This window comes from Clostridium sp. LXY-7 (assembly GCF_056172015.1).
Genome location: NZ_JBLLJL010000002.1, coordinates 1 through 461,373, shown reverse-complemented (window position 1 = coordinate 461,373; position 461,373 = coordinate 1). Strand labels below are relative to the sequence as shown.

At 31.0% G+C, this 461,373-nt stretch carries 472 protein-coding genes, 1 tRNA gene, 8 pseudogenes and 1 other annotated feature (1 of these 482 only partly in view); of the genes and pseudogenes, 93 read left to right on the top strand and 388 right to left on the bottom strand.

From position 1 onward, the window contains the following. On the bottom strand, positions 1-310 hold the 5' end (the start) of the coding sequence (locus tag ACI48Q_RS09285) for an ABC transporter ATP-binding protein (protein WP_474918802.1). 392 nt of this gene lie to the left of the window's left edge; the window shows 310 of its 702 coding nt (coding positions 1-310); the start codon lies at positions 308-310; the stop codon falls past the left edge of the window. A gap of 242 nt (positions 311-552) precedes the next feature. Between ACI48Q_RS09285 and ACI48Q_RS09280 the strand changes: the two genes are divergently transcribed. Continuing rightward, entirely contained in the window at positions 553-1,104 is a 552-nt protein-coding gene (locus ACI48Q_RS09280; RefSeq protein ID WP_474918801.1) for a TetR/AcrR family transcriptional regulator, read from the top strand. Between the two features lie 248 nt (positions 1,105-1,352). Here ACI48Q_RS09280 and ACI48Q_RS09275 read toward each other — a convergent pair whose 3' ends face one another. The 3 genes from ACI48Q_RS09275 to ACI48Q_RS09265 all read right to left on the bottom strand — a co-directional run bounded on the left by ACI48Q_RS09275 (position 1,353) and on the right by ACI48Q_RS09265 (position 6,282). Further along, positions 1,353-4,037, bottom strand: a complete 2,685-nt coding sequence (locus tag ACI48Q_RS09275) for an FAD-dependent oxidoreductase (RefSeq protein WP_474918800.1) — start codon at positions 4,035-4,037, stop codon at positions 1,353-1,355. Between the two features lie 166 nt (positions 4,038-4,203). Beyond that, positions 4,204-5,043 carry a hypothetical protein gene (locus ACI48Q_RS09270; RefSeq protein ID WP_474918799.1) on the bottom strand — a complete coding sequence of 280 codons (840 nt, stop codon included), beginning with the start codon at positions 5,041-5,043 and terminating at the stop codon, positions 4,204-4,206. Positions 5,044-5,328: 285 nt separating this feature from the next. Further along, a complete protein-coding gene (locus tag ACI48Q_RS09265) occupies positions 5,329-6,282 on the bottom strand; it encodes a LysR family transcriptional regulator (protein ID WP_474918798.1) in 954 nt (317 codons plus the stop codon). Between the two features lie 125 nt (positions 6,283-6,407). Here ACI48Q_RS09265 and ACI48Q_RS09260 point away from each other — a divergent pair, with 125 nt between their 5' ends. Genes ACI48Q_RS09260 through ACI48Q_RS09245 form a run of 4 tightly spaced genes read left to right on the top strand, consistent with a single transcriptional unit; the run spans position 6,408 to position 10,950 of the window. Further along, positions 6,408-6,653: a (2Fe-2S) ferredoxin domain-containing protein gene (locus ACI48Q_RS09260; RefSeq protein ID WP_474918797.1), complete on the top strand. Its 246-nt coding sequence runs from the start codon at positions 6,408-6,410 to the stop codon at positions 6,651-6,653. Positions 6,654-6,656: 3 nt separating this feature from the next. Then, positions 6,657-8,345, top strand: coding sequence for a [Fe-Fe] hydrogenase large subunit C-terminal domain-containing protein (locus ACI48Q_RS09255; RefSeq protein WP_474918796.1), 1,689 nt, complete (start codon positions 6,657-6,659; stop codon positions 8,343-8,345). After that, the gene (locus tag ACI48Q_RS09250; RefSeq protein WP_474918795.1) at positions 8,345-9,517 is read left to right on the top strand and encodes a SpoIIE family protein phosphatase; all 1,173 of its coding nucleotides are present in this window, start codon (positions 8,345-8,347) and stop codon (positions 9,515-9,517) included. Before ACI48Q_RS09255 ends, ACI48Q_RS09250 begins: the two co-directional genes overlap by 1 nt. Before the next feature lie 11 nt (positions 9,518-9,528). Further along, complete coding sequence (locus ACI48Q_RS09245) at positions 9,529-10,950, top strand: 4Fe-4S dicluster domain-containing protein (protein ID WP_474918794.1); 1,422 nt, start codon at positions 9,529-9,531, stop codon at positions 10,948-10,950. Between the two features lie 501 nt (positions 10,951-11,451). On the opposite strand, the gene ACI48Q_RS09240 is transcribed toward ACI48Q_RS09245, so the two are convergent. Next, positions 11,452-11,679 (bottom strand): hypothetical protein, encoded by a 228-nt coding sequence (locus tag ACI48Q_RS09240; protein WP_474918793.1) that lies wholly within the window; start codon positions 11,677-11,679, stop codon positions 11,452-11,454. Positions 11,680-11,818: 139 nt separating this feature from the next. Between ACI48Q_RS09240 and ACI48Q_RS09235 the strand changes: the two genes are divergently transcribed. Further along, a complete protein-coding gene (locus tag ACI48Q_RS09235) occupies positions 11,819-12,250 on the top strand; it encodes a GNAT family N-acetyltransferase (protein WP_474918792.1) in 432 nt (143 codons plus the stop codon). Between the two features lie 214 nt (positions 12,251-12,464). Here ACI48Q_RS09235 and ACI48Q_RS09230 read toward each other — a convergent pair whose 3' ends face one another. From ACI48Q_RS09230 to ACI48Q_RS09155, 16 genes are all read right to left on the bottom strand, one after another. Further along, complete coding sequence (locus tag ACI48Q_RS09230) at positions 12,465-13,370, bottom strand: SPL family radical SAM protein (protein ID WP_474918791.1); 906 nt, start codon at positions 13,368-13,370, stop codon at positions 12,465-12,467. A 321-nt stretch (positions 13,371-13,691) separates the two neighbouring features. Next, positions 13,692-14,588, bottom strand: coding sequence for a cation diffusion facilitator family transporter (locus ACI48Q_RS09225; RefSeq protein ID WP_474918790.1), 897 nt, complete (start codon positions 14,586-14,588; stop codon positions 13,692-13,694). Between the two features lie 65 nt (positions 14,589-14,653). After that, the gene (locus ACI48Q_RS09220) at positions 14,654-15,019 is read right to left on the bottom strand and encodes a metal-dependent transcriptional regulator (RefSeq protein ID WP_474918789.1); all 366 of its coding nucleotides are present in this window, start codon (positions 15,017-15,019) and stop codon (positions 14,654-14,656) included. Between the two features lie 81 nt (positions 15,020-15,100). Continuing rightward, positions 15,101-15,526 carry a Fur family transcriptional regulator gene (locus tag ACI48Q_RS09215; RefSeq protein WP_474918788.1) on the bottom strand — a complete coding sequence of 142 codons (426 nt, stop codon included), beginning with the start codon at positions 15,524-15,526 and terminating at the stop codon, positions 15,101-15,103. A gap of 38 nt (positions 15,527-15,564) precedes the next feature. Continuing rightward, on the bottom strand, positions 15,565-16,113 hold the full coding sequence (locus ACI48Q_RS09210; protein WP_474918787.1) for a MarR family winged helix-turn-helix transcriptional regulator: 549 nt from the start codon (positions 16,111-16,113) through the stop codon (positions 15,565-15,567). Between the two features lie 169 nt (positions 16,114-16,282). Then, a complete protein-coding gene (locus ACI48Q_RS09205) occupies positions 16,283-16,963 on the bottom strand; it encodes a FadR/GntR family transcriptional regulator (RefSeq protein WP_474918786.1) in 681 nt (226 codons plus the stop codon). Positions 16,964-17,141: 178 nt separating this feature from the next. Continuing rightward, the gene (locus ACI48Q_RS09200) at positions 17,142-17,756 is read right to left on the bottom strand and encodes a TetR/AcrR family transcriptional regulator (protein ID WP_474918785.1); all 615 of its coding nucleotides are present in this window, start codon (positions 17,754-17,756) and stop codon (positions 17,142-17,144) included. A 57-nt stretch (positions 17,757-17,813) separates the two neighbouring features. Continuing rightward, entirely contained in the window at positions 17,814-19,772 is a 1,959-nt protein-coding gene (locus ACI48Q_RS09195) for an ABC transporter ATP-binding protein/permease (RefSeq protein ID WP_474918784.1), read from the bottom strand. 281 nt (positions 19,773-20,053) lie between these two features. After that, the gene (locus ACI48Q_RS09190) at positions 20,054-20,788 is read right to left on the bottom strand and encodes an amino acid ABC transporter ATP-binding protein (RefSeq protein ID WP_474918783.1); all 735 of its coding nucleotides are present in this window, start codon (positions 20,786-20,788) and stop codon (positions 20,054-20,056) included. Then, complete coding sequence (locus ACI48Q_RS09185) at positions 20,776-21,441, bottom strand: amino acid ABC transporter permease (RefSeq protein WP_474918782.1); 666 nt, start codon at positions 21,439-21,441, stop codon at positions 20,776-20,778. Before ACI48Q_RS09185 ends, ACI48Q_RS09190 begins: the two co-directional genes overlap by 13 nt. 15 nt (positions 21,442-21,456) lie before the next feature. Next, positions 21,457-22,287, bottom strand: coding sequence for a transporter substrate-binding domain-containing protein (locus ACI48Q_RS09180; RefSeq protein ID WP_474918781.1), 831 nt, complete (start codon positions 22,285-22,287; stop codon positions 21,457-21,459). Between the two features lie 40 nt (positions 22,288-22,327). Further along, a complete protein-coding gene (locus ACI48Q_RS09175) occupies positions 22,328-22,879 on the bottom strand; it encodes a CD3072 family TudS-related putative desulfidase (protein WP_474918780.1) in 552 nt (183 codons plus the stop codon). Between the two features lie 250 nt (positions 22,880-23,129). After that, the gene (locus tag ACI48Q_RS09170) at positions 23,130-24,338 is read right to left on the bottom strand and encodes an MFS transporter (RefSeq protein WP_474918779.1); all 1,209 of its coding nucleotides are present in this window, start codon (positions 24,336-24,338) and stop codon (positions 23,130-23,132) included. A 623-nt stretch (positions 24,339-24,961) separates the two neighbouring features. Next, positions 24,962-25,999 (bottom strand): hypothetical protein, encoded by a 1,038-nt coding sequence (locus ACI48Q_RS09165; protein WP_474918778.1) that lies wholly within the window; start codon positions 25,997-25,999, stop codon positions 24,962-24,964. Between the two features lie 28 nt (positions 26,000-26,027). Beyond that, on the bottom strand, positions 26,028-26,792 hold the full coding sequence (locus tag ACI48Q_RS09160; RefSeq protein ID WP_474918777.1) for a divergent polysaccharide deacetylase family protein: 765 nt from the start codon (positions 26,790-26,792) through the stop codon (positions 26,028-26,030). A 223-nt stretch (positions 26,793-27,015) separates the two neighbouring features. After that, positions 27,016-28,452, bottom strand: coding sequence for a zinc ribbon domain-containing protein (locus tag ACI48Q_RS09155; RefSeq protein WP_474918776.1), 1,437 nt, complete (start codon positions 28,450-28,452; stop codon positions 27,016-27,018). Between the two features lie 401 nt (positions 28,453-28,853). On the opposite strand from ACI48Q_RS09155, the gene ACI48Q_RS09150 reads away from it, so the two are divergent. Both ACI48Q_RS09150 and ACI48Q_RS09145 read left to right on the top strand, forming a co-directional pair. Further along, the gene (locus ACI48Q_RS09150; protein WP_474918775.1) at positions 28,854-29,138 is read left to right on the top strand and encodes a putative quinol monooxygenase; all 285 of its coding nucleotides are present in this window, start codon (positions 28,854-28,856) and stop codon (positions 29,136-29,138) included. Positions 29,139-29,549: 411 nt separating this feature from the next. Further along, entirely contained in the window at positions 29,550-29,834 is a 285-nt protein-coding gene (locus ACI48Q_RS09145) for a hypothetical protein (protein ID WP_474918774.1), read from the top strand. Between the two features lie 350 nt (positions 29,835-30,184). Here the strand turns inward: ACI48Q_RS09145 and ACI48Q_RS09140 are convergent, their stop codons facing one another. From ACI48Q_RS09140 to ACI48Q_RS09115, 6 genes are all read right to left on the bottom strand, one after another. Then, complete coding sequence (locus ACI48Q_RS09140) at positions 30,185-31,345, bottom strand: hypothetical protein (protein WP_474918773.1); 1,161 nt, start codon at positions 31,343-31,345, stop codon at positions 30,185-30,187. Positions 31,346-31,356: 11 nt separating this feature from the next. Beyond that, positions 31,357-32,628: a hypothetical protein gene (locus ACI48Q_RS09135; RefSeq protein WP_474918772.1), complete on the bottom strand. Its 1,272-nt coding sequence runs from the start codon at positions 32,626-32,628 to the stop codon at positions 31,357-31,359. Positions 32,629-32,632: 4 nt separating this feature from the next. Then, positions 32,633-33,505 (bottom strand): ABC transporter ATP-binding protein, encoded by an 873-nt coding sequence (locus ACI48Q_RS09130; protein WP_474918771.1) that lies wholly within the window; start codon positions 33,503-33,505, stop codon positions 32,633-32,635. Continuing rightward, on the bottom strand, positions 33,506-34,258 hold the full coding sequence (locus ACI48Q_RS09125) for a hypothetical protein (RefSeq protein WP_474918770.1): 753 nt from the start codon (positions 34,256-34,258) through the stop codon (positions 33,506-33,508). Continuing rightward, on the bottom strand, positions 34,251-34,805 hold the full coding sequence (locus ACI48Q_RS09120; RefSeq protein WP_474918769.1) for an RNA polymerase sigma factor: 555 nt from the start codon (positions 34,803-34,805) through the stop codon (positions 34,251-34,253). The genes ACI48Q_RS09125 and ACI48Q_RS09120 overlap by 8 nt, the downstream gene beginning before the upstream one ends. 188 nt (positions 34,806-34,993) lie before the next feature. Continuing rightward, the gene (locus ACI48Q_RS09115) at positions 34,994-35,497 is read right to left on the bottom strand and encodes an RrF2 family transcriptional regulator (RefSeq protein WP_474918768.1); all 504 of its coding nucleotides are present in this window, start codon (positions 35,495-35,497) and stop codon (positions 34,994-34,996) included. Between the two features lie 202 nt (positions 35,498-35,699). Between ACI48Q_RS09115 and ACI48Q_RS09110 the strand changes: the two genes are divergently transcribed. The 3 genes from ACI48Q_RS09110 to ACI48Q_RS09100 all read left to right on the top strand — a co-directional run bounded on the left by ACI48Q_RS09110 (position 35,700) and on the right by ACI48Q_RS09100 (position 37,503). After that, the gene (locus ACI48Q_RS09110) at positions 35,700-36,071 is read left to right on the top strand and encodes a pyridoxamine 5'-phosphate oxidase family protein (RefSeq protein WP_474918767.1); all 372 of its coding nucleotides are present in this window, start codon (positions 35,700-35,702) and stop codon (positions 36,069-36,071) included. 24 nt (positions 36,072-36,095) lie between these two features. Then, positions 36,096-36,272, top strand: a complete 177-nt coding sequence (locus tag ACI48Q_RS09105; RefSeq protein WP_474918766.1) for an ATP-binding protein — start codon at positions 36,096-36,098, stop codon at positions 36,270-36,272. A 490-nt stretch (positions 36,273-36,762) separates the two neighbouring features. Beyond that, positions 36,763-37,503 carry a nitroreductase family protein gene (locus ACI48Q_RS09100; RefSeq protein WP_474918765.1) on the top strand — a complete coding sequence of 247 codons (741 nt, stop codon included), beginning with the start codon at positions 36,763-36,765 and terminating at the stop codon, positions 37,501-37,503. A 175-nt stretch (positions 37,504-37,678) separates the two neighbouring features. On the opposite strand, the gene ACI48Q_RS09095 is transcribed toward ACI48Q_RS09100, so the two are convergent. From ACI48Q_RS09095 to ACI48Q_RS09005, 19 genes and pseudogenes are all read right to left on the bottom strand, one after another. Further along, positions 37,679-38,215, bottom strand: coding sequence for a flavin reductase family protein (locus tag ACI48Q_RS09095; protein ID WP_474918764.1), 537 nt, complete (start codon positions 38,213-38,215; stop codon positions 37,679-37,681). Between the two features lie 396 nt (positions 38,216-38,611). Further along, a pseudogene (locus ACI48Q_RS09090) lies at positions 38,612-38,977 on the bottom strand (GNAT family N-acetyltransferase); the annotation flags it as partial. Positions 38,978-39,406: 429 nt separating this feature from the next. Beyond that, positions 39,407-41,365 (bottom strand): tetracycline resistance ribosomal protection protein TetB(P), encoded by a 1,959-nt coding sequence (gene tetB(P) / locus ACI48Q_RS09085; protein WP_474918763.1) that lies wholly within the window; start codon positions 41,363-41,365, stop codon positions 39,407-39,409. Between the two features lie 52 nt (positions 41,366-41,417). Beyond that, positions 41,418-41,750, bottom strand: a pseudogene (locus tag ACI48Q_RS09080) (MFS transporter); the annotation flags it as partial. A 680-nt stretch (positions 41,751-42,430) separates the two neighbouring features. Beyond that, the gene (locus ACI48Q_RS09075) at positions 42,431-43,786 is read right to left on the bottom strand and encodes a GyrI-like domain-containing protein (protein ID WP_474918762.1); all 1,356 of its coding nucleotides are present in this window, start codon (positions 43,784-43,786) and stop codon (positions 42,431-42,433) included. A 708-nt stretch (positions 43,787-44,494) separates the two neighbouring features. Further along, positions 44,495-44,728 (bottom strand): reverse transcriptase domain-containing protein, encoded by a 234-nt coding sequence (locus tag ACI48Q_RS09070; protein WP_474918761.1) that lies wholly within the window; start codon positions 44,726-44,728, stop codon positions 44,495-44,497. Next, a complete protein-coding gene (locus ACI48Q_RS09065; protein WP_474918760.1) occupies positions 44,700-44,870 on the bottom strand; it encodes a hypothetical protein in 171 nt (56 codons plus the stop codon). Before ACI48Q_RS09065 ends, ACI48Q_RS09070 begins: the two co-directional genes overlap by 29 nt. A 657-nt stretch (positions 44,871-45,527) precedes the next feature. Then, complete coding sequence (locus tag ACI48Q_RS09060; RefSeq protein WP_474918759.1) at positions 45,528-45,854, bottom strand: GNAT family N-acetyltransferase; 327 nt, start codon at positions 45,852-45,854, stop codon at positions 45,528-45,530. A 191-nt stretch (positions 45,855-46,045) separates the two neighbouring features. Beyond that, entirely contained in the window at positions 46,046-46,324 is a 279-nt protein-coding gene (locus ACI48Q_RS09055; RefSeq protein ID WP_474918758.1) for a CD3324 family protein, read from the bottom strand. A 406-nt stretch (positions 46,325-46,730) separates the two neighbouring features. Then, a complete protein-coding gene (locus tag ACI48Q_RS09050; protein WP_474918757.1) occupies positions 46,731-46,868 on the bottom strand; it encodes a hypothetical protein in 138 nt (45 codons plus the stop codon). Between the two features lie 188 nt (positions 46,869-47,056). Continuing rightward, a complete protein-coding gene (locus tag ACI48Q_RS09045; RefSeq protein ID WP_474918756.1) occupies positions 47,057-48,244 on the bottom strand; it encodes a VanZ family protein in 1,188 nt (395 codons plus the stop codon). Between the two features lie 801 nt (positions 48,245-49,045). After that, on the bottom strand, positions 49,046-50,221 hold the full coding sequence (locus tag ACI48Q_RS09040; RefSeq protein ID WP_474918755.1) for an MFS transporter: 1,176 nt from the start codon (positions 50,219-50,221) through the stop codon (positions 49,046-49,048). A 205-nt stretch (positions 50,222-50,426) separates the two neighbouring features. Beyond that, on the bottom strand, positions 50,427-50,786 hold the full coding sequence (locus ACI48Q_RS09035; protein WP_474919511.1) for an ArsR/SmtB family transcription factor: 360 nt from the start codon (positions 50,784-50,786) through the stop codon (positions 50,427-50,429). A gap of 767 nt (positions 50,787-51,553) precedes the next feature. Then, on the bottom strand, positions 51,554-52,432 hold the full coding sequence (locus tag ACI48Q_RS09030; protein ID WP_474918754.1) for a sensor histidine kinase: 879 nt from the start codon (positions 52,430-52,432) through the stop codon (positions 51,554-51,556). Between the two features lie 24 nt (positions 52,433-52,456). Continuing rightward, the gene (locus ACI48Q_RS09025) at positions 52,457-53,143 is read right to left on the bottom strand and encodes a hypothetical protein (RefSeq protein WP_474918753.1); all 687 of its coding nucleotides are present in this window, start codon (positions 53,141-53,143) and stop codon (positions 52,457-52,459) included. Then, complete coding sequence (locus ACI48Q_RS09020; protein WP_474918752.1) at positions 53,136-54,059, bottom strand: ABC transporter ATP-binding protein; 924 nt, start codon at positions 54,057-54,059, stop codon at positions 53,136-53,138. The genes ACI48Q_RS09025 and ACI48Q_RS09020 overlap by 8 nt, the downstream gene beginning before the upstream one ends. Before the next feature lie 82 nt (positions 54,060-54,141). Then, on the bottom strand, positions 54,142-54,804 hold the full coding sequence (locus ACI48Q_RS09015) for a response regulator transcription factor (protein WP_474918751.1): 663 nt from the start codon (positions 54,802-54,804) through the stop codon (positions 54,142-54,144). A 370-nt stretch (positions 54,805-55,174) separates the two neighbouring features. Continuing rightward, the gene (locus tag ACI48Q_RS09010) at positions 55,175-55,738 is read right to left on the bottom strand and encodes a flavodoxin family protein (RefSeq protein ID WP_474918750.1); all 564 of its coding nucleotides are present in this window, start codon (positions 55,736-55,738) and stop codon (positions 55,175-55,177) included. Between the two features lie 36 nt (positions 55,739-55,774). Then, positions 55,775-56,278, bottom strand: coding sequence for a nitroreductase family protein (locus ACI48Q_RS09005; RefSeq protein ID WP_474918749.1), 504 nt, complete (start codon positions 56,276-56,278; stop codon positions 55,775-55,777). A gap of 162 nt (positions 56,279-56,440) precedes the next feature. Between ACI48Q_RS09005 and ACI48Q_RS09000 the strand changes: the two genes are divergently transcribed. Continuing rightward, entirely contained in the window at positions 56,441-57,325 is an 885-nt protein-coding gene (locus ACI48Q_RS09000) for a LysR family transcriptional regulator (RefSeq protein WP_474918748.1), read from the top strand. Positions 57,326-57,536: 211 nt separating this feature from the next. Here the strand turns inward: ACI48Q_RS09000 and ACI48Q_RS08995 are convergent, their stop codons facing one another. From ACI48Q_RS08995 to ACI48Q_RS08940, 12 genes and pseudogenes are all read right to left on the bottom strand, one after another. Beyond that, complete coding sequence (locus ACI48Q_RS08995; protein WP_474918747.1) at positions 57,537-57,833, bottom strand: YciI family protein; 297 nt, start codon at positions 57,831-57,833, stop codon at positions 57,537-57,539. A 234-nt stretch (positions 57,834-58,067) separates the two neighbouring features. Next, complete coding sequence (locus tag ACI48Q_RS08990) at positions 58,068-58,823, bottom strand: hypothetical protein (protein WP_474918746.1); 756 nt, start codon at positions 58,821-58,823, stop codon at positions 58,068-58,070. A 4-nt stretch (positions 58,824-58,827) separates the two neighbouring features. Further along, positions 58,828-59,118 (bottom strand): GNAT family N-acetyltransferase, encoded by a 291-nt coding sequence (locus ACI48Q_RS08985; RefSeq protein WP_474918745.1) that lies wholly within the window; start codon positions 59,116-59,118, stop codon positions 58,828-58,830. A 427-nt stretch (positions 59,119-59,545) separates the two neighbouring features. Next, complete coding sequence (locus tag ACI48Q_RS08980; protein ID WP_474918744.1) at positions 59,546-60,709, bottom strand: MerR family transcriptional regulator; 1,164 nt, start codon at positions 60,707-60,709, stop codon at positions 59,546-59,548. 202 nt (positions 60,710-60,911) lie between these two features. After that, on the bottom strand, positions 60,912-61,706 hold the full coding sequence (locus ACI48Q_RS08975) for an ABC transporter permease (RefSeq protein ID WP_474918743.1): 795 nt from the start codon (positions 61,704-61,706) through the stop codon (positions 60,912-60,914). Then, complete coding sequence (locus ACI48Q_RS08970) at positions 61,707-62,489, bottom strand: ABC transporter permease (protein ID WP_474918742.1); 783 nt, start codon at positions 62,487-62,489, stop codon at positions 61,707-61,709. It lies immediately after the preceding gene. Further along, the gene (locus ACI48Q_RS08965; protein WP_474918741.1) at positions 62,455-63,258 is read right to left on the bottom strand and encodes an ABC transporter ATP-binding protein; all 804 of its coding nucleotides are present in this window, start codon (positions 63,256-63,258) and stop codon (positions 62,455-62,457) included. Before ACI48Q_RS08965 ends, ACI48Q_RS08970 begins: the two co-directional genes overlap by 35 nt. Positions 63,259-63,701: 443 nt before the next feature. Further along, positions 63,702-64,352 carry a DUF998 domain-containing protein gene (locus tag ACI48Q_RS08960; protein WP_474918740.1) on the bottom strand — a complete coding sequence of 217 codons (651 nt, stop codon included), beginning with the start codon at positions 64,350-64,352 and terminating at the stop codon, positions 63,702-63,704. A gap of 97 nt (positions 64,353-64,449) precedes the next feature. Then, positions 64,450-64,896 (bottom strand): helix-turn-helix domain-containing protein, encoded by a 447-nt coding sequence (locus tag ACI48Q_RS08955; RefSeq protein WP_474918739.1) that lies wholly within the window; start codon positions 64,894-64,896, stop codon positions 64,450-64,452. A 138-nt stretch (positions 64,897-65,034) separates the two neighbouring features. After that, on the bottom strand, positions 65,035-66,150 hold the full coding sequence (locus ACI48Q_RS08950) for a helix-turn-helix domain-containing protein (protein ID WP_474918738.1): 1,116 nt from the start codon (positions 66,148-66,150) through the stop codon (positions 65,035-65,037). Positions 66,151-66,308: 158 nt separating this feature from the next. After that, the gene (locus ACI48Q_RS08945; RefSeq protein ID WP_474918737.1) at positions 66,309-67,160 is read right to left on the bottom strand and encodes a P-loop NTPase family protein; all 852 of its coding nucleotides are present in this window, start codon (positions 67,158-67,160) and stop codon (positions 66,309-66,311) included. 324 nt (positions 67,161-67,484) lie between these two features. Beyond that, positions 67,485-67,617, bottom strand: a pseudogene (locus tag ACI48Q_RS08940) (IS701 family transposase); the annotation flags it as partial. Between the two features lie 103 nt (positions 67,618-67,720). On the opposite strand from ACI48Q_RS08940, the gene ACI48Q_RS08935 reads away from it, so the two are divergent. Then, on the top strand, positions 67,721-68,509 hold the full coding sequence (locus ACI48Q_RS08935) for a GNAT family N-acetyltransferase (protein ID WP_474918736.1): 789 nt from the start codon (positions 67,721-67,723) through the stop codon (positions 68,507-68,509). A 36-nt stretch (positions 68,510-68,545) separates the two neighbouring features. On the opposite strand, the gene ACI48Q_RS08930 is transcribed toward ACI48Q_RS08935, so the two are convergent. Further along, positions 68,546-69,097, bottom strand: a complete 552-nt coding sequence (locus ACI48Q_RS08930) for a hypothetical protein (protein WP_474918735.1) — start codon at positions 69,095-69,097, stop codon at positions 68,546-68,548. Positions 69,098-69,582: 485 nt separating this feature from the next. Further along, the gene (locus tag ACI48Q_RS08925; protein ID WP_474918734.1) at positions 69,583-70,059 is read right to left on the bottom strand and encodes an HIT family protein; all 477 of its coding nucleotides are present in this window, start codon (positions 70,057-70,059) and stop codon (positions 69,583-69,585) included. 134 nt (positions 70,060-70,193) lie between these two features. Here ACI48Q_RS08925 and ACI48Q_RS08920 point away from each other — a divergent pair, with 134 nt between their 5' ends. Beyond that, positions 70,194-70,343: a hypothetical protein gene (locus tag ACI48Q_RS08920; protein WP_474918733.1), complete on the top strand. Its 150-nt coding sequence runs from the start codon at positions 70,194-70,196 to the stop codon at positions 70,341-70,343. Between the two features lie 65 nt (positions 70,344-70,408). On the opposite strand, the gene ACI48Q_RS08915 is transcribed toward ACI48Q_RS08920, so the two are convergent. After that, positions 70,409-70,882, bottom strand: coding sequence for a pyridoxamine 5'-phosphate oxidase family protein (locus ACI48Q_RS08915; protein ID WP_474918732.1), 474 nt, complete (start codon positions 70,880-70,882; stop codon positions 70,409-70,411). A 134-nt stretch (positions 70,883-71,016) separates the two neighbouring features. On the opposite strand from ACI48Q_RS08915, the gene pdxR reads away from it, so the two are divergent. After that, on the top strand, positions 71,017-72,462 hold the full coding sequence (pdxR, locus tag ACI48Q_RS08910; protein ID WP_474918731.1) for a MocR-like pyridoxine biosynthesis transcription factor PdxR: 1,446 nt from the start codon (positions 71,017-71,019) through the stop codon (positions 72,460-72,462). A gap of 466 nt (positions 72,463-72,928) precedes the next feature. Here the strand turns inward: pdxR and ACI48Q_RS08905 are convergent, their stop codons facing one another. Both ACI48Q_RS08905 and ACI48Q_RS08900 read right to left on the bottom strand, forming a co-directional pair. After that, entirely contained in the window at positions 72,929-73,555 is a 627-nt protein-coding gene (locus ACI48Q_RS08905; protein WP_474918730.1) for a DJ-1/PfpI family protein, read from the bottom strand. Positions 73,556-73,608: 53 nt separating this feature from the next. Continuing rightward, positions 73,609-74,538, bottom strand: a complete 930-nt coding sequence (locus tag ACI48Q_RS08900) for a helix-turn-helix transcriptional regulator (RefSeq protein WP_474918729.1) — start codon at positions 74,536-74,538, stop codon at positions 73,609-73,611. A gap of 553 nt (positions 74,539-75,091) precedes the next feature. Between ACI48Q_RS08900 and ACI48Q_RS08895 the strand changes: the two genes are divergently transcribed. The 5 genes from ACI48Q_RS08895 (at position 75,092) to sstT (ending at position 78,431) form a co-directional block, all read left to right on the top strand. Then, positions 75,092-75,568, top strand: coding sequence for an HAD domain-containing protein (locus tag ACI48Q_RS08895; protein ID WP_474918728.1), 477 nt, complete (start codon positions 75,092-75,094; stop codon positions 75,566-75,568). 76 nt (positions 75,569-75,644) lie between these two features. Beyond that, positions 75,645-76,073, top strand: coding sequence for a hypothetical protein (locus ACI48Q_RS08890; RefSeq protein ID WP_474918727.1), 429 nt, complete (start codon positions 75,645-75,647; stop codon positions 76,071-76,073). A 188-nt stretch (positions 76,074-76,261) separates the two neighbouring features. Continuing rightward, positions 76,262-76,498 carry a helix-turn-helix transcriptional regulator gene (locus ACI48Q_RS08885; protein WP_474918726.1) on the top strand — a complete coding sequence of 79 codons (237 nt, stop codon included), beginning with the start codon at positions 76,262-76,264 and terminating at the stop codon, positions 76,496-76,498. After that, on the top strand, positions 76,499-76,951 hold the full coding sequence (def, locus tag ACI48Q_RS08880) for a peptide deformylase (RefSeq protein ID WP_474918725.1): 453 nt from the start codon (positions 76,499-76,501) through the stop codon (positions 76,949-76,951). Positions 76,952-77,192: 241 nt separating this feature from the next. Next, positions 77,193-78,431, top strand: a complete 1,239-nt coding sequence (gene sstT, locus ACI48Q_RS08875) for a serine/threonine transporter SstT (RefSeq protein ID WP_474918724.1) — start codon at positions 77,193-77,195, stop codon at positions 78,429-78,431. Between the two features lie 200 nt (positions 78,432-78,631). Here sstT and ACI48Q_RS08870 read toward each other — a convergent pair whose 3' ends face one another. Together ACI48Q_RS08870 and ACI48Q_RS08865 are read right to left on the bottom strand one after the other, a co-directional pair. Continuing rightward, on the bottom strand, positions 78,632-79,087 hold the full coding sequence (locus ACI48Q_RS08870) for a GNAT family N-acetyltransferase (RefSeq protein ID WP_474918723.1): 456 nt from the start codon (positions 79,085-79,087) through the stop codon (positions 78,632-78,634). Between the two features lie 187 nt (positions 79,088-79,274). After that, positions 79,275-79,454, bottom strand: coding sequence for a hypothetical protein (locus ACI48Q_RS08865; RefSeq protein WP_474918722.1), 180 nt, complete (start codon positions 79,452-79,454; stop codon positions 79,275-79,277). 564 nt (positions 79,455-80,018) lie between these two features. Here ACI48Q_RS08865 and ACI48Q_RS08860 point away from each other — a divergent pair. Then, positions 80,019-80,795, top strand: a complete 777-nt coding sequence (locus ACI48Q_RS08860; RefSeq protein ID WP_474918721.1) for a DeoR/GlpR family DNA-binding transcription regulator — start codon at positions 80,019-80,021, stop codon at positions 80,793-80,795. A gap of 209 nt (positions 80,796-81,004) precedes the next feature. On the opposite strand, the gene ACI48Q_RS08855 is transcribed toward ACI48Q_RS08860, so the two are convergent. The 3 genes from ACI48Q_RS08855 to ACI48Q_RS08845 all read right to left on the bottom strand — a co-directional run bounded on the left by ACI48Q_RS08855 (position 81,005) and on the right by ACI48Q_RS08845 (position 82,927). Further along, positions 81,005-81,151 (bottom strand): hypothetical protein, encoded by a 147-nt coding sequence (locus ACI48Q_RS08855; RefSeq protein ID WP_474918720.1) that lies wholly within the window; start codon positions 81,149-81,151, stop codon positions 81,005-81,007. Between the two features lie 87 nt (positions 81,152-81,238). Then, a complete protein-coding gene (locus tag ACI48Q_RS08850; RefSeq protein ID WP_474918719.1) occupies positions 81,239-81,622 on the bottom strand; it encodes a hypothetical protein in 384 nt (127 codons plus the stop codon). A 219-nt stretch (positions 81,623-81,841) separates the two neighbouring features. Next, positions 81,842-82,927 carry a serine hydrolase domain-containing protein gene (locus ACI48Q_RS08845; protein WP_474918718.1) on the bottom strand — a complete coding sequence of 362 codons (1,086 nt, stop codon included), beginning with the start codon at positions 82,925-82,927 and terminating at the stop codon, positions 81,842-81,844. 511 nt (positions 82,928-83,438) lie between these two features. Between ACI48Q_RS08845 and ACI48Q_RS08840 the strand changes: the two genes are divergently transcribed. Then, the gene (locus ACI48Q_RS08840) at positions 83,439-84,338 is read left to right on the top strand and encodes an AraC family transcriptional regulator (RefSeq protein WP_474918717.1); all 900 of its coding nucleotides are present in this window, start codon (positions 83,439-83,441) and stop codon (positions 84,336-84,338) included. Positions 84,339-84,485: 147 nt separating this feature from the next. Here ACI48Q_RS08840 and ACI48Q_RS08835 read toward each other — a convergent pair whose 3' ends face one another. From ACI48Q_RS08835 to nudC, 9 genes are all read right to left on the bottom strand, one after another. Then, positions 84,486-85,496, bottom strand: a complete 1,011-nt coding sequence (locus tag ACI48Q_RS08835) for an ArsR/SmtB family transcription factor (RefSeq protein ID WP_474918716.1) — start codon at positions 85,494-85,496, stop codon at positions 84,486-84,488. Positions 85,497-85,624: 128 nt separating this feature from the next. Continuing rightward, positions 85,625-86,410, bottom strand: a complete 786-nt coding sequence (locus tag ACI48Q_RS08830; protein WP_474918715.1) for a DnaA ATPase domain-containing protein — start codon at positions 86,408-86,410, stop codon at positions 85,625-85,627. Then, positions 86,322-87,245: a conserved phage C-terminal domain-containing protein gene (locus tag ACI48Q_RS08825; protein WP_474918714.1), complete on the bottom strand. Its 924-nt coding sequence runs from the start codon at positions 87,243-87,245 to the stop codon at positions 86,322-86,324. The genes ACI48Q_RS08830 and ACI48Q_RS08825 overlap by 89 nt, the downstream gene beginning before the upstream one ends. 336 nt (positions 87,246-87,581) lie before the next feature. Then, complete coding sequence (locus ACI48Q_RS08820; RefSeq protein ID WP_474918713.1) at positions 87,582-88,070, bottom strand: methylated-DNA--[protein]-cysteine S-methyltransferase; 489 nt, start codon at positions 88,068-88,070, stop codon at positions 87,582-87,584. Further along, complete coding sequence (locus ACI48Q_RS08815) at positions 88,063-88,971, bottom strand: DNA-3-methyladenine glycosylase family protein (protein ID WP_474918712.1); 909 nt, start codon at positions 88,969-88,971, stop codon at positions 88,063-88,065. Before ACI48Q_RS08815 ends, ACI48Q_RS08820 begins: the two co-directional genes overlap by 8 nt. A 12-nt stretch (positions 88,972-88,983) precedes the next feature. Then, the gene (locus tag ACI48Q_RS08810) at positions 88,984-89,544 is read right to left on the bottom strand and encodes a bifunctional transcriptional activator/DNA repair enzyme AdaA (RefSeq protein WP_474918711.1); all 561 of its coding nucleotides are present in this window, start codon (positions 89,542-89,544) and stop codon (positions 88,984-88,986) included. 315 nt (positions 89,545-89,859) lie between these two features. Continuing rightward, a complete protein-coding gene (locus ACI48Q_RS08805) occupies positions 89,860-91,386 on the bottom strand; it encodes a methyl-accepting chemotaxis protein (RefSeq protein ID WP_474918710.1) in 1,527 nt (508 codons plus the stop codon). Positions 91,387-92,175: 789 nt separating this feature from the next. After that, positions 92,176-92,916 (bottom strand): aminoglycoside phosphotransferase family protein, encoded by a 741-nt coding sequence (locus ACI48Q_RS08800; RefSeq protein WP_474918709.1) that lies wholly within the window; start codon positions 92,914-92,916, stop codon positions 92,176-92,178. A gap of 372 nt (positions 92,917-93,288) precedes the next feature. Beyond that, a complete protein-coding gene (nudC, locus tag ACI48Q_RS08795) occupies positions 93,289-94,137 on the bottom strand; it encodes an NAD(+) diphosphatase (RefSeq protein ID WP_474918708.1) in 849 nt (282 codons plus the stop codon). A 683-nt stretch (positions 94,138-94,820) separates the two neighbouring features. Between nudC and ACI48Q_RS08790 the strand changes: the two genes are divergently transcribed. Both ACI48Q_RS08790 and ACI48Q_RS08785 read left to right on the top strand, forming a co-directional pair. Then, positions 94,821-95,363, top strand: coding sequence for a hypothetical protein (locus ACI48Q_RS08790; protein ID WP_474918707.1), 543 nt, complete (start codon positions 94,821-94,823; stop codon positions 95,361-95,363). A 97-nt stretch (positions 95,364-95,460) separates the two neighbouring features. Further along, on the top strand, positions 95,461-96,252 hold the full coding sequence (locus ACI48Q_RS08785; protein WP_474919510.1) for a transposase: 792 nt from the start codon (positions 95,461-95,463) through the stop codon (positions 96,250-96,252). A 109-nt stretch (positions 96,253-96,361) separates the two neighbouring features. Here the strand turns inward: ACI48Q_RS08785 and ACI48Q_RS08780 are convergent, their stop codons facing one another. Beyond that, positions 96,362-98,998 carry a calcium-translocating P-type ATPase, PMCA-type gene (locus ACI48Q_RS08780; RefSeq protein ID WP_474918706.1) on the bottom strand — a complete coding sequence of 879 codons (2,637 nt, stop codon included), beginning with the start codon at positions 98,996-98,998 and terminating at the stop codon, positions 96,362-96,364. A gap of 211 nt (positions 98,999-99,209) precedes the next feature. Here ACI48Q_RS08780 and ACI48Q_RS08775 point away from each other — a divergent pair, with 211 nt between their 5' ends. Together ACI48Q_RS08775 and ACI48Q_RS08770 are read left to right on the top strand one after the other, a co-directional pair. Next, complete coding sequence (locus tag ACI48Q_RS08775) at positions 99,210-99,809, top strand: TetR/AcrR family transcriptional regulator (protein WP_474918705.1); 600 nt, start codon at positions 99,210-99,212, stop codon at positions 99,807-99,809. Positions 99,810-100,400: 591 nt separating this feature from the next. Then, a complete protein-coding gene (locus tag ACI48Q_RS08770; protein ID WP_474918704.1) occupies positions 100,401-100,964 on the top strand; it encodes a flavin reductase family protein in 564 nt (187 codons plus the stop codon). A 287-nt stretch (positions 100,965-101,251) separates the two neighbouring features. On the opposite strand, the gene uvrA (ACI48Q_RS08765) is transcribed toward ACI48Q_RS08770, so the two are convergent. From uvrA (ACI48Q_RS08765) to ACI48Q_RS08720, 10 genes are all read right to left on the bottom strand, one after another. Beyond that, the gene (gene uvrA, locus ACI48Q_RS08765) at positions 101,252-104,872 is read right to left on the bottom strand and encodes an excinuclease ABC subunit UvrA (RefSeq protein ID WP_474918703.1); all 3,621 of its coding nucleotides are present in this window, start codon (positions 104,870-104,872) and stop codon (positions 101,252-101,254) included. 114 nt (positions 104,873-104,986) lie between these two features. After that, the gene (locus ACI48Q_RS08760; RefSeq protein WP_474918702.1) at positions 104,987-105,820 is read right to left on the bottom strand and encodes a MerR family transcriptional regulator; all 834 of its coding nucleotides are present in this window, start codon (positions 105,818-105,820) and stop codon (positions 104,987-104,989) included. A 288-nt stretch (positions 105,821-106,108) separates the two neighbouring features. Beyond that, a complete protein-coding gene (locus ACI48Q_RS08755; RefSeq protein ID WP_474918701.1) occupies positions 106,109-106,633 on the bottom strand; it encodes a hypothetical protein in 525 nt (174 codons plus the stop codon). A 103-nt stretch (positions 106,634-106,736) separates the two neighbouring features. Beyond that, a complete protein-coding gene (gene recA, locus ACI48Q_RS08750; RefSeq protein ID WP_474918700.1) occupies positions 106,737-107,759 on the bottom strand; it encodes a recombinase RecA in 1,023 nt (340 codons plus the stop codon). Positions 107,760-107,878: 119 nt separating this feature from the next. Further along, positions 107,879-110,722 carry an excinuclease ABC subunit UvrA gene (gene uvrA, locus ACI48Q_RS08745; protein ID WP_474918699.1) on the bottom strand — a complete coding sequence of 948 codons (2,844 nt, stop codon included), beginning with the start codon at positions 110,720-110,722 and terminating at the stop codon, positions 107,879-107,881. Between the two features lie 84 nt (positions 110,723-110,806). Further along, complete coding sequence (locus ACI48Q_RS08740) at positions 110,807-111,139, bottom strand: hypothetical protein (protein WP_474918698.1); 333 nt, start codon at positions 111,137-111,139, stop codon at positions 110,807-110,809. 233 nt (positions 111,140-111,372) lie between these two features. Next, positions 111,373-111,633, bottom strand: a complete 261-nt coding sequence (locus tag ACI48Q_RS08735; protein WP_474918697.1) for a hypothetical protein — start codon at positions 111,631-111,633, stop codon at positions 111,373-111,375. Positions 111,634-112,110: 477 nt separating this feature from the next. After that, a complete protein-coding gene (locus tag ACI48Q_RS08730) occupies positions 112,111-112,710 on the bottom strand; it encodes a nitroreductase family protein (protein ID WP_474918696.1) in 600 nt (199 codons plus the stop codon). 359 nt (positions 112,711-113,069) lie between these two features. Next, a complete protein-coding gene (locus ACI48Q_RS08725) occupies positions 113,070-113,939 on the bottom strand; it encodes a PhzF family phenazine biosynthesis protein (protein WP_474918695.1) in 870 nt (289 codons plus the stop codon). 155 nt (positions 113,940-114,094) lie between these two features. Further along, a complete protein-coding gene (locus ACI48Q_RS08720; protein ID WP_474918694.1) occupies positions 114,095-115,144 on the bottom strand; it encodes an ornithine cyclodeaminase family protein in 1,050 nt (349 codons plus the stop codon). A 137-nt stretch (positions 115,145-115,281) separates the two neighbouring features. On the opposite strand from ACI48Q_RS08720, the gene ACI48Q_RS08715 reads away from it, so the two are divergent. Further along, complete coding sequence (locus ACI48Q_RS08715; protein WP_474918693.1) at positions 115,282-116,733, top strand: aminotransferase-like domain-containing protein; 1,452 nt, start codon at positions 115,282-115,284, stop codon at positions 116,731-116,733. A 141-nt stretch (positions 116,734-116,874) separates the two neighbouring features. Here the strand turns inward: ACI48Q_RS08715 and ACI48Q_RS08710 are convergent, their stop codons facing one another. From ACI48Q_RS08710 to ACI48Q_RS08545, 34 genes are all read right to left on the bottom strand, one after another. After that, entirely contained in the window at positions 116,875-117,126 is a 252-nt protein-coding gene (locus ACI48Q_RS08710; RefSeq protein WP_474918692.1) for a hypothetical protein, read from the bottom strand. Positions 117,127-117,184: 58 nt separating this feature from the next. Continuing rightward, complete coding sequence (locus ACI48Q_RS08705; RefSeq protein ID WP_474918691.1) at positions 117,185-117,778, bottom strand: tetratricopeptide repeat protein; 594 nt, start codon at positions 117,776-117,778, stop codon at positions 117,185-117,187. A gap of 413 nt (positions 117,779-118,191) precedes the next feature. After that, positions 118,192-120,057, bottom strand: coding sequence for a UvrD-helicase domain-containing protein (locus ACI48Q_RS08700; RefSeq protein ID WP_474918690.1), 1,866 nt, complete (start codon positions 120,055-120,057; stop codon positions 118,192-118,194). Then, positions 120,035-122,032 carry an AAA family ATPase gene (locus ACI48Q_RS08695; protein ID WP_474918689.1) on the bottom strand — a complete coding sequence of 666 codons (1,998 nt, stop codon included), beginning with the start codon at positions 122,030-122,032 and terminating at the stop codon, positions 120,035-120,037. The genes ACI48Q_RS08700 and ACI48Q_RS08695 overlap by 23 nt, the downstream gene beginning before the upstream one ends. 360 nt (positions 122,033-122,392) lie before the next feature. Next, positions 122,393-122,983, bottom strand: a complete 591-nt coding sequence (locus ACI48Q_RS08690; RefSeq protein ID WP_474918688.1) for a nitroreductase family protein — start codon at positions 122,981-122,983, stop codon at positions 122,393-122,395. A 1,229-nt stretch (positions 122,984-124,212) separates the two neighbouring features. Further along, positions 124,213-124,911, bottom strand: coding sequence for a DapH/DapD/GlmU-related protein (locus tag ACI48Q_RS08685; RefSeq protein ID WP_474918687.1), 699 nt, complete (start codon positions 124,909-124,911; stop codon positions 124,213-124,215). A gap of 309 nt (positions 124,912-125,220) precedes the next feature. Then, entirely contained in the window at positions 125,221-126,300 is a 1,080-nt protein-coding gene (locus ACI48Q_RS08680; protein ID WP_474918686.1) for a sensor histidine kinase, read from the bottom strand. Continuing rightward, positions 126,297-126,971 (bottom strand): response regulator transcription factor, encoded by a 675-nt coding sequence (locus ACI48Q_RS08675; RefSeq protein WP_474918685.1) that lies wholly within the window; start codon positions 126,969-126,971, stop codon positions 126,297-126,299. The genes ACI48Q_RS08680 and ACI48Q_RS08675 overlap by 4 nt, the downstream gene beginning before the upstream one ends. A 295-nt stretch (positions 126,972-127,266) precedes the next feature. After that, positions 127,267-127,950, bottom strand: a complete 684-nt coding sequence (locus tag ACI48Q_RS08670) for an ABC transporter ATP-binding protein (protein WP_346930353.1) — start codon at positions 127,948-127,950, stop codon at positions 127,267-127,269. Continuing rightward, a complete protein-coding gene (locus ACI48Q_RS08665) occupies positions 127,950-129,035 on the bottom strand; it encodes an ABC transporter permease (protein WP_474918684.1) in 1,086 nt (361 codons plus the stop codon). Before ACI48Q_RS08665 ends, ACI48Q_RS08670 begins: the two co-directional genes overlap by 1 nt. 252 nt (positions 129,036-129,287) lie before the next feature. Further along, entirely contained in the window at positions 129,288-129,476 is a 189-nt protein-coding gene (locus ACI48Q_RS08660; RefSeq protein ID WP_474919509.1) for a TrmH family RNA methyltransferase, read from the bottom strand. A gap of 288 nt (positions 129,477-129,764) precedes the next feature. Next, positions 129,765-130,169, bottom strand: a complete 405-nt coding sequence (locus ACI48Q_RS08655) for a hypothetical protein (protein ID WP_474918683.1) — start codon at positions 130,167-130,169, stop codon at positions 129,765-129,767. A gap of 359 nt (positions 130,170-130,528) precedes the next feature. After that, a complete protein-coding gene (locus ACI48Q_RS08650) occupies positions 130,529-131,062 on the bottom strand; it encodes a GNAT family N-acetyltransferase (RefSeq protein WP_474918682.1) in 534 nt (177 codons plus the stop codon). A gap of 139 nt (positions 131,063-131,201) precedes the next feature. Continuing rightward, a complete protein-coding gene (locus ACI48Q_RS08645) occupies positions 131,202-132,077 on the bottom strand; it encodes an AraC family transcriptional regulator (protein ID WP_474918681.1) in 876 nt (291 codons plus the stop codon). A 345-nt stretch (positions 132,078-132,422) separates the two neighbouring features. Next, on the bottom strand, positions 132,423-132,593 hold the full coding sequence (locus ACI48Q_RS08640) for a hypothetical protein (protein ID WP_474918680.1): 171 nt from the start codon (positions 132,591-132,593) through the stop codon (positions 132,423-132,425). 483 nt (positions 132,594-133,076) lie between these two features. Beyond that, positions 133,077-134,006, bottom strand: a complete 930-nt coding sequence (locus ACI48Q_RS08635; protein WP_474918679.1) for a lysostaphin resistance A-like protein — start codon at positions 134,004-134,006, stop codon at positions 133,077-133,079. Positions 134,007-134,418: 412 nt separating this feature from the next. Continuing rightward, a complete protein-coding gene (locus ACI48Q_RS08630) occupies positions 134,419-135,411 on the bottom strand; it encodes a Gfo/Idh/MocA family protein (protein WP_474918678.1) in 993 nt (330 codons plus the stop codon). Positions 135,412-135,450: 39 nt separating this feature from the next. Continuing rightward, positions 135,451-135,921 (bottom strand): ASCH domain-containing protein, encoded by a 471-nt coding sequence (locus ACI48Q_RS08625; protein ID WP_474918677.1) that lies wholly within the window; start codon positions 135,919-135,921, stop codon positions 135,451-135,453. Between the two features lie 225 nt (positions 135,922-136,146). After that, positions 136,147-136,842: a Crp/Fnr family transcriptional regulator gene (locus tag ACI48Q_RS08620; protein ID WP_474918676.1), complete on the bottom strand. Its 696-nt coding sequence runs from the start codon at positions 136,840-136,842 to the stop codon at positions 136,147-136,149. 405 nt (positions 136,843-137,247) lie between these two features. Then, entirely contained in the window at positions 137,248-140,355 is a 3,108-nt protein-coding gene (gene ileS / locus ACI48Q_RS08615; protein ID WP_474918675.1) for an isoleucine--tRNA ligase, read from the bottom strand. A 646-nt stretch (positions 140,356-141,001) separates the two neighbouring features. Continuing rightward, complete coding sequence (locus tag ACI48Q_RS08610; RefSeq protein ID WP_474918674.1) at positions 141,002-141,187, bottom strand: MerR family transcriptional regulator; 186 nt, start codon at positions 141,185-141,187, stop codon at positions 141,002-141,004. Between the two features lie 159 nt (positions 141,188-141,346). Next, complete coding sequence (locus ACI48Q_RS08605; RefSeq protein WP_474918673.1) at positions 141,347-141,823, bottom strand: pyridoxamine 5'-phosphate oxidase family protein; 477 nt, start codon at positions 141,821-141,823, stop codon at positions 141,347-141,349. 72 nt (positions 141,824-141,895) lie between these two features. After that, complete coding sequence (locus tag ACI48Q_RS08600; RefSeq protein ID WP_474918672.1) at positions 141,896-142,513, bottom strand: DUF6273 domain-containing protein; 618 nt, start codon at positions 142,511-142,513, stop codon at positions 141,896-141,898. A 239-nt stretch (positions 142,514-142,752) separates the two neighbouring features. Further along, positions 142,753-144,105 carry a sensor histidine kinase gene (locus ACI48Q_RS08595; RefSeq protein ID WP_474918671.1) on the bottom strand — a complete coding sequence of 451 codons (1,353 nt, stop codon included), beginning with the start codon at positions 144,103-144,105 and terminating at the stop codon, positions 142,753-142,755. After that, positions 144,081-144,755: a response regulator transcription factor gene (locus tag ACI48Q_RS08590; RefSeq protein WP_474918670.1), complete on the bottom strand. Its 675-nt coding sequence runs from the start codon at positions 144,753-144,755 to the stop codon at positions 144,081-144,083. The genes ACI48Q_RS08595 and ACI48Q_RS08590 overlap by 25 nt, the downstream gene beginning before the upstream one ends. A gap of 156 nt (positions 144,756-144,911) precedes the next feature. Beyond that, entirely contained in the window at positions 144,912-145,103 is a 192-nt protein-coding gene (locus ACI48Q_RS08585) for a PspC domain-containing protein (RefSeq protein ID WP_474918669.1), read from the bottom strand. A 77-nt stretch (positions 145,104-145,180) separates the two neighbouring features. Then, positions 145,181-145,912, bottom strand: coding sequence for a lantibiotic immunity ABC transporter MutG family permease subunit (locus ACI48Q_RS08580; protein ID WP_474918668.1), 732 nt, complete (start codon positions 145,910-145,912; stop codon positions 145,181-145,183). Continuing rightward, on the bottom strand, positions 145,909-146,670 hold the full coding sequence (locus ACI48Q_RS08575; protein WP_474919508.1) for a lantibiotic immunity ABC transporter MutE/EpiE family permease subunit: 762 nt from the start codon (positions 146,668-146,670) through the stop codon (positions 145,909-145,911). The genes ACI48Q_RS08580 and ACI48Q_RS08575 overlap by 4 nt, the downstream gene beginning before the upstream one ends. Beyond that, complete coding sequence (locus ACI48Q_RS08570; RefSeq protein WP_474918667.1) at positions 146,670-147,371, bottom strand: lantibiotic protection ABC transporter ATP-binding protein; 702 nt, start codon at positions 147,369-147,371, stop codon at positions 146,670-146,672. Before ACI48Q_RS08570 ends, ACI48Q_RS08575 begins: the two co-directional genes overlap by 1 nt. A gap of 191 nt (positions 147,372-147,562) precedes the next feature. Further along, on the bottom strand, positions 147,563-148,306 hold the full coding sequence (locus tag ACI48Q_RS08565) for an ABC transporter permease (protein WP_474918666.1): 744 nt from the start codon (positions 148,304-148,306) through the stop codon (positions 147,563-147,565). Further along, a complete protein-coding gene (locus tag ACI48Q_RS08560) occupies positions 148,293-149,024 on the bottom strand; it encodes an ABC transporter ATP-binding protein (RefSeq protein WP_474918665.1) in 732 nt (243 codons plus the stop codon). Before ACI48Q_RS08560 ends, ACI48Q_RS08565 begins: the two co-directional genes overlap by 14 nt. 50 nt (positions 149,025-149,074) lie before the next feature. Further along, positions 149,075-149,839: a MerR family transcriptional regulator gene (locus ACI48Q_RS08555; RefSeq protein WP_474918664.1), complete on the bottom strand. Its 765-nt coding sequence runs from the start codon at positions 149,837-149,839 to the stop codon at positions 149,075-149,077. Between the two features lie 294 nt (positions 149,840-150,133). Then, entirely contained in the window at positions 150,134-151,045 is a 912-nt protein-coding gene (locus tag ACI48Q_RS08550) for a D-isomer specific 2-hydroxyacid dehydrogenase family protein (protein WP_474918663.1), read from the bottom strand. A gap of 25 nt (positions 151,046-151,070) precedes the next feature. Further along, a complete protein-coding gene (locus ACI48Q_RS08545; RefSeq protein WP_474918662.1) occupies positions 151,071-151,517 on the bottom strand; it encodes an Lrp/AsnC family transcriptional regulator in 447 nt (148 codons plus the stop codon). A gap of 586 nt (positions 151,518-152,103) precedes the next feature. On the opposite strand from ACI48Q_RS08545, the gene ACI48Q_RS08540 reads away from it, so the two are divergent. Together ACI48Q_RS08540 and ACI48Q_RS08535 are read left to right on the top strand one after the other, a co-directional pair. After that, the gene (locus ACI48Q_RS08540; RefSeq protein ID WP_474918661.1) at positions 152,104-152,238 is read left to right on the top strand and encodes a hypothetical protein; all 135 of its coding nucleotides are present in this window, start codon (positions 152,104-152,106) and stop codon (positions 152,236-152,238) included. After that, complete coding sequence (locus ACI48Q_RS08535) at positions 152,225-153,157, top strand: GNAT family N-acetyltransferase (protein WP_474918660.1); 933 nt, start codon at positions 152,225-152,227, stop codon at positions 153,155-153,157. Before ACI48Q_RS08540 ends, ACI48Q_RS08535 begins: the two co-directional genes overlap by 14 nt. Before the next feature lie 539 nt (positions 153,158-153,696). Here ACI48Q_RS08535 and ACI48Q_RS08530 read toward each other — a convergent pair. From ACI48Q_RS08530 to ACI48Q_RS08455, 16 genes are all read right to left on the bottom strand, one after another. Then, on the bottom strand, positions 153,697-154,659 hold the full coding sequence (locus ACI48Q_RS08530) for an N-acetyltransferase family protein (RefSeq protein ID WP_474918659.1): 963 nt from the start codon (positions 154,657-154,659) through the stop codon (positions 153,697-153,699). A gap of 378 nt (positions 154,660-155,037) precedes the next feature. Then, the gene (locus tag ACI48Q_RS08525) at positions 155,038-155,259 is read right to left on the bottom strand and encodes a type I restriction-modification enzyme R subunit C-terminal domain-containing protein (RefSeq protein WP_474919507.1); all 222 of its coding nucleotides are present in this window, start codon (positions 155,257-155,259) and stop codon (positions 155,038-155,040) included. Positions 155,260-155,779: 520 nt separating this feature from the next. Next, on the bottom strand, positions 155,780-156,208 hold the full coding sequence (dut, locus tag ACI48Q_RS08520) for a dUTP diphosphatase (protein ID WP_474918658.1): 429 nt from the start codon (positions 156,206-156,208) through the stop codon (positions 155,780-155,782). A 426-nt stretch (positions 156,209-156,634) separates the two neighbouring features. Then, positions 156,635-157,837 (bottom strand): alpha/beta hydrolase fold domain-containing protein, encoded by a 1,203-nt coding sequence (locus ACI48Q_RS08515; protein ID WP_474918657.1) that lies wholly within the window; start codon positions 157,835-157,837, stop codon positions 156,635-156,637. A 256-nt stretch (positions 157,838-158,093) separates the two neighbouring features. Beyond that, positions 158,094-158,633, bottom strand: coding sequence for a DUF1697 domain-containing protein (locus ACI48Q_RS08510; RefSeq protein ID WP_474918656.1), 540 nt, complete (start codon positions 158,631-158,633; stop codon positions 158,094-158,096). A gap of 558 nt (positions 158,634-159,191) precedes the next feature. Next, a complete protein-coding gene (locus tag ACI48Q_RS08505; RefSeq protein WP_474918655.1) occupies positions 159,192-160,835 on the bottom strand; it encodes an ATP-binding cassette domain-containing protein in 1,644 nt (547 codons plus the stop codon). 67 nt (positions 160,836-160,902) lie between these two features. Beyond that, positions 160,903-161,943: a helix-turn-helix domain-containing protein gene (locus tag ACI48Q_RS08500; protein ID WP_474918654.1), complete on the bottom strand. Its 1,041-nt coding sequence runs from the start codon at positions 161,941-161,943 to the stop codon at positions 160,903-160,905. 254 nt (positions 161,944-162,197) lie between these two features. Next, positions 162,198-163,160, bottom strand: a complete 963-nt coding sequence (locus ACI48Q_RS08495; protein ID WP_474918653.1) for a GNAT family N-acetyltransferase — start codon at positions 163,158-163,160, stop codon at positions 162,198-162,200. 74 nt (positions 163,161-163,234) lie between these two features. After that, positions 163,235-163,780 (bottom strand): GNAT family N-acetyltransferase, encoded by a 546-nt coding sequence (locus ACI48Q_RS08490; RefSeq protein WP_474918652.1) that lies wholly within the window; start codon positions 163,778-163,780, stop codon positions 163,235-163,237. Positions 163,781-163,998: 218 nt separating this feature from the next. Continuing rightward, positions 163,999-164,523: a GNAT family N-acetyltransferase gene (locus tag ACI48Q_RS08485; protein ID WP_474918651.1), complete on the bottom strand. Its 525-nt coding sequence runs from the start codon at positions 164,521-164,523 to the stop codon at positions 163,999-164,001. A gap of 133 nt (positions 164,524-164,656) precedes the next feature. Then, positions 164,657-164,929, bottom strand: coding sequence for a CD3324 family protein (locus ACI48Q_RS08480; protein ID WP_474918650.1), 273 nt, complete (start codon positions 164,927-164,929; stop codon positions 164,657-164,659). 396 nt (positions 164,930-165,325) lie between these two features. Next, positions 165,326-166,816 carry an aldehyde dehydrogenase family protein gene (locus ACI48Q_RS08475; protein ID WP_474918649.1) on the bottom strand — a complete coding sequence of 497 codons (1,491 nt, stop codon included), beginning with the start codon at positions 166,814-166,816 and terminating at the stop codon, positions 165,326-165,328. Positions 166,817-166,940: 124 nt separating this feature from the next. Beyond that, positions 166,941-167,828, bottom strand: a complete 888-nt coding sequence (ribF, locus tag ACI48Q_RS08470; RefSeq protein WP_474918648.1) for a riboflavin biosynthesis protein RibF — start codon at positions 167,826-167,828, stop codon at positions 166,941-166,943. A gap of 119 nt (positions 167,829-167,947) precedes the next feature. Continuing rightward, complete coding sequence (locus tag ACI48Q_RS08465) at positions 167,948-169,288, bottom strand: APC family permease (RefSeq protein WP_474918647.1); 1,341 nt, start codon at positions 169,286-169,288, stop codon at positions 167,948-167,950. 47 nt (positions 169,289-169,335) lie between these two features. Next, complete coding sequence (locus ACI48Q_RS08460) at positions 169,336-170,370, bottom strand: zinc-dependent alcohol dehydrogenase (RefSeq protein ID WP_474918646.1); 1,035 nt, start codon at positions 170,368-170,370, stop codon at positions 169,336-169,338. Between the two features lie 10 nt (positions 170,371-170,380). Then, positions 170,381-171,181, bottom strand: a complete 801-nt coding sequence (locus ACI48Q_RS08455; RefSeq protein ID WP_474918645.1) for a class I fructose-bisphosphate aldolase — start codon at positions 171,179-171,181, stop codon at positions 170,381-170,383. A 525-nt stretch (positions 171,182-171,706) separates the two neighbouring features. On the opposite strand from ACI48Q_RS08455, the gene ACI48Q_RS08450 reads away from it, so the two are divergent. The 4 genes from ACI48Q_RS08450 (at position 171,707) to ACI48Q_RS08435 (ending at position 175,558) form a co-directional block, all read left to right on the top strand. Next, on the top strand, positions 171,707-172,645 hold the full coding sequence (locus tag ACI48Q_RS08450; RefSeq protein ID WP_474918644.1) for a sugar-binding transcriptional regulator: 939 nt from the start codon (positions 171,707-171,709) through the stop codon (positions 172,643-172,645). Between the two features lie 335 nt (positions 172,646-172,980). Next, entirely contained in the window at positions 172,981-174,039 is a 1,059-nt protein-coding gene (locus ACI48Q_RS08445) for a lactonase family protein (protein ID WP_474918643.1), read from the top strand. 244 nt (positions 174,040-174,283) lie between these two features. Further along, positions 174,284-174,781 (top strand): hypothetical protein, encoded by a 498-nt coding sequence (locus tag ACI48Q_RS08440; protein WP_474918642.1) that lies wholly within the window; start codon positions 174,284-174,286, stop codon positions 174,779-174,781. A 198-nt stretch (positions 174,782-174,979) separates the two neighbouring features. Beyond that, entirely contained in the window at positions 174,980-175,558 is a 579-nt protein-coding gene (locus ACI48Q_RS08435; protein WP_474918641.1) for a flavodoxin family protein, read from the top strand. A gap of 93 nt (positions 175,559-175,651) precedes the next feature. On the opposite strand, the gene ACI48Q_RS08430 is transcribed toward ACI48Q_RS08435, so the two are convergent. Beyond that, complete coding sequence (locus ACI48Q_RS08430) at positions 175,652-176,215, bottom strand: TetR/AcrR family transcriptional regulator (RefSeq protein WP_474918640.1); 564 nt, start codon at positions 176,213-176,215, stop codon at positions 175,652-175,654. A gap of 164 nt (positions 176,216-176,379) precedes the next feature. Between ACI48Q_RS08430 and ACI48Q_RS08425 the strand changes: the two genes are divergently transcribed. From ACI48Q_RS08425 to ACI48Q_RS08405, 5 genes are all read left to right on the top strand, one after another. Then, positions 176,380-178,101 carry an FAD-dependent oxidoreductase gene (locus ACI48Q_RS08425; RefSeq protein ID WP_474918639.1) on the top strand — a complete coding sequence of 574 codons (1,722 nt, stop codon included), beginning with the start codon at positions 176,380-176,382 and terminating at the stop codon, positions 178,099-178,101. Beyond that, positions 178,091-179,338 carry an NAD(P)/FAD-dependent oxidoreductase gene (locus ACI48Q_RS08420; RefSeq protein WP_474918638.1) on the top strand — a complete coding sequence of 416 codons (1,248 nt, stop codon included), beginning with the start codon at positions 178,091-178,093 and terminating at the stop codon, positions 179,336-179,338. The genes ACI48Q_RS08425 and ACI48Q_RS08420 overlap by 11 nt, the downstream gene beginning before the upstream one ends. Before the next feature lies 1 nt (position 179,339). Next, positions 179,340-179,708: a DUF1667 domain-containing protein gene (locus tag ACI48Q_RS08415; RefSeq protein WP_474918637.1), complete on the top strand. Its 369-nt coding sequence runs from the start codon at positions 179,340-179,342 to the stop codon at positions 179,706-179,708. Beyond that, on the top strand, positions 179,708-181,252 hold the full coding sequence (locus ACI48Q_RS08410; RefSeq protein WP_474918636.1) for an FGGY-family carbohydrate kinase: 1,545 nt from the start codon (positions 179,708-179,710) through the stop codon (positions 181,250-181,252). The genes ACI48Q_RS08415 and ACI48Q_RS08410 overlap by 1 nt, the downstream gene beginning before the upstream one ends. Before the next feature lie 327 nt (positions 181,253-181,579). Further along, positions 181,580-182,995 carry an FAD-binding oxidoreductase gene (locus ACI48Q_RS08405; protein ID WP_474918635.1) on the top strand — a complete coding sequence of 472 codons (1,416 nt, stop codon included), beginning with the start codon at positions 181,580-181,582 and terminating at the stop codon, positions 182,993-182,995. Between the two features lie 194 nt (positions 182,996-183,189). Here ACI48Q_RS08405 and ACI48Q_RS08400 read toward each other — a convergent pair whose 3' ends face one another. Then, positions 183,190-183,531 (bottom strand): zinc ribbon domain-containing protein YjdM, encoded by a 342-nt coding sequence (locus ACI48Q_RS08400; RefSeq protein WP_474918634.1) that lies wholly within the window; start codon positions 183,529-183,531, stop codon positions 183,190-183,192. A gap of 241 nt (positions 183,532-183,772) precedes the next feature. Between ACI48Q_RS08400 and ACI48Q_RS08395 the strand changes: the two genes are divergently transcribed. Continuing rightward, entirely contained in the window at positions 183,773-184,006 is a 234-nt protein-coding gene (locus ACI48Q_RS08395; protein ID WP_474918633.1) for an antirestriction protein ArdA, read from the top strand. A 319-nt stretch (positions 184,007-184,325) separates the two neighbouring features. Here ACI48Q_RS08395 and ACI48Q_RS08390 read toward each other — a convergent pair whose 3' ends face one another. The 3 genes and pseudogenes from ACI48Q_RS08390 to ACI48Q_RS08380 form a co-directional block, all read right to left on the bottom strand. Then, positions 184,326-184,664 carry a hypothetical protein gene (locus tag ACI48Q_RS08390; RefSeq protein ID WP_474918632.1) on the bottom strand — a complete coding sequence of 113 codons (339 nt, stop codon included), beginning with the start codon at positions 184,662-184,664 and terminating at the stop codon, positions 184,326-184,328. 154 nt (positions 184,665-184,818) lie between these two features. Beyond that, on the bottom strand, positions 184,819-185,709 hold the full coding sequence (locus tag ACI48Q_RS08385; protein WP_474918631.1) for a GNAT family N-acetyltransferase: 891 nt from the start codon (positions 185,707-185,709) through the stop codon (positions 184,819-184,821). Positions 185,710-185,856: 147 nt separating this feature from the next. Further along, positions 185,857-186,045 (bottom strand): annotated as a pseudogene (locus ACI48Q_RS08380) (RtcB family protein); the annotation flags it as partial. 13 nt (positions 186,046-186,058) lie between these two features. Between ACI48Q_RS08380 and ACI48Q_RS08375 the strand changes: the two are divergent. Both ACI48Q_RS08375 and ACI48Q_RS08370 read left to right on the top strand, forming a co-directional pair. Continuing rightward, positions 186,059-186,202: pseudogene (locus ACI48Q_RS08375) on the top strand (IS1595 family transposase); the annotation flags it as partial. Between the two features lie 114 nt (positions 186,203-186,316). Continuing rightward, the gene (locus tag ACI48Q_RS08370; protein ID WP_474918630.1) at positions 186,317-186,889 is read left to right on the top strand and encodes a GNAT family N-acetyltransferase; all 573 of its coding nucleotides are present in this window, start codon (positions 186,317-186,319) and stop codon (positions 186,887-186,889) included. A 259-nt stretch (positions 186,890-187,148) separates the two neighbouring features. Here ACI48Q_RS08370 and ACI48Q_RS08365 read toward each other — a convergent pair whose 3' ends face one another. From ACI48Q_RS08365 to ACI48Q_RS08290, 16 genes are all read right to left on the bottom strand, one after another. Continuing rightward, positions 187,149-187,919: a class I SAM-dependent methyltransferase gene (locus ACI48Q_RS08365; RefSeq protein WP_474918629.1), complete on the bottom strand. Its 771-nt coding sequence runs from the start codon at positions 187,917-187,919 to the stop codon at positions 187,149-187,151. Between the two features lie 308 nt (positions 187,920-188,227). Continuing rightward, positions 188,228-188,515, bottom strand: a complete 288-nt coding sequence (locus tag ACI48Q_RS08360; protein WP_474918628.1) for a hypothetical protein — start codon at positions 188,513-188,515, stop codon at positions 188,228-188,230. 61 nt (positions 188,516-188,576) lie between these two features. After that, positions 188,577-190,274, bottom strand: coding sequence for a recombinase family protein (locus ACI48Q_RS08355; protein WP_474918627.1), 1,698 nt, complete (start codon positions 190,272-190,274; stop codon positions 188,577-188,579). A gap of 154 nt (positions 190,275-190,428) precedes the next feature. After that, positions 190,429-190,551: a hypothetical protein gene (locus tag ACI48Q_RS08350; protein ID WP_474918626.1), complete on the bottom strand. Its 123-nt coding sequence runs from the start codon at positions 190,549-190,551 to the stop codon at positions 190,429-190,431. 30 nt (positions 190,552-190,581) lie between these two features. Beyond that, the gene (locus ACI48Q_RS08345; protein WP_474918625.1) at positions 190,582-190,962 is read right to left on the bottom strand and encodes a hypothetical protein; all 381 of its coding nucleotides are present in this window, start codon (positions 190,960-190,962) and stop codon (positions 190,582-190,584) included. A gap of 77 nt (positions 190,963-191,039) precedes the next feature. Further along, entirely contained in the window at positions 191,040-193,529 is a 2,490-nt protein-coding gene (locus ACI48Q_RS08340; RefSeq protein ID WP_474918624.1) for a hypothetical protein, read from the bottom strand. A gap of 130 nt (positions 193,530-193,659) precedes the next feature. Beyond that, positions 193,660-194,760: a hypothetical protein gene (locus ACI48Q_RS08335; RefSeq protein ID WP_474918623.1), complete on the bottom strand. Its 1,101-nt coding sequence runs from the start codon at positions 194,758-194,760 to the stop codon at positions 193,660-193,662. A 274-nt stretch (positions 194,761-195,034) separates the two neighbouring features. Beyond that, positions 195,035-195,313: a hypothetical protein gene (locus ACI48Q_RS08330; RefSeq protein WP_474918622.1), complete on the bottom strand. Its 279-nt coding sequence runs from the start codon at positions 195,311-195,313 to the stop codon at positions 195,035-195,037. A 21-nt stretch (positions 195,314-195,334) separates the two neighbouring features. Then, on the bottom strand, positions 195,335-195,472 hold the full coding sequence (locus ACI48Q_RS08325) for a hypothetical protein (RefSeq protein ID WP_220323145.1): 138 nt from the start codon (positions 195,470-195,472) through the stop codon (positions 195,335-195,337). Next, a complete protein-coding gene (locus ACI48Q_RS08320; RefSeq protein ID WP_474918621.1) occupies positions 195,472-195,831 on the bottom strand; it encodes a hypothetical protein in 360 nt (119 codons plus the stop codon). Before ACI48Q_RS08320 ends, ACI48Q_RS08325 begins: the two co-directional genes overlap by 1 nt. 10 nt (positions 195,832-195,841) lie before the next feature. Next, a complete protein-coding gene (locus tag ACI48Q_RS08315; RefSeq protein WP_474918620.1) occupies positions 195,842-196,153 on the bottom strand; it encodes a DUF960 domain-containing protein in 312 nt (103 codons plus the stop codon). 14 nt (positions 196,154-196,167) lie between these two features. Then, the gene (locus ACI48Q_RS08310; protein ID WP_474918619.1) at positions 196,168-196,461 is read right to left on the bottom strand and encodes a hypothetical protein; all 294 of its coding nucleotides are present in this window, start codon (positions 196,459-196,461) and stop codon (positions 196,168-196,170) included. Positions 196,462-196,525: 64 nt separating this feature from the next. Next, positions 196,526-196,888, bottom strand: a complete 363-nt coding sequence (locus ACI48Q_RS08305; RefSeq protein ID WP_474918618.1) for a hypothetical protein — start codon at positions 196,886-196,888, stop codon at positions 196,526-196,528. A 617-nt stretch (positions 196,889-197,505) separates the two neighbouring features. Next, a complete protein-coding gene (pheT, locus tag ACI48Q_RS08300) occupies positions 197,506-199,530 on the bottom strand; it encodes a phenylalanine--tRNA ligase subunit beta (RefSeq protein WP_474918617.1) in 2,025 nt (674 codons plus the stop codon). Between the two features lie 17 nt (positions 199,531-199,547). Then, positions 199,548-200,555 carry a phenylalanine--tRNA ligase subunit alpha gene (gene pheS / locus ACI48Q_RS08295; protein WP_474918616.1) on the bottom strand — a complete coding sequence of 336 codons (1,008 nt, stop codon included), beginning with the start codon at positions 200,553-200,555 and terminating at the stop codon, positions 199,548-199,550. Positions 200,556-200,604: 49 nt separating this feature from the next. Beyond that, positions 200,605-200,891: a binding site (T-box leader), on the bottom strand. Between the two features lie 471 nt (positions 200,892-201,362). After that, positions 201,363-202,598, bottom strand: a complete 1,236-nt coding sequence (locus ACI48Q_RS08290) for an alpha/beta hydrolase-fold protein (protein WP_474918615.1) — start codon at positions 202,596-202,598, stop codon at positions 201,363-201,365. A 507-nt stretch (positions 202,599-203,105) separates the two neighbouring features. Between ACI48Q_RS08290 and ACI48Q_RS08285 the strand changes: the two genes are divergently transcribed. After that, complete coding sequence (locus ACI48Q_RS08285; protein ID WP_474918614.1) at positions 203,106-204,455, top strand: DUF4317 domain-containing protein; 1,350 nt, start codon at positions 203,106-203,108, stop codon at positions 204,453-204,455. Positions 204,456-204,702: 247 nt separating this feature from the next. Here the strand turns inward: ACI48Q_RS08285 and ACI48Q_RS08280 are convergent, their stop codons facing one another. From ACI48Q_RS08280 to ACI48Q_RS08250, 7 genes are all read right to left on the bottom strand, one after another. Beyond that, complete coding sequence (locus ACI48Q_RS08280; RefSeq protein WP_474918613.1) at positions 204,703-207,207, bottom strand: ABC transporter permease; 2,505 nt, start codon at positions 207,205-207,207, stop codon at positions 204,703-204,705. 2 nt (positions 207,208-207,209) lie between these two features. After that, positions 207,210-207,887 carry an ABC transporter ATP-binding protein gene (locus ACI48Q_RS08275; protein WP_474918612.1) on the bottom strand — a complete coding sequence of 226 codons (678 nt, stop codon included), beginning with the start codon at positions 207,885-207,887 and terminating at the stop codon, positions 207,210-207,212. Positions 207,888-207,981: 94 nt separating this feature from the next. After that, positions 207,982-209,223 carry a sensor histidine kinase gene (locus ACI48Q_RS08270; RefSeq protein WP_474918611.1) on the bottom strand — a complete coding sequence of 414 codons (1,242 nt, stop codon included), beginning with the start codon at positions 209,221-209,223 and terminating at the stop codon, positions 207,982-207,984. 2 nt (positions 209,224-209,225) lie between these two features. Next, positions 209,226-209,912 carry a response regulator transcription factor gene (locus tag ACI48Q_RS08265; protein ID WP_474918610.1) on the bottom strand — a complete coding sequence of 229 codons (687 nt, stop codon included), beginning with the start codon at positions 209,910-209,912 and terminating at the stop codon, positions 209,226-209,228. Between the two features lie 720 nt (positions 209,913-210,632). Beyond that, positions 210,633-211,691: a serine hydrolase domain-containing protein gene (locus ACI48Q_RS08260; protein WP_474918609.1), complete on the bottom strand. Its 1,059-nt coding sequence runs from the start codon at positions 211,689-211,691 to the stop codon at positions 210,633-210,635. A 363-nt stretch (positions 211,692-212,054) separates the two neighbouring features. After that, positions 212,055-212,261 carry a hypothetical protein gene (locus ACI48Q_RS08255; RefSeq protein ID WP_474918608.1) on the bottom strand — a complete coding sequence of 69 codons (207 nt, stop codon included), beginning with the start codon at positions 212,259-212,261 and terminating at the stop codon, positions 212,055-212,057. A gap of 179 nt (positions 212,262-212,440) precedes the next feature. Continuing rightward, a complete protein-coding gene (locus tag ACI48Q_RS08250) occupies positions 212,441-213,178 on the bottom strand; it encodes a TraX family protein (RefSeq protein WP_474918607.1) in 738 nt (245 codons plus the stop codon). Positions 213,179-213,398: 220 nt separating this feature from the next. Between ACI48Q_RS08250 and ACI48Q_RS08245 the strand changes: the two are divergent. Then, positions 213,399-213,524: pseudogene (locus ACI48Q_RS08245) on the top strand (DNA-binding response regulator); the annotation flags it as partial. Between the two features lie 50 nt (positions 213,525-213,574). Here the strand turns inward: ACI48Q_RS08245 and ACI48Q_RS08240 are convergent. Then, a complete protein-coding gene (locus tag ACI48Q_RS08240; protein ID WP_474918606.1) occupies positions 213,575-214,045 on the bottom strand; it encodes an NUDIX hydrolase in 471 nt (156 codons plus the stop codon). Between the two features lie 464 nt (positions 214,046-214,509). On the opposite strand from ACI48Q_RS08240, the gene ACI48Q_RS08235 reads away from it, so the two are divergent. Together ACI48Q_RS08235 and ACI48Q_RS08230 are read left to right on the top strand one after the other, a co-directional pair. Next, entirely contained in the window at positions 214,510-215,010 is a 501-nt protein-coding gene (locus ACI48Q_RS08235) for a hypothetical protein (RefSeq protein WP_474918605.1), read from the top strand. 341 nt (positions 215,011-215,351) lie between these two features. Continuing rightward, on the top strand, positions 215,352-215,819 hold the full coding sequence (locus ACI48Q_RS08230; RefSeq protein ID WP_474918604.1) for a GNAT family N-acetyltransferase: 468 nt from the start codon (positions 215,352-215,354) through the stop codon (positions 215,817-215,819). A 212-nt stretch (positions 215,820-216,031) separates the two neighbouring features. Here ACI48Q_RS08230 and ACI48Q_RS08225 read toward each other — a convergent pair whose 3' ends face one another. The 9 genes from ACI48Q_RS08225 to ACI48Q_RS08185 all read right to left on the bottom strand — a co-directional run bounded on the left by ACI48Q_RS08225 (position 216,032) and on the right by ACI48Q_RS08185 (position 227,125). Beyond that, the gene (locus tag ACI48Q_RS08225) at positions 216,032-217,282 is read right to left on the bottom strand and encodes an MFS transporter (RefSeq protein ID WP_474918603.1); all 1,251 of its coding nucleotides are present in this window, start codon (positions 217,280-217,282) and stop codon (positions 216,032-216,034) included. 34 nt (positions 217,283-217,316) lie between these two features. Continuing rightward, entirely contained in the window at positions 217,317-217,532 is a 216-nt protein-coding gene (locus ACI48Q_RS08220) for a hypothetical protein (RefSeq protein ID WP_474918602.1), read from the bottom strand. Between the two features lie 22 nt (positions 217,533-217,554). Next, the gene (locus tag ACI48Q_RS08215; RefSeq protein WP_474918601.1) at positions 217,555-218,247 is read right to left on the bottom strand and encodes an ABC transporter permease; all 693 of its coding nucleotides are present in this window, start codon (positions 218,245-218,247) and stop codon (positions 217,555-217,557) included. After that, a complete protein-coding gene (locus ACI48Q_RS08210) occupies positions 218,247-218,969 on the bottom strand; it encodes an ATP-binding cassette domain-containing protein (RefSeq protein ID WP_474918600.1) in 723 nt (240 codons plus the stop codon). Before ACI48Q_RS08210 ends, ACI48Q_RS08215 begins: the two co-directional genes overlap by 1 nt. Positions 218,970-218,980: 11 nt before the next feature. Beyond that, positions 218,981-219,559 carry a TetR/AcrR family transcriptional regulator gene (locus tag ACI48Q_RS08205; RefSeq protein WP_474918599.1) on the bottom strand — a complete coding sequence of 193 codons (579 nt, stop codon included), beginning with the start codon at positions 219,557-219,559 and terminating at the stop codon, positions 218,981-218,983. A 333-nt stretch (positions 219,560-219,892) separates the two neighbouring features. Then, on the bottom strand, positions 219,893-220,954 hold the full coding sequence (locus ACI48Q_RS08200) for a glycoside hydrolase family 18 protein (RefSeq protein WP_474918598.1): 1,062 nt from the start codon (positions 220,952-220,954) through the stop codon (positions 219,893-219,895). A 16-nt stretch (positions 220,955-220,970) separates the two neighbouring features. Beyond that, positions 220,971-222,647, bottom strand: coding sequence for a polysaccharide deacetylase family protein (locus ACI48Q_RS08195; RefSeq protein ID WP_474918597.1), 1,677 nt, complete (start codon positions 222,645-222,647; stop codon positions 220,971-220,973). Then, positions 222,637-224,505, bottom strand: coding sequence for a glycosyltransferase family 2 protein (locus tag ACI48Q_RS08190; RefSeq protein WP_474918595.1), 1,869 nt, complete (start codon positions 224,503-224,505; stop codon positions 222,637-222,639). The genes ACI48Q_RS08195 and ACI48Q_RS08190 overlap by 11 nt, the downstream gene beginning before the upstream one ends. Before the next feature lie 46 nt (positions 224,506-224,551). Continuing rightward, entirely contained in the window at positions 224,552-227,125 is a 2,574-nt protein-coding gene (locus tag ACI48Q_RS08185) for a polysaccharide deacetylase family protein (RefSeq protein ID WP_474918594.1), read from the bottom strand. Positions 227,126-227,980: 855 nt separating this feature from the next. Between ACI48Q_RS08185 and rsgA the strand changes: the two genes are divergently transcribed. Continuing rightward, positions 227,981-229,072, top strand: a complete 1,092-nt coding sequence (gene rsgA / locus ACI48Q_RS08180; protein ID WP_474918593.1) for a ribosome small subunit-dependent GTPase A — start codon at positions 227,981-227,983, stop codon at positions 229,070-229,072. Further along, positions 229,066-230,049: a phosphotransferase enzyme family protein gene (locus tag ACI48Q_RS08175; RefSeq protein ID WP_474918592.1), complete on the top strand. Its 984-nt coding sequence runs from the start codon at positions 229,066-229,068 to the stop codon at positions 230,047-230,049. The genes rsgA and ACI48Q_RS08175 overlap by 7 nt, the downstream gene beginning before the upstream one ends. Before the next feature lie 237 nt (positions 230,050-230,286). Here ACI48Q_RS08175 and ACI48Q_RS08170 read toward each other — a convergent pair whose 3' ends face one another. The 7 genes from ACI48Q_RS08170 to sufC all read right to left on the bottom strand — a co-directional run bounded on the left by ACI48Q_RS08170 (position 230,287) and on the right by sufC (position 236,425). Next, positions 230,287-230,874, bottom strand: a complete 588-nt coding sequence (locus tag ACI48Q_RS08170) for an L-2-amino-thiazoline-4-carboxylic acid hydrolase (protein WP_474918591.1) — start codon at positions 230,872-230,874, stop codon at positions 230,287-230,289. 17 nt (positions 230,875-230,891) lie between these two features. Next, entirely contained in the window at positions 230,892-231,071 is a 180-nt protein-coding gene (locus tag ACI48Q_RS08165; RefSeq protein WP_474918590.1) for a hypothetical protein, read from the bottom strand. Positions 231,072-231,463: 392 nt separating this feature from the next. After that, positions 231,464-231,910, bottom strand: a complete 447-nt coding sequence (gene sufU, locus ACI48Q_RS08160) for a Fe-S cluster assembly sulfur transfer protein SufU (RefSeq protein ID WP_474918589.1) — start codon at positions 231,908-231,910, stop codon at positions 231,464-231,466. A 5-nt stretch (positions 231,911-231,915) separates the two neighbouring features. Next, positions 231,916-233,145: a cysteine desulfurase gene (locus tag ACI48Q_RS08155; protein WP_474918588.1), complete on the bottom strand. Its 1,230-nt coding sequence runs from the start codon at positions 233,143-233,145 to the stop codon at positions 231,916-231,918. Then, entirely contained in the window at positions 233,138-234,238 is a 1,101-nt protein-coding gene (gene sufD, locus ACI48Q_RS08150; RefSeq protein WP_474918587.1) for a Fe-S cluster assembly protein SufD, read from the bottom strand. Before sufD ends, ACI48Q_RS08155 begins: the two co-directional genes overlap by 8 nt. A gap of 9 nt (positions 234,239-234,247) precedes the next feature. Continuing rightward, entirely contained in the window at positions 234,248-235,657 is a 1,410-nt protein-coding gene (sufB, locus tag ACI48Q_RS08145) for a Fe-S cluster assembly protein SufB (RefSeq protein WP_474918586.1), read from the bottom strand. A gap of 15 nt (positions 235,658-235,672) precedes the next feature. Then, on the bottom strand, positions 235,673-236,425 hold the full coding sequence (sufC, locus tag ACI48Q_RS08140) for a Fe-S cluster assembly ATPase SufC (protein WP_474918585.1): 753 nt from the start codon (positions 236,423-236,425) through the stop codon (positions 235,673-235,675). A 257-nt stretch (positions 236,426-236,682) separates the two neighbouring features. Between sufC and ACI48Q_RS08135 the strand changes: the two genes are divergently transcribed. Then, on the top strand, positions 236,683-237,078 hold the full coding sequence (locus ACI48Q_RS08135; protein WP_474918584.1) for an RrF2 family transcriptional regulator: 396 nt from the start codon (positions 236,683-236,685) through the stop codon (positions 237,076-237,078). A 299-nt stretch (positions 237,079-237,377) separates the two neighbouring features. Here the strand turns inward: ACI48Q_RS08135 and ACI48Q_RS08130 are convergent, their stop codons facing one another. The 4 genes from ACI48Q_RS08130 to ACI48Q_RS08115 all read right to left on the bottom strand — a co-directional run bounded on the left by ACI48Q_RS08130 (position 237,378) and on the right by ACI48Q_RS08115 (position 243,575). After that, complete coding sequence (locus ACI48Q_RS08130; RefSeq protein WP_474918583.1) at positions 237,378-238,550, bottom strand: AfsR/SARP family transcriptional regulator; 1,173 nt, start codon at positions 238,548-238,550, stop codon at positions 237,378-237,380. Positions 238,551-238,589: 39 nt separating this feature from the next. Beyond that, positions 238,590-240,134 (bottom strand): amidohydrolase, encoded by a 1,545-nt coding sequence (locus tag ACI48Q_RS08125; protein WP_474918582.1) that lies wholly within the window; start codon positions 240,132-240,134, stop codon positions 238,590-238,592. 373 nt (positions 240,135-240,507) lie between these two features. Then, positions 240,508-242,145 (bottom strand): amidohydrolase, encoded by a 1,638-nt coding sequence (locus ACI48Q_RS08120; protein WP_474918581.1) that lies wholly within the window; start codon positions 242,143-242,145, stop codon positions 240,508-240,510. Positions 242,146-242,186: 41 nt separating this feature from the next. After that, positions 242,187-243,575 carry an APC family permease gene (locus tag ACI48Q_RS08115; protein ID WP_474918580.1) on the bottom strand — a complete coding sequence of 463 codons (1,389 nt, stop codon included), beginning with the start codon at positions 243,573-243,575 and terminating at the stop codon, positions 242,187-242,189. Between the two features lie 437 nt (positions 243,576-244,012). On the opposite strand from ACI48Q_RS08115, the gene ACI48Q_RS08110 reads away from it, so the two are divergent. Together ACI48Q_RS08110 and ACI48Q_RS08105 are read left to right on the top strand one after the other, a co-directional pair. Further along, positions 244,013-244,822, top strand: coding sequence for a phosphatidate cytidylyltransferase (locus ACI48Q_RS08110; protein ID WP_474918579.1), 810 nt, complete (start codon positions 244,013-244,015; stop codon positions 244,820-244,822). A gap of 145 nt (positions 244,823-244,967) precedes the next feature. Then, positions 244,968-245,498, top strand: a complete 531-nt coding sequence (locus ACI48Q_RS08105) for a CDP-alcohol phosphatidyltransferase family protein (protein WP_474918578.1) — start codon at positions 244,968-244,970, stop codon at positions 245,496-245,498. A 285-nt stretch (positions 245,499-245,783) separates the two neighbouring features. Here the strand turns inward: ACI48Q_RS08105 and ACI48Q_RS08100 are convergent, their stop codons facing one another. The 11 genes from ACI48Q_RS08100 to ACI48Q_RS08050 form a co-directional block, all read right to left on the bottom strand. Next, positions 245,784-246,584: an EFR1 family ferrodoxin gene (locus tag ACI48Q_RS08100; protein WP_474918577.1), complete on the bottom strand. Its 801-nt coding sequence runs from the start codon at positions 246,582-246,584 to the stop codon at positions 245,784-245,786. Positions 246,585-246,632: 48 nt separating this feature from the next. Beyond that, a complete protein-coding gene (locus ACI48Q_RS08095; protein ID WP_474918576.1) occupies positions 246,633-247,055 on the bottom strand; it encodes an FMN-binding protein in 423 nt (140 codons plus the stop codon). Beyond that, positions 247,033-248,034 carry an FAD:protein FMN transferase gene (locus ACI48Q_RS08090; RefSeq protein ID WP_474918575.1) on the bottom strand — a complete coding sequence of 334 codons (1,002 nt, stop codon included), beginning with the start codon at positions 248,032-248,034 and terminating at the stop codon, positions 247,033-247,035. The genes ACI48Q_RS08095 and ACI48Q_RS08090 overlap by 23 nt, the downstream gene beginning before the upstream one ends. Positions 248,035-248,176: 142 nt before the next feature. Then, positions 248,177-248,758, bottom strand: coding sequence for a TetR/AcrR family transcriptional regulator (locus tag ACI48Q_RS08085; protein WP_474918574.1), 582 nt, complete (start codon positions 248,756-248,758; stop codon positions 248,177-248,179). A gap of 184 nt (positions 248,759-248,942) precedes the next feature. Continuing rightward, positions 248,943-249,740, bottom strand: a complete 798-nt coding sequence (locus ACI48Q_RS08080) for an aminoglycoside phosphotransferase family protein (protein ID WP_474918573.1) — start codon at positions 249,738-249,740, stop codon at positions 248,943-248,945. Between the two features lie 40 nt (positions 249,741-249,780). Next, positions 249,781-250,314, bottom strand: coding sequence for a histidine phosphatase family protein (locus ACI48Q_RS08075; protein ID WP_474918571.1), 534 nt, complete (start codon positions 250,312-250,314; stop codon positions 249,781-249,783). A 32-nt stretch (positions 250,315-250,346) separates the two neighbouring features. Then, entirely contained in the window at positions 250,347-251,771 is a 1,425-nt protein-coding gene (locus ACI48Q_RS08070; RefSeq protein WP_474918570.1) for a HAMP domain-containing sensor histidine kinase, read from the bottom strand. Positions 251,772-251,774: 3 nt separating this feature from the next. Further along, positions 251,775-252,470 carry a response regulator transcription factor gene (locus ACI48Q_RS08065; RefSeq protein WP_474919506.1) on the bottom strand — a complete coding sequence of 232 codons (696 nt, stop codon included), beginning with the start codon at positions 252,468-252,470 and terminating at the stop codon, positions 251,775-251,777. A 22-nt stretch (positions 252,471-252,492) separates the two neighbouring features. Next, positions 252,493-253,260: a hypothetical protein gene (locus ACI48Q_RS08060; protein ID WP_474918569.1), complete on the bottom strand. Its 768-nt coding sequence runs from the start codon at positions 253,258-253,260 to the stop codon at positions 252,493-252,495. 13 nt (positions 253,261-253,273) lie between these two features. After that, on the bottom strand, positions 253,274-254,095 hold the full coding sequence (locus tag ACI48Q_RS08055) for a hypothetical protein (RefSeq protein ID WP_474918568.1): 822 nt from the start codon (positions 254,093-254,095) through the stop codon (positions 253,274-253,276). Between the two features lie 21 nt (positions 254,096-254,116). Continuing rightward, positions 254,117-254,854, bottom strand: a complete 738-nt coding sequence (locus tag ACI48Q_RS08050; protein ID WP_474918567.1) for an ABC transporter ATP-binding protein — start codon at positions 254,852-254,854, stop codon at positions 254,117-254,119. 150 nt (positions 254,855-255,004) lie between these two features. On the opposite strand from ACI48Q_RS08050, the gene ACI48Q_RS08045 reads away from it, so the two are divergent. Next, positions 255,005-255,373 carry an ABC transporter substrate-binding protein gene (locus ACI48Q_RS08045; protein WP_474918566.1) on the top strand — a complete coding sequence of 123 codons (369 nt, stop codon included), beginning with the start codon at positions 255,005-255,007 and terminating at the stop codon, positions 255,371-255,373. Between the two features lie 360 nt (positions 255,374-255,733). Continuing rightward, entirely contained in the window at positions 255,734-256,438 is a 705-nt protein-coding gene (locus tag ACI48Q_RS08040) for a DUF421 domain-containing protein (RefSeq protein WP_474918565.1), read from the top strand. Between the two features lie 95 nt (positions 256,439-256,533). On the opposite strand, the gene ACI48Q_RS08035 is transcribed toward ACI48Q_RS08040, so the two are convergent. Together ACI48Q_RS08035 and ACI48Q_RS08030 are read right to left on the bottom strand one after the other, a co-directional pair. Beyond that, positions 256,534-257,862 carry a histidine kinase dimerization/phospho-acceptor domain-containing protein gene (locus ACI48Q_RS08035; protein ID WP_474918564.1) on the bottom strand — a complete coding sequence of 443 codons (1,329 nt, stop codon included), beginning with the start codon at positions 257,860-257,862 and terminating at the stop codon, positions 256,534-256,536. Then, positions 257,855-258,544 (bottom strand): response regulator transcription factor, encoded by a 690-nt coding sequence (locus ACI48Q_RS08030; protein ID WP_474919505.1) that lies wholly within the window; start codon positions 258,542-258,544, stop codon positions 257,855-257,857. Before ACI48Q_RS08030 ends, ACI48Q_RS08035 begins: the two co-directional genes overlap by 8 nt. Positions 258,545-258,725: 181 nt before the next feature. Between ACI48Q_RS08030 and ACI48Q_RS08025 the strand changes: the two genes are divergently transcribed. Together ACI48Q_RS08025 and ACI48Q_RS08020 are read left to right on the top strand one after the other, a co-directional pair. Continuing rightward, on the top strand, positions 258,726-259,424 hold the full coding sequence (locus ACI48Q_RS08025; protein ID WP_474918563.1) for a TVP38/TMEM64 family protein: 699 nt from the start codon (positions 258,726-258,728) through the stop codon (positions 259,422-259,424). 49 nt (positions 259,425-259,473) lie between these two features. Next, complete coding sequence (locus ACI48Q_RS08020; protein WP_474918562.1) at positions 259,474-259,998, top strand: CDP-alcohol phosphatidyltransferase family protein; 525 nt, start codon at positions 259,474-259,476, stop codon at positions 259,996-259,998. A 303-nt stretch (positions 259,999-260,301) separates the two neighbouring features. On the opposite strand, the gene ACI48Q_RS08015 is transcribed toward ACI48Q_RS08020, so the two are convergent. Beyond that, complete coding sequence (locus tag ACI48Q_RS08015) at positions 260,302-260,505, bottom strand: DUF1657 domain-containing protein (protein ID WP_474918561.1); 204 nt, start codon at positions 260,503-260,505, stop codon at positions 260,302-260,304. 250 nt (positions 260,506-260,755) lie between these two features. Here ACI48Q_RS08015 and ACI48Q_RS08010 point away from each other — a divergent pair, with 250 nt between their 5' ends. The 5 genes from ACI48Q_RS08010 to spoVAE are packed head-to-tail and all read left to right on the top strand — an operon-like array spanning position 260,756 to position 263,705. Next, entirely contained in the window at positions 260,756-260,962 is a 207-nt protein-coding gene (locus ACI48Q_RS08010; protein ID WP_474918560.1) for a DUF1657 domain-containing protein, read from the top strand. A 12-nt stretch (positions 260,963-260,974) separates the two neighbouring features. Beyond that, entirely contained in the window at positions 260,975-261,835 is an 861-nt protein-coding gene (locus ACI48Q_RS08005; protein WP_474918559.1) for a DUF421 domain-containing protein, read from the top strand. Between the two features lie 12 nt (positions 261,836-261,847). Then, complete coding sequence (gene spoVAC / locus ACI48Q_RS08000) at positions 261,848-262,327, top strand: stage V sporulation protein AC (RefSeq protein ID WP_474918558.1); 480 nt, start codon at positions 261,848-261,850, stop codon at positions 262,325-262,327. Next, the gene (spoVAD, locus tag ACI48Q_RS07995; RefSeq protein ID WP_474918557.1) at positions 262,328-263,329 is read left to right on the top strand and encodes a stage V sporulation protein AD; all 1,002 of its coding nucleotides are present in this window, start codon (positions 262,328-262,330) and stop codon (positions 263,327-263,329) included. A gap of 22 nt (positions 263,330-263,351) precedes the next feature. After that, on the top strand, positions 263,352-263,705 hold the full coding sequence (spoVAE, locus tag ACI48Q_RS07990) for a stage V sporulation protein AE (protein WP_474918556.1): 354 nt from the start codon (positions 263,352-263,354) through the stop codon (positions 263,703-263,705). 483 nt (positions 263,706-264,188) lie between these two features. Here the strand turns inward: spoVAE and ACI48Q_RS07985 are convergent, their stop codons facing one another. From ACI48Q_RS07985 to ACI48Q_RS07870, 24 genes are all read right to left on the bottom strand, one after another. Continuing rightward, positions 264,189-264,338 (bottom strand): hypothetical protein, encoded by a 150-nt coding sequence (locus tag ACI48Q_RS07985; protein ID WP_474918555.1) that lies wholly within the window; start codon positions 264,336-264,338, stop codon positions 264,189-264,191. 247 nt (positions 264,339-264,585) lie between these two features. Continuing rightward, positions 264,586-264,876, bottom strand: coding sequence for an ethanolamine utilization microcompartment protein EutM (gene eutM / locus ACI48Q_RS07980; RefSeq protein ID WP_474918554.1), 291 nt, complete (start codon positions 264,874-264,876; stop codon positions 264,586-264,588). A gap of 74 nt (positions 264,877-264,950) precedes the next feature. Continuing rightward, entirely contained in the window at positions 264,951-265,601 is a 651-nt protein-coding gene (locus ACI48Q_RS07975) for a phosphate propanoyltransferase (RefSeq protein ID WP_474918553.1), read from the bottom strand. After that, positions 265,601-267,190: an acetaldehyde dehydrogenase (acetylating) gene (locus ACI48Q_RS07970; protein WP_474918552.1), complete on the bottom strand. Its 1,590-nt coding sequence runs from the start codon at positions 267,188-267,190 to the stop codon at positions 265,601-265,603. Before ACI48Q_RS07970 ends, ACI48Q_RS07975 begins: the two co-directional genes overlap by 1 nt. A 34-nt stretch (positions 267,191-267,224) precedes the next feature. Beyond that, positions 267,225-267,917: a BMC domain-containing protein gene (locus tag ACI48Q_RS07965; protein ID WP_474918551.1), complete on the bottom strand. Its 693-nt coding sequence runs from the start codon at positions 267,915-267,917 to the stop codon at positions 267,225-267,227. 20 nt (positions 267,918-267,937) lie between these two features. Beyond that, entirely contained in the window at positions 267,938-268,600 is a 663-nt protein-coding gene (locus tag ACI48Q_RS07960) for a cupin domain-containing protein (RefSeq protein WP_474918550.1), read from the bottom strand. A gap of 79 nt (positions 268,601-268,679) precedes the next feature. After that, the gene (locus ACI48Q_RS07955) at positions 268,680-268,943 is read right to left on the bottom strand and encodes a EutN/CcmL family microcompartment protein (RefSeq protein WP_474918549.1); all 264 of its coding nucleotides are present in this window, start codon (positions 268,941-268,943) and stop codon (positions 268,680-268,682) included. A gap of 1 nt (position 268,944) precedes the next feature. Beyond that, on the bottom strand, positions 268,945-269,241 hold the full coding sequence (locus tag ACI48Q_RS07950; protein WP_474918548.1) for a BMC domain-containing protein: 297 nt from the start codon (positions 269,239-269,241) through the stop codon (positions 268,945-268,947). Between the two features lie 18 nt (positions 269,242-269,259). Further along, positions 269,260-270,105 (bottom strand): ethanolamine utilization protein EutJ, encoded by an 846-nt coding sequence (gene eutJ / locus ACI48Q_RS07945; protein WP_474918547.1) that lies wholly within the window; start codon positions 270,103-270,105, stop codon positions 269,260-269,262. Continuing rightward, entirely contained in the window at positions 270,087-270,785 is a 699-nt protein-coding gene (locus ACI48Q_RS07940; protein WP_474918546.1) for a cobalamin adenosyltransferase, read from the bottom strand. The genes eutJ and ACI48Q_RS07940 overlap by 19 nt, the downstream gene beginning before the upstream one ends. 6 nt (positions 270,786-270,791) lie before the next feature. Continuing rightward, positions 270,792-271,238, bottom strand: a complete 447-nt coding sequence (locus ACI48Q_RS07935; protein ID WP_474918545.1) for a EutP/PduV family microcompartment system protein — start codon at positions 271,236-271,238, stop codon at positions 270,792-270,794. After that, positions 271,235-271,588: a BMC domain-containing protein gene (locus tag ACI48Q_RS07930; RefSeq protein WP_474918544.1), complete on the bottom strand. Its 354-nt coding sequence runs from the start codon at positions 271,586-271,588 to the stop codon at positions 271,235-271,237. The genes ACI48Q_RS07935 and ACI48Q_RS07930 overlap by 4 nt, the downstream gene beginning before the upstream one ends. Before the next feature lie 39 nt (positions 271,589-271,627). Further along, complete coding sequence (gene cutD, locus ACI48Q_RS07925; RefSeq protein ID WP_474918543.1) at positions 271,628-272,581, bottom strand: choline TMA-lyase-activating enzyme; 954 nt, start codon at positions 272,579-272,581, stop codon at positions 271,628-271,630. A gap of 121 nt (positions 272,582-272,702) precedes the next feature. Beyond that, a complete protein-coding gene (gene cutC, locus ACI48Q_RS07920; RefSeq protein ID WP_474918542.1) occupies positions 272,703-275,243 on the bottom strand; it encodes a choline trimethylamine-lyase in 2,541 nt (846 codons plus the stop codon). Positions 275,244-275,293: 50 nt separating this feature from the next. After that, positions 275,294-276,793 carry an aldehyde dehydrogenase family protein gene (locus ACI48Q_RS07915; protein WP_474918541.1) on the bottom strand — a complete coding sequence of 500 codons (1,500 nt, stop codon included), beginning with the start codon at positions 276,791-276,793 and terminating at the stop codon, positions 275,294-275,296. A gap of 43 nt (positions 276,794-276,836) precedes the next feature. Then, positions 276,837-277,145 (bottom strand): BMC domain-containing protein, encoded by a 309-nt coding sequence (locus ACI48Q_RS07910; RefSeq protein ID WP_474918540.1) that lies wholly within the window; start codon positions 277,143-277,145, stop codon positions 276,837-276,839. Between the two features lie 23 nt (positions 277,146-277,168). Beyond that, on the bottom strand, positions 277,169-277,465 hold the full coding sequence (locus tag ACI48Q_RS07905) for a BMC domain-containing protein (RefSeq protein WP_474918539.1): 297 nt from the start codon (positions 277,463-277,465) through the stop codon (positions 277,169-277,171). A 294-nt stretch (positions 277,466-277,759) separates the two neighbouring features. Then, a complete protein-coding gene (locus tag ACI48Q_RS07900; protein ID WP_474918538.1) occupies positions 277,760-278,026 on the bottom strand; it encodes a hypothetical protein in 267 nt (88 codons plus the stop codon). Beyond that, entirely contained in the window at positions 278,027-279,124 is a 1,098-nt protein-coding gene (locus ACI48Q_RS07895) for a hypothetical protein (protein WP_474918537.1), read from the bottom strand. A gap of 492 nt (positions 279,125-279,616) precedes the next feature. Continuing rightward, entirely contained in the window at positions 279,617-280,447 is an 831-nt protein-coding gene (locus ACI48Q_RS07890; RefSeq protein WP_474918536.1) for a MerR family transcriptional regulator, read from the bottom strand. Between the two features lie 122 nt (positions 280,448-280,569). Then, on the bottom strand, positions 280,570-281,712 hold the full coding sequence (locus ACI48Q_RS07885; protein ID WP_474918535.1) for a 1-propanol dehydrogenase PduQ: 1,143 nt from the start codon (positions 281,710-281,712) through the stop codon (positions 280,570-280,572). Positions 281,713-281,949: 237 nt separating this feature from the next. Next, positions 281,950-282,177, bottom strand: coding sequence for a small acid-soluble spore protein Tlp (gene tlp / locus ACI48Q_RS07880; RefSeq protein ID WP_474918534.1), 228 nt, complete (start codon positions 282,175-282,177; stop codon positions 281,950-281,952). Positions 282,178-282,330: 153 nt separating this feature from the next. Beyond that, positions 282,331-284,037, bottom strand: coding sequence for an RNA polymerase sigma factor (locus ACI48Q_RS07875; protein WP_474918533.1), 1,707 nt, complete (start codon positions 284,035-284,037; stop codon positions 282,331-282,333). A 412-nt stretch (positions 284,038-284,449) separates the two neighbouring features. Continuing rightward, the gene (locus ACI48Q_RS07870; protein ID WP_474918532.1) at positions 284,450-284,869 is read right to left on the bottom strand and encodes a MerR family transcriptional regulator; all 420 of its coding nucleotides are present in this window, start codon (positions 284,867-284,869) and stop codon (positions 284,450-284,452) included. 224 nt (positions 284,870-285,093) lie between these two features. On the opposite strand from ACI48Q_RS07870, the gene ACI48Q_RS07865 reads away from it, so the two are divergent. Beyond that, positions 285,094-286,230, top strand: a complete 1,137-nt coding sequence (locus ACI48Q_RS07865) for a zinc-dependent alcohol dehydrogenase (protein ID WP_474918531.1) — start codon at positions 285,094-285,096, stop codon at positions 286,228-286,230. Between the two features lie 86 nt (positions 286,231-286,316). Here ACI48Q_RS07865 and ACI48Q_RS07860 read toward each other — a convergent pair whose 3' ends face one another. Further along, positions 286,317-286,721, bottom strand: coding sequence for a peptidoglycan-binding domain-containing protein (locus tag ACI48Q_RS07860; protein WP_474918530.1), 405 nt, complete (start codon positions 286,719-286,721; stop codon positions 286,317-286,319). An 802-nt stretch (positions 286,722-287,523) separates the two neighbouring features. Between ACI48Q_RS07860 and ACI48Q_RS07855 the strand changes: the two genes are divergently transcribed. Together ACI48Q_RS07855 and ACI48Q_RS07850 are read left to right on the top strand one after the other, a co-directional pair. After that, the gene (locus tag ACI48Q_RS07855) at positions 287,524-288,111 is read left to right on the top strand and encodes a GrpB family protein (protein ID WP_474918529.1); all 588 of its coding nucleotides are present in this window, start codon (positions 287,524-287,526) and stop codon (positions 288,109-288,111) included. 292 nt (positions 288,112-288,403) lie between these two features. Continuing rightward, the gene (locus ACI48Q_RS07850) at positions 288,404-288,955 is read left to right on the top strand and encodes a GNAT family N-acetyltransferase (RefSeq protein ID WP_474918528.1); all 552 of its coding nucleotides are present in this window, start codon (positions 288,404-288,406) and stop codon (positions 288,953-288,955) included. A gap of 391 nt (positions 288,956-289,346) precedes the next feature. On the opposite strand, the gene ACI48Q_RS07845 is transcribed toward ACI48Q_RS07850, so the two are convergent. From ACI48Q_RS07845 to ACI48Q_RS07825, 5 genes are all read right to left on the bottom strand, one after another. After that, complete coding sequence (locus ACI48Q_RS07845; protein ID WP_474918527.1) at positions 289,347-289,574, bottom strand: hypothetical protein; 228 nt, start codon at positions 289,572-289,574, stop codon at positions 289,347-289,349. Between the two features lies 1 nt (position 289,575). Continuing rightward, positions 289,576-291,486, bottom strand: a complete 1,911-nt coding sequence (locus tag ACI48Q_RS07840; RefSeq protein ID WP_474918526.1) for an FtsX-like permease family protein — start codon at positions 291,484-291,486, stop codon at positions 289,576-289,578. Beyond that, positions 291,486-292,238 (bottom strand): ABC transporter ATP-binding protein, encoded by a 753-nt coding sequence (locus ACI48Q_RS07835; protein WP_474918525.1) that lies wholly within the window; start codon positions 292,236-292,238, stop codon positions 291,486-291,488. The genes ACI48Q_RS07840 and ACI48Q_RS07835 overlap by 1 nt, the downstream gene beginning before the upstream one ends. A gap of 211 nt (positions 292,239-292,449) precedes the next feature. Then, positions 292,450-293,301 (bottom strand): ATP-binding protein, encoded by an 852-nt coding sequence (locus ACI48Q_RS07830; protein ID WP_474918524.1) that lies wholly within the window; start codon positions 293,299-293,301, stop codon positions 292,450-292,452. 170 nt (positions 293,302-293,471) lie between these two features. Beyond that, positions 293,472-294,140: a response regulator transcription factor gene (locus ACI48Q_RS07825; RefSeq protein ID WP_474918523.1), complete on the bottom strand. Its 669-nt coding sequence runs from the start codon at positions 294,138-294,140 to the stop codon at positions 293,472-293,474. Positions 294,141-294,475: 335 nt separating this feature from the next. Here ACI48Q_RS07825 and ACI48Q_RS07820 point away from each other — a divergent pair, with 335 nt between their 5' ends. After that, entirely contained in the window at positions 294,476-294,727 is a 252-nt protein-coding gene (locus ACI48Q_RS07820) for a ground-like protein (protein WP_474918522.1), read from the top strand. A gap of 249 nt (positions 294,728-294,976) precedes the next feature. Here the strand turns inward: ACI48Q_RS07820 and ACI48Q_RS07815 are convergent, their stop codons facing one another. Both ACI48Q_RS07815 and ACI48Q_RS07810 read right to left on the bottom strand, forming a co-directional pair. Next, the gene (locus tag ACI48Q_RS07815; RefSeq protein ID WP_474918521.1) at positions 294,977-296,740 is read right to left on the bottom strand and encodes an ABC transporter ATP-binding protein; all 1,764 of its coding nucleotides are present in this window, start codon (positions 296,738-296,740) and stop codon (positions 294,977-294,979) included. Continuing rightward, positions 296,737-298,467, bottom strand: coding sequence for an ABC transporter ATP-binding protein (locus tag ACI48Q_RS07810; protein ID WP_474918520.1), 1,731 nt, complete (start codon positions 298,465-298,467; stop codon positions 296,737-296,739). The genes ACI48Q_RS07815 and ACI48Q_RS07810 overlap by 4 nt, the downstream gene beginning before the upstream one ends. 114 nt (positions 298,468-298,581) lie before the next feature. Here ACI48Q_RS07810 and ACI48Q_RS07805 point away from each other — a divergent pair, with 114 nt between their 5' ends. Beyond that, positions 298,582-299,409, top strand: coding sequence for a MerR family transcriptional regulator (locus tag ACI48Q_RS07805; RefSeq protein WP_474918519.1), 828 nt, complete (start codon positions 298,582-298,584; stop codon positions 299,407-299,409). A 132-nt stretch (positions 299,410-299,541) separates the two neighbouring features. On the opposite strand, the gene ACI48Q_RS07800 is transcribed toward ACI48Q_RS07805, so the two are convergent. The 4 genes from ACI48Q_RS07800 to ACI48Q_RS07785 form a co-directional block, all read right to left on the bottom strand. Then, complete coding sequence (locus tag ACI48Q_RS07800; protein WP_474918518.1) at positions 299,542-299,898, bottom strand: hypothetical protein; 357 nt, start codon at positions 299,896-299,898, stop codon at positions 299,542-299,544. Between the two features lie 348 nt (positions 299,899-300,246). Then, the gene (locus ACI48Q_RS07795) at positions 300,247-300,843 is read right to left on the bottom strand and encodes an FMN-dependent NADH-azoreductase (RefSeq protein ID WP_474918517.1); all 597 of its coding nucleotides are present in this window, start codon (positions 300,841-300,843) and stop codon (positions 300,247-300,249) included. Between the two features lie 122 nt (positions 300,844-300,965). After that, a complete protein-coding gene (locus ACI48Q_RS07790) occupies positions 300,966-301,409 on the bottom strand; it encodes a MarR family winged helix-turn-helix transcriptional regulator (protein WP_474918516.1) in 444 nt (147 codons plus the stop codon). Between the two features lie 213 nt (positions 301,410-301,622). Beyond that, positions 301,623-301,952 carry a nitroreductase family protein gene (locus ACI48Q_RS07785; protein WP_474918515.1) on the bottom strand — a complete coding sequence of 110 codons (330 nt, stop codon included), beginning with the start codon at positions 301,950-301,952 and terminating at the stop codon, positions 301,623-301,625. Positions 301,953-301,985: 33 nt separating this feature from the next. Here ACI48Q_RS07785 and ACI48Q_RS07780 point away from each other — a divergent pair, with 33 nt between their 5' ends. Continuing rightward, the gene (locus ACI48Q_RS07780) at positions 301,986-302,306 is read left to right on the top strand and encodes a LysR substrate-binding domain-containing protein (RefSeq protein WP_474918514.1); all 321 of its coding nucleotides are present in this window, start codon (positions 301,986-301,988) and stop codon (positions 302,304-302,306) included. Here ACI48Q_RS07780 and ACI48Q_RS07775 read toward each other — a convergent pair. Continuing rightward, on the bottom strand, positions 302,290-303,540 hold the full coding sequence (locus tag ACI48Q_RS07775; protein ID WP_474918513.1) for a serine hydrolase domain-containing protein: 1,251 nt from the start codon (positions 303,538-303,540) through the stop codon (positions 302,290-302,292). The two genes, ACI48Q_RS07780 and ACI48Q_RS07775, sit on opposite strands and share 17 nt — an antisense overlap. A gap of 189 nt (positions 303,541-303,729) precedes the next feature. Then, positions 303,730-303,999, bottom strand: a complete 270-nt coding sequence (locus ACI48Q_RS07770; protein ID WP_474918512.1) for a CD3324 family protein — start codon at positions 303,997-303,999, stop codon at positions 303,730-303,732. 429 nt (positions 304,000-304,428) lie between these two features. Between ACI48Q_RS07770 and brnQ the strand changes: the two genes are divergently transcribed. Beyond that, positions 304,429-305,700 carry a branched-chain amino acid transport system II carrier protein gene (gene brnQ, locus ACI48Q_RS07765; protein WP_474918511.1) on the top strand — a complete coding sequence of 424 codons (1,272 nt, stop codon included), beginning with the start codon at positions 304,429-304,431 and terminating at the stop codon, positions 305,698-305,700. Positions 305,701-305,821: 121 nt separating this feature from the next. Here the strand turns inward: brnQ and ACI48Q_RS07760 are convergent, their stop codons facing one another. Together ACI48Q_RS07760 and ACI48Q_RS07755 are read right to left on the bottom strand one after the other, a co-directional pair. Next, a complete protein-coding gene (locus tag ACI48Q_RS07760) occupies positions 305,822-306,367 on the bottom strand; it encodes a cyclase family protein (RefSeq protein ID WP_474918510.1) in 546 nt (181 codons plus the stop codon). A gap of 1 nt (position 306,368) precedes the next feature. Beyond that, on the bottom strand, positions 306,369-306,839 hold the full coding sequence (locus ACI48Q_RS07755) for a MarR family transcriptional regulator (protein WP_474918509.1): 471 nt from the start codon (positions 306,837-306,839) through the stop codon (positions 306,369-306,371). A gap of 192 nt (positions 306,840-307,031) precedes the next feature. On the opposite strand from ACI48Q_RS07755, the gene ACI48Q_RS07750 reads away from it, so the two are divergent. Beyond that, a complete protein-coding gene (locus ACI48Q_RS07750) occupies positions 307,032-307,433 on the top strand; it encodes a DUF3888 domain-containing protein (protein WP_474918508.1) in 402 nt (133 codons plus the stop codon). A 49-nt stretch (positions 307,434-307,482) separates the two neighbouring features. Next, positions 307,483-307,896, top strand: coding sequence for a hypothetical protein (locus tag ACI48Q_RS07745; RefSeq protein ID WP_474918507.1), 414 nt, complete (start codon positions 307,483-307,485; stop codon positions 307,894-307,896). Between the two features lie 534 nt (positions 307,897-308,430). On the opposite strand, the gene ACI48Q_RS07740 is transcribed toward ACI48Q_RS07745, so the two are convergent. After that, entirely contained in the window at positions 308,431-309,159 is a 729-nt protein-coding gene (locus ACI48Q_RS07740) for an MBL fold metallo-hydrolase (protein ID WP_474918506.1), read from the bottom strand. A 234-nt stretch (positions 309,160-309,393) separates the two neighbouring features. Here ACI48Q_RS07740 and ahpC point away from each other — a divergent pair, with 234 nt between their 5' ends. Next, positions 309,394-309,957, top strand: coding sequence for an alkyl hydroperoxide reductase subunit C (gene ahpC, locus ACI48Q_RS07735; RefSeq protein ID WP_474918505.1), 564 nt, complete (start codon positions 309,394-309,396; stop codon positions 309,955-309,957). A 123-nt stretch (positions 309,958-310,080) separates the two neighbouring features. Here the strand turns inward: ahpC and ACI48Q_RS07730 are convergent, their stop codons facing one another. Next, positions 310,081-310,797, bottom strand: coding sequence for a peptidoglycan recognition protein family protein (locus ACI48Q_RS07730; RefSeq protein WP_474918504.1), 717 nt, complete (start codon positions 310,795-310,797; stop codon positions 310,081-310,083). Positions 310,798-311,411: 614 nt separating this feature from the next. Between ACI48Q_RS07730 and ACI48Q_RS07725 the strand changes: the two genes are divergently transcribed. Next, positions 311,412-312,098 carry a TVP38/TMEM64 family protein gene (locus ACI48Q_RS07725; protein WP_474918503.1) on the top strand — a complete coding sequence of 229 codons (687 nt, stop codon included), beginning with the start codon at positions 311,412-311,414 and terminating at the stop codon, positions 312,096-312,098. Positions 312,099-312,128: 30 nt separating this feature from the next. Here the strand turns inward: ACI48Q_RS07725 and ACI48Q_RS07720 are convergent, their stop codons facing one another. From ACI48Q_RS07720 to ACI48Q_RS07690, 7 genes are all read right to left on the bottom strand, one after another. After that, on the bottom strand, positions 312,129-312,920 hold the full coding sequence (locus tag ACI48Q_RS07720) for a DUF1835 domain-containing protein (protein ID WP_474918502.1): 792 nt from the start codon (positions 312,918-312,920) through the stop codon (positions 312,129-312,131). Positions 312,921-313,159: 239 nt separating this feature from the next. Then, the gene (locus tag ACI48Q_RS07715) at positions 313,160-313,924 is read right to left on the bottom strand and encodes an ABC transporter ATP-binding protein (protein WP_474918501.1); all 765 of its coding nucleotides are present in this window, start codon (positions 313,922-313,924) and stop codon (positions 313,160-313,162) included. Between the two features lie 129 nt (positions 313,925-314,053). Continuing rightward, positions 314,054-314,836 (bottom strand): ABC transporter permease, encoded by a 783-nt coding sequence (locus tag ACI48Q_RS07710; protein ID WP_474918500.1) that lies wholly within the window; start codon positions 314,834-314,836, stop codon positions 314,054-314,056. Between the two features lie 4 nt (positions 314,837-314,840). Then, positions 314,841-315,704 (bottom strand): ABC transporter permease, encoded by an 864-nt coding sequence (locus ACI48Q_RS07705; RefSeq protein ID WP_474918499.1) that lies wholly within the window; start codon positions 315,702-315,704, stop codon positions 314,841-314,843. Then, positions 315,694-316,902, bottom strand: coding sequence for an ABC transporter substrate-binding protein (locus ACI48Q_RS07700; protein ID WP_474918498.1), 1,209 nt, complete (start codon positions 316,900-316,902; stop codon positions 315,694-315,696). The genes ACI48Q_RS07705 and ACI48Q_RS07700 overlap by 11 nt, the downstream gene beginning before the upstream one ends. Continuing rightward, complete coding sequence (locus ACI48Q_RS07695) at positions 316,892-317,491, bottom strand: CDP-alcohol phosphatidyltransferase family protein (RefSeq protein WP_474918497.1); 600 nt, start codon at positions 317,489-317,491, stop codon at positions 316,892-316,894. The genes ACI48Q_RS07700 and ACI48Q_RS07695 overlap by 11 nt, the downstream gene beginning before the upstream one ends. Next, on the bottom strand, positions 317,491-318,276 hold the full coding sequence (locus ACI48Q_RS07690; protein ID WP_474918496.1) for a heterodisulfide reductase-related iron-sulfur binding cluster: 786 nt from the start codon (positions 318,274-318,276) through the stop codon (positions 317,491-317,493). The genes ACI48Q_RS07695 and ACI48Q_RS07690 overlap by 1 nt, the downstream gene beginning before the upstream one ends. A gap of 240 nt (positions 318,277-318,516) precedes the next feature. Between ACI48Q_RS07690 and ACI48Q_RS07685 the strand changes: the two genes are divergently transcribed. The 3 genes from ACI48Q_RS07685 to ACI48Q_RS07675 all read left to right on the top strand — a co-directional run bounded on the left by ACI48Q_RS07685 (position 318,517) and on the right by ACI48Q_RS07675 (position 320,780). After that, positions 318,517-318,975, top strand: coding sequence for a rhodanese-like domain-containing protein (locus ACI48Q_RS07685; protein WP_474918495.1), 459 nt, complete (start codon positions 318,517-318,519; stop codon positions 318,973-318,975). Between the two features lie 253 nt (positions 318,976-319,228). Beyond that, positions 319,229-319,807: a TetR/AcrR family transcriptional regulator gene (locus tag ACI48Q_RS07680; RefSeq protein WP_474918494.1), complete on the top strand. Its 579-nt coding sequence runs from the start codon at positions 319,229-319,231 to the stop codon at positions 319,805-319,807. Positions 319,808-319,835: 28 nt separating this feature from the next. Next, complete coding sequence (locus ACI48Q_RS07675; protein ID WP_474918493.1) at positions 319,836-320,780, top strand: alpha/beta hydrolase; 945 nt, start codon at positions 319,836-319,838, stop codon at positions 320,778-320,780. Positions 320,781-320,923: 143 nt separating this feature from the next. Here the strand turns inward: ACI48Q_RS07675 and ACI48Q_RS07670 are convergent, their stop codons facing one another. From ACI48Q_RS07670 to ACI48Q_RS07640, 7 genes are all read right to left on the bottom strand, one after another. Beyond that, positions 320,924-321,631, bottom strand: coding sequence for a TVP38/TMEM64 family protein (locus ACI48Q_RS07670; protein ID WP_474919504.1), 708 nt, complete (start codon positions 321,629-321,631; stop codon positions 320,924-320,926). 6 nt (positions 321,632-321,637) lie between these two features. Continuing rightward, the gene (locus ACI48Q_RS07665; RefSeq protein WP_474918492.1) at positions 321,638-322,594 is read right to left on the bottom strand and encodes a sulfurtransferase; all 957 of its coding nucleotides are present in this window, start codon (positions 322,592-322,594) and stop codon (positions 321,638-321,640) included. A gap of 239 nt (positions 322,595-322,833) precedes the next feature. After that, entirely contained in the window at positions 322,834-324,003 is a 1,170-nt protein-coding gene (locus ACI48Q_RS07660; protein WP_474918491.1) for a M20 family metallopeptidase, read from the bottom strand. Between the two features lie 682 nt (positions 324,004-324,685). Then, complete coding sequence (locus ACI48Q_RS07655) at positions 324,686-326,074, bottom strand: rhodanese-like domain-containing protein (RefSeq protein WP_474918490.1); 1,389 nt, start codon at positions 326,072-326,074, stop codon at positions 324,686-324,688. Between the two features lie 252 nt (positions 326,075-326,326). Continuing rightward, positions 326,327-326,743 carry a hypothetical protein gene (locus tag ACI48Q_RS07650; RefSeq protein ID WP_474918489.1) on the bottom strand — a complete coding sequence of 139 codons (417 nt, stop codon included), beginning with the start codon at positions 326,741-326,743 and terminating at the stop codon, positions 326,327-326,329. A 270-nt stretch (positions 326,744-327,013) separates the two neighbouring features. Continuing rightward, entirely contained in the window at positions 327,014-327,136 is a 123-nt protein-coding gene (locus ACI48Q_RS07645; protein WP_474918488.1) for a hypothetical protein, read from the bottom strand. Positions 327,137-327,350: 214 nt separating this feature from the next. Then, positions 327,351-331,625 carry an AAA domain-containing protein gene (locus tag ACI48Q_RS07640; RefSeq protein ID WP_474918487.1) on the bottom strand — a complete coding sequence of 1,425 codons (4,275 nt, stop codon included), beginning with the start codon at positions 331,623-331,625 and terminating at the stop codon, positions 327,351-327,353. Positions 331,626-331,986: 361 nt separating this feature from the next. Between ACI48Q_RS07640 and ACI48Q_RS07635 the strand changes: the two genes are divergently transcribed. Then, complete coding sequence (locus tag ACI48Q_RS07635; protein WP_474919503.1) at positions 331,987-333,354, top strand: YjiH family protein; 1,368 nt, start codon at positions 331,987-331,989, stop codon at positions 333,352-333,354. A 203-nt stretch (positions 333,355-333,557) separates the two neighbouring features. After that, entirely contained in the window at positions 333,558-334,322 is a 765-nt protein-coding gene (locus ACI48Q_RS07630; protein ID WP_474918486.1) for an alpha/beta hydrolase family protein, read from the top strand. A 38-nt stretch (positions 334,323-334,360) separates the two neighbouring features. On the opposite strand, the gene ACI48Q_RS07625 is transcribed toward ACI48Q_RS07630, so the two are convergent. From ACI48Q_RS07625 to ACI48Q_RS07605, 5 genes are all read right to left on the bottom strand, one after another. Next, positions 334,361-335,170 (bottom strand): SPOCS domain-containing protein, encoded by an 810-nt coding sequence (locus ACI48Q_RS07625; RefSeq protein ID WP_474918485.1) that lies wholly within the window; start codon positions 335,168-335,170, stop codon positions 334,361-334,363. Positions 335,171-335,555: 385 nt separating this feature from the next. After that, entirely contained in the window at positions 335,556-336,188 is a 633-nt protein-coding gene (locus ACI48Q_RS07620; protein WP_474918484.1) for a cysteine hydrolase family protein, read from the bottom strand. 19 nt (positions 336,189-336,207) lie between these two features. Continuing rightward, the gene (locus ACI48Q_RS07615) at positions 336,208-336,381 is read right to left on the bottom strand and encodes a hypothetical protein (RefSeq protein ID WP_474918483.1); all 174 of its coding nucleotides are present in this window, start codon (positions 336,379-336,381) and stop codon (positions 336,208-336,210) included. Between the two features lie 28 nt (positions 336,382-336,409). Next, entirely contained in the window at positions 336,410-338,506 is a 2,097-nt protein-coding gene (locus ACI48Q_RS07610) for an MGH1-like glycoside hydrolase domain-containing protein (RefSeq protein WP_474918482.1), read from the bottom strand. Between the two features lie 330 nt (positions 338,507-338,836). After that, a complete protein-coding gene (locus ACI48Q_RS07605) occupies positions 338,837-339,739 on the bottom strand; it encodes a glycosyltransferase family 2 protein (RefSeq protein WP_474918481.1) in 903 nt (300 codons plus the stop codon). A gap of 230 nt (positions 339,740-339,969) precedes the next feature. Here ACI48Q_RS07605 and ACI48Q_RS07600 point away from each other — a divergent pair, with 230 nt between their 5' ends. From ACI48Q_RS07600 to ACI48Q_RS07590, 3 genes are all read left to right on the top strand, one after another. Continuing rightward, positions 339,970-340,689 carry a lysophospholipid acyltransferase family protein gene (locus ACI48Q_RS07600; protein ID WP_474918480.1) on the top strand — a complete coding sequence of 240 codons (720 nt, stop codon included), beginning with the start codon at positions 339,970-339,972 and terminating at the stop codon, positions 340,687-340,689. Positions 340,690-340,753: 64 nt separating this feature from the next. Then, entirely contained in the window at positions 340,754-340,996 is a 243-nt protein-coding gene (locus ACI48Q_RS07595; RefSeq protein ID WP_474918479.1) for a TIGR03905 family TSCPD domain-containing protein, read from the top strand. A 194-nt stretch (positions 340,997-341,190) separates the two neighbouring features. Beyond that, on the top strand, positions 341,191-342,729 hold the full coding sequence (locus ACI48Q_RS07590; RefSeq protein ID WP_474918478.1) for a GTP pyrophosphokinase: 1,539 nt from the start codon (positions 341,191-341,193) through the stop codon (positions 342,727-342,729). Between the two features lie 36 nt (positions 342,730-342,765). Here the strand turns inward: ACI48Q_RS07590 and ACI48Q_RS07585 are convergent, their stop codons facing one another. After that, positions 342,766-343,542 carry an SDR family NAD(P)-dependent oxidoreductase gene (locus ACI48Q_RS07585; protein ID WP_474918477.1) on the bottom strand — a complete coding sequence of 259 codons (777 nt, stop codon included), beginning with the start codon at positions 343,540-343,542 and terminating at the stop codon, positions 342,766-342,768. Between the two features lie 235 nt (positions 343,543-343,777). On the opposite strand from ACI48Q_RS07585, the gene ACI48Q_RS07580 reads away from it, so the two are divergent. Beyond that, positions 343,778-344,401, top strand: coding sequence for a DNA-3-methyladenine glycosylase (locus tag ACI48Q_RS07580; protein WP_474918476.1), 624 nt, complete (start codon positions 343,778-343,780; stop codon positions 344,399-344,401). A gap of 120 nt (positions 344,402-344,521) precedes the next feature. Here the strand turns inward: ACI48Q_RS07580 and ACI48Q_RS07575 are convergent, their stop codons facing one another. The 4 genes from ACI48Q_RS07575 to ACI48Q_RS07560 form a co-directional block, all read right to left on the bottom strand. Further along, positions 344,522-345,097, bottom strand: a complete 576-nt coding sequence (locus tag ACI48Q_RS07575) for an HD domain-containing protein (protein ID WP_474918475.1) — start codon at positions 345,095-345,097, stop codon at positions 344,522-344,524. Positions 345,098-345,139: 42 nt separating this feature from the next. Beyond that, complete coding sequence (locus ACI48Q_RS07570; RefSeq protein WP_474918474.1) at positions 345,140-346,183, bottom strand: DNA polymerase IV; 1,044 nt, start codon at positions 346,181-346,183, stop codon at positions 345,140-345,142. Positions 346,184-346,257: 74 nt separating this feature from the next. Then, positions 346,258-347,724, bottom strand: coding sequence for a catalase (locus tag ACI48Q_RS07565; protein WP_474918473.1), 1,467 nt, complete (start codon positions 347,722-347,724; stop codon positions 346,258-346,260). A gap of 300 nt (positions 347,725-348,024) precedes the next feature. Beyond that, on the bottom strand, positions 348,025-348,771 hold the full coding sequence (locus ACI48Q_RS07560; protein WP_474918472.1) for a lysoplasmalogenase family protein: 747 nt from the start codon (positions 348,769-348,771) through the stop codon (positions 348,025-348,027). 195 nt (positions 348,772-348,966) lie between these two features. On the opposite strand from ACI48Q_RS07560, the gene ACI48Q_RS07555 reads away from it, so the two are divergent. Then, positions 348,967-349,473: a L,D-transpeptidase gene (locus tag ACI48Q_RS07555; RefSeq protein WP_474918471.1), complete on the top strand. Its 507-nt coding sequence runs from the start codon at positions 348,967-348,969 to the stop codon at positions 349,471-349,473. A 121-nt stretch (positions 349,474-349,594) separates the two neighbouring features. Here ACI48Q_RS07555 and ACI48Q_RS07550 read toward each other — a convergent pair whose 3' ends face one another. The 16 genes from ACI48Q_RS07550 to ACI48Q_RS07475 all read right to left on the bottom strand — a co-directional run bounded on the left by ACI48Q_RS07550 (position 349,595) and on the right by ACI48Q_RS07475 (position 367,625). Further along, a complete protein-coding gene (locus ACI48Q_RS07550; RefSeq protein WP_474918470.1) occupies positions 349,595-350,662 on the bottom strand; it encodes an NAD(P)H-dependent flavin oxidoreductase in 1,068 nt (355 codons plus the stop codon). Positions 350,663-350,792: 130 nt separating this feature from the next. After that, positions 350,793-351,617, bottom strand: coding sequence for a RelA/SpoT domain-containing protein (locus ACI48Q_RS07545; RefSeq protein WP_474918469.1), 825 nt, complete (start codon positions 351,615-351,617; stop codon positions 350,793-350,795). A 192-nt stretch (positions 351,618-351,809) separates the two neighbouring features. Next, on the bottom strand, positions 351,810-352,013 hold the full coding sequence (locus ACI48Q_RS07540; protein ID WP_474918468.1) for a hypothetical protein: 204 nt from the start codon (positions 352,011-352,013) through the stop codon (positions 351,810-351,812). A 177-nt stretch (positions 352,014-352,190) separates the two neighbouring features. After that, positions 352,191-353,621 (bottom strand): type I glutamate--ammonia ligase, encoded by a 1,431-nt coding sequence (gene glnA, locus ACI48Q_RS07535; protein WP_474918467.1) that lies wholly within the window; start codon positions 353,619-353,621, stop codon positions 352,191-352,193. Between the two features lie 294 nt (positions 353,622-353,915). Then, positions 353,916-354,698: a serine hydrolase gene (locus ACI48Q_RS07530; RefSeq protein WP_474918466.1), complete on the bottom strand. Its 783-nt coding sequence runs from the start codon at positions 354,696-354,698 to the stop codon at positions 353,916-353,918. A gap of 97 nt (positions 354,699-354,795) precedes the next feature. Beyond that, the gene (locus ACI48Q_RS07525; protein ID WP_474918465.1) at positions 354,796-355,884 is read right to left on the bottom strand and encodes a dipeptide epimerase; all 1,089 of its coding nucleotides are present in this window, start codon (positions 355,882-355,884) and stop codon (positions 354,796-354,798) included. Positions 355,885-356,019: 135 nt separating this feature from the next. Beyond that, positions 356,020-356,343 (bottom strand): DUF3870 domain-containing protein, encoded by a 324-nt coding sequence (locus ACI48Q_RS07520; protein ID WP_474918464.1) that lies wholly within the window; start codon positions 356,341-356,343, stop codon positions 356,020-356,022. A gap of 164 nt (positions 356,344-356,507) precedes the next feature. Continuing rightward, a complete protein-coding gene (locus ACI48Q_RS07515) occupies positions 356,508-357,875 on the bottom strand; it encodes an aldehyde dehydrogenase (protein ID WP_474918463.1) in 1,368 nt (455 codons plus the stop codon). A 249-nt stretch (positions 357,876-358,124) separates the two neighbouring features. Then, entirely contained in the window at positions 358,125-359,417 is a 1,293-nt protein-coding gene (murA, locus tag ACI48Q_RS07510; protein WP_474918462.1) for a UDP-N-acetylglucosamine 1-carboxyvinyltransferase, read from the bottom strand. Between the two features lie 307 nt (positions 359,418-359,724). Continuing rightward, a complete protein-coding gene (gene aroQ / locus ACI48Q_RS07505) occupies positions 359,725-360,159 on the bottom strand; it encodes a type II 3-dehydroquinate dehydratase (protein ID WP_474918461.1) in 435 nt (144 codons plus the stop codon). An 88-nt stretch (positions 360,160-360,247) separates the two neighbouring features. Then, a complete protein-coding gene (locus ACI48Q_RS07500; RefSeq protein ID WP_474918460.1) occupies positions 360,248-361,120 on the bottom strand; it encodes a prephenate dehydratase in 873 nt (290 codons plus the stop codon). A gap of 21 nt (positions 361,121-361,141) precedes the next feature. Continuing rightward, complete coding sequence (gene aroC, locus ACI48Q_RS07495) at positions 361,142-362,212, bottom strand: chorismate synthase (RefSeq protein ID WP_474918459.1); 1,071 nt, start codon at positions 362,210-362,212, stop codon at positions 361,142-361,144. After that, positions 362,190-363,476: a 3-phosphoshikimate 1-carboxyvinyltransferase gene (gene aroA / locus ACI48Q_RS07490; RefSeq protein WP_474918458.1), complete on the bottom strand. Its 1,287-nt coding sequence runs from the start codon at positions 363,474-363,476 to the stop codon at positions 362,190-362,192. The genes aroC and aroA overlap by 23 nt, the downstream gene beginning before the upstream one ends. A 39-nt stretch (positions 363,477-363,515) precedes the next feature. Continuing rightward, positions 363,516-364,577, bottom strand: a complete 1,062-nt coding sequence (aroB, locus tag ACI48Q_RS07485) for a 3-dehydroquinate synthase (protein ID WP_474918457.1) — start codon at positions 364,575-364,577, stop codon at positions 363,516-363,518. 22 nt (positions 364,578-364,599) lie between these two features. Continuing rightward, entirely contained in the window at positions 364,600-365,613 is a 1,014-nt protein-coding gene (aroF, locus tag ACI48Q_RS07480; RefSeq protein WP_474918456.1) for a 3-deoxy-7-phosphoheptulonate synthase, read from the bottom strand. A gap of 500 nt (positions 365,614-366,113) precedes the next feature. After that, complete coding sequence (locus ACI48Q_RS07475; RefSeq protein ID WP_474918455.1) at positions 366,114-367,625, bottom strand: carboxypeptidase M32; 1,512 nt, start codon at positions 367,623-367,625, stop codon at positions 366,114-366,116. 253 nt (positions 367,626-367,878) lie between these two features. Here ACI48Q_RS07475 and ACI48Q_RS07470 point away from each other — a divergent pair, with 253 nt between their 5' ends. Beyond that, positions 367,879-368,136 (top strand): hypothetical protein, encoded by a 258-nt coding sequence (locus ACI48Q_RS07470; protein WP_474918454.1) that lies wholly within the window; start codon positions 367,879-367,881, stop codon positions 368,134-368,136. A 147-nt stretch (positions 368,137-368,283) separates the two neighbouring features. Here ACI48Q_RS07470 and ACI48Q_RS07465 read toward each other — a convergent pair whose 3' ends face one another. The 41 genes from ACI48Q_RS07465 to ACI48Q_RS07265 all read right to left on the bottom strand — a co-directional run bounded on the left by ACI48Q_RS07465 (position 368,284) and on the right by ACI48Q_RS07265 (position 402,370). After that, complete coding sequence (locus ACI48Q_RS07465; RefSeq protein ID WP_474918453.1) at positions 368,284-368,586, bottom strand: hypothetical protein; 303 nt, start codon at positions 368,584-368,586, stop codon at positions 368,284-368,286. A 146-nt stretch (positions 368,587-368,732) separates the two neighbouring features. Continuing rightward, a complete protein-coding gene (locus ACI48Q_RS07460) occupies positions 368,733-370,028 on the bottom strand; it encodes an SGNH/GDSL hydrolase family protein (protein WP_474918452.1) in 1,296 nt (431 codons plus the stop codon). A 272-nt stretch (positions 370,029-370,300) separates the two neighbouring features. Next, a complete protein-coding gene (locus tag ACI48Q_RS07455) occupies positions 370,301-371,665 on the bottom strand; it encodes an MATE family efflux transporter (RefSeq protein ID WP_474918451.1) in 1,365 nt (454 codons plus the stop codon). A gap of 355 nt (positions 371,666-372,020) precedes the next feature. Next, complete coding sequence (locus ACI48Q_RS07450) at positions 372,021-372,674, bottom strand: hypothetical protein (RefSeq protein ID WP_474918450.1); 654 nt, start codon at positions 372,672-372,674, stop codon at positions 372,021-372,023. A gap of 161 nt (positions 372,675-372,835) precedes the next feature. After that, positions 372,836-373,159, bottom strand: coding sequence for a hypothetical protein (locus tag ACI48Q_RS07445; protein WP_474918449.1), 324 nt, complete (start codon positions 373,157-373,159; stop codon positions 372,836-372,838). Continuing rightward, on the bottom strand, positions 373,086-373,397 hold the full coding sequence (locus ACI48Q_RS07440) for a hypothetical protein (RefSeq protein ID WP_474918448.1): 312 nt from the start codon (positions 373,395-373,397) through the stop codon (positions 373,086-373,088). The genes ACI48Q_RS07445 and ACI48Q_RS07440 overlap by 74 nt, the downstream gene beginning before the upstream one ends. A gap of 429 nt (positions 373,398-373,826) precedes the next feature. Further along, positions 373,827-376,319 (bottom strand): heavy metal translocating P-type ATPase, encoded by a 2,493-nt coding sequence (locus ACI48Q_RS07435; RefSeq protein WP_474918447.1) that lies wholly within the window; start codon positions 376,317-376,319, stop codon positions 373,827-373,829. A gap of 22 nt (positions 376,320-376,341) precedes the next feature. Further along, positions 376,342-376,710 carry an ArsR/SmtB family transcription factor gene (locus tag ACI48Q_RS07430; protein WP_474918446.1) on the bottom strand — a complete coding sequence of 123 codons (369 nt, stop codon included), beginning with the start codon at positions 376,708-376,710 and terminating at the stop codon, positions 376,342-376,344. 362 nt (positions 376,711-377,072) lie between these two features. After that, positions 377,073-377,873, bottom strand: a complete 801-nt coding sequence (locus ACI48Q_RS07425) for an N-acetylmuramoyl-L-alanine amidase (protein WP_474918445.1) — start codon at positions 377,871-377,873, stop codon at positions 377,073-377,075. Between the two features lie 42 nt (positions 377,874-377,915). Then, positions 377,916-378,974 (bottom strand): FAD-dependent oxidoreductase, encoded by a 1,059-nt coding sequence (locus tag ACI48Q_RS07420; RefSeq protein WP_474919502.1) that lies wholly within the window; start codon positions 378,972-378,974, stop codon positions 377,916-377,918. A 58-nt stretch (positions 378,975-379,032) separates the two neighbouring features. Beyond that, positions 379,033-379,206 (bottom strand): hypothetical protein, encoded by a 174-nt coding sequence (locus ACI48Q_RS07415; protein ID WP_474918444.1) that lies wholly within the window; start codon positions 379,204-379,206, stop codon positions 379,033-379,035. A gap of 1,338 nt (positions 379,207-380,544) precedes the next feature. Then, positions 380,545-381,651 (bottom strand): hypothetical protein, encoded by a 1,107-nt coding sequence (locus ACI48Q_RS07410; protein WP_474918443.1) that lies wholly within the window; start codon positions 381,649-381,651, stop codon positions 380,545-380,547. A gap of 151 nt (positions 381,652-381,802) precedes the next feature. Beyond that, positions 381,803-382,864, bottom strand: coding sequence for an Ig-like domain-containing protein (locus ACI48Q_RS07405; RefSeq protein ID WP_474918442.1), 1,062 nt, complete (start codon positions 382,862-382,864; stop codon positions 381,803-381,805). A 245-nt stretch (positions 382,865-383,109) separates the two neighbouring features. Next, positions 383,110-383,874, bottom strand: a complete 765-nt coding sequence (locus ACI48Q_RS07400; protein ID WP_474918441.1) for an N-acetylmuramoyl-L-alanine amidase — start codon at positions 383,872-383,874, stop codon at positions 383,110-383,112. Positions 383,875-384,336: 462 nt separating this feature from the next. Further along, positions 384,337-384,591: a phage holin family protein gene (locus tag ACI48Q_RS07395; RefSeq protein WP_474918440.1), complete on the bottom strand. Its 255-nt coding sequence runs from the start codon at positions 384,589-384,591 to the stop codon at positions 384,337-384,339. A 10-nt stretch (positions 384,592-384,601) separates the two neighbouring features. Next, entirely contained in the window at positions 384,602-384,832 is a 231-nt protein-coding gene (locus ACI48Q_RS07390; RefSeq protein ID WP_474918439.1) for a hemolysin XhlA family protein, read from the bottom strand. Between the two features lie 81 nt (positions 384,833-384,913). Beyond that, positions 384,914-385,468 (bottom strand): hypothetical protein, encoded by a 555-nt coding sequence (locus tag ACI48Q_RS07385; RefSeq protein WP_474918438.1) that lies wholly within the window; start codon positions 385,466-385,468, stop codon positions 384,914-384,916. A gap of 107 nt (positions 385,469-385,575) precedes the next feature. Further along, on the bottom strand, positions 385,576-385,806 hold the full coding sequence (locus tag ACI48Q_RS07380; protein ID WP_474918437.1) for a hypothetical protein: 231 nt from the start codon (positions 385,804-385,806) through the stop codon (positions 385,576-385,578). Between the two features lie 108 nt (positions 385,807-385,914). After that, a complete protein-coding gene (locus ACI48Q_RS07375; RefSeq protein WP_474918436.1) occupies positions 385,915-386,058 on the bottom strand; it encodes a CD1375 family protein in 144 nt (47 codons plus the stop codon). Next, positions 386,058-386,210, bottom strand: a complete 153-nt coding sequence (locus tag ACI48Q_RS07370; RefSeq protein ID WP_474918435.1) for a hypothetical protein — start codon at positions 386,208-386,210, stop codon at positions 386,058-386,060. The genes ACI48Q_RS07375 and ACI48Q_RS07370 overlap by 1 nt, the downstream gene beginning before the upstream one ends. Next, positions 386,210-388,876, bottom strand: a complete 2,667-nt coding sequence (locus ACI48Q_RS07365; RefSeq protein ID WP_474918434.1) for a hypothetical protein — start codon at positions 388,874-388,876, stop codon at positions 386,210-386,212. Before ACI48Q_RS07365 ends, ACI48Q_RS07370 begins: the two co-directional genes overlap by 1 nt. 13 nt (positions 388,877-388,889) lie before the next feature. Further along, entirely contained in the window at positions 388,890-389,258 is a 369-nt protein-coding gene (locus ACI48Q_RS07360; protein WP_474918433.1) for a hypothetical protein, read from the bottom strand. Further along, positions 389,258-389,557 carry a hypothetical protein gene (locus ACI48Q_RS07355; RefSeq protein ID WP_474918432.1) on the bottom strand — a complete coding sequence of 100 codons (300 nt, stop codon included), beginning with the start codon at positions 389,555-389,557 and terminating at the stop codon, positions 389,258-389,260. The genes ACI48Q_RS07360 and ACI48Q_RS07355 overlap by 1 nt, the downstream gene beginning before the upstream one ends. After that, entirely contained in the window at positions 389,554-390,228 is a 675-nt protein-coding gene (locus tag ACI48Q_RS07350) for a putative phage tail protein (RefSeq protein WP_474918431.1), read from the bottom strand. Before ACI48Q_RS07350 ends, ACI48Q_RS07355 begins: the two co-directional genes overlap by 4 nt. Then, positions 390,209-391,303 (bottom strand): baseplate J/gp47 family protein, encoded by a 1,095-nt coding sequence (locus ACI48Q_RS07345; protein WP_474918430.1) that lies wholly within the window; start codon positions 391,301-391,303, stop codon positions 390,209-390,211. Before ACI48Q_RS07345 ends, ACI48Q_RS07350 begins: the two co-directional genes overlap by 20 nt. Continuing rightward, on the bottom strand, positions 391,304-391,705 hold the full coding sequence (locus tag ACI48Q_RS07340; RefSeq protein ID WP_474918429.1) for a DUF2634 domain-containing protein: 402 nt from the start codon (positions 391,703-391,705) through the stop codon (positions 391,304-391,306). Position 391,706: 1 nt separating this feature from the next. Further along, positions 391,707-392,138, bottom strand: coding sequence for a DUF2577 domain-containing protein (locus ACI48Q_RS07335; RefSeq protein ID WP_474918428.1), 432 nt, complete (start codon positions 392,136-392,138; stop codon positions 391,707-391,709). 2 nt (positions 392,139-392,140) lie between these two features. Then, entirely contained in the window at positions 392,141-393,115 is a 975-nt protein-coding gene (locus ACI48Q_RS07330; protein ID WP_474918427.1) for an XkdQ/YqbQ family protein, read from the bottom strand. A gap of 11 nt (positions 393,116-393,126) precedes the next feature. Continuing rightward, entirely contained in the window at positions 393,127-393,786 is a 660-nt protein-coding gene (locus ACI48Q_RS07325; protein ID WP_474918426.1) for a LysM peptidoglycan-binding domain-containing protein, read from the bottom strand. After that, positions 393,786-395,960, bottom strand: a complete 2,175-nt coding sequence (locus tag ACI48Q_RS07320) for a hypothetical protein (RefSeq protein ID WP_474918425.1) — start codon at positions 395,958-395,960, stop codon at positions 393,786-393,788. Before ACI48Q_RS07320 ends, ACI48Q_RS07325 begins: the two co-directional genes overlap by 1 nt. A gap of 57 nt (positions 395,961-396,017) precedes the next feature. Next, positions 396,018-396,500 (bottom strand): hypothetical protein, encoded by a 483-nt coding sequence (locus ACI48Q_RS07315; RefSeq protein WP_474918424.1) that lies wholly within the window; start codon positions 396,498-396,500, stop codon positions 396,018-396,020. A 236-nt stretch (positions 396,501-396,736) separates the two neighbouring features. Further along, positions 396,737-397,150, bottom strand: a complete 414-nt coding sequence (locus ACI48Q_RS07310; RefSeq protein ID WP_474918423.1) for a phage tail assembly chaperone — start codon at positions 397,148-397,150, stop codon at positions 396,737-396,739. 15 nt (positions 397,151-397,165) lie between these two features. After that, positions 397,166-397,630, bottom strand: coding sequence for a phage tail tube protein (locus tag ACI48Q_RS07305; RefSeq protein WP_474918422.1), 465 nt, complete (start codon positions 397,628-397,630; stop codon positions 397,166-397,168). Then, the gene (locus tag ACI48Q_RS07300) at positions 397,631-398,944 is read right to left on the bottom strand and encodes a phage tail sheath family protein (RefSeq protein ID WP_474918421.1); all 1,314 of its coding nucleotides are present in this window, start codon (positions 398,942-398,944) and stop codon (positions 397,631-397,633) included. It abuts the gene before it with no gap. Next, positions 398,913-399,143 carry a hypothetical protein gene (locus ACI48Q_RS07295; RefSeq protein ID WP_474918420.1) on the bottom strand — a complete coding sequence of 77 codons (231 nt, stop codon included), beginning with the start codon at positions 399,141-399,143 and terminating at the stop codon, positions 398,913-398,915. Before ACI48Q_RS07295 ends, ACI48Q_RS07300 begins: the two co-directional genes overlap by 32 nt. Then, positions 399,136-399,567, bottom strand: a complete 432-nt coding sequence (locus ACI48Q_RS07290; RefSeq protein WP_474918419.1) for a phage tail terminator family protein — start codon at positions 399,565-399,567, stop codon at positions 399,136-399,138. The genes ACI48Q_RS07295 and ACI48Q_RS07290 overlap by 8 nt, the downstream gene beginning before the upstream one ends. Positions 399,568-399,571: 4 nt before the next feature. Further along, a complete protein-coding gene (locus tag ACI48Q_RS07285; RefSeq protein ID WP_474918418.1) occupies positions 399,572-400,003 on the bottom strand; it encodes an HK97 gp10 family phage protein in 432 nt (143 codons plus the stop codon). Further along, a complete protein-coding gene (locus ACI48Q_RS07280; protein ID WP_474918417.1) occupies positions 400,003-400,389 on the bottom strand; it encodes a hypothetical protein in 387 nt (128 codons plus the stop codon). The genes ACI48Q_RS07285 and ACI48Q_RS07280 overlap by 1 nt, the downstream gene beginning before the upstream one ends. Position 400,390: 1 nt before the next feature. Further along, positions 400,391-400,735, bottom strand: a complete 345-nt coding sequence (locus ACI48Q_RS07275) for a phage head-tail connector protein (protein ID WP_474918416.1) — start codon at positions 400,733-400,735, stop codon at positions 400,391-400,393. Positions 400,736-400,746: 11 nt separating this feature from the next. Continuing rightward, the gene (locus tag ACI48Q_RS07270) at positions 400,747-401,757 is read right to left on the bottom strand and encodes a major capsid protein (protein WP_474918415.1); all 1,011 of its coding nucleotides are present in this window, start codon (positions 401,755-401,757) and stop codon (positions 400,747-400,749) included. A 19-nt stretch (positions 401,758-401,776) separates the two neighbouring features. Next, positions 401,777-402,370, bottom strand: coding sequence for a phage scaffolding protein (locus ACI48Q_RS07265; protein ID WP_474918414.1), 594 nt, complete (start codon positions 402,368-402,370; stop codon positions 401,777-401,779). A 180-nt stretch (positions 402,371-402,550) separates the two neighbouring features. Here ACI48Q_RS07265 and ACI48Q_RS07260 point away from each other — a divergent pair, with 180 nt between their 5' ends. Further along, positions 402,551-402,814, top strand: a complete 264-nt coding sequence (locus tag ACI48Q_RS07260; RefSeq protein WP_474918413.1) for a YjcQ family protein — start codon at positions 402,551-402,553, stop codon at positions 402,812-402,814. Here ACI48Q_RS07260 and ACI48Q_RS07255 read toward each other — a convergent pair. The 29 genes and pseudogenes from ACI48Q_RS07255 to ACI48Q_RS07115 all read right to left on the bottom strand — a co-directional run bounded on the left by ACI48Q_RS07255 (position 402,762) and on the right by ACI48Q_RS07115 (position 419,143). After that, positions 402,762-402,992, bottom strand: coding sequence for a hypothetical protein (locus ACI48Q_RS07255; RefSeq protein ID WP_474918412.1), 231 nt, complete (start codon positions 402,990-402,992; stop codon positions 402,762-402,764). The two genes, ACI48Q_RS07260 and ACI48Q_RS07255, sit on opposite strands and share 53 nt — an antisense overlap. A gap of 35 nt (positions 402,993-403,027) precedes the next feature. Continuing rightward, the gene (locus ACI48Q_RS07250) at positions 403,028-403,177 is read right to left on the bottom strand and encodes a hypothetical protein (protein ID WP_474918411.1); all 150 of its coding nucleotides are present in this window, start codon (positions 403,175-403,177) and stop codon (positions 403,028-403,030) included. Continuing rightward, positions 403,178-404,956, bottom strand: coding sequence for a minor capsid protein (locus tag ACI48Q_RS07245; protein WP_474918410.1), 1,779 nt, complete (start codon positions 404,954-404,956; stop codon positions 403,178-403,180). It abuts the gene before it with no gap. Next, entirely contained in the window at positions 404,946-406,400 is a 1,455-nt protein-coding gene (locus ACI48Q_RS07240; RefSeq protein ID WP_474918409.1) for a phage portal protein, read from the bottom strand. The genes ACI48Q_RS07245 and ACI48Q_RS07240 overlap by 11 nt, the downstream gene beginning before the upstream one ends. Positions 406,401-406,413: 13 nt before the next feature. Further along, a complete protein-coding gene (locus tag ACI48Q_RS07235; protein WP_474918408.1) occupies positions 406,414-407,655 on the bottom strand; it encodes a PBSX family phage terminase large subunit in 1,242 nt (413 codons plus the stop codon). Continuing rightward, positions 407,642-408,301, bottom strand: coding sequence for a phage terminase small subunit (terS, locus tag ACI48Q_RS07230; protein WP_474919501.1), 660 nt, complete (start codon positions 408,299-408,301; stop codon positions 407,642-407,644). Before terS ends, ACI48Q_RS07235 begins: the two co-directional genes overlap by 14 nt. A 79-nt stretch (positions 408,302-408,380) precedes the next feature. Beyond that, the gene (locus ACI48Q_RS07225) at positions 408,381-408,572 is read right to left on the bottom strand and encodes a hypothetical protein (RefSeq protein ID WP_474918407.1); all 192 of its coding nucleotides are present in this window, start codon (positions 408,570-408,572) and stop codon (positions 408,381-408,383) included. A 75-nt stretch (positions 408,573-408,647) separates the two neighbouring features. Next, the gene (locus ACI48Q_RS07220) at positions 408,648-409,160 is read right to left on the bottom strand and encodes a YfbU family protein (protein WP_474918406.1); all 513 of its coding nucleotides are present in this window, start codon (positions 409,158-409,160) and stop codon (positions 408,648-408,650) included. A 191-nt stretch (positions 409,161-409,351) separates the two neighbouring features. Next, positions 409,352-409,873, bottom strand: coding sequence for a transcriptional regulator (locus ACI48Q_RS07215; protein ID WP_474918405.1), 522 nt, complete (start codon positions 409,871-409,873; stop codon positions 409,352-409,354). Positions 409,874-409,881: 8 nt separating this feature from the next. After that, complete coding sequence (locus ACI48Q_RS07210) at positions 409,882-410,694, bottom strand: hypothetical protein (protein WP_474918404.1); 813 nt, start codon at positions 410,692-410,694, stop codon at positions 409,882-409,884. A gap of 15 nt (positions 410,695-410,709) precedes the next feature. Then, positions 410,710-411,027, bottom strand: a complete 318-nt coding sequence (locus ACI48Q_RS07205) for a hypothetical protein (RefSeq protein ID WP_474918403.1) — start codon at positions 411,025-411,027, stop codon at positions 410,710-410,712. Next, positions 410,993-411,121, bottom strand: coding sequence for a hypothetical protein (locus tag ACI48Q_RS07200; protein ID WP_474918402.1), 129 nt, complete (start codon positions 411,119-411,121; stop codon positions 410,993-410,995). Before ACI48Q_RS07200 ends, ACI48Q_RS07205 begins: the two co-directional genes overlap by 35 nt. A 1-nt stretch (position 411,122) precedes the next feature. After that, positions 411,123-411,530, bottom strand: coding sequence for a RusA family crossover junction endodeoxyribonuclease (locus tag ACI48Q_RS07195; protein WP_474918401.1), 408 nt, complete (start codon positions 411,528-411,530; stop codon positions 411,123-411,125). Positions 411,531-411,606: 76 nt separating this feature from the next. Then, on the bottom strand, positions 411,607-412,008 hold the full coding sequence (locus ACI48Q_RS07190) for a single-stranded DNA-binding protein (RefSeq protein ID WP_474919500.1): 402 nt from the start codon (positions 412,006-412,008) through the stop codon (positions 411,607-411,609). 44 nt (positions 412,009-412,052) lie between these two features. Further along, a complete protein-coding gene (locus ACI48Q_RS07185; protein WP_474918400.1) occupies positions 412,053-412,502 on the bottom strand; it encodes a hypothetical protein in 450 nt (149 codons plus the stop codon). Between the two features lie 489 nt (positions 412,503-412,991). After that, complete coding sequence (locus ACI48Q_RS07180) at positions 412,992-413,183, bottom strand: hypothetical protein (protein ID WP_474918399.1); 192 nt, start codon at positions 413,181-413,183, stop codon at positions 412,992-412,994. A gap of 12 nt (positions 413,184-413,195) precedes the next feature. Next, the gene (locus ACI48Q_RS07175) at positions 413,196-414,116 is read right to left on the bottom strand and encodes a hypothetical protein (RefSeq protein ID WP_474918398.1); all 921 of its coding nucleotides are present in this window, start codon (positions 414,114-414,116) and stop codon (positions 413,196-413,198) included. A 284-nt stretch (positions 414,117-414,400) separates the two neighbouring features. Next, on the bottom strand, positions 414,401-414,613 hold the full coding sequence (locus ACI48Q_RS07170; protein WP_474918397.1) for a hypothetical protein: 213 nt from the start codon (positions 414,611-414,613) through the stop codon (positions 414,401-414,403). Further along, positions 414,613-414,861 carry an AbrB/MazE/SpoVT family DNA-binding domain-containing protein gene (locus ACI48Q_RS07165; RefSeq protein ID WP_474919499.1) on the bottom strand — a complete coding sequence of 83 codons (249 nt, stop codon included), beginning with the start codon at positions 414,859-414,861 and terminating at the stop codon, positions 414,613-414,615. Before ACI48Q_RS07165 ends, ACI48Q_RS07170 begins: the two co-directional genes overlap by 1 nt. Positions 414,862-415,022: 161 nt before the next feature. Continuing rightward, positions 415,023-415,760, bottom strand: coding sequence for a DUF4373 domain-containing protein (locus ACI48Q_RS07160; protein WP_474918396.1), 738 nt, complete (start codon positions 415,758-415,760; stop codon positions 415,023-415,025). A gap of 10 nt (positions 415,761-415,770) precedes the next feature. Next, positions 415,771-416,400: an ERF family protein gene (locus tag ACI48Q_RS07155; protein ID WP_474918395.1), complete on the bottom strand. Its 630-nt coding sequence runs from the start codon at positions 416,398-416,400 to the stop codon at positions 415,771-415,773. Between the two features lie 10 nt (positions 416,401-416,410). After that, a pseudogene (locus ACI48Q_RS07150) lies at positions 416,411-416,916 on the bottom strand (host-nuclease inhibitor Gam family protein). A gap of 14 nt (positions 416,917-416,930) precedes the next feature. After that, a complete protein-coding gene (locus ACI48Q_RS07145; RefSeq protein WP_474918394.1) occupies positions 416,931-417,182 on the bottom strand; it encodes a hypothetical protein in 252 nt (83 codons plus the stop codon). A gap of 100 nt (positions 417,183-417,282) precedes the next feature. Further along, a complete protein-coding gene (locus ACI48Q_RS07140; protein WP_474918393.1) occupies positions 417,283-417,453 on the bottom strand; it encodes a hypothetical protein in 171 nt (56 codons plus the stop codon). A 10-nt stretch (positions 417,454-417,463) separates the two neighbouring features. Further along, on the bottom strand, positions 417,464-417,634 hold the full coding sequence (locus ACI48Q_RS07135) for a hypothetical protein (protein WP_474918392.1): 171 nt from the start codon (positions 417,632-417,634) through the stop codon (positions 417,464-417,466). 67 nt (positions 417,635-417,701) lie between these two features. After that, complete coding sequence (locus ACI48Q_RS07130) at positions 417,702-417,848, bottom strand: hypothetical protein (protein ID WP_474918391.1); 147 nt, start codon at positions 417,846-417,848, stop codon at positions 417,702-417,704. Between the two features lie 76 nt (positions 417,849-417,924). Beyond that, entirely contained in the window at positions 417,925-418,128 is a 204-nt protein-coding gene (locus ACI48Q_RS07125) for a hypothetical protein (RefSeq protein ID WP_474918390.1), read from the bottom strand. Between the two features lie 77 nt (positions 418,129-418,205). After that, on the bottom strand, positions 418,206-418,919 hold the full coding sequence (locus tag ACI48Q_RS07120) for a Rha family transcriptional regulator (protein ID WP_474918389.1): 714 nt from the start codon (positions 418,917-418,919) through the stop codon (positions 418,206-418,208). Positions 418,920-418,921: 2 nt separating this feature from the next. Continuing rightward, complete coding sequence (locus ACI48Q_RS07115) at positions 418,922-419,143, bottom strand: helix-turn-helix transcriptional regulator (protein ID WP_474918388.1); 222 nt, start codon at positions 419,141-419,143, stop codon at positions 418,922-418,924. Positions 419,144-419,370: 227 nt separating this feature from the next. Here ACI48Q_RS07115 and ACI48Q_RS07110 point away from each other — a divergent pair, with 227 nt between their 5' ends. The 3 genes from ACI48Q_RS07110 to ACI48Q_RS07100 are packed head-to-tail and all read left to right on the top strand — an operon-like array spanning position 419,371 to position 421,872. After that, positions 419,371-419,814 (top strand): helix-turn-helix domain-containing protein, encoded by a 444-nt coding sequence (locus ACI48Q_RS07110; RefSeq protein ID WP_474918387.1) that lies wholly within the window; start codon positions 419,371-419,373, stop codon positions 419,812-419,814. 8 nt (positions 419,815-419,822) lie between these two features. Beyond that, positions 419,823-420,269 (top strand): ImmA/IrrE family metallo-endopeptidase, encoded by a 447-nt coding sequence (locus tag ACI48Q_RS07105; protein WP_474918386.1) that lies wholly within the window; start codon positions 419,823-419,825, stop codon positions 420,267-420,269. 13 nt (positions 420,270-420,282) lie between these two features. Next, positions 420,283-421,872, top strand: coding sequence for a recombinase family protein (locus ACI48Q_RS07100; protein WP_474918385.1), 1,590 nt, complete (start codon positions 420,283-420,285; stop codon positions 421,870-421,872). Positions 421,873-421,903: 31 nt separating this feature from the next. Here ACI48Q_RS07100 and ACI48Q_RS07095 read toward each other — a convergent pair. The 3 genes and pseudogenes from ACI48Q_RS07095 to ACI48Q_RS07085 all read right to left on the bottom strand — a co-directional run. Continuing rightward, positions 421,904-422,167, bottom strand: a pseudogene (locus ACI48Q_RS07095) (FAD-dependent oxidoreductase); the annotation flags it as partial. Next, entirely contained in the window at positions 422,164-423,159 is a 996-nt protein-coding gene (locus ACI48Q_RS07090) for a sulfide/dihydroorotate dehydrogenase-like FAD/NAD-binding protein (protein WP_474918384.1), read from the bottom strand. The gene ACI48Q_RS07090 and the pseudogene ACI48Q_RS07095, both read right to left, overlap by 4 nt. A gap of 123 nt (positions 423,160-423,282) precedes the next feature. Beyond that, positions 423,283-424,380: a D-alanyl-D-alanine carboxypeptidase gene (locus ACI48Q_RS07085; RefSeq protein ID WP_474918383.1), complete on the bottom strand. Its 1,098-nt coding sequence runs from the start codon at positions 424,378-424,380 to the stop codon at positions 423,283-423,285. 97 nt (positions 424,381-424,477) lie between these two features. Here ACI48Q_RS07085 and ACI48Q_RS07080 point away from each other — a divergent pair, with 97 nt between their 5' ends. Further along, positions 424,478-425,056, top strand: coding sequence for a DUF2953 domain-containing protein (locus ACI48Q_RS07080; RefSeq protein WP_474918382.1), 579 nt, complete (start codon positions 424,478-424,480; stop codon positions 425,054-425,056). Beyond that, a complete protein-coding gene (ytfJ, locus tag ACI48Q_RS07075) occupies positions 425,049-425,495 on the top strand; it encodes a GerW family sporulation protein (RefSeq protein WP_474918381.1) in 447 nt (148 codons plus the stop codon). The genes ACI48Q_RS07080 and ytfJ overlap by 8 nt, the downstream gene beginning before the upstream one ends. A gap of 62 nt (positions 425,496-425,557) precedes the next feature. Here the strand turns inward: ytfJ and scpB are convergent, their stop codons facing one another. Both scpB and ACI48Q_RS07065 read right to left on the bottom strand, forming a co-directional pair. Continuing rightward, positions 425,558-426,142 carry an SMC-Scp complex subunit ScpB gene (gene scpB / locus ACI48Q_RS07070; protein WP_474918380.1) on the bottom strand — a complete coding sequence of 195 codons (585 nt, stop codon included), beginning with the start codon at positions 426,140-426,142 and terminating at the stop codon, positions 425,558-425,560. Continuing rightward, entirely contained in the window at positions 426,135-426,887 is a 753-nt protein-coding gene (locus tag ACI48Q_RS07065) for a segregation/condensation protein A (protein ID WP_474918379.1), read from the bottom strand. The genes scpB and ACI48Q_RS07065 overlap by 8 nt, the downstream gene beginning before the upstream one ends. 137 nt (positions 426,888-427,024) lie before the next feature. Between ACI48Q_RS07065 and ACI48Q_RS07060 the strand changes: the two genes are divergently transcribed. Then, positions 427,025-427,237, top strand: a complete 213-nt coding sequence (locus tag ACI48Q_RS07060) for a zinc ribbon domain-containing protein (protein WP_474918378.1) — start codon at positions 427,025-427,027, stop codon at positions 427,235-427,237. A gap of 25 nt (positions 427,238-427,262) precedes the next feature. Here the strand turns inward: ACI48Q_RS07060 and ACI48Q_RS07055 are convergent, their stop codons facing one another. Further along, positions 427,263-428,105 (bottom strand): TerC/Alx family metal homeostasis membrane protein, encoded by an 843-nt coding sequence (locus tag ACI48Q_RS07055; RefSeq protein ID WP_474918377.1) that lies wholly within the window; start codon positions 428,103-428,105, stop codon positions 427,263-427,265. 122 nt (positions 428,106-428,227) lie between these two features. Here ACI48Q_RS07055 and ACI48Q_RS07050 point away from each other — a divergent pair, with 122 nt between their 5' ends. Together ACI48Q_RS07050 and ACI48Q_RS07045 are read left to right on the top strand one after the other, a co-directional pair. Continuing rightward, positions 428,228-428,608: a helix-turn-helix domain-containing protein gene (locus tag ACI48Q_RS07050; RefSeq protein WP_474918376.1), complete on the top strand. Its 381-nt coding sequence runs from the start codon at positions 428,228-428,230 to the stop codon at positions 428,606-428,608. A 109-nt stretch (positions 428,609-428,717) separates the two neighbouring features. After that, positions 428,718-428,791, top strand: a tRNA-Gly gene (locus tag ACI48Q_RS07045). A gap of 96 nt (positions 428,792-428,887) precedes the next feature. Here the strand turns inward: ACI48Q_RS07045 and ACI48Q_RS07040 are convergent. After that, the gene (locus tag ACI48Q_RS07040; protein ID WP_474918375.1) at positions 428,888-429,430 is read right to left on the bottom strand and encodes an NADH peroxidase; all 543 of its coding nucleotides are present in this window, start codon (positions 429,428-429,430) and stop codon (positions 428,888-428,890) included. Between the two features lie 495 nt (positions 429,431-429,925). Between ACI48Q_RS07040 and ACI48Q_RS07035 the strand changes: the two genes are divergently transcribed. Together ACI48Q_RS07035 and ACI48Q_RS07030 are read left to right on the top strand one after the other, a co-directional pair. Next, complete coding sequence (locus tag ACI48Q_RS07035; RefSeq protein WP_474918374.1) at positions 429,926-431,272, top strand: alanine/glycine:cation symporter family protein; 1,347 nt, start codon at positions 429,926-429,928, stop codon at positions 431,270-431,272. Between the two features lie 138 nt (positions 431,273-431,410). After that, positions 431,411-432,400, top strand: a complete 990-nt coding sequence (locus ACI48Q_RS07030) for a D-cysteine desulfhydrase family protein (protein ID WP_474918373.1) — start codon at positions 431,411-431,413, stop codon at positions 432,398-432,400. 232 nt (positions 432,401-432,632) lie between these two features. On the opposite strand, the gene ACI48Q_RS07025 is transcribed toward ACI48Q_RS07030, so the two are convergent. The 3 genes from ACI48Q_RS07025 to ACI48Q_RS07015 all read right to left on the bottom strand — a co-directional run bounded on the left by ACI48Q_RS07025 (position 432,633) and on the right by ACI48Q_RS07015 (position 436,055). Next, positions 432,633-433,334 (bottom strand): GH25 family lysozyme, encoded by a 702-nt coding sequence (locus tag ACI48Q_RS07025; protein WP_474918372.1) that lies wholly within the window; start codon positions 433,332-433,334, stop codon positions 432,633-432,635. Between the two features lie 258 nt (positions 433,335-433,592). Continuing rightward, the gene (locus ACI48Q_RS07020) at positions 433,593-434,105 is read right to left on the bottom strand and encodes a DUF2179 domain-containing protein (protein ID WP_474919498.1); all 513 of its coding nucleotides are present in this window, start codon (positions 434,103-434,105) and stop codon (positions 433,593-433,595) included. Between the two features lie 81 nt (positions 434,106-434,186). Further along, on the bottom strand, positions 434,187-436,055 hold the full coding sequence (locus ACI48Q_RS07015) for a type IA DNA topoisomerase (protein ID WP_474918371.1): 1,869 nt from the start codon (positions 436,053-436,055) through the stop codon (positions 434,187-434,189). Between the two features lie 134 nt (positions 436,056-436,189). Here ACI48Q_RS07015 and ACI48Q_RS07010 point away from each other — a divergent pair, with 134 nt between their 5' ends. Then, the gene (locus ACI48Q_RS07010; RefSeq protein ID WP_474918370.1) at positions 436,190-436,510 is read left to right on the top strand and encodes a DUF1540 domain-containing protein; all 321 of its coding nucleotides are present in this window, start codon (positions 436,190-436,192) and stop codon (positions 436,508-436,510) included. Positions 436,511-436,579: 69 nt separating this feature from the next. Here ACI48Q_RS07010 and ACI48Q_RS07005 read toward each other — a convergent pair whose 3' ends face one another. The 25 genes from ACI48Q_RS07005 to spoIIIAE all read right to left on the bottom strand — a co-directional run. After that, complete coding sequence (locus ACI48Q_RS07005) at positions 436,580-437,965, bottom strand: MATE family efflux transporter (protein WP_474918369.1); 1,386 nt, start codon at positions 437,963-437,965, stop codon at positions 436,580-436,582. Between the two features lie 99 nt (positions 437,966-438,064). Continuing rightward, on the bottom strand, positions 438,065-439,270 hold the full coding sequence (locus ACI48Q_RS07000; protein ID WP_474918368.1) for a D-alanyl-D-alanine carboxypeptidase family protein: 1,206 nt from the start codon (positions 439,268-439,270) through the stop codon (positions 438,065-438,067). Positions 439,271-439,372: 102 nt separating this feature from the next. Continuing rightward, positions 439,373-440,677, bottom strand: coding sequence for a pyrimidine-nucleoside phosphorylase (locus ACI48Q_RS06995; RefSeq protein ID WP_474918367.1), 1,305 nt, complete (start codon positions 440,675-440,677; stop codon positions 439,373-439,375). A gap of 100 nt (positions 440,678-440,777) precedes the next feature. Next, positions 440,778-441,593 carry a purine-nucleoside phosphorylase gene (locus ACI48Q_RS06990; protein WP_474918366.1) on the bottom strand — a complete coding sequence of 272 codons (816 nt, stop codon included), beginning with the start codon at positions 441,591-441,593 and terminating at the stop codon, positions 440,778-440,780. 25 nt (positions 441,594-441,618) lie between these two features. Then, the gene (locus tag ACI48Q_RS06985) at positions 441,619-442,791 is read right to left on the bottom strand and encodes a phosphopentomutase (RefSeq protein WP_474918365.1); all 1,173 of its coding nucleotides are present in this window, start codon (positions 442,789-442,791) and stop codon (positions 441,619-441,621) included. 452 nt (positions 442,792-443,243) lie between these two features. Beyond that, positions 443,244-443,885, bottom strand: a complete 642-nt coding sequence (gene spoIIM, locus ACI48Q_RS06980; protein WP_474918364.1) for a stage II sporulation protein M — start codon at positions 443,883-443,885, stop codon at positions 443,244-443,246. 165 nt (positions 443,886-444,050) lie between these two features. Continuing rightward, on the bottom strand, positions 444,051-444,512 hold the full coding sequence (locus ACI48Q_RS06975; protein ID WP_474918363.1) for a hypothetical protein: 462 nt from the start codon (positions 444,510-444,512) through the stop codon (positions 444,051-444,053). A gap of 332 nt (positions 444,513-444,844) precedes the next feature. After that, positions 444,845-445,669 (bottom strand): sporulation transcription factor Spo0A, encoded by an 825-nt coding sequence (gene spo0A, locus ACI48Q_RS06970; RefSeq protein WP_474918362.1) that lies wholly within the window; start codon positions 445,667-445,669, stop codon positions 444,845-444,847. A 209-nt stretch (positions 445,670-445,878) separates the two neighbouring features. Beyond that, complete coding sequence (gene spoIVB, locus ACI48Q_RS06965; RefSeq protein WP_474918361.1) at positions 445,879-447,048, bottom strand: SpoIVB peptidase; 1,170 nt, start codon at positions 447,046-447,048, stop codon at positions 445,879-445,881. Between the two features lie 285 nt (positions 447,049-447,333). After that, entirely contained in the window at positions 447,334-449,025 is a 1,692-nt protein-coding gene (recN, locus tag ACI48Q_RS06960) for a DNA repair protein RecN (protein WP_474918360.1), read from the bottom strand. A gap of 11 nt (positions 449,026-449,036) precedes the next feature. Beyond that, entirely contained in the window at positions 449,037-449,489 is a 453-nt protein-coding gene (locus tag ACI48Q_RS06955) for an arginine repressor (RefSeq protein WP_474918359.1), read from the bottom strand. Then, on the bottom strand, positions 449,489-450,337 hold the full coding sequence (locus ACI48Q_RS06950; protein ID WP_474918358.1) for an NAD(+)/NADH kinase: 849 nt from the start codon (positions 450,335-450,337) through the stop codon (positions 449,489-449,491). The genes ACI48Q_RS06955 and ACI48Q_RS06950 overlap by 1 nt, the downstream gene beginning before the upstream one ends. Continuing rightward, a complete protein-coding gene (locus tag ACI48Q_RS06945; protein WP_474918357.1) occupies positions 450,334-451,158 on the bottom strand; it encodes a TlyA family RNA methyltransferase in 825 nt (274 codons plus the stop codon). The genes ACI48Q_RS06950 and ACI48Q_RS06945 overlap by 4 nt, the downstream gene beginning before the upstream one ends. Before the next feature lie 15 nt (positions 451,159-451,173). Next, the gene (dxs, locus tag ACI48Q_RS06940) at positions 451,174-453,039 is read right to left on the bottom strand and encodes a 1-deoxy-D-xylulose-5-phosphate synthase (RefSeq protein ID WP_474918356.1); all 1,866 of its coding nucleotides are present in this window, start codon (positions 453,037-453,039) and stop codon (positions 451,174-451,176) included. 5 nt (positions 453,040-453,044) lie between these two features. Continuing rightward, positions 453,045-453,632 (bottom strand): hypothetical protein, encoded by a 588-nt coding sequence (locus ACI48Q_RS06935; RefSeq protein ID WP_474918355.1) that lies wholly within the window; start codon positions 453,630-453,632, stop codon positions 453,045-453,047. A 667-nt stretch (positions 453,633-454,299) separates the two neighbouring features. After that, positions 454,300-455,166, bottom strand: coding sequence for a polyprenyl synthetase family protein (locus ACI48Q_RS06930; RefSeq protein ID WP_474918354.1), 867 nt, complete (start codon positions 455,164-455,166; stop codon positions 454,300-454,302). A 20-nt stretch (positions 455,167-455,186) separates the two neighbouring features. Further along, positions 455,187-455,405 (bottom strand): exodeoxyribonuclease VII small subunit, encoded by a 219-nt coding sequence (xseB, locus tag ACI48Q_RS06925; RefSeq protein WP_474918353.1) that lies wholly within the window; start codon positions 455,403-455,405, stop codon positions 455,187-455,189. A 1-nt stretch (position 455,406) separates the two neighbouring features. Further along, entirely contained in the window at positions 455,407-456,609 is a 1,203-nt protein-coding gene (gene xseA, locus ACI48Q_RS06920; RefSeq protein WP_474918352.1) for an exodeoxyribonuclease VII large subunit, read from the bottom strand. Continuing rightward, a complete protein-coding gene (locus ACI48Q_RS06915) occupies positions 456,599-457,447 on the bottom strand; it encodes a bifunctional 5,10-methylenetetrahydrofolate dehydrogenase/5,10-methenyltetrahydrofolate cyclohydrolase (RefSeq protein WP_474918351.1) in 849 nt (282 codons plus the stop codon). Before ACI48Q_RS06915 ends, xseA begins: the two co-directional genes overlap by 11 nt. Positions 457,448-457,459: 12 nt before the next feature. After that, positions 457,460-457,861, bottom strand: coding sequence for a transcription antitermination factor NusB (gene nusB, locus ACI48Q_RS06910; RefSeq protein WP_474918350.1), 402 nt, complete (start codon positions 457,859-457,861; stop codon positions 457,460-457,462). Between the two features lie 148 nt (positions 457,862-458,009). Beyond that, positions 458,010-458,396 carry an Asp23/Gls24 family envelope stress response protein gene (locus tag ACI48Q_RS06905; protein WP_474918349.1) on the bottom strand — a complete coding sequence of 129 codons (387 nt, stop codon included), beginning with the start codon at positions 458,394-458,396 and terminating at the stop codon, positions 458,010-458,012. Between the two features lie 231 nt (positions 458,397-458,627). Continuing rightward, entirely contained in the window at positions 458,628-459,122 is a 495-nt protein-coding gene (locus ACI48Q_RS06900) for a SpoIIIAH-like family protein (protein ID WP_474918348.1), read from the bottom strand. 40 nt (positions 459,123-459,162) lie between these two features. Then, complete coding sequence (gene spoIIIAG, locus ACI48Q_RS06895; RefSeq protein WP_474918347.1) at positions 459,163-459,849, bottom strand: stage III sporulation protein AG; 687 nt, start codon at positions 459,847-459,849, stop codon at positions 459,163-459,165. A 33-nt stretch (positions 459,850-459,882) separates the two neighbouring features. Further along, the gene (spoIIIAF, locus tag ACI48Q_RS06890) at positions 459,883-460,494 is read right to left on the bottom strand and encodes a stage III sporulation protein AF (protein ID WP_474918346.1); all 612 of its coding nucleotides are present in this window, start codon (positions 460,492-460,494) and stop codon (positions 459,883-459,885) included. A gap of 27 nt (positions 460,495-460,521) precedes the next feature. Beyond that, a partial coding sequence (gene spoIIIAE / locus ACI48Q_RS06885) for a stage III sporulation protein AE (RefSeq protein ID WP_474918345.1) occupies positions 460,522-461,373 on the bottom strand: 852 nt, incomplete at its 5' end.

The following is a 461,373-nucleotide window of genomic DNA, read 5'->3' as shown; positions in this document are numbered from 1 at the left end:
CTTTCGCAGTTAAATTTTGAACTAAATTATAGAACTGAAATACAAACCCCACATCATATCTTCTGTAATTTGTAAGCTGCCTATTGTTAAACTTAGATATATCAACATTATCAATAATTATCTTACCTTCATCACAGGTATCCATTCCTCCAAGTATATTGAGCACAGTTGTTTTACCAGCACCACTTGGCCCTAGAATAATAGCAAACTCTCCCTTTTCTATGGAGAAGTTAACACCATTATTTGCCGCAATAGTAGTTTCTCCAACCTTGTACCTTTTATATTCGTCTATTATCTCTATATATGACATCTTGCCCTCCCTTATCTGTATTCACATTCAAATACTTAATGTTATTAAATAGACACCTTGCTTATTTAATGCTACAATACTAAGTATAAATAATATGTCAACTAGTTACAATAATCACATATTTTCATAGTGTTATTAAATATACATTTAAGTTATTTTTGTTCATTTAATAACATATGCTCGAAAATTGTTTTAGTAAATATATTAAACATTTTGGTAAATATTTTAAAAGGATGAGTTAAATGGCAGGAGTTAAAGGAAATAGAAGAATTTTATATACTAAAAAAATAATAAAAGAAAGTTTAATTGATTTGCTTCAGCATAAGAAAATTCATGAAGTTACTGTTACTGATATCTGCAAAAAATCAGATATTAATAGAGGAACTTTTTACACCCATTATAAAGATACCTATGACCTACTTAAATCACTAGAGGATGAATTATTTAATCAAATCTTAGAATATATTGAAGAAACCCCAGTTGAAGATTATAAAGATGTCTTATTACTTAAAGCCCTTGAATTGATTGAGGCAAATAAAGAATTATGCAAGATATTATTCAGTAAACAAATGGAAAACAACATTATGGACCGTATTATTTACATAGCAAGTAAATCTAAAATTGATAAGATCGTTAGCAGTTCAAAAGTTGATGATGTGTTTTTAGATTATTTTATAAAATACTCTGTAGGAGGCGTGGTTTCAGTTGTTCAAACATGGCTGGAAAAGGATTTAAATGAATCTCCTAAGGAAATAGTTAACATTATAAACCATATTATCTCTTTCCATCCTTAATGTTTTAGTATTAAGGAATATTCACTTAAAGCCTGATGCTAAGATATAAAAAATACATAAATAATTTTGTACTTTCTATAAAAAAGAGGCTTTTGAAAAATAAAAAGCCCAGCTGGTAATATTACCAAAAAATAAATATGGCACACTGATAGGTTCCGTGATATATAAAAGTTACGGCACAATTAAAAACACGGGAGGCTACCAGTATGCCAAATAAAATTACTAATTACATTGTATATATCTACCTTTTATGATTTAAAAAATTTCCTCACTTTTCTAACTGTGATTCTACCTTTACGTTTAATCATATTTTTAATAATTATAGGCTTAAGTTTTTCTAGTTCCACACCTTCCTCATCATATTTCCTGACAAGTGATATGGCTCCAAACTTACATCTAAGTGTACATGCTCCACAACCTATGCACATGTATTCGTCTCTAACTGTAGCTCCACAGCCAAGACAACGTTCTGTTTCTTTTTTCATTTGCTCTTCTGTGAAGGTAGAGCGTAAATCCTTGAAGGTTTCTTTTGATTTCTTACCATCTACATGGAGTGCTCTTTGTCTAGGCATACGATCATAGTTTTCAAGGGTTAAGTTTTCTTTGTCTAGTGCATGATAAGCTCTCCTATCACGTCCATTAACTAAGCTTTGACCTGGTTGAACATAACGATGAATTGAAACAGATGCTTCTTTACCCATAGCAATGGCATCTATTGCAAACCTTGGACCTGTCATTGCATCTCCACCTGCAAATACATCTTTTTCTCCTGTTTGTAGGGTGAAGGAATCTGCCTTTATTGTCTTGTTTGGATTTAATTCTGCCTGACTTCCCTCTAAAAGATTCACCCACTCTATTCCTTGTCCAACAGAAATTAATATATGGCTTGCCTTAACAATCTTAACTTCGTTTTCATCAAACTTTGGCCTAAACCTTCTATTTTCATCAAAAACAGAAATACATTTTTTAAATTCAATTCCAACTACCTTACCATTTTCAGTTATAATTCTCTTCGGTCCCCAAGAATTATTTATTTCAATGTCTTCAGATAGAGCTTCATCTATTTCTTCATCTAAAGCAGGCATTTCTTTCCTACCTTCAAGACAGAACATAGAAGTATTAGTTGCACCAACCCTAGTAGCAGTTCTTGCAACGTCAATAGCTACATTACCACCACCTATTACAACAACTTCTCCATCTAAATTAATTTCATTTCCTAAGTTAACTTCACGTAAGAAATCAACTCCAGTGAGAACACCCTGGGCATCTTCTCCTTCTATACCAAGATTTCTTCCGGATTGAGCACCTATTGCAAGATAGAAGGCTTTATAACCCTGAGATCTTAAATCATTAAGACTCATATCTTTACCTACTTCAACACCAGTTTTGAATTCTACCCCTAATTTTCTTAAGATATCTATTTCAGCATTTATTACATCCTTTTCCAATCTATAAGAAGGAATACCTAGTGTTAGCATACCACCAAGTACTTTTTGCTTCTCAAATACAGTTACCTTGTATCCATCAATTGCTAAGTAGAAAGCGCAAGATAACCCTGAAGGTCCTGCTCCAACAATAGCTATCTTTTTACCATATTCATGTCTTTTCTTTGGCACATAACGATGATCCACATTTAAATCTTGTTCTGCTATAAATTTTTTAATTTCATCTACAGCAACAGATTCATCAATATCACCTCTTGTGCAAGCAGATTCACATTTTCGTGGGCAAATACGTCCACATACTGCGGGGAATGGATTTTCATGCTTGATAAGTTCAAGGGCTTCTTTGTATTTTCCTTGAGAAGCAAGCTTGATATATCCTTGAACAGCTATGTTTGCTGGACAATTGGTTTTACAAGGACTTGTACCAGTTTTAACGACATTTTCTCTGTTAGTTCTGTAATCAACATTCCATTTATCTGGTCCCCATTCAGTATTTGATGGGAAGTCTTCTCTTTTCTCCTCAATAATTGGTGTTTTAGCACATAATTTTTGTCCTAATTTCAAAGCATTAACAGGACACACCTCAGCACATTCCCCACAAGCAACACATTTATCTTTGTCTATTTGTGATATATAATTTGAGCGAACAAAATCATTGTGTAAGAACATTGCTGCATTTCTAGCAGCTAAGCAAGAACAACCACAGCAATTACATATTGCATGAGTTTTGCCTGAACCATCTGTATTGGGTATCTGATGCATAAGACCATTTTCTTCGGCCCTTCTTATAATATCAAAGGCTTCTTCACGGGTAATCTCACGACCTCTACCTGTACGAATATAATATTCAGCAGCATCCCCAAGCTGGATACACATATCTTCTTTTAAGTGTCCGCAACCTTCACCCATGGCTTCCCTTGCTGTACGGCAAGAACAGTCTGCAACTGAGAAAACAGTATTTTTATTTAGATATTGAGAAATTTCCTCATAGGATGCCCTTCTTGTTTCTCCCTCAATAGCTGTTTCTATAGGTATAACACGCATAGGCCCCTTTCCTACTGGAAAAATACCAGCTGCCACAGGTGCTTTTCTTTTTCCGTATTCATCAAAAGCCTGACCTACTTGGGTAAAATTATTAATATTTTCTTTGTGTGGATGATTAACTATAAGTTCCATATGTCCAGGAACCCAAATTTCAAGCCAATATTTATCAACACCATCTTTGTTACCTATTAGACAACCACCTGCAATAGCTAATTCCCATAGGATTTTAGATGTTTCTTCTACAGATTTACCACAACGAGCTGCAACTTCTTCTGCGCTTTGCGGTTTACGAAATTCAAGACAAAGGGCTACCTCTGCCATTTCTTCTGTAACAACAGCCTCTAGAACTTTATACTCCGGATGGTTCTCTGTAATTTCTGATTTTGAACCACGTTTTGTCTTACTAATCTTGTTGGCAAGCTCCAGTACTTTTTCTTTTGCCATATTTGTTCTTTAGTGAGAGAAGGTATTAGTCAAACTCTCACTAAATCTATCCCCCTTATATTCTATATTTTTTATTATTTTATATAAATAAATATTAGTTCACAGGTTATAGGAAGACTTGTCCTTACTTTTATAATTACTAACTATATATAATTTGGAATAATACCTATACTGCTTTAATTTTACCTCTGATGAAGCTTTGTTCAGCCTTTCCTGTATGCAGTTGCCATATATACCAGAAAACATAAGGAATTATTAGTATAGCGTTAACTATTCCCCATACATATAACACATCTGCATTCATCCATGTCGATGCATCCATTACAGCTGGAAATAAGTTAGGGAAACAAGCTCTAATTAGCACATGAGCTGATAATGTATAAATACGAGCAGCTATATAAAGTTCAGGTTTTCTTTTAATAATTGGATACACTTCTGCCGCCATTAATATGCATATAGAGCTTGCAAAGTATTTACCAGTTTCACCATATACAAAGCATAAATTCCAAGTTGTATATAGAAAATTCCAAGCTACAGTAGTATAAGCTATAAACATACTCTTATCTTCATCACTTAATTTGAAGAATTTCCTTCCATTTGGGAATGGAATAGTAACACATAATAATAAGCCACAAAGTGCATTAGCATAGTTTCCTAAAGCAACATCTTTTAGTGTAGCTTCAGCAATATTTAAGAATAATACCAAATATACAAACCAAACTATCCAATCCTTCCTCATGAAGTCCCAAAATTTACCTTGATATTGTTCTTGATCAGCTAATCGGAAGAATCCACCTATTGCAAGTGGAAATATAGCACTAAATGTTTTTGCCCAACGAAACCAGCCATTTACACCTCCCATAAGCCAAATTGGAAAAGTACATAATGAAGCAACCCAAAAGACAGCTGAAAACTTATAGTGGTTCTTCATGAATTCAATCATGAATAGCAGAAAAATAAAATAAATTGACATTGAAAGTACATAATGCCAAACAGGAATATTCATACTATAAGTCCCTCCTCTCAAATTATTATTAATAAATCTTCCTAATATTAACATAATACTATATAATGTTAACATAAATAACCAATATCTAATCGGTTTCTTATCAAAATTTTCTATTTATTCTAAATATATATAATTAATCCTTATATATACAATTATCTTAAATCTACTTAAACTAAAGCGAGAATTTTATGATGAGTTTATAAATAAAATATAAAAAACCCACGGCAAAACTATCGTGGGTTTTCATGGTGGAGGCGAAGCCCCCCAGAAGAATCTCTCTCTTTATTTTTTCGTAAACTTCTTCACCTTATCAATAAACAGCTTTTCATGTGGTGTGAGGACATGATTCTGTTTATAAATTATAATGTCCTTATTCACAAGAGAACCAGCAGAGGATTTTCTCAAAATCATATTCTGATGGTCTAAAACATCCTGTGGAATTGGAGATACCCACATAAAGGAGCCCTTCACCCTTTGTAATAAGTCAAATTGACTTCCTCTCTCATATACATAAATCCGTTTCGAAGGTAACTTGGCCTTAAAATCCTTTTTAATTTCACTAGGAGAAAGAGAAGGTACTTGAAAATCCCCATGTACAATTTCTGTATAGTCGCATAAATCATAATAAGGTATATCTTCATGGTGAGCAAGGGGATGGTCTTTTGACATAAGCAAGCATAAGTCAAATTCCCAAAGTGGTTCATATTCTAAATCTGAATACTTTAAAAAGGATAGAAAGTAGCTTTCATACAGCTTTTGATAACGAATAATTCCTAAATTGGAATCTCCGTTATTCACATCATTTATTGCTCCCATGGAATTTGTTTCCTTAAAAAATATGTTTATTTCTCTTTCCTCTTTAAAGGAGTTAAGAAATTCTGAAAATGCAACAGAAATATAGGTTGCTCTAGGAACAGATATATTAAATTCTATGACATCAGATTCACAAGGCTTATATAAAGATTCTAACTCATTAATTTGAGATAAAATCGCCTTTGTATAGGATAAAAACTCATCACCTTTTCTAGTTGGTTCAACCCCTTTAACAGTGCGCTTAAAAATAGTTATTCCAATCTCTTTTTCAAGTTCCTTAATAGCTCTGCTTAAATTAGGTTGTCCCATAAATAAATTCTGAGCAGCCTTAGTGATGGAATTAGTCTTTTCAACTTCTACAATATATTTTAAGTGTAATAAATTCATAGCTATCATCCATTCATTATTAAACATATTTGACATATAAATTATACATTACCCCCTCCTAGAGTTCAATGTTACAATGAGAATAATGTGAATATTTTATCAATTCTCACAGATGATTTCTAGTTAAAATTATTAATGAACATTTTAAAGGAGGCTGTAAAATGGATGTTTCAGTATGCATAGGCAGCAGTTGTCATGTTAGAGGATCTTATGAAATAATGAATAGCTTAAAGGCAATGATAACTGAAAAAGACTTAGATAGTCAGGTTCAGGTTAAGGTTGCCTTTTGTCTTGGCTATTGTAAAGCAGGAGTAACCATAAAAGTGGACGAGCAGCTTGTAACTGGAGTAACAAAGGAAAATTTAACAGAGGTTTTTAATAAATATGTTTTAAAGAAGGTTGATTAACATATGAGTATTTTAAAATTAAAAAAGGCCAACTGTAAAAATTGTTATAAATGTGTAAGGAATTGTCCTGTTAAATCCATCGAAGTTAAGGACCATCAGGCACAAATCCTAGAAAGAGACTGTATACTTTGTGGAAATTGTATTTTAACCTGCCCTCAAGATGCTAAAGAAGTTAGAAACGACTTAGAAATTGTTAAAAATTTAGTTAGAGGAGATAAAGATATTATTGCTAGTGTTGCTCCTTCTTTTATTGCAAATTATAATGTTTCAACCTTTGAAGCATTTAAGGATATATTAAAAAGACTAGGTTTTTCAGATGCCTATGAGACAGCACAAGGTGCATTTTTAGTAAAGAGTGAGTATGAAAAACTCATAGCTAAAAACACCGGAACAACAATAATTTCTTCTTGTTGTCCCACAGTAGTTAAATTAATTCAAAAGCATCATCCTAATACTCTTAGAAATTTAGCTCCTGTTTTATCCCCTATGCAAGCTCATGGGAAGTTGATTAAATCAGAGAATCCCAATGCTCAGGTGGTGTTTATCGGCCCTTGCATTTCTAAAAAAGATGAGGTCGAAAACTATCCTGGACTAATAGATATGGCTTTGACCTTTGATGAGCTCAATCAGTGGCTTGAAGAAGAACAGATTAACGTAACTAATATGAAGGATACACCTTCTGCAAAATACTTATCTAGATTCTTTCCTGTGGCTGGTGGAATAATTAGAACCATGAATATAGATACAGATTATAAATACATTCCTATAGACGGCCTAGATAATTGCATTGATGCACTGACTGAAATAGAGGAAGGGAAATTTGAGAATTGCTTCATCGAAATGAGTGCCTGCAATGGTAGTTGTGTTAATGGTCCTACAAAAGGTAAAAATAAATTAAACCTTATAAATGCACAAATAAAGGTGGAAGAACTTGCTCTTAATAGGGAAACTTCCTGTGATTATGATTTAAACACAGATATGAATCTCTATAAGGAAATTAAGAGTGAAGAGATTGTTTACCTTCCTCCTAGCAAAAGTGATATTGCAGCTATACTTAAAAAAATGGGTAGAAATAGTCTCAGTGATGAACTTAATTGTGGTACCTGTGGATATCATACCTGTAGAGAAAAAGCCGTTGCAGTATATTTTGGCAAGGCCGAAATAACCATGTGCCTTCCTTATATGAGGAGTAAAGCAGAATCCTTCTCTGACAAAATTATAAGTGCAACTCCAAATGCAATTTTAGCTGTAGATATGGATTTAAAGATTCAACAAATTAATAGAGCTGCCTGTAATATCTTTGGAATTTCTAGAAGTGAAGATATTATCGGTGTACCTGTGTCAAGAATTATGGACGAGTTTGACTTTGTCAATGTAATTTCTAAAGAGGAAGGTAGGATAAGCAAGAAGATTTATTTAGCAGAATATGAAAAATACATAGAAGAGCTGCTAGTATATGATAAAAACAGCCATGTAGTAATTTGCATAATGAAGGATATAACCAAGAAACAGTTAAAGAGAGAAAAACTTCTAGCTTCAAGAAATAACGCAAAGAATATTGCTGATAAAATATTGGAAAAGCAAATAGGTATTGTTCACGAAATCGCTTCCCTACTTGGTGAAACCACAGCTGAAACACAAGTAGCCTTAAATGAATTGAAAAACACTATGTTTGAGGAGGATGAAGACTAGTGAAAAACATATTTATGGAGTGTGGATTTGTAAGCCTCAATAAGCATGGTGAAAAAATTTGTGGAGATTATTATACCATGGTAAAGAAAGAGGATACCACCACAATTGTACTTTCTGATGGACTTGGTAGCGGAATTAAGGCAAATATCTTGGCCACACTAACTTCGAAAATTTTAAGTACCATGATGGCTGGAAATATGTCTATTGAAGATAGCGTGTATACTGTAGCAAAGACCTTACCTGTATGTAAGGTTAGAAATCTTGCCTATTCAACCTTTACAATATTTCAATTTTATCACTATGACAATAATGCTTATTTAGCTCAGTTTGATAACCCTACTGCAATTTTAGTGAGAGAGGGCAAAAATTATTCCTATTCATCCACCTGTAAGATTATTGGGGAGAAGGAAATCTATGAAAGCAACATAAAACTCCAAGTTGGAGATATGATTATTTTACTTACAGATGGCATTACTAGTGCTGGTCTTGGACGAGTTACTATAAATGGTTGGCAGCGTGATGAAATTATTAAATATATAGAACTATGGTATACCCCTAGTATGTCACCTCAGAGAATGGCCTCCACCATTGCCGATGCCTGCATGGATTTATCTCTTGGTACTCCTCAGGATGACTCAACGGTTGCAGTATTTAAGATAAGGAAAAGACAGGTAGTAAACCTTATTATAGGCCCTCCTGAGAAAAAAGAAGAGGATAATATAATACTAAAACTGTTTTTTTCTAAGGTAGGTAAAAAGATAGTATGTGGTGGGAGTACCTCAAAAATGGTTAGTAACTATTTAAATAAACCTATAAAAATAGTTACCAATTCTCAGGATGAAGAAATACCTGCCATTGCCCACATAGAGGGTGTGGATTTAGTTACTGAAGGAGTTATTACCCTTGGTAAAGTAGTAGAACTAGGTAGAAAGTACTTAGAGGATAGTAAAATTTCCCTTGATTTAGAAAATAAAACTGATGGTGCTTCCCTACTTGCAAAGTTGCTTTTTGAGGAAGCTACAGATGTAAATTTCTTTATTGGTAAAGCAATTAATCCTGGTCATGAAATAGATGGTATGAAGATTAACTCATCAATTAAGATGGAATTTATAAGAGAATTAAAAAGTCTTTTAATGAAAATGGATAAAAAAGTTAAAATAAGCTTATGTTAGGAGGTAGAATCATGAGATTATTTGATACTAATGTTCAAGCCCTTAAATATGAGGTGTTAAAAGAAGTTGCAAAGCTTGCTTTTGAAGATAATTTAGAGGGTGGAATGCTAGATATACCTAAAAAAATTGTACCAGGTCCAGAAGCTACTATGCGTTGCTGTATTTATAAAGAGCGTGCTATTTTAAATGAACGTGTAAAACTTGCTATGGGTGGAAATAAAAATAATCCCAATGTAATTGAAGTTTTAGATATTGCTTGTGATGAGTGCCCTGTCACTGAATTTTCTGTTGGTCCTGCTTGCAGAGGCTGTATTGCTCATAGATGTGAAAATGCTTGTCCAAGAGGTGCTATTTCCTTTGTTTCTCATAAAGCAGTTATAGATCATAAAAAATGTATTAGCTGTGGGAAATGTTTAAACGCTTGTCAATATAGTGCAATTATAAAAAATGTTCGCCCCTGTGAAAATGCCTGCAAGGCCCATGCTATTTCTATGGATGAACATAAAAAAGCTCATATTGATGAGTCCAAATGTATTGCCTGTGGTGCCTGTGTATATCAATGCCCTTTTGGTGCTGTTATGGATAAATCCTATATATTAGATGCCATAAAACTTCTACGTGAGAGCAATGGCGATAATAAAATTTATGCCATTATTGCCCCTTCTATTACAGGACAATTTAAAAATGCTAAGATAGGTCAAGTAGTTTCAGGACTTAAACAGCTAGGGTTTTACAATGTTGTAGAGACAGCCCTTGGTGCGGACATGGTAGCCCACAAGGAAGCTAAGGAACTGGTAGAAAAGAAATTCTTAACTAGTTCTTGTTGCCCTGCCTTTGTAGCCTACATTGAGAAAAATTTTCCTAATTTAAAGGAGCATATTTCTCATAATCTATCCCCTATGGCTGAAATAGCAAAGTATATTAAAAGAATTCACCCTGATAGTAAGGTAATATTTATTGGACCTTGCACTGCAAAGAAAGCTGAAGTTAAAAAAGATATAGTTAAACAATATGTGGATGTGGTTCTAACCTTTGAAGAGCTTCAAGCACTATTTGATAGTAGAAATATTAATCTTTCAAATCTACCAAATGATGTGCTAGATAATGCCTCTTACTTTGGAAGAATTTTTGCAAGAAGCGGTGGCTTGTCAGATGCAGTAGTAGAGGCCTTAAAAGAACAAGGAGTAACAGATTTTAAAGTCTCCCCTATTCCTTGTAGTGGTATTGAAGAATGTAGAAGTGCACTTTTAAAAGCTAGTAAAGGTGTATTAAAAGAAAACTTTATTGAAGGCATGGCCTGCAACGATGGTTGCATAGGAGGTGCTGCCTGCTTAACCCACAATCCGAAAGATAGAAGGTTAGTTGATGACTATGGCAGAGAGGCTATGGAAAAAACAATACAGGATGCAATTGAAATTTTGAACTTTGTATAGTTTTTATTATATATAAGTTCCAATTAAGTTTATACATTATACAAATAGTTATATCATAAAAATTAAATTAAATAGAACTTCATATTATTACTGTTCAACCGTTTCGAAACCTTGATTTACTAAGGCTCTATTCAAGCAAAAAGCTAAAAGACAACAACTCGCTTCACTCGAACAAGTTGTCTTTCTTAACGCTTTTTACTTTCATACAGCCCAAGTAAATCTAAGATTTCTGCAAATGGTATTCACAGCAATAATATGAAGTTCAATTCAAATAAACTGTAAAAGAAAAATCTATTTGTATTATGTAGTTTCATTATTAAAACTTATATAGTAGCTCTAATCTAGTATAAAGCTTAAGTTAGTTCCTAGAAGTGAGCAGTTAAAAGAGGTCTAAGCTTTATTTACGCCCCTATGACTAAGGTCATAAACATAGGACTGTTTTGGAGGTATCTCGTGATGAAAGATACTTTTAAAACAGTCCATTTAATTATACCCTTCTAACTAAATGTCATGAAATAGGCTATCTATCAAGTGTTTTGTAATGGAAAATACTTGATAGATAGCTATTATTATGGATAAAATTATGAAGCCAGCATTTATTATATAGTCAACCCATCTCTCAATCTCTTTTTGATTAAATATCTTTAAGCAATGAAAACATCCACACTTCTTGTCATTTTCCTCTCCTATATAATCTAAATCTCCATAAATTACTATAGTGTTAAGCAATTTGACTTTGCTGCTTATGTTATATACAATTAAATCATTGAAAAATATTGTATTTAAGAGGAGCGATGACTACATAGCGATGAACGATTGCTATATTATGTAATTGACTAATTATTTATATTAGATAAGGAGAAAAATGATGAGGATTAGATTAATGACAATAAATGATTATGAAAAAGTATATAAATTATGGTCTAATACAAATGGTATGGGAATGAGAAGTTTAGACGATTCAGAACAGGGAATATCTAAATTTTTGTTAAGAAATCCCACATCAAATTTTATTGCTTTAGTTAATAATGAAATAGTTGGAGTAATACTTTGTGGACATGATGGTCGAAGAGGATATATTTATCATACTGCTGTCAATGATGAGTACCGTCATAATGGCATAGGAAAAGCTCTGCTTGAAGCGGCATATTGCGCCCTAGAACGAGAAGGAATTACTAAGGCAGGATTAGTTGTTTTTAAAACAAATGAAATTGGAAATTCATTTTGGAAATCACAAGGTTGGGAAGAAAGAAAAGACTTAAATTATTGCAGTAAGTCTATTAACCCCAACAACATATAGAACGATATCTGCTATGTCACTGTCTTCTATTTCTTGTATTTTATAACTATCTGATCTGATTTCATATCATAGAACCAAACCTTGTGTGCTACCTGCTCCTGTTTTTGTGAAGATTAGGATGGCTGCGCTAACTCCTGCATAGGGTTTAAGTACACCACTTAGCATGGAGATAACTGCTTCTGATTTATTATTACCCCTACAACAAAGGCCTAAATTAAAACAAAGTTAATTGCTCACAGGTATCCTCTCCTTGAGAAAGCCTTTCTTTCATCGGCGCTGTGTAACTACCAGAGAGACCATATTTAGTTCTTAATAAGTTCACCATTTTGTATAACTCATCCTTATATTCCTTCCCTGCTCCTCCTCTTTTATAAAGCGCAGCTATTTTTTCATATAGCTCTGGGAAGTTTTCAAGAATAAACTCCAAATAACACTGTTTAGTTTGGCTTCTTAAATACAGAGTTCCAGGCAATACATAATGGACATCGCTCTCTTTTGCATAGGAGTACATGGCATCAATATTCTCATAAGTATCTGTAAGATAAGGCATGATAGGCATTTGATGAACCCCTACTGAAGCATTAGTTTTTCTAAACTCCTTTAGCATATTAAATCTACTTACTGAAGGAGCTGAATTTGGCTCTACCTTCAATCTTAGCTTTTCATCCATTGTAGTAATTGTGGCCACCACATTGATATAGGTTATTCTCGATAGTTCATCTATTAAATCATAGTCTCTCAAAGCAAGAGTTGATTTAGTAGAGATAATAGCTGGCGTCTTATACTTTATAAGTAGCTTAAGTATTTCAGGCATTATTTTATGTGTAGCCTCTGCTGGTTGATAGCTATCTGTTACTCCACCAATATTTATAATCTCTCTATTCCAACTTGCTGCTCTCAGTTGTTTTTCCAACTGATCTACCACATTTGTCTTAACGTAAATGTCCTCAAAAAAGCTATCACTGCCCATATATTTATTTGAATAAATTGCATAGCAATATTTACATCCATGCTCACAACCCCGATATATATTTAAATCCCATCCATATGGGATCTTTCTCTTTAATTTATTTGCTGCTATATCACAGGTAATTTGGTGATATCTTACGTCTTTACCCATATCCAACCCTCCTCCTTTAAACCCATAGTTCTTTTTTTATATGCTCTAGTAGAGTTTCTATTATTACTAAAATTTTACACAACTTTCTTTTAGAAATCAATAAAATTAATGGCACGTTTTAATGCAATATTAAAATTGGACTTCAACTTATACGTTACTATCCGAGATCATCTTTCTTTATTACTGTGTGTCTCATAATATGTCTATAATCGAATTTCCGAAAACAATACTTCCTGAAATCATAAGTGATTTTTAAGAGATCAATAGGTATATATACGAAGCACATTTAGTTGTAGCTACACTTAGGGAATATTGTTCATATCAATTATTTGCTTGTGGTGGATTTACAGGATCGGGATGGATATTGATATAAATGTTAAGCGACCGTTCTATTTCTTTTTCAGCCCAGAACAATTCGTTGTGGAGTTCAAGTAAATTTTCATCTGATGGAACTACTACATGAACAGATGCGAAAAAACGATTCGGTCCATAATTATGCAACATTAAATCATGGACACTTATAATATTCTTGTTTGCAAGAAGTATCTCTTTGATTTCACTTGCCACTTTAGGATCAGAACCCTGACCCAGCAAAGGTTTTAATGTATCCATTGTTGCCTTGAATCCGGAATACAGTATAAACAAAGCAGCTATGATTCCTGCATATCCATCAATCTGCCAATTTAGGAAATGAGCCATGAGATAGGAGAATAATGTAACTGTCGTTACAAGGGCATCACATAAACTATCTAAAGCGGAGGCATTAACAGCCACAGAGTCTATTTTTTGACCTGCATATCTGTTAAACAATCCTATACCTAACTTTACAAAAATTGAGAGGATAAGAACAATTAATGTAACCCAATTAAACACAACATTTTCGGGATGAAAGATTTTGTGTATAGAGCTTTTAATAAGTTCCAGTCCCACTATAAGGATGAAAAAAGCTACAATAAATCCAGATATATATTCAATCCTTCCATAGCCAAAAGGATATTTTTTATTGGCAGGTTTTTTAGCCAATTTAAAGCTTGCCAAGGTAATACCAAAAGATCCGGCATCCAACAAATTATTGAAGGCATCCGCAGTTATTGAGATACTGTTTGATGACAGCCCCATTATGAATTTAAAAATAAACAGTAAAATATTGCTGAGAATGCCAATCATACCAACAAACATTCCGTAGGATTCTCTACTGCTTTTCGATAAATCCTTCATATTAATTCTCCTTTCAAAAAATATTTTCATCATATCATCTGATGATTAAGAACAATTTTTTTCACCTATATGTTTTTCGCCATTTCATGTTTCATTTTATTCAAAGTATCCTGATCAATGATATGAGCCATGTAAGCAGAATATCGTGCAGATAATTCATTATCAATTGCCAGTGTCTGCTGCAAAAATTCTGAGATTATAGATTCACGGTCAAAAATATTTTGGGCTTTTATTAATCCTATTTGTGTTAAATTGATCTTTCCATATGACTCCATGATGATATATCCATTTTCTTTCAGAATTTTCATTGCCCGGCAAACACTGGCTTTGCTATGTCCTAGTATTGATGCCACATCGATGGAACGTACATCATCTTGATTCTTTGCAAGAATAAAAATTGTTTTTAAATATTTTTCTTCTGATACCCTCATCAGGCCCACCCTTTCTGAAAATTTTATATCTTCACACGTTATAGTAAGTTGTAAATATGAGACAGTCTATTCAAGATATTTTCAAGAACATTCCTTACAAATACCATAATATTTAATGCGAATATCCTCTATTTCAAAGTTGTATTCGTTATGGATTTTTGCTATGGAGTCCTTAATAAGCAAATTTTCTGCAACATCTATAATCTTTCCACAATGCATACAGATGAGATGGGGATGTATATAGCTCTTTTCATCTGTATTTAATTCGTATTTGTTGAACTCATCTTTTTTATCAAAGCTTGTAGCTATCCCCAATTCATCCATAATTTTTAGGGTTCGATAAACAGTAACAATCCCTATGTTATCATCTTTTACCTTGGCTATCTCCCATATCTCATTTATGCTTAGGTGTTTACCCAAATTTTCCACCATTACACTCCAGATAACCTGTCGCTGCTTGGTCAGATTATATCCTTTTTCTTTAAGTAACACCTCAAAATTTTTCATTAAATTCACTTCCAGAGCTATCATCTTAAGTCATTAGCTTACTTATGTTCAGCTGAATGACTATGATGATGTTCGTTATGCCTATGCCCGTGGTGATGTCCACAATGATGTTCTGAGCCATGTCCGTGATGCATTTCCTCCCCATGAGAATCCTCAACTGCTTCCAAACTTGCACACAATTTTTCAGTTAGGTTAAGCATTTGTTCTTGTTCATCCTCTGTTAAAGCACCGAATAAGGACTCTGCGAATGCATCTTTGCTTTCAGCGATTTCCTCAGCAGCTTTTTTTCCTTTCTCGGTTAAATAAATGCGCATTACTCGCTGGTCTTTATCGTCTTGTTTTCGCACAATTAGACCATTCTGTTCCAGCTTTGTCAACATCTCTGTCATTGAAGATGGTCGCACATCCAGTTGTTCTGCTAAATCTCTTTGACTGGCGCCATCATTTTGAAAAATTAGGAGCAGCAAGTTTGCTTGCCCATGATGAAGACCGCCTTTTCTGTAACCTTCTTGATGAGATGTGCGGTGTATTTGACGATTTAAGCGATGCAAAGCACGATACAAGTCATTTAAATTTGTTTTTGACATATAAAATTCCTCCTAAATACGTTATGATACAAAATTTATTAATACTACAATCTGATTTAATTAGGCACCTAACTTAATCAGATTGTAGCATCCCCTTATTCGTTTGTCAACAATTAATTTAGGTCCCTAATTAAATTAAAAGTAACACCATTTTGAATCGCTGAGTTTTTTACAGCAGTTCTTTCATGGTCATATTCAAGTAATCATTTGTATATTGCCTTGCAGTCAAAGCATCTTTTTTTTCTATTGCATTGTAAACCTCTTCGTGATATTGAATTTGTTGCTTAACTGACTCAAAATCTGAAATTACTTCTTTTAAAGAATTTTTCATGGTTACAGAAAAAGTTGTATAAAGATCTTTTAAAATACTATTTTGTGTAGCAGAAGCCATGGCATTGTGGAATTCCCAATCATTTTCAACATAGGCATCGATATCATTGGCTTTTTTCGCAAATATCCGTTTATCTAAACTACTCCTCATTTGGAGAAGATCTTTTTCTGTTCGATTCATTGCAGCTAATTCAGCAATTTGAAGTTCCAGCATTCGCCTAACTTCATAAATTTCTAATAAGGATGCACGTCTTAATCTTTGATCTAGAGGCTCACTAATAACATATTCTTTACAAACAAATGTTCCTTCTCCTTGTCGAACCTCAAGCATCCCTGAACTAGATAAGACTTTTATTGCTTCTCTCAAAGTTGAACGTCCTACCCCAAATTCATCCATCAATTCTGGTTCTGTAGGTATTTTCTGACCAGGGCTATAATATCCTAAAGATATATCTTTTTGTAATCGCTGTATTACTTGATCAACTAACTTGTGTGGAGTCATTTTACGTTTTTTATTCATCAGATCATCACATCTCCTATTTTTAATATATAGTCTACTTATTTATTTGTCAATAATGATGCTGGTATTACCCCTCCTAGGAAAGAAAAAAATGTTAAGAAATACAACTTATCCGAAGATAGTGAGTTGTTGTATTTCTTAACGATTTTTTTAGTAATAATATGAAGCTCAATTTTACTTATTTCTTTAAAACTCCATGCTTAATTAAATTGAACTTATTAATTAAATCTTCTCTACATTGTTTTTCATCAGATTCACTATTAAAAAATATTACTATTTGATTCATCAATATAGTCATCAATATATTCTTAATACACATTAAATCAGAAGAACTCTTTATGTTTAAATTGGTAATATCAATAATTTCACTTAAATCACATAGGTTTTTATTAAACTCACTTAATTTAAGGAAACTTAAAAGATGATTAGCTAATTTAATGTTCATATTAGAAAATGTGGTTATTATGAACTCTTTATATTCACTATGCATACTTTCAACTGTAACAAAATCATATAATAATAATAAAGTTTCAAATACATCATATTTTTTCTCTTCAATATTCTTAGTTAGTACTTCATATGACATTAGTCTAAATCCCTCTAAAATATATAGAAAAAGATCTTCTTTATTTTCAAAATATAAGTAGAAACTACCTCTTGAAATTTCAGCGTCCTTAATAATTCTGTTTATAGATGCATCATAAAAGGAATGTTTACTAAATTCATTTCTGGAAGCCGTTATTATTTTGTCTTGTTTTTCACGTGATAAATTAAAAAATGTTTTAGTAGGCATAATTTTATTCTCCTATCTATATATTAAAAATTATCTATAAGGCATCTGAAAAAATAATTATTCAGTTCTTAAGGAATCTACTGGATCTAATTTAGCCGCTTTATTTGCAGGTAAAAGACCTGCTAGCATACTTATAATAGTACTTGTACTTATTCCTACAAGAACATAAATCCCAGTTATATTTACTACTTTCATATCAAAAGCTTTAGTTGATCCCATATTTACAACTAGTGATATTAAAAAAGCAGCAACTATTCCGATTATACCACTAAGCAACCCAATTAAGAAAGCTTCTGAAACAAATATTCTCTTTATATCTTTACTTCTTGCACCAATTGCTCTAAGCAATCCAATTTCTTTAGTTCTTTCAACAACACCTATATATAATACAACCAGTATCATAATTGAAGAAACTAATAGAGATATACCAGCAATTCCTGCTAAAACAATTGTTAATATGTTAAGCATTGTTAGCATTTGATCTCCCATAATTTCTTGAGTAGAACCAGTATAGCCACGTTCTGAAATAATAGATTTGATTTCACTTGCATCATTTTCATTATTTGCAACAAGATAAATTGTACTTGGCTTTAATTCAGAACCAATTTCTTCAAATAAAGTTTCTAAATCTTCATAATTTATATAAGCCATTTCATTAGAAGATGCCATAGGATCATCACTTCCAGTAGTATATATACCACTTACTAGGAAATCTCCCTTAATTATTTGTCCATTAATTATAGTATTTAAATTCACCTTTTTACCAATAATATCTCCACCAAGATTATCAGCAATTTTTCTATTTACTAAAATTTCATTTTCCCCTGGCTTCCTACCTTCTTCTATATTATCATCAGTGACATTAGATGACATGCCATTTAGCATCATTATGTCGCTTTGTTTATCTTCATATTTTAAATTGTTAGAGCCATCAATTGAAGTGAAGCTAAATCCACTTTCTACAGAAGTTACACCTGCTATAGTAGATAGTTCATCAATATTTTCTTTTTCAAAAGGTGTTTTTTGTCCCATCATAGCTTTCATAGCAGCTGATGGATCATCAGGATCTGCTTTAACAGGCATATTAACTTCAACAACCAACGGATTCATAAAACTATTAACCATATCACTAAAGTATGATTTAAGCCCATTTCCTAAGGATAACATTAAGATTACACTCATTATACCAATACTTACACCTACTGATACTAAAATATTTCTGTTTAGCTTTTGCTTCATGTTATTAAAAGCTAACTTAATAGCAGAGAAAAAGCTAAGGTTTGATTTATTCTTATCTATAGTTGTTTTTTTAATAGTAGCTTTCTTTATATCAATGCCTTTTCTATCACCAATAATTTTACCATCGGCTATCTCAATTATTCTACTAGAATGTGAAGCAACTTTTTCAGAGTGAGTAACCATTATAACTAGCTTACCATTTCTAGCTATTTTCTTTATAATATCTAAAACTTGTTTAGTGGTTTCAGAATCTAGAGCTCCAGTTGGTTCATCAGCTAATATGATTTCAGGATCATTAATTAGGGCTCTAGCTATAGCAACTCTTTGTCGTTGTCCACCTGATAATTGGTTAGGTCTTTTATATATATGTTGTTCTAGCCCAACTTCTTTTAAAGCCTCCTTAGCACGTTCTATACGCTTTCCCTTATCAACATTAGATAAAGTCATTGCAATAGTTACGTTATCAAGTACAGATAGATGAGAGATTAAATTACAACTTTGAAAAACAAATCCTATTCTATTTTTTCTATACTCATCTAATTCCTTTTCAGTAAATTTACCTATATCCTTACCTTCTATTAATAATTCACCATTAAAATGAGAATCTAAACCACCAATTAAATTCATCATGGTAGACTTACCACTACCAGACTCACCAATGATTGATACTAGTTCACCTTTTTTGAAAGAAACATTAATATCTCTTAACACGTGAACATTTTGTTCGTCTTCTAGCTTGTAATACTTATTGATATTTTTTAAGTTTAATAATTCCATATGCATACTCCCTTTCATTTTTCATTAGTTTATATGACAACTTGTCATGAAATATAATATACATGACAGGTTGTCATATGTCAATAAATAATATATGTATAGATTGTAACTTAGTGTTGCCAGTTAATCTCTTCCATATAGAAATACCATTTCCTTCAAAAGAAAGAAAGCCTTTACCTATACGAAAGCTTTCATGCTGACTAATTTTAAAAAAAGTAACAATGGATGAATTATATCCATTGTTACTTTTTTGTAACTATATTAAAACTTTACTCTTAGGTTTATTTCAAATCTCCAAAATCTACTCTTTGTAAAAAGCTCCTTAAGCAGGAATTTTCACACTGATTAAACACATAATCTGAAGTTCCATCCACCTCTATTTTTCCCTTATGAAGAAAAATAACCCTTGTGGCAAAGTGCTTAATGGCATTAATTTGATGAGTTACTATTAGCATGGTTTGTCCATCTTTTGCCAATTCGCTTATAGACTCAAATACTTCATGGGCAAGCTCTGGGTCTAAAGAGGAAGTTGGTTCATCAAAAATCATAATTTCAGGCTCCATAGCTAATGCACGTGCAATGGCAACTCTCTGCTTTTGTCCCCCTGATAGATTATTAGGATATTCATCTATCTTATCTATCATATGTACCTTCTGTAGCAGTATCTTAGCCTTATTCATTGCCTCCACCTTACTTATACCTTTAACAGTTTCACAGGGCTTAGAAATATTTTCTCCCACACTATAGTGAGGAAATAAGTTAAAGTTTTGAAATACCATTCCTATGCTTCCGTTAGTGCTTTTAACGCCTTTTACAGAGTTATTATTTATTAAAATCTCACCCTGTTGAATTTCTTCAAGTCCAACAATACAGCGGACTAAGGTACTTTTACCAGAACCACTTGAGCCAATAATTGCCACAACTTCCCCCTTATTAACCTCTAAATTTAATCCATCTAAAACCTGTATCTTATCAAAGGATTTTTTTATGTTCTTTACCTGAATTAATTTATCCATACAGATAGCCTCCTTTCTAACCATCGTGCTAAAAAGGTGACTGAATAAGTCATAATGAAATAAATTACTGCTAAAGTAATATAAATCTCAAAAGGATGATAGGTTTTAGCATAAATTTGATTTCCTAGCTTAGTCATTTCTATAATTGGCAGTACTGATATTAATGATGTTTCCTTTACCATGGAAGAGAATCCATTCATAAATGAAGGAACTGCAACTCTAAGAGCCTGTGGTAAAATAATGTGCATTGTGGTCTGTAGGCTATTATACCCAAGAACTGAGGCTGCTTCATATTGACCTTTATCAATAGACAAAATAGCCGCTCTCACTACCTCTGATAAATAAGCACCACTATTTACTCCTAGGGTTACTATAGATGCTGTCATAGCACCTACCTTTATTCCAAAGGATGGTAATCCATAATAGATTATAAATAGTTGAATTAGTAGGGGTGTTCCTCTAAAAAATTCAACGTAAACTGCCAATAAAAATTCTACAATTTTAGGAAGCTTTTTAGTACGCAAGCTACCCACAATAATTGCTAGGATAACTGCTAATACAAAAGCCCCAATTCCAACTTTTAAAGTAATTCCTGCTGCCTTTAGTAGCATTGGAAAATATGGAGTTATAATTGAAAAATCTAAATTTGTCATTTATTATACTTCCTATTATTTAATTGATAACCATTGAGAAACAGCTTTTTCATAACTGCCGTTACCCTTTGTAGCTTCAATTGCTTCGTTAATTTTATTAGTTAATTCCATTGCATCTTTTTTAGCTACAACTACAACTCCACTATTTTGTATTGGATCATTAATTATTTTTATATTTGAATTTTCCTTTGCTTGAGTAGCTGCATATGCGATTCCTACTACCACTGCATCAATTCTACCATTTTCTAATTCTGAAAAGGCATCAGAGTTTCTGTTGTAAGGATTGATAGCAGTTACTTTAATGCCCATGCCTTCAAGTTTGTTTGCAGCTTGCTCTGCAGCACTACCTGTTTGAACTCCTACGGTCTTACCTTTTAAATCTTCTTTAGATTTTATTTCACTTTCATCTGCTCTTACTGCTATAATATCTCCAAGCTCATAATATTCCTTACTTAAACTTACAGCATCTGTTGCAGCAGTTGCCTCATCTGGTGACATGGCAGACATTATAACATCGAATTCTCCATTATTAAGACCTGCAATTAACCCTTCCCATGGTGTATTTATAAATTTTGCTTTCACTCCTAAAGTTTCTGCCATAGCTGTTGCTAGAGTTGGATCAAAGCCTTCAATTTCTCCACTTGCATTAATACTTTCAAAAGGTGGATATTCAGGACATAATCCTATTTTTAACTCTCCACTTTCTTTTACTTGAGTAAAGGATTTGTCTCCCCCATTACTCTCTTTTTCTCCATTATCAGTACCTCCCTTTGCTTTACATCCAACAAATAGACTTACTGATAGCCCCATTACCAATAGTGAGCTAATTAATCTTTTCATTTTCATCCCTAAAACCTCCTAAAGATATAATTTATATACACTATTTCTAGCATATTTCATTAACAATGTTTTCTATACACTCATCAGGAGTTGCTTCATTTACAGCAACAAACTTTAAGTTTATATGCTGCTCTTCTAGCATTTCTTTAAATACTTCCATCATGACTCCTACTTCTGAAACTTCCCCAAAGGTTTTAATTTTCTCTGAAATTCCATAAGCTTCACCCATCTCTCCACCCCAGTTGCCACTGCAAGTGAAGTTTACTCCACAGGATGGACTACCATCTAACCCAATAACTCCTGCAATTTCATATCCATTATTTAAAAAATCTATTACCTGATGCAAAATTGGAGTTAATTGGATTCGACAAGCCTCTTTAAAATGTGGATGATCTAACTGCTCCTTAACTTGTCCCCATCGTCTAATACCACATACACTTTGTTCTACACAAGGCAGTTGAATGATTCCATACCCTTCCTCTAAAATATGGGTAATAAGCTTTATAGACCCAGCAGAAACAGTGGCTATTCCATGAACCTTAGCATTTACATTTAATAAGCAATGTGACATTAAAACCATTTTTTTGTTACGTTTCAACAATATTCCCTCCAATGCATTTTTATACTGTAATTCCTTTTTAAGCGTATCACCCTGTATATTTGTAGTCAAATTCGAAATAGCTATAGATTCATCATAATCTATAGCTATTCATATTTAATAAAATTTATTTAATAATTTTTATTGGTATGAAATTTTTTACGAAAATTTAAGTTATGCGAAAAATATTAATAGCTAAATGTGTCAGATAAAAAAGATAGTGATATGCCATTGCATATCGCTATCTTTTTTATTTATCTATATTTCTTACTGACGGAATGATTAAATTCAAACATCCAATGAATAAAATTAAAATTCCCGAAATGAAGAACCAATGGTTTATTCCAACTTTATCAGCAAATAGTCCAGCTAATCCTAAACCAATTGGTGATGCAAGGCTCATCAAACTCCCAGATAAAGAGAAAACTCTCCCTAAATACTGAGGTTCTATTTTGGTCTGAAGTAATGCCATAAAAGGTCCGTTGTATAATGGAGCTGATAATCCCATTAATCCTGACATGATGGCAAAACCAATGAACTGGCTTGGTTTAAAAATTCCACTTATGGCCAAAGTTAATCCAAGTCCCATATAAGCTAAGAACATTGAATGAATTTTATTTTTAAATCCACCCCATTTTCCTAATATCAATGAACCAACTAACATCCCAACTGCAAAAAGTGTTTCAACGACAGCGGCGTGAGCACTGGTTCCATTAAAATAATCTAAGCTCATTAATGGAAATAGAGAAGCTATTGGTAGGAATACCACGGAAAACAATGCTCCTATAAATAAAATCTCTAACATCCCTTTTACATTCTTTAAGACTTTGAATCCTTCTATTGATTCTTTAATCAAAGATACTTTTTCAGTTGGCTGATTTTCTACTTTTGGAATCATAACCATTAATAAAGTAATAATTCCTGCAATGGCCCCAAGTATATCAATACCAATAATAGCACTGATTGGTAAAATTACATAAAGTGTACCTGCTAATACAGGACTTAGTATAAAAGAAACCGATGTTAGTGTTTGTGAGTATCCTGCACATTTCGTTAACATTTCTTCCGGCACAATCAATGGTGTTACTGCTTGTAACGATGGCTGATGAAAAGCGGTTCCAACAGATCTTACAAATAATCCAGCAATAATCATCCATAGTGGTAATGATTGGCCAAGTCCTCCAATTGCTAATACAAGAGCTACAAGAGCAATGATTCCATCCGAAATAATCATAATCTTTTTACGATCAAAGCGATCCACTAATACCCCAATAAATGGTCCTAATATGGCTTGCGGTAAGAAACCAGCAAGGGTAGCAATTGCTAAAATGGCAGCTGACTTGCTTTGTGCCGTTAGATACCAAATCAATGACATCTGAACTACAGCACTAGTAAATTGTGATATGGCTTGCCCAGCATAAATAGTAAAAAAGGTTTTTTTCCAATTATCTTTATTCATTTGCATCTCCTTTCAAGATAAAATTTTAAGTAACTATAATAATTTCAAATAAAAATAAAATAATGTTAATAAAGCATGTAATTATACCATTAACCTGCACTCTATATCAATGGCATTCTCAAAAAATATACCTGTGATTTATGAAAATACTATGTCCATACACTAGTCTTTACATGAGAAAAGATAACTCTATTTTTAGGGTTATCTTTTTACTTTATGGCTTTGTTTTAAATGGTTGTTGATTTTAGAACTACATATTATTGCGAAACAAACCATTTAAAACAAAGCCTACTTTATAAATTTTAATCACAACATATATATTTAAACATATAATAAAGTAAGAGCTAATTATCATAAGTTACTTATTAGAACTATTAGTATAATGGTGAATCCATATATTAATTATCAAAATTGATACTTCTCTGTACTACATTAAGAACTGACAGATTCTCCTTTAGCTAAGCATTATTTTTGATATTTATAAAACATCTATTTCTGGCGGGTGATTCTTTTACAGAGTCACCCGTTGTCCTTTAGTTTCTTTTTCACATTCTCAATCCCCTATGAAAATCAATAGATATTATACTAATCCTACTATATTAATTCTAAATACCTACTGCTATTTATTCACTTACGCTTAACCCTATTCTCCAACGTTTTTTAGTATCCATTGCTGAGTAATATAGGTGATATCTATCCTCTATCTTTATCATAGAAGCCCTATACAGCATTCCATTATCAAAAGCATTCCAACTTGTAGAATAACTCATAATTTTCTTTAAGGAATTAAAATTAATTCCATCCATTGAAATACTATAATATAAATTTTGTCTATTAAATTCCTTCCCAAAATATCCATTAAGCACTATCTCATACCCTATATCTGTCTTTATTAAATCTTGATGCCAAATTTTAAAGTTCTTATCAATATTTTTAAAATTACACTTCACCACTTTAGAAAAATCTTTCCAATCAACAGTTTCAGTATAATATAAGTTTCCATTATAATTTGAAAACCAAACTCTGTACCTTCCATTCTCATAATTTATTACTGGAGATAAATAATCATAGTTTTCACCTAAAGTATTTTTATCTAAAATCAACTGTTTATTGCTCCAAGTTTTACCATTTAGACTTTTAGTTACATATACCTTACTTTCATAATTATTAGGTCCCTTCCCATCCTTATTCCCTGGATTATATCTAAAATACACCTCTAAATAATTATTAGAAAAACAAAGATGTATATCAGAATAATGCCCTCCTCTTGACACATCCTCTGGAACAAATAAAGGTCTATTAATTTTATTTGAAATTTTAAATTTTATTCCGTCATTACTAACTAGAATCTGAGGATTTTCAAAATAATCATTTCCATAAGGATATGGCGTTATACCCATCCAATACTTGTATCCATTCCATCCTTTATCAAAATATAATACTTTCGGATGAACCGCTTGATTACTTCCATCATAGGTAGGTGTATTTATAGGCTTTTTTGCATTTTTAAATGTTTTATTCCAAAGATCTACCTCTACCGTATTTTCACCATTTAACCTCTTCACCTTATTGTCCTTTGCATAAACCCCATATGTGGTAGCAACTACTACTAATACAAATATCAGTAATGCAGAAAACCATCTCGTGTATTTTTTACCCATAACACCACCCCTAAAGCTTAATATCACTTTATATTTCACCTAAAAATACAAATCTTACTCCTCTTCTATGTAGGGATTCTATTTTGTTTTTTATTCCATTTACAGTACTTTTCCCCCCTTGTCCTCCTACATGTCCAATAGCAATAGCATATCCTTTTCCTTTTGCAATATCATATGCTTTTTCTAAAGATTTCTCTACATTTTCTTGAGTAGATATATGATCTAAAAATACATCTCTTTCATAATACTTTATACCCATATCAATACATATATCCTTAACTACAGTTTTATCAGAAGTCTTAGAGTTTAAGAAGAACATATTATTTTCTTTAACTACCTTGAGCACAGACCTCATAACTCTTTCATCCCTTGTTGCCTTAGATCCCATATGATTATTTAATCCCTTAGCTCCCTTAACCTCTTCTAAAGCAGCTTTAACTCTGCTTTCGATTTCTTCATCAGATAAATTAGTAGTTATGAATTTTTTATCTAATAAAGTTTTATTCCCATTGTTAGGTTCCATGGGCATATGAATGATTACTTCTTTTCCCTTTTTAATGGCTAATTCTGATACCTCTTTAGATCTCACCTCGAAGGGCATCACTGCTGCAGTTAGCGGAATATTTAATTCTAGCATCTCTTTGGTACCTTCTGCATCATATCCAAAATCATCAATTACTATAGCTATTTTAACTTCTTTTTTCTCATCTTCCTTAGCTTTAACAAACATACTATTATTTACAAAGCAAATAATAGCTATCAATAAAATAAGAACAATTCTATACTTTTTCATATGTTTTCTCCTAATCTTTATCATAAATTTAGTACTAGTATGTGATTTCCTCCTTAGTTTATGTTTAGATATTAGAGGCTAAATCAATTAGCCAATTTTTATAATCAAATTCAACTAACTCTTATTTGTTTTAATATAGTGTTGATAATAGATTTAAAGATAATCTCACAATAATATTGCTTAGATTCAATTTAAGGGAAGTCAATTAAGACTTCCCTTAAAATTAGGCTGTTTTTCCAGATTGTTTTAGTTCTTTTGAAAGATTATGAAGTTCTATCATATTTAGTAATGTATTTTTTTGTTGCTGTGTTAAAGTATAATTAAAAGATCTTGTATCACCATCAAATTTAATTAATGCATTCTTTGCTTTTCCTAATTTATTTAGATTCTCTAATAGATTAGGATTCAAATCTGAAGTAATATCTAATGTATCAAATACATCATATGAAGGTATTTCAACCCATTCATTAACTCCAGCACCAAATCTAACTCTACTACTTCTATCAAATGACTTAAATTTTATTTCAAATACTTCATCATCAGCATTACACACAATCTCCTTCATAAAAATCCAATCTTCTCTATTAAAGCCTGCTAACAATTTAAATACATCAGAACCTATTTCTCCCCTCAAGTAGGGAAAAAATATAACCCCATTTACTGGTATATCCAACGCATCACCATATGGTTTAGGCACGTAAGTTATATCATTAGAAACTTCATCTTTATATTTATTAACATAAGAAAGTAATTCATTTTTTCTACTTTCTTTTTGTTGTGCTATTAATTTTTCCTGTTTTTCTTTCTCACTCTTGTACAAATTTAATTTATCACTTATTTCTTTGTCATTATTGAAATATTGCGTTATTGTTTCAAGTGAATTTATGGCCTCATCATAATTTTTTGATTGAAATAACTTTTCTGATAGCTCAGTCTGCTGCTTCTTTAGTTCTGGTAATATTTCTTTCAACTTTTCTTGTACTTCATTGTAATTACTATCATCCTTTATTACTTTTCTAAAATCCAAAGTTGCAGCATAATAATCCTTATCTTTCAAAGCCTCCGTAGCATTATAATATGAATATCTCGAATTTCCAAGGTTAGTTACATAACTCTTGATTGAAGTAATTTCATTAGCACCTACATTATACTTTACCATGTTACTTAAAATACTTACTTCATTAGTATGATCATGCTTTTTAGTATCTTTAATATAGCCTTTCTTAATTTCTTCAGATTTATCAATAAAATACTCTTTTATAGAATTATTCAGCCTCTCTTTTTTGGATTTACTTGAGCTTTTAATCACATCAGAATAATATTTTTCAGCTTTCGAATATTTTCTGTCATTAAATAAACTTTTAAATTTATAGACCTCTTTATTATAACTATAAAATAAACCTGTAACTACTGCTATTATAAGCACTGATATTATCGTTACTATAAATGTTTTATTTTTAAAAGGAACTTTACTTATAATCTTATGAAAAAAAGTATTTTTATTCTCCAATTCTATATTATTTTCTTCCTTAACAGCAATATTTTTATCCATTTCATTATTATCGGTAACCTCAACATTTGTTTCATCTAACTTTGTCCCACATTTATTACAAAACGCACTTCCTGAAGCATTTTCAGTATTACACTTTGGACATAACATGTTAAACCCTCCCCTTTTATTTTCATGAAACTTAATTACACTCTATTGCCCATAATACTATTAAATTTATCCATAAAATAAAATGTATTACTATATTATATATATTAATAATAATTATACAAAATTAGTTAAATAATTACAATCATCCATAAAGAGACCTTAGCGTACTATAATGTTATCCGGAATTGAGGCTAGTATTCCGTATGGATTCCCTTCTTCGTTTGGCATAGGAGGCATATTCCCGCCAAACAAGTCAGTGATACCTTTCAAATTCTCTGATTTGAGCCAATCAATAACAGGTTCCATGGCTTCATCTTCAGGTGAAATATTGACAGCAATATGATATACTGCTGTCATATGGTGAAGCATAATAAAACTTACTTGGATAAGGAGGAATGTCAATGTTAAAGGTAATTGCAGAGGATTTCATCAAAGAGGAATATCTTGATATTGTTGCACCAATGTACGCCGAATTGGTTGCTGCCACAAAAAAGGAACCTGGTTGCGTAGAGTACAATCTTTTTGTTGATGAAGATGATAAAACTCATTTTATCTTTATTGAGGAATGGGTAGACCATAAAGCGTTGGACGCACATTGCGCATCGGAGCATTTTACACGCCTTGTTCCTCTAATTAACCAGTACCAGTATAAAGAAGGTACCGCGTTGTTGATGAAATCATTTTAATTAAACATATCGGGAATTGGTTGCACAAACGCCGCAAACCTTTAAAGGGATGCGGCGTGGTATCCAGCATTGTGGTATGGGTAAGTGTATGATTTCCGTTTTATTGACTTTATCGAATGAAATCTCGATAGTCATTGAAAATATGGGTTCCTTTGCCAGCACATTTTCAGTGTATTATAATTTATTGTTATGTACATTGAGAAGCGCACTATAGTATTCATCATCCCTTTCAAAAGTTACAAATAATCTTTTATAGCTTACATTAAATAGTTTATAAAATATATCACAAACATTCTAATAAGAAGATTAGTCTAAATATAGTTATGTTAAATATTTGAAAATTTCATTATTACTCTGTGTTATCGAGCTAAAGGCTATAATAAATATATAGATATAAGGAGGAGGATTGTTTTGAAATTGAAACAATATGGTAAATATATTATATATATGACTATTATTAGCTTCGTTGCTTTATTATCTATTAAATTAACTAATAGTGCTAACAATAAAGTTGAAGATAGGCCTAGCAGAATAATAATGGAATCACCTAAAAATGAAAATGGTTTATATAGTAAAGAGATTACAAATAATGAAGGAATCAGGGTAACAACACCAGCCACGAATAGCAAATCCCTAATACAACCACTACCTGTACCAGATACAAACTCACCAATAATACTTACTCCTTTATCATAGGAAAAATTATAAATATAATTAGCTCACTAGAATTAACTAGTGAGCTTTTCATTCTTTATATTTGGGCTTTGTTTTAAATGAGTGTTGATTTTAGAACTATATATTATTGCGAAACAAACCATTTGCAGGAAGATTAGATTTACTTAGGCTATATGAAAGTGAAAAGCGTTAAGAAATACAACTTGTTCGAGAGAAGCGAGTTGTTGTATTTTAGCTTTTTACTTGAATAGAGCCTTAGTAAATCAAACTTTCGAAACGGTTTGTGAGTAATAATATATAGTTCATTATCAACACTATATTAAAACAAAGCCTATATTTAAGGAGTCATTAAGATTGCTAATTAAACGTTTCTAATTCAGAATATCCTTAATTTTTTCTTTCTTCAGTACCATAAATATCATCACAATCGATATTACTACGGAAATACCATAAATCATATGTAATGCATACTTAGGCAGCCAAAGAGTTGTTAATTGCCTCATTCTTCTATTCATTAGGAAAGCAATTATAAGACCTAGCACAGGAACCTGAATTCCTATTAGTGATATATAACTATTTGCTTTGCTGCTTACAAATATAGATATACTAGCTACAATTAAAGCCACTATATACATAAGCACAACGGATAATATTATATATTGTCCAAAGGTTAAATTAAACCAAGATGTCATATCTGCAAATACAGAATTTATACTACAATTCCAAAATTTCAAAGTATTATTCTGTGAGTATATAAGGAAAAATACTATTATTTCTACAGTTACTACTATAAGAGCAGAAATCATACCTGCTACTATCTTTTTCTTTGATAATTTTCTACCAATCTTTGAGCTATATTGAAGATAATTAGTTTTATTTTTATTATCATCAATAAAGATGGTTGATATAATAAATGCTATAGTTACCACAATTATTATGGAAAAGTTAGAAATCAGGTCATTATAATTGCTTAATACAACATAATTTAGAACTGAATTAGAATTTTCACTTTTAATAACTTCATTCAATCTTTTAACTCCAGCTTTATTATTTACATTGGTCCTGTCACTTAGCCAGTCATTTTTTCGATCATATCTGTCTATTAAGTAGTATCTAGAATCTAGGTCCCAAAATAAATCTTTATTTTCTGATTGAAACATTGTCTTATTATTTAATGCATCTATCTTTTCATCATTAAAAGCATCCTTTTGCCGCCTATCTATATATTCTCTATAAGACTTTATCCCCAACTCTGCAAAGTCTTTATGGGATAATATATAGCTATCAGCTTCTTTTTCTAATAAAGAGGTCTTTGCCTTAAAATCCTCCATCTCCTCTTTATCTATAATTTCACCATAATCCTGTAGCATTTTTTCACTTAAATTAAAGTTTGGTGTAGCTGGCTTGCCATTTGGAAAATATTCAATATGAAATCCTACAAAAATAAACCATATTATAAAAAAGATTATACTAGTAATTACTATTGACTTTATATTCAATAGTTTTTTTATCTCGTTATTTATTAATCTCATAATTTACTCCTTTAAACTATAGTTTCTCTCTTGAATCTTTTTATAGACCAAAGACTTAACAGTATAACTATTTCACTATTAGTGGCTAATGTAGCAAATTCATAATACTTAGAAGTCATAAATGCTCCAGCCTCCATAAACCAAATATGAGGATTTAGAATTAAGCTAAAGATATTATAGTAACTCCATATAAGTAGTTCTGAATCTTTACTAAAAAGTGCTGGTAGCATAAATAATCCTCCGAATAAGATAAAGAACACAAAAAACGTCCTATAGCTGTTTTTTAAAAGGCTGCATATGACAAAGGTTATTCCAACAAAAATAATTGAGGCAATAAATACCAGACCTATGGAGAGAATTAATTGCTCTAAAAATGAATTATTATACCAACTTATATATGGTCTTATCTCCCAATTAAAGGCACTGCTTATAGGCACTTTATAAACTTCACTATAGTCAAAGACTATAAAGTAAACTAACAATGTAACACCTAAAATTATAGTAGTAATAACAACTGCTGAAGCTATACTTACAAGAAGCTTGTCCTTAATTAAGTTTCGACCTCTTTTAGTAGTTGAAACTAACCCTAAAGTTCTATTGTCTCTCTCGTAACTTACTAAAAAGGATACTGCTAGAACCACCAATATCATAATCTCTATTAAACATTTAACAAAAACATTTTTGAATAATAGACTATGGATTTTATAGGTCTTTCCTAAGAAGAATAAATTTTTATGCTCTCCATTACTCTTTAATTCTTCAAATCTTGGTACTAACTTTTCATAGCTCTTTCTAACTAGATCAGCGGCTTTTCCACTAAGACCATACTCCCTTATGGAAGTTTCAGCCATTTCCATAATATCTATATTTTCATAGTTGGAAATAAGGTTTACAGACCTATTTTTATACAACTCCATTATTGATAGATCTTTAATTAAATCCCTCTCTGTTTCAGAAAAATCCTCTCCACTATAGATTTTCGTTTCATATTCTTTACTGCCTAAAAACTCTGATATAGATGTAAACTCTTTATTAAACCTATCTTTAGCAACCTGATTTAAACTAATCATTTTCTCATCATATTTATTTTCCAGCTTATTAAGCATATCACTATTGACTTCATACCCAAATTCCTCAATAAGCTCATTAGTTAGCTTTAAGTCTTTTCTAATATATGAACTATCATATATTATGAATCCATTATAGATTAAGAAAATTGCCGTCAATACTATCAATATAGGCGTAGTTATTAGCTTTTTTGCTTCATACAATTTAATATCCATTAATCTATACTCCTATATCACTATCTCTATATTGATATAAAAATACATCCTCTATGTTAGGTGATACTTTAATCCAATGTTCTTGAGTTTCATCTTCACTTATAAATCTAGCTTTCAATTTTCCCCTATCCTGCTTTTCTGATAAAAGGATATGTTTTTTCCTAAAGGTTTTGCTCTCTTCAAAGTCCATTGTTGTCTCATAAACCTTTCCATCAATGGTTCTACAGATATCTTCAATAGAATCCTTGTAAAGTATCTTATGGTCCTTAATCATAATAATCTCATTAGAAATAAACTCAATATCGGATACTATATGAGTTGATATAATTACTATTCTATCCCTTGATAAATCACTTAATAAGTTTCTAAATCTAACTCTTTCCTTGGGGTCTAGTCCAGCTGTAGGCTCATCAAGTATAAGTATCTTAGGGTCATTTAATAAAGCTTGGGCTATACCAACTCTTTGTATCATTCCACCTGAAAAACCCTTCATCTTTTTATGAGGAACTTCTTCTAAAGCTACAATATTTAGCAATTCTTTTACTTTATCCTTGGCTTTGCCTTTCTCTATCCCTTTTAATGCAGCCAAGTATAATAAGAATTTAGTAGGAGTGTAGTTTTTATAATATCCAAAGTCTTGAGGTAAATATCCTATAATATCCCTGTACTCTTCATCTAAGGTTACTATGTCACTTCCATCATAAAGTATTTCTCCTTTAGTAGGAAAAATCAGTGTAGTCAACATCTTAATTAGAGTTGTCTTACCAGCACCATTGGGAGCTAAAAGAGCATATACCCCATTAGTGAATTCCAAATTTATGTTTTCAAGAGCTACAAAGTTCCCATAATTTTTACTAACATTATTAACAACTAACATCTAAATCTCTCCCTTTTTACGTCTATAATTTATTAGTTTATTTAAATTTTTAATATAGAAAAATATGCACATTGCTGAAATTATTAAATGTATGTATAGTGGAACATTTATTAAAAAATTCATATACATTTCCTTATTCATGTTACTAAAAAGCATATTAGCTACTAACCATGTGGTTATAACTAAGTACCTAGAAAACTTCCATCTAAACTTCATTAGTGAGTATAAAAATATTGTGGAAAATAAGAATAATCCAGTGATAGATATAATAACCATCCTTATTACATCAACTTCCTTACTAAGAAGGCCTATAACTAATATTACAAAAGTATTAATCAAAATACTTACAATGCTAAAGCTAAACATCCTTAAAGCTGCCAATTGATACAAATTGTACTTACAGGTCATCTCTATATCAAAGGTCCCTTTTTCCTTGGAGTTGTAGAATGAAAATACAGCTGCACTCAAATACATTACTGGAGACACAATGAATATAAATTTATATGCTTCTTTTGCATTATTTTCTACCAAAGTTGTTACTGAAATTAACATAAATATAATTCCAACTACACCGATAACTATTAACTCATTTTTATCATGAAATATATTTCTAAAGCCTAATTCTTTAAAGCACCTCTTCAAATAGCTTATGAAAGATGTTTTAGGCTTAATTCCAGCATTAACGATGGAATCTAGCTCTTCAAAATCCATCTGAGGAATTTCTATATCTATATCCTTTTCTTTATCATCCATTATTCTTCACCTCCATGATCTTCTTTATCTTTTTTACAATAGCATAGTACCTTGTTTTAACAGTAGATTCCGATATTTCAAGTAAAGAACCTATTTCAGCAAAGGTCATGTCACCAAAAATCTTTAATCTAACTATTTGCTGGATACTAGTATTAAAGGTGCTGATTATATCTAAAACTTCATTGGCATCTTCTCTTATCTCAAGTAAATCCTCCATAGTATTTTCATAGGTGTTTACATAATCTTCGATTTCATCTACAACAGTGACATACTTATAATAGGTTGACCTAAAACTGTCAATAATTTTATTACTTGCTATCTTATACAACCATGTTTTAAAGGAAGCCTTCTTATCATCAAATCTATCAATAGCCTTTAACATAGAAATAAATATATCCTGTGTTAAATCCTTAGAAAGCTCTTCATTTTGGGTTTGCTTATAGACATAGACAAAAATATCTTTATAGTAGAGTTGCACTAACTCTCCAGCGGCTGCTTTATTTCCCTTGTCTTTTACAAGTCTTATTAATTTCTTTTCACTAGTCATTGTCCACCTCCGCCATTGTCACTTACAACTAATAATTCTACTTCCTCATGTATGTATTCGTAACAGGCTATAAAATAGTTTTAACTTTTTTCAAAAATTTTTATTATTTACAAATATTATATAGCTCTAGGTTTTACAAATAAAAAAATCGCGTGATTCTTTGTGAGAATATACACGCGATTTCAATATTATTTTCTGCTATTGCTAAACCATTCAATCGTAGCCTTTTCCACTTCTTTTGGAAGTTTTTTATTATATACCTCATTATATAACCATGCCAATGTCTTATTATTTAGATATTTTGTCATTTCATTTTCTGCTTCTAACATTACTACCTTTATTAAACAAGGACATTTGGTATGTGTATCTGGTAAATTATCTTTATCTAATAATATATTATTTTGTCTAATTTCTGCACATTGAAAGAATGGTTCACTTCCTTCTACTGCTTCAACAACATCCCAAAATGTTATCTCTTCTGCACTACGAGCTAGTGCATAACCACCTTTTACACCTGGTATAGATTTTATAATTCCTGACTTACTTAATTTTGCATATACTTTTGATAAATAGGTTTCTGAGATACCTTGAAATGTTGCTAAATCCCTTATTCCCACAGATTTACCTTCTTCTAAGTTTACCATATATAATAAACAATGCAGTGCATACTCTACTCCTACTGAAAACTTCATCTTATTTATACTCCTTTATTATATTATAGTCTTTTCTTAATAATAGCCTATTATTTATTCTCATTCAAGATACTCATACAGCATCAAATATATACTTTTCAAAAAACATACTTATTGACAATGGCGGGAAAACGTAATATTATAATTATAGATATGATATGTCGACGATAAATATTGTCTATAATTTAAGGAGGAATATAAAATGTTTACAGAAAATTTTTTTAAAGTACTAAATCATGAAGGTGTAGTTTCTATTGTAACTTGTTCAAATAATGAGGCTCATGTTTCTAATACATGGAATAGCTATTTAGTTATTGTAGAGGACAATAAAATTTTAATTCCTGCAGCTGCTATGATTAAGACAGAAGAAAATATTAATGCTAACCATAATGTAAAATTAACTCTTGGTAGCAAGGAAGTAATGGGCTATAACTATATGGGAACTGGATTTTTACTTGAAGGAACTGCTAAATTTTTAAAAGATGGAGATCACTTTAAGATGATGAGAGAAAAATACTCATTTCTTACAAGAGTATTAGAAATTACAGTTAGCTCTTGTAAACAAACATTATAATTTTTCAAATACAAGGAGAAAACTATGCCAAGAAGAATCAATAAATCAGATTGTGTAGCTTGTGGAACTTGTCAAAGAGTGTGTATTGTTGGGTGCATAACACAAGGAGACGATAAAAAGAGAATAATCACTGAATCTGCTTGTGTTGATTGTGGAGCTTGCCAACTTGCTTGCCCTAAAAAATGTATTGCCCAATATTAACCAAAAGGATAGATCAAATGGAATTAACTGAAAGAGTAATAGAACTGCTTGATGAGTCAGAAGAAAAATAGTTTCATTCACCTCATCCACTATTAATAAAACCGTACCAGAAATAAGTGGTACGGTTTACTATATAGTATAAATTACTCATTTCCTCGACTCGCTACTGAATGATTTGACTTCATCTTTTCAGAATGGATTTCCACCATTTAAATTACACAACCTTGCTCAGCCGCACCGGTTCACCTCTCCGTAAATAAAAAAGCATAGATTTCCCAATATATAATATACTTAGTATTACTTTAAACTCAAGTTTCTATTATGTTATTTTATAACTCTATACTAATGAATGTTATTCATATCAATTTATATATAATATCTTAACTGAATTGAACTTTGACAATTTTAAAAAATAAGTTGTTTTTCATTTTAAAGCATTGTATTCTGATTTTAGGCATCGGTGTACTAATTAAAAGGAGAACATTCAATATTGATAGATAAAGAATACAACATGATTTTTAAAAGAAAATCATTCAGAAGATTTAATGATACCATTACAATTTCTAAAGAGGATTTACGAGATATAAATCAGAAAATCAAAGATTTAACACCCCTTGTAAGGGATATAAGTGTTAAATATAAGATTGTTCCAAGAGAAGAAACCACCTCAAAACGTGGTGAATATTGTTTACTTATTTACAGTGAAGAAAAAGAGCATTTTTTATTAAACATTGGCTATATGTTTGAACAGCTAGATTTGTATTTAGCTTCAAAGGATATTGGAGCATGCTGGTACGGAATGGGGAAAACTCAAGAGCCAGAATATAAAAACTTGAAATTTGTGATTATGATAGCGTTAGGTAAAAGTAAACCGAATGAATTTAGAAAAGATTATACAAAATGCAAACGAAAAAAAACGCAGGAAATTTGGACAGGTATTTCAGGATTAGAAATGATAGCCGAAGTTGTAAAATATGCTCCAAGTGCTTGCAACACACAACCATGGAGAGTTGTTTATGAAAAAAATAAATTAAAAATATACCGAACAACAGAAGTTAAATCTATTATGCCGAAAGATAAAATACCATTTTACAATTCAATTGATATGGGGATTTTTCTGTGTATATTAGAATTAGCCCTGTTGCATAATAATATTCCTTTTCAAAGAACATTGTGTAAAGAAAACAATAAATATGAATTAATACCTATTTCCATATACAATTTACTTTAACGTCAAATATATTAGTCAAACAGATTTTTTGATCATATTTATACTAAAAAAATATAACATAAGCCAATGATACTTTTAATCTCATTGGCTTACTTCTAATCTTTTATACAAATTGGAATTTGACTACTTCGTGTTATTACCATAATCCAACAATGCATTAAAACTTCAAAATATACTATTCTATAATATATGCACTAACAATTTCACCATAGTAAGCTGTGTGAAAATCCCTGTTTGCTCCATGGAATGAGCTTTCTACATCTTGTGGGTAAAATTTACTTCTATTTTCTTCTGTAATCTCATTCTCATTTTGTTTTTGTTTATATACAACCTTGCATTCAAGCGTTAGTGAAAGTTCTTTGATAGCTGGAACTGAAATTCTATTAGGTGATTCAAGTGACAAGCTAAGTTCACTGATTTTATCAGTTACATGACCAGACTTTGTCCCACAGATAGATAATATTTTTCTATTAAATTCACCAATTGGTATGTTTATAGTAAATTCAGGATTTTTTTCAAGTTGTTGTTTCGTGAAACGATTCTCTCTTACGAAAACTGTAAAAATCGGCTTCCCCCATTCAATCCCCAGAGTTCCCCATGAAACAGTCATAGAGTTAACTTTATCATCTGCTTTTGTTGTTAATAAAACACCTGTTTTAATAGCTTTCATAATTTCATTGGCATAATCAAATACTTGTATCTCTTTTTTCATAATATCATTCTCCTTGTAAATTTGTTATCTCTATGATAAATTGGTATATAATTAGTAGCAAGTATGCACTTTTTAGTTAGATACTATCAAAAAGGAGAGTAAAAATGGCCAATGACTAGAATACTCTCTATCAGAAAAAGGATTAACAATTATGCCTGTTTTGCAATTTTAATTTTGCTTATTCACAGATACCCTTCCTCTAAGTAAAAGAGCTTAGAATTCCCCATATACAATATAAATTTGCTCTTTCTTTTTCAATAATAAAAACAACTGACACAAGTCAGTTGTCCTTTTAAAATACTATATAATTAATATATTTTTAAATTCAAGTTTCTATTAAATTTTCTATAACACTATGTTAAATAGTATTCTTTATATAAATTGGAATTTCTGCAACTATTCGCAAGGATATATATTATTTAACCACTGCGCTTTGGTGATACATGTAATAATTTCCGTTCTTACATCGCCCATCAAAGGCCAAGGCTTCTCATGATTGGTATGATGATACTTAAACCCACATTTCTCTTGAGCACGAGTCGATTTCTCATTTCCCTCAAAGTACCCACACCAAAGTGTCTTAAGTCCAAGGTCTTCAAAACAATAGCGCATCAATTCTCTAATCGCCTCTGGTATAAACCCTTTCCCCCAATAAGGAACACCAATCCAATACGCGATTTCTCCCTCCTCCGGTCCGATGCCGAAATCGCTTGCTTCTCTTATTAAAAGTCCGATACATCCAATAGGTTCTTCCTGCCCTTTTTTTCCTGTTTCATCTATCTATCCAGTACATAAGTACAGTAAAATAGCTTGTATCTATGTCAATGTTTAATATTTAAATCCTACATATAAAAATTTAACTTATCTATATAAGTTTCAATAATAAAACTACATAATAAAAATAGACATTCTTATAATTTATTTAAGTTGAACTTTATATTATTGCTGTGAATACCATTTGCAGGAACCTTAGATTTACTTAGGTTTTATGAAAGTAAAAAGCGTAAGAAAGACAATCTGTTCGAGTGAAGCGAGTTGTTGTCTTTTAGCTTTTTACTTGAATAGAGCCTTAGTAAATCAAGGTTTCGAAACGGTTGAACAGTAATAATATAAAGTTCTAATTAATCTAATTTTAATAATATAGTCTATTTGTATAATGTAGAAACTTAATTGAAACTTATATATTTAAATTTAATCTCTAATTGCGTTTAATTTATGAAGCAAATACTCTTTTTTATTCAATGGATCATAAGTTGTTTTTTTGCGTGCTTTTGCAAATTCAGCTGAAACTTCCTTATACCCATAAAATTTTGTCACAAACATTCCCCTACCTTCTGTATATGAAGCTATTTTCATTTTATATTCTTTAGAATTTTCTACTGAAATCAATCCCTTTATTGAGAATTCATCCTCTATAACAATAGGATTATCAAAGGTTGCCCTCATAGTTTCTAAATCCCAAATCGCTTTACTTAAAACATTTTGAGGAATTCTTAACTCAAACTCATGTAATGGCTCTAATAAAACAGTTTGTGCTTTATATAATGCTTCCATGAATACCATAGGTGTCACATTTCTAAAATCTGCTGGAGTGCTGACTGGAGCAGAAAATTCACCACGGCTAAGAGTGACTTTTACATCTGTAACCTCCCATCCAAATAATCCTTGCTTGCTTGTCTTAATAACTGCTTCTTCAATTGCATTTTGAAAAGATTTTGGCAATGATCCTACTGAAACATTAGAAATATACCTAAGACCCTCGCCTCTCCCTGCTGGTTCTATTTTTAAGCCTACTGTTGCCCAAAATGGATTTAAGTCTTCCTGCATATGCATTATTGACGTTCCAAGACCTTTAGGTGTTTCCTTATAGATAGTCTGAATATTCGAAAACTCTACTTTCATTCCATATAAATCATCTAACATAGAACTTAGTATTTCCATTTGAACTTCACCGAATAAGTTGACATAAATTTCTTTATCCATGCTATTCATCTCTAATTCTAGTAGTGGATCTTCCTCTGCAAGTAATGTTAATGCTTTAAATAGCTCTGGATTTTTTTCTTTATCAATTGCAGAAATTGTTGTTTTTAATGCTGGTTTAGCTATAGATATATTTTTAATTTTATTATTTGAAATTCCAATAACATCTCCCACTTGGAAACTTGTAAGTCCATATAAAATACCTATATCCCCTGCTTCTATACTCTGTGCTTCAATAATTCCCCCATTTTCTAACCTATTAATTTTCCTTACTTTTTCTGCCATATCCTTATTAGGTACTTGAATTTTATCTCTTACAGATATTTTTCCTCCAAATAATCTTACATAAACCTTCTTTTCATTTTTACTTGTTCTTTCGATTTTAAACACTACTCCAGATAAATCACTTTCACAATCATCACCTGCAAATGGGAAATAACTACAAATTCCATCTAATAAATCTTCAACTCCAAGTCCAATTGCTGCAGCACCACAAAATACTGGATATAGACTTCCTTCTCGTGCATATAATGAAAGCTTTTCTTGTATTTCTTCTTTATCAGGTTCTATTCCACCAACATATTTTTCTAAAAATGCTTCGTCTAAGTCTGATAAAACATTAATAGCACCATCATTTATCATGCATATATCAAATAGATTTTTTATATAGACGTCTTTGCTTCCTGCATCATATACTTCTTGTAATCTAACTACTTTATTGGACATGTTCTTCTTTATATCTTCAAATACTTTATTGAAATTTGCCCCAATTCTATCTAGCTTATTTACAAAAATTATTGTTGGAATGTTTAACTCCTTTAATATGTTAAATAATATTCTTGTTTGTGACTGAATCCCCTCTACTCCTGATATAACTAGTATTGCTCCATCTAATACACTTAATGAACGTTCAACTTCCGAAATAAAATCTACATGTCCTGGAGTATCAACAATATTCACCTTAACATTATTCCAATTAAAAGATATGGTTGAGGATTTAATGGTAATTCCTCTCTTACGCTCAAGCTCCATAGAATCCGTCTGTGTATTGCCTAAATCAACTCTTCCAACTGATTTTATAGCTCCACTATGATATAACAAGTTTTCTGTTATAGTTGTTTTTCCTGCATCCACGTGTGCTACGATTCCTATATTAATTATTTCCTTCATAATTACCACCTCCAACTCTATCAGCCACCTTTTTATCCATTATCATAGAAACAATATATAACCCTAAAAATAATGCAAGAATTATAAATAAAACTCCACTAACTATAGGCAGTCTTACAGAAAAATTAGCTATTACAGTGCTTAGTACTATTCCAATAACAATAGATAGTTTACGACTGTACACATCTGCAACTATGCTTGTAGGAATTTCAAATATAAAGCATGCTACTTCTAAAGTAGTTCCAACAAGTATAAGCTGAAGTGGATTTAAATAAACCTTTTCAATGTGATACACTATCATAACTGTAGCTACTAATAAAAAACACATTGCTGTAATAGCTGAAAATAATAAATAAATTTTATATGCTGAAAGTTTATTAACCATTAATCATCACCATCCTAGTATTTCTTAAAAAATTTGTTTGTTTTTCATAATCTTCATATTTAAACATATAAATCATCAAAATAATCTCCTTAAACAAAAAAAGCTGTAAATGAACATAATTCACTTACAGCCTCATAATCATATAACCTAAATATAAACATAAAATATAGAACTTTAATTATATAACTTACGATTAAGCTATTCAAATTAAAATCTTATACCATATCTATAAATGTAGCAAAAATAGGCATAAAAATACCGTGTTTAGAACACAGTTTTCCTATTCTGCAAATAAAGATGTAACATGCTCATTATAATACTGATTATTTTTAGATTACACAAATAAACCTTGAGTCATTCAAGATTTTTTCATATACTTTTTAAAATAATCCTTATTCAGTTAATTTAATTAAAAATTACCTCTTTGCGCATATTTACAACACCTTTACATTTATATTTTTCATGTTTATATTTTAGTATAATTTCATTATATATAAATTTTTAATTTTTTTCAATACATTAATAAAACCGTACCAGAAATAAGTGGTACGGTTTACTATATAGTATAAATTACTCATTTCCTCGACTCGCTACTGAATAATTTGACTTCATCTTTTCAGAATGGATTTCCACCATTTAAATTACACAACCTTGCTCAGCCGCACCGGTTCATCTCCTTATCAATTTTGTATTACTGGCATATATAAGACCATTTCAGTGTCCATTTCAAGCTTAGGACTTTTAAGTTTATATTCTTCAAAAAACCAATAGTTACCAAATGAATATTCTTTGCTTTTAGATATCCAGTTAATAAATTCTCCCCAAGCCCAACCATTATATTTATACTTTGATTTCATAACGGCGTAGTAGCCGCCTTTAAACTCTTCAAGTTTTATATCAGGATTATCGACCTTAAAATTTTCATTAACTGTAACATGGATTTTATAGAAAAAATCTTTATGTCCTATTCTCTCATGGTTATAATAAGCAAAAAACCTATGTGGCAGGCTATCATTAAAAAATCCCTGAGACTCTGACCATTTAAAAAAGTAATTCTGTGCTTTTTCGACAGCGTCTTTTCCTTTAACGGTATATGTAGCTGTCCACATTGGTTCTACGTTTTCAAAAGTTTTAGTTGTATTATAATCATTGGATTTTTGGTTTATGGGCATATATAAATCTATTCCGCCGATATGATTAGCATTATCGTCGAAGCCCAAGTGTTCCTCCAGCCATTGATGCCCTCCATAAACGTATTTACTGTCCGAGAGCCAATTCTTAAAGCGGTTCCACGCCTTGACAATTTCATTTCCCATATTATCATTTTCTCCACGTTTAACGTTTGTAACAGCGTAGAGACCACCGTTCATAATTTTTTCCTTCACCTTATCATCATTAACAATTATATTATCTGCAATAGTAATACAAACTTCATAACCGTACTCATCTTGGTCAGGAGATGATGGGTTGGGATTATTATAACCGAAAATGCGTAAATTTTGTTCGTTTACATTCAAACCATTTTTGTTGAGCCAGTCTACCATTACAGCAAAAGCATTGCTTTCTGGATCTTTACCGTAATAACAATAATAAGCTACCCGCATAGGTTCAAGTTCTTTTAGAACTTTTATATCAGGATATTTTTCAAGTAGTTCACTATCCTGAATATCAAAATATTTATCCATAATATCAATCCTTTCAAAGAAAAAAGTTTTATTTTGTTTTCTATATTCGCTAGGTAAAAATCCAGTTGCACGTTTAAAAGCCCTTGAGAAGCTATCACCGCTCTCGAAATCAAACTTAACGGCAATATCAATTAAGCATGTATTGTTATTTTTTAATTCAATAGCTCCAAGGCTAAGCCTACGCAGCCTTATATATTCCTTTACTGAGTAGCTTGTAAGTGCAAAAAACATTCTATAAAAGTTTGATAGGGACATACATGCCGTTTGTGCTGCGATATTTATATCAATTTTGTTCTCAAGGTTGCTTTCAATATAATCAATGGATTTTTGTATTCGCTCATAATAATTCATAATGGGAGCCCTCCTATTGTATCTTAAGATATGAATATAATAGCATATTAAAATTGGAATTGTCCGACTTTTTTTCCAAAAACATTCTATAGATTTAACAAAATTATACTAATTACCTGTCTTCTATATTCTAACAATACCTCAAATAATAGTTTTTAATGAATTAGCATTGTCAATCATTCTTACCCAATTTTACATAAAAAATAGTTCATCATTATTACGACAGAAGCATATAATTCATCATTTAGCTAACTTCTATCATCATTACTACCTCCTCAAAGTAAAAAATACTCTTACTCATATTGCTAAGGTAAGAGTTTTTAATATTATAATATATATTTGCAATTTCTATCATTACAAAAAAGTCTACGTCATTTATGATAGTCGAGTAGGGAAAGCCCTCACGAACTTTCCCCCTCACAGATCCCGTACGTGCCCAATTAAGGCATACGGCTCTTCATATTATTTTATAGAAATGGCTAACTATATATGTTTACATAAATTTTAGGCTTAGGTAATGAATTATACGTTATATACATTTTGAATTTGTCCAAATCAAAGCTTCGCCTTTGACTTCTACGGTTTAGCCACTTAAATAGTGTCTTCTTTATTTCCAGACAAATTAGATTTACTCTTTTCGATTTCAAGATTAAATTTTCCGAGTCTATGTAGAAGGCGCCTACAGAAATTTCTGGTTTCACCTTCGTATTAAAAGCAGCATACAAAATCATCAGCATATCTTACAATTTCAGCTTCACCTTTAAAATTTCTCTTTATTACTTTCTCAAACCATAAGTCTAGTGCATAATGCAAATATATATTTGCAAGAGTTTGCGAAATTATTGAGCCTTGGGGAGTTCCCAATTTTGTTGCTTCCACAACACCATTTTCCATCATACCTGCTTTCAAAAATTTATTTATAAGTAGCTTTTGTAACTTCATCTATGCCTACGGCTTTATTCCTACTGAATTCTTTGTGGCACTTTATTAGCATTTCTTTATTCAGATGATGATATAAAGATGTAAATCTTTCTTTGGGATTTCTCTTAGCAATTTCTGCTATCTTAACTAATTTCGTTTCCATCAATTGTTCTACTCCTGTGCGTAGTTAATGTGTCCTTAATTAAGGCAATAATATGTAATCTCCTTCCCTCCATTGGCATTACCCTACTTCATTGGTACTATTAGATTATCCGACTCCCTACTAACCTTTTGACATTCTCCCTTATTACCAGTTGTTTGTCATACTCCTTAAAAGAAGAGCAGTATGGTCTCCTGAGTTGCTGTGTGACCATTGTATAACATGCTTGGCTCTTTGACCCCGAGGAAGTTATAGTAAACTCGTCATTATTGCTTACTATAATATTGCTTTCCAGAGAACCGACACCGTCAGCCTTCCTAAATTTATATTTATTACGAGGCTCAATCACATTCAAGCCTACTCCCTAACTGTCAACGCTTAAAATAAATAGTTACCTATTTATCTCCATGATTCGCTACTGAATGATTTGACTTAATCTCTTCAGAATGGATTTCCACCATTTAAATTACACAACCTTGCTCAGCCGCACCGCTTCACCGTAACAGTTATAACGTAAGCTTTTTACCAAGTTTTTCTCATTGCAATAAATTCTTTTTCCTCATCATTTACATTCCATATAAACTCATCTATAGTTTTAAACCCTAATCTTTCGTATATTGTTATTGCCCTTCTATTAAACTTTGCAACAAGCAAATCTAACTAATTAAAATTATAGATTTCCTTGCCAAAATTAAGTATAGTTTCTACCACTTTGGTCCCTAAACCTTTACCCGTTAAACTTGGCCTCATTTGTACTCCAAACATAAATAGCTTATCATCATAATCATAATTAAAACTGCAATTACCTATTAATTCATTTTTCTCATTATACATAACAAATGTATTCTCTTCATTGTGTATATTACTTGCCCATTTCCTCTTAGCTTCTGTTTTATCATTATTATAAAAAGAATATATCCCCTCATATTTCCATGTTGCAATATCTTTAGCATCATTTTCTGTTGGCTTTCTAAATTCAATATTCATTCTTTTACCCCCCAATTAAATACTATATATATCTTAACACTTAAATTGCTTTATTAAAATCTCGTAAACAATTGTTAATAAAACTTGAGATTGTAATTTAATTTGTAATATTGTATTTTAGCTTCGACCAACATAAAAACAAAAGGATGCTTTCTTATTAACCAATATTAATAAGAAAATATCCCTTTGAATTATAACCTTAATAACTTTTCTTTATTTACTATTCTTCTTATACTTTTATCTGAAAGATAATAAATCTTTGTTAATTCAATAATAGTAGTGCCGTTAATGTATTTATTGAAAATTTCAGCATCCCTAAGTTTTAGATTTTTTCTTGTACCGTTCTTCTCACCCCAGGATTTTTCTTTCCCGCTTTTTATTGGAATATATAAACATTCACCATCTACATATTCTTGAATTAAATTTATAACTTTTTCTGGTAATACATTTTGTGCTTTAATATACGCCATGGCCTTGCCCTCCTTAATAATATAAAGATTTGAGCAAAGACTACTTATAAAGTAATTTAATTTGCATATAATCTCTTCATAGCAGCCTTTGCTATGAATTTGGAGGTCCTATTGGTAATCTCATGAAAATCACTCCAATCATATGTTTTTATACTTCTTACTTTCAAAATTATTACTTACTTGTTATTATAATACTAATATTGTATTTTCAAATAGTCAACAACACTAGTCATTTCAATGCTTTCCAAGAGAGTCTACTTTATTTATGGTATGATTCTCCGTATCGGTCGCAAGTGATGTTTTCCCATATAATTACTTTTTATTTTACTTTAAATCGTATATTAATGATAACCTTCTTAAATTTGTCTCTACTGTTATCTCTCCATTATCCTTACTTTTTTTAATCTCATCTAACAATATAGTCTTTTATTTTTTCAATTCCTATTTTTTCAAAATTATATGCTATCAATGAGTATTGCTTGTATTTAGCAAAACTCTCACTTATTATATCTTCAATATTATCATTTCTTCTATTGCTATACATTTTTCATCTTCATTTAAATGATGAAATTCATATTTTGAAATAATAATATCAAAAAAAGACTTATTATCATATCAACGGATTCCAGTTTTAGGTTCAAAGTGGTGAAAATACATTAAAAACCGCACTTAACTTCATATATGAAGTAAAATATAATTCACAGCAAAAGCAAATAGAGCATCATTGATGCTCTATTTAAATTTAGGTTTAAATGTATTAGTTGCAAATTTCATATCATTATACTTATTTCCGTTTTTATCAAAGAATTCAATTTTTAAATCCTTACTTTCCAAAGGATTATGCATATTACGAATACCTTTATTTTCTAAAGTTTCAAAACTAGGAAATGCTGTAAGGAAGTATTCATTAGATTTTATTTCTTCTCTATAACTCTTATCATTAAATATTATCTCTATCTTGCTTGCATCCTTATTCTTACCAAATACCAAAACTGACATTGTAACATTTTGTTCTGTAATATCATCATAAATAATTCCAATACTATAATCACCATCGACTTTAAGATATTGCCCCGTCCAGTTTCCATTATCAAACCACCTGTTATTCAAAACTTTTTGTACAAATTTTAATTCTACATAATCCCCTTCGTCTTTAAGAAAACTCTTATACCCTAAAAATTCTTTTACTGCTTGAAACTCTGTATTACTACTATATTGGAAAACTGATTTTGCAATCTCCTCATCTGAAGTATTTGATGACATTGTTGAATTATATACAGTTATAATGCTAAAAATTGAAACTATTACAAACATAATACTTACTGGTCTAATAATAAGAGTTACTAAACTTCCGTCAAAGGTGCTTGTCACGCTTCTTGGTAAATATTTAAATTTAGTTTTCTTTATAATCCTATAAAATACATTAAAAATTAAAAATCCTAATATTGCACCTAAAGTATTAAATATTACGTCATCAATATCAGTTATATTAGATGCAGTAGGTAACTGAATTAATTCTATGATTAGTGATGTTATAAATCCATATAGGGCTATATTTAAAACACTATTTTTCTTTTTAAATAATAAAGGAATGAAAAATCCTAATGGTAAAAACAATACTATATTACCAACTACATTATAAAGCGCATTTCCTATACCCATGTAATTATTTTGGAACATCTTTATTGTTTCTACTAAAGGTATGTAATTAATACTTCGTTTATCTTCAAAACTTATTTGCAACACTGAACCTTTGCATATTGTTAAATTAATTAATATCAGAAAATATATAAAAAATACGTTTATAAATATTTCTCTCATTACATTTTTCTCTTTACTTTTCTTTATTACTGATATTCTATATATTGTCCAAATTACTATTAAAATTAATACAATAAGTATATATGGTATTCTTATCACTTAATTTCCTCCTTGGTATTAGTATATTTTTTTCATTTATATTTTAACATTAATTATTTAATATATATTAACATAATTCTTAAGTTTTTCTTACATTATCCTAATTTAAATGTGATAAATTCATTGAAAACAGCCACTATAACGAGAAAATCCACATGAGAATCTTAATGTGATTCATATGTGGTTTCACCCTTATTTAGCTCTTTTTGCACCTCAAAATTGAACCCATTATTATCATGTAGTATCCTTAAAAGTTCTCCTAATCGCATCTTTAAACTAGGATATTTTTCTTTTACAACTGATAGCATTTATCTAAATTGGTCTATTTCTACTATCTCATAATTATTAATATACTAAACTTTCACTTTAGGTTAAAGTCAATTATAAATATATTAATTAATTTATCATTCTAACTTACAATACGGCATTTTACTTATAAAAATAGTCTTAGGCAAGTTATATCAATATCTAAGACTAAAAACCTCACTTATTTATGATACGGTTCACCGTAACATAAGTAAGTGAGGTTTTTATAAACAAAATTTTATTTTTTTATTTTAATGATATGATTTTCAAAATGTTCATTTTGGTAAATTTTATTAGCGTCAAAATTTAATTCACCTAAAGATTTTCCACCAACATACGTAATTGATAAATTTGAATCATATGAGTTCAGTATGCTAGATAAGGTAGTATTAAAAGAATTCCACGCTATACTATAATCGGAACAAAGATTCTTTCCTCTAACTTCTCAAGGCCATCTATCAGCTTCTCGTTTTTTAATACGGATATAAAGTTATTTTAATTTAATGGCGATGGATGAGTACTAGATTTGAAAAATTTTATTTTTATTATTACCAATAAAAAAGAAAACAGTGTAAATATGAAACCACTCCAAACAAGTTGGTGAATTCCTAATTGAGAAATAAACCAGCCGCCAACAGTAGTTCCTAAAGTAATTCCTAGATTTGAAAACGAGACGAATAAGCTATTGCCAAATTCAGGAGCTTCTTTTGCCTCACTAATTAACCATGCCTGACTAACAATTAAACCACCAGAATGTACGATTCCCCAAATAAATACCACAAAAATCATTGGAACGAAATAAGATCCTAAATAATAAACCAATAAATAAACAATTAAATATAAAATTAGAAATGATATTACGGTATTTACTATGCTTTTTTGTAAAAAAATTGCAAACAAATTATTACCTACAATCATAATTATACCAAATATTAGTAACATGAGACTAATAAGAGCGCCATTCATGAGGGTTACTCTTGCAAGGTACTCAGCAAAGTAACTATATACCGAAAACATGGCTGCAAAAATAAATACAACAGTTACAATATTTAACCATAATCCCGGTTTACGTAATATACCAATTTGCTTACCAAAAGACATCTTTTCTTTAACGGGCATAGAAGGGAGCAAAATGAATATTCCAATAAAGGCAAAAGCATTTACAATCGCTCCAAACAAGAAAGCAATTTCTAATGAAAACTGTGCTGTAAGATAAGAAGTCAATGGAACACCTAAAGCAAATCCAACTGTAATTCCCATGAAAACCTTCGCAACTGCTTGACTGCTTTTTTCTGGCGGAACAAGTGTTGCTGCAGTTACAAGAGCTATTGAAAAGAAGACCGGGTGAAGTGCTGCAGGTAGAATACGAAAAATAAGCATAACTTCAAAATGTGTTGTGAAAGCATAAATAATATTAGAAATAAAGAACATAAATATAGATGTTAATAAAAGTAGCTTTCGGTTAATCCCAGACACTAGTAATATTAAAAATGGCCCAGAGATAGCAACAACTAGAGCGAATATACTTACTAACGAGCCCGCTTTTGAAGTTGAAATCGTAAATTTTTGCGCGATTTGGGGTAATACTCCGACAATACTCATCTCTGTTGTAATAATTCCAAATACACCTAATGCTAGCATAATAATAAGTAGAGGGTTTACTTTTTTCATTATTAAAAATCTCCATTCTTTTATTGATTTATATACATGAATTTTTTTGAAATTAATAGATTCTAAATGAATAAACGTAACAAAAAATAGTCGAGCATTGCTACAAATATCGATTAGATTTGATCACCTTATTTTTTGTACATACAATAACAGATATCTATATAATTAGATATGATATTCAAAAAAAAGAAATCCCCCTTTCTATTTATAATTCTTTTTGAACGTACTCAGCAAATTCTTGTATTGTTTTTTCATTTCGACGATAATACGTCCATTTTCCAATTCGTTCGGATTCTAATAATCCAGCTTTTTTCATAGTTAATAAATAACTAGAAATAACCGACTGAGCCAGTCCAGTTTTCAATTGGATTTCTCCTACACATACTCCAACTTGAAAACTAATTCCTTGTTGTAAATATTGCTCTTCATCAAAAAAAATTTCTGGATTCTTTAACCATAATAAAATTTGACGCCTTGTATCATTTGATAATGCTTTATAGATTAATAAAGGTTCCATAACTATATTATATCTATTTTTATAGATTTGTAAACAATTATTTTTCATTATCACCTTACAACCACCGTTTTCTATTGTGAGTGTAAGGTATTGGCAAAGGAACGATATTAGGATATATCATAGTTATATTGGGTAGCGTAGTCATAATCCTTATTTACTTTGTAATAAACAAAAACAGAGATTTTTAATCTCTGTCTCTGCATTTTTTCATGACATTAAAATCTTTGTATTTTAGGAAGGTCTGAACCAGTACTACTACGCTGTCTAGCTATTATTGAGAATATTTTATCCTCTTAAAGTTGCAATGATTCTACTTGGTTTCAATATCAAATCAAAAGCTTCTTCAATATTCTTAAATACAATTTTTCATTTGTTCTTTACTATTCTCTTTTTGTAAAGAACTATCAAAATTATTTATATCATATCCACCAATGCAACAAAGAGATGCAACTTTACTTGGATTCTTATTAGCAAAATCTTGAACTAATATCGCACCAATTGAAATTCCTACTAAAATTAATTTTACTTATTTTTTCGCTTATAATTATATAATGTATTTTGTATATTTTGTAAATAGTTATTGCCTATCATACAGTTTTTTTCTTGTAAAAATATCACTAACCAAGTAACATCAATGGTTAGTGATATTAACCTTATTTATTTAGGAAACTCGATTCACATTCGCTCACTGAGTAAGTTCTGCTAACTAAATCAAAGATTTAGAGCATCACTTATGGTATGCTTCTCCGTAACAGTTTCAATTGAGGTTTTCGTTGTATGATAATAAACTGGAATTTAGCACCTTGAAGTCATGCTCATTTTGAAAAAACCTTAAATAGAATGGAAATACTTAAAATATCATCTTTCAAACTTACGTCCTTAACACCTCCACCAATCTTTTCAAGAAGTATTTTTACAATAAATAACCCTAATCCAGTTCCGCTACGGTTACGAGATTTATCAGCAGTATAAAACCTATCAAACAAATACTTCAAATCTGCTTCCTTTAAGTCTGAAACACTATTTCTAATTGTAAAGATAATATCTTTTTCAAATTGATTAATCTCAATTACTATATAGCCTGTTGAATATTTTATTGCATTGGATATTAGATTCTGAACTATTCTTCCACAGGTAATTTCTTCTCCTTGAATTTCTATTTTCTTATCTGGAACTCTGTTATGGAAATCAATTTCTTTCTCTTTTATAAAAGCATAATTAGAGATAACTGCATCAGTAACTATTTCAACAATATCTATTGCTTTTATCTCTATTTCATAGCTCATATTATCCCAAATAGAAAGCTCATAATAATTGTTTATCAGCTTATTTAACTCTTCAGATTTCTTTTTGAGAATATTAATATACTCTATTTTCTCTTCTTCATTACAATCCTCTAAAAGAGTAAGATACCCTCGAATCGCAGCAAGGGGTGTCCTTAAGTCGTGGGATATATCAGAAATAGACTGTTTTAACCTATACTCCCTATTTCGAATGGTTATTTCTAATTGCTTTTCATCTTGCAATATATTATTTATAGCCTCAGCTAAGTTTTCCGTATCCTTATCCCTTAATGTAATATTAATTCTTTCTTTATTTCGAAGACTATTCTCAATTTTCCTCAGCTGCTTTTTTAGTAATATAAAACGGATTGCCATATACATAATAATTACAATTAACAATTCTTCTACCATATCCCAATCCGTCCTTTCCTAAAATTAATGTATATCTTTTTTATTAAAATAAAAGCTACAAAGTAAATATAACAGAATTGTTCCTGCCATAAAACCAACTGTAAAAATAAATGGCACCACTCCTAGAGAACTATCTTTACTTGCAACAGTATATGATACTGCCTCCCATGGTAATTGAGATAATACGAGTATAAGTCCCATGACTCCTGCAGATAAAGTAAGAGCTAAGCTTGATGTTTCTACAACCATACATATGAAAAATGGAATAGATACAAGGCATAAATCAAAAAACATTCCAGTTACTATATAAACAATTATAAAATAGCCTTCTCTACTATTAAAGACTTCTCCCCATCCATAAAAGATAGTATTTAAGCCCCCCATAACCATATAGTTTATCAATAAAATAATAATGCAAGCTATTATATAAGAAATGTATTTACTCATTAAAACCATTCTTCTTGTATTACCAGATGTTAAAGCATGATTTATTGTTTTGAATGATAAATCTTTTCCTACGTTAGTAATTGCAAACAAAGTACATGCCATAAGTGCAAACATTTCACGTCCTTGACTTGCAAAAGAAGATCTTCCACATTGGTTTCCAAAATACACTCCTATTCCCCCTAGAATTATTAATCCTATTGCACAAATTAACAATTCTTTACTATGCTTAAGCTTGTATATCTCTGCTTTTAAAAGATTATACATAGAAGTCACCTCCTATTGCTTTTGTGAAGTATGACTCTAAGCTGTCACCTTTTATGGTGATTTCCTCAACTAAAATGTTATTTAGCATCAATACCTTATTTATTTGAGCACACTGATTAAAGTGGCCATATACCTTAATAATATTTTCATTAAAAACAGTATAATTATTAATTCCGAGTTCTTTCTCTAAGATAATGGCTGCCCCTTTTGTTTCAGAAACATTTAAAAAGATATGTTTCTTACATCTATCATCTAGTTCATTTGAAGATATCTCTTCTATAATTTTTCCCTTATGCATAATTCCATAATATGTAGCCAGCTTATGAAGCTCACTTAGAATATGACTTGAAATTACTATTGTAATACCTTTTTCAGTATTCAATTTCTTTAAAAGATGTCTTAACTCTAAAATCCCAGTTGGATCAAGACCATTTAAAGGCTCATCTAAAACTAAAAGTTCAGGCTCATTCAATAAAGCCATAGCAAGTGCCAATCTTTGCTTCATCCCTAATGAAAATTCCCTAACCTTCTTTTTCCCTGCATTATTTAAATTCACAAGCTGCAATACTCTATCAATATCACTGGTCCCTGGTATCCCTTTTTGCATACGTACTACTTCAAGGTTTTGTTTTGCAGTCATATCCATATATAGTGCAGGATTTTCAATGGTATATCCAATTTTGTTTTGCACTTCGCATAATTGCTTCTCATTGCTTACTCCAAATAGCTTAACCTCTCCCTCAGTGGGCTTTATCAACTGTGCAATTATTTTTATTAAGGTAGTCTTACCAGCTCCATTTTCTCCAATAAGACCATAAATTTCACCTTTTTTAATATTAATATTTACATTTTCAAGTGCTATATTGCCTTTATACTTTTTTGATAAATTTATTGATTGGCAAACAGTATCTGACATCTTTATCATCTCCCTTGCCTTCTATAGTAATGTCTACTTTATAAAAATATCTAAAGTAAATTCTAAAGAAATTCTAAAATAATTATTTTAGTTTATATCCCATTCCCCAAACTGTTTCAATCAAATCACTATTAGTCTTTTTTCTAATATTACTTACATGAGTATTAATAGTGTCATTATCATAGGCATAAACTTCTCCCCAAACAGCTTCATAAAGATTCTTCTTAGAAAAGACTTTGCTTGGATATTTAATAAATAAATATAAAATTTCAAACTCCTTTGATGTAAGCTTAATACTACTGCCATCAATCCATACTTCCTTTAAATCATAATTAAGAGTTATATTTTTATAGCTATAAAGCAATTGCTCATTAATAAGTTTGCCATATCTTTTTAAATTTCTTTCAATTCGTGCTAAAAGCTCAGATAAATCAAATGGCTTCACTACATAATCATCTGCCCCTGCTTTTAATACATCTACCTTCATCTGTACACTTTCTTTTGCAGACACAACAATTATAGGCACATCAGAAAGGACTCTAATTTCTCTTAATACTTCATCACCACTTTTGTAGGGTAACATAATATCAAGGACAATAAGCTCAGGCATTATTTCTTTTGCAAGTTTAAGGCCTGTAAGTCCATTTTGGGCTATATAAGTATCATAATTATTTTTGCAAAGATAATCTGATATCATATTAGCTATTTCGGTATCATCTTCTATAATTAGAATTTTAGTCTTCATCCTTTACAACTCCTAAACCCTATAAGGGTTATATATAATCCCGCCCTTATAACTTTTAATCACTTTTCTCTAGATTCTAGGTTATTTTTAACATAAATTTATTATAGCAATTTTACCGATAAAACTCTACGTATCAGCATATTCCCTTTATTACACATGATAAAATCATCATCATGTTGTGGCTACTAAAAAGCTGTTCATAAGAATGTGCTAATGAAGTATAAAAAGAATTTTTGCACATAAAAGGCCCTCCAATCGCATAACTGCCATTGGAAGGCCTTTAAAAGCGCGCATTTAATTACCTACCATACTTTTTTACAGTCTGGCAGTTCTGTTAACAAAATTTATCTATCGGCCGATATCAACATTTTTATTGAATGCTTTTCCCCAAATTTCTAGCTTCCACTAAACTTGACTTTCCTTTAATTTCTCCTTTTTTCATAACTCCCGACTGAGTGACTATTCCTCTATCCTTCCATCCCATGTATTTTATCGTTGCATTGTAATGACTGATAGTGGGTTCAACCGCAGCGGTATCAGTATCACCATAGACTGCAATTAGCGCTGCATCCGTTATGGGCATAGCTTTTGCAGTGCTAACATACATTCTGTCAAGTGCTGATTTTAATTGCGCTGTCATGCCATGCCAGTAAACAGGACTTGCCAATACTAACATATCAGTATGATACAATGCAGAATATAACTCTCCCATATCATCTTTTTGTACACACTCCCCAAGATGAGTAAAACAATATTTGCAATCCATACATCCATTGATTTTCATTCTGCCAACATTAAACTTTGTAACTATATTTCCACTACTTTCGGCACCTTCAATGAATGCATCCACTAAAATTTCTGTGTTGCCATCTTTTCTTGGGCTACCATTAATTATAACTATATTTTTAGCCATTCTTAATTTCTCCTTTCCCATTTTCGTTTATTTGAAAGTTGATTTTTCACCATAATGCTACCATTTATCATAGTGGACTCTTTCAGTTTTAAACCTGTCTATAAATCGATTTTCTTGTTTGTCTGGATAACCAATCGCAATTAATGCAAATGGGGTAATGTTTGATGGAAATCCATACATTTCCCTTATATAATTTATAGCAGAATCCACAGAAGAAACACTCATCCACACTGCTCCAAGCTCCAAATATACAGCTTCTAATAAAATGTTTTGCGCTGCTGCACTCATATCCGATTTCCAATCTGGCTCAAATCTAAAATAATTACTATTGGCTACCAAAATTATAGTTAACGCTGAACTATCAATCGGTTTTGCATCTGGCATAGATTTAGATAGTTTTTGTAACGATTCTCTATCTTCAATTACGATGAATTCCCACGGCTGCTGATTTAATGCAGAGGGAGCCTGCATCGCCGCTCTCAACAATTTGTCTACTTTTTCTTTCTCTACTGTTAAACTCTTGAATTTTCTAATACTCCTGCGATTAAATATTTCTCGCACGCTAATACCTCCTATCTTTGATTTTCTTAAATATCACTATCTAAATTAAGCGTTGTATTTAGCTTTTGATATATGCTATTATAATACCATGTCATTTTCAATCAGTGAAATTGATTGTTTCTATTATTATAATCAATAAATTAGATAAGAGGGGTTAGTCCTATGGATATACGATTAATTACATCATTTGTAACGGTAGCTACACTACACAACTTTACAAAAGCCGCAGCGCAGCTTGGGTATGCTCAATCATCTGTTACATCTCAAATTCAACTTTTGGAGAAAGAACTGGGAATAAAGTTATTTGATAGATTAGGTAAAAAAGTCTGCCTTACACCAGAAGGTGAACAATTTCTGAAAGATGCAAGAATGCTTCTTTTTTCATGGGAAAAGGCAAAAGGTTCGCTATCTTTGCTAAAATCTCCACACGGGGTTTTGACGATTGGTGCTAATGAATCCGTCTGTTCTGTCAAGCTACCCAAACTATTAGCAGAATATCGCAAACGGTACCCAGATGTTGAATTTCATATAAAAATCGGCTCCACTGACGAACTAGAGCTATGGATTAAAGAAAATGAAATTGATGTAGCAGTACTATTAGACATGCCTTGGCATGTCCCTGAGCTAACAGTAAAAGTACAGCAAGAGGCAGAGCTAGGACTTTTAGTCTCGCCTACTCATCCTTTAAATTGCATGGAAAATGTACTTCCTCAAGATGTTTCAAATTATCCACTACTTTTAGTATCTCACAGCAGTTGTTGGAAAAATATTTTCAAAGCCGTTATGGAAGAAGTGCATGAACCATTTAAAATTATGTTGGAAACAGCAAGTATTTCCGACCTTAAGCAATTCGCTATATTAGGTTTTGGGATAGCGATTATACCTTTATATTCCATAGATGCAGAAGTAGCCTCTAAACAATTATCTGTTCTTCCCTGGGCTGGAAAAGAATTGAAATTGTTAGTTCAAGTAGTACATCATAGAGATAAATGGATTTCTCCTTCGATAGATGCATTTTTAGAGATATGCGCAAACGTTGAATGGTGATGTGTTATATAATTACCTTCCGCTATATGTGTCGTCATTTTTGTGGGAAAGATGTACAACCGTCTCCACATTCACAGTCTATGTGAACATATAACAGACTTTTCTTAAACAAAAAGAGAGTGTAAAATTATATACACTCTCCATAAATTTAATTATCATTTCTTCTTTAAATGGATCGTATCTTTTAAATAAATTGGATTTTGAAAGATAGCTATTTATTAAACCATTCGCCTAGTGATTGATTAAAATAATGGGAATTAAACTCTATTAATCTATAATCTTGTATTCCATGAGTTTTAAAAGGTTCATTTGATAAATAAGTTTCTATTTTTTCTATAGACTCTGACTTAATAATAAATATCCCTCCGCTCATATCTATTTTTAGTCCAGACATTAATATCATTCCTTCATCCATGGCTTTTTGAGTATATGACATATGCTCTTTCATAATTTCTTCATTCATCTTCTCCGCATCCTGTATAATTCCTTCAACAATAAAATATTTCATTTTGTTATCCTCCTAACTGAATATTTATAAATATTAAACCAATAATAACCTACAGTTATTGTTAGCTTACCTATTGGCCCATCTTCGTATAATTCAAGGACTCTATTCTTCCTGTTTTCTAGGTCTTTTAGGCTCCTTCATTGTTTAGTTGATTAGTAATAGCCTTTAATCCCTTACAAGAAGCATATAATTCATCATTTAATTAACTTCTAAAAAATACTCTTACCATAAGCTCTATTTTACGTACATCTCCATAATGTCGTCAGGTAAATAAACCACATACTTACACAGCATATCTCCATTTAAAGCTGATGAAATAACATCTCCGTCAAGTTCTCTGTCAAAAGCAGCTTCCCAAAAGTTTTTCACGTGACCAAAACTACAATAACATAAGGTAGAAGATACATGTTTGTCGGTTAATATAGATTCCTTTGCAAATGGACAATGACATGCATGATAACGCTTCATTCGTTCATCAGTTTCTTTTAGAAAAGCATCCATGTTTGCTGGGAAAGCCATGAGATACATTTTATTGCCCTCTCTTACTCCTGCTATCATTGCTGGATTTTGTTTGATAAAATCTAAAACCTCATCTGTAATCAGCTGACCGTAAAACAATTCACCATTATCATTGAGTTTTGTAAAATCAGCAATTTGTTCTTCAATATTTAATTTGTTGAAAGCATCTAAATCATTGCACTTTAAGAACTTTTCTCTTGCCCATGCACATTGCGATGGCTTTAATCCATGTCGTACATTTGATAAAATAGTTTTAGCTGTCTGCTTATCTGTCATGCTGTCAAAGCGATTCATAAAATCATACATGGTGCGACAACCACATTTAGCTTCACTATTAATATCAGGCACACCTATATCTTTTGTTAGTTCATTCCAAGCTTCTTCTCCAAGTCTACCGGAAACCTCGTTTTCAAACGTCCTCATGATAATTTCATCTTGATACTTAATTGTTTTTTCTCCCATTATATTCATCTCCTTAATTTCCGTAAATTAATACTGTTGTATTAAAATACTTTTTAAAACCAAATTTTTTATATAGCGATTTTGCTTCATCACTTACACATAATGTAACAGTTATTACCCTAAGGTTTCTCAGATCATTTAATATTTTTGCACACAACGCGGAACCAATGCCCTTTCTTTGATAATCTTTAAGTGTTGCTACAAATTCTAAAGATGCTGCTTGTCCATTACTCGCTTTCTCAAGCACCCGAAGATAATTTTCCACATCCTCAGATATGAACTTTATGTAATAGCTCTTTTCCATGTTTCAATACTTCCCATCATAGTAAAAATCCTTATCTCATCTTATGTTATAGAGGCATAACAACAAAATACCTAACTTATTTGCATAATATTCATAATTATAGCATATTTTAACCGATTCATATCTATTAATATCCATATTAACTTTATTTTACCAAGATATATATTCTAATAGTAAAAACTAAAAAAGAAGGAGAACCCCCATCAGAGGATTTTCCTTCTTTATTATTTATAAAATATTTCTGTACTTTCTCATGAAAGTGAAGCTCAATGCTTTCGTTAGTAGTATTGAGAAAAATCGCATAATTCACTTTCCTGAATTACGCGATTTTTAACTTCTAATTATTTAATTACAGTTCCTTTTTTGAATATCTAAGTTAATACTTATAACTTTTGTTCTCTATGTCAAATCATTCATAGTTTTTAATTCACGACTTAATATTTTCAGAATAAAATTTTAAAGCTTCTCCGATAAATTTAGATGCACCACTGCCATATTTCTTATCAGTTACTTTTATCCATATAGGATTCAATAAATAAAGCTCTGCCGTATAACCCCAATGATTCTCTCCCTCATCCACTTTGTAAAATTCTTGACTTTTTTTAGTTGCATCTGATATTTCTTCAACGATTTGTTGAATCTCCTTTGAAGTTGGATCTTTACTTAAGTCTGCTACAAGCTTTTCATATAATTCTTCTAATTTAGGCTGCTTATTTCCCAAATAATTTTTTAGAGCTTCTCCGATAAATTTAGATGCACCATTACCATATTTCTTATCTACTAATTCTATCCATTCAGGGTATACCAAATAAATTTTCACCATATAGTACCAATGATCATCTCCATTTTCCATTTTGAAAATTTCATAATCTTTTTTTACTGTATTTGTTATTTCCTCAGCAATTTGTTGAATCTCCTTTGAATAAGGATCTTTACTTAAGTCAGCTACGAGCTTTTTATATAGTTCTTTTAATTTAGGATGCTTATCTTCCAAACAATCTTTTTTAAACTTATCATATTGTTCTGCTAAAATTAACGTATTACTATTAAGATTTTTCTTTACAGCTTCAGCATATTTCTCAATACTTCCATATTGCTTTATAGCCATTTTAGCAATTTCATCTTCCTTAGATTTACATTTTTCAATAAATTCATTATATTTATCTACACTACCATAAATTCTAATTACCTTATCCTTGTGTTCTGTTTTAAATTCCTCCAATACATTATAATATTCATTCATATCGAATTCTTTAAAATTCATCGTACTTTCTCCTTTTAAGGTTTTATTTATAAGCTCTATTAAGCCATTCAGTCTTTTACGTTTTAACATAAGCAACTTTTTTTGATCTTTTAGTGCTTGCATCTTATCAAAGTATGGACTCAACATTATCTCTTTAACTTCTTTTAAAGGTATATCAAGTTCCTTAAAAAATAAAATCTGCTGCAAGGTTTTAAGGGCTTCATCATCATAAAGTCTGTAACCTGCTTCTGTGATTTCACTTGGTTTTAATAATCCTATTTCATCGTAATAATGTAGTGAGCGCACACTTATTCCTGTCAAATCCGAAACTTGTTTTACTGTTCTCATTGCTACACCTCAAAGTTTGATTTTAGAGCTGCCAATATTATTTAATAATCTGCCGGCTAGAAATTTTTGTAATATCTCCAAGCTCTATTTTTATATTACACTATGACGTGGTGTTAGGGTCAACACTTTACAAAAGAATTATAATAAAACTTAGTAGAAAGTACTTTGCATGCTGCTTGGCTATCGTATCAGTTTGTAGCTATTAATAAATTTCAATAGTAGCCTTTCGTTTTGCCATTGTTTCCATTGATTTTAATACTAAATAAGCAACTACACAATACATAATTCCTATTGAAAATTCCTTAAATATCAGAATAATAGCCGTATCCATGGCAGCATAACCGTTATATATAAGCTCCTTGGATGCCTGGAGCGCATTAGTAAGTGGTAGAATTTTACTTATATATTGTAGTACTGTGGGAAGCCTATCTATAGGAAAGTTTACTCCACTTAATGCCATTAGAGTCATGGAGGCAACATTCAATAATAGGTTTATATCCCTAGTTATTAATCCAATACTACCCATTAATAAGCCCATAGCACAAGCACTAAACATAGCAGCAATTAATATAATTATAAATTGTGGTAATATGTTTACAGGTATTCTAAGATTGAAAATCAACATACCTGCAATAAGTCCAATAATAACAGTTATTCCCCCATCAACTATGTGAAATAATGATTTGCTTACAAAACTACTAAATTTATTGCACGGTGATGCAATTATGTTTTTTAAGGTACCATATTCTCTTTCTATTATTTGAATAGTCCCTACTCCAAAAAACGCATTAGTTGAACATAATACAAAAGCATTTCCTAAAATATATGGAGTTATATCCTGTCCACCATAGGCATGTTTTGCTACCAGTGAAAAAAATACCACCTCAAATATTGGATTTATAACCTTTACTAAAATATAAATACTTGGTCTTAAAAATCCATACATGCCTTTAAATGAATATAAACCACTTCTATACATTCTTTTTATAGCTTCCACTTAACTCACCCCCAATGAACCTGTTATTCTTGTTTCTTTATCTATTTTCACAAATAATAATTTACTTATTACTCCATATACCAAACAAATCCCTATTAGCATAAAAACCTTTTTATAGAATAGCTCCATATTCTCTATACCTAATGAGCTTTCTCTTAAAATTTCTATGGCTAAAGTTGGTGACAGCATATAGCTAACTGGTTTAACAAAACCTGGCAGCAGTTCTACTGGAAATATAAAACCGCATAATATGAACACTGGATATTCTAAACAATTCATTAAGGCTCTAGCATTTTTAGATAGGGTAAATATAGGAGCAATTAAAAAAGCTACTGATATAAAGGAAATTATTAACAATATAAAACACCCTATAAATAGAGGTATATTATCTACATATAGTGAGCCATTGAAGAATATCTTAGTGAAAGTAATGCTTAGTAATAATCCAGTTAACCCTAAAAAGGTATTGGCTAGAACTTTTCCAAATATAATATAAGTAAATTTAGTTGGACTGCAAAATAAATTCTCTAAAGTTCCCATGAATCTCTCTCTTTCAATATCTCCTGCTGAAGAAAAACAAATAGAACTCCATAGACTGCATAAACCACTTCCTAAGATTACATAATTAGTATAGTTTTCTACCTCAGAGTTTTTATACATCATATATAAAATAAAAGTATAGATTAGAGGTTGTACTAGTATGCAAAATCTAAAGGTAGCTCTTGAAAAGGATTGTGATATATGAAGCTTAAAGGTTGAGTATATTACTCTTACATTGTTCATTTTCCCCACCCCCTATTAGCTTTATATAAACATCCTCAAGAGAACCATTAGTATCTTCTAAATACTTCCTCTTTAAATTATAAGAGGTATCTATATCCACAATTTCCCCATTATTAATTATGGCAATTCTATCACAGAGTTCATCTGCTTCATACATATAGTGAGTGGTTAATAAAATTGTCTTCCCTTCTGCCTTTAGCTTTAAGATGATGTTTCTTAAATTCTTAGCTCCAACAGGATCAAGTCCAATGGTAGGCTCATCTAAAAACAGTATCTTAGGATCATTTATAAGTCCTCTAGCTATTTGAAGTCTTTGCTTCATTCCCTTTGAATATCCTTCGACCTTTTCATGCTCACGACCATCTAATTCAACTAATTTAATTAAGTATTTTATTCTATCCTTTAATACAGAGGTTGGAATCTTATAAATATCCCCGAAATACTGAAGATTTTCATAAGCAGAAAGCCTCCAGTATAAACCTCTCTCTCCACCAAAGATGAAATTAATATTACTTCTTATGTGCTTTTCTTCTCCAAAGCAATTGTATCCAAAAATCTTAGCTTCTCCTGATGTAGGTGCTAGCAATGTTGTTAGTATCTTGATGGTGGTTGTCTTTCCTGCTCCATTGGGGCCTAATAATCCTAATATTTCTCCTTCATTAACAGAAAATGAAATCCCCTTTAGTGCCTCAATCTTCTTTTTCTTGGTCATACTCAATGTGCCAACATAGGTTCTCTTTAAATTCTTTACTTCTAAAATAGCCGACATAAAAATCCCCTCCTAAACTAATTTCATATATATCTAATTAGATATATATAGTATATTCTTCTGTTTATTCCTTGTCAATATCTGCAATATTTTTTATACTTGATAAAATCAAGTATAAACTTTAAATATCTACTATAATGTTGTATGTATTTATGGTGATTTAAAAGGTTGTACTAATAAAATAGGATGGAATTGTAAAATCATATTATTTGGGATTTTCACGGTACACTCTTTGATACATATGCAGCGATGGGGAGTATCTTCAAAAAGAAGCTTAAAGAAGAAGGAATTGAGGAATCATTAGGTGAAATATTAAATCATATGAAAGTATAAATTTTTTTGGCTATGTTAATGAATAGTGTTGATAATACAGTATATAATAATGGAACTCCTTGAAGAGAGTTCCATTAATTCGCATTTAAGTTAAATTACAGATTATAATATTAACTTTTCATATAATTTACAATATTTAATATTGCTATATAACCAAATGGTATATACATAAACAATAAGGTCAAACGTTGCCAAATACCTTCGTTTGCTATAATTGTATATTGAAAATTTGATTTATCTGACATAATAAATAATACAAAGAAAATTAACGCCAAAGTAAACGACACTAAACAAATAACAGCAGTTGTCCAATCCTTCATTTTAAATGACAAAATACTTAGAAGTAAAGGTACAAATAAAAGTGCCATAAATCCTAAAGCCGAACCAATTCCATGAATTTTTGAAGCAATATTTTCTATTTCTTTACTTTCATTAACACTAAAAATGCCTGACAAAATCCCTGCACCAACAGCAAAGATAGTAATAAAAACAAAAACGGTTATACTTAAATTCTTAGAACAAGAAGAATATTGCTGATATAAGTTAGCAGAACTGATTATCAAAAGTATACCTAATAATACAAGCCAAATATTATAATATATTCGTACAGGACTATTCGGATTTCCTAATACACTCATAACCATTGTTTTATGATTATATCCTTTGTAGAAATTAGCCAATATATAAGGTACAACAAAGTCCCCAACAATTGCAGTAATTAATAACCACCAACTGAATTGAGTATTTATAAATATGTTCATTATATCCCCCTCTAATAAAACATAATCTTTAATTTATTCTGCTTTGATAGCGTCTAAAATTTTGTGCCTCTAATAAAATGATGTGGGTATCCTCATTTTACTTGGTTTTCTTTTTTGCCATTTTATATTTTTGGTAAAGAATATCTTTTAAAACCAAAACAGTGTCCGCATCGTTAAAGTCGAACTCATTTTTAAAAGTATCATACAACTCAGATATTTTCTCACTATAGGTATTTATTCCATTTATACCTTGATATGATGCTAAAATGGGATACTTTTTACTCCATGCACTTGTCCAGTCAATTTCATCAACTATCATTTCAATACTAGTAACATCACCACCAATATGGCTTCCACTAATAAGATAGTCATAACTTACATTGTAAAGTTGACTTAGTAATTTTGCTTTAATAAGTTCTGGAACCGTTTGATCTGTTTCCCATTTACTTACTGTTTGTCGAGATACACTTAACTTTTCAGCAACATCTTCCTGCGATAAACCAGCCTTTTTACGCAAATATAATAATTTTTCGCCTAATGACATAATTATCACCAGCCTTTCCTCTATTTCAAGTTAACTTGTAACTATAGTATACTAAACACTAAAAATCTATTCTATCAAGTGAAAATGGAATTTTGTCAACTAAACTTAACATTTTCATTTTTTATTTATCATTTATGCTTATTTTCTTCCGTATGTAATTAATAGTCCATATACTTTTAAAAATGATTTCCTACTGTCAGTATTTCTAAAGTATTCTGCTATTTTAGATTGCATTTTTATGTAGGCTTCTGCCATAGCTCTATCTATTCCTCGATTCATAAATAATTCAATGGCATTTTCTTGATTAGAGATACTAAAAGATTTATCCCATCCATTAATATCAATAAAATCTTGCACTTTCTCCTCGTAATCCTCTACATCTGGATTTACATATATTACTCTGTCATTCATACGAATATCTATATCATACAAGCCTAACTCCTGCATATAAAATGGCAATCTCATCCCAATTGCATAATCTCTCCCTTCGCACTCCAATTCCTTCTTCCATACCTTATGAAAATCGAAAGATGTGCAAAGATAATCATAATTAATGTCATCAATATATAGTCCGTCATTTTCAAATTCCCTATTTACGTCTACACAAACAACCAATCCATCTTTCTTAACAGAATCCACCATCCTTTTTAATACTTCTACAGGTTTGTTCATATGCCTTAACCCAGCCTGACAAATTGATATGTCATATTTTTTATCTGTTTCAAGAGAATATATGTCTGAGACTATAAACTTAGCATCAAACTCAGTATTACTAAAAACAGACTTTGCTTTATTGGTAAAGTATTCGTTATCGACTCCAGTATAGGTACTTCCCTTTGGCAAAAGTTCAAGCAACTTCATTCCTAAGTAACCCTCTCCATATCTAAATTCAATAATATCTATTGGTGAGTTTAAATTCCAAACATTTTCTACAAGGAATTTTAAATAATCATCGTTCCAAAAGTATTTTCTGTTTTTATATAGATTATCTGTCTTTCCGTTCCAATTATCTCGATTATCTGTATCCTTCGGTATATAAATCTGCTGTCGTAACGGTTTTACACCTAATAATTCATCTATGGAGACATGGAAATATTCAGCAATGCCTGGTAATAAAGTAATATCAGGCATTGTCACTCCAGTCTCCCATTTACTAACTGATTGGAATGATACACCTAACACGTCTGCCAAATCTTGCTGCCCTATTCCTTTATTCTTTCTCAACTCTGCTATTTTGAGTTTAACTGTTGTCATATAATAACCCCCTTAACTCTGATAACATAATGATAACATAACCTTGTAATCATCCCCATAACGTAACATGCGAACTTACTCGCACATTAGTTGAAATAAATAGAATTTGCTTAGGATTATCCTACCCTTACGACACTTCTTAAGAATATTCCGCATTATTATATACCCGTATAGGTTTGAACAACTCTATTATTTTTTACATCTTCCCATATTAACTCTTTTACTTTATCCCAATTATTTTCATCAGCAGTATATTGTAAACACTTTATAATTCTAAGGGATAATATTTCTTCTTCAATTTTTGCTCTTTCTGAGAAATATTTGATTAATCCATTAAATCCTTCTAATTTATGAGTAATTCCATAAGGTGTCTTAGAGAACAACTCAGTAACACGAGCTGTCCATCCTTCTCCTTTTGCATAACATGCAAATTTAATTGTTTCATCAGCACTATCTCGTTTTAAATAAATACAGGAAAGGCTAAACTTTTTTAACATTCCTGCAAGTGAAGAACAATATCTTATTATAGTTTCACTATCTGCATTTCTTGAAAGAAGTTCATTTATAGGGTTCTGAAGCCACACACTATCAAATATTATGCTATGATAATTTTGTTCTAATTGAGTAAAACGATTATTAAAAAACTCTAAACTACATGGAATATAATGTGAAAGTGTCATATGTGGATTAAATTCATCTCCAATATCCCATTCCGATAGTATATTCAATAATTTATGTTGATTTGGGAAACAGTTTCTTACTTCTTCAATATTTACATATATATACATACCATGTTGCTCAATAAAATCGGTTATAATTGGAAAATCACAACAAATTTTATTATAAACATCTAATGGAATACCTGCTACATTGCATAAATCATTAGGATAATTTAAGTCATTTTCTAAAATACATTTTGCACCAGTTTTTTCATGTAGCCACTTAGAAATAGTTGATTTTCCAGTGCCAGGTAATCCTTCAATAAAGTATACTGTTCTTTTCGTACACATATTAATCTCCTTCTCTCATAAACTAATTTAGTAAATAATGAAACCAATTAAAAAATTTGTAATCAATAGTTTTTTATCTTAGAATTACATTAGACATGACATTTACTACAGTTGTTTAAAAAATAATTATTTTAAACAAATTATAGAACGAAACCGCGAAGCCTACACTATGGGGTTTCAATCTATCCTATCTCTTCAAAAATAGTCCTACTATATATTTTATCACAATTTTTGGTAAAAACAGAGTTGAAACATGATATTCAGAGTTACCAACTTTGACTAGGCTAGTATACTCTTTAGTTAATGAGTTAGATATTCTATTAATCTTTACACCTAATTTATTATGATTTTCAGGATAAATTACTCTATTGGTACATAAGCCACCTATATATGAGTATCCAGCATCTTTCGATGCTTTAAAAAGAGCTTTACAACTATACCAGCTATCACACATTAACATAACATTTTATAGAAAATAATGGTACAATTGATACATCAATCCCTTTGTTACCTATAAAAGGGATATAAAAATAACTTTAAAATTAAAAGGAGGAAATATTATGAACCAGTATTTAAAAATTCAAGAAAAGATAAAACGTAGCGAGATTGCTTATATCAGCTACTTTTCTGAATGTCATGAGAATGAACATATTATTAGATTTCGTGACAGTCAGATGAACGATATGCATTTTCACAATTCCACACATATTAAAGAAACATTATCCAAAGATGTTTTACAACAGATTATTAAAGAGGAAATAGAATTAAATTATCAAGAAAATAAAGATTTTTGCAGGGTTACTATAGATGAACTGCCTGATAAAAAATGTTTAGAAGGATATCATGAAAAACTAGAAATTGAGCATTATGGTAACTATGTATATGTATCTATGGAATCTCCAAAATGGAATACCTTAAATGGGTATCAGATACGTAAAATTACAGATTATTCTATGGTTGCAGATTTGGTATCATTAGATCTAATTCAGGACGGTGAGATTTTAGAAAAAGATTTTTGCGAGCGTAGAGCCAGACGCATAGGACAGGCATCTTTGTCAGAAATTCCGGTGGATACATATATTTGTTATTATGATAAAATTCCAGTTGGAAGTTGCCAATTGTTTTTATATAATGGAATGGCTAAAATAGAGGATTTTACAGTATCGCCAGAGTATCAGCGTCGTGGAATAGGTACTACTATCTTAAAATATGTGATAGACATAGCTCTTTTAAAGAAAGCTGAAGTGATATATCTCAGTGCCGATGAGGAAGATACAGCAAAAGAAATGTATAAAAAATTGGGATTTGAAAAAGTAAGCGAATCCTATGCATTATTATATAAATTATAAAATATAGTGGGGAATATAATATCTTTTAACATCATTTTACCAATTAACTTCAAGGGGTGAATTTCCACTTTTTATTGATATTCTGTTAAACTCTCTCAAAAGGTTTAACGCATTCTCCTCTTGATTTTCTAAATTTGTACATGCCCACTTCTTATGTACCCGCAACTTCATCATCAATTCTCCTATTTTCAGTATTACAATATAATGATTTCCCAAAATGCTTTTTTTCAACTGGCAGTTCACATCGCTAAGTAATGCTTCATATGTTCCATCTTCTGCAAAAGTAAGGGTATTATCCATAATAGCTAAAATCAGCTTATTCTCCCCAATTCCTAAATAAGATGAAAAGTTCACAGTTTTTTTATCTATTTTTATAATATTAACAAAAGCCCCTGCCAGAACAGTTCCTTTTAGCTCTTTTCGGATGAATTTTTCAGCTACTTTCTGTGCCTCCTGTAAGTGAGAAGCATTTTTAAATATCACAATAATGTAGAAAACTCCTATAAGAATCATGATTACAAACAAAACCCATTCCAGTACTTTTATAACTCCATCAAGTTGTAATAAAAAGTTAAAAAAATTTTCCATGCTGAAACTACCCCCAAAATTTTTTCATTCTCTTTTATAATCTTAAAACAAAATTTTTACAAAGCACTTTTATACCTAATTTGTTTTGAAAGTAACGTAACTTAAATTTAGACATAGGCCCTCATTATTTATAGTATATAATACTTATTCTATTTGTGTTAATATAATAATCTATTTGTATGTATACATTGTATTTCTAGAAGTGTTACAATTTCAATTAGGTTCAGTTCATATCTCCATAACCTCCACAAGGCGCAAAAAAAACTGCCTCAAAAGAGGCAGATAAAATATAGATAGACTATCATAAAACTATGATCCACTATGCACATCCATCTTTTGAAAATAAACAATACCCACAATTAAGGGAATAGCAAAGTATATAGCTAAAGAGATGACAGAAGGTTTTGAGCAGTATATATGCAGTATCATTGCACGCATTTAAAACACTTAAATGATATCTTAGAATTTACATACTAATTGGAACTTTAAGATTGTATTAATTTTCTAAGAAAATCAGCTGTTGATAAAACTTCTTTGATATTTTCTTCATTTTTCATATTTAGTTTTACATATTGCATAATTTTTCTAATATCAGTTAATGAATTTTCAAATAACTCATTCATCCAATTATATCTTGGAAAAAGCCATACATGAAAGTGGTTTGAACGTTCTTCTTGAATAATAACCACTTCATTGATATCATTAATCTCATTTAAAGCTAATCTAGATTTATATATTAGGTTAGTAAGTTCTGTTGCTTCATCTAAAGTTAATTGAGCAATTGATTTTAGATGTTTTTTTGATACTATGACGAGAAAGCCTTTTAGTGGAGTTTCTAAATCTTGCTGTATAAAAAAATTCTCTGTTTCCTTTATAATTCCACCTGGAGGTATAATATTACCTTTGCCTATTTCACAAGCGATACATTCAGATCTCCACTCATTATTCATAAAGTCTTTCATTATAATTCACTCCTTCATGATATTATACAGTTACGTCTTAAATTACTATTGTTCAATAATTTATATTTTTATTATACATAACTTATGGATTATAATCCCGGTTAAAATGTAAAATCTCTCATTAAAGATAAAATATGTTAGATAAAAAGATTTACGCAAACGGACAAGAGGTTTATACATATTGTAAAAATAAACTCACCTACTATTATAAGAATGGTCAAATAAAAGCAGAAGGTTCTTTTGAGAACAATGAAATGGAAGATGAATCAGTAATTGCAGGTTAGAAATTATGTAGGCTAGCAGATTCTGAAAAGTTTCTACTAGCCTTTTTCATTGAAATCTTTATTAGCTATTTGTAGTATTTACCTGTACATTCTGTAATGCTCATTTCTATAACAGCAGTACCTTTCACCATATTTTCTGGTAGTAAATGACCAGAAAAATTTGGTGTATACTTGTCTACTATTTTATTTAGTATTTCTCTTTTAAGTTCTAAGTCGTATATCAATTTAGCATAGCCTAATGCCACAATACTATTATATTCAGTGTTTGTATCGCAAGGATTATCAACACCATCTGTTATAAAACCAAGTATTTCATCAATTTCAAAGCAAACCTTGGGGTTTTGAATTATGTTGTCAATTTTTTGTCCCTTAGGCAGACCATGCATGTATATTTTTTCTTTATAATATACAAAATGCATTGCAACTGCATAGGGGAATCCATCAGTGTTTTGAGTTACAAATCTACCAACATGGGATCTATCAAATAGTTCATTAATCTGTTCTGTAGTTAATTGATGTTTTTTCATTCTATATTGCATAATATTCCACCTCATAATATTCTAGAATTTACTAGATTTATTTTTTATGATATCATTATACTTTCAATGTGGTTCTATCAAAAGAGCCACTTTTATAATAAGAATAGGATACAGTTAGATTTTGGGAGGGCATTATGATCTATATAGATAACTCATCAAAAATACCGATATATGAACAAATATATCAGCAAGTAAAAGATGAGATAACCACAGGAAGCCGTAAAGCTGGTGACAAATTAATTTCTACAAGGGCATTGGCAAAAATGTTGTGTGTAGCTAGAAATACAGTGGAGAGAGCTTATTCCCAACTTTGGGTTGAAGGCTATGTTATTAATAAACCAGGTTCTGGATATATCATACAGAATATTAATGATAACTTACTTGTTGAGTTACAGGCTATAAGTGATAAAAAAGTTAAAAAAAAGTATAGTCATATTGGGGCATCTATACCTGAGTTTACAGATAGAACAGAAAAAACTTATCAATATAATTTTCAATATGGCGATCTTGATTATGAAAGTTTTCCTTATTCTTTATGGCGACGTTTAACCGCAGAGGCTTTGAGGTCAGATGATATCCAATATATTAACAGTTATAACCATAAGCAGGGAGACTTAGAATTACGAATTGAAATTATGAAATATTTAAAGCAGTCAAGAGGTGTATGTTGTACTCCAGATCAAATTGTATTATGTAGTGGTATCCAGTATGCACTTGATTTAATATGTAAGATAATTCCTCCTGTTGATGGTACATTAGCCATGGAGGAGCCTGGGTATGATGGTTCAAAAATAGTATTTGAAAATAATGGTTTTAAAATTGTTCCTGTATCAGTTGGAACTGAAGGAATAAGTTTAAAAAAATTGGCAATTGCTAATTCAAAAATTGTATATATTACACCATCACACCAATTTCCTACAGGTGCGGTTATGCCAATTCAGAATAGGATTCAGCTACTTAATTGGGCAACTGAAAATAATTCTTTTATTATTGAAGATGACTATGATAGTGAGTTTCGTTATAATTCTAGACCAATTCCATCACTACAGTCCATTGATAACAATGGTAGAGTAATTTACTTAGGAACTTTTTCAAAAGCATTATCTCCTGGATTGCGTATGAGTTATATGGTGTTACCGAAATCTCTGATTGTAAGATATAATGAGATATTCTCTGGATATCATTCTACCCTTCCGTGGCTTGAACAAAAAATTGTGAGTTTATATATTACTAATGGTCATTTAGAAAGACATATTAGAAAGATGTGTCTAGCAAACAAAAACAAACATGATGTTTTAATTAAAACTATTAATGATGTGATGGGTGAAAAGGTAATAATACATGGCAATAACGCAGGGTTACACATCATATTAGAGTTTGTAAATGGTGAAAATCAAAGTTGGTTAATTGAAAAAGCGGAAGAGTATAAAGTAAATATTTATTCAACCATGCCATATTGGATTGAAAAAGAAAATTGTCCACAAAACAGAATTCTTCTAGGCTTTAGTGCATTAAGTGAAAAAGATATAATTGAAGGAATTAATATTTTAAATAAAGCATGGTTTGATAATAAAAAATAATTATAATATATAAGTTGTAATTAAGTTTCTACATTATACAAATAGGCTTAAATATAAGATTAGATTAATTAGAACTTCATATTATTCCTGTTCAACCGTTTCGAAACCTTGATTTACTAAGTCTCTATTCAAGTAAAAAGCTAAAAGCCAACAACTCGTTTCACTCGAACAAGTTGTCTTTCTTAACGCTTTTTACTTTCATAGAACCTAAGTAAATCTAAGATTTCTGCAAATGGTATTGACAGGAATAATATGAAGTTCAATTTAAATAGATTATAAAAATGCCTATTTGTATTATGTAGTTTCATTATTACAATCTATATATTATACCATCACCATATAGTCTTGATAGTATTAAAGGTTTCAAACCACTATTTTGTGAAATATACTGCAATTCTCATTATAAAATAGCCAATAAATTGATAGTTTTTTTATTTATTGGCTTATTGTTATAATGTGAATTAGGTTAAATACTCTGTGATATAAGCTCTGTGTAATATTTAGGGTCACCAGTAGAATAATACTTGTACCATGATTCAATAATCTCACAAGGGAAAACATTCAAATATTGTATAATGTGTTTTGCCCATAACAAACCTCCTGCTGAACTTGCTGTTATTAAATTACTGTCAACAAAAGATGGTGAATCAACATATAGCTCTTTGCCATTATATTGTTTTGAGAATAATGTTAGGTAATCTAAAGAATTGCTTGTGTGCTTGAACTTATCTAAAACCTTTAAGTCAGCCAAAGTGAGTGTCGCACCACATATTGCCCCTACAAGAATCCCCTTATCTAAATATGATAAGGCTTTTTGTAAAATTTGATTATTTTCCTCACTGTTCCATGTTTCTGCACCAGGCAAAAGCAAGGCAACAATATTATTTTCGTCTATTTCTTCTAATAAACAGTCTGGAGTGATAGTTAGTCCACCAATTGTTTGTACTGGATTCTTACTACTGCTAACGGTTTTGATTACAAACTCTCTATTCTGTTTTTTTAGCATGGATTCCATACTAATAGCTTGTAGGATATAACCTACTTCCCATTCAGCCATAGATTCTAAAATGTAAAGATATATAATTTTCTTCATTTTGTTTCTCCTTAAATTAATCTAAAAACATTATATTATAAAAACAGTGACACCTATATGTCACTGTTTTCATAATTTTTTATTAAAGTATTTTTCAAATGTTCCTTAATTCTTTGCTGATAGGATAAGGGCGAAAGAACTTTTATTTTTTCTCCAAAACCTAAAATTATAGAAAACATAATAAAGTCGTTTTCTTTTATAACAACCTTTTTAACTATAGATGTTCCCGATACATTGATGACATCACCAAAAAAATATTCATTAATTAGAGTTTCAATTTCTTTGGAATATTCAATAGTGACACTTATATTGTGTTTATCTCTTTTTTCTTCATACTCATCAAGCAATTTTGCTACATCATAATCATTAATAAAATACTCCCTACTTATTTCTAAATCGCTCATTCTGACTAACTTAAACATACGGAAATCATTTTTATCTAAATCATATCCAAAAGCATACCAAGAGTACCATTTATAGAAGACGTGTATGATATTGCATTTAACTATTCGAGTATCACTATTGAGGTTAGTATAGTGAAATAAGACTGTTTTATTATCTTGAATAGCTTCTTTTAACATAGAAACATAGGAAACTATCCCTCTGTTTTCGTTTACTATAGAAAAATCAATATTTAGTGCATGGTTATTATTTTTATCAGAGTATATATGCCTTACCTTTTCATAGGTTTCATTCACTTTTTTTTCGCCATAAACACTTTTCAAACTTTGTAGAGCAAGTAGAATATATTCAGAATTGGCATTATCAATTATTTTTTCATTTAATTTATAATCTCGATTAATTGAATAACCACCTTTAGAACCAATTTCAGAATAAATCGGAATTCCTGCTAATGTTAATGTGTCTATGTCACGAATAATCGTTCTACGAGAAACATTAAAATGTTCAGCTAAGTTATTTGCAGTAACATTATCTCTATTTATTATATAAAACAATATTCCTAACAATCTTTCAATCTTCATCATCTCACCTCAATTCAATATATTTAGATTTTATAGTGTTACTCCACAGATGGCAACGAATTTCAGTAAATTTATATAATATATAAAAGAGTATAAAGTTGTTTTCATGGTAATATTTCCCAAGGAATATTATGTTTGATATCTCATATATAAATAATTGAATTTTTATAATATAGCTATTTGTATAATGCACAAACTTAATTTAGCTAATGTATACAACTCATCTCTTAAAATTTACAAACAAATTATTACATATGTGTTATAATGTTCTATATATTTACTGTGATTAAAATTTGTATATAAGTTGCAATAATGAAACTAAATAATACAAATAGGCATTTTTATAATTTATTTAAGTTGAACAGTAATAATATAAAGTTCTAATTAATCTAATTTTCATAATATAACCTATTTGTATAATGTGGAAACTTAATTGCAACTTATATATTAGTAATGTAATAGTAAGCAAAAATTTTGTAGAGTAATAACTTTATTGTATCTTTTTTATATCTCTAGTAACTGTAATTAATCAGTAAATGGAAAGGAGTAATTTATGAAAGTTATATTTCTCGATATAGATGGTGTTCTTAACACTGAAGAATCTTGGGACAACAATGAAAATGAGATAATTGACAGAAATAATGTGAAGATTTTTAAAAGTGTAATTGATCAAACCGGAGCAGTTGTTGTTATGTCCTCTGGCTGGAGATTATGGTTTGACAAAAATATGATGCCTGAAGATGGATATTCTCAATATTTATATGATATTTTATCTGAGTTTAACATAAAATTATTTGGGAAAACACCTGATTTTAGTACCGAGGAAATTCGGACTAGAAAGACCTTCAGTCATGTAAAGGCCAAGGAGATTATTGCGTGGTTAAATGAACATGAAACCGTTGATAAGTATATTGTATTAGATGATCTAGATTTAAAGAATGAAGAAATTAATTCACATTTAGTTAGAACAAATCCTCAGGTTGGCATTACTGAAGATGATGCACAGCGTATAATTGAAATGCTTAACTAATAAAAATTCAAGTGCTTTATGAGTGCAAATAAAAAGAATCCGCTAAAATATTTTCTGATTTAGGGAGAATTTTGTCATGGGAAAAGAGTATATTACGAAATCATATAAACTTTTTATAATGTGGATAGTTGGATTTTTGGCCTTGCTGATAGCGGTAAGTATTGTAATATCAACATATTTTTCAGAAGTTACAATAGCAGTTATAGTGAAAATAATTCTACTTCTAACTCTTTTATCTATTTTTATCCTATTTTATATCATATATAAAACAGAGAATATTTACTGGATTAATGGAACAAGCTATGAGGAATCAAAGGCTGCAACCAGTGAGAGTCGTAAAAAATTTGCTATGGCTCATTTAAAAATTTTTCTCAAAGCAGCAGCCATTTATGGTGCTTATTGCATAATAGGTACTATAATTAATACCTCTGCAGTTATAGATACTGTAATTTTCTTAACTCTCATTATTAGAGCCGCTATAAAAACAATACCTATCAAATTATGAGGATAATCCTTGGCTATGTTTACTGTATAATTTTCTTATTTAACGACGTATAATTAGATTTACGTCGCTTTTTTTACTACAAATATTATAAGATGTATTTTTTTTCTTGTGTGTAAGGTTAACTTGACATCATTGTAAAATATTGCTATGCTTTTGATGTAAGGTAAACATTACGGAGGTGATTATTAATGAAAAATAAAATAAAAGAATTTCGTGAATCTCTTGGATTAACCCAAGAACAATTAGGAAAGCTCATAGGAGTCTCAAGACAAGCAATTAATGCTATTGAGACAGAAAAATTTGAGCCGTCGATATGGTTAGCTTATGATATTTGTAAAATATTTAAATGCACAATAGAGGATGTTTTTCTTTTTGAAGAAAGTGAAAGAAAATCTAGAGCAGAGCAAAGTAGAGGTGTGGTTTAAATGGCATTAAGACAAATTAGATTTTTTGATGATGAAATATTAAGAAAAAAGAGTAAAATAGTTAAAGATGTAAATGATAGAATAAGACAGATATTAAATGATATGGCTGACACTATGTATAATACCGAAAATGGAGGTGGATTAGCAGCCCCACAGATAGGTATATTAAAGCAATTAGTAGTAATTGATATGGGACAGGGGCTTATAAAATTAGTTAACCCTAAAATAATTAAGACAGAAGGAATTCAAGAAGTTATAGAAGGATGTTTAAGTATTCCTGATACATGGGGAAAATTAAAAAGGCCTGCAAAGGTAGTAGTACAGGCTTTAGATGAAAATGGTCAAGAAATTATATTAACAGGTACCGGTGATTTAGCCAAATGTTTTTGTCATGAAATAGATCATTTGGAGGGTATACTTTTTACTGATTTAGTTACTGAATATATTAAATAATCTTTGATACAAAGGAATATTTATATAATCATATCTTAATCTCATTCATTTTTCCTCTATAATTCAATGGGATGTGCTTGTAAGCATTTCCCATCAATTGCTCGAAAATTCCGTCTAACTTTACTTCCCATGAGTTAAAATTTATGGTAAACTTGTTTTTACCAAAGAATCGCTTAGTAACACATCTAAAATCACTGCACACTATTTACTTTTTATCTTACATTATAGGAGGAAAAAAATCATGAGAAAACTAATGAAGAAATGGAATCAATTGAGCTTAGTAAAACGGATAATTATAGGTTTAATCATTGGTATTATATTGGCCCTGACCATTCCTGAGGTAGCAAAACCAGTGGCAATTTTCGGCTCTTTATTTGTAGGTGCTCTAAAAGCCATTGCGCCTATACTAGTATTATTTTTGGTAATGGGTGCTATTTCTCAACACAAGAGTGGTCATGAAACCAATATGAAAACCGTTATTCTTCTTTATCTTTTAGGAACATTCTTAGCTGGATTAATAGCCGTTATTGCAAGTTTTATATTCCCAGTAAATCTAACCCTTGTAGCAGGTACTGAAAACATTACACCTCCTGGTGGTGTGGTGGAAGTTCTTAAAGCATTACTGCTAAACCTAGTTGACAACCCAGTAAAGGCACTTTTCAATGCAAACTATCTCGGTATATTAGCTTGGGCAGTACTTCTTGGCTTTGCTTTAAAAAATGCAGCTGATTCTACAAAATTGATGATTTCTAATTTTTCTGATGCAATATCCAAAATGGTTGTATGGATTATAAACTTTGCACCATTAGGAATCATGGGTCTTGTAATTGATACTATTGTTACAAGCGGAATCTCTTCACTACTCAGCTATGGAAAATTACTTTTACTTCTACTTGGTTGTATGGTGTTTGTAGCTCTTGTTGTGAATCCAATCATGGTGTACGTATATATTCGTCAGAACCCATACCCACTTGTATTTAAATGCTTAAAAGAAAGTGGTATTACAGCATTCTTTACACGTAGCTCCGCTGCTAATATTCCTGTAAATATGAGTTTGTGTGAAGACCTAGGTTTAGATAAAGATACTTATTCAGTATCAATTCCATTGGGTGCTACCATCAACATGGGCGGTGCAGCTATTACCATTTCTGTTTTAACCCTTGCAGCTGTTCATACCCTTGGTATTCAAGTGGATATTGGTACCGCAATAATCCTTAGCGTACTTTCTGCTGTAAGTGCTTGCGGTGCTTCAGGAGTTGCTGGTGGTTCATTATTACTTGTTCCTCTAGCATGTAGCTTATTTGGAGTCCCAAATGACATTGCTATGCAGGTAGTTGGTGTAGGCTTTATCGTAGGTGTTGTACAAGATTCTGCAGAAACCGCGCTTAACTCATCCACAGATGCACTTTTCACAGCAACAGCTGAATTTAGTAAGTGGCGTAAAGAAGGTAAAAAAATCAGTATAACTAATAAAAATTAAATCATGGTGTAGTTTTTACACTTATTAAAGCCGCTTATAGCAGGTTATAAACTGCAATAGGCGGCTTCTATACGTATTTTAAAATTTAGTGCAAGGTTTTCAGTAGTTATATTGTATTATAAATGAAAGGGGTGAAAAAATGAACCGTTCATCTGACATAGCTCTTCCATTAATTTCTTCTTAAAGAATGTCTCGAAACATTACTCTCTTAAAAGCCATTCAAATATACACTTTTGTCTCTCACCTTCCAGATACATCACATTATGTGGTGGCAAGTCTGCTATCTCTTTGAGTTTAAGCCCCGCCTTTTCACAAGTCCTTCGAGATGCCCAATTATCAGGGTTACATGTTATTATAACTTTATCCATTCCATGAGAAATTGCTACCTGTTTAATAATTCTACACGCTTTTGAAGCATAACTTTTACCCCTGTAAGCTTCATCTATTTCATAACCAATATGACCACCATAATATATGTTCTCATTATAACCAATGCGAATATCAATATTACCTATACTATCATTTGAATTGTGTAAAGTAATCCTATATTTGTATGCAGGTACATAACCTTTTTCATCATTCGAAGGTGTCTTTTCTTCTATTTTTAAATCAATTTCACCATCTGTTAGAAAATCAAAATCTTTGAACTCAAACATTCCTATCCCCTCTCTGTTTCATCATAAATTACTATCACGAATTAATTATAACATATTTTGTAAACATCCTACGATTCAGTTTCCAAAGAACATTTTTATCAATTAATTCGCTCTATCATCATGAGGTGAATTAATGGTTGTTTCACCCTTTAAGAAAAGTGAGTATTAGTCAATCTATATGTTATGCTCATTTTCTTTTTCTCAAAACTACAATTAAATTTAATACAAAAACAATAAAGCTTACAATAGATATGCCTAAAAGTGTGTTACCCCAAGCATTGTGACCTAATGCATTATTGTCTGCCAATACTCCTTGAAATATTAGACCTGCAGCCATTGCTACACCACAAAAAATATCAATAACCAAATCAAATCTTTGAATTAATTTGCCAATAGAATTACCGTCAGGTAAATTTTTTCTAATATAAAGTGCTTTATATTAGTTCAAGCTTACAATTAAAAACAATACTATATAAGCAAAAAATGCAAATTCAAAATAAGACATAACATCATCTAAAGGTTTGACTACCATTTTATAACCTCCTAATATAATAAATTAAATATCTTATATTCACTTTTTCTAATATGATGCAACTAACTAATTCATAATTAATTACCGTTCGTTTTATCATCCTTAAGGGATATTATACCTAATATTACATTAATATGAAGTTATTCCTTAATTCAAAAGGCTTTAATTTTAACTTACATCTCTAGATAGTAAAATGAGTAATAAAGATTATGGTTATTCTATATATGGATTTACTATGTGATTTATATCAGTTAATGTTTGTTAACGTTTGTTGATCTTTTATGTAATTATTTCCAATATTTAATTGTAATTCATTAACAAACATGATATAATATGAATAAAGATGAATCAAGGTCGACACTGAATTGTCTTTGAATATAAGTTAAAGGAGTATGTTTTATGTTTATTGATGAAAGACATCAAGCTATTTTAGACATTTTATCTACAAATGGTAGGATATCTATTGGCGAAATACAAGAAAACTTTAATGTTTCAGTTGACTCTGCAAGACGAGATTTAAGAATACTTGAAGAAAAAGGATTGCTAAAAAGAACCCATGGTGGTGCAATTCCCATAAGGCAGGTTGCATTCGGTAAGCCACCCAAAGTAACCGCAAAGGATATTACAGAAGTTAAAGAAAACTACATGTCAATAGCACTAAAAGCTGTTTCAATGATAAATACTAATGATGTAATATTTATTACATCTGCTACAGTCGGATATTTTATGGCACAAAACTTGCCAAGTGATATTCGTGTTCGTGTAGTTACAAACTCTATTATTATTGCAGAAGAATTACGTAAAAAGGAAAATATATCTGTAATTCTTTTAGGTGGAGAAATGGATAACAAGGGAAACTGTTATGATTCATTTGCAGTTGAAATGATTGCTCGATTAAGATTTGATAAATGTTTTATTACCTCTGCATGTATATCACCAAAATTTGGTTTATCAATTCAAAAATCACAGGCAATTAGTTTTTGGAATGCAGTAATTGACAGTTCAAAAGAAACTATAGGATTATTCCCAACAGAGAAGATTGGATTTGAATCAATAATCAGCATTTGTCCTGCAAAAAGATTAAATACGTTGATTACCGATTGGGATGCGTCGGAGGAAGATTTATCAGCTTTTGACGACCAAGGAATCAAGGTTATTGTAGTAGAAAAAGAATAGATTTCGGGGCGAAATTTTTTGCCCCGTCTTTCATTGAAAAGTAAGTATTTATGATTGACTAAACTAAAGATTATGCAATACTCTATAGTTCGTTTAACCAGACCATTTCGTCTGCAAATCTTTTTGGTGGACCTTCGCTATTAAAACTATCACTTCTAAGCCACCAAAAACTCTCTAAACAATATAATAATTTCAATGAATAAATTATATCATCTACAGAAATATTTCCAATCTGATTGTATCCATTCATAAAAGCCCTTCTTTATTAATTCTACATGCTCAGTAACACTTACTGAAAATAATTTCTCTATTGTCTCCTTTATTTCATCCACTATTCTATTTTTTACATTTATCATATTTAACCACTCCATGTAAATCTTTGTTGTTCATCATAGATTACAAAGTGTGTACTAAGTTATAGCCTATTTATATAATGCAAAAGCTTAATTACAACTTATATATTTATCTATAATTCTAATATCCTTAATATCCTTTTCTCTTCCCAGCTCTGCCTTTTGTTTTTTTATACTTTCTAAACTACCCACTGGTAATCCATCAATAAATTCTATTTCATCAACAAACCAATTTTCCAATAATTCTATTGTATCGTCTACAGTTACAATTCTTGAATTATCTTCTACTACTCTATATTTACAGCCTTTGTTTAAAAAATGTTCTACTAAATTAGTTGTGGCTCCTAAATCAATATCATTTGTACCCTTTTTAACTCCATGAATCACTAAGGCTGCACCTGAGGTTATCCAATACTCACTTAAAGGCAAGTCCATATCTTTAAGTATTTTAATTATATTTTCTTTATATAGCATTCTGTTACCTCCCAATATATTTATATTTCCTTTAGTCCGATGTATTTTACAAGGTTATCTTCATGGTAATATTTCCCAAGAAATATTGTGTTAAATATCATACCTGTAAATAATTGAATTAATTCCTCATATGATAAAGATTAGCCTCCATAGTTTTTATGGAGGCAGTTTAAAATTAAGATATCTCAGTTATTTGCATAAAATAAGAAAAATATGACATTATTCAAATGTTGTTACTTTATCTTGCATTGTAGATATCATATCTTCAACTACTTTAAATGCCATATAGCTACCTGCATCACGATTGCATAAAACGGTGCACACAATTTTGTCCTGGGGATAATAGGCACTTCTGAAGGATACTCCAGGGTCCCCTCCCATGGTGTGGATTTTTATAACACTTTCATTATATGTATCCAACCATACACCATACCCATAAGCAACGCAGTTTTCTCCAGTTTCTACTTGTGGAGTGCACATGGCTTGTACAGTGTGAGGTGACAGAATTTTTCCATTTAACAAAGCATTCCAGAATAAATACATGTCTCTTGCTGTAGTATAGGCACCTCCATCACCACCACCAATTATAGGCACAGAATAAATATTTGTTTTTAGTCCACCTTTTCCATTATCTGTATAACCTATTGCAGTATCACCTGGAAGACTGTCCATTGAAAAATAACCGCTATGCCCCATACCACACATGTCAAAGATGTACTTCTGTATGAAAAGTGGAAAATCCATGCCTGAAACTTTTTCTATAATTATAGAAAGTATTACAAATCCTCCATTGTTATACTTAAAGCGATAATCAGGTTCAAATTCCATTTTTTTATTTTGAAGTAATCCCAGAAATTCACTAGGCGATTTCATCATATACATGGGGATGTTTTCCCATACCTTAGCATAAGAAACATCTGTATCATTTTCTTCCTCATCAAAATAGTCGGAGAATCCTGATGTATGGGTAAGTAGATGACGAATTGTAACCGAATCATCCATATATGGGAAAAAATTTGGCAGGCAAGCTGTAACCGAATCATCTAATGATAATTTTCCCATCTCAATTAATTTTAATACTGCAACAGCAGTAAAAATTTTACACCCAGAAGCTGTTGGAAATCTTGTATTTACATTATTTTGAATATGTTCACTTATATTTGCTTCTCCCATAGCTTCTTGTATAACGACTTCTCCATTAATTGAAAGGGATATAACCCCAGAAAAGTCGGGATTCTTATTTAATATTCGTGATTTTATAATATTAGCATCCAATACTCTTTCACTCCCATTCCAAACTTTCAAAATTATTTTTCTCCTGAAAGTATATGTTCTGTTCACATAACTCATTTCATACTTGTCTATTTTATCTCTTAAATGGTTCTTTTATATCATCCCTTAGTAAGTCAGAATATGCTTTTACTTTACAGAACGTATCACCTATCATTTCATGACTTCGATAATCTTATATTTTATTCTCCACACAAAGTAAAAATAATGTTCTTTCGCAATATCTTACAGTTTTGACATAACTATATATAATATTATCATTATTTACCATACTTTGGAATGATTTTTTATTGAATAGAGCTTTAGCAAATCAAGGTTTCGAAACGGTTGAGCATGGATAATATGAAGCTCATATCAATTAATCTATAATATGGAAACTTTATTACAACTTATATATAAACAACAATGAAATTAAATTTGATGATTCTAAAAGAATTTTTTCATAAGGAGAGTTCAAACTAAGTTGATTCTGACAAAACTTTTAGATCCCTGATATAGTAGTATAATAATGGAAGGAGGGATTAGCATGGATTATCTGAGTATTATATTTGAAGCAACCCAATTTATACACAGAAAGTATGACGAAAATATATTAGTTGACGACATAGCTGAGTATGTATACCTTTCACCATCTTATTTTTCGAAGGTATTCAGGATACTGACAGGTTACACAGTGAAAGAATACGTTAATCAATATCGTTTATATCAAGCAGCAAGGGCACTTAAGGAAACTGACAAGAGAATCATCTCTATCGCCTTTGAAGCAGGGTTTTCGTCCCAGCAGTCACTTACTAAGAAATTTGTACAGCAATATAGAATTCCGCCGGCGCGTTTCAGGAGAATAAATCCACATATTGATCCTTTTCCTCCCGAAAATTTATTTATGGAAAGAGGTATAAAAATGGATTTAAAACAAAGTTTTGACAGTGTTCAATTTGTCACAAAAGAAAGCTTCCTAGTAGTAGGACTTGAGACTGACATTAATTACAACATAGGCACTGACAACATAGGAGATTTATATGACCAATGGAATAGCGAAAAATTGGTAGAACTAATTCCTGATCAAGTAAACTTCCCAGTAGAATATGGTATGACTCATGAATCAGCAGAAGATGATACTGCCAAGTATATGATTGCCGTGGAAGTTTCTACACTTGACAACTTGCCTACCGGTTTCATTGCTCGTAGATTCGACACCTGTGAATATGCAGTGTTTGATACCACCCTCGGCATGGAAACTAGCGGAGAATTTTGGAAGTATTTTTACAAGACCTGGTTACATGAGCAAGGTCTGGAACAGCCTAAAACAGTTTATACCAAGAACGAATATGTTTACTCAACACTTCCTAGCTTTGAGGTATACGATGCTAATTTTGAAGACGAATCATCTAGGATTAAGATTTACGCACCTATTCTAAGAAAATAAGTATTTTCAATATTTAGAAAAGGAAGAAATCCCATAAGAACCTTCAGGTGTAATTGGACTTCAATATTATTGCTGCGAAACCGTTGAGCGGTAATAATATGAAGTCCAGTTTCAACTCAAGTTTAAAACATAGCCTTAATTAATAATTTATTTTTTAGTAGAAAATTTATCAGAAAAATACTCTAGAAATTTATTCATAGAATTAGAATTTAAGCTATAATACTTGGAATTCTTAACTCTTTCTTCGTTAATAAAGCCTATTTCCTTTAGCTGCTCTATATGATGAGATAAGGTAGAAGTGGCTATTCCTAATGCACTGGCTAATTCTTTTCCCATCATAGGGTCTCTTGTAGACAATAAATCAATTATATTAAATCTGCTATCATCGGAAATGACCTTTAAAATCTTAGTTATATCATTCTTAGATAACTGCTTATGCTTCAGTGAATATATCAAAATTTGATGTTCATCGAAATACCTTATTATTCGAAAAGGCATAAAAAAGCTGGGAACAAATATAAATTTTTCATAGGGTCCTCTATTTTTACAAACCTTTCCTAATAACATTTCTGTAATTTCAAAAGGTTCACTTTTCCATAACTTTTCTGTGAAGCTTCTCTCCTCTTCAGCTATCAAAGCTTCATTTTCACATAAAAACTTATTAAATTCTTCCGTATCCAGTTCTTCAGCACACTGAAAAAACTGATTTATAAAAAGAGTTCTGTTAGTAAACAAACTTTTTAAGGCCAAGTAACTATTGCTTATATTTCCAAAGCCATTATATAGCTGGCTTAACCCTTCTTCACTGTGTAAAGCTTTCTCAAGAGTTTCAATAGCTATGTACTTTCCATATAGCTCGTAAAAAAACTCTAAATCACTTTTCTCAAGCAAATAGGCTTTATATTCTTCTAAAGAATCATAGCTTCCACCCCATAATAAAAACTCTAGAATAGACATTCCTTGGTTTTGACTCTCCGGAATAATTTCTCCTAGGAATCTATATTTATTTCTTATATTTTCAATATACTCCTCTGTATATAAACTATCATAGTATTTTACTTTACTATCCTTTAGAAATATATCTATTACTAAGGTAAGTAATTCTATCACCTTAGAATGGGTAAAATAACAATTATCCCTATTTAATATTTTTTTCATATCATAATCTTCCTTTATACTAATAATTACTCTATCTCATCCTATATTATATCCCAGTGTGCATTATATTTAAATAAACTTATACATAATCATGTAATTTATTAATTCATAAGGGATATTTTGCACTTCTAACTCTTACAGAAGCTCTTTAACCTATAATCATAACCCTCTCCCCTAAAAAATATCTTAGTAACGCATTTTTCTAATATCCTACCACCTAAGGCTTCATCTAAATCCACAAGATTTTCTAAAGTACATTCACTGGATATAACTGTGGGCAAATTGTTATAATATCGAGTATTTAAAATAGGATATATATGCCTAATATCTGATTCCTTTAAAGAGCTTATAATCTCTCCATTTCTAACCTTATCCTTGAAGAGATCATCTATAATAAGTACATCACAGCTGGTATATTTTTTCATAATCTTAGAATATTCATAATCATCATTGGCATAGCTCTTGGCAATTCTCATGCTTTCAGTGTAGGGCATATAAACCACTGAAAAATCCATGGATAAAAGTGCTGCTCCTATAGCCAAAATCACATGGCTTTTCCCTGAGCCAGCTTGTCCAAATAATCCAAACCAATTATTCCCCTCCTCTCTTCTTCTAGTAAAATTCTTCACATATTCTAAGGCACTCTCCTTCACTTTTATAGTTAAAGAGTCGTAGGGAATAAATTCCTTTAATTTTTTTACCTTATTAGGATTAACTCCGAAATCTCTCCAAAGCTTTTCCATATGGGACTTTGTGACACAACTGCACCTTCTATAAGTCCAAGGAGTTGTTTCCATCCAACCAGTATCTTTACAGCTTTCACACTTATAAATTGTTGATTCCTTCAAAGTTGAACTTTGAGCTCTTACTTTTGCTAATATTCTCTCCAGTGATTCCTGCTTTACTTGAACCATAGAAGTTTCCCTCCTTTTCATTTAAATATCCCTCGAATTTATTCCCAAATAAGGTTTCTGGTCTTAAATACTTTTCATAAACAGTACCTAACCACTGTTTTGATTTTTTATCAATAACACTTTTAAAATCATCAAGGGAAAAACCTTCCTTAGCTCTAGCTCTTATAAGCAGTCTAGTTTTCTTAGAATCTACTTTAAAACTACTTTCACACTTTTCATTGAGATAGGTGACAACCTGACTATATATATTATCTCTATCTTTAATAGAAGAATCCTTTAATAGATTAATCTTTGTTTGGTCAATCTTAACCAACCCATCAGTACATTTTTCATCATCCCCTACTATTGAATCTGTACTAGGAGTGGTACATTTTTCATCCTCTGATGATGACATATCATCATCTTTAGCCCTTTTAATAGACACGTCGCTACCCAATAATAATTTTGTATAGTTATCCTCATGGATATAAACATATAAAAAAGTTCCCTTACTGTCCCTTTCCACATGTCTAATTAAAAGATTCCCTAGATTTCCTTGAAACATCCTTTTTAGCTTCTGTTTTTGAGTATTAAAAAGTCGCTCCTCTACGCTTGCAGTGAAGCCTTCTTCTCTATGCTCCTTAACCTTACAGTCCTTAACCAAAATAGGTAAATCCTCAATAATTTTCTTATAGCTAACTAAATAACAACATCTATTCTCTTTCTCCAAGAATTTTTTCTTCATAGCACCGGTTTCTTTAAAATCGATGAACCACCTAAGCAGCAACAAGTCATCAGTATTTAATCCTAATTCCATAGAACCTTCTTGGCTAAAACCTAAAATATTATACTTCATACCCATCCTCCTATTTATCTTTCTACCTTATATATACAAGTCAGTAAGCCTTAGGGCTAATAAAAATTTTAATTTCTTTTATAGCAAGCTAAATAAATCACTAAACGCATTGGGAGTAAATATTAGTTTAAAGAAAATCTAAGGTTTAATGAAGAAACTAGGAATAAAATTAGCAAAGCACTTGTGAAAAATATTCACAAGTGCTTTATCTATAATCTAAGCTACTATAATATTGGTTTTAGTATAATATTGTAGACACAAAAATCTGAACACTTTAAAATAAGAGTTCCATATTATTGAAAATTCCTGTTTCTATTTGATGGTTAGTTAACCATGCTACTTATTTTTAAGTTCTACCGATTTTTCATGCTGAAGCAGCCATTCCTTTCTCCATAAACCACCTGCATAACCTGTCAATTTACCATCTGACCCGATAATTCGATGGCATGGAACTACGATACTTAACTTGTTTTTTCCATTTGCGTTTCCTACTGCTCTGATAGCTTTTTCATTTCCGATTGAAACAGCCATATCTTTATATGAGGCGGTTTTAGCATAGGGAATACCTGTTAAAGCATTCCACACATTTTTTTGAAAGTCTGTCCCCTCATAGACATAGGAAAATGTAAATTCTTGACGTTCACCTTTAAAATATTCATCAAGTTGTCCGTAGCAATCCTCTAATACTTTTGGGGTTTCTTCTTGCAGAATATTTACAGCTATATCCCCTTCAGAAAACATAATAGAACAGATTGCTTCATCTGTGCCTATTATTTCAATAATTCCAATTGGAGATTGGTAATCTAATTTATGTAATCTAATCATATAAAGACCTCCATAGATAAAAGGTAGCATAGCCTTGCCAACCTTCCCAATTTGTTGCCATCTCTTTGATCTCCTCTATTGTGGGCTTACGCTGAAGTCCTAATTGAAGCTTTAAAGCATTATGAAGACCCACATCCCCTATTGGGAATGCTAAAGGATGGTGTAAGCATTTCATCATTACATAATCTGCCGTCCATGGTCCTATACCTCTAATCTCCATTAAAGACTTTTTCATTTGTTGATATTCTTGTTTTAGAAGTAAAATTTCTTTTGTTAATTCGCCCCTTGTCATTGCTTTAGCCACTCCAATAACATATTCAGCCTTCCTAACAGTAAATTGAAGAGTCCGTAAATCCTCCACATCTATTGTTGCAATTTTTTCATGTGATGGGTATAACCAGAAGGTTTTTCCTTGGAAAGTAACACATTCTCCAAAGTGTTCAACAAAACGTTTTTTTAGTGTATAAGCAAATGTTAAATTTATTTGTTGCCCAATAATGGCCCATGTCAGAGCTTCGAATAAATCTGGAATACACATAATCCGTAATCCATAATATTTATGGGCAATTTGCTGCAATACCTTATCTTTGCTAGCCACTTCATAAAAATTACTCAAGTCCTTATCTAAATCAAACCATTCCCATATATAGGCTGCAACTTCTTCACGGGTACTTATAGACGGGGGACTTATTGGAAATTCAACTTGAATTGAATGTTGGGTACTCCCTACTTTAATTAAAATTAATTCACCATTCACTTTTATCAGTTTATATAAATAACCATCTTTTATTTCATGCAGCACTTCTTGATCAGATCTATTTAAGAACACTAAGCACTGTTCAAAATTAAATTCCAGAGGCGGACAAATTTCAATATATGATTCATGATCAATCCAATTCATTACGGCATCTCCTTACCTATGAAGATTTCGATACTCTGTAGGTGAGCAATTTTTTAAACGACGAAATACCTTATAAAAGTTTGATGGACTCTGGAATCCAACTTCATAGCAGATCTCAAGATTCTTTCGATCCGTGTTTTTAAGAAGATGTGCTGCCTTATCCACTCGTATTTTTTCCAAATACCTACGCGGAGTTTCTGAAATTTCCTGTTTAAATAGCCGTTCAAGATAATAAGAACTTACCCCCACATGATTGGCAACATCCTGTAATGTAATCCTTTGTTTATAATTATTTACTAAGAAGGCAATTACATCTTTTACAAGACCAATATGTGGGGAGTGATCCACATCTGGCTGACATCTTTTACATGCGCGAAAACCAGCTTTCTCAACCTTATTAATATCATGGTAGAATTTAACATTTGTTTTTTTAGGTTTTCTAGATCTACAGGAAGGTCGGCAATATATTTTTGTTGTTATCACTGCCGTAAAAAATAGCCCATCATAGCTTTTATCACAAGCAATGATTTTCTCCCACATTTCATCAAAAGAAAGATTAATTTTATCTACCATTGCGTTCGTCGCCCTTTCTAATTTAATTCTCATATAAAAGTGAGGTATCCTTTGAATTATGAAAGTTATTAAATTCCTGAATTTTTGCCATTTTAATTCCTCCTCTTTCTTGTCTTCCATTCTACAAGAAATCTATATCTATTTCATCCTCATTCTTGCTTTTATGGTCGAAACAAAAAAATGTACTGAAATAGATAAACTGCGAACCTATTTCCTTTAAGTGTAAATAGGTTCGCAGTTTATCATAACTATCCTAGGATTACCTCATATAATCATACTTTGTGATGAATATATACTAATCTTATGCCAGTAATATTAACAAGCACTACATTCATTACAGCTGTGGTTACTCTCTCCACAAACATTGTTTTCAACATAAAACAGCTGATCTCCAACTGATTCAATATTTTTAACTTCTTTAATAATTTCATCAAGATATTTAAATATCTTATGTGATAATTCTTCTGCTTGTTTATAATCATTGTATATATTTCCATAGTCTTTTCCTTTAATTGAATCCATAACTTTTTTTCCAGTACTATGAAAATCTAAATGAACTTTTCCAACTTCATTCCAAGCTTTTGAGATTTTTGGGTGGTCAGCATTAATTGCATAATAAAAATGACCAAAAGCGCACTTATTCCCATCTAGTTGAAGGGGGTATACCTTCTTTTCCTCCACAGCTATTTTTAGTTTAGCTAGCCAAGCAGTATGAGAAGTTTTAGCTTTTTCAATGTAAGTAATAAACTCCTTATTAGTAATAGAATTAGAAGTATCCTTTAAATGAGCAAATAACTCTCTAACTATTTTAGATAACTCATTGTCAATGTTAGAGATCTTTATTCCCTGCTCTGCACTTTCCACAGCACTATTATGAACTTCTTCTGTCATGTTACTAAGCCTTTCTGCATCTAGAGTTGACATTTCCATAGCTTTATTAATTTCCCCTACTGAAAGACTAATGCCACTCATAGATTCATTAAGTACTTTTATATCTTTTACTGTTGAGTCTAGTAACTCAACATTGTTTTTTATTGTAACCTTAACATTATCTATTTTATCACTCATTTTAGTGGTCTCTGATATGGTCTTATCCATACTACTCTTTCCATCATTTGCAGCTTGATGAATATTTACCATTACAGATTTCATACCATCGAGATTAACTTTAGTATCATCTGCAAGCTTTCTAATTTCCTGAGCTACTACTGCAAAGCCCCTTCCATGTTCCCCAGCTCTTGCTGCTTCTATGGATGCATTTAATGCTAAAAGATTAGTCTTGTTAGCAATTTCTTCAACTGTACCTACAATATCATTAATTTTATTGGCCATTTGAACTAAATAATCTATTTTACCGCTCATTACATTTGCATTCGTTAGCACATCTTCTTTAATGTCACTGATTTCTTCCATTTGAGAAAGCCCTTCAATATTGCTGTTCATAAGATTTTGTGATGAATTTGATACAGCATTAAGAGTTTCTGTTGCAACAGAAGTAGTTTCATTAACTGTGTTCATACTAGCTGTGGTCTCTTCAACAATAGCTAAGTTTGATTGGCTTACATCTTTCATTTCTTCTGCAAACTCTACAAGCATTTCAGATATATGCTTCATTTCAGTATCAAAACTGCTTATGGAAGCCCCTATGTCAATAATCCTTTTGGCTGATTGAGCCATTTTTTCTTCTCCGTCAAATAGCTTGTCAAAATATTTAGCAAGCCTAATATGGTTATCGTATTTAACAACAGGTTTTTCGATAATTCTCCCATTCATACGATTGTTAACATAATCCATAATTTCATCAGTCTCATAACATGGTTTTTTCTTTGCCTTAAATATCATAAATTTCCTCCTAAAAACTTACCCTAATTATCATTTATTAATATTCTTACAAGCTATGCTTCTTTATGGAAGCCAGCTTTTTCTAAAATCTAATATAAATTTTTTCCTAATTAAGCTTCATAAATCCTTGTCCCCTTTATGATTCCTAATATCACTAGCATATAAATTTTCTATATAGATAACCCCAATCCTAAATATGAATATTTACGCACCATATCAGTATACTATAAATTTGAAAATAATTATAGATATGTAAAATAAAAATTTAAATGGAAACTTGTTCTCTATTTTCTAATGTATTACCTGTAATTTTATTATTTATAGAAATATGTGTGGAAATTCTTTATTAGACATGTGAAGATTAAAAAAGAAATGACTGACTAAATTTATTATAGGTTAATTAATTTAGATATTCTATGTAATGAAATAGATATAAATAAAGATGGATGTGTACTATTAGAATGTATTCTTTGTAACATTATATAATTTGTTTTTGATAATAAAATAATAAGGTGTGCAGTAAGTTATGTAACTCAACATAATTTATACTCACCTTATCTGTTTGAATTCAACGTAATTTATAAATGTAACTCCTTCTCACATGCGTTCGAATGAGTAAGCTCGAAGAGCTAAATCGAAGATTTATATTCTCACTTAAGAGTTTAAATATAGAATAGTAGTTATTCCTTTTATAACAATTTCTTAGGCTTCTTCCCTTGCAAAGAGGACATTCACCTTCAATTAGTAATTTACTAAGTTTCTTTTTAGCGGCTTCAGAAACTTCTCCGCTCATTGGTATTCCTTAGGGCATTCACCCACTCTAGCAGCAATAATCACAGACAGATAATCTTGTATCACTTCTCGAGAAACATTCATTTCCATAAGATATAAGTCTGACAGTTGTTTCTTGTATCTCAGGAGCGTTTCTCTATCATCTGCATCTTCTGGAACTGGTGTATATTCCACCAAAAAAACAGTTCTTGCAACATCATATAAAATATCTCCATGGCATATATTCATGAAGTCTATAACCACTGTATGCCCCTTTGAGAGTAATATATTACCCGGATGAAAATCTCCATGACAAAGTGTATCTCCATCTTTCAATCTTTCCAAGGTTTCTAGAACTCTATTTTGTTCCATTAGATTATTCGATTCAGCGTTTAATATATTAGACTTTAAAAATTCTTTGTAATTCGGTACATTTCTAACTCTGTTCTGTACGATTGTCTTATGCAACTGTGCCATATATTCTGCACATCCTTGGAGATCACCTGTTTTCATAGTCCAATCCAACAAAGACTCACCCTCCACTTTGTCATATAAAATTCCCATCCGTTCTTCGCAGCAAATAATTTCATATGCCTTTGGTTTTGCAAAATTCATACCATTGATTGCCTTCGCGTTTTGAAACTCTCTTTCTACTGCATTTTTGGGATAACCCTGATCAAAAAGCTTAAGTGCAGTACCTTCTTTCCATTCATAAATAGTTGCCGTATTGCCTTTACCCAATATCTTCCCATATTTCATTTATATCACCCTGCCTTTCAAAGCATTTATGGCCGTAGGTGCCAAATGCTTATTTCTCCAGCCATAGAGAAATGAATTAATTCATCAATAATATCCTATTCTTCTATATATTGAATCATTGATAGATAAGTTGTTATCTCTGACTTATTCATACATCATTATTTCTTAGGTATACTTATTAAATCACAATCTCAAACTTTCACTTTACTATCACTTGCGATACGCTTCACCGTAGCGGGTATAACTTAGACTTTTTTCTAAGTTATACATTAGGTACAGAATATGAATAAGGGCTTAGACTCTTTGAGGTAAGCCATCTTACATGTCTATTTGTAAATCCTTTATTTGAGAAGAGTACATATTACTTATCCACTAATTATACTGATTTTCTTCCATATGTAATAAGTAGCCCTTGTGCTTTTTTCTAGACTCAACCACATGATCAATTATAATTCTTGCAAAACTCAACTTATATTCTGGTATATTTGGCAGATCATCTAATGAAAACCAATCAGCTGCTTCTATTTCATTATTGTCTATTCTTATTTCTCCAGATGAATATTCAGCTATAAACCCAAACATAAGTTTATAAGGAAAAGGCCATGGATGACTACGAAAATATTTAATGTTCTTTATATCAATTCCAACCTCTTCTTTGACTTCTCTCTTAACACTTGTCTCTATAAACTCTCCTGGTTCAACATGCCCAGCTATAAGACTATACATATTAGGTGTAAAGTGGGGTGAACGTGCTAAAAGAATCTTATCATCTTTTAACACTGCAACTATTATAGCTGGAGTTATACGTGGGTAAATAATATATCCACAATTTAAACATTCCATATAAGTTTTTTTAGGATCTATCTGAACTTTTTTACCGCAACAACTACAATATTTGTTTTCATTTAACCAATTTATTAATTCTAAGGCACGCATAGCAAGTAAAAATATATTTTCAGCAACTTCTCCATATATTTCCCCAATATCCTTTGAAAAATAACCTTGAATCTCATCTTTACTAGATACATTTGCAGCATAATAATCATTACCATCTACTGTACCTATATACATCATTTCAGAGCTATTAATTCCAAATTCTTCAACTTCACTAATTAATAGAAACTTAGGATAATCTTCATGTTCTTTAAATATAATTTCACTTTTGTAAAATAAAAAACAATATGAATATGTGTTATATTCATTGATATTCTTATGATTCATTCCCTTTACCTCCATTAATAACTTAGATGTTTTTAAAATATCTACATCCATATAAGCTTTATAAAAATCAGTAGATGTCACCGGTGAATCTGCAAATGCTCTAATTAGATTCATTGAAAAAAGCATTATACCTATAATAAACAAAGTAAAAACATATTTTTAATACGCATTCATCCCCTTTTTTACTCTTATTTACATATATTATACACTTTGAATGATCATATAACTATTCTTGTTCTGTAAATAATTTCAAAAAAAACACCTCAATCTCAATCTAATTTAATTGGCTTTCTTTTAAACGATTGTTGATTTTAGAACTATAATCCGTACACTTTTAAATTCCAATTTCCCTCTAATTCTAGTCATCTATATTCTTATTGTAAAAACTGAAAAAGAAGGAGAACCCATCATCAGAGGATTCTCCTTCTTTATTATTATGCTCAAAAAAGATGATTCAAATTTATGAATCCTCTTAGGCTGTCGACATTCATATGCCGACAGCCTTTTTGTATGAATCGTGTTATAACGTAGATAACATTTGTCGTATAATATGCAAACTGGTTAAATTAATACCAATATTTAAATTGTGGAAAAGAAATATTTGGTATGATATACTATTTTTACTATATAACGAAGAAATTTTATATTATCTTGTGATGGATATTAAAGAGGAGGATATGCAAATGAAATCTATGCTGAAAACTATGCGAATGCGTAAAAACGAAATTCCTGAGGATATATTGTTTTTGTTTGGGAGCATTGTTGAAACATATAAAGGAGAGGAATGCGAGGGAAAATTTATAAAAGCCATGGAAGAACGTCTCACCAAGGAGCAACGCTTCCGGATATACGAGCAAAACGGAAGTTGTAGAGGTACTGGGTACGATAAAGAACGTAAAGCCTTCGCACTTGAACACGCTGACAAACCCCTTGGTGAAAGGCTGGAACTATTCACAAATACCTTTGGCAGAACAGCCGTTTTGAATGATGATAATACAATCACAGTTACTTTTGCCTGTAACCATGGATATTACAAGCATGCGCCAAAAGGAATGTTTCAATTTCCGGAATCAATTGAAACATATTTTGAAAGATGTGCAGGTGGGCGTTTGTATGAATACCAAAAAGCATTGGGAATAAAACTGAAGATTAAGTCAATTGATGTGTCTCCCCTTAGCAAAAATATTGTAAACCCCGTTGTATTTACGTTTGAGATAGTGGATTAATAACACACTTACCGAATAAGCATAATACCGTTTAGAGCCACTAAAGGCTTTGCTTCTTGGTTATGTAGTTTTTCTACGTTTGCGTGTTATACCATAAATATTCAGCAGGGAAAGTATAGACCCCATCGTACTGATTAAGCTAAATATTATTCAATATCTTTCCGGTATTCGTTCTATGCGTCAAACAATCAAAGACGTAGAAGTGAACGCCGCGTATCGGTGGTATATGGGCTATGGATTATCCGAGAAGATACCGCATTTTTCAACTTTCAGCAAAAACTATAGCCGCCGTTTTGAGGGCACAGACTTATTTGAACAGATATTTTCAAGAGTTGTAGCCGAAATAATCAAACAGGGCTTTATTAATGAAGAAAATATATTTATTGACGGAAGCCACATAAAAGCCAACGCTAATAACCATAAATATCTAAAAGCAATCGTTGAGAAGTCTGCAAAATTCTATGAAGCTGAATTGCAAAAAGAAATCGCCAAAGACCGTGAAAAATGCAAGGATTGTCCTTTTTTACAGCAATGCACGGAAAGCAAAAACCATGTGAAACTCGTTGTTTGTCATGTTTGGGAAGAGTATATTGAAAAAGCAGAGGATATAAGGCATACTACTGGCAGCAAAGAACTCTATATGTTACGAAGTCAGACTATAGAACGGGTCTTTGCTGATGCTAAAGAGCTTCATGGTATGAGATATGCAAAACATAGAGGTTTAGGCAGAATCAAAATGGAACTAAACCTCTTATTTGCGTGCATGAATTTAAAGAAACTGGCAAATAGGCTATGGAAGAATGGTCTAACCCCTTTACTTTTTCGCTTGTTTGTGTCAATATTTGAAGTTCTTGAAGAAATTTATAACGAAATTGTAATAGCTTCTTGATTTTTAGCAAACCAAGAAGCCATAAGTCAACAATCTGAGAGGATTCAAATTTATGAATCCTCTTTCTTATCCACTAGTACCAAATTTATTTTCATCCAGCTCCAATAACCTATTTTATTCTATTTACAAAATACTTAACAATCTCCACTATTACTAAAGGTGAAATTGATAATATTGTTACTAATATCCAATGTATGGAACTCAAAGTTTCAATACTAAATAGTTCTGCCAAAACAGGTACAAAACAAATCAGTAACATTATTATAGTTGAAGTAACTACACCTTTTAATACACCCTTATTTGATGAAAATTTAATTTTAAATATTGATTGGCTACTTCTACAATTAAACACATGGATTATTGATGAAAATGCCATTACTAAGAAACACATTGTAACACCAACTTCTTTTGATGGAGCAATGACTTCTGATAAATTAGTAAAGGTTCCTAAATAGAATGCAATTAAAGTAATTATGGAAAACATTATAGCTTGTAATAATATTTTAACTCCCAATCCATCTGATAATATATTCTTATTTCTATCTACTGGTTTTCTAGACATTATGTTGTCATCTGTTTTCTCCTTACTTAATCCAAAGGCAGGAAGTGCATCTGCTACTACATTTATAAATAGCAATTGCATTGCTAAGATTGGTGAACCCCACCCTATAAGAAATGCTACAAATACTATTATAACTTCTGCAATATTACAACTTAAAAAGAATCCAACTGTTTTCCTTATGTTATCGTAAATAGTTCTTCCTTCCTCCACAGCATCTATTATTGTAGAGAAATTATCATCTGTTAAAATCATATCTGATGCATCCTTTGCTACATCAGTACCAGTTATACCCATAGCACAACCAATATCTGCTGCCTTTAAGGCTGGAGAATCATTTACTCCATCACCTGTCATTACAACTACTTCTCCATTACTTTGCCATGCTTTTACAATTCTTATCTTATCTTCTGGGCTAACCCTTGCATAAACTGAATAATTATTTATATTTCTTTTTAATTCTTCATCTGTCATCTCACTTAATGTTTTTCCTGTAATTGCTTCATCATCATTTTCTAATATTGTTAGTTCCTTTGCTATTGCTGTTGCTGTTATAATATGATCTCCAGTTATCATTATTGTTTTTATACCAGCATTTCTAGCTTTTATTATAGATTCTTTTGCCTCAGGCCTCGGAGGATCTATAATACCTATCATCCCTAATAAGGTTAAATCATTTTCTAAAGTTTCCTCATTTAGAATATTGGGTAATTCATTATAAAACTTATACGCTACTGAAATTACCCTTAACGCAGATTCTGCAAAATCTGAATTTGCTTTCTTAGCTTTTTTAAAGTCTCCATGGATACATTTTGGTAATAATACGTCAAATGCTCCCTTTACTATTACACAATATTTTCCTTTAGCTTGAGTATTATCTTCAATCTCATGAACAGTTGTCATTAATTTCCTTTTCGAATCAAAAGGTATTTCATGAATTCTGTTGTAATTATTATTTAAATTAGTTTTGGAGTGTCCATAATCTTTAAAAGCCCTTACTATAGCAATTTCTGTTGCATCACCAAAGGCATTTTCTTCTAACCCATTCATCTCTATCTTTGCATTAGAACATAATGCAGCAAATTTTAAAACCTCATAGCTTTCATCACTTATTCTCTTCTCATTTTTTAATATCTCATCTTGTTCTGACCATACTCTTGTTACTGTCATTTTATTTTGTGTTAACGTACCAGTTTTATCAGAACATATTATTGATGCAGATCCTAATGTTTCTACTGCAGGTAGTCTTCTAATAATAGCATTCCTCTTAACCATTTTTGTAACACTAAAAGCTAATGCTATAGTAACTACCCCTGTTAGTGACTCTGGTATAGCAGCTACAGCTAATGCTACTGCTGCAATAAACATTTCAAAAGCACTTTCTCCTTGTAGTATACCTATTATAAAAAGTATTAAGCATGCTCCAATTGCTCCTATTGTAATAGTCTTACCAAGTCTAGAAAGCTTTTCTTGCAAAGGAGTATTCTTTTTCTTTTCATTATTTAGAAAAGCTGCTATCTTCCCCATCTCTGTGTCCATTCCTATTCCTGTAACAACAGCTTTAGCTCTTCCATTTGTTACTATACAACCTGAATATACCATGTTTAATCTATCACCAATTGAAGAATCTTTATCTACTTTAGCATTTTCATCCTTATCAACAGCCACGCTCTCTCCTGTTAATGATGATTCTTCAACTTTTAAACTTGAACTTTCAATAAGCCTAGCATCAGCTGATATATAGTCTCCAGATTCTAATATAATTATGTCTCCTGGAACTAACTCCTCTGATTTTAACTCTATAAGCTCACCATTTCTAATAACTCTAGAATAATGAGTATTCATTTTCTTTAATGAATTTAAAGCTTTTTCAGCACTATTCTCTTGTATTGTACCTAATAAAGCATTTATGAATACAATTGCTAAAATAAGAGCCCCCTCTATGTAGCTACCGTCTCCTTTTGATGCTAGAAAAAATGATAATAATGCAGCAATAATCAGTATAATTATCATAAAATCCTTTAATTGATTAACAAATCTTTTTGTAAAACTTATAGGTTTTTCTTCTTTAAACTTATTTTCTCCATGTTTTTCTCTTGCTTCATTTACTTGTTTAGTTTCTAAACCCTTATCTGGATTTGTATTAAGTTCAATATATAATTTATTTAACTCTTTAATATAATTCATAAATATACCCTCCTTACTAATTCAAACCTATTATTTTACCGGCAAAATAATATGGATGTTGATAAATATTCTAAATTCCTGTATAATAATACTGCATTTAATCAATAATACATTCGAATGATTTTTAACTATTTTTAAAATACTACAGTATGAGTTATATTCCAACCTACAAAATTTAAAATCCGTAAAAAATTATACACAGGGGGGTAAAATGTACAATTATTTAAATAAATTTTCTAAAGTTAAAATTACTAAATCCCATTTAAGATTACATCAAGCTTTTATTGATTTAGTAAGTCAAAATGGTTTTGAAAAGATTACGGTAAATGATATTTGCGACAAGGCCTTAGTTAGTAGATCTACTTTTTACAATCACTTTGAGGACAAATATCACCTTCTATATTTTAGTATTTATCAACTAAAAAACCAAATACTTGATTTTGAAAAATCAATCACCGATTATAGTAAAGGTGAACAAATTCATATTATATTATCTTTTATAAATAAAAACAGAGCATTTTTTAAAAATATTATTTCCATTAATGATATCAATTTAATGATAGCTACACTGCATGATCTTACTATACCTCAATACATTTTAATGCTAAAATCTCTTGAGGATATGGGATATAGATTTATTGTAAGTATAGATTTTCTTGCAGAATTTTTTTCTGGGGCCTTCATATCAATAGTTTATCGTTGGCTAGAAGATGACAATTCTAAAACCATTGATGAGCTCTCCTTTGAACTTGATAAAGTTACTGATATGCATTTATATTTTGATCCTTCTGTGCAAATTAATCTAATATAAGTTTTTATATTTATTATCATTTTTGAATTATATCTTTTCTTTGGACACTCAACATGGTTGCCTTTTGAATAATCTTGTAATCCTTTGTATTTTTCTTAATCTCTCATCTATTTTATTCTTTAAACTTATACCAGAATTTTTAATGACTCTCTACAAATAAATAATCAAATTTTAATAAAAACCTCTCTTGTTTATGATATGGTTCTCTATATCAGTAGTAAGTGTGGTTTTTTAATGTAAATCAAATCCACCATATTTATTTTAAAATTTCTTCTCCCCTTAAACATGCTACATCTATCATATTATTACCTCAAAATAAAATATAGATACATCCTATTTATACTTTTAAATAGATAGAAGGTTCATTATAAATTACCGATTTCCCAAAAGATAAAAAGCCATGAACTCTTTAATTAGAGTTCATGGCTTTGGATTTATTTTTTATTTATATTGCGATGCAAAGATTATTTATTTTGGGGCATAATTTCTCTATATTATAACTCATAGAAAAGAACTAGTCTATACTTTTTTTGATTTTTATATATAATTATTATTGTTGCAACAAATAAATAATTGAATTGGAGAAAGAATATGATAAAAAAGAAAATAGCAAACATCCCTTTTGGACCATTTATTACAGTTTTAGCAGGAGCGATGGTTAATGGAAAGCCAAACTATGCCACACTTGGTGCATACGGTGTTGTAAGTGAGAAACCTGTATTGTATATTTCATTGAAAAACTCCCACTATACAACTTCAGGTGTAGCAGAAAGTGGATTCTTTAGTGTAAACATACCATCCTCTGAATCTATTGATAAGACTGATTTTTGTGGGTGCGTATCTGGTAATAAAGAAGATAAATCAAATGTTTTTGATTCGTTTTATGATGCAGCAGGAAATGCACCAATGATAAAAGAATGTCCTGTAAATTATCTTTGTAAGGTAATACAAACTATTCCTATATTTGATTTTACCATGTTTATTGGAGAGATTGTTGCTGTATATGCGAATGAAGACTGCCTGGAAGATGGAAAGCCTAATGCTCTAAAAGTTAACCCAACAATAATGATGGGTTCAGGATACTTTGATCTAAAAGATAGAGTTGGTTCACTATTTAAAACATATAATACTATAAATGCCGTTGATCCTAGATAATAAGTATTAATATAAGGATGATACAGAATTTTTCCTTATGATAAAGTAGAAGTAAAAGTTATTAATAACTTTATCAATAGATTATCCACAACAAGAAAATAAAAGTTAGCCTATATCTTAAATTACTATGTAAAGCAAGATATAGACTTTATTTTAAGGAAAACCCTCCACTAATCAAATTAGTGGAGGGTTTTATGGTGAAGACGAAGCATAGGCTACATATTAAAGTATCTTTACTATTTAAGAAATTTCTTTTTACACAGTGAATCTGATCCCTTTAAAATTTCTTAAACTCTTTTTAATGCCCTAGCTGTATAACTATAATCTGCCTTAAGTAAATCTGCTACTGTACCTTGCATTATAATATTTCCTCCTAAATCTCCACCTTCAGGCCCCAAATCCATTATCCAATCTGCATTTTTAATCACATCTAAATTATGTTCTATGATTAAAATGGTATTTCCATTATTTCTTATCTTGTTAAAAAGAACTAACAAGTTTTGAATATCCGAAAAATGTAATCCTGAAGTAGGTTCATCAAAAATATATAGGCAATCAGTTAGTTGATTTAGACATAATTCCTTTGATAATTTTATTCTTTGTGCTTCTCCTCCAGATAGGGTGGTTGCACTTTGTCCTAATTTTATATATCCTAAACCTACTTCAAATAAGGTTTCTAAAATTCTATGTGCCCTGCTTTGCTCTGTAAAGAAGTTTAAAGCTTCTTCTACGGTGATTTGTAAAACTTCATATATATTTTTCCCATTATATTTTATCTGTAATACTTCATTCTTATATTTCTTTCCTTTACAAACAGGACAAGGGGTCCAAATATCTTCCATAAAAGAAATATGACTACAAACCCTTCCATCACCATGACATTTTTCACATCCACCTTCTTTGCTATTAAAGCTGAACTTACTCTCTTTATATCCTCGAGTTTTTGCAGCATTTGTGGAAGCAAAAATCTTTTTAATATCATCCATAAGCCCAACATATGTTGCTATGTTTGATCTAGAAGTACGTCCTATTGGCCTTTGGTCAACATAAATAATTTTCTTTACATGATTTTCTCCTGAAATATAATCACAAAATCTGCTTATATCCTCTTTGCCCTCTAATCTATTTTTCAAAACTGGATAAATAACCTTAGAAACTAATGTACTTTTTCCAGAACCACTGACTCCTGTTATGCATGTAACAGCTCCAATTGGAAATCTAATATCTATATTTTTTAAATTATTACCTCTAGCTCCATCTATTTTAATCCACTTATCTGTTAGTTCTAATTTTTCTATTTCTACTATCTTTTCATTACATAGATATTTTCCTGTTTCTGATTTTTCATTGTCCATAACTTCCATAACTGTGCCTTGTGCAACTATGCTTCCACCATTTATTCCTGCACCTTTACCTATATCTATAACATAGTCAGCACACTTTATTATTTCCTTATTATGATCTACCATAACCACAGTATTTCCATAGTCTTTAAGTTCCTTTATAATCATAATAAGCTTATCATAATCCTTGGGATGAAGTCCTGTTGATGGTTCATCTAAAACATAAAGCATATTAGTAATTTCACCATTTAGCTGCTTAACTATTTTTAATCTTTGAAGTTCACCACCTGATAATGTTGCCGCTGAGCGATTTAAAGCTAAATAATTAAGACCTATTTTTATATATAAATCAATTTTTCTATAAAGCTTTTTTAATAGGGGTTCAACCTTATTTAATTCACTTTCCTGCAATGCATCTGGCAATTCTTCAATCCATTTCTTTAGCCCATCTATTGTCATTGCTGCTGCAGCTGGATATCTTACCCCTAATATTTCAACACTTCTTCCTTCTCTATTAAGCCTTTCCCCATTACAGCTATTACATATATCTTCCTTCATAAACTCCTCAGCAATTCTTTTCGTAGAATCATTACTGCCATTCTCATATACTCGCTTTATATAATTATAAGCACCTTCAACTTTCCTTGTGATTTCGCCGCTTTTGCCATTATTATTTTTGTATACATATGTGATTTCACTTTCAGTACCCAATATTATTTTTTCTTTAAATTCTTGTGGCAGCTGACGCCATGGCAGTTCTAAATCAATCCTCATATCTTCTGCCAATGCTAATACTTCACCTTTTAGCCAATTAGCATTAGGATTTTCTTTAAATTTTCTTAAATCTCCCCATAAAATTGATGCTCCATCAAGAATTGATTTATCTGGTTTGGAAATTATTAAATTGCAATCTATCTCTCCATGAATCCCCAGCCCATTACATACTTGACACATACTATCTGGATTGTTATAGCTAAAGGTAGATGGAGTTAACTGAAACATAATATGACTGCAATCATAGCACATTTGATTTTCTTGAAATAATATCTTTTCATCCTCATTAATTAGTACATAAATTGCCCCATGTCCTATTTTCAATGCTTCTTCTATGTTTTTAAGCATATTTTTATCATTATTTTTTGCTCCACCAATTGCATGGTCATAGGATAAATTTTCATAGATTACATGTTTATAAGATAAATCTTCATTATTATATGGCTTTATTATAATTCTTGTATTAGCTGGCAATTCCATTAACTTTTCATAAATTTCACTGCTAGTAAGAGGAATAATAGCACTTCCGCAATTAGGACAATGTCTTATTCCAATGGTTGAAAATATATTTCTTAAATAATCATAAATCTCTGTTATAGTCCCTACTGTAGAACGTGGATTTCTAGAAATACTCTTTTGAGAAATTGATATTGCTGGTGGAAGACCAGTTATCATATCAAAATTTGGTTTTTCTCTCCATTCATTATTAGCTGTATTCCCCATACTTTCCATAAATCTTCTTTGGCTTTCTGCATATAGAGTATCAAAGACCAAGCTTGATTTTCCACTGCCGCTAACTCCTGTCACTGCTGTTATCTTATTATATGGAATTGTAACATTAATATTTTTAAGATTGTTCTGCCTTGCACCTTTTATTACAATACCTTCAGTGCGTTTTTCCTCTATATGTTGATTTTTATAAAAATCCTTTTTCTCTTTATTTACATTATTATTAGAATATTTTTCTATAACATCAAGACTTGATTGTTTTATATGGACTTGTGAATTATGCTCTTCTTCAAGCTGTTCCTCCGCCCATTCCGGCCAATGTTTAAGCCAATCAGGAACACTACAAACTGCTACTTTATCATTAACATATATATATGGAAATATTTTAATTAGTGGACTATTATTAAAAGAATCCAACTTACTTACTTTGATTCTTCTTAGATTTTTATCAAAATCCAATATTTTTGCTGTTGTAAGTGCTATAGGATTTGGTCTTACTGGTGATCTTGTTGCAAAAATTCCTGTTCTAGGTGCATTTTCATAAGGTGGATCGCACTCCGTGGCTCTTCTATATTTCGATTCATCAAATCTACTAAACCACCACATTATTTTTATGTGAGAGTATCCCATTAATTCTTCATAGAGGTTTTCAAAATCATTTTCTATATAAATGAAATCTTCTCCATTTATTTTTTTAAGACTTCCCATTACTGCAATCTCATTCTTAGAATTCACAAAAGCTTTTTTATTATCTGCTCCTTTTACCTTAGGACTAAAACTTTCCTTAACCCTATCTTCACAAGGGAAATATGGTTTTACATCATAAACAGGAACATTATCTTCTAAATTTTTATCCTCCTTAAAAGTAATTATTCCTGCTTTTTCATCCACATTATTTATTTCAATAGTTTTTTGCATAAGCTCCTTAGAAAAAATAACAATTATATGACTAAATGAAGATAAATATTTTAATCCCTTAACAAAGCTTTTATCTATTACTATTTTATTTTTTCCCTCTACTCTCCCTATTTCATAAACATTAAAATACTGATCCCTATCCATAAAAACTCTCCTTTACCATTGATATATTACTGATAATAATCCCTACCACAATGTGAGAGTCAATATTTTTTATTAAGATGCAATGAAAAAAATAAACAAGGATACACTAGTCCATTATTTTTTAAATTGTGACTTAAATTTAATGGGTATCTGTATTTCTGTTAAATAATCCTTTGGATTTTCTTCATTCCAAGGTCCTTTATGACATATCTGCATACTCAGTCCACTTATTTCATATTGATTATTTTCTTCTAACCAATTTACAAATGACTTATAGGCACCTGAAATATTCTCATAGGGTCCATAAACCATTGTAGTTCCAACCAAATCAAAAGCTTCTGTTTTGTGGAAAGTAACTCCATCTTTTTCTATTCCCTTTTCTTCCGTTACTATACATATCTCAATATCTACATCTTTTTCTTTATATTCATTATCATGATATATGGCAAAGCTATGGTTACTATCCTTTATATTTAAATTTTCTTTTTTAATATGTTCACATAATAAATGCCAGAGTTCACCTTCTGCAAAATAGTTTGGCGCAATCTTTCTAAGGGAAATAACATCATAAGAAGGAATAGATTTTACCACAACATTATAGTTAAACTCCTTCTTATCATCTATTTCCCCCATTGCTCCTCTTAACTTTTCTAACTTCTGCTCTTCAACTCTTATTGCTTCTTTAATAGCTTCTTCTTTCAGTCTAAATTCTTTCTTTAATGATTCACTATCCCAATACTTTAATGCATGAGAAATTTCCTCAGTACTAAATCCTATATCTCTTAAAAAGATTATCTTACTTAAAGTTTTTGTTTGCTCCACTGAATACATTCTATATCCATTTTCATTATTAATTTTAGCTGGTTTTAAAATACCAACGTCATCATAATACCTTAACATTCTAATAGAAACTTGAGTTAATTTTGAAAATTCTCCAATCCTAAACACTTGCCTCTTCCTCCAAACACATTTATGTAATTATATATAACAATGTTTCTAACATTATAGGCTTTATAACCATATATTAAAATTATAATCTATAACTTTCTACTGTATAACCATAAGTACATGAGCTTGTTTATTTATAGAGAAACAACTTTAACATATAATTTATCTAATAAAAGAAGTTGTTTCTCTTTAAGAGATATGCAAGCTCTAAATCACCATAATACTAATTGTACCTTTTATAATTATAAATTTCACGAATTAACTTTTGATCTTTTATATCTATAGTAATTAACTAATCCAAAGCATATCAGCGCTTTCCACTGTCCATTTTCCATCTTTGTTTTTTAGTTTTGTTTTAACTCCTATAGCTCCAAGTCCTGAGCGAAACTTACTTCCCGCTACTTCAACTTTATTGTTTGAAGAAAAATTAATATTTTCAACCTTTAATAGTAACCCTTCAATGTAGTTTCCCTCTTCAACCATTCCCTTATCCTTTAGTGATTGAAAGGATTCCTCCATAACCTGTACTTTATACTTTTCGAAGTATTTTAAAATATATTTTTTATCTTCTTCTGTAGCATCCTTTAAAGAGCTTGTGTCGATAGCTATATATTTCATATCGCCATTTAATCCTTCATCAATGGACATCATTGAATCTAAAGCTAAGCTATAAATTTCAGCCATTTTTGTGGTTTTCTTTGTTTCATTATTATTTTTTTGTAAATTATTAGAATTATCTCTTGGTAAATTACTGGAGCATCCTGTTAATATTATGGTGAAAATTAACATTACAGAAAGCAAATACTTTCTCATAGCACCCACCCTTTCTTTCAAATTATTCAGAGAAACAATTGAATAATTTGATGCGAAGATCTATTACAATATATACGATTTATAAATACTAAAGTACTATGTACTAAACCACTTTAGTTTCATCAAATAAATTAGGCAGGTGGTGTTTCTCTCTAATTAGATTTTCTATTTCAAGAGCTAGTTCCGGATTATCCTTTAAATACTGCTTTGCATTTTCCCTACCTTGCCCCAGTTTCATATCTTTGTATGATAGCCATGAACCACTTTTTTCAACTAAGTCCTCGTTTACAGCTATATCTATTAAATTCCCTTCCCTTGAAATACCCTCATTATACATTATGTCAAATTCAGCTATCTTAAAAGGTGGAGCAACCTTATTTTTTGTTACTTTTATTCTTGTTCTGCTTCCTAAAACCTCTTCCCCAACTTTTATGATGTCAGTTTTTCTAATATCTAGCCTTACAGAGGAATAAAATTTAAGTGCTCGTCCCCCTGTTGTGGTCTCTGGGTTTCCAAACATTATACCAATTTTTTCTCTTAATTGATTTATAAATATTACTACACATTTGGATTTGTTAATGGCTGCAGTAAGCTTTCTTAAGGCTTGAGACATTAATCTGGCTTGTAGACCAATATGAGAATCCCCCATGTCACCTTCTATTTCAGCTCTTGGAACCAAGGCTGCAACAGAGTCAATTACCATTACATCAATAGCATTGGACCTTACTAGTGCCTCAGCTATCTCTAAGGCTTGTTCTCCAGTATCCGGTTGGCTTACAATTAAGTCCTCAATATTAACTCCTAGTTTCTTTGCGTAAGATGGATCTAAGGCATGCTCAACATCTATAAAGGCTGCTGCACCTCCTCTCTTTTGAGCTTCTGCTATTACGTGGAGAGTAACAGTAGTTTTACCTGAAGATTCAGGTCCGTAAATTTCTACTATTCTCCCCTTTGGAACTCCACCTACTCCTATGGCTATGTCTAAAGCTAGACATCCTGTTGGTATAGCTTCTATTCCCATCATGGTGTTTGCACCAAGCTTCATCACAGAACCCTTTCCGAATTGCTTTTCTATCTGATTTATCACAGATTCTATTGCTGCAAGTTTATTATTATCAATATTCATTACCTGTCTCCTCTCGATTTAAATCTCATGTTCATTGATAAAACTATTGATTTTTTCATCCTCATTGTCTCTTTCTATTCAATCTATCCCTGGGTTTTTAAAAACCTATAAAATAAGCTTCATACTTGCAATCCATTATCTTTTAGATATTTTTTTAAATATTTGCCAGTATAAGAATTGATATTTGAAACAATTTCCTCTGGGGTTCCCTGTGCTACTATTGTTCCACCCTGCTCTCCACCTTCTGGTCCAATATCTATGATGTAGTCCGCTGTTTTAATTACGTCCATATTATGTTCTATTACAACTACGGTATTGCCACTTTCAACTAGTCTCTGCAGAATATTTGTCAACTTGTGAACATCTTCAAAGTGCAAACCAGTGGTAGGTTCATCTAATATATAAATGGTTTTTCCTGTACTTTTTCTACTTAATTCTGCTGCAAGTTTTACACGTTGTGCTTCTCCACCTGACAAGGTTGTTGCAGGCTGACCTAGCTTAATGTAGGATAGACCTACATCATTTAGAGCTTCTATTTTTCTTCTAATGCCCTGAAAGTTTTCAAAGAATTTAAGTGCTTCTTCCACAGTCATATCTAGTATGTTATGAATATTTTTACCTTTATAAAGCACCTCTAAAGTCTCACGATTATATCGCTTACCTTTACAAACCTCACAGGGTACATAAACATCTGGAAGAAACTGCATCTCGATTTTAAGGGTTCCATCTCCTTTACAGGCTTCACAACGGCCACCTTTTACATTAAAACTGAACCTTCCTTTATCATATCCTCTTACCTTTGCATCAGTGGTGGTGGAAAATAAATCTCTAATTAAATCAAAGACTCCAATGTATGTAGCAGGATTAGAACGTGGAGTTCTTCCAATAGGACTTTGATTAATATTAATAATTTTATCCAGCTGTTCTATGCCCTCAATTTTTTCATATTTACCAGGGATCGTTCTAGCACGATTTAGTTTTTTTGCTAGTGCCTTATATAAAATCTCATTTACAAGAGAACTTTTCCCTGAGCCGGATACACCAGTTATACAGGTAAGTACCCCTAGAGGAAAGGGGACCTCTATATTCTTTAGATTATTCTCCTTAGCACCAAGGATCCTTAAATATCCCTTGGGAGACTTTCTGCTTTCAGGAATTGGAATGGACATTTTTCCGCTTAGATATGCCCCAGTAATAGATTTAGGATTTTTTATGATATCCTCTGCAGTTCCACTTGCTATCACTTCTCCTCCATGGACTCCAGCACCAGGACCAATATCAAGTATATAATCTGCAGCCTTCATGGTATCCTCATCGTGTTCCACAACTATGACACTATTTCCTAGGTCTCTTAAATTGCACAAAGCCTTAAGAAGTTTGTCATTGTCTCTTTGATGTAGTCCAATACTAGGTTCATCTAATATATAATCTACTCCCACAAGGCCAGAACCAATCTGTGTGGCTAGTCTAATACGCTGCAATTCTCCTCCAGATAAGGTGCCCGTTGCCCTTGATAGGTTAAGATAATCTAGTCCCACATCCATAAGAAAGGTGATTCTTGTATCAATCTCTTTCAAAAGTTCTTCTCCTATTACCTTTTGGAAATCACTTAACTCTAGATTTCTAAAAAACTCCCTTAGATCTTTCATTGACATATTTGTTACTTGAAAAATATTCTTTTCATCCAAAGTAACAGCCAAAGACTCTTTCTTTAGACGTTGCCCTTTGCAACTTTTGCAGGGAATAACACTCATAAAAGTTTCATACTCTGCTTTTGTAATTTGTGATGCAGTTTCCTTGTAACGCTGCTCTACACTTTTTATGATTCCTTTAAAGGTCACATCATAAATTTCTTCACCTCTTTGGCTGCCATAATGAACCTTTACAATTTGGTTTGTACCATAAAGCAGAATATCATGAATTTCCTTTGTATAAGATTCAAAAGGCACATCAAGACTAAAGTTGAATTCCTTTGATAGGGCTTCAAGAATGGCTCTAGTATAGCTTCCTTGTTCCTTACAGGACTGCCAGCCAAGAACCACAATGGCTCCTTCGTCAATGCTCAAGGTTTTATCAGGAATCATCAAATCTTCATCAAATTCCATCTTAAAGCCAAGGCCAGTGCATTCTGAACATGCTCCAAAGGGATTATTAAAAGAAAAATTTCTTGGCTCAATTTCTTGGATGCTTATATCACAGTGTGGGCAAATAAAGTTTTGGCTAAAGGTGAGAATTTCTCCCTCTATTACGTTCATCATGATTATTCCATTTGCAAGTTTGAAAGCAGTTTCCATTGAATCAGCTAAACGAGATTCAATTCCTTCTCTAACAACTAATCTATCTATAACAAGTTCAATATTATGATTAAGATTTTTATCCAAAAGAATTTCTTCTGATAAATCATATTGATTTCCATCTATAATAACTCTTACATAACCACTGTTTTTCGCATGTTCCAATACTTTTTTATGATTACCTTTCGTTTCGCTAACTATAGGTGCAAGAAGTTGTATTTTGGTACCCTTTGGAAGGGCTATTATCTCATCTATAATCTGATCCACAGACTGTCTCTTAATCTCCCTACCACAATTTGGACAATGAGGAATCCCAAGTCTTGCATATAAGACACGAAGGTAATCATAGATTTCCGTCACTGTTCCGACAGTAGAACGAGGATTTCTGTTAGTAGATTTCTGAGAAATAGCAATACTAGGTGAAAGCCCTTCAATGCTTTCAACCTCAGCTCTTTTCATCTGCCCTAGAAACTGTCTTGCATAGGAGGACATAGATTCCATATATCTTCTTTGACCATCGGCATAAATCGTGTCAAAGGCTAGCGAAGACTTACCTGATCCACTAACTCCAGTTATTACCACTAGTTTATTTTTAGGAATATCCACATCAATATTTTTTAAGTTATGCTCACAGGCTCCCTTGATGCGCAGGTAGTTTTTTTCAGCCATTGATATCAATCCTTTCTCTATTTTTTAATGAGATTCTGTTTTAGAATTCAGCTATATTCTTTTGAATTTTGGAATAACTCTCAATTAAATACTGGCTTTCTTCTTTACTGACTTTGATGTAGCTTTCTTCTTTTGAGATTCTAATCTTGGTTTTCTCTCCTCTAATTCAGCTAATTTACGTTCTTTTTCTTCCCGTTCTCTTTCTAATTGCTCTTGTTTTAGTTTCAATTCTTCAAGGGCTGAGCTTTCCACTCCTAGATTTTCTGCTTTCAAAAACTTTTCAAAGGCTTCTGGGTATTGAAACATTCTTATTCCAACCTCCTCCTGAAATTGAACCCATAACTTTTGTTCCTTTACTTCTGTAATAACTCCCTCTCCAAATTGGGCATGAACTACCTTCTCATTTGCTAGATTCATTTTTTATACCTCCTCTAAAATTGTCTATGCTTGATTTTATATTTATTAATTTACTTTGTAATGATAGTTTGAAAATATATAAACAAGCCACCTTAAGGCTCTTTGGATTTACTTAAATATATGTGCAATCTCACTTTTGTAAACGTTTCCATATCGCTTCATAAAAAAATTTGCTATAATACTCATCATTAATCCAATGTTTTTCTTTAGAACACTCATTTACCATCCTCTCTTTATTTAAAAGTATCTTTTTCATCCTTCCAAGGCATGGACCCTTGATAATATTTTTTAGCAATATGGCTCTGTATAGAACTATCAAGACTTGATAAGCGCTTATACACATATTGCAAGAAATCACTGTTTTCCTTAGCAGTTCTTTTAAGAGTACACTGTTTCCCCTTGCAAACAGAAATGCTTAGCCAAGTGCAACTGCCCCTATCTGATAAGGCACAGCAGTCTGGAAACTTCATCAAATCTGGTACTTTGTATCTCAACCTCTTATTCCTCCTTTCTATAAAGCAAAAATAATAAGACTACACTTTAATTTTAGCACAAAAAAATTTTACGATGTAAGTAAAACTTTTGTTAAGAAACATGCTTTTTTTATTTCTCATTTTGTTTCAAAACTTGGTGATGTTCGTATTATGATTGCAGATTCTATACCTCAACTTTCCTTTGATAAGCTGGGAATAAAGGCCCAGCCTATTGAGATTATTCTCCAATTTTCATACTGGAGATTTCAGTTGCTTTACCAGATATGCTCATAACTGTAGATATGAAAATACCCGTATTTTTATTAAGATAATTGTTAGCAGTTTTGGACGACAAAAAAGACACCTGTAGCCTTTGTACCGTAATCAGATTTACGTGCAAAGCACCACATGTGTCGTTTCTTTAAGTTTATTATTTAATTCATTTTGGATTATACTTTATTTTTTATAAAAAAGTCAAATAGTTTATATAAAAGATTTTTATTTAAATACTCTAAATCTCTCTTCTAATGGCTGGAACTGTTTTTCTTCTGGCTGTGCAGTAGGTTTTCCAAATGGCATTTGCGCAATTAGCTTCCAGTTACTTGGTATGCTCCATTCCTTTTTAATCTCAGCTTCAATAAGTTCATTATAGTGCTGTAAAGATACTCCAAAGCCTTCAATTTCTAATGCAGTCCATACAACAAATTGGTGCATTCCACTTGATTGCTGTGACCAAACTGGGAAGTTATCTTTATATAGTGGGAATTGAGCTTGAAGCCCTTCAACTATACTGTTATCTTCAAAGAATAAAACTGTACCATATCCGCTTTTAAAGGAATTTATTTTATCTTCAGTTGGTTTGAACTTATCTGCAGGAACTATTTTTCTTAAAGCTTCCATTGTTATATCCCACAATTTATCGTGCTGTTCTCCAAGTAGTAAAACCACTCTTGCACTTTGAGAATTAAAAGCTGATGGTGTATACTTTACTGCGTGCTCTATTATTTCTCTTATTTTTTCATCTGAAACCACTGCTTCCTTGCTTATTCCATAAAATGAACGTCTCTCAGCCACTGCTGCATTAAAATCTTTTTTCATATTATTTCTCCTCCATTTTTATTAAATTATTTTATTTAATTAAACTAAATTTTTATTCATGTTATTTATTGATCTTAATAAAGCATTTTTAATCTTAATTAATTATTTTTAAGCCTAATAGAACTAATCATTATGTCATATTCAATTTGTATATTCATTATATTACATTTTATTGAATTTTATTGAATTTTATTGCTATTTATTAAATTTTATTATCTTATTTTGCCTTGATTATCTTTTATTATTCAATGAAGTGCTTACTAAATGATTAGCTTATTTGATAAAAAATAAAAAGTGAGCTGCCATAGGCTTAATCAACCCGTTGCAGTTCACCATCTTCTTTATAAGTATAGTGGCAGCTATATTTCAACTTCAATTTCAGATAAATTTAATGCTTTTCCTCCTACCATCACCTCAACAACCTCCTTATCTTGAATAGCTAATGAAACAATTATTTCTGAAGGTTTTCCCATTGAGTAACCTTGTTCAATAACTATACGTTCAGTACTCTTAAGGTTGATTCTATCATATTTAAACAGATAACAGGCAAGAGCACCATTGGATGTACCAGTTGCAGACTCTTCAGGTATTCCGTAAAGAGGTGCCAAATTTCTGCAGTGAGCATCTGAACCATTAAGTGACTCTAGTGTGAACATATGATAACCAACAGTATTATATTTCCTACTGATTTCTGCTACCTTTTCAAAATCTGGCTTTATGGCACTTAATATATCTATATTTTTGATTGGAACAATAATATCTCTCAGACCAGTAGATACTATTTGTACTGGTAAATCTTCGTCTATTTCATAAGCAGTAATATTCAAGGAATCTGCGATTTTCTCTTTACAAATTGTTTCGTAAAAGTTTGGAAGAGCTTGATTCATTATAATTGACATATCTTCCATTACCTCTACCTTTAAAATTCCTGCCTTTGTTTCCTGAGTATACCTCCCAGGCTTTATTTTCCCTAGACTCGATAGTAAGTAATAAACTGCCACTGTAGCATGCCCGCAAAGATCCACTTCTTCAGCAGGGGTAAAAAATCTTACCTTAAAATCTGCTAAGTTTGACTTCATCACATAGGCAGTCTCACTAAAACCAATTATACCTGCGATCTTTTTCATATCATTTTCTGAGAGGTTATCGGCATTAAAGACAACTGCCGCAGGATTTCCTCCCTCAATGGATTCTGCAAATGAGTTTAATGTAAAAGCTTTTATTTTCATATTTTATCTTTAGAGAGAGTGTGTATTACAAGTACCAAACCCTCACTAAATCTATCCCCCCTTCATTTTATACACTTTTTTAGTTTCTTACAAGTTATTGTTCTATTTATAAGAAGAATGTAACTTAATAAGTATTAATTTTAATGTAAAAGTTCTTATATTTGTACTATTGTACCTATATTCATTTCTTCTGCCTTTAATATAATATATTGTGAAACAGCAATATCTTGCAGTGATATACCAGTGCTGTCGAATATGGTAATTTCTTTATTTGATGTTCGTCCTTTAACATTTCCCAGTATTAATTGGCCTATTTCACTCAAATTATCCTTTTTAATTTTACCCACTCTTACGGCATTCTGTGTTTCTCCTACTGTTGATGCCTGTGCTATGTCATCTACATATACAACTGCTTCGTCAAATATTTTTTCATCTATTTCCTGTTTTCCAATAGTATCAGCTCCCATACAACTGAAATGTGTGCCTGTTCTAACCCATTCTTTTAAAACTAATGGCTTTCGCGAAGGGGTAACAGTAATTACTGCATCAGTTTCTTCTAAAGCTTTAGCTGGATTTTCAGTTGCGATAAACTCAACTGATTCAATTCTCTGCTTCCATCTGATATTGTAAGAATCCTTTATATCATTTAAAATTTTACCAAGTTCAGCTTTTATAGAATTCTTAAACCTTATGGCACTTTCATGTTTAAAAGGATTATATATATATACCTTATTGATTGTCTGAACTTCAGACAGCGTTGCGGCTATTTGAAAGATTGCTTGAACTCCTGTTCCTACAACCAGCAGTGTTCTTGAATCATTTTTTGCTAGATACTTAACACCTACTGCACCTGCAGCTCCAGTACGCATTCCTGTCAAATAGCCTGCATTAATAATAGCTTTGGGAAATCCATTATTTAAATCGAATAGCATGGTGAGCCCAGTTACAGTTGGAAGTCCGAGCTTTACGTTATCGCCAAACCATGAAACTAACTTCAAGCCAAAAACATCTTCCTCATTAAGCATACTAGATTTAATATCCATTTCTGCTCTGCCCTGAAAAATTTCCTCTGATATCATGGAAAATATTCTCCCCCGATTATCAGCTTTCGATACATAGGCTTGTTCTACGCATGCTACCGTATTCTTAATATCGAGAATCCTTCTAACATCATTGTCACCGAGAATCCTTATTGGTATCAACATTTATCACTTCCTTCTAAAAATATAACTTTATTAATGTAATTATATTTTAAAGGCAATGAAAAGTCTCCAACCATTCTTGGTTGTTTTTTAACCAACCAAATGATATATTAATGATAATATTATCTGGAGGTATAATTATGTTTAATATAAATTGGAAACCTGACAGAAATGATTCCACTCAGTTGCATATACAAATCGTTAGATACATGAAGGATAAAATAGCCAGTGGAGAATGGCCGGTAGATTTTAAATTACCCAGTCAAAGGACACTTTCTGAAATCTTTGGCGTTAATAGAAGTACCGTTGTAGCTGCAATAGAAGAACTAACTGCTGAGGGTCTTTTAAATGGAAATGCAGGAGGGGGTACGAGGGTAATAAACAATACATGGACATTAATGTCTATTCATCACTCCCACAACTGGAATCCCTATATCTCCTCAGGAGTACATCAGGCCAATCAAAGAATAATACAGCAGATTAATGTGGCTGAATTCCAACCAGATATTATCAAAATGGGGTCTTGTGAACCGTCTCCTGAGTTAATTCCTAACGAAATGATTCAGAAAACATTGGAAAAACTATCTAAATCTATGAAACCCTTAGGTTACGAAGAACCAAAAGGAGCACTTTATTTAAGAAGAGAGATATGTGCATATCTTAAAACATTGGGCATTGAGGCTGAGCCTGGCTCAGTTCTGATTACTTCCGGAGTATTGCAGGCACTTCAGCTTATTTCCCTTGGACTTTTGAACACAAACTCAGTAGTTTATTTAGAAAAGCCATCATACCTCTATTCTCTGAGAACTTTTCAATCCTTTGGATTACAACTCTCTGGAATACAACTTGATGAAGAAGGCATTGATGTAAAAGAATTGATTAACCGTCATCAGCGAAGAAAAGGATCTATGCTGTTTTCAATACCTACCTTTCAAAATCCTACAGGTAACGTAATGTCACTTGAGAGAAGAAAAATGCTTATAAATGCCTGTGATATAGAACGATTGCCTATTATCGAAGATGACGTATACAGAGAGCTTTGGTTTGATGAACAGCCGCCACCACCACTAAAGGCATTTGATAAAAACGGGCTTGTATTATATACGGGAGGCATATCAAAGAATCTATGCCCTGGTCTTAGGATTGGATGGATTGTAGGACCAGAAAAAGTTATTGAAAGACTAGCGGATATAAAAATGCAAACCGATTATGGATCTAGCTCGCTTTCTCAAAACGTAACTGCAGAACTTTTTTCAAGCGGTCTGTATTATCAGCATAACGATATAATGAGAAAAAACGTAAGGATTCGAAGAGATGTTACTATTGGAGCATTAAAAAAGTATTTTATTGGCATGGCCACCTGGAATATTCCAGCTGGAGGGTATTTCATTTGGCTTAAGCTGAATGAAGGTATTTCCATGCATGAACTTTTCGTAAAAGCATTAAGCAAAAAAATACTTATTTTTCCTGGATATTTATATGAATTTCACTCCAATCACCATATAAGAATTTCATATTCTTATGCCTCGCTTAAGGAAATAGAGTGTGCAATCAAAACTCTTTCAGAATTGGTATCAGAACAATTAGGTTAAGTGAACCAGTCAATTTTAACTACTTTTTCTAACTCCTTACCTTCTAAAAATATAATATCTAAATTTAAAATTAATTTCACTACAAATATTTACTTGATGGAGATACTCTCACCCATCGAAAACACAACCGCCTGTAAGTAGCTATTTAAGCCATCTACAAGCGGTCGTGGATATGTATGGTTGAGGCGAAGCTCGACCTTTAAAATCCACTACTCCACCTTTAAATAAATTACTTTCTTCATCCGTTAATTGATTATCTAATTTTTCATACAAATAAGATTCATATAACTTAGTTATAGCCTCATTTTCACTTAAGTTTAATTCTATTATTATCTTTTTTACAAGATTAGCACAAATAATAGGAGAAATAGCATCAAACTTACCTTTATCCATTATCTTCTCCTCCTAAATCTTCAAAGAGAATGTTATTGGGAAATAATAAATAATGCTTTCACTTGTCCTTATTTTCAACTTTTTGATACCATTTCATAGCTTCTTCATAATCTTGAGATACTCCCTCTCCTTTAGCATAACATAGTCCCAAACTATATTGTGCATCTGCATACCCCTGTTCTGCTGCTTTCCGATACCACTTTGTAGCCTCTTCGTAATTTTGAGATACTCCCTCTCCTTTAGCATAACAAATCCCTAAATTATATTGAGCTTTTGCATCTTCTTGTTCCACCGCTTTTCGATACCATTTAACTGCTTCATTATAATCTTGAGAAACTCCATTACCTTTAATATAAAATACTCCTAAAAGACATTGTGCCTTTGCATATCCTTTTTCAGCAGCCTTTAGATACCATTTGAATGCTTCTTTATAATCTATAGATACTCCATATCCATAATTATAGCATATACCTAAATTATATTGTGCTTCTGTGTGTCCTTGTTCTGCAGCTTTTAAATACCATTTAACTGCTTCTTTATAATCTATAGATACTCCGTGTCCATAAGTATAGCATATGCCTAAATTATATTGTGCATCCGCCACACCTTTTTCTGCATCTTTTTGAATATTCTTCAATTCATTTTCAATCATAATAGATCCCTTTCCCATATAATTAAAATATCTTTTTCAACACTAATATACTATTCATTGTAAAAGTAAAGTAATTTAAAATATTAAAAATTTAATTTCTTCATAGCAGTCTTTGCTATGAATTTGGAGGAGTTATTGGGAACTTCACGAAAATCACTCCAATCTTAATACCTCATATTGTATTTTACAATTTATACCTAACCTGTAAATATAACACTATCACTAAACATCTAAAGAGTCAACATTTCTTGTCATAAGGTTCGGCTTTAATAATTCTGAAATTATACACGTGGAAAAACCCACGACAATCACTGTCGTGGGTTTTAATGGTGAAGGCGATACATGACCTTTAAAATCCACTAATTTTATATCCTTTTAGATTCAGATATAAACCTCATAAATTCTTAAATTTCCTATTTTATTTCAAAACCAATGCCTTCCGCCTTTTGCCTAAATTCTTTTTCAAACTTTGAAATCTTTGCTTTATCTACTAAAACAGTTAAATTTTTTCTTGATCTTGAACAACCAACGTAAAAAAGTTTGTATGCACTTAATACTCCATACACAGTATTATTTTGAAAACACTTTTTAGCATTTGAAATCAAAGGCTTGTTTAAATATGTAGTATATACATCTTTACAAATTAATTCAAATAATAAATTACTTTCGAAATTCTCTATTATTTCATTACACTTCCTTTTAATAAATTCAACATCATTTCTTTCTTTGTTAATTTTTTTTATGCTAAATCCCAATTCATTTTCAACTTTTTTAATAAAAGCATCGTATGAAAAATAGAATTCTTCAAAATCCTCCAGTGAAAATTCAGCTTTTGACCAAACATCAAAAAACTTATATATATATGCCAAAGGCTTATTTTTGCTATCCTCTGCAACAAAAATAACAGAATCATGGCTTTCTCCTTTAACCCCATGCTGAGTTGATACATTTAACTCATTAGAAGTTCGTGATAAATTTCTTGATAATTTAATTACCTCACTTATTTGAACATTAAATACATTTTTGTATATATCATCATTATTTATTGTTTCAATAAAGTCTACTTCTAACACTTCTTTTTCTATTAGTAAATTAATAACTTGTCCTATTATTGTACCCTCTTCATTATATAAATCAAATACTTCATTCCATAACTTTTTAATATCTACTTTATTACAAGTGTTCGTTATCAATAACTTATTTACTTTGAAAAAAAATTTATTTATTTTACATAAATAAAGAAAGCTTCCAAAGTTTTTTTCTTGCCAAAAATTATTTGCTTTATCTAAAACAAATAAAAATTTCATCAATACATCTGGATTATCAGTTGTACTATCAAGTAAAACGTCTTTATTTGAATACTTTCCGATAAAATTGTATTTTTCAATACTACCATAAGCATTATATAGATTTATACAACCAATTTTTTTAAATCTATCACTATTAAAAATATATAAAACTAAAGTATCAGGATATTTTTCACATATCTCTGAAATACACTCATCAAACTTTGCACAATCATTTATTATAATCCTAGGATTATAATCTGGTTTAATTTCTTTATTCTTTTCATCAATTTTTTGTTCAAAATCTAGATTATTATAAATTTTATTTATTAAATTAACAATACTTGGTATAGAGCGATGATTGATAGTTGAAGTTCTATCAATATTTAAAGACAATAATTCTTTATTTATTTCATCATCGTATATTTTATATATTTGTTGCATTTTATCTCCATATAGATATAAATTTGTGGTAGTACCTTCTACTGCATAGAAAAATATGTGTAATACATCTGGTGAAGTATCTTGATATTCATCTATTATAATAATTTGAAACTTACAATTTATTTTTTGCTTAATCTTAGGAAATTCTAATAGCGCTTTATATGTAAAAGATAATAAATCATCATGACATAATCCTCCATAATATAAAGAATTAAATTCCGTTTCATTATATGATATTTTATCTATCTTACTTCTAATAGTATCCAAATCAAGTTTCCCATACTTATCAATATATTTCTGATTACTATCAGCTTTATTTATATCTTGTATTCTTTCATTTATGCTTTCTCTATATATTCGAAAATATAAATCTATTATTTTTTCATTTGAAAAAAATGGTCTCATAAATTCATTTATATAAGAATGAATAGTACTTATATGAATATTAGATAGATTAATATCCTTAATAAGCTCATCTGCTGCACGATTGGTAAATGTTATGCATAATATATTATCTTCTGGATTATCAATTGTATATTTTCTTATCATACTTTTTATTAATCCATTCACTACGTTTTAAAACTTCATATCCATTAATACCAAACTTTTTACTAAGCATTGCAGCTTCTAGAGTACGAGTATAATTATCGTCATCGGTTTGAAATGCAAGGTAAATCGATTCTTTCTTTAACTCTTCATCTCCTAAATCTTTAAAAGTTTTATTACAAACAATATGATTAATTCCTTTAATCCACTTATATAGTTCTTCAATTTGTAATACTTCTACATCTAGTTTCCCTGATTTTTTCTTAGCTAAGTTATTATGATAAAAATTTTTCAATGTTGCATTAGTGGTTTGCGATTTTAAAACCTCTTCTTTAGTAGTTGGACTACAATCATAATCAATATCAGTAATTATCAATGTCTTTATTTGTAAAAATTCTATGATACCTTTATAATTATAAGCATATGCTCCTCCAACTTGAATAAAAGCAATATATTTCTGTTGAAGTTTTTCATAATCTTTATGAGTAATTAATTTCTTGATATATAATCTTTCCGTATCTCCTTCATATAAAATAGATGCATCAGCAAAAACTATTTCTGAAAATCCTACCTCGAAAAACCAATCATGGAAATTTTCAAGCATATCTTTAGATTCACTATTGCAATTATAATCAGACTTTATTTCATTAACAAAAGAACTTAAATTGAATATATTGCTATTAAATTCTGTTATTTCTCTTATTACACGTAATTTTCGTAAACCTGCACCTTTTACTATTTCATTTGAATGAGTAGTAATTAATCCCTGTAATCCATTTTCATCATAAATTTTTAAAAGTTTTTTTGAAAACACATTTTGCATCTGAGGATGCATATGTGACTCTGGTTCCTCTATTACTAATAGATTAACTAATAGAGGATTTTTAGATTTTATGTATTCTTGTATTTTTATATGTAAATAAATTAAATTACTATATCCAAGACCTTGAGAATTTTCATTTAAAGTATTATCTCCAAATGAATATTGTGCAATAGTAGTTCTATCAATCAAATCACTTACATTATCTTCTGTAACATCTAAAGTAATAGCTATCTCACCCGTATTATGTCCATTAGTTTCAGATATTGATTTTATAGTTTCATTTAACGTTGTAGTTGAAACAGCCTTCACCTTTCCCTGTATTCCAGAGGTATCTAATGCATTAAATACTTGCTCTGGCAATTTGCTTATCTCGTCCATCCAATTTGAATCTGTACTCGCTAATGAAACTAAACTTTTACTTAATGAATGTTGTTCCTTATTTATAGAATCATCTAATGGTCTCGCCGCACTAATGCAATCAAAATAAAATAAATTTTTAAAATCCTGTATATTTTCTATTGGTGATAGATTTTTATAATTTGAATCACCAAAATAACATTTAGGTTTAAGACTTTGTGTATATAAATCTATAAGTAAATTATTTATAAAACTTTTATTTTTCTCTTTATCATTATTAATAAATTTAAATTTAAGTTTTCCAAAGTTTTTAGTTATAATTTTTGTAAAGAATGCTTGATTGAACTCTATCTTATATAAAAAGTAAAATGAACTTTTATCTTCATCTAAATCCATAATATAATCAGCAAATCGCCTTATATCATCGCGTTCATTATAATCTATTTGTAACTTAACTGAACACTCTGGCATTATAATATGTTCTAATGTATTTTCTTGAGGAAATAACTCATCTAGTATTTTTTTTATCATATCTTCACTTTCCTCCTCTATTCCTGTAGTAATATGATTTTTAAAAACTGGATATACTTTGTTAAGCCACTCATTAACATCAAAAACAGGAAAATCATCTTTACTAACAACAAACGTTTTCTCACTTAATATCCTTTTTAATAATAATATTACTGTTGTTTTACCACTATTATTAGGTCCCGCTAATATGGTTGTATCTTTCTGCAATTCTAGATTTACATTCCTTAATTGTCTAAAATTATTAATTACTATTTTGTTAATATGCATTACATCATCCTCCTAAATATCCAAAACTAAATTTCAGCTAACAAATACTCAAAGTACAAGTATAAAACTTAAATATAAAATCAATTTATCCTTCTTTCATTCTTATATGATAATTTTAACAAACTTTCTTTAATTAAAATACCAAATTATACAAAATTTAATTTAGATTTACAAATAAAAAATCCACGACATTTCTGTCGTGGATTTATTGGTGGGGCGAAGCGTAACCTTTGAAATCCACAGCTCCACCTTCATTTTAGAAATACTACTATTATTAATTATTATATTTATTTAAGGCTATTCTATTCTGAAACATATTATTAACGCCTTTTTCACAGTAACCCTCCTCTATTAAAGTACTTATTTTTCAACATGGAATACATTATAAAAAGTAATTTCCTCTAACTTTTTCTTCTTTAATGGTTCCTTTTTATTAGTTGAGTACCCAAAAGCAAGTATTTCGGAGGCAATGCACCCTTTTGGTAAGTTTAATAGTATTGACATTTTATCAACGTCAAAATAAGATACCCAGGTTGATGCTATTCCATGTTCTAAGGCTGCAAGTACCATATGTGTTCCAGGAATTTTTGTCTGATGCTCTTCCATATTTAAACATGAATAAACTTCATTATTCATACTTTCAATTATTTCTGAAATTTTGGGGAAACGTGCTTTTTGAATATCTCTTCCACCACTTTCCTTCTCTACCATACAGGTGCACAAAGCTATTAAAAAGCTGGCTGATTCTATCAACCTTTGGTTATAGGCTACTTCTGAAACTTTTTTTATCATATCTTTATCAATAATTACACCAAATTTCCATGATTGTTCATTACCACCTGAAGGAGATAATCTTCCTGCTTCAAGAATATACTTAATTACCTCCATAGATATATCTTCACCTGTAAAGTCTCTAATACTTGTTCTATTTCTTAATAAATCCAATAACATATTTAACATCCTTTCTTTTTTCTAGGCGTTGTTTTAACATGGTGTTAATAACGAACTATATATTATTACTCGCAATAATATATAGTTCTAAAATCAACAATCGTTTAAAACAACGCCATATATTTATATATTTATATAAATATATAAATATAAGAATATATAAATATATAGATTTCATGCGGGTTTGTGCCTCTTCACCCTTTTTTATAATCTTTGAAACTGTTCATCATATTTATTTTTAGTTGTTCAATTTCTCTGATGTCTAGCCACTGTAAGACTCCCATCCTCTTTAAAAGGTGGGAGATACAATTCTTGAGCTATGCGATTTAGAATTCTTATGCTGTGTATAACAGTGGCACGACCCTAGACGCGTGCCCCTTGTGGGTATAAGTTCAACTAACCTTCAGTGGAAGTTCAAACTCCCTCTGAAGCTAAGTTTCACTTGATCTATTAAGGTAATATGACTGTGATAATTCTCCTTTTGTTATTAGTACACCTTCTCAATTAATAACTTTCTTTAAATAGCAAACAGCAAAATATATTTCATAGCCATGTGGCACATATTTCATCGAGGCCACCTCCAATAGGATCCCTGAGTACTTTTCCAATTTTACTTTTTCCCATTTTGAATCCCCCTTCTAAATCACCCCTTCTAGCTATATAATTGTTAGAATTTTTGTTAGAACCTTATACCCTTGATTTTAAAGGAGTTCTGCTATATCTACTATCAAAGTGTAGTTTGCCCTATACGCGTGTATGTGTTTTTACGCGGGCGCTGCTATATATATATTAATAATTTATAAAGTCCTATATATTTTAGTTATTTGAGTAGAATTAGCCTAAGCCCTTTAATATGAGCGTTTTTTAACTCTAACTAAAGCCTAACTAAAAGTTCTAACTAAATTCTAGCTAAAATCTAACTAAAACTTAGCCCTCTTTTTAATACTCCGCTTTAAAATAAGGAATATTTTTCATTTTTAAACTTTAGATTTTATTGCTTGAATCTATTTTATCTTTCAGTTAAACTGAAACCCTAGCACTTCCTTTGAAATTGTCCTTTCATCAAAAAAAGCCGTTACTTATGGCACTATTCATCATATCGGTAGCAAGTGCGTTTTTTTGCCAGTAAAAAAGATAGAATATCTATATATCCTACCTTTTATAACTGACAAATGTATAGAATATTGCTTGCATTAATAATAAAACAAGTTATTAATTATGATTTTTCTCTAACTGTGAATTAAGGTACTATGATCACAACAAAGACCGCAACTACAACGTGTATCACCAAATTTTAAGTCGTAAACTTCTGCAAGCTCTACATTTACTTTAATAACCTTTTCTGCAAAATCTGCTTTATCCTTTGGTACTTCTAAAAGATCATCTGCCTTAGCTTGTGTATTTATAATTGCACCAATTGGAACATATCTATTTGCAGCTATCCTAATTCCCCCTGTTACTATTGCTCCAGTATCTATATAACAATTGTCCTCTACTAAAGCATTAAATACAATTGAATTAAACCCAACAAAGGTATTATTTCCTACAATAGCTGGTCCATGAATTAATGCTCCATGAGCTATACTTACTTTATTCCCAATATATATTGAATACCCTATACCCTTTACAAAGTACTTAGCATCTCTTAGCCCATGAAATATTACTCCATCTTGTATATTCGAATTACAACCTATATAAAATGGTGTTCCCTCATCTGCTCTTAGCACTACATTAGCACCTACAAATACATTTTTTTCTATTACTACATCACCTATTACACTAGAAAATGGTCCTATAAATGCACTTTCACTTATCTGAGGATATACACTTATAGGATTAAATGAAGTAGCTGGGTTTTCTCCAATAAAGTAAGCATATAAATTAGTTGGCTCTGTTGGCTTATAATCTTTTTTTATACTCTTATCCATTATAAATTCTCCTTAAATTAATATTACATTATATTAAACTTAATATTAACTTGTTAATCATATATAAATATGAAAATCCACCATAACACTTTATTTTAGTTATGGTGGATTTTACAATAAACAGAATTCTTTGCTTCAGAGGTGGTTTTTACTCCAGCTGAAGCTTACTAACAGAGTTCTAAGTATCAGTATTTTGATACTTACTAACAGAATTCTTAGTATCATATTTTTGATACTTAGAAGTCGTTGTCCTTTAGGGGAACTCGTTGTCATTTAGGAGAAATCGTTATCCAGGGTCGTAGCCGCTCTTTACTCCCCATCGACATATTTAGGTAACCTAATAATAAATGTAGTTCCCTCCCCTACACAACTTTCTATCTCAATTCTTCCTTTACATATCTCTATTATTCTCTTTACAATTGCTAAACCTAAACCATTACCTACCTTAGAATGGGATGTTTCTCCTTGATAAAACTTTTCAAATACTCTTTTTTTACTTTCTTCAGATATTCCTATACCAGTATCTGAAATTTTTACAACTACATCCTCTTCCAAGTTTTTTAATTCTACAGTGATTTTTCCTCCATCCTCAGAAAATTTAATTGCATTTTCTATTAGATTTATCCATATTTGCTCTATTAAATCTTCATCACCTTTAAACATTACATTTTCTAAATTTATATCTAACTCTAAATTCTTTTTGTCCCATTTATCTTCTAATAATAATATAATTTTTCTAATTTTCTCATCTAAAGAGAATTCTGTTGTTTTGTTTAGAATACTTTGATTATCTAATCTAGATATTCTTAACATATTAGAGGATAAATTACTTAATCTCTCTGTTTCTTCAATAATTATATCTATATATGCATCTCTTTTCTCTTCTGGTAAATCTTTATTCTTTATCATTTCTACAAAGCCCTGAATAGATGAGATTGGAGTCTTAAATTCATGTGATACATTACTTATAAAATCCTTACGTAGATACTCCATATTTTTTAACTCAACTATCATTAGATTGAAGTTCTTAGATAATGTTCCTATTTCATCTTCACTCTCATAATCTATAGATATATCAAAATTACCTTTCGCTACTTCCTTAGTTACATTACTTATATATTTTATAGGTTTAGATATAGTCTTTGTTGCAAGATACATTAATATAGATCCTATAATCACACATATAGTTAAGGTAATCATAATTACTAATGACCATTGATGAATTTGTTCATTTGTATAATTTATAGTAATATCTGATAGAATATGCTTCATAAACTTCATTTGAAATAGATGCATTATTCCAAATGAAGAAACACAAGCAAAACAAAGAATTCCAATAAATATCATAGCAAACTTTGCTCTTATAGATTTTTTAATCCTTCTTATCATACATACTTCTCCACTTTATATCCTAATCCTCGAACAGTTATTATTTTAAATTCTTCCCTATCATTAAATTTTTTACGAAGCTTTTTAATATGTGAATCTACAGTTCTTTCGTCTACTTCTATATCCATTCCCCATATATCATCTAATAATTGTTGACGAGTAAATATCTTATTAGGATAACTTAATAGCTTATATAATAAGTAGAATTCTTTTTTAGGTAATTCATAAACTTCTTTTCCTGTTTCTACTGTTAATGTATCATAATTTAATACTATATCTCCAATTTGCAATCTGTTTTCAGTGTTTATTTGAGCACGTCTAAATAATGCTGAAACTCTTAATAACATTTCATTTATGTTAATTGGTTTTACCATATAATCATCTGTACCTAACCTAAATCCCTTCTTTTTATCTTCAAAGCTGTCCTTTGCTGTTACCATTAATACAGGCATATTATATCCTGACTTCCTCAATACATCTATTAATTGATATCCATCCATAGTTGGCATCATAATATCAGTTATCAATAAATCTATTTTATTGTTTTCTAATACTTCTAGTGCCTTTTCTCCATTTTCAGATTGAAAAATCTTATATCCTTCCATTTCTAATCTATCAGACATTAACATTCTTAGATTTTTATTATCTTCCACTACTAATATTGATACCATTTGACTACCCCCACTTTTATTTTTTATATACTTATTAGCTAATGCATGATTCATTGCTCATTCTATCTTCTTAATTACTATATTTTTTATTATTTCAACTTTCTTTTAATTAATTCTATTTTCATAACTCTATTATTTCTTCAAATTACATAGCTAATAATAAAAATGAGCTGCTGCACATTGGCTTTACTTGTGCAACAGCTTCTTTTTCATTTATTTGCAATAATTTTCTTATTATATCTCTAAAGTAGATCGCTCTATATATTTTTACTTAATACACCTTTGATATTTATAATTATTCGCACCTTTGAATTTTACCATTCTCTATTTTATAAATCACATCTACTAAATCTAATATTCTTTCATCATGAGTTACCATAACAGCAGCTCTATTTTGCTTCTTTACCTCTTTTCGAATCATCTCTACTACTTGTCTTCCTCTTGGTCCATCTAAACTCGCTGTTGGCTCATCTGCTAAAATAATATCTGGTTGATTCATAAAGGCTCTTGCAATTGCAACACGTTGCTTTTCCCCGCCTGATAACTTATTAGGATATTTACTTTTACTATCTAATAACCCTAAATCCTTCAGTAGTTCATCTGCATATACTTCATAATCATTTTTGTTTTTCTTTTTAGAAGTTTTAGCTATAAGATTCAGCTGATCTCCTACATTTAAATAAGGGATTAGCTGATGAGATTGAAAAATAAATCCAATTTTTTCTCTTCTTACAAGGTTCCAGTTTTTCTTCTTATTATCAAGTGGCGTATCTCCAATGATAACTTCACCTTTTGTACTAGAAAGTAACGCACCTGCAATAGATAACATTGTGCTTTTACCAGAACCAGATGGCCCTACAATTGCTACAAATTCTCCTGGCTTTACTTTTAATGATACATTATCTAAGACAGTATTTTCATTTTCTCCATCTTGATACACTTTTGAAACATTATTTAATTGTAATACATATCTTGTCATTATTCATGTCCTCCAATTGTAATTAACGGATCTATCTTTGCAACTTTTCTTAAAGAAATCAAACTAACTAATATAGAAATAATTACAAATACTATTGAAATTATCACAGCTGATCCTATCTCTAAAGAAAATGGCATACTACTTGGTAAAACACTTGATAGTGCAAAGGTTAAGATATTACCAATAAGCATACTCCCCCCTGCTAATATAAGCACCTGACTAATTATCATTGCAGATAGTGTTTTCATCTCAATTCCTATTGCCTTCATCACACCAAATTCTGTTAATTTTTGCATCGTCATGATATAGAAGAATACCCCTAAAATAACTGCAGAAACTATTACAAGTACCCATAAAATCATATTAATGGACATCTGTTCTTGAGCATGTCCTGGTATATTTTTCATAACGGTATCTTTTGATAGAACTTCTGTATTTGCTATCTCAATATTATCTATATCCTCGCCCTTAATAGCAATGGCATTATATGATGTTTCATAATTGTTATTAATTTGTGTTCTTATATTTTTAAATGTATTTAAGGAAATAATACCTACTGCAGAATGTCCATACATTTCATCTTTCACAAATCCACTAACTTTCAGTTCAATGCCGGATGTTGAATCTATTATTGTATCTCCTATAGATATTCCTTCCTCTAAGAAAGAATTATTTAATAGGATGGTATTTGGTTCATCTGATATTTCACTTCCATCAATTATTGATGGCATCATGAAACTATCTGTATCTACTGCAAGATACGTTACATCCAACTTCTTTTGCGTATCTTTCTTGTACATACTCATTCTCATTAAATTAATTGGTGTTACCTCACTACTTGTCATATCATTAACTTCTTGAAATTGCTTTTCTGTTAATGTTGATCTAGTAATAATTGAATCGGCATCATCACTTAATATATAATGATTTGCTTGTGCATTTTTAATAGAAGCACTGGTAGCCAAAGATAATCCATTAGCTAATCCTGATAAAAATAAAACCATAAAAGTTAATAATATCAGCATAGATACCACTAAAAAATATCTTGACTTGTTGTACTTTAAATCTTTTATTGCTAAAAACATGTTTATTTCTCCTTACTTATGTATTTTCTTTTGTTTCTTATAAATATACATCAGTTATGTGACCCCAATATGACTAACTTTTATTTTTTAAATATTCTTCTTGAGGAGATCTGAAAATGTACTTCTTATTTAATAGATGGTTAATCACAAAGGAAAAGTATATAGAGGTTGAACAATCCAAGTAGTCTTTATAGATAAAAAGTGCTGCATCAAAATTTAGCTTATTTTGAGACAGCACTTTATTAATCATATTTAACCAATTCTTTTAACTAAATTCTTTTGAGAAAGGCTTGCTTCATAAACAACCATAGTGGCTGCTACTCCTACATTTAAAGAGTCTGCCCCTCCAAACATAGGTATTATTACTCTTTCACTTTCACATTCACATTCATATTCATTCCAAATTTCTGAAATTCCATGTATTTCATTTCCTACAATAATAGCAATTCTTCCTTTCTATACAAAAATAATGAACAGAAAGAATGGCATGAAAAATCTCAGATACAGTTTAAGTTTGTATCATGAGATAACTAATTAAAATTTCTGCTTATAAGTGAGCCTGTAAAAATCCACCATAACACTTTATTTTAGTTATGCTATGGTTCACCCTATGTATCTAAAATGATACACTTCTTTATATATTCAACTCCTAATCCATCTATATTTAAAATCTTCTAATTTACATTAAGTTCATAAGCACCCAACCTATCTTCATTCTCATATAGTTATTTAATTTCTATCATAAATATTTAATCTTGCAATACCGAAAAGTATATACTTTCCTATTAATCCTTCGTCTCTAGAAAAGAAGCCTAAATTAAATTCTGCAATACCACAATCAATTATTACAGGGTTAATTGATACTATTTGTCCATATGCAGAATAAGACCATGTGCTATTGGACTTACTGATTAGATCTTTCACTTCATCTTTGTTCTTGCTAAACATAACTTCCCACGAAGTATCTATTCCCTCTAAAAAATCAAATTCAACTTTATAAAAAGTTCCAGCCTTAAAATCTCCTGGAAATCCAAATGGACGATATACCTTATTATTTACAACCGCCTCATTTTCTTCTTCTGAAAGCCATTCCATTTTCACTATCTTTTCTATATTATTCTTTATTTTAATCACCTTCTAACTTAATATAAGTTGAATCTATTCATAGTCTTTAATTATTTCAATTATTATATCAAATAAGGTATCCCCCTTTCCATTTATTTAATCTTTTAATATTACATTATATTAAATTTAATATTAACTTGTTAATCATATATAAATATAAAAACCCACCATAACACTTTATCTTAGTTATGGTGGGTTTTTCGATAAACCTTACTGACTTTTTAACTTACATTATTTTAAAGAGTTTATATAATCAATAGTCATACAAAGCCTTTGATATCATCCTATTTCCTCAAGCAGCATTTTTACAAGGCTTTTTTTCTACTTAATTCCATCAATTCGCATTTTGTATACTATACAACTGTAGATTATGCTAAATTGGTTAGATAAAGCGAATATATATTATGCAAATATTTCTTATCTCTAAATAATTCATAACTTGAACCAGATAAAACAAATCCAAGATTTTCAACAAGACGAATTGACCTTTTATTGTCAATATAAATGCATGCACTTATCTCTTTTATATTCATATTTCTTATGGCGAATGTGATAATTTCTTTAATCGCTTCTTGCATATAACCATTTCCCCAAAATTCTTCTTTAAGATCATAACCAATTTCCACTTTATACTCTCTATGATTCCAGCAATGAAACCCACATGTACCCATTTTAATCCCATCTGATTTTCTCATTATAATCCAACGGTTCTGTAATCGTGGTTCGTGATGTATGTAAAATTTAATAATTTCATCTGCACCTTCAACATCAGTTAATGGCTCTGCATCAAATAGGTACCTATTAACTACATCATCTGAAAATTCACTAAATATAAAATCCCTGTCATCACTAGATATGTTTTTAAGAAATAATCTTTCTGTTTCTATATTATTAAAAAACATCTTTTTCTCCTTTTATATAAAAAGTTTTTATGCTTAAATATAGCATTGAAATATTGACTGAAAAAACTATATGTGGGATTGTCCATCTATAATACTCACTAAAGGTTAGAATTTATTTTTCATTACTTGTAAAGTAGTGTTACTTTATTGAAATGTAATAATCAATACAGTTTTCATTTTGATTAATTATCTCATAATCAGAAGTTTCAGAAAGCTCAAATCCGGAATTAGGAAGCCAAATACCATCAATGTAGTCATATACAGGTTGATTTAGACTTTCACCGCTTAAAGTATTATCCTTAATATCATAACTAAAAACAGCATATTTAGCTTTTGGTATAACCTTCTTTACCATACCTTGAGGAATATTATTATATTCTGATAATTCAACACCATAAAAATAAGTGTAATTAATCTCAGCGTCCCCTTTAGTTATATCTTGAACATCATAATCATAAGCTGCATAATACAACTCAGTATTTACTCTGTTTTCAATCTCCTCTGTCATTTCCATGAACTCGTTTTTTACTTTTGATAAAAGCCCAAATTTTATATTTTCCCCCTGATTTATTTTTCTTGCTATACCTAGAAGTAATTTCTCATCTTTGCAAATAATCTCTGGTTTCAATATTACCACTCCATTTTTATTATTTTTTGAAAGTAAATCTATTCTTTCAAAGAAGCATGTCTCTCCTTGAACTTTCCGAAAATTACTTGGAGGTTCACCATAAGCCAATTTAAAAGTTCTTGTAAATGCTTCATGTGATTCAAAACCATATTCAAAAGCTATTTCTGTTATACTACGTTTTGAAGTTGCTAAATCATACATTGCATTACTCAATTTTCTTTTTCGAACATATTCTTTTACTGAATAACCAACAAGTGCTCCAAACACCCTGTATAAGTGTGGAATAGAATAACCTGCAACTTTAGCTATGTCTTCCAACTTAACATTTTCTTCTAAATTATTCTCAATATAGTCAATTGCTTTTTGAATATTCATATAGTAACTCATAAACCTATCCTCACTTTTACCTTATATCTAAATAATACATTATAAAAATAATAAATACTTGATATATTTTATCATCTTTATGAGATACTTAAACAAAAAAACGCTTTGCATTTTTTATATCTCATAAAATATCTTCAACCTTTGTATTTTTCTTTGAGGCTTATCTATCATTTCCCCCGACAAAATATTATGCTGTTACAGAAATTTATAATAATATTTATTGAAACATCTCAGACCCTAATGGGTGCATTTCATCCATTTTCACCTACACTGTTACGCAAAATCTATACAAATTGGCAAAACCCCTTAGACCCTCTTTATGCCCCCTGGAAGTTATCTACCTTCTTATTTTACCCCAACAAAATTTCCAAAACAGTACTGGGTATATTGACTTCTATTCTTATCAAATTTGAACCCTTGACTTTCGAATTCTCCCAAAATGAATCTATCAATTCCATAAGGACTTTTAAGTTTATTAATAAGTTCGTTACTCATTATAATTCTATAATCCTTCATTGTTATTAGAAATCCACCATCGTTAATATTCTCTAATTTTACTTCTTCTTCAAATTCTCTACTTAAAGCCGTAACCTACCACCTTGATAAAGTCTGCAGCATTCATATTCTTTGCCATGTAGCCTCTAATAAAACCGGTAGTATTCATATAATCAACTCCTTAAAATATTTAAAAAACAAAAAATCTTCCCATCCTAAGATAAGAAGATTTAAAATCACTATGTTTTCACCTCCTTATCGAACTTTTAGCTGGACCACCTTTCATAATGCAGGTTGGTATAGGGTCATAGAGCTAAATCTCTACCCTAACTCTTGATATTTTGGTGTTAATTTATATAGATTTAGTATATCATAATAGTTTATAAAATACTATTATTTTTTGAATCTTTGTAATGCCATAGACAAGGGATTAGTTCATTCCTTGACACACACGTACTTTTGATAAAAGATGGTACAAATACACAATTTAAATGAATTTATTGACTAGAGCTTTTTAGTGGATCGGGAAATCATAATTTGTGCACTTTTACTAGATGATAATAACTCATTAAGTTGTGTAGATGTACGAAATGTACTCTTGTGGTGTGCTCCAGTTTTCCAGTAGATAAAAAGGACAATAAGGAACGATACTGTCTGAGCAATAGAAATGCGGATCACTTGTAATTCATCCGCACCAGAAGTTGTTACAATATGTAAAATATTAATGATGGTGTTATTGAGAAAATGGTCAGCCATAGGCATCCAGAGTGACCCAGTAATTTTAGTCAGTAAACAGAATTTTGCTCCGGTAATCCCTGTTGTTAAAATAAGCATTAGTGCATACATTATCGCCCCTATTGCACTCATCTTTCCGTCCAACAGGTTTCGTGCAGGAGCTACTATATGCCAGACTCCAAAGAGGACGGAGGATATAATAGTGGCTTTAACAAATGAGTATTTCATTTCCGCAAGCTTGATAAACAAGCCACGAAAAACACCTTCTTCCATAGCCACATTAATAATATTTCCAATAATGCAAAAAAAGAAAAATAGAATGCCTATTTGGTTGCCTAGATTGCCCTCAATAGCATAACTTGTCACATATAACTGTAAAGTAGGACTGTTTCCTGCTGAAATTTGTATAAAAAACTCGATTCCATAGGCAATGATGAACATAGAAACACCAAGCAACAGTCCATATAATACATTTTTCCTTGCTGACTTACTTGTAAAGCCTACATTATGCCACTTTAATGAGAAAAGCCTTATTGCCAACACAAGCACAAGAATTCCAGTCAATTTATGTATGAACGCTTCACCAAAAATGCTTTGATCAGTGCGTAAGAGCATATATTCAATTGCCCTAAACACAAAGCATATTAAGTAAAAAAATATTATCGTTCGCATTGGATGCCACTGTTTATTTTCTTCCATTTTAACACTCCTTTTATCTATTAATCGGAATAGTAGTTAATAGGTAAAAACAATATCACTAAATCTTTTTCTAAATAATACCATATAAAGATAAGATTGTAAACAGCTATAAAGTACCAAGAGAACAGGTTCTGAAATGAGCTCTTGGCAAAAAAAATCCCCCTAAACTCACCGTCTAAGGGAATAAAAACACACTACAATATTCACTTAAAATGCCATCAACCCAGCTATTTCAACCTATTCCTTCTCTATTAAGACTACTGCCTCAACATGTGTTTTGATAGAAAGATGATACTGATACGCATAAATAATGGATATAGACCCCTTTAGACCCTCTTTGAATTTAGAGGATTGTTTTTATAGATTGGGCTATATTTTTTGATATAAAAGTTATCTACTGCCCTTATTTTTTCTATTTTAAGGAAGAAAGTATATTTTCACAAAGCTCCATTGTTCTGATATTATCCTGTCCAGATGAACTAGGACTATTTCCATTTAAGCAGCAATCAATAAAATGTGAAATTTCTCCTACAAAACCACGCATGTATAAATCACGATAAGCTCCTGACATAGGTGTAGCAGAAGGTGTTAAAACTATGTCTTGTTCTGTATTTGACTGCCATGACACATCCTTTGAGGTATTGCTTTGGTGAATTACAATTTTATCAACTTCTTCAGCACATGCAAAACCCTTGTCAAAGGTTACCATCATACTTTCGCTTTCACGGGACCATGCATCCATTCCTGAGAAGTAGGCATTTCCGATGACACCTGTATCAAATTTTAGTGAAAAACAAAGAGAAATATTTGCTCCATCAACAATTTTAAATCCAGATAAGTCAGCAACTTCTCCAAATAAATATCGCATTAGATCAACATAGTGAATAGCAGCTAGTTTTATATAATCCTCATCGTTATTACAGAAAGCTGTGCTGTCTACAGCGAAATTAGCATTGAAGGCACGTGGAGCACCAAGTTGCCCTGTTGAAATTATATCCTTAAGCTTTGTATAACTAGGGGCGTAACGCTTCATAAAACCGACCATAAGGCTTACTCCTGCTTTTTCTGCTTCATTTGCAAGCTCTGCAGCTTCTGCTGCACTCCACCCTAATGGCTTTTCCGCAAATACATTTTTCCCTGCTTTTATACACTCCCTAACAATTGCTGGCATGTCTCCTGGCTGTGCTACAACCACTACACCATCACATTCTTCATTTTTTAGCATTTCCTTGACATTATTATATGGAGTTCCTTTACTTCCAAGACGTAATAAAGCGGCTTTAGATCTCTCTAAATCAAGGGTTGCAACGGCTTTTATTTCAGCCCCTGCGGCACAAACAGAAGGATAAATATTAGTAGATGCTTGAACTCCAGCACCAACGAAACAGATATTTGCTTTTCTCATTTTGACTCCCTCATTTCTTTCATTTTCATAAAAATCCTACTAGAATATAACTTTGAACTCATGAATAACAACAACCATATCCTCTGTAAACATTTTACCTATTTCTTTTAATTGACTTCGAAAAAAATTGCTATGCACTGTTCTCCAGTGTTCAACTGATTTATACATTTCACCTTCTTTTAATGCAAGCTCTTCAGTTACATCATAAAATGGTATAATGGTAACCTTTTCAGTTTTAACTATACATTTTGCAATATTGTTAAAATCCGTTATTATACTTAAATCTCCTACCTTTGGTAAATCTTTGCCTTCAAAATCACACCAATATCGTAATGATGTGCTCCCTCTTTTTTCTTCTTTTACAATAAGTTCAACTAACTCTTTAGCTACATCTTCTGTACCACTAAATCTTAACACAGTATAATTTTTCTTAGTTATTTCCATATGTTCCCCAATTAAGTTCAAATAGTCCAACCACATCTTATTAACTGTTTCATGTATAGATTCCACTATAATCTCCCCTTTTATAAACAAAAAATATTTCTAAATAAATCTTATAATGATTTATTAAATTTTCCATTGCTCTAAATATACACAAATCAAATGCCCTATAATTCTGTTCTTCATTCTGTAATTCTATTATACTTTTACAATAAAAAAAAGGACTGCTGTCCCTTTATAGTTTTTTAATATTAATTATTTTAGAAATAACTAATTAAGGAATTTGCGTCCCCATTAATTATTCTTTAACTCATCCCGTACATTCATTAAATTAATATACTGTTTTTTATCAATATTGATTTTTCCTTTTTTTATTGTAACAAAATTATCCTCTTTCAATTTTTTTAAAGTTCTATTTACGGATCTTATACTAATTCCAAGCATGTCTGCAATTTGCTGACGGTGTAGAGTAATAACCGTTGTATTGTTTTCTTGAATATCCATTTGTACATACTTAACAATAAAATTTACCACATTATATTTTATAGAATAGAATATGTTTTCACCATTTTTAAATGAACTTGGGTACAACTTTCGAGCAATCATTCTTCCAACCTCCTTTGAGAAGATATGACTACTTTCATAGGATTTAATAAAATCCTCACAACTCATCTGTATAACAGTACATTCTGTAATAGTTTCAACTGTGCAGGCAGATTTAAACTCTTCAGCTAATATCTCTATATCTCCAATAATGTCCATAAAACCTATATCCGCAAAGGTATATATATGTCCACTATCAAATTCGTTAATTATATGCATTTTACCAGAGTAAATCAAAAAAACATACTTTACTTCTTCATCCTTCCTGGTAACTACAGTTTTAGGAGGAAACCTTTTGACAGTAAATCTTTTTTTGATCTCATCAGGTATATCTGAAATAAAATTCGTAAAAGTCTTGTTACTATTCAGTAATTCTTCAATCAACATCAAATTACCTCCCTCCTATTTAAAGCGATTATGAAATCCTAGACCTGCATATCTGTACTTGAGATATAACATATCTAACTTATTTTTTCAATACCTCCTGTAGTATTTTTGACTTCATCAGAAACCTTCCAAACAGTCTCCACGTGAGGAGTATCTGCAAACAAACTATATTATAATATTTCTCCCTTTTTTGGTTGTCCACATATACGGTTCTCCAAGAAATACTGTAAATAAGTCTAAGTTATTTGTGGTATGGTCACCGTAACAGGTATAACGTAGACTTTTATTGATAAAAACTAATACAAATATAGGCTTACCGCATCAATTACGGTAAGCCATTTTACATATTTTATTACAAATTTATCATTTGAGAATATTACGTATTAGCTGGAAACAAAGGCTCCTTTAGAATATATGGTTATCGCATATTTGTAAAATAGTTAATCTTTCATCTATATTCACTTCTTTTGTAACTAATGGTAAATCTATAGATTCGACTATAGCTGAAGCTAAGGTTTCTTGACAGATACTCCTATGGTATCTTTTAATTACCTCACCAATTCTCATGCTATTACTCTTTATACCAAGAACTATTTTTTGTTCCACTCTTAGTCCAGCTTCTTTTCTCAGCAGCTGACATTGACGTAAAAGCTCCCGATATAAGCCTTCTAAAATAAGCTCTTCACTAAGTGTTAAACATAGTGCTATTTCTATATTTCCATCATTCCCAACAGCAAAATCATCATTGTATATGGTTTTTTCTAAAAATAGTTTACTTTCCAATGGTTTATCCCATTTAGGTATTTTTACTTGAGCTTCTGAGTCGAACTGATTTACCATTTCAAACATTTCATCCTCGGTAGTCTCTTCTAAGAGTCTCTTTACATCCTTGAGATTCTCCTTAAGTTCAGTTCCTGCATTTTTAAAGTTCAAAGTAAGGTATCTCTTTTTCAAGCTATTGAAATCCTCTAGAAAAACTATTTCTTTTATATTTAGCTCATCCCTAATTATATTCATCATTTTATTTATAATTTCTTTATTGTCATAATCTGTCCTTACATACATAGTTGACAACGGCTGCTTAACCTTAAGTTGTTTCTCATTTCGTAATTTTAGAGCTAAGCCTACTAATTTTCTTACAATCTCCATTTCCTCTAATATCTTACTATCTTCCACTTGCAGCCCTTGTGGCCAATTGCTTAAGTGTATAGATTCCTCAGAAGAACTTTCAAAGTATCTCACCATATTCTGCCACATATATTCAGTCATAAAAGGTATAATTGGAGCCATTATCTGCATAGTGGCTTTCAAAGCATGATATAAGCACCAATATGCAGCAAGCTTATTTTCAGTTTGTTCTTGTTTCCAGAATCTGCGCCTATTTATTCTTACATACCAGTTTGACATATCATCAGTAAAGACTTCAAAAGCTCTTATAACCTCTGAGGTCTTATAATTTTCTAACGTGCTTGTTGCCTCTTCTATAAAGCGGTTAGCTCTTGCAACCAACCACCTATCAGTTATATCAATCTTTGTATCAGCCTTAAAATTCTCAAGTTCAGGTTTTTCAATAGTTGCATAGGTCATAAAGAAACTATATACATTCCAAAAAGCAAGCAGCTTTCTCCTGGCTTCCTCCCCTAAATTGTAACCAAACCTTACCTCACTGGTTACATTTGCACTGGCAAAAAGATATCTTATAGCATCTGAACCAATCTTCTCAGCAGCTTCATCAAATTTTATCATAAAGCCAGTTTTTGAAAACTTAGAACCATCCTCTCCTACAACGCTGCTATAGGCAAGCACTCTTTCATAAGGTGCTTTTCCTGTAAGAGTAACGCTCATAAATAGAAGAGAGTAAAACCACAGTCTTACTTGTTCTATCATCTCTGTTACCCATTCTGCCGGAAAATTTTTCTCCCACTTATCTCTATCATTAAAGTATCCCATAGTGGAAAAGGGAGTAATTCCGGCATCCAACCATACATCACCAACTTCAGTAATCCTTGTTACTTCACTTCCACAATGAGGACACTTTATTTTTATATTATCTATCCATGGTCTATGAAGTTCTGGCAGTTTGTCAACCTTACTTCCTCCAAGTTCTCTCAGTTCCTCTTTTGACCCTACCACAGTAAGTCTGCCGCATTTCTTACAAGGATAAAAAGGTAGTGGTAATCCATAAAAACGCTTCCTTGAAATGCTCCAATCTCCCATATTTGCAAGCCAATCCTGCATTCTCTTTCCAACATGTTCAGGCTCCCATTTCACAGTACTTGCAGCTTCTTTAAGCTTTGGTTTGATTTCTTCCGTTGCTATATGCCATTCTTGTACAAGTCTAAATATAACTTCTGACTTACACCTCCAACATATAGGATAGCTGTGCTTATGGCTATGAGTCACAAATAGTTTGCCCTGCTCTTCTAATTTCGAAAATACGCTCTCTGAAACTTCTGATATATTTCGCCCTATTAGCCAATCATATCCTTCTAAAAAGTTTCCATATTCATCTACTGGGCATATTGAAGGCAATCCAAGCTTTTGTCCTAACTCAAAATCCTCTGCTCCACATCCTGGAGCTATATGAACTACTCCGAAGCCATCCTCTGAGGAAACCATATCCCATAATACTATTTTGTGACTAAGCTTCTTTTGGGCAGGCAAGAAGGGGAAACAGGTTTCGTAACCCAAACCTTCAAGGTCACTTCCCTTTACATGCTGAAGTATAGTCTTTTTTTCTTTTATAAATCTCAAAGCACTTTTAGCTAATAGTAAAGGTCTTTTATCGCCATAATCAACAACACAATAATCTATTTCCGGATTAACTGCCAATGCAACATTAACACATAATGTCCAAGGTGTAGTTGTCCATACTAATATATCCCAAGGCCTTTCTTTCAAAGGAAGCTTAAAAAATACTGCAGTATGCTCAAGTTCTTTATAAGATCCTGTCATTTCGTGTTCAGAAAGAGAAGTGCCGCATCTAGGACACCAAGGCATTGGACGATGGGACTGTTTTATCCATTTATTTTCATGACACTTTTTAAGAAAGTTCCATATACCAGTTATATTTTCATCGGTATTTGTATAATAGGAATTTTCCCAATCCATCCACTGTCCTAGACGTTTTGACTGTTCAGTTATAACGCTAGAAAATCTTTCTACTCTTTCAACACATTTATCAGTGAAATTGTCCATTCCAAAGTGCTCTATATCTTTCTTATTTTTAAAACCAAGCTCCTTCTCAACTTCTACCTCTACCCATAATCCCTGTGCATCAAAGCCATTTCTATAAAGGCAGGAATGACCTTGCATAGCTTTATATCTCAAGAAAATATCCTTTGTTGTCCTTCCCCAAGCATGGTGTATTCCCATGGGATTATTAGCGGTTATAGGACCATCTAGAAATCTAAAAGGTTTTTTATCCTTATTCTTTACCTTAAGCTTTTCAAAACATTTATTTTCTTCCCAAAAGTTCATTACCTCATGTTCAAGTTCTATAAAATCATTCATTTTTATCCTCCTCTATTTAACAATAATTGATGAGTTTCTTTTTTAATGTCTTCAATATCGCTACTAATGTCTCCTTCACTCATGCCAATCACCACCTTCCAAAATTACATTGGAATGTCTTGGTGTTAAAGAGGATATAAAACAAAAAGACCTTCGTCCCTATAACAGGACAAAAGTCTGTACTTCTTCTATACCACCTGATACGACATACCAACATATGCGCTCCATATAACGGTGGAACCCGTCAGAACCTACTCCTAGTGTTTCGGTCTAAAGCTCTGGAGGGATATTCGATAATTTTCTAATCGTATCAGGCTTTCACTATCCCCGACTCGCTTTGTCTTTCAAAAATTATTTACTGTCTCCATCATAGCTTATAACAATATATAACATTATTGGTATAATATCATACAATCAATAATTTGTAAAGTGTGTAAATAAGAGGTTAATACCCATCTCAGCAAGAATATTTCTAAACCGAAAATGCTTTTTTCTTTCAAACCTAGTCACATAATAGCTCCAAAGGCAGTCTCCATTACTTATGGTACGGTTCTCCGTATCAGTAGTAAGTGAGGTTTTTCCATTTTATTACCTTATACATACTACATAATTATAGTATAATTCTAAAGTATTATTTAGTAAATTCTTAATGGGTGGCTATTGTCAGGAATTGTATTATATCTTTTATTTCTAATGTAGTGAATTTAGTATCTCTTAATAAAACAATTTTTTGAAGCACTGGTATCTGTTCTGCAGAATACATTCTATATCCTGTAAATAAATCGACATTTACAGGTTTTAATAATCCAATTTCATCATAGGCTTGTGTCAAGCAATAGACTAAACTTTTTTAAACACCTTGCAAATACGCCAAAAACCCAACAATAAACTGTTTAATGTTGGGTTTCAGAAAACTAAGTTAGAAAATATTGATAATGAAGTAGTGGTGTTTTTTGGCTCTCAAGTTAGAAAGTGCTTATTCTTTACGGATTTATTTCGCCGTTTTATTGATAAAATCAATTTCATACTGACGTTCACCGTATTTTTCTTCGTTGTCAGTAATCGTACCCTCTGTGAGGGAGATACGCAGAACGATTGAGTTCGGATTGTCTTCGTCGCCAACTTCATCGAACCAATCGAAGATTTTTTTAAATTTCGCTCTGATTTCCGCATTCTTCTCGTCCTTGACCCAACCTAGATTTTCAGCCGTGCCATGGAAAGCGTACCAATCTAACCCAGCGACGGAAACCTCGTTGTTCTTCTCAATTTGCAGCATTTTATTTTTTTGGGCGTCCGTAGAAACATAAAATACGCCGTCTTCATAATAAGCGCAAACCATACGGACAGCAGGGCGTGGATTACCGGCAGCGTTCGGGGATAGTGATATTGTCGCAAGGGCAATAACTTCTTCTTTACCATTTCCGCAACGTTCCTTCATAAGTTTCATTGCATTTTCATATTTGCTCATTTTAATTCTCCTTTAAATTTAATTATTTTATGTTGTAATTATAGTCAAACCACTTTAAAAGTGACCCAAGATTTACAATTCCAGCTTTAGCCACAAAGCAGGACGAACGCCGCCTGTACATTTGCCATCGCTGATGTTGCCTTTCAATATATTGTTGCCTTGGATACCTATATTACCGTCAGTCCCGAAGATGTACACGGCTTTTACATTAACGCGGCCGGGGGACCGAAGCCACCACCACCAACACCATTCTTTACCCTGAAGTCTTGCTAATCGCTTACTGTTGTTTTCATCTTTTCTTTCAAACCAATATCTTTGATTTTTTCCTCGGTTTTGCAGTTTTGAACGGCTATCACCGAAATATTTGCACACTTCCTCAATGCTTAATAAAAATATACTGTCCTTCGTATCTGCTCCGCCCTTTGAACCATACCACTGATTGTCAGGATTTTTATTTAACACCGGAATTATTCTTGATTTATCAGTTGCGTTGAATTTGTCATAAAATTCACCGTTAAGATATTTTCTTAACGCGCAGTCAGCCCATGTTATATCTTTATAAGCATCATGGTAAGGGCGTTGTTCTATTATTTCTTCAGTTATAACCAAAGCAGCGTTATTTTGTATGTCAAGCACACGCCAGTTGTAGTCACCGAATGATAATGATGAGTCGATTTTAATATCTTCCATTCAAGCACTTCTTTCTTTGTAATAGGTAATCTGTCTTACCCTTCGAACTTATTCTTAACCCTTCTCCTTAATGGGAAACAATAAATCAAGCTGTAAATCTTCCATTTTACCTTCTTTTTGTACAAAATTATGAAAAATTAACAATTATTATATATAATTATATCTCACATAAATCATTTGGTAAATCATTCAAATAGAAAAATTTCTCAATCAACGTTCCGTTCAGGATTGTTTTTATGTTAAGAATCATTTCTGACAGCTTGGCAGAACTTAACTGTAACCATTCCACCAGAATCATAATTGCTAAGTTCTAGTTTTCCTGTATGTGCCTTTACCACTTGTTCTGCAAACCAAAGACCAAAGCCATTATGTCCATCTGCTTTACGGGATATATCATCACGCCATAAGCGTTGTTTTGCGTGATGTAAAGCTGCTTTGCTAAAACCGGAACCTTCATCCTGAACTATGACCTGCCACCCTCCATCAATCATGCTGCCTTCTAAATATACATTTCTTCCTGATGGTGTATGTTCGATGGCATTTTGCACCACATTACCAAGGGCGCGAAGTAAATGGACTTTCTTAAGATTTGCAACACCTTGTAGACCGTTTTGAGTTTGTAGACAAACTCTTTTGGACTCTGCAATAGCTATTGTATTCTGACAAAGCTCGTCAAACATCGTGGACAAACTGGTGCTTTCAAATGCCTCGTCCACACCGACAGAAGTTTCTAACAGACTGGCAACATACTGTTTTGCCCGATTATTGCTTGCCATAATCGTTTCCACCATTTTGCGGTTGCCCTTGGACAGTTCTTCATCAAGAAGAAGTTCGGCATTACCTCCAATCAGAGTTAGCGGGGTTTTTAAATCATGTGCAAGTGCCGCTATTTCTGCCTCACGTTCTTGCTGTGCTGCCCATTGAGAGGACAGAGAATTATACAATGCCTTTCTCATATCATTCATAGCACTAAGAGCCTGTTCGTATTCCCGTATGCCTGCATGGGGAATCGCGAAATCCAACTCTTGAGCGCCTACCTTTTCGCTTACCTCGCTGAATAACTTCAATTTGCCGGCAAGGCGGCGTCGAAGCCATAGAGTATTAAACAACAGGCAAAGCACCCATGCCACACCAAGGGTACCCCACCACAAATATTCAAAAGGTGGTAGGATACCTCGCAGGACAGGATTGACAAATTCTTTCCTATAATGCCAGCAAGTGATTACAGTGCTGCCATTTTCGTAGGTGTATCGGGAAATACGCGTATCATAGGTGTTCTCCTGTAAAAAACCAACCAAAGTTTCCAGTTTCTTTCCCTCCACATTGCTTTCTAATATTTTGCCGTTCCGGTCAAACAGTGCATATTCGGGCAGGAAATCATCACTTGGAGAAACAAAAGTCTTTGGCTTTCCGCTCAGCATTTGCTCTACCTGTTGGTTAGCGGTGTATCCCGGATAAATAACACTGGTGTTTTGAAGCAATGTCGTAGTAAAAAGCCATACTAGACAACATAATAGCATACAGCCAAGCATAATGATGGCAAAGCGAAAAAGTACGAAAGAAAGACTTACAGAACGCTGTCTTTTCGCCATTTGTAACCCACCCCCCAAACCGTTTCTATTGGACTTATGCCATCAGATTTCAACTTGGCACGAATATTTTTGATATGTTCCGCAATGGCTGACGAATCACCCTCAGCGTCAAAACCGAAAACTGCTTCATATAATTGTTCCTTGGTAAACACCTGTCCGGTGTGTAAAGCCAGATATTCACAAATAGCATATTCTCCCTTGGTAAATGGCAGAGTATGCTCCCCCGCAACAGCCACTTTTGCCTGCATATCAAAACGCACACCGCCCCGGCTTAGGGTGTGGATCGTCTGGCGAACTTCGCGTCTTAGATGGGCATTTACCCTTGCGCGCAGTTCCGCAATACTGAATGGTTTTTTTATATAATCATCTGCACCAAGACCGAAGCCCTGCACAAGTGCTGTATCTTCCGTCTTTGCGGTTAAAAACAAGATGGGGCAGTCCACCTCGCCACGGATACGACTGCATACGGAAAATCCATCTTCACCGGGCATCATCACGTCAAGCAGCAGAAGATCGTACTGCTGGCAGCGGTCAGGCTCTAAGGCGATGCTATTCGTTTCAGTGCCTACTTGGTGGCCGTCCTTTTCTAAGGCAGCGCGCACCAAATCCAGCATATCAAGGTCATCATCGACCACTAATACTTTCGGCATAATCTATCCTCCTCACTTTACTCTTGTATGATTTTACCCTACCATAGTATCATATTTTTTTACTATATTTTAGACCTTTCTGCACGAAGGCCGCCGCATAACAACAGGATTATTTATATTCCAGTCTGTCCTTGTTATCAACACATTGATTTTTTCTTAATATTTAGGTTCTTTCGGTATAAAAATCGCAAATATGATATATGCCAATAATCCACTTCCGTATGCTGCAATAAGTACGGTACAGAGTAGACGTACCACCTTAGCCTCTACATCAAAGTATTTTGCAATGCCGCCACACACACCGGCAATTATCTTTCCTTTTCTGACCCTATATAATCTTTTTTTCATAATTGTAACCGTTCCTTTCTGTCATTCTTCCATCTGTTCTTTATCTTTGTATCTGTCTGTTTGATAGGCAATTCTTTTTACTCTTGGACGATTTTGCCTTCCCATCTGCCAAACCACAGCATTGACAAAATCAAAAGAATCGAAGTTAAAATAATCAAAGAGATAATTCCGGGTAAAACGGATGTGTTTGAAAAATTAAAATAATTTTCCAAAATCCGTACACCCCATTCCCACGGGATAATCGGCCAGATTTTATCGCCTATGGCATTTTCAAAATAACCTGCGAAAATTGTACCTGCTATTCCTGACAAAACAGAAATACTTGAGCCAAACCGAAAAGCAATGGGCATGTGAAATAAATATAAAAATAAATTACTAAACAAAAATATACCCAATATGTCAAGATAGGCGCCAAAGGGCATGATATGAATGTTCAGAAACAAATCGGCTGCAATATAGAAAAACAGTTCATACAGTACCATACTTATAGTTGAAAGGAACAACAGGAAGAATAGTTTTCCCAAGTAGACGCTTTTTCGAGATTCCACTAATCCCAAAGTGTTTTGCATACCGTTTATGTTTCTGTCTAAATGGATTAAGATCGACACAACAATACTGACAAAAATCGGATAGCATATTTGTAAAATAATGAAAAACCATCTTGCATCAGGAATAATATGGTATCCAGCAGAATCATAATAAATGAAAAATAATGTTGTAACTACAACAGGCGGTAGCACATGCAATAAAATCAGTGGTGTTCGTTTGATTTTAATAAAGTTGGAATAAAACTCCCTTATAACCGTCATTGGCGATACACCTTCCTCCTATACCAGCACGAAAACAAAACGGAAAGAAAGAGTACAGCTAGTAAGGATATGAATACCAGCAATGTACTTTCTCCTAAATTTAAAATGTATTTTGAATCCCCATCAACTAATAATCCGTTTGGCAGAACTCCAAATAATGTAACCATAAATCTTGCCAGCCAGCTATATGGGAAGAACCAAAATAAAGGTGTCAAGGAAAAAAACAAACCACCTATCGCACTGGCAAGCAAATTTATAATCACAGAACCAACAAACCCTATTTTTTGATCTAAAAATAAGCAGAAAGGAATCTGCCATAATAAAGAGATCCACAATAAACAGTATCCTAAAATATAATATAAAGTATGACTAATTGCTGCTGAAACACCTGATAATATACATTCAGAAATAATCGTAATAACTGCTAGCAGTAGTGATATTATCAAAAGATTAGCTGCTGTCAAAATTATTTTAGAAATAAATATCTTTTTTAAGTCAATGGGTAAGCTGTAAATCGTCTGATAGTTATGTTTTTTATCTTTGTTATTCACTAAATGGCATAAAAACATAGTGGACAAAGCCGCTATCGGCATAGACCAGTTGCAAACCATAGAACTTGAAAAGCCACCTAAGCCAATACCAACAAATATAAATACCATAGATATTAGTATTAAAGCTACTGGAATCAATATCGTAAGTTTTCTAAACAGAGAACGTTTAAATTTTAGGTTTTCCGCTTTGAAATAATTTTGTAACATCAAACTGCACGCTCCTTTCTGACAATATTCATAAACAGTTGTTCTAGATTCTCATTTGCATCAATTCTACCTTGATACAGAAGTGATCCATTGTATAGGATTCCTATGTCATCAGCTACTTGCTGTATTTCGCTTAAAATATGACTAGATATAATGACAGAAATCCCCGACTCTGCAAAGGAACGAATCATTTTCCTCAATTCTTCAATACCAAAGGGGTCTAGCCCGTTTGTTGGTTCATCTAAGACTAATAGCTTCGGGTTATTCAGTAGTGCTAATGCAATCCCTAATCTCTGCTTCATTCCCAACGAAAAATCTGATGTCTTTTTATTTTTAGCATCCATTAAATCCATTTTTTGTAAAACTTCATTGCATTTTTTAGATGGAATCCCCATAAGAATTGCCCGCACTTTTAAATTTTCAAATGCTGTTAAGTTCTCATACAGTGGGGGTGTTTCAACTAATGAACCGATGTAACATAAATCTTTTCGCGTCCAAGGGTGTTTATTAAATAGTATTTCACCAGAAGTCGGTCTGATAATTCCTGTAACCATCTTCAATAATGTTGATTTTCCAGCACCATTCGGCCCTAATAGACCGTAAACGGAATTTTTTCTTACAGACATAGATAAATCTTTTATTGCATATGCCTTTTTGAATTTTTTAGAAACATGGTTAGTTTCTATTATATAATCGTTCACAATAACTTCCTCCTTTTCACATTTAGCAGACAGATGGCAAGATATCCATTCCATAGGGATATGCCTTCTTTAATTTTTTCTGCTATGTTATCAACGATTTTTATGATAACAGCTATTTTTAAGGAATTTATAAGGAAGCCATGAAAAATATAAATTTATCATATTTTAATCATTTCTTTATCAATTTTAAATTACTCCCACCTAAAAAACTTAATAGATACCCCAATACATATTACAGCAAGTATACTTATAACTAAGATTGGTAGTGTTGCATTATCTATGCTCAAATTAAGTGATGCACTTTTTAAAAGCTTTATCCCCTGAGTTAAGGGTAAGACATCTGCCACTTTTTGAAGCGCTGTTGGCATAACCTCATATGGTAACGTTGCTCCTGAGAATATAAGCATAGGAAAGTATAGAATACTGGCAATAACACCTGCCATTTTAGTATTTTTCGCTATTCCCCCCACCATAAATCCAATGCTGAACATTGATGTCATTACTAATGTATATGCTCCTAAAAAGTTTATCCATGAACCTCTAAATTGAAACTTGAAAAATATTTTTGCTGTTAAATAAACAAGTATTAATGAAACAATGGCATATAGTGCATAGATTACTCCTTGAACTACTAAAATCATAGATGGGCTAACTGGTGTTACTCTAAATCTTTTTAATATCTTTCTATGACGATATTCAGATAGTACTAATGGTAACCCCATGACACCGCCTGCACATATTGCAATGGTTGATACAGCTGCAAAGGATTGTTCCATGAACGTAAAATCTGCTTCAGGAAATGCGGGCTTATTACCATAAATAACACCTAAAATAACAGTTGTAAGCACCGGCATACAGATTGCAAAGATGAACATATCCATGCCTCTTAGTGATAACTTTAATTCAGTTTTTAACATTGCTCTAAATACTTTCATTGCCCAATTCCTCCTCATCTACAAACCATAAATAAGCATCCTCAAATTTTTCATATGGACTCAGTACTACTGCTTCTTCAGCTGTTCCATAAAAATCTATTACTCCATTTTTTAAAATACATATTTTATCGCACAGAACCTCAACCTCATCCATGAAATGAGATGTTAAAAAGATTGTGAGTCCTTGCTTCTTTAAGTTTAATAAGCACTTCCACACATCTCTTCTAGCCTTTACATCTAGCCCTGTTGTAAGCTCATCAAGGAATACTACCTCTGGGTTAGGAATTAGTGCTAGGATAATAAATAATCGTTGCTTTTCACCTCCAGATAGTTCGCTTACTAGGTTTTTAACCTTATCTTGAAGGTCAAATTGCTCTAATAATTTATTGCAATCTAATGGATTTTTATAAAGAACTTCTGTTATTTCACACAACTCTTTCACTGTAATCTTATCTTGATAATTAGATTCTTGAAACTGAACCCCAACCTTCTGAAATAGCTGTTTTCTTTCTTTTTGAGGATTCATACCTAAGATAGATACCTGCCCATCATCAAAATTCTTTGTACCTAAAATACACTCTATGGTAGTACTCTTCCCTGCCCCATTTGCCCCAAGCAATCCAAATACCTCACCTTTCTTTACCGTTAAACTAACATCCTTCACCACTTGAACATTCCCATAGGATTTATAAAGATTATGAACTTTTATTACTTCCATGTGCTATTCCTCCTTTTGACAAAAGAATAACACCATCACAAAGTCTGGTGTTAAAGTGTATAGTCTGTATTAAATTCGTTTTTCATAAATTCTAATTGCTTCAATATACTATTTGCATTTTTTTCTGCATCACTTAAGGAAGTAAGAAGCTTATCACATGCTGTAACAATGTCCTCATCCTCTTTTGGTTTATTGATTACCTCTCTAATATCAATTTCCTTACTTTCTGATATGGCATTCATCATTCTTAAAATTGCTGAAAGGGAATAGTTAGCACAACGTAAGGTACGTATTATTTTCAATCTATTAATATCACTTTCAGTATAAACTCGATATCTATTCTGCTTTCTCTTAACAGTAAATAAACCATTCATCTCCCAATTTCTTAATGTGTCTATTGTAACTTGAAGATAGTCTGCAGTTTGCTTTCTTGTAAAAAATATATAATTATCTTTAGCATCTATCCCTAATAAAAGCTTCTTTGACAGTTCTATGGCTTCCTCTGCATTTTTTCGCTCTTGCTTTATCTGATTTATATAATCATTTGTACAATTAATTGCTTCTTGAAACTCACCCTTGGCAGATAACTTAACAATATGAATTATCTTCTTTCTAAGCCCATTTTGTAGAACCTCTACTTTAAAGGCAGTTCTAGCAAGGTTAAACTGCTCTATATGATAGTCAGTAAATACTCTATAACCATTTGGCAATCTATTCACCACTGGTATTAATTCAAGCTTTTCGTACAAACGTACAGTGTTGGAATGTACCCCAACTCTTTTAGCTACTTCTGCTGTTTTATATATCTTATCCATACTATTTGCACCTCCATGTTATTATCATAACACTTATAGAAAGTCTGGTGATATAGTGGAGAGTTCTATTTGTTTCTTGTTGAATTTTTAAAAAGTTTATACCTTTCATATTTTTTACCTCGTTTACTTTTTCAATAGCTACCTTTAAGACTTATTTTTCATATACAATTTTTATACTTACTTTAAATTCCCTAAGTCTTAAATTGCCAAAATATCATAACGCCTAATTCGCTCCTTCAGAATATACCTTGAAAAAAGAAGCACCCATACTGGTGCTGTAAATTGAATATATGATTATTGAACATTTAGCTCATTTAAGACTTCTTCAATATTTTTTAGAACTTTAATAGATAATCTCTCTCTTGCTTCTTTTGTCCAACCAGCTACCTTTTTAGACAAGATTACATTAGAGTATTTTTCAAATTCATTTTTATAACTTCCAGCACCATCTTCATCATAAATTGCGTAATTTCCTTTTCTTTGTATCCATTCTAAAAATGCTGGAACTTCAAATGGAGTACCTAAAGAAGTATTAATCAATATTTTCCCATCGCCGAACAAATCAAATTCATCTTTTCCAAGTATCACTGTATTTTTAGGTAAATGAATAGATATAATTTCTACTGTCTTTAGCAGTTCATTAAGTGGAAGATATTCTATTCCTTCCTTTTCAATGTCCATTTTTCTACTTCTACTAAAATAATAAACCTTCATCCCAAAAGCGGATGCTATTTTTGCTAACATTCTACCTGTTGTGCCCATTCCAATTATTCCAATTTTCCTTTGTGTTAGCTCTACAGCTTCATTTCTCCACTGATGCTCTCCTAACCCCTTAAGTAATCTTATTAATTCACTAATAATGAATTCAATTAATCCTTCATCTCCATAGTCTCTAACTCCTCGAACTTCAATATTATTTACTCTTGCAATCTTAATATCAACATTTGCGGAATTTTCATCATAAAGGCTGCAGCACATTCCAATATATTTCAACTGCTTACAGTTTTCAATTGCTTTCTTACTTATCTGTGTATTCCAAGATACAAGTACACAATCAGCATCCTTTATTCTATTAATAATTTCATTATCATTTTCTGGATAATCATCAAACACCTCAATAGATTTTATAGAATATTTTTTTAGTTCTTCAATTGCCCAAGGCTCCAATCCTGTTTTATCAATACAAACTATTTTGTTAAATTCCATAACTTCTCGTCCTCTCATTGAATTTTTACTTTATACCATCTTCAATTATTGTTGATAAAATAAATGTGGTAGAGGTATCCATAGTAGATTTTACTTTCCATAGTTGGTCAATGAAATTTGTAATATCTGTAGTAGACTTCGCTCTAACCTTGATTACTATGCACCAATCACCATGAATTCTTTGACATTCTTCTACAACTACATTAGGTACAACAATGTTAATATATTGCTTTATATCTTCTTTAAAATTTAACATATTTACCTTTACATAAATATATGCTCTAGTACCTTCTCCCAATTCAGTCCAATCAATTATACTTTTATAGCCCTTTATCACGCCATTTTTTTCTAATTTCTTTATTCTTTGATGAATTGCTTGCCTTGATATATGAAGAATCCTGCTTATTTCTTCATGAGATATTCTTGCATTATTGCTAATAATATTAATAATTTTAATATCCAAATCGTCCATTAATCGCCCCTCCTTGCTGTATGTAATGTATTTTAGCATTAAAGTTCCATTAAGTCATTGCACTAAACAGATTAACTACTAATAGCAATTAGAATTGTTTTGCAAATAAAATTATTCATATTTGAGATTACTTTTTTATCAAAAATATGCTTAAGGCAGTTGCTATTCGTAACATCTTAAAAATTAAGCAAATTAGATTACCACTATCAACTTCGCCATTTATATTATAAATTAAAATGCTCTTACCCTCTTTTCGAGATAAGAGTTATCATAATAATAATATATATTTCAAAAAAGCATTTAATACTGAAATTTTATTTACTAATACGGTTACTTGCTAACTCATTATCAATTCGGATATTGTTGGAAAATAACGGTAAACTTATGTTATAATTAACCCGCTACGTTAATTCAAAATTGTAAAATAATGCCTGATAAAAATAAAAAAGTTTTATTATAAAATACTTTCCATGGAAGTATTGTGAATATAGGGTAATAACAGTATAATATTTACTATTATTACCTTGAGAATTAGGCAATTTAAAGTAAATCATTCATAATAAATGATAGATATAGGAGTGATAGAGTGATTAAATTAGATAGTAAAGAATTTAAGAAAATAACCCATTTAGTTAAATCTCAAGACGAATTATCAGTATTTTCTGTTATCAATGGTAAAAATCCTGGTGAGATATATGTAAACAACATTGATAAAGACTAGTGAGTGTAATTTAATTGCTGGTAGTCCAAATGATGAAATGTTTAATTCTGAGGTGTCTTCAGAATTGGATTTTTGGGATCCATTAGTTCCTGATTCTTCTGAATGGATGGAGAAAATACCAACTATTCATAAAAATCATTTCATTAGAAAATACAAAAGAAGGCATTATGTGTTATCTAGTGATAAATTTGTGGATTGTGATGCCCCTTTGAAAGAAGGATATACATTAGAAAAAGTTGATATATCTTTCTTAAGAGAAAATTCCTTTGAAAACTCAGAAAGAGTACTAGAAATATTGGCTGAAAATTGGGGTGACGATGAAAAGTTCAAAAAATATGGCACAGGGTATTTAATACATAATGACAAGGTAATTGTGAGTTGGTCATTAAGTGATTGTAGTTTTAAAAAGACAATTGCAATTGGGATACACACAGATGAAAGATATAGAAAAAATGGTTTTGGGAAAATAGCTGCTGCTGCGACTATTAGAGATTGCTTTACTAAGGGATACGAAAAAATTGATTGGCTTTGTGTAGATTCTAACAAAGGTTCAAGTGCAACTGCGGAAAAATTGGGATTTAAAGTTATTAATCATTATTATTCTTTCACTTCATATCCTCCAATTGAGAATTTAAAGGATTTATCTGAATCTGAATGGCACGAATGGGGTGAATATTTAGAAGATGCATCTAAAACTGAAGAACGTTTGATAATGGAATGTGTTTATGCTTATATAAAATCTAATGATGTTGAAAAAACTATTAATATTATGACAAATATTAAGCATAAGAAAATTGAACTAGATTATTTAAGATTTAAAAACTGGATTATTAAACTTCAAACCTATGGTATGTGTTCTAACTTTACTAAAAAAGCTTGGATTAATTTTTTAAATGAAAATATTCATCGTAATGATTAATGCCTAATCTATATTGTATTTGCATCATATTTTTCATAAAAGATGTATCAAGAACTTACTTTATTACAGTAAGTTCTGTTTTTTATACCTATATCAACAGTATTATAAATAATTTTAAACTTATGCTTAAGAAAAAAAACGACTAATCTAATTAATCGAGGTTCTTCATAGTGGAGGACAGGTTTACCTTAACACCATGCCTTTATCCAAATTTAGTAAAAACAGCACTTACTTGTGATAAGGTTCACCGTAACAATTATAACGTAGACTTTCAGGCATTATGCTTTAAAATTTGAAAGAGGATACTTCAAATAATACCCTCTTTCTTCTTAAATATTATCACCCTACTCTAATTTATTATGTAAATAAGTCATATGTCATATGGCTGCCACTACCATTCGTTAGTTTTTTAAGTTCCATTGTTTGCTCCTATTTTATTCTTCTCCTACAATGAACACTAGTTATATCTAACTGATGTGACTGTCATCCATAGCTCTGCGTAACAGCGACAAATGATAAAAATTCGTTAACTGAATTCGCTACAACTGCTTAATACTTGGGTTGTAAAAGTTTGCCCATGCTACATTATTGTCGATACATCTAAACATTCTGTAAGCTATGGGTTTAAATCCACATTTGGGCCAAAATGTTGAAGAAGCAAGATTGGTTATTCTCCAATCTGTAATTATGTTGTTATATCCCTTTTCTTTCATAATCTTATAGCCTTCATTCATTAATTTTTTACCGATACCACTTCCCATTTCGGAAGGATAAGTACCCGCAATACTTAGCTCTACTCCATCATCGGGTGACATCAAATCTGAATTAATAGTCCCATATACTTGAAATCCTAATTCCTTCATGTCCTTTGTTGCAATGAGAACCGTTGCATCATCATCCTCTACTGTACCCCTATACCCAGCTTTTATTTGTGCTACAACTTCAGGTAATACAAGTTCAAAAGTTGGTGCCGAACTTTGATAGTACTGGATTATTTTGGACATCCTGCCCATCGCTTCACTATCCGTTTTATTGGCAAGTCTAATATCTATATCAGCTACATTTTCAAAAGGCTTGTACTCCTCCATGTTCATTATCGCGTGTACTTGCTGAATAGAAAAGCTTAATCTCAGGAAGGCCTCATAGTACTCTTGACTTCCAAACGGTACTAAAGTATATTGATTGAAACAACCTTGTTCAAGCCAAATAACTGAAACCTTTGCATAGAGATTCCTTATAAGTTCAGATGATTGACCCATTCTAATTGCGATTCCCTCATAGGGGACCCATGCATACCTACCTCTTCTACTATCAATCTTTATCTCTCCTATTAGATAACCTACTAGTTCCTCATTAGAAAATGCCCCTATCCCGATCACTTTACTATTAACGAACAATTCCTCAAACATATCTGTAATGTACTTTGCTTTAAGACAGCTATTTTTAAGAAATGGATATACCTTACTCTCAAGATTTTGTCTTTCTATTAGCAAGTCAGCCATTGCAGGTATATCATCAGCTGTAATTGATTTGAATTTACATTTGTTCATTTCTATCCCCCCAATTGAATTTACATTTCATAATAAATTATGGCATGACAAAAGATTATTAAATATGTAAAAAACAATTCCTAATTATTTATTACATAAATTCCGAGCATCTAAGTTACACGGTTATCAAATGTAACCCCTGTAGTTATCACTTATCTACCAAAAATCGCCGTCACTTATGATACGATTCACCACTCATTATTCTAAACCCTATTTAATCTCCAGATATTTTATATAAATAGCCTCCATATCCTTCCTACTGAAGTTATTCCATCTTTCATCTTTTACTAATCAATATACTGTAATTTTGAAAATTATTATTTTAATTCTCTACCCAATTTCCTCAGCATTTCTCTTAATGTTAGATACAATACTCATGATTTTTCTTGCTTCATCCATATTGTCTTTGAATAACTGTGTAATATTTCCCACAGTTTTAAAGGGATCTTCAGTAAGTACTTTGTTATCTTCTATAAAGCCATTTACTACTACATAGTCAATGATTAACTTTACAAAGTGTATTTGCTTTGTGTTTAGCTTTTTATTTTGTATACATTGTTATATCAAAGCGTTTTGCAAATTCATCATAATTTAAAGGCATTATTAAGGAAACTATATGCTCTTTAATTTCATTTTAATTTCTTTAATCACTATATAGATTGTAATAATGAAACTACATAATACAAATAGACTTTTCTTTTATAAGCTATTTAAATTGAACTTCATATTATTACTGTGAATACCATTTGCAGGAACCTTAGATTTACTTAGTTTCTATGAAAGTAAAAAGCGTTAAGAAAGACAACTTGTTCGAGTGAAGCGAGTTGTTGTCTTTTAGTTTTTACTCTCATTGCGACTTAGTAGATCAAGGTTTCGAAGCGGTTGATAAGTGTAAACTTAGATTCATACGAAGCAGATGAATCTCTAGTTGCCTGTACCCGGATGGGTGAACTTACACAGAGGGCCAGGGATAATATGAAGTTCTAATTAAGCTAATTTTATATTTAAGCCTATTTGTATTATGTAGAAACTTAATTACCACTTATATATGTATCTAATATAAAATTATATGCTATACTCCAGTTGAACCAAAACCACCTTGACCTCTGCTTGTTTCTGTTAACTCAACAACTTCTTCTACATCTAAAGTTAAGATTGGTTTAATCACCATTTGTGCTATTTTCATTCCCTCTTCAACTTTGAATTCAGTATCACCAAGATTTATTAATATAATTCCTATTTCACCTCTATATCCCTCATCTATTGTACCTGGAGTATTTAAAACAGTTATTCCATTCTTTAATGCTAATCCACTTCTTGGTCTAATTTGTGCTTCTGTATTTTTAGGTAATTGTATTTTAATTCCTGTATGTATCAATTTTCTTTCCATTGGCTTTAGAATTGCCTCTTCTATTGAAAATAAATCCATACCAGCATCTCCTTCATGTGCTTGAAATGGTATAATTGCTTTTTCATTAATTTTTTCTACTAATAACTTCATATCTTATTCACCTCTAAATAAATTTTTTATTATAGTTTTAATACCTTTTAGCATAATTGGACTAAATCCTATTAATTATATAATAATGTTATGTCAGTTTCCATAACAGCTTTTTGAAATAAGCTTCATGAAAACACATTCTTAAAATATATAAGTTTCAATAAAGATAATTCATATTACAATTATGCTTTAATGAACTATTGAAATTTAACTTTATATTATCCCTGTGAATACCATTTGCAGAAAGCTTAGATTTACTTAAGCTCTATGAAAGAAAAAATCGTTAAGAAATACAACTTGTCCGAACATAGTGAGTTGTTGTATTTTAGATTTTTTATTGAATAGCGCTTTAGTAAATCAAGGTTTCGAAACGGTTGAGCAGGGATAATATGAAGTTAATACCAATTAATTTACAATGTAGAAAGTTTATTTATTATACTTTTGAAGAAATGCCTTAAGCTTCTCTCGAGCAAACTGGGTACCCAAATTCCCCGGTTTCGCGTCAAATCCATGATCTGCTCCAGGAAGAAGATAGAGTTCATGATATACACCATTAACATTCAGCATCTTATCCAAATTTTTTGCTTGTTCTTCTGGAACAAATCGATCTCTCGTCCCTAAAAATGTAATTGTAGGCGGCGTACTTTCTTGAATATAATTGATAGGTGAGAGTGTTTTATATCGTTCAGGGAATTGAGTAAGCGGGCCACCAATATACTTGTCCATAGCATTTTGAATATAGTCAGGGCTAGGACTACTTTTATAAAACGTTGACATATCTGCGGGTCCGTATATATTAATCACCGAATTAATAGATACCTCAGGAATATTGGTTGAAGGCGGTAACTCTGCATTTCCCATGCTGTAGGCGGCAAGCATAGCTAGATTCCCTCCTGCTGAAAAACCCATTAAGTTTATTCGTTTGGAATCAATCTTATAGGTATCTGCATTAATTAGTACCCAGCCTATTGCTGATTTCACATCACCAACCTCATCTTTCCAACTCCCTTGAGGAGGCATACGATATTCTACATCAAAAACCGTATATCCCAGTTCATTGAACCATTGATTCCATGTCGGTGCTTCATTTTTACTACCCCCCACCCAGGCTCCTCCATGCACTTTCACAATTGCTGGTTTCAGAGCATCTTCTGATCCCCTCTTAGCAGGCCACACATCAAGCATCAACTCAACACCATCCGCAGTTTTGCCATATACTACGTCCTGTATGGGCTTTGACAGTACATCTTTCTTTAGGGAAAAGTGAGAGCTAAGAGAAAGCGAAACACCTTCACTTTTAGCCATGTTCCACATACTAATAGTTGGCTGTACGTTCAGAAAGATTAATAGTAACGATACAGGAATCAAAATTGTTCGTGCGATTAGTGCCTTTCTCCAGAAAGCTAATACTAATAGAACTATCATAACCAGTGTTGTGATTAATAGAAACATCGGAAGTATCAACGCAAACCATGCAACAATACTCATTATATGACTAACATTGATTGGATTGAAAATGTAGTATGATGTCATGACAGTAATAAAGAGGGCTATCACTGCAAGGATTGTCAGCATCCATTGAAAAAAACCTCTAGGCCGCCAAGATAATGTTTTTTCTGTCTGTTTCATATTCAAAAGAACCTCCATATTATCTAGGTTTTGTTTATGACGTATTTCTCATTTGATTTATTATATTGTATCAACTGAATTTGTGTCAATCTTTGTACACAGTCAAATATTGATTTTGGGATTAGAAGAGAAAATATATTTTTATCTCCTTAACATTTTCTTATCAGCTTCTATTAGAAATAGCAAAACAAATTGCATTCACAATTTGTTTACTATCCCTGAGGTACGATATTTTCTAGCGGAAATGAGAATCAAATTATTTTGCAAGTTGCAATACCTTTTTAAAAGTGTTTGCATTTCTAATAGTTATGCTATTGTAAACAGAAGAACCAACTATCTTTGACCACCGTGTTCTTGAAAAAGTTTTGATAGGTGCAGACCAAAAAACAACCCTCCCATAGTGATCAACTTTTTCATATTCAGGCTTTATTGCCCCTACTTCCTCGAATACTTCCTTTACAGTAGTGGGCGGTATTATTAAGATTGCATTATGCCTTGATTCCTTATCTTGTCCCCACCATGAGGGTGCGTGGTCAATAGCATCCAATAAGTCATTAGCAGATATAATTGCCACAGGTATATTTAGTTGAAACTTACTTGCAATTAATAATTCGCATTCTTTTTTTAGCTTTTTCTCATTCATATTATCACTGGAGAAAATTACATTCCCACTGTTTATATATGTTACTACATCATCAAATCCACTTTGCTCAAACAGCTCCTTTAATTCGGACATAGATATTTTATTTTTTCCACCCACGTTTATACCACGAAGAAAAGCAATATATTTTTCCATCTTCTTTAGCAACTCCTTCTAATATATATTTTTAATTATATACTAATACTTAAAATCTTTGTATGCCTTATATTGATTAGGAAAACAAAAATTAACGCCTGCAATTTTGCAGACGTTACAATCATACACAGTTTCTAAATTTTCTCATTAATCTCTAAATATGAAGAAGTATTTTTTTAATTAGACTTTGTTTTAAACCATTGTTGATTTTAGAACTATATATTATTGCGAAACAAACCATTTGCAGAGAGCTTAGATTTACTTAGGTCATATGAAAGTGAAAAGCGTTAAGAAATACAACCTGTTCGAGAGAAGCAAGTTGTTGTATTTTAGCTTTTTGCTTGAATAGGGCCTTAGTAAATCAAGCTTTCGAAACGGTTTGTGAGTAATAATATATAGTTCGTTATCAACGCTATGCTAAAACAAAGTCTTAAATTAAATTTGCACAGGACAATTTGATGCGCTCTAAAGTGCAATAGTTACATTTATTTAATAAGCTCAGTCCTTATTCTTCTTATCCCCTAGGATTCTCTACTTTAATAAGTAAATAGAATTACATTATGAGGCTTCTTGTAATCTTTTGAATTCCGAAGTCTTAAAGATTTCATCATAAGTTCCACTTTGAACAATTTTTCCATCTTCCATTAAAAGAATCTCATCAAATTGCTCTAATTGCTCCGATAATTTATGAGTAACCATAATTATTGTTTTATCTTTCATTCCAAGTAAAACATTTTGTAAGGTTTGGGTGGTGTTCATATCTGTTGAAGCAAAGGGTTCATCCATAATACAAATTGGCGTATCTGCCGTTAACATACGAACTATACCAAGAACTTGTTTTTCTCCTCCACTTAGAAGTTGACAATTTTGTTTTTCCTTTATTATATCTAATGTCTTTAGCTTCAAGCTTCTAATCACTTCATCAAGTTTAACTGATGAATAAGAAGAATATACTGTAGCATTATTTAAAAAATCATCTAAAAATATATGCTCATTTTGGTTAATACAATACATAATATTTGCACTATCAAACAAATGTAACTCTTCTCCATCAAGTAATATGTTTCCAGTATCAGGTTTCCTATATTTCATAAGCATGTTAAGCATTGTAGACTTTCCAGAGCCACTATGTCCAATCAAAGCGTACTTTTTTCCTTTTTTAAATTTATAACTGATATCTTGCAATGAAAAATTATTATAATGAAAACTTACATGATCAAAAACAATATCTTGCTCAAATTCTTCTTTAGAAATTAAATTTGGCTCTGAATTATTTTTCATATAACTCAAAACTCTTTCTTTTGTTTGCTTCAAGGAATTCATAGAGTTAATATCATATAATATGGATTCAATTGGTGCAATAAAGCAATTTATATACCCAAAGGTTGCTACCCCTGTACCTACTGTAATTTCCCTCTTCAAAAGCAAAATGCCAACAATAACAAATGCAGCTATACTAACGCAGTTCATTGAAAGATTATTTATAATTCCTGTTAAGGTCTTAAACTTCCCATAAATTAATCTTTTATCTGCTGTAGCTTGAAGAGCCTTTTCATGTTCATTGTTAATATTCTCCCTTGTCCTACTTTGAATCAATTTAAAGCCTTCTAAAAAGTCTTTTATTTTAGATACATATTCACCCACTTGTTTCAAATAAATATTACGCCTACTAGATAACGCTTTTGATGTAAGTTTAGGTATCAAGATTGTAAGGAGTGATGCAAGAAATATAGTTGTTGCAATTCTCCATTCAACATAAATAAATAGAATAACACTATAAATAACAAGCATATTTATAGATTTAATTATATCAATAAATGGCTGGAGGTAATCCTGCTCAAGTTCGGTTATATCCTTGCCCTGAATAGAGATATACTCACCAATGTTTTTAGATGAAAATTCTTCATAGTTATAACTAAATATTGATTTGAAAAAATCTCTTTTCAAAGACATCTCAAATCGTAATGCGCCTTTCCAAACATAGATTGTAGATATATATGAAAATATCAAACCTAGTAACATAGATGAAATATACAAAAATACAATCAAAGGAAAGGAAATTCTCCTATTTCCATCTTGTAGTACTATATCAAACAATAATTTGTTAAGATATGGAATGAAAGCAACAGTTGATGTAAATACTGCATCACATACTAATTGAATTATGATAAGAAATTTTATCTCATTAATATATTTTTTCATTTAAAGTAACTCCACTTCAATTAACCTATTTTTTTCAAAATAATACTCTTATTTAGTCATGCTTATTCTAACTTTTCTTAAGGATTTTTCTTAGTCTATCAATCTCACGTTTAGGTTCATCAATTAATTCGCCAGTAAAAATCCCATGCTCATCTTGAAGAATTTGAATTTCCTCATTTAGAACATTTATGGCTTCATCATATTTTTCTAATATTTCATAGGCCTTAACCATAAAAATAAGTGGATCCACTAAACGTGGTTTTTCCTGTGTCTCCATGCACTTTTTATAATCTATTATTGCCTCTTCATAGCGTCCTATCTTTACCATACGATCACCACGGGATACATATGCTTCCCATGCTTTGGGAAAATCCTTTACTCCTTGATTCCATAGCTTTATAGCCTTCTGAAGGTTTCCTATTGCTAATTCAATATCCCCTTCATACATATCATCTAGACAAGTATGCTTTAACTTTCTTAATTTATTTATTACATTCCTTGCTTCATCATAATAGCCATCTCCAATTAATTGATCTAAATAAAAGAGATGTCCACTCCAATATTCTGGATGTTCCTTTGTAAACTCTTCATAGTACTGTATTAGAGAATCGTGTCTATTATAATAGTAATCTCCAAATACACCATTTTCAGCTTCTACTAGTGCGCAATGATGTTCCTTTTCATAAGGTTTGTATTTTAACGCTAACTTAGCATATTCTGCTGCAATAACATGATCACTTTTTGCACGATGATTATGCAGTGCTGCTAAAAGACAGCAAGCTCTTGCATCTTTTATATTGCTCTTTAAGGCGTCCTGAAGAAAATTTTCTGCATAAGTGAAATTTTCATAACTAATGACTTTTTCATCCTGGAGCATATTCTCTATTCTATCCATATGGGCTTCATTTGGTATTTCAAAGAGTTCATCAATGGTAATCCCAAAATACACAGATAAAAGTGGTAATAGTTGTATATCAGGTGATGTTAAGTTGTTCTCCCATTTTGAAACTGCCTGATATGAAACCCCTAAATGATTTGCTAAAGCTTCCTGAGTAATTCCCTTTTCTGTACGTAAATTTTTTATTCGTCTCCCTATTTCAATTCTCATGTAATACACCCCTACCATAATGATTTTATCTATCAATTAAGCTTATTGTAAGATAGTGTAGTAGCAAATACAATAACTTGTACTTTTACCTAACTCAACCAAAAGATGAGTTAGGTAGCGCATTTATTTTGACTTTTACAAATGAACATAGAAAAAAGCCCTAGTACATAAGTGCTCTAAGGCTTAATATTGCATAGTTTTATTTATCTAGGTTTATAACTGTTTCAATGTTTGTTTATGCATTTTTATACTCTTTATTTATCATTTATATTCTTGTTAATTGTTCTTCTCATAGACAATAGCATTGGAGTAAAATATTTTCTCCAAAATTTATTACCATATAAATTTGATGTTTCGAAATCTACATGGATATATTCAGCTTTAATTTCTCTGCAATAATCACTTACAACTTTCAACAACTCAATGCCTATCTTTTTATTTCTATATTCCAATTTTATATAAACACCAATTTCATCTATTAAGCCACAATTTTTTACTGACAAATCTATAAAATTGTTCTCTTCAGCAATACTTAAATTAATAAAGCCAACTGGGTTCTCTTTATCCCATGCTATAAACACATTGCTTCTTAATATTATTTCTTCAATCTCTTTTAAAGTAACCTTATCTCTTTTTAGAAATAAGGGTGCTGATGAATAATATTCATTAGATTCCTTTACAAGCTCATATAAAATATCTGTATCTTTAGTGGTAGCTTTTCTAATATCATATATAGATTTTTCATTGCATTGAATATTACATTCACTAAAGCCATCTATTAAATATGATCCATATCCTAAATCAAATAATATGGTTTTTAACTTCACATCATTATAAAATATTGTCCACATATGGTTAAGAATATTATTACTCACCCATTTTTGTGAAATACTCTTATATAATCCATGGTATACACTTTCCTTATATTCTTCAATGGCAGCATGTCCTATAGCTGGGCAAAACACTGAATTCTCTCCATTGAAAGGAAATACATCATATGTTAAAAATCCTATTATTCTGCTCTCTAATTTTGCAACTATGGCACTTTGATTTTTTATTTTCATTCTAAGATATTTTTCTAACAATTCTCTTTCTTCTTTCCAATATGAGGGAAAACTACTATTATCACAATAGAGTTCATATTGAGAAACCCAAATTTTCACTGCCTGAGCAATATCCGAATCTTCCATATTGCTTATTTTTAATTCATTTATCATATCATTTACCTCCGTGTCATTTCCATATTAAACTTCATGTTGTCTTTATAAAAACTTCAATATGATTACTTAACCTAAGTATTTAAATTATCTATCCATTCAGAGGAAAGAATGGCATATTCATAAGTATCCTGCCATAAAGGATTATTATTTTCATCCAACTTAAAATAAATATTTTTAAACAAATGCCCTTCTCGCCTCATTTTTAATCTTTCAAGAAGCTTCCATGACGGCTCATTTTTAGGATTACACATGGCAATTATTCTCCTTGCATTTAGTTCTTTAAATGCATAATCAATTATTTCTTCTGCACTCTCGGTTGCAAATCCTTGCTTTTGAAATTTTTTATTAAACACATAACCTAATTCCCAAGTATTAAAATCCTGTTTTTCTAAGTATAAGTTACCTATGATTTTACCACTATCCTTTAAACATACAGCCCAAAAATTCTCATTGTTAACTCTATATTCAGCCTCTTCTCTGCAAGCTTCCTCTGTATAAACATCATATGGTTCAAAAAAAACTACTTCTTCATCTGATAAATATTCATATAAATCCTTCCAATCATCAGCATTAAATTTTCGAATAATCAATCTTGATGTTTCTATTTGTTTTTTCATATTTTATTCTCCCTATTTACCATTTTTATTCTATAAATAGATTCTATCAAATATATTCACTAAGTAGTGGTGCCAATTCTTTTCATAAATAAAAAAGCACCATATTTATAGTGCTTTCAGATTGTCGACAAGTGGCTTTTTGATTCACACAAAATCAAGAAGCCATTTGAATTTTATAACATATTTTCTTTGGAATCTCAAAAGCTAGAAAATGCTTATTAGCATAGGTCAATCCAATAGATTTGCTGAGCTTTACCTTCATAAATATTTTCACAAGTTAATATACCGCCACAACTAATTGCAGTTTTCATTGAAGGAACATTATCTTTATCACATATAATCATAACTTTTGGGATTTTCAAATTATATGCTTCATCTAAAGCAAGTAAAAGTTGCTGTTTTCCATAACCTTTTCTTCGTTCCGATGGACGAATTCCATAACCTATATGCCCACCATGCTTTTCTAATTCAGGAGTTAAAAAATGACGTAGCTGTATACTTCCAATGATTTTATTATCAGTTTTTCTGACAGAAAAAAATGTACTTGCATGGACATTATTTCTCAGTTTATCTTTTTCAATTGAAAGAACAAGTTCGAGCCATTCATCAAAATTATTAGCGTTGGCTATGCCACAACTTCCATTAATCTGAGTTTCCCCAAAGTCAAAATATTCCTGTCTATATTCCCAAATGGCTTCTTTTAATTCAGAAGAAGGTCTTATGATAATCAATTCATTTGTCACTATCTCACCTCTACAAATATAAATTTTCTTCATTCTCACATTATAGCTCCAATAAGAAACCCCAAAGAAAAGAGTGTCGAAAAGTAGAATGTCGACACTCTGAAAGCACCATATTTATAGTGCTTTCTAATAACTATTCTTCTTTAAATTTCGCAATAATTTTCTGAACCCATTTAGGTGATAAATAGTATATTTCAGAAAGTTCTTTTATAGGAACACCACTTTTGTATTTTCTATAAATTATTAGATTTCTTTTATATACTTCCTCTTTACTATTTGTTTTATCTCCCCATGACCTTCTATTGCATTCTTGTCTTGGTATATAGATATATTCACCATCAACATAGTGTTGAATTATATTTATTAATTCTTCTGGTAAAATATCTGATGCTCTTCTATAGCTCATATTGCTCCTCCTAGTAAGTTATTTATTAGGATTGAGCAAAGGCTATTTCATATCTTATTATGCAATAGCCTTTGCTACGCATAATGAACTAATTTTGACAAGCAATACCTCCTTTGAAAACAATTAATACAATCATTAAAAGTGAACTTTTTCAACTTTTGTCAATAATTATATTAATACTATTGTACATGATTTCATATAATATTTCCATTATTTATCCTATTATATAGTAATTTTTTCTTCACAATGTATAGTTGGAATGCCCCCATAGCTACATTATCCTAGTTTTATTAACACAGTTGTAAAGCTTGGCCCAATTACCCAGTAATTTATCCATTAAAGGTCAATGCTTCAATAAATACATCAAGCTCTTCCCTGGGAAAAATCAGGTTAATCTTATACCTGTGGTACATTCCCATCAATCATGTCAACAAAAACCGTCTTTGAAATCATGTACTTTTGGATGCCAGCCACACCCATTCCACTTTCCTTCCAACCTGTACCGGGGGATTCTATCATACCCTTACTGAAATAGGTATTCACGTAGATTTGTCCTCCTTTTATCTTCTCCGCCACTCTTAATGCCCTTTTTATGTTTGTTGAGAACACAGCACCAGCTAATCCGTATTTTGTACCATTGGCAATTTCTATTGCTTCTTCCTCTGTTTCAAAGGGTGTTACGCAAAGCACAGGACCAAATATCTCTTCCTGAAATATTGTCATTTCAGGTGTTACATCTGCAAAAATTGTAGGTGGCACAAAGTTCCCTTTTGAAAGGTCAGGATCCGTATATGGATTCCCACCCATAATTACCCTCGCCCCCTCTGACTTTCCTTTTTCAATATAACCCCATACATTTCTTGCATGTTCTTTTGAGATTAAGGTGCTGAAATTCACACCCTTTTCGTAATGAAAGCCGCTGCCAGGTACAAGTTTTTCGCACTCTATCTTTAACTTACTCAAAAATTCTTCATAAATATTCTTGTGAAGTATAAGTCTCGTACCAGATACGCAGACCTGTCCTGAATTTAGAGTAAAGCCAAATCTTGTCCATTTTACAACTTCATCCACGTTAACATCATCAAAGACAATATTGGGACTTTTCCCCCCTAACTCTAAGGCAATATCCTTCACTGTGTCTTTAGATCTACCGATAATATGCTTGCCTACATCTGTTCCTCCAGTCATGGACACCATATCAACCAGTGGGCTACATACAAGCTCATCACCAACTTCACTTCCCGAACCTGTAACCACATTCACAACACCTGGTGGAAAACCAGCCTCATGGAATACCTCTGCAAGGAGCAGCATACTTAATGAAGCCCAAGAAGAAGGCTTTATCACAACTGTATTACCTGCTGCAAGTATGGCGCAGACTTTTTGACACCCCATCATAAATGGTCCGTTCCAGGGAAGAATTTCCCCCACCACTCCACAGGGCTGCCAAAATACGTAGTTTAAGTGTCCTGCTTCACAGGGAACCACTTTACCCTCAAGGCAACGAACTTTTCCTGCAAAGTATTCAAAAGCATCTAGGCTCATCTGAGCTTCATAATGCAAGGTGCTCATGTATAGCTTCCCACATTCTAGAGTCTCAATGGTGGCAAATTCCTCCACTCTTTTTGAAAGGATTTGTCCTGCTTTAACAAGAAGCTTGCTTCTTTCTTTTACTGACATTTTACTCCAAGGCCCTTTATCATAGGCCTGTCGTGCTGCAAGTATTGCCTTTTTAACATCTATAGAGCCACCTTTATAAGCTGTTGCAAAGGGCTCATTATCCACTGGGTTAATAACCTGAAAGGTTTTCTCTGATTCTGAAGCTACAAACTTACCATTAATATATAACTTGTAGGGCTCCTTCTTTACAAACGATAATGGATTCAAACTATATCCCTCCTTTTGGAAATATTAATTTCAAGACAAATATGAAAAATTAAAGATTCTATATCAGATAAACTCCTTGTAGCGTTTTATCATTTTATTGAAAAACCCCTGGTTACCAGTGATATTAAATTTTGTCTAAATAAGCTCTGATGGATTCAATATCCAAGTTGACCTGGGCTTTTACCTCATCAAGATTGTTGAATTTTATCACTCCTCTGACATATACGTGAATTTCTAGAGAGATTGTTTTATCGTACAAATCACCTGAATAATCCAGAAGGAAGGCCTCGATAGTGACATAATTATAATTGTCCACAGAAGGACGTCTACCAATATTAGTAAGGCCCTTTAGGTTTTTACCCTCAATTTCTGAAAGGGTTCCGAAAACTCCATCTGCAGGCAGTTGCTTATACTGGCTAAATTCAAGGTTGGCTGTGGGCATACCTACAGTTCTGCCAAGGGCCTTACCATGCATAACCTTCCCCATGAGGAGATATGCATGGCCTAGTAACTCATTTGCCTTTTTGAGAGTTCCCCCTGTAAGCTCCTTTGCAATTCGATATGAGGTTACAGGCTCACCGTCAGCAAATACAGTGTCACATTCCTCAAGGGTATAGCCATATTTGGGGGCATATTTACGTAACACCTTAATATTACAGTGATCCTTCCCTACAACAATAACCTTTGCATCCAGCTTATCCACTAAAATTTCTTTAATAAAGCGCTCCGAGGAAATGTCCTTATTTTTCTCATCTATTTTATATGAAATCATCACTTCCGGGCCATTTTTACTCAACAGATATTGTTTTTCTGCCTCAGTGGAAAGAATTTTTTTCTCCTTTAATGATGCTTCATCATATTCAAAGCTCAGAACAACGGAAGTAAGACCTTGCTTTGATATGTGAACTAATTTGTCGACAACTGCACGGTGACCTATATGTACACCGTCAAAACTTCCAAAGGCAACGCAGGTGCTCTCCATATTAAAATCATTTTTAGCATAATGTCTCACAGTAAATCAGCTCCTTCTCCTTATTTAATCATCCTGCCATGCAGCTTGCCCACATGGCAGAATTAAAGAGTTATATTTTAGATATTGGTAGTGGTTAATTTATATTTTGAAGCTTTTACCTAATTGTGTTTTCTTGTACCAATGAAGTAGACTATCATACCAATTAAGAAGTAACCTGCCGTCCATGCCCAAAGCTGCCAACCGCCTCTAAGAATACCAGGGATATAAGATGCGATAATTACGATAAATGTTACAATCGGAAGAATATTTCCACCTGGAGCCCTAAAGGTATTAGGAACAGATGGATTCTTCTTACGAGCTGCAACAACAGTTAGACAAACGATAGAAACTACTATTGCATTGCATAGTGAGCCAAGGTTAACGATTAAGTTTGTGAAACTTGGGAAAGCAGAAATAAGTCCAACAATTATTATTACAACTATTTGTGCATTTACTGGAACGCCAGTCTTTTCATTGTTCTTTGCAAGAAATTTAGGAAGTATGCCACTCTTAGCAGAAGCTTGAAGAGCACGAGCTGATAGGGTCATAACTACAAGTATTGTTGTGATTAGTGCTAAAACTGCTGAAATAGAGATAAGTTTTGTTAGCCAAGTAATAGATGCTAGCTTTGTAAAGGCTGCTGCATATAATGGAATGTATGCCATTCCTGGATTTTTTTGAAGGAAATCAGACGTAACAAGACCAAGTATTGATACCATAACTAGAACATAAAGAGTAACAACAACCAGCATAGCAATTGACATAGCTTTTGGAACTGTCTTACCTGGGTCTTTAATCTCTCCTACCATAAAGGCAACTGCCACGATGGAGCCGTAAGCAACCATTGCAATAGGAATAGCACCCATAAAGCCCCATGTACCTTCAGCTCCCTGTGTGAAGAATGGAGTTAATAAGCTTCCATCCCATTGTCCTACGAAAAGAGCAACAACAATAAATACAAGCATTGTGGCAGCAAGACCAAAGGTCATTATTGTGTTAGCCTTACCTGTAACAGCAATATTAACTAAGTTTAAGATACCACAGATAACAACGGTAACTATTGCAATAGGAACCTGATATTTGCCGAAAACTGGGAACCCAACACTTAGATAAATACTTACATAGATAGCTGAGAATGCAGCACCTGCCCAACCTCCGAAGAGATATGCCCAGGTTGAAATCCAGCCCCAGAGACGACCTTGCTTTTCATTTTTGCCAAGAGATTTTGCTGGGAATACGAAGGTACCACCTGAATGGGGATAGATTGTCGAAAGTTCAGCTGTCTGAAGGCCATATGCAAAGAGAATTATAGCTGCAATAATCCAAGATAAGATTGAAGCAGGACCTGCGTTGAGAATTGTCATACCTGAAAGAGAAAAAATTGCGCTTCCTATCATACCGCCAATAAGAATAGTGGTGCTGTCTAGTAAACCAAGTTTGCCATTTTGATTATTTAACATAAAATCTCTCCTCTTTTCTTTTAAAAATGTATTTTTATCCAAAATCCCTATATCTTTACAATAATGCGATAAGTTTTTGCATCTATTGCACGTTGAAATCCGTATTCCATATTTTCAAAGGGTACAACTTCTGAAACAAGTATTGATGGGTCAATGATCTTGCTGGAGAGTAGCTTTGTTGCCATTAGAAAATCACGGGTATTAGCATTTACAGCTCCTGTGATGTTCATTTCTGTGGAGTGTACTCTATTAACGTTTAACTCAATGGGCTTGTCAGGATGGAATGATGAGTACATTACAACACGGCCCACCTTACCTGCCATCTGAATGCTATCATCAGCTAGCTGTGGTATTGCAGCTGTGCAAAACACAACATCTGCCCCTCTTCCCTCTGTAACCTCTTTAACTTTATCCACGGCGTTGACCTGTTTTGAATTAACTACAATGTCAGCGCCCATTTTCTTTGCAATCTCAAGCCGTGGTTCATCCACCTCACAGGCAATGACACGTGCCCCTCGGAGCTTTGCAAGTTTAATGTGGAATGCACCCATAATTCCAACACCGATAACCACCACATCATTGCCAAATTCAATATTTGCACTATTTATGCTGTGTACGCAGCAAGCTAGTGGCTCAGAAAGTGCTGCATAAGTCAAATCCAAATCATCAGCCATTTTATAAAGGGCCTTTGCATCAACCATCATGTATTCAGCAAACCCACCCGGTCCGCCAATTCCCTGGTGAATATTTGCTTTAAAGGAGATAACACACTGGTTTTCGTGACCACTTCTGCAATAATAGCACTCACCACAACTTGTGAGTAGTCTTGCTGCAACCTTATCCCCTACCTTTAGACTTTTTACCTTACTTCCAACTGCAGCTATTGTTCCTGCAGCCTCATGACCCCCTGAGAAAGGATATCGCTTCATAACACCGTTGAAAATTCTTTGCTCAAGGGTGCAAATGGCACAGCTATGAACCTTTACAAGTACTTGACTGTCTTCGGGCTGTTTTAAATCTTTTTCAACAATTTCTAATTTTTTTTCACCAGAGATAATTGCTACTTTATATTTGTTATTCATAATAAACCTCCTAGAACTTTTTATTTAGTTCTTTAAGTGCAACTTCAATGCTGCAATCTTCATGGATAAGCCTCGCTATAGCACTTGCAAATCTAGCTGGATTCTCGTGATTCCAAATGTTTCTTCCCATGGCTACCCCTGCACCACCTGCGCTAATGGCATCCTTAATATCTGTGAGCAGCTTTTCTTCTGATACTTTTTTACTACCACCTAATATTACTACTGGCACATAAACGCTTTCACACAACTCCCTAAAGGTTTCAAGGTTACCGGTATATTCAGTTTTTATAATATCAGCGCCCATTTCAGCTCCCATGCGGCAGGCAAAGGTAATATTTTCAGGAGTGCGGCTGTCTTCCCCTCCTTCAAAACCCCTTGGAAGCATTTCAGCAGTTAAAGGAATACCCCATTTGTTACAGTGATGAATATTTCTTGATAAATCCATCAATATTTGATCTTCCCATTTTGAACCAGGAAATCCCATACTAATTACAGAATCTGCCCCTAAACGAATTGCATCCTCCACACCCACTACAGTTTGAAGAGGCTTATCCTTAGAACCTAGGAATGAGCAGGAACCGTCAAGCCTTAGAATAATCCCCTTTCCATGAAAGTCATCTGCAAATTTATCTGCAAGTCCAACGGTAGCTAAAAAGGCATCTGCCCCCGCTCTTGCTACTTCGCTTATGATTTTCCCCGGATACTTCATTCCAGGGAGTACATTAAAACCATTTCCATGATCCATAGCCATAATAAAGGTTTTCTTATCCTCTCTAAATATGTGATTTAAACGATGTATTTTGTTTGTCATTCTGAACTAACCCCTTTCTTCTTTATGCTTTTATAATTTAAAAATATATAAATATGGCAAGACACATTTGGTGTCATGTTACTTATTTGGTCTTACCATAAAATAATTAAATAAAAGTTTAATCAATGTTACATTTGTACATTATATGATCCTTTGTAATGCAATATGACTTTTGTAACATTACTTTTGTAACAAAAATAACCATTCGTAATAAAAAATAATTTTTTACACTTATTTTGCAGTACTCATAGGTTTGCGCTGTTTCTGTGATTGCACTATACCCACTTTTACATGAAAAATTTCTGAGCATATGTAACATAAGAAGATAACAAGGAAGGAAAACTGCTATGAAAAAAGAGTCCTAATATTTTAATGCTGAGGAGATAAACATTATTAAATGTTGAAGGTGTTTCTCTATAAGTGATTTTAAAGGGGATCCGTGAACATATTTATATTTACTATGCATAGATATTATTAGATGATATAATGTAATTGGGAAATTTACAAAATATGGCAGGTGATATTATGCAAGATGCAAACTTAAAAAATGAATATACCAAGATTGCATATTACTATTACAAGCTGGGAATGACCCAGGATGATATAGCAAAAAAAATGTCTATGTCTCGTCAAAGAGTTAATAGAATCCTTAAAAAGTGTCTTGAAACAGGAATCGTAAAAATTGTTATACAAGAATATGAACACCAGAATATGGAATTAGAAATACAATTGGAAAATCTTTTGGGGCTCAATGAAATAATTATTGTAAACAATGGCGATGGTGAGATAAATGAATCTATTGGACTAGCTGCTTCTTCTTATCTTGACCGTGTTATAAAAGCTAACGATATAATAGGCTTTTCCAGAGGTAGGGCATTATCTTCTCTAGTAAGTAATCTGCAGTCAATAGACAGAGCAGACCTTACTGTGACACAACTTGTAGGGGGACTTAATGCAGAAGAAGCACATGTTAATTCGGATTACATTGTAAGGCGCTCCTCAGAGATCTTAAATGCAAGACCTTGTTTCATGTATGCCCCCATTATTTTGGAAAACAAAGAGCTCCGTGATTCTCTAATGAATGAAAGCCTCTTTTCCCCTGTGTATGATACAATGAAATCTTGTACTATTGCAATTGTGGGTATCGGTGACATGTCAAGTAAATCAGCCTTTGTGCAAAAAAAATACATAACAAAGGCTGAGCATGATATTCTTCAGAGGGAAAACGCAGTTGGTGAGATATGTACTCATTATTTTGATGTAAATGGGGAAATAATCGAAAGTGGCTTGAACGACCGTGTCCTTGCCATAGATTTTGTAAGCTTCAAAAATATTCCTCTTCGTATTGGTGTAGCCTGTGGCGGTGAAAAGCTTTCTTCCATAATAGGTGCTGCAAGAGGTAAATTGGTCAATGTACTTATAACAGATTTAGAAACAGCAAATACATTATATAAAATGTTATAGAATCTCTATTTCTTAAAAGAGCATTCATCATTAGTGGGTATGCTCTTTTAGTAGTTTTACGTATTTGCCTAGGTGCTGAATGGCTCTTTGAAATTCCTCTTCCTTTTCTATTTCTCACCAGTAGCATCCACTGTTTCTATTAAGTAGACATCTGCACCAACTATAGCAAAGAAGCATAGAGTAGAGGTGATTTCATATTACTAGATTAATTATTTCCGATACAAATATTTAAGGAATAAACTTTTTAGTTACTAGAGTGCTATTTTATAAACGACACATATAATACATTATGGTTAAATTGTAAATTAAACTATATTTAAAAGGAGATTAATAAAATGTATTATAATAGAAATAATTGCATTAGCATGGTATTTTCTATGACTAATGAATTAAATAACAGTGTTGTTGCTTTTGCGCGCGATAGAATGGGAGTTCTATCTTGTCCAAAAGTTTATGGAACAGGAGGAAATGGGACAGGCTCACAACAAGTTGATCCCCTAGGATCTCAGGGGGCAATTGTTTTATCATGTGATGGTAGATTTCTTTTTGTGGTTAACGCTGGAAGTAATAGTATAAGTAGTTTTCGTGTGTGTCAATGGGACCTTACTCTTGTTGATGTAGTGCCATCTGGTGGTATTTTCCCTAACAGCTTAACTATAAATAATCATAATCTTTATGTAACTAATTCCGGTAACTCTCCTCAATCTCCTGCAAATGTTACTGGTTTTCATATTGAGTCGGATGGACACCTTAGTATTATAAGAGGTTCTCAAAGACCATTAAGTTCAGATAATGCTCAATCAAGATGTATTGTTTCAAGTCCTTGCGATGATAAACTTGTTGTAAGCGAAAATGTAACCAATAATCTCAGTGTTTATGAAGTAAACTACAATGGAAGTTTAAGAGGTCCAATTGTAAATCCTTCTAATGGTATAGGTCCTTTTGGCTCAGCTTATCTCAATAATAATCTTTTGGTAGTTAGTGAGGTAGGTCCAAATGCATTATCATCCTATGATGTTACAAATAATGGTATTCTTAATGTTATTAGTGGTTCTGTCTTAAATAATCAGACAGCAACTTGTTGGGTTTCAGTTAATCCTGATGAAAATTATGCTTATACGTCTAACGCTGGTAGTGGCACAATAACTCTCTATCGTATTAATCATGGTGGAACTTTGACTGTTGTTGAAAGTATACCAAGTACACCTAATAGAACAGGATCTCCAATTGATAGTGTAATAGACAGATATGGCCAAAACTTTTATGTTTTAAATGGCAGTGAAGGCTCAATCAGTGTGTTCGAAATTAAGAAAAATGGGCATTTAGTTCTATTACAGATATATCAAGATACAAAATTACCACAAATTGGTGCACAAGGAATAGCAATACTCTAGATATGAATAAATTATATTTTTAAATTAAACCTCGTTAAGTAGATATAATTAAAAAAAACAGTATATTATCTACTTAACGGGGTAATTTTTTTCATAAACAGCAAATGCATTGTATAAAATGTTATAGAGACTACATTTATTAAACGAGCATTCATATATACTTGTTAATAATATATAGTTCATTATCAACACTATGTTAAAACACATCCATAATTTAAAATCAATTTGTAGGGAGAATTTAGTTGTGAAAATAATAGAATTAACTTTGAGTTTATCTTCTGAAGACATTCTAAGCTTCTTTGATTTACAAAAGAAAATTCAAATAACTAATGTAATTATAGATAAGCACATAACTATTTTAGGCACATATAAAATCACTGGTATACACGTAAGTTTTGAATCAACTTTAAAAATAACAAAAGTGACCTCTAACACAATTTATATAAATATTAGCACCTTTAAGCTACTAAAGGTTAACTTAATGAACCCTTTATCTAAGAAGGCTTTAAATTATGTAATTAACGCTTTTTCGGATATTCATGGAATAAGCTTTGAAGGTGAAAATTTCAAATTAAATGTTCCCAAAATAATAAATAAATATTATAAATCTCAAGAAATTATTGATTTAAATACTGTCATAATAAATGAAGCAGTTGCAAATAAAAACGAGATTCAACTTTCCTTTAGTAATATAGATATTAACATTGATGAATATAAAAAAGTTTCATCCTTAAAGCTCTAGGAATAATCTGTACATTCTATTGCAAAAGTATTGATATGGTAGAAAGTATCTTTCGAACTATATATTGTCTTAAACGGGAAAAGTAATTTATATTTAGTTATGTAAAATAATTGCAATAAATTCTATTGTCCTCTATAATAAATTATATTTATGAGTTTAAAACCTACGAAGTAAAGTTGGTAAAGGAGGAGATTTACTATGAAGGCAATATGTATTATAGGTAGTCCAAAAACTAATGGTAGTACAGCCTGTGTAACAGATAAAATTATAGAAGGAATGAAAGCAAACAATATTAACATTAAGAAGTACATACTGGGAGAAATGAATATACAGTATTGCAAAGGTTGCATGAGATGTTATGAGACAAAAGAATGTGTTCAAAATGACGATATGAATATAATAATTAATGATTTAATTGAAGCGGATATTGTGATAATTGCTTCACCTTCATATTGGGGAGATGTTACTGGACAATTAAAAGTGTTTTTTGATAGGTCAACGCCCTTAGGTGATACCAATGGAGAAACAATAATTCCAAAGGGCAAGATTGGAGTCTCTGTGGCTATTAGGACAGGCAAAAGGATTGAAGAAAACATGCACTTAATTCATGCCATAGAGCATTACTATGGCCATTTAGGAATAAAACCAGTAAAGAGATTTACTGTAGAAGGTGTACAAGTTAGAGAAGATTTTTATCAAAAGGAAGAAAAGGTTAAAGAGGCTTTTGAATTAGGAATGAATATTTTAGAAAGCATAGATAAAAGTTTATTACATTAATTCAGAATTTTCATTAAAGTAACTAAGGAAGACAGAATTGTCTTCCTTAAAATTTCTTCAATATGAACATCTTATTTAAACATAGCCTAACTTTTAACATTTATATATCTGCTTTTTAATATTTTCAATAAACTTTGAAACATCAAACTCTGTATTTTGTAGCCTGTCCTGAACTAAAAGTCCATCCATGACTATGAGTATTAACCATGCTAAATATTCGCCATCAGCGTCACTGGTACGTTTTGCAATTTCAACCGAAAGAATGTTTTTAAAATGCTGATATTTCTCAAGTAGTTTTTCTCTTAGCTCTTCGTTGCCAGAGATGGCATCAGCTATTAAATAAAGTCTTAAATTACCACTTTCGTTAAAAATCCCTCGCTCAAGGGTATATTTAATAAGTCTAGGAAGTGAAGTATCCTTACTTTCGTCAGTAACCCATGCTATTAAGTCCTCAGAAAGCTGCGTTAAATAGTTATCTGCAATATCAAAAAGAAGATCATCTTTGTTGCTGTAATAATAATACAAAGTACCTTTACTAATTCCAGCTTTTTTTGCTATATCAGAAAGAGAAATTTGGAAAAATGACTTTTCTTCAAGTAATTTGGTTGCCCCATCCAAAATTATTTCTTTTATATTAGTGTTTCTAGGTGCTGCCATATACCACTTTACCTTTCTAATTTTATTTTTAGTATTATATCAAAATCCGAACTTTAAGTCAATGAAATGTATATTTGGAACTTATTGACAATTCGTAGGTTTTGTGTTAAATTGAAATAAATCAAGTCGGTTACATGACCGACACTAAAAAAGAGGTGTATAGTATGCAGCTTAAAAAGGTTAAGAAGTTACTTTTTGAGCGCTTTGGCACACAGGTTTCAGCCCATTTAAAAGATTCTTGCCTTATATTAACTGGAACCCTTCAAGAATGGAATGAAGTTGTTGAGGCTGGAATGCTTTCAGTTGATAAACACCGTGGTTATACTGTGGTTAACAAGATTAAATGTTTAAATGCTGAAATCCCACCAATGCGACTTCCTTTGATTAATGATACAGCTTTAGATAAAGTAGCTCCTGATGTATTAATAATTGGTGCTGGAATTATTGGAGCTTCAATAGCTAGAGAACTTTCAAAGTGGGACTTAGATATTTTAATTGTAGAAAAAGAGCATGATATTGCATTACACGCATCTAGTCGAAATGATGGAATGGTTCATCCTGGAATTGATTTAAAGAACGGCTATGTAAAACAAAAATACAATGCTCTAGGAAACAAGATGTACGATAAAATTTCCTCTGAACTTAACGTCCCCTTTAATCGATGTGGTCAATATATCTGCTTTAAAAAGAATATTGCTAAGCTATTTCTGTTTTTTGCTCGTAGTCATTGGAAAAGTGTCGGCATAGATGAGATTTATGCACTTAGCCGTAAGGAAATCAAAAAAGCTGAGCCTACAATTAATGATGATATTAAGTCTGCTCTCTATTTTCCCTCTGCTGGTATTGTTTCTCCTTATGAACTTACCATTGCATATGCTGAGAATGCAGTAGAAAATGGAGTCACTCTCTCACTTGACACAGCCGTTATTGGCATGGAAGTTCATGAGGGAGAAATCACTTCCATTAACACTAATCGGGGAATAATTTATCCTAAAATTATAATTAACGCTGCTGGTGTTTTTTCAGAAGATATAGCCATTATGGCAAAGGATCACTTTTTTTCAATCCATCCAAGACGAGGAACTAACTCAATTCTAGATAAAAAATCAAAGCATATTGTAAATACAATAATATCTACCTTTGGTACTTCAAGTAAGAGTAACCACACAAAAGGTGGAGGAATTGTTAGCACCATTGACGGAAATGTTTTAATTGGACCTAATGCACTTGAAACTTATAAAAAAGAAGATTTTTCAACTCAAGCTTCTAGTATCTCAGATGTTTTTAAGAAGCAAAAAGAAACCACAGACCTCCTTTCAACTGCTGACATAATCACATATTTTACTGGTGTCCGTGCCCCAACCTATGAGGAAGACTTTGTAGTCGAAAAAGGGCGTTTCACAAAAAACATTATTCACGCAGCAGGTATTCAATCTCCAGGACTAACGGCAGCTCCTGCTATTGCTGTTGAAATTGAGAAAATTACTGTAGATATGATATCGAAATCCCAAACAATAAATTCAAACAAAAAATATAATCCAATAAGAAAAGCCATTCCTCACACAGCGAAAATGTCAACTATAGAAAGAGCAAGGCTTATTAAAAAACATTCAGATTACGGTGAAATCATCTGTAGATGTGAAGAAATAAGCCGTGGAGAAATTATTGATGCCCTAAATAGACCTGTGCCCTGTGACACAATTGATGGAGTAAAGCGTAGAGTGCGTCCAGGTATGGGCCGCTGTCAAGGTGGTTTTTGCGGTCCCCTTGTGGCAGGTATTATTGCAGAAGTAAAAGGCATTCCTCTTTCAGAGGTTAAAAAAAGTGGAAGTAATAGTGAGCTTTTATTTGGCGAAACAAAGGTAGGTGTTAAAGATGACCTATGATGTAGTTGTTATTGGTGGTGGACCTGCTGGACTAGCTGCTACTATTGCTGCTAGAAAAGAAAATTCAAAGGTTCTTTTAATAGAACGGGAAGCAAGACTAGGTGGAATATTAAAGCAATGCATTCATGATGGCTTTGGACTTATTTATTTTGGAGAGAGACTTGCTGGCAGTGAATATGCTAGTCGCTGGGTTAGTGAAGTAGATCAGTGTGGAGCTGAAATTTCACTTCTTACCTTTGCTTCAAAGGTTGAACCCCTTGAAGAAGGCTTCCGTCTAACTTTAGTAAATAAAGAAGGTATCCGTGAAATCACAACAAAGACCCTTGTACTTTCAACTGGTTGCAGAGAACGAACGGCAAAACAGGTGAACATTCATGGAACTAGACCTGCTGGAGTTTATACCGCTGGAACAGCTCAGTATTATATTAACATCTTAGGACAAATGCCAGCAAAACGTTGTGTAATTCTTGGTTCTGGTGACATTGGACTCATTATGGCCAGAAGACTTACCCTTGAAGGTGCAAAAGTACTAGGCGTCTATGAAGCAAAGTCAACCCCTAGTGGACTAACTAGAAATATAAGTCAATGCCTAAGGGATTTCAATATTCCGCTTTATGTTAATCATACAGTAACAGAACTTCATGGAGTTGACAGGCTTCAAGCTGTGACTATTATGAAGGTTAATAACAATATGATTCCAATTCCAAACACTGAGGAAAAAATAGAATGTGATACCTTGATTTTATCAGTGGGACTTATTCCTGAAAATGAGCTTGCAGAAGAGCTTAATATTTCCATTGACAATAAAACAAAAGGTCCCTTCTGTGACCAGAACTTAATGACATCTGTTGAAGGCGTTTTTACTTGTGGCAACGCACTCCATGTAAACGACCTAGTTGACTATGTTTCAGAAAGTGGTGAACTGGCCGGTAAATCCGCTGCTACCTATATTAAAAAGAAAAATCCCTATGTGGACATAAGCTGCGATGATAACTTTCTATATTTACTACCTCAGAAGCTTGAGCTTGGTAGTATAAAAAAAGAAACAGTATTTTTCTTGCGAAGTAAATTTAACAGAGGAAAAACAAAAGTTAAGCTTCTTATTGATGGAAAAGAAGTATTTACTAAAAAATTCACTCATCTTAATCCTCCTGAAATGGAAAGGATAGTAATTGATTTTACAAAAGCATCCCTATGCCAAAGCAGTAAAATTAAATTTGTAATGGAGGACCTATAAAATGAAAAAAGCCCTCGTCTGTATTGTATGCCCTAAAGGTTGCCAACTAACCATAGAACTAAAGGAAAATGATGAGCTTATTGTTACGGGAAACAACTGTAAAAAAGGAATAGATTTTGCCTTCAACGAGTTGAAACATCCAATGCGCTCTCTTTCAACAACTGTTAAAACCCTCTTCTCTTGGATGCCTGTCCTTCCTGTTAGAACCAATGGTGGAATTCCAAAAGAACTTATATTTGAAGCCATGAAAGTCTTAAACAAAGTTGTGATTTCAAAAGAAATAAAATGCGGTGAGGTTATTTTATCTGACTTACTTGGTACTGGCTGTGAAGTAATAGCCACTGCAGACTTAAAAGGTGGTGAAAAATAATGCAAGAGCCCCTTGTCCTTACCTTTGACGTTGGCACACAAAGTGCGAGGGCAATGCTCATTAGCCCAAAGGGAACTGTTGTTGCAATATCACAGAAAAAATTTCAAATCCCCTATTATTCTGATTATCCTGATTGGGCAGAGCAAGATGCCGATTATTATTGGGAAAAAATATGTGAAGCCTCCCTTGAACTAAAGGAAAGCTCCATTGAATTATGGGATAGAATAGCAGCAGTTACAATAACCACAATAAGGGACACCTGTGTTTGCATTGATAAAAATGCTAAGCCATTAAGACGAGCTATTTTATGGCTAGACAAGCGCAAAACTAAGGTAACAAAACCAATTCCCTACAAGAAACAAGCTATATTCAAAACCATAAAAATGGATAAGGCAGTAGATATGCAAAGAGAGAGCTCCGCCTGTAACTGGATAATGGAATATCAGCCTGAGCTTTGGAAAAAAACTGATAAATTTTTAATGCTTTCCGGATATCTAACCTATTGCCTTTGTGGAAAAATAGTTGATTCTTGCGCTAATATGATTGGTCATATCCCCTTTGACCATAAGAGAAGAGCTTGGATGAAACCTCAAAGTCTTACTCGTTGTATATTTGATATTGAGCCTGAAAAGCTTTGTAAACTTGTCGAACCAGAGGAATTGCTTGGTACCATCACAAAAGAGGCTTCCATGGCAAGTGGAATAAAAGAGAACTTGCCACTAATTGCATCAGGCTCTGACAAAGGTTGCGAAACCCTTGGTCTTTCTTGTACCACTCCTGAAAAAGCAGCAATTAGCTTTGGAACCACTGCAACAATTCAGTTTACTACAAACAAGTATATTGAGCCACAGCGTTTTATTCCACCTTATCTATCTATTATCAAAGGAAGATACAGTCCTGAGATTCAGATTTTTCGAGGATATTGGCTGGTATCTTGGTTTAAAAAAGAATTTGCTGCAAAAGAAGTGGCAGAAGCCCTTCAAAAAGGCATGCCTCCTGAAGAACTCCTAAATGCTCGTTTACGAGAAATTCCACCAGGTTGTGATGGACTAATTCTTCAACCTTATTTTACCCCTGGAATAACAATGCCTGTAGCAAGTGGATCTATTATTGGTTTTTCTGATGTCCATACTCGAATTCACATTTACCGTGCAATTATTGAAGGGTTAAATTTTGCTCTTATTGACGGACTAAGGCTAATGGAAAAACGGTCAGGGGAAAAAATAAAAGAAATCTATCTTGCTGGTGGTGGCTCCCAAAGTGATGAGATTTGCCAAATTACAGCGGACATGTTCGGACTTCCTGTTCATCGCATACAAACCCATGAGGTATCAGGCCTTGGAAGCGCTATGGTGGCATTTATTTCCCTTGGTATTTTTAATAACTATGAGGAAGCCATAAAAGAGATGGTACAAATAGTTGATACCTTTCAGCCTAACATGGAAACTCATAAAATCTATGATGTGATTTATTTTGAAATTTTTAGAAAGATTTACGGTCATCTGTTGCCATTATATAAAAAGAATTATAGAAAAGAGGTATAGCTAATGTCACATAAATATAAGAATTTTGAACCAAAATGGTTTAATGAAGACTATTCAAAAAGTTCCTATCGTTCTATATTTAAGTGGGGAGACCCAAAACAAATTAAAATTCCAAGAGAGTCTCTTTATACAATGGTTAAAGAAATCTTTAAAGTTGATGACAGTTTTTTTGAAAAATATAAAGAAGACCTAGGAACCGATGAGGTTGCCTTTGATATTCCTTGTAAACTCAGTGAGGCTCAATTAAATGAGTTCCGTAAAATTTGTGGAGAAGAATTTGTTCGCACTGATGATTATGCTCGGCTTTCTGTTTCTTACGGAAAAACCATGTATGACCTACTTCGCCTTAGAAATAAAATTATTGAAAATATTCCTGACGCTGTACTCTATCCTGATAATAAAAAGCAAATTGAAGAAATTGTTGCTTACTGTACAGTGGAAAAAATTCCTGTGTATGTTTATGGTGGAGGCTCCTCTGTTACTCGTGGGGTTGAATGTACCAAGGGAGGAATTTCACTGGATATGCGCCTTAGATTTAACAAGGTAGTTTCCTTTAATGAAATAGACCAAACTATTACAGTGGAAGCTGGTATGAGCGGGCCTAAACTTGAAGAAACCCTTAATAATGCTGTGAAAAACTTTGGCGCCAAAAGAGCTTACACCTGTGGTCACTTTCCTCAAAGCTTTGAATATTCTTCTGTTGGTGGCTGGGTTGTAACAAGAGGTGCAGGTCAAAACTCCACCTATTATGGCACAATACAAGATTTAGTCCTTGGTCAAGAATATGCAACTCCTATTGGACCTATTAAAACTGACACATACCCAAGAAAAGCCATTGGACCTGATTTAGGTGAAATTATGATGGGTAGCGAAGGAGCCTTTGGCGTTTTAACCCATGTAACCCTTAAAGTCTTTCGTCATATGCCTGAGACAATTCGCAGATTCTCCTTTATGTTTAAAAATTGGGAAATTGCTCAGGAAGCTGCAAGAGAAATTATGCAAAGTGAAGCAGGACTACCTTCTGTTTTCCGTCTATCTGACCCTGAAGAAACAGATGTAATGCTTCGTTTATATGGAGTTGATGAAAGTCCTCTCCGTCACCTCTTTGAAGTGCGAGGTATGAAGAAAATGGAGAGATGCCTTTTCTTAGGGTTTACCAATGGTGAGGACAGTTTTTCTAAAAACTGTGCTAAAAATGTTAAGAGGATTTGTAAAAAATATGGAGCTATGAATCTCACTGGTTCTGTTACAAAGTCTTGGGAGCATGGTCGCTTTACAGATCCATATCTTCGTGATACCATGCAAGACTTCGGAATAGTTACAGACACCATGGAATGCAGCGTAAATTGGAGCAATATGGCTAAGGTTCACAGAGATGTTCGTGCTTACTGTAAGGCTCGTCCACAAACAATTGTAACCACCCATATGTCTCACGTTTATCCTCAAGGAGCTAATCTTTATTTTATTTTTATTGCAAAGATGAGTGATCCTGAGGAATATAAGCAGTATCACGCTGGAATTTTAGATGCTATTCAGAAAAGCGGTGCCTCCATGAGCCATCATCATGGAATTGGAAAAATGTTTGCTCCATGGCTTGAGGGTTCCATTGGTAGCACTGAATATTCAGTGATTCGTGCCTTGAAAAACCACTTTGACAAAGATAATATCATGAATCCAGGCGGAACCTTGGGACTTGATATTGATGAAAAAGATAAGAAGTTTTTAAATAAATCATCTGAGTAAATTTAAAGGTTCCTGCAAATGGCTTTCTTCGCAATAATATGTAGCTTTATCAACACTATCTTAAAAAAGAACTAAATGAAAAATCAGTAGGTAGATTTATATAACAGCAAATCTACCTACTGAGTTTTTCATTTTTTACCGTGGCTGCACCACAACCTGTTCAAGTTCTCATATAAAGATAAGTAAAATCCAATTTATACCTTTTTAACAAATTCAGATTTTAAGCTCATAGCTCCAAAGCCATCAATTTTACAATCGATATCATGATCTCCATCAACTAGACGTATATTTTTTACCTTTGTGCCTATTTTCACAACTGATGAACTACCTTTTACTTTAAGGTCTTTGATTACTGTTACAGAATCACCATCATTTAATATATTTCCATTGGCATCTTTGATAACCTTTTTATCTTCACTATTTTCCTTTTCTGATTCTAAAGTCCACTCATGTCCACATTCTGGACAAACAAAAAGACCTCTATCTTCATAAGTATATTCTGAATTGCATTTTGGACAATTTGGTAAAGCTGACATAAATTCATTTCCTCCGTTGCTATTGTTAATTTTATTATATGATTAATTCACAAAAACTACTTATTTGCTAGAATTATGAAATTTCTCATAGGTTTCTATGATATCATAATCTTCTCTTATTGCCAAATCTTCTTCAAAACGAAACTTTAAAATTCTATTTTTAATTCTAAAGCTTGGTAAGTATTAGGAACGTAACCATGTTGATAGAACTTACTAGTATTGTTATTCCGATTGTGATTCTATGGCTGATGCCGCTCGTTACTATATTGAAGAAACAGGAAGTTTGGGTGAAGTTCCCAGTCACTTACAACCATATATTGATTATGAAGCCTTTGAGCGTGACCTAGCCTTGAAACCTCTCATGGGATATTTGAGTATGTCAGTTGATTGTCCATTTGTTATGTGTTTTCCTCAAATGATTAAAAGGCAAACACTGAAAAAATCAATACTATTGTATTCTGTCTCTCATGCATGATAGACTGGTGATGAATCTATGGAAATAAAAATAGGAGGATTTACTATGAGCAATGCAAAAGAAAACATCATCCTTTATATACGCTTTTCAATCGTTGTTTAGCACAGACTAATCCTAAGAATAGCAATTGCCATCTTAAACATTGCAAAAAACCTATAAGAAATCTTCTCATAGGTCTATATAATATCATAATCTTCTCTTATTTCCAAATCTTCTTCAAAGCTCACCCTTAAATTTCTCTTCTAATTATATGGCTACATTCTTGTAAATTTCTCAGGCTATTTTTTCTATATCTCTTAAATAATTTTTATTATCTTGCTTAATTTTTCTTGCAGCATTTTCTATGTATATAGTTTTCATAACCTTCCGCCTTACAAATCTCATCTCCTTGATAAATAGGCTCCTTACAAAACTCACATATATTATTATACATTGCTGTTTTTTTAGTATCTTGTATTGCTTTGGGCTTATCTTCCTCTTGTTTGCTTTCTAACTCTTTTACTGCTTTTTTTATTTCATGTTTATTGTTAGTACAGATAAGCCAGTTAATATAATTATCCATATTTCCTTTAAACATAGCCAGTGCCTTTTCCTCTGCAATTTTAATAACATAATCATCTAAAGTAACAGTTAATCTTTTTGTATTATTTATTCCCATATAATTCTCCTGCTTAACTGCTTCTACTAGCAGAATATGCAGAGATTCTAGATTTGTTACTATTTCTTCACTTTCATATACATGTACTTTAATATATTAATTCTACTAAAAAGAAAAGTGCTATATGATTCTTACGCAGTTTACACAAATTATTTTACACTAATTCATAATAATTCATTGTATAAGCTTCCTCAAATCCGCAGGATTTATAAAGATTTAAAGCATTATTATTTTTTGTAACAACTTGAAGCCTTATCTGCTCTGAGTTTCCTTCCTTTAATTTTTCTATTGCACTAACTAAAATTTCTCTTCCATAACCTTTTCTGCGATACTCTTGAAGCACTCCTAATCCATAAATACCTCCTATACAGTTGTTTATTTCTATACGCACTTTTCCTATAGTCTTATTGTCAACTTCTGCTATATAACTATATGAGCTATCACTCTCATCTTCCTCTACCTTTGAAACATCATCCTCTTTGAATTCACTGTTAAAATATATTGAGTCTTGCCACGCTATTTCTCTTGCGTCACTTTTAGTAGCTTTACGTAGAACCACATTATTTGATTGAAAGTTTTCCATTAAGTTATCTTTTAAAAACATCTCATATTCTGAATTATTATAAGTAGCACCGGTATACTTAATAAATTCAATACCAGAAGCAGAAGCATCATCACATAGTAAAAGCATTTTTTTCGATTCTCTTTTCTTCCATTCATCTCTGACTAGAGAAAATAATTTTTTAAATATACCCCTTCTTCTATACATTGGATGTACCATTCCATTAACTTCTAAAGCACCTCCACCAAATTCTCCGATACCAATGTATCCAATAAGTTCATTATTGTCATAATACATAAATTCGTTAATATTGTTTGAGTTTTTATTTTTGCCCTCCTCTCTGCTTAATTTATAATCAATCTCCAGCTTTAGTGAAGTTTTATCCGTTTCTAAACAAAGCTTCTCAAGCCTACTGATATCCTTAGCATCATTTCCATCTAGCAGTTCCTTTAATTTTATACTAGGATTTTTTATATCTCCCATAATTTCTATTCCCCCATTTTATCTTATCTATATTTTTAAATACTGTAATATTCTCTCCATTGTACCATAAAAATACAAATCATGTCCTAAATGGATATATAATTTCCCATTGTACTCCATCTGCAGGCTGCAATGATTTCATCCTCTGATTTTATCCATAGGCTTATATGCCATAGGAGCTTCATCCAAGGTTGATTTATTTACTGAGGTTGTGAATATTCCTTTCATGGATTTCTCATAATCCTCCATGGTCAATACTTCCTTAGCTTTGCTTCTGCTCATAAGTCTTCCTGCTCCATGAGGTGCAGAATAATTCCATTCTGGATTTCTCTTTCCACAGCCAATATATTATATGTACTGGTTTAAATGGCTACAATTGTTTGAAAATCACAAGGAAGTTGTGAAAATTAAAAACTTTATGGTTAAATGTAATGTAGCCCATGCTTATACAAAAATAACTGATTATAAAGAAAGACAACCAATATTCGTTTAATTATATACATTATATGAGATTGACAGTATAATTAGCATATGATCAATTTGTAATTTAGTGCATAATTGTAAAATTACAGAATTAAGTTTAATTTTATTAGTGGAGGTAATAAAGGTGATTACATATAGAGAAGTTGATAAATCATACTTTGATAAATATGATAAAATTCCAATGCTTATTAATGTGAAAAGCATATTCAAATTAGAAAAGGTTGAGAATGGATTAGGAGGGATTTTATTAAAAGAGACTCCGACCGAAGAATATATAAAAGATTTAGGAGCATATGAGGAAGTAACAAAATATGCAGAAGAATTTGATATAACTAATTGGGCATTCTTTATGGCTTTTGATAACGAAATTCCCATTGGAGCAATTACTGTTGTTTCAAAAACAAAAAATATTCATCTGCTTGACGGTAGAGATGACATAAGTGTGCTATGGGATATAAGGGTTGATGATAGATATAAGAACCAGGGAGTAGGTACAAAGTTATTTACTATGGCTGTTCAGTGGTCAAAATCAAAAGGATTAAAACAAATGAAAATTGAATGTCAAAATAACAATGTTCAAGCGTGTAAGTTTTATCATAAACAAGGTGCAGTATTAGGAAAAATAGATGAATACGCTTATTACAAAGATATTGAAGATAGAGATGAAGTTCAACTTATATGGTATTTAGATTTATAAAATTATATTAAATATACAATCTTTTCAAAATATGAATTAAGGGAGGTCTCAAAGAGACTTCCCTTAATATTAGTTATACTAACAACATTATTATAAAACATAGCCTAACATTAAAATCCACTACAAAACCAATTGCCATGGATTTCATTATGTTATTATACTCTAATTGAAATTTTAAAAATATAATTTTTATACCCTTATAAAATATATCCGTTATTTGTGATACGGTTTTCCGTACCTTACTCTACTTATTTGTAATTTATTTTCTTCCAGAAATAACTACTGCATTACCTAATACTTTTTTGTGTAATAGAATAGAAGGTAACTCAATTATATTCTCAAGCTTTTCAACTTTAATTTCTGAAACTCCAAGTGAATCAATAGCCTTAAAAAACTCATTGTTCTTTCCAAATACTTTTTCATCAAGGAATAAATCTAGGAACACAAACTCTCCATCATTATCAAGAACTCTTAAAGCTTCTTTCAACACTTTTATTTTATCACTCTCATCTTTTACTTCATGAAAAGTTAAACAACTTACTACTACATCAAATTTATGTTCATCGAATGGTAGCTTAGATGCACTCGCTTTTATAAAATCAATTCTATCTAATACACCTTCACATTCAGCATTTGTTTCACATATTTGTTTTGAGTATTCCCAGTCTTCTCCCCAATAATCAATTCCTACAAGAGATGTTTTGGGTAATGATTTTGCTAGTTTAGTTATAAGTGAAGCACTACCAGCACCTATATCTAATACTTTACCATTTCCTTTATGATTAACCTTATCTGTGATTAAATTATGTATTTTAGATTGGAAATTCCCTCCAAAATCTGAAAATTGATAGTAAGAATATGATACTATAAATGAAATATATAAGAATGGTAATGACAAAATTCCTGCACTAATACGTATAAATGAATCAATCGGCAGTAATGATATTAATATTAGAAATAAAGAAATTACCGAAAAAGCAATTATTTTATTTACTCTTATCCAGGTTTTATAAGCTGGTTTTTTATTCATAAATTGCCTCCTTAAATATAAGTTTTGAATTACATAGCCATAAAATTATTAAATCTTAAATGAATAATACTTTATTATATCACAAGATAACTTTTACTCTTAATTTATTCTGATTACAAAGCTTGTTTTCAAAAGTATAATAATCGCAAAAACAGCCTTAACTATTTTAATTAATAGATTAAGACTACTTTTATGCTTTATTTAATGTATAACTCATATTTATTAATCTTAGTGTATTTTCCTAAAGCCGTATCCCTTATTTATGATACGGTTCTCCGTATCACTTTCAAGTGAGGTTTTTACATTATTTAACTCCAAGGATTAAGGATATTAGTTTCACCATCATTCTTGTATCTATCCCAAGCTTCTATTGCCCAATTATATATGCCATCTATGAACTCTGTATCTTCTGAAGCTGAAACACCTACATACCCATTTCCTCTATCATAAGTTTCCCATCTTGTAACATACTCCATTACATCACTCCACTCACTTAATGGTATTAGATTAAACTTACCATCTAGGCCTAATATTAATCTATAATCTCTATCATCTAATTTACTTGCTATCTCTTCTATTAACTGCTTCTTGTTCATGAAAATTAATCCTCCTATAATTTTTCTTCTATTATATTATAACCTTTTTATTAATCAACATTTATATTGCAATATTTAAGCTTAATGTGCTTATACCAACATTTTTTAATATAAAAGAAGAAGGAGTACCCTTTATAGATACTCCTTCTTCCTTACTTAAATAGTTAACCAAGTTATCATTAATGTTAATCTTAATTGAGTCAATGTCCCTTAGCTCATTAATGGTTATTTCTGAAATTATCATGTGTAATAACTTCTTCTGTTGCTCCCTACTTGTGCTTTCTTTTAAGACCTTACTGAAATTTTCAAGTATGCTCTTAATGAAGTCATAAGGTAGTTCTTCCTTAACATCATCTGATAGAGTAACTAATAACGGTGCTTTTTCTTCTTCTAGTTTTTTAACTCTTTCAGTTAACTCATTTTTTCTTGCTTGAAATTCCTCTTTAGTTAGTATTTCATCTTCATAAGCTTCAAAAAGTTTACCTTTCTTCTTATCTAGCTTTTCTAGTTCTTTATCAATTCTTGTTAGCTCCTTCTTAGCAGGATTAACCTTTCTAATTCTTTCTTTATTAACATTACTTACTATAGTTTTAACCATCTTATCATTAGAAAGTAACTCTGAAAGCTTATTAAATACGTACTCGTTAGCTTTTTCTACTCTTATTGAATTACTGGTACACACTGCTGTACCTTTATTTTTCCAATTTCCACAAGCATAGTAAGCTATACTCTTCTTAGTACCATCTGCTAATTTATTAGTAGTTCTTGATATTACCATACCAGCTCCACACTTAGGACATCTTAGTATTCCTGTCAATGGAAATTCTCCATCATGTACTCTTGAAGGTTTCCCTTTCTTATTTTCTAGAATTGCTTGAACCTTGTCCCATAGTTTCTCATCTATGATAGCTTCATGCACTCCATCAGTTATTATAGGATTAGCATTAATATTTCTTCTTCTCTTTTCAGACCAGTTCTGTCTTACATTGTATCTAACCTTACCTATATATACTGGATTAGTTATAATATCTTTTATTGAACCTACTGAGAAGTTGTTTCCCTTCTTAGTTTTATGTCCTAACTTATTTAGTTGGTTGGTAATTGCCTTATAGCCTTTGCCATTACCATATTCATTAAAAATAAATCTTACTGTTTCTGCTTCTTTTTCATTAATAGTTAGCTTAGTTTTTCTTCTTTTAGCTCCTTCTAAGCTTTCTACTGCTACTAAATCATATCCTAAAACAGTACCACCACACCATTCTCCACTCTTTGCCTTGGCACACATTCCCATTTTAACGTTTTGTGCTATTGTACCTCTCTCGAATTCACCTATTAATGCCATCATTTGAAACTGCATTTTACCTGCAGGTGTATCAGTTTCAAATGGTTCTGAATAAGATTTAAAAGTTATATTATTCTGCTCTAAAACATCAACTATCTTTAAAACATCAGCTAACTTTCTACTTATACGGTTAATCTTCCATGATATTACCATGTCGAATTGCTTATCTTCAGTATCATTAAGTAATTGCTTTAACTCTGGTCTATTCTTAATATCTTTACCACTAATCCCTCTATCTGAATAACACTTATATACAGTGTAATCCATCTTTTTACACCACTCCATTAGTAACCTTTGCTGTTCATCTATACTATAGCCTTCTTCTGCTTGTTCAATGGTTGAAACTCTACAATAAATTGCTACTCTCTTTCTTCCTTGCTCCATAGTTACATCATTAGTTAAAGTTATAAATCCCATCTCTATTCCTCCATTATCTTTAAATTATATTCCTTGTAGCAAAAATATAATATATACTTATCTTCCTACTTTATTACATTTTTTTATAAGGAAAATACCGTCATTATCATCACTTCGCTACTTCAATATAGACGATATTTTCCGTTATAAATGGCTATATAGCTTCTAGTTCTTCTAGTTCACTATCATTTTTAGTTTCTCTACAATCTTTAATGTACTTAATTATCATTTCTGAAATTATGTCTACAACTTCACTTATCTTTTTATCATTAGTCATTTTTCTATCTCCTTCATAAGATTTTCTTTTTTAAAAAACTTCTTCTATAAGTTCATCTTGATGCTCAACTACATAAGATACACGTTCTGATGATTCACAGAAGCTTATTATAGGAATTTCTCTTAATGAACAATTCAACATAAGAATCATACCTATTACATTTATTAGCTCATCTATTGACCATATTAAAACTACATCAATCTTTCCATCAATAACGTCACAAGCTAACTTCTTTAACTCTTCTAAACTATTGGCGTTATCAATATAAGTTTCTATTCTACCCTCATGTTCCCCAAGCTCATATCTCAACCATTGTAATCTCCCATATCCTGTTGACAGATTTTCTCCACTTTCTTCTTTTCTTATATATAATCCTATCTTCTTATCTGTTAGTTCTTTTAATGCTTTCATCTTAACTTGCTCCTTTTCATATTGAATTTATCGACATTATCGAAGTATCACCTCGATAATGTCATTATTATATAAATCTAAGCTACCTTAACTATATCAATGACTTTACCTTGATTTTTATGTCTTACATCATAGTAAATCCCTTCTAGTTCAAGGTTAGATTTTATTTCATTTAATCTCCTGCTTAGTACATTAGGTTCTTTAGCCCATAACTTAGATGTTGTATCAATCTGCTCTGCTTCTGCAACTTCATTCAGTACTTTTAATAATGTACTTACAGTTCCACTAAAGTTCTTTACCTCGTCCATGTACTTAATTAATGCAGTAGCTACTGGATTAGCTTCAACTGCTTCTTGATTAGCTTTTTTCTGATTATTTAAATATGCTTTTAAGAATACTTCTCCACCAATTCCACAAGCTTCTGCCACAGCATAACCCCATCTAGTAAAGTCAGCCATTCTACCCAACTTATCTAATGCTACTGTTGGGTATATCTTCATAGCCTTTGATAATGTTGTTAGCATAGCTCCTAGTATTTTAGGTTTATCAGCATTGAAATCCTCCCATACCCTAGATTCTTCTTTTCTTTCATCTTCTGGAATTCTTTCTAATGCTAAAACTATACATCTATCAAGTAAATCAGCTCTTGTAGCCATAACATTAATCCCATTTAAGGTTATACGACTTTTAAAGTTGATTATTTTCTCATCATCATCTGTATATAACTTTCTTTTACTGTAGCCACCACCTGTTGAAGCAATGCAGAATAGGTCACTTTTCTCTGATGAAACACTATCTAGGTTATCAAAACAAGGCATATAGTTATTAAATAATGCTATTGCTAAATCTTGTATGGCTTTAGGTATTGAAATTATATCTCTTGAAGCTGGGTCAACTAAGCTTCTATTCATCTTCATAGTGGTGGTTTTAGAAGCTCCTTTCTCCCCATGAATTACTTCAATTGGGTGAGGAATATATGGTATTAATCTAGTTACTAGACTTACTGTATGAAGAGTTTTATCTTCTTCATCTTTAAACCTAAAATGTCTATCTAGTAAACCCACTAAATCCTCATATGACTCTGGTATCACTTGTTCTTTCATATTGTTTCTTCTTATAAATAAAATTTGCTTACTATCATCAATCTCCCACCCATTTTCGTCTATCTTAATGATAGTTGAAGCCTTATCTGCAATGTCATAGTAGATAGTATTTTCTACGCTTGTACATCTTTTAGCCACTTCTATCTCCTCACCTTCATATAAAGCTTTAGCTTCTAACACTCCAATTGCTTGATTAATATTATCTTTAGATGGAGCTTTTTGAGTGTTATCATAATACCTTTTTCTTAAAAGCATTTGATACTTCTTATCTTCTATTCCATAAACTTCGTAAAAGTTACCTTTATCTACTGCAACGAAAGTTTCTTCTAATGAGTTATGAAAAAACACATCATTATTTTCTAATGCAAGGTCTATCAATACATCAGCTTGACTCCTTTTTGGTTCATCATTAGCTTGTATATTATCAGAATATTCCGTATTTTTTCTCGAAGCCTTTGGCTCATACATCTCTCTAAGTGACTCCCAATTGTTTTCTGAACAACTGTCATGATGGCATTTAGCACTAATTCCACCCTCATAAAGTTGTGTTACTGATGCAGCTTCATCAGTATGATTAGGATTCCAAGGACATACTTTTAGAACATGGCATAACCCATACTCTTTTTCCTCTGTATGACTTATTTCTATTTCATGCTTTTCTAGCCACTCTTTAGCATCAAAGCAACTTATTACATTAGCTTTACTATTTTGCTTTTTAACTTTAACTTCTTTCTTTGGTATAAGCTCTGCTACTTTCTTAATTAATCTTTCTTCTACAACATTAAACTCTTCTGGAATATCTATTATTCTTGACCTTCTATGAGGTCTTATTTCATCATTATCACCTTTACAAGCCATAGTTCCATATAACTTAGTTATTCTAGCAGGATTATAGGTTGTCTTATCTATTTGAGCTTCTTTAGTACTAAACTTCTTATCTAACACAATAAGAAAGTCTTTTATCATTTGAGTTACTTCCTTAGTATTAGGTAAATCTAACTTATATAGTACATGGTATCCATTACCGCTACATGCTACTATAGGCTGTGGAAATCCTTCACTTATTAAATATTCTATTACTGACTTGGCTACAACATTTGCTGACTCAAGTTCTTCATCTGTAGATGAAACACCTGCTGGTCTCTTTGGGTCTATATCTATAAGAAGCAATGCTCTTCTTGTTATCTCTGAATCAGATGTTGTATGTTGAGCATAGTTAACTAATTTATTCTTGGCTCTTGCCATTAGTTCTTCTGAAAAAACATTTAATGTGAAAAATATATTATCTTTTCCATCATATTTCATAATGTCATTTAAAAGCTGGTTCTTATCCTCATAGTAACCACTTCTTGTCCCATTTTTAGTCTTAATCATCCTTACTTCAATTGGTACATTAACCTTTTCTAAAGCTTTAATTCCCTTAACATATTCATCTCTTAGTTCTCCATAATTGTTATTAATCATTTCCTTCTCCTCCTTGGTGTTGGTGTTTTATTTCTGTTCCTCACAAGATTTATTATAAGTTAATAGCCTCTTTATCACCTCCATATACAGTTAATGTAAAAAGTTAAGACAGAGAAGAAAGTTCTCTGTCTTAAATGTTGTATATAAAATTAGAATTTATTATTTTCATAGTATTTCTCATTTTTTCTTCTTCTTTTTGCACTTCAAAAATTATTTTTTCTACCCCTTGTATTTTTTTCAACGTCTTAAATTTATCATCTGTAACTTTTAAGACATAACTATCTATCTTTCCCCATACTACTTGACTTATATCTCTAATCGACCTATACTTTCTATTCTTATTATTCCCGTCATACATATAATCTACTACAGATTTACCATATTCCCCCTCATATTTATCTTGTAATAACTCCTTATATATTTTATCATCTACTATAAAATACTTCATATTACTTCCTTTTTTCTTAAGCTTAGTAATGTCTTTATCATATGTCGTTATGAATATTATATTTTCCTTACCTTCTGCCTTCTTTATTTTCTTTAATACTTCATATTTATCTTGTACAATAACCTTTCTTTGAAGCTTTTTTTGATATACTAGCTTCTTGTCTGAAACTTTAGTAACTTCTATCTTTGTTTTATCTACTATATTAATCTCTGATAAAATTATATCTAGATATATATTGCTATCTGCTCTAGCAATTACAAGGTTTACATCCAATTTAGTTTTTGTATATTCTCTAAGCTCCAATGACTCTACTTCTATTCTATTAATCCTACCTATTTTTATATAATCTAGTAGAACTATGCTATAACCTAAATTAGCTAATTCTTCTATGTCATTATATATTCTATCCTCATATACAATTGTATTTAATTTTTTAGCATCCTCTATTAATGCTTTAGCCATTCTCCAATTAATCTTAATGCTATATATGTCGTTTAAGTATTTTATAACCTTTCTCTCAGTCCATTCAACTTCATTAAATCCTTGGAAGATAGGATTTTTGTTTAATACTTGAAGAACTTCTTCTTGTACATCTATTGGTATAGTGTTGGCTCTTTTAGCTTTCTTTAGTTGAACTTCATCAAGATTAAATTTTGTTATCCATCTATCAATAGTTCTAACAGATGTAGAATATTTACCAGATAAATAGTATTTATCTGCACCATTAAGATATTCATTTACACATTCTTGTTTCTCTTCATCAGTATGTCTAGTTTTTATCATTTCATTGAAAATATCCTTTCATTATTTTTATCATTAATAATATACCCACTTTTATAACTGAAAATATCGTCACTACCATATTATCGATTATGACGATATTTTCTGAAAAAAAATGTGCTTTAGAATTTTTTAACTTACTTAAAACTTACTAAATACTTATTAAAAATTCAATAAATATTTAGTGATTTTTTCACCTTAGCTATAATTAGTCAAAAAAAGAGGTCACCCTCTTTTTATTATGCTATCAATATTAAATAGCATGTATTCTTAAAGATTACTTATTATTTCTTTTCATCTTATTATATATATACTTGCCAGCTGAACCAACTATAGTTATTATGATACCTACCTTTATTAAAAACCATATTATAGAGAAAAGTCCACCTGCAACCTCTCCAATTATACCTACTATTATTCCTACCCCTAATATACATAATCCCCATACAGCTATAATACCGCCACAACCAAAGTAAGTTATTTCGCACTTTAGAAATACCCCAGCAAATGTTACTGTTCCTAGTATAAAAGTTATTATCCATAATAAGTTGTCCATATTTATTATCTCCTTCTACTCTTATAAAAACTTTCTTAAAAATGATGCAGAAATATTAAATCTGCTTGCTACATCCGATATTGCAGTATCAGTATCTATCCCACTAGCAATTAACTGTAAAAGTATTATGATTATCTTTAATATCTTAACTGGATTCATTACTTCTTCTCCTTTACATATGTGTAAATATATGAATAACAATCTCTTACAGGAATTAGCTTTATTACATATTTAGCTATTTCAAAATCTACATATAAGAGAGTTTCATTATCATAGCCTGTACCTCCACATAGCTCTACAACCTTTTCATAGTTGTTAATTAAATCAAATTGAATGTAATTTAATTCTTGTTGTAGCTTCTTTAAATCTATTTCCTTCTTGCTGTTTAACTCTATTATTAAATCTCTTGGATTCCATTGATTAGCTAATCTTCCATCATAGAAATCAAATCTCATTACTCCTAGAAGTTCCTTACTATCATAGTTAAAATACTTTTCTTTACTTAATTCTTTCATCATTTAATCCTCCTTAATACTCCTCGCAAAGAAGCATAGTTGAATACTCTCCACTATCTATAACATATATTTTCATCTTTCTATGTAGCTCAACATCTTGTAATTCCAATGAATAAACGGCTTTGTACTCTGGTTCTTCTTGGCTATGTTCAATTATTATTGAAGCTCCTTCTTTTCTTAATTTAAATATTTGTAAATAATCTATTTCAACATTTCCTTTCTCATTAAGATTATCAATTATACTCCACATTAGAAGTTGTAATCTAATATCTACTTCCCCATTTACTCCTCTTGTAATATAACGATTACTCTTATTTTTAAACATTTTCTATGTTCCCCCTATTTCTTATTTAAAATTTGAGATAAATTCTTTATAAATTCCTTTGAGAATACTCCTGCAGTTATTGATTCTTTAATTAGTTGCAGTAATTGCTCCTCTGTTACATCTAGTGACCTTGGAATATATCTTTCTGCTGACCTTATAGTATCTTTATAAAGACTAAACCTGATTTCATCTCTTTTTATACATTTAATGAATATCTTTTCTATGCAATATGTATATTCTTCATCAGCTACCTTTCCTTGATTTAATATCTGACAATACTTAGTATCTTTTATTACTTTCCTTGTCATTGTACCCTCCCATATTCTATAAATAAAAAAGCCTTATCTACCGATGTATTGGTAATTAAGACTTTCATTCAATCGTATAATCTTTCAAATTCTGTGGTGTTAGTTCCAATGGAATTATTAATGATATGGCATAATCATTATTGCATAATATTAGTGAATTGGTATATATTGTACCGCTATTACAAACTATCTTATCTACATATTCTGGTATAACCTCATCACAATCAATATATGCATTATCTTTTATTGGCTTAAAATCTTCTTGCTTTTCCAAAATCGCTACATAACCTCCATCATCTTTATACTTATTCCTATCTGCTCCGTATTCAATATCTAGTATTTGTAATATGCATAGAATTGTTTCTTGAACCTCCTGTGGCAAAGCTACAAGCCTTTCTTTTTCATTCAGATGACTAACTTCTATCATGGTTATTACCTCCTTAAAAATAAAATGCTCTTACCCATGTTTTAAATGTAAGAGTTCTCATAACTATAATATATATTTGAAGCTAATGTTTAATCCTTCAATTTCCTTTAACTACTCTGGTCATAGGATATTTCTAAAAATGCAAATAATTTTCATAAAAGTTGAAATTACAGTTCTTTGTTGAATAATTAATCGTATTCTTGAATTATTGATATTACCTGATTTAAGGAACAAGTATAGCTAATAAATAGTCTTTTAAGTATACACCTTAAATAGAAAAAGAATAAAACTAATTTATTGCCATTGTGTTTTATATGTTGTGACTTAAGAGCAACATATTAAATCATCTAAAGACTTAGATTGTATTCCTATATGAAACCTAGTAAACTTATCATAATTCACTACTTCGTTATACCCCCAATATTTTAATCCAAAAGGTGATTTGTACAAAATACAATTAAATTTTTTTACCTGTAACATTCAACATCTTATAGATTGAAAATTGCATTTCCTTCACTAATGTTCTCAGTATACTCAATTTTCTCATCAAATCATTTAAAAAAATAACAGTTAGCATAAAACTAACTGTTATTTTCTAACGTAATGTAACCATTCCACTATCTAAGTTGTAACCCATTTTCATTAAGATAATTAATAAAAAGTTCTTTTACCTTAGTAATCTCATCAATTTGTAAAGTTCTTTTACTATCACCAATAATCATTCTAATAGTAGTACTCTTCATGTTATCTGGAACATTTTTTCCTGAATAAGTGTCTATATAATTAGTTTGTATTATTAATGGATGGATGAATTTATTCACCAGGGATTCTATATCATCATAAAGCGTATTTATTGGAGTTAATATACTGAAATCAAGATAAGTTTCAGGGTACTTTGAAATTGCTTCATATTTAATTGGGTTTTTTTCTACAGTATTAAGAAGCTCCAAATTAATGTCTATTACCTTTATAGTATGCTTGTTGCTGAATAATTTCAATGTAGAGGACGGTATAGAATACACATAGCCTAATTTCACATCTTTATAACTTATGCTAAGGCAATGCTCCTTATAGTCATTCTTTATTCCAATATACTTTCCATCAATATTTTTCGCGGTTTTTAATAAATATCTGCTAATTCCCTTGGTATAGCGAAATAATTGTTCCTCATCTTTGCTGCTGTAAATTGCAGCAGTCAAATGCTTAGGTTGAGCTAATTTACCCTCATTCATTTTGAATACTCTTCCTATTTCAAAGATTTTAATTTCCTCAAAGCTTTTTCTATTGTCATAAATTATTTTGAGTAAATTAGGCAGTATATCACTTCTAAGGCTTTCATACTGCTTTACTCCAGAATTCACTATCTTCAAGGTGTTTTTATATTCATATCCAAGTCTCTTAAGCCAATTGTTATCGTACCATGAGTAGGAATGAACCTCGTTGAAGTCAAATTTTTTCACTAATATATCCTTCAATAAACACTCCATATCCTTTATAGGATTTTTTATACGAGCAGCTACTTCTGCTTTATTAGGACTGCCTTTTATATTATCATAGCCATAAACTCTAAGAATTTCTTCTATTATGTCTGCTTTACAGGTGATATCCTTTGTTGCCCTGAAGGTGGGCACTTTTATATAATATACATCCTCTTTCTCTTCTACCTCAAACTCCAAACTCTTTAGTATATTCATCACAACAGTCTTATCAATCTTATTTCCTAAATAAGTTTCTATATATTTATGGTCAATGTTAATATCTATAGACTTTACTTCATTAATAACATTATCGTACAGCGATGTTTCTACTTCTATTTCCGGCTGATACTTCTGAAACAGTTTTAAGAATCTCCCAATGGCAACAGTAGTAATTGCGGTATCTAAGAACTTTTCATATCTCATGCTTGCATCTGTTCTAATACCTAAGGATGAGGCAGTTTTTCTTACAGCCACCCCATCAAAAGTAGCAGATTCAAGTATTATTCCTTCTGTATTTTCACATACCTCTGACTCATACCCTCCTATTATGCCTGCTATGGCTAAAGGCTTATCCTCACTGCATATCATTAATGTATCTTTAGGAATATCTCTTTGTGAATTATCTAAAATACCGAACTGTATTGGCTGCCTTAAACTAGCTACTCCAATAGAAAGGATATACCTACTATTAAAAGTATGAAGAGGTTGACCTATATCAAGCATAACATAATTTGCAATATCTACTATAATATTAATTGGTCTAATGCCGCAGTTACTTAATCTATCAGCAATAAACTCTGGCGATTTATTTGCCTTCACATTACCAATTTTAATTGCAGAATATCTCAAAACCTTTTCTCTATCTTCAATATCGACATCTAAAGTCTTTTTACTAATGTCTCGTAGCTGCTCTTCCTTTATATAATCTATACTTTTTAATTTCCTACCTGTGATTGCTGAAATTTCTCTTGCTATTCCATAATGGCACCATAAATCTGGTCTATTGGTTAAAGATTTATTATCTATTTCAATTATCACGTCATTATCTATATATTTTACTTCTTCTATCTCTGCAGTGGTAATTGTGAATTTACCTACAAGCCAATCAACATCTATATTTTTTATATCCACATAATCATTTATCCAATCCAATGATATCTTCATTTTTCTTCCCCCATTACTTATTTAAATTGCTTCATAATTTTCAAATTACCTGAGTTAAAAACTCTGATATCTGGTATTCCGTATTTCATCATTGCAAGTCTTGTAAGTCCAAGACCAAATGCAAAACCTGTGTACTTTTCGCTGTCAATACCACCATACTTTAATACATTTGGATGAACCATTCCACATGGCAGTAATTCTACCCATCCAGAGCGTTTGCAGGTAGGACATCCTTTTCCTCCGCAAATCTCACACTTTATATCAAGTTCAAAGCCAGGCTCTACAAACGGGAAATATCCTGGTCTAAGTCTCACCGTAATCTGCTTTTCAAATATTTTGCTTAACATTGTTTCCATAGTATAAATAAGGTTTGCCACAGATATTCCCTCATCTATTACAATACCTTCAAGCTGGAAGAATGTATTTTCATGGGACGCATCAATATCCTCATTTCTGAAGCATCTTCCAGGAATAATAGCCTTTATTGGAGGCGAATACTGCTCCATTATATGCTGCTGTCCTGCTGAAGTCTGAGTCCTTAATACCATACCATTTTCTAGCCAATAGGTATCCTGCATATCTCTAGCTGGATGATATTTAGGAATATTTAAAGCTTCAAAGTTGTAGTAGTCTGTTTCAACCTCATTGGTATCAGCTATGATGAAACCCATTCCCTTAAAAATTTCTTCAATATCCCTTTGAATAATTGTTATTGGATGATAAGTTCCCTCCTCAAATTCCATCCCAGGGAGGCTTATATCAAATTTATTTTCCATGCTTCTGTTTTCAAGGTCAGTTTTTAGTTCTGATATTCTTTCTGTAATGTAGTTTTTAAGCTTATTTCCTTCAATACCCATAGCCTTTCTTTCTTCAGTACTAAAGCTGCTTAGTGACTTTAATATATTTGTTAATTCTCCATTCTTACCTAAAAATCTTATTCTCAATGCCTCCAGCTCTTCTATAGTTTTAATTTCTTCAAAAGCTCTTACTACCACTTCTTCTAAATGCTTAATTGATTCTGACATTTTAACCCTCTCCTTTTAACTTTTTAAAAACAAAAAAACCCCTCATCCTAAAAAGGACGAGAGGTTAAACTCACGCGGTACCACCTTATTCATCAATCATATTTGATATTCTAATACTATCTATAGAACACCTAATACAATTGACATCTCAAACAGATACAGGAATGAAATCCGATATCCTCTTTCTTATAACGGTGAAAGTTCCGTTTTACCTAATAAAATTTCAGCTTAAAACTCCAGAGGGAACTTCAAAGTAACTGTCACTGCAGGGTTCTCAGCCCCCCCTACTCTCTGTAAGCTTTAGATAAATTTACTTTCCTCTATCATAGTCATATCAATATTTATTTTTAATCATATTAACATAATAGTACTTTAAAGTCAATATCTTTTTAAAATTCTGATTAAATTTATTACTGGACCTACCTTCCCCCAACAAAAAACATAACTGCCTGTAAGCAGCTGTTTAACCCACCTACAGGTGGTTAGTCGATTTCGCGGTGGAGGCTAACCTTATTTAACTCCTATACAAAAATTCCAAGTCATTTAAGATATGGCTCTGCATAAAGTTCTTTAAAAAAGTCTACGTGATTTATGGTAAGGTTCATCTGAAGTTTCTCAAATCATGTTATGTATCATAATTTTGAATGACATCAGCGATTTATAACTAACTACCAATTTTAGTAAAAACCTCACTTATTTATGATACGGTTCACTATTTATTATTCTAAATTAATTATCTCATTATTGAATTGCCTAGGTAAAAATACAGTTATCCTAGTTCCAACATATTATAATTAATTAATAAGTTTATCTGTTTTCTCCCAAAAGCTGGATAATTCCATCTCCAAATTCTATATCAATATCTGTGTAAGTATGACCTCCATAAAACTCCTTATACTCAACATTATATTTTTTATTTTTTAATATATCATAAAAATCTTGATTAGCCTTATAGTGTCTTTGAGACTCTTTTTCAAATTCTCCAAACGTCATATAAAAATCTATTGGTTTTTTTGCTCCATTTTCATACATTCTCAATATTAGTCCTTTTTCATTTTCATCATCTTCTCTTTTCCAATACATTCCTCCTGATTGGCATAACACTTTTGAAAATACTTCAGGATGTTTGTATGCTATAAATGCTGCTGCAAGCCCCCCATAACTAAAACCTGCAATTAAGTTCTTTGATTCATCATTATTAATATTATAATTTTCCTCTATCCATGGTAATAATTCATCCATAACAAAACAACTGAATTTCTCTGAACATGTAAGTTCTTTATCTCTATCATCATTAGATTCAATAAATACTGCACACATAGCTGAAATCTTTTGTTCTGCAATAAGATTATCAAAACTTGTAATAACTTTTGTAATATGAACATATTCCCATCCATCAGTAAATAATGCTAATGTCATAGGCTCGGATTTTTCACTGTACTCTGCTGGCGTGTAAATCCATATTCTTCTCTTATTATTTAAGATTTTACTTTCAAAGTTTTCAATCAATTCTATTTTACCTTTAGGTACATCGTTCCTTTCAATTGTCCAACTTTTTTCTTTGTAATTTGGTAAACAAAAACAAGATTCCTCTTTACAAAGTAAATAGTATTCACCTAAATTCTTTTCGTCCTCTATGCATACATACTTATTAAAATTAAGTGGATCCATCCTAAAGTCTAGTTCTTCCCAATCTTGCCCTTCCTTTTCATTAACTATAAACATATATAATGATTTTGCATCTCCCCTTGCCTTCCAAGTCCTATACCACAAATCTGTACCTTGTAACTTGTCAAATTCAGTATTAATACTATCATATCCGAACATCTCACCAAATACAGCCAGTCTATCTATAGAATCAAATTCTCTCCAAACTAATGTAACTAAATAATTCTCATCATCATTTTCTATTTTTTCTATAATAGGTGACCCATTTGTACTTACTTCATTCCAAAATGTCTTTAATGCTGTATATCTATCAATTTTTAACTCCTCACATAAACGTTGTATTCGTGGACTAATAACTTTTTGATTATTTCCCATATAATTCGCCCCCTTTATCAATAAGTAGTGTAAAGTTTATTACTCATACCTTTTATTATTTTTTTATATATCAAGGGTTTCAGAGTTTTTTTATAAAAAACAATGCCCCCTTTTTTGTGTTATAATTGAATCTCTTAACTTCCATAAAAATACTTAAAAGGAAGGATATTGTCATGAGTTCAATTATAACTTATTTACTTTTATATAATCAATGCTTACTTAAAATAATTTATGAACTAATTTTATTTATTTCAAAATACATACCATTAAAGCAAATTGCTTTTGATGATTCAAATTAAATTTAATAATCACATTTAATCTTCTATTGTTGTCTTTCGTTTTTCAAGTAAAGAGATAAATTCATCAAATAAAATCTTTAATTAATATAAAAAAAATACTATACTTAAGTGAGTGTCAAAATCTTTGATTGGGTTTACACGAACTTATTTATTTTTTGAAGATGCCTAATACCTACAAATAGAAAATACTAGATTGAGGGGTTTATATATGAGAAAAAAAGATATACTTGAGTTAAAAAGACGTTTTAAAAAAGATCAATGTACCTTCACTAAAATATGCGGCTGTTATGTTAATGGAGAAAAACATGTTATTTTAAAATTTAGAGAAACTTTTCTAAATTTAGATGATGATGAATACTTTAAGTACTTAGAAATTGCTAAAAAAGTACTGTCTGGAACTATTGGGAATAATATTTTAGAACTTAACTTTCCAACTAATGAAGATTATATAAATGAAAGACAAATTTCTCTTATGCAACTTAAAAAAAGTCGATTAAAGGATGATGCTCTCCTTGATGATTTTTACGACTTGATTATAGATAATTATGATTATAATAGTAATTTTATAATACTTGTTTTTCATGATGCTTATGATGTTATTACTAAAACCACTGATAATATGAAGATAGATGAATCTGAAGAAGTATATGAATATGTGTTATGTGCAATATGTCCTGTATCACTTTCAGAGCCTGGTCTTAGACACGCTGAAGAAGAAAACAAAATAAAGGCACGTATTAGAGATTGGGTTGTGGATGCTCCAACTAATGGCTTTGTATTTCCTGCTTTTATTGACCGTAGTACAGATGTTAACTCTATTATGTATTACACAAAAAATGCAAAGGATACACATCCTGAATTAATGGAAAATGCTTTAGGTTGTTATTCAAGACAGACTGCTACTATACAAAAGGAAACATTTGAGTCCATTATTAAAGACTCTTTAAGTGCCGATGAAAAGAAGGCTGATAAAACCTTTATGGAAATACAAGAAAACCTAAATACTATGATAGATGAATACAATTCTATATATGATGATACAGATTGTGAACCTATAACCTTAACAAAAAAGGATATACAAAACCTTTTAATAGAAAGTGGAGTTCCTGAAGAAATTACTACTAAGATTGAAGAGTCCTATATAGAAAACTTTGGTGCTGATCTTCCACTAGCAGAAAATTTAATTGACGCAAAGGCGCTTAAGGCAAATGCCCAAAGAAAAAAGGAAGAAAACCTTCAGAAACAGGTAGAAGTACTTCAAACTAGACTTGAGCAAGTTAAACAAGAGGCTTCTGTAGATAATGAAACTCACCTATCTCCAGAAGTTAATGATGATAATGTGTTTTTAGAAGAAGCTTCAGAAGCTGATTTACAAGAAACTCACGATAAAAATTCAGAAGATAATAAAGTTACTCCTAACTATGACGTTATACTTCAAGTAAAACCTGAAAAAATACCTCAAATAAAATCTCAAATAATTGATGGCCAAAAATGCATAGTTATTCCTATTAATGAGAATGAACAAACTACAGTTAATGGCTTAGATGATTTGATTTAAGTTATATAAGTTGTAGTTAAGTTTCTACATTATACAAATAGGCTTGAATATAAAATTAGATTAATTAGAACTTCATATTATTACTGCTCAGATCTGCATAAGTTCAACTAGAGATTCCTTCGCTCTGCAGGAATCTCTAGTTGAACTTATGCAAAGCTGTGAGTAATAATATATAGTTCATTATCAACACTATATTAAAACAAATCCTTAAATTTTATTGAATCTATTTTTCTTAACTAATTAATTGCTATTCTTCTCTTATCTCTTCTACTATATTGTTTTCACAAAGCTTACCTATTGAATATTTACTTATTGCAGAAACTAATATAAATAAAATTATTGATGATATAATTATTGGCTTTATAGGAAAAACATATATTCCCTCATATAATGAAGAAAATGCTCTTGATATTACTGCTGATACTATAATTCCTAAGACTCCACCAAAAAGTATTGAGTAAAAATAGTAGTTTAAATTCTCTATAAATATCATCTTTTTAATAAATTTTCTACTTGTTCCAACAGATCTTAGTAGTGCTATTTCTTTTCTTCTATTTTCTATGCTTGAGGTTACTGATGTTAATATATTTGTAAGAGTTATTAATGTTATTAGTATTAAGAAGCCGTAAACTCCAATCTTAAATACTAGCATCATTTTAGCCCACTCTCTTTGAGTTGCTTCTTGACTTGTAAAGTATACGACATTGTATTCTTCTTCATTTTCATTAACCTCATCATATATTTTCTCAGCAGCTAATTCATCTTCAGGAACAACTACTATGTTACTACCTGACTTTTTACCCTTTAAGTCACTTACCAATTTGTTAAATAAATCATCACCCATGTATATTGCTGGATTTTCAACCATTGTATCAGTAACAGTAATTCCATCTTCAATTATTCCTACAATCTCTACATCCTTTAATGTGATAATTTTCTCAGTACTCTCTTCAAGATTCTCTCCGAAAATACTGTAGTTTATTTCAATATCTACCTTACCTCCTACTTTATAGTTTGTAATATCTACAAGAGTCTTCTTATTTCCTTGGATTGCAATTGCTTTATTTTGAAGAACTATACCATTTTTATACTTTTCTAAATCTACTTTTGTTTTACCAAGATTCTTCTCTTTAACTGCACTAGAATCTATATTCAACACTCTATATCTTACATCTTCAGACGTCATATTTTTAAAATTATCTGTTAAATTATGATCATTTAGCTTATATTCATTTATATTTAGTAGCTCCTCACTTTCGCTATCATGGGAAATCTGATATTCTGTATAAATATTTTTTACACCGTCAAGAGCCATAAGCTTTTCTACATTAGCATCTGCATTTAATTTTAGTTCATAGTCACTTACGGAGTCTTGAACTTCTACAGTTTTATTTGTAATCTCTACAAAAGAAGTAAATGAAACGAATATAAATATGCTTAAGCTAAAACCTAATACTACAGACTTAAACCTTCCCCTATTTCTTCTTAAATTCTTATCTGCAAGACTTCCAGCAGCTCCAAATAATCTAGTAAATAAACCTTTGCTCTTTATTAGTTTTATATTTTCATTATTACTAAAGGAATTTTTCATTCCATCTACTGGTGAAATCTTAGCTGTCTTATTTAGAGGTATAACTACAGATATCATAATGGTAATAACAGAGACTACTATACTTCCTATTATTGAAGCTACTGAAATATTAAGGTTAATTCTACCTAAAGCTTCGATTTTTATAGTTGAAACAATAGCTAAAACAATATAAATTCCAAGAATCCCTGCAATTATTCCAAGGACTATCCCAATTAATCCTATAATAATAGCTTCTTTTATAACAATTCTCTTTATTTGATTTTTGCTAATACCAACTGCTCTAAGTAAAGCAAATTCCTTATTTCTATCATTAACACTTATCATAAATCCGTTATATATAAGTCCCACACTTGATATTATTACAAGAATTATCAAAACACTTCGAAGTGTATTTATTAAACCAAGCCTACCATTATTAACATCTTCACCTAAAAGAGTTAGATAATTATCGTTTAAATATGCACTTGGACCCTCTACTATTCCTCGAGCCATTATATTTTCAATACCAAGGCTATTACCTATTTCATTAACTGAATCCACAGTATCTTTAGGGTTTTTATATCTAAGTTTAATCATGTAATCTCTATCTTCTACTATTGATGATTCGTCTACAATCCTTACTATACTATTTGATGATTTTTCTGTAGCTACAACTTTTCCAGTTAGCTCTCTTTCACTTTCATCATATGCATCCTTAAATTTTATTGTTATTGTATCCCCTATATTTTTACCTATACTTTCTAGGTAATCATAACTTACAATTAATTCCTCTGGCTTTGTAGGCAATACTCCCTCCTTAATTCTATTTTCATAAGACTGTAAGTATATTTCATCTACACTTACCTCCTCAATAAATACATACTTATGTCCATCCTCTGAATAATCACTAGAAAGTCCACCTGATATATGGCTAAAGGATGCTTTTTCAAGCTTAACATTATTTATTATCTTAGAAACATCTCGTCCTTTAATGCTTATAAGATTAGCATGTACCTTACTTGTTTTTTCATAATCCTGTATCATATTTCCTTTAAAGGAATCTACTAAGGCAAATACACCTGTTATTAAAGCCACTGAAATTATTATTCCAAATATTATAGTTAAACTTCTACCCTTTTTAGCTTTTAGGTATCTTAATGATAACTCTCTATAGCTTCTCATAATTAGTTGCCTCTCTCTTCATAAAGTTTACCATCTTCAATCCTTACAACTCTATCTGCCTCAGCTGCAATATTAAGATCATGAGTAATTATTATAAGAGTTTGGTTATACTTTCTAATACAAAGCTTTAGAAGCTTCATTATCTCTTTTGTATTTTTTGAATCTAAGTTTCCTGTTGGTTCATCAGCTAGAATAATTGCTGGTTTATAAGCTAAAGCTCTACCTATTGCAACTCTTTGCTGTTGTCCACCAGATAATTCAGAAGGCATATGATTTTCTCTTCCCTTTAAATTAAGAAGTTCAATAAGTTCACCTATGTATTTCTCATCGGCTTTTCTTTCATCTATTATAAAAGGTAACTCAATATTTTCCTTAGCTGATAATACAGGGATTAAGTTAAAAAATTGAAATATAAGTCCTATATTTCTTCTTCTAAATTGAGATAACTTCTCATCGTTTAAAGATGATATATCAACTCCATTAATAGATACTTTTCCTAAAGTCTGTCTATCAACACCTCCCAGCATATGTAAAAGTGTACTTTTTCCACTACCTGATGGTCCAATTATCGCAACAAATTCACCTGTATTTACAGTAATGTTTACATTATCAAGCGCCCTTACTTCATTATCACCTTTTCCATATATCTTGCTTAAATTTTCTATATTTATAACTTCCATTTACAATCACTCCCTGATTCAATTTATACTCTAATGATAAATCCCTAATATGACCTTTAAGTGAATTTTTTTGTGACAAATTAGTCACTTAGCTTCAGGAGTTTCTTATAAATGTAATTTCAAACTCAGTACCCATTTCTACTTCACTTTTAACTAGTATGTATCCATCTTGTTTTTCTATAATTGATTTTGCCATAGCAAGACCAACACCAATACTTTCAGATTTTAATGACTTTGTGCCTGTGTAAAACCTCTTAAAGATATGTGGTAAATATTTTTTACTTATACCTTCTCCATTATCTTTTATAACAAGTCTTGAATAAACTATAGACTCTTCCTTAAGGATAGTAATCTCACCCTGACTTTTTGAGTGCTCTATTGCGTTTTTTAAAATATTAGTAATGGCCTCTGTAGTCCATTCCTTATCACCAATAAATTTTGCATTATCCCCTATTATATTAAGTTTAATATCCTTCTCCCCTAGCTTAGTATCAAGTAAGCTTAGTGAAACACTTATAACCTCATCAAAGCTAACAATAGTTTTTTCAAACTCAATAGTACCAGCATCTAGCCTTGCAATCTTCAAAAGATTATAAATAAGCCATTCCATCTTTTCACTTTGAATAGAAACTTTATTTAGGAATTCTATTCTTTTATTCTTATCCATATTCTCTTTATCAATTAAAATATCTGTAAGCATCTTAATTGATGTAAGGGGGGTTTTAAGCTGATGGGATATATCAGTTAGAATCTCTTTTAAATATAGCTTCTCACTATTTATAATTTCATTGTCCTTCTTAATAACTGACACCATCTTATTTATTTCATTAGCTAGTATAGGAAATTCTCCTTCCCCCTCATAATCTAAAGAATTTAAGTCATCACCCTTTAAAACACCATCAACATATGTATAGGCCTCTTGAACCTTTGTGTACACTTTCTTCATCTCAAAATATATAACAAGTAAACTTAAGATTATCATAGCAATTATGGAAATAATTAAGGTAACTGTTCTATTTCTTTCAACTTCGGAAACAATGGGCTCTAATACATAATCCATCTCAATATCATAGCCATACCTTGAAAGAATTTCTCTCCCTTTTTCTATATCTTCTTGATTCTTTTCCATCACAATAAGTCCTGCAATTTCTTTCTCAAGTTCAGGATACTTTTCTATAATTTCATAAATGACTTGAGCTTTACTATCAATAACTCCTTGAAGTACATTATCCCTATCAGATTTCATTAGAAATAATAAAGCAGCAAGAAAAATAAGCTGAATAATTACAACCTTTGCTATAATAGCTTTTATTTCTTTATTCCTTAAAACATTCATCTTTATCTACCATTACTCCACTTATATCCAAGTCCTCTTATAGTAATAATATACTTAGGCTCTTGAATATCATCTTCAATCTTCTTTCTAAGTCTTTTCATATAGACAGTAAGGGTATTATCATTAACGAACTCACCACTAACATCCCATAGACTTTCGATAATTTGATTTCTACTTAAAACAGTATTGGGATTTTGGATTAACTTTAAAAGTAATTTGTACTCCATTGAAGTTAGATTAATATCATTATTGTTCTTTTTTACTGTAGCTTCCTTTGTATTAATTTCTAAATCTCCAATTTTTATAACAGTACTATCATTACTCTCCTTAGAATACCTTCTTAAGTTTGCCTTAATCCTAGCAAGTAACTCCCTTATCTTAAAAGGTTTTGAAATATAATCATCAGCACCAAGTTCAAGTCCCATAACAACATTAACCTCTTCATCACAAGCAGTTAAAAATATTACAGGAACATCACTATTAAGCCTTATTTTCTTACAAATCTCATATCCACTTCCATCTGGGAGCATTAAATCTAACAAAATTAAATCAAAACTATTCTTATCTATTTCATAAATGGCAGCTTCAACGGTTTGAGCTAGAGTCACCTCATATCCTTCATCTAAAAGAGTAAACTCTAATGCTCCTAAAATTGTACTATCATCTTCTACAACAAGTATCTTACTCATTCTGACTCCTTTTATGATGTAGTTATAATATTTCATAGAAAACTTAATGCAAATCTGACGAATATTACAGCTCATCACTTTTTATTATTCTCATTTTTTTCTCTATTCCGTCTAGGATCTTCTGATGAGAAACATATATCTTCTATAATAATTTTCTATTTAAATCCCAGAGGAATTCATGTTCCTAGAGATATTGGGATTAGTATAATATTATATACCAATAGATAATATTAATAAACTTACTGTTTTTGAATTGTTTGAGTCAAGTAAAAGTTGGCAATCTATTTTTTTAACAATATACCTAAGCTTCACCCTTTGTTATCCAAAATATTATTCATTATGGAAATTTCTATAAACTATAACTTCTTAAGATTTACCTCTTCTGGGATGATAGTATAAATAAAAGTAGGAACAGTATATAGATTTGTGTGAAATCAAATCTATATACTGTCCCTATTTCAAATCTATTGGTATCATATATGATATTGAACTATCTGGAGAACTACTCACCATTGTGCCCTAATGGGTATGTATTTTCCATCATATAATCTAGTTCAGCATTAGTTCTTTATCTATTTCTTTGATTTTTTTGAATACACTTCTGCACATGCAGGAAAAAAGCCAGCACTTATAGCAATATTCTTAGAAATTATATGAGATACTGTGGTTCCATAAAAAGGTATAATCTATACTTATTGAAAATTATTGCTTGAAAATAGTCTATAATTTTTTTAAGATTTCCTGCTCAACTTTTCCATGAAGCTCCCAAATATTACAAGTTTGATTCCCTAAAATAATGTTTGTTGTATCAATATCTGGATAATATGCAAACATAGCTGCGACCCCCGAATTTGAACCCTCTTTCGACATACGAATTAATCTTCCTCTGTTATCATATATAAAGTGGAATCCATAGCCATTAACTACCTTCCCCAAACCATATTTTTGCTCAATTTTACTTTGAGGACTCATTATTTCCCTCGTCATTTCTTTTGATAAAAGCTTTCCATTTTTTAATGCACGCATAAATATATCAAGGTCACCCACGCTTGTAAATGCACCTCCATCAGCAGTACCAATTGGAGGATATGAATATATATTTTTATGCCACCCAACTATATTCTTCATTTCATCATAAACTGCATAATAGCCCTCTGCTATTATGGGCTCACTTTCCTCTTTAGAGTAAAATCCAGTATTATTCATTTCACATACATTAAAAATATTTTTAGTCACATATTCTCTGTAACCTTCACCTGTTATCTTTTCAATTGCTAGTCCGAGTAATACATAAGCACAGTTATTATATCTTACACAGGTACCCGCTTCAAAGTTAGGCTCTTTATATGCAAACTGAGGAATAAAATCAATGCAATTCCGTATAGAATAATTTGGTTTATTCGTAAACAAATCCTCATATTTTTCTCCAGCTTCTTCATCTGCATCATCAGCTATCCCAGAAGTATGCGTTAATAAATGAAATATAGTGACATCCTTAGGAATCTTTGTTCCTTTTAAATCTATAATATCTACAATTTTATCATCAATTCTTAAAAGTTTTTTATCGACAAGTTGTACAATAGCTACTGCTGTGAATAGTTTTGTTATAGATGCAGTATCAAACATAGTATCAATTGTATTTTCTACTTTAAAACCTCTGTGAGCATACCCATATGCATTAACAAATACTATATCTTCACCTTTTTTCACTAATCCAACTCCAGAAAAATTTTTTTCTTTATAATATTTTTCATATAAAGATAATATTTCATTGTACATTGTAATTACCCCTTATAATATCTAAAATCAAAATGATTGTTTTTCATGAATATTATTACAATTATAACATATAGATACAATTTATATATGATTTTCTGATTTATTTCTGTACTTTTTCGTCAATGCTAAGCTCTATTCCTTCTATATATTTCTTATTTTTATAATTATTTTACTTATAATTAATTGCAGTAAAGCTTTTTTCTCTCTAATATCAAGGCATAATTTAAAAACGTTTCTAAAGTAATTCCCGTCAGTCTATTTGTTTTTGGATTACAGCAGTTATAGTATAAAATACGTGTACAAAAATAATAGAGTAAGGAAGTTACAGCTTCCTTGCTCTATTATTTAATTAATTATCTCGTATTAATTCATAGCTTCCCTTGCAAGTTCTTTTATCTTTTCTAGACTCAATTCTGTGGTTTCTACAACAAAATCATAATTCATTCCTTTTCGAAGTAAATTTTTAGCAATTTCTTCCTTTGCTTTATTTTCTCCTCTTTCTATACCTTTTTGTATTCCCTTTTCTTCTCCTCTTTTTTCAACTTCAGGATCTATGAATGATTTGAACATACTCTCAACCTCCTCATTTAACTCTCTATAGTAACCAGAAATGGAATAGTCAAATCAATTGATAAAATTAAATTAACTTTTGCTAGGAGCTAGGTTTACAGTGTATATAAGAAGAATGCAAAACAACCTTTACGGATTATTTTTGAGTTTTCACACAATCTTGCTCATAATTCATATCATTACATATATACTATAATACCTAAAATAATCATATGTAATGGATAATATATATAGAAAATCCATTTCATATGTTTGCATTTTCCAAGCTTTCCATTGTATTTCAGTAAAATAGGAATTGCGCACAATAACCCAAACTGAAATATTTCTTTATACCATGGATTCGTATCACTTATACTCAACATGATAGCACTTATCAACGCTATAAATATGGCAAGCGCTCCCAAAAAAATCATCTGTTTTTTTCTGTTTCCATAAAAAATGCCAAATCCCCATATCAATAAAACTGCAAATATACTCCAATCTCCTGGCATGGCCAATACACACATAAAAATCAATAAAATTATCTTATATGGCTTTTTTAATTTATCATTATCCCAGATGCATAATGACACTAATCCTAAAAACAATGGCCACATGACACTTGTTTGAAATCTATTCTCACCAAAAAATAAAGATATTTTACCTGTATGAAAAAACACATATGGAACATGGGAAACAATTGCGAACATAAACATTCTTGCCCGATACTTTTTTATATTATGTGTATGGTTATAACCTTCTACAACCATATAGCACATAATAGCAATTGTTAATCTTCCAATCACTCTAAGCAACTGACCTATTACCGTATTTGATGGTACAAACGCCATTGCCACATGATCTATAGTCATGGCTATAATTGCTATTATTTTTAAAGTATTAGTGGTCAAACCTTGCTTATCTGAAAAATTACTCATAATAAACCTCCATAATCAAATTATATAAATACTCTTTTCTTCGTAAAATTTAAAAATTATGTAAATTAATTGTATCATGTGTTAAATAGAAACTGTATATCATTAAGAATACATTGCTAGTTATTTCAAATATGTAAGTCTAGAAAAAGTGCTTCTTAACATGCCACCCGCTTATGTTTTGAAATGTTACAACATTTAATAGAAGAGAGCTTATTTATGCCCAATAATTTTCCTATCTGCAAAATCAGAGGATTTAGATAAAATTCAAGGTCTAGCATCTAGAACTGATGACTATATAACCAAGCCCTTTAATGCCATGGAGGTAATTGCAAGGGTTAAATCCCAGCATACTATAATGGTTCAAAGAACTAAAGGTTATGCTTATAATCAACAATATTATTCTTTTGAAATAATATGTTCAATACCAACCATACTATCTAATAATTTTGTTTTAAAAAACTCTGGGATTAGATACGTTTTATCTAAACTTTCGATAGGCAACCAATGCAGACTTTCCTTAGGACCTTGATCCGTAAAACTTTTGCAGGATAAATCTATATTGGTATTTTCTTTCATTAAGAAGTAAAAGACAATTTCATGATGATGTTCCCCTGCTATTTGAAAAAATCGTTCTTGGATAAAGGATAGTCTATCAATTTGAAATTCAATCCCTGTTTCCTCATAAACCTCACGGATAACGGATTCCTCCGAGGTCTCATTTATTCTAACCTTTCCGCCGACTGTATAATAACATGGATAATCTTCATGTTTTACCATAAGCAATTTATTGTCTTTGATAATAATTGCCCCAACCCTATAAATAAAGCAACCTTGATTAGTTCTGAATCCTATATCTTGATCTTCCATAGACATCCTCCTGTTCATTATATAAACAATCTCCTCTTCATAAAATTTTAAAATTATGTAAATTAATTGTATCATGTGTTAAATAGAGACTGTATATCATTTACAACTTTAGTTAAAATACTTTTTACTCTCCATCTATTTTCTTTAATATATAAGTTGTAATTAAGTTCCTACATTATACAAATAGGCTTTTCTTTTATAAACTGTTTAAATTGAACTTCATATTATTTTATATTTAAGCCTATTTGTAGAATTTCTTTCTGTATCACTTGTATAGATTAAATTATCTTCATAAACTAATTATATTTTTTTAAGAAATAGAGCCCTATTTGTTTAATTACATACATTATATTGAAATTAATGTTATAATTAGCATATAAAATAAACTGTATTAAGTATACTTTATAAGAAATAGTGAACCAAAGGTTATGTATACTATTTTTATTAAAATGGGGGCGTGTTTGATGGTAATAAGTAAAGCCTTATTAGATGGTATAATAATTTCAATTATTATATGTGGTTGGATTTCAGTGATACTAAAAGTTAATCCAAGATTTGAAATGAAAAGTTATCCTTTAGAAATCGTTAATAGTGTTACAAAACAAACGAAAAATGAGAAAAAAGGATTTTTAATCATGGCTTTTCCCATGTTGATATTAGTAATGATTTATCTTATCTTTTCTACTTTTTTTGCCTATGAAAGTTTTAATATATCTTATTTAACATTGTTTTTGCATTCTTTCATTGTTCTTATGATATGGAATATTTTTGATTTAGTCATTTTTGATTGGTTGATGTTTTGTGCAATCAACCCTGACTTTATGATATTGCCTGGTACTAAAGGACACCCTGCCTATAAGGATTATATGTATCATTTTATAGGGTTTTTAAAAGGAACACTCTTATCTGTAATTGGAGCAGGAATTATTGCTGGAATTGTTTTCTTAATGAAATTCATTATATAACCTACATATTTGGATCATGATTTACAGATGATTTCCTTTGCTATCTTTCTAAAATGTGAATTAAAGGAGGTCTTACAATGACTTTTCTTAATAGTTGTAATATTATCAACACTATATTACTTTTAAATTTCCTCTTTTAGAGCTTAATGTTATCAAAGATAAAAGGTATCCAAAATCCTAAATTTAATGCAACTAGATTTATACTAATGCTTTTAAACACTTATATTAACTAATGAATAAATATGTATAATTAAAAGATATTTTAGAATATATGGTATAATATATAAAAACAATATTTAAGTGTTCGTTATTGACTAATTGGTAGTTTTGGGGAGGACATTATGGAATTATTTGAGTATGAAGTTCGATTTAAAAATACAATTGAAAACTATGTTTTATCTGAGGAACAGCTGCAGTTTACAGGTACACCAAAGGAATGCGTAAAATTATCAGAAGTGGATGCTGATAGACATTCTATATTAGCAATTGAAAATAATAAGCTTGTTACATTCTTTGTGCTTCACGAAAATGAAGGCGTAAAACCTTATTGTGAAAATCCGAATGCTATGTTATTACGAGCATTTTCAACGGATCATTATCATCAAGGAAAAGGGTATGCTAAGCAATCATTATTGTTATTACCTGAATTTGTACGCAAAGAATATCCGCATATTAGTGAAATTGTATTAGCAGTAAATGTGAAAAATATAGCTGCACAATCGTTATATAAAAAATGTGGCTATATTGATGAAGGTGTACGTAAAATGGGAAAAAAAGGCGAACTTATTATTATGAGTTTTTATTTATAGTGGATGTTTCATAAAGATTCATTCCTCGTAATAATCAAAGTGAAATAGACTTGATTCTACTGTTGTAGAGTCAAGTCTATTTTAAAATTTCAATTATATCAACATTAAAATTTAATAGAGCTTAATTTAAATAAAATTAATAATTATTTCGATATCCTAAAGATATAATTGCCTATAGAAGATTTAGCTGCCTTAAATGCCGCATTTTCAGGTTAAGCTTTTAAATTTCCTCTTTTAGAGCTTAATGTTATCTTTGCAACCAATGCCATAATCAAGGTAAATGCTCCGGCAATTAAAACCGTTATGTAAACTCTATCATTAAAGCTGTCCAGCAATGTACCATAAATAATTTGACCTACTGGAGTTGCACATGTAGCTACTGCAAAAAGTATTGCCATAACCTTACCAAGTAATTCGTTGGGAGTTTCTTTTTGTATGGTTGTTGTAATGAAAATTGATGCTATCGTTGTTGCAAACAGTATTAGCATAGCTGATACTGTGAAAAATATAAAAGGTATCCAAAATCCTAAATTTAATGCAACTAGGCTAACGGATAATGCCATTGGAATGAATAAAAGTCCACAAGCAACAAACCACAAATACAGATTATCTATTCTTAGTTTTTTACTAATAACTCCAATTCCCATGGCTGCTAAAATTGTACTAAAGGATATTGCCCCCTGTGTTACGCCAAATAATGTACTATCGGCACCCATTACAATCTTCACAATATAAGGGACACCTACTAAAATCATTGGAGATAAAAATAAGTTTATCCCAGCAGCAATGAACATAGTTTTTAAGACAAAAGAGTTTTTATTTAATATATAGCCTAAACCTTCTTTAATATCCACAAAAATTGCCGTTACAATATGCCCGCCATGGGACTTTTTTGTAAAAGGTATTTGTATGAATATTTCCATTACCGCTGACAGGAAAAATGCAATACAGCTAACAATTACAATGGCTTCAAGCCCTACAAGTCCATATAATAAACCGCCTAAAATTGGGCCGATGATTCCCGTTAGTGCGCTTACACCGGATACCATGCCATTTGCCTTTATCAGGTTGTCCTCATCAACCAATACTGGAATTGATGCTTGAGCAGTAGGCTGATACATAGTGCTTACAATAGATAGTAACGTCATTATCACACCTATGAAAAACACCGAATTATCCCCATAGAATAAAAACATCATTAAAGCTAAAACAATGGCACTGCTTAAAAAGTCAAAGATTACCATTAAGTTTCGACGATTGAATCTATCTGCGATAGCGCCGCCAATTGGTGAAAGTATGATAACTGGTATAGTTGAAATAGCTAGGATTGTAGCAAAAATTTCCGCTTTACCTGTTAAATCAAGTATATATAGGGATAAAGAGAATTTTAATATTGATGCTCCAAAAAGTGATATAATCTGTCCTAAAATCATTAAATTAAAATTTTTATTAAATGTCTTCATTTTTCACGTTTCGCCTTCCCATCCATATAAAATTCTATGTGCGCCATATGATTTGCATGATATTTGATAGAATTGAAGCAACCCCAATTCCAATACAAACCCATGCCGCGGTACTTTTCCCGTGTGTTTTCTTTTTTCTTAATAAGCCAAATATTATAAGAAAAATTGATATTACTATGCTAATGATTGAAGTAGTCAATAAAAATTGTGGGCTAAAAGATACATTAAAATAATTATCTATATTACTCATGACAGCTCCTCCTAATAATGATTTAATATAAATCATTGTTTACAATATTTTTTATGGCTATTGATGCAAAAAACAATCCAATAGCACCTAATACTAGTGAAATTGGTATTATAAAGATTAATCCTCCGGCACCTGTTTGTGCATTAACCACTATACTAACAATGAAAAGAGATGAAATAATGGTTGCAATGGTGGATTTTCGTATCATTCCGATATACAGAGGTAGCATTCCCAATAAAGTCGCTGTAATTGTTGTTATTCCAACATTAAAAACGTATTTTGGAGTAATCCCATAACTAACAAAATTCAATACCTCGCTCATTCCAAATATACAGATGTTTTGAAGCAATTCCGAAACGACAATGGAAACAAATGTAACTAGCAATATCAAAGTTAGTTTAGCGGCTATCAATTTTTTTCGATTAATGGGATAAGTAAAAAGTAACGACATTGTTTTACTTCTAAACTCTTCAACGATAATTGTTGCTATTAGAACAGATTCCCATACCAAAAAGGTAGCTTTGATTAACATACTACTAATGCTCATTGTGTCCAATTCAAAAGAGGGTAAATTGGTTTGCGGAACTTGCCCAATTGAAAGCATATAAGTCATAAATATACTAAAAAATAGAATCACTATATTAGCAATAATTACACCAAAAACATGATTCTTTAGGTTAAATCTTTCTAGCTCCAGCTTTATTAAATTTGTCATTATTTCCCCATCCCCTCTAATAACTGCAAATAGTACTCCTCTAAATTAATATCCTTTGCCCTAATATCATTCATTGACAATTCCTCTAGAATGATGCCATTGTTGATAATGCCGATGGTATGTGCAATTTTCTCCATCTCGCTTAAAATATGGCTTGATATTAAAATTGTGGTTCCTCGCTCTTTATTAATTTTAATAAGCAGTTCTCTCATGTCTGATATACCCTTAGGATCAAGCCCATTGATTGGCTCATCTAATATTAGAATTTCGGGATTTGTCAATATTGCTCTTGCAATTGCAAGTCTTTGCTTCATCCCTAGTGAAAAATTTTTCACCTTTTTATTACCTGTATCTGATATTCCAGCCATTTGTAAAGACTTTTCAATGTTTGATTTATAATCAATTCCCATATAGTCACAATGCAGTTCCAGATTTTGTCTGGCTGTTAGGTTTTGATAAAAAACAGGCATTTCAATAATACTGCCAATTTTGGAGAAAACCTTGTTACTGCTGTCCAGCTCCTCTTCGTCCAATAGATTGATTGTTCCAGAGGTTGGCTTTAGTATGCGAAATAATACTTTCATCAAAGTGGTCTTACCTGCTCCATTTGCCCCTAAAAACCCGTAAATTTCACCTTTTTTAACTTTCATATTCACCTTTGATAATATGGTTTGATCATCAATTACTTTGCATAAATCATGTACTTCTATTGCATATTCCAAAACAGCACCTCCTATTCAAAAATTTCTTCTATCATATTGTCAAGCATAAAGTTAAATACTTCAAAGTGATCATAAATAAGGTTCTCTTTACGCATATTTATAGACAAAAGTGTGTCAAAAACTGCCATAGCCTTTTTTTCTTCAACTTTAAGAGTTAGTTTAGATTGCTTAATAATTTCGCGTACACCGCTTAAAGAATTAAGTTGATGCTTGGATAGCCATTCTTTTGGAACTTTATTTATAAACGCTATAAAATCTGGGTTATTAAAATCAAAGATACGATTTCCCTTGTCATACTCCAAATATATTAATTTTAACGCTTTTGCAAAGTCGTATTTCGTAGGTGTTCCGGTCATGGTTTCTTGAATTATCAGAATCAATCGCTCTTGGATAACATCAACAACATCGCAAAATAACTCCTCTTTTGAATTGTAAAACAAATAAAAAGCACCTTTGGATATTCCTACTTTTGCACAAAGCTCATCAAGATTAGTTTTTTTATAACCAAATTTAGCCCAACTTTTTTCACATTCTGCAATTAAGTTTTCTCGTATATTCTCTTTCTCAGTTTCAGTAAAACTTTTAGCCATGATAATGCCCCCTTAAATTACTGTATGACTCAATAAATTTTATAAGTCATACAGTAATAATAAGTCGTAACATTAAATTTGTCAAGGAAAAGAGATTGAATTTAAAATAATTTCTGATAGGACTACACGAGGAATATGTTATTTCTTTGCAGTTTATTTAACTCTTAATACACTGGCAAATGCTATTTCAAAAAGCAAAAAAGAACGGTATGTTATTACACCGCTTTCAGCCATAACGGCTATTTGCTTTTGGGTTACAGCCGTTGTGGGATAAAATATGTGTACAAAAATAATAGTTGCATCAATCTACATCAATGCAACTATATCATATACTTATTTAAACATATTTCCACCAAGTCTCCAAAGACTTATACTATATTCCTTTTCTTTTATAACCTTCATCCATGAGCTTAGAGTGTTTTTGTCTGCATACCACACCTCATGTTCAACACCAGCCTTATCAGTATACCTAAATACTACACATTGGCTTTCATCATCTCGTTTTTCCTCTACATTATGTTCTTTTATTAAAGCTTGAGCCTCTACCTCAGATAAAGAGGTTACTTTCCCATCAGAGCCCCAATTAAATCCACCTGTGGCAATTGCAAAGCTCTTATTTCCTGGTACTGTTTCCATTTTATCTACTAATTCTTCTATAAACTTAGGGTTTGCTTTTTCTCCTGGTTCACTAAAGCCACCATGAAGGTTATAGCACATCATCACATAGGTTGGTCCCTCTACAAACTCTAAATTCTCAAAGGGTGTATTAGACTCCAACACAACTTTTAGTTTAAGTTCAACGGCTTCGGCTTCATTATATAGTTCTTTAATAAACATCAGGTAATTATTCCATAATTCCATATCCTTCTTAATTTGTTCATAGTCAATTTCTACGCCATCAAACCCATATTGAGATGCTAAATTTATAATTTCTTTAACATGTTTGCTTCTTAAATTAGAATCTGCTAATAATGCCTTTAACAAATCTACATCCTTTAATGAAAATTTACCATCATTATTTATTTTATCATTAACAATAGTTAGATATTTAATATACTCTTCTTCCTTTGTTTCATCATAGTAATTTATTAATTGCTCTGGAATTATCAGCTTGTTATTGGAGTCAAAGTAACCTGCGAAATATGAAAGTTCCTTTAATTCTTTGTCTAAGGAGTTAAGTTCTCCTTGAACATCTAAATCCCAATAAGCAACCCATGCTGATAAATTATTAATACTTTCATCAAATATTTTTTCATCTTCCATAATAGCTGCTTCTTGATTTTCTTCCTCATTATTTTCAGAAGGTTCATTCTCTTTTGAATATCCACTTAGAACCATGCTTATTATTAAAATTATAATAATAAAAACCCCAGTGATTCTTACCCTTTTATTCATTTGACACCTCTATAATCTATAAATGTTTTATAAACCAATTTATAACCTTATTAAAAGAATTCTTAATAGAATAAATTACATTGTCAATGCCCTTTAGTGAGCTATCATACAATTCCTTATCATCAACATCGGTTATTTTAAGTTTTTTAAATATTCCATCATACACATCATCTGCAATATTTCTTTGACTATAACCGTATTCTCCCCAAGCAGACTCTAAATAAATACTTCCTTCATCTTCACTCGCTAATTTTAAATCTCTAGCAATATTAGAACCATCAATATCTACACTAATTTTATTGCCAACTAAGGTTATGTCAAGCCTTCTATTTCCAGCATCCTTTATATCAAACCTTTCTTCTCCACTTAAATTCAGCGAGAATATAATATTAGAGCTACCCTTTGAATTTTCAACAACACTTATTATATTATTCATAAGCTGAACACATATACTGTTACTTTGATCTTCATTAGATCTTAAATATATACCTTGAGACCCTATAATATTTCCCTGAAGCATTGTTGAAACCTTAATATCTTTATAATTATCACTGTTTAATAATTTAAGAATTCCCTTGTCTTTTGGTAAAGATGTTAATATGATAGTATCTTCTTTAAATTCAGCTTTTCCTGATACCTCTTTAAATTTACTTGCTTTTTCTTTATCTCCAACTTCGAATTCAGTGTCCTGTTTCGTATCATCCCAAATTCTCATTAATAAATGATTGGTTGACCAATAGGACTGAGGCTGGATTCTAGTTAAATCGTAAATAGAACTATCTGTAGAATTTAATGAGTATCCTTCTCTATTAAGATTCATGTTAAATAACTCTTTAATCCATTTACCATTTATCTCACTTACCTTGTCATTAGTACCAAATTGACCTGTATTTGAGTGCATTAAAGCATATAGTTTAGGCACTTCATTGATTTTTTCAGTATATATTTTAGATAGAGCCTCATAATCACTATCAATACGTTGCTTCATTTCCTCATAGGACTCTTTTGGGATATTATATTCATCTCTTATATAATCCATCAAATAATGATTATACTTTCTATCAATTTTTGAAACGGCTGCTGCAAATTCTACTGAATTTAATCTTCCTAAATAATTTGAATTTCTATCAAATACATTTATGTATTCTAACCTATATCCATTTGTCCCTAATTCCCAATAGGAGCTGTCAACTAATTCTAATAAATCTTTTGAACTTAGAAATTTTGAATCCTCCTTAGCAAATTTATCAGCATAAGTTAACATAGTTGCTTTTAAATTATACTCCTCAATAATCTTTTGAGAAAATATTGCTGTATCTCTTCTACCATCCTCAAATGATAAGAATAAGGATTTGCTTGGTAGAGCCTTACCTTTTAAATAATAATCCATAATATCCTTTTGAGTAATTGTTACATATCCATTATCCTTTAATGCCTTAAGATGCTCGTCCAATCTTTTAGTACTTATTAAAGTATCAGTACCTGTACGATCCACCCCAAAATAAGATACTGCAATAAACCCGGTATCTTGGCTACTATTTACCTTCGATGAATCATATGGTTCATATACAGAAAATGAAAACAGGGCTTTTATTATAACTATTAATAATACAATTAAAATAATGCCTTGAAATATTCCTCTTACTATCTTAACTCTATCTTTTCTTTTAGGAGAAAAAGTATTATTTTTCATTCTTTTCCCCTCCTCTTTTCTTTAACTTACTAGAAGCTGCTCTTTGCTCCTTTTCCTTTTGAGCTTTGATATCACTGGGTGTCATTCTTGTCCCCCATGTGGATTTCCAGAAAGTTACCCAAGCAATAGGCATTTGCCATAATAATACTGCTTCATAATAAATACAAAATAACATTCCAAAAATCCAAGTTGTGCTTCTTCTAAGAAACATCTGAGCAAAACTCATCATTAAAGCCATCATCAATATACCTACTAAAAAGGTAGTCGGAAACACCTTATGCATAATTGGAACATAAATCAAGTTATATGTAACAACTATTGGAGCTGCAATAGGAACCACTACTCCCATATAAAAGAATACAGCCATAAAGGGCTCCTTCTTCCACATAAATTTACATGCAATTATTGATTCTCTTAACCAGGACCGCTTCCATCTCATCTGCTGTTTAAGAAATACTTTATATCTATTAGGTACAATGGTAGAACAAATTGCAGTATCCTGATAGCTAGTACGAAGTCCTTTTAATACGAAATTAGTCATGGCACGATCATCTCCAAAGGTTGCCTTCTGACCCAGAAAGGTTTGATTTAACCATGAATCCATATTGTCCAAGATTATTTGCTTTTTATAGCAAGATAATGGCCCTGATAGGCATGTAACTGCATCAAAATATGCTTCTGCGGCCTTCATAATTCTAAATGCTATATAATAACGCACCGATTGCATCTTAGTTAGCACATTAGTATATGTATTAGCTACATCGGTTCTTCCAGATACTCCTCCCATTTTGGGATCCTTAAAGGGTTGGACTAAATTTCTTATTGCAAAAGGGTCTAAAAAGCTATCTGAATCAACAAATACAACCAAATCATGCTTAGCTTCCTTAACTCCTCTGCTGAGAGCATGTCTCTTACCTAGATTTTCTTCCTGTACAAAATATTTTAATCTATATTTTATATCGAATCTCTCTGCCTCATTACTTAATTTATCAACGATTTCTTTAATTCTTTCCACAGACCTATCATTAGAACAATCATCTACTACTATAACTTCTAATTTATCAATAGGATAATCCTGATTAATACAGCTTAAAATTGTCCTTTCAATCCATTCTTCTTCATTAAAACATGGAATAATAATAGTTACCCCTGGTGTATAATCAATATCTATAGTCATAGGCTTATATAACATTCCAAATAAATACCTACTAAGCAAAAATACTGCTGCAATAATACTATATAAATATATCCATTTATTAAATCTAAAATATATAACACTCTCAGCCCGCATTAATATGATAAATAATGTAATAAATAATAACAGAAAACTAGATGTAACTAATATATATTTATCCTTTCTTCTACTAGAATACTGTGATAAAGTCTCCACAAATTCTATTCCACAAAGGATTTTTCCTCCAGATGAAATAGACTCTCTAACCTTTTTTCCTTTAATTCTAACCTTCATTTCATAGCCCTCTGGCATAGATCCAGGTAATACTTTAAATTCTAGCTTTATGTCCTTAGCATTATTTATTATATTTAATTGTTCTTCATTCTCTAATTCCAATAAAACTCCTGTAGTAGAAATATCTGAAGATTTCACCATAAATTTGTTATTGCCCTTATTATTTCTACATGTAACTTTCACATCTGTTTGCATTACGTATCTTATGCCAGCATTCCTGCTCATTATAAATGCATTGGGATCTCCTTTATATTCATCTAGCACCTGATGTCCTCTACGATCAACATTATTTCTTATCTCTTCCTTATCAGGAACACTTGACAACAAGCGTCTATCAACACGGGGATTTAAAAGAACATCTTGGGTCTTATCTCTTTTATTTTTCTTCATATACTCTTTAACCTCATTCTTAACAATCTTCGTGATTCTATAAAAATTATTTTTCTAAATAATCACTTAACTTTGCAATTTTATATTTTTCTCCATATACTCCATTTTCATTATTAGTTAAGAAAATATCTAAAGCTTCTGCAGTATAATAACTTTGATCATTCATATGCATTACAATAATATTCCCCCTGCCTTTAATCAAGCTTTCTTCTATGGAATCAACAATTTCTTGTGCAGATGTACTTTCATAATCATGAGTAGAAAGATTTCCACTAATAGAATATTTAAATCCACTTTCAAAAACTTCTTCCAATCCTGCTTTTTTCACATGTAGAGTTGGTGGTCTAAAATATGCTCTTAAAGAATTTAAATCACCTATAACATTAGCCATCACATCATAGGACTTACCTAATGAACCCTTCAATTCATCCTTACTAGCATCTAACGTTTCATGATTATAATTGTGACTTCCAATATCATGACCATAAATTGCAATAGTTCTAAGTAGATTTGGATTAACATTGGATACACCACTATTAATATCAGTGTATTTTGATATTACAAAGAAACTTCCCTTTACTTTATGCTTGTTAAATACATCTAATATTCCATTAACAACAGGATCTCCTCCCCAATCATCAAAGGTAAAGAAAACTACATTTTCTCCATTGGTATCAACTGTCCCTGTTTTATCCAGTACCTGCTGTTCTTCTTCACTTAAATCACTTAAATCTACATTTTTATTTCCAATGTAATTAGTCTTCATTACAGATAGCGCGTCTTCGTAAGTTCTTCTACTTAATAAATTACTACTATTTCTCTGCAGACTATATCTACCTAATTGAGTACCTGCTTCTATGGTACTTTGTATTTCACCTAAAGTTACAACGGAATAGTTAAGTGGCTTTTGAGCTAGATCGTAGGATTCTAATGACTTATTATACTTATTTACATATCCATTTTGTACATAATTTTTAGTAACTAATTCAATTATTTTTCCTACAGTGTTGCTATCTTTAAATAAATCTGTATCTAATCTAAAGTAAACAATCTCTCCTTTTCTTAATGACATATAGATATTTACATTGAAATAGTCAGATACAATTTCTTCTGCACTCATATTTTTATACTTATGATTAATAGGTGCTTTAGAATAGGTAATTAACTCATAGTTTTTATTATTTTCCATTCTATTAATTACAGATAAGGCCTCTTGAATCTCTCCATCTATATAGCCATAGCCTGGCATATATGTATTTGTATTTATTCCTTGCTTCCTTAACAATTGATCTACTTCATATATTTCTTTACATATTTCTTCCGTAGATTTATTTAATAGCTCTGAACTACTTGTTATGCCTCCATTGCCAATTTCGTGACCAGCATTTAGTATCTTAGCAATTCTATCTGGATATTTTTCTATTTCATCCTTTGTAGCAAAGAAGGTTCCTTTTGCATTTACTTTATCTAATGATAATAAAACTTCATTTAATACAGCTTCATTGCTTATACCTCTAAATGTATATGACAAGACCCTCTTTGTAGTATAAAATTCGGAAACTACAGGTTCCCTTTCACCATTATTTTTCTTTATTAATTCCTTAAAATTCACTAAATCTATAGGATTCTTCTCCTTATCGGCTCCCTGAGAACTATTATTTTGCTTCTTAGGATTCTCATCTATATAGATCTCTTCTTTATTTGATATATTATCAGGTGATAGTGTATCGTCTATAGAAGCCATACCTATTAATTCGCTTACTTGCACAACCGACTTCTTCTGTTCACCTATAGCCTTTAATAGCCATTCTACTGTTTTAACAACCGTTATATCTTCTTTTTCTTCATTAGTGACTTCCTCTATGCTTGCCTGCTTATCTATTGCAGGTTTTTCTTCTTTCTTTTCAATATCATATTCAAAATCATCAAGGACACCATTAACTTTAATAGAAATGATAGTTCCTTTACCTAACTTATTTACATACCCCTGAACCTGTTCATATTCCTTAAAGCTTTGATAACTAAGATAGTGGTCACTATGCACCACATACTTATTTCCTGAAGCATAAGCTGCAGCTAGAACTTCATTGGTATAAGTAGTAGACTTACACTTTAATAAAGTTGATTTCTCCTTAATTATAGTTTCTAATATTTTATTAGCACGACAAAAATCAGTAACTAAATCCTTCTGAGATAGCTTTTCCATATATTTAGTATCTGAAAGAGTTTCACTTCCTATTTCATGACCAGCTTTTTTAATATTTTGTATTGTAGTAGGATCTTCCCCTGCTTTAACACCAGGAATAAAAAAAGTTGTCTTTATTCGATATTCATCCAATAAATCCATTATTTTCTTCATAGTGGCAGCATCGGTCATCCCCTCAAATGATAAAGCGACTATATTAGATGAAGGTTTCACATTGGTTATAATCTCTGCTTTTTTATTACTACTTAATAACTTTAATGCATCTTTTATTTCTTTCGATGCATCATATTTATTTTTTTCATTTATGGTAATATCTTTTGTATCATTATTCTTTATATAATTTTTATATGTGAAAATGCCTATACTCATAACAACTATTATAGCCGCAGTAATACTAATCCATTTTTTCTTCATAATTTATTTCTCCATTTATTTTGTATTTTCCTTATTTTTGTTTTAAATTTGTTTTATTTATATTTTATCTTGAAATCAATTTATTTTAACAAAAATTATATTTATATGTAAATATATATATTATTATTTAAATTATACCTATAGCATTATAATGTTACAAGTGTAACAATATATATTACATTTCTGAATGCATCCATTCTCTAATAACCTCATCTAATTGTTTTAAATCTATCTCAATGAAATTCTTCATTAATTATTGCCTCCTTTATTAAAATATTAATTAGCTACTTGACTTATACCAAGCTGTCTTTAGGAACTCTATCCTAAATATGTCATGTTATAAATATATATGATTTATAGAAATTATTGTATTTTTAGTAGCACTATGGTATATTATGTATAAAGCTTAATAGTAAATTTTAGGCGAAGGGAGTGAATTGTTTTTATGCAAAAGTTCTATGAGGTGATTTTGAAATAATTGCATATAGGTTCAAGTGGATTTTTTAAGGGTACATAAAAATACTCTTTATTTGTTATCCCTTTGAACAACTTTAATTTAACCTTTCAGCCTTAATAGTTAGTATTAAAATTCACGGTACAGGTTAGCGTGTATTTTTTATGCTCAAATATTATGTATGCCACAGTAGGTTAATCTTGCTGTGGCATTTTTATATACTTTTTTATGTAAGTCTTTGTTTTAATATAGTATTGATAATGAACTACTATTTAAAACAAAGCTTTATGTAAATATCTTTTATGCTAATTTATTTAAAACTTCATAGTAACTTTATTTGAAACTCACATTAAGCTTGAAATTTTAGTAGGTTTAAGACCTACAACAGAAAAGGAGACTTTATGAGTTTAGAAAAGTTAGGATGGAATGAATATTTCGAAGAGAATTTTAAGCCATATTTAGAGAAAGGGTTCTGTGCTGCAAGAGTTACAACTCAGCATAAAGGGAACTATGTGGTATGCTCTGAAAGTGGACGTTTCAATGGTAAATTGAGCGGTAAGTTTATGTATAATGCAGATGTAAAAAAAGATTACCCTGCTGTTGGTGATTGGGTTGCGATTAAAATAATTGATGGTACTGAAGCCATTATATATGCTGTATTACCAAGAAAAAGTTATTTTGCTCGTAAACTTACTATATCTGGTGGAAGAAAAATGAAAAATGGTGTACTGGTTGGAGGAAATATAGAAGAACAAATTATAGGTTCAAATATAGATACTGCATTTATTGTAAGTGGTCTAGATGATAATTTTAATATAGGACGAATTGAAAGATATATTACCTTAGTTCACAGTAGTAGAGCAACACCTGTTATACTCTTAAATAAATGTGACCTTTGTAATAACATAGATGATTATATAGAGAAAATAGATAATATTGCTAAGGGCATAGCTGTTTATTCCATAAGTGTATTAAATGATATCAATATGAATATCTTTGATAAATTTTTGTGTCGTAAGGAAACCATAGTATTTCTTGGTTCTTCTGGAGTAGGTAAGTCTACAATTATTAATTATATTTTTGGTGATGAAATACAAAAAACAAATACTATAAGCAGTTCTAATGGGAAAGGTCGACATACTACCACCACTTCTCAGCTTTTACAGCATAGTTCAGGGTGTACAGTTATAGATACTCCTGGTGTTAGAGAACTGCAGTTATGGGCTGATGAAGATATACTTTCAGAAAGCTTTCAAGATATCCACTCTTTGATAGATCAATGTAGATATAGAGATTGTAAACATGATAAAGAAGGTGGATGTGCAATTAAAGCTGCTATTGAAGATGGAAGATTAAGTATTGAAAGATTCAATAGCTACAAAAGCCAATTGAAAGAATTAAAAACTCTAAAGGATAATAGAAAAAGCTATGATAATAGCAGGCTTAACAGATTGAATAAAAGAAATGCGAAAAGAGGTTATGTTGAATGTTAAAATTAAAATATTTGTTTAATAATAAGGATTTAGCTCATATGATACTCAGTAATTGGGAAAATGATAATGAAGATGCTGATTTATTAAATTCCTATAGGATTTCCTCCAATGCAATTTACTTGTGTCAAAATAAAGGGGATACCTTTTTTCTTAGATTTGCCCCTGCCGTAGAAAAATCTATGGAAAGCATTCTTGCCGAGCTCCACTTTTTAAGATTTTTAAGAGACAATGGCTACCCTGCCGTAGAAACTATACCATCTAAAGCTGGTAATGAGGTTGAAGTGGCAAATACACCTTGGGGAACTTATTACGCTGTTGCCTTTAAGAGAGTGCCTGGTAAACAAATATCTAATATGAATATTACTCATGAACACATCTTTGGTTATGGTAAAGCCTTAGGAAAATTGCATAAGCTAAGTAGTGAGTATACACCATTAAATAATAAACGAAAAGACTGGAAAGAAACAATGGACTGGATGGAAGATGTATTATCAAATTTTCCAGAGGAAAGCGCTGCTAAAAACGAGCTATCTATACTTAAAGAGTATTTTACAAAACTACCTGCTACAAAGGAGAACTTTGGACTTATCCATTATGACTTTGAAACTGACAACCTATTTTATGATGAAATTACAAATACCTATAATCCTATAGACTTTGATGATTCTATGTATCATTGGTATGCAATAGACATGGGTCAAGCACTAGACAGCATAAAAGAGGATCTTCCAGAAGAACAAGTAGAATCTTTCGTAAATGAATTTATTAAGGGCTATCACTCAGAGTATGATATTTCTGATGACATGCTTAAATTATTACCTATTTTCAGAAGATATGCTAATTTATATGGATATGTACGTATGCTTCTCTCTGTAGAAGAAAAATGGGAAAATGAACCTGAGTGGATGGTGAATTTAAGGAACAGGTTAGAGAACTTTTTGGAAAGTGATAAAAGTGAGTTTGGAAAGATAATTTAATTTATTAGAAAAAGAGTGTAAATAGATTATTTAATTAATCTATTTACACTCTCTTTTTTAAGATTATATGAATAATGGGAAGTTATTTTTTTGAAACTCTGATTTGTTTATGATATGGTTCTCCGTAACTATTATAACGTAGACTTTTGAAATTTAAACAATTTTATTTACATATCATATTTATGAGTGATTTAATTATTACACTTACTTAAGAATAGTGTTGATTTTACAAGATTATCATTTCTCATAGATATACCACTCGCAAATCTCATCTCCAAAGAGGTGAGATTTTCTAACTTCACATGCAAGGTTTTCATTGAAACCTTTCACAAGGTAAGGATCTACGCTGCAATGAAGTTTGCACATTACTTCTTCTAAACCTTCTTCTCTAGATATCCTGCTCATTGGACATCCATTTACCTGTCTAAATAACAATCCCTTTTCGTTACTTTCTTCCTTTACCAAGTTTCTTTCCCCAAACAATGGAATAATATCTTTTAAGGTATTTTGTCCACATTTTTTTGCAAAGTTATTTCCTTCTTTAACTACGTCATCAATCTCAGTTTGATGAATAATGCTAAGTACTTCATCACCAAATCTATCCTTCATTGCGTTTACTACATCAAATGTATGACGCAAATACCATTTAAGAAGTTCCCTATAATTTACTTCCATGTCTTTAACTACTTCAAAAACATCTTCCCCATATCTCTCTCTTAAAGAAGTAATAATTCTCTCTAATCTATTCATCTGGAACTCATGAAGTTCATAAGCAAAATCCAGATTTACTAGTATTTCCTTTGTTGAAAGTTTAATATTATCCATACATAGCCCCCCTTAAATTATTCTTTATTGTTATAATTCCAAAGTACATTTACTATCATCCATTTACCATCAATTTTAGCCATATGCAGATAATCAACTCCACATGCTTTTAAGCCATTTATAATATCAATAGGCTCTGTTGAACCATCTGTACCCATTTTGTTTATCGCTTCTTCTATGCTAATATTGCCTAACATTGAAATACAAGCTTGCCCTCATATTAAATCTGTTGATTGTGAAATATATTTAATCATAAAATAGCTCGCTCTTTAAACTTAATGAATTAAATGGTATATAATTTTTAAATATAAGTCTCCTTTTAACTTTTTTATTAACATATGCATATATTATTCTAACATTATATACCATAGTCAAACTAAGTATAAGACTGGTAAAAATACCAATTTTATGGTATAATGTATGTAGGAAGCAAAAGAAAAAAGCACTCAAGTTGTGCTTTTTCTAATAATTAATTCAATATCCCTAGAGGAAAATATTTGTTCCAATAATTCTTAATGTAACCATCACTAAGCATTTCTTATTTATTAGGCTAATGTAAGGTTAAATATTGGCAGATCGCCTTATAAGTTTAATTTTTACTTTTGACTTCTATTTTTCCCATTGCTTCTTTTAATGCATGCCAAGATAAAACTGCACATTTTACTCTCGCAGGCATGTTTGAAATATTCTTAAAAGCCATAGCATCTTCTAATGCATATAATTCTTCATCATCTTTTATTTCTCTTTTAATCATTCCAATAAAAGTTTCAGTTAGATTTAAGGCTTCTTTTATAGTTTTTCCTTTAATTAAATCTATCATTATTGACGTAGATGCCTGTGATATAGCGCAACCTTGTCCTGTAAAAGCTAAATCTTCAATAACATCATTGTTTACTTTGAGCTCTAAGGTTATTTCATCTCCACAACTTGGATTATGCCCTTTTTCTTTAATATCTGGACTTTCCAATGTTCTTTTATTGTGCTTTGATGTACTATGCTCCATAATTAATTCTGTATATATTGAATTTAAATCCATGCTAATCACCTCCACTTTAAAAACATTTCATATGTTTTTTTTATTGCATCAATTAATTTATCTACATCTTCTTTAGTATTATATAAATAGAAACTAGCACGGCAGGTTGCATTAATCCCCATATATCTCATTAGAGGCTGTGCACAGTGATTACCTGATCTTATAGCTACTCCAAAGGTATCAAAAACTGTGGCAACATCATGAGGATGAACCCCTTCTATATCAAAAGAAATCACTCCACCTCTATGTTCTATATCCTTAGGTCCGTATATCTTTACGTAAGGCAATTCCTTTAACTTATCTACAGCATATGCCAAAAGTTCTTTTTCTATTTTATCGATGTTATCTAGGCCTATTTTCTCTAAATAATCAATAGCTGATCCAAGTCCTACAGCTCCTTCTACGTTTTGAGTTCCACCTTCAAATTTAGATGGTAATTCTGCAAAGGTTGCACTTTGTTCATAAACATATTCAATCATATCTCCTCCTACTATATATGGAGGCATGCTTTCTAATAATTCTTTCTTACCATATACTACTCCTATTCCCATTGGACCTAAAAGTTTATGTCCAGAAAAAACTAAGAAATCTGCATCTAAATCTCTTACACTTACCCTCATATGAGGTACACTTTGACAGCCATCTACAATAACTTTTGCACCTTTAGAATGAGCATAATTTATAATTTCTTTTACTGGATTTATTGTACCAAGTGCATTTGAAACATGAGTTATGCTGACTAATTTAGTTTTTTCAGTTATTTTGCTTTTGATTTCTTCAGGTGGAATTTCACCATTTTCATTTACATACATATATTTTAAAATAGCTTTTCTTACTCTTGCTACAATTTGCCACGGAATGAGATTTGAATGATGTTCTGCAATTGAAATGACAATCTCATCACCTTCATTTATATTTTCCATGCCATATGATGTTGCAAGAAGATTTAAACCTTCTGTTGCATTTTTTGTAAAAATAATTTCCTTTGAAAATTCTGCATCTATAAAGTTTCTTACCTTTTCTCTTGCATCATCATATGCTTGTGTTGCATCTATGCTGAGTTTATATGCCCCTCTATGAGGATTAGCATTATTAACTCTATAATAATTTTCAATGTCTTTCAAAACTTGAACTGGCTTTTGGGTTGTTGCTGCACTATCTAAATAAACTAATCTTTTCCCATCTTCATCAGCTTTTAAAACAGAAAAATCTTCTGAGAAATTTACCTTATTCATTTTTTAATCTCCTGTTTACCAGCTCTAATATTTCTTCTATAATTTCTGTATTATTAATACCGTCTATAATTGGATTAAATGCAGCTCTTACAATTATAATTTTTGCTTCATCATAACTTAGCCCTCTGGACATTAAATAAAACAATTTATTTTCATCTATTCTTCCTGAAGAAGCTGAATGTTCTCCTGAAACATCATCTTCGCCACATAATAGTATTGGCATTGCTTTTGCTCTAGCATCCTTCGAAAGCAGCATACAATATTCATCTTCTACTCCAACACTTTTTGCTGCACCTTTTTTAAAATCTATTGTTCCTTTAAAGGTTTTTCTAGCTTCATCCTGAAGCGCTCCCTTAACATTTATGTTTGATTTGCTGCCTTTACCTTTATGTGTACTAATATAATTAATATCTATAAGCTTATTTTTGTTACCTAAATACATAGAATTTATATCAGAAGAAGATTTTTCTCCTATTAAATCTCCATGATAATTATAAATACTATATTTTCCACCAAGATCTACAGATATGAAATTAACTTTTCCTCCATCTTCAATATCTGAAACATTAGAATCAAAGTGTATTATATTATCATTTAATAAATTTATCTTTACAAGTTTAATTTCACTGTTTTTCTTTGAATATATAGTGCAAATACCATTGTGATATCCCTTTGAATCATCTAAAGCTTTATATTTTACTATAATAGTTGCTTTTGAGTTTTCTTCACCAACTATTATTAAATTATCAATTAAAGTTCTATTATCTTTATCAAAATCAAATTCTATAATTATCGGCTTGTCTTCATCTACATATTTTCCTATAGTTATCAAATATCCTTCATTGAAATTTTCCTTACCTTGACTAACTAAATCTTCACTAACTCCATATATAAATTTCTTATGAAAAGGTAATATTTTATCATTTTCAAGCTTTCGAATATCAATTCCATCAACATCACTGGTAATTTTAATATTACTAAATTCTTTAATTTCTTCAATGTCTAAGTTCCCAAGACTTATATCATTAATATTAAGCCAATTTTTTGTTCTTACTGGAGTTTTATTTAAGTTATTAAATTGTATAGAATTCATTAATTTCACCTACCCTATGCTTCCTTCTAGCTCCAAGTTTATTAGATTATTCATTTCTACTGCATATTCCAATGGTAACTCCTTTGATATTGGTTCTACAAAGCCTCTTACTATCATTGATTTTGCTTCTTCCTCACTTATACCTCTAGTCATTAGATAAAAAATAGACTCATCGCTTATCTTACCAATTTTAGCTTCATGTCCAATTTCAACATCATCATTTAATAAATCTATAACTGGGATAGTATCAGATCTTGAATCATTATCTAACATTAATGATTCACATGAAACCATAGACTTTGAATTGTAGGCATTATCATTTACTTTTAATACGCCTCTGTAAGTAGCCGTTCCTCCATTTTTAGAAATAGACTTTGAGTTTATTGTAGATGAAGTATTAGGTGCAGCATGTATTACCTTTGCCCCTGTATCTAGATTTTGTCCTTTTCCTGCAAAAGATACTCCTGTAAATTCAGCTCTGGCACCTTCTCCTTTTAATATACTCATTGGATATAACATTGATATTTGTGATCCAAAAGAACCTGATACCCATTCAATAGTTCCATTTTTTTCAACTATTGCTCTCTTAGTATTTAAATTCAACATATTTTTTGACCAATTTTCTATAGTGCTGTATCTAAGGGTTGCTCCTTCCTTAACATAAAGTTCAACACAGCCTGCATGTAAATTTGTTACGCTGTATTTAGGTGCTGAACAGCCTTCAATAAAATGAAGCCTTGCTCCTTCATCTACTATTATTAATGTATGTTCAAATTGTCCTGCACCAGGAGAATTTAATCTGAAATATGATTGAAGTGGTATATCTACATTAACGCCTTTAGGCACATACACAAATGATCCTCCTGACCAAACTGCTCCATGAAGTGCCACGAATTTATGATCATTTGGTGTAACACATTTCATGAAATATTCTTTAACTAGATCTTCATGTTCTCTAAGTGCAGTTTCCATATCTGTATAAATAACGCCTTGTTTTACTAAATCTTCTTTTATACTATGGTAAACTACTTCTGAATCATATTGGGCTCCAACTCCTGCAAGTGATTTTTTTTCTGCTTCTGGAATTCCTAAAAGATCAAAAGTTTTCTTTATATCCTCAGGAACTTCATTCCAAGAACCTACTAAGTTACTTTTCGGTCGTACATATGTTACAATGTTATCCATGTCAAGACCTTCTAAAGATGGCCCCCATGTTGGCATTTTTAACTTATTATATATTTCTAAAGATTTTAATCTAAAATCTCTCATCCATTTAACTTCTTTTTTCTCTTCTGAAATAGTTTCTATTATTTCTTTTGTCAATCCCTTTTCAGATTTAAAGCTAAAACTATCTTCATTTTTAACATCATATATCCCTCTGTCCATTTCATCTATATAAGTTTTCTTCTTATTTTCCATTTAAGTTCACCGCCTTTATATAGCCAGATTTTCTTTAAAAGATTCATATCCTTTTTCTTCAATTTCCTTAGCTAAACTTCCATCTCCAGTTTTAACTATTCTTCCATCAACTAAGACATGGACATAATCTGGCTTTAAAATTTCTAATATCTTGGTATTATGAGTTATAATCAATACACCATTGTTTTCATTAGAAAACATTTTTATTCCTTTTGATACGATTCTTATAGCATCAACATCTAATCCCGAATCAGATTCATCTAATATAGCTAACTTTGGATTTAATGTGAGCATTTGCAATATTTCATTTTTCTTTTTTTCTCCACCTGAGAATCCTACGTTTAAATATCTACTTGCATAGCTCTCATCCATTTTTAGTTCTTTCATATTTTTCTTTAAGTCTATATCAAACTTAAAATGTTTTAATATGGTTCCATCACTTGCTCTCTTTGCATACTTTAAAAAGTTTTCTACAGTTATCCCTGGAATTTCTTCTGGATATTGGAATGATAGAAACAATCCTTTTTTAGCTCTTTCATCAGTTTTAAAATCGTTAATATTTTCTCCTTCAAATTCTATATCCCCATGAAGTCTTTTGTATCTCGGGTTATTCATTAAAGCATTTGCAAGAGTAGACTTTCCTGCCCCATTAGGTCCCATTATTACATGAACTTCACCTTTATTAATTTCAAGATTTAATCCCTTTAATATTTCTTTATCATCTGCTTCTATGCTTAAATCACAAACTTTTAATAAAATACTATTCATCGCTATTCTCCTATCTATAAATATTTAATATGCTATGTTTTATTTTTTGATAAAAATATTAGCGCACATACCATAAACTTATTTTCAACATTAATTATAATTTTCTTTATATGTATAATCTTTAAAGTGTATTCTAAATACACTTTAATGTTATCACACGTTTTTTTAATGTGCAATATAAATACACATTTTATTTTCAATAATTTTCTTTTTTGGTATAATAGATTATAATAAAACTTTAGAAAGGATGTGGAGATGTGAATTTATCTAAGTTTTCAGATTATGCTTTTAGAATTTTAATTTATTTGGCCGAAAATCAGTATAAATTATGTACAGTTGAAGAATTAGCATGTAATCTTGAAATATCAGAACACCACTTAAAAAAAATTGTTCATAGATTAGGTAAAACAGAATATGTCATATCCACCAAAGGAAGGAATGGAGGACTTAAACTCGGAATGGATCCAAAAGATATTAATCTTGGTAAAATTTTAGTTATTACTGAAGATAGTTTAAATATATCGGAATGTTTTTCTAGTGCAAAGCACTCGTGCACATACAATTCAAAATGCAAACTAAAATCTATTTTAGGAACTGCTATAAATTCTTTCATTAATGAAGTCAGCCAATACTCCTTACAAGATATTCTGTAATATTTTAAAATAGCTATTGGTTGTATTATGCTTAATTACCTAAGTTTTGTACAAACAAAACTTAGGTAATTAGTAGCAAGTTTAAGAAGCCCTTATTAGTCCATCTCTATTATCAATAGATCACTTCACTAGTTTCCACTCCTCTTTCATCAAAACATGTTATATATAAGCTCCATAAATACAATCCCATGGTATATAAAAAAGCTAGGCATAATACCTAGCTTTAATAAAGCAGCTCAATTATAGTTTTCTATTCCATTGTACTCCCTATACAAAACAGCCATAAGTTTAATTACTATTTAAACCTCTATAAATAAATTCTCAATATTAATCATCTTTAACTGCTCTAGTACAGCTAAAGAAACATTGTCCATATTATCCACCTTGTGAACTTTTATATACAAAATGTACTTATTACATATATTCTGTATCAATTTAATGAAAGCCTTTATAATTCTTACTGGTGGTACCACCACACTTCTATCATAATCAATATTACTGTATGCCGCAATATAGGGCATTATGTACGCAAGATCTGCTATCTCATTTTTGCTAAGAATATCTTCGCCCTCAAATAAACCACTTTTAATAATTTCATCTATGGTGCCCGCAATCCAAAAATATTCAATAGCTTTAATACCTGAAGTGTCGATTTTAATAGTCTTCATATCTCCAGTTATGTTACTGTATAATCTTGTTTTCTCACTATCCAATTTTTCAGTTTCTAAAGTACTATTACTTTTTATTTCATTGTACTTGTTTTGCAGCAATTCTGAAGGTTGTATTCCTAAACTGCAAATTAATTTATTGCAAAAGCTCTTATAAAATTTTATTGCACCGCCTCTGTTCTCGCAACATATATATAGGGACATCACTTTCATGGCCAAATTTTCATCATAAGGCTCAATATTTAGAATCTCATTTATGACCTCCAAGCAGGCGTCATAATTTTCCTCTTCTTCATATAGTTCAGCCAATTTTCTAAAAACCTTAATTTTACGATTTTCAAAATTGTTTCTTTCAAAAATAATCATCTCGTTGAACTCATCACAGTTATTAAAATAATGACCTTCAAAAAAGTCTCCTGCAAAAATGATTTTAAGTTCTAGCAACTCTTCTATTCGGTAACTTTTATTTGGGTCAAAATTAATAGCATTCAAAATATCGCATCTAAAGTTATATTCAAAGTTGATACCACAATAATCCTTATTAATTCTTAGAAACTGCTCCCCCTTTAAATCAGGTGGGATGATTTTTTTTAAAAGCCATAGATTATATCTTAAATTATATTTGGCTGCTTCCTCATTACTATCAGGCCAAAGATATGTAATCACCTTTTCTCTGCTGATATCCCTGTTCTGCTGTAGCATAAGTAAAGCCACCAATGCGGCAGTCTTAATCCCTACCTTTTCAGTAATGTCATGACCTTCATATTCAAATTTCAATTTACCTAAAAAACAAATATTCAACATTTTCTTCACCCATGCCCACATTTAATAGTAATCAATAAATTACAACACATTATACAATAACTCGCCGGATTTTATGGTGACCAAAACATTTAGTTTGTGTATATCCTCTGATGGTACCGATAAAATATCTCTATCCAAGATAATAATATCCGCCACCTTTCCTACTTCCAATGTTCCCTTTTTATTTTCCTCAAATATAGCATATGCACCATTGCAGGTAAACATCTTTATTGCCTCATAAACATCTACTTTATGCTCTTTAACCGGATGATTAACAGCAGAATGAATTCCAAGGATAGGTCTTGGCTCCGTAACATCGCTGTCAGAGCCTCCACATATAACTACACCACTGTCTGTAATTTCTCTTAGTGGATTAGTACGTATATGTTTATCACCCAGTCTTTGCTCATACATTTTCCCCTTACCACCCCAATAGGTTTCATAGGATGGCTGCATTGAAAAAATTATTCCCATTTTATCTGCTCTGAGCATCTGCTCCTTGCTGACCAATTCCACATGTTCTAGTCTATGCCTAAGTCCTGTAATGCCTGTATGCTGCAATGCATACTCATGTGCAGTGAGAGCAGCTTCAACCGCTCTATCTCCTAGGGTAAAAAGTGATAATTGCAATCTATTTTTATAACAGTTCAATACAAATTCATTTATATCCTCCTGATCCATACAAAGAATTCCATTGGTTCTAGGTGCATCGGCATAGTCAAAAGATAATGCTGCTGTTCTTTCACCTAGGGTTCCGTCAAGATAAAGCACTCCACCTATTCGTTTAAGTCCCATGTCCATAATCTTGTCTATATCCATGGTTGGATAGAAGAGTTCCATATCAATAGGAAATTCTTTGCCATATTTATAAATGAATTCTGCATCATGGTCAATGTCCATTCCGCCACACATTCTCCCACCTTCCATAGCATTCACCGTTGTAATCCCATTGGAAAGCAATTTATTAATAATATTTAAAACCACATCTTTTCTATACTGATCATTGACATCCTTCAAGATATTGGAGAACAAAATAGCATTTGCCTGTTTTTTAAAAATACCATTAGGCATTTGTTTTTCATCAATCTCAAGTCCTGCTGTTGTAAAGGGAATTTTAAAATATAGCATGGCGTAAGTATTAAGTATACTCACCTGATAATCAGCAGAGTGAAGGGAAACTGGAGCATTACTACAATACTTATCTAGTATAGTTCTATTTGGAAATTCCTTTTCCTTAAGCTTCTCCACCTCTAGGTGAATTCCACGGATAGGCTTTCCCGGAGCTTTCATTGCCGCTTCTTTAATCATTTCTCCTATATCATTAAAATCTCTTGCTTTGCTCAAATCAAGGCTTGCTACATTTAATGCTGTCAGTACCACATGAAAATGGCTGTCAATAAATCCTGGAAGCACTGTATTTCCCTTTGCGTCTATTACTACGGTATTATCATTAACAAATTCCTTATACTCAGAGTGTTTCCCCGTAGCAATTATCTTTCCATCCTCAACAGCAATCCAATCTAAAATCTCATTATTTCTCATTACCATACATTTTCCGTTTTTAATTAATATATCTGCACACATATATTTACTCCTCAGATAGTCTATTTATATCTCTTATGTTTACTGCCTTATGACAATGTCAATTAATATATGAATCTCATTATAACATTAAAATGACCCAACTGAAGTTACTTAATGGGCCATTTCTTTGTTAATTATTTTTTATAGCTTTACTTTAAACGATTATTGATTTTAGAACTATATATTATTACGAAGCAACCATTTGCAGGAAGATTAGATTTACTTAGGCCATATGAAAGTGAAAAGCGTTAAGAAATACAACTTGTTCGAGAGAAACGAGTTGTTGTATTTTAGCTTTTTGCTTGAATAGGGCCTTAGTAAATCAAGGTTTCGAAACGGTTTGTGAGTAATAATATATAGTTCGTTATCAACATTATATTAAAGCAAAGTCTTTTTTATAAACAACCTTCCCGCCTACCATGGTTAATACAGGTGATATATTTCGTATTTCCATAGGATCAATAGTAAATATGTCCTTATCTAGAATAACCATATCAGCATAATAGCCTTCTTTTATTCTACCTTTCTTATTTTCCATAAATTCCACATATGCACTTCCCATGGTATAGGAATCTATTGCAGTATATACATCAACACATTCCTGAGGATAAAAGCCTCCTTCTGGAAATCCTTTTGAATCCTTACGTGTAACCGCACTATAAATATTAGGAAATGGATTTAATGATTCTACAGGACAGTCTGTTCCATAGGAAACATGCCCACCTAGATCTTGTAAGGTCTTAAAGGCGTAGGATGTAGATGAAATTTCTTTCCCACATCTGTCTTCAACCACATGCATATCATAATCTAGAAAAATTGGCTGATACATAGCTGGAATTTCTAATCGTGCAATTCTTTCTAACATGGCCTTGTCTGTAATCTGGCAGTGTACTAAGGCATGTCTCAAAGCATTTTTACCATTAATAAATGCCTTTTCATAACAATTAATGGTCTGCTCAATGGCTGCATCTCCAATAACATGAGTTACCACCTGCATTCCTGCCTTAAGTGCTAGCTCACAGTATTTTTCCATTTCATCATTACTAATCCATTCAATGCCGTAATTGCCCTTTTCATCAAAATATTCATGCCTCATCATAGCAGTTCTTCCACCTAAGCTACCATCCTTAAAGAGCTTTAAAGGACCCAGTGTGAGCCATGAATCCTCAGGATATTTGCCCCTGGCAAATTCACCATCTTCTATATAATGTTTAAAATCCTCTAAGCTATTAAAGCATACCTGATGTCTATATCGAATTAATCCTCTTCCACCATCAAAAACTCTATGGAACATTTTAAAATAAGTAGGTACATCAAGTACAGCAGTTCCTATATCATTACTCTGTACACTTGTAATTCCATGAGCCACTGCATATTCCATACTTTTTACAATCATTTCTTCTCTTTCCTCTACTGTAAATTCAGGAATTACTTTCTTTACATAATTGCAGGCATTTTCAGTGAAAACTCCATTAGGATATCCATCTTTTCCTATTTCAAAGGTTCCCCCTTCCCACTGAGGAGAGTTGCCATCAATTCCAAGGATTTCAATTGTTTTAGTGTTAGTAGAAAGAATATGTCCGCACACACGTTCCAAAATAATAGGTATGTCTGTAGATATTTTATCTAAATCAAATCTATTAGGATTTCGTTTTTCATCTATAAATAAATCTTGATTCCACCCAATTGTATGAATACCATCTTTAACTTTTTTAGGATATTCCACCATGAATTTTTTACAACGGATTATCAAATCATCAATTGATGTACAATTATCTATTGATACCTGTGTTATGGAATCTCCAAACATAAGCAAATGCATGTGAGAATCATTAAGTCCTGGAATTACAGTTTTTCCATTACAATCAATTTTCTCACAGTCCTGTCCTGCAATAGATAATATATCTTTATCGATACCAACTTTTGTAATTATCCCATCTTCTACAAGCACAGCCTCCGCAAAATGCTCTCTTTCCAAATAAACTTTTCCATTATATAATATGGTTTTCATTTTAACCTCCATTCCGTCACTACAAATGACCACAAAAATAGTTATATGTTCTCTTGCTTAAGCTTCTTATCAAAATACATATAGAAAAATATACCTATAATAGGAACTACAAATCCTATAATTGCACTAGCTGGATCATCAAAGAAGGTATTGATTACTAGTCCTAAGAAAATTACCGCAGTTATAATTACAGAAACTGGGTAAAGCCATACCTTATATGGTCTTTCGATTTCTGGGAATTTCTTACGACAAATTGGTACTGCTAATACAGTAAGAAGATTAAATATCATACCTGTAAATACTACAAGGGTAGTCAATTGATCTAAATTACGCATCATTACCAGTATTATAGAGATGATTCCCTGTACTATTATAGCTGTTGTAGGAACCTTATACTTTGAATGTAGTTTTCTATAGCTTTTAAAGAAATGCCCTTCCTCTGCCATTGCGTAGTACATACGAGGCTGAGCCATAATAAGTCCATTTAATGAACCAAACATAGCAAGAACCATTCCTATGGTTACAATAATAGCACCAGCACTTCCAAGTAATTTCTGTGCAACAGCTGTTCCTAAGTAGAAGTTTCCATCCGTAATCATTGTTTGAATTTCTTCATGGGTAAGTACTTTAAAAATTGAAAAGTTAAATAATGTATAAAGTATAGTAATACCGCCAATACCTACTATCAAAGCCAAAGGTAAATTTTTTCTAGGATTCTTTACCTCTTCTGCAACAGTATTTAAGTTTGTCCATCCTTCATAGGCCCACAAGGAAGCAACTACTGCAAAAGCAATCATGGTAAAGATGTTTCCACCGCCTGTTGAAGCCGCTTCTGTAGCTGATGCAAGTGATAAATCTGGAGTTATCTTTCCAAAGAATAATGCCGCAAACATGATGATTCCAATTGGGATTAGCTTTGCAACCATGGAAACATTCTGCAGAATAGATGCTAACTTAACACCAAAACAATTATAAGTAGTTAAACCGATGATTAGAACTATGGCAAAAACCTTTATTCCCATATCATTTATATCTATGAAGAATCTTAAAGCTGTAGGTAATGCTATTGCAATTGCTGCAACAGAACCTGGTCCACCAATGAGCCAATCTGTAAAGCCTGCAAGGAAACCTACAGAAGGATGATAAGCTTCATTTAAGTAAAGTGCTCTTCCACCGGCTCTAGGCATTGCAGCACCAAGTTCTGCATAGCAAAGACCTCCCATTAAAGATATCAAGCCTCCGATAATCCAACAGATAAGTGAAAGTCCTAAATTCATACCAGTTCTTTCAATTACATATGAACCTAGATAGAAAATACCTGAGCCAACCATAATACCCCCAATTATGCTGACTCCACCAAATACTCCAATTTCTCTTTTAAACTCCGTTTTTTCTGACGTAAGTTGCTCTAGCCTGTTCTGACCACTCATAAAAAGCCTCCCCCTTTAAATAATTAATAATTTTATCTATCTTCTTTTATATTACACAATATAGGTTGTCCAATTCGTGTAATTAGAGTTTATTTCAAATTATTGTTTTCTTTTTAAAGGTATTGGTAAACCATCTCTTAAACATTGAAATAATATAAGAATTTTCAATATTGAACTTAAATCAATATAGTAGGAAGAAATTAAGGTTATGTAACATATCTGAACTCCATTTGGTTATATTCTATAATTAAATATATGTACAGTTGTATATTATAATGCACTTTAAACGAACCAAAATAGGAGCATATAACTTAAAATATGTAATATATTGTGATTTAGTAGTGAACTGGTATATAATTCAAATATATACTTGTTATGTCTTGCGTCACAAGATAAGAATACAATGAATAAATCCAACTTTTTAGGGGGTTCTTACAATGAAAAAACGGGTAGTAAGTTCTATAATTGGGTTGCCAATTTTAATAGCAATCATTATGAGCAAAAACACTGCTATAATTAGTTGTGCAGTCTTCATACTTATGGTAATAGGTTTGATTGAATTCTATAAATCATTTGAAGGATTTGATATGAAATTTGGGGCAATTGGAATAGTATTTTCTATTATATATCTTGTATCAATTATCTCAGATTTAAATTCAAGATTAGGGCCTTATATATTTTTCTTCTTATTATTTCTAATATTTTATTCCATTATTTTTTATAAAAAGGATAATATTAAAAATGCAACTATAACTTTTATAAGTTTTTTCTATGTTTCCTACATGCTTTCCTTTATATTACTAATTGTTAATTTTAATTCTTATGGAAGTATTCTCGTAGGATTGGTATTTGTAATTGCTTGGAGCGCAGATACCTTTGCATGTTTAGTTGGGAGGCGGTTTGGAAAGCACCAATTAGCACCTATAGTAAGTCCCAAAAAGTCTGTTGAGGGCTTTGTATCAGGAATAGTTGGTTCAAGCATGTTTTCATATTTATATGGATTAGTAGTACTAAGCTTCACTAATGTAAATATTAATAACTTTATAATTATTTGTGTTATAGCAGGTGCTATTGGTTCAATAGTATCTCAATTTGGCGATTTAACAGCCTCTCTAATAAAGCGCTTTAACAATATAAAAGATTTTGGGAAACTCATTCCTGGACATGGTGGAGTTTTAGATAGATTTGATAGCATTATTTTAACAGCGCCTTTTATTTATTATATATTGATACTTACAATACAATAATAAGTTTTTTGAATAATATTCTTATTTAAGTAATCTTCAAGTTTCTGCGAAAACTGAAGGATAGTTGTTTTTTTATATGTGGCTTCAGCCTCCAAATAAAATGCATCTACATTGTTTATATTCTAATTATGAGTGAGGTAGTGAGATGAAAGTTATTCCCAATTGCATATCCTTTTGTAGAATATTCCTTTCTCTAATTTTATTTTTTGTTAAACCATTGAGTATGCTCTTTTACATAATCTATATCTCTTGCGGTTTAAGCGATATTATTGATGGCTTTATTGCTAGAAAGACAGGAGCAACAAGCAGCTTTGGAGCAAAGCTTGACACCATTGCAGATATGATAATGGTAGGTGTATTATTCATTGTACTTTATCCTATAGTTAATCTTACACCACATATTGTCCTCTGTATTATTCTTATTGGTATAGTTAGGTTTGTTTCAATAGTTGTAGCTCTGATAAAATACAAAACCTTTGCAATGCTTCACACTTACGGGAATAAATTTACCGGTATAACTCTATTCTTATTTCCAATACTTCTTCTCCACATAAATGTTGCTGCTCTAATGTACATGATTTGTATCGTGGCAAGCTTATCTTCAATTGAGGAATTAGCTATTCATCTGACGTCACGGGAACTGCAAGTAAATAAGCAAAGCATATTCGTAAAATGAGCATAATGTAGATAATATGCTTCTTCAAAGCGCCTCTTCATAGGGCTTTTTCCATATAATAAATTTTAAGAAAATGGTGTTCCAAATATAAAATAAAGTATTTTTAAAAAATAGTTAGACTATTGGGCTGTGTTTACTACGATGGGGAAATTCCCTGGTGTTCCAATTGTACCCTAATCCACTAAAAGCCCATAAAATACGGGAATATTCCCTATCGCTCCATATCACAGCCTTTTGTGAGAGGTCTAAGAGAAACATTGTTTAACCTCTACATGGGAAGATTGTTTATATCAATAACTTCCCTTTTGAAATTTCATCAATGCTTATGCTTGGATTAGTATATCTTCCTTTCTTTTCAGTTTCTTTTCCATATTGGATTGCTTTTGATGGACAATAATGGATACATGCCGAACATTGGGTACAACGCGCCCCCCATTGTGGTCTCTCATGAACTTTAATATTATTGCAATTACAAACTTTTTCACAAGTACCACAACCGGTACAAGTATCATCTACATGAAACTTTGCTGTATCAATGGCTTTTTTGACAAACATAGGGTTCAAAATTCCAGTTAAGAGCCATGGCAGAGGGCCTTTTTCTATCCTAAATTCTCCCTTTATTTTTCGTTCAACAGCATGAATAATATATTCCAAGGTTTCTTCCGCTTTAGCAAGTTTTTTCTGCTCCACTTCTTTTGAATCTACGTCTCCCATTATAATGTAGTTATTTGGCATTTTGACGGAAAATCCGCTACTCAAAACTATGCTTTTTTTCTTCAAACAGTCTTCTATCACTTTCATGGTATTTCCAATGTTACCTCCACAAGTTACAACAGAAAACACATAGTTTCTCCTATAATTGTTCAGGTTAAGTTTCTCAATAAATTCAAGCACAATTTTAGGTGGACCCCATGCATAAACAGGATGTACAAATCCAATGATTTCATTGTCCCTTAGACTGTATTCAATGAATTTATCCCCGTTGTTTTCAGCGACAGATATTGAAATCAAGTCTTCACCAATACTATGAGCAATATTTTTAGCAGCATAAAGCGAGTTCCCTGTTCCAGAAAAATAAAAAATCATATCATCACCCTTTCGATTACGCTTGGAAAAACACGCACAATCCTCATGTTATTTTTTTTGTGCCTTGTCAAGCGCATTTTCTACTGCTTTGAGACAGGCTTTAGAGGTAAGAGTCGCACCGCTTATGGTATCTACCTGCAAGGACTGTGATTGGATTACCCTGCCAAACAATTCATCCGTGAATTCAGGCGTACGCTTCTCCGTATGCTCTAATAGCTTGATGTCTATAACTTGGTTTGAAGATACGTTTATCTGAACTTTATTAGCCCTCCATTTGTACATACCGCCTTCGTATTCCCCAATATAAGTGCCATCATTTAACTGTTTGAAATCCACAGTGCTAATAGGAAGATTTTTGGCTTCACGCCGTTCCCCCTCAGTAAAGAATAATGCACCTCCTAACCCCACTGCAACAAGAGTTACAAGTACTATAATTGTTATTAGCATTTTACTTTTCCCCTTTCTCTTCATTCTGATTTTCTCCTTTCAAATCCAAGATTTTTGCTTTTATATACTCATTGGCCTGAAAGCAATCTTTCAGACCTTGGGTAACGTAAACTATCAAGTCGTCATCCACAAGAATAGCTTCGGCTTCAGGAAAATTTTTTAGAATCCCAACTCCTTTTTTCATCCCAGCTACAAACAATATGGTAGACAATGCATCGGCAACTGTGGCGCTATCTGCAACAATGGTTACACTTACCAATCCTGATTCAGACGGATATCCTGTGGTCGGATCTAAAATATGATGGTGTCTTTTACCTTTGCTATCAACAAAGTATCGCTGATAGTCCCCTGATGTAACCACTGCTTTATCACCTACCGATACAGCTCCAATTAAGCGGTTTTCCTGCCGGGGATGCCGGATGCCTACACACCACGGAGAGCCGTCAGGCTTTGTCCCCAAAGCAGCCACATTCCCGCCAATATTCGTAAAAGCTGATGTAACGCCGTATTTTCTGAATATCTCTAAAAACTTATCGCTGGCAAATCCTTTTCCTATACTCCCCAAATCAATGGATTGTTCCAATTTTTGAAGTCCTGCGGTCTTTTCGCAGGGATTCAATATCAAATCAGCATAGTTCACCAAAGGAACAACCTGTCTTATCCTTGCTTCATCCGGGATTTCGGATGCATGCTTATAATCCCATAGGCTTACCAATGGGCCAATGGTGACGTCGAATAAGCCTTGACAGCAACTTGAGAATTGGGCAGCAAGCGATAGCAGCTCATATGTGTCAGCGCTAAGTCTTTCGCACTTAATGCCGGCGGATTCGTTAATCCTGCTTATCTCACTTTCAGCTGCAAATCGGCTCAATATTTTTTCCAACCGTACGGCTTCACCGTTGACAGCCCTTAGTGCTTTTTTAGCATGTTTGCCGAAAGCTCTATGTGTTATTTCAGTTCCCATTCCAAAGTTCATGGACTGAGCAACCACGTCTTCGCTCATTGCTAATCCCTCCTTTCACTCACCTATCCGGTGAGCCTATGCTTGTCAAGATTAATGTGAATTATTATCTATATGCAAGCACATGAATGAATATTTTATAATTCATTCATTATTGAAGAAAAAAAGACTGCCTCTGTGAATTCTATTCCGGGCAGTCCATCAACCCCTTCATTATAAACTCTTCCAAGTAATCCAAAAGTTGCGGGAAGTAGTGAATCCCAATTTCTTCTTTGTGCGTATCAATATTGATAAGTGCCGTAAAAAACGCCATAATAAGTCCACAATCAATATCGTTCCTCATTTTCCCTTCGACCTGCCATTTTTTCACTAGTTCCGCGAAGCTATCATATAAGAAATCAACGGCATGGATTCCGTTTTCCTCACGATAAAGCTGCTCTATTTTTCCAAAAACATCTCTGTTATACCATTCTTTCAGTATAGGATTGGCGTACATGCCTTGTATATTCAACGCAAATAGTTGCTTTATCAACTTTAATGGCTCTTCGTCAAGATCAAGGGATTCCATAATATTTCTTTTAAGCTTTGCGTTTTCTTCTAAAAAAATCTCCAAAAAAAGCTTCTCTTTTGAGGGATAATAGTTGTAAAACGTGCCTACGCCTATACCGGCCATTTTTGTAATGTTAGACACATTGGTATCTTTAAATCCTTTGGTGCTGAACAACTCTTTCCCACAAGTAAAAATCTCAGTTTTTTTATCTTCCACTTTATTAGCCTCCGTTACATTTCGTAGAGGTATTAACCTCAAATAGTATGAATGAATAATTTAATATTCATTCATACTATAGCATGGATATTTTTTCCTGTCAATATCAAATATTTATAAATGGAGCCATTCTACAAAAATATTTTAGCCTCTTTTCATCAAACTCCTCTATGCCATAAGCTTTTTAAAAAGCTTGTCTCTCATCTTCATCTAAGAAATAATCATTGAAAATAGCTAAATCATAATATGGATCTCCCATATCACAAAAAGCCCAATCTATTATTGAAGAAATCTGATGGTTATGCCATAGAATATTCTTTGGTCTATAATCTCCGTGAATTAAGCACACTTTACCTTTATGTGGTTTATTCTCCTTCAACCATTCCAATACTGCTTTTGGCTCTTCCTTATGTCCCTCAAAAACAAAGTCTTCAAGGTCTATAGTATTATTTTTATAGTGTTGCTCTGCAAAATATATTTGTGCATCAATAAATCTTTCATAGGAAACCCAATCTTTGTACTGGTTATGAATTTCTGATAATGCCTTCCCCATCTCTATTAACATTGGAAGCCTTTGATGTTTATCTTTATTATTTTGAAATAAAATATTAAGAGGAGTTCCTTCACTATATTCCCTTAGAAGATAATATAAGCATTGCTGCTGGAAAAAGTTATATACTGAGGGAACAGGAATCTTAGTATCCTTTAAAGCCCTCATAGCTAAAAATTCAGCGTATAATTCCTTTCCTCTATACACTCCTTTAGCAGTTTTCAAAAGAAATTTTCCCTTATCTCCCTCAATTACTGTGACAAGGCTACACATCCCCTGTTGAGGAAAAGAAACCTCATTAATGGTACCAGAATAATCTAATATTTTACTTGGAAAACTTATATTATCTGCTGGTTTAATATTCTTTAATTCATTTCTTTGTATAAAGGTTGAAATATTTTCTTCTCTTGATATAATCCTATATTTTTCCATAGAACTTTTCCCCCTAGCTTTTCATAGCTATAATAAATAATTACTTCTCAAGTATATATAAATATCCATTTCTTATTCTCTTAGGTGTATTCCCCTTAAAACCTAAGATTTTCAGTTCCTTAATCAAGGTAAGTAAAAAGAAGCCATGGGATACTATAAGTATATTATTTTCTTTATCAATATCTAATTGTCCTAAAAAATTCTTAGCTCTTTTTCTTGTATCACTTATTGTCTCTAGTTGGGATTTATGATTTATTTTCCATGCAATCCTTGAGGCAATGCTCCACATAAAGCTAGGTATTTTATGTTGTGATTTTCTTACTGGATACATTGTAACTTCTCTTAGTAGCTCACTAACTTCTAAGCTACCATTATAAATACTCTCTGCTGTTTTTATAGCTCTTATGAAATCACTACAATAGCATATATCCCATTCATAACTATTTATATTAGTTTCATTATATATTACTGTGGCATTATCATAACTAGTAACATATTCTTTAAAATCATTAGAATTCATTAATTTCTTAGGCTTATAATCAACTTTAAAATGTCTAACTATCCCTATCTTCATTTTCCCCTCCATAAAACTTAAAAGTATCATTATTACAATCTATATATAAAAAGCTCTACAGTGGCCCCTCCATCTGTATTATTGGAAATACTAATTTCCCCCTTATGTTTTTTGATTATTATATTGGAGATATATAAACCTAGCCCTGAATTTCCCGAATTAATATTTCTTGCCACATCACCTCTATAGAATTTATTTAAAGCAAGTTTTAAATCACTGTCACTAAATCCTCTACCAGTATCACTTATGTTAAAGTTTAATCTGTCTCCTTCTATCCTCACTACTATATCTATACTTCCACCAATCTCTGTATATCGCACTGAATTTGTAATAATATTATCTAAAACTCTAGAAATAGCTTCACCATCAAAATACCATGTGTCATCCTTAGCTATTTCAGTAGCCTTTAATTTAATATTAATAACTTTTTCATCTCCTAGAGCTTTAAGTGACTCCACCTTCTCATTTAGAAATTGTAGAATATTATTTTTACTAGGGTTTATATTAAATTCTGGATTTTCCAACTTATTTATGGTATTTAAATCCTCAACTAAGGTTATTGCCCTAGACGTTGACTTATTTATGGATTCTAAATAATTAAGAGCTCTTTCTTCATTTTTATAGGAGCCTTCTAAAAGTAAATCTACCTTTCCCTTTATAACCGTAAGAGGACTTCTTAAATCATGGGATAAGCTTGAAATTATTTCTTTTCTCTCTTCTTCCATAGCCCATTGTTTATCTAGAGTTTCTTTTAGAGCATCTTTCATCTCATTAAATGAGCCTATAACTTCTCCTAATTCATTTTCAAAAGGATACTCTAAGTTAAAATCTAAATCTCGTTCTTCTATTTTTTTAGATGCTAATTTCAATTTATTTAGGGGGTCGTTAATATTTCGTGCAAGCTTTAACCCAAATAAATAAGAAAATAATATAATAAAAACAAAAGGCGATACTAGTGAAATAATAGAAATTAAGGATATTACCCACCTTGGAACATTATCTGAAGTTATTTTTAATGCATATTTTAAAATAACAATCCCCTTAAGTTCCCCTACATCATTTAATATTGGTATATACTTCTTAACATTATTCTTACTATCTGTGTTTACTGTGTTTAATTTATTAATTAAAGCTTCTTTACTTTCTTCACTCTCTTCTAAGGTTCCATAACTACTATTATTATATAAATCTATAACCTTATATTGGATGCCATCTTTTGGTATCAAACCATTTAACTCTTTAGCAGCATTACCATTTAATAACTTTACATTATTTTCTCTAATATGTTCTCCTATGGTTGGAATCATTTTTTCATAATAATTTGCAGCTTTTAAAATTCTACTGTTTATGGCTATAAATAATGTTGAAACAGTAATAACAACCGCAAATATACTAGAAAGTATTACTAAGGCAAAGGTTAATATAAATTGTTTTCTTATAGAATATTTTTTAAACACTTCCTATTTCCCTTCCTTTTTTGAGCTCCACTTATATCCAACTCCCCATACCGTTGATATAAATGCAAAATCATTATCTATATTTTGAAACTTTCCTCTTAACTTCTTAACATGCTCAGCAACTGTACTGGAATCTCCTTCAGCATCATATCCCCATATTTTTTCATATATTTTCTCTTTGGAAAAAATTTGACCTTCATTTAATGCCAGTAACTCTAAGATGTCAAATTCTCTCTTAGTTAATTGTACTTCTTTATCAAAATAACATACTTCTCTAGCATTTAAATTGATTTTTAAATTATTGAAAAGTAAGTATTGATTTTGCTTATTAGCCTCTCTCTTTTCTCTCCTTAGATGGGCAAATACTCTTGCTCTAAGCTCTTTAACGCTAAAAGGTTTAGTAATATAATCATCTCCACCTAACGCTAAGCCTTTTACAATATCCTTCTCCTCAACCTTAGCTGTAATAAAAATTATTGGACATTCTACAGCATCTCTAATTTCCTTGCATAGCTCAAAGCCATTTTTCCCTGGCATCATAACATCTAACAAAATTATACTAGGTAAATTACTAATTAGTTCTAATGCCTTTTCTGCATTACTAGCTGTATACACCAAAAAGCCTTCATCTGTAAAAATATCCTTAATTAATTCTAAAATTTCGTTATCATCATCTATTACTAATATTTTTTCCATTATAATACCTTCCTAAAGCCAACTCTTAATTTAAGTAGTCTCTCTTCTCAAATATGAGAATTGAACACACACTAGTTAATACCATTATTATAATACAAAACAGAATAAAAGTATTGTTCATATTAGCTAAGGTATCAAATATAACCTTTGTACTTCCTAAGAAGAATTCAAAGGTATCGCTAATATAAATTGATCCAATGCATATACCTAAAGATAAAAAATATGCAATAACAGAGTTTTTAGATATAATTCCAATAATAGAACTAATACCTAGAAGTGCAAGCACTATTAAGTATTCTAAACTATAGAATTTAAAGTTATATAGTGCTGCTTTAACCAGGTCAAAGCTTCCTTCCATATTAAAATAAGTGGTGGCAGCAGTCTTATCTATAAATAAATATCCAAATAAGGTTCCAACTATATATGTAATTACCATAAATACTGCCGTTAATATTGCACAGCTAATTAACTTACTTATGATATAATCCCTCTTTTTATATCCTCTAATTAAAACCATTCTATATCCACCAGATGTATTTTCGTGATTAAAACTTTCAATAAAAATCATTGGACAAAATACGTATAATAAAAACAGATGAAACTCTCTAATTATAAATGGCGGTGTATTTAATGAGTTTAAAGCTGTTGTTATATTTGGGTCATAAAACCCAATATTAAAAGCTTTTATAAAAAATCCTTGTAAAATAAATATGCCTATTGAAATAATAAAAAGCCATCTATTTTTCTTCGACTTTATCATTCTATCTAATTCGCTTTTAATTATATTCTTCATATATTTTCACTCCCTAAATTAAATTGTCTTTCTTAACATATATTAAACAACTACCTATAAAGAAAACTAATATATACATGGCTATTATTAATAAATTAAAATAACTGAACATATTATTTTCACCAAGCATCATTGCAATACCTTGAAACTGTATTTGGGTAATAGATAACAATTGATATTTAACCATTTTTATGCTATTTAAAAATAACATCTGAATAATTATTGGATATACCATCAATCCTAATAAAGTAGCTACACTTACCCCTAAAGCAATTATCACTGATTTACTTATAGTTGCTATAAAATAAATTATTGAAGCTACAGCTACTAAGGTGAAAAATGCTAACAGGTAGTATTTCAAAGTATATATAAATAGTTCTCCTCCACTAAATGCTCTATTAAAGTAAAATACGCTGACCCTATCTAATCTAGGAAACATAAAAAATCCTATAATATATCCTAAAATTAAATACACTCCTAGAAACATAAAAATTGTAACTATTATTACTAAAAACTTACTAATAAATACCTGAGCAGGTTTAAACCTACGAAGAAGAACCATTCTAAGAGATCCATCTCTTACTTCTTGAGTAACAGATAATACAACTAATAAAATCATAATAATATTAAAGGCTAAAACTAGCTGCTCTTGAATTGCTGCCACTGGGAAATTAAAAAAGCTAGTAAACTGAGGACTTATAACCTCCATATTAGTATTAACCCCTAAATAATATTTTGCAGAAGCTATCAAAATAATTGGAATTGCTAAAAAACAAGCTAAGGTTGATTTTCTCTTCCACAATCGTTGAAATTCACTAATAAGCAAACTCTTCATAACCTAATCACCTCTCTCCAATTACTTCTTTGTCATTAGATTTACAAAGATTTCTTCCAAATTATCACCCTTTGCACTATCTAACAAATCCGTTGCAGCTCCATTCCAAACTAAATTTCCTTCTTTGATAATCACAAGATTATCGCATATCTTCTGCAGTTCATCTAATAAATGACTAGAAATAAAAAATGTTATTCCCTTTTTCTTATTCAAGTTTAATATTAATTCTCTAAGTTCAATCATTCCCATAGGATCTAGCCCGTTAGCTGGTTCATCTAAAATTATTATTTTAGGATTATTAAGTAATGCTTGCGCTATACCAAGTCTTTGTTTCATCCCTAAGGAATAAGTTGATACCTTATCATCCTTTCTATCATAGAGACCTACTGTCTTAAGAGATTCCACAACTTTTTCTTTTCGCTCCTCTTTAGACATATTTTCATTTAGAATTGCCAAATTATAAAGTGCCTGCTCTCCAGTTAAATATGAAAAGAAAATTGGTGCTTCAACTATAGCTCCTAAATTTGTTAATGCCTCTCTTCTTTCTTTATTAACATCATGTCCACTTAAATATATCCTCCCATTAGTTGGAGTAATTAATCCAGTTATTAATCTAATTAAGGTGGTTTTCCCTGCACCATTTGGTCCTATAAAACCACAAATGTCTCCTTCACTTACACTAAAACTAATATCATTTATTATTGTTCTTTTCCTAATTGTTTTTGAAACACTTTCTACTTTTAAAATATTTTTTCCCATTAAAATAAGTACCTCCAAATATATATTTCTAATTTATATTTAGATGATACTTTATAATTTTAAAGATTTTATAAAGTTTGTGATTGGTTTTTGTAGATGATTGATGGGATTTATTGAATATTTACTATTAATGGTGAAAGAAAAAAGGTTATGTTAATAGTTAATTATAATGGCGAATCATTTACCGCTTATGGTGCTAATGCTTCATTACAAAAGGAAATGTTAAATGTATTAAATGCAGACAACGTTATTGGAAAAGGTGGATCTGTATCATTAGAAAATATAATTTCTACTAACCCAGATCATATTGTTTATGTAACAGCAACTAAGAATGCTGTTGTAGATGCTGATGCTGTAGATAGAATATTAGCCGAACCTACAATTCAAAATGTTAATGCTATAAAAAATAAGAATATTGTTTCTGTTGAATATACTGAACTTATGGGATATGGATACAGAATCTTTGATTGTTTAGAAAAATTAACTAATGCTTTCTATCCAGAAATATTTAAAAACTAATAAATAGAAATAAAAGGTATTATTATTAATTCATGCCTTTTGTTATTTATATATTTACTTTCAAATTATAACTCCAGCTGCTATTACATTCTCTTTTATTCTCCATAGATACGCTTCCCCGTAGCCTCTCTAAATGAGATTTTAACACCAAACCATATTACAATACAACACCATCACTCCATTGTATTTTGTTAACAGAGTAATTTATGAATTCCTCTAGTTCTTTAATTTTTGACTTTGTTTTAAATGATTGTTGATGTTAGAACTACATATTATATTAAAACAAAGCCTAATTTTTTCATCAATTACTGGTTAAAATAACATAAGTATTAAATATTTTATATAAAGGAGATATTTTATATGGACTTTTTTTATGGTCAGGAAGCACTTACTATCATTAGCTGGATACTTCGTGCTATTGTTGCTTTTTTCTTTTTGCTGACTGTTGCAAAACTCTTAGGGCAACGTGCCATTTCTCAATTAAGATTACTTGATTTTGTTATTGCTATAGTAATTGGTAATATTATTGCCCATCCCTTGTCTGACGAAAAACTTGGATTAGAAGGCTCTCTCATTACAACACTTGTATTAGTTATCCTATATCTTGGCGGAATATTCAGCACTCTTAAATTTCCGCCTCTTAGAAAACTTATTAATAATCCACCAATTACAATTATTCAAAACGGTGAAATCCTTTATAAGGGATTAAAAAAAGCAAGAATATCAATTGATGTGTTGTTAGAAGAATTACGTGAAAAAAAAGTAGATGATATGAAAAAGGTAGCATTAGCAACTTGGGAACCTAATGGGAAATTTTCTGTTTTTTTACATACAGAATACGAACCGGTTACTCCTTCATCCTTGCATATAGAAACGGAACCTTTTAATTTTTCAAGAACAATTATTAAAGAAGGTAAAACTAATTTCAAGGAGCTAAAAGAACTTCATAAAGATGAAGGCTGGGTTGTCTCCAAATTAGAAAGTTTATATCAAACTGAGGTAAAAAATGTTTTACTTGCCACCCTTGATAATAAAGATAACCTAAAAGTTTTTTTATATAAATAATCCATTGAGGCCTAAACATATCCATTTATGTACAGATTAGTTTAGGCCTCATCAAGGAATGAAAAAAGTAGATTAACTTCATCGAAAATATTTACTTAGTGATTATTTAATTTTATAGCTAAGCTAATCTGGACAGAAAAAGTATTTTCCGTTTTTCTAATAGCAATTTTTCCATTATGCCTTTCGATAATTTTTTCACATGTTTTCATACCGATTCCTGTACTACTTACTGTTTTCAAACTATTATTTATTTGATTCTCAACATAAATAAATAACAATTGATTTTCTATATAGTATTTAACCTTAACTGACTTGTACTTATTACCATATTTCGTGATATTAGAGAAAATATTATCAAAAACTCTGTGTATCGAAATTAAATTTACTTCTATAAGAAAAGGTGTGTTGCAAGAATTAATTTCAAAAGCAAACCCGTTATCTTCCAATATAAAAATTTGTTCTTCAAGTAGTTGATCTAAAAGTTCATTTCCATCAAAGGTCTCTAATTCTAAATCATCATCATTAGTATTAAACACCATAAAGTATTCAAACAATTTATCAGAAAGGTATTTAATTTGATATGCTTTTTCTCTACTATTGTGAATATACTGCCTCAAATTTTCATCTGTTTTATATTTTTTGTATTCTATAATATCTAAATATCCTACTAGTACTGTGAGAGGTGTTCTTAAATCATGTGACATTGCTGTAATCAGTTCGCTATTTGCTAACCTTGCTTTATCTTCACTTTCCAATCTTCCTATAAATGACTTTCTCATCTCATTAATGCCTTGAGCCAAAGAAGAAAGCTCATCATTCCCATTAATAGTAATTTCGTGAGTTAAATTTCCACCTTCTAATATTTTTATTTCACTCTCAAGCATTCCAATATACGTTGTTTTTCTTTTTATGAAAAATAACATAATTGTTATAAAACAAAAAAAAGAAATCGCAATACCAAAAAAGCTTGCAATATAATAATACTTGTACTCAAAAAAGCATTCCATATACATTTTTGCATTCGTATCAGTAAATGCAATATCATAAAGGGTTTTGCTTGGCAAAATTATTGAACTATCCTCATGTTCTCCATAACCAATAGCTGAATTGTTCCTATTAGAATCATAAACTAATTTATTGTCCTTATAAATATAAAGATTTACGTATTTTTCTTTGCTAACCCATTTTGTTATTTCATCATAATCATTTATTGTCAAATTGTTATCTGATATATATCTTCTGAACTCAAATATGGCTTGATTTCTTTGATTATCAATAAAGGATATTTTATTAAAATGATTATCTAATATACTTTCCCCTATTGTTTGTAATAAAACGAAGATAACAGTAGATATAACAAATGAAAATATTAAGCATAGAATTAATTTGATTTCTAGTTTAGTGCATAAAAAGTTCTTATTCAATCCTATACCCCTTTCCCCATACTGTTTTTATATATTTAGGGTTCTCTGGGTTCTTCTCCAATTTCCTTCTCAGGTTTCTTATATGTACCATAACTGTATTGTTACAAGAATAAAAATAAGGTTCTTTCCAAACACTTTCATATAAATTTTGTGCTGAAAATATTTTTTTCCGATGCTGTGCCATTAACAGTAAGATATTATACTCAATTTCCGTCAGTGTAACCTCTTCTTCATCTATTGATACTTCATTTAAAGTTGTATTTATTGTTAATCCATTTATATTAATAGGACCAGTTGGATCAATTCTCTCTTTCCCTTTGTATACATAATACCTTCTAAGTAGCGCCTTAACTCTTGAAACCAATTCGGTATATGAAAACGGCTTTGATAGATAATCATCACTCCCAACAGAAAATCCCATGCATTTATCTGAATCTTGAGTTTTAGCAGTTAAAAACAAAATAGGAGCACTTGTTTTTTCACGAATTTCTACACATGCTTTAAATCCAGACTTTCTAGGCATCATTATATCAAGTATGATTAAATCTATACTTTCATCAACTTTAATTACAGCATCTTCACCATCTATAGCTTCTATTACAGTATAACCCTCACTCTCTAATAAAACACGGACTATTTCTCTTATCTCCTCGTTATCATCTGCTATCAAAATATTCTTCATAGTATACATTGAATTTACCTCCATTTTATTATTAAGTATATACTTCAATATCATTTAAATCTATATTATTTAAATGATTTAAGAACTCTTAATAACTCTTAAGATTCATTATAGACAAATCTTAAGATGTTTCTAATAAACTATTAATTAGAAATAATATAGAAGGAAGGACTATACAATTATGGACAAATCTAAAAAATTTTTAATTTGTAAGATTTCGCTAGCACTATTAGGTTTTTTGACAATTATATTAGTGTTAAAATATTTACCACGTATCCTTGAATTGACTGTATCACTTGATAAATTTAGGAATTATATAATTTCTCTAGGCAGCTTTGGATATGTTGTTTTCATTTTTTTTCAAATACTACAAACAGTTATTGCTCCAATTCCCGGAGAGGTAATTCAAGTTGCTGGTGGATATATTTACGGTGTGACCTTTGGTGCAATTTATTCAACATTAGGGCTTCTGTTGGGAGCTATTATAGCTTTCTACTTTACTAGGCTTATAGGCACCCCTCTTATAAAAAAGCTAATAAATAAGAAAAATTCTCAATGGATGGCGGATATTATGGATAGTAAAAAATTTTCTGCTATTTTATTCATCATTTTTCTAGTTCCTGGACTACCTAAAGATTTTTTAATATATGTTGCAGGATTAACACCTATAAATCCATTAAAGTTTTTTGGAATTTTACTCATTAGTAGATTTCCGTGGCTTTTAGCATCTGTAAGTATTGGATCAAATCTTCATTATGGCAATTATATATCAACCATAATAGTATCATTAATATCCCTAGTATCATTTATTTTGGGAATACGTTACAAAGATAAACTTATAAGTAAGTTTTCTAAGTCTTCATATAATAAAAATGTTTAAAGATCTTGTGAAATTGATTAATTCAATTCAGTTAATGAGGAGTGAGTCTATGTTAAAAACGTCTATACCAAATTTACTTACATTTACTAATCTATCATTTGGAGTTCTTTCAATACTTGAAACTTTTAAGCAAAATTACTTTTTAGCTGCTATATTCATAATTATTGCAGCTTTAATAGATAGATACGATGGTAGAATTGCCAGATTTTTAAATGTATCTAGTGATTTAGGAAAGCAGTTAGATTCCTTATCTGATCTAATTTCCTTCGGAGTAGCACCAGCTTTTTTAGTATTTATTAAGTATAATTTTCTTGATTCAGATCATATGGAAGTAATTGGCGGTTGTTTTCTATTATCATATATTATCAGTGGTTCTTATAGATTGGCAAAATATAACACAATTCAATTTGATGGTATTTTTACTGGAGTTCCCATAACAGTTGCAGGTTCTATTATTGCATTATTTTCATTAGCTACACCTAGTAATAGTATTTTTTCTATACGTTTATCAATCATTTTATTGGCACTCCTTACTTATCTTATGGTCTCAAAATTTAAATTTAAAAAAATATAACCTAACTACCTAAGTTTTGTTTATATAAAACTTAAGTAATTAGGTATTTGCAGAATGTATATTTTCTACATAGCTTTTTATATATTAAAATAATCATCACTATTATAATATATATTTATCTATAATTATGAAAATCCTACACTACAACATATATTTACGGTTGCAATAATTTTTATATTGGAAGTTTATTTATGTAATTAATTCATAGTTTAATAATTCTAAAAGACCTCAAAATTATATTATATATTAATATACTCCCATATCTATAAAATATTAATTTAACTAGATATGAGAGTATATTAATTATTTATTATATTGAGGTTCTTCTTGCTTTACAAAATCAACTCTTGATTGAAGTGTTTGTTGTACACTTTCCATTGTACTTGCAAGTTGATTGAACATTTGTTTTGCTTCTTGATTATCTGTATCTAAAGAAAATGTCTTCATATCAGCAGCTAATCCTTTAACACTAGCTAATGCTGTTTCAAGTTTAGTTCCTGTTGGCATAAAAATTCCCTCCTTTATAATTTTTTATTGCAACTATATTTTGTTCATAATCAATTTAAATATTCAATTTATTCATAATGAAATATATTCCTTTTAAAATCTAGTCTATATTTATTAAACTTTAGTAATTTGTCTTTAATGATTTGGCTTTATTTTAAATAAATATCTATATTAAGAAATGAATTAAAGTTAAGCTTATTGGTTAAAGTAAGTTATAAAGTAATTTAATAAATATAAAGGAGACTTTTATATGACTGCAATTTCAAAGGTAAAACAAACATTGGCTACACTAAAGGGGGCTGAGGCAACTTTAAGAATGTACTCATTACAAGAACGTGATAAAGAATCTAGAGCTATTTATAATCAGGCATCTGAAGAAATAAATAAAATTAAAACAGATTTAGAAAAAAGAATAGGAGTTATGGAGTTTGAGGAACCCCAATACAAAGGTAACTAAATGAGGTGGCACATGAATTCTTGGTTAATAATATTATTTAATTCAATAGTTTTATTTTTTTTAGCATTAGTTATAACAAAATATATGAAGAAGAAGACCTTATCTAGGGCTACTCCCTTTGACTTTATTTCTTATGCCGTCATTGCTATTATAATTACTTTAATTTCTTTAAATATGGTTGATAATATTTACTTTGGACTAATTACACTGGCTGTTTGGGCACTGATGCCTCTTATCTTAGATTACGCCTCCATGAAAAGTAAGTGGATTTATAACCTAATACATGGTAAGGAAAGAGTACTAGTTAAAAACGGCAAAATCATGGAGGATAACTTATCTAAAGAGAGAATTACAGGACAAGAATTTCTACAAGAAATGCGTTCAAAAAAAGCATTTAACTTAGCCGATGTTGAATTTGCTGTAATGGAAGCAACCGGAGATATAAATGTTAGTTTAAAAGCTGATAAGAAGCCTGTTACCCCATATGATTTAGGAAAACAAGTATCACCTAAAACTGAACCTCAACCAGTTATTTTAGATGGAAATATATTAAATGAAGGTCTTACTAATGTTGGATTAAATCAAGGCTGGCTTACAACCCAGCTAGAAATCAAAGGGGTTACCCTTGAAAATGTTTTTCTTGGTCAAGTAGATTCTTCTGGAGACTTATATTTAGATCTTTTTGATGATATGATACAAGTCCCTAAAGCACAAGTTAAAGAACTGCTATATGCTAGCATTCAAAAAAGTCAAGCAGATCTCGTATCATTTTCTTTAGACTGTAACAATGAAGATGCAAAAACTATGTACTCACAAAATGCTGAAAAATTAGAAAAAGTCATGAAAAAATTGGAACCATATTTATTACGTTAGAGGGTGAGATAAATGTCAAATATGAAAAAGAAAAAAATGACCACAACTCAGCAGCAATATGATGCATTAGTGAAGAGTATAGAACCTAAAAGATCTATTTTAACTAATTGTATTAGAGCCTTTCTCGTAGGTGGTGCAATATGTACAATTGGTCAAGGATTACAGTGGATTTTTATTAACTATTTTAATTTTAATGAAAAGACCTCAGTAGCTCCTACTTCCATAGTTTTAATCTTTTTTGCAGCTTTATTTACTGGCCTTGGAATTTATGATCATCTTAGTCAATGGGCAGGATGTGGAACTGCTGTCCCTATTACAGGATTTTCCAACTCTATAACTTCTGCTTCAATTGAACATAAGAGTGAAGGATTTGTACTTGGAGTAGCTGGAAATATGTTCAGGCTTGCAGGCGCCATTATTGTTTATGGAGTTTTTTCCGCTTTTGTAGTTGCTACAATAAAAATGACAATAACATGGTTGGGGGCGATGTAAATGCTTAAAGGACATCAATCCTGGATTTTTAATTCTAAGCCTACAATATTAGCTTCTGCAGCTGTTGGTGGTCCTTTTGAAGGTAATGGTGCTTTAGCTGATGACTTTGATATACTTTATGAAGATTTATGGCTTGGTCAAGATAGCTATGAAAAAGCAGAAAAGGTTCTACTTGAGCATGCTTGTGAAAGAGCAATACAAAAAGCGAATTTGCAAAAAGAAGATATTAGCTTTTTTCTAAGTGGAGACTTAATGGATCAAATCATTTCTAGTAGCTTTACTGCAAGAACTTTAGGAATACCTTATTTAGGAATTTTTGGTGCTTGCTCTAGCTCCATGGAAGGTTTATCATTGGCAGCTCAATTAATAGAAAGTAAAGCAGCTAAATATGTTATAGCAGCTGCAGGTAGTCATAATGCAGCTGCTGAAAAACAATTTAGATATCCTACAGATTATGGTGTTCAAAGGCCACCTACTGCTCAATGGACAGTAACTGGAGCCGGAGCTGTAGTCCTTGGACAAAATGGAGATGGACCTAAAATAACCTCTGCTACCATAGGAAGAGTAGTAGACATGGGAATTTCAGATCCCTCTAACCTTGGAGCAGCTATGGCACCAGCAGCTGTAGATACTATTGAAGCTCATTTTAGAGATTTAAATATTGACGCTTCTCATTATGACCTTATTGCTACTGGTGATTTAGGAAAAGTTGGTCATGAACTTGCTAATGCTTTATTAGAAAAACATGGTATAAATATGCCAACACATATATTTACAGATTGCGGGCTTTTAATATATAAAAAAGATCAACCAAGCTTTTCTGGTGGCAGTGGCTGTGGTTGTTCTGCTACTGTAACTTATGGACATTTACTTAATCGTATGCGAAAAGGAGAATTAAAGAAAATATTAATTGTTGCAACAGGTGCCTTAATGTCTCCTCTCTCCTATCAACAAAAGGAAAGCATACCTAGCATTGCCCATGCTGTTTCTATAGAAATGTAAAAAAGAAGGTGTGATTTAAGTTATGGAAAAATTTATTTTTGCATTTATAATAGGTGGTTTAATTTGTGTTATTGGGCAACTTATAATGGATACTTTAAAGATTACCCCTGCACACACAACTTGTACACTAGTTGTAATTGGCACAATTTTAGGTGGACTTGGTCTATATGATCCTTTGGTTAAGTTTGCAGGTGCAGGAGCATTTGTACCTATAAGTAGTTTTGGAAATACCCTTGTAACAGCAGCTATAATTGAAGCTGAGCAAGCGGGCTTTATAGGAATATTTACTGGTCTTTTAAAAACAGTAAGTGCAGGAGTTTCTGCCGCAATAATCTTTGGTTTTATTTCTGCCATGATATTTAAACCAAAAGGTTAAGAATATGCCCTTCTTCTCTACATAGTGATTATAAATATAAAGTCTTTCTCTAAATTCCTACAAACTAAAATAACCCATGACAACACATTTCTGTATTGTCGTGGGTTTCATGGTGGAGGTGAAGCACCCCCTTTGAAACTTAATATAAATCATAATCTATAGTGCATTATCTCTAAACTTATCTCCCCTCTTATTAAATTTATTTTCTATTTTAAAATGATAATAAATATCTTGTATTGAAAGTTCTCTTTATATCCTCATTTGTTTTATAATCTTAAAATACAAAATCTTCACTCTCAACTTCATCATAAAAACTCAAAAATGACTTCCCATAACAGTCTAAATCTCTTACCTAAATAATCAACCCCATCATAACCGTATTATAGTAAACTCCATTTATGAAATTATCATTTTTTAATATACCTTCTGTCTCAAATCCAACCTTCTTATATAGTTCTATTGCCCTAGTATTATCCTCTCTAGTTACAAGACATATTCTTCATTTTTACCAAAGAAAAGAAAACCAGTTTCTCCTCCTACTACATTATAGAAATCTATCATAGCCTTTGCATCTTCTTTTTTTGCCTCTCTTATAATAGCGTCTTTTCCATCTTTTAAACATATTTTTATCATATCTCTCAGCTCCTTTAAAATTATTTCTGCTAATAGTATTGATATTATTGTGTTAGTGTAATTTCATGGACATCCTCTTGTGTAAAGTTGGCAATAGTATGCTTTCTTAATTAGAGCAATTCATAATATTTAATATTATACTAGCACTAATTCCATAAAAAATATAAATGAAATTTCATAATAAAAATAGAAACGCCGCTAAATTAACTTTAGCGACGTTTTTATTTTTCACATTGTAATTAAAATCTTATTTTATAGCTTCTTTAGATGTTGGAAGAATTACTTCAACCTCACTGTGTGGTCTTGGAATTACGTGAACTGATACTAATTCTCCAACACGTTGTGCAGCAGCTGCACCAGCATCTGTGGCAGCTTTAACAGCTCCAACATCTCCTCTAACCATAACAGTTACAAGTCCGCCTCCAACATATTCTTTACCTATTAAATATACATTTGCAGCCTTAACCATAGCATCTGCAGCCTCTATTGATCCTATTAATCCTTTTGTTTCTATCATTCCTAATGCATCGTATTTCATTTTAAAATCCTCCTAAATATGTTTTATTTTTATATTATAATTTTTAATTATAAACAATTATTTTTTATTGTTTTTTATTTTACTATTGTTATTTTTGACTTTGAGTTAATACCCATTGCGTTAGCTTCTTCAATATCAATATGGCATTCAAGTTTTGAAGCATCGTTAGCTCTAATAGCTACATTGCTGTATATTCCGCCTCTTAAATCCTCAAATTTTATTGATACTATTTCTCCATCATGTACTCCTAAATTTTTAGCATCTTCAGGTGTCATGTGAATATGTCTTTGTGCAACTACTAATCCTTCTTCAATTTGAACAGAACCCTTTGGTCCAATTAATGTAACTCCTGAAGTTCTGTTTAAATCTCCAGATAATTTTACGTGGGGTACTGATCCAAGTTTAATGCAGTCTCCCATTAATACTTCAACCTGAGTCTTACTTCTTGTAGGACCAAGGATTCTAACTTTTTCAATTGCACCTTTTGGTCCACAAATTATTATAGTTTCCTTGCAAGCATATTGTCCAGGTTGAGATAAGTCTTTAAATTTAGTAAGCTGATAATCTTTACCGAAAAGGCTTTCAAGATCCTTTTGTGAAAGATGTATATGTCTATTAGAAACTCCTACTGGAATCTCAGATGAATTTTTCTCAGATTCAGTATTTGCATCTTTATTTTTAACAGCTTCTAGTAAAAGCTTTAATACCTCTTCATAGTTATTCATTAGTTTGCCCCCTTCATAGCAGCAACTATTTGATTAACTAAATCTAAAAGTTCTTCATTTTTTGTGCCTTCACCACAATTATTAGTGTCTTTAGCACAATCACTAGTTTTATTTAAAACTTGTGCAGCAGCTGCAGCAATTTGAGCTGGGCTCATATTCATAAATTGATTTTGAGCTCCATGACAATTTCCAGCAGTTTTTATACGGTTGAAAGTTGGGTCATTAGATGCTAAATTTGCGCAGTCTTTTATACCATAAGCAACTCTTTTGATGTTTATAAGGTGTTCTGGAGTAACATTTTCAGATACTGAACTTCCTCCCCATGTACCACATCCTAAAGTAAATGAAGGGTTAAGACCTGTGCTTGCACCTGTTCCACCTTGAGTTCCACCAGTATTAACAAGGATACGAGAAGCTGGCTTTCTAGCAAACTTCATAACCATATCTCTATCTTCAGTATGAAGGCTCATTGTGTGACCAATTCCATTTTGAAGTAACTCAATACTTAATTCACATGCTTCATGCCAATCTTTTACTGTATAGAATCCAAGAACTGTTGTAAGTTTTTCAAAGGATAATGGATTACCTTCACCTACTCCATTTTGTCTTCCTATAAGCACTTTAATTTCTGCTGGAACTGTAAAGCCTGCAGCATTTGCAATAACTTGTGGATTTCTTCCAACAAACTTAGCATTCATAGCATGTCCATTCTTAAATAACAGCTTACAAACCTTATCAGTTTCTTCTGCTGTCATGAAATATCCGCCTTGCTTTTTGAACTCTTCAACAACTCTATCATGATTGCATTCTTCACAGATTATTGATTGCTCTGAAGCACAAATTGTACCATTGTCAAAAGTCTTACTTGCAATGATGTTTCTAACAGCTTGCTCTACGTTAGCAGTTCTTTCGATGTATGCTGGAGAGTTTCCTGCACCAACACCAAGAGCTGGTTTTCCTGAACTATAAGCAGCTTTAACCATTCCTGGACCACCTGTAGCTATTATTATAGCTACTTCTTTACTCTTCATTAACTCATTTGTAGCTCCAATTGTTGGTATAGTTACAGCACTTATAATATTCTCTGGTGCACCGGCCTCAACAGCTGCTTGGCACATTAATTCAGCTGCTTTAATTGTACATTTTGCAGCAGATGGGTGTGGTGAGAAAACTATAGCATTACGTGATTTAATTGAAATCATAGCTTTGAAAATTGCAGTAGAAGTTGGGTTTGTTGAAGGTACTATACCCATAACTAAACCAACTGGTTCAGCAAGTTCTATAAGCTGCTTTTCCTTATCTTCTCTAATTACACCTATGGTTTTCATATCTTTAATTGAATCATATAGTATAGTAGATGCTAAATGGTTTTTGAAAGTTTTATCTTCAGCTATACCAAAACCTGTCTCTTCAACTGCCATTTGTGCTAAACATGCAGCATTTTCTTCTGCAACTCTAACCATGTTGCGTAAAATTTTATCAATTTGCTCTTCAGTATAGTCAGCGATTTTATTAGCTGCTATTTTTCCAAGTCTAGCAATATCTCTTGCTTGTTGTATTGAACGCAAATCCTTATCAAAATTTTCCATTATTCTTTACTTCCTTTCATAAACCTTAAAATAACTAATTCTTCTCATAATATAATTTGAACTTCGTAATTAATACATCTTTACCTACCTTTGAAATTCCTCGGCCTTTAATTGCAAAATCCTTATATTCACGAGCTAGATTTCTAAGTTTAACAACTTTTAACTTAGATAGTATCAAAAGGGTTTTTTCTATACCATTTTTACTTACTAAATTGTCTACATGTTCTTTATGTAGATCATCTAGATCTAACTTATGGAGTTTATCTAAGTCCACCTCTAAAGCAACTTCATCTTGATTTTCTTCTATATCTTCTTTGATATCTTTTAAATCTTCTCGTGCTTCTTCTTTAGTATCTTCTTCTACACTTTTTTCCATAGCTTCTTTGATATGTTCTTGTGTATCTTCTTCTATTTCTTCATTAGATGATGGAACTTCTAAAACCTCTGGTGGAGTATTATGTCCAATTATGCTTTTCAATTCCTCATGAGGACGTGGAATTACATGATCTGAAACTAATAATCCTTCATCAAGTTTTTTTACAGCTGCTACTCCAGCCTCTATAGATGCTTTTACTGCACCTACATCACCTGTAATTGAAATTGTAACAAGACCGCCACCTACATAAGTTTTTTCAATAATACTTACATCTGCAGATTTCACCATTGTATCAGCTGCCTCAACAGCTGCAAGTAATCCTTTTGTTTCTATTAAACCAAGGGCTTGCATAGCTTAATCCTCCTAATTTTTTATAAAAGATCTGCCCAGTTTGCTGGATATGTTGTATAAAATACCCTAGCTTTATCTGGTGAACCCCAAACCACTTTAGAGCCTGATGGTACAAATAACACATCTCCAGGGTAAGCTGTATATGTCTTTCCATCGATTTCAACTGTTAAAGTTCCCTCAATAACATAATCAATCTCTTCGTAAGTTAATTCCCAATCAAATTTTGAATTCTCGATAATTAAAAATCCAGCACTCATTTTTGATTCTTCTTTACTTATAAGTTCCTGAAAGTGAACTTTTGCATTTGGATTACCAGTGTCAAACACATCCATTTTCACTGAATTTCCTCTAACAACTTTAAGTCCATTACCATGGCACTCAGCCTCAAATGGAAGGCTCTTTTGCTTTAAACATTGAAGCATTTCTTGTAAAAGACCCTTGTCCATCATTGTTTTAAAGAAATTAAGCATCATTTCACTATCAATGCCATCTATGCTTAGAGCTTTTTCAACTTTTAAAGGTTGTACTTTAGAGGCAGGAGCTTCTGTGGTAAACACTATTCCATTATTTCTTGCAAGATCCTGAGCCGATGGTGTAATTATTTCATTGCCATCTACATAAAAGATTTTTTCTTTATTTAATATTAATGCTTCAATATCTTTTGCACATATCAATTTTTTCATGTTTTCACATCCTTTCAAATAATATTTGATATCCATAAAAATCCTAAAATACTATGATTATCTTAAGAAAGATTGTGCTTTAATCAAAATTGCAATCATCATCAATTATTCCAATAACAGCTGCATCTACGGGAATATTATCATCCCCTAGCATTCTACGAGCAGCGGATCCGGTAGTGACGATAACTCTATCCCCAATACCTGCGCTTATAATATCAACAACAATAAATCTGCGTCCTTCATCTCTTCCACCGATTTCCTCAGCAAGCATAAATTTAAGTCCGCTAAGGGATTCGGATTTTCTAGTGGCCCATATATTATCAATAAGTCTTGCTACTATCATATTATTTTTCCTCTTTCATTTTCAGTTTAATCTGGTTTAATGCAGCTTCAACTGATGATATATCACCTAAAATACCAAGTAACACCATGTGCTGAGGACATGCCCCTCTAATATCTTCAACGGTAACACCAACAGCTTTTTCTGCAATATCTGAGGCATAAATCATATCGATAAGTTTACCTTGAACAAGTCCTATTGCACCAACATTTTCTAAATCTACTTTACCATTTCCACCCATTCGTCTTCTAAGAATATCTTTAGTGCTATCAGAAGGTGATTTTATAATTCTAAAATCCACTTTTAAACACTCTCCTTATTATTCCATAATATCTTGTGTACAACTTAACGCTATTCCAAGTGGTGTAACAAACATAGGGTTTTTAGGTTTATGAGTATACACTTTTGTCTGTTTTTCAATAATTTTTTCAATTCCTGTCAAACAACAAGTACCTCCTACTAAAGAAATTTCTTTAACATCATGATTCTTAATATTATTACTAATAATTGATGCCACCTTTTCAACCACTGGTTTTAGTAGAGGTAAAATTTCCTTGTGATTTTTAGTATCTCTTTTATATTTATCTGCCTCTTTAAAGGGCATTTTATATGAACCAGAGATAACTAATGAAAAATGGGTACCACCTGTAGGTTCATCAACAACATAAACAACCTTTCCATCCTTTAAAATTGATATTCCAGTTGTTCCACCACCGATATCTACAACTGCACCATTTTGAATTTTAAGTAAAGCATTTGCGGCAGTAGGTTCATCTAAGAGACATGTAAGTTCAAAGCCTGCCGCTTGAACTACGTTTTTAATTGCTCCTGAATCTAAACTATCCGTTCCAGGTGGAATTGCAGCAGCGGCATAAATAAGCTCTGTATTAAGTTTTTCCTCAATTTCCTGCTTAAGTTCTCTTACAATCCTTACTGCTCCAATATAGTCAACAACCATACCGTCACGAACCACATCAGCATATCTATATGCACCTGCAACTGGCTTGTAATTCTCATCTAAAACAGCCAACACCACGCAGGCAGTTCCTAGATCCACACCTGTGTAATAAACAGAAGAATCATTAACAATCGGCTTTTCTATAACTTCTTCAAACTTTTGAACCATCTTATCGCAATATTCAAAAGTTAAACTTCCCTTTGACATTCTTTTCCTCCTACTGCTGAACAAATTAATTGAGATAATGAATTAATTATTGAATTAATGTTGCCCATAATTGTATTTTTTAAACCTTCATCATAATTTTCGTAGGTCTCAATTATCTCAAACTGTAATTCTCTTAGTGCACAGCGAAGTGTGTGCATTTTTAAAATTTCATTGCATTTTTTAAGCTGCATATGAAATTCTGTTATTTCAAAACAATCATCCAGCTCAGTTGTGAAATTTAAAGAATTCATCACCCTGCATTCTTTGCAATAAACTGGCTCAAGAACACCTTTTCCATCCACAACGTTTCTGATGTTTGATATTTTCCTACCCAAATTTATAATATTTTGTGCTAAAATAATATCTTCTTTTAATATTTCACTACTAGTAACAAGAAATACTGCCTCCATAGATTTCAATTTACAAGAAAGCTTCTTTAAATTTAAGTTACTGCTTCCCTCTTCTTTTATGGTTTCAGCCTGGATATTTTCAGAAACATTCTTATTTGCTTTTGAAGCCTTATTTTCTTTTGAATCATCATCGCTGATTTTTATTCTTCTGTCAGACAAATACTGAGCTGCTCCTGGGGTAAGGCGCTGTCCCTGTTGTAACTTGTAGGTATTAAAAGGTTCTTTTCTATATAAATCTCTTAAATACTCTTCGGTAATAAATTTCATCATTGACCTTTACTCCTCACCTTTTTCAAATAAATACTTCTTTAAAGCATCAATTCCTGTTCCCACTTTAGAGCTAATATGAAAATATGGCTCTGATACTCCTATGCTCTTTAACTGTAGTAAACATTTTTCTTCATTTTCAGGCATCAAGTCACATTTTGTTATAACCCCAATTACCGGGCATGTAAAAGACTTTGCAAATCCATGGGAGTATATTTCAGTGCAATTAGACTGGTCAACCAATATAAGCACATGAGATGCATCCTGAGCTGTTGCTATTATATGCTTGTACATCCATGTATTTTCTATATAGGAGCCTGGAACATCAATGGTATTCTTACCATAAATCAAATCTGGTGTTCGCCTCAATGGACCATGATAATCATTTAATGCATTAACTATTGTAGTCTTACCACATCTTGAAGGGCCAATTATCATTATGCGCTTTTTTTTCATGATTTTGTAATGACAGCTGGAGTAAATCCAAGCATATCCTTGAGCATATCATTTACTGCAGTAAGTGCTGTTTCAACACTTTGAACATCACCACTTATCACAACAGAGCCTGTAAAACGATCAAGAAATCCAATTTCAACATCTGCTGTCTTTGTGGCAATATCTGCCGCAATAATGGCAGTTTCATATGGAGAAAGGGTTAAAATCCCTATGGCTCCTTTTTCATCGATTCCAAGGCGTTCATATATACTTGGCATTGGCGATGCAATAATATGGGCTATTGTAATCTGCTTTCCTGGCACTGACTCTTGTATAACACGCTGTATATCTCTATGAAGAAAATCTCCCATAAACCTTACCTTCCATCTTATTATCTATTTGAAAATTATTTAATGACGGATTACCTTTACAAGTAAATCGTATTTTTTAATCCATCCTTCTATTCTATCTAAATCTTCATCTTTCAAACTTGGATCATCCTTTATAGGATATTCCATTCCTAATTGGTTATATTTATTTACTCCCATCTTGTGGTATGGAAGCAAATCAATTCCCTTAAAGTTTCTATAGTCTTTGTATGGGTTTAAAAACTCCATAACTCTTTCTATTTCATCTTGAGAATCATTTATACCTTTAAGTAAAGGCATACGAATTTTCACATTGTATTTACGGCGAAGTAATTCCTGTAGATTTTCTAAAATCTGTTCATTCCTCACCCCTGTTAGCTGAAAGTGCCTATCTGAATCAATATGTTTAATATCAAATAGGAATTGGTCTGTGAACTCCGCAGCTTTAAGTACTGATTCAAGCTTTGCATAGCCGCAAGTCTCAATTGCAGTGTTTATCCCTGCTTGCTTACATGCCATCAATAAACTGCAAGCTGCTTCAGGCTGCATTAAAACTTCACCACCGCCTAAGGTAACTCCACCACCAGACACTTCATAAAAAGTTCTATCTTCTTCTACAATCTCCAAAAGTTCAGAGATGGTTTTTGTTTCTCCAACTATTGATAGGGCAGATTTAAGACAGGCTTCCTTACACTTACCGCATCCGATACATTCAATATCACGATTGATTTCATGTTTTAAAGTTTCATTAGAGATAGAATGTATGGAAGCAGGACAAACAGAAACACAAGCCCCACAATTAACACATAAATTACTTTTAAACATAACTCTATGCTTTTTAATAAGCCCCTCAGGATTTGCACACCATTTACAGCGAAGAGGACACCCTTGAAAAAATATTAAGGTTCTTACTCCATCTCCATCATACATATTATATTTTTGTATGTTAAAAATCGTCGCTTTTCGTTCAATTATACCTAAATTTCCATTACTCATATCTTCTATTCTCCAGTTTCATTTATCTTAATTTTCAATATATATCTTAACTATTATCTGAAATCTACAGAACAGCTCTGCAGATTTCAGACTTTATAAATTTTAGTTTCAGCAGTGTTAATTAAAAATGTTTAAGCACAGTTCTGCTGATGATTTCATCTTGAACGTCTTTACATAACTCAACGAAGAATGCACTGTATCCAGCAACACGAACGATTAAATCACGATATTGCTCTGGATGTTTTTGCGCCTCTATTAAAGTAGCGTTATCTAAATAGTTAAACTGCATTTCTCCAAGCTGAAGGGCACATGCACTACGTAATAGTGTAATGATTCCTTGTTCACCCTCTGGTGTATCAAGAAGACCAGAGATTAACTTGAAGTTGTGAACCATACCTAGATTCATATCCTCACAACACATTTTAGAAACAGATTTTATTATAGCAGTAGGTCCTTTATAGTCAGATCCCTGTGATGGGCTTATACCGTCTGATAGAGGTAACCATGCTCTACGTCCGTTTGCTGAAGCTCCAGTCATCTGTCCAAATGGAGTGTTGTTTGAGATTGATAGTGTACCATGGGTAAGTATTGAATATAATGTTTTATATTTACGATGTTCTTGTTCAGTAAAGTTAACTAAATCAGCAGCAATGTAATCTGCATAATCATCATCGTTACCATACTTAGGCGCTTCTAAGCAGTCTTTTCTTAATTGCTCATATCCAACGAAATCAGCTTTTAAAGCTTCGTTTAATTGTTGTAGAGTATATTTCTTATCTTCGAATACTAATTTCTTTATAGCTGCCATAGAATCTGTATAAGTAGCAAGACCACTCCACACTACTCCAGGTCCGAAGTTATACATAGCTCCGCCTGCTTCTACTCCTCTACCATTTTCCATACAACCTTCATACATCATAGACATAAGTGGTTTTGGTGCAAGATCTTTGTGAACACGTTGAGAAATTACTGTAGCAACACTTGTCCATTTAGTAATGAATTTAATTTGCTCTTTAACAGCTTCTTCGAATTGCTCGTAAGTTTTAAATTGGCTTAAGTCTCCCATATCTGGGCATACTTGCTTACCATACCATAGTGGTACTCCATGGTTAAGAACAAGTTCTATACATATAGGCCATTGAGTATATCCTGTAGAAGTCCATTGATATAATCTTCCTGACTTCTGCGGCTCAACGCATCCCATTAAGCAGTAATCTCTTGCATCTTCTATAGAAACACCTTTAGCTAACATCATTTTTATATGAACATCATCAAAGTGACATGCTGGGAATCCCATACCTGCACGGATAACGTCAACTATCTTTTTAAGATACTTCTGAGGTGATCCTCTGTGTATACGACAAGCTAAAGATGGTTGGTATATCTTAACATGACGAACTGCATCCATTAATAGGTATGTTAAGTCGTTTGTAGCGTCGCGTCCTTCTCTAGTAACACCACCTACGCACATGTTAACGAATGGCTGGTAACCTGCGAAGAACTTAGAACCACCTTCACTTGTTATCCACATCATCTCAGACATTTTTATAAGCATACAACCTGATAACTCAAATGCTTCAAAGTCAGTCATACGGCCAGCTTCAATATCAGCTTTGTAGAATGGATACATGTATTGGTCAACACGTCCTATAGACATACCTGTTTGGTTCTCCTCAACTACAAGTAATGATTCTATAGTCCAAACTGCTTGAATTGCCTCCCAGTAAGTGCTTGGCTTATGAGCTGGAACTCTAGCATTTATTTCAGAAATCTTTTGAAGTTCTGCTTTACGCTTAGGATTAGTTTCTTTTGCAGCTAGCTCTGCAGCATAGTCTGACATACGTTTAGCATATATCATAACACCCTCAGCAGTATCAATTAATGATTTGTAGAAGTATATTTTATCAATATCTTCTGGTCTCTCATAGCTAAGCTCAGCTAATTTTTCTTCTGCTTCTCTTTTTATATCAAGCATACCTTTTTTCATTAAAATAACGTCATATCCTGGATTAGAGTCCCCTCCACCATTTACTGCGTGATATGAACAGTCTGAAACGAAAGATTCTCCTGAAAGCTCCCATACTCCAGCTTCACGATACTGGTCTTCGCAGTATTCATCAACGGATTTACCCTTCCAGAATGGGAATAAATCTTCACGCATAATTTTCTTATCTTCTTCTGAGATATAGAATGGGTCTTGTGCACGATTTCCTATTGTATCAATTTCATCTAGCATCCATCTCCAAGCTATATCAGGAGAAAAGGCTCCAGCACGAGGTTGTCCATTTGGTGCTCCAACTATAAGTTCATGATCTTGAATTACTAGTGGTGCAGTTTCACAGCAATATTTAAAACATTTACCACGTAAAACTGATTTAGGAGTACCAGGGTTTTCTTTTACTATCTTAGTGATAGCTCTTGCTCTATGAGTTGTTATTGTTGGAACATGCTTTAGGTAAGTTTCCTTTAACTTAACTAAACGCTCTGTTATTCCCTCTGGAATTTCACCATTATTATCATGTCCAACACCGCAAGTAGTTGATTGTTCTTTTATTACTTCTTTAGAAACACTATCAAACATTTTCATTAAACTAGCACGCTCTTCATCGGACATGTTTTTAGTAGCTTCCATAAACATATTTGAAAATTCATGAATATCCAAATTTATTACCTCACATTCTTTAATGTATTTCATATGTTAAATATGACTTTTTATTTTAAGTCCTCTAGGACTTTTCTCAAAATAACTTCTAATAACTTATAGTTATCTATTTCATTTATATTTTCATTTAATTTATCATTTGAAACTGTAGAAGTAGAATCTTCTTTACCCTCTACTGTTTTAAGAATTTCATTTACTTTACGAACCCCATATCCAACTTTACGGACATATATTAAATTCTTAGGTGAAACATTATCTGAAGTCATACCTTGGCCTGCAGAACCGCTGCCTAAAGTCATTGAAGGAAACAAATTTGTAGTTGCTCCCATGCTTCCAAAAGTTCCTGGAGTATTAACAAGTACCCTTCCAACTGGTTTCTTCAATGTGAATTGATTAATAACTTCTTCATCCTTTGAATGTATAATAAGTGTATGTCCATATCTCTCACTAAGTAACAATTCTATACACTTTTCACAAGCATGCATCCAGTCCTCTTCTATATAAAAGGCTAAAACAGGAGAAAGCTTTTCTTTTGAGTAAGGATTATTTTTAGAAACAAACTTCTGCTGTGAAATAAGAACTTTTACATCTTGAGAAACACTAAAGCCAGCACTCTTAGCTAAAAATTGTGGTGATTTACCAACCATCTCTATCTCAGGACTTCCATCTCTATTAAAAAGAATTGATCCAAGCTTCTCGGCTTCCTCTTCTGTCATAAAGTATCCGCCATTTTTAATAAATTCTTGTTTTACTTCTGCCACAATACAGCTCTCAACAACAATTGATTGTTCAGCTGCAGAAACAACTCCATAGTCAAAGCTCTTACTGTCAATAATATCTTTAGCTGCCTCTTTTATATCAGCTGTACGCTCTATGAAAGCTGGACCATTTCCGTTGCCTCCATAAATTACTGGCTTACCGGATCTATAAGCTGCATCAAGGATTTCTGGAACTCCTGTATTCATTATGAGAGAAGTATCTCGATGATTCATAAGTTCTGATGAACCACTTGGTGTTACTATATGCAGATATGCAAGAGCACCTTCTGGAAGTCCTACCTCTTCTGCAGCTCTAATCAAAATATCAAGTGTTTTACTGATTGTATTTTTAGCTCTTGGATGAGATGAAAATATAATCGCATTTCCTGATTTAATTGCAATCATTGCTTTATATATGGTTGTAGATACAGGGCTAGTTGCTGGACAGAAGGCTATAACAACCCCCATTGGTACTCCAACATCCCTTGTCCTATTTATTTTATCTTCCTCAATAATACCTACACACTTCATACCTTTAAGTCTATTTTTCAAATACTGGCATACAAATTGATTTTTGATATATTTATCTTCCCATTTTCCATACTCAGTTTCTTCATTAGATATTTTTGCAAGTTCCTTTAAGTGTTTTTCAATCTCTTCAGTCATACGTGCAACTATCTCATCAAGTTTTTCTTGTGGGAAGGTTGCTAATTTTCTTTGTGCTTCACGAGCATTTTCAACAAGAATCCTAGCTTCCTGGATGGAGAGTAAATCATTATCAATAATATTCATTTTTCTCTCTCCTTTTACTTATTACTTAAAAAATTTTTAATTCTTATTCTGTTATAAGATTTGTAATCGCATAGCGCTTTATTATTTTTTCAAGATCTTGATGTGGTCTTGGTATAACTATTGAACTATAAAGGTTTCCACCTTCCATTCCTTCAACTGCTGCAACACCAGCTTCTACCGCTGTTTTACAAGCACCAACATCCCCACGAACTAACACCGATATATAACCTGATGCAACATTTTCATATCCTATAAGTTCAACGTTTGCTGCTTTGCACATAGCGTCTGCTGCTTCTAAAGCAAAAACCAGACCAAAAGTTTCGATTAATCCTAAAGCTTCATATCTTGCCATATGTATATCCTTCCCCTTCTCTTTTATGCATCGATATCGTGTACTGACACAATATCTCCAACTTCTCTAATAGGACGTGGCATAACATTGTGTGCCGTTAATTTTCCAATAGCAGCAGCTGCTTCAGCACCTGCTTCTACAGCAGATCTTACCGCACCAACATCGCCTTTTACCATAATTGTTACAAGGGTTGAACCAATATTTTCATATGAAATTAATTCAACATTAGCTGCCTTAAGCATTTTATCTGCAGCTTCAAGTGCAGGAACTAATCCTAATGTTTCTACAAGGCCTAAGGCCTCTTCCCCATAATATCTCACTTCTAATTCCTCCTTACTGTTTTTAGCTCAGTATACTTTTTCTTGAATTACATAACTTTTATCATCATTTGCATGCTTCCATATATTTTTGTTGTGTTATTAATGTTTATTATATTCCTTACCCCTTGGGTAAAAGTCAATATATTCTGTATAGTAAAAATTTTCAAATAATTTTACCATGAAGTATGTTATTTCAAGTAAAATTAACTTCTAACATGAAGTAAAAATAATTATTTTACTACAATATGTAGGATTCACTTCATATAAGCATTCCCCTATGGTCAGTGTTAGAAATTAGTCAGCAATATATTTATTAATTGTAGCCGCACCCTCTTCATGTGCGTGATAATAAACCTTTAACTCTTTATTTTTATCTAATTGAAGTCTTGTTTCTTCAATCAGGCCATTTGCTTCTGCTGTCATTAGTGCGTTAATTACAGCATCCTTCTTTAGGGCCTTAAAATTTCCATATGTTCCTTTTAGTGCTTCTATAACATCATCAGCACAAGCTTCTTCAACTTTAGTAAAATATTTTAAAATTGCGTAGTTAAGTGGCTTCATCTATTCTACCTCCATGCTTTTTCTTTTTAACAAATCAAGGGGATTCATGGATATTGTAAGAATACCAAACATCATTATCATAGCTCCAATCCAAGCAATAGAAGGTAATGACCATCCGTCCATTCCACCATATACACCTAATACTAATAAGCAGAATAGTGGTCCAAAGAAGGAATATGTAGCATTACATGCAGTACCAAGTCCTGCTCCGCACATACTGTTTCCAGCATACCATGTCATAAATGTAATGAATGATAACAACCCACTTAAAACAAACCAGCCCATTGCAGGAGTACTTGTAAACGCTTGTACAGCAAGACTAGCAGAAATATTAACTCCTCCAGCCATTATTCCGAAAATTGGGACTAATATGAATAAATTTGCTATACCTGATGTTACTTGACGAATACAAATACCAATTTCAGGGTCAATCATTGCTGTACCATATCCAGCTACACAACCTTCAAATCCCCATCCAATAGCTGCAATAATAGCTATTAAAATACCAACTAAAGTGCCTGCTGAAGTATCACCACTAAGTCCTGTACTACCGATTAAGAAGCTAGCAAATACACAAACCGCAATACCAAAAGCCATACGCTTATTTAATTCCTGCTTATATAAAACTTTACCTAATATAGCAGCAATCGCAGGACAAAGAGCTGATATTGGAACAACTATTGAGCCAGCCATTTGAAGAGCTATAACATAAGCAGTACCAGCTATAGGACCACCGATAAGCGCTGCTAGTATCATAACACGTCCTGGTTTTGTGTTGATACATCTTATAAAATCTCCAAATTTACCTTTAACTCCTGCATATAAAAGCGCCCAGACAGCACTACATATATCATTTATGGCATTACCCAGTGCTGCAAGCAAATATGCTATAACAAATACTGATAAACCAGCTGTATTATTACCATACCAGTCAGCCCAAACTCCTTTAGTCATACCCATAGTTAGAAATGCAGTATATAGTCCATAGGCAAGTCCTGAAAATAAAGCTAGTGATATGCCCCTTTTGAAGAAATTACTTGATAATTTCTTTTTCGCAGCGATTGCTTCTAAATTTACTGCTTTTGAAACTCCATTCATAAATTAAAACTCCTTTCGCTTATGCGATTAATGATTTTTTAAATTTATATTATTAAATAAAAATTTACGATGAGTATACTTTAATATGATTCAAGATTGTTATAATTCGGTACATTCTATTTTTAAGCTATTGAACACCTTTTCACTTTGTATCTTGTAGGTATTTATCCTTTAGGTAAATTATATTCCTTTCCCTTTGGGGCAGAGTCAATAAATATTTTACAAGAATATTTAAATAATATTAAAAAATTTATAATCATAGTTGCAATTGAAACTTAATAAATAGACATAAATAGTCTGTTAAAGCTGAAATTAAGGCACTTTTAAGTTTGTTAAATATCAAACTTAAAAGTGCCTTAATTATAATGAATATAAATTTAATTTTCTGAAATCTATGAAGACATTTTATTTGCTAATATTGATTATTCACAATTAGAGTGCTACTAGACCTTTATACCTTACCCTACGGTTAATGTTTTTAACATGATAAAATTATTTTTTTCTACTTATTTTGATCAAAATTTCTGTTACAAACTTATCAGTGTTTTTAGTAGTCCAATAATCTGTTACATATCTTTCATAGGATTCTTCAGCACATATATAACCACGTTCTTGGGTCCACTCTTTTATTTTTTTATATGTTTCATCAATTGTTTCATGGGCTCCTATATGATAACAAGAAGCTGCCATCCAACCACCAAATTCAATACTTTCTTCTTCTTTACACTTTAAAATTGTCTCTTGCATTATCCTCATCTTACTGCATTTTCCATTAATTTTATCTTCAAAGCATGGAAAACATATAATTACAGGACCTGTTATTGCATTATTTATACTGTCTATATAATTGTTAAACTCTATATTAATTATAGAATCCATATAATCATATTTAAAATCTTGATTTAAGAAGATCAATCTATTATTGTCTATATATTTTATAGCCACATCACAGACATTATTTTCAATTACCATCTGTGCCTCAACTATAAGATCATCCCAATCTTTAACGGATTTTATTTTTAAACTTATTTCATTCTCGAGTTCTTTTAATTCATCAATTTTTCTTCTAAAACTTTTATGAACAAAGTCATAGGTGGTACCTTTTAAAAAAGCTCTCATTTCATCAAGGGTAAATCCACTTTGCTTATAATATTTTATCACTGGCACAGATAATAAAGTCTTCTTGCTATAATATCTGTAACCGCTTTCATCAGATACTTTATCAGGAGATAATATACTCTTTTCATCATAAAATCTCAGTGCTTTTTTGGTTATTTTACATATTTCTCCGACTTTACCTATTGAATATAATTCTTCACCCATGTTAAGTCCCCCCTTTTTTTCTTATATTTTAAATTATATTTTATTTTATATAGATTTTCAACTTTTCTGAAAAATAGCTCACAAAAAACCACCCATTAATGAGTGGTTTATAGTACATTATTTTATCCAAAAACTTTATCTAAAATTTTTAATAAATCTTCCCTTGAGACTTCTCTAGGATTTGCCGTTGTACACACATCCTTAAGAGCTGCATTAATAATTTCTTCTCTTGATGCTTCAGCCAAATTCATATCAGCACCTTGTTCTTTTAATGTTGTTGGAATCATCAATATCTTTTGAAGTTCTACAACTTTTCTAATTAGATTATTAACACCAATATTTACATTTGGTGCATGTAACTTCAATAATTTGGCAAGCCTCTGGTATTTCTTAGCTGCTATGCTATATTCAACACGGAACGCATCTTTATTTAAATTAGCATTATATTCAATTACATAAGGAAGTATCATTGCATTACTTCTTCCATGAGAAATATGTAATTTCCCACCTACAGCATGAGCTAAACTATGAGTAATTCCAAGTCCAGCTGAATTAAATGCCATACCAGCAAGGCATGATGCATTGTGAAGCTTTTCTCTTGCTACTATATCATTTCCATCAATATAAGCTTGTGGTAAAAATCTAAAGGCTAAAGTAAAAGCCTTTTCTGCAAGAGCATCTGAAAAATCAGTAGCATTCTTTGAAACATAGGCCTCCATAGCATGTGTAATTACATCCATTCCTGTATCAGCAGTTATAGCTTTAGGTACAGATTTAACCAGTTCAGGATCAAGGATAGCAACCGTTGGAAGAAGAGATTTATCTGTAAGAGCATACTTTAATCCTTCTTGCTTGTTTGTAATCACTGCATATTCAGTTACCTCAGAGCCTGTACCACTTGTAGTAGGTATAGCATAAAACTCTTCTATAGAGGAAACTCCTCCAGTAATTTTTTTTGCATATTCTTTCATGGCCTTAGCTCCATCAATTGATGAACCTCCACCAAGAGCTATCATAACCTGTGCATTACAACTTTGTAACTTTTTAATACCAGCAGCAATAATTTCTACAGATGGATCAGGCACAATATCACTATATATAGCTACTTCACAGTCAACAAGCTTTTGTTGTACTTTTGCAGCCATACCTGAAGTTTCCATGAATTTATCACATACTATCAGCACTCTTTTATTATTAATTTCATTTAGTCTATCTAAAGACCCTTCTCCAAAATACACATTTGTATTAATACTAAATTCTTTCATATACATTCTCTCCTATTTCAAAAAGTATCAAGATATGAATGAATTAGCTATTCTTTAACTTAAAAATAAAATTAACCTACAATTATAACAATAAGTAAAGCTTATAATAAACTTTACTTACTGTATTATATCAATATTATATTAATATTACAATACTCTAACACCATCAGGTTTTGTATCAAATTATAGTGAAAATTTTATTTTTTAATTTTCCCATTATAAGTTCAGTTAAAAATTTTATTTATAATTGTTTCGTTTATCCATTGCTTCATCTTTAATTTCTTCTCTCATAGCATTAAGAGATTCTTCTCTTCTATGATTTTTTTCACTCAATGTTCTTTTCGTATTTTCATCATCTGTTTGTTCAATCATCTCATCTGCACGATGAATATTTTCAATAGTATTGCTAATATTATGTTGAATTCTATCTACATTATCTCTTCTATCATCTGGTTTGTTTTGCATGATTTTATCTCTCCTTTGTTTTTAAAGTCTATGTTTTAATAAGGTAGTTTATATACAAATACCTTCTTTCTTTATTATGTCTATAAATATATTTATTATGTGGTAATAATTTTTAATTTCTTAAAGATAATATTTTATTGTACACAGTTTATTCTAAAGTTTATTAGATGCACTTAATATATATTTTGCAGCCTCTCTATCTTTTTCTAAAGCCTTCAATATTATCTTAGATATATTTTTACGGACCTCTGGATCTGAGAACTTAATATATCCATCTTGATTCATAAAGCCTCCCGTAAGCTCTAAAATCTCCCACATCATATTATGTTCTTCTCTAAAACATTGGGCTGCAATCTTTAAATCCTCCTCCATTACTGAAAAATATTTAATAATGTATTCAAAAAACTTGGCACCATACCACCGTCTCTCCGCTAATTCTAGACAGGTTACTTCTTGAATAGCATAGCGATTTCGAAGTATACCTTCATCCTCTCCTAAAAAATAGTCATCATTTAATAAATCCTTTGCCCAAGCCATATACCCCTGAAATCCTGTAGGTGTATTGTTTATATTGTTCTTGTCCATGAGTTCAGCACCACACTTCAATACTTTGTTATAAATATAATCTAAAGAAATTTCATCTTTTTTAGCTCCAATTATAATTATAGCTGATGTGTCATAAAACCAATGTCTTGTTCTAAAGTATCCACAGGGTTCAAAGTCTATGTTCTTATCTGAGTTATCCTGAAAATAGCTCCATCCAATCAAAACTTCCCCATCTTCATCATATCCTGTTATAATTGACCATTCTGTAGGCCCTACAATTCCTAGACCCATCACTGGTTTTTTCTTATCCCTAATGCTTTCAACAATTCTCTTCTGAATATATGCTTTATCTTTAAAATATTCTTTATTAGCAGTAACTTTATCAGCACAGTTATTATTAAATATAAGTTCATAATCATAGCCACATGCCTTAAATAATATATCTATCTGTTCTATAGGATTATCAGCGAAAAAAAGAGAATCAATTCTACCGCCTTCCTCTGTTCTTAAATTCCAATTCCAGAAAAATCGAAAAGCAGCCCCTGATACGCCCATAAGAAAAATATATGCGTTATTCACTCTTAAATTTCCTTCCTCAATGACCTGAAATCCATAGTTTTCTCCAATATGTTCAAGACATACTCTCATTGCACTTGCTAAAGGCACATTTTCAGGTGCCATATTTTCAATAGGCTGGAAGCCAATACTACCTATTCCTTGTAAAACTTGTTTCTTAAATTCATTATTTATAGATACACGTATTGTTTCAATATTTTCTTCCAACATATAAATTAGCTCCTTTTTTATTTTTCGTTTTGCACTATGGATGCGATTATTTATAGTTGTCACTGGTAAATTTAAGAAACCTGCAATGTCTTTGTAGGAATAATTATTAATATAATGGAGCACTAATAATAAACCTTGCTCCTTTGGTAAAGCTTTTAATGCATCAAATATCTTATTCCGTGTATATATCCTATAAACTTCATTTACAGTAGTATCTTCATAATTTGATAAGTCCTGAAATTTATCCAAGCTAATAGCATTAATTTTCTTTTTTCTAACAATTCTATTGCAGGATGAAAATACTATTTTCCTTATCCATGAACTAAATGCATTGGGCTCCTTTAATCTTTTTATATTTAGATATGCCTGTATAAAAGCTTCCTGTGCTGCATCTTGTGCATAATGAAAATCTCCTAAAATGGAATACGCATATCCTACTGCCATATCCTGATATATTTCTATAATTTCACCAAAGGCCTCTGAATCTCCATCAACTGATTTTTTAATTAATTCCTTCATATCTACCATAAGTAACAACCCCCTATTAACTGCTTTCATATATAAGAGCCATGATTTATACTTTTTCTTTCATATTTAAATAAAATTTTTTAATTATTTATTATTGGTTTATCTATTTATTGTATATTCATTTTGTATTTATTGTAAATAAAGTTAGATCCATCTTCTGAAACAGTGATTTCTAATAGCTTATATTTAGTTGTTGATGAAGGTGAATAGTGATGAGTAAAGGATTGCTAAAAGTATAAAAATATACAATAAATACAGCTAGCAAAACTTAATAAATTTTACTAGCTATTCTTATAATATATTATTTGCCCAATTGGGAAGTTTTTTATATCTCTCACCTTCATAGAGGATAGGGGTATTACAGTGGCTATACCATTACAACAATATTACTAAAGACACCACATCTGTAAAATTAGCCATAAGCTCTAAAGTCTGATATTTCTTCTAATATTTTTATAGGAGCCATAGCTCTAACCGTATATTTATTTAAATATTTTTCTATATCATTACATGCTTTCTTAGCCTTCTCTATTCTACTAATTACAGTATTTAATCTAGCTATTTCTTTCATTACCTTATCATGTTTTTTATCTAAAACACCCTCTATTTCCTTTATATCACTTTGTCTATAAAGCTTTTTAATATCCTTGAATTCTAAATCCAATGATCTATAAAATTCTATTGCCAATACAGTATCCATATCTTTTAAATCATATTGTCTATAATTGTTATCATCATTTTGTGTTGGCTTTAAAATTCCCTTTTCTTCATAGTATCTTAACTTATTCCTAGAAATACCCATTATATTGGCTATCTGACCTATAGTATACATGGCACTCTCCTTACTGATATTTATCCTCTTGGTAATATCTTATCATACATATATATTTGTTTTTCATAAATTTATTATATTAAACTTACCCTATGGTCATAATGATTAATACATATGTTCTAATAATGATAATTCCTATTAACTAAACATTATACAAATAGGTTCTTATTTTATGAAGTTCTAGTTAACTCAATTTTATAATATTGTTAAAGTAGGTGATATCAATGAAGGCAATAGTTTATGAAGGGGTAAGAAATGTTAAAGTTAGAAAGGTTGAAGACCCTAAAATTCAAAAGGCTGATGATATAATTGTAAAAGTAACTTCCACTGCTATTTGTGGCTCTGATCTTCATTTAATTCATGGTTTCATTCCAAATCTGCCAAAAGGATTTATACTGGGTCATGAAACCATGGGGATTGTAGAGGAAGTGGGTAAAGAAGTAACTAAAGTAAAAAAAGGAGATAGAGTTATTGTTCCTTTCCCTATTTCTTGTGGACACTGTTGGTATTGTGAACATGATTTATGGAGCCAATGTGACAACTCCAATCCTAATGGTGAAGTTGGAGGTATATTTGGCTGTAGCACCAAATATGGTGACTATAATGGTGGTCAGGCACAGTTTTTAAGAGTTCCTTATGGTAATGTAGGACCAAAGGCTATTCCAGAGAACTTAAGTGATGAACAAGTATTATTTTTGACTGATATCTTGCCTACCTCCCTTTGGGGAGTAGATATTGCTGGTGTAAAATCTAAAGATACTGTTATAGTATTAGGCTGTGGTCCTGTGGGATTACTAACTCAGAAATGGGCTATATATAAAGGAGCAAAGAGAGTAATTGCCGTAGATTGTGTAGATTATAGATTAGACCATGCTAAGAAATATAATCAGGTAGAGACAGTAAATTTTCAACATCACCACAATACTGGAGAATATCTAAAGGAAATCACTGGTGGAGGAGCTGATGCTGTAATAGATTGTGTAGGCATGGATGGTAAAATGTCCAATATAGAAAAGGTAGAAAGCTTTTTAAAGCTTCAAGGTGGCTCTAAATCAGCTATTGAAATGTCATCACAAGCTGTGAGAAAAGGTGGCACTGTTGCATTGGTAGGAGTTTATGGCTCTAAATACAACGGATTTCCCTTAGGAGATTTTTTCTCTAGAAATGTGACCTTAAAAATGGGCCAATGCCCTGCTCATTCATATATTGATCCAATTTTAAAATTAATTAGCTCTGGTAAATTTGATGCAACGGATATAATTACTCATAAGCTTTCCATTGATAAAGGAGAGCACGCATACAAAATTTTTGATGGCAAAAATGATAACTGCATAAAGGTTATCTTAAAACCTCAATCTTAAAGGTAAATTTTTCACTAGAGATTTAAAGACACTATGAATATTATTTTATTATAGTGTCTTTTTAAAGCTATTTTATTTCATTTATTCTATTTATTAGATGCTACGTCCATAATTACTTTCCAAGTTACTGGGTCAACTATTCCATTTACCTCAAGTCCGTATTTTTCTTGTATTTCTTCAACTGCTTCTTGTGTTTTAGGGCCGAACACTCCAACTGCATCCAAATCCCTATATCCTATACCAATAAGGGAACATTGTAAATGTTGCACATCCCTAGTAACGACTCCTCCATCCACATCTCCAGGACGACATGTTCTATAAAAGTATGGTACGAAACCCTCATTTCTAGGTTCCATATCGCAATAACCATCTGTTACAACACATCCACCTGGTAAAAACCCTTGATTTTCATCAGTAGAAGCCTTTGCTGGAACTGTTAAGATACTAGTAGCCATAACTGCTGTTAAAGCTGCAATTGCAAACTTTTTCATAGTAATCCTCCTTTTAAAAATATAATTTTCTAGGCATTCCTTAACGCCCAATTGCATTATATCCTTCTTTAGTAATATGCTCAATGATTGAATCCCTGCAAATTTTTGAATTTACATGTATAAAACAGGAATGTATTACATTTATTACATATTTCTCATCTTTCATACTTTTATCTCAATTTATTGAAATTGACTTTTTAAGTTTAATAGCCTTTAAGTAATATAAAAGTCTCATAATTATTGTTCGGATTATGTTGATTCTTTCCACAGTTATAGGCTTCTAAGCTCTAAATTCAACTTAATATTAGGTAATTTATAGCATAAATTAACGAATAAATTTTATTTTAACTAGAATTTGATTCGCTAAAAATTAACTTATTATTCATTCTGAGTTCATAATTTCTCTAGAACTAGGTTTATATAGCAAAGCTTTATGATATCTTAAAATGTGTTCCTGCAATTCATATTAGTCTAATAAGATAGTTTTTTGAATTTTATGTAATATATAAGTTGCAATTAAGTTTGTACATAATACAATTTATATATTAAAATTCCAAAATAATTGCTGTAAATAGCTATATGCAATTTACAAATTTGTTATCATTGAAACACAAAGATATAGAAAGAGGTAAGCAAGTAAAAACATTGTATAAGATAGGGCATTTGTATTTATGCAATCTATTTAAATATAGAATTGCTATGCAAGTAATTACAATTTATGTATAATTAATATAAAACCAACAAATAATTATTTTAGATGTGGAAGTAAATATTATTTATATTTTCTTCAATGGAGGGTTATATGGGAAAAGAATTGTCAGAAATGACACTGAAAGAGTTGTGGGAGTTATTTCCCATCATCTTAAAAGAACATAATACAGATTATAAAAATTGGTATGAAATTGAAAAAGGAAAACTTTTAAGTTGTATTGATAAAAAGAATATCATACGCATTAATCATATAGGAAGTAGTGCAGTTGAAGGATTGATTGCTAAGCCAACAGTGGATATTTTATTGGAATTAGCTAATGAAAGCAATATTGAACAATTAACAGATTCACTATTATCTAATGGTTGGCTATTGATGTCATCACAAAAAAATCCATCTATGGAAATGGTATTTAATAAGGGCTATACAAAAGAAGGATTTGCAGAAAAAGTATATCACTTGCATGTTCGCTACTACGATAACTGGAATGAATTGTATTTTAGAGACTATCTTATGAAGCATGAAGAAGTTGCTAAGGAATATGGTAAACTTAAATTAACACTGATAAAAAAATATGAGCATGATCGAGATGGATATACAAATGCTAAATCTGATTTCATTTTAAAATATACAAAAAAAGCAAAAGAAGAATATGCTGGCAGATATAGCCCAAGAAAATGAGCTTAATCCTTAAAAAATGTCTATTTACAATGAATATAAACTAGTATATAATTAAGAGTTAAAACTTTCTTAATAATTACTTCTCTTACAATAATTATATTTTATCTTAAAAACCTCTAACTTGCAAGAAAATATAAGTATATTTAAGTATACATGTGCATTTTTATCAACAGTTTATAAGTCTATATGATGCCAACATTTATGACATTTAGAATTGTTGAAAAATAATGCTATAATCTTTTCATATAAGAACGTTTTTATATTATTAGATAATATATTTAGGAGGAATTTTATGCAGAAAGTTTATGAAACAGAACGCCTTGTATTGAAAGTGTTGGACAAGACTTATGCAGAATTAGTTTTAGACTATTATTCAAGAAACAAGTTATTTTTAGAAGAGTGGGAACCTAAAAAGAGTGAAAAATTTTATACAAAGTCCTATCAAGAAGAACAGTTGGACAAAGAATTAGTTAATACCGAAAATGGTAATTCATTTAGAGTATGGATTTTCAAAAAAGATAATGATAGAAAAATAATAGGTTCTGTTGGCTTTACTAGCATTGTAAAAGGTGCTTTTCTATCCTGCTATCTTGGTTATAAATTAGATCACTCTGAAATTAATAATGGCTATATAACCGAGGCAATCCAAAAAGGTATCCATATTATGTTTAACGAATTTGAACTACACAGAATCGAAGCCAATATCATACCTAAAAATAAGCGCTCTTTAAGAGTTGTTGAAAAATTAGGATTTTATAACGAGGGTTTGGCATATAAATATTTAAATATAAATGGAAAATGGGAAGACCATATACATATGGTTTTATTAAACGAAAAAATGTAATAAAGGATTTTTCACAAGGCGCTTCTATATAGGTTACAATCAAAATAAAGCCAGCTAAATAGAGCTATATTATCAAAGCTTTATCTAGCTGGTTCTTATAATTTATATTTATTTAGGCTTTGTTTTAAATGGTTGTTGATTTTAGAACTACATATTATTACTCACAAACCGTTTCGAAAGCCTGATTTACTAAGGCTCTATTCAAGTAAAAAGCTAAAATACAACAACTCGCTTCTCTCGAACAAGTTGTATTTCTTAACGCTTTTTTCTTTCATATAGCCTAAGTAAATCTAATCTTCCTGCAAATGGTTTGCTTCGCAATAATATGTAGTTCATTATCAACACTATTTTAAAACAAAGCCTTTATTTAAATAGCTTACTGTGACCTCCATTAAATAGTTATCCCTGGAAACATTAAGTTTTTTTCCACTTTCTTATAGCTAAATGATTTATATAATTCCACTGCATGCTTATTTAATTCCCACACCTCAAGTCTCGTTTTATTTAACCCATTTGACAGAAGATAGTGAAATATATTCTGATTTAGCAAACTTTTTATTTGCTTATCGTCCGTTACTTCTTTATGAGAATCATTGACTCCTAAATTATTCCTAAGCATTTTACACTCTAACTATATTTTTAAATGTTTTCATTGAAATAATTGCACTAACTCCAAATATAAGTATACTTACTAATACACTTATTATATAAGTACTATTTAAATCTATAGCTAGAAAACCTCCTAGGGTTTTTATAGCAACGTAACTATGAACTAGCCCTATTATTACTGGTATTATATAAAATAATGCAACCTCTTTATTTATAGATTTTCTTAACTCTTTATTAGATGCTCCAATATTTAATAATACTTTATACTTATTTTTGTCCTCATTTGCATCACTGTATATCTTAATATAGATTATACTAGCTTCCGCTAAGATAAATACTAAGAATAAAAATGCTCCTATGGCATAAATACCCTTCATCCATTCAATTCTTTTACTTTCATATAGCCCTAGTGTGGCATTGGTTTTCTCTATATCAATATATTTACTTAATTCCTTTGTGATAGACTCTAGTTTTTTCATATTAAGAAGCTCTTCTTCATTAGCTATCTTGATTCCATAGAAATTAACTAATTCACTATTAGCTTTTATTTTCTCATAATTTTCATCATTCACAACAATAGTTATATAGTTTAATCCTGAACCAAATGTACGTAATCTAAGGTTACTTTCACTTACCTTAAACTTAATATCATTTACAATGACATCATTATGAGTATACAAACTAGCTATAGTTCCTGGTCTCTGTATAAAAATTGCTTGCTCTCCCGCAACCATACTCTCGTTTATTTTACTTAAACTTCCCTCATTGCCATTAGTCTTTAAAATATCCACCAACTGATTATAAGATAGCACTACATAATCCTCATTATTGTAAGCTGATACATCTTTGAGAGTTTCTTTAGCTTTTAAAACTTCAGTATTTAACTCATATTTTTCTTCTCCAATACTAGATAAAACTCCTTTAATCTCTTCTTTATTTGTTATTTCATTTGGTGAAGAGAAAGCTATTGAATACAATCTATTATTCTCGTCTGATTCGTCATAGGACGTCTTCATTGCAACGGATGTGCCCAACACTGTTACTGTGCATGCTGTAAGAATTGCTATAGTTGCATAGGTTGTATAGTTTTTCTTTAATCTATAAGCTAAATTGTTAATAGTTATTATGTTTTCTCCATTATATAAAATAGCTTTTCTTCTAAGAAAGAAATTGAACACCACTGGTAACAGGGTTCCAAATAATCCATAAGTACCTACACAGACTAAAATCAATGTTTTAAATGAATTCATCTTATCCTTAAGTATTAAATAATATCCAATTATGATTAGTACCAATGATATAAATGAAACTATGTATATCTTCCAATCTATCTTAGGCATTTTTTCTGTTTTTTTGCTGTCATTTAAAAGGTCTATTACATTACTTCTAACAATGCTTATGAAGCCTTTTATACTCATAAATAAAAATATTCCAAGAAATGTTAGCACTGTATATAATATTGAGTTTACTGTTACGTTAAAAGTAATATCTATATGAAATTCAGCTAACTTAAATACTATCATTTGAAAGAATTTAGACAGTGCAACCCCTATGCCTGTACCAAGTAAACATGAACTCAATCCTATAAGCATAATTTCAATAAAATAAATTTTACCAATGGTAGCGGAATCTAATCCCATAAAAGTATAAATACCTATCTCTTTTTTTCTATTCTTTAAAAATATGTTTGATGAATACCATATAAAGAAAAACATGAATATTACAAGGATGGAGGTTAACATATTTAGTAGAAGTTTTGTATACTCTTCATTTAAATCTCCCAAATACTGCAGTGCATTTCCATCCATCAGTATCATAAAATTGCTTAGTATAACTACTGAAAATATCATTGAAATAAAAAACATGGTATATACTTTTATATTATTTTTAAAATTGTTATAGGCTATCTTGAAAGTGCTCATTACTTAGCACCTCCTAAAGATGCTAATAAGTCTATTATCCTTCCATAAAACTCTTTTCTATCATTTCCCTTATTCAATTGACATTTTATTTCTCCATCACTTAATATATAAACTCTATCTGAATAGCTTGCACATACTGCATCATGAGTAACCATTATAATGGTTGCCTTCTCTTCTTTGTTTGCCTTATTTAAGCATTCTAATAAATCTGAAGATGACTTTGAATCTAGTGCACCTGTGGGCTCATCTGCAAATATAACTTTAGGCTTTGTTATTAATGCTCTAGTAGCAGCCCCTCTTTGTTTTTGTCCACCTGATAGCTCATAGGGATATTTTTTTAAATGCTCCTTAAGTCCAAATAAATCTGCAATTTTTATAACTCTGTTCTCTATATCCACACTTTTTTTCTTACCTAAGGCAAGAGGTAATGCTATATTATCCATTAAGTTCATATTGTCTAAAAGGTTATAGTCTTGAAATATAAAACCTATATTATCCCTTCTAAGTTTAGATAACTCTTTATTTTTAACTTTAGTTATATCCACTCCATCTAGTATTATCTCACCATTAGTTGGCTTATCTAAAGTAGATATTAAATTTAGTAAAGTACTTTTTCCAGCTCCAGAAGGACCCATTATAGAAATAAAATCTCCTTCATTAACTGTAAGTGAAACCTTATTTAAAACTCTATTTCTAAAGCCTTTAATTCCATACTCTTTACTAACATCCCTTAAATTCAGTATTTCTTTCATTCTTTTTTCCTCCAATATAAATACAATTATTTTTTTCATGTGCCTTAATTTAATTCTAATAGTTTTTATATTGGTTTTCCTTCACTTAAAGTTACTTTTAAAGCTCTAACATTACATTTTGGTAACATTGAAGTTTAACTTCAATATATTTATCAAATTATTGGTTTTGTTTTAATATAATGTGATTAAACCACAAAAATGCTTCATAATCCTAAGTTAAACTTTTTAAATAATCCGATATCTTATAAAATTTTATTTTAAAAATTGTATATTCCCCTTGAATTGATTCAACTTCTATCTTATGTTCAAGCTTTTCTATTATTTTTTTAGAAAAATATAAGCCCATACCTGTAGATTTATATACTGTATTTCTTCCGTTAGTGCCTGTAAAGCCTTTGTTGAAAATTCTATCTATATCCTCTTTTGCTATCCCTATTCCATTATCCGCTACATGAAGCTCTATATACTTTCCTTCATCTTTGGCATAAAATTGCAGTTTTCCATGACTTTTTATATACTTAATAGAATTATTAATAATTTGATCTAAAACATAAGATAACCACTTTTTATCAGTGTAAATATTATAATTTAAATCTTTCATTTCAATCTCTATATTGTTTTTAATAAGAAAAAAAGCATTGTTCTTTACACTTTGTTTTACTATATCCTGTAGCCCTTCTTCTTTAATAAATATATCTTCAGCTGAAGTTGTAGATCTACTTCCATACATAACTGAATTTACTAAGAAATTGATCTTCTCAACTTCATTTCTTACACAATGACTTATAGCTTCATCCTCTATTCTCTCTGATATTATATTTAAAGCACTTATAGGAAGTTTTATTTCATGAACCCATTTAGATATGTATTCTTCCATATCCTTTAGATTTTCTTCATAAAATTTAATGTTTTTATATTTTTCATGATCTTTGTTTCTAATAATATACGCCATTATCTCTTCTTTCAACGAGTCACCATTAATAGCGCTAACTGAAATATCTTTATCTTTCTTCATTAACTCATACAATTCTCTATATATTTTTTTCCATTTGCTATATTCCATAGACAAAAACCCCAAATATATAGCTGAAATAATAAAATCTATATAGATTAAATCTCCTAAATTATCCTTAAAAGTGGTTAGACAATATAAAAATAAATTTACTGCCACAAATATAGTTATGAAGCATGCTATATTTAAGGATTTTTCTTTAATAAATCTTCCTATGTTCATTAAACCATATAACCTATACCTTTCTTTGTCTTAATAAAGTCATCAAGCCCAATTTCCTTAATTTTATTCCTAAGCCTTGTTATATTAACGGTCAAGGTATTATCACTAACGAATTCATCATCATTCCAGAGACTCATCATGAGCTTATCTCTAGATACAACTTTACCCTTACTCTTAATTAAAACAGCCAATATCTTATTTTCGTTTTTAGTTAATTCTATAGTATTATCTCCGTATTTAAAGGTACATTTTTCTATATCTAAAACTGCATCCTTATAATAAATTATAGAATCACTTCCTGTGTAATCATAGGTTCTTCTAAGTAATGCATTTATTTTAGTTATTAGTACTTCTATGGAAAAAGGCTTTGTTATATAGTCATCTCCTCCTTTATTAATTCCCATAATTAAATCCATATTAGAATCTCTTGAGGATAAAAATAGAATTGGTACCTTTGAAACTTCTCTAATTTTTTCACACCAATAAAAACCATCATAATAAGGTAAGTTAATATCCATTATTACTAATTGTGGCTTCTTCTCTATGAATTCTTTTAATATGTTATGAAAATTTTCTACTAAAGTTACTTTAAATCCCCATTTATTTAATGATAAGGACAATTCCTTTGATAAATCTAAATCATCCTCTACTAATAATAGTTCTTTCATATCTTCTCCTTTTTTCTTTGAATGCTAAATAAATTATTGTATTTAGTACATTATATAATAAAAAGCAACCACATGAAAATATATGTTCTGCAACCTTGATTTACTAATTCTATATTCAAGAAAAAAGCTAAAAACACCAACTCGCTTATTAAATTATTTACATGTACTATTTTAATAATGTATATACTGTCTCAAAACTTTAATATCTTCATATCATAATATCAGGATAGATTTTTTAGTCAAAGATATTTTATTGATGTATTCAAGATTCATTTTATATTACATACTCCCAAAACATAAGTTTAGGAGTAAATATAAAAAGTGAGGTAATATATATGAGTAGTCATAGAAGACGTCATTCTAATTGTGGATGTTGTTGTGATACACATTCATGCTGTAACAGATGCCAAAACTCTTGTTTTACAGGATTTACAAATTGTAATTGCAATTCTAATTGGGGTTGTGATGGTGGTAATAATCAATGGTTATTATGGCTATTACTAAATAATTGCGGTTTCGGTGGTTTTGGAAACAATTGTGGTTTCGGTGGTTTTGGAAATAATTGCGGTAGACGAGGATTTTTCTAGTAATAATTTAATGCATTTTCACCCTTGGGGTGAATCATAAATTTAATATAAAGAGACACCTGATTCGTTAAAATACTATTCAGGTGTTTGTTCATTTAGCTAAGGCAATAAGCAATGGCATTAATATAAAAGATAAAACAAGGAAAGGTCATAATCAGGATAAATTCCTATTATGACCTTTTTACTATTTCTCTTCTGAAAAGAATTAGATGACCATAGGTCAGCCTAATAAATCCACGAAGAGTATTATCAAGCCATATCCAAATCCTCAAATTGCGAATGATACAACTGCTGATAATATCCCTTCTTCTCCAACAGCTCATTGTGAGTTCCCTGCTCCACTATATTTCCATCATTCATCACCAGGATTAAGTCTGCATTTTTAATTGTAGACAATCTATGGGCAATTACAAAGGAAGTTCTGCCCTTCATAATATTTCGCATAGCATCCTGTAGCTTTTGTTCTAGCCTTGTGTCTACTGAGCTAGTAGCTTCATCCAAAATCATGATAGGAGGGTCACATAGAACGGAGCGGGCTATGGTTAAAAGTTGTTTTTCTCCTTGGGAGATGTTACTGGCCTCTTCATTCAGTATCATGTTATAGCCTTCTGGTAATGTAGTAATAAAGTGATGGACATTTGCCACTTTAGCAGCACTTATGATATCTTCTTCACTGGCGCCGTCTTTTCCATAGGCTATATTTTCTTTAATACTGCCCTTAAAGAGCCAGGTATCCTGAAGAACCATTCCGAATTTTGCTCTCAGGTCATCACGTTTCATATGGCGGATATCTATACCATCTATCTTGATAGAGCCACCAGTGACATCATAAAATCTCATCAGTAGGTTGATTAATGTGGTTTTTCCTACCCCAGTAGGACCTACTATGGCAACCATCTGACCACTTTTTACCTCTACATTTAGATCGTGAAGCAAAGGTTTTTCCTTTGTATAAGAGAATTCTACATCCTCAAAAGACACATTACCATGCACTTCTTTATCTTGTTTTATAATACCTGCTTCTTCCGACTCTTCTTCTTCATTCAGGAATTCAAAAACTCTGTGCACTGCTGCTACAGAGGACTGGATTGCTCCAGATAGCTGAGTGATTTGGGACATAGGCTGATTTACCTGCCAAATATAACGGATAAACGCCTGGAGCTGTCCTACAGAAATTGTGCCCGCAATGGCATAAAATGAGCCTGCAATAGCTACTGAACCAATTCCAATATAAGTGACAAAGGTTACAAGTGGAGACATTAAACCACTAATAAACTGGGCTCTAAAACCATTTTTACATAGTTCTTCATTTGCATTCCTGAACTCCACCAATGTATCTTCCTGTTTACCAAATAATTTAATTTCATTAAAACCAGTGAACTTCTCTTGTACAATACCATTTAAGTGTCCTAAGGCGTTCTGCTGTTTTTGAAACAGTGGTTGAGATTTCTTTACAATTACCTTGGATATGATAACAGAAGCTCCTATAATTGCTACTGAAGACAGCGCCATTACCCATTGAATTTTAAACATCATAAATACCGCAAGACTCAATCCTAAGATAGCATTTAAAATCTGAGCAAAGCTTTGCTGAAGTGCATTAGAAATAGTCTCCATATCGTTGGATACACGGCTCAAAGTATCTCCTAGAGCATTTCTATCAAAATATGCAATTGGAAGCCTTCTAATTTTACCTTCCACATCATTTCTTAAATCCACCATAGCGCTTTGAATTGCATCAGTCAATAAAAACTGATAAGCACAGTTACTTAACGCTCCTGCCGCATAGACACCGACTAAAGTTATGATAATTTTATTGATTTTTGTAAAATTAACCCTATTTCTTGCCGTAATATCGGAAAATAATTGAGTGGTAATCATACCTTCTAAAGTTGGGCTTAATGCAATCAAGCAGGAAGCCACAATAATTAATAATATTGCTGTAATAATCTTTATCTTATATTTCTTCAAATATGGAATCAAACGCTTAATACCCGTATTTTTATTTTTCATCGTTCTAATTCCTCCTTTGACATCTGGCTAGCTGCTATCTCATAATAAATATTACAGTCCTTTAGGAGCTGCTCATGAGTTCCCATACCAACCATTTTTCCTTCGTTCAATACGATAATTTTCGTAGCATCCATAATTGAGGATACTCTCTGGGCCACAATCAAGGTAACGGCACCTACAGTTTCACTTTTTAATCTCTTTCTCAATTTAGCATCTGTTTTAAAATCCAATGCAGAAAATGAGTCGTCAAATATGTAGATATCCGGTTTTCTTACAACTGCCCTTGCAATGCTTAGTCTCTGTTTTTGCCCCCCAGATACGTTGCTTCCTCCCTCTTCTATGATTTCCTCAAATCGCTCTGGCTTATCTGCTATAAAATCATAAGCTTGGGCAACTTTTGCACTGTGCTCTATTTCAGATTGCACAGCATCATGTTTTCCATAACGGATATTTTCATTAATACTGCCGGAAAATAGCAAGGCTTTTTGGGGAATAAAACCAATTTTTTCACGCAATGACATTAAATCGTATTTCCTAACATCTACTCCGTCTACTTTAATACTGCCTTCACTGATATCATAGAATCTAGGAATTAAATTGATTAATGTGCTTTTACCGCTACCGGTACTTCCTATAAAAGCAATGGTGTCACCTTTTTCTGCCTGAAAACTTATGTTATGTAACACAGGAACCTCACCATCAGGATATTTGAAGGTCACGTGGTCAAATTCTAAGGTTCCGCTTTCGTCTCCATGAGTTACTGCATTTTCTGGATTTTTGATAATAGGATCTTCTTCAAGTAGCTCCTGAATACGTCTGGCACTGATTTCAGCACGAGGATACATGACGAATACCATAGAAAACATCATCATAGAAAACATGGCATGGAACATATATTCTTGGAATGCCACTAATTTTCCCACCTGTAGCGTTCCTGCATCAATCATACCACTAGACAAGATAAATACAATTGCAACCCCTAGATTTAATAGCAGGAAGAAAGCTGGTTGTGTAACGGACATCAATTTAAATAACTTTTTTGCATTAGATGCATAATCTTCGTTGGCTTCAGAAAATCGCTCGGTTTCGTAGCGGTCTTTTCTGAATGCACGAATAACTCTAACACCAGTTAAATTCTCCCTTGTGATCTGATTTAACCGATCCATTCCCTTCTGTTGTCTAGTACTGATTGGGTTACTGGTCTTAGCAATCAGATATACTCCAAAGCAGATAATTGGAATACAGCCTCCAATGACCATAGACAAAGTCAGGCTAGTCTTTATTACCATAAACATGCTGATTAAAATCATCACTGGCGTTAAAAGTGCCAGTCTAAGTAGTACATTAATAAACTGCATCAGAATAAAAGCATCATTGGTGGTTCTGGTAATCATACTTGATACACCGAATTTATTATATTCTGTATGAGAAAATTCCTGGGCTTTCTTAAAAATGTCATTCCTGATATCTCTTGTAATTGATGTACTAACCTTGGAACTACAATAGGCCAGTACAATATTTCCAATACCTCCGATAACAGCCACCGTCAGAATGACAATACCCAACTTATAAATATAAGCTCTATCGTTCAATACAATGCCTCGGTCTATCATATTAGAGACAATTGTAGGAATCCCAAGCTCTGCTGCCGCAAATCCAAGCACAGCTAGTATGTTGTAGAATACATACAGCTTATACTTTTTTAAATACTGTAAAATTAACTTCATATTCAACCTCTCTTTTGTTAGTGATTTTTTCTAAAATCAAACCTTGTTTTTTCCGTCAATATATACTATGATAAACTATAATGTTACCTTATAGTCAAGGGGAGATTTTAAAAAATGCAAGAAAAATATTTTACCACTGGAGAATTCGCTAAGATGTGTAATGTGGAAAAACATGTTCTATTTCACTATGATGACATCGGTCTGTTTAGACCAACAATCATCAAGAAAAACGGATATCGTTATTACTCTTATCATCAGTATTTTACTTTCTCTGTTATCATAAACCTAAAAAAGCTAGGAATGTCTTTAAAAGATATAAAAATCTATCTTGAACAGCGCAATCCTTCCATGTTCCTAGATTTACTAGAAGAAAAAAGTAAACATGTAGCTGAAAAAATTAAATATTTTCAGGATATACAGGAAACTATTCAAAGTATGAAAGCCATGACCACAGAAGGCATAAACAGCCACAGCAGAATTTACTTAGAAGCCCTTCCGTCAGAGATTATTCTCCGATCCGATAATATGGAGAATTCATCCAATGAGACTTTTGTCAGTTTTATGCATGAATATATTAAATTCTGTCAAAATCTAGGAATTACCGTCCAGGAATCTGTAGGTAACATCATATCGGTAAATAATCTTCGCAAGAAGAATTTTGCAAACCTTTCTTACCTATATATCAAGGCGAAATCCTTTCTGCCAGGGAAAACAGTAATCCGTAAACCAGGGGTCTATCTATGTGGATATTTTAAAGGTTCATACGATGACTTACATCATACTTATGAGAACATGCTGGATTATGCTGATGAGAATGGGATTGTTTTGGGGAACTACTCTTTTGAGGAATATCTAATTTCTGATATTGCTGAGAAAGACCAAAGTCATTATATTACAAAACTGATGATAGAGACTTTAGAAAATGAAAAAGTCTCAACATAGTGCAGACATCTGCCATATGATTTTTAAACAAAGGCTACCACCCATTGTAAGAGTGGTAGCTTTAACCTATTAGTCTTTTTTATATATAACTTTTTTAATACTGCTGTCTCTCTATTTACTAAGTATTCCTTACTAATAAGGATGATAAGGATAATGATGATATGGTGGAGAAAAATGAGGATAACGTAATAAGGATAATGCAGCTAAAACATTAAATGGAAACCTTCTACGTCTAAACCGTCTGAATCTTCTTCTAGGACGTCCAAAACCCTGAAATTGTCGTTGTTGATCATATTGATTTTCATCTTCTTGCTCCATTACATCCTCACCAACCAACACCACAATGTGATCCGTATCTACACTTTCAATAATACCATCAATTGTACTTCCATCTGTCATTGTTAAAATAGTGTGATAGTTCATATACCTTTTACATTTATCATGTAAAGGCTGTACGTCTCTGTAGTAATCATTTTTTTCTGAAATCATTTTTTTAACCATCTCCTTTCCATTATCATGATATTCATTTTTGATGATAGCCGTACCATTTTAATGTATAAATGTTGATAAAAAAATTCGACAATAATTCATATATTCATTTATAAATTTTTTAACTTTTATAAAATAAAAATACCCACAGCAGCGGGTATTTCCATTTCACCTATATAATTTAATTCCATATGATTAATAAATTTATAAAAAAACGCTGTCGCCAGATGATGACGAAAGCGTTTTTACTCTATGTTTCCATTTCGAGTATTAAAATAACATACACCTTAAAACCAGTGGTATCAACTCTTACAAGCAAAGTCCGCAGCTATTTATTTTCACACAGCCCTAAAATTCTTGTGCAACCCTTTTAGCTTCTTTTATTCCTTCTTCAATCTTTCCTTGAACATCTGCACCAATAAGATCTAAATTCTCTATTGCTATAGTTTCTATTTCTTTGATTCCAAAGAAGCCTAATATAGTTCTTAGGTATCTATCTCCCATTTCATATGGTGCATTACCATATTCTCCACCTCTAGCTACTATGTGTACAGCCTTTTTATTATTTAAAAGTCCAACTGGACCTTCTGCAGTATATTTAAATGTTATTCCTGTCACACTTACATAGTCTATATAAGCTTTTAATATTGCAGGGATGCTTAAATTCCACATTGGTGCTGCAATTATATATTTATCTGCCTCTGCAAATTGATATGCATATTTTAATATTGGATTATTCTTACTTTCCTCATTTTTAGGCCCAAATATTTCTCCTAGATTCTCTAGTCTTAAAAAGTCTATATTCTCTTTATATAAATCTAATGTAATTACCTCATCCATAGAATTATTCTTCTTGTACTCTTCTATAAAACTATCTGATACTTTAAAAGTTCTTGATTCTCCCTGACTTTTGATATTTGCCTTAATGTATAATACTTTATTCATATTTCTTACTCCTTTGCAATTTATATTCTATTATTTATTAAATTTTCTCTTAAAAGTTTTCCATTTCAAATTACTTGTTTGATTCTTTTAATATAGTATTTCCATATTTCTTTGAATTTACATCATAAATTTTTAAACTTCTTCAAAATATCTTTTAACATATTTTTTTCTTCATCGGTTAAAATATCAAAAATTTTATTGATATTGTTAATATGTTCTGGTAAAATTTCCTCTATAATTTTTCTTCCCTTATCAGTTATAGATATAATAGCAGCCCTTCTATCTTCAGGATCTAAATTTTTCGTTACTAACCCTTCCTTTTCTAAATTCTTTATAACAACAGTTATGTTTCCAGAGGTAGTTAATATTTTTTCTATTAACTCACATATCTTTAAATCACCCTTGTTATATAGTGCTTCTAAAACTCCAAACTGAGCATTGGTCAAACCACTTTCTTTTATGGTTTGAAATTCTCTTTTGTGAATTGCATGTTCAGCTCTAGTAAAAACAACTAGAGTAGATAAATTTAATTTACTTTTACTGATTAACTCTTTAATATTTTCCATACATAAAGATTATCACTAATTAGTGATAATGTCAACTTCTATTTATATCTCATAATTTTATCATTTATCCACATTTAGAACATTTTCTATTTTACTAAATTATTTATAACAAAAAATCTACTTAGTATTTTTACTAAATAGATTTTTGACAGTCACTATTATTTAAATTAACACTGCTTTATTATAATATCCTCAATATCTTCTGAACTAAATTTACATCCATTTTTCATAGTGAACTTTTTCAGCTTTGTATCGATCCACAAATTTATTTTCCTGTTCAGCTGGATATCCTATGGCAATCAGGGCAAAAGGCTTTATGTTATCTGGAAGGCTATACATATCCTTAACGTAATCCACTGCCGAATCAAGGGCTGCGATACCAAGCCAAACTGCTCCAAGTCCCAGGTGCGTCGCTTCCAGCAATATATTTTGCGCTGCTGCACTCATGTCCTGCTGACAATCTGCTGGAAACTTAAAATCATTACTGTTTGCCAAAAGAACCAGTGTAATAGCAGAACCAGCCACAGGTTTTGAATAAGACATTGCCAAATTCAATTACTTGAAGGAGCGTTGGGAGTGCATCTATTTGAAAGCTTGGGGAAAAAAATATGTCTTACCCCTGAAGGAGAAGACTTTCTTATCCATTCAAAGCAAATGCTATTTCTCTGGGAGAAAGCCAAAGGTTCTATTGCTTTCTCAGATTCTCCACAGGGTACTCTGACTATTGGTGCGGAAGAATCAATTTGTGCAGTTAAATTGTCCAAATTTTTAAAAGAATATAGTCAGCGTTATCCAAATGTAGAATTTAATATAAAACTGGGATCAACAGATGAGTTAGAAACATTATTAAATGAAATATTTAAAAACTTGACAGTGGTATCTAAAAAATTTTCTTAATTTCATTAAAATAAAGTTCTTCCTTATGATTTTTTTCAAAGATATATTCTTGGTCTAACCAGGTGTGATGGAATGTATTTTCTGATATTGGATAGATAGGCATTATCCATTTATTTTCCTGTATAAAATATAACTTGTCTACATCTCTTTTAACTTCATACTTTAAACCCTCTTCCTGGTATATACCAACATAACTATCATAAATGTTTAGGTCCAAATTGAATGCTTCAGGCTTTGATGGCATAGAATAGTCCTCATTAAAAACTATTTTAGCAATATTTTCATTAATATTAAGGGAATTAGAAAATCCATAATTACTTAGTACAAGGATGCTAACTTTATCATCTATATATCTGTGAAATTGATGCTTAAATCCATTCCCCCCACCACTATGGCGAACTCTTTTACAATTAAGATTTTTATCTATAAACCATCCGTACCCATAGTCTTCTTTATAGGGTGTAAATATTTCATCTAGGGTCTTTTTTGATACAAGTTTTTCACTGTATAAGGCTTGATCCCACAATATCATATCCGTAGCAGTAGAATAAATGGCTCCTGATGAAAAAGCACTCATTGTATCTATTTCACAGCATATTAGTTTTTCACCACTGGCATAATATCCACTTGCCTTATTATGAAGAATTTCAATGTAATCATCAAGTCCACTATCATTCATTCCTAAAGGCTTGAAGATATTTTCTTTTATAAATTCAATATATGATTTTCCTGAAATTCGCTCGATTATAACACCAAGTAAATAGTATCCAAAATAACAATAACTCCAGCCTTCACCAGGCTCAAATTCAAGTGGCATATCTTTAAAAAGGTTAAATACTTCCTTATGTGTAAATAAACGCTTTCCAAGGATAAGATATGGATCTACCACTGAAAAATCATTAAAAAGTCCAGATGTATGTGTCATTAAATGATGAATTGTTATTCTTTCATCAAGTTCAGGGTAATCAGGGAAAAACTTCCTTATGCTATCATTAGTATTAAGCAGTCCCCTTTCCCTAAGAATCATTATCCCCATACAGGTGATCTGTTTTGTAAGAGAAGCAATTTTATATTTTGTCTGTGTTATATTTGGAACACCATGCTCTATGTTTGCCATTCCATAGCTTTTATTAAATATAACTTCTCCATTATTTACGACTACAACCGCTCCACTAAATGGCCATAACTTAGTGTAAGAATCCATATACTCATTTATTTTATGATTAATACTCATACTAATTCCCCTTCCATTTTTGTCTTATATATAATTTTAATCTGGTAGTTCATGAAATAAAAGGTAATTTACATTTCTGCATTGTTTTTTACACATAGATGTATCACATGACTTATGGTTTATTTATCATTATCCATGGGGTTGCACATAAAAAAGCTATCACTCCTTAAAAGAGTAATAGCTTTAAATCTATAATTCTTTTGCATATACAATTTTCTTAATACTATCAATTGATAAGAAAAATTCTTCAGCTAAATCTTTGATTTTATTTCCATTTTTATGTTTATTGCGTATATCTTCATTTCTTTTTCTTATATAATTACGCCTTCCTGAATTTTCTCCCCACTTTTTTCTTCCTTGTGATTGAGATGGAATATATAAATATCCACCTTGCATATACTTTTGAATTTCTATAACTAAGCAATCTGGTAAAATCACTTCAGCGTTTAAATATTTCACAAAGCCATCTCCTTAAAATTATTATTTTAAATTAAGGAAACAAAGCCTGTATATATGAATTTTAGCTACAAAAGGCGATATCAATACTTACCTCTGCACAAACCATCGCCAAGTCATACCTACAGACTTTGCGCAGAGTTTTGTATCCCTTTTATGTATTATAAATCCATTCCCCATATTATCACTCTCCAAATAGCATCCTATATTATATATAATACTAAACTTAATATAAAATATCAAATTTAGCATAAAATATAAATTCATTTTACTATAGATACAATAGCATTTCCCTTGTACCTTTTACTTATATTACTAGCCATGTATTGTTATTCTATGTTGATGATATACTAATATATCTAAAGGCAATTTTTATTTGATAAAAATAAAAATTCATATTATAATATTAAAAATAACTTCAAGGAGGAAACTATGAAAAAAAATACAAAAGATGTAATTATAATAGGATTTGCTTTATTTGCTATGTTCTTTGGTGCCGGTAATTTAATATTCCCGCCATTTTTAGGTAATATGGTGGGTGACCAATATATTTTAGGAGTTATAGGATTTGTATGTACTGGAGTTGGACTACCACTTCTTGCTATAATAGCTGCAACAAAAGGTGATGGTACCTTTGAAACAATGGCATCTAAAATAGGGCCAAAATTTGCTTTGATTTTTGCCACAATATTATTTATAGCAATAGGTCCCATGCTTGCAATTCCAAGAACCGCTGCAACCACTCATGAATTAACTATCAGCCCTTTAATACCTAGTCTTACTCCCCTTATTTCAATGATAATATATTTTGGAATAAATTTAGTATTTGTACTAAAAAGATCTTCCGTAATTGATACTATAGGTAAATATCTTACTCCTATGTTAATACTTATATTAACATTTATAATCGTAAAAGGAATAATTTTTCCTATAGGGAACATTATTCATACTGATGTAACCTCTGTATTACCACTTTCTTTTATAGAAGGTTATCAAACTATGGATGCATTAGCTGGATTATTATTTGCCTCAGTTATTACAAATGCACTTAGAGCAAAAAACTATTCAAATGAAGAAATACTTCCTATGACCCTTAAATCAGGTGGTGTTGCTATAATTGGCTTAGCATTCATTTACGGTGGTTTAATGTTTTTAGGTGCTCAAACAAGTGGATTTGAAATTTCTGATTTGTCTAAGACAAGTTTATTATTATTAATATCCAAAGCTATTCTAGGTAATCTTGGCTCTACTACGATAGGTATTGCCATTGGCCTTGCTTGCTTAACAACTTCTATTGGATTATTAACTGCTGGTTCTTCATTCTTCGAAAAAATATCAAATGGAAAACTTCCTTATAAAATAAATGCAATTGTAATTTCAATAATAAGTATTATAATTGGGAGTCTTGGTGTTGATAATATTATTAAGATATCTAGTCCTATTTTAAATGTATTATATCCAGTAACAATAACTTTAATAGTTACTACACTAGCTGATAGATGTATAAGAAATATAAAAGCAGTGAGAATTGGTATTTACACTTCATTAGTATTTGGTATACTTGAAATAATCCCTTATATTAAACTAGATTTTATCCCTCTTGGTAAATTAGGATTTGCTTGGCTTATTCCAACTGTAATTTCTATATTAATAGGGTATCTTATATTTCCTAGATCAAAACAAAATATAAGTGATTTATGTTAAAAAATATTCTTAATTTATAAAATATTGAAATTGAGCTTCATATTATTACTGCGAATATCATTTGCAGCAATAATATGAAGCTCATATCAATTAATTTATAATGTAGAAACTTTATTACAAGTTATATAGTTTCAATCTCAACCTTTATTGCTGTAGCATCTTTTACTTGAAACCATTTTAGATTTGCCTTAAAATCAGAAGAAACTTTATCTAAGTTACATATATTTTCTACAACATAAGCTCTTCTACTTTCAACATGTTTATCTATTACTACATGATCTTCACCATGCTGTATTCCACTTAAATCTATTCCTATTAGTTTTATATTTAAATCTAGTAATCTATCTATAATTTCATTTGTTAAATAAGGTTTTGTCTTAGAGTTAAAGTATTCTTCGCTTCCATATCCATATTGTTCTAAATATCCTGTTCTAAATATCACAAATGAGTTTTCTTCTATTTTAATCTTTTCTAATACATTAACATCTATAATATCTAAGTTTCTCACATCTATTACCTTAATATTTATTTCTGATGGCAACTCTATAGTTGATAGATTATAGCAATCTATATGAGTTCCTATATGTTGTCTTTGATGTGCTGGTTGTGAGTCTCCCCATTTTAAAATCTCCTCTGGAATGCTAAATTCCTTTAGATGTAAATTCATACTATATCTCTCCTTCTGATTCTATTATTTCGTCCAAATAATTATTAAATTTTTTCAAGAAACTAGCTACAACTTCTTGATCTTTTTTATCTATATTTTTAAAAAATTTATTATTTCTTTCTTCCCACTCCCTATGTTTTATTTCATGATACTTATATAATCTTTCACCTAATTCTGTTAACTTAAAATATATCTCCTTATCATTCTCAGGTTTTTTATACTTATGAATAAGATTATTATTCATAAGTTTTTTGCTAATCTTACTTATAGCACCTCTCGTCATATTCATACTTTGAGATATTTTAGTAACGTTAGGATCTTTTATTTTTCCTATGAAATCTAAACAATGTATTTCTGAAACTCCATAATTTTCATATTCACCCTTAAATGCTAACTTTCCTAGAGTTTCTTCTTTTTCATATATTTCTTTAAAACTCTTCATAATAATATTAATATTATCCACTTTAAACACATCCTTATTGTTTCCAATGAAACAATAATACCACTTTTTTGTTTCCTTGTCAACATTTTTAATGGAGATTAATTTCTTATTATAATTACACTGGTAAAATAATTTATTTTATTATACAAGACTTTGTTTTAATATAGTGCTGATAATGAATAATTTTTCTTATATTACAAAATATAATACTGAGGTGATACTATGCTTAAAAAATTAAATGCATTATTTTTAGCATTAGAATTAATTTTATGTTTTATATATTTTACTCCAGCAGCAGCTATAACTACTGCTAGCAATTTCAATGTTAATAATTATAGTAATATAAATAAGCAACCTACAAGTGCTGTTGAAAAGGATTTAATTTTGCATATACTTTTACCTTATATATCAAATGCCCTTATGGAAAGAAATATAAAACCATCTCAATTTAATTTAAATGATATAACTATTTTTTCAATAAATAAAATATCTGATGAGGCATATGAAGTCAAAGTTTATATTAGAATACTATCCGAGTTTCCTGGTGCCCCTTTCCAATTTTATATAATTACTTTTACTATAGATAGAGAGTCTATAAGCGTTACTGACATATTGGAACGGTAATTTTAAGATTCCATATCTATATTGCAAAATACAATAATGAGGTGAGGTCATGATTAAAAAATTAAATCTATTATTTTCAGTACTAACATTAATTCTATGTTTTACATATATTGTCCCAGTATCAGCTACAACTACTCATAATTACTCTAATATCTATAAATTCATTAATGAAAACAAACAACCTCTCAAAACTCCTGAGAGGGATTTACTTATCCGTGTGTTTTCACCCTATATAAAGGATGCTTTTAAGGCGGAAGGTATACCACCTTGTGAATTTGATGACCGCAGTTCAACTGTTCTATCTGTAAATAAATTGTCAACTGGAGAATTTGAAATTAAATTTTACATAGGAGCATATATTGGCTCATATGAGCCACCCTATAGAATTTATATAGTTACTATAATTACGGACGGAGTAAACACAAAAGTATCTAACATAGAAAAAAGACCACCTCTTTTATAATGTAAAAAGTATCCTTTATCAATAACATTTTAAAAAGAATACCTAACATATAAGGTGATTTCTATATCAATCTTAAAATCTATAATAATTTTTCAAGCCAACCTGATGAACCGTTGCAATACACTATAATTCTTTCAATTTAGAAAATATTTTGTAAATTAAATATTTTCTATATATTTCTTTCAATTTTTATGTTATTATATTCTTACATTAAAGAGTGTTTTAACTTTTTAATCCTTTAGTTTTTCAACTAATTTTCTGTTAGGAAGGCAACTCTATTTTTAGAGTTGCCTTTTCTAATGTTAAAGTCATGTAAATTCGTGTCAAAATAATATATAATATGTATACTTTTTGCGTTTCTTATGTTAAAATATATTTGTCCGATTAAAGTTCAAGAACCCTATCATGTAAAAAGGTAATTCTATTTTTTAGAGTTGCCTTTTTCGTCTTTAATCCTAAATAAGGTTATTTATTCTTTATTCAATTCCATTTTAAAAGTAATATTATAATATTTCATTAGCATGTTTTTATTCCTTACATTGTAATGATTTCTTGTAGTGCATCTTTAATATTTATTGTATATGTTCCTCCATGATAACAGATGATTCTATCTATATCATAGTTTAATAATTTCCTTATAGAATTCTTTGCCTCCACAATATCTAAAGTATAATTTGGATTTGCAATAGTCAATTTATCATTTTCTACTACTAATGCATCTCCTGTGATTAAGGTTTTACTATCCTTTACATAAATTGAAATATGTCCTGGCATATGACCAGGAGTAGCAATTATTTCAATTCCTCCACACCAAGGAAATGAATCTTTATCCTTTAGACACATGTCTACTTCTGCAGTTTCTATGGACTTAAGTAATTGTTGAAAATTCTTAGCATTTTCTTTTTCTTCTTCTGGAAGAGCATCATAAATTCTTTCCGCTTGCTGTAATCTTAAAGATTTTTCCTTGCCACTAATATATTTTTCATCCTCAATGGAGGAAAGTATCTTTATATTTGGGTATTGTCGTTTAAATTCAGCTAAAGCACCCATGTGATCAAAATCATGATGAGTTATAATTATTTTTGTTAATTTACTCATATCAATACCCTTTGACTGTGCTTCTGTTTTTATTAGATGTAAAAAATTAGGGTATCCACAATCAATTAATATAACCTGATTTTCATCTCTTAAAATAACAGGGAAAATAGTATTATCAACCCCTTGTATATTGAATTTTATTTCTAAAGTTGTTAATTTACTCATGAGCTTTCTCCTTCATAATTTATTCTTATATAATGGATATATTAACCTTTCTTATTTAAACCATGTTTCAGATTCTATGTCAATAGATAAATATTTCTTTATTGAATGTTTTTTACAAGATTTCCAGTTCTACTATTGACTTTTTCTTATTTAATAATTATTATTAATCATATAAAGTAGTTGATAGATATTATCAATTGCAAACTATTTTCAATTTATGGGAGGATGAGTTATATGTCATTAATAAATAAAAAAGTATCAGATTTTACAGTTGAAAGTTACCAAAATGGATACTTTAAAGAAGTGTCACTAGATTCAATAAAAGGACATTGGTCAGTATTTGTATTTTATCCAGCAGACTTTACCTTTGTTTGCCCAACAGAGTTAGGTGATTTAGCTGATAATTACTCTAAATTTAAAGACATAAATTGTGAAGTTTACTCAGTATCAACAGATACTCACTTCGTACACAAAGCATGGGCTGATGCCTCAGAAACCATTGCTAAAATTCAATATCCAATGTTAGCTGATCCAACAGGAAAGCTGGCAAGAGATTTTCAGGTTATGATCGAAGAGGAAGGTTTAGCTTTAAGAGGATCTTTTATAGTTAATCCTGAAGGAGAAATTAGAGCCTACGAGGTTAATGATTTAGGAATTGGAAGAAATGCTGATGAATTATTAAGAAAAGTTCAGGCTGCTCAATTCATAGCCGAACATGGAGATGAAGTTTGTCCTGCAAAATGGACTCCTGGTGCTGAAACATTAGTTCCAAGCTTAGATTTGGTTGGAAAACTATAATATATCCTCTAACATATTAATTTATAGAAAACCTTTTAAAGAGGCACAGAAGCTGTGCCTCTTTATTAAAACCTTGAAAGTATTAATAAGAAAACTTACCATAAATTGTCCACAATTTTAATTCTACTTTTTATTTTCTTTTATATATTTTAAGACTACATCCTCTGTATTATAGTTCCCATTCCCAATTAACTCTATATCTGCCTTTAACCTTCCCACAGCATCTCCAACAGCAACCACTCTTCTAGCACTTCCAATTTGGTATTGATTTAACATCAATATACCCCATCCAAATGCCTTATAAAGGTATTTGGCAATTATTTCGTCTATAGGGTTTGTTATTATTACAACAGTATCTATGGCATATTTTGTAGGTGATAATCTAGCTTTAAATTCATTCCACGATTTCCAGTTATCTTTACTCATATTCTTAGGACAAATTTTTCGTGAGGCATCATAGTGGCGAACTACTCTCTCATTGGGTATATTGTACTTAGCTTGAAGACTTTTTATTAACTCAATGGTATTATCTTTAGTCTTATTAGCGATCGTTCCTCCTCTATTGCACATCTCAATACCAATAGAATTGCTATTACTTATTCCATTTTTACCGTTGCCATCACCACAATGCCATGCACAATTAAATTCCTCAACAACTTGATATATTGAATTTTCATCTACAAAATAATGTGCTGATGCATTATGATTCCCAGCGCAAAAGTAATTAGCATTATTGGCAGCAGTATCGCTAAAGTTACCTGTATCATGAATAACGATATATGCTGGCTTATTGCCTTTTGAATAATTGTATTTGCTTATCTTTTTTATTACTGGCAGCATTTTATTTCTCCTCCTTAACATCTTAAAATTTTCATTAGAAAGAAAAAATACTCTTTTATTAAAGATTTTGAACTTTTAACTTCTATGATATTATATTCCTTAGAAATTTTTTAGTTCTAAAAAGCTACTTAGTCATCTATTGAAAATAACTAATAATCCATTCCCTTGAGGTTCAGTCAAGATAAAATTTTAGGCCTTATTTTAAACGATTTGTAAGTAATAATATATAGTTCAACTTAAATAAATTATAAGAATGTCTATTTGTATTATGTAGTTTTATTATTGAAATTTATATATTAAAACAAAATCAAATTTTAAAATAGGAACTCAAAATATATTAATAGTTATCAAACTCTATAGGTAATTTTTATAGTATAGTTGAGTACTATTAATTTTATGAATAACCATAGTTCCTTTAATGTGTTGACTTACACTTTCAAATTATATATCATACTTTATGGACATGAAAATTACGTAGGAAAAATCTATAGATTTATTCTAAAAAGTTTTATGTACATGAACAAATGTAAATAAATATAGTATTTTAGGCCCTAGCGTTTATTGAAATACTCTTAATGCTACTGCCAAAATGAAATCTATAAGGAGGCAGTGCTATGAAAAAAAATAAGAAAGTTATTTTTTCAATCCTTTTACTTCTACTTTTAGGAATCATTTATTTTGCTTTTTTTAGAGGTTTAACTCCAGAAGTATTACGTGAATATATACAAGATTTTGGATATTGGGCTCCTATAGTATACATTCTTTGCTTTACTCTTTTACCTATTGCTTTTTTCCCAGTGCCCGTATTAGCGCTTGCAGCTGGACTACTCTTTGGATTTCTTCCAGGAACCATCTATACTATTATTGGAGCTGCACTAAATAGTGCTATTATGTTTTTCATGGCTAAGTTTTTGGCAAAAGATGCTGTTACTGAGTTATTACAAAAGAAGCTCCCTGAAAAATGGGGAAATTTTTTATTAAATATGGATGAAAAACAAGGCTTTTGGATTATTTTTATATTAAGACTTATACCTGCTATGCCCTATAATGTTATTAACTATGGATCAGGCTTAACAAAAATAAAATTTAGTAATTATATGATAGCTACTTTAATAGGCATTCTACCTGGAACTTTAGTATTTCTAAACATTGGAAACCAAGCTATGGATGTTAAAGATCCCAAATTCATAATTTCTATAGTACTTTTAATACTCCTAACAGCTTTTTCTATTTTTTTAGGAAAGAAAATTTCAAAAAAGTCTCTAGGGAATAAAATAGATGGTAAAAAGAAAACCACTTAAAAACATCTCGTTTTCAAGTGGTCTCTTATTTTATGCTTTCTTTATTTCTAGTTCTCTCATAATACCTAAGTTCCCTCTGTAAGAAATTTTTCCATCTCTAATTAGTTCTATTATTCTCCAAAAGATAAAACTATCAGAAACATAACTTTCAGCTCTACCTATAACTTCCTCCACTGTTCTTACACTATGCATAAACTTTTTATATGTATAACGAAGTATCATTTCATCATAATAATCTTCATGAACACTTTTAACTTGCTTATCCTCGTAAACCCGTAGGTTTGAATTTTCTTTCTTAAGCTGCTGCCATAAGCTCATTAAACCTGAATACCTACTAAAGTCCATAGATTGCTTTATTCCAATGAATTCTCCTAATCTCTCAGGGATAACTTCTCCCACAACTCGCGGTGTATATTCATTTATTTTACAAGTGTTATAAGTAATATCTGATACATTGATGGTATATATATTTTGAATCTTCTCTTCAAGCCTAGAAAGAAGGTGCAACATCCCACAGATTTCCCCTGCACTGTTACCGTACCATAAATAAATATCTTCATCCTTAAGCTTCATTATCTCCTCATGAAATTTCTCATAGGAATTCTCGATTTCTTCAGAAATCTCTTTAACTTTTTCAAAATATATATTGTTCCACCAATGAATTCTTTTGTTCATATTCCCTATTTCATCTATAGGCCCATTAGATAAATCATCAATAAATCCTATTACCTTCTTACCTTCAAGTAGCCCCATATTAACTGCGTGCTTTATACTTCCGGAAGCACTCTCAGAACAACATAAATGTATTATTTCTTTTGCCATGAAACTATCCTCCTAGTTTAATATGTAATTATTGCATTCTAGTTTCCTCTAGCTTTTTGCTTGAATACAGCCTTAGTGAATCAATGTTTCGAAACGGTTGATAAGTGTAAACTTAGATTCATGCAGAGCAAATGAATCTCTAGTTGAACTTACACAGAGGGCCAGTAATAATATGAAGTTCTAGTGACATTAATTTTATATTAAAGTCTATTTGTATTATGTGGTTTTATTATTGAAATTTATATATACATAATTTTATCTGAAAAAACAATACTTCCATTTGGTAAAGTAGTAATTTCTCCCAAATATTCATCAATGTGAGGAATATTTGTTTTATTTCTTAATTCCCTTGGCGCCTTTACCAATGCTATCTCCCCTCTAAATAGAAAAGCTATAGTATCACTCATAGAAAAGGCATCTTCCTTTTCATGAGTAATCATAATGGTGGTAATTTTAAACTTCTTTTGTATTTTCATGATATAATCTTTTACATACTTTTTCAAATTATTATCTAACCCTGTAAAAGGTTCATCTAGCAAAAGTACCTTTGGGTCCACTGCTAAACCACGCATCAATGCTATAAGCTGTTGTTGTCCTCCTGAAAGCTGATGAGGGTATTTTCTCATATGCTCTTCCATATTAAAAAAATCTACTAATAGATTTATCTTATCTTTAATTACATCCTTGGATACCTTCCGCATTTTAAGCCCAAACTCCACATTTTCTCTCACTGTCATATGTGGAAAAAGCTGCTTTGATTGGTGAACCATTACAATATTTCTCTTCTCTATAGCTACATCATCTATAATTTTATCATCAACCAAAATATTTCCCTTAGAAGGTATCAATGCACCTGTAATGATTTTAAAAATCGTTGTCTTTCCAACACCACTGGGACCTAGAATAGAAAAAAACTCTCCATCTCTAATAGAAAGGTTAATATTTTTTAAAATCTGCTTCCTATTAATTGAAAAATCTATATTCCTTAATTCTATTTTACTCATTGCTTCCCTCCTTACTATTATTAATATTTTGTTTTAACTCTATTTCAATTTCATGTTATCCTTGGTTTCAATATTATTATTCCTAAACCATTTTAAAACAACAATATTGAAACTAGGAGTACCTTGGAATTAAGATGAAGTTTTTCTTTTATAGCCTTTTATTATAACTGAAGTTATTTGCATTACCACTACACTATAAAATAGATACATCAATATATAGGCTGCTGAAATATTTCTATTAGAATTTGTAATATAGGGTGTCATGATCATGGAAAAATTAATATGTTTACTACTTCCTATGAAAAAATTAATAAAATACTGAGAATAAGATATGATAAATGCCATAAGGAAGCTTGCTACATACCCTTGTAAATATATAGGAATATTGATATATCTAAAGGCTTGCCAAGGCGATGCACCTAACCCTCTTGCAATTAGCTCATCCTCTATCCCCCAGACCGTATAATAAGAATATACCATTTTAAAGGCATAGGGCAAAGAAAAATATATATGTAAAACCATCACTGCAAACCCACTGGAGGAGAAGTATGGCAAGAACATCTTATGACTTCCTAAACATATACTTATGACAGGAAGTAACATTGGTAAGTAGAAAATACTTTCTAGGGATACCTTATTCTTCATTGTACTAGTAATAAAGAATCGGGAAAGCATAATGCTAAGTATTAAGGAAAAAAATCCTACCTCCACAGAAAAAATCACTGATTTTAAAGCAATATACCAATCCCCAGATTTAAAAAAGTACTTAAAGCCTGCCATAGTAAAATTATTAGGCAAGATCTCTGTGGATTTCCAATTACTAAAAAAGGCCCAAAGAATCATAGACAGGATTGGAAGTATAAGAAATATAAAAATAAATAAAAGTCCTACTCTATATATTAATTTTTTCATTATCCTACTCCTTTTCTCCATTTTTATCCTGAATCATCTTATAGTACAAAAAGCATAATATAAGAGATATTAAAATCATTATCATATTGATTGTCATTCCATAAATTCTATTAGATAAATCTGAATTTAAATAGGTTTTATAGGCATAAACTCCTATGGAGATTGGATTAGATGGTCCTAGATAATAAAAGCCTTCATAGGTAAACATATTAAAGTTAAATATTATCAAAAATGATGTAAATATGGCCCTTTTGGCTAAAGGTAAGAGAATTTTTATAACGTATTGTAGCTTACTGCATCCTAAATTTTGTGCCACAAATAGATAATTTTCATCTGCCTCCATAAAAATAGGTGCTACACTAAATGCAATAAAAGGCATTCCCTTAAACACATTCAAAAGTATTACTGCTATACCACTTGAATGAAAAATAAGGCTAATACCAGTTCCATGAAAACCAAAGGCAGAAATTATATGAAATAATAGTCCCTTATCACTATAGGTATTATAAATAAGTGCCGCAGCTGCCACATAGGAAAGTAATATCGGTAATCTATAGAGAACATTTACGAAAACATTTCTGGTTTTTGAAATATAATATCCTAGATAACTGCCTAGGACTGTAGCAATAATGGCTGAAATAATTGCCACCTTAAAGCTATAAATTAAACTTTTTAGGAATACTGGATCTGAAAATAATTCCCTATAATATTTAAAATTGAAGTCATGAAAAGAAAGCTCCGGAATATATCCCAAGCTTTCTATAAACGTATTGACAATAACAAACGTAGTAATAAGAAGCACAATTGCCAAAGAGGGAAATAACATAAGTCCCCTAGCTATTTTTTTCTTATGTTTATTACTTGCCAAATAGAATCACGTCCTCCCATACTTTTTCAATTACAACAACTAAATCTGATCTTAGTTCTGGTTGTTGATGTTTTGAAAGTTCTTCGTAACTCAAAATTGTATCTGCATACTCCTGTGCAGGTGTAAGCTTCTTATCAAGTTCTCCTTGTTCCTCTTTAGTTAATTTATCATATTTAAGCACAGGTAAATCAGCCCATCCTGTTAAATCAGCTTTAGAAATTTGCATTTCTGCTGATAATGCTCCATCAATTAATTTCAATGCATTTTCTAAATTAGGTGCGTTTGCAGCAATAGCTAAGTAATGTGTATTAAAAGGTGTTCCATTGTCCCACACAAAGGTTTTAGTTGACGCTGGCCAACTCTTATCTGCCACCTTACTTAAAGCTTTATTTGCACTATAATCCATTGCAATATCTACTTCTCCATCTTGATATAAACTATCAAGCTGCGCAGCATCTGCTGGATAGGTTTTACCCTTTTTCCATAAGTATGGTTGTATTTCCTTAAAATATTCTAGTGCAGGTGCTATAGTTTCTTTTACCTTATCATAGTCAGCAGGTAAATCTTTTAATTTATCATAGCCTATCATATCATACAGTACAGTTCTAACAAAAGCTGAACCTGTAAAATCACTAGATTTTGGATATGTAAAACGTCCTGGATTATTCATCACATATTCTTTCAATGCATTAGCACTGGTTGGCGGATTTTGAATTTTTGTACTATCATAGGTAAATACAAATTGTGCGGTTCCCCAAGGTGCTTCATAGCCCTCTGTTGCATATCCAAAATCCATAGTTGCAGCATCACCTTCTAAATCTACGTATTTTTTTGCATTCTCTAACTTATCTACAAAAGGTCCATGTAGAAGATGATTTTTATTTGCATAATAAAAATTTTCTCCATTTAACCAAATAACATCAATTGATCCTTTTTCTGATGAACTTTTCTCATTTGTTAGTTTCAGCAAAATTTCATCAATGTTCATTGGAACACGTTTCACCGTAATACCATAATTTTCTTTAACATAAGTAGAGAGTTCTGTATCAATCCATGTATTAACTCTCTCATCTCCACCCCAGCCATATAAGGTAACTACTTCCTCTTTACTTCCACTGCTTTTACATGCAGCTAAGCCAAATAGAGAACATATAATACAAATTACTAAAGAAATAGTTATTAATTTTTTATTTTTCATTATTACCTCCTAATACTTTTATAGCCATATATAATCTTTGTATAGCTGTATATAAAATTAGAATTCCATAAACACATGCAAGAATCTTCATATATGGATGAAATATTATCATAATAGTAAACATAATAAATCCTTCTGTTCTCTCCATTAATCCAGCTTGATAATGAAAACTTTTCATCCCTGTATTTTCTATAAGCATACCACTGGTTAAGAAAACTGTCATAGAAAGTACTATGGTACAAGTAAGTAGCAGTAAACAGAAGGTGGAATCTTTACATTGAGTGGCAAAAGCGATAATATAACTTAATTCAACTAACCTATCTAGCCAAATATCTAGCAATGTACCTACAGGAGAGGTTTGACCACTTTTTCTTGCCATAGCACCATCTGTAGCATCTAAATATCCTGAAAACCATAATAAAAGGATGGAAAGAAGAAAACTACCAAAGGAAAAAGCCACTGCTCCAATAATCCCTGTTAAAGCCGCTAACAGGGTAATATGTGTAGGCTTTAATTTCATTCCTAGGAACAAATCCGCTCCCTTGTCAAATAATTTATCTATATATTTTCTTCCATAGGTATCTAACATTACTTATCTCCCCTTTTAACTTCCCTTACTGCCTGATATCTATTTTTCCAAGAACCATTTGACTCTATGCCCCATAATAATTCTAGAATATGAGTTCCTTTAAAATCATTTTGGCGGAAGGTATCCACACAAGAAGCACAATAGGTTACAATATATGGCGATGGTGCCTCCTTTGCACGGATTTCGAAAAGCTTTTGTCCCTTTTCGGGCTCTAGAGTCATAAGCATATTCTTTTTACCACAACATATGGTTTTTTCTCCATGGTGTTTAAATTCTAATATTTCCACACCCAGCTTAGTTAGTATACTTCTTGCTGCAGTGGTGTTTTCGAGGTGATTTCGAACAGGACAAGGATCATGTAATGCCATCCTTATACCTTTACACATATCATATTTATCTTTAGGTATAGCTTTATCTAGTATAGTCCATGCTGAAACTATTTCTAGTCCACTATATTCTGATAAAGTGTGTTGACAATTTGGACAAAGTGTGTAAATTCTCTTTGTGCCACAGGCTTCAAATTCTTTATTTAAATAAGCTTTTCTTTTCACATAAGGCTTTCCTCCATCGATATGTAAAGATGGTTTTCCACAACACATAGTGCTAAACACTAGATCAGGTATTTGTGTCTTTAGTAATTCATAGGTTTTTTGAACAATATCTTCACCCATAGATAACATCGCACACCCTGGCCAAAATACATTTTCACCCAATGAAAGCTTTGCGAACATTGGATGAAAGCTAAGAAGCTGATGAGTCTTTATACTTATCCTTCCCTTATACATAACTATCCATCCTTTCCTCTTTCACCACATAAAAATGAGAGGTACTAATGTCCTCTCTAATTAATAATTATATTTTAACTAAAAAAAGTATAACTTGAATATAGCTGGTTGTCAACGGAATATAGATAGCCTTAATACTAAAGACTTCATGCATAAAATTTATCTATTTGATTTTATAAAATTATTTATATATAATGATTGAGGTTACATATACTTACATCAAAATTAGGGGGAATTTAAATGAAAAAGAAGTTTACCTTAGTATTAGCTGTTTGCATAATTATGTCAGCTATATTTATGGGTTGTGGCAAAACTGATCAATCTGGAAAAAAAGACGGTGAAACTAAAGAATATCAATATTATACAGCAGATCAATTAAAAACTGCTATTGAGAAAAAGGATCCTATGTATATCCTTGATATTCAAGTAAAAGAAGATTATGATGCCCATCATATCCTTGGTACAATTCCAACTTATGCATATCCAGCAGATACTGATGAGCTAAAATCTAAAATTGATGTTGCTTTTGATAAAATCAATGCAACTAAAGATCCAATCGTTGTAGTTTGCCCAGGTGGCGGTGGTGGTGCAAAAAACACTATTAATTACTTAATAGAAAAAGGCTATGATGCTGATAGATTATTTATCTTAGAAAAAGGTCAAAAAGGTTGGCCTCATGATGAATTATTAGAGAAATAATTCTTTAAAATATAAGTTGCTACGTTATACAAATAGGATTAAATATAAAATTAAGGAAGAGCAGAGAATGATTAATTTCATCTCTGCTCTTTTTATGAATAAATTCATATATATATTTCATAGAATGACACAAGAGCGCCATTTTAAAATATATAAAGATATATTAACCTCACATTGACATTATTCCACACATATATTATTATGAATATATGACTATAAAAGATTTTTGGTCACATGTTCAGGAGGGATATCTATGAAAAATATAAATAAACATGATGATTTAGTAGAAGTTGCTAAAACTTGCTTCGAGAATTTTGGATATAAGGCCACAACCATAGAGCAAATAACTAAAATGGCAAATATGGGAAAAGGAACCTTCTATAACTTCTTTAATACAAAGGAAGAATTGTTTCAATTTATTATTGAAGAAGAAGTTGAAAAAATTATAAGTTTAGCTGAAGCAACCATGAACAGAGAACCACTAACTATTCAAGTGTTATATAATTATCTTTCTACAGTTTTCTCTTATAAAGAAAATTATCTTCTTTTTAGAAAGTTATCATTAGAGGCAGACGCCTTTGGTACTATAGAAGTTGTAGAAGGTTTAAAATATATAAAAAATGCAGTTTTTACCCAATTAAAAAAAATACTTCAATTATTTGTAGATAGAAATATTATTGAAGCAGGAAATATTGAGTTAACAGCATTTCTTTTACTTGAAATTTATAATTCCCTCGTATATAAATGGAGTGAAAACCACCCTTCTCTTAACTATGATGAAATTTCTTCCATATATACTCAGCTTTTTAAAACTAACTTGATTAATATTTAAAAATTAATTTAACAAAGGAGATGCTGACATGAAAAAATTCATTAAAATTTTTGCTATAATTTTCATATTGGCTATATTATCTTGTATAGGCACAAGTTTTTATTTTTATAATCTAGCTATTGCACGAACCTCAAAAGTTTTTTTAAATAGCAGTGAAGATCTAGAAGCTACTACTGTAATATCTTCATCTGATTCTAAATATGAGTGGTTTAATCACGTAGTTCTTAAGGATATCGAAATTACCTCTGATGATGGATTAAAATTACATGGATATTTTATTGAAGCAGATAAACCTACTAAAAAAACAGCAATTCTTGCTCACGGATATGTAAGTCACGGTAAAGATATGATTAGCTATGCAAGATTTTATCGCGATACTCTTGGCTATAATATTTTAATGCCTGATGGCAGAGGACATGGTGAAAGTGAAGGAAATTATATAGGCTTTGGATGGCCTGACAGAAAAGATTATGTAAAATGGATTGATCATGTAATTAGCACCTTTGGAGAAGATTCAGAAGTTATACTTCATGGTGTTTCTATGGGTGGAGCTACTGTGCTTATGACCAGTGGTGAGGATTTGCCTCATAATGTGAAAGCTATAATCTCAGACTGTGCATATACTTCAGTTAAAGACCAACTAGAGTATCAATTGAAAAAAATGTATAATTTACCCTCTTTTCCTATTATGCAAAGTACAAGCCTATTAACTAAAATAAGAGCAGGATATTTCTTTGGTGAGGCTTCAGCTTTAGATCAAGTTGCTAAATCAAAAACACCTATTCTATTCATTCATGGAGATGCAGACACTTTTGTTCCTTATGAAATGGTAAACAGATTATATGAAAAATGCTCTAGTGAAAAGGATATATTTATTATTCCTAATGCTCAACATGCTACTGCATATAGAGATGCCAAAATAGCTTATGAAAAAAAGGTTACTGAGTTTTTAAGTATGTATGTATCAAATTAGTCTAATGCTTTAATTATACAAGGCTCTGTTTTAGTATAGTGGTGATAATGAACTACGGTCATTTAAAACAAAGCCTTGTATTTAAAATGAAAGAGAGACTGTTTTAAAATGATTTTACTAATTTTAAGACAGTCTCTCTTCTTCTATAACTTTTTTTTCTGCTTCTCATTATACATCTGCTTAAACATATAGATAAATACTGTTACTGCAAATAATATTAGTAGTGCCGTTACTACCTTTTGTACTCCTCCTGTGAGCATTCCTCCTACATAAGAATAAACTAAGGTCGCTGGTAGCTGTCCAACCCCTGTAGCTATTACAAAGGATAAGAAACCCATAGAGGTTAACCCTGCTGCATAAGACACAAAATCAAAAGATACAAAAGGTAATAGACGACAAATCAAAATTGTATGTTTTCCATATTTATCAAAAAAGCCATCTACACTTGCCATTGCATATTTACTAGTAAGCTTTTCCACCACATCACGGCCAAGTATTCTTGCAATATAAAAACACAGTGCCGCTCCTACCATAGAACTTACCCAAGAAAGAATAGCTCCTTGCCACCAACCAAAGACTGCTGCATTGGCGAAGGTAATTAAAAATGCAGGTAGTGGTGCTGCCACAGATTGAAACACCATGAGTAAGAAAGAAATTAAAACTGCATAAATGCCAAAAGATTTTATATAACCAATGATTGACTCTATACTCATAGAGCTAAATAACATAAATATTCCATTGACCTTTGAATTAAAAACTGGAATGAAAAAATATGCTAACACAGCTATGACTAATATACCTACTATTAAAATCTTACCTATATTTTTTTTCTTCATAGAATTTTTTTTCATCATATACTATTTCTCAACTTCCTCTACTGCACACCATCTATAATATGATTCATCATAGTTTAGTGAGTTTTCATAACCGCACATTTCAAGAACTAATTGCATATATGCAGAACGTATACCTGCTGTACAGTAGGTTACAATTTTATCCGTTTTTGAAAGTCCTGCTTTTTCAAATATTGCCGTTATTTCAGCATTAGATTTTAAAGTGCTATCTGCATTAAATAAATCAGTAAATTTAACATGAATTGCTCCTGGTAAATGTCCACCCTTCGCTTCACCATATAATGTCTTTCCATTATATTCTTCATCAGCACGAACATCTATAATTTTTACCTTATCATATTCAGTCTTCAAATCCTCTGTATTAATAACATGAGTATTATCAATAGCATCTATCTTAATTTCTGTTGCTACAGGCTTAGCTACTTCTTTAACTACTGGAAGCCCTGCTGCAACCATTGCATCATATCCCCCATCAACCATCTTCACATTTTCATATCCTGCTGCTACTAATTCCCATAAAATTCTTCCATCATCACCCCAGCCGTTTTGAGCTGCAGCAAAAAGAATAATTTCTTTGTCCTTACTAATACCAAATCCACTTAATCTCTCACTTAACTTTTCAACATCAAGGATTGTTCCCCACATAGGATCTCCTGTTTTTCCATCCTCAACTGCTGCAATTGATTGCCAAACCATTGCTATGGCTCCATCAATAGTACCTTTTTTTGCCGTTTCTTCTCCACGGGCATCTATAAGAAGTACATTATCTTTTCCCATGTTTTCTTTTACATATGTAGTATCAACAATATATTTTCCCTTAAAAGCTACTTTTTCCTCTGATGATGTGTCTGGTTTTTTATCTGGTGTTGGCGTTGACTCTCCCTTTTTTCCACAGCCCATTATTGCAATTCCTACAGTAAATACCATAGCTAATGCAAGTGTTAATGTTCTTTTTCTCATATGAGATTCCCCCTTTAGATTTAATTCTGTAAATTTGCCATTCTCAATATAGCAAAAGCACTATTATTAGTCAAATGATATTAATTATATGTATAATAATTTAAATAAGTATTTATATTACCTATTTTCATTAATCTGTTTTGTAAAAATAATGTAACGAGTTTTAAGGGAAGCTATTTTAAGCTTCCCTCAATTTCCACTTTTAAAATCAATAACACATCTATTATTTATGACTAAAATCAAACATTAAAATTCTCCTTTAAAAATTCATTTTTAACATTAGTTTGAATGTCTTTTGAAAGAATAAAATCATAGGCAGTAAATGCTAAGGCACATGCACCTTTATAAATTACCTCTTTTCCATTTTCACTCTGAGTATAGTCTGCAAACTCTTTTGAATGAAGTATCAAATTAGGATTTCCAATACCTATCCATGGATGAATAACTGGTACCACATAAGACACATCGCCCATATCCAAAGATCCAACAGAATTACCAGCTTCTTTAATTTCTTTTTCTCCTAATTCTAATAAGTTAGAGTTAAATAACTTCGAAAGAACTTTGTTTGTTTTTAAATCATCATAGGACTCTTCAAAGGTACTTATTTTTAATTTTGTACCTACAGCTTGAGATCCAGCCTTTGCACAATTAATAACTCTTTCTAAAATCTCATCTCGATATTTCTTATTTGCTGCTCTAACATAAAATTGTAATACAGCATAATCAGGAATTATATTTGCAGCCTTACCACCTTCTTTGATAATTCCGTGAATTTTCACATCTGGTGTCATATATTGACGTAATGCATTTACATTATTATAAGTTAAAATGGCTGCTTCTAAAGCATTAATTCCCTTTTCTGGTGCCGCTGCTGCATGAGCTGACTTTCCAAAGTACTCAAATTGTATTGGTGTAATAGCCAAAGAAGTGCCACTTTCTTCTGTTACTGGCGAAGGATGCGCCATCATAGCTATATCAATATCATTAAAAGCACCTTTTTTCACCATGGATACCTTAGCTCCATTTGTTTCTTCTGCTGGAGTTCCAAACACAACAATACTTCCACCAATATCATCTATAACAGCTTTTAATCCTATAGCTGCACCTAGACTCATAGCAGATATTAAGTTATGTCCACATCCATGTCCAATATCAGGAAGAGCATCATATTCACATAAAAATGATATTTTAGGGCCTTCCTTTGCTCCTCTATAAACTGCCTTAAATGCAGTATTAATTTCATATTCACCTCTACTAATACTAAATTTATTTCTTTCAAGATAATCTTCAAGAAGCTTACATGACTTAAATTCTTCATTCCCAAGCTCAGGATTTAAATATAAATTCCTACTAATATCAATAAGTTCATTCATTATTTCTGAAACTGTTTCTTTAATTCTCTGCTTCATAATATCACCTCAGGCTTACCTTTCTAAGTAAACTATTTATGTTTTTATTGAATTTTCCTAATAAGATTATACTCTATTCTCATTGCAAAATTAAAGGCATGAAATTCATTAAAATTTCATGCCTTCTGAGTACTTATAATATTACTTCATTGTTTTCCAATATTATATACAGTTTTAATATAGTGTTGATAATGAACTATATAGTTCTAATATCAACAATCATTTAAAACAAAGTCTAAAATTAAAACTGATATTATTATTTTTTTACTTGAAGAAAATTAAGATTTAAAAATTCTATAATCAATACTATTTCAGCTCCTAACATTAACACATAATAAGCTAAAATAGACTCTGAATTTGTAACTATAGCAAAAACCATAACTATCGCATTTATTATTATACAAATTAATGAGGATATTATTCTATTTGACTTTTTATATTTTATAAATGCGAAGATTATAAATAATATCAATATAAAAATTAAAGTATAAATTATCCAATTCCTCAAATTTAAATTATTCCATACACTGTTTCTATAAATTAAAGAACGCATTACACCCATTTTTTTATCAGATAAATAATATATAATCAAAGCAAATCCTATTAAAACAAATTGAATAATAGTTCCTAACCATTTAAAAATATTTTTTATCTTCATTCTATTACCTAACTCTTATTTCTATTATTTTTGTGGCTCTCCTGTTTCTATTGGATTTGCTGGATTTCCAGTATTTCCACTCCATTCATTCCATCCACCATCATAAAGAGATATATTTTTTAGTCCCATTACATCTGCATAGATTAAAACTTCTGCTGCTCTCCAACCAGTTCCACAATAGAATGATAATTTCTTATCTGGAGTTATATCCCACTCTTTCCACATCTTAAGTATTTGATCACTACTAAGCATTGTGTTGTCTAAGTTTCTATAATCAGCTAAACTTGAGCTATCAGTACCCGCGTGTCCCCAAACTGATCCTGCAGGACGTCCCTTTGGTTTTATATAATCATAACCTGAAATTTTACCTATATATTCTTCCCAACTTCTAATATCAACTAATCTGCTACCTTCTCTATCATTAAGGATTGCTTTAGCTTCTTCTAAATCCACAATATAGCCTTTATTTACTGCCTCTGTTACTCCAAAAGACTCCACTGGAACCTTTGGATTAGATGTTTTTTCTAATTCATAGCCTGCACTTTCCCATTTACTAGTTCCACCATTTACTAGTCTTACATCTTTAACTCCTAGATATTTTAATATTGCTCCTACTCTAGCAGCTGCAGTTGTATCTGCACCATATAAAACTACAGTTGTATCAACTGTTATTCCATTTGCTTCCGCAAATTTTATAAGTTTGTCATCTGAAAGACGATTCCATAATGGACCTTCTTCTACCTCATCAGTATTGATATGTATTGCTCCTTTTATATGTCCTTTACTTAAATAATCTGGAGAATCTGATTCCGTTCCCCATGAAACCTCAAATACTTTAAAATCATTTCCATTATAAGTTTCTGGTTTCTTTCCATCTACTAAATCCTTTACCCAAGACACTGGAACTAACATTTCATAATTTTCGTAGGCTTCCATAGGTTTAGTTTCATCCTCTGCCCATTGTTTTACGTCATATGTATATAAATTTTTATAGCCTTTACCATTTAAGTATTCTGCAACTGCTTTTGCGTCCTTGCCATTATCATCATAAAGAACTATATTCTTTTCAGCAGATATTCCTCTAGTTTCTAAATCCTTTTTTAGATGGTCTTCCTTATCTTTACTATCTACATTTAGCCATGCTGCTGAAAAATCCACAGCATTCTCAATATGTCCACCTCTTTTTACATCATCTAATTTCCATCCATTAAATGCATCATTTTCCCTTGTATCCACAATCACCCAATCATTCTTCTCAATATTAGCTGAAAGTTCTTTAGTATCTATGGTTTTAATTTCTGTGCTTGAGTTTTCTCCTTCTTTAGCATTATCCTTACTTCCACATGCAGAAAATAATCCCATTGAAAGAGTTAATGTTAATACTGTTACCACTAATTTAATACTTTTCTTCAAAACAATCCCTCCCGTTTACAATATATTAATATTATTTCACACTGGTAAGATTATCATCTATCATTTCTCATGTAAATAATTCTTCTAGGTATATTTGATTTTTCAATTGTCGAATTTTATCTATTATAAAATCAAATAATAGTCTTTATGTAATTATTTACAATTTTATATGGAATATATAAGCTTTCATTATTTTTACTTTCATCTTATTATCATATTAGAATACAACCCTATATAAGTACTCTCATACTCCTAATTTAATACCGTTATTCCTCTGCTGTTAGCTATCTTTACCAACTGCTTTCCTGTAAGAGTTCCTGTATTAAATTTAATAAGGAAATTTAAGAATTCATTATAATTAATCTCTTTTGGTAGTTTATCCATATCCTCTTCAGTAATTTTTTCTTCTCTTGAATAGCCCTTATGTTTAACACCTCTTAGGTTGTTTTTATTATTCTCTTTTTTAGCTATATAAAGCCTGTAAATTTCAGGATATTGGCTCTTCACAATCTTCTCTCTAGATTTTACATAGCTAGAAAGACTACCACCTTTTGTTTCATATTTTTTTTCTAACTCATTAAAATAATTTACACTTAAGTAATCATTTATAATCTTAATACATATGTCTATTTCATCCATGGACGTTAACATATTTTTCCACATACTCATACTATCCCCTACTTTATAAATTATAGTTCAATATCTAAGTATAACACTATATAATATTAAAACCATACTCATTACAATTATTCATAGTAATAACCATATATTTTTCATTTACGTAGGAACAGTGTTTTGCTTATAGACGACTAACTAGTAATATAAAAATAAAAAAGAAGCCATGCCTTAAAATGATTTTTCAATCCTCTTAAGACTGCCTCATTTTTATTAAATTTCTTTATTTTTTCACTCTAGTGAAACTTTATCATTTTCTAATTTTTATTTTTTCTCCCAAGCTATTATAATGTATTCTTTTCCTGTTTCGCTTTTTACCATCTTTTCAGCTTGCTCTATAGCTCTTTTTTCTTCAGATGTTATTTCAGCTATTTTATAATTATCCATAGGTATTCCTCCTTTTAAGTTTATATTACTATTAAGAGTTACACCTATATTTTTTCTTAAAAATATAAATATATTCATATTTTTTAAATTATGACTCTGTTTTAGTATAGTCCTAATGATGAACTGCAATGTTATCATGAATCAGCCTTTCGGAATGGTCTGCGAATAATATTGCAGTTCTAAAACCCATAATTATTTAAAACAGATTTTAAATTTATTGCAATTCTTTAATGATTTCTTTTAACTGCTCAAGATTTTCAAAACCTAATTTTATTAAAGCATTTCTAACTGAAGAACCACTTATATCTAATTTATTAGCCCAATTTACATAGCTAGGTATCTCTAGTACATAATACGGATTTTTTATTATATCCAAAGCTACCTGTAATTGTTTTGGCGATAACTTTGAAAGGCTCTTTTCCACACCATTTTTAAATTCATCTATAGTAGTATTATATACTTCACCACTCTCTTTATGTTCCAACGATACATGTCTTCCAATTTTATGCCCATAAAGACCTAAATCCTCTAGTGTTGTCCAAAGTTTTTCTAACTCATCTTCCTTATCCCTATAAAAGTGACTAGCTCTAAGAGTTACAAAATGCCATCCAGCTCTCTCTAATTGTCCTTGCTTCATCTTTTCCCTTTCAAAATACTCTATCCCTTTAAAATGTTCACCTACACAGTATATTCCTAAAATTTTATTGTCTCCTTCTATTACAAGGTCAATATTATATCTACCTAAACTTACATTAGGCTTCACATTATAGCCCTTACTCTTAACTTCTTTGTAAATCTCATTGGTAAACCTAGAAGTAATTTCCCCTCCTGATGCTATAGCTGTTTTATGGCTCTCTTCACTAAAATAACTTAACAGATTATATCTTATACAGGTTGGATTTAAGTCCTCTAAATCTACAGAATGAAATAGCCATATTTGATTCTTAGCTCTACTTACTGCTACATTAAATCTCTTTTTATCATCTTCCTTTGTTAGAGCTGAAAATCTTTTGTTTTTTGCTACTACCATAGACAAGAACATAATATCTCTTTCATCTCCTTGAAAAGAGTAGGCATCTCCACAGAGTATTTTTCTATTTATTATCTCTTTCTCACTTAAGGCACTTCTTAAAAGCTCCTCTATATATTCCCCTTGGTCTTTTCCCAAAAGAGATATTACTCCCATAGTCATACCTTCATATTTTTCATCCTTACAACAATTAACAATTGTCTCTACCATGGACCTTGCTTCCTCTTCATTGTACCTTTTACTACCAACTTCATTTCTCTCCCCATTGTCTACCTTGACTTTAATTATAGACTTTTCAAACTTCTCTCTATCCTTTGGATATTTTAAGGGAACTATTTCTCCTTCATAGCTTAATTCATTACTGTAGTTTATTATTTCAGGTACACATCTAAAATGCTCTCTTAATATTAGCTTATTGTCAAATATTCTAAGAGCAGTATTATAGAAACTGGTTTCTAAATCAAACCATTGATAATTTGGTATTCCCTTTAAGTAAATATTCATAAGTTCTATCTGTTCTTCCTTACTTATACCTATTGATCTAGGACTTATCTGATTTTCGTCTCCTACCACTATGGCTTTTTTAGCTCTAAAAAGTCCTTGTAATGCAAAAATATCACTTTGACTACTCTCATCAAAAATAATTACATCAAAGAAATTTTCAGTTACAGGTAAATTTTCCATGACCTTACTAAAAGGCATAACCCAAACTGGTATGGCATTTTTACACTTTTTCATCTCTTCCTTAGCCAAATTTCTATAATAACTAGCAAACTTTCCTGTTCCCTTTCCAAGTTTTTTTATAGCATCCATCCAGCAATAAAGACTTCTCTTACTGTCCTCAGACATATTTAGAATTTCGTAATACCAAGTTCTCTTACTAACTAGTTTAGTTATAATCTCCTTTTCTCTCTTCATTTCAAAACTTAATTTTTCAAAATACCATTGCTCATCCTCTTCGCATATAGAGTTTAAATACTCATTCCATTTAGCCCATTGAAAACTCTTTTCAAAATCTATCTTGCTATATTTCTTTAAATTATCTTTAATAGAATAAGCTAAATCTGGACAAGAATTTATTAACTTATCCTTGTACTCCTTTAACTTATTTACCTCTTCCTCTATATAAAGACTGGTGTTTATTTTATTATATATTTCTTCTATTCCATGAAAATCTCCATGCTCAATGTAATTAACCATCCTTGAACTTAGAACATTTCCTTCAAAATACTTCTTATATTCATTTATTTTTTCACTTAAATCATCTAATGCCTTTAGGGCCTTAAGTGAGGTTACTCCTTCTTTTATATTGTTTAAAGTTTTAGTGCTACTAAAATCACTTCCCTTTGGCAATTCTAGAGGAAGCTGCTCTTTTATCTTATTTATATGATTGTCTCTATAATTTATAATAATTCTTAAACCTTTTAATACATTAGTTATATATGCAATATTATCCACTTGTATTTTCTCAACAGTGTGTAGATTAAAATGAGAAGAAAAGCTATTATACATAGTAAGAAATTCCTTAGTCTTCACACCTACGGAGAGATATTTTTTTATCACTTCATAATGTTCTACGGTGCTAAGTGCTACTCCATTTATTTTTATTGCTTCACTTAAGGTTTTACTTCTCTTATTCTTAAGCCCAAATATAAAGCCTACTTTTCCTTTAGATAGAAACTCTTCACTTACTAAGGAAAATTCTCTATATATTTCTTCTATGTCACCTTCTGGCACTACTATGTCCTTCAATGTTAACTCTCTAGACATCCTTAAAATTTCATTGTATAGTGGTTCTCCATTTCTTAAAAAAGTAGCTGCCAAATCCTTTATAAAATCCTCCTTTAGGGACCTTTTCAATAGTTCTCCAAGGGAATTCTCTTCTAAAAAACTAACCTGTTCTAAAGTATTTCCAAATACTATGTCTTCATCTATAGTTTTAATATCTATATGTCTAGGTATTTCCCAAAGTCCTATTTTTTCCTGTAGCTTGCCTTCCATATTTTTCAGCTCTAAATACTTTTTAAGATTTTCTAAAAGTTCATTTAAGGCGGGTAAATTCGCCTTTAACCCTTTTGCCTGCTCTACTTCAATTAAATTATCTTCACTTATACTATTCATAAGATAACAAAATTCAACAAACTCCTTAGAAGTAAGTGGACATTGTGTATCTATGGAGAGCTTATCTTGTATAACTCCTATGTCTTCCCTAGGCTCACTTAACCATTTTGCCATATCCAAAAGGCTTACTTTTTCACCATTATGTACGATAGGAGTGTTCTCTCTTAATTCAATTTCTTTTATCTTATCTTTTAATTCATTTTGAATGTGTCTATTATCTTCAAGTTCCTTAGTAAACTCTTGAATCTCCTCTTTAAGTGTGTTCTTATCCACTGCTAAATAATCCGTTATTATTCTTATAGAGTGGTCTAAATCCATCATAGAGGTTTTGTCACTACCTAAAATACTTATACATAAATCTCTTATATCCTTTGGAAGCTTGTCTCTTAATACCTCTAAAGCCTTTTCCCTTTGACTTGTAACTAGTATTTTCTTTCCTTGTGATAATAAATGACAGATCAAATTTACTATGGTATGACTTTTTCCAGTGCCTGGAGGACCTTGTACAACTACTCCATAGCTGTTTTCTAACTTATTTACTATTTCCTTCTGTTCTTCATTGTAAGGCAGTGGAAATAAAATATCTCCTTTAAAGGTCTTTTCTGAATTCTTATATATATTACTATCTACCACTCCTAGTAGCGGTTTAGGTATATCTATCCCTGATTCTATCTTTTCAATAATATTCTCTATATCATTAATTGCTACTCTATTGCCTTTTTTTCTTAAAATTATCATGGGTTCTTCATATATTTTAAAACTATATTTATAAAGTATATTGTTTAACCTGACTAGCTCTTCTTCTGCCAAGTCTAAAGTTCTTACATTAATATATTTATCTCTTACTTCCCTACTTAAACTCAACAGCTCAGGAAGCTCTTCCATAGATAGTCCTTCAAAGATATCTAAGTTTAAACTTGAAAAGTTCTCTATAGATAGAAATGAAAATTTAAATTCATTTTCATCAAATACCAGTTCCACCTTTTCTTCAAAAAGTGGATGCCTAATCTTGGTTTCATTAAATTCTCCCTCTATAGTAGAATTGCTATACACAATTTCATAATCTACTCCTTGATTTTGTAAAAATTGATAAATAGAAAATAAGGTAATATATAGCTTTTCTCCACTATGATTTTTAACTACTTGTAAAATTTCCTCATTGTCAACTTGGTTATTTAATATAATTCCATCATCATTCTTATTAAATTGAGAGAGATAAAATACTTTCTCTCCTTCACTTTTATAATCATTTATGTCTCTAACCACTCTATTTCTAAGTTTTCTAATTCCTTTTAGATATTGAAATAACTTAATTAAATCCGCTCTATTCTGGTCCATAATTCCTCCTTAGTAAACATCTATATTTCAAACTTTAAATTCCAATATGATAACTCTATAGTTTATAAAGAGTTATCTATATCTATTTATTGTAATTATAATAAATAAATCTACAATTTAATATTGTATCATTTATATAACATATTTTAAAGAACTGCGAACACTTTAATCTCAATCCATAGAACAATATGGTATACACCATTTATACTATTTTATACATTTATTATGTATAAAATATTCTAAACATAGATAAGCGTTTACTTTTATCATAATAAAGGGTTGTGTTAACTGTATAATCTATGTATAATTATACGCGTATTATTAATATATCATTTAAAAGGAGGCTATAATAATGGAAAATATGAACAATTCATCTATGATGAAAGAAAATAAAAATCAAACCTTAAGTCTGTTAAAATTTTTAATACTTTCCTCTATGGGGGTATTTCTTTTTATGATTCCTATAAGCAAAGGCGGAGAAGTTATAATTCCTGTAGCTATATTATCAAACGGACTACAGGATATTTTATCATCACAGCTAAAATATATAATTACAGGAATAATATTAATTACTTTCACAGTTACTATAAGTGCAAAGATATTTAAACCTAGATTTATAGCTGATAATGAATTTCTAAATGCTCTTTTCAACATTACACCAGTATGGTTTGTTGTGAGAATTTTAGGTGGAATTTTTATAGTGTGCGCTGCTTTCGAGATAGGGCCAAGTTTTATATGGTCTGAAAATACTGGAGGATTAGTTTTAAATAGCCTACTTCCCATACTATTCTCTGTATTCTTATTTGCTGGACTATTTTTGCCTCTACTACTTGACTTTGGACTTTTAGAATTTGTAGGTGCACTACTTGCTAAAGTCATGAGACCATTATTTAATTTACCCGGTCGTTCATCTATAGATTGTATTGCTTCTTGGCTTGGAGATGGTACTATTGGAGTATTATTAACTAGCAAGCAATATGAAGACGGATATTATACAGAGAGAGAGGCCTGTGTCATTGGCACAAACTTTTCCCTTGTTTCTCTAACTTTTAGCTTAGTAGTTGCTGATAGCGTTGGTTTAAGCTATATGTTTATTCCCTTTTACCTAACAGTTACCTTAGCAAGTATAGTAGCTGCTATCGTAATCCCAAAATTACCTCCACTGTCTAGAAAAAAAGATACCTTCTATAGAGGTGTTAATAATACAGATGAAGGTGCACTTCCTAAAGGATATACATCTTTTAGATATGGTATTGAAAAAGCCTTAGCTAAGACTTCAGAATCTTCTATTGTGGAGCATGTATTTAAAAAAGGGTCTTTGAATGTAATTGATATGTGGTTTGGTGTAATCCCTGTGGTTATGGCTGTAGGAACTCTAGCATTAATTATTGCTGAATATACTCCTATATTTCAAATATTAGGTATACCATTTATACCTATACTTAACCTACTTCAAATTCCTGAAGCAGCTGCTGCTTCCAGTACACTTATGGCTGGTTTTGCTGACATGCTACTTCCTTCAATTATGGCTGGAAGTATTCAAAGTGATCTGACTCGCTTTGTTATCGCTAGTGTCTCTGTAACTCAGTTAGTTTATCTTTCTGAAGTTGGAGCCCTACTATTAGGTTCTAAAATACCTGTGTCACTTAAAGAGCTATTTATAATTTTTATTGAGAGAACTTTAATTACTCTACCAATTATTTCGCTAATAGCTCATATGCTATTCTAATATAGTTTTAAAATTAGGTTTTGTTTTAATATAGTGTTGATAATGAACTACACATTATTGCAAAGGGTTTGTAAGTAATAATATTTAGTTCTAAAATCAACAACCATTTAAAACAAAGCCTAAAATTTAACACATATGTTACTGATAAATGGCAGTTTCTTTGATATAATATTACTTACGTATTTAATTATGGAGGTATTAATATGTGGCTTGAAAATTTAATAAACATACATAAAGTAGATATTGAAGGAATACCTACTATGATATTTCGTCCAAAGAATTATACTGAAGAACTTAAGGTTATATTTGTTTACCATGGGTGGAGTTGTGATAAAACTTCCCATAATACCCTCTGCTCATTTTTAGCTTGTAATGGCTATATGGCAGTAATTAGTGATGCTATACACCATGGTGAAAGAGGTATCTTAGAGTATTGGGACAACCCTGTAGCCATGAATAATTTTTGGCCTACAGTTTTTAATTCCCTAAAGGAATTTCCTGTGGTTTTAAATTATATCCTATCTAACTATAAGGTTGATAAATCTAGTATTGGAGTTACTGGACATTCTATGGGTGGAATAGTGACCTCAGGAATACTTGCCCACAACCCTATAGTGAAGTGTGCTGTTATTATGAATAGTTCTGGTGCTTGGGAGGAAACTAGTATAGATTTTGTTGGAGATACTTATAAAGATATTAAAGAAACAATAGATGCTAAACTTTTAGAATTAAAGCCTTATAGCCCAATAAATAATATAGATAACTTTAAAAACAAACCAGTACTATTACTTCACGGCTTAAGAGATGCCTTAGTACCTATAAGAGGAGAAAATATCTTCTACGATACTTTAAAAAATTCCTATGATGACAAAGAAAAAACCAATTTTATAACCTATGAAAGATTAAATCATTATGTGACAGAAGCCATGATTGGGGAAGCTATAGATTGGTTCAATAAATATATGTAAAAAGGGGCTTTGCTTCTGCATAGCCCTTTTTTTATCAATTATGGTATTGTTGTTGGTATTGGTGTTGTTGCATCACATTGTGGTGGAATTGGAGTCACTGCTACTACTGTTGCCCATCCTTCCATATAAAGGTCTATAGTTAAACATACAGCCATTTTTTCTGTTAATACTTCAAAGAGATGCTCATCTGTTCCGCATGGTCTTCTATTTATATCTAGTTCATAAATAAAATAACCTACTAAATCACCAAAAGGCATTTCATTTAAAAATACAGATTGGACTCTTACCTCTTCACAAAGAGATGGACCCATAGTTCCTGTATCACAACATCTATCCTTCATAGTATTACATTTGAAGTTAAAGTTAAGGTCTCTATTAGCATTAGCGCAACGAAGCTGTGTTACTTTAGCTATTACATCATCCGGAAGCTCCATAGTTGCATGGAATGGAACCCTCACTTCTATGTCATGAAAATTATTTTTGAATCCCGCACAGTGACATCCATATATATCTGACCCAATTTGTGGTGACACATAAGATATATTTTTAAGCACAAACCCTTCAACTACTAATGTGTCAAAAACAATCTTAGTTTGAGTCAATATACATTTCTTTTTAATTTCTTTAATTTCTAGAAATAAATCTGGAAACTTAACGTCATCAACAATTGTAACTCTCAAGTTTACTCTTTTCAAAAATACTGGAGCTTTTATTGCTGGTGTTGGTGCTTGAGTAAATGCTGCTCCACCTGTACTAGTTATTAGTTTAGTATCTACTGTTATTGGGCAAGGTGGCATAGGTTGATATATCATATCATTTTGTTGAGAAACATTTTCATAAATACTCATTTTTTAAACCTCCGTTAATCTTAGGATGTATAGAAAATGTCTATACCATATAATACTAAAATCCTATTTAAATTGTTCCTATATAAATGGAAAAGATTTATTTGTTTATATAATTAATTGTTTTTCTATTTATATAATTCTGATTTAACAAATATTTAAAAATGGTATCAGTATATTTATGAAATATTTACTACTTTTGTCTTAAAATATTAAACTTACTATAAAATTCGTAACCTTTATCTATTAGTAATATAATGAATTTCAAAAATAATTGTTCCAAAATAAATTATTAAATGAAGTCCTTGTTTTTATATAGTGTTGAGAATAAACTACATATTATTACGAAGCAAACCATTTAAAGCAAAGTCTAAATGAAAAATAGAACCTATAATTTTACAATGTGTACTCCGTTTGACTTCATTTTATATAAACTCATTAAATTCATAAGATCTCCATGATGGTTTCCTAAATGAAAAGTCTCCACACAGTTAACTGGAACTATGATTTTCTTATTTAGATTTTTTTCATTAAAATAAGTTATTAAAGAAATAGCAAAAGTTTCTACACAGATGTCAGTACATACTCCTGTTACTATAAAATTATTTATCTTTGAATTTTCATATAGCCATTTTTTAAATTCCTCGGCATGAAAACCATTTATACTATTTTTATATATTACTTTGGAATTTTCCTCTTCACTAAAAGGCTTTAATTCCTCTATAAGTTCAGCCTCAAGGGTTCCACCTATACAATGCTTAGGATAGCTTGAAAATTCACTAGAGTTTTCATCATGATAGTCTATGAAAAATATTTTTTTAAACCCATAGGTTTTATTATTAATCTCTTTCAAATTTTCAATTATATGTCCCACTCTATTGGAAGCTAGGGAGCCTATATCATAAAATCCTCTTATCATATCTATTACAATTATTGCTGTATTTTCTTTCTTAAAGTCCTTTATATCCAATTCTTCAATATTATTTAGTTCCTGTTTTATTCCTTCTAAAGCATTTATCATCTCTTCACCTTCACTGAATTTATTTTTTCTTCTTCATGTTAATCACTGTTCTAGCCAGCTTATAACCTATTCCCATGACCCCTACTACAACTCCAACCCTTAAGGCTGATGATAGTTTTTCGCTATGTTTATTGAGTTGCTTTTCCTCAAGCTGTTGAAAAGTAATCCTAACATTTTCATTTTCCTTATTCATATAAAACCCCTCCTAAAACCATTAATTTTTATTTTTCTAAGAAACTTTTATAAATCAAATAATAGGCTGCTGAAGACCAACTAAAATTTGATGCATTAAGGCCTTCTCCAGTCTCTGGGTTGTAATTTTCTCTAATGGTTCCTTTATATAATAAATTCTCACCATTATTAAATAACTTTTTCACCATGTATATAGCTTCTTTTTCATAACCATAATTTTTTAATCCCTCTAGTGCAAAATAAGCTTGATCTAGCCATACCGGTCCTCTCCAATATTCCTTTGGATTGTAGTTGCTACTATCTTTGCTAACTGTAGGAAATGGAAAATAAGTATTAAATTTATTTTCATCCATTATATTTTCAACTATCTCCTTAGCCTGCTCTTTTGAAGCAACCTTAGCCCAAAGTGGAATAAATCCCTCGCATGCCATTCCTTTATAGTTTATCAATTCCTCGTCTTTATACTCTTTTCTTAAATCGTAAAAGAACCCTGTTTTCTTGTGATACATTCTAGTCTGTATATAATTTTTTATGTATTCCCTCTGTTTCAAATAGGCTTCTTCTTCTAAATTATTTTTTAACACCCTTGCTATTTTAGCCAAATAACCTTTCTCAGCATAAAGATAACTATTTAAATCCACACTTTCTTGATTTAAACTATAGGATAAAATCTCACCTTTACTATCCACATTTTCTACTATTTTAAGTTTAATATGATTACCTTCACTGTTTCTATCAAATCTAGGTGCATTATCCATACCACTTTCCCAAGCAGCAGCTTTTATAATTTCTTCTTCATTACAATTTAGAGGATGAATCATAGCTCCATATTCACATATGCTGTTATTATCAAAATCTCTATTTACATACCACCAATTATGATACTTCACTAACTTAGGATACATCTCCTTTAAAAATTTTCTATCTTTAGTAATTATGTATATATTCCATACAGCCCATGCTGCAATGGGTGGTTTGGAGTTTCTTTCATTCCAATTTTTCCCATAACCTTCTCTCTCAATAGATTTATTATAGAATATTGCATCTATTATTGCCCCAAAGTCTTGTGATCGTACTTTATCATCATCTTCTATTTGATAATAAAACATAGCTCTAACACTATCCTTAGCTAGCTCTTCATTAAAATATGCCAAGGCTACAGAGTGTTTAAAGCTATCCCATGCCCATAGTCCATTAAACCACTTGTAGGTTATAGATGGTGTTACTCCTCCATATTTTATGGCTCCTGCTTCACTTCTCCAATTGGTTATCATGGTTTCTATAGCTTTTACTATAAGCCTCTTATCCCTTAATTCTAACTTAGGATTTTTGAAGGTTTCATTTATATATCTTTCCCATTTTAATGTATTTAATCCAAATAATTCCTCACAACTTTTAAATATATTGTTAACAGCTTCTCTTTCTTTTAAAAGCTCCTCTTCATTAAACACGTAGCATTGAGTCACATATAGACTTTTTTCCTCTCCACCTACAAGTTCCATAGCTGATTTCAAAGAGGATACATATTTATTTTTTTTAATGTGGGTCATTATGTCTTCCCCATAAGTAATAATAAATCTTTTTTTCGTTAATCTATCTAAATTTATAATTACTTCTTTGAGTTCATCATTGTTTTCTATTATATTTTCCTCATTAAAAACACTGCCGCTCCATGTAAGTTTAAAGGAAAATCTACTCTCACTAGTATTCTTTATTTTAACTTTTATTAGTGCTGTTCTTGATGTAACAAAAATTAGTTCTATGGTAATATTGAAAGTATGGAAGTCATAACTTTGGACTAATCTACCTGGATAATAATGCTGCTGCATATTGCTTGCACACTCTATTGAAATGCATTCACCATTTAAGTTTATCTCTTCAATCTTATTTATGCAGGAGCTTATATTTTGTGGATACTCTTCATTTATAATCATAGGGCCTACAAATCCACCATAGAGATTTCTCATATTATCTCTAATATGATAATATCCATGCCAGGCGCCCATATCTACAAAGGGCGTGAAAGGATTATTTCCTAAAACATCACTGCTCTCTTCTCTTCCATCTGAACTTATGTCTAGAATATTCTGAAACTCTAATAATGTATCTGTGTTTTCTATAATCATTTCTTTCACCCCTTTATTCCTGTTCCAATACTAATTTTATATAAATTATAACATAATATTTAATCCTTCTATGAATTATGAATTGATAATTATAAAAACCTTAATATATCGTAATAATTATAATTCATATCTAATTTAATGAGGCTATATTTAAATAAATGTTGAAATTCTTAAAAAAATTCATTAAAAATAAGCTCTATTCTAAAATAATGTTGTTTAGGCAACTTTACTCTAAAATAGAGCTCTTCCAATATAATTTGCATAATTTAATATTTTTCATTGTAGATATATAATGAGAAATATTACAAATGTACTTTAATTAAAATTCTTTTAAAGAGGGATATTAAATTTAATGAAAAAATAATTGTCGTCATGTATTCTTTTCTTCATATATCGTTCACGCTGTTTAGCAATGTCTGGATTCATTAATACCTCAGCCATTGCCATATGAAATATTCCATGCTTTTGAGCGATAATTATAACTTTTGATAAATTCACTAGATTAAAGTGAGACGTAGCCATAACTAGGAAATTAAATATAACCTCATTATACCTTACTTCATATGGATGAGCTACTCTAAACAAATGCTTTATGGTCACAGTAGAATTAATTACTACTCTATATCCAAACAACCAAGCCTTAAGGGATATTTCCTCATCTTCCTTTCCCCACACTCTAAAATAATTATCAAAACCGCCTATGTCTTCAAAAACCTTTCTTTTGATTCCCAAAAAACCACCTGGTGCTATGGGTATTTCAGTTACATCTCCTTCTGGATTTTCTTTAAGCCATACTGTATTTAGATTTTCATCCCACGTTTCTCCGTAGCCTATGGCATTAGGATTATTCATATCTGCTATAACTGGAGCTACCAAGTCACCTTCCTTCTTAAGGGTATCTACTAGTATATCAAAACAATAATCTTCAACTGCTATATGGGCATCCACAAAAAATAAATATTCTCCTTTTGCATTTAATGCTCCTAGGTTTCTACTTCCAGCAACCCCAGCATTCTCGGTTTTTATATGATTGATATTATAAGGTAACTTATCTATAAAACTATAATCTCCGTCTGTAGAGCTATCATTTACCACTATAATTTCAATATTATATTCAGTTTTTGAATTTCCTATAGAATTTAGGGTGTTTTCTATATTTTCTATCTCATTTCTACAGGGAATAATTATAGAAACAGTGATGTCTTTGTTTTTTTTAATTGGTGTATTGTTCATAAAAAATCTCTATCCTCCATAACAATATTCTTTGAATAGGCACTTTAATTTTATTGTATGCTCCTATAATTCTATGGGTTCATAGGTTTAAATATGTTCCAAAAATAACTAATTTATTTACTTTAATACACCTTATATTTATAAATACTGTAATTTTATCTTTATGAATGTGATTTTTTATAATATAATTCTTAAATAAGGCATATGAAATAAAATTCGGAGGATTAATTATGATAAGAACAATTACATGGTATATTCATTTTGCATGGAGTTTATTGATGACTATTCCATCAATGTATAAAGTAAAATCACTTGAGAATAAAGGTATGATTAAGGAAAAAGAAGAATTCGTCTCAAAATTCACTTCTAAATGGGCCCTATCTCAACTTAAGGCTGCTGGCGCTGAGGTCAAAGTCTTTGGTGAAGAAAATATTCCTAGGGACATACCTGTGGTTTTTATAAGTAATCACCAAGGTAATTTTGATATTCCTATACTTATGGGTAAAATTAATAAGCCTAAAGGCTTTATTGCAAAAATTGAAACAAAAAAAATACCTGTTGTTAGAGATTGGATGGAATATATTCATTGCGTTTTCATGGATAGAAGTAATTTAAGAAAGTCTGCTGCTTCTATTATAGAAGGGGTTAAAATAATTAAGGAAGGTCATTCACTTATAATATTTCCAGAGGGAACTAGAAGTAAAGGTGGTCCCCTAGGAGAATTTAAAGCTGGTAGCTTTAAACTAGCTACTAAATCAAAAGCTCCTATTATACCAATAACTATAAATGGCTCTTACAAGTTGATGGAAGGTAATGATAATAGAATTAAACCTGCTTCAGTAGAAATTTATATTCACCCTGCCATAGAGACTAAAAATCTTGCTAAAGAAGAGGAAGATGCACTTCCTAATAGAGTAGTGAATATAATAAAGAGTAAATTACCTAGCTAATGTTGAAAAAATACTATAATTCATGTATTATACAGATATATTATTAATCGTAGGGGGATTTCACATGAAATATATAACAACAGATGTTTGCTCAAAAGAAATAAATTTTGAGGTTATAGACAATAAAATTAAAGACGTAGAATTCGTTAAAGGATGTGCAGGAAACCTTATTGGGTTATCAAGCCTAGTAGATGGTATGGACATTGATGAAGCAATCTCTAAATTAAAAGGGATTAAATGTGGCAATAAATCTACTTCTTGTCCTGATCAACTAGCTCAAGCACTATTACAATATAAAACTAATTAATATATAAATAAGTGGCTAAGACTTAAAATAATGTTAACATTATTTAAGCCTTAGCCACTTATTTATATATTGTTATTTTTACCATATAAATTTATAATATTATACATATTGTGTTTTAGCATCTGCATAGCTGATTTTATTTATATTAGCTGAAAATTTTTAGGTGCTTTATTTTAAAGGATGGTGTTTAACTATTGGAACTTAATATGTTTGACTTTGTAGATGATACCTTAGATTACTTAAAAAATATAAAAAGAGATTTAGATTTTTGTTCTGATATGATTGAGAATTTCTTTAATGATATGCTAGAAAATTCCTGTGAAGGATATTTTAATATTTCATCTAGGGTTAAGTCACCTTCAAGTCTAAAGGAAAAGATAATAAGACATAATTATTATTTAAATTATTCAAATGGCAAAGAACTTATGGGTAATTTATCTGATCTCATTGGAGTTAGATTAGAATGTAGATTTGTAGAGGATGAGGTATCTCTGTTCAACTATCTAGAGACCATGTTCAGTAATAAAACTCCAGAAGGCTTTAGCTATTGTTCCCGCAACAACTCAATTTTCTTAGATTTAAGAGAGGAACAGCCACTAAGTCAAAAAAATGGGTTTAAACTATATAGAATTGATGGGTTTATATTACATAAGCAAGAAAAATTTAATTTTGAACTCCAAATTAAATCCATGGTAAATCTATTTTGGGGAGAAATTGAACATAAGGTCATATATAAAAATTATAATATGTTCTTTGGAGATAATTTCTATAGAAATATCTTAAACTCAATAAAGACCAGCTTGTCCTTAATTGATAATCAATTACTTACTATATATAATCATATGAGCAAAATGAATAACAACGGAAGTTCCTTATCTCTTAGTAAACAAAATTTAGAACTGCTTTTATCTAAACTAATATATGATTTATACTCTAAAAAGGTTAAAGATGAACTCGGTATATCTCTAGATTTTAGAAATGGCTGTGACATCATTATTGACTATATATTTGCTAAAAATAATTGTACTATACCCGAAGAATACTATAACACCTTTATAAGTACTGCCTTGAGAGTAAATGAAATTATTCATGATAATATATCTTTTAAAAGTGAAATCCAACTAAATGAACATATGGATTTTTCTAGTGCTTTTTCTAAGAGAATCGGGAGTCATCTCTACACTACTATGAACAGAGACTTCCATTGGAATTTATTTTTTAAAATTTTATTTCACATTGAACCTGAAAATGCGGATAAGGACTTTAAAAATTTTATTAATTATCTAGAAAATCTCTTTGGAAACAGAGATAGTTATCTTAATCTATATTTGAAATTTGATAAAGATCAAGTTGATATAATAAAGGAATCTATATTGTCTACTATTTCCCATGCCTTTGTAGATATAGGCTCTATAAAATTTATATATAGAGATAAGTTACAACAAATATATTCTGAATTAGATGACTTTATAGTATTTATCATGGACAATGTTAAAGATTTTGATAGCTTCGATAGCTATGATCATTTCTATATGTCCTATCTTTACACTAAACTATTAGCTATATTTAATGGAGTAGTCTCCATAGAATTTTTAGAAAATATTTCAAGTTACTCAACCCATGATGATTTTAACTTTATATTGACTCCTCGTGGGAAACAATTACTTTTATCAACAAATAAACCAAGTAAGCTTTCTGCTGAAAAAGCTCTTAATTATATTTTGATACCTTAAAAAATATAATAGCTATGTGTACTTAAAAACACATAGCTATTTCTTCATTGCATTATCTTGAATTTTTCTTACTGAAGCAGCCAATATTGAAGCAGGTACTAGATTAGAAATAAATATTGCCATTTTATTCATCATACCTGGAACCACCATTCGCTTTCCCTTCATTAAGCCTACATATCCTGCCTTTGCCACTGCTTCGCTACTCATAGCACAACTTAAATCATTCTTTCCAGCATTCTTTCCAAATTCAGTAGCAGTTGTTCCTGGGCAAAGTGCTGTTACTGTTATATTATAGTACTTCAACTCATTATTCAGTGCATTAGAAAGAGACAACACATATGCTTTAGTGGCATAATATACAGATATTAGTGGACCTGGTTGATATGCCCCAGTAGATGCCACATTTAAAATTTTCCCTCTTTTATTTAAAATCATATCCCCAACTAAGTATCTAGTAAGTTCTGTAAGTGCTAAAATATTCAAATTTATAGTGTCATTATGGTTTTTTATATCTATTCTATGAAACTCTCCACAATATCCTACTCCAGCATTATTTACTAGAATTTCTACAAAGATATTGCGAGTCTTTATAGTATCTACTACTTCTTTAACACCATTAGGCTTTGATAAATCCACTTCTATAACTAAAGTTTCTGCTCCATAATCTCTATAGAGTTTTTCACTTAGCCTTTCAAGTAGTATCTTTCTTCTAGCTACTAATATTATATTATATCCCCTTTCAGCAAAAATTCTACTAAAAGAGTGTCCAATTCCTGATGAAGCTCCAGTTATTAAAACCCATGGTTTATTCATATATACTCCTCTTTATTTCTTATCATATTTCGTGTCTATAACAAGAATATGTTTATCTATTTGCTCTACTCCAGTTTTATATTCTTCATTCCATATAAACATCTATATCTCCCCTTAATAACATATTTTATATCAACTTGTATATAATTACAATATATATAAGTTGGTATAAAATGCATAAAATAAGTTGATATATTATAATTAGATGATATTATAATATAAAAGGAGAGATTCTATGAATTTGATAAAGACATCTAAGAGTTTTTTTAGAAGAGATGGCAGAATTGTGGCTAAAGAACTTCTTGGTAAACTACTAGTACGAAATTATAATGGATGTTTTTTAGTAGGTAAAATTGTAGAAACAGAAGCCTATATAGGTAAAATTGATAAGGCTTGTCATGCCTATGGAGATAAGAAAACTCCAAAGGTTATGCCACTATATAATAATAGCGGTATTGCTTATGTATATTCTATATATGGAATGTATCATTGCTTTAACATCATCACTGGTGAAGAGGGTGATCCTCAAGGGGTATTAATTAGGGCCGTTGAACCACTAATTGGTATGGACATAATGAGCATGAATAGATTTAAGAAATCCTATGATACCTTAAAGAAAAAGGAAATTTTAAATCTTACCTCTGGTCCTTCTAAACTATGTATAGCCTTTAACATTGATAAAACTTTAAATACCCATTCAATTTTCAATGATGAATTATATGTATGTAATGGTGAGGAAGATGCCTTTGACATAATCTGCTGTGAAAGAATAGGCATAGATTATGCAGAAGAGGCTGTTCATTTCCCTTGGAGGTACTATATAGCCGATAACCCATTTGTCTCTATTACAAAGAGATAACTATTATTTTAATAAGTGTTGATAATGAACTTGAATATTATTACTTCGAAATAATTTCGAAGTAATAATATATAGTTTTAAACCAACAAGTATCTAAAATAGTGGCTATTTTTTATACAATTATCCTGCTAATCCGATACTTTCAGAAACCTTTTGCATTGCCTTTATTGTCTCATTGATAACATCATCTAAACTCATTCCTAACATCTCTGCACCCTTTTCAATTAAACTTCTATCAACTCCAGCAGCAAAGCTTTTTTGTTTCCATTTTTTCTTCACAGATTTAACCTCTAAATCCATAATGCTCTTACTTGGTCTTAAATAAACTGTGGCTGTTATAAGTCCTGTAAGCTCATCAATGGTATACAATACCTTCTCCATAGTATGTACTGGCTCTACGTCTGAGCATATACCAAAACCATGGCATACCACCCCATGTATATAATCCTCTGGATAATTATGCTCTTTAAGTATTTCCTCTGCCTTTTTACAGTGCTCTTCAGGGTACATCTCATAGTCAATATCATGTAACAATCCTATAATGCTCCATTTTTCTATATCCTCTTCATTATATAACTCAGCAAAATGTCGCATTACCGCCTCTACGGATAAGGCATGTTTCATTAAACTTTCATTACTATTATATTTTTTGAATAGTTCTAGAGCCTCTTCTCTAGAAATTCTCTCAATACTCATAATAACACCTCCTTACATAATTCTAACCTACTTTGTAATAAATTAAAATAAAGTCAACTGTTCTATTGGGTTATTTTTAAGTGTGGATATAGAAACCCCTATTAATCTTATCTCTTCTACCAAAGAAATAGATTCTAATATTTTACAACTCTCCTCATATATTTCCTCTTCTGTTCCTATATATTTAGGTAGTGTTTTACTCTTAGTATGATTCTGAAAATTAGCAGTCTTAATTTTTAAAGTTACAGTTTTACCCTTTACATCACATTCCCTTAAATACTCCTGAATTTCTTTAGCAAAGCTTTCTATATATTTCTTTAAGATCTCCTTATCCTTTGTATTCACCCTTAGAGTTGTTTCTCTTCCTACGGATTTTCTCTCCCTTATAGTTACTACCTGTCTATCATCCTCGCCTCTGATTCTATCATATATTTCGCTCCCAAATTTTCCAAAATATTCATGGAAATACTCTTTTGGCAGATTGTATAGTTCCTCTATAGTAAAAATCCCTATATTATTTAATTTATTTACAGATTTATTTCCTAAACCATGAACCTTATTTATAGATAATGGAAATAATATTTTAGGCACCATGTCCCTAGTTATTACTTTAAGACCATTGGGTTTATTCCAATCCGAAGCAAGCTTTGCTAAAAATTTATTATAGGATATGCCTACGGATATAGTTAGCCCAAGTTTTTTCTTAACATTGCTTTTAATTCTCATAGCTACAGTATTAGCATCCATATTTATATGACTTATGTCTAAATAGGCCTCATCTATACTTACTCCTTCTACTTTATCCGTTATGGAGTATAAGATTTCAAAGACCTCATTGGATATCTGTTCATATCTTTCATGTCTGGTGGGCAAAAAAACTCCATGAGGACATGCTGCCTTAGCCATATAAGTTGGCATTGCAGACCTTACTCCATATTTTCTAGCTTCATAGGAACATGTGGCAACCACCCCTCTTTCTGAGGTACCTCCTACAATCACCGGTTTATTCCTTAGCCATGGATTATCCATAATTTCTACTGATGCAAAAAAGGCATCCATATCCACATGCAGAATAACTCTTTCCAATTAATACACTCCTTAAAAAATAATGATATTAGTTATGCTTAACTAATATCATTATACAATAAAATTAATTATATTTAGTACTGTTCTTTTTCTTTTACTGCCTCTTCTACTCTCTCCCCTAACTCTCTAGATGCCTGTGATAAGTTTTCTATAACTTTTCTTTGTATATTTCTTTCTATACCTTTTAAATCACAGGCTAAATTATGCACTAGATGATCCTTCTCTTCGCAGGTATAAGACTCATAAAGCTCTCCAGCCTGTGTAAAATTATCTGTTTTATGAATTACCTTTCTAGCCACCACTCCCTCTACAAAGAATTCACTTTGTCCATATTCTTCTGGAGCAACTTTTGGTCTTCCATGATCCAAAGAGTTAGGACTGTAATTCACTTTTCCATAGTGTGGCATATAAGCCATGGCACCATCTCTTTCATTATTATTTACCATTACTTTAGCTCTATTTATTGGTAATTGGGCAAAGTTTGTTCCTACTCTATGCCTTTGGGTATCAGAATAGGAGAATAATCTACCTTGTAATAGCTTATCTGCTGATGCCTCTATGCCGGGTATTAAATTTGCTGGACAAAAAGCTGCCTGTTCTGACTCTTCAAAAAAGTTATTAGGTCCATCTGTTAATACTAGGATTCCTACAAATTTTAGAGGGTATCTATCCTCTGGCCAAGTTTTAGTTGCATCCAATGGATCAAAGCATTCATCCATTTCATTTCTTGGGTCCATCAATTGAACATATAACTCATATTGAACCTTCTCTCCCTTTGACAAAGTATCATATAAGTCTCTAACTGCCACATCAGGATCCTCTCCTGCTAGTCTTATGGCTTCTTCTCTTGTTATATATTTCTCTCCAGCCACTGGTTTCCAGTGATACTTTACAAAGGTTCTCTTTCCTTTATTATTTACCCATACATAGGTATTTACCCCAAACCCTGGTATAGTTCTAAAGCTTTTTATAGTACCCTTATCTGAATATACAAACACTATCATATGGGTTGATTCAGGACTATTCCCTATAAAGTCCCAAAATCTATTAAGATCTGTTATATTGTTATCTGGTGAAGGTTTAAAGGCATGAATCATATCAGGAAACTTTATTGAATCCCTAATAAAAAATACTGGAAGATGATTTCCTACTAAATCATAATTACCTTCCTCTGTATAAAATTTAACTGCAAAGCCTCTAGGATCTCTTGCTGTATCTGCAGAACCTCTAGATCCTATCACTGTAGAAAATCTTACAAATGTGGGTGTTTCACATTTTGTGTCAGTGAACAATTTAGCTTTTGTATATTCCCTCATGGAATTATGGAGCTTAAAATATCCATGGGCTCCAGCGCCTTTTGCATGTACTACCCTCTCTGGAATACGTTCTCTGTCAAAATGAGCTAATTTTTCTATCTGATGTATATCTTGTAATAAAACTGGCCCTCTTTCTCCTACGGTCAATGAACTGTCATCATTAGTAATGGGAACCCCTAAAGCAGAGGTTAAGTGTGTGTCCTTGTCGTAACATCCTTTTGACATAAAATCCTCCAATTAGATTACTTAGTTTATTATATTATTTATAATTACTAATCATTACCTTTAAATTATATATATAAGTTGTAATAAAGTTTCTACATTATAAATTAATTGAGATGAGCTTCATATTATCCCTGACCCTCTGTGTAAGTTCACCCATCCGGGTACAGGCAACTAGAGATTCATTTGCTTCGCATGAATCTAAGTTTACACTTATCAACAGTTTATTAAACATACTTGTAATATGAATTATCTTTATTGCAATTTGTATACTACTTTAATATGTAGTTCTAAAATCAACAATTATTTAAACAGAATCTTAAATTTAGGTAATGATTTAAACCCACTAAGGGTTAATAAAAGTTGAGATGGAAGATAAAAGAACCAAATGGCAATATGTACAATATTTTGAATCCTTTCATAGGGCATATTTTCTATTATATTATAGATAGCTACAGAAACATCGCATAATAAAAATAATATCATGCCCAAGGCAATAGAAATTTCTGTTATAAGATTATACTTACTTCTCTCTAATGTTCTAATAGAAACAAACACACTTGTGCATAGAATACTTCCATAGATGAACCCTAAGAATAATATATTCCTATCAATAGATGTTATCCTTGATAAATCAGAGACTAAAGATATTAATCCCAATGTAATAGCCGTAATAACTAGAAATACTAGGCTATCTAAGTACTTACTTCTCATCCTATTATGCCTAATAATATATACTATTTGAACAAGAATAAATACTACAACTCCAGCCTTAATATTAGTAGCAATAAGTAAAAAATAATCAGAAATTACAGTTAAAAGTCTAGCCAATTGTAATAATCCTCTGTCTCTTCTGTCATATCCATCCTCACCAATAAAAATAGAAATAATATAACATAATATAATAGTTAAGTACTTTAAATATGTAGAGATTTTTGAATAAATATGTAAATTCAAAAACTCAATGGCTAAAAATCCAATATAGCTTATGATAATTATAAATATCATGGCTTTTATCCATAAGTAACCGTTGCTTTTTATACCCTTCAATGTCATCACCCTTATATATAAATTTAAAATAAACTTTATTCATTGGAAAAATTTCATTAAGAAATTATATTCTCAATAAATAACTTTTTATTAAATAGTGTTTATTACAACTCATACATATTAATATGTGAACCTTATGGATAAATTATTATATTATAAACTATAAATATTTTTTAGTTTAAAGGGAAAGTGTCTATGAATTCATTTTTAAGAGGTTTTAAAAGAGGAGCTCAGTACAAATTCTCATCTGCTTTACAAAATTTTAGAGCTGACGATAACTATATCCAGACAGCCACCACCTTTGTTAATTCAGGTAACTTTAGCAGTAATACCAGATATTTCATATGGGTAGATACTAAAAATTTTAAAACCAATATATTCACTGGTTCTAAAAATAATTGGACTTTAATTAAGAGCTATCTATGTACCATTGGAAAACCTTCTACTCCTACCCCTAAGGGAAATTTTACAGTAGGTATTAAAGGACTTTCCTTTGGAGAAGAAAAAGGCTATAGATGCCTATATTACACTCAAATAACTGGCAATTATTTATTTCACTCTATAATCTATAATTTAAATGGTTCTATACGAGATGGCAGGCTTGGAATGAGATTATCTGATGGATGTGTTAGATTGGCTACTGAAAATGCTAAATGGCTATATGATAATGTTCCTAAAGAAAGTGCTATTCATATATCTTGATAATTTATGCTCTGGTTTAGATATTTGACGATAACATGTAGTTCAAAAATCAACAGCCATTTAAACCAGAGTCATAAATTAAAATCATCACTCATTGATTACTATTAGTTACAAATTTCATCTATATATTCAAAATCTCTAATTCAAGTTCCTTCATTAATTCTTCAACTTTTACTATTCTATCAACCTTACTACAATTCTCACCACAGAATATTAGTCCTTCATCAATGTTTCCAGTTACTGCATTTATTAGGGCTTCTGTTATACAGTAGGGAGTCTCTTTAGGATTACAGTGAGCTATGCATCTGTAGCATCGGTTCACTTTTATATTACCTTTATAGGTTCTTTCTACAAAAGCATTTTTTATGGCTCTTCCTGGCATTCCTACAGGACTGCTTACTATAACAATATCCTCTTCTTTTGCCTCTATATAAGCATTTTTAAAGGCTTCTGAAGCATCACATTCTTCTGTTGCAACAAACCTAGTTGACATCTGTACACCATTTGCCCCTAAAGATAGGTATTCTGCTACTTCTTTACCTGTAAATACTCCTCCTCCAACTATTACTGGGATTTTTTTACTATACTTCTCCTCATATTTTCTAGTTTCTTCTATTATTTTCACCACTTCATCATGAAAATTTTCATCACAGCTTCTTATCTCTTCTTCCTTAAATCCTAGATGACCTCCAGCCTTAGGACCTTCAATAACTACCATGTCTGGAGTAGTACTATCATGTCTATCCCATAACTTTAGTATAACTCTTGCTGATTTTAAAGAAGATACAATAGGAGCAATTTTTACCTTAGTGTTTTTTGCAAGCTTTGGTAACATTGAAGGCATACCCGCTCCAGAGATAATTAAATCTGCACCAGCTTCTATACTAGCTTTTACATATTCTGCATAATTGCACATTGCCACCATTATATTAACTCCGATTACTCCACCCTTACATTGTTCTTTTGCTAAAACTATATGTTTTTTTAAAGCTCTCAAATTAGCTTCTAAGGTATTAATCCTAAAATCTTTTTCATCATACCCAATTTGTGCCGCAGATATTACTCCTATTCCCCCTGCATTGGTAACAGCAGAAGCTAGGTTGGACCTTGACACCCCAATTCCCATACCGCCTTGTATTATTGGTAATCTAGCTACTAAGTTTCCTATATTTAATGGCTTTATATTCATAAAATCTATCCCTTCATTCCGAAATTTACTTTCATAATCAAACATTTTGATATTCAAAGTATTTTATCTTATTATATTTCATTGAGATAAATTATGCAATGAATAATATATTAATAAAAGGTATTCAAACTCACTTTTGAATACCTTGCTCTAGTACGGTTATTTTATTTTTAAGATCTTCTATCTCATGATTCTTTTCATCAATAATAGAGATATAGCTTTTATCCATATCACAAAGACTCTCACTTAACATATTTATAAAAGATGCCATTTCATCAGCACTCCCAGCAATACGATTAAATAGAAGAAGATTTGAAGCCAGTATTTCAGGGATTTCTTTATGGGAATATCTAAGCTCATGGTCAATTTCCCCATAGCCTTCTTCAAAGATAGTTCTAACCTGAATTTCAGCTATTACCTTCTGGCTAGTGGGATAAAATTCTATTAAATAATGGACAGACCTATACCCTGATTTTCTAGATTTAATTTCAATACCTAACTCGTCAAATCTCTTAGTATTATCTCCATCCCTCACATTAGCTGTAATTTCAACTACTTTCCAAGTATTTAATATAAATTCATGGATGTTTTCCCAATCCTGTTTAAAAATATGTATTGCTCTTATTCCTATTAAGTCATTAATCTCTTCTTTATAATTTTCAATTGTAAATTTAAATCCCTCACCATATCTTTCTCTTCTCTCAGGAGTCTTTCTAATAATTTTTTCTATTAATCTATCTCCATTTTTCACCCTTGACTTAACTGAGTGAATCTTATCATGGGTCCTTAAGGTATTGGAAATAAAATCTGCCTGAGCCTCATAAGTATCTCTATATATATTAAAATCATCATATATATTACTTATCTCTTGCCAATCTATTTTATATTTTTCAACTTCCTCTTCCACAAATGGATATTTAAGAATAAAGTCTTTTTTCATAAATTTTTTCCCCATATAAAATTCTCCTAAAGTTTAATGATTATTGTTACATTATAAAGCAATTATAAAACAACTTCAATTATAGTCGGTATTTTGCTAGTCTAGAACAAGTAATCTTGTGTCCTCTTCCCTTTAAAATAGGCAGTGTAAACCTCTTATGAAGTTTACACTGCCTAAACCACTAAATTTTATTAACTTTTTACTTTATTATATTGTTTCGTTATTATCTCTTGGTAAATCCCCTGGAGATTTTTTATGGGATAGTTTAGAACGCTTAGTTAATTTTTTCCCATTATTTCCTATCTTTTCTCCATTTTCTATACCAATTTCAGCTCCATTTTCAAAATACATCTTTCTCATCTCTGCGTTAGATTTTGGCCTATCCTTTAATCTATTTTTATTATTATCCATAATTTTGCCGCCGGTTATTTAATAAATAAACGGCTTTCAACCCCTTTCAATAATAATGAGGAAAACTTCATTATTATTTTATCCAAAATCTCGCGGATTATTAATTCATAATCATTAAAATAATTTATTTAATAAAATTCGTCATAGGTTGCAATTCACTAATAAATTTAATTAATATTATAGGTCATAATATAACTGGAATTCTATAGGTGATGGAACTTTAGCTATCTTCATAACTTCATTGTCATATTTATATTTAATCCAGCTCTTTATAAAGAATTCATCAAATACTCCATCTCTTAATAGGAATTCATGGTCCTTTTCTAACTCTACTAGAGCTTCCTCTAAGGATTTAGGAAGTGCTCCTATTTTATTTCTTTCTTCTTCTGGTAAATCAAAGACATTTATATCATATGGTCCGAAACCAGACTCTGTTGGGTTTATCTTATTTAATATACCATCTATCCCGGCCATTAATAAAGCTGAATAAGCTAAATATGGATTACAAGTAGCATCTGATGGTCTAAACTCAAATCTACGTTTATCAGCTTCTTTTACATACCCAGGTATTCTGATTACAGAACTTCTATTTCCAGTGGCAAAGCATATAGATACTGGTGCCTCAAATCCTGGTACTAATCTTTTGTATGAATTGGTTGAAGGACTAGTAAGAGCAAGTAGTGCTTTGGAATGTTTTAATATTCCTCCAATAAAATATAGTGCTTCATCACTTAATTTAGAATATCCCTCTTCATTATAAAATATATTGTGTCCATCTTTTCTTATAAGCATATGTACATGCATTCCACTTCCTGCTTCTCCATAAAGAGGCTTTGGCATAAATGTAGCAGTCTTACCATTTTTTATGCATTCATTTTTTATTACATATTTAGCCATCATTGTTGCATCAGCCATTCTTAGCATTTCATCTAATTCTACTTCTATTTCAAGCTGTGATGCTGATCCTACTTCATGATGATGATATTTAACATCTATCCCCATATCCTCAAGTTTCAATATCATTTCACTTCTTAAATCATTGTTTAAGTCATAAGGTAGATCTTTATGATATCCTCTTTGTAATGGTACTTTATATGCTAAATTTTCATCTTTGTTATTTGTATTCCAATAAGCTTCTTTACAATCTATAGTTATTTCTTGATGATTGTTTCTTGTCTCAAAACTAGCATGATCAAATATATAGAACTCAAATTCTGGTCCTATGACAAATTCATCACCTATTCCAGTATTTTTTAAAATCCTTGCAGCTTTCTCTGCCACATATCTTGGATCTCCTGTAAACCTTTCCCCGCTATCTCCAACAGTGTAAATGTTTGCAATCATGCTTAAAGTAGGTATTTTACAATAAGGATCTTCAAAGGCAGTTGTATAATTAGGTACAAAGCACATATCTGAATTCTCTATAGTCGAGTATCCATAGCTTGACCCATCAAATCCTACTCCATCAGTAAATAATTTTTTACTTAATCTTTCAACTGGTATTGATAAATGATTCCATCTTCCTGGTAAAGTAATAACCTTAAAATCTAGAATTTTTATATCTTCTTCTTCTGTGTATTTTTTAAGTTCTTCATAGCTTTTAAACACTATAACCCTCTTTTCTTTTAATTGAATAAATGTAATAAATTACATATCTGTTCACATTATACCACCCTCAATATAGCTGTCAAATAAAAAAATAAGGAGGCTATCTTAAAAAATAATCTAAGTGAATTTTTATGAATTATCCTTACAAAAATTTATTCATTAATAATCAAAACTCTATTATTTAATATAAAAAAATAATAATAGAATATTAATTTTTGCAAGAGAATATTATAAAATTGCAACTTAAAATATTTTTAGACAACCTTCTTATATTATGGAAAAATTATCCAATTATTATTTAGAACTAAGCAGAGAATTAAATATCTCTCTAGAAATTTTCCCTATTATCTCTTTACCTTCTTTATTATAATTTAAATTCTTAGTAAGTACACATAGAATATACTCTCCTTGTGGATGGTAGACTATTCCAACATCGTGTTCAATTTTGTTTAAATCTCCAGTCTTATTAGCAACCACTATATCCTCTGGAAGATACTTTGTGATACCACCTTCAAGCTGTTGTTTTTTAAGAATCGAAAGCATTATCTGGCTGGAAGGCTTATCTACAAGTACTTCCCTATATATAAACCCTAGTATTATAGATAAGTCTCTAGCATTAGTGATATTTTCCTTCCCATGTTTAGCTGACTGAAAATCCATCATTTTACGATTTAGCTTTGTACTCTTCATATCTAGTTCTTCAGCCATTTTATTTATTTTTTCCATTCCAACCAAATCAATAAGCATGTTAGTAGCTGCATTATCACTTTGAATTATCATAGCTGTAATTAATTCTCTTATATTAAATCTATGCCCACTATCCAGTTCACTAAAAATTCCTGCACCGCCACATTTCATTTCATCCTTTAATTCTATGGTGTAATTTAGGTCAAATATTCCTTCCTCTACCTCTTGCATTACAGTTGCCATGATAAGTATTTTGATGGTACTAGCTGATGGAAATTTCATATTTTCATTTATATTAATACTATAATTTCCTTTGAAACTTTTAAATACCACTGCCACATCTGCTGTGGTATCCATTATTATATTGTTAATCAACTGCTCTAATTCCATAAAAAAGCTCCTTCCGTCACAATTGTTATACTACTTTATCTTAAATACTATACAAATAGGTTTTTCTTTTATAAAATATTAAAATTAAACTTCATTATTATAAATACATTACATTCTCAATTTTCTTTATTCCAAGACCTGGTTCTTCACCAACTCCTATTTTGAATTCATTAAATATAGCTCCTCCTATTACTGGATCTTCACTACATAATACAGGTCCATCTAGGTCGATTTTAGTTATTATGCTCTTAGCACAAGCTAAATGAACTGCTGCAGTTACACTGACTTTTGCCTCTAACATACAACCAATCATACATTCTACTCCATACATCTCTGCAACACTGCATATCTTAAGTGCATTATATATTCCACCAGTTTTCATCAGCTTAATATTAACAAAATCAGCTGCTCCTAATTGCAGTATTCTCAATGCATCCATAGGTGAAAACACACTCTCATCTGCTAATACTGGAATTGATATATTATCCTTAACATATTTCAATCCTTCAAGATCATGAGCTAAAACTGGTTGCTCTACAAACTCAATTTGCAACCCTTCATCTTCCATTTTTCTAAGAACTTGTATTGCTTCTTTAGGCTTCCACCCTTGATTGGCATCTATTCTTAAATCTACATCATATCCAACCGCTGCCCTGATAGCCTTCATTCTTTCCATATCTTTTTTAGCATCTTTTCCTACTTTTATTTTCAAAGTATTATATCCTCTTTTTATAGCCTCTAAACTATCCTTAGCCATCTCTTCTGGTTCATTAACACTTATTGTTATATCTGTAGTAATCTCCTTTCTATATCCCCCTAAAAGCTTATATAGTGGAGCCTTATAAAGTTGTCCATATAAATCATATAATGCTATATCTATAGCAGCTTTTGCACTACTGTTTTTAATAACACAGCTATGAAGCTTATGCATTAAATCCTCAAAATTATCTATTTCCATACCTATTATTGTTTTCTTTATGTGATCTTCAATTGCTCCTATTATAGATCCTGTAGTATCTCCTGTGATGACTCCCGTAGGGGGAGCTTCACCAAATCCTATATTTCCTGTGTCTGTGTATATTTCTACTATTACATCCTCTACACTGTTTACTGTTCTTAGTGCAGTTTTAAATGGAGTCCTTAATGGTACAGATATTTTCCCTATTTTTATATCAGTAATTTTCATATAAACTCTCCTCCTCATAATATGTTTATAAAAAATTAAAACCCAATAAAAGCATAGATATATCCTAGCTTTTACTGGGTTTTATTTACTTTAACATACTCGTATAATAAAATATGTCCTATAAATAAAGCAGTATTAATATTTTTGCTTTATTTCATTATATTTTTTGAGTGCATCTTTATAGGCCACAATAATTGCCTTTTGAGATGATCCATGATATCTTCTCTTAATTTCTTCCTCTAGTCCCAAATCATACTTTCCTATATTTTTTCCAAGAAAGAGGGTCTTAACAAATTCCTCTGTGGTTCTAATGGTTGAAGTACAGCTTAAATCAATAATAGATTCTGTCTTAATATCTATAACAAATCCAATGAAAAAAGCATTAAACCTGTTAGTTATAGCATTATCTGTATTGGTCTTTGATGTTCCAACCACATATATTGTTTCTTTATCATACATAGAAAGTACCTCATTAAACTTTAAGTTAGGCCAACCAAATAATATTCAATATGCCTTGACTATATTGTAATGTAAAAAATCCATAAATTCAATAGTTTAACAGTTAAAAACATCCTAGTTTTTAAGCATACTTGTATGATATTAAATCATTTTATTGAATCCTTCTAAAAAATCTTTTTTAACAGCTTAAGTTTATCCTTATAAGGAGGATATCTAAGGTCTATATCAATTAAATTAGATTTTTTCAATATGCTCTTTTTATGAGTAAAGGTTTCAAAGCTTGCCTTTCCATGATATCCACCCATACCACTTTCTCCAACTCCACCAAAAGCCATGTGTGAGGTAGCAAGATGTACAATTGTATCATTTATACATCCTCCACCAAAAGATATATTTTCAACTATCTTTTTCTCAATTATACTACTAGTGGTAAATAGATATAATGCTAGAGGCTTAGGATGACGGTTCACCACCTCAATGACTTTATCAATGCTCTCAAACTCCAATATTGGTAATAGTGGTCCAAAAATTTCTTCCTTCATTATATTGTGTTCCCAGGTCACATTATCAACCACTGTAGGTGCTATTTTTAAGCTATGAAGATTACTCTTTCCTCCAATTACTATATCTTCTCCTTCTAAAAGTCCAAGAAGGCGATTAAAATGTTTCTCATTGATGATTTTAGGGAAATCCTTATTATCCCAGGGACTTTCCCCATAAAATTTATTAATATATTTTTTCATATTTTCTATTAATTCAACTTTTACATCCTTATGAACTAACACATAATCAGGAGCAACGCAGGTCTGTCCTCCATTTAAAAATTTTCCCCATACAATTCGCTTAGCTGCCAGTTCAATATTAGCATCACTATTTACTATGCAAGGACTCTTTCCTCCTAGTTCTAAAGTTACAGGAGTTAGATGTTTAGATGCGGCTTTCATAACTACTTTTCCCACATCTACGCTGCCAGTAAAGAATATATAATCAAATTTTTCATTGAGTAACGCTTGATTTTCAGCTCTTCCACCTTCAATTACTGTAATATATTCCTCATCAAAATTGTCTTTTATTATTTTGCTAATTACTCTAGAAGTATTAGCTGAAAAGGCTGATGGCTTAATAATAGTACAATTTCCTCCCGCTATAGAGCCAATTAGTGGACCTATTGTCAATTGGAATGGATAGTTCCAAGGTGACATAATTAAGGATAATCCATAGGGCTCTGCTACTGTATAAGTCTTTGATGGAAAATGCATAATGGGAGCCTTAACTTTCTTTGGACGTGTCCATTTACGAATATGTTTCATTAGAAAACTTAATTCCTCTAGTACTATTCCCACTTCAGTTGCATAGGCTTCAAAAGGTGCCTTGTTAAGATCCTTATTAATAGCTTCTAAGATTTCTCCTTCGTTTTTTAATATGGCATTCTTTAATATATTTAGTTTCTCTATTCTAAAATCTATTGATTTAGTAGCTCCTTTATTAAAGTATTCCCTCTGTTTATCTACAATACTCTTTATCTCTGACATATACACTCCTCCAATTATTAAAACACTACTGATTCAACTTCAAATATGAATTAATTTATTAAGTAAATTATACTATAGATTTCAAATTTTATGTTTAATTCCTTCTTAAATTTATCTGCTTTCATCGTTATTGATAATAAACTACATACTATTATGAAAATCTGAATCAACAACCATCTAAAAATATAGGGTAAAATTTAAGAGAGACTAATTCATTATAATTAGTCTCTCTATATATAATACTTAAATTTACATTTCTTGAATCTTTTCCTCATCTTCTATCTCTGCATTATCATCACATAATTTAATTTTTGCTCCAAGAGAAATAAAAGTTTCCACAATATCAGGATATCCTCTCTCGATATGTTCTATTCCTGTTATATGAGTAGTTCCTTTTCCAAGCATACCAGCTAAAATTAAACACATTCCTGCTCTTACATCTGTTGCATGAACCCACTCACCAGTAATTCTTCTTTTAGCTGGAACCACCACAGAACCATCCCTTAAAATGATATCTGCTCCCATCTTATTTAATTGAACACAGTGATTAAATCTTTCAGGATAAACAGTATCAATTATTGTACTATGACTCTCTGCAGTTAAAAGCATTGCTGTTAATGGCTGTTGTAAATCCGTGGCAAAACCAGGGTACATTGAAGCTTTTACATTTATACCCTTTAATGTATCCTCTACATAAGCTCTTATATAATCATCTCCACTTTCAATAGTAACTCCTGCTTCCTTCAGTTTTGCTAGACAGGAATGTAAGTGCTCTGGAATTACTCCTTCTACTGTAACATCACCTCTTGTTGCTGCTGCTCCAATTATAAGACTTCCTACAATTAATCTATCAGGGATTACAGTATGGTCACATCCTTGTAACCTTTCCACTCCTTCTATAGTTATAGTACTTGTTCCCATCCCCTTAATTTTTGCTCCCATTTTATTTAGCATTATGGCAACATCTACAACTTCAGGGTCTCTTGCAGCATTTTTTAGGGTAGTTTTTCCTTCTGCAAGTACACTAGCCAACATAACATTAATAGTAGCTCCACTAGTTATTACGTCAAAATAAATATCAGTACCCTTAAGCTTTTCACAGCTTACCTCATAATAATCTCTATATAATTCCACTTTTGCACCTAAGGCTTCCAATCCCTTTATATGTTGGTCAATAGGTCTACTGCCAAAATTATCTCCCCCTGGGTATCCTATTCTAACTTTTTTCATCTTAGCCAATAATGCTCCTATAAAATAATATGAAGCTCTATATGCAGCTGATTTCTCTATATCAATATCTCCACTACATATTTCTTTTGGGTTTAATAATATGTATTCTGCTTCCTTAATATATTTAAGACCTATATCTTCTCCTATGCTTAATAATATATCTACATCAGATATTTCTGGTATATTTCTAAGTATAATCTGCTCCTCTGAAAGACAAGCTGCTGCCATTAAAGGTAATGAGCTGTTTTTAGAACCTGGTACATTTATAGTTCCTCTTAGAGAAGTATTTCCTTTAATTTCTATCCACCTCAAGACTTAAAACCTACTTTCCCTCTATATACTTTTCTACATGTTTAAAACTTATGAAATAAACTAATTTAAGTATTGCACTTCTCAAGTTACTTCATAATATTTCTAACTATTAAAAAATTTAAAATATTTCTTGTAAATTTTTATCTATACTTAGTGTAAGATAGATGTGTATAAAAATCAATCCTCAAATGTCAAATAATTTCTATGTTCTACAATAATCGAGGTAAAATTTATAATAGATTATAGATTTCTCAACTGCCTTTATTTCCATATCAATATAAATAATAATATTATATGTTTAATACTTTTAACTATAGCTATCAGCCAATACTTCTAATGCTAGTGCATATCCTAAAAATCCAAAGCCAGAAATTTGCCCTATACAAGCTCCTGCTGTCACAGATTTCTTTCTATACTCCTCTCTAGCATGAATATTGCTTAAATGCACTTCTACAGCCTTTAAATTCACAGACTTAAGTGCATCATAAATTGCTATACTATAATGGGTATATGCACCTGGATTAATTACTATGCCATCATATTTTTCAAAATATGCTCTATGTATATGATTTATTAATTCCCCTTCTATATTATTTTGTACTATATCTACCTCTACATTTAATTTTTGCGCCTTATGTGTAATAAAATTACAAAGCTCCTCATAATCATTATTTCCGTATATTTCTTTTTCCCTTATTCCTATAAAATTTATATTTGGACCGTTGATTACCAAAAATTTCATATTCCCCTCCTAAATATTTTCATATTACAAATTCAAAATACCACTGAAAGATTTTAGACATCTGAAAAAACCATTTTTTGAAAATAACTTAATTCACTTCACCTTTATAATTGCCTAAAAACTTAAAATATAAGCTATCTTTTTCTATATCCTTTAATAAATTTTTAGTGCTTTCCTCTAATAGGTTTCCATGGAAATCTATGTAAAAGAAGTACTCCCAGGATTTATCCACCATAGGTCTAGATTCAATCTTTATCATATTAGAATTGTACTCTTCAAAATATCTTAAAATACTATATAGTGCTCCTGATCTATGGGGCAGTGCTATTACTATGCTGATTTTATCTAAATTCTCACTGAATTTCATATTCTTTTCTATAATTATAAATCGTGTATGATTATTAACATTATAATTAATATTGGTCTTTAAAATATCTAATCCATACACTTCTGCAGCCTTTTTACTAGCTATACACCCCTTACGCTTTAGATTTTCATCCTTTACAAGTTTAGCACTTTTAGCTGTATTAAAATATGGTATCAATCTCCAATTCTCATAACTATCCAAGAATTCCTTACATTGCAAAAACCCTTGTTCATGGGAATATATCTCATCTATATCTAAAATCTCTGCTCCTTTTATACCTAGCAAATTATGGTCAACTTTAATACATTTTTCACCTACTATGTAAAAACCATATTTTCGGAGGAGATCATATACTTCAGCTATGCCTCCTGTGGAGGAATTCTCAATAGGTAATACACCATACCTGATTTTCTCATTCTCCAAAGCTTCAAACACCTGCTCAAATCTTGAAAAGCAAGCAGTGTCTTCACTATCTCCAAAATACTCAATTAATGCTTGATGACTAAAAGAAGCTCTTACTCCTTGAAATCCAACTTTATATGAGGTAGACTTCTTCTCTTTAATCTCTTCATCTAGAAAACTTAAATCATCCATTCTATGTCCCCCTTTGTTTAATTAAATGAAGTCCAAAATAGCTATGGCAGTAACTGCTTCTACTACTGGTATTGCTCTTAATACAATACATGGGTCGTGTCTTCCCACTATTTCTATTTCACTATTCTCACCCTTTTTAATATCTATGGTTCTCTGAGTTTTTCCTATGGAAGGGGTAGGTTTTATGGCAGTTCTAACAATCAGTGGCATGCCATTGGCTATTCCTCCTACTACCCCTCCATTGTTATTGCTATAAGTCTTTACTCTATCTTCATCAATATAATATTCATCATTAGCTTGAGACCCTTTCATTTTTACAATATTAAAGCCCAGTCCAAATTCCACACCTTTTACTCCTGGAATTGAGAAAAGTAGTTGAGATAAGTTGCTTTCTATTGAATTAAAAAATGGTTCTCCAAGACCTATAGGTAGATTTATTGCCGCCACCTCTATAACTCCACCTATAGAATCCTTATCCTCTCTAGCCTTAAGTATTTCATTTTTCATATTATCCCTTAATTGTGGGTTTAATAATGGAAATCTATCTTTAACTAATTCTTTTAGACTTTCTTCATTTATATGACATAATTCAAAGGATTTATCTTCTATGTCTCCAATAGATTTTATGTGGCCTCCAATAATTATGCCTTTTTTTCTTAATATCTGTTTACATATAGCTCCTGCAAATACTAAAGGTGCTGTAATTCTCCCGGAGAAGTGACCCCCTCCTCTATAATCATTAAAACCACCATATTTTACGTGTCCTGTAAAATCCCCATGACTTGGTCTCATTAAATCCTTAGTTCTCTCATAATCCTTTGAATGTTGATTACTATTATAAATTATCATGGCTAGTGGTGTACCCGTGGTTTTACCGTTAAAATATCCACTTAGTATTTTAAATTCATCCCCCTCTTTTCTAGGAGTTGATAAACTACTATTTCCTGGAGCTCTTCTACTCATCTCCTGTTTTATATATTCTAAATCTAATTCTATACCAGGCTCTAATCCATCTATAGTTATTCCTATACCTTCTCCATGGGATTCTCCAAAAATTGAAAGCTTTATTTTATTTCCCCATGTTCCACTCATTTAAATCACCCCCGAGTTTAATAAAATCCTGCCAAAAATCAGGATAAGATTTATTTACACTTTGAGCACCTTCAATTATTAATGGTTCTGTACATCTCATAGAAGCAATAGCTAATGCCATAGCAATACGATGATCATTCCAGCTGTTTACTATGCCACCTTTAAAGGCTTCCACTCCTCTTATTATAAGCCCAGCTTCTCTCTCTTCAATATTAGCTCCTATTTTATTAAGTTCTGTGGTTATAGCATTCAATCTATCTGACTCTTTAAATCTAACCCTAGCACCATTTATTATTTCAGTAGTACCTTTACTTAATGCTCCTAAAACTGCAACTATAGGCACAAGATCAGGACATTGAGAAACATCAATTACTGTGGCTTTAAGGTTCTTTGGATTGGCTTTTATTTTATCTCCCTCTATGGTAATCTTACCACCCATTTTCTCTATTATATCTATTATTACCTTATCTCCTTGAAGAGAATTTACATTGATCCCTTCACAGTCTATATCGCCACCTAAAGCCCCTGCTACTAACCAAAATGCTACCTGAGAAAAATCTCCCTCAACTTTATAATCTCTTGCACTATATTGTTGATTTCCCTTGATTATAAATTCTCTATAAGCTCTATTTTCCACCTGTACTGAAAAGTTTTTTAACATATCTAAGGTTAAGTCTATATATCCCTTAGATTCTAACTCTGTAGTCACAATTATTTTAGAATCTGATGGAAGTAGTGGTAATGCAAAAAGTAGGCCTGTGATAAACTGAGAACTCACATCTCCCTTAACTTTATATTCACCAGGTGATAATTTTCCGTTTATGTTTAAAGGAAGCTTTCCCTCATGATTATTGTACTTAATTCCTTGTTCTTTAAATATACTATAATAATCCTCTAAGGGCCTTTCTACAAGCTTACCCTCTCCCTTAAAGGTTACCTCCCCACCTGTAGTGCACGCAATAGGAATAAAAAATCTAAGGGTAGAGCCAGATTCAAAGCAGTTAATATTTATCTTATTAGAATTTAAGTTTTCTACTCCCTTTACTAAAAGATTTCTATTTCCTTCATTTATATCTATGTTCACACCTAGGGCACTCATGGCCCCACAGGTAGCTTCTATATCCTTGGAAAATATCACATTACTTATATGGCTATGTCCCTTTGAAAGCCCTGCACAAATTATAGCTCTATGGCAAAGACTCTTCGATGATGGAATAATTATTTTTCCATTAAGTATTTTAGGATTGATTATTATATCCTTCATAAGCTCCTTTTTCATCCTCTCTATTAGATATGATAAATATTAAATATAATTTTCTATATCTTTAATTTCTACTTTTTTAATTATCACATGACCTAAATCCAATAATAAAATTAAATTAATGTTTTCCCCCACGGTTTTCTTATCTAAAGTCATGGCTTTAATTATACTTGTTCTATCAACTTCAGGCATTTTGTACGGAAGTTTATATTTTTTCAGTACCTCTTCTATTTTTCTTGAAGTGCCTTTTTCTGTAATTCCTAATTCTTCGCCCTTTTTACTTATCTCCATCATACCTATGGCCACTGCCTCTCCATGGGTATATCTTTCATAATTAAAATATTGCTCTATGGCATGACCTATAGTATGGCCAAAGTTTAGAATCATTCTCTTTCCAAAATCCTTTTCATCAATCTCTACAATGTGCTTTTTTATATTACAACAATTGAAAATTATATTCTCAATATTCTCTAAAAGTTCTTCCCTACCTTTATAACTTAATAGGGTGCTTATTATTTCCACATCCTCTATACATCCATATTTTATTACCTCTGCCAAACCATCACAAAGGAATCTTTCATCTAAGGTCTTTAGTAGCTCTGGATCAATAAACACTGCTTTGGGATGATAAAAGCTTCCAACTAAATTCTTCCCCCAAGGTAAGTCTATTGCTACCTTTCCACCAACACTACTGTCAACCTGAGCTAAAAGTGACGTAGGTATCTGTATATAAGGTACTCCTCTTAAATAGGTTGAAGCAGCAAAGCCACCTAAATCACCAACTACACCTCCTCCAAAAGTCAGTATTAAATCATTTCTAGTGATATTAAATTCAGAAAGCTGTCTATATACCTCTTCTAGGCTTCTAACAGTTTTACTTTCTTCCCCAGGTTTTACAGTTATAACTCTAGTAGAAAATCCACTGGCTTCAATGATTTCCTTAAGCCTCTCCCCATAAAACCCCTCTACATTTTCATCAGTAATAACTGCTATCTTTCTAGGAGTGAAATTTTCTTTTAAATATTGTCCAACATTAAATAAAAGGTTTTTTTCAATGTAAATAATATAGCTATTCTTTTCAAGGTCTACATTGATTTTTTTCATTTTATACATCATTCCTTAATTTTTAAATTATTCTATTCTCAATTTCGGCTATTTTTCTAAGTTTTACTATAAGTTCATTAAATCTTTCTGGTGTTATTGATTGCTGTCCATCACATTTTGCGTTAGCCGGGTCATTGTGCACTTCAATTATAAGTCCATCTGCTCCTACTGCAATGGCAGCTTTTGAAAGTGGCTCTACCATCCACCAAAGACCTGCTGCATGACTTGGATCAACAATTACTGGAAGATGGGTGAACTTTTTCAATATTGGTATGGCACTTAAATCCAGTGTGTTTCTGGTGAAGGTCTCATAGGTTCTTATACCTCTTTCACACAAAATAACATTTTGATTTCCTTCTGACATTATGTACTCTGCTGACATTATAAATTCTTCAATAGTAGCTGAAATTCCTCTCTTTAAAAGTATTGGCTTATTAGTTTTTCCAAGTTCTTTTAAAAGATCAAAGTTTTGCATATTTCTTGCTCCAACCTGTATTACATCTACATCCTGTACAAACCTATCAATCATATTTGGTGACATAATCTCTGTTACAATAGGAAGTCCTGTGGCCTTTTTAGCTATTTTTAGAAGCTCTAACCCCTCCTCCTTTAACCCTTGAAAACTATAAGGAGATGTCCTTGGTTTAAATGCTCCCCCTCGTAAAAGTCCTGCACCACTGGCCTTTACACTTTTTGCAATTTCAACTATTTGTTCTTCGCTCTCCACTGAGCAAGGTCCAGCCATAAGTGCTATTTTTTCTCCCCCTATGGTCTGATTTCCTACTTGAACTACTGTATTATGTGGATGAAATAATCTATTAGATAATTTATAGGGCTGTTGAACTTTAGTAACCCTTTCAACAAATTCATTAGCCTCTATTTTGCTAGAATCTATTCTTGTAGTATCTCCTACAAGCCCTAACACAGTATAGCTTTCCCCTTCTACTATACTTGCCATACAATTCTCTCTTTCAATCCTCTCTTTCAATTTTATGATTTCTTCCTTAGGTGTACCTGCTCTCATAATAACTATCATAATATATCCTCCTTAGTTTTTTATATTAGTTATGTTTAAAAAGATCAATTATTGAGTTGACTTAATAATAAGTAAGCTGCTTTCAGTCCCCCTTCATACATATTAAGGTCATAATGCTATTTTTTACTAAAATAGATATAAAAAAATAAGGCTCTAATGAGCCTTATAAATAAACCACTTTTATATAACATTATTCATATATAGGTTGTCTATATAAAATAATCCTAGATTTATTAAACTCATTGAAAATGTGAAATATTTTTTTGCAGAAAAAGTACCCAGCGCTAAAGTAAAAAAAGCCCCAGTTAAAGTAAAAACCAAATTTTCTGCCTATTCCCTTTCCAATGATATTTTTCATAATAAACCTCCAAATTCAATAAATATAACTAATGTTCAATATTTTGAAATTATATTTATTGTTATTTTAGCATAATAACCACATTTGTCAATAATATTTTCTATGTTTTTTATTAAATTTGCAGTTTATATGAATAAATACACTACTGCAAATTGTATATATTCGAATACTTTTCTCTTAAATATTCTATAAAGTATTTAGAATTTAATTCTTCTCCAGTTACTTTCTTTAGTAAATCCATTGGTTTGTATACTTGACCATATCTGTGGATGTTTGCTTTCAACCATGCTTTAATTTCAGTAAGCTCCCCTTTTTCAATTTCACTATATATCTTTGGAATATCCTCTATCATTACATTTAAAAATTGTAGTCCATAAATGTTTCCTAATGCATAACTTGGAAAATATCCAAAGCTACCATCGGACCAATGGACATCTTGAAGTACCCCTTCACTATCCTTAGCCGGTCTTACGCCTAAATATTCTTCATACTTAGTATTCCATATTTCTGGCAAATCCTTTACATCTATTTTACCTGTTATTAAATCTTTTTCTATCTCATATCTGATGATTACATGTAAGCTATAGGTTAATTCATCTGCTTCAGTTCTTATTAGTGAAGGATTCACTTTATTAATCATTTTATGAAATTCTTCACTATCTACATCTTCAAAACCCTTAAATCGCTTCTGAAACTCTGGATAAATATAAGTTATAAATTCTTTACTCTTTCCAATGACATTTTCATAGAATCTTGATTGAGATTCATGAATCCCCATAGATGCTCCACCTTGAAGTCCATAATCTTCCAATTCATCCTCAATCTGCTGCTCATATATAGCATGTCCACCTTCATGAATTGCACTATACATTGAACTAATAAAATTATCCTCATAATAATGATTAGTTATTCTAACATCCTTATTACCAAAATTGGTTGTAAAAGGATGTTCTGATTTATCAATCCTTCCTCTATTTTTATAATCATAACCTATTATATCAAGAAGATACTTTTCAAAATCTTTCTGTATATTTATACTAAAGTTCCCATATAGAATAGAATCATCTATTTCATTGCCACTATCTTTAATCTTTCTTAAAATATCTACTATGACATCTCTTAATTCACCAAATACTTTATCTAACTTTTCCACAGTGATTCCCATTTCATATTCATTTAAAAGTGCATCATAAGGATGTTTTTCATAACCATAAAATTCTGTGAATTTTCTCTTATACTCAACCATTTTTTCTAAATGTGGCTGGAATATAGAAAAATCTGATTTATTTTTAGCTTCTTCCCAAGCTAAATTTGATTTCACAGCTTCTATGGTGTACTCAGTATATATATCTTCTGGAATTTTCTTCGTTTTATTGTATTCATCTCTTAAGTTTAATATCATAGCTTTTTCAAATTCAGTTAGTCCCTTTTGGTTTTCCAGAGAAGAAATTAACTCTTTAACACTATCACTAGTTATTAGTTTATAGATTTCTGATGATAAATATCCAAGCATATTACCTCTACTCTCTCCTGCATCCTTGGGCATATTAACAGCCATATCCCAGTGAACTAACCCAGCTGCTTGTGATAAATAACTTATCTTTTTAATTATTTTTTTTAACTCGTCAATTTTTTCATCGTATTCTCTTACCATAATATATCCCCCTCTTATGTTAATAGTTTCAAAACTTAAATATTATACCTAAATAATCTAGACACAGTTCTACTTCTCTATTAACATTTTTACTTTTCTCAATTATAACTCTAAGAGTTAAATTTTAAAATATATTCCAAATACAATTCTTTTAGTATCTATGTTTTTATTTTTATATTGACTATATACTTCTCCATAAGATCCACACATTCCTTACCTATAATTTAGTTATTATTTATAAGGAGGACTTTAAATGAGTTGTCATGAAAACAATAATTCAAATAAGCACAAAGGATTTAAACATATACTTCATATGATACTTTGCTGTGGGCTTCCAATTCTAATTATAGGTATGTTGCCTTTTATTAAATCCTTTAGCCCTAGCATTGCATCTAAATTAGCTCTAATAGCTCCATTCATTTGCCCAATAATGATGATTATTATGGTAATTATTATGTTTAAAAAAGGAGATTCTAGTTGTTGCGAAAGCAAATCTTCCAACCATAATTAAAAGAGATAAGTACCTTAATAGTTAATTACTTGGGTACTTATCTCTTTTTTCACTAAATAAAATCTTTAGCAAATCAATTTTGATAAACAGTTTAAAAGTAATATACTAAGGACCTAAAAAATTAATTCTTTTAGATCCTTAGTATATTTAGAGATCACTTGAAGGAGTATTATCTAAAATCCCATTTCTCATCATTCCATTGTTTCTATAGTCTTGATTTTTACCATTATTGCCATGACAAAGTCTATACATTTCTTCAAAATACGTCTTTTCTTTATCTATGTTATCCCCATTTTCACTTACTCTCTCATAGTATCCTTTATTTGATGTAGTAAATATATTCACAGGATCTACATTAGATGAATTCTCATTTATATTTAATAAGTTTTGCCCTGCTAAAAGTATTCCAGCACCAAGCATCAAAGTACCTACTGTTTTTAAAACTTTCATTAAAATACACCTCTCTGTTTAATATTAACTATAAGGATTATTCCCTATGAGAGTATACTAATAAAAATATATGTGGATTTTATGGAGAACTCTATTTTATTTAAACTTATTTCAATACCTTCAACTTCTGATTTTTATTATTAAATTTAATGTGTAATTGCTCTAACAACCTTTTCAATTGCACTTTGATATATAAGACCAAAAGCATGGTCTGGTAAATGATTTACACCATTGCCTCCTAAATTTCCTACTCCTCCCAATAAATCCTCTACTGAAAACAGAGGTTCTCCCTCTTCAAATTGAGTGTATTGAAAACCAGGATTTTTAAACAATATGTTATCCTCTTGAAAAGATCTAAGATAAAAAGTCCCTTCAAATCCAGCATCACTTATTATAGCCTCCATTACCTGACCTTTATCAATATGAATTGTTAATCTATTGTCATGAAATCTAATTTCTAAATCGAAAATAGACCCCACTCTAAAGTTTTGAGCTGCTAACACACCCTTTACCCCATGAGAAATATAAAAATCTACTGTTTTATCAGTCTTTATAACCATTCTCACAATTATGCCTATTACATTAGCAAAAATAAAATTTTCTCTAAATCCAAGGTCATATCTGCTTGGAAATACAGATTGATATTTGGTTATATCCACTATAGCATTGAATTGTATATTCTGTGCCAGCGTCTTATATCTTATGCTTCCATCGCCAGTAAAAGTCAGATAATTATAGGTCCTGACTACAGTAGGAGTCACATCCCATTCTGATACGAACTCACCAAAGTACATTGGTTGTTGCTTTCCAATGTAACTATATAGATCTATTCCATTTCCAAGTATATTGAAAACCCTATTAGCATTTATACATGGATACTTATATTCTCTACAGAAATAAACCTGGGATTTAGCTATCCATTCTAAATATATTCTATTCTTTTCATGAACATCTTGAGTATTATTTATAAATAATACTGATGTGTTAGGTATTTTTCGTAAGAACTCATTGCGAAATCTTCTTAAATATTCATAAAAATCTAAATAGGGTTTTGCTCCATCATTGACACCAAAGGCTACAACTAATAAATCAGGTGAAAAAGCCATTACTGCATCTTGCCATCTTCTTCCCTCGCTCCACGGCCTCTTAATATAATTATTATCAACAAAGTCTGCTAATACCGCTCCCCCTACCGCATAGTTTCTGAAATCAACTTTATTTACAATGCTATCCCTAAGTAAATTAACTAATCTATTTATGGCATTGTTAGCCTGTAAGCTTACATCTGCTCCCTCTGTCACACTATCACCGATTGCGCAGACCTTAATAATTCGTCCACCAGCATTAATGGCTGCTTTAACACTTTTGAAAGCATTTTGTGGAATAAACACATCTCCTTGATATGCTTTTTTTAATAATACTTCCGATTTCGGAGTATACATAGACTCATCACCCTTTCAATAATAAATTTATATCAAGCTTTAAATCTATTCTGTTAATAATTGTTTGTTAAATTATATAAGTTCTACTTGTATGTCTTCCACATTATTATTAATATAACTTTAATTATCATAATATACTTACTTTACATAATTACTTATATATAATACATATTGAGATAATATGTATTACATGAAAAATAATAAAAATTAAAGGACACTGCCTAAGAGTAAATTTTAATCCTCTTAAGACACTGTCCTATAATTATTGTTATTTACGCCTCTATTTCTGAAAAATCCCTGGTTACATCAGTAACCCACTTTCCACTTTTAACTCTAATTACAGCCACTAAAGATTTTAGTATTTCATCACACTTAATGATGAGGAAAACTATAGTTACTGGTAATTTAAATACAAACGCTGCTAAAAATCCTAATGGTATAGCAACTAACCACATAAAGATTAAATCATTGAGAAGAACAAATTTTGCATCTCCACCACCACGTAAAACTCCCATCATTAGGTTTACCCCTAAAGCTTGGAAAATAACTACTATAGATGTCACGGACATTATGTCCATAGCAAGCAGTTTGGTAGCTTCTGATACATTATAAAAATCAACTACTATTGGTCTTATTAAATATATAATAATTCCTGATATAATTCCCATGGTAATACTAAAAATTGCAATTGTTGAAGCATATTCTTTAGCTTTTTCTTTTTTACCTTCCCCTATGGTATTTCCAATTATAACGGAAGATGCATTAGACAACCCAAATATAAATACCGTTACAAACTGGTGGGCAACAACATTTATACTATTAGCTGCAACGAATCCCATCCTACCAATTATAACTGAAATCATAGATGCTCCTGTAGACCAAAGCAATTCATTAAATAACACTGGTATACAAATAGATATATAGTCCTTTAATATAATCTTATCTATATGTATTAAATTCTTTAATTTAAGATTTATTTTTTCTTCAAATATGGCCATAAAGGTCATAGCTATTATAAATTCAGTAACTCTTGCTATTACTGTAGCTATAGCAGCCCCTCTAACCCCTAATGTAGGAGCCCCTAAATTACCAAAAATAAACACCCAGTTAAAAAAACCATTTACTAGCAATGATATACTATAAACTATTATTGAAATCTTTACCGTTTTAACTGAACGTAACATCATAATTGTGCAGTTAGTTATAGCATAAAACATATATCCTATACAAATGATTCTAAGATAACTTGCTCCTGCCTCTATAACATTTATATCAGTGGTAAAAATACTCATGAATTTATTTGGTAGAAATATTGCTATTCCAATAAAAATCAAAGTAATTGCAATACAAACTCTATACATTATTGCAAGTATTTTATGAATAGATTTTCTATCATTTTTTCCCCAATATTGAGATATCATTATATTAGAGCCACCAGCTAGCCCAAACATTAGTAAGGTCAAGATAAAAAACAAATTATTTGCTATTGCTACTGCTGATAGTTGTACTTCCCCTAAAGAACCTACCATTAATGTGTCAATCATACTTACAGCAAAGGTAATAAGGTTTTGTATCGCTATGGGTAATGATATGCTAAAAAGCATCTTATAAAACTTTTTATCCCTCGTTATTTTCATATTTCCCCCTAAATATATAAAAATTAAAAATCTATGCTAACTTAAAATATTTATAATTTTATTTATTATTGAATGTACTCTATTTGGATTTAATAATCACCATTGGATCACACCTAACAATTATAACAAATATTCCATAAAATAATATATAGTTTTGAAAAAAATTGTCATAGATGAACTAGGCTTCTTATTGCTCATACAGCTAATCATTCTCTATACTTACCTTTCTGAGAAATTTCATATGAATACTTTAGTAAATTGGGTATAGAATATTCAAAAAATCTCTAATAAAAAAACACTATCCTCTTCACCTACATTTAAGCAGTTAGGATAGTGTTATTGTTATGTGTATTTATTATGTTGATTTTTTAGATCTTTTAGCTACTGCTAATAAAAGTCCAAGGGCAATAGATAAAAATGCAGAAGCTAGCACTCTGTATTGACCTGGTAATAAAAATACTAATGTGTGACAAGGTATCCAAAAGAATGGAATAGTTTTAAGCATAGAGAAACTTACAAGGGTATACCAATCAATCTTTTCTGTTATTTCTTTAAGAGTGATTTTACTACCGCTTTTATCATACTTTGTGTCTATATATATATCAGTATATTTATGAAAGATAAACATTACTGGAGCAAAAGTAATGTTCATAGTAGCACTAGTGAAAAATGCATGTCCTATTGTTACTCCTTTAAAAGGTAGCATGCCTTCTGCTTGTGCCGCTATTATTCCTCCTGAAAATATAGAAAATACAAGTGTTATTGCCATTCCTATAATTCCCCATATGGTTGCCTTCCAAAAAACTCCTCTTGGAATATTCCAGTCACCACTTATAACTCTGCTTCCTAGCATATCTCCCATGGTGGCTAAAATAGCAAATTTTAAAAACCCTCCCATATACGGATAGGTATGGGTAACTTCAATAAATGCTTCTCTTGAGAATGGCACAACTAAAATTGCCACAAAAACCAAAAGTATAAAACCCCATAAAAAATCCCCTTTTTTCATCAAAATGCACCCCTACTAAATATTTTTACTAAACTTTTGAACATTATACATTATTAGTTAACCACGTTCTTCCCTTTGTGTAAAGCTTTAATATTTAATTTTCTACTGTACAATTTTCAATCTTTTTACTGAAGAATTACTACTTAAAATATTTTTTATAATTAACGTACCTCTTTAAATACATTTTCTAAATCAAATCTTCCATATCCATAAGTAGGAAGTGGATAAACAACCCCCTTTTCTCTGACTGCAGTTTGAGCTAATATTCCCTTTAGACTTTGTACATTTACATCGCCTTTATATCCTTTAAGTGCCCATTCTAAGAATAATGCACATCCACCAGCAACAATTAGTGGAGAAATCTGTCCTCCAACATTAAATCCTCTTCCAGAGTCAGCAACTGCAGTATCATTAGTCTGATTGCAATAGCCAACTGAAATCACAGATTGGGCAAAGCGCAGTATCTTGAAAAGTATAAATATCACTAGTGAAATTCTCTTGAAGAGTAAAGGGATCAATTTTATCAATATATTTAACACTAGGTACTGCCTGAAGAAATTCTGCTAATCTATCAACTTTTACAGCTACTATTGCAAATATATCATTTATTATATAAGCACAGGCATAATCTATTAATTCAACTTCTGCTAAAATATTTCCTGAATGATTCGCAAAAAAATTAAAATAATCTGAATCATAAAAGAGATTATTACAAACTGCCAAATTAACCATCTAAAAATTAATACTATAATATACTATTCATTAACTATGTACTCTATGATTATATTTATACCTTTCCCAATTATATAAAAAAATCTAGGATTCCCATTTTCTTCTGCTAAATTATAATTAATTTTATTAATACTAATCCAAAATATTCACTGTATTTTATGTGAACAATAGTTAATAGTGTATTTTCGATGTATTTCTACACACATACTTTCTATTTTATGATATTATTTGTTTGTCTAATTAAGATTTCAAATGACCCCATCATTGAAAGGTGACTCTGTAACGGAGCGCCTTTTTTCTTTGGTTATTAAATATATTAATTCTAAAGAACTTATCATATATTTTTTATTATTTATATTATCCATATATACTCCCATAGTAATTATGCAGCCATAAATTATGACTGCATAATTGTTATCATTATTTTTCTATTTTCATTGCTCTCATAGAATTTAATACTGCAATTAATGTAACTCCTACATCGCCAAATACAGCCTCCCACATAGTACCCATTCCAAGAGCTACAAGTACTAATATTATTGCTTTAACTCCTAAAGCAAAGATTATATTTTGCATTACTATTGCTCTTGTTCTTCTTGCTATTTTTATAGCTGATGCAATCTTTGAAGGCTCGTCTGTCATTATAACAACGTCAGCAGCTTCTATTGCTGCATCTGAACCTACTCCTCCCATTGCTATACCTATATCAGCTCTTGCTAAAACTGGAGCATCATTTATTCCATCTCCTACAAATACTAATTTACCTTTAGATGTCTTTTCTTTATCTAGTAATTCTACTTTTTCAACCTTTTGGTCTGGTAATAACTCCGAATAAACTTCGTCTAGTCCTAGTTCTTTAGCAATTTTAGTTCCAACAATTTTATTATCCCCTGTAAGCATAACAGTTTTCTTAATGCCCATCGCTTTTAAATCTTTAATTGCTTTAGCTGAATCCTCTTTTACCTCATCTGATATAACTATATAACCTGCATATTCTTTATTAACAGCAACATGAACTACGGTACCTATAGTTTCTACTTTTGTATAAGAAATATTTTCTTTATTCATTAGTTTATAATTACCTGCTAAGACTTCTTTGCCCAAAGCAATAACTTTAATACCATGTCCTGATATTTCTTCATAATACTCTACTGAATCATTAGCTATTTCCTTCCCGTAAGCTTTTAAAATAGAAGTTGCAATTGGATGATTTGAAAAACTCTCTGCGTAGGCTGCATAAGTAATAAGCTCATCCTTAGAAATATTATCTTGCGGTTTTATTTCTGTTACTTTAAATATTCCCTTTGTTAAAGTTCCAGTTTTATCAAACACTACAACTTCAACATTATTTAATGCTTCAAGATAGTTTCCACCTTTAACTAGTATTCCATTTTTTGAAGCTCCACCTATCCCTCCAAAAAAACCAAGTGGTATAGATACAACCAACGCACATGGACAAGATACTACTAGGAAAGCCAACGCTCTATATATCCATTCTGAAAAGGTTGCTCCACTTATAAAAAGTGGTGGTAGTATAGCTAATGCTAATGCAGAGAAAACAACAGCAGGTGTATAGTATCTAGCAAATTTTGTTATAAAATTCTCTGTTGGGGCTTTTTTACTACTTGCATTTTGAACTAAATCTAATATCTTAGCAATAGTTGAGTCTCCAAATTCTTTTTCTACTTCTATTGTTAAAAGTCCATTTTTATTAATAACTCCGCCTAATATATTATCTCCTGCTTCTACCTCTCTTGGAACTGATTCACCAGTTAGTGCAGAAGTATCTATCATAGAGTTTCCTTCAATTACTCTACCGTCAAGTGGAACTTTTTCTCCAGGTTTTACAATTATTATGTCCCCTACACTAACTTCTTCTGGTGATACCTTCTTGATATCGTCACCGACTTTTAAGTTAGCAAAATCAGGTCTTATGTCCATTAGTGCTGCTATTGACTTTCTTGAATGATTAACAGCCATACCTTGGAATATTTCGCCTAGTTGATAGAATATCATAACTGCTACACCTTCGGGGAACTCGCCAATAGCAAAAGCTCCAATTGTAGCTATACTCATAAGGAAGTTTTCATCAAAGACTTGCCCCCCTCTTATATTCTTCAAAGCTCTTAACAATACTTCTCCACCAACAAGGAAATAACTTATTAAATATAATATTAACTCACCATAAAAACCAAAATTAAAAGCTATAGCAATTGCATAAATTGCAGCTCCAATTCCAAGCCTTACAAATTTAGCTTTATTATTTTCACCTTCTCCATGATGGTCATGTGGATGTTCCTGTTTTTTGTTAATATTTCCATCTAATACAAATACTTTTACATCGGGCTCAATTTTCTTTACAACCTTTTTTGCATTTTCAATAATAGCTTCTTTATCGCTATTATTTTCAATTTCCATAATAAGTTTCTTTGCTACAAAATCAACCACCGCACTGCATACGTCTTTAATATTAGCTGCTTCTCTTTCAATTTTTGCAGCACAGTTAGCACAACATAGACCTTCTAACATTAGTACTAATTTATTTGATTTTGCTACTGTCTTTTCTTTTACGATTACATGAGACTCAATTTTTTTTATTGATTCTATAGATGCAGCAACTAACTCATTGACTCTACTAATTTCTTCTAATTCTATAGTTAAAGTCTTGGTCACAAAATTCACTGTAGCACTATCAATTCCATCAATACTATTAAGTTTTGTCTCTATTTTTGATGCACAATGAGCACAATCTAAACCCTCTAAGATGAATTGCTTTTTTATCTTACTAACTGGTTTCTTTTGTATTGTATTTAGTTGCATAATTGTCTTTGGTTTTATAATAGTTGATTCTGATTTTATTTGTAATGGTTTATTTGATTTAACATTAGGCTTCGAAATTTTATTATTACTCATCCCTAACTCCCCCTAAATTTCTTTATCCCTCATTTAAATGAGCTAACCCTTGATCGAATATACCTTTAACATGATCATCATCTAATGAATAGTAAACAACCTTTCCCTCTTTTCTATATTTCACCAATCTTGCTTGTTTAAGAACTCTCAACTGATGAGATATAGCTGATTGATTCATTTCAAGTAATGCTGCAATGTCGCATACACACATTTCTGATTGGAACAATGCACATATAATTTTTATTCTTGTGCTATCCCCAAAAACTTTGAATAAATCTGCTAAATCATATAAAGTTTCATCTTCTGGAATAGTTTCCTTAACCTTTTTAACCACATCTTCATGTATTACGTTACAATTACAATTATCAAAGATATCTTTATTATTATCCATTAATATATCACCTCGCCTGAATGTATGTATATATGTATATATGTTCATACATTCAGTATATGCTACTTATTTTTATCTGTCAAAGATTTTATTGTTAAATTTAAAATTTTATGTACAATAAAAGAAGTTGCATAGGTTACTTATATACAACTTCTTTCGGTGCTTTGTAGAAGCTTTTTTAGTGTAAAAGTTAAAAAGCGGTAAATAAAAAAATACAATATACATAAGTAAAGAAGCAAATTGCTCATAACCTTTGAAATATTAAAGCAGAAGATTTTGTGTTTACAAATTCTTCTGCACCTCTGAGGTCGTTGTAAAAAATAGAGGGTTATTGTTTATGGTTTTGTTTTATTTGATTAGATTTACAACTTCCCTATGGTCTGCAATACTTTCTTAATGGTATCATATCTATCACTACCTACTATTAAAATAGCTCCATAGGGAAAACTTCCTCCACCTACACCATAAATTTTTCCTACTGTACTATAATCAAAAACTGTATCACCGCTTATAGTTGAAGTTGCTAAATAATCCGCTAAATAATCTGCTGCTCTTTTGTCTACATCGTTGTTATATACAACTATACTGCTTATATTAGGGACTTGATTAATAGGTATATATTTTATACCTAGCTGTGCTAAGATACCCTTTGCAATTGCAATTCCAAAAGTTTCTTGTTCTTGTTGAGTATCCATGATTTTATTGTCAATCTCATTGTCCAAGAATGCACATTCAACTATTATGGAATCCATATTCGTTTCTCTTATGACAGCATAGTAATCTCTACCATCCGACCCAATTCTATCGTAAATCTTAACTTGCATTTGTCCTATATTTTTTATTTCATTGGCTATTTTATTGGCAAGTTCTAGTCCTTTGCCTTTATAAATAGAGTAAATTACCTCTCCTCTATCACCGCCACCTGCATTACAGTGAATGGAAACAAAGTAATCTGATTTATTTGCATTTGCCATATTTGCCCTTGGCGATAAATCAATGAATATATCATTGATCCTTGTCATTTGAACAGATACTCCATGGCGCTCTAATTCAAGTTTGCATTTATTTGCTACTATCATAACAATATTCTTTTCAATTAAGCCTTTATAAGTTGCTCCACTATCCTTGCCGCCATGTCCAGGATCTAGTGTTATCTTAAACATATACTACTTCCCCTTCCCTTTATATAAAGTATCATATATAAATTAAACAAGCTTTTGATTAAATACATTATCTAAATTTAACTTTTTAATTTTTACACATGTTTCTTCTTTATCTAAAGTATAAATTCCTAAATCCTTCATTCTCTGAAAATATTCTGAACCTGCAAAGGTATATCTATTTCTTCTTCCCTCCACAGTTTGTACTTTTTCATTTGCATAGGCAATTATATCACCCACAGCTAACAATCTTGGTAAAATTAAAAGTGGCATACCTAGCTCATTTCTTACTGCATTATGACCTGCTAGTGAACCTGTAGCTATAGCTTCTGTATGCCCAACAAAAAGCCCACTTTTTTCTCCGCCACAAAATAGATTATCCAGTCCTAATACTTTTAAGTCGTTAGTTCTAGGAGCAACCGAAAGATATCTTATAGAATTTCCTTTTCCACCAGCATAAGGATCTACATACTTTGCATCTTCAAGCCCTTTTATCTTTCGAAGTTTTTCTAAAGGATAATATGAGGTCATCAATTTTGCATGACCAGTATCAAGTAATACTATATTTTCGGCAAACTCTTTTAATGCATATTGTTGACATACCTTTTGCTTCAATTTATCTACGTTAATATCTTCTTCTGGGACCTTAAGTACTACCACTCCAGTATCATTTAATTCCTTCAATATTTCTTCAGAAAGGCTTTCCTTAGACAATTTACAAGAACCACTAAAAGCACCGTAAATATCTTCATCTCTTTCGCCCTTAATATCCTCTATTCCTGCTCTATAACTTATACTAATTCTAGGACCAAAGGATGGACATCTTAAAATACACATAGAGCATCCATTTCCATATCTCAAGCAATTTCCCATAGGTCCTGTGGAACCTGTCGTTTCTATAAACACATCTCCTGTAACTAACTCTCCATCACTTAAATAAATTCCCTTAATTCTTCCACCATCTTTTTTTACATCTACTGCTCTTGTTGTTACTCTTATTTTTATATCTAATTCCTCTAAATGTTTCCTTACTGCTGATTCTATTTTGTTAACATTATAAAGCCATGCATGTACTTGACTCCTAATACTGCGTACTTGATTTATATAAAAATAGAAGACCTGTAATCAAGTCCTCTATTTTTAATATACCTTAGTTTTTAATTTATTTATTGTCTGACTTATCAATATTATTTGCTCTATCTACATCATCTACATATTCAAAGCCTTCACCAAAAGCTCTCAGTATTGCCTCTTTCGTCTTATCTATTCCTGACGACTGCCTTGTAATTATCCACTTTTTTTTACCTGAAATTATTATCTCTGTTCCAAAATTCATATATATCACTCCTAAATCTATATCCAATATTTTTAAATCCTTTATACTTTTCCTTTAATTATGCCTTATTATGTAAAATTTAAACAAGTCAAAATAATTAATTTGCAAAGTTTAAAACTTGGAAATATGGATATAATTCTAATGTCGTTATTCACCGTTCTTCAAAAGATAAGAAGCCATGAACCCTTTAATTAGAGTTTATGGCTTTAGTTTTGTTTAATATTTTGTTTATTATTAAAAACAAATAGGTAGATGTCATATTAGGTGACTCTACCTATTTTTATATTATAGGAGTTAAATCAATATATTATGATAATTATTTTATATTTTTATACTCTCTAAAATAATTATGATTTTAATATATTATTTTTCATTAATATGATGCTGATAATATCTAAGGGGGGGAAGTACATTTATCATGCACCTCCTTTGATCACACTTTCCCCAGACATTGCTTTAAAAACTTTAAAATATTTTTAATAGCAGCACTAAAAACATTATTATTGCTATTAATTCAAGAAAGTCTTTAAAATCAACCCTCATATCAATACCTCCTTTATATTAAATTTTAATTTTATGATTCTCTATATACTTTTATTTTATGTATTTAAAGTAATTAACTCTTTATTATTAGCAAAATATCTATACATATACAATAATTATTTTATATTTTAATATTTTATTTGATTTAAATTTTATAATTCTACTCCAATAAAAAAATAACCACAAGCTCATTGAACCTGTGGTATATAACTTTAATTTAATATATTATTTTTCATCCAGAGGTCAGCCTCAATTTAAGGCCTTCCCCCTTGTTAATATACAATTCTAGTATTCAATATTAATAATATTAGTGTAATAACAAGGATAATTAATATCTTTTTCTTAGACATATAGTTATCCTCCAGTATTTTTATGAACTTTTCTATTATATAATGTTTTGTAAATTAGTCAAATTGAGAACTTGTATGAAAGTCAGAGATTTTGAGCAAAATTTAATGATAAATGAATATAATATACTAATTAAATCATTGCATTTATTTGACAATTAATTATAATTAAACTAAAGGAGGCATTCATAATGAGTTTGCAAATTATTCTAAATTTATTAAGTAAATGTGGTTCGTTCATGATTATCTTTGCACTATGTTATTTCATCTTTAAATTTACTATATGTAAATTATTTAGACTAAATAAAATTACTATTTTAAATATATTATATTTAGATGACATATTTAGTATTGCTTTAAGTGCTTTATTTATATTAAATTTTGTTACTTTAAACTCAATATATTTATAAAAGCTCTATGATATATATCATAGAGCTTTTATAAATTATTATTCAGTTATGCATGGTTCATTTGTATCTAAGGTAGATATATTCGCATTTTCGCTTGGTAATTTCAATTCTAATCTTCTTTTATCTTCCTCAAGTTTATCTATTATATTCTGCAATTCCTTTTTTTCATCATCTTGTTGGTCATTTTTATCCATAACTACCATAATTTCCTTTATTGAATTTAATAAGTTGGGTAATCCTTTAGTTTCCAAATCATATTCAAAACCTAATATTTTAAATTTCATGTTTGTTCCAACTATTGCACCAATTACTAAACCTATTATTAATACATCTTTAATTGCCCCTTTAAGTTGTACAGGCCCTTTTGATTGAACATTAATTTTTAATACCAAATTTTCCTCTTCTATTTTTAAATTGGGATAATAATTATTTATATAATTTATCAATTCATAATTATTATTTAAAAATTTTAATACATCTACATATGGAACATTTCTTTTTTTATTTACTCTATATGTGTAGTAAGCTTCCTCTCCCTTAATATAAAATTGTGATAAAGTTCTGTCTATAAACAATTTATACGGATTTGCATCAACTATTGCATTATGAGAATAAATTATATTATATAAATATGGGTCTAATTCAGTTCTTTTTACTTGTTTTATCCACTTAACTTCTCTTCTTTTCTTTAATACAGGCTTTTCTTCCTTTTTATCTACTTCATCATAAAATTGATCCAAAATAGCTTGAAAATCTTCTTCATCTTGTTCAATTACATAAATATCATCCGTAACTAATTCTCCAAAAGAAATCCATTTTGATCCCTCATTAGGTATTAAAACAATATCACCTTTTTTCATAGAGTTAGTAAATTTGATTATTTGTGCTGCTACATATCCCGGTTTATCTGTATCAGGATAACATCTCTTTACTTCTGATTTGATATTCTCTTCGGTACTATTTTCTATAAAAGATTTATCACTTACTTTGTCCCATTCAATACCAATAAAATTCTCATTAATGAAATCATCATAATATGAGCCACCTTGAGTTCTAATGAACCAATAATTCCTCTTTTCATCGATCACATCCACTCCTAGTGATTTTAGCATATGAAGATCCTCATTGCTTAATACATATTCCATATTATATCCTCCTTGTATGATAGTTGATTCTGACCTCTAAACCTTTATATTTCTACAAATATTTTACATTCCCTCTTTTTACAAAAAATGAAAAAGCCATGTAACACACATCTAAGTGTAATCCATGGCTCTAATCTATTTCCTATTCATATTATCTTATTTCAAACCCAACTATTTTATCATGTACTAAATATTCAACATTTCCTTTTGCATTTTTTATTTTGTATATTGGATTTTCTGTCTTATCTAAATCTCTACTCTTAAACCATTTAATAAAGTTATTTACATCAATGTCTTTGCCTTGTTTTATATTTCCATCTACCATTTCTATATATAAGTTTCCATCTCCTGTTGGTTCCTCTGGATCTACTGGAGTTTCTTTCTTTGTAACTGTAACTATGCAATCAGCTTTTATGTCTGTTCCTTCTATTGTGGCTGTTATAGTTGCTTGTCCTTCTTTTATTGCTGTAACATTTCCATTTTCATCTACTGTAGCTATGTTTGCATCACTTGAAGTCCATGTTACATTCTTATTTACAGCCTCATCAGGTAATACTGTAGCTATTAATTTATCAGTTTGTCCAACTTTTAAATCAATTGAGGATTTATCTAATGATATACTTGAATTATTAGTTGCTGGTATTTCATTATATGGCTTTAATTCACCATTTTCATCTATATCAATTCCGTCTAATAGCATTGAATAATCTTCAGTGATTATTTCAATTTTCACAAAATGTTCCTTTAATTCTAATCCAGTTTTTTCATAATTCACACATTGATTTACACTACCAGATCCTTGATTTTGAGAAAAATACTCTTCAATCGAATTATCTATAGTCACCTTTATATTTACAGTCCCTAAATTATATTTAAATCCTATATATCTTATTTTTGTACCATAAAAGTTAAATTGTACAATTTTAGACCATGATGCAGTTTTATTATATCTAATTGAATCCATTTGTCTTGTAACGCCATTAGGAAAGATAAAATTACTATTAGTATCATCATATCTTTTCCAGCCTTTTTCAGGTAGCCTAAGTTCACCTCCTACTTTAGCGCTATTTTCTGGAGTATTATTTAAGTTATTTACACCGATAACATAATCATTTCCACTTTCTGCAGCATAAACTTCTCTAACATTACCTAAACTTAAAGTAAAAATACACATTAACATGCATGCTAACATTAATCTTAATTTCTTTTTCATTTTTTATCCCCCATTATTAAATTATTAAAATTTCATTAATTACAAATATCATTATATAGTTTCATATTAATACAAATCAACAAATATATTCCTACAAATTAATTGATATTTTTTGATTATTATCAAATATTTCAAAACATATTTGGAAATATATTCTCATGTTAAATATATTAAATAATAGAGAAAGACACCTAACTCCTCAAGTGCCTTTTAAAAGATATATTCCAGTATATTTATATAAGACTTTATTTCTTATTCTCTATTATATACTCCATAACCTTTTTACATGTATCATAAGCATCTACTCCTATAATTTCTACATCACATTTAACCTCTTTACAAGCTCCTCCACCAACACCAACAACTCTTCTAGCTGTTCCTATAGCATATTGATGTGGCATTAATATACCCCAATCAAAGGCTCTATTTAAGTATTTAGCAGCCAGTTCATCTGTGGAGTTATTAATTATAACTACTGTATCTATTGTGGGCTCATTAACTATAGTTTTTCCTGTTATCCTTTTTACAATAGCATTAGCCATAGATTCAACATTGTATCTATCCATATCCTCTTTGGAGTCAATAAAAGCACATTCTATTAAAAGTGCATCCATTTTAGTTGAATTTAGTACACATAAGTCAGGTCTATATTTTATCCCTCTATTTGCATATCCTAGCTTAGCTATTTCATCTACTATTTTCCGCGCATATTGATTAGCTATTGTAGAATTACTATTATATGTTAGGACTTCTACGCCTCTACCACCACCACAATTAAAATGTATTGATACAAATAAATCAACTTTAGCATTATTTGCAATTCTACATATATCATTTAGGCTATTATTAGATTCGTCTATTGTACAGTTTACTACTGTATGACCTAATTGCTGTAATTTAGATATAACTAATTTACCCAAAGGTCTATTTAAATCTGTTTCATTTTTTATTCCTCGTGCTCCTGTTCCCTTTCCCCTTAGGGTATGACCCATATCAATTCCTATTTTCATTTATACTTCACTCTCCTTTTGAGATTTACTTTCAAGTTCTCCTGTTTCTGACTTTGTACTATTATAAAAAATAATGTTATAATATGATATTAAAATAATTTTAATATAGTGTAACTATATAAATCTAAATGCTTTCTTTAATATCGTATAATAAATATCTTAGTTAATTAATATTGGAGGGATTTGTATGAAAGATAAAAAGACAGTTTCTGGTATTGTATACGGAATATTTGTGTTTTTTTTACTAGTTGGAAATATTCTTAATTATATTTTGAAATAAGTTTATATATATACTGTAATTTATGGAAGTCTAATTTTCTTAGCGTTACTTTTGCACAAATTGCGCTCGAGACCCCATATTCTTCTCATAAAAATAAAAAATGCAGCTAATTCTACCTATGCTTGTGGTGGATCTATAAATCTTAGTGGTGGATCTACAACTCTTTTCATGTAATCACTCTCCTATTCTCTTTTAGTTGTACTCTGTTTTATAAGTTGATTTGTAAGCACTGCAACCCCAGCACATATAATACCTTCTATAAAGGCTAACCCACTAACCCCCTCTATTAATAAAGCCCCAATTGTACCTACAATTAAAAGAACCCATGGTATAACCCAATCCGCAACCTTAGAAGTATTTTTTAGAAATATCCCAATAACATAAAGAGCAGCCACTAATATAAGTAACTGCTCAGGAACAAATTTTATTAAATCCATAATTTTTTACCTACCTTTCCAATATTCTTTGTAGCATATAAAAGAAAAAGCCTATAAGTCCTGAACCCACAAGTCCTATAAGCCATTTTAAAGTGTTTATTAAGCTATCTACCTTCTGAATTAAATTTCCTATATTGGCTCTAAACTCACTTTGCTCTTGCTCTAATCTATCTAATCTTTCCGAATGATTATTGATTCTTTTCTCATGAGTTTCTAATTGATGTTTTACTAGTTCATCCATATTACACCTCTTTTTAAGTCTAAATAAAAAGATATAGCATTTTTGCTATATCTTTACTTGGACAATATATTATTATATTTATTATTTAAATATGCTTTCTAATAATTCTCTCATACTTTCAAACTGAGGATATCTATCATTAAAAGTTTCTTCGCCTTTTTTTATTAATCCATACCCTAATTTAAAGTTACTAAATTCCTCAATACTCTTTTTCGTATCCACTATTTTTTCTTTGGTTCCTTGAATATCCTTATCCATTCTTTCTTCTTCTGTAAGTTTTTCAGATGTTCCACATGTTACATTGATTCCACGATATTTTCCTAACTCATTTAATAGAACTCTATATTGTGATTTATCTATTTCACATTGAATTTCCCAAGCTGAATATGCTCCAAAATAAAATTCCTGTGGATTAGCCTTTTTTATTTTCACACTAGCTCCTCCATAAATTGCTTCTATATCATCATTAGTTTCTCTAATAGTAAACCCTTGATTTGTGAAAAACTCTTTAAACTCATCATGTGCATTATAAACATAAGCACTTTTCTTTACTCTAAATAAGTTATCATATTGATTTTCTAATTCGTCTAATTCTGTTTTTAAATCTTCAAGTTCCTTAATTTTTACTAAGTTCATTAACCATCCTCCTAGAAGTTATTGTCCAAGTTACAAATATTATATCATACAAAATATTACATAAAATATTAAATTTAGAACTTTATAACTTCTAGTTTAAGATAAGATTACATATCTTTAATATCTAGCACTCTTAATTCATACAATCCATTTTTCTTATTCACTCTTTTACATATATTTAATGCCATGTCATGCATTTGTCGTAAATCTTCATCTGTAAGTAAATCCTCTAGATCCTCATCTGAAATTAATCCATCTAAATTAAATTCCGTATGAAAGTGAGCTACCTCTCCAATATTTTCTTCAATATACATAGTATATAATTTCTTTCTACTCATAATTTTCAATCCTCCATTCACAAAAATAGGCAAAATAAAAAGACTATCTCTAGTCCCTATTCTGCCTTCTAAAATTATTTAATTAATTCGTCCTTATAATCTATGATGTTATACTCCAGCTACTAAATACTCTGCTACTGCCAATCTATAATCCTCTGGAACCACATCTTTTGTACTTCCTTCCGTAGGCTCTAAATCCCATCTCTCAGCCTTTATTAATACTGCATACGCTTTCACTTTCCATTGTTTCATTATTTTGTACCTCCATTTAATTTATTTTCAACAGCAGTCATTCTACTATCAATTTCTAATAATATTTCGTAGATATCTACTAGTTGTATCTCATTCTGCTCTTTCTTTCCTTCCCTTATCTCTGATAAAGGCTTCTCTGCTATAATCTTCATTAATCGAATGCACCTCCAAAACCTTTTAGGCTTACTTGTTTTGTTGCTGTTACTTTATCGAAATTGAAGCGTATATTTACACCCCAATCGTCGTTAACTTTAGTTGTGTTTGAGAAGTTGTGATGTCTATTTGTTTCCACAGAGTTTGTAACATCTTCCCAAGTTGGAGCAACATTGGTTGCATCTGTCAACGTTGTGGAAGCTTCTGTAACTGTGATAGATTTCTTGCCTGTTGCACTTTGGTACGATATATCCACTTCGGGAATTATTTCACTCTCTATAATAAATTTACTTGTATCATACTGTTCTAGTACTTTAGGATAAGAAACTTTATTTTTTAGTGGTGTTTCTCTTTCATAGTAAATTAACCAAGGGTCAGGATGGTCAGGTCTACCTGTACTAGTGAAGAAATTCTTAAGTTTATCTGTTTTTACTTGTTCAGTATCTGTAGGCTCTATTTTAGTATTAAAATTACTTATGCGAATCATTATTGTACCATTTGAGGTTATAGTGAAACAATCCGAATCAAATGTGTTAAACACAGTACTTGTAACTGTTGGATATCTATTGCTTATAGCGTTTATAACAGTAGTCATTCCTTTGGCTTTGTTAGCTGGTTTTAGTATAGCTACAGCAGAGTTATTTTGGTTTGGTATAGATGGTTCATATCTGTCAAATGTCTCTAAACTCAACCTTGAAGTAGCTATTTTCTGCTCTTCAAAAGTATCATATGCACCTTCTAACCCTCTTAACGGTTGCTTAATTGTCATATAAGCTTTATCTTCCTTTGTGTCAGACTTTACTTTTAAACCTAAAGAACCATCACCAAACTCACCTATACTCTTAAAGCTTGTAAAAAATACTGTAGGGGTTTGCTTGTTTGTATAATCCCCCTCAAGTAATAGGACTGATGTCTGCAAAAGATATCTGTCAGAATCTGAACTTGTCCAACCATCCGCATAATAACCATCTAAATACGAAAAGTATTCATCAGCGTTTAAGGTTGCCAAAATTTTGCTAAAAGGCTCTAATGTTATTTCCCTGACTTGGTTATGTGTTACATCTTTTTTGACATTAGTCTTTATTTTCTTATGAGTTAGGTTGCATATAGTATATGAACCTTGCAACGTTCTAACTCCAATTCCTAAGAAACTCCAAGAGTATATTCTATTATTAGTTACAAATGCTAGTTGCTTTGTGTCTGCTTGATTGAGGTTCAAAAAGGTCTTACCTCTTACCTCTTTAATGTTTAATCCGTCGTAGGCATTGTTACAAGCTTCTACCTTCATAGTTGCCCCATTTGGTACATCTCTTGTAGCTGATACCATAATTCGATTAGGTTTTGCATCTGTTTTAAAAGGTGATTTAAGTTTAAGGTCTATTTTGTTAGATACCCTACGAAATCCATAACTCTTGTCACTTGTTCCACCCGCATCATCCGTAGCAGTAATCCTTATAACATAGTAATCTGTATTATTTAACTTAATCCACTCTTCTTGTGATATGGTCAATACATTCTCTTCTCCTAATATAGCAGTATAGGTTCTTAGCGTTTTTGCTCCCAAGCCTACAATTGCTTCTGTTACCGTTACTTTGTTCCCTTCTACATCATGAACGGAATATTTTACCTTTGGTGGTTCTGTTAAATTTCCTAAGTTCCCATTCGGTGGTGTAACATCCGTAACGATTTGTGGTGCTGTGTTTACTTTTTTGAAATAGTAGTATCTATTTGAGTAATTAAAATTAGAGTCGTACACTTGTATAGCAATAGTATGATTTGAATCATTAGCCATAGCACGGATTTGTTCATCAGTTATAGTGACTGTTAGTTGTTGATTTTGAGGGGCATTTGTTATTCCTTTAATTTTATTGTTGTCTAGGTATTCATTTACTGTCAAGCTGTCACCGTCAGGGTCTGATACTTGATAAGTTATACTAAAACCACTGCTTTTATTCCCTAAATTTTCATCTTTGCCTGATATTGTAGGTGGTTGGTTTATTTCTTCCAACACTGGTCTCCATCCCGCACTAGTGGAATAATAAGTTTTATCTACTAAACTGTAATGGTCAGGTCTTGTATAACCATGATAACAAGCTGAGACATCATTTGAATTTAAATCACTATCAAACGTATATACACCCCACCAATTCCAAAATTGATTATGTGCTCCCTCTTGTTGGGCATATGTCATAGTTGAATTTAAATCTGTACTGTTAGGTTTAGGAAGTCCCACTATGTCTCCGTCCTTCATTGCTATATACCTTCGGTATTCGGTGTAAGTCAATAACCTACATTTATATTTCTTACCGTCTATAGATACCTCTTTACCCTTTACAACACCAAGTGAGTTTAAATCCCCCCAAGATATATTGCTTAAAATTACCTTATCACATATATAAATAGTTTTATTTTCGGCATTTTTAATTTTATACCAATACATATTCCATGAACTAGCAGTACCGGGGGGTGTAGGTCCAAACGACACATAGTCATTTGAGTCACCCCTAACATAAGCTTTTATATCCCCATAACCCTTATTAGGTAAACCGGAAGGGAAATTACTAGTTACCCAAGGTCTGAAAGGGTAATCAATGTAATTTGCTCCATTCTTATCCTTTACAATTATAGTTCCCATTCTAACCTTGCCTAAATACTCTGTAGCCATTTAAATCACTCCTTTATACGTAAATCATTTTCATTTCTTGATTGTAAACACCGTCTGACAGTATCAGTGCATCAAGATTATTCAAGTTTTCCACAAAGATGTTATCGGTGATATCGTTGAACACCGCATCCTTAAGGATGCCTACTTCAACTTCTAGTGCTCCAATTTTATCTGCATTTGATATTATATGCTGACGGTTGATATAGATATTTTCATCCATGTAGTTTAGATTTCTAGCATTAACAGGAGTACCATCCTGTAGAATTTTTCCTTCTTGGGGTATTAATGTTACAGTGCCATCTTTGTTAACCTGCTGCCTAAATGTAAGAGGTCTTTCTGAAATATGATCTCTAAAATATATTCTTTGATAGGTTTCATTCATTACCCTTCCACCTCGCTTATTCTAAGACTAAAAATAATAAGTAAGCCCTTACTAGTTCCCTTCTGCAATATTTCTGCTCGATCCATAAGAACTACCCCTGACTTACTTATTAATTTTATATTTTTAATTTCTCCAGCTATCGTATCATCTAACAATAAGTATATTTTCAAATAGTTATCTTCTATTGTTGTTTTATATAGCTCTACCCTCTTAGATTCTTCTCCGATACTTAACTCGCCATGACCTACTAAATCTAAAATAGAACTGGATATTAAATTAATACCTTCGCTTGTTATCATGCTAGTGTTTCACCTCCTGCGTTAAATGTACCAGTTAAATTGTATTTTTGATTTATATTGCTATTATTTGTGGTTATATTTAGATTTTCACTAAATGTAAGACCTTCCGTGGATATATGTGGTCTTGTTCCACAAGCAAATGTTCCACACATGTTGTATAGAATTTCATGTTTTCTAAAATCTGTTTGTAATAATAGACCTGACTTTAATTCACTTACCATTAAAGATTCTAAAATCATATTACATGGAATTATATCTCTGAAATTATCAGTTATTTCATTGAAAGTATTCCAATCAAATGTATAAACTTCAACTTTTAAAGTATAAATATCATTTTCTAACTCTATTTTATAATTATCTTTTCCAAATAAACTCTCTAGCTTATATTTAAGAAAATTATAGGTAAATGGCACCTTATCCATCTTCCTATTTTTCAATCTTAGCTTTCTAAATTCTAAACTCTCATTTAAAGCATCTGCTCTTATTTTGTATAAAGCTTCACATTTTTTAACCCCATACTCTGTAGCAGTATCAATAAAAGCCTCATTTAAAATTCTCTTTTGATTGATTTCTATACTTTCCAACTCAATATCTTCTGTAGCCATTATAGTTTTAAATTCCTCTATTTCAGCTATATCAGGTGGTAAAAATTCAATTAGTGGTTTTCTCACTTAATACCACCTCTTTCAAAATTGGGACTTCCTCGGCTCCTAGAGCTAAGTTTTCTTCCTTCCCATTTATCTTAGTATTAAATAAGTCAGCAATGCCCTCTACATTTAAAATCTTTGCTTCAATTTGACTTATTCTAACTATTGTATTTTCTTCCTCAGGCCATTGTTTCCTTAACTGTAATAGGTATTCTTTAATAACGCTCTCTATATCTTCTTGAACTTGACCTATAGTAACATCTCTTCTTAACACAAGTTTAGTATCTATAGTTATTTCTATATCTTTAGCACCTGACACAGTGACTACATGTCCAACTGGAGCTATTCCTAAACCTTCACCTTGATTTTGCACTGGATCTAATTCTGTCTGTACTTTATCTATAAGTTCTGCAGTAGGAACATTATATGAACTATCTAAAAATACTATTTTTACAGTTCCCCCACCATTCCATATAGGGAATATTTTTATTTCTCCAACACCTTCTATAGCTCTAGTATTAATTTTATAATCAGCTATATTCCCTCCAAATGGCTTCTCGTTTAGGTGTTCTAAATACCTAGCATAAAGGCTTTCATTTGTTTCTATATCTTCACCTGGTATTAATAATTCCCCTAGGGTGGCAGTAGATAACCCTTCTATATATTCTATAGGTATTAATGATCCTGTTATAGAATTTCCTTCTGTACCTGTAGCTTCACATTGCATTTTATATATTCCAATAGATATTTTTTCTATGGCCATAAAGTTAAAATCTTCTATGGAGAATCTACTGTTTAAAGGAATGTCCATTAAAGTATTATCTTGATTATAAAAATATCCTTTCTTTATGGAAGGTGTAGGCTGTTCTCTTTTAAGTCCTTCTTCTGCTACTTTTAAATCTAAAAATTCCTCTGGCATGTTAGGACTTGCAAAAGTGTATTCTAAGAACCTATCCATATCTGAATACATTCTTGCTAGCTCTTGAGCTGCTGGTGCTAGGGCATTATAAATTATAGAACCTTCTCTTTTATCTATCTCATTCGGTACTTTATCCATCATTCTTTTTAAAATAAATTCTTCTGTGTTCATTTCAAACATTTATAGCACCTCCTTACTTGCTTCAAAATCTCCATAAATAGAAAAGACAGTGAATCTTGCTAAAACACTGTCTTTTTCATATTCAAATGTAAAATTATCTACATTATTTATCCTATCATCTTGTATTAATGCTTCTCTAACTCTTCTTTTAAATTCACTTTCTGCTATGTCTTTATCTATTCCTATTATGCCTTTAAGCTCACTTCCATAATTCCAAGAGTAGATAAGATACTCATATCTTTCTGTGTTTAGAATTAAGGTTATTGCTTGTTTAAGTGCTTCAATATCATCACAAAAACCTACAACCCTTCCATCTTTTATTCTATATGTTTTTGTAGGTTGAATTGATTCTTCGATAACATCAACATTATTTATTATTGCTCCTTGTGGTAATATACTCATATCACACCACCTTATCAAGGATTACATATTGTTGTCCACCTTGTACTCTTAAAAGTAACACCTTATCTCCAACCTTTAATCCTTCTCTAATTACTACTACCTCTTTCAATTCCTTTTCAGTGGCTTTTTCATGTGAGCCAACCTCTGTCATTCCTCCAGAGCACTTTTCATCTATATATTTATGGTTATGAGATAAATCAATTTCATATCTGATTAAATTCTCTGGTATTATGAAAAACACCTCTGAAAGAATAAGTTTCTGTTCTATTTTTATAGTGCATTTGGTTGGAACATATAGAAAACATGGATAATTAATAGTTTTATCTACTTTAGTAGCATTAAAATTAATAACCTCTCCAAATGCAATATTTACAGGGTTGCTTGCTCCTACAGCATCTACTCCTGCCTGTTTTATAATGTCTATCATTCCCATACTTACACCACCTTTAAATCAAAATCCATAACAAGATTACCATTAGAGAACTTATGAGTAGCATCTTCTATAAGGTAATACTGTTTTATACCTTTTTCTTTTATTTCTACATATACACCGGATCCAGCTCTTAACTTTAAATCTTCTTTAATATCTGTACTTACTACATCTTTTAATTTTAATGTTTTAGTTTCTCTATTCTTAAGTTTTAAAGTTGCTTTGCACATTTCTTGTATTTGTGCCTTATTCATTTTTTCATCTGCTTTATAGAAATACTGTAGTCTTCCCCATTTAGCTATACTGTTACTATCCTGTTCTATATAGACATCTCTACCTTTAGTGTCTTTATTGTCCCTAACTATTTTAACTCTGTTGTAAGTGTCGGAATCTATACTATTTTTCCAATCATAGTCACCTAAATTATTATCATCACTTATAACAACAGTTTGCCTCATATTATTTATGTTTTTTAAGCATATAGAGCCAAAATCATCATAAAGGACATAAGTTTGTTTTGTACTCATTAAAGTCTTTTCTAAGGAACTATAAAATATATCTAAAATCTTTTTATCATCCTCTAAAAGAGAAGGAATTACATACTTTGTATCTTCTATAGTTCCAACCTTTAACCCTATATCCTTAACTATTTGGGATATTATTTGGCTAGCTTTTTTATTAGTAAATACATAGGTATCGTTGTAAAGCAAATATCTAATTTGGTCATAGGCTGCTACTTTCACAACATGGTCTTTAGATCCACCATTCTCAAATACATATCCATAAAAAACATTGTTGTTATCTACTTTAAAACTAATTACATCACCATTATTTATATTTACTTGCTTATCTTTAATTATTTCAATATCCAAGCTCCCAGCCTTGCCTTTTCTAGAAGTCTTCCAAGTTACTTCTCCAACTAGATCACTTATATTAAATACATTCCCATTTTTATTATCTAAAAGTAATTGTATTTGCACTTAACCACCACCTATGGAATCTTAAAAACTTGTCCTGGATATATTAAGTTAGGATTTTTTATATTATTTAACTTTGCAATTTCTTTATATCTGCTTCCGTTACCTAAATACTTCTTAGATATAGCCCAAAGGGTATCTCCCTTAACTACTGTATGGGATTTTACATTGGGTTTACTTGTCGCAGGTCTTGGAGGTGTGGAACTTTTAACTACCTGTTGAGTTGCTTTCTTCTCAACTATCTCTATCTTTTTAGCTGAATACAATACATATCTTTTTAACTCTATTGAATAATAAATGTCTCCAACTTCTCCACCATGTTCCTCATATTTAAAGTCCTCTATAGAGTATAAATCATTTATCTCTAATGGACTTCCTACTAATATCAATCTTATATACTTACATTCATCTCTCCACTTTTTTATTATAGAAACATAAAAGCTCGGTTCAAATAATTGTTCCGAACTTACGTATGGTCCTCTATTTTTAGGGAAAAAGCTTTCAAAGGATATATCTCTAAGTTTTGGTTTATTTATTATATTTACTTCACCTAGATTTATCACCTCAGTGGTTTTATTATTGCCTGATTCACTTACCTCTATTTTTTCAGGTAATACTGGGATGTTAAAGCCTTCCTCCCCACTGTCTAATCCTAAATATATTTTATAAGCCATTAAGCATATACCCCCTCCGCACTACTAACTAATTGTGTTTCCATGTAACTTTCTATTTTACCTATTATTTTGTTAATGTCAGCCTCTTCTTTAATATCTCCTGTTGTAACTTGTACTGTAGGTGTTAGAGTTACAAAGTTTTGTATACTATCCTGTTCAGCTAAATCTCTAAGCATTTCTAAATGTTCATTTGAAGCACTCATATTGTCATCTATATTCTTAAGATGGTTTTTTGAGCCTTTAGATGATTTATTTAAATCATCTAGTGAATTAGACAATGAACCCGGTCCTTGTGATTCATTCCACTTATTTAAATCTGGACCTGCTCCACCTAATATATTATTTAAATTAAATTTATCCTCTGAACCATTAGCATGAGCTGTCTTTGCGGCTGCTATATTGGCTTGTCTTTTCGCTAAATCTGCGCCTGCCTCATTAAACATATTCTTTAAACTATCTTCTCTTGCTTTCTTTGCCGCATCTTTTTGCGACATATAAGCAGCTAAATCTTTATTCCTACCTGCCTTTTCGGCTTCGTTTTCTGCCATAGCTTCAGTTCCGAATGTCACTTTACTTACAGCTTCAATACTAACACCTGGAATTTTATTAACCATGTTTATTAAATCATTTATCAGATCTATTGCACCATTAACAAAGTTCTGTAGTATCATAAGCCCTCCAGCCTTCATATTCCCTAGTGCATTTTGAATATTTACAGATAACTGATAACATGCAACACATAAAGAATCCCACATATTCATTATTCCGTATACCATCATGAACGCACTAATCTTAAGTACATCCCAGGCAGTAATTAAAACATTTGTAATCATAAGCCATGTTGCTTGAAGTCCATAAGTGTGAGCTGACCACGCAATTATTGCTGCTATAACTGCTATTATAATAATTATTATCCAAACTAAAGGACAAGCTAATAATGCTGTATTTAACCCCCACTGTGCAGCTGTATTTGCTGCTTTTGCATTTGTATCTGCTAATGTTGCTTTTGTATGAATTGCTGTTGCAATTGCAGAAGCAAGCTGAATCCCTTTAGATATTCCTTGCACTATATTATAAGCAATCATTGCTCCTTTAAATGTAATGATTGCTCCTATAGCTCCAGCTAGTATTGGCCCTATAATACCCCAATTACTTTGTATCCCGCTTCCTATAGATTGTATTATATTGAATAGCCATAGTCCGGCATTAACAACTGTTGTTAATCCATTAGATAACCCATTAAAAAATGATTGAAAACTACCATCAGAAAAAGCCTCATTTAGTTGTGTAAATACTGGTGCTAATATCTCTAAAGCTCCGTTACCAGCCTGTGCCATTGCGGTTTTAAAGTTAGATTTAAAATTATCAAATTGAGCTGCTGCAGATTGATTATATTGCTCTAGCATTGATTCAGTAAATCCTTTTTGATTAAGAAGAGTGTCAAATTTACCTATAAATTCATCCATACTTTTAGAGGCTTTGAGAATTTCTATATCTGCTTTACCAAACCCAAACCTCTCTTTTAAAGATACTCCATCTCCGCTCATCATTTCTTTAAGTGCAAATCCAGCACCCTCTAGCCCTTGGGTTGGGTCCATAAGTGTTAATCTTTCTGAAAGGTTTGCTAATTTATCAAGACTGTTTGTATTCTTAGTAAATTGCATAAACTTTCTAGCATTCCCAGCAAAATCTTCAAATGCAAATACACTATCATTTGCTTCCTTTTGAAGGTTGCCAAAATAAGCTGTACCAACATCTTTATTACTCATAATACCTTGTATGGTGAATAATTGTTGTTGAGCTTTCATAGCACCCCCTATTGTAGCATTTATGCCCTCTTTAGCAGCTCGAAAACCTAAATAAGTTCCTAGGAGTCCCTTAACCTTTCCTGTTAATCCACCTGCGGATTGAGTACCTCTTTCAAATGAATTATTTAACTCGTTTTGCTCTTTAGTTGCTTTATCTTGAGAACTAGCTAGTTCTTGCAGTCCCGCATTAGCCCTCTGTATTGCTCCTTTAGCTGCATTTAATGTACTAGTAATTTTAATATCCTTATTTGCTGAATTACTCATTTGATCCATTGCTGATATAGTTAAATTCAGCGCTTGTGTAATTTGTTGAAGAGGTCCAGTCATTTGGTCAAACATTTTTAACGAAGTTGCTACTGTAGCCATACTATCACCTCAATTCTGGACATAATAAAAGCACCTTTAGAAAGGTGCTTTTATATCCTATAATTCAATTTTCTTTTTTTCTTCTCGTTTTCTTACTATTGGTCTCAATGTGTCTACTAAACTAGCTGCTCCTTTTACTGCGTTTGCTTGAAAATCTTCAAATATCATGTATGCAATATCTTCAGAACTATTCTCATAACTTATAATAGCTTTGCTAGTAACTTTTCTCTCTTCTTTTGTATTCGGTGCTGATCCAATAATTGCACCTGATACTCTCAATGTAGCTGCTCCAACTACACCTTTTACCATGCTTGATTTTGTATATTTTTCTATGTCTATATCCATATCAAAATCCACTGAATGTATTTTTTCTATTTTCAATCTATATTCCTTATCTCCAGATTCAATAACCAATTTATCACTGTATACAGTAACTTTACAGTGCATTTTTTCTGGTATTTCTAATCCTATTATATGTCTAAGGTCAAATTTGTCTAGTTCTCCATTTATATTCTTTTTCTTCTTAGAAAATAACCCCACAATAACACCCCCCATTTAATTATTTTAATATTAACAAATATTCGTTAATAACTCAATTATTACCTCCTATTTTTTTATCTTGCTTAAAGATTTCTTTTCACTCTCTACATGTAAATCTATAGAAGCGTAAATAAAGGCTTTCTCTTGTCTAGACATATTTGCTAATGTGCTGGGGAGTATTTTAAGCTTATGGAGGGCATAGTGTGCATATGTAGCTTCACCATCACCCTCCTTTATTAGTTTTTTGCTTCGTCTACTAGTTCCTCCATGGTCCTGTTATATCCATTTACTTCACTAACTACTGAGCTCCATTCGGAGTATTCTCCATCACTCATTTTAGCTTTCATACAATCCAAAAGTTGTTCTGCTCCCATTACTCCCCACGACTTTTGGAACTCTGCATTTTTCAAATCTGGGTATGTTGTAGTTTCTATTATTAAATTAGTAACATACCTATCTTGATCTGTTTCCATTATCTTTTGACCTTTAACAAAAGTAACCTTTCTACATTTCTTTCTTAATTCATCCCCCAAGACTGAAGATATAGGCTTAAACTTCATCTTTCTTTTTCTTCCACCCATAGTTATTTCTCTTTCTACTTCTAATACCTCATCAAAACTATCCATTAAAAAATCTTCAAATTGACTCATAATTAATTCCTCCTATTATCCTAATACTGGCTTGTTAAATTTATCTAGTAAGTCTACATCTTCAAATGTAAAACTCATGTCCTCTTCTAATACTTCACTATCAACATCAAGCAGAGCTATTATTGCTTCATCTAGATTACAATCTTTTAAGACTACTGTTTGTCTACCAACACTGCTCGTAGGGTCCTCATTAGTTAGGGAAATATCAAAATAAGTATCAATCCCATCTTTCATATATCTAACCATTAATTCTCTAAAAATTGATGTAATATAATAAATGGTCATACTTCCGGACCCTTTCCACCCAGTGGCTTTATTCTGCGCTCCTCTTTTACCAAGAGTTTTCACTTCTGTCTTTTGCTTCTCTACTTTACCCTCAATCTTCTTTACATAAAAAAGCTCTTCATTTCTCCCGTTTATAGTTGCATAAGCTCTAGCCTCTTGACCGCTTATTGTATCTCCAGCTTTTAAAAATCCCATCTATCGCACCTCCACAGACATATATAATTTTTCCATAGAATCTACTGGTTGCACTCCGATTATAGCCATAACTGCATCAGTATCATTACCCTTCTCTATTACAACATCATCTGGAATAACATTCTCTAACGCATTTATACCTTGCAATGTTTCTAAATGTTTTATTACATCTTTCTTAAATAAATTTCTTCCATCTACATTGTTATCAACTTGTCCTGTATATCTTTCTTCCCACAATAATTTTGTATCATTATTTACTGTATCCAATGTTCTTATTACTCTATTTTTACTAAATGCTTTATTCTTTTCATCTGTAAAGGTAGTAAGAGTATTTATATCCTGCTCTATAACTACTTTAGAATTATTTATAGTAAATATAATCTCACCATTTTTTAATGCATCTTCTATTTCTTTATTTGTATATCTTTGGTCTACATCTACAGCTCCATCATATATAGAATAAGTATTAGATTTATTAACATTAGCACCCGCAGTAGCTCCAGCAACAAATGCTACCGATTCCTCTGCGGTTATTAAACCATCCTTTAAAATTACTCCATTTTTAACGCTTATAACTCCTTCATAATCTGCCTCTGGATAGTTCTCTAATACTACTTGTACCTTTTTACCTTCATTCTCTCTAAGACGTGTTATAAAGTTTGTAGCTATAGCTTTAATACTTTTATCTTTTGTTGGAATACCCATGGTATTAAAGTTATATAGCTCTATAGTTGTTAGATAATCTGTATAGTCTTGATTAGTAACAGTTCCATCTTCCCCTCCTGTAAGATTTACTCCTGCAGTAGCTGCTAAGTTCCCACTATCACCAAAAGTAACAAATTGATTATCTTTTAGATTCTCTACAGTCCCTATAGAACTTTGTTTATCAACTTGTACATCACCTAACATGGTTATAACATCAAATGTAGAGCTATTATCTATATTATTTTGGATTATAACTCTTATGTTATTTCCTTTAGAACCACTATGCTTAGCCTCTATATTTAACTCTCCTAATATAGCTGTAGCCTTTGTTCCTTTGTTAAGTCTATATAATAATAGTGTAGTAGCTCTTTTGAGTGCCTCTCTTATTAGCTTTGCGCTTGGGTCTGTTATATCTATTCCTAATACATCAATTAAACTGTAAGGATTATCTATTTCTATAATCTGTTTTTCTGGTCCCCATGGTAATGCCATTGGAATGGTTACCACTCCTCTTTCTCCAAGTAAAACACTGTCCTTCTTTTTAGATTTAAAATTTATATATGCTCCTGGTCTTACTTTATTTTGTTTCGTCCATGTCCCTCCTGCCATCTTGGGTTACCTCCTTTTTATTAAAATTCTCTAATATCTTATTAACTTCTTCTAAGGTGTATTGCTTATCTTCTAATAAAGCTTTAAGCATATCCTTTTCAATTAAATCAAATTTATTAGAGTTAATAATTTGCTCTTTACTAAACTTAATTTCTTTAATCTCATCATTGGTCTTATCCTTTTTAGCTGCTTTAGCCATTCTTTACACCAACTTTCTGTTTTAATTTATTCATCTTCTCTGCTGCTTCGATTTCTTTCAATACGTGGAAATTAAACTGTAAGAAGAAATGTAAAACATCATCTACAACCTCATGTGCCATGTTGTTAGCTCTATATAACCCATTGTTTAGAGGTACATATTCAAGTACATCATAGAGCTTATCAGCCATATCTAGACAATCACTGTTTATATCATCTTTATCTGAAAAATAGTGAATGTCAAAAGATATATTTTTCTTATACCTTCTATTAAGCTCTTTGTTTTGTCCTGAGCTTAAATTCTTAACAAAAAAGCAAGGTTCATCAAAACCCTGCTTTATTTTTTCACCATATATATTTACATTGGGGAATTCTTTATCTAGTACATTGTTAATTCCTATCTTTATATCATTTATACTTGCCACAACATCACCTACCATTAAGTATTTGATTTAATAGCTCTACCTGTTTTTTCTCTAAAAACTTAGGTAACTCTCTTTCGATCTCTTGCATAGATATTTCAACCATGAATCTCCCCTCAACCCATCCTTTGTGGTTTCGAGTTCTATGTCCATTATTCACAAAACTTGCATATTCCACATTATTGAATATCTCTACTATATAAGCATTGCCTTGTTTTACTACCTCTCCAACTTGCCAGTTTCTTCTTAAATGTCCTCCTGTCTTATCTGCATAAACACCCACAGGAGTTCTTTTTTTTATCTTTCTTTCAGCTCTAAATGCCATTTCTAATAGAAATTCTTTTATCCATCTTTCTATAACTCTTTCATCAAGGGCTTTGCTGAAACTCTTAGCCATCTTCTTAAACTCGGCACAATCAAAACTACCTAACTTCCCCATTAAGCTCTACCTTCTTTACTTAAAATTACTTCTTGGTGGGTATCATAAGGAAATCCTTCTCCAGCATAGTATTTATTTTTTACACCTAATACATTAGTAACTTCTATTTCATCACCTTGTTTTATATTTACCTCTGGAGCTATAAAAATCTTAAGCTCATACGTTATCGTATTCACTGTATCGCTCTGATTATTTTTACTTAAGCTTTGTTTAGACACTCTGCAAGGTTGATTTTCATACTTAGGAATTGGATTAATACCCATCTTAGTTTCCTTAGTTGTAGGGTCTTTATATCTCCCATAGGCTCTTATATTGCAAGTACAATCATAAAGGCTCTCTATAGCTTTTCTAGCTTTGATTTTAGCCTTTTGAATAGCTTTAATCATGTTACCAAACCAACTTTCTATATTTATTAAGTTGCACCTTGTAATCCTTAATTAGAGTGTCTTTAATTTCACTGGTGGTACTTCTGAAACTTGTAGTTGTATCTCCTTCTGTTATAGAAGAAACAGAGCCTACAGAGTTTTCTTCTTCTCCAATGCTCTCATTTCTGTATAGATCCATTGCCATTCTTAAAACTGTATTCTCTAATTCCTTAGGTATTTTAGCAATATTACAATAGTTTCTTATTGTTTCTTCTATATTTTCTAAAGTAAATTCTAATAAAAAATCCTTAGACTTATCATCTAAGGTTATACCTAATAGTTGTTTTAATTTTTCCAATTGAGTCATAAACTCACATCCTATATTTTGTGCTTAAATGCCACAATCCTAATTTGTTTTGGTTCATATACTTTATCCCAATTTAGAGGGTCCGCTATTTCTACTCTTGAAGGTCCTTCTGTCTTAGCTACATTAGCATTAGTGAATTTAATCCCTCTTGGATGTAAAATATAGGTCTTTCTATTAATTAAATAATCAACTCCTGAACCTTTCTTTTTATCCCTGTCTGTTTCTGTTGGTACAAAGTCAACCGGATTACCATTTCCCAATGCAATAGCACCTTGTCCAAATAGGAAAGTTGTAAATGTCATATTAGATCCACTTCCTTCATAAGGACATCCATCGTCTATAATTACTCTTTTACCTTGATAAGTATCAAAAGCTGGACTATCTGATGGTCTAACAGTATCTAATAAGTTTTGCTTTCTTAAAGTTGCCTCAACAGCACTGTGCATAGCAACAGCAGTTAATAACTCTTTAGCATCTCCTAAGCATTGTTGTGCATCTACAAAAGCACTTCCACTCCATTTAGCAGCATTTCCACTCAGTGAAGAAATATCTAGTAAATTACTTGCAAGTCTTGTTATTGCTTCTCCACTTTCTCCACTTGCTGGAATTGTTCCAAATATTCCTTTAAGAATTGCAATTAATTCCTTTTGCATATCTCTAGTCCAAAAGCCACTTACTAAGTTTCCTATAGCTGCCATTGGGTCTTTACCTGCTAATGCTGCTGATAAGTCTGTAGCACTCCACATTTTTGCTCTTCTTATAATAGCTGCTACATCTTTATTTGATGTAATCTTATTTGCTTCAAGGTCTAAATCCTCAATTATTTGCTCTGATTCTCCTGTTAAATCTTCAAAGAATGGCATATTAATTGTAGGTGCAGCTTGTGAAGCCAATCCATCAAACTCACTATTATTTGTTATAATACCACTTTGAACTAATGAGCTCTTTTCCATTGTCTTATTGATTACATAAGGGTTAAATAATTCTGGTACAATTACATCACTTAATTTTGTTCCTGCCATGTTTTATACATCTCCTTTATTATTGGTTTACTTGATTCATTAATTGTTTTGCTAAGTCTGGATTTTCTTTAAATATCTTTCCTTGCTCCGTTAAATTAAATGTTTCTTCTTTCCAAGGGTTGTAACCTTTAGGTGTTCTATTACCTTCTGTTGGTGATATCCCTGTGAACTTTGTCTGTTGTTCTTCCTCAAATAAGTATGAATCACTTTTCTTAAACTCTTCTAATTGTTCTGTAAGTCCTGATATCTTTTCACCATCTAGCTTGATATTATCTAAGTTTAATAGTGCTTTCATAGCCTTTATGTTTCTTACATTTGCACCTTTTAAAACATCTTCTAAAGCATAATTAAACTGCATATCTTTTATCTGCTTCTCATAATTAGTGACTTTGGTTTCATATTCTCCTACCTTGGTTTGCAATTCTTCATTATCCTTATTACTTTTCTTTAAATCTCCAATGGTTGTATTTGCAGTTTTAAGCTGCTCATTTACAGCATTGAACTTATCTTTAGGAATCCAGTTCCCATTGCTAACGATATCTAATTTGTTATCACCTACCTTTGCTACTACTTGATTGTAAAGTTCTTCTCCTAAAAGTTCTTTTAAATCCATTTTTATTACTCCTTTCCTACTAGCCTTTTGTACAGGTCGGCTCCTGCTTGTGGTCTTTCAGTTTAGGCTCATAAATACTAAAAAGAGCAAAATAAAAAAGCCTTATTGCTAAGACTTACACTCATAGTTTGTACACCCCTCTCATATATGGTAATATTTTGTTGAAAGGAGGTGCTACTCATGTTCAAATCAACAAAAGATTTTAATGATGCAATGTATAAAATCATGCTTAACATTCGTGATGGCAAGTTACAGCCTAAGGACTTTGATTTTAAAATTGATGAAGAAGAATGTCGTGATGCTGTAGAGCGTGCAGTTGAGCTAAATTACATTAAAGGTATCAGTTTTGCAAATGGTTTCTCTGGATATAAGGCCAGTAAAGATACCAGACTTACTTATGATGGTCTTGAATATCTTGAAAAAAACAAAGAACAGCATCAGTAATTACACTATAACCTAACCATTCAATAACTATATCGAATACCTTTGAAACTTCATTTTGTAAAATGTCGTGTTTGGAAAGTACCTTTATTACATCCGTTGCACATTCTCCTAATGCGACATTTTCTTTAATCTTAATTTCTTTTGTTCCATCCACTTTATTCACCTCGCTTTCAGACATAATAAAAGCACCTACTAATTTTACTTAGCAAGTGCCTATTCTTCTATAGCATATTCATCTAATTCACTCATGAACTCCTTATATTCATCTTTAACCCATTGTGGCGCACCTTCTTTTATTTTAAGTCCATCATTGTCATAATATACATATTCAGTATCCATGAATTTTGGTCTTTCTAATTCCATTTATTTTGCTCCTTCCCTAATATATTTATTTAATTTACTCTCTACTTTTTCACCAAAAACTTTTGCAAATTCTCGTGGATTTTCTCCACCGAAGTATTCTGCAAAGGTTTCAGCAAATGTTTCCTCTGGCTTACTTCCACCATATTCACTTACTAATTTTGATATATCCTTAAATGATACGTCTTTATTATATTTTACATTATAATCTTTTATAGTCTCGCTTATAAAATCTTTACACCAATTTTGATTAACCTTACCACTATTACTATCAAGCCATTTTAATGAATTAGCTATGTGGTGACCATATTCATGTACAAATGTTTTGTGACCTTTTGCATTAGGCACTGTCCATCCAGTTTCTATACATCTCTTTATATAATCAATATTAAATGCTTTATCTGTGAAGTATCGTCCATTAAGAGCTAATTCAACCGCTTCTGGACTATTAGTGTAGTATCTATAATATCCTACTGGCTTAATGTCTGCTTTTATTTTGAACTCAGGAAGTTTTACTGGATTAATCTCTTTAAAACCATCAAAATAACTATTGAATTTATCTAACCAATTTACTGAATCCTGCAATAATTCCTTATCTATAGGACATTTTCTACTGTCAGAAAACTTAATGTCATATTCATTGCTTAGATACTTAGACATTTCTCTTTTACTAGAGAATTGCTTATTTTCTACGCTGAAATCAGTCCATGATGAAGTGCTTTTATCTATTATATCACTATTACCATTATTTTCAACATATTTATTGTACCACTGTCCATAATCCATATTCCCATCTACATAATAGACCTTACCATCACTATCTCTAGCAATTCTTTCTTCGTCTATACTATCTGGGAAATATGCTACTGTAGTAGTTCTACAATTAGCGTGGAAAGGTGGGGCAGTAATTCCTACTTCCCATTTATCTAAATCAAATGGTTCCTTCTTGCTTGCAGCATCCATATCTCTACATGTTTTACTTGTACGTGAATCTAAAGTTGCTAATATTTCATATTGCTTTATAACTCCACTTCCACTATAACTATTAAATGTAGCTTTAGAAGTTATATAAGCACTTTCTGTGTTTACTAACTTTCTAGCTCTTTCTTTAGCTACTCCCATTCTTTCAGATATAACTTTTGTGGTTCTATCTATGCTATCGCCACGTATAAAAGCTTGTGTAAGATTTGTCTTTAACTCATTTACAAGCTTATTTCTATTTTTCCATATGGTACTCATATAGTTATCCTCTAGCCATGGAGTAGTTAGTATCTTATCAATGGCCTTATCATCTATCTTAGCAAAGTTTACCCCTATTCCTAACCCTTTATGGACTTCAAATATATTTCTATAATAAGTATCCTTATAGGTACTCTTTAAAAGCTTTGTAGTTCCTTCTAACTGATTAGAGTATAAACTGTTTATCTTAACATCTATTTGAGACTGTAAAGCCTGTAGTCGAGATACACGTCTTTTATAATAGACATTATTAAGGTCTTGAGTCCAAATCCCATCAGGATTATCTTTAGCTTTTCTTTTGAACTCGGCTAAAGTCATTTTAAACTCTCTAAGCTCATTGGCATTTAGCATTGTTCTTGCATCTGCTAAAGATATTTCATTGTTATTTGCAAACCTAGCATAAAACACTTCAATATCTTTCTTGATACTATTTTGTGCTTCCAAGTATTCCAGTTCTAATTGAAACTTGTACTTATCAGCTCTATCAAATTGTGAATTAGCTATTGACTCTGATCTCTTTATCCAATAATCCTTATTCCTCATCTACATCATTCCTAGTATCATCTACATTGTTAGGAAAATTGGAGTATTCTTCTGCTTCCTCTTCTTTCTGCTTCTGTATTTTATCTAATTCTTCCTTAGTCGCCCATGGGTGGTTAGAAACTATAGTTTCATCACTAATAATACCAACACTAGATTTACAGTTATTAATGCTGTCAGTTTCATTTGTAAGCATATCTCTATTAAAAATAAAATCTACGTTCTCATTAGTAAAGTCACCTTGTCCAGTATTAACTAGATGTTGATTAATAAACCATAGTAAGTATTCTAGTGATGCTTGAAACTCTGTTTCTATGATATTACAATCTAAGTCTAAATCATTATATAGGAATTTAAGAGCAATACCACTTGGAGAGTTCCCAAACTTATCACTTTGAGTATCTACACCTCTTCCAAACTCGTATATATCTTTTCTTGTCTGTTCTATATGTGTTTTATAAGCTTCAACATTAATTTCTAAGTTCCTTGTTTCAACCCCACCATCACTAGCAACTTTAACGGCTCTATATAAGGACATATTCTTTCTAAACTCACCTAAGTTAGTTCCATCATAGTCCTTTAATACATAAATAGAATTGGGGAGGTCCTCTAAATTATTACTATTATCAGATTTTTGTTTATCATAATCATCTACTAAGGACTTAACAAACTTAATTAATGGCTGCTCTTCATCATTATATTTGAAATATACAAAAGGCACTTTAGACCAGGTAAATGATTGATTATTTCCTTTATCATCTACCACACTAAAATGCCCTGTATCTTCTGGAGCTTCAACATCAGGTATTAACTTTCCATTTTCTTTAACATATCTTAATACTTGTTTAGTATCCCAGTACTCAACCTTTTCTATTGTCTTTTTATTTTTACCATCATATATTATAACTTCATATACTCTTATTAAAGCATCTAATTTAGTGTGCTCAGAATCCTTCCACAATGGAATTATCTCCTCTGATGGTAACCTTTTAAATCTAAGTTGGCCTTCCTCATTATAATATATCTGTGCCCATGCTATACCTTTATTAATTGCATCCTTACCTAAGTTCTTAATAAGCCTCATGAAAGATTTATTAAATACATCATCTAGTACTTTTTTATACTGTTCATTATCAGTTTGTATAGTTAATGGCTTGCTTAATAAATACCCTATCTTTTGATCTGTGAGTTTCCTAACAAATTGATGGATTAATTTATTATTTACTAGGTTTTTAACTTCTTCTAACTCTCCGTCTTCACCTATAGCCATTCTTTTACGCTTCAGTATATCGGCATTACCTTTGTAATATCGTTCTCCATCTAACATTAGTTGTCTTTCTGTAGAGCTATTCCATTCTTTTATTTCTTCTTGGATTATTTCTTCTAAGGACATTTGATTATTAGCACCTTTATTAAGTATTCCTTTTATTTTATCTATCATAATCATATCTAGCACCTCCTTAATCAAATGATATTGATTTCTCTTTAAGCTTATTATCTATTGAGTATCTTAATGCTGCCATTGCATCATCCATAAATTCTACTGGTTCATCTAAATATAATCCTGTCTTTTCATCCTTCTTCCATTTCCATTGTTGAATTTCTTTTATCGTATTAACACATGATGGATGAATGTGTATTTTTAATTGCTTTAAATAATCCATTTGAGCTTTAACACTACCTGGACCTTTCTTTACTCCCTTAGCTCTATATCCTGCCTTTTTCCACATCTTAATCCTATCTGGTTCGGCACTATCACAATACATATATAAGTTTTTTTCAATACTTCTTTCATTAGCTATCTCAATAATTTCAGAAGTATCCTTTTCAAATACATATATCTCATTACATATATAGAGCTCACCATCTTTAAACCCTACTCTCAAAATAGCATTAGCATGGTTAAATCCAAAGTCTTGTGATAACCTCATATTGTCAAAATACTCAAATTCTGTAGGAAACTCATGTATTAAATAGTTGTGAAGTATAACTCCACTTGTTTCTCCCCAGTCTCCTAACCCATATACTTTATATCCATCTGGATCCTGTTCTTTTCTTATCATCATTCTTCTATGGTAGGCTTCATCAATAAACCTATTATTTAAATAAGTACTATGATGATTGAATATATCTACATTTTTAAAATCAAAATACTTTCTTTTAATCCAATGTGTAGCTGATACTGGATTAAATGTAAACGTCATTTGATAGTATAGATTAGGATTGTCAAGAATACCTCTTAAACGGTCATCTAGTATATCCACATCATTTTCCATAAGTTCTGTGGCTTCTTCACACCATATCCACGTAAGCTTACCCTTTGAAAAGTTTATTGATTTAAGTTTCTCTCTTTGTCTTGAATCATTGACTCCCCTAAATATTATAGAATTGCCTGTAACTCTACTTACTATCTCTAAAGGATTTAATCTTATAATCCAATACTTATCTGCATATGGTCCATATATTCTATTAATGGCTCCTGTAAGTTCTGCATACGTTGAATACTTATGGGTAGATTCTGATTTCCTGACTACTAATAAATTTGCTCCTTGGTACCTTTTATCCCCAAGTTTTAATATATAATCCTGTGCTATATTTACTGATTTACCACTACCCGCTGAACCCTTCATTGCTCTATATCTTTTCTTAGTCTTATTAACTTCTTTAAATACAGGATTAAAGTCAGCTTTAATTACTGCCATATTCATCACCATAATCCACTACTATTTTTAATTCATCATCTAAAGTTTGCTTATTAGAAATTGCTATATCTGCTTTAAGTTTTTCTATCCTAGCTTTCTGCTCTTCTGTAGCTAACTCCCAATTCTTATTAATCATTTCATCATACTGCTTTATCATGTTTTGCAATGTTGACATGGCTCTACTCTGTGCATTTAAAAATGTAGCCTGCCTATCCCATGCAAATTGAAATTCCCATTCCTCAGATGATGAAGTATCACCATTACTTTCTTTCTTAAGCACCTTTATCATTTCTTCTTTATTTGTTACATACATTATTCTTTGTGCTCTTATAATGGCTGCATACTGGATAGTTATGTTTTCCCATAGAATATCTAAAGGATTCTTCTCTTGTATCTCCTGAATAACTTGAAAAGTATCTTCTGGAAGATATTTAGAAAAGAATCCATGTGTTTCAGCTCTTTTATTTCCTTTAGGTGCTCCCTTACTATTCTTGTTTCCTTTAGGTGCCCCTCTACTCCTATTTTTTTGTGTGCATACTTTTTTTTCATTTGTGTGCACACTTTTCTCATTCCATTTTCTAGTTTTCCAAGACTTAACTGTATTTAATGAAACATTGTATTTTTCAGCTATATCCTTATATTTCATACCCTTTATGTAATCTTCATAAGCTAAATCCCATATATTATCCACATCACCACCTCACTTATTTGTCTGTTTTGTAAATCTATTTCTGCCTCAATGCACCTTTAACTCTCTTATAACTATCATGCTTCATACATTCCTTAATATCTTGGTATTCATCATAAGCAAATTTAATAAGTTCGCACCCTTTATCTTTTAAACATTTATTTTCAGGAGGACAGCAGCACTCTAATTTACCAAGCCTCCAGAACGTATATAGACTTATTGTTTTCAACTGTATCACTCCCTTTTATGTAAAATAAAAAGAACCCTATTTCTAGAGTTCTTTAATAAATAATAACTTATGTTTTTAGTAGTTAGTAATATATCTAATTTGTTTCAATGTTAAGTTACTATCTCCATCTTCTTTAACTTCATTCCATTTAGCAAGCATTTTACTATATCTATTTATCATTTTTCTATGCGAATTAGTTTCTATCTTACCTTCATTATAGCTTTCTTCAAACTCCCCTAAGTCCTCTAGTAAAAAACATGCATACCAATAATATTTAGATTCTTCATTTCCATCAAAACCACGAAATTTAGTATTTAATTTTTTGAATTCTTCTTGCTCTTCTTCAGTTAAATCAATATATGAATCATCAATACATCTGTACATTTGTAAAACATCATACACAAATTCTGACACTTGTAATGGTGTTTCTTCATTTAAAAAATTTGTGAGTTCATCATAATTATACTTGTATCCATTGCGAAGTATTTTTTGATTTATCTCACACGCTTCTTTTCCTTTCGGATCTAAATGCTTAAGTATTTCATATTGATTATAAAGTATTAACCTTTCTTTTTCGGTAAATTCCATTGCAATACCCCCTTTTCACTATTATTTTACAATAACATATAATATTTTACAAATAAAAGACACCTAGTTTTACACTAAGTGCCTTTTATGGGGATGGGAATATTGGGATTATGTTAAAATTCTATACTATTATCTTAGCATAGATTTCACCATATAAATTCTCATGCTTTTCTCAAATTCTTATCACTTTTTTATCTGAATAAGAATGTATTATCAAAGTCTGCAATAGCATGAACTAAATCCTCTCTTTTTCTGTATGCTGTAGATTTTGACATATTTAGATTTATAGCCACTTCAGGTATACTTACTTTATCACCATATTTTAATTCTACAAATCTTTTATCTTCTTCAAGCAACATATTTATATTAAATTCCATATGCGTTATAAACTCTTCCATGTCTCTTAATTTAGTTTTTAACTTTAATAATTGCTTTTTCTTATTCCAATGCTCTTCTTCTAATTTCCCTATTTCTCTTAATATTTCTTCTTCTGCATAACTTGTCCCTTTACTACTGGTTTGTACTCTCTCTTTTAATCCCATTCCATTCTGATAATAGTCTATAGTAACATTTGTGGTCCTTATATCATTCTCTATTTCCTTTAATTTTACTTCTAACCACTCTATGCTATTTTTTATGGAATCTATTTTTCTTTTATATTTATAATATCTATAAAGCTCTCCTTCTGTCTTTCTGAATAAATCCTTATCCATATAGCCTCCTAGCACATATTATATACTTCTTCTGTTTCATCCATTTCTCTATTAAATATATCTATTTGTTCTTTTCTAAACTTTCTTATCTCCTCTATACTTTTAAATACTCCCTTTGGTGATGTTAGGATATCATTATCCTTTACATATTCTCCAAGTTCACTCTTGAGCTCTGTATGCCTATTTACTATTTGTAATTTGCTTTCCTTCTTCTCTTCTATCATTTTTGTAACCTCCAATTCTTTTTCTATCTGCTCATGAGCCTTATCATTATGTTCTACAACCTTATTCTTTTTCTTTGGATCCTCAAGAATATATGCTACTGCTTCATCTATTTCTTTATCTTCTGGAGTTACTTCTTTTAACTCCTTTTTAACCTCGTTATAAACTCCTACTATCATGTTCCTCGAAGTCTTTTTAAATTTACTTTGACAATCTTCTATGATTATTTTCCTATTCAATCCTAGCCCCATTTCTGTTTCTATAAAATCTTTTATAGCTAATTCTAATTTCTCCATTTCACACTCCTCCATATTCTCAATTTTTACTAAGTGATTAACTATTGTTTTATCTACTTTGCTTAATATTAACTCTCTATCCTCTGACACTATATCCATTAATGAAAGCTCTGTATCTAAGCACTGTTGAAATATTTTATAATAGCTTTGTAATGTATCACCTATTCCTTTATCAATGCCATTTTGAACCTCATTACATATCAAAACTTCTATCAATTCTCTTTGCCTGTAGCTTAATTTATTTACAAACTGTTTTAACTCTTTATTTATCTTCTCCGCTCGTTTTCTCTCTGATCTATTCAAATATTGTCACCTTCTTTAATTAACCTCTAAATCATCTATGCTCATTTGTGATTGCTTTATTGGTACCGCTACAAACTTTCCATCTTTGAATTGAATATCTCTCTTTTCATCAAATATTCCTTCATTTTTATATTGTTTCTTAAGCGTTGTAGCCACTTTATGCTCAAATACTGGTTTTCTATATTTATAAGTTCCGTTTATCATTTCTCCATATTCATCCACCTTAGGAATAGTTTCATAAGCATTAGGTAATTCAATACTAAGCTTTAAAGTTACTTCTCCACTCTCAAATTTTTCATCATAGACTTGTTTTATAACCCTTTGTATCTCCATATCTAGATATGGAGATACAATTAAACACTGGACTTTCAACATCTATTTCTAAAGCCTTTCTTGATAAATCTAACTTCTCACTTATTTTATTCATGTTATCCCTCCATAACTTCTTTTAATTCAAATTCAACTCTCTCTTTGTCCTCAGTATATTTTTTTATTACTGTTAATTCAGTAATTTGACTATCATCATCATAGGCTATCTTATTTAAACTATCTAAAATAATCTTTGCTATATTGTCACTGTCAGGCTTCTTATGTGGCTGTTCTAACCCTTCTCTTATTGCTTGTACACGTTTCTTTGTATAACTCTTAGGTATTTTATAGTAAGCTATTATCTTCGCCTTTATAGAGCCTCCTAGCTGCCTTCCATTCTGTTCTCTATAACATATCCTAACCCAATTTTCATAATTAACCGTATCAGTGGGTGTAAAGGTTCTTCCTGTTTTGGTGCTAAACCTCGGTCTTGCTTTACCTTTTATCTTTCCTTCAACTACTATCATTACTTTTCCCCTTTCATTTGATTATCATATGAGAATACCACTTTACAGCAGTATCCTCATAAATGACTATTCCTATCTAAAAAGGAATGTCCATATCCGTTTGAGTATATCCTGTACCAAAATAATCATCTGGAACCCCTTGGCTTGTGTTATTATTTTTATTCCCATGCTCTAAGAAATGCACTTCATCAGCTATTACCTCAGTAACATATCTTCTTGTGCCATCTTTAGCCTCGTATGAGCGCGTTTCAATCCTCCCGGCTACACTTAGTAATTTACCCTTACTCATATAGTTAGCAGTGCTTTCCGCCTGTTTACCCCATACTACAATTGGTATAAAATCGGCTTCGGGTTGGCCCTCTTTCTTAAACCTTCTATTTACCGCAAGTATCATAGTTGTTACTGCTGTTCCACTACCTGGTGTAAATTTAAGCTCTGGATCTTTGGTTAATCTTCCGATTAAAACTACTTTATTTATAATAATCACTCCTTTTTATGTTCATCCTATCTTGGCATTACGAACTAAATCTCTTTGAATTGTTCTTCAGTTATCTCTTTCCCTAAAAGCATTTCTATGCACTCCTTAGTAAGGAAATAGTAAATATCATTTACTCTCATTCCAGCAAGTCTTTTAACTGCTAGTCCTTTTTTAACTAAATCCTCAAGTTCTTTTACTTCACCTTCACTATAAAAGTAATTCCTATATGGAAATTTGGTTTTCTTTCGATTAAGCCCTGTCATATGCATTGCTAGCCTAAGTTGCTCTGTGCTAAGTTGAACTTTCCACAATTTTAAATATCTATCTAATTCACTTTGCACAATATAATAAGCACCACATGACTTGCCACTTGGCTTTAAATTCCCACATTTAATTGAATCTCTTAATTTTCTAACTGGAATACCTGTATTGGATTCAATATGTTTAAGCTCATATGCTCTTTCACCTAACCTTGTTAATGACATACATTCCATCTCATTACTTCCTTTCTTCACTATTTTTTTGCATTGCGACGTAAAAATACCGCATATTCACGTTGAATAATACGGTATTTTCAATAATTTAATATTTAATTTAATCTATAAACTGAAATTTGTTGGTGGCTCTAGAGTAATAAAATATCAATTCTATCAAATTCTCTTTGAACTTTTTATAAATAACACTATCATACACCCAACGAGTATAAATATATTCACAATCATAGTGTCCACATCTGAATCAATAAAAACAACCTGTCAATAGTTCGCTGACTATTAAGGCTGCTATAATTATTTTTCATAACGTCTCCATTAAAATAAGAAAATTTATATTTGCACATCAATGTAAACAGAACAACAATTTGAGGACCAAATAGTCCTCAATCAAACGCAACATATGACATTTGATTCCGCACACAAACATTTTATATTAAAAATAATACACTGAATTTAAAGGTTAAATATGTTTTTAGGCAATTATCTTAACTATATTTTTATAGTCTTTTTAACTTTTATCGCAATAACATCCATAAGAGCGTCTGGTTTGTCTGCTATAACATTACACCATTCATTTTTTTGTAATTCTTCGTAAAAGCTTGTTTTAAGTGTGCTTTCTGTAAATAGATTTATTTCATTCCCCTTATCTTTCTTAAATTTTGACAATATTTTACCCCACATTATTTTACCTCCCTATATTTCTAACTTAGATAAAATCATTTTTATATCATCAATTGTAATCTGTTCAGAAACATTATTCCTTTTCAAGCTCTCAACCAGCATAACATATTTATTCTTAATCTCATCATCTTGAAATGTTTGATAAAAATTCCTTACATTAGCAAGCTCTACTACTTCTTTCTGTATTACAACCTTTTCAAAAGACCTGATCTTATTTAACTGCAATAGCGAAGTAATATAGTAATATCCAGCTCTTATAACATAATATTTGTCATGTTCAAATTTATTATGTTCGTTTAAACACTTTAAAAACTCTTCTTTTTCTATGGCTATTTTGTCATTAAATCTTCTCACCAAAAAATCTCTATCAAATAAAATATTCTTTGTAATATTATTTAACCACTGGAAATATCCCTCATGTCCTTTTATCAGTTTTCCACCTGTAATAACACTATTCTCATACGGCATACCTGCTGAAGCTGCAAACAAAAATGAAAGATAATCTCTAAAAACAATATCAATATGATTTTTGTTTTCTGAATTCGATATATCACTCATTGTTCCCTTATTGTGCATATATCTAACTTCATTTTCTGGGTATCCCAACATTAAAACAATAAAGTCATAATCGCTTGGTAAATTATTGTCAGCTTTTACAGATGATCCATATTGGATCAAAAGAAAATCCTTATATTCAGGAAACCGACTATTCATTGTTTCTTTTATTCCCAAAGCACTTGTTAACTCTTCTTTCCAGTTTTCCGATTGTTGATCAATACTGTTCAATAATTCATTTATATTCTGGGGAACCTTTTTCATAGCTAACCATAATTTTGTTGTAATCCAGCCTATTAATAATATTAAAACTCCAACAATGAGCTCATTATGATTTTTATTCCAAAATTCTGTGATACATTTTAATATACCTTCCATATTATAGCCTCGCTTTTGCATTAGGTAGCGCCAAATCACTTCCTATTTTTTCTTCTAAGTCTTTATTTTACGGGTGTTTGCAAACTGCTTCTTCCATGATTTCGCTCCATAAATTCCATTTTTTTATCTTTACAAATTCTAATTTTATCAGTTAGTAAAAAGCTAATAAATAATATAATAATACAATTATGAATTAATTATAACATATTTTTCTAATACCGTATTATTCAATTTTCAAAGAACATTTTTTATTAATTAGTTCGTCCTATGATGCGATTCTGAACCTAATTTCTATCAAATTCAAAGTATGGCATTCTTCCACCTGTTTCATGGTGTAATGTCATTACTGCAAGTGTTCCATTTACACTTTGTCCCGCTGCTATTTTCTTTTCTGCAAATTCAATAAAAGCTTTTCTGTATTCGGATGAATACACATAATCAGGTAAATCCTTCCATGTATCTAAACATTCCTCAAATTTCCCCATTAAATTTCCCATTACATATTCCCCTCTCCTAAATGCTCTACACAACCCTTACAAATAACCTTGTCCTTATACCTAAGTACATCCTTAGCCTCTCCGCAGAATATACAAGCTGGCTCATATTTCTTAAGTATTATTTGATCTCCATCCACGTAAATCTCTAATGAGTCCTTTATATCAATGTCTAGAGTTCTTCTTAACTCTATTGGAATTACAACCCTTCCTAGTTCATCTACTCTTCTTACAATACCTGTTGATTTCATGCTAAATACCTCCAAAAATTCTTTATTATCTATTTCTAATAACTTAGTTGCATAGTCTAATGCAGTTGACATACATTCTAAATAGCTTTCTCCTGCGCTTTTAGCTATTTCTGTAACTTTATAAGTCGCTATATCTATAACCTCTTTAATTAGCTTTTCTGTCATGGCTCCTCCTTAACTAATATCTTCTTACTAAAAAGCACTTCTAATTTTTTAGATAAACTTTCTCTTATCATTTGCCTTTTAAGATTATCTTTAGTTATTACCTCTAGTACCTCACCTTTTTCTATAAACTCAGTACTCTCAAACCAAGTTTGATAAGTTATCTCCCCGAATTGTTCATATATCATTTGGTGCCATGGGGTGGGAAAGGAAGGGGGTGGAGTTGAGGATATATTCTCTTCTTTCCTTTCCTTTTCTTTACTATGCTTTTCTTTACTTTCCTTTACTTTACTTTGTGCACTTTCTCCAGTAGTTTCTCCGTCTATAACTTCATTTTTTGATGCGTTTTCCTTGCTATAATTATCTTTTTTATAGTTTCTTTTACGTGCTCTCTCACTTTCTACTGGTTCAGTCCTCAATTTTATGGCATTACTTGTAATTGCTTTCCTACTTTCATAGATTTCTTTATCAAATAAACCAAGGTCAAGACACTTATTTAAGATTTCCTCGAATTTTTCCGTAGACACTCTACATTCCTCCGATAGTATTAGCAGAGTTTCTCCGTCTAAAACCTCTAATTCATAGTCTTTATTCCGATAGATATTCTCTAGTAATATAAAGAATGTTGCATATCCATCATTGCCATACACTGCCCTCAGTTTTCTTACTTTTAGGTCGTTCCTCGCATCACAATCATGTGGAAAGTATTCCATGCCTAGTTTCCTTGGTCTTGCCATAGTTACCCTCCTACTTCTTCAACTTCTCAAATCCTTCACAAATCTCGTCATATTGAGATTTAGTTAATAGATTAAGCTCTGTCACATTGTACTTGCTTAAAGCATGTTTCTTTACTACATCTATTCCATACCCTGCAGCATTAGCTATAGCTAGAAGCCGTTTTATCTGTGCCTCGCTTAAACATTTATTATTTATTGGAGGCTTGTCTGATTTATTCTTATTGCTTGTATCTGGCTTATCTTTACCATGTGTATTGGTAGAATCACTATCCTTGTTATCATCTATGCAGAATAGAGCGTTTAAAGCATATTTACGTGCATATGATGAACTTGCACCAGTAACCTGACTTCCATCCATACCTTTTTTATTTTCTTCCTCTCTTGCTATACCGGGTGCTTTTTCAAATTCTCCACTTTCAATATCTTTTAAAATTGCATATGTTTTTATATAAATTCTTTCACCAACTTGAATTAAATCATCTTCAAATGTTAGCGTACATTTATACTCTTTCAAATGTGGTTTTACAGCCTCAAGAATATCCTCACAACTTCTATAATTGTACTTTCCAAAAGAATTATATTGGCCTTTAGTTGCCACTAAGTTGCATTGTATATTCATTAGTTTTTCACTAATCCCCATAATATTTCTCCTATTCAACTTTTATATTTATATCCTCTGTTTCTACTACTTCAACTCCTGGAACCAGTTCCCCAGTTTCTTGATTTATTCCATCTTTATATTTAGCTTTAATATATGTTTTATTAAGTTCCTCTTTAATCCTTATAGCCTCATTATCATTATTAGATTTAACGTATTCCTTCAGTGCTTCTTCATCTTGATAACACCACTTTTTATTTTTCTAGCAGTAACTTTACCATATGGTGTAGAAAGCTTAAATTTAGGGTTTTCTAATCTAGTCTCTGCAAAATAATCTGTTATCTTAGCTTTAAAATATTCTTCATCACTATCTATACTTTTTATTGCTGTATCTCTCCAATTGTTAATCCTTAATATTTCATCCTCTGCCACTGCATTAATTTCGGACTTTCTTTCCTCTAGTGCTTTTAGTTTTCTGAAACACCAGTTAGCACCTTGTAGATCCTTTACTCTGAATTCTAGATCTTCTATTTCGCTCTCATTATTTTGTAAATCCATTTCCCTTAATTCATTCATATTTCTTCCCCCTTATTTACTTCTCTTTCAAGATCATAATCAGTCTTAATAAATGTTCCACGTTCTTTAATTTCTATATTTAAAGCTATAGTTGCGATAAAATCCTTTGAATCTTTTATATTTGATGGAAGATTCTCAAATATTGATTTTCCTAAATCGACAATATCATTGTTTTCATCTTTAATTATTAGAAATGAATCATTCTTGTAACATATTGTATTTACTAAATTGATTTTTACATTTGTCATCTTTACATTTCCCTCCATATCCCTTATAATTGGGTTAACGATTTTTTGTTATGGTTGCTTTTGCAACTCTTTATTTTTGGTAGCTTTGGCTACTCTTTTTTTATTTATTTTTCCATAGTGGTTGTCTTTGTAAGTGTTTAGCATGTTTTCTTTTCCTATCTGAAAATTTTATTGCTTCATAGGTATCAATTTCTTTAGTTGCTTTTTCCTTCTCTTCTATATACCTATTTACCTTATCCATAAATTCGATTTTAGTTAATGCTCTTACCATATCCTCCCTCCTATATGTTCCCTAGCAAAAGAATTACTGGAATAAAACTAGCTAATCTTAAGTCCCATTTAAATTGTTCATCCTCTGTTGTTTGTCCACTTTTTATAAAGCAATATGTCATATTTACAAATGTATTTACAATGCTATAGATTATTAATAAATCCCTTGCCCAACTAAGCATTTTGCACCTCCTTAACTATTACTTTTTATTAAGGCTTGTCCAATTTTACATATAGAGGCTTTTAAGCCTACTTATCATTAGCTATCTCAAAATTACTATCCGCTAACCATTTCTTAAATTCTCGAGCAAAAGCTTCATTGAATCTAATTTTTGCTTCTTCAATTGACTCTGGGTTTACTATTTCTACTGTCCATTCATCTTCATGTTTTTTCATATTTCATATTTCTCCTTATCCTTAACCAACTTATCTATAGTATTACTTCCTATACTAAAAATTATCTAATTTATAACTAGTTTTTAGCTTGCTCATCCAATGATTTATTCTTTACCATTTCTTTTAATAAATTAATTTCTCTAGCAGACAATTTATTTTCAAGTACTCTAGCAATTTCTTTTGCTTGGAGTTTTAGAAAGGCTTCCTCTCCATCTGGATAATTGTGTATAATTGTAAACCCCATTTCTTCCATGGTTAGGTCATTTTTTCTCTTTGCCATAAATATACCTCTCCCCCAAAAATACTAATTCATAATATTCAAACTCTACTTAAATGGTTACAATTAAATAATTAATTCTAAATAAGTTCTTTTAGCCTTGGGATAACTTCCTCATAATATCTAAAAGATTGTACCTCTTTAGCTGAGTGTATAGATTTATCCCAAACCAACTCTCCATATTGTTCTGTTTTAAGATTGTTAGCATTAGCTAGCTTTCCTACCTTATTAGCAGTTATTCCAAGTATTTCACCTATTTCAGTAGCACTATATGTCTTTTTTTCTACCTTAGGTAGTGGCAATAGAGCGTGTCCATCATTTAAAATCTCTGTGGCCTTAGATTGTAAAACTTGTTTATAGGTATCTACTGGAGTTGTTTCTGCAATTTTTAATAACAAGTTAGCTTTTCTAACTAAAGAGTTATTGTATCTAGCTTCAATCTCTTTTTCCTTAGTGTTAGGATCTATTACCTTAGAAGCGATTCCCTCTTCAATAACTTCTTTCATCTGCTCAAACCTGTCCATATATCTGTCAGTAAATAGATTCCCTTTAGTTCCTGTAGTCTTGTGTGCTAGAAATTCACAACCTCTTTTAGTTATTTGAAATTCTCTATTTTCCTTTCCATTTCCAGCTTGCTTATAGGTGCTTTCTACCCAATATTTTGAACAGCGGACTTTTTCGCTCTTCAAATCTTCATTAATACCATCAATTTTTTTTAATAAATCTTTATGCTGAACCTCCATCATGTCAGCCACTTCTCTGCTTGATAATTTGTTTTCTAATTGATTATTCATTATTATTCCTCCTTTCCAAAAATTTCATCTTCACTTACTTCAAATGCTTGTGATATAGCTCGTCTGCTGTTTTTACGAGGATAAACATTACCATTCTCCCATGACCAGTATGCTTTTTGTCCTGTAAAACACTTCTTAGATGCTTCATCTTGACTCCATCCTTTTATTGTCCTTAAGACTTCCATTTTTTTATTCCATGATAAGTTCTTAAATAATTCAGCCATAATATATACCTCCTTCTTTTGTACTAATTTACTTTAGTTTTGCTTACAAATACATATTACGTCATATTGACGTTATGCTCAAATCTATTTTAACGTCATTTAACGTCATTTGTATAAATTAACTCTTTTTACCTCTATTTTCCTTAATCTTTCTTTAATTCGTTGACAAAATGACGTAAAATACGTATTATGATTTATATAAGAATTCTAGGAAGGGTGATTTTAAAATGGGAAAGAAATTAGGTTTAAAAATTAAACAATTGAGAAGTGAATATAGTTTAAAAACTGGCAAAAAGCTTACACAAAAAGAACTTTCAGAAAATTTAGGAATTTCTCGATCATACTTAGGAGATATTGAAAGTGGTAGAAGTTCTGCCAGTGATGAAGTTTTAAATAAATTGACTCAAATATTTAAAATTAATATTTCAGAACTTTTAGCATATGAATTTGATGACAATATAAAAACTGGTCAATTAAAAGAAGAGGTTGAACTTTTTGAAACAGGAGAATTTAAAACACCTGAAGCAGCTATGCAATTTATACTCAAACAGCCTGCTATTATGGGTTATGGTGGTTTTGATACTAACGAAATGACTAATGAGGAGATTATTGAGTTTGCTAATGAATTACTTAATCAGATGAAATTAATAAGCTATAAATATAAAAAGTAGGTGATTTAATGTATTCTTGGATAAATAGTATTATTAAAGAACTATATATTACCTATAAAACTAATGATATTTATGAACTATATGATTCCCTAAATATTACAATAAGAAAAACAGGACATGATAGTGTCTTGCTAAAGGGAAATGATAGTTTATATATTAGAAATTATGTTGGAATGGAAGTTGTATTTATAAGAAACGATCTTCCATCCCAAGGTGAAAAATTTGTATTATTTCATGAATTAGGTCATGCTACATTACATAAAAATATACAAACTGCTGCATTTAATAGAAATTTTATTAATATAAACAAATTAGAAAAACAGGCTAATTATTTTGCTTTTAAAATGATGAATATACATCTTGATAAAATTGAATTGGAAGGTATGTGTTTAGAGCAAATAGCTCATTATGCTGAAATACCATATGAGCAATTATCTCAGATTATAAACTTATAAGGATGTGTAATAAATGAATATAGCAATATATAGTAGAAAATCCAAAGAAACAGAAACTGGTGAATCTATAGATAATCAAATTGAGCTTTGCAAAAATTATGCAAATACTCATTTAAAACAAAATAATGAAAACATGGAGTTTTTAATTTATGAAGATGAAGGCTTTTCTGGCGGAAATACCAATAGACCTAAATTTCAAAAATTATTAAAAGATGTTAAATCTAAAAAATTTGATATCTTAATTTGTTATAGATTAGACCGTATATCTCGTAATGTGGCTGATTTCTCATCCACTCTTGAGATGCTTCAAAATAATGATATAGATTTTGTTAGTATAAAAGAGCAATTCGATACATCAACTCCAATGGGCAGAGCTATGATATATATAGCGTCTGTATTTGCTCAACTTGAAAGGGAAACTATAGCTGAAAGAATTAAAGATAATATGTATGAGCTTGCTAAAACAGGTCGTTGGTTAGGCGGTCAACTTCCTTTAGGTTTTTCCTCTGAAAGAATAAAATATATAGATGAAGACTCTAAGGAACACTCTATGGTAAAATTAGTTCCTATTGAAGAAGAACTTAAATTAGTTAATCTATTATATAATTTATATATTAAAGAAATGTCATTGCATAAAGTACAAAAACACTGTCTAGAATATCATATTAAAGGAAAAAATGGTGGTCAATTAGTTCAGCGTAGCATTGATGATACATTAAGGAATACTTTATATGTAAAAAGTAATAAAAAGGTATTTGAATATTTACAATCGAAAGGTATCCAAACAATTGGTTCACCTAATGACAATGGAATAATTACTTATGGAAAGAAAAATGGAAACAAAAAATATGATACAGAAAATTGGATTTCTGCTGTAGCTAATCATAAAGGTGTTATTGATGCAGATGATTGGTTAAAAGTACAAGATATGCTAGATAAAAATAAATCCAAAGCTAGTATTAGAGAAGGTACATCTAAAAGAGCTTTATTAGGCGGTATTTTGAAATGTGATGTCTGTGGTTCTGGAATGAGAATAACATATAATAGACCGAATAAGAATGGATTTAGAAATTACCATTACACTTGTACTATGAAATGCCATAGTGCTAAAACTCGTTGTGATAATCCAAATGTAGACGGTCCTAAAATTGAAGATTATATTATAAAATCAATCAAATCTGCAAGTGTAGAAGATATTATTGAAAATATAAATTCTCATAATGCTAAAACTGTAATAAATAATATAAAAAACATAACAATTGAGATTGATACTAAAACTAGACAGATGAATACATTATTAGAGCAACTCTCTAATGCTCCAGTTGGACCTGCAGCTGATTTCATAATGAAAAAAATAAATGAGCTTGGAAAAGATATAAATAATCTTAATGAAGAGTTAAATAAAGCTAATACCACTAATAAGCAAATTGAAATAGAAAATTCACATGTTGAATTTATTAATAGTCTCTTAAATAAATTTAGGACAGTATTTGACACTTTAGAACTAAATGAAAAAAGATACTTATTATCAATGTTAGTTAAGAATGTAGTATATAATGGTCATACTAAAAAAATAGCAATAAACTATGTTAAGGCTAGGTAATAGTAGCCTTAACATATGTACGCAATATTAGGAGCCATGCATGATCATGCCCAGGAAACTGAATATTTTTATGAAGTGTATTACTATCCGTTATATTAAATAAATCTCCTGCACCTAGTGCTATGAGCTCTTCAGCTGCAGTATATCTTCCATTGTTTCTCATTATTCCACCAACATTACCAAGTCCTAAAAGTAAATCTGTTTTCTCTAGTATTTCTACATCTGCCCCAGCTTTTTTAGCTGTAATTGCTGCTGCACATCCTGACCAACCGCCACCTATTACTATTACCTTCAAAGTAGTCTCCTCCCCTCAAATACAAATTTAGGATCTGTTTGCATCTTACAAAGTCTTCTTAACTTTTCATCATTATTCATAATTGTACAGCAACCACAAACCCCTTCTCCACAGCACATTTTTTCGTTATTACTACATGAAAAACTCAAATCTCTCTGAAAGGCTTCTACTATTTTCATAATCTGATAACTTATAATGTCTGTAGTGTCACAATGTACTAAATTAACATTATCTTTTATTATTGTTTCCTCAATTAATTTTCTAAATTTGGGTATAAGTATACCATTCTGAATCATATTATCTATTTCAATAACTTTAGCATTATACCTCTCTAATTCTTGTTCTATAAATACTTTTTCAGTTAATCCTTTATCTAGCAATACAATCAGTTTATTATCATTTCTATATAACTTATTCATAACAGGTACCATAGGCGCTTGGCCTATCCCTCTACAGATAAGTAAACAATTTTTTCCTTTAGCATTTAATATAGAGTTAAGTCCTAATATGCCATTCCAAAATGGTCCCTTAATTAACACCTTATCTCCTACCTGAACTGTTTGTAGAGTTTTTGTCTTTAATCCTTTCATTTCTATAACTATGGTAATAATATCATCACCTGTATCACTTTCCATTACACATATAGGTGTATCATAACTATTTTCCTTATCTTCTTTCCTTATAAAAATAAAAGCCCCTGGATATGTTAAATCACTGGCAAGCTTCTTAGTAACTTTTATTTTGAACTTTGTTAAGCTATTAGTTAAATCTTCCTTACTAATAACCTGAAACCTATTGTACTTTCTACCTTCCTTTGCTTTATAGTTATTTTGGACAAATTCTTGGTATATACAAACTCCATTCCAATTTACACAGTCGCAGAAATCTTTTCCATCTAAATGAGAACATAAAATACAATTTCCAGACTCCGCTAAATGACAAGGACAAAACTCACTTCCACAGTCTACACAATTATAGGGTTCATAACTCATGGATTATCCTCCTAACTTACTATACTATCAGCATATTTCCGAATCTTATATTTGCTACTCATATAAAAAAATAATCCATAGAATTGTAAATCCTATGAATTATTTTTCATATATTATATAAAATTAATTTAATAACTTTAATATTTTTTCTTTAAAGCCTCTACTCTTAATCTCATCTTTAGGATATAGAGGAACTCTAAATTTGACTCCTGATTCATCAGATATTAATATCATTCCTAATGGTTCAGTCTTTAAGATTGGTCTTGTCACTATGCACTCTGGTATAATTGCTTCAACATTGATTGATTCAGCTTTCTTTACAGGATATATAATATTTTCTTTAGCAATTAAATCTACATACTTATTTTTATCCACCATAACTTTTCCTAATATTTCATCTTTTGCTACCAAAGGTTTATAGTCATAATTTTCTTTTACGTAATCATAAATTTTCTTGCTCTCATTCCACCTATTAGTACAATTTAATGTTACCACAATTATTTCTCCTGGACTCATATCAAAGGAACTTACTAAACATTTACCAGCCTGACCAGTATATCCAGTTTTAACTCCTGTGCAATTAGGCTCTTGATATAATAATTTATTTATATTATTGAAACTTCTAGTGAAATTATGTTCCTTTTCATCTACAACCTTAGCTTTTACTATGTCGTTAAACTCTTGAATTTCTTTAGCTTTCATAGTAGCTATAGCTAGATCATAAGCTGAGGAATAATGACTTATACTATCTAGTCCATGCGGAGATTGAAAATGACTATCTATTATGCCAATAGATAATGCATATTCATTCATAACTTTACAAAATTCTTCAATACTCCCACTAATTCCTTCTGCAATAGCTATAGCACAATCATTTCCAGATTTCAGCATTAATCCATATAAAAGTTCTCTTATTTTAATTTTCTCACCTGACTTATATCCTACTTTAGAACCTCTTATGGATGCTGCTGTTTTAGATATTTCTACCTCCTTGTCAAGATCTCCATACTTTAGTGCAACCAAGCAGGTAATTATTTTTGTAGTACTTGCCATAGGGACTACCTTATGACTATTTTGACTAAAAAGAACTGCTCCTGTGGTGCCATCTATAGCAATAGCTGAGCCAGCATCTACTCTAAAAGGTGCAGCCATTACAATGGAAACTGAATTATAGCATATCAATATCATAACTAACATAAAAACCATAAACTTCTTATACACATTAAACTCCCCTTTTTATGATAATTTAATTTAAATTAGTGAATATAACCTAACTCAATGGAAATAATTTAAAATATAAAACTATGGAGGTATTTAAATGAATAAATTTTTTTTAATTTTAGCCATAGTTACATTGATATTATTGTTTCCCATACCTATAAAAATAAAACTAACTTATAGAAATAATATTTTCATATTGAAACTATATAATAAAACAGTTTTACCTAAGACAAAAAAATCTAAAGATAAGGTACGGAATAAAGATTATAAAAGTAAAGTAGAAAGTGAAGAAAAAAAGTTCAAATTAATTCATGGAAAAATAATATTATCCACATTCGTCAAAAATAAATTAAAATTTAATCTAAAGTTTAGTATAGATATAGATTATGGTTTTGAAGATGCTGCTAAAGCAGCTATTTCTTATGGATTTCTACATGGATTACTCTCTATTTTACCTTCTATACTTAATTTACCTTTAAATCTTAAAAAATATAAATATTATATAAATATGAATTACAATAAAAATTTTATTAATATTGAAATAAACAGTATAGTTTTTATTAATATAGCTAAACTAATTTATATTATGGTAAAAACTATATATAATTTGATATCTTATGAGAAAACCTCAAAATTAGTAAGGAATAATTTAAAGGAGGAATTTAATAATGGATAATCATCCAATAGAAAATTTAATGAAATCTACTATGGAAAACATCAAAGATATGATTGATGTAGACACCGTCATAGGAAATCCTGTGACTGCACCTGATGGTACAACTATCATTCCAATTTCAAAGGTATCCTTTGGCTTTGCATCTGGGGGTTCAGAATTCTGTGGAAATATTAAAGATACATATCCTAAGCATCCCTTTGGTGGAGGCTCTGGAGCTGGCATATCTATAAAACCTGTTGGCTTTTTAGTAGTTAGAAATGGCTCCATTAGGATATTACCCGTAGACCAAGACAATACTTATGATAAGATAGTTGATACAATTCCTCAAATGGTTGATATGCTAAAAGATCTATTTAAAAATAATAGTCCTGAAAAAAATTTTAATAACTCAAATGATCACAATAGTCCTCTATATAACCCTTGTGATCCATGCGAATAATCAAAAAATTATATATTCCATTACTAAAATGCTAGCTACATAAATTTATGTAGCTAGCATTTTTAATGATTATCATTTTCTATTTCCTCTATAAATTCTTCAATAGATGGTAGTTCTTCTAAAGATGTAAATCCAAAATGCTTTAAAAACTCCTTTGTAGTAGCATAAAGATTAGGTTTCCCTATGACTTCCTTCTTTCCACTTTCCCTAATAAGACTTTTTTCTAAAAGAGTATATATAGCCCTATCACTTTTTACTCCCCTTATTTCTTCAATATCAACTCTAGTAATAGGTTGTCTATATGCTATGATTGCTAGGGTCTCCAAGGAAGCTCTTGAAAGGGATTGTCTTACATTAGTTTTTAATAATTTCTGTATATATTCACTATTTATAGGCTTTGTAACTAATTGATATTCTTCGTTTAACTTCACTATCTTTATTCCCCTATTTTCATCCACCTCGTATTTACTTATAAGGTCTTCTAACAATCCTTTAGTAAATTCTAAAGAACACTCTAAAATAGACGCTATAGTATCCAGTGGTAATGGATCCCCACTTACAAATAATAGAGATTCAATTATGGAAAAATATATGTCTTTATTGCCTTCTTGTTCTATCTGAATTTCTTTAAAAGAAATATTATTCATTAGTATCTATCCTTTCTAAATAAATCTCATTAAAGTTGCCATATTGAATTGCAACTACGTTTCTAAGCTTCACTAATTCTAACAGTGCTAAAAAAGTTACTATTATTTCAGTTTTAGATTTTGAGTTATTAATAAATTCATTAAAACTAAGTTTCCTTTTCTGTAATATCGCTGATTTAAGTTCTTCCATCTTATCTTCAATTTTATATACTTCAACTTTTATTCTATCTTCAAAATTAGTTTCTAAATTCATTTTTTCACTATAATTCTTTATTAGTTCATTATAAATATTATATAAATCTATCATAGTTATATTCTTAAATAAATTCTTTATCTCATCCTTTTGATTTTTTATAGGTTCAATAATTTCAGGTTTTTTTGTATACATTATGCCAGAATATCTTTCTTTTTCTCCTAAGAATTCTGCTGCCATTTTAAATTTTTTATATTGAACTAGTTTATCTATTAGTTCTTTGGCTTCATCTTTTTCCTCTACCTCTTTATCTTCTAGTTTATTTTTAGGAAGTAGAAACTTAGATTTAATTTCAATTAAAGTAGCCGCAATTACTATAAATTCAGAGGTAATATCCAAATCCATTTCCTTCATCTGATCTAAATATCCTAGATATTGTTTCGTAATTTCAAAAATACTTATATTATAAATATCCATCTGATTTTTTTTAATAAGATGTAGTAACAAATCAAATGGACCTTCAAAATTAGATATCTTAATACTAAGTGACATATATTACTCCTTTTATGATAAGTTGTTATCCCATAAAATTATACTCTAATAATAACTAAAATTCTACTAAAGTAAAGGAATTAGAACTCATATGTATAAATATATATTGTAATAAAACTAAAAAGGAGCTGTCTTTTATGAATGATAATAATTTAATTAATTGTGTCCGCTGTAATAATGAAATGAAATACTTAAAGGAGTACAGGTTTGACTCTCAAGATAACAATAGAGGATTATTCGCCACCTTGTTTGATTATGAGGAACATTTAATTTTTGATGTATATGTTTGTCCTAAATGTAGACACACTGAGTTTTTCTACAAGGGATCTGCTAATTGGCTTGATATGTAAAATCAGGAGAGATTCCTCTCTCCTTTTAATTAAGTTTATTAGATACACACGCTATAGCTTCACTGATGAGGGAAATTATAATACTTATTATAAGTATTATAACTATTACCAGTATAGAATTCATTACCGGTATCTCTATATTAAAATATAATATAGATAGTTTTATACCTGTAAACATTAAAATGCCAGCTACTCCATACTGTACATATTTAAACATGTTATTTATTTTTACTAAAATAAAATATAAACTTCTTAATCCAAGTATTGCAAAGATATTCGAGGTATACACAATAAATGGATCTGTGGTTATAGAAAAAATTGCAGGTATAGAATCTATTGCAAATAAAATATCTGACATCTCTATAATTAGAAGTATAGCAAATAAAGGTGTTGCATATAAAATTTTATTCTTTCTTACAAAAAATTTTTCTCCAACTAAACTATCTGTAAATGGAATTATAAATCTTAATCCCTTATATATATAACTTCTTTTGAAATCTATTTCTTTATCTACCTTAAATATCATTTTAAGAGAACTAAGTATTAATAAAATTCCAAAGAAATATAAAACCCAATGAAACTTGTTAACAACAGACACTCCTAATAATATAAAAATTAATCTTAAAATTATAGCACCAAAAACACCATAATTTAATACTCTTTTCTGATATCTGCTAGGTATACCAAAGCTAGAAAAAACCATTAAAAATAAAAATAGATTGTCTAAACTTAAACTAAGTTCAATCAAGTATCCTCCTAAAAATTCAATACCTGCCTGTTCTCCTTTCAAAATTAAAACGAGAATGTTAAAAAGGATCGCAAATAATGCACATATTATAAAATTACCTAATGCTTTTCTTGTTTTCATATATATCCCCCATAATAATTTTAACTTTTCTATATTTATATGAATAAATATTTGTAGATATACTATTTTTACTTGAATTATTAAGCTGTTAAGCGTACTATGTTTATAAGGAGGTATTATTTATGGAAAATTATAATATTACTTTTGGCGATTATATTAAGGAAAGAAGAAAAGAAAAAGGATGGAGCCTTCGAACTATGGCTCAAAAATTAGATATAAGCTTAACCTATCTAGCTGATGTAGAGAATGGGAAAAGATATGCTTTTCCCAAGGAAACTCTTATTCTTTTAACGAATATTTTTGATATTAACTATAATAAGAAGGAACTAAATTTATTTTTTGACTTGGCTGCTGAAACTAGAAACTCTCTTCCCTTAGATGTAGAAGAATTCATGCTTATAAATCCATCTTTAGTAGAATTTATAAGGAAATTAAAAAATCAAGATTTTATTTCTAATGACTACATTACTAATTTATTGCAGAATATTAACAAAAATTGTTAATTAAATAACCTATTTTATGCCTGCATAGCATCTTTATTTACAACAATTTATAATTATACTCTTTACATATTATGCATTTGGAGTATAATATAATTATAGTTATAGTTATGCAGGTGTAGTATAATGGTAGTACATTAGCTTCCCAAGCTATTGGCGAGGGTTCGATTCCCTTCACCTGCTCCATGTAAAAAAGACTTTGCAATTTGCAAAGTCTTTTTTATTAATTCTTATTATTTATATGGTGTTTCAAATATTATGCTATTTTAAATATATAATTTGTTAAAAATATCTTTTTAATAATCCATTAAATGCAGTTCCATGTCTAGCTTCATCTTTACACATTTCATGCACTGTATCATGGATAGCATCTAAATTTAACTTCTTAGCTAAAGTTGCTAGATCTTTTTTACCTTGGCACGCTCCATGTTCTGCATCTACTCTCATTTGAAGATTAGTTTTTGTATCCTCAGATACTACTTCACCTAACAATTCAGCAAACTTAGCTGCATGCTCTGCTTCTTCAAAAGCTATTCTCTTGTAAGCTTCAGCAATCTCTGGATACCCTTCTCTATCTGCTTGACGACTCATAGCAAGATACATTCCAACCTCTGTACACTCTCCAACAAAGTTAGCTCTTAATCCTTCTATAACTTCAGGATCTATATCTTTTGCAATTCCTATTCTATGCTCATCTGCCCAAGCTATTGCACCTTCATTTTTTTCTATAAACTTATCTGATGATACTTTACATACTGGGCAGCTTTCTGGCGCTGTATTTCCTTCATGTATATATCCACATACTGTACAAACAAACTTTTTCATAATATTATTCCTCCCTAATACTTACATTTTATATTCAACTCACTGAATCTTCTTTTATGATCTCTATGTGATTATTATATTGTATCAAATAATTTATGTCAACAAATAATAATTATTATTTATATATTTTACATATCTCCGTATTGCAAGTTATAAATTTATCTATTTCATTTTGTATTATTTTTAACAAATCTTATTTTTATAAATACTAAATGCTATTTTATAATTCTTAATGTGATGATTTACAAATACTTTATCAAAAATTCAAATATTCTGAAAATTTAGCTTGTTTTGCAAATTTTTCGATGATATAATCTTACTTAATAAACAGCTTAATTCTTAATGTTACAGAAATTCAAGTATATTTTCAAAATTATTTTTCATTTTTAGGGTACGTTTTTTTTGCAATATTTTTCATATATAATTCATAATATATTCATATTGTGAATATATTTATATTATATAAATTTTTTTACAGGGGGGTATTTTTTTATTATGGCGGAGTTTATTAGCAATGCTGCATCATTTTTGTGGGGGTATCCATTAATTATTCTTCTATTCGGGACTCATTTATTTTTAACTTTTAAACTAAAATTCATTCAAAGATACATCTTTAAAGCTATCAAATTGTCTGTAACTAAAGACGATTTTGCTGAAGGAGATGTTAGTCAGTTCAGTGCTCTTTGCACAGCTCTTGCTGCAACCATTGGAACTGGAAACATCGTAGGTGTTGGTACCGCTATTGCCCTAGGTGGACCTGGTGCAGTGCTTTGGACATGGCTTACAGGAGTATTTGGTATTGCAACTAAATATGCAGAAGGATTACTTTCTGTTAAATACAGAGTTAAAACCTCAGATGGAACCATGGCTGGTGGACCTATGTATGTAATTGAAAGAGGTATGGGTAAAAAATGGTTAGCTATTCTTTTCGCTGCTTTTACAAGTTTAGCTGCTTTTGGTATAGGCTGTGCTGTTCAAGCAAACTCTATTTCAACCATGCTTAGAACTTCATTTAACATTCCATTATGGGCTTCTGGTATAGTTATGGCTATTTTAACTGCAATAGTTATCATTGGTGGAATAAAAAGCATAGCTAGAGTATGTGATATACTAGTACCTTTTATGGCTCTTTTCTATGTTGCTGGATGTACAATTATACTAATTATGACCGCTTCAACTATTCCTGAGACCTTAGTTTTAATAATAACAAGTGCCTTCTCTCCTAAAGCTATTACTGGTGGTGCTGTTGGCGGCGGAATGCTTATGGCTATGAGATTTGGTATTGCTAGAGGATTGTTCTCAAACGAATCCGGTCTTGGTAGTGCTCCTATAGTTGCTGCTGCTGCTCAAACTAGAAATCCAGTAAAACAAGCTCTTGTATCTGCTACTGGTACTTTCTGGGATACAGTTGTAGTTTGTGCTATGACAGGACTTGTACTTGTAAATACTGGAGTTTGGAACAAAGGGCTAAATGGTGGAGAATTAACTCATGCTGCGTTTAGCTTAATTCCTGTAATTGGTCCAATAGTTTTAACAGTAGGCCTATTATGCTTTGTTTTCTCAACAATTCTTGGTTGGTCTTACTATGCTGAAAAGGCTATGGAATATTTATTTGGTAAAAAGGCAATTATTCCTTATAGAATTGTTTATGTAATTATGGTATTTGTAGGTAGTGTATTCAACCTAAATGTAATTTGGAACTTATCAGATATTGCCAATGGAATGATGGCTATACCTAACTTAATATGCTTGCTTGCACTTAATGGCGTAATTGTAAGCGAAACTAAAAAATATCTATGGTCTGATAATTTAGAGGCTATAGATGAGGAAATAAATGCTTAAAACTAATACTTTAATATTGAAAAGTTTTCTGTATATTCAGGAAACTTTTTTTTATTTACTTTGTTTAAATCTTTATTGGTACACCCTCCTATTACTCTGATATAATTAAATATGAATATATCAAAGGAGGAATTGATTATGATTAAAATACCTGACAGAATATCTTTAGCAAATTTACCAACTAAAGTAGAGAAACTCCCTAAACTTTCTGAAGAATTGGGGGTAAATATATTTCTTAAAAGAGATGATGGTACTGGAATAGAGGTGTCTGGTAATAAGATACGAAAGCTAGAATTTTCACTTAAAGAAGCCTTAGATAATGGCTGTGATGTTCTTATAACATGTGGTGGCTCTCAATCTAATCACTGTAGGGCTGTTGCTCAATGTGCTGCTAAGCTAGGTTTAAAATCTGTTCTTCTTCTAAGAGGAGAAGATGATGGAGTTTATCAAGGCAACCTTCTATTAGATAAATTATTTAATGCCACAATAAAATTTATAACTCCTGATCAATATAAAAATCATAGAACTGATATGATGAATGAAATTAAAAATCAATATGAAAAAGATGGTTTTAAACCCTACATAATACCTGAAGGTGCATCTAATGGTATTGGTTTATTTGGATACTTTCATGGAATGCAGGAAATAATGAAAGATGAGGATTCTCTAAACGTAAAATTCGATGTAATTGGCGTTACTGTTGGTTCTGCTGGCACCTATGGTGGCTTAGTGCTTGGAAATACATTGCTAAATAATAATGAATCTATAATAGCTGGAATTAATATATGTGATACAGCAGAATATTTTAAACATAAAACTCTTGAAATAATAAATGAAAGTAGAGCCTATTGTGATTTTAATAAAGTAATTAAAAGTGAAGAACTTTGTATAATTGATGGATATGTAGGAGAAGGTTATGGATTTCCAACTAAAGAACAAATAGAATTTATCAAAGAAATAGCGGCTCTAGAAGGAATTGTGCTGGATCCTGTCTATACTGGTAAAGCTTTCTACGGATTAGTAAATGAAATAAAAAAAGGAACTTTTAAAAATGCTAAAAATATTTTATTTATCCATACAGGCGGTCTATATGGATTATTTCCTCAATGGAATAAATTTAATTTTTAGGCTATATTTTATAACTTTCTATTATTACCAATATGGAAATAGATTGGCTTTTTAAAATTATTACCCTAAGAAAAACTTTTCTTAGGGTAAATTTTTTAAGTTAACTAAGCAACATCTTAATTAATCATTCAAGTATTTTTCATTTATTCATCTATATAATTACTTATGTCTATTTATATACACTTGGATTATATATTCCAGTTTCATAAGTTGACCTTTATCAAGTTATACTTTATCTATTAGCTATCATAGCTAATGACTCTTCTCTTTTTATTCTATAATTAATAGATTTTATACTAATATTTTCTAAATTCTTTTCTACATTATTATCTGTATTTATAATTATTTCTTCTGTAAATTCATTTAAATCACATCTGCCATTAATACCTGTAATTCTTCCTAGATCTGTATATTGAAATCCTATCCAATCATTCCAAATTTTATTTAAACCTGGAGTAGTTACATTATAATGAGCTACCCATAGTGGATAAGCTGCTAATTTACTATTTAAACTTGTATTTGCGAAACTTGTATAAGTATATACAACCACTTCTTTTCCTGTTAGCTTCTTAACTTCCTCTAAAAAAGTTATACACATTGCAGTTAAATCCTCCGACTTAAGCCCATCTGTAACTTCAATATCTAATGCTAATCTACAATCATATTTTTTTTTACCAATAGAATTGACAAAAAACCTTCCTTGTGCCCTAGCATCTACACTTGGTTTAAAGTAATGATAAAATCCTACTAATAATCCCTGAGCTTTTGCACCTTCATAATTCTTTGTTAAATAATTATCTATAAAATTAAGTCCCTCAGTTGCTTTGATATAGACAACCTTAATTCCATTGGACTTTATTTTTAAAAAATCCATCTCCCCTTGCCAATGTGATATATCTATTCCTTTCAAATTTCTTTCACTTCTAGTTTGCATAGTTTTCCTCCTTAAGTATCCTCATAATATAGTTGCAATAAATATATTTAAATATAGCTCATAAGGATTTTTTATATATTAACTATTGAAGATTGCAACATATATGATATATATATGTACTTAAACAAATAGGTGTTACTTTCCCTTTAGTTATCTATAAGATATGATTTATACGATAAAAGCTGTACTCTAATAATGAAGAGTACAGCTTTTATTAATTATTTCTATAGAGTCACTTCTTATAAATTAAAATATATTCTATTTTCTTATTCCATATCCACCATATACAGTTTTAGTGTCTGTTATTGAAACCACGCATTTAACATCTGAATCTTCAATAAGCTTTAATATTTCTTTTTTTCTCTTTCTTTTTACATGTATCATAAGAAGTATTTTTTTACTATTAAGACCTTCACCTTGAATTGATGTTACCCCCACATCAGCATCTCTTAGATACTTTAATAGTACCTCTCCATCTTCTTCTGATACAATAACATTAAGTGTTATAACTCCTAACGCTAATTTTTCTTCTACTAATGAACCTAGATAATTTCCGCATGAAAATCCTAATGCATATACTACAATTTTTATTGGATCCTCTTGAATTCCATTTAATACATTTCCTACTACTAATAACCAAATTGTTACTTCTACAAATCCAATGATTGAAGCATATAACTTCTCTCCTCTTGTAAGTAATACCATACGTACTGTGGCAAAAGAAACCTCTAATATCTTTGCCATAAATATAATTAAATAAGTTAACATTATAATCCCTCCTTATTAAATTATAATCTTACAAATTAAAGCACTAAATTTTTTAAATTAAATACTTAATTTGATGAAAATAGTTTATTCCTTAGCAGTCTTTTCTCTAGTATCACAAATAAGCTCACTTCTATGTCTTTTAATTTTTATCACACCATTCCTAGTGAATTTAAAAATATCATTTAAAAAATCTTCTTTTTTGAAATTACCTTTTTCAATATCATAAAGCTTTTTTTCTAATATTCCTGTATAATCAGTATCCATTAACTCCTTTAAAGGAAAGGTTTCAATCAACTTATTTCCTTTTTCAGTAATCAATAAAGATTTTCCCTTAGCTAAAATATACCCTGCATATTTTAATTTATTTATGGTTTCGGCTCTAGTAGCTGCAGTTCCTATAGAATATCCATATAACACTTCTGATTCTTCCTCTTTTTCATCTTCTTCATTGCTGTTGTTATTCTTTCCACAGGTTTCCATTGCTTTTAGCAAAGTTTTTTCTGTATGATGTGCAGGTGGTTTACTTTTTTTACTCGTTACCTTTAACTCCACCATCTTTACTTCCTGACCCTTTTCTACTGGTGGCAATAATTCATCTTTTTTATTCTCATCATAAAGTTTAAACCAGCCTTTTTCTTTTAGTATTTTACCTTTAGTAGAAAATAATCGTTCATAATTATCTCCAAGTACGCTAGTAATAATTTCTGTATTTTCATATTCTGCTGAAGGCATAAATTGTGAAATAAATCTATTTTTAATAGCATCATATACGATTCTCTCATCTGGATTTAAGTTTTTAGGAATAATGTATGTGGGGATAATGGCACTATGGCTCTCTACCTTCTCATTATTAAATACCTTTTTAGAAACACTAAAAATAATCTCATCTTTAAAATTTAAATCTTTTTTTAATACCTGCAAAACATTTTTTGCCTTATCAACTATACTCTCCTCCAATGCAGTGCTTTCAGTTCTAGGATACGTTATATGCTTCTTCTCATATAAGCTCTGTGCTACTTTTAATACCTTGTCTGCAGTGAACCCTTTATATTTACTTGTTACATATCCTTGCAGATTACTTAAATTAAATAAACTAGGTGGATTTTCTTTTTTTATCTCCACGCTCTTTTCTATTATATTTCCAGGTTTTCCTTGTATTTCATCCTTTAGTCTCTCAACACTTTCTTTATTAGAAAATTTATCTTTTTTCCCATGAAAGAATTTCCCTTTATAGCTACCACTTTCGTTTTTAAAGGTAGCATTTAGCTCAAAGGATTCCTCCACTTTAAAATTCTTTATCTGCATTTCCCTATCATATATCATTTTAAGAGTAGGCATTAATACTCTTCCTATATTAAGTATATTTCCCTTACCTCTTGTATATTTCATAGTAGCTATAGAAGTAAAGTTTATACCAATAACCCAATCCGCTAATTGTCGACTAATCCCAGCATCCTGTAACCATTTCATTTCTTCATCAGGCTTTAGATTCTCTAAGCCCTTTTTAATTTCTGTTGGAGTCCATTCATTAATTAATATTCTATATATAGGTTTATTAACCTTTAAATATTGAAATATTAATAAGGCAATAAGTTCACCTTCTCTATCAAAGTCCGTAGCCGATATTATCTCTACTACATCTTCTCTATTTATAAGTTCATGGATAATCTCAAGTTGTTTTTTAGCTCCTTCATCAATTGCATTCTTGTTATCATTTTGATTTTTCACTTTATATTTAAATTTCTCAGGTATATATGGAAAATTTTCAAAACTCCATAATGCCAATTTGGGATCATAATCCTTACAATCAAATAAGGTAAGTAAATGACCAAATGCCCAAGTTACAATATATCCATTCCCTTCTAGATATCCATTTTTCCTTGTTTTACACCCTAATGCTTCTGCAATATTTCTAGCTACAGAAGGTTTTTCTGCCAATAATAATTTATTCATTTTCTCACCATCACATATTTTATTTATTATTTCTATTATATAATACCATAAATTATTCACTTTAATTAATCAAAATTACTTATAACTGAACTATCTCTGGAAATACTAATATTAGAATAAAAGGAGGTAGAAAAATGAATTCTATTGTTTGTAGTGTTGAAAATTGTTCTCACAATAAATCTCGTACTTGTTATGCTGCTCGTGTAGATATTAATGGAAGAGGATCTCAAAGTGATTCTGATACCTGCTGTAGTTCTTTCTTAGATAAGAGAAACTATAGTGATTTAACTAATAGTACCAACGGCGGTGAGGAATGCCATTGCTTGATATGTAAAGTAAATAGCTGCGTTTATAATAAAAATAATCTTTGTCAGCTAGATTGTATTAATGTAACAGGCATTAATAATGTTCAATTGTATACTGAAACTAACTGTTCAAGCTTTTCACCTATATAAACTTGACCTCCTTAGCTATTAGAACTCTAAGGAGGTCAAGTTTATATATTTAATAAATTCCATGCATGTCTATGCCTCTAAAATAATCTCTCTACTTTGTATAACATTCTTTCTCCAATGACCTTTTCTATATATCCAATATCCATATATACATACAATTAGATTACTAAAACTCATAGAAAACCATATACCTTGTGCTCCAACTTGGGGAAATATATATTTAAACATCAAAATCATAGGTATTCTCACAAGCCACAGTCTACCAATCTCCATAGCCATAGAGTACTTCGTATGTCCTGATCCCTGAAATACCCCTTGTAGCACACTAAATATCCCCATTAATGGCATTGATGCTGTAATATACCAAAGAAACGTTATTCCTTGCTCTATTACTTCTATATCATCCTTTGCCTGCATAAAAAAGTTAATTACTTGAGTGTCCCATATTAATAAAAATATACATCCTATGACTGAAAATATCACTGTAAAATTAATAGATTTTTTAAATCCTTCTTCAGCTCTCTGCTCCTGTTTAGCTCCTAAGTTTTGCCCAACTATTGTTGTCAATGCAGCTCCTATTCCCATAGCTGGTTGCATTATAAGTGAAGTAATCCTATTAACTACAACAAAGGCTGCCATGGTAGCTGTTCCATAGGAAACAATAAATCCATTGAGAATCATAAACCCAACAGCTGATCCTGATTGCCCTAAAGCCGATGGAACTCCTACTTTTAAAATTTGTTTTATTATATTTTTATTAAACCTAAAGTTCTTAAAGGATGGTTTAATAACACTACCTTTTACTTTTAAAAAATATATTATAGCAACTATTAATACAGCCTTTGATAGTACTGTTGCTATAGCAGCTCCTGCTACTCCTAAATTAAAAGTGAAAATAAAAATAGGATCAAGTATAACATTTAATACCGCACTTATTCCACTTAATACTGTTGGAACTACAGTATTACCTTGCGCTATCATTATTGAATTAAAAACAAAAAAAATAAAAACTAGTGGTGTATCAAAAAATACAATTTGCAAATAGGTTATACTGTGGACTGCTAACATTCCCTCTGCTCCCATAAGTCTAATCACAGTAGGAGTTATAATTACACCTATAATAGTAAATATAACTGAAGAAATTAACGCTAAAACTAATAGCTGGCTAGCATAACTATTTGCTTCTTCATTTTTTCCAGCTCCAATAAATCTAGATAATAATGCAGTTCCCGCAATAGATATACCCATACCCAAAGAAATAAATAAAAAGTTTACTGGCCATACAAATCCCGTGGCTGCAACCTCTACTGAGCCAATTTTCCCTACCCAAAATGCATCTGCTAAATTATATAAGGTTTGTATAAGATTATTAATCATTATAGGAATTGCTAACGTTATTATAGCTTTATACATATTTCCACTAAGTATGAGTTTTTTTCTTTGCTCTATATCCATATAATCCCCCCTTAATTGTACTCCCATTAATTGTATCATTTATAAACAAATATATAAATAGAAAAACTCCTAAGTATTATATAGGAGTTTTTCTATTTATTAAACTGCGTGCTCGAATAATTTTGTAAACATATCTTTAATATTATTTAATATTTGTGATTGTTTTACATCTCTATCACTATATAGCTCAACCTTACCCACTGAATTATCTCCCATATAGTATTCACAATTTCCTATTACGTCTCCAGCTTTAATTTTCTTTATGTCAGGATTTATAGAGAGTTTTTTAGTTATGTCTCCTGTTGTTCCTTTTTCAAAGATGATTTGAAGATCATCTTTGGCTTTAGCAATATAAAATTTATCTCCACTTTTATTTAAAGGAATCTTTTCTACCTCTTCATCCTTAGCTACCAATTTTTTACTTTGATACTTTGCAAATCCAAAATCCATTAATTTACTAGCATCTGCATTTCTTTGCTTATAGCTTGGAGCTCCCATTATAACAGCTAACATTCTAACGCCATCTCTAAGAGCAGTGGCAGATATACAATACATAGCCTCTTGAGTAAATCCTGTTTTTAAACCATCACAGCCTTTATAAAATCTAACTAATTTATTATGATTAACTAATTCTATAGGTGTATTCCTTCCTTCAGAAATAGTTTCCATATATATAGAAGAATATTTTAATATGGTGGGATGCTTTAAAAGAGCCATAGACATTTTGGATATATCTGATGCCGTGGTCATATGTCCATCTGCACTTAATCCTGTACAGTTTTTAAAACTAGTATCATTCATTCCTAACTCTTTAGCTTTTTCATTCATCTTTACTGCAAAAGCCTCTTCACTACCTTCTAAAAATTCTGCCATAGCAACTGCCGCGTCATTTCCGGAAGCAATGGCGATTCCCTTTAAAATTTCTTCTACGGTCCTAACTTCTCCTGTATCCAGAATCATACTACTTCCGCCCATAGATTTTACCTTTTCACTACAAACTATTTTATCTGTAAGACTTACTCTTCCACTGTCTATAGCTTCCATAGCCAAAAGCATAGTCATAATTTTAGTTACAGATGCTGGTGCAAACTTCTCATGAGAATTTTTTTCGTATATGACCTTTCCTGAATTAGGTTCAATTAATATCACTGATTTTGCCTGAGGTTCAAAACCTACAGCATTAGTAGATTCTTTCCCCTCTTTTTTTTCACCTCTTTCAGGATTTGCAAGTACTATAGGACTTATGGATACTTGTATGGTAAAAATTAAAGATAATATTACACTTAGAAAATACTTTTTCTTCATAACTAACCTCCAAAGTAATTATTATGAAATTATTTTTACCCAAATAATTTATATTATCCTTAAATAAGAAAGATCAGAAAAAATTTTCTGATCTTTTAAAAGCTATCTTATTATATTGTGAATTAATGGAATATTATCTTCATACTCGTCTACTATTTCATAATTTTCTAATATTCCTTCTTTTGCCTTTTCGACTAAGGATTCTTCATTACTATGAATATATGCAAGGACATCTCCATTTTTTATTTTTTGTCCTCTTTTCTTGTTTAAAACTATTCCTACAGCTAAATCAATTATGCTTTCTTTAGTAGCTCTACCTGCTCCTAATTCCATAGCTACAATTCCCATGGCTTCAGCATGAATTTTTTTAACAACTCCATCTTTTTCGGCCAATACTGGAACTACATATTTAGCTTTAGGAAATAAGGATGGGTTATCTATACAATCTATTTCTCCACCTTGAGCTTTAATAAACTCTTTTAATTTCTTTATAGCAGCTCCTGAAGTTATAGTATCTTTCAATAACTTCCTTGCTTCTTCTTCATTTGATGCTTTTCCAGCAAGCATTACCATGTTACTTCCCAATGTCAATACTAGCTCAACTAAGTCCTCTGGTCCATGACCTTTTAAAGTATCTATAGCTTCTTCAACCTCTAAAGCATTTCCAATAGCTAATCCTAGAGGCTGATCCATATCAGAAATAACTGCAACAGTTTTACGTCCCACATTATTTCCTATAGATACCATAGCTTTAGCTAACTCTTCTGCTGCTTCTGGAGTTTTCATAAAAGCACCTTCCCCAACCTTTACATCAAGAACTATGCAATCTGCACCTGCTGCAATTTTTTTACTCATTATACTAGAAGCAATTAGTGAAACGTTATCTACAGTAGCGGTTACATCTCTAAGAGCATATAGCTTCTTATCTGCAGGAGCTAATTGTCCAGTTTGACCTACTAGTGCCACTTTTAGAGTATTAACATTATTAACAAATTCCTCTCTTGGCATTTCAACTGAAAATCCCTTAAATGATTCTAATTTATCTATTGTTCCTCCAGTATGCCCAAGACCTCTACCGGACATTTTTGCTACAGGTATTCCTAAGGCTGCAACCATAGGTGCTAGTACTAAAGTAGTAGTATCACCTACGCCTCCAGTACTATGTTTATCGACCTTTACTCCATCTATATCGCTAAGATCTAATATGTCCCCTGAATTAACCATAGCCATGGTTAAATCGGATGTTTCTCTTTCATTCATTTTTTTAAAGTAAATCGCCATTAACAACGCAGAGACTTGGTAATCTGGAATACTTCCATCTGTATATCCATTTACAAAATAATTAATTTCTTCTGTGGCTAATTCTAGCCCATTTCTCTTTTTTAAAATTAAATCATACATTCTCATAATATTCTGTTTTTAGTTTTACTAAAAACTTCACCTCCTAAAGCATACTTTTAACTCAAAACACAGTAGCAATAGTACTACTGTGTCTAGATTATTTACATTACATCTTTTCAATTATTCCATTGACTAATGCTATGAAGTTAGTTTTAACTTTAGCAGAAGTCTCTATTACTTCTTCATGATTTAATGGCTGGTCAAGAATTCCTGCTGCCATATTTGTTATACAAGATATACCTAAAACTCTTAATCCGCAATGATTAGCTGTTATTACCTCAGGTACTGTAGACATTCCAACAGCATCCGCTCCAACTATTCTTGCAAATCTTACCTCAGCTGGAGTTTCATACACTGGACCTGTGAACATCATATAAACTCCTTCTTTTAATTTCATATTCATTTCTATCCCAACCTGTTTAGCTAGGTTTAAATACTCTCTATCATAGGCAGTAGACATATCTGGGAATCTTGGTCCTATTTCCTCTTCATTCTTACCAATAAGCGGATTTGAAGAAGTAAAGTTAATATGATCTGTAATTAACATTAAATCACCTGGTTCAAAACTTGTATTAACTCCTCCACAAGCATTTGTAACTATTAAGGATTTAACCCCAATATACTTCATTATGTGAATTGGAAGGGCCAATGAAGCCATGGAATGACCTTCATAATAATGAAATCTACCTTGCATCATTATTACTTTTTTATTGCCTAATTTCCCAATGACAAATTGACCAGCATGACCATGCACTGTAGATACAGGTAAATTTGGTACTTCTGAATACTTTATTACTATTCTCTCTTCAACTGTATCTGCCATATCTCCTAATCCAGAACCTAAAATAATTCCTATTTCTGGCTCATAGTTTAATTTACTTTTTATAAAATCAACACTTTCTTTTATAACTTTTAAATCCATATTTAAATTCTCCTCTGTTGTATATTTATTTTAATAAACTAATAAAACTATCACCTATTAAAGAGTTTTCAATTTGAAGTAAATCTAATATTGTTTTACCTATATCTGAAAAACCTTTCCTAGTTCCTAGTTCTACGTTTTGTTTTAGATTTTTTCCATATACTAAAACAGGTATATATTCCCTTGAATGATCTGTACTCTCAGTAGTTGGATCACAACCATGATCTGCTGAAATTATTAGTACATCGTTTTCATCTAATGCTTCCATAATCTCTGGCATTCTTTCATCAAATTCAACTAAAGCCTTACCATAACCTTCTACATCATTTCTATGTCCATATTTCATATCAAAATCAATTAGATTAGTAAATATCAATCCATTATTAGGAGTTTTCATAAACTCTAAGGTTTTATCCACTCCATCCATATTATTTTTAATAGATACTGATTGAGTAACACCTTTTCCAGTGAATATATCTTTTATTTTACCCACGCACATAACTTCTTGACCCGCTTCACTGATATATTCAAGCATAGTTTTATTAAAAGGTTCAAGAGCATAGTCATGTCTATTGCTAGTTCTAGTAAAATCTCCTTTTCCACTACCTATAAATGGTCTTGCAATAACTCTACCCACCATTTTATCTCCAACTAACATATCTCTAGCAATTTGACACATTTTATATAACTCATCTATTGAAATTATATCCTCATGAGCAGCTATTTGAAACACACTATCTGCTGATGTATATATTATTGGATATCCAGTCTTCATGTGCTCCTCTCCAAGTTTTTCTATTATATCTGTACCTGAAGCAACCACATTACCTAAAGTTTTTCTACCAATTTTTTCTTCAAATTCATCCATAATCTCTTTAGAAAATCCATTTGGATAAGTGTTTAGTGGATTTTCTAAAATGACTCCACCTATCTCCCAATGCCCAGTTATTGTGTCCTTACCTTTAGATAATTCTGCACATCTACCATAAGCACCAATTGGGCTCTCTATAGAATTAATGCTATCTAATCCCTCTATTAATCCCAATCCTAATTTTTCTAAATTGTTTAATGTAAATCCGTCAATATGTTTTGCTATATTTCCTAAAGTATTGCTTCCTTCATCTCCATAAGCTTTTGCATCAGGAAGCTCTCCTACTCCTACACTGTCTAATATTATTAAAACTACTTTTCTATTCATGATACTCTCCTTCCTCTACAACTTTTTTAATTTACATACTTATATTATAATATTAAGTATGTATCTTTATTTTTCAATTATCCACTCTAAATTTGCTTAAATAACTATAATTAATCTTTAATTAATTATTAAAACAAATTAAGTGCCTAACCATTAAATTTGCATAACATAAAAATTTAATAGTGGCACCTTTTATAATATCATAAAAGCATTAAAATTATAACAACTTAAATTAAAAACAACATAAATAGGTGTAAATAATTATACAATATTTCTATCTGTTTGTTAATAGATTTATAAACTAGTTTACTATTTTCGTATATATTTGCACTACCTGCAAAATAATTCAATCCTATTTCAAAAACTTTAGGCAAAATAATTCCCATAAAAATTAGTATAATTAGACATTTTATATATGTTCTAATAAAGCTCTTAACATCCATGTCCATGGCTTATACACCTATACTCTTCAATGCAAAAGCCATAAGATATGGAGTTAAAAATACTTCTATAAAAAAACCTATAAACATTATTCCTATAGTGAATAAGAATAACATACTATAAGTAGCAATACTATATCCGTCACTTCCTTTTAAATTTTTACTCAACTTTTCCTTAAACATATTTAAGGAAAATTCAATAGCTAGTACCGAAAACAATATTGTGCAGGGAATATATATTAAATTTTGTGGAAGCACTCCTAAAATAGATAACATAGCCCCTCCATTTTTCATTGAATATATAAAAAAACTAAAGGTGAATCCTAGAGAAAACCCTTTAACGATATCTAAAAATAAAATTGCTGGAATTCCAACAATAGTTAATCCTAAAAACCAAAATCCTAATATTATTGGAAGATTATTTTTCAGAACTTCAATAAGAATGGCTTTATTGTTAATTCCTTCAAGAGATGAAGAATTACTTAATGAGACAATATATTTAACTATAGTATTTCTCTCTTCATTGCCTAAATATTTTACACAATACATTCCTAAGATTATACCTGTGAAAACAAATAATACACTTAATAAATATAATCCTATATTTTCATGAAAGTGCTTATTAAAATTACTTGTAATGTTTCTAAATGTCATACATATTCCCCCTTTGTATTATTTATTTATCTATATGTATGACTTTTTTAAAAATATTATGACTATATAATTTTCTTATCTTATTGATCTATATCTCTCTACTTATATATTTTCATAAAAATAAGGATGCCAATTAAGACATCCCAGTATGCTATTATTAAATCTTTATAGCCTATTATATTCATTGATTCTATCCATTATAGATTCTAATTCGTGTTCAAAATAAATAGTAGTTTGAAGATTATTCAGATGCTCTTTAATAATTAATCCATCGTCTATAGATAAAGTATAAATTATATTTTTTCCATTATAAATTCTGATAAATCCTTTTTCTTCTAAAAGACTAACTTTATCATAAGTGTATCTATCATCTAATCTGCTTATTAAAATTTCTAAATAATGATAATATTTAGGATAGTCATATAGACGAAAAATCTTTCTAGATCTGCTCTCTTTACCATAATATAGACGTGAAATACATATAACAATAAATAATCCAATAATACCACTAAAGAAGGAGATTATAATACATAAATCTATTGGACATTTCAAAATATACAACCAAATGAAAACAATAGTAGCAACTCCAAGTGGTGTTCCTGTAATAACAATGGATTTAAGTCTCATATAAATGACCTCCTTACGAATTATTATTTAATTTATAACTAAAAGATTTCTTATATTTATTCAAAATATAAATTTAGTTTAAATAAATACTTATTACATTAATTTTATCACATTTTCTCCTTTTAATTTATATTTATTACATATTTAACTAATATATCTTCAACTACACCTTAACTCCTAAAAGAAATTTTTATTGACTTCTATAACAAAACACCTCTTAATTATAAATTAACTAAGAGGTGTATCTGAAATTCAATAAACTATTAGTTAATAAACGAATAGTCTATTGATTCTAAAAATAGTTTATTGGTGTGCCATATGTTTCAAACTGACTAACATCCTTTATTCTTTAATCTAAGCTTGTCTGCCACCATTGCTATAAACTCACTATTTGTTGGTTTACCTTTGCTATTATGAATTGTATATCCAAATAGCTTGTTTATAGTCTCAATTTGTCCTCTATTCCATGCTACTTCGATTGCATGGCGGATAGCTCTTTCCACTCTACTAGCAGTAGTATTATATTTCTTTGCAATAGTTGGATATAATTCCTTTGTAACTGCAGATAATAATTCCATATCATTTACCACAAGTGTTATAGCTTCTCTTAAGTAACTATATCCTTTAATATGGGCAGGTACTCCTATTTCGTGAATTATACTCGTTATCTCTGCCTCTAAATTTAAAGGACTGTTTTGAGATGTATTGTTTCCATGTCTGACTTCACTAGGTGAATTTACCACTATTGTTTTTCTTGGATCCTCATCAGATATTGTATTATTAAACATCTGTCTTATTCTATCAGTAAAAACATCCATATCAAATGGTTTAACTACATAATAATTTGCACCTAAAGTAATAGCTCTCTGTGTTATTTTATCTTGTCCAACTGCAGAAAGTATTATAACTTGAGGCATAGGATCCAAAGTCATTGTTGCTAATTTTTCTAAAACCCCTAACCCATCTAATAATGGCATTATAATATCTAGTACTACTAAATCAGGTTTTCTTGATTGAATTAACTCCAATGCTTCAATACCATTTTTTGCCATGCCAACTACATTTATATCCCTTTGATTTGAAAAATAATCATTTAAGATATTGGAAAATTCCTTGTTGTCATCTGCGATAAGTACACTTATATTTTTCTGATCCATAAATCAACTCTCCTCTAGTAATTTTTACCATATAAACTTAATTAAATATTTCGACAAGACTATAAGAAATCCTTCTATATTTAATAAAAAAATATTTTATTGTAACATATTTTTATATATTGTATTTGTAACGTATAAAAAACAATCTTTTGTAGAATTTAAAATTAATTCTACAAAAGATTTTTCGATTACAATTTATACAATAAATTCTATTTTACACTATTAGATTTTTCAATCATCCAATCCATATATATTCCATATCCAGTATCAGGTTTATTAACTAGCACATGTGTCACTGCTCCTACAATCTTACCATTTTGAATTATAGGACTTCCACTCATTCCTTGAACTATCCCCCCAGTTTTTTCCAAGCATCGTGGGTCAATTATTTTAATTACCATACTTTTTGTACTTGGTTCTTCTTGATTAATTACTCTCTCAATTAGTACATCAAAAAGTTCTGGTTCTTCTCCCTCAATAGTAGTTATAATTTGAGCTTTTCCCACCTTTACTTCTTCTTTAAATGCAACTTTTAGTTTTTTATTAAATTTCTTACTAATTAATCCATTATTACCTTTACCAAAGACTCCACATTCAGTATTACACACTATCTTTCCTAAGGATCCATTAGCATTAGTGAATACTCCTCTAAGTTCTCCAGGATTACCTCTAACTCCTCTTTTTATGGATACTACATTTGATGATACTACTTCTCCTTTATTAATGGTCATAATGCTTCCAGTATCTACATCTGTTATGGGATGACCTAAGGCTCCAAAGATATTCTTTTCATCATCATAGAAAGTTAAAGTTCCAACTCCAGCTGCTGAATCCCTTACCCACAACCCTATCTTATATTTATCATCATTTTTGCTCATAACTGGTATAACTTTAAAAGACATTTCTTTTCCTTTTCTTTCTACTAATACAGTTATATCTTTACCATCACATCTGTTTACTAATGTAGCAATATCCTCAGAAGATGAAACCTCTTTTCCATCTATCTTCATTACACTATCACCTACGGCTATACCTGAGGCCAATGCAGGACTTTTAATTTTTTCCCCTACAGCTTCTATATCACATAAAGCTATGACTAGTGCTCCTTTTGTACTTATTTTTATTCCTAAGGATTTCCCACCAGGATACACCATTATATCGGAAGTTCTAGCATTCTTCTTATTCATCGAACTGACATTTTGAATATTATAAAAATTACCATAGTTTTTACTACTTATATTGCTATAAGAGCAGTATGCTATTGGGCTTAATTTTCCATATAAATTGCTTGCAAAGATATTGTTATTTGTAATACTTGAAAAAACAAATAGCAAAAGACCAGCAAACATCAAACAGAAAAGTCTCAGAATTTTTTTCATAATGCTACACCTCCTAATTAAAATCTTTACTTTTAAGTTACCCTCATAAGAACTTTTTTATGTTATATTTATATTTCATTTATAACCAAAAATCTTTACAACTTGCATTTTTTTCATTGTATATAGAAAAACTATAGACTTGCAACTAACTAGTCTATAGTTCTATTTTTTTAGTTTCAATATGTATTTTATAATAACATTACTATAATTTATATATCTACATAAAACATCTTTTTTTTAATATTGCCAATTATTAAGTAATTTATCTTATGTGCTTATTATAAATTAAATTTTTTCTTTTAACCCTTTAGCTAAGCTTATCATTTCCTTAGCATTCTCAAGGGTTATAGATGTAACTTCACTTCCACCTATCATACGAGCTATTTCTAATTGAACTTCACTGATTTTTAATCTTTTTATTTCAGTATATGTATTACTTTCGGTACTATTTTTCTCTATCAAATAATTATTATCTGCCATTGACGCAATTTGTGGTAAGTGAGTAATACAAAAAACTTGATGGGTCTTTGATATCACAAACATTTTTTCTCCAACTCTTTGAGCAATTCTTCCACTTATGCCTGTATCTATTTCATCAAATATAACTGATGGAATCTCATCCTTATCAACAAACACAGTCTTAAGAGCCAGCATTATTCTTGAAAGTTCTCCACCTGAGACTATTTCTTCTAAGGGTTGAAGTGGCTGTCCTGGATTGGTAGATATAGTAAATTGAACTTTATCTCTACCTTTTTCACCTAAATTATTTGTAGCATTCACTTGAATCTTAAATGTACTTTTTTCTAATCCTACATAATCTAGTTGTTTTTTAACTTCTTCTTCTAAATTTTCACTTACTGCCATCCTCAACTCATGTAATTTAATAGACAAATTGTCCAATTTTTCTAAAATTACATTTTGATTTTTCAATAATTCATTTATAATATCTCCACTATTAACTAACTCATAATATCTTTCTTCAATAGATTGTTTATAATCTAAAACTTCTTCAATAGTAGCACCATATTTTTTCTTACAGTTGGATAGTTGATATATTCTAGAATTGATATATTCTAATTCGCCTTCATCATAATAAACTTTATCCATAATACTACCTATTGACTGAACATCCTCTTGAAGTATATAGTAACTATCTTCTAATGAAGATGCTATTGTTTTTATTTCTTCATTATGTTTTTCAACAGACTTTAGTTCTCTTAATACATACATTAGTGAATCTAATATAGAATATCTATTCTCATCACTTTCCTTTAATATAGTATACCCAATATTAAGTGATTTTTTAATCTTTTCAGCATTAGCTAAAAGATTAAATTTTTCATTTAATTCTTCATCTTCATTTATTTTAGGATTAATAGAGATAATTTCATCAATTTGAAACTTTAGAAAATCTATAGTTTTTTCTCTTTCTCCATGATCTCCCTGAAGATTTTTTATTTTTTTCTCTAGCTCCATATAATTCTTATATAAGCTAGAATATTCTTCTAAAGTTGTACTAAGTTTTTCTTCTCCAAAAGAATCCACATAAACAATATGATTTGAATTATCTAATAAATTTTGATTTTCATGTTGTCCGTGAATATCTAAAAGAGTTTCACTAATTTGCTTTACTTTAGCCAAAAGTAAGCTTTTATTATTAACCTTAGCTATAGTTTTTCCTGAATGAAAGCTTTCTCTACTTATTATTACTAAACCCTCATGATTTATTTCTAATTCATTTAATATTTCCTCAGTTTTTCTATTTTCAATGGAAAATACCGCTTCAACTACTGTTTTTTCTTCTCCAACTCGTATTAAATTTTTATTGAATTTTCCTCCTAAGACAAAATTGATAGCATCAATTAATATAGACTTTCCTGCTCCTGTTTCACCAGATAGAACATTAAATCCATTTGAAAAGTCCACAGATAAATTCTCAATAAGAGCAAAATTTGAAATATTTAATTGTAAAAGCATTAATTACCATCCTATTCATTTATTAATTTTTTAATTTCCCTTAGCAATTCCTCTGCTTTTTCATCAGTTCTGACCAATATAAATAAAGTATTATCTCCAGCTATGGTTCCCGCTACACCTTCTAAATTAAAGGAATCTATAGCTTCTGCTGCTAGAGATGCTGATGCAGATATAGTTTTAACTACCAAAAGTTTATCAACTTTTTCTATAGACAATGCTGTATTTGAAAAAATAGTTGCCAATGCATTTATATTGGTATTTCTGCCCTTAGATACCTGTGCGTATTTATATTTACCATTATGCGATAGTATTTTTATTAGATTAAGCTCTTTTATGTCCCTTGAAACCGTAGCCTGAGTTACATTAATTCCTCTACTTTTTAACTCTTCTGCCAATTCTTCTTGAGTTTCTACGTCTTTCCTTTTTATAATTTCTAATATTATATCTTGACGTTTTTCTTTCATTAATTATCACCCTCACAGTCTCTAGACCTTGAAATAATCTTATTCCTTAAAATTTTAAAATAATCATAATCATCAAATTCAACAATCTTACACTTTTTCTCTAAGGCCTCTATCTCTATTTCATCATATTTGTTTAATTCCAGCATTATCTCCCCATCACAAGCTAAAAATACATTTTCCTTTTCATGATTTAATTTTATTTTTATTGCACTACGTCCATCCAATATCATAGTTTTTGCCCCGAAAGATATTGGGCATATAGGAGTTAAGCTAATTAAATTTAAAGTAGGATATACTAAAGGACCTCCCGCAGACAATGAATAAGCCGTAGACCCTGTAGGTGTAGAAATAATCAGGCCATCAGCCTTATATGTTATGTAAAAACTATCATCTACATATATGTCATAAGTTACCATTCTACTTGAGGTACTTTTTGTTAATACAATATCATTTAATGCCGCAAAATCTTGAGTTTTTTCATTATTTACATTACATTTTATCATCATTCTATCTACAACCTTGAAATTCTTTTCTTTTAAATTTTCCATGGCTACCTTAAAATGAGACAACTCTACACTAGATAAAAACCCTAAATGCCCTATATTAACTCCTAGTATAGGAATTTCATACTTATATGAATTTCTAGCAGTCCTTAAAATTGTACCATCTCCACCTAAAACTATTAATACATCCAATTCACTACATCTTTTGTTCTCTAAATCTTTCCCATCTTTGTATATAAAAATCTGTGCCTTTGGAAATGTCTCTTCAATAATTTTGCATACATAAGTTAGTATCTTCTCATTTTCATCTTTTGAAGAATTAATATTGACCCCAATCTTCTTCATATGCCCTCCCTATCAAGCTCTGCATGTGATCTCGAAATTATATAGGATACCTGCCTCACATCAAAATTTTTCATTAGATTATTGTCTTTACTAAAGTATATTAAGTATTCAATATTTCCATTAGGTCCTTTTATAGGAGAATAATCTAAATTTATAATGTGTAATCCTGATTCAATTAAAAAAGTTACAACATTTAAAATAACTTCTTCATGAATTTTTATATTTCTAACCACTCCTTTTTTAGATACCTTTCCTATACCTGCTTCAAATTGTGGCTTAATAAGTGCGACTACTTCTCCATTTGATTTTAACAATTCAAGCACATGTGGTATTACCTTTGTCAATGATATAAATGATACATCTATAGAAGCAAAATCACATAATTCTCCTATAGTTTCTTTAGTTACTCCCCTTATATTTGTATTCTCCATAGAAATAACCCTATTATCTTCTTTTAATTGAGATACTAATTGATCTCTTCCCACATCAATAGCAAATACCTTTTTAGCTTCAAATGCTAACATACAGTGAGTAAAACCTCCAGTAGATGCTCCAATGTCTAAACACACTTTATCCTTTAAGCTTATCTTAAAAGATTTTAGTGCTTTATGGAGTTTTAAACCTCCCCTACTTACATAAGGAATTATTTCTCCTCTTATCTCAACATTGGAATTACTACACACTTTTTTCCCACACTTCTTTTCCATAATTCCATTAACATATATTTTTCCACTAGTTATATACTCTCTTGCACGTTCTCTAGAGGACACTAGCCCCTTATTGTATACCAATAAATCCAATCTCATTTTATCCTCTGTCATTTTTTCTCCTTATAACTATAAAATACTTAAAATACTTTTATAAACTCCATCTACGTCTAAATTATGAATTTCATATAAAATATCTACACTTCCATGAGGAACAAATTCATCCTTAAATCCTAAATTCATTGTTTTAGCACTTAACCCTTGTAAGTTTATATACTGTAATACCTCACTGCCTAATCCACCTGTAATTACATTATCCTCAATAGTTATTATGGCGTACCCATCATTAACCAATTCTTTTATTAGCTCTTCATCAATAGGCTTAATGAAACAAGAATTAATCACTGTAGAATTAATTCCTTCTTCTAACAATTTTTCTTTAACTGCCATAGCAGTTTGTACCATCTTTCCAGCAGCTATAATAGCAATTTTTCCTTCTTTATTACCAAGTACTTCCCATTTCCCTCGTCTAAAAAAAGTCATAGGTGAAAGTTGAACATCTTTTCTATCCCCACCTCTAGGATACCTTATAGCTATCGGATAGTTTTGAGTCACAGCATATTGAATCATATACCTTAATTCCTCCGTACACTTTGGACTCATAACTGTCATATCTGGTATATGCGTTAAATAGGATAAATCAAATATTCCCTGATGAGTTTCACCATCTTGCCCAACAATTCCAGCTCTATCTATTGCAAAAATAACAGGTAATTTTTGAAGTGCTACATCATGAACTATTTGATCATATGCTCTCTGTAGAAAAGTAGAGTAAACAGCAAATACAGGTTTTAGTCCCTCTGCAGCCATTCCAGCTGCCATGGTAACCGCATGTTGCTCTGCTATACCCACATCAAAAAATCTATCAGGATGTACTTGCGAAAACTCCTCTAGTCCAGTACCTTCTGGCATAGCCGCAGTAATAGCTACCACATTTTTATTCTTTTGTGCTAATTTTACCATGGTTTCTCCAAATACTGAAGAATAAGATTTGCCACCACTACCTAAAAACTCACCACTTTCACAATTAAAAGGACCAACACCATGAAATTTATGAGGAAATTTTTCAGCGAATTCATAGCCTTTACCTTTTTTAGTAATTACATGTATTAACACTGGCCCTTGAACCTTTTGCGCTTTTTTAAAGACTTTGCTTAACTCTTTAATATTATGACCATCAATAGGTCCATAATATTTTATTCCCATATCTTCAAATAGCATTCCTGGAACCACTAATTGTTTAACAGAGTCCTTTACCTTATTTACAGAATTAATAACTCCTTTACCTACTCCCGGAATTCTTTCTAAGGCTGAGTTAAATTCATTTTTAAACTTATTGTATATGGTTCCCATTCTTAATTCACTCAAATAAGTTGACATACCACCTACATTTTCAGAGATTGACATTTGATTATCATTCAATATAATAATCATTTTGGTATTTTTATATCCTATATCATTTAGGGCTTCAAAAGCCATACCTCCTGTCAACGCTCCATCACCTATTACTGCTAGCACATTATGTTTCTTATTTTTTAAATCTCTAGCTCGTGCCATTCCTACTGCTGCAGATATAGATGTACTGCTATGTCCTGTTTCAAACATATCATATTTGCTTTCTTCTCTCTTTGGAAAACCGCTTAATCCACCAAAATTTCTTAATGTGGAAAATTTATCTTTTCTTCCTGTAAGTATCTTATGTACATAACTCTGATGACCTACATCCCATATAAGCTTATCCTTATCAAAATCAAATACATTATATAAACTAATGGTTAGTTCAACTGCTCCAAGATTAGATGCTAGATGCCCTCCGGTCTTGGATACATTATCTATAAGGAATTCTCTTATTTCTTCTGCAAACTCTTCTAATTCATCTATTTTCATCTCTTTAATTTGTCTAAAGCTCTTGTAATCATCTAAATATTTTGCCATTGTTTCTATCCTCTTCTTATAAAATATATTATTTTAGCCACAGAATGTATAATTTTATTGCTGTTACCTATAGCTACTTTTTTGCCCATAGCTTTCCCTCCAACTGTAGCTCCTGCTATCATCGAGCTTACTAGTGTGGCAACTAGAACTTCATTTGTTTGTGGATAAATTGAAATTATCTTTGCTACTATTACAACTCCCACTGAACCACTAATTATACCACATACATCTCCTATAACATCATTACAAAAGTTAGAAACTTTGCTAGCATTTCTAATCATTTTTATAGAAATTTTAGCTTCTTTTTTCTTTTTTGAAGCCATGGCATGAAAAGGAACTTCATCCGCTGCAGTTACAGCTGTACCTATAATATCAAAAATTACACCTAAAAAAATAATCAACACTAATACGAAAAATGCCACTGGTGCATTGACATTTGGAAGTGTAGATTCTGACAGCAATGAAGCAGTTCCACTAATAATCATAGTGTATATAATTGTTTTAAATATCCAAACTGCTTCTTTATTATTTTTTTTTATATTCTTCTTATTATTTTTACCTTTTCTTTTAAGTTTAATACTCTGGCTTTCCAATTTTGTCCTCCCAAAATAAATGAAAAGTGGTAGCATACTAAGTTAAATTTGCGGCTTAGGTCTAGCAGGTTTTCCCATAAGATAATCAAACTGTCGCCATTTTGACGGTTTCCCTTTAATATCTTATCTGTAGTGTTTCCATGCTACAGGGCTAGATTACCACTTAGTCCACACTGCAATCCTTAATATGCTTTTTACAAACAGTCTAGGAGATTTCCCCGACAGTTAGGCATCTTTTTATCCTCTTTTGCAAACTAGGTTTCAGCAAGCAATAATTACTTTACTCTGGCCGGAGTAACGCAATCTGTCTCACCTCTCCCCACCTCACTCAAGGCAGGCTACACTGCACATAGCTCAGTTTACCACAATGCAGGTTTAATCCATTGCCGTACTCAGGGCATCTCTCCCCAAGCACATACAATGGTCTCCACGATAGTAGGGTCAGTAGCGCATGCCTTTGCGGCTGCCCCATTATCTTTCTCCCAGCACCAGCCCATAACTGGGCGTCACAAGCCAGCACAAGAAGCTTCATCGATGTGCCCTTTGACGGATTTTTAGCCCCGCCCTCAAAAATGCTTACCTGACTAGAATACTGCACCACTCTATAAAATTATACCACAATTAAAGAAATTTTAAAAATGAAATATTTCTTAATAATGGTGTGTTATTAACATTTTCTATCCAATAGATATTTAGTCATATACTCTAATTTTTCAGTATTGAGATGAATATTACCTAAGAGTTCATAACATTCCTCTGTTAATGTACTACAGATTTCTTTGCATTTATCTATACCATACATAGTTACAAAATTAGCTTTATTATTCTCTCCGTCGCTTTGTGTTTTTCCTAACAGAGCCTCATTTCCTTCTATATCTAATATATCATCTTTAATTTGAAATGCTAATCCTAATTTTTCTCCAAATTCATTAAATATATAGATATGCTCTATTGGAGCTCCTGCTAAAATAGCACCCACAACAATAGATCCCTTTATTAATTTACCAGTCTTATTTTTATGCATCTCCAACAGTGTGCCCTCATCTATTACTTTACCTTCACTTTTGATATCTATAATTTGACCTTTTATCATACCTTCAATACCAGCGGCTTCAGCTATTCTATAACTTCCCTCTATCTTGTTTTTATCTCCACTTAAACACTGTTTTAATAAAACAATCATAGCCTCATTTAGAAGTCCATCTCCAGCTAATATGGCCATTGCTTCCCCAAAAACCTTATGATTAGTTGGTTTTCCCCTTCTTAAATCATCATTGTCCATGGATGGCAAATCATCATGAATTAATGAGTATGTATGAATCATTTCCATAGCACCAGCAAAAGGCAACACTTCATCTATATTTGTCTTATATATATTATATGTAGTCATCATCAGTATAGGCCTTATACGCTTTCCACCTACTTGAAGGCTATATACCATAGGTTCTACAAATTGAGAAAGTTCACTTCCTTTGGCATTAAAATATTCAATAATCCATTGTTCTATTTTATACTTATATATATCAAATTCCATATTTACCTCTCTATAATTAATTAATTTTCTAATTGAAAGTTTTCTTCCCCTTGTTCAGTAAATATCTTAATTTTCCCCTCAGCCTCTTGTAGAAGATTATATATATCACCATACAACTTCATGCCTTCTTCATATTTACTGATACATTCCTCTAGTGTAAGTTCTTCTTTTTCCATCTTCTCTAATAGATTCTCAAGTTTTATAATTTTATCTTCATAACTTTCTTTTTTTCTTGCCATATTAATCCTCCAAATACTCTAACTTAAACGCTCCTGTGCCATCCTTTAATCTAATGTTAACCACATTTTGTTTTTTTAGTTCTTCTATGGATGAAATGTTATGATTGTTAATGTCCATTATAAGTCCATAGCCCTTATTTAGTATGAATAAGGGATTATTTGCTACTAATTGATGATTTAGTTTGTCTATAGCACTCTTATATCTAGTCATATTCATATTAATTAGAAACTGTAGTTTACTCCTATACCCCTCTAGTTTACTATGCTGATTCAAAATATAATTATTGGGGCTATTTAGTCTAAGAGTAGTGTAAAGTTTATCTAAATACATGAATTCTCTATTGACTTTCACCTTAAGGATGTTCTCCATATTGCTTCTACAACTATTGATATTGTTCACTAAGCTCTCCCTATGATATACAGCTATCTCTGCTGCTTGAGAAGGCGTTGCTGCTCTATAATCCGCTACAAAATCACAAATAGTAAAATCAGTTTCATGGCCAATTCCTGTAATAATAGGCTTTTTCGAAGCTGCTATAGCTCTTGCAACACTTTCTTCATTAAAGCACCATAATTCCTCTATAGAGCCTCCACCTCTAGCTAATACAATCACATCTATATCATCTATTTCATTTAATTTTTTAATGCCCTCTATTATATTTGTGGCAGCATTTAATCCTTGCACTAAAGATGGATATATAATTATATCAACCTTAGAATTTCTCCTTGTTGATACTTTAATTATATCTCTAATTGCAGCTCCAGTAGGGGATGTAACTACACCTATTCTTTTAGAGTATTTAGGAATCGGTTTCTTTCTTGAATTATCGAATAGTCCTTCACTTTCTAAATTTCGTTTTAACTTTTCAAAGGCTAAATATAATTCTCCCTCTCCTTCAATAGACATGTCATTACAATAAAGTTGATAAACTCCTTCTTTCTCATATACTGAAATATTTCCACTTACTATAACATTCATACCATCTTTAGGAATAAATTTCAAATTAGAAGTAGCCGTCCTAAACATTACACAAGTTATCTTTGCAAAATTATCTTTTAGGGAAAAATATATATGACCACTACTGTGTATCTTTACATTAGATAACTCACCCTTTATATTAGAATTCTTAAGAATAAAATCGCTATCTATAACTTTCTTAATATAATTATTTACCGCTGTTACCGTTAGTATCTTACTGTACATTTTCTAACCAAGCCTCATAGGTATTCTTCATAAGCAGTGTTGATGTCATTGCACCTACTCCTCCTGGTACTGGGCTTACATAAGATGCTATATCAATTACATCATCAAAATTAACATCTCCTTTTACCCTGCCCTCTACCATAGTAGTACCTACATCTATAACTATAGCACCTTCTTTTACATATTCATTATTTATAAAACCTGGTCTACCTAAAGCAATAACTAAGATATCTGCCTCTTTACATACCTGTTTAAGATTCACAGTTTTTGAATGACATATGGTTATTGTGGCACTTTCATTTAATAATAAATTTGCAGCTGGTTTTCCAACTATGTTACTTCTTCCCACCACAACTGCTTTCTTTCCTTTTATATTCTCGCATTTAGATTTAATTAGATTCAATACACTTTTTGCAGTACATGGAATAAAACATTTTTCTCCTTTGTAAAATCTTCCGAAATTCACATCTGTTAATCCATCTACATCTTTTTCATAAGCTATTGCTTCTGTTATATTAGTTACATTTAAGTGGTTTGGTAATGGTAATTGTATCATTATTCCATCCACAGTTTTGTCTCTATTTAAGCTTTCTATTTCAGATAATAATTCCTTCTCTGTAATGGTATCTTCAAATTTTATGGTTCTGTAGTTAATTCCTACCTCTTCACTAAGCTTTTGTTGATTTTTAACATAAGAAATAGAACCACCATCTTCTCCCACAATGATGGAAGCTAGTGTTGGAGGTCTTGTTCCCAAGTCAACTCGACTCTTGATCTCACTTTTCATTAGTTCTCTGTAGTTCTTTGCTAAATCTTTCCCGCTTAGTTTTTCTCCCATATTAATCAACCCCTACCTTTTAATAATATTATTCAACACTCCATTTATAAAACTTGGAGCAGAGTCATCACAATACTTCTTTGAAAGTTCTATCGCCTCATTAATTGAAACTTTATTAGGAATATCTTCTTCAAACAATATCTCATAGGTTGCCAGTCTCAAAATTGCTAAACTCATTTTAGGCAATCTCTCTATCTTCCATTTTACAAGATATTTAGTTATAGTTTCATCAATTTCACTACTATTTTTAGAAACTCCACTTAAAATTCTTTCTATATAACTAAAATCCACATCCTCTATGTTCTCATCAGTATTTTCTTTAAAATTATGTATTATTTCTAGATATTCTTCCTTATTTATTAGCATTTCAAATAATAATCTCACACATATTTCTCTACTTTTTCTTCTATTCATAAATTACCTCCGCTAATATTCTATTTATTATATCTTACTTCTATAATTACCATTTATCAATAATAATAACCTATTATTTAAGCTCAATCCATAAAATTTTACTATATATTTACATAGAAACACCCTCTGTACTCAGAGGGTGTTAATACTATTCTATTTCCTCTTGTGTTTCTGGTTTGGGGAATATAACGTTTTGCACGTAAACATTAACTGAAGAAACATTAAGTCCTGTCATAGTTTCCACTGTGTTTTTTACATTGTTTTGAACTTTACTTGCTATTTCAGGAATTTTAACTCCATACTCTACCACAGTATATAAATCTATTACAGCACTATCTTCTTCAACGCTAACTTTTACACCCTTGGAAATATTCCTTTTACCCGTTAAAATCTGACTTATTTCACCCACAAAAGTTGCACTCATACCAGCAACACCTTCGATCTCTGATGCTGCTAATCCAGCTATAACACTTATAACTTCATCTGAAATTTTTACTATTCCGATTTCTTGTTCAATATGTGTATTTTGTTCCATTTTCAGTACCCCCTTAGAAATATGTCCTAATTAATTATTCCCATTATATCAGATAGTAGTTCCCTTTACAAATTTTATGTAATTGTCTTTAAATTTATACTTATTATTATAAAAACTCTAATTATCATTATACATTCTATAATATAAAATTTCTATACAGATATAAAATAACGTACTATTCTGTAAAATATAAAAGCAGTGATTAAGGTTCACTGCTTCTACTAAAAACCACTATTTTTCAGCTATTTTTATTTCTATATTCTTTGCTTCTGCTTTGCTCATAATTACATCTTTAATCTGTCTTACTTGTTGATCACTAAGATCTCCATCATGTTTAACAATAACTGTAGCACTATTCTTATCTTTATCTAATGTACAAATAGCATCTTCATATCCTTGAGCCTTAAGCGCAAGCTCTATTTTACCTTCTTTATCAGATTGGATTGCTATATTTTTAAATTCATCAGCAGCTTGAGCCTTTTGATCTTGAGGTGTATTTTCATTATCCACTAAAGATTTTAAAGAATTTAGAGTTTGTGAAGTTTTATTGTCTCTTTGAAGTCTTGCTTCAGTAAAAAAGCTTGAAGTAGAAGTACTAACACTTCCGTCATTTATGATCTGATCATCTGTTACATATAGAGGTCCATTAACCTTAGTAGCTAAATATCCAGCAAATAATATTAGTACTAAAAGAGATGAGATAATTATAGTTTGTTTTTTATTCATATTGTTCCCCCCGAAAATTTATTTTCTAACACATTATATGCTATTTTTTCATTGGATATACCTGTACCTTATCATCAGATATACCAAATAATTTTGTAACTGCTTGCCTTACTCTTAATTCAGTTACTCGTTCACCAGCCCCTTCTGCCACAATACAAATACCTGCTATCTTGGGGTTGTAAATTTTTACAATAAAGGGTTGTTCTTTTTCACCATTATTTTCCATAACTACAGTAGTTCCACCATTTTCTTGAGTTACTTCTCTTTGACCACCTGAAGTATCCTTCTCTTTAGTGTTGCTGTTTGAATTATTTTGATTGAATACTGGTATTTGTTCTTGTCCACTTTCAAAATAAATCATGACATTAACCTTTCCTACCCCTTGTATATTTTCAAGTATAGACATAAGTTCATTCTCCATCTTTTCTTTATAAGCCAAATCTACAGCTGAGCCTACAAGCTTATCTTTCGAGATGTACTTCGAATTAGCTTCTTCAATAATATTCTCATTTTGTGAATTACTATTAACCATAGCTTTCTCATCTTTAGTAAAGATGCTTCCCACAATAACTAACAATACACCAACTAAAAATAGTATTATTAGATTGGTTATAGTAACAGGCTTTAGTTTTGTTTTAGCTCCACTTTCGTTTTCTACTTCCTTAGAATTGTTCTTCGTTATTCTTTTAATTATTTCTGTAATCCTATTTTTTATTTTTTCAAACACCAATTTCTCCTCCCCTTATTTATTTTTCAAAATTTACCTTCCATTATATATTGAGTTAGATCTATACACATTTATTTTATTTTTCTCTATATTGTATTTAGAACTAACAAAATCCTTTATATCCTTTACCTTAGTTACATCTATTTCATTTTGATTATCTACAGCTATAGAATCATCTCCAATCTGTATTTTTTTTACCCTCTCTACATTCCCATCATTTATACCAATATCTACATTATTAATAACAAATAAATTGGCATCTTCATCATAAGTAACTTGAATATCTGCTTTATACTTATCTCCCTCAAAAGAGCCTTCTAGATCATTTACAAATTGCTTTTCCAATTTCTTCTTAAAATTATTCATGGTATTATTCATATTTTCATTTCTGTATTTCTCATAATCTTCTTTAGTATTTGTATTTTCCTCTATAAAAGTAGTAGAACTTTTTATTAGAGAATTAATATCCAAATTATTATTAAATAACTTTACTATTGGATTTAACATCACAATAAAAACTATCAATCCTAGTACAAAATTGCAATATTTCTTAATAGTTCCATCTGGTAAGATCATCTGTACTGCTGTAGTAAAAAATACCGCAATACATATAGTTATTATCCAACTTTTCAAAAATTCTATCAATTTACCACCTACTTTATCTATGGTTTATTACATAAAGGCCAGACCTTTACCTGTTGTAGCTACAATAGATATCATGATTAAAAACATTATTCCTACACTAATAACACATCCCCCCAAAAGCATCATAGAACTTCCTGATGAATTAATTACAGAAGTTATTTTCTTATTGCTTACAGGTTCTAATAAAGCTGCTACTACTTTATACATAATTCCCATAGTCATCACTTTAATTATAGGGATAAGGAGTAAACATAAAATAACTATTACACCTACTATACTTATTGAACTCTTTAATAAATAAGTGTAACCTGCTACAGTAGTAAAGGCATCCGATAAGGTTTTTCCTACGATTGGTATAAAATTATCCACTGCAAATTTTGCAGTTTTTGTGGTAACTAAATCTAATCCTTCTGCTGTAAAACCTTTTATAGTTAAGAAAGCTACAAATATAGTCAATAATAATCCCTGTGCCCAAAGTGCAAATTTTCTAAGTAATGTAGTCAAATTTCCAATATTGTGTTCATCAGAAATATTATTAACAAATTCTAATACAAAGCTCATGCATACTATTGGTATGATCACTGATGCATAAAGTTTTGAACCAATGGAACAGAATCCCATTATTACAGGATCCATCATTACTGCTTGAGCCACATTTCCCATGCTTGCTAAAAGCATTATTAAAACCGGCATTAATGCCGCCATAAAATCACTAGCTCTCACTATAGTACTACTGGCCAAATCAACTCCTATATAGAACCCTCTTGCTATGATTATTATTATCACAGAGAAACATGTAAAATAGGCAACATTATATAGTTTCTCATTGCTAAAGGCATTCTGCAGATTACTGATAAGTGCACATATTATAGCCACTAT

Bases quoted from the DNA above. Each gene is read 5' to 3' on its own strand.
- ACI48Q_RS08495 (WP_474918653.1), bottom strand. From the start codon at position 163,160: ATGATAAATGAATTAAAAATAAGCAATATGGAAGATTCGGATATTGCT.
- ACI48Q_RS09265 (WP_474918798.1), bottom strand. From the start codon at position 6,282: ATGTCAAATATGTTTAATAATGAATGGATGATAGCTATGAATTTATTA.
- ACI48Q_RS07690 (WP_474918496.1), bottom strand. From the start codon at position 318,276: ATGTATAAGGGAAGGATAAGTATAAAGACTCATCAGCTTCTTAGCTTT.
- ACI48Q_RS08240 (WP_474918606.1), bottom strand. From the start codon at position 214,045: ATGGAAGATCAAGATATAGGATTCAGAACTAATCAAGGTTGCTTTATT.
- ACI48Q_RS07620 (WP_474918484.1), bottom strand. From the start codon at position 336,188: ATGATAAATGCTTTAGAAGGAATAAAACAGGAACTAAATAATATTGAA.
- ACI48Q_RS08100 (WP_474918577.1), bottom strand. From the start codon at position 246,584: ATGATTTTTTATTTTTCTGGAACAGGGAACTCGCTTTATGCTGCTAAA.
- ACI48Q_RS07130 (WP_474918391.1), bottom strand. From the start codon at position 417,848: ATGAAAAAACATGAAGATGAATGGACAGTAGAAATAGTAAACCCAGAG.
- ACI48Q_RS07365 (WP_474918434.1), bottom strand. From the start codon at position 388,876: ATGGCTACAGAGTATTTAGGCAAGGTTAGAATGGGAACTATAATTGTA.
- ACI48Q_RS09015 (WP_474918751.1), bottom strand. From the start codon at position 54,804: ATGAAGACTAAAATTCTAATTATAGAAGATGATACCGAAATAGCTAAT.
- ACI48Q_RS08710 (WP_474918692.1), bottom strand. From the start codon at position 117,126: ATGGATAAAGGTAAGTTTGATGCTATTTCTCCTATTATTTGTGCTAAT.
- ACI48Q_RS07635 (WP_474919503.1), top strand. From the start codon at position 331,987: ATGAACAATTCATCTATGATGAAAGAAAATAAAAATCAAACCTTAAGT.
- ACI48Q_RS07010 (WP_474918370.1), top strand. From the start codon at position 436,190: ATGAATTCTATTGTTTGTAGTGTTGAAAATTGTTCTCACAATAAATCT.
- ACI48Q_RS07850 (WP_474918528.1), top strand. From the start codon at position 288,404: ATGCAGAAAGTTTATGAAACAGAACGCCTTGTATTGAAAGTGTTGGAC.
- ACI48Q_RS08860 (WP_474918721.1), top strand. From the start codon at position 80,019: ATGTTTATTGATGAAAGACATCAAGCTATTTTAGACATTTTATCTACA.
- ACI48Q_RS07605 (WP_474918481.1), bottom strand. From the start codon at position 339,739: ATGAACAATACACCAATTAAAAAAAACAAAGACATCACTGTTTCTATA.
- ACI48Q_RS07785 (WP_474918515.1), bottom strand. From the start codon at position 301,952: ATGTCTTATTCAAAACCTGTGGCTGGTTCTGCTATTACACTGGTTCTT.
- uvrA (WP_474918703.1), bottom strand. From the start codon at position 104,872: ATGGATAGGGATCAGTATTTTAATGTTTATGAAATAGGGAGAGTAGAG.
- ACI48Q_RS08345 (WP_474918625.1), bottom strand. From the start codon at position 190,962: ATGAAAGCATTAAAAGAACTAACAGATAAGAAGATAGGATTATATATA.
- ACI48Q_RS08225 (WP_474918603.1), bottom strand. From the start codon at position 217,282: ATGAAGACATTTAATAAAAATTTTAATTTAATGATTTTAGGACAGATT.
- ACI48Q_RS08855 (WP_474918720.1), bottom strand. From the start codon at position 81,151: ATGATAAATGTAAAAAATAGAATAGTGGATGAAATAAAGGAGACAATA.
- ACI48Q_RS07960 (WP_474918550.1), bottom strand. From the start codon at position 268,600: ATGAAAAAATTGATATGTGCAAAAGATATTGAAGCATTAATATTAAAT.
- ACI48Q_RS08900 (WP_474918729.1), bottom strand. From the start codon at position 74,538: ATGAAGATTGAAAGATTGTTAGGAATATTGTTTTATATAATAAATAGA.
- ACI48Q_RS07065 (WP_474918379.1), bottom strand. From the start codon at position 426,887: ATGTCACTTAGTATTAAGATATCTAATTTTGAAGGTCCATTTGATTTG.
- ACI48Q_RS07500 (WP_474918460.1), bottom strand. From the start codon at position 361,120: ATGGATGATTTAAGTTTTCTAGATGAAGAGATTAAAGAGAAGAAGTCT.
- spoVAE (WP_474918556.1), top strand. From the start codon at position 263,352: ATGGAAAAATTTATTTTTGCATTTATAATAGGTGGTTTAATTTGTGTT.
- ACI48Q_RS09035 (WP_474919511.1), bottom strand. From the start codon at position 50,786: ATGAAAAATAATTGTTTACAAATCTATAAAAATAGATATAATATAGTT.
- ACI48Q_RS08405 (WP_474918635.1), top strand. From the start codon at position 181,580: ATGTATGACCTACTTCGCCTTAGAAATAAAATTATTGAAAATATTCCT.
- ACI48Q_RS08905 (WP_474918730.1), bottom strand. From the start codon at position 73,555: ATGAAGAAAATTATATATCTTTACATTTTAGAATCTATGGCTGAATGG.
- ACI48Q_RS08355 (WP_474918627.1), bottom strand. From the start codon at position 190,274: ATGGGATTTATAACTTTAACTAATGATGTAACTATGGAGCAAGGAAGA.
- ACI48Q_RS09200 (WP_474918785.1), bottom strand. From the start codon at position 17,756: ATGCCTACTAAAACATTTTTTAATTTATCACGTGAAAAACAAGACAAA.
- ACI48Q_RS08155 (WP_474918588.1), bottom strand. From the start codon at position 233,145: ATGAATAAGGTAAATTTCTCAGAAGATTTTTCTGTTTTAAAAGCTGAT.
- ACI48Q_RS09165 (WP_474918778.1), bottom strand. From the start codon at position 25,999: ATGGGTAAAAAATACACGAGATGGTTTTCTGCATTACTGATATTTGTA.
- ACI48Q_RS08050 (WP_474918567.1), bottom strand. From the start codon at position 254,854: ATGGGAAAAAATATTTTAAAAGTAGAAAGTGTTTCAAAAACAATTAGG.
- ACI48Q_RS08055 (WP_474918568.1), bottom strand. From the start codon at position 254,095: ATGAAGAGTTTGCTTATTAGTGAATTTCAACGATTGTGGAAGAGAAAA.
- ACI48Q_RS07180 (WP_474918399.1), bottom strand. From the start codon at position 413,183: ATGTGGGGTAAAATATTGTCAAAATTTAAGAAAGATAAGGGGAATGAA.
- ACI48Q_RS08890 (WP_474918727.1), top strand. From the start codon at position 75,645: ATGGGAAAAGAGTATATTACGAAATCATATAAACTTTTTATAATGTGG.
- ACI48Q_RS08725 (WP_474918695.1), bottom strand. From the start codon at position 113,939: ATGAAAATAAAAGCTTTTACATTAAACTCATTTGCAGAATCCATTGAG.
- ACI48Q_RS08465 (WP_474918647.1), bottom strand. From the start codon at position 169,288: ATGTTAAATAATCAAAATGGCAAACTTGGTTTACTAGACAGCACCACT.
- ACI48Q_RS08720 (WP_474918694.1), bottom strand. From the start codon at position 115,144: ATGTTGATACCAATAAGGATTCTCGGTGACAATGATGTTAGAAGGATT.
- ACI48Q_RS07155 (WP_474918395.1), bottom strand. From the start codon at position 416,400: ATGGGGATTAGTGAAAAACTAATGAATATACAATGCAACTTAGTGGCA.
- ACI48Q_RS08125 (WP_474918582.1), bottom strand. From the start codon at position 240,134: ATGTGTGCAGATATATTAATTAAAAACGGAAAATGTATGGTAATGAGA.
- ACI48Q_RS08650 (WP_474918682.1), bottom strand. From the start codon at position 131,062: ATGTTTTTTAATAATATAGAAACAGAAAGATTATTTCTTAAAAACATA.
- ACI48Q_RS08110 (WP_474918579.1), top strand. From the start codon at position 244,013: ATGAAAAAACGGGTAGTAAGTTCTATAATTGGGTTGCCAATTTTAATA.
- ACI48Q_RS09135 (WP_474918772.1), bottom strand. From the start codon at position 32,628: ATGGATATTAAATTGTATGAAGCAAAAAAGCTAATAACTACGCCTATA.
- ACI48Q_RS07430 (WP_474918446.1), bottom strand. From the start codon at position 376,710: ATGGATAATAATAAAGATATCTTTGATAATTGTAATTGTAACGTAATA.
- ACI48Q_RS07125 (WP_474918390.1), bottom strand. From the start codon at position 418,128: ATGGCAAAGAGAAAAAATGACCTAACCATGGAAGAAATGGGGTTTACA.
- ACI48Q_RS07935 (WP_474918545.1), bottom strand. From the start codon at position 271,238: ATGAAAAAAAAGCGCATAATGATAATTGGCCCTTCAAGATGTGGTAAG.
- ACI48Q_RS08185 (WP_474918594.1), bottom strand. From the start codon at position 227,125: ATGAAGAAAAAATGGATTAGTATTACTGCGGCTATAATAGTTGTTATG.
- ACI48Q_RS08215 (WP_474918601.1), bottom strand. From the start codon at position 218,247: ATGACAAATTTAATAAAGCTGGAGCTAGAAAGATTTAACCTAAAGAAT.
- ACI48Q_RS07015 (WP_474918371.1), bottom strand. From the start codon at position 436,055: ATGAATAAATTATTATTGGCAGAAAAACCTTCTGTAGCTAGAAATATT.
- ACI48Q_RS07670 (WP_474919504.1), bottom strand. From the start codon at position 321,631: ATGAAAAAAAATTCTATGAAGAAAAAAAATATAGGTAAGATTTTAATA.
- ACI48Q_RS08400 (WP_474918634.1), bottom strand. From the start codon at position 183,531: ATGTCAGCTTTACCAAATTGTCCAAAATGCAATTCAGAATATACTTAT.
- dut (WP_474918658.1), bottom strand. From the start codon at position 156,208: ATGAAGTTATTAGTAGAAAAAATTAATGAAAAAGCAATTATACCATTT.
- ACI48Q_RS07875 (WP_474918533.1), bottom strand. From the start codon at position 284,037: ATGGTAGATATGAAGGAATTAATTAAAAAATCAGTTGATGGAGATTCA.
- ACI48Q_RS08415 (WP_474918637.1), top strand. From the start codon at position 179,340: ATGAAAAAAGCCCTCGTCTGTATTGTATGCCCTAAAGGTTGCCAACTA.
- ACI48Q_RS08555 (WP_474918664.1), bottom strand. From the start codon at position 149,839: ATGGATAAGATATATAAAACAGCAGAAGTAGCTAAAAGAGTTGGGGTA.
- ACI48Q_RS07080 (WP_474918382.1), top strand. From the start codon at position 424,478: ATGAATAAATTTTTTTTAATTTTAGCCATAGTTACATTGATATTATTG.
- ACI48Q_RS07465 (WP_474918453.1), bottom strand. From the start codon at position 368,586: ATGAAAGTTTTAAAAACAGTAGGTACTTTGATGCTTGGTGCTGGAATA.
- ACI48Q_RS06900 (WP_474918348.1), bottom strand. From the start codon at position 459,122: ATGAATAAAAAACAAACTATAATTATCTCATCTCTTTTAGTACTAATA.
- ACI48Q_RS08105 (WP_474918578.1), top strand. From the start codon at position 244,968: ATGAAAGTTATTCCCAATTGCATATCCTTTTGTAGAATATTCCTTTCT.
- tlp (WP_474918534.1), bottom strand. From the start codon at position 282,177: ATGCAAAACAAACCAGATGATAGAAGAGATAATGTAGATAGAATTCAA.
- ACI48Q_RS07105 (WP_474918386.1), top strand. From the start codon at position 419,823: ATGTATTCTTGGATAAATAGTATTATTAAAGAACTATATATTACCTAT.
- ACI48Q_RS07395 (WP_474918440.1), bottom strand. From the start codon at position 384,591: ATGGATTTAATAAAATTTGTTCCTGAGCAGTTACTTATATTAGTGGCT.
- ACI48Q_RS07355 (WP_474918432.1), bottom strand. From the start codon at position 389,557: ATGATAACAAGCGAAGGTATTAATTTAATATCCAGTTCTATTTTAGAT.
- ACI48Q_RS08755 (WP_474918701.1), bottom strand. From the start codon at position 106,633: ATGAGAAAGTATTTGCTTTCTGTAATGTTAATTTTCACCATAATATTA.
- ACI48Q_RS08545 (WP_474918662.1), bottom strand. From the start codon at position 151,517: ATGGACGATTTGGATATTAAAATTATTAATATTATTAGCAATAATGCA.
- aroC (WP_474918459.1), bottom strand. From the start codon at position 362,212: ATGAGTGGAACATGGGGAAATAAAATAAAGCTTTCAATTTTTGGAGAA.
- ACI48Q_RS08280 (WP_474918613.1), bottom strand. From the start codon at position 207,207: ATGAGAAGCTATAGAGAGTTATCATTAAGATACCTAAAAGCTAAAAAG.
- ACI48Q_RS07450 (WP_474918450.1), bottom strand. From the start codon at position 372,674: ATGAAAAAAGGGGATTTTTTATGGGGTTTTATACTTTTGGTTTTTGTG.
- ACI48Q_RS09130 (WP_474918771.1), bottom strand. From the start codon at position 33,505: ATGTTAGTTGTTAATAATGTTAGTAAAAATTATGGGAACTTTGTAGCT.
- ACI48Q_RS08935 (WP_474918736.1), top strand. From the start codon at position 67,721: ATGAACCAGTATTTAAAAATTCAAGAAAAGATAAAACGTAGCGAGATT.
- ACI48Q_RS08205 (WP_474918599.1), bottom strand. From the start codon at position 219,559: ATGGCTAAAAGTTTTACTGAAACTGAGAAAGAGAATATACGAGAAAAC.
- ACI48Q_RS06995 (WP_474918367.1), bottom strand. From the start codon at position 440,677: ATGAGAATGTATGATTTAATTTTAAAAAAGAGAAATGGGCTAGAATTA.
- ACI48Q_RS08200 (WP_474918598.1), bottom strand. From the start codon at position 220,954: ATGAATAAAAGGGTAAGAATCACTGGGGTTTTTATTATTATAATTTTA.
- ACI48Q_RS07725 (WP_474918503.1), top strand. From the start codon at position 311,412: ATGAAAAAAAATAAGAAAGTTATTTTTTCAATCCTTTTACTTCTACTT.
- ACI48Q_RS07540 (WP_474918468.1), bottom strand. From the start codon at position 352,013: ATGGATAATAATAAAAATAGATTAAAGGATAGGCCAAAATCTAACGCA.
- ACI48Q_RS07340 (WP_474918429.1), bottom strand. From the start codon at position 391,705: ATGAGTATATTACCACAAGGAGCAATAATAAATAATGTTGATGTTATC.
- ACI48Q_RS07475 (WP_474918455.1), bottom strand. From the start codon at position 367,625: ATGGTAAGAGAATACGATGAAAAAATTGACGAGTTAAAAAAAATAATT.
- ACI48Q_RS08775 (WP_474918705.1), top strand. From the start codon at position 99,210: ATGTACAATTATTTAAATAAATTTTCTAAAGTTAAAATTACTAAATCC.
- ACI48Q_RS09055 (WP_474918758.1), bottom strand. From the start codon at position 46,324: ATGGCGTATATTAAAGCACAAAATGTATTACCAGAAAAAGTTATAAAT.
- ACI48Q_RS07265 (WP_474918414.1), bottom strand. From the start codon at position 402,370: ATGGATTTAAAAGAACTTTTAGGAGAAGAACTTTACAATCAAGTAGTA.
- ACI48Q_RS07710 (WP_474918500.1), bottom strand. From the start codon at position 314,836: ATGAAAAAATTAATATATAGAGTAGGACTTTTATTTATTTTTATATTT.
- ACI48Q_RS08550 (WP_474918663.1), bottom strand. From the start codon at position 151,045: ATGGAATTTAACAAAATAGTTTGTATTGATAAAACAGGATTGGAGCCT.
- ACI48Q_RS09040 (WP_474918755.1), bottom strand. From the start codon at position 50,221: ATGAAAAAAGTAAACCCTCTACTTATTATTATGCTAGCATTAGGTGTA.
- ACI48Q_RS08395 (WP_474918633.1), top strand. From the start codon at position 183,773: ATGGCTGATGCCGCTCGTTACTATATTGAAGAAACAGGAAGTTTGGGT.
- ACI48Q_RS07895 (WP_474918537.1), bottom strand. From the start codon at position 279,124: ATGAATGGAGTTTCAAAAGCAGTAAATTTAGAAGCAATCGCTGCGAAA.
- ACI48Q_RS07545 (WP_474918469.1), bottom strand. From the start codon at position 351,617: ATGGGGAAAAAATTTATGAAAAAAGACTTTATTCTTAAATATCCATTT.
- ACI48Q_RS08820 (WP_474918713.1), bottom strand. From the start codon at position 88,070: ATGATTAGATTACATAAATTAGATTACCAATCTCCAATTGGAATTATT.
- ACI48Q_RS08630 (WP_474918678.1), bottom strand. From the start codon at position 135,411: ATGAGAAAAGCAAATATCTGTTTCGTTGGTGCTGGAGTTCAAGCATCT.
- ACI48Q_RS07140 (WP_474918393.1), bottom strand. From the start codon at position 417,453: ATGGTAAGAGCATTAACTAAAATCGAATTTATGGATAAGGTAAATAGG.
- ACI48Q_RS07310 (WP_474918423.1), bottom strand. From the start codon at position 397,150: ATGAGTCAATTTGAAGATTTTTTAATGGATAGTTTTGATGAGGTATTA.
- ACI48Q_RS08435 (WP_474918641.1), top strand. From the start codon at position 174,980: ATGAAGGCAATATGTATTATAGGTAGTCCAAAAACTAATGGTAGTACA.
- ACI48Q_RS07680 (WP_474918494.1), top strand. From the start codon at position 319,229: ATGAAAAATATAAATAAACATGATGATTTAGTAGAAGTTGCTAAAACT.
- ACI48Q_RS07215 (WP_474918405.1), bottom strand. From the start codon at position 409,873: ATGGATAAGGATTTATTCAGAAAGACAGAAGGAGAGCTTTATAGATAT.
- ACI48Q_RS08450 (WP_474918644.1), top strand. From the start codon at position 171,707: ATGCAAGATGCAAACTTAAAAAATGAATATACCAAGATTGCATATTAC.
- ACI48Q_RS08590 (WP_474918670.1), bottom strand. From the start codon at position 144,755: ATGCCGAAAGTATTAGTGGTCGATGATGACCTTGATATGCTGGATTTG.
- ACI48Q_RS07695 (WP_474918497.1), bottom strand. From the start codon at position 317,491: ATGTTAGATACCTATGGAAGAAAATATATAGATAAATTATTTGACAAG.
- ACI48Q_RS08950 (WP_474918738.1), bottom strand. From the start codon at position 66,150: ATGACAACAGTTAAACTCAAAATAGCAGAGTTGAGAAAGAATAAAGGA.
- ACI48Q_RS09020 (WP_474918752.1), bottom strand. From the start codon at position 54,059: ATGTCAGATACTGTTTGCCAATCAATAAATTTATCAAAAAAGTATAAA.
- ACI48Q_RS07270 (WP_474918415.1), bottom strand. From the start codon at position 401,757: ATGGCAGGAACAAAATTAAGTGATGTAATTGTACCAGAATTATTTAAC.
- ACI48Q_RS08995 (WP_474918747.1), bottom strand. From the start codon at position 57,833: ATGAAATATTTTATTGTTGAAGGAATTATACAGGATGCGGAGAAGATG.
- ACI48Q_RS08285 (WP_474918614.1), top strand. From the start codon at position 203,106: ATGAGAAAAAAAGATATACTTGAGTTAAAAAGACGTTTTAAAAAAGAT.
- ileS (WP_474918675.1), bottom strand. From the start codon at position 140,355: ATGAATGATTTTATAGAACTTGAACATGAGGTAATGAACTTTTGGGAA.
- ACI48Q_RS08425 (WP_474918639.1), top strand. From the start codon at position 176,380: ATGCAGCTTAAAAAGGTTAAGAAGTTACTTTTTGAGCGCTTTGGCACA.
- ACI48Q_RS07195 (WP_474918401.1), bottom strand. From the start codon at position 411,530: ATGATAGTAGTTGAAGGAAAGATAAAAGGTAAAGCAAGACCGAGGTTT.
- ACI48Q_RS08320 (WP_474918621.1), bottom strand. From the start codon at position 195,831: ATGATGAAAGAATTAAGTAAAGAAAAGTATTTTAACTATGATAGTAAG.
- ACI48Q_RS07260 (WP_474918413.1), top strand. From the start codon at position 402,551: ATGTTCAAATCAACAAAAGATTTTAATGATGCAATGTATAAAATCATG.
- ACI48Q_RS08490 (WP_474918652.1), bottom strand. From the start codon at position 163,780: ATGAAAAAACAAATAGAAACATCAAGATTGATTATTCGAAAATTTAAT.
- ACI48Q_RS09255 (WP_474918796.1), top strand. From the start codon at position 6,657: ATGAGTATTTTAAAATTAAAAAAGGCCAACTGTAAAAATTGTTATAAA.
- ACI48Q_RS07915 (WP_474918541.1), bottom strand. From the start codon at position 276,793: ATGAATATTATTGATAATGATTTACTCTCCATCCAGGAAGCTAGGATT.
- ACI48Q_RS08500 (WP_474918654.1), bottom strand. From the start codon at position 161,943: ATGAGAATTGAAATAGGGAGACGAATAAAAAATTTACGTACAGAAAAG.
- ACI48Q_RS08805 (WP_474918710.1), bottom strand. From the start codon at position 91,386: ATGATATTTAAGGCAAAGAAAAAACCATGTTATGAGACTGATGAAATT.
- scpB (WP_474918380.1), bottom strand. From the start codon at position 426,142: ATGAATAATATTTCTTTTAAAGAAATTCAGATAGAACAAGAAGGCAAT.
- ACI48Q_RS09065 (WP_474918760.1), bottom strand. From the start codon at position 44,870: ATGGAAACGAAATTAGTTAAGATAGCAGAAATTGCTAAGAGAAATCCC.
- ACI48Q_RS08060 (WP_474918569.1), bottom strand. From the start codon at position 253,260: ATGAAGAATATAATTAAAAGCGAATTAGATAGAATGATAAAGTCGAAG.
- ACI48Q_RS09140 (WP_474918773.1), bottom strand. From the start codon at position 31,345: ATGAGATTAATAAATAACGAGATAAAAAAACTATTGAATATAAAGTCA.
- ACI48Q_RS07390 (WP_474918439.1), bottom strand. From the start codon at position 384,832: ATGGATGAACTAGTAAAACATCAATTAGAAACTCATGAGAAAAGAATC.
- ACI48Q_RS07305 (WP_474918422.1), bottom strand. From the start codon at position 397,630: ATGGGATTTTTAAAAGCTGGAGATACAATAAGCGGTCAAGAGGCTAGA.
- ACI48Q_RS06975 (WP_474918363.1), bottom strand. From the start codon at position 444,512: ATGAGACTTAAATCCATTGTTATTACAGGAACACCACTTGGAGTTGCT.
- ACI48Q_RS06955 (WP_474918359.1), bottom strand. From the start codon at position 449,489: ATGAAAGAAAAACGTCAAGATATAATATTAGAAATTATAAAAAGGAAA.
- ACI48Q_RS09025 (WP_474918753.1), bottom strand. From the start codon at position 53,143: ATGTATAATCTTTTAAAAGCAGAGATATACAAGCTTAAGCATAGTAAA.
- ACI48Q_RS07955 (WP_474918549.1), bottom strand. From the start codon at position 268,943: ATGATAGTAGCAAGACTTATTGATAATATATGGGCCACTAGAAAATCC.
- ACI48Q_RS08930 (WP_474918735.1), bottom strand. From the start codon at position 69,097: ATGGAAAATTTTTTTAACTTTTTATTACAACTTGATGGAGTTATAAAA.
- ACI48Q_RS08970 (WP_474918742.1), bottom strand. From the start codon at position 62,489: ATGAACAATGTAAGAGTAATATACTCAACCTTTAAGCTTCATATATCA.
- ACI48Q_RS07455 (WP_474918451.1), bottom strand. From the start codon at position 371,665: ATGAAAATAACGAGGGATAAAAAGTTTTATAAGATGCTTTTTAGCATA.
- ACI48Q_RS08090 (WP_474918575.1), bottom strand. From the start codon at position 248,034: ATGAGCGAAGACGTGGTTGCTCAGTCCATGAACTTTGGAATGGGAACT.
- aroA (WP_474918458.1), bottom strand. From the start codon at position 363,476: ATGAAGGATATAATAATCAATCCTAAAATACTTAATGGAAAAATAATT.
- ACI48Q_RS07035 (WP_474918374.1), top strand. From the start codon at position 429,926: ATGGCGGAGTTTATTAGCAATGCTGCATCATTTTTGTGGGGGTATCCA.
- ACI48Q_RS09215 (WP_474918788.1), bottom strand. From the start codon at position 15,526: ATGAAAAATTTTGAGGTGTTACTTAAAGAAAAAGGATATAATCTGACC.
- ACI48Q_RS07715 (WP_474918501.1), bottom strand. From the start codon at position 313,924: ATGAGTAAAATAGAATTAAGGAATATAGATTTTTCAATTAATAGGAAG.
- ACI48Q_RS08960 (WP_474918740.1), bottom strand. From the start codon at position 64,352: ATGAACATATTTATAAATACTCAATTCAGTTGGTGGTTATTAATTACT.
- ACI48Q_RS08595 (WP_474918671.1), bottom strand. From the start codon at position 144,105: ATGGCGAAAAGACAGCGTTCTGTAAGTCTTTCTTTCGTACTTTTTCGC.
- ACI48Q_RS08840 (WP_474918717.1), top strand. From the start codon at position 83,439: ATGGATTATCTGAGTATTATATTTGAAGCAACCCAATTTATACACAGA.
- ACI48Q_RS07295 (WP_474918420.1), bottom strand. From the start codon at position 399,143: ATGGCTAAAGCAGCTAAAAAGGATAAGACCAATGATGAGATTAAAGAA.
- ACI48Q_RS07110 (WP_474918387.1), top strand. From the start codon at position 419,371: ATGGGAAAGAAATTAGGTTTAAAAATTAAACAATTGAGAAGTGAATAT.
- ACI48Q_RS08075 (WP_474918571.1), bottom strand. From the start codon at position 250,314: ATGAAGATAGGGATAGTTAGACATTTTAAAGTTGATTATAAGCCTAAG.
- ACI48Q_RS08585 (WP_474918669.1), bottom strand. From the start codon at position 145,103: ATGAAAAAAAGATTATATAGGGTCAGAAAAGGAAAGATAATTGCCGGT.
- ACI48Q_RS09115 (WP_474918768.1), bottom strand. From the start codon at position 35,497: ATGAAGTTTTCAGTAGGAGTAGAGTATGCACTGCATTGTTTATTATAT.
- ACI48Q_RS09125 (WP_474918770.1), bottom strand. From the start codon at position 34,258: ATGGATGATAAAGAAAAGGATATAGATATAGAAATTCCTCAGATGGAT.
- rsgA (WP_474918593.1), top strand. From the start codon at position 227,981: ATGAGTTTAGAAAAGTTAGGATGGAATGAATATTTCGAAGAGAATTTT.
- sufB (WP_474918586.1), bottom strand. From the start codon at position 235,657: ATGGAAAATAAGAAGAAAACTTATATAGATGAAATGGACAGAGGGATA.
- ACI48Q_RS07795 (WP_474918517.1), bottom strand. From the start codon at position 300,843: ATGAATAAAGTATTATACATTAAGGCAAATATCAAAAGTCAGGGAGAA.
- ACI48Q_RS08360 (WP_474918628.1), bottom strand. From the start codon at position 188,515: ATGAACAAGAAGCAGTTAATAGAAGAGATAGCAAGTAAATTAGATGAT.
- ACI48Q_RS07965 (WP_474918551.1), bottom strand. From the start codon at position 267,917: ATGCAAGCCCTTGGTTTAATAGAAACAAAAGGATTACTTGCAGCTGTT.
- ACI48Q_RS08670 (WP_346930353.1), bottom strand. From the start codon at position 127,950: ATGACAAGATATGTATTACAATTAAATAATGTTTCAAAAGTGTATCAA.
- ACI48Q_RS07200 (WP_474918402.1), bottom strand. From the start codon at position 411,121: ATGAATAAAATAAGTGAGAAGTTAGATTTATCAAGAAAGGCTTTAGAA.
- ACI48Q_RS08675 (WP_474918685.1), bottom strand. From the start codon at position 126,971: ATGGTATCAATATTAGTAGTGGAAGATAATAAAAATCTAAGAATGTTA.
- ACI48Q_RS08480 (WP_474918650.1), bottom strand. From the start codon at position 164,929: ATGAGCTATAGAAGAGCATCAGATATTTTACCAGAAGAATTAATAAAT.
- ACI48Q_RS07825 (WP_474918523.1), bottom strand. From the start codon at position 294,140: ATGAAAGAACTATTATTAGTAGAGGATGATTTAGATTTATCAAAGGAA.
- terS (WP_474919501.1), bottom strand. From the start codon at position 408,301: ATGAAATATAAGGATATAGCTGAAAAATACAATGTTTCATTAAATACA.
- ACI48Q_RS07550 (WP_474918470.1), bottom strand. From the start codon at position 350,662: ATGAATATAAAGCCATTAAATATAGGAAACTTAGTAGCTAGATTACCA.
- ACI48Q_RS07870 (WP_474918532.1), bottom strand. From the start codon at position 284,869: ATGTATACTATAGGTCAGATAGCCAATATAATGGGTATTTCTAGGAAT.
- ACI48Q_RS09070 (WP_474918761.1), bottom strand. From the start codon at position 44,728: ATGAAGTTACAAAAGCTACTTATAAATAAATTTTTGAAAGCAGGTATG.
- ACI48Q_RS08230 (WP_474918604.1), top strand. From the start codon at position 215,352: ATGGAATTATTTGAGTATGAAGTTCGATTTAAAAATACAATTGAAAAC.
- ACI48Q_RS09195 (WP_474918784.1), bottom strand. From the start codon at position 19,772: ATGGAATTATTAAACTTAAAAAATATCAATAAGTATTACAAGCTAGAA.
- ACI48Q_RS09185 (WP_474918782.1), bottom strand. From the start codon at position 21,441: ATGACAAATTTAGATTTTTCAATTATAACTCCATATTTTCCAATGCTA.
- ACI48Q_RS07245 (WP_474918410.1), bottom strand. From the start codon at position 404,956: ATGAGGAATAAGGATTATTGGATAAAGAGATCAGAGTCAATAGCTAAT.
- ACI48Q_RS08430 (WP_474918640.1), bottom strand. From the start codon at position 176,215: ATGGCAGCACCTAGAAACACTAATATAAAAGAAATAATTTTGGATGGG.
- ACI48Q_RS08790 (WP_474918707.1), top strand. From the start codon at position 94,821: ATGAAATCTATGCTGAAAACTATGCGAATGCGTAAAAACGAAATTCCT.
- sufD (WP_474918587.1), bottom strand. From the start codon at position 234,238: ATGAATTCTATACAATTTAATAACTTAAATAAAACTCCAGTAAGAACA.
- ACI48Q_RS07900 (WP_474918538.1), bottom strand. From the start codon at position 278,026: ATGAAGCCACTTAACTACGCAATTTTAAAATATTTTACTAAAGTTGAA.
- def (WP_474918725.1), top strand. From the start codon at position 76,499: ATGGCATTAAGACAAATTAGATTTTTTGATGATGAAATATTAAGAAAA.
- ACI48Q_RS08680 (WP_474918686.1), bottom strand. From the start codon at position 126,300: ATGATAAGAAGGATTAAAAAATCTATAAGAGCAAAGTTTGCTATGATA.
- ACI48Q_RS07145 (WP_474918394.1), bottom strand. From the start codon at position 417,182: ATGACAAATGTAAAAATCAATTTAGTAAATACAATATGTTACAAGAAT.
- ACI48Q_RS07750 (WP_474918508.1), top strand. From the start codon at position 307,032: ATGCTTAAAAAATTAAATGCATTATTTTTAGCATTAGAATTAATTTTA.
- ACI48Q_RS07275 (WP_474918416.1), bottom strand. From the start codon at position 400,735: ATGACTCAATTGGAAAAATTAAAACAACTATTAGGTATAACCTTAGAT.
- ACI48Q_RS09060 (WP_474918759.1), bottom strand. From the start codon at position 45,854: ATGAATATTGAATTTAGAAAGCCAACAGAAAATGATGCTAAAGATATT.
- nudC (WP_474918708.1), bottom strand. From the start codon at position 94,137: ATGAATCATAAGAATATCAATGAATATAACACATATTCATATTGTTTT.
- ACI48Q_RS07835 (WP_474918525.1), bottom strand. From the start codon at position 292,238: ATGAAAGAAATACTGAATTTAAGGGATGTTAGTAAAGAGTATGGAATT.
- ACI48Q_RS09000 (WP_474918748.1), top strand. From the start codon at position 56,441: ATGGATATACGATTAATTACATCATTTGTAACGGTAGCTACACTACAC.
- ACI48Q_RS08350 (WP_474918626.1), bottom strand. From the start codon at position 190,551: ATGACTAATGATAAAAAGATAAGTGAAGTTGTAGACATAATTTCAGAA.
- ACI48Q_RS07285 (WP_474918418.1), bottom strand. From the start codon at position 400,003: ATGGGGAAGTTAGGTAGTTTTGATTGTGCCGAGTTTAAGAAGATGGCT.
- ACI48Q_RS08870 (WP_474918723.1), bottom strand. From the start codon at position 79,087: ATGTTTGAGTTCAAAGATTTTGATTTTCTAACAGATGGTGAAATTGAT.
- ACI48Q_RS07030 (WP_474918373.1), top strand. From the start codon at position 431,411: ATGATTAAAATACCTGACAGAATATCTTTAGCAAATTTACCAACTAAA.
- ACI48Q_RS08895 (WP_474918728.1), top strand. From the start codon at position 75,092: ATGAAAGTTATATTTCTCGATATAGATGGTGTTCTTAACACTGAAGAA.
- ACI48Q_RS08505 (WP_474918655.1), bottom strand. From the start codon at position 160,835: ATGAAAAAATATATTAATGAGATAAAATTTCTTATCATAATTCAATTA.
- ACI48Q_RS07650 (WP_474918489.1), bottom strand. From the start codon at position 326,743: ATGAGTATGTGGAAAAATATGTTAACGTCCATGGATGAAATAGACATA.
- ACI48Q_RS08965 (WP_474918741.1), bottom strand. From the start codon at position 63,258: ATGTCGGCTATTTTAGAAGTAAAGAATTTAAAGAGAACCTATGTTGGC.
- ACI48Q_RS07815 (WP_474918521.1), bottom strand. From the start codon at position 296,740: ATGAAAAATAAAAATACGGGTATTAAGCGTTTGATTCCATATTTGAAG.
- ACI48Q_RS08810 (WP_474918711.1), bottom strand. From the start codon at position 89,544: ATGGTAGATAAAATTAATCTTTCTTTTGATGAAATGTGGGAGAAAATC.
- ACI48Q_RS07810 (WP_474918520.1), bottom strand. From the start codon at position 298,467: ATGAAGTTAATTTTACAGTATTTAAAAAAGTATAAGCTGTATGTATTC.
- ACI48Q_RS07585 (WP_474918477.1), bottom strand. From the start codon at position 343,542: ATGAATAAACCATGGGTTTTAATAACTGGAGCTTCATCAGGAATTGGA.
- ACI48Q_RS07220 (WP_474918406.1), bottom strand. From the start codon at position 409,160: ATGGAATTTACCGAAAAAGAAAGGTTAATACTTTATAATCAATATGAA.
- ACI48Q_RS09170 (WP_474918779.1), bottom strand. From the start codon at position 24,338: ATGAATAAAGATAATTGGAAAAAAACCTTTTTTACTATTTATGCTGGG.
- ACI48Q_RS07625 (WP_474918485.1), bottom strand. From the start codon at position 335,170: ATGAGTATTTATGAAAATGTTTCTCAACAAAATGATATGATATATCAA.
- ACI48Q_RS09275 (WP_474918800.1), bottom strand. From the start codon at position 4,037: ATGGCAAAAGAAAAAGTACTGGAGCTTGCCAACAAGATTAGTAAGACA.
- ACI48Q_RS08080 (WP_474918573.1), bottom strand. From the start codon at position 249,740: ATGGAAAAATATAGGATTATATCAAGAGAAGAAAATATTTCAACCTTT.
- ACI48Q_RS08265 (WP_474918610.1), bottom strand. From the start codon at position 209,912: ATGAGTAAGATACTTGTTGTAGAAGATGATAGTACAATTTTAGGAGCA.
- ACI48Q_RS08925 (WP_474918734.1), bottom strand. From the start codon at position 70,059: ATGAAAGACTTTATGAATAATGAGTGGAGATCTGAATGTATCGCTTGT.
- ACI48Q_RS07700 (WP_474918498.1), bottom strand. From the start codon at position 316,902: ATGAAAAATAAAAAATTAATAACTATTTCTTTAGTAATTTGTATTATA.
- ACI48Q_RS08640 (WP_474918680.1), bottom strand. From the start codon at position 132,593: ATGAAGGATTATAGAATTATAATGAGTAACGAACTTATTAATAAACTT.
- ACI48Q_RS08120 (WP_474918581.1), bottom strand. From the start codon at position 242,145: ATGAAAACCATATTATATAATGGAAAAGTTTATTTGGAAAGAGAGCAT.
- ACI48Q_RS08220 (WP_474918602.1), bottom strand. From the start codon at position 217,532: ATGAGTAATATAGATAATTATTTTAATGTATCTTTTAGCCCACAATTT.
- ACI48Q_RS09160 (WP_474918777.1), bottom strand. From the start codon at position 26,792: ATGAAAAAGTATAGAATTGTTCTTATTTTATTGATAGCTATTATTTGC.
- ACI48Q_RS09230 (WP_474918791.1), bottom strand. From the start codon at position 13,370: ATGGGTAAAGACGTAAGATATCACCAAATTACCTGTGATATAGCAGCA.
- ACI48Q_RS07060 (WP_474918378.1), top strand. From the start codon at position 427,025: ATGAATGATAATAATTTAATTAATTGTGTCCGCTGTAATAATGAAATG.
- ACI48Q_RS08010 (WP_474918560.1), top strand. From the start codon at position 260,756: ATGACTGCAATTTCAAAGGTAAAACAAACATTGGCTACACTAAAGGGG.
- ytfJ (WP_474918381.1), top strand. From the start codon at position 425,049: ATGGATAATCATCCAATAGAAAATTTAATGAAATCTACTATGGAAAAC.
- ACI48Q_RS09270 (WP_474918799.1), bottom strand. From the start codon at position 5,043: ATGAATATTCCTGTTTGGCATTATGTACTTTCAATGTCAATTTATTTT.
- ACI48Q_RS07345 (WP_474918430.1), bottom strand. From the start codon at position 391,303: ATGTTTGAAATGAACACAGAAGAATTTATTTTAAAAAGAATGATGGAT.
- xseB (WP_474918353.1), bottom strand. From the start codon at position 455,405: ATGGCAAGAAAAAAAGAAAGTTATGAAGATAAAATTATAAAACTTGAG.
- dxs (WP_474918356.1), bottom strand. From the start codon at position 453,039: ATGGCAAAATATTTAGATGATTACAAGAGCTTTAGACAAATTAAAGAG.
- ACI48Q_RS07415 (WP_474918444.1), bottom strand. From the start codon at position 379,206: ATGAATTTTGGAACAGAGATAATAATTTCAGGTAAAAAAAAGTGGATA.
- aroF (WP_474918456.1), bottom strand. From the start codon at position 365,613: ATGATAGTTATTATGAGAGCAGGTACACCTAAGGAAGAAATCATAAAA.
- ACI48Q_RS08565 (WP_474918666.1), bottom strand. From the start codon at position 148,306: ATGAAAGTATTTAGAGCAATGTTAAAAACTGAATTAAAGTTATCACTA.
- ACI48Q_RS08510 (WP_474918656.1), bottom strand. From the start codon at position 158,633: ATGGAAAAATATATTGCTTTTCTTCGTGGTATAAACGTGGGTGGAAAA.
- ACI48Q_RS07790 (WP_474918516.1), bottom strand. From the start codon at position 301,409: ATGGAAAATATTAAAGAGTTAATCAGTAAAAGTAAATTAAATTTATCT.
- ACI48Q_RS08980 (WP_474918744.1), bottom strand. From the start codon at position 60,709: ATGAGAACAGTAAAACAAGTTTCGGATTTGACAGGAATAAGTGTGCGC.
- ACI48Q_RS08315 (WP_474918620.1), bottom strand. From the start codon at position 196,153: ATGTTTAAAAATAAGAGTAATCGTTATATTACAAGAGGAGTAAATGGG.
- ACI48Q_RS08850 (WP_474918719.1), bottom strand. From the start codon at position 81,622: ATGCTATATAAAGAAAATATAATTAAAATACTTAAAGATATGGACTTG.
- ACI48Q_RS07865 (WP_474918531.1), top strand. From the start codon at position 285,094: ATGAAGGCAATAGTTTATGAAGGGGTAAGAAATGTTAAAGTTAGAAAG.
- ACI48Q_RS07595 (WP_474918479.1), top strand. From the start codon at position 340,754: ATGAAATATATAACAACAGATGTTTGCTCAAAAGAAATAAATTTTGAG.
- ACI48Q_RS08690 (WP_474918688.1), bottom strand. From the start codon at position 122,983: ATGTTATTGGATTTATTAAGAAATAGAACAAGTATTAGAGACTTTACA.
- ACI48Q_RS08270 (WP_474918611.1), bottom strand. From the start codon at position 209,223: ATGAATGTTTTAAGGAATAAAGAAATAAAAGCTATTATAGCAAAGGTT.
- ACI48Q_RS07460 (WP_474918452.1), bottom strand. From the start codon at position 370,028: ATGTATACTCCGAAATCGGAAGTATTATTAAAAAAAGCATATCAAGGA.
- ACI48Q_RS08045 (WP_474918566.1), top strand. From the start codon at position 255,005: ATGTTAATAGTTAATTATAATGGCGAATCATTTACCGCTTATGGTGCT.
- ACI48Q_RS06915 (WP_474918351.1), bottom strand. From the start codon at position 457,447: ATGGGAGAAAAACTAAGCGGGAAAGATTTAGCAAAGAACTACAGAGAA.
- aroQ (WP_474918461.1), bottom strand. From the start codon at position 360,159: ATGAAATTTTTGGTAATCAACGGTCCAAATATAAATTTTATAGGAATA.
- ACI48Q_RS08530 (WP_474918659.1), bottom strand. From the start codon at position 154,659: ATGGCTGACTTGCTAATAGAAAGACAAAATCTTGAGAGTAAGGTATAT.
- ACI48Q_RS07005 (WP_474918369.1), bottom strand. From the start codon at position 437,965: ATGGATATAGAGCAAAGAAAAAAACTCATACTTAGTGGAAATATGTAT.
- ACI48Q_RS08330 (WP_474918622.1), bottom strand. From the start codon at position 195,313: ATGGACAACTTATTATGGATAATAACTTTTATACTAGGAACAGTAACA.
- ACI48Q_RS07170 (WP_474918397.1), bottom strand. From the start codon at position 414,613: ATGGGAAATTTAATGGGGAAATTTGAGGAATGTTTAGATACATGGAAG.
- ACI48Q_RS08385 (WP_474918631.1), bottom strand. From the start codon at position 185,709: ATGGGAGATATAAAAAATCCTAGTATAAAATTAAAGGAACTGCTAGAT.
- ACI48Q_RS09280 (WP_474918801.1), top strand. From the start codon at position 553: ATGGCAGGAGTTAAAGGAAATAGAAGAATTTTATATACTAAAAAAATA.
- ACI48Q_RS09120 (WP_474918769.1), bottom strand. From the start codon at position 34,805: ATGACTAGTGAAAAGAAATTAATAAGACTTGTAAAAGACAAGGGAAAT.
- ACI48Q_RS07975 (WP_474918553.1), bottom strand. From the start codon at position 265,601: ATGAATAACTATGAAGAGGTATTAAAGCTTTTACTAGAAGCTGTTAAA.
- ACI48Q_RS08410 (WP_474918636.1), top strand. From the start codon at position 179,708: ATGCAAGAGCCCCTTGTCCTTACCTTTGACGTTGGCACACAAAGTGCG.
- ACI48Q_RS08705 (WP_474918691.1), bottom strand. From the start codon at position 117,778: ATGATTGAAAATGAATTGAAGAATATTCAAAAAGATGCAGAAAAAGGT.
- ACI48Q_RS08835 (WP_474918716.1), bottom strand. From the start codon at position 85,496: ATGAAAAAAATATTAAATAGGGATAATTGTTATTTTACCCATTCTAAG.
- ACI48Q_RS07165 (WP_474919499.1), bottom strand. From the start codon at position 414,861: ATGAAATCAACAGGTATTGTAAGAAGAGTAGATGAACTAGGAAGGGTT.
- ACI48Q_RS08170 (WP_474918591.1), bottom strand. From the start codon at position 230,874: ATGGATAATATTAAACTTTCAACAAAGGAAATACTAGTAAATCTGGAT.
- ACI48Q_RS07280 (WP_474918417.1), bottom strand. From the start codon at position 400,389: ATGATTAAAGCTATTCAAAAGGCTAAAATCAAAGCTAGAAAAGCTATA.
- ahpC (WP_474918505.1), top strand. From the start codon at position 309,394: ATGTCATTAATAAATAAAAAAGTATCAGATTTTACAGTTGAAAGTTAC.
- sufU (WP_474918589.1), bottom strand. From the start codon at position 231,910: ATGGATTTAAATTCAATATATACAGAATTAATTATGGAGCATAGTACA.
- ACI48Q_RS08165 (WP_474918590.1), bottom strand. From the start codon at position 231,071: ATGTTAGGCAATATTAGCATAGAAGAAGCGATAAACAAAATGGGTACA.
- ACI48Q_RS08325 (WP_220323145.1), bottom strand. From the start codon at position 195,472: ATGAATCCAGTTAAGATATTAAAGATAATCATAATACTTTTACAGTTA.
- ACI48Q_RS09225 (WP_474918790.1), bottom strand. From the start codon at position 14,588: ATGAAGGATTTATCGAAAAGCAGTAGAGAATCCTACGGAATGTTTGTT.
- ACI48Q_RS07380 (WP_474918437.1), bottom strand. From the start codon at position 385,806: ATGAGTAGAAAGAAATTATATACTATGTATATTGAAGAAAATATTGGA.
- ACI48Q_RS07160 (WP_474918396.1), bottom strand. From the start codon at position 415,760: ATGGCAAGACCAAGGAAACTAGGCATGGAATACTTTCCACATGATTGT.
- pheT (WP_474918617.1), bottom strand. From the start codon at position 199,530: ATGAAGATATCATTGGATTGGATAAATGATTATGTGGATATAAAAAAT.
- ACI48Q_RS07675 (WP_474918493.1), top strand. From the start codon at position 319,836: ATGAAAAAATTCATTAAAATTTTTGCTATAATTTTCATATTGGCTATA.
- pdxR (WP_474918731.1), top strand. From the start codon at position 71,017: ATGATCTATATAGATAACTCATCAAAAATACCGATATATGAACAAATA.
- ACI48Q_RS08620 (WP_474918676.1), bottom strand. From the start codon at position 136,842: ATGTTGATTGAAGAATTACTGAATAGTAACAAGACTTTTACGAATTTT.
- ACI48Q_RS07090 (WP_474918384.1), bottom strand. From the start codon at position 423,159: ATGAGTTATGAACCCTATAATTGTGTAGACTGTGGAAGTGAGTTTTGT.
- brnQ (WP_474918511.1), top strand. From the start codon at position 304,429: ATGAAAAAAAATACAAAAGATGTAATTATAATAGGATTTGCTTTATTT.
- ACI48Q_RS07410 (WP_474918443.1), bottom strand. From the start codon at position 381,651: ATGGAATATGTATTAAGCAATGAGGATCTTCATATGCTAAAATCACTA.
- ACI48Q_RS07885 (WP_474918535.1), bottom strand. From the start codon at position 281,712: ATGAAAGAATTTAGTATTAATACAAATGTGTATTTTGGAGAAGGGTCT.
- ACI48Q_RS08770 (WP_474918704.1), top strand. From the start codon at position 100,401: ATGATAAAAAAGAAAATAGCAAACATCCCTTTTGGACCATTTATTACA.
- ACI48Q_RS07720 (WP_474918502.1), bottom strand. From the start codon at position 312,920: ATGGCAAAAGAAATAATACATTTATGTTGTTCTGAGAGTGCTTCCGGA.
- recA (WP_474918700.1), bottom strand. From the start codon at position 107,759: ATGAATATTGATAATAATAAACTTGCAGCAATAGAATCTGTGATAAAT.
- ACI48Q_RS09220 (WP_474918789.1), bottom strand. From the start codon at position 15,019: ATGAGGGTATCAGAAGAAAAATATTTAAAAACAATTTTTATTCTTGCA.
- ACI48Q_RS08015 (WP_474918561.1), bottom strand. From the start codon at position 260,505: ATGCCAACAGGAACTAAACTTGAAACAGCATTAGCTAGTGTTAAAGGA.
- ACI48Q_RS09260 (WP_474918797.1), top strand. From the start codon at position 6,408: ATGGATGTTTCAGTATGCATAGGCAGCAGTTGTCATGTTAGAGGATCT.
- ACI48Q_RS06930 (WP_474918354.1), bottom strand. From the start codon at position 455,166: ATGGAATTTGATATATATAAGTATAAAATAGAACAATGGATTATTGAA.
- ACI48Q_RS07520 (WP_474918464.1), bottom strand. From the start codon at position 356,343: ATGTATGATAAAGAAACAATATATGTGGTTGGAACATCAAAGACCAAT.
- ACI48Q_RS07645 (WP_474918488.1), bottom strand. From the start codon at position 327,136: ATGGATAATTATAAAATAGCTGAAATAACATCTGAAGAAAAAAGAGCT.
- ACI48Q_RS08635 (WP_474918679.1), bottom strand. From the start codon at position 134,006: ATGGAAGAAAATAAACAGTGGCATCCAATGCGAACGATAATATTTTTT.
- ACI48Q_RS08190 (WP_474918595.1), bottom strand. From the start codon at position 224,505: ATGAAGAAAAATAAAAGAGATAAGACCCAAGATGTTCTTTTAAATCCC.
- ACI48Q_RS08460 (WP_474918646.1), bottom strand. From the start codon at position 170,370: ATGAATAACAAATATAAAGTAGCAATTATCTCTGGTGAAAAAAAATTA.
- ACI48Q_RS07235 (WP_474918408.1), bottom strand. From the start codon at position 407,655: ATGGCAGTAATTAAAGCTGACTTTAATCCTGTATTTAAAGAAGTTAAT.
- ACI48Q_RS08275 (WP_474918612.1), bottom strand. From the start codon at position 207,887: ATGGAAGTTATAAATATAGAAAATTTAAGCAAGATATATGGAAAAGGT.
- ACI48Q_RS07435 (WP_474918447.1), bottom strand. From the start codon at position 376,319: ATGAGTAATAATAAAATTTCGAAGCCTAATGTTAAATCAAATAAACCA.
- ACI48Q_RS09030 (WP_474918754.1), bottom strand. From the start codon at position 52,432: ATGGTAGAAGAATTGTTAATTGTAATTATTATGTATATGGCAATCCGT.
- aroB (WP_474918457.1), bottom strand. From the start codon at position 364,577: ATGAAAAAAATCAATGTAGACCTTGAAAAGAATAGCTATATTATTTAC.
- ACI48Q_RS08665 (WP_474918684.1), bottom strand. From the start codon at position 129,035: ATGTTTTTAGCAATAAAAGATTTAAAGTACAACAAGTCAAGATATTTT.
- ACI48Q_RS08305 (WP_474918618.1), bottom strand. From the start codon at position 196,888: ATGATAGAAGTTAGTCATCTGAATGAAAAAGAAAGGCTTGTAGCTTTG.
- ACI48Q_RS07985 (WP_474918555.1), bottom strand. From the start codon at position 264,338: ATGATAAAAATATGTTTAAAAGATGGAAAAGACGCTATTATAAGAGAG.
- ACI48Q_RS08885 (WP_474918726.1), top strand. From the start codon at position 76,262: ATGAAAAATAAAATAAAAGAATTTCGTGAATCTCTTGGATTAACCCAA.
- ACI48Q_RS08420 (WP_474918638.1), top strand. From the start codon at position 178,091: ATGACCTATGATGTAGTTGTTATTGGTGGTGGACCTGCTGGACTAGCT.
- ACI48Q_RS07320 (WP_474918425.1), bottom strand. From the start codon at position 395,960: ATGGCTACAGTAGCAACTTCGTTAAAAATGTTTGACCAAATGACTGGA.
- ACI48Q_RS09075 (WP_474918762.1), bottom strand. From the start codon at position 43,786: ATGAATTATTATGAGCGAATACAAAAATCCATTGATTATATTGAAAGC.
- ACI48Q_RS09110 (WP_474918767.1), top strand. From the start codon at position 35,700: ATGTTTACAGAAAATTTTTTTAAAGTACTAAATCATGAAGGTGTAGTT.
- ACI48Q_RS08990 (WP_474918746.1), bottom strand. From the start codon at position 58,823: ATGAATATAATGGGAGAAAAAACAATTAAGTATCAAGATGAAATTATC.
- ACI48Q_RS08515 (WP_474918657.1), bottom strand. From the start codon at position 157,837: ATGAAACAGACAGAAAAAACATTATCTTGGCGGCCTAGAGGTTTTTTT.
- ACI48Q_RS07775 (WP_474918513.1), bottom strand. From the start codon at position 303,540: ATGAGTATTAATCATAAAATAAATGAGTATATGGATTCTTACACTAAG.
- ACI48Q_RS07610 (WP_474918482.1), bottom strand. From the start codon at position 338,506: ATGATTATAGAAAACACAGATACATTATTAGAGTTTCAGAATATTCTA.
- ACI48Q_RS09210 (WP_474918787.1), bottom strand. From the start codon at position 16,113: ATGTCAAAAACAAATTTAAATGACTTGTATCGTGCTTTGCATCGCTTA.
- ACI48Q_RS07250 (WP_474918411.1), bottom strand. From the start codon at position 403,177: ATGGAATTAGAAAGACCAAAATTCATGGATACTGAATATGTATATTAT.
- ACI48Q_RS08945 (WP_474918737.1), bottom strand. From the start codon at position 67,160: ATGTGTACGAAAAGAACAGTATACTTTATTGAAGGATTACCTGGCACT.
- ACI48Q_RS07970 (WP_474918552.1), bottom strand. From the start codon at position 267,190: ATGGAAAATTTTGATAAGGATTTGCGTTCAATACAACAAGCAAGAGAT.
- uvrA (WP_474918699.1), bottom strand. From the start codon at position 110,722: ATGGCTGAAAAAAACTACCTGCGCATCAAGGGAGCCTGTGAGCATAAC.
- ACI48Q_RS08335 (WP_474918623.1), bottom strand. From the start codon at position 194,760: ATGATAAAAACTAGACATACTGATGAAGAGAAACAAGAATGTGTAAAT.
- spoIVB (WP_474918361.1), bottom strand. From the start codon at position 447,048: ATGAAAAAAATTCTGAGACTTTTCTGTTTGATGTTTGCTGGTCTTTTG.
- ACI48Q_RS09180 (WP_474918781.1), bottom strand. From the start codon at position 22,287: ATGAAAATGAAAAGATTAATTAGCTCACTATTGGTAATGGGGCTATCA.
- ACI48Q_RS08780 (WP_474918706.1), bottom strand. From the start codon at position 98,998: ATGAATTATATTAAAGAGTTAAATAAATTATATATTGAACTTAATACA.
- ACI48Q_RS07855 (WP_474918529.1), top strand. From the start codon at position 287,524: ATGGGAAAAGAATTGTCAGAAATGACACTGAAAGAGTTGTGGGAGTTA.
- ACI48Q_RS07400 (WP_474918441.1), bottom strand. From the start codon at position 383,874: ATGAAAATAGGAATTGATATGGGTCATACCCTAAGGGGAAAGGGAACA.
- ACI48Q_RS08915 (WP_474918732.1), bottom strand. From the start codon at position 70,882: ATGCAATATAGAATGAAAAAACATCAATTAACTACAGAACAGATTAAT.
- ACI48Q_RS08020 (WP_474918562.1), top strand. From the start codon at position 259,474: ATGTTAAAAACGTCTATACCAAATTTACTTACATTTACTAATCTATCA.
- ACI48Q_RS08005 (WP_474918559.1), top strand. From the start codon at position 260,975: ATGAATTCTTGGTTAATAATATTATTTAATTCAATAGTTTTATTTTTT.
- ACI48Q_RS06990 (WP_474918366.1), bottom strand. From the start codon at position 441,593: ATGGATTTAAAAGTTATAAAAGAAAGTGTTGATTTTATAAAAAGTAAA.
- ACI48Q_RS07575 (WP_474918475.1), bottom strand. From the start codon at position 345,097: ATGAGTATTGAGAGAATTTCTAGAGAAGAGGCTCTAGAACTATTCAAA.
- ACI48Q_RS08730 (WP_474918696.1), bottom strand. From the start codon at position 112,710: ATGAAAAAAGATTTTAATGCAGCAGTGGCTGAGAGACGTTCATTTTAT.
- ACI48Q_RS08310 (WP_474918619.1), bottom strand. From the start codon at position 196,461: ATGACAAGGAAAGTAATAAAAGATACTAAGTATTGTCAGATATTAAAT.
- ACI48Q_RS07615 (WP_474918483.1), bottom strand. From the start codon at position 336,381: ATGAATAAGGAAAATGAAAATGTTAGGATTACTTTTCAACAGCTTGAG.
- spo0A (WP_474918362.1), bottom strand. From the start codon at position 445,669: ATGGATCAGAAAAATATAAGTGTACTTATCGCAGATGACAACAAGGAA.
- ACI48Q_RS08175 (WP_474918592.1), top strand. From the start codon at position 229,066: ATGTTAAAATTAAAATATTTGTTTAATAATAAGGATTTAGCTCATATG.
- ACI48Q_RS07525 (WP_474918465.1), bottom strand. From the start codon at position 355,884: ATGAAAATTACTGATATAAAAATAGGGAAAATATCTGTACCATTAAGG.
- ACI48Q_RS08030 (WP_474919505.1), bottom strand. From the start codon at position 258,544: ATGAAGAATATTTTGATAGCAGATGATAACGAGGAGATAAGAGAAATA.
- eutM (WP_474918554.1), bottom strand. From the start codon at position 264,876: ATGAAATACGATGCATTAGGAATGATAGAAACAAAAGGATTAATAGGA.
- ACI48Q_RS07335 (WP_474918428.1), bottom strand. From the start codon at position 392,138: ATGGGAATGATAGACATTATAAAACAGGCAGGAGTAGATGCTGTAGGA.
- ACI48Q_RS09190 (WP_474918783.1), bottom strand. From the start codon at position 20,788: ATGGATAAATTAATTCAGGTAAAGAACATAAAAAAATCCTTTGATAAG.
- recN (WP_474918360.1), bottom strand. From the start codon at position 449,025: ATGCTTTTACAATTAAATATTTCAAATTTTGCTCTTATTGAGAATTTA.
- ACI48Q_RS08040 (WP_474918565.1), top strand. From the start codon at position 255,734: ATGGACTTTTTTTATGGTCAGGAAGCACTTACTATCATTAGCTGGATA.
- ACI48Q_RS07600 (WP_474918480.1), top strand. From the start codon at position 339,970: ATGATAAGAACAATTACATGGTATATTCATTTTGCATGGAGTTTATTG.
- ACI48Q_RS08715 (WP_474918693.1), top strand. From the start codon at position 115,282: ATGTTTAATATAAATTGGAAACCTGACAGAAATGATTCCACTCAGTTG.
- ACI48Q_RS07730 (WP_474918504.1), bottom strand. From the start codon at position 310,797: ATGCTGCCAGTAATAAAAAAGATAAGCAAATACAATTATTCAAAAGGC.
- ACI48Q_RS07805 (WP_474918519.1), top strand. From the start codon at position 298,582: ATGCAAGAAAAATATTTTACCACTGGAGAATTCGCTAAGATGTGTAAT.
- eutJ (WP_474918547.1), bottom strand. From the start codon at position 270,105: ATGTCAAAGGGAAGTTTAACTTTTGAATATTGCGATAAGATGGTTCAA.
- ACI48Q_RS09150 (WP_474918775.1), top strand. From the start codon at position 28,854: ATGTTAAAGGTAATTGCAGAGGATTTCATCAAAGAGGAATATCTTGAT.
- ACI48Q_RS07405 (WP_474918442.1), bottom strand. From the start codon at position 382,864: ATGAAAAAGAAATTAAGATTAATGTTAGCATGCATGTTAATGTGTATT.
- ACI48Q_RS07025 (WP_474918372.1), bottom strand. From the start codon at position 433,334: ATGCAAACTAGAAGTGAAAGAAATTTGAAAGGAATAGATATATCACAT.
- ACI48Q_RS07050 (WP_474918376.1), top strand. From the start codon at position 428,228: ATGGAAAATTATAATATTACTTTTGGCGATTATATTAAGGAAAGAAGA.
- ACI48Q_RS07555 (WP_474918471.1), top strand. From the start codon at position 348,967: ATGAATTCATTTTTAAGAGGTTTTAAAAGAGGAGCTCAGTACAAATTC.
- ACI48Q_RS08740 (WP_474918698.1), bottom strand. From the start codon at position 111,139: ATGAATCTAGCAAATGAGAAGGTAGTTCATGCCCAATTTGGAGAGGGA.
- cutD (WP_474918543.1), bottom strand. From the start codon at position 272,581: ATGAGTAATGGAAATTTAGGTATAATTGAACGAAAAGCGACGATTTTT.
- ACI48Q_RS07055 (WP_474918377.1), bottom strand. From the start codon at position 428,105: ATGAAAACAAGAAAAGCATTAGGTAATTTTATAATATGTGCATTATTT.
- ACI48Q_RS08920 (WP_474918733.1), top strand. From the start codon at position 70,194: ATGTTAGATAAAAAGATTTACGCAAACGGACAAGAGGTTTATACATAT.
- ACI48Q_RS08575 (WP_474919508.1), bottom strand. From the start codon at position 146,670: ATGTTACAAAATTATTTCAAAGCGGAAAACCTAAAATTTAAACGTTCT.
- ACI48Q_RS08195 (WP_474918597.1), bottom strand. From the start codon at position 222,647: ATGAAAAATAATACTTTTTCTCCTAAAAGAAAAGATAGAGTTAAGATA.
- spoVAC (WP_474918558.1), top strand. From the start codon at position 261,848: ATGTCAAATATGAAAAAGAAAAAAATGACCACAACTCAGCAGCAATAT.
- ACI48Q_RS08815 (WP_474918712.1), bottom strand. From the start codon at position 88,971: ATGAATTGGATTGATCATGAATCATATATTGAAATTTGTCCGCCTCTG.
- ACI48Q_RS07205 (WP_474918403.1), bottom strand. From the start codon at position 411,027: ATGGAGATACAAAGGGTTATAAAACAAGTCTATGATGAAAAATTTGAG.
- spoIIM (WP_474918364.1), bottom strand. From the start codon at position 443,885: ATGACATTTAGAAACATTACAAGTAATTTTAATAAGCACTTTCATGAA.
- ACI48Q_RS09050 (WP_474918757.1), bottom strand. From the start codon at position 46,868: ATGTATAGCAATAGAAGAAATGATAATATTGAAGATATAATAAGTGAG.
- ACI48Q_RS08985 (WP_474918745.1), bottom strand. From the start codon at position 59,118: ATGGAAAAGAGCTATTACATAAAGTTCATATCTGAGGATGTGGAAAAT.
- ACI48Q_RS07660 (WP_474918491.1), bottom strand. From the start codon at position 324,003: ATGAAGCAGAGAATTAAAGAAACAGTTTCAGAAATAATGAATGAACTT.
- ACI48Q_RS07800 (WP_474918518.1), bottom strand. From the start codon at position 299,898: ATGATTTCAGAAAAAAATGATTACTACAGAGACGTACAGCCTTTACAT.
- ACI48Q_RS08580 (WP_474918668.1), bottom strand. From the start codon at position 145,912: ATGACGGTTATAAGGGAGTTTTATTCCAACTTTATTAAAATCAAACGA.
- ACI48Q_RS07370 (WP_474918435.1), bottom strand. From the start codon at position 386,210: ATGAAGATTATAGCAGAGAAGCCTTTATCAGAGATAAGGGAAGGAAAG.
- ACI48Q_RS07375 (WP_474918436.1), bottom strand. From the start codon at position 386,058: ATGAAACAATGGAAAGTGAAAGCGTATGCAGTATTAATAAAGGCTGAG.
- ACI48Q_RS07100 (WP_474918385.1), top strand. From the start codon at position 420,283: ATGAATATAGCAATATATAGTAGAAAATCCAAAGAAACAGAAACTGGT.
- ACI48Q_RS08025 (WP_474918563.1), top strand. From the start codon at position 258,726: ATGGACAAATCTAAAAAATTTTTAATTTGTAAGATTTCGCTAGCACTA.
- ACI48Q_RS07115 (WP_474918388.1), bottom strand. From the start codon at position 419,143: ATGGCTGAATTATTTAAGAACTTATCATGGAATAAAAAAATGGAAGTC.
- ACI48Q_RS07175 (WP_474918398.1), bottom strand. From the start codon at position 414,116: ATGGAAGGTATATTAAAATGTATCACAGAATTTTGGAATAAAAATCAT.
- ACI48Q_RS08445 (WP_474918643.1), top strand. From the start codon at position 172,981: ATGTATTATAATAGAAATAATTGCATTAGCATGGTATTTTCTATGACT.
- ACI48Q_RS08955 (WP_474918739.1), bottom strand. From the start codon at position 64,896: ATGTCATTAGGCGAAAAATTATTATATTTGCGTAAAAAGGCTGGTTTA.
- ACI48Q_RS07385 (WP_474918438.1), bottom strand. From the start codon at position 385,468: ATGAACTTAGTAAAAATTAAGGAACTTGAAGATTTAAAAACAGAATTA.
- ACI48Q_RS08560 (WP_474918665.1), bottom strand. From the start codon at position 149,024: ATGGAAGTAATAAAAGTTCATAATCTTTATAAATCCTATGGGAATGTT.
- ACI48Q_RS08235 (WP_474918605.1), top strand. From the start codon at position 214,510: ATGGTAATAAGTAAAGCCTTATTAGATGGTATAATAATTTCAATTATT.
- ACI48Q_RS06905 (WP_474918349.1), bottom strand. From the start codon at position 458,396: ATGGAACAAAATACACATATTGAACAAGAAATCGGAATAGTAAAAATT.
- ACI48Q_RS06950 (WP_474918358.1), bottom strand. From the start codon at position 450,337: ATGAAGAAGATTGGGGTCAATATTAATTCTTCAAAAGATGAAAATGAG.
- ACI48Q_RS07185 (WP_474918400.1), bottom strand. From the start codon at position 412,502: ATGGAATGTATGTCATTAACAAGGTTAGGTGAAAGAGCATATGAGCTT.
- ACI48Q_RS07300 (WP_474918421.1), bottom strand. From the start codon at position 398,944: ATGGCAGGAGGGACATGGACGAAACAAAATAAAGTAAGACCAGGAGCA.
- ACI48Q_RS08115 (WP_474918580.1), bottom strand. From the start codon at position 243,575: ATGAGTGGTCAGAACAGGCTAGAGCAACTTACGTCAGAAAAAACGGAG.
- ACI48Q_RS08455 (WP_474918645.1), bottom strand. From the start codon at position 171,181: ATGACAAACAAAATACATCGTTTAAATCACATATTTAGAGAGGATAAG.
- ACI48Q_RS07120 (WP_474918389.1), bottom strand. From the start codon at position 418,919: ATGAATAATCAATTAGAAAACAAATTATCAAGCAGAGAAGTGGCTGAC.
- sufC (WP_474918585.1), bottom strand. From the start codon at position 236,425: ATGAATAGTATTTTATTAAAAGTTTGTGATTTAAGCATAGAAGCAGAT.
- ACI48Q_RS07360 (WP_474918433.1), bottom strand. From the start codon at position 389,258: ATGAATGAAACCTATCAAAGAATATATTTTAGAGATCATATTTCAGAA.
- ACI48Q_RS07890 (WP_474918536.1), bottom strand. From the start codon at position 280,447: ATGGGTGAAGAATTATATTCAATAGGTAAAGTCGGAGAAATATGTAAA.
- ACI48Q_RS08130 (WP_474918583.1), bottom strand. From the start codon at position 238,550: ATGTTGAATATTTGTTTTTTAGGTAAATTGAAATTTGAATATGAAGGT.
- ACI48Q_RS07840 (WP_474918526.1), bottom strand. From the start codon at position 291,486: ATGAGCACTTTCAAGATAGCCTATAACAATTTTAAAAATAATATAAAA.
- ACI48Q_RS07685 (WP_474918495.1), top strand. From the start codon at position 318,517: ATGAAAAAGAAGTTTACCTTAGTATTAGCTGTTTGCATAATTATGTCA.
- ACI48Q_RS08685 (WP_474918687.1), bottom strand. From the start codon at position 124,911: ATGGATAAGAGTATAAAAAAAGATTATAAGCCAACAGAGCCAACTAAT.
- ACI48Q_RS07760 (WP_474918510.1), bottom strand. From the start codon at position 306,367: ATGAATTTACATCTAAAGGAATTTAGCATTCCAGAGGAGATTTTAAAA.
- ACI48Q_RS07515 (WP_474918463.1), bottom strand. From the start codon at position 357,875: ATGTCAGAGATAAAGAGTATTGTAGATAAACAGAGGGAATACTTTAAT.
- ACI48Q_RS09155 (WP_474918776.1), bottom strand. From the start codon at position 28,452: ATGTTATGTCCAAAGTGTAATACTGAAAATGCTTCAGGAAGTGCGTTT.
- ACI48Q_RS07530 (WP_474918466.1), bottom strand. From the start codon at position 354,698: ATGGAATTAGAGCAGTTGATTAACAATATAATAATGGATACCACAGCA.
- spoVAD (WP_474918557.1), top strand. From the start codon at position 262,328: ATGCTTAAAGGACATCAATCCTGGATTTTTAATTCTAAGCCTACAATA.
- ACI48Q_RS07830 (WP_474918524.1), bottom strand. From the start codon at position 293,301: ATGGAATATAGCAAATGGAAAAAAATATATAGAGAATTGTATGAGTTA.
- ACI48Q_RS08695 (WP_474918689.1), bottom strand. From the start codon at position 122,032: ATGCATATTAACAAAATAGTAATTAATAATTTTAGACAATTAAGGAAT.
- ACI48Q_RS08645 (WP_474918681.1), bottom strand. From the start codon at position 132,077: ATGAGTTACTATATGAATATTCAAAAAGCAATTGACTATATTGAGAAT.
- ACI48Q_RS08390 (WP_474918632.1), bottom strand. From the start codon at position 184,664: ATGGGAATAAATAATACAAAAAGATTAACTGTTACTTTAGATGATTAT.
- ACI48Q_RS08290 (WP_474918615.1), bottom strand. From the start codon at position 202,598: ATGGGAAATAATCAAAAAGTTATTAGTCCACGAATACAACGTTTATGT.
- ACI48Q_RS07820 (WP_474918522.1), top strand. From the start codon at position 294,476: ATGAGTAGTCATAGAAGACGTCATTCTAATTGTGGATGTTGTTGTGAT.
- ACI48Q_RS07040 (WP_474918375.1), bottom strand. From the start codon at position 429,430: ATGAAAAAGTTTGTTTGTACAGTATGTGGATATATACATGAAGGAAAT.
- ACI48Q_RS08250 (WP_474918607.1), bottom strand. From the start codon at position 213,178: ATGAGTAATTTTTCAGATAAGCAAGGTTTGACCACTAATACTTTAAAA.
- ACI48Q_RS07325 (WP_474918426.1), bottom strand. From the start codon at position 393,786: ATGGCTTATAAAATATATTTAGGATTAGACAGTGGGGAGGAAGGCTTT.
- ACI48Q_RS08600 (WP_474918672.1), bottom strand. From the start codon at position 142,513: ATGGAAGATATTAAAATCGACTCATCATTATCATTCGGTGACTACAAC.
- ACI48Q_RS07860 (WP_474918530.1), bottom strand. From the start codon at position 286,721: ATGAAAAAGTTTGCAATTGCAGCTTTAACAGCAGTTATGGCTACTAGT.
- ACI48Q_RS08365 (WP_474918629.1), bottom strand. From the start codon at position 187,919: ATGAATAAAAAACCAGCTTATAAAACCTGGATAAGAGTAAATAAAATA.
- ACI48Q_RS06985 (WP_474918365.1), bottom strand. From the start codon at position 442,791: ATGAATAGAAAAGTAGTTTTAATAATATTAGACAGTGTAGGAGTAGGA.
- ACI48Q_RS07580 (WP_474918476.1), top strand. From the start codon at position 343,778: ATGAATTTGATAAAGACATCTAAGAGTTTTTTTAGAAGAGATGGCAGA.
- ACI48Q_RS09245 (WP_474918794.1), top strand. From the start codon at position 9,529: ATGAGATTATTTGATACTAATGTTCAAGCCCTTAAATATGAGGTGTTA.
- ACI48Q_RS08605 (WP_474918673.1), bottom strand. From the start codon at position 141,823: ATGAGCAAATATGAAAATGCAATGAAACTTATGAAGGAACGTTGCGGA.
- ACI48Q_RS09105 (WP_474918766.1), top strand. From the start codon at position 36,096: ATGCCAAGAAGAATCAATAAATCAGATTGTGTAGCTTGTGGAACTTGT.
- nusB (WP_474918350.1), bottom strand. From the start codon at position 457,861: ATGAATAGAAGAAAAAGTAGAGAAATATGTGTGAGATTATTATTTGAA.
- ACI48Q_RS07000 (WP_474918368.1), bottom strand. From the start codon at position 439,270: ATGAAGAAAAAGTATTTTCTAAGTGTAATATTATCTTTAATTTTTACC.
- ACI48Q_RS07470 (WP_474918454.1), top strand. From the start codon at position 367,879: ATGAGTTGTCATGAAAACAATAATTCAAATAAGCACAAAGGATTTAAA.
- pheS (WP_474918616.1), bottom strand. From the start codon at position 200,555: ATGTCAGAATCAATTAAGCATTTAGAAGAAGTGGTAGTAAGAGCTTTT.
- ACI48Q_RS08260 (WP_474918609.1), bottom strand. From the start codon at position 211,691: ATGTACAATGAAATATTATCTTTATATGAAAAATATTATAAAGAAAAA.
- ACI48Q_RS08700 (WP_474918690.1), bottom strand. From the start codon at position 120,057: ATGATAAGAAAATATACAATTGATAATCCAGAAGATAATATATTATGC.
- ACI48Q_RS08095 (WP_474918576.1), bottom strand. From the start codon at position 247,055: ATGAAGAGAAAGGGGAAAAGTAAAATGCTAATAACAATTATAGTACTT.
- ACI48Q_RS08830 (WP_474918715.1), bottom strand. From the start codon at position 86,410: ATGGTTCAAGTAAAGCAGGAATCACTGGAGAGAATATTAGCAAAAGTA.
- ACI48Q_RS09235 (WP_474918792.1), top strand. From the start codon at position 11,819: ATGAGGATTAGATTAATGACAATAAATGATTATGAAAAAGTATATAAA.
- ACI48Q_RS06945 (WP_474918357.1), bottom strand. From the start codon at position 451,158: ATGACAGAGGATAAAATGAGATTGGATTTATTGGTATACAATAAGGGG.
- ACI48Q_RS08340 (WP_474918624.1), bottom strand. From the start codon at position 193,529: ATGATTAATAACAATTATGGAGAACTAAGAGATGAATATGTTAAGGGA.
- ACI48Q_RS07910 (WP_474918540.1), bottom strand. From the start codon at position 277,145: ATGGCAAGATATGAAGCTTTAGGATTAATCGAAACTTTTGGTCTGGTT.
- ACI48Q_RS09095 (WP_474918764.1), bottom strand. From the start codon at position 38,215: ATGAAAAAAGAGATACAAGTATTTGATTATGCCAATGAAATTATGAAA.
- ACI48Q_RS09205 (WP_474918786.1), bottom strand. From the start codon at position 16,963: ATGAATAAAAAACGTAAAATGACTCCACACAAGTTAGTTGATCAAGTA.
- ACI48Q_RS08825 (WP_474918714.1), bottom strand. From the start codon at position 87,245: ATGAAGTATAATATTTTAGGTTTTAGCCAAGAAGGTTCTATGGAATTA.
- ACI48Q_RS07845 (WP_474918527.1), bottom strand. From the start codon at position 289,574: ATGCTTAGGAATAATTTAGGAGTCAATGATTCTCATAAAGAAGTAACG.
- ACI48Q_RS07630 (WP_474918486.1), top strand. From the start codon at position 333,558: ATGTGGCTTGAAAATTTAATAAACATACATAAAGTAGATATTGAAGGA.
- ACI48Q_RS07425 (WP_474918445.1), bottom strand. From the start codon at position 377,873: ATGTTTAAGATAACACTAGATCCTGGACATGGCGGCAAGGATAGTGGA.
- ACI48Q_RS07745 (WP_474918507.1), top strand. From the start codon at position 307,483: ATGATTAAAAAATTAAATCTATTATTTTCAGTACTAACATTAATTCTA.
- ACI48Q_RS07640 (WP_474918487.1), bottom strand. From the start codon at position 331,625: ATGGACCAGAATAGAGCGGATTTAATTAAGTTATTTCAATATCTAAAA.
- ACI48Q_RS09010 (WP_474918750.1), bottom strand. From the start codon at position 55,738: ATGGGAAAGGAGAAATTAAGAATGGCTAAAAATATAGTTATAATTAAT.
- sstT (WP_474918724.1), top strand. From the start codon at position 77,193: ATGAGAAAACTAATGAAGAAATGGAATCAATTGAGCTTAGTAAAACGG.
- ACI48Q_RS07240 (WP_474918409.1), bottom strand. From the start codon at position 406,400: ATGATTATGATAGATAAAATAAAAGGAATACTTAATAAAGGTGCTAAT.
- ACI48Q_RS08800 (WP_474918709.1), bottom strand. From the start codon at position 92,916: ATGAAATATGGGAAGATATTGGGTAAAGGCAATACGGCAACTATTTAT.
- ACI48Q_RS07930 (WP_474918544.1), bottom strand. From the start codon at position 271,588: ATGGGAGATTTTCTTCATAGAGATATACAGCGTGTTATACAAGAGTCA.
- ACI48Q_RS07665 (WP_474918492.1), bottom strand. From the start codon at position 322,594: ATGAGAAAAAGAACATTAACACTTGCATTAGCTATGGTATTTACTGTA.
- ACI48Q_RS07565 (WP_474918473.1), bottom strand. From the start codon at position 347,724: ATGTCAAAAGGATGTTACGACAAGGACACACACTTAACCTCTGCTTTA.
- ACI48Q_RS07940 (WP_474918546.1), bottom strand. From the start codon at position 270,785: ATGATGAAATTTATTACCGAAGAGTATTTAAGAGATTTATATAGAAAA.
- ACI48Q_RS08255 (WP_474918608.1), bottom strand. From the start codon at position 212,261: ATGTTCAAATCATTCATAGATCCTGAAGTTGAAAAAAGAGGAGAAGAA.
- ACI48Q_RS07255 (WP_474918412.1), bottom strand. From the start codon at position 402,992: ATGTCTGAAAGCGAGGTGAATAAAGTGGATGGAACAAAAGAAATTAAG.
- ACI48Q_RS07740 (WP_474918506.1), bottom strand. From the start codon at position 309,159: ATGAGTAAATTAACAACTTTAGAAATAAAATTCAATATACAAGGGGTT.
- xseA (WP_474918352.1), bottom strand. From the start codon at position 456,609: ATGTACAGTAAGATACTAACGGTAACAGCGGTAAATAATTATATTAAG.
- ACI48Q_RS07135 (WP_474918392.1), bottom strand. From the start codon at position 417,634: ATGCTTAGTTGGGCAAGGGATTTATTAATAATCTATAGCATTGTAAAT.